The 451229-nt window shown below is 68.1% G+C and carries 419 protein-coding genes, 6 tRNA genes and 3 pseudogenes (1 of these 428 running past the window's edge); 223 read left to right on the top strand and 205 right to left on the bottom strand.

The features are described 5' to 3' along the window. The 6 genes from AC1RL8_RS16545 to AC1RL8_RS16520 form a co-directional block, all read right to left on the bottom strand. A protein-coding gene (locus AC1RL8_RS16545; protein WP_492684880.1) for an amidase crosses the window boundary here: on the bottom strand, positions 1-1131 show its 5' portion. It extends 264 nt beyond the left edge of the window; the window shows 1131 of its 1395 coding nt (coding positions 1-1131); it begins with the start codon at positions 1129-1131; its stop codon lies beyond the left edge, outside the window. 23 nt (positions 1132-1154) lie between these two features. Beyond that, complete coding sequence (locus AC1RL8_RS16540; protein WP_139706421.1) at positions 1155-2642, bottom strand: ABC transporter substrate-binding protein; 1488 nt, start codon at positions 2640-2642, stop codon at positions 1155-1157. A gap of 275 nt (positions 2643-2917) precedes the next feature. Next, entirely contained in the window at positions 2918-3739 is an 822-nt protein-coding gene (locus AC1RL8_RS16535; RefSeq protein ID WP_492684802.1) for an ATP-binding cassette domain-containing protein, read from the bottom strand. After that, positions 3736-4725: an ABC transporter ATP-binding protein gene (locus AC1RL8_RS16530; protein ID WP_062481347.1), complete on the bottom strand. Its 990-nt coding sequence runs from the start codon at positions 4723-4725 to the stop codon at positions 3736-3738. Before AC1RL8_RS16530 ends, AC1RL8_RS16535 begins: the two co-directional genes overlap by 4 nt. A gap of 11 nt (positions 4726-4736) precedes the next feature. Then, the gene (locus tag AC1RL8_RS16525) at positions 4737-5612 is read right to left on the bottom strand and encodes an ABC transporter permease (protein WP_062481348.1); all 876 of its coding nucleotides are present in this window, start codon (positions 5610-5612) and stop codon (positions 4737-4739) included. Continuing rightward, entirely contained in the window at positions 5609-6559 is a 951-nt protein-coding gene (locus AC1RL8_RS16520; RefSeq protein WP_095746670.1) for an ABC transporter permease, read from the bottom strand. The genes AC1RL8_RS16525 and AC1RL8_RS16520 overlap by 4 nt, the downstream gene beginning before the upstream one ends. Positions 6560-6704: 145 nt before the next feature. On the opposite strand from AC1RL8_RS16520, the gene AC1RL8_RS16515 reads away from it, so the two are divergent. Continuing rightward, on the top strand, positions 6705-7010 hold the full coding sequence (locus AC1RL8_RS16515) for a YfhL family 4Fe-4S dicluster ferredoxin (protein ID WP_095949170.1): 306 nt from the start codon (positions 6705-6707) through the stop codon (positions 7008-7010). On the opposite strand, the gene AC1RL8_RS16510 is transcribed toward AC1RL8_RS16515, so the two are convergent. The 8 genes from AC1RL8_RS16510 to AC1RL8_RS16475 form a co-directional block, all read right to left on the bottom strand. Further along, complete coding sequence (locus AC1RL8_RS16510; protein WP_492684801.1) at positions 6993-7412, bottom strand: hypothetical protein; 420 nt, start codon at positions 7410-7412, stop codon at positions 6993-6995. The genes AC1RL8_RS16515 and AC1RL8_RS16510 overlap by 18 nt on opposite strands. 128 nt (positions 7413-7540) lie before the next feature. Next, positions 7541-8176, bottom strand: a complete 636-nt coding sequence (pth, locus tag AC1RL8_RS16505; protein WP_095949172.1) for an aminoacyl-tRNA hydrolase — start codon at positions 8174-8176, stop codon at positions 7541-7543. Between the two features lie 81 nt (positions 8177-8257). Next, positions 8258-8914: a 50S ribosomal protein L25/general stress protein Ctc gene (locus tag AC1RL8_RS16500; protein ID WP_062476274.1), complete on the bottom strand. Its 657-nt coding sequence runs from the start codon at positions 8912-8914 to the stop codon at positions 8258-8260. Positions 8915-9000: 86 nt separating this feature from the next. Continuing rightward, positions 9001-9975 (bottom strand): ribose-phosphate pyrophosphokinase, encoded by a 975-nt coding sequence (locus AC1RL8_RS16495; protein WP_062476346.1) that lies wholly within the window; start codon positions 9973-9975, stop codon positions 9001-9003. 143 nt (positions 9976-10118) lie between these two features. Next, positions 10119-10195, bottom strand: a tRNA-Gln gene (locus AC1RL8_RS16490). Between the two features lie 71 nt (positions 10196-10266). Beyond that, positions 10267-11148, bottom strand: a complete 882-nt coding sequence (gene ispE / locus AC1RL8_RS16485; RefSeq protein WP_492684800.1) for a 4-(cytidine 5'-diphospho)-2-C-methyl-D-erythritol kinase — start codon at positions 11146-11148, stop codon at positions 10267-10269. Further along, positions 11145-11690 (bottom strand): lipoprotein insertase outer membrane protein LolB, encoded by a 546-nt coding sequence (locus AC1RL8_RS16480; protein ID WP_492684799.1) that lies wholly within the window; start codon positions 11688-11690, stop codon positions 11145-11147. The genes ispE and AC1RL8_RS16480 overlap by 4 nt, the downstream gene beginning before the upstream one ends. Further along, a complete protein-coding gene (locus AC1RL8_RS16475; protein ID WP_492684798.1) occupies positions 11691-13547 on the bottom strand; it encodes a tetratricopeptide repeat protein in 1857 nt (618 codons plus the stop codon). Positions 13548-13618: 71 nt separating this feature from the next. On the opposite strand from AC1RL8_RS16475, the gene mutM reads away from it, so the two are divergent. From mutM to mutY, 3 genes are all read left to right on the top strand, one after another. Next, positions 13619-14434, top strand: a complete 816-nt coding sequence (mutM, locus tag AC1RL8_RS16470; protein WP_062476280.1) for a bifunctional DNA-formamidopyrimidine glycosylase/DNA-(apurinic or apyrimidinic site) lyase — start codon at positions 13619-13621, stop codon at positions 14432-14434. A gap of 103 nt (positions 14435-14537) precedes the next feature. Next, complete coding sequence (locus AC1RL8_RS16465; protein WP_492684797.1) at positions 14538-16511, top strand: dynamin family protein; 1974 nt, start codon at positions 14538-14540, stop codon at positions 16509-16511. A gap of 40 nt (positions 16512-16551) precedes the next feature. Next, positions 16552-17586 (top strand): A/G-specific adenine glycosylase, encoded by a 1035-nt coding sequence (gene mutY, locus AC1RL8_RS16460; RefSeq protein WP_492684879.1) that lies wholly within the window; start codon positions 16552-16554, stop codon positions 17584-17586. Between the two features lie 32 nt (positions 17587-17618). Here mutY and rapZ read toward each other — a convergent pair whose 3' ends face one another. The 3 genes from rapZ to AC1RL8_RS16445 are packed head-to-tail and all read right to left on the bottom strand — an operon-like array spanning position 17619 to position 21119. Next, positions 17619-18491 carry an RNase adapter RapZ gene (rapZ, locus tag AC1RL8_RS16455; protein WP_062476353.1) on the bottom strand — a complete coding sequence of 291 codons (873 nt, stop codon included), beginning with the start codon at positions 18489-18491 and terminating at the stop codon, positions 17619-17621. 2 nt (positions 18492-18493) lie between these two features. Next, a complete protein-coding gene (recN, locus tag AC1RL8_RS16450; RefSeq protein ID WP_492684796.1) occupies positions 18494-20176 on the bottom strand; it encodes a DNA repair protein RecN in 1683 nt (560 codons plus the stop codon). A 37-nt stretch (positions 20177-20213) separates the two neighbouring features. Continuing rightward, positions 20214-21119 (bottom strand): NAD kinase, encoded by a 906-nt coding sequence (locus AC1RL8_RS16445; RefSeq protein WP_070062001.1) that lies wholly within the window; start codon positions 21117-21119, stop codon positions 20214-20216. 31 nt (positions 21120-21150) lie between these two features. On the opposite strand from AC1RL8_RS16445, the gene hrcA reads away from it, so the two are divergent. The 5 genes from hrcA (at position 21151) to AC1RL8_RS16420 (ending at position 26971) form a co-directional block, all read left to right on the top strand. After that, positions 21151-22158: a heat-inducible transcriptional repressor HrcA gene (gene hrcA, locus AC1RL8_RS16440; RefSeq protein WP_062476292.1), complete on the top strand. Its 1008-nt coding sequence runs from the start codon at positions 21151-21153 to the stop codon at positions 22156-22158. Between the two features lie 35 nt (positions 22159-22193). Then, positions 22194-22270 (top strand) — tRNA-Ile (locus tag AC1RL8_RS16435). 230 nt (positions 22271-22500) lie between these two features. After that, on the top strand, positions 22501-23658 hold the full coding sequence (locus tag AC1RL8_RS16430) for an efflux RND transporter periplasmic adaptor subunit (RefSeq protein ID WP_492684795.1): 1158 nt from the start codon (positions 22501-22503) through the stop codon (positions 23656-23658). 19 nt (positions 23659-23677) lie between these two features. After that, positions 23678-26812, top strand: coding sequence for an efflux RND transporter permease subunit (locus tag AC1RL8_RS16425; protein WP_492684794.1), 3135 nt, complete (start codon positions 23678-23680; stop codon positions 26810-26812). A gap of 82 nt (positions 26813-26894) precedes the next feature. Continuing rightward, a tRNA-Arg gene (locus AC1RL8_RS16420) sits at positions 26895-26971 on the top strand. A gap of 186 nt (positions 26972-27157) precedes the next feature. Here the strand turns inward: AC1RL8_RS16420 and AC1RL8_RS16415 are convergent. Continuing rightward, positions 27158-27583 carry an HU family DNA-binding protein gene (locus AC1RL8_RS16415; RefSeq protein ID WP_062476298.1) on the bottom strand — a complete coding sequence of 142 codons (426 nt, stop codon included), beginning with the start codon at positions 27581-27583 and terminating at the stop codon, positions 27158-27160. Positions 27584-27799: 216 nt separating this feature from the next. On the opposite strand from AC1RL8_RS16415, the gene AC1RL8_RS16410 reads away from it, so the two are divergent. After that, positions 27800-27876: transfer RNA gene (locus AC1RL8_RS16410), tRNA-Arg, on the top strand. 69 nt (positions 27877-27945) lie between these two features. Here the strand turns inward: AC1RL8_RS16410 and AC1RL8_RS16405 are convergent. After that, complete coding sequence (locus AC1RL8_RS16405) at positions 27946-28506, bottom strand: thermonuclease family protein (RefSeq protein WP_492684793.1); 561 nt, start codon at positions 28504-28506, stop codon at positions 27946-27948. A 98-nt stretch (positions 28507-28604) separates the two neighbouring features. On the opposite strand from AC1RL8_RS16405, the gene greB reads away from it, so the two are divergent. Beyond that, the gene (gene greB / locus AC1RL8_RS16400) at positions 28605-29186 is read left to right on the top strand and encodes a transcription elongation factor GreB (RefSeq protein WP_492684792.1); all 582 of its coding nucleotides are present in this window, start codon (positions 28605-28607) and stop codon (positions 29184-29186) included. Positions 29187-29195: 9 nt separating this feature from the next. On the opposite strand, the gene AC1RL8_RS16395 is transcribed toward greB, so the two are convergent. From AC1RL8_RS16395 to AC1RL8_RS16380, 4 genes are all read right to left on the bottom strand, one after another. Then, on the bottom strand, positions 29196-31439 hold the full coding sequence (locus AC1RL8_RS16395; protein ID WP_095746649.1) for a RelA/SpoT family protein: 2244 nt from the start codon (positions 31437-31439) through the stop codon (positions 29196-29198). Positions 31440-31535: 96 nt separating this feature from the next. Then, the gene (gene rpoZ / locus AC1RL8_RS16390) at positions 31536-31739 is read right to left on the bottom strand and encodes a DNA-directed RNA polymerase subunit omega (RefSeq protein WP_013543330.1); all 204 of its coding nucleotides are present in this window, start codon (positions 31737-31739) and stop codon (positions 31536-31538) included. A 31-nt stretch (positions 31740-31770) separates the two neighbouring features. Beyond that, entirely contained in the window at positions 31771-32391 is a 621-nt protein-coding gene (gmk, locus tag AC1RL8_RS16385) for a guanylate kinase (RefSeq protein ID WP_062476362.1), read from the bottom strand. Between the two features lie 14 nt (positions 32392-32405). Further along, positions 32406-33329: a YicC/YloC family endoribonuclease gene (locus AC1RL8_RS16380; protein ID WP_492684791.1), complete on the bottom strand. Its 924-nt coding sequence runs from the start codon at positions 33327-33329 to the stop codon at positions 32406-32408. A 91-nt stretch (positions 33330-33420) separates the two neighbouring features. On the opposite strand from AC1RL8_RS16380, the gene AC1RL8_RS16375 reads away from it, so the two are divergent. The 6 genes from AC1RL8_RS16375 to AC1RL8_RS16350 all read left to right on the top strand — a co-directional run bounded on the left by AC1RL8_RS16375 (position 33421) and on the right by AC1RL8_RS16350 (position 38178). Next, positions 33421-34428, top strand: coding sequence for a serine/threonine protein kinase (locus tag AC1RL8_RS16375; protein WP_056573330.1), 1008 nt, complete (start codon positions 33421-33423; stop codon positions 34426-34428). A gap of 5 nt (positions 34429-34433) precedes the next feature. Further along, the gene (locus tag AC1RL8_RS16370; RefSeq protein WP_062476311.1) at positions 34434-35342 is read left to right on the top strand and encodes a PP2C family protein-serine/threonine phosphatase; all 909 of its coding nucleotides are present in this window, start codon (positions 34434-34436) and stop codon (positions 35340-35342) included. 55 nt (positions 35343-35397) lie between these two features. Then, positions 35398-36129 (top strand): ribonuclease PH, encoded by a 732-nt coding sequence (rph, locus tag AC1RL8_RS16365; RefSeq protein WP_062476315.1) that lies wholly within the window; start codon positions 35398-35400, stop codon positions 36127-36129. 66 nt (positions 36130-36195) lie between these two features. Next, entirely contained in the window at positions 36196-36795 is a 600-nt protein-coding gene (locus AC1RL8_RS16360) for a non-canonical purine NTP pyrophosphatase (protein WP_153282271.1), read from the top strand. A gap of 3 nt (positions 36796-36798) precedes the next feature. Continuing rightward, on the top strand, positions 36799-38061 hold the full coding sequence (hemW, locus tag AC1RL8_RS16355; RefSeq protein WP_062476321.1) for a radical SAM family heme chaperone HemW: 1263 nt from the start codon (positions 36799-36801) through the stop codon (positions 38059-38061). 32 nt (positions 38062-38093) lie between these two features. Continuing rightward, positions 38094-38178, top strand: a tRNA-Ser gene (locus AC1RL8_RS16350). A gap of 187 nt (positions 38179-38365) precedes the next feature. Here the strand turns inward: AC1RL8_RS16350 and AC1RL8_RS16345 are convergent. Beyond that, positions 38366-38704 carry a hypothetical protein gene (locus tag AC1RL8_RS16345; RefSeq protein WP_492684790.1) on the bottom strand — a complete coding sequence of 113 codons (339 nt, stop codon included), beginning with the start codon at positions 38702-38704 and terminating at the stop codon, positions 38366-38368. On the opposite strand from AC1RL8_RS16345, the gene AC1RL8_RS16340 reads away from it, so the two are divergent. Then, positions 38703-39104 carry a type I restriction endonuclease subunit M gene (locus AC1RL8_RS16340; protein WP_492684789.1) on the top strand — a complete coding sequence of 134 codons (402 nt, stop codon included), beginning with the start codon at positions 38703-38705 and terminating at the stop codon, positions 39102-39104. The two genes, AC1RL8_RS16345 and AC1RL8_RS16340, sit on opposite strands and share 2 nt — an antisense overlap. Here AC1RL8_RS16340 and AC1RL8_RS16335 read toward each other — a convergent pair. Further along, a complete protein-coding gene (locus tag AC1RL8_RS16335) occupies positions 39101-39364 on the bottom strand; it encodes a helix-turn-helix domain-containing protein (RefSeq protein ID WP_493196565.1) in 264 nt (87 codons plus the stop codon). The genes AC1RL8_RS16340 and AC1RL8_RS16335 overlap by 4 nt on opposite strands. A 120-nt stretch (positions 39365-39484) precedes the next feature. Here AC1RL8_RS16335 and AC1RL8_RS16330 point away from each other — a divergent pair, with 120 nt between their 5' ends. From AC1RL8_RS16330 to AC1RL8_RS16315, 4 genes are all read left to right on the top strand, one after another. Further along, positions 39485-40927, top strand: a complete 1443-nt coding sequence (locus AC1RL8_RS16330; RefSeq protein WP_492684787.1) for a hypothetical protein — start codon at positions 39485-39487, stop codon at positions 40925-40927. A 144-nt stretch (positions 40928-41071) separates the two neighbouring features. Further along, positions 41072-41950 carry a hypothetical protein gene (locus AC1RL8_RS16325; RefSeq protein ID WP_492684786.1) on the top strand — a complete coding sequence of 293 codons (879 nt, stop codon included), beginning with the start codon at positions 41072-41074 and terminating at the stop codon, positions 41948-41950. Positions 41951-42069: 119 nt separating this feature from the next. Beyond that, a complete protein-coding gene (locus AC1RL8_RS16320; protein WP_492684785.1) occupies positions 42070-42492 on the top strand; it encodes a site-specific integrase in 423 nt (140 codons plus the stop codon). Beyond that, positions 42390-43151 carry a hypothetical protein gene (locus AC1RL8_RS16315; RefSeq protein WP_492684883.1) on the top strand — a complete coding sequence of 254 codons (762 nt, stop codon included), beginning with the start codon at positions 42390-42392 and terminating at the stop codon, positions 43149-43151. Before AC1RL8_RS16320 ends, AC1RL8_RS16315 begins: the two co-directional genes overlap by 103 nt. Positions 43152-43368: 217 nt before the next feature. Here the strand turns inward: AC1RL8_RS16315 and AC1RL8_RS16310 are convergent, their stop codons facing one another. After that, positions 43369-43599, bottom strand: a complete 231-nt coding sequence (locus AC1RL8_RS16310) for a hypothetical protein (RefSeq protein WP_492684784.1) — start codon at positions 43597-43599, stop codon at positions 43369-43371. A gap of 653 nt (positions 43600-44252) precedes the next feature. Continuing rightward, positions 44253-45176, bottom strand: coding sequence for a LysR family transcriptional regulator (locus AC1RL8_RS16305; protein WP_492684783.1), 924 nt, complete (start codon positions 45174-45176; stop codon positions 44253-44255). Positions 45177-45291: 115 nt separating this feature from the next. On the opposite strand from AC1RL8_RS16305, the gene AC1RL8_RS16300 reads away from it, so the two are divergent. The 10 genes and pseudogenes from AC1RL8_RS16300 (at position 45292) to AC1RL8_RS16255 (ending at position 52063) form a co-directional block, all read left to right on the top strand. Then, on the top strand, positions 45292-46080 hold the full coding sequence (locus AC1RL8_RS16300) for a 3-oxoacyl-ACP reductase family protein (protein WP_159270758.1): 789 nt from the start codon (positions 45292-45294) through the stop codon (positions 46078-46080). Positions 46081-46112: 32 nt separating this feature from the next. Further along, positions 46113-46712, top strand: a complete 600-nt coding sequence (locus AC1RL8_RS16295; protein ID WP_159270759.1) for an NADPH-dependent F420 reductase — start codon at positions 46113-46115, stop codon at positions 46710-46712. A gap of 64 nt (positions 46713-46776) precedes the next feature. Then, complete coding sequence (locus AC1RL8_RS16290) at positions 46777-47100, top strand: ArsR/SmtB family transcription factor (RefSeq protein WP_159270760.1); 324 nt, start codon at positions 46777-46779, stop codon at positions 47098-47100. A gap of 11 nt (positions 47101-47111) precedes the next feature. After that, positions 47112-47591, top strand: a complete 480-nt coding sequence (locus AC1RL8_RS16285; protein ID WP_159270761.1) for an ArsI/CadI family heavy metal resistance metalloenzyme — start codon at positions 47112-47114, stop codon at positions 47589-47591. Between the two features lie 10 nt (positions 47592-47601). Further along, entirely contained in the window at positions 47602-48105 is a 504-nt protein-coding gene (gene arsN2, locus AC1RL8_RS16280) for an arsenic resistance N-acetyltransferase ArsN2 (protein WP_492684782.1), read from the top strand. After that, positions 48098-48607, top strand: a complete 510-nt coding sequence (locus AC1RL8_RS16275) for an arsenate reductase ArsC (RefSeq protein ID WP_492684781.1) — start codon at positions 48098-48100, stop codon at positions 48605-48607. Before arsN2 ends, AC1RL8_RS16275 begins: the two co-directional genes overlap by 8 nt. Beyond that, positions 48604-49092, top strand: a complete 489-nt coding sequence (locus AC1RL8_RS16270; protein WP_492684780.1) for an arsenate reductase ArsC — start codon at positions 48604-48606, stop codon at positions 49090-49092. Before AC1RL8_RS16275 ends, AC1RL8_RS16270 begins: the two co-directional genes overlap by 4 nt. Before the next feature lie 4 nt (positions 49093-49096). After that, a complete protein-coding gene (gene arsB, locus AC1RL8_RS16265) occupies positions 49097-50155 on the top strand; it encodes an ACR3 family arsenite efflux transporter (protein ID WP_159270763.1) in 1059 nt (352 codons plus the stop codon). After that, the gene (gene arsH / locus AC1RL8_RS16260; protein WP_159270764.1) at positions 50145-50858 is read left to right on the top strand and encodes an arsenical resistance protein ArsH; all 714 of its coding nucleotides are present in this window, start codon (positions 50145-50147) and stop codon (positions 50856-50858) included. The genes arsB and arsH overlap by 11 nt, the downstream gene beginning before the upstream one ends. A gap of 43 nt (positions 50859-50901) precedes the next feature. Then, a pseudogene (locus AC1RL8_RS16255) lies at positions 50902-52063 on the top strand (MFS transporter). A 1010-nt stretch (positions 52064-53073) separates the two neighbouring features. Here AC1RL8_RS16255 and AC1RL8_RS16250 read toward each other — a convergent pair. After that, a complete protein-coding gene (locus AC1RL8_RS16250) occupies positions 53074-53355 on the bottom strand; it encodes an HU family DNA-binding protein (protein WP_159270765.1) in 282 nt (93 codons plus the stop codon). Between the two features lie 683 nt (positions 53356-54038). Beyond that, entirely contained in the window at positions 54039-54527 is a 489-nt protein-coding gene (locus tag AC1RL8_RS16245) for a hemerythrin domain-containing protein (protein ID WP_139701815.1), read from the bottom strand. Positions 54528-54760: 233 nt separating this feature from the next. Here AC1RL8_RS16245 and AC1RL8_RS16240 point away from each other — a divergent pair, with 233 nt between their 5' ends. Continuing rightward, positions 54761-54979: a hypothetical protein gene (locus AC1RL8_RS16240; RefSeq protein WP_062472384.1), complete on the top strand. Its 219-nt coding sequence runs from the start codon at positions 54761-54763 to the stop codon at positions 54977-54979. Between the two features lie 142 nt (positions 54980-55121). Here AC1RL8_RS16240 and AC1RL8_RS16235 read toward each other — a convergent pair whose 3' ends face one another. Genes AC1RL8_RS16235 through AC1RL8_RS16205 form a run of 7 tightly spaced genes read right to left on the bottom strand, consistent with a single transcriptional unit; the run spans position 55122 to position 60396 of the window. Further along, positions 55122-55559 (bottom strand): ester cyclase, encoded by a 438-nt coding sequence (locus tag AC1RL8_RS16235; protein ID WP_235926634.1) that lies wholly within the window; start codon positions 55557-55559, stop codon positions 55122-55124. 41 nt (positions 55560-55600) lie between these two features. Further along, positions 55601-56155 carry a VOC family protein gene (locus AC1RL8_RS16230; RefSeq protein ID WP_062472379.1) on the bottom strand — a complete coding sequence of 185 codons (555 nt, stop codon included), beginning with the start codon at positions 56153-56155 and terminating at the stop codon, positions 55601-55603. A 23-nt stretch (positions 56156-56178) separates the two neighbouring features. Then, on the bottom strand, positions 56179-56946 hold the full coding sequence (locus tag AC1RL8_RS16225; protein WP_095744403.1) for an SDR family NAD(P)-dependent oxidoreductase: 768 nt from the start codon (positions 56944-56946) through the stop codon (positions 56179-56181). Continuing rightward, on the bottom strand, positions 56939-57910 hold the full coding sequence (locus tag AC1RL8_RS16220; protein WP_159270766.1) for a Bug family tripartite tricarboxylate transporter substrate binding protein: 972 nt from the start codon (positions 57908-57910) through the stop codon (positions 56939-56941). The genes AC1RL8_RS16225 and AC1RL8_RS16220 overlap by 8 nt, the downstream gene beginning before the upstream one ends. A 37-nt stretch (positions 57911-57947) precedes the next feature. Then, on the bottom strand, positions 57948-58730 hold the full coding sequence (locus tag AC1RL8_RS16215; protein WP_070059277.1) for an SDR family NAD(P)-dependent oxidoreductase: 783 nt from the start codon (positions 58728-58730) through the stop codon (positions 57948-57950). Further along, the gene (locus tag AC1RL8_RS16210; RefSeq protein WP_492684779.1) at positions 58727-59779 is read right to left on the bottom strand and encodes a LacI family DNA-binding transcriptional regulator; all 1053 of its coding nucleotides are present in this window, start codon (positions 59777-59779) and stop codon (positions 58727-58729) included. Before AC1RL8_RS16210 ends, AC1RL8_RS16215 begins: the two co-directional genes overlap by 4 nt. Next, complete coding sequence (locus AC1RL8_RS16205) at positions 59776-60396, bottom strand: carboxymuconolactone decarboxylase family protein (RefSeq protein WP_492684778.1); 621 nt, start codon at positions 60394-60396, stop codon at positions 59776-59778. Before AC1RL8_RS16205 ends, AC1RL8_RS16210 begins: the two co-directional genes overlap by 4 nt. 591 nt (positions 60397-60987) lie before the next feature. On the opposite strand from AC1RL8_RS16205, the gene AC1RL8_RS16200 reads away from it, so the two are divergent. Next, the gene (locus AC1RL8_RS16200; protein ID WP_159270767.1) at positions 60988-61824 is read left to right on the top strand and encodes an alpha/beta fold hydrolase; all 837 of its coding nucleotides are present in this window, start codon (positions 60988-60990) and stop codon (positions 61822-61824) included. Positions 61825-62205: 381 nt separating this feature from the next. Here the strand turns inward: AC1RL8_RS16200 and AC1RL8_RS16195 are convergent, their stop codons facing one another. Beyond that, entirely contained in the window at positions 62206-63129 is a 924-nt protein-coding gene (locus tag AC1RL8_RS16195) for a LysR family transcriptional regulator (protein WP_159270768.1), read from the bottom strand. A gap of 119 nt (positions 63130-63248) precedes the next feature. Here AC1RL8_RS16195 and AC1RL8_RS16190 point away from each other — a divergent pair, with 119 nt between their 5' ends. Continuing rightward, entirely contained in the window at positions 63249-64214 is a 966-nt protein-coding gene (locus AC1RL8_RS16190; RefSeq protein ID WP_159270769.1) for an alpha/beta fold hydrolase, read from the top strand. A 117-nt stretch (positions 64215-64331) separates the two neighbouring features. Continuing rightward, positions 64332-65123 carry an SDR family NAD(P)-dependent oxidoreductase gene (locus AC1RL8_RS16185; RefSeq protein WP_159270770.1) on the top strand — a complete coding sequence of 264 codons (792 nt, stop codon included), beginning with the start codon at positions 64332-64334 and terminating at the stop codon, positions 65121-65123. 389 nt (positions 65124-65512) lie between these two features. Here the strand turns inward: AC1RL8_RS16185 and AC1RL8_RS16180 are convergent, their stop codons facing one another. Further along, positions 65513-66529, bottom strand: a complete 1017-nt coding sequence (locus AC1RL8_RS16180) for a Bug family tripartite tricarboxylate transporter substrate binding protein (RefSeq protein ID WP_492684777.1) — start codon at positions 66527-66529, stop codon at positions 65513-65515. Between the two features lie 51 nt (positions 66530-66580). Beyond that, positions 66581-67069: a DUF3237 domain-containing protein gene (locus AC1RL8_RS16175; protein WP_159270772.1), complete on the bottom strand. Its 489-nt coding sequence runs from the start codon at positions 67067-67069 to the stop codon at positions 66581-66583. A 71-nt stretch (positions 67070-67140) separates the two neighbouring features. Here AC1RL8_RS16175 and AC1RL8_RS16170 point away from each other — a divergent pair, with 71 nt between their 5' ends. The 4 genes from AC1RL8_RS16170 (at position 67141) to AC1RL8_RS16155 (ending at position 69455) form a co-directional block, all read left to right on the top strand. Beyond that, complete coding sequence (locus AC1RL8_RS16170; RefSeq protein ID WP_159270773.1) at positions 67141-67926, top strand: helix-turn-helix domain-containing protein; 786 nt, start codon at positions 67141-67143, stop codon at positions 67924-67926. A gap of 279 nt (positions 67927-68205) precedes the next feature. Beyond that, positions 68206-68541: a hypothetical protein gene (locus tag AC1RL8_RS16165; RefSeq protein ID WP_062472362.1), complete on the top strand. Its 336-nt coding sequence runs from the start codon at positions 68206-68208 to the stop codon at positions 68539-68541. 50 nt (positions 68542-68591) lie between these two features. After that, complete coding sequence (locus AC1RL8_RS16160; RefSeq protein WP_062472360.1) at positions 68592-69029, top strand: Hsp20/alpha crystallin family protein; 438 nt, start codon at positions 68592-68594, stop codon at positions 69027-69029. Positions 69030-69092: 63 nt separating this feature from the next. Then, positions 69093-69455, top strand: coding sequence for an Hsp20/alpha crystallin family protein (locus tag AC1RL8_RS16155; RefSeq protein WP_235944128.1), 363 nt, complete (start codon positions 69093-69095; stop codon positions 69453-69455). Between the two features lie 198 nt (positions 69456-69653). Here the strand turns inward: AC1RL8_RS16155 and AC1RL8_RS16150 are convergent. From AC1RL8_RS16150 to AC1RL8_RS16130, 5 genes and pseudogenes are all read right to left on the bottom strand, one after another. Beyond that, a pseudogene (locus tag AC1RL8_RS16150) lies at positions 69654-69800 on the bottom strand (IS3 family transposase); the annotation flags it as partial. Positions 69801-69881: 81 nt separating this feature from the next. Further along, complete coding sequence (locus tag AC1RL8_RS16145) at positions 69882-70154, bottom strand: hypothetical protein (protein WP_095744407.1); 273 nt, start codon at positions 70152-70154, stop codon at positions 69882-69884. A gap of 10 nt (positions 70155-70164) precedes the next feature. Continuing rightward, positions 70165-70473 (bottom strand): hypothetical protein, encoded by a 309-nt coding sequence (locus AC1RL8_RS16140; RefSeq protein WP_139701812.1) that lies wholly within the window; start codon positions 70471-70473, stop codon positions 70165-70167. Between the two features lie 227 nt (positions 70474-70700). Next, positions 70701-71504 carry an alpha/beta fold hydrolase gene (locus AC1RL8_RS16135; protein ID WP_070059271.1) on the bottom strand — a complete coding sequence of 268 codons (804 nt, stop codon included), beginning with the start codon at positions 71502-71504 and terminating at the stop codon, positions 70701-70703. Positions 71505-71522: 18 nt separating this feature from the next. Further along, positions 71523-72545 carry a Bug family tripartite tricarboxylate transporter substrate binding protein gene (locus AC1RL8_RS16130; RefSeq protein WP_493196563.1) on the bottom strand — a complete coding sequence of 341 codons (1023 nt, stop codon included), beginning with the start codon at positions 72543-72545 and terminating at the stop codon, positions 71523-71525. A gap of 65 nt (positions 72546-72610) precedes the next feature. On the opposite strand from AC1RL8_RS16130, the gene AC1RL8_RS16125 reads away from it, so the two are divergent. Then, positions 72611-73546 carry a LysR family transcriptional regulator gene (locus AC1RL8_RS16125; protein ID WP_159277292.1) on the top strand — a complete coding sequence of 312 codons (936 nt, stop codon included), beginning with the start codon at positions 72611-72613 and terminating at the stop codon, positions 73544-73546. Between the two features lie 325 nt (positions 73547-73871). Here the strand turns inward: AC1RL8_RS16125 and AC1RL8_RS16120 are convergent, their stop codons facing one another. Beyond that, complete coding sequence (locus tag AC1RL8_RS16120) at positions 73872-74765, bottom strand: LysR family transcriptional regulator (RefSeq protein ID WP_492684775.1); 894 nt, start codon at positions 74763-74765, stop codon at positions 73872-73874. Positions 74766-75174: 409 nt separating this feature from the next. On the opposite strand from AC1RL8_RS16120, the gene AC1RL8_RS16115 reads away from it, so the two are divergent. From AC1RL8_RS16115 to AC1RL8_RS16105, 3 genes are all read left to right on the top strand, one after another. Beyond that, complete coding sequence (locus AC1RL8_RS16115) at positions 75175-77064, top strand: hypothetical protein (protein WP_159270778.1); 1890 nt, start codon at positions 75175-75177, stop codon at positions 77062-77064. A gap of 40 nt (positions 77065-77104) precedes the next feature. Then, positions 77105-77638, top strand: coding sequence for an ATP-binding protein (locus tag AC1RL8_RS16110; RefSeq protein ID WP_159270779.1), 534 nt, complete (start codon positions 77105-77107; stop codon positions 77636-77638). Between the two features lie 358 nt (positions 77639-77996). Beyond that, positions 77997-78635 carry a LysE family translocator gene (locus AC1RL8_RS16105; RefSeq protein WP_139701807.1) on the top strand — a complete coding sequence of 213 codons (639 nt, stop codon included), beginning with the start codon at positions 77997-77999 and terminating at the stop codon, positions 78633-78635. A gap of 253 nt (positions 78636-78888) precedes the next feature. Here AC1RL8_RS16105 and AC1RL8_RS16100 read toward each other — a convergent pair whose 3' ends face one another. Next, on the bottom strand, positions 78889-79269 hold the full coding sequence (locus AC1RL8_RS16100) for a VOC family protein (protein ID WP_082818216.1): 381 nt from the start codon (positions 79267-79269) through the stop codon (positions 78889-78891). Between the two features lie 50 nt (positions 79270-79319). Beyond that, positions 79320-79730 (bottom strand): hypothetical protein, encoded by a 411-nt coding sequence (locus tag AC1RL8_RS16095; protein ID WP_139701806.1) that lies wholly within the window; start codon positions 79728-79730, stop codon positions 79320-79322. Between the two features lie 744 nt (positions 79731-80474). On the opposite strand from AC1RL8_RS16095, the gene AC1RL8_RS16090 reads away from it, so the two are divergent. Both AC1RL8_RS16090 and AC1RL8_RS16085 read left to right on the top strand, forming a co-directional pair. After that, complete coding sequence (locus AC1RL8_RS16090) at positions 80475-80828, top strand: DUF4148 domain-containing protein (RefSeq protein WP_235926633.1); 354 nt, start codon at positions 80475-80477, stop codon at positions 80826-80828. Positions 80829-80935: 107 nt separating this feature from the next. Then, positions 80936-82339 (top strand): MATE family efflux transporter, encoded by a 1404-nt coding sequence (locus tag AC1RL8_RS16085; RefSeq protein ID WP_159270780.1) that lies wholly within the window; start codon positions 80936-80938, stop codon positions 82337-82339. Between the two features lie 164 nt (positions 82340-82503). On the opposite strand, the gene AC1RL8_RS16080 is transcribed toward AC1RL8_RS16085, so the two are convergent. Then, positions 82504-83967, bottom strand: coding sequence for an efflux transporter outer membrane subunit (locus AC1RL8_RS16080; RefSeq protein ID WP_159270781.1), 1464 nt, complete (start codon positions 83965-83967; stop codon positions 82504-82506). Between the two features lie 96 nt (positions 83968-84063). On the opposite strand from AC1RL8_RS16080, the gene AC1RL8_RS16075 reads away from it, so the two are divergent. From AC1RL8_RS16075 to AC1RL8_RS16055, 5 genes are all read left to right on the top strand, one after another. Continuing rightward, positions 84064-84681, top strand: coding sequence for a TetR/AcrR family transcriptional regulator (locus AC1RL8_RS16075; protein ID WP_139701802.1), 618 nt, complete (start codon positions 84064-84066; stop codon positions 84679-84681). An 84-nt stretch (positions 84682-84765) separates the two neighbouring features. Then, positions 84766-85881, top strand: a complete 1116-nt coding sequence (locus tag AC1RL8_RS16070; protein ID WP_159270782.1) for an efflux RND transporter periplasmic adaptor subunit — start codon at positions 84766-84768, stop codon at positions 85879-85881. Then, positions 85878-88955 carry an efflux RND transporter permease subunit gene (locus AC1RL8_RS16065; protein WP_492684774.1) on the top strand — a complete coding sequence of 1026 codons (3078 nt, stop codon included), beginning with the start codon at positions 85878-85880 and terminating at the stop codon, positions 88953-88955. The genes AC1RL8_RS16070 and AC1RL8_RS16065 overlap by 4 nt, the downstream gene beginning before the upstream one ends. A gap of 40 nt (positions 88956-88995) precedes the next feature. Further along, a complete protein-coding gene (locus AC1RL8_RS16060; RefSeq protein WP_070059262.1) occupies positions 88996-89802 on the top strand; it encodes an oxidoreductase in 807 nt (268 codons plus the stop codon). A gap of 59 nt (positions 89803-89861) precedes the next feature. Then, a complete protein-coding gene (locus tag AC1RL8_RS16055; protein ID WP_070059261.1) occupies positions 89862-90776 on the top strand; it encodes a LysR family transcriptional regulator in 915 nt (304 codons plus the stop codon). Positions 90777-91308: 532 nt separating this feature from the next. On the opposite strand, the gene AC1RL8_RS16050 is transcribed toward AC1RL8_RS16055, so the two are convergent. The 6 genes from AC1RL8_RS16050 to AC1RL8_RS16025 form a co-directional block, all read right to left on the bottom strand. Beyond that, positions 91309-92310: an NADP-dependent oxidoreductase gene (locus AC1RL8_RS16050; RefSeq protein ID WP_159270784.1), complete on the bottom strand. Its 1002-nt coding sequence runs from the start codon at positions 92308-92310 to the stop codon at positions 91309-91311. A 108-nt stretch (positions 92311-92418) separates the two neighbouring features. Beyond that, a complete protein-coding gene (locus AC1RL8_RS16045; RefSeq protein ID WP_139701798.1) occupies positions 92419-93249 on the bottom strand; it encodes an alpha/beta fold hydrolase in 831 nt (276 codons plus the stop codon). A gap of 11 nt (positions 93250-93260) precedes the next feature. Then, the gene (acuI, locus tag AC1RL8_RS16040) at positions 93261-94247 is read right to left on the bottom strand and encodes an acrylyl-CoA reductase (NADPH) (protein WP_095744414.1); all 987 of its coding nucleotides are present in this window, start codon (positions 94245-94247) and stop codon (positions 93261-93263) included. A gap of 34 nt (positions 94248-94281) precedes the next feature. After that, entirely contained in the window at positions 94282-95070 is a 789-nt protein-coding gene (locus AC1RL8_RS16035) for an SDR family NAD(P)-dependent oxidoreductase (protein ID WP_159270785.1), read from the bottom strand. 60 nt (positions 95071-95130) lie between these two features. Then, positions 95131-96225, bottom strand: coding sequence for an alkene reductase (locus AC1RL8_RS16030; protein WP_139701796.1), 1095 nt, complete (start codon positions 96223-96225; stop codon positions 95131-95133). A gap of 52 nt (positions 96226-96277) precedes the next feature. After that, positions 96278-97123: an alpha/beta fold hydrolase gene (locus AC1RL8_RS16025; protein WP_070059256.1), complete on the bottom strand. Its 846-nt coding sequence runs from the start codon at positions 97121-97123 to the stop codon at positions 96278-96280. A gap of 132 nt (positions 97124-97255) precedes the next feature. Here AC1RL8_RS16025 and AC1RL8_RS16020 point away from each other — a divergent pair, with 132 nt between their 5' ends. The 11 genes from AC1RL8_RS16020 (at position 97256) to AC1RL8_RS15970 (ending at position 110679) form a co-directional block, all read left to right on the top strand. Next, positions 97256-97861 carry a TetR/AcrR family transcriptional regulator gene (locus AC1RL8_RS16020; protein ID WP_095747520.1) on the top strand — a complete coding sequence of 202 codons (606 nt, stop codon included), beginning with the start codon at positions 97256-97258 and terminating at the stop codon, positions 97859-97861. A gap of 146 nt (positions 97862-98007) precedes the next feature. After that, complete coding sequence (locus AC1RL8_RS16015; protein WP_159270786.1) at positions 98008-99027, top strand: AraC family transcriptional regulator; 1020 nt, start codon at positions 98008-98010, stop codon at positions 99025-99027. 149 nt (positions 99028-99176) lie between these two features. After that, positions 99177-100571 carry an MFS transporter gene (locus tag AC1RL8_RS16010; protein WP_159270787.1) on the top strand — a complete coding sequence of 465 codons (1395 nt, stop codon included), beginning with the start codon at positions 99177-99179 and terminating at the stop codon, positions 100569-100571. Positions 100572-100584: 13 nt separating this feature from the next. Beyond that, positions 100585-101325: a nitroreductase gene (locus AC1RL8_RS16005; RefSeq protein WP_159270788.1), complete on the top strand. Its 741-nt coding sequence runs from the start codon at positions 100585-100587 to the stop codon at positions 101323-101325. Next, positions 101322-102974: an AMP-binding protein gene (locus AC1RL8_RS16000; RefSeq protein ID WP_159270789.1), complete on the top strand. Its 1653-nt coding sequence runs from the start codon at positions 101322-101324 to the stop codon at positions 102972-102974. Before AC1RL8_RS16005 ends, AC1RL8_RS16000 begins: the two co-directional genes overlap by 4 nt. Continuing rightward, positions 102967-103413 carry a MaoC family dehydratase gene (locus AC1RL8_RS15995; RefSeq protein WP_139701790.1) on the top strand — a complete coding sequence of 149 codons (447 nt, stop codon included), beginning with the start codon at positions 102967-102969 and terminating at the stop codon, positions 103411-103413. Before AC1RL8_RS16000 ends, AC1RL8_RS15995 begins: the two co-directional genes overlap by 8 nt. 59 nt (positions 103414-103472) lie before the next feature. Then, positions 103473-105065, top strand: a complete 1593-nt coding sequence (locus AC1RL8_RS15990; protein ID WP_159270790.1) for a tannase/feruloyl esterase family alpha/beta hydrolase — start codon at positions 103473-103475, stop codon at positions 105063-105065. Positions 105066-105472: 407 nt separating this feature from the next. Further along, positions 105473-106369, top strand: a complete 897-nt coding sequence (locus AC1RL8_RS15985) for an FGGY-family carbohydrate kinase (RefSeq protein WP_492684772.1) — start codon at positions 105473-105475, stop codon at positions 106367-106369. After that, positions 106366-108117 (top strand): glycerol-3-phosphate dehydrogenase/oxidase, encoded by a 1752-nt coding sequence (locus AC1RL8_RS15980; protein ID WP_492684771.1) that lies wholly within the window; start codon positions 106366-106368, stop codon positions 108115-108117. Before AC1RL8_RS15985 ends, AC1RL8_RS15980 begins: the two co-directional genes overlap by 4 nt. A gap of 66 nt (positions 108118-108183) precedes the next feature. Beyond that, positions 108184-109950, top strand: coding sequence for a dihydroxyacetone kinase subunit DhaL (dhaL, locus tag AC1RL8_RS15975; protein ID WP_492684770.1), 1767 nt, complete (start codon positions 108184-108186; stop codon positions 109948-109950). A 33-nt stretch (positions 109951-109983) separates the two neighbouring features. Then, positions 109984-110679 (top strand): HAD family hydrolase, encoded by a 696-nt coding sequence (locus AC1RL8_RS15970; protein ID WP_492684769.1) that lies wholly within the window; start codon positions 109984-109986, stop codon positions 110677-110679. Positions 110680-110709: 30 nt separating this feature from the next. On the opposite strand, the gene AC1RL8_RS15965 is transcribed toward AC1RL8_RS15970, so the two are convergent. After that, on the bottom strand, positions 110710-111624 hold the full coding sequence (locus tag AC1RL8_RS15965) for an alpha/beta fold hydrolase (protein WP_492684768.1): 915 nt from the start codon (positions 111622-111624) through the stop codon (positions 110710-110712). A 299-nt stretch (positions 111625-111923) separates the two neighbouring features. On the opposite strand from AC1RL8_RS15965, the gene AC1RL8_RS15960 reads away from it, so the two are divergent. The 7 genes from AC1RL8_RS15960 to AC1RL8_RS15930 all read left to right on the top strand — a co-directional run bounded on the left by AC1RL8_RS15960 (position 111924) and on the right by AC1RL8_RS15930 (position 120445). Continuing rightward, the gene (locus AC1RL8_RS15960; RefSeq protein ID WP_095746631.1) at positions 111924-112964 is read left to right on the top strand and encodes an AraC family transcriptional regulator; all 1041 of its coding nucleotides are present in this window, start codon (positions 111924-111926) and stop codon (positions 112962-112964) included. Between the two features lie 536 nt (positions 112965-113500). Continuing rightward, a complete protein-coding gene (locus tag AC1RL8_RS15955) occupies positions 113501-114280 on the top strand; it encodes an esterase/lipase family protein (protein ID WP_095948796.1) in 780 nt (259 codons plus the stop codon). 44 nt (positions 114281-114324) lie between these two features. Further along, positions 114325-116037 carry a long-chain-fatty-acid--CoA ligase gene (locus tag AC1RL8_RS15950; protein ID WP_492684767.1) on the top strand — a complete coding sequence of 571 codons (1713 nt, stop codon included), beginning with the start codon at positions 114325-114327 and terminating at the stop codon, positions 116035-116037. 52 nt (positions 116038-116089) lie between these two features. Beyond that, positions 116090-117706 carry a wax ester/triacylglycerol synthase family O-acyltransferase gene (locus tag AC1RL8_RS15945; RefSeq protein ID WP_492684766.1) on the top strand — a complete coding sequence of 539 codons (1617 nt, stop codon included), beginning with the start codon at positions 116090-116092 and terminating at the stop codon, positions 117704-117706. Between the two features lie 48 nt (positions 117707-117754). Then, positions 117755-119095, top strand: a complete 1341-nt coding sequence (locus AC1RL8_RS15940) for an MFS transporter (RefSeq protein ID WP_492684765.1) — start codon at positions 117755-117757, stop codon at positions 119093-119095. A 44-nt stretch (positions 119096-119139) separates the two neighbouring features. After that, on the top strand, positions 119140-119589 hold the full coding sequence (phaP, locus tag AC1RL8_RS15935) for a TIGR01841 family phasin (protein ID WP_492684764.1): 450 nt from the start codon (positions 119140-119142) through the stop codon (positions 119587-119589). 175 nt (positions 119590-119764) lie between these two features. After that, positions 119765-120445 (top strand): peptidoglycan DD-metalloendopeptidase family protein, encoded by a 681-nt coding sequence (locus tag AC1RL8_RS15930; RefSeq protein ID WP_492684763.1) that lies wholly within the window; start codon positions 119765-119767, stop codon positions 120443-120445. A 13-nt stretch (positions 120446-120458) separates the two neighbouring features. Here AC1RL8_RS15930 and AC1RL8_RS15925 read toward each other — a convergent pair whose 3' ends face one another. The 12 genes from AC1RL8_RS15925 to AC1RL8_RS15870 form a co-directional block, all read right to left on the bottom strand. Then, positions 120459-121658 (bottom strand): PrsW family intramembrane metalloprotease, encoded by a 1200-nt coding sequence (locus AC1RL8_RS15925; protein ID WP_369645934.1) that lies wholly within the window; start codon positions 121656-121658, stop codon positions 120459-120461. Then, positions 121655-122215 carry a hypothetical protein gene (locus AC1RL8_RS15920; RefSeq protein WP_062482400.1) on the bottom strand — a complete coding sequence of 187 codons (561 nt, stop codon included), beginning with the start codon at positions 122213-122215 and terminating at the stop codon, positions 121655-121657. The genes AC1RL8_RS15925 and AC1RL8_RS15920 overlap by 4 nt, the downstream gene beginning before the upstream one ends. 59 nt (positions 122216-122274) lie before the next feature. Continuing rightward, positions 122275-123516: a porin gene (locus tag AC1RL8_RS15915; protein WP_492684762.1), complete on the bottom strand. Its 1242-nt coding sequence runs from the start codon at positions 123514-123516 to the stop codon at positions 122275-122277. Between the two features lie 46 nt (positions 123517-123562). Then, positions 123563-124573 carry a YeiH family protein gene (locus tag AC1RL8_RS15910; RefSeq protein WP_492684761.1) on the bottom strand — a complete coding sequence of 337 codons (1011 nt, stop codon included), beginning with the start codon at positions 124571-124573 and terminating at the stop codon, positions 123563-123565. Positions 124574-124580: 7 nt separating this feature from the next. After that, positions 124581-125552, bottom strand: a complete 972-nt coding sequence (locus AC1RL8_RS15905; protein WP_492684760.1) for a quinone oxidoreductase family protein — start codon at positions 125550-125552, stop codon at positions 124581-124583. Between the two features lie 42 nt (positions 125553-125594). After that, the gene (locus AC1RL8_RS15900) at positions 125595-126152 is read right to left on the bottom strand and encodes an RBBP9/YdeN family alpha/beta hydrolase (RefSeq protein WP_492684759.1); all 558 of its coding nucleotides are present in this window, start codon (positions 126150-126152) and stop codon (positions 125595-125597) included. 14 nt (positions 126153-126166) lie between these two features. Continuing rightward, entirely contained in the window at positions 126167-127150 is a 984-nt protein-coding gene (locus tag AC1RL8_RS15895) for a tripartite tricarboxylate transporter substrate binding protein (RefSeq protein ID WP_056573291.1), read from the bottom strand. Positions 127151-127192: 42 nt separating this feature from the next. Then, complete coding sequence (locus AC1RL8_RS15890; protein WP_492684758.1) at positions 127193-128251, bottom strand: beta-keto acid cleavage family enzyme; 1059 nt, start codon at positions 128249-128251, stop codon at positions 127193-127195. Positions 128252-128306: 55 nt separating this feature from the next. After that, positions 128307-129215, bottom strand: coding sequence for a TauD/TfdA dioxygenase family protein (locus tag AC1RL8_RS15885; RefSeq protein WP_159273045.1), 909 nt, complete (start codon positions 129213-129215; stop codon positions 128307-128309). 138 nt (positions 129216-129353) lie between these two features. Then, positions 129354-132050 (bottom strand): winged helix-turn-helix domain-containing protein, encoded by a 2697-nt coding sequence (locus AC1RL8_RS15880; protein ID WP_492684757.1) that lies wholly within the window; start codon positions 132048-132050, stop codon positions 129354-129356. Positions 132051-132096: 46 nt separating this feature from the next. Next, positions 132097-133128: an AraC family transcriptional regulator gene (locus AC1RL8_RS15875; protein ID WP_492684756.1), complete on the bottom strand. Its 1032-nt coding sequence runs from the start codon at positions 133126-133128 to the stop codon at positions 132097-132099. A 23-nt stretch (positions 133129-133151) separates the two neighbouring features. Beyond that, positions 133152-134123: a quinone oxidoreductase family protein gene (locus tag AC1RL8_RS15870; protein ID WP_492684755.1), complete on the bottom strand. Its 972-nt coding sequence runs from the start codon at positions 134121-134123 to the stop codon at positions 133152-133154. 197 nt (positions 134124-134320) lie between these two features. On the opposite strand from AC1RL8_RS15870, the gene AC1RL8_RS15865 reads away from it, so the two are divergent. The 3 genes from AC1RL8_RS15865 to AC1RL8_RS15855 are packed head-to-tail and all read left to right on the top strand — an operon-like array spanning position 134321 to position 137262. After that, positions 134321-135292: a Bug family tripartite tricarboxylate transporter substrate binding protein gene (locus tag AC1RL8_RS15865; protein WP_390349408.1), complete on the top strand. Its 972-nt coding sequence runs from the start codon at positions 134321-134323 to the stop codon at positions 135290-135292. Positions 135293-135323: 31 nt separating this feature from the next. After that, positions 135324-136166, top strand: a complete 843-nt coding sequence (locus tag AC1RL8_RS15860; RefSeq protein WP_492684754.1) for a TauD/TfdA dioxygenase family protein — start codon at positions 135324-135326, stop codon at positions 136164-136166. A 37-nt stretch (positions 136167-136203) separates the two neighbouring features. Continuing rightward, complete coding sequence (locus AC1RL8_RS15855; RefSeq protein ID WP_070062068.1) at positions 136204-137262, top strand: beta-keto acid cleavage family enzyme; 1059 nt, start codon at positions 136204-136206, stop codon at positions 137260-137262. 94 nt (positions 137263-137356) lie between these two features. Here AC1RL8_RS15855 and AC1RL8_RS15850 read toward each other — a convergent pair whose 3' ends face one another. Both AC1RL8_RS15850 and AC1RL8_RS15845 read right to left on the bottom strand, forming a co-directional pair. Then, positions 137357-138397, bottom strand: a complete 1041-nt coding sequence (locus AC1RL8_RS15850; RefSeq protein ID WP_062477242.1) for an AraC family transcriptional regulator — start codon at positions 138395-138397, stop codon at positions 137357-137359. 28 nt (positions 138398-138425) lie between these two features. Next, positions 138426-139406, bottom strand: a complete 981-nt coding sequence (locus AC1RL8_RS15845) for a Bug family tripartite tricarboxylate transporter substrate binding protein (protein WP_492684753.1) — start codon at positions 139404-139406, stop codon at positions 138426-138428. 234 nt (positions 139407-139640) lie between these two features. Here AC1RL8_RS15845 and AC1RL8_RS15840 point away from each other — a divergent pair, with 234 nt between their 5' ends. From AC1RL8_RS15840 to AC1RL8_RS15825, 4 genes are all read left to right on the top strand, one after another. After that, positions 139641-140699: a beta-keto acid cleavage family enzyme gene (locus tag AC1RL8_RS15840; protein ID WP_492684752.1), complete on the top strand. Its 1059-nt coding sequence runs from the start codon at positions 139641-139643 to the stop codon at positions 140697-140699. 112 nt (positions 140700-140811) lie between these two features. Further along, on the top strand, positions 140812-141966 hold the full coding sequence (locus AC1RL8_RS15835) for an aromatic ring-hydroxylating oxygenase subunit alpha (protein ID WP_492684751.1): 1155 nt from the start codon (positions 140812-140814) through the stop codon (positions 141964-141966). Between the two features lie 130 nt (positions 141967-142096). Further along, the gene (locus AC1RL8_RS15830; protein WP_062477248.1) at positions 142097-142702 is read left to right on the top strand and encodes a TetR/AcrR family transcriptional regulator; all 606 of its coding nucleotides are present in this window, start codon (positions 142097-142099) and stop codon (positions 142700-142702) included. A gap of 52 nt (positions 142703-142754) precedes the next feature. Next, positions 142755-143732: an NAD(P)H-dependent flavin oxidoreductase gene (locus tag AC1RL8_RS15825; protein WP_062477251.1), complete on the top strand. Its 978-nt coding sequence runs from the start codon at positions 142755-142757 to the stop codon at positions 143730-143732. Positions 143733-143735: 3 nt separating this feature from the next. On the opposite strand, the gene AC1RL8_RS15820 is transcribed toward AC1RL8_RS15825, so the two are convergent. Genes AC1RL8_RS15820 through AC1RL8_RS15805 form a run of 4 tightly spaced genes read right to left on the bottom strand, consistent with a single transcriptional unit; the run spans position 143736 to position 147901 of the window. Further along, positions 143736-144260 carry a Csu type fimbrial protein gene (locus AC1RL8_RS15820; RefSeq protein WP_492684750.1) on the bottom strand — a complete coding sequence of 175 codons (525 nt, stop codon included), beginning with the start codon at positions 144258-144260 and terminating at the stop codon, positions 143736-143738. Continuing rightward, positions 144230-146551 carry a fimbria/pilus outer membrane usher protein gene (locus tag AC1RL8_RS15815; RefSeq protein WP_492684749.1) on the bottom strand — a complete coding sequence of 774 codons (2322 nt, stop codon included), beginning with the start codon at positions 146549-146551 and terminating at the stop codon, positions 144230-144232. Before AC1RL8_RS15815 ends, AC1RL8_RS15820 begins: the two co-directional genes overlap by 31 nt. Position 146552: 1 nt before the next feature. Then, the gene (locus AC1RL8_RS15810; RefSeq protein WP_492684748.1) at positions 146553-147362 is read right to left on the bottom strand and encodes a fimbrial biogenesis chaperone; all 810 of its coding nucleotides are present in this window, start codon (positions 147360-147362) and stop codon (positions 146553-146555) included. 8 nt (positions 147363-147370) lie between these two features. Then, entirely contained in the window at positions 147371-147901 is a 531-nt protein-coding gene (locus AC1RL8_RS15805; RefSeq protein ID WP_070062075.1) for a Csu type fimbrial protein, read from the bottom strand. A gap of 398 nt (positions 147902-148299) precedes the next feature. Between AC1RL8_RS15805 and AC1RL8_RS15800 the strand changes: the two genes are divergently transcribed. Further along, positions 148300-148989, top strand: coding sequence for an EAL domain-containing protein (locus AC1RL8_RS15800; protein ID WP_062477265.1), 690 nt, complete (start codon positions 148300-148302; stop codon positions 148987-148989). Between the two features lie 27 nt (positions 148990-149016). Here AC1RL8_RS15800 and AC1RL8_RS15795 read toward each other — a convergent pair whose 3' ends face one another. From AC1RL8_RS15795 to AC1RL8_RS15785, 3 genes are all read right to left on the bottom strand, one after another. Continuing rightward, positions 149017-150915 (bottom strand): GspE/PulE family protein, encoded by a 1899-nt coding sequence (locus AC1RL8_RS15795; RefSeq protein WP_492684747.1) that lies wholly within the window; start codon positions 150913-150915, stop codon positions 149017-149019. A 47-nt stretch (positions 150916-150962) separates the two neighbouring features. Further along, complete coding sequence (locus tag AC1RL8_RS15790) at positions 150963-153686, bottom strand: sensor domain-containing diguanylate cyclase (RefSeq protein WP_095746604.1); 2724 nt, start codon at positions 153684-153686, stop codon at positions 150963-150965. A 194-nt stretch (positions 153687-153880) separates the two neighbouring features. Then, positions 153881-154228 carry an STN domain-containing protein gene (locus AC1RL8_RS15785; RefSeq protein WP_095948771.1) on the bottom strand — a complete coding sequence of 116 codons (348 nt, stop codon included), beginning with the start codon at positions 154226-154228 and terminating at the stop codon, positions 153881-153883. A 313-nt stretch (positions 154229-154541) separates the two neighbouring features. On the opposite strand from AC1RL8_RS15785, the gene AC1RL8_RS15780 reads away from it, so the two are divergent. The 11 genes from AC1RL8_RS15780 (at position 154542) to AC1RL8_RS15730 (ending at position 167797) form a co-directional block, all read left to right on the top strand. Further along, a complete protein-coding gene (locus AC1RL8_RS15780) occupies positions 154542-155114 on the top strand; it encodes an RNA polymerase sigma factor (protein WP_223301388.1) in 573 nt (190 codons plus the stop codon). Further along, entirely contained in the window at positions 155111-156115 is a 1005-nt protein-coding gene (locus AC1RL8_RS15775) for a FecR family protein (protein WP_095746602.1), read from the top strand. Before AC1RL8_RS15780 ends, AC1RL8_RS15775 begins: the two co-directional genes overlap by 4 nt. A gap of 71 nt (positions 156116-156186) precedes the next feature. Further along, positions 156187-158682: a TonB-dependent receptor gene (locus tag AC1RL8_RS15770; protein WP_492684746.1), complete on the top strand. Its 2496-nt coding sequence runs from the start codon at positions 156187-156189 to the stop codon at positions 158680-158682. A 1-nt stretch (position 158683) separates the two neighbouring features. Further along, positions 158684-160075 carry an MFS transporter gene (locus tag AC1RL8_RS15765; protein ID WP_070094994.1) on the top strand — a complete coding sequence of 464 codons (1392 nt, stop codon included), beginning with the start codon at positions 158684-158686 and terminating at the stop codon, positions 160073-160075. Positions 160076-160127: 52 nt separating this feature from the next. After that, positions 160128-161801, top strand: a complete 1674-nt coding sequence (locus tag AC1RL8_RS15760) for a serine hydrolase domain-containing protein (RefSeq protein WP_492684745.1) — start codon at positions 160128-160130, stop codon at positions 161799-161801. Then, positions 161798-164164, top strand: coding sequence for an alpha/beta fold hydrolase (locus AC1RL8_RS15755; protein WP_492684744.1), 2367 nt, complete (start codon positions 161798-161800; stop codon positions 164162-164164). Before AC1RL8_RS15760 ends, AC1RL8_RS15755 begins: the two co-directional genes overlap by 4 nt. After that, positions 164161-165321 (top strand): alanine racemase, encoded by a 1161-nt coding sequence (locus AC1RL8_RS15750; RefSeq protein WP_492684743.1) that lies wholly within the window; start codon positions 164161-164163, stop codon positions 165319-165321. The genes AC1RL8_RS15755 and AC1RL8_RS15750 overlap by 4 nt, the downstream gene beginning before the upstream one ends. Before the next feature lie 30 nt (positions 165322-165351). Further along, the gene (locus AC1RL8_RS15745) at positions 165352-166218 is read left to right on the top strand and encodes a MotA/TolQ/ExbB proton channel family protein (protein ID WP_095746596.1); all 867 of its coding nucleotides are present in this window, start codon (positions 165352-165354) and stop codon (positions 166216-166218) included. 31 nt (positions 166219-166249) lie between these two features. Then, positions 166250-166678 carry an ExbD/TolR family protein gene (locus AC1RL8_RS15740; RefSeq protein WP_139702541.1) on the top strand — a complete coding sequence of 143 codons (429 nt, stop codon included), beginning with the start codon at positions 166250-166252 and terminating at the stop codon, positions 166676-166678. A gap of 28 nt (positions 166679-166706) precedes the next feature. Then, a complete protein-coding gene (locus AC1RL8_RS15735; RefSeq protein WP_095948762.1) occupies positions 166707-167144 on the top strand; it encodes an ExbD/TolR family protein in 438 nt (145 codons plus the stop codon). Continuing rightward, positions 167141-167797, top strand: coding sequence for an energy transducer TonB (locus tag AC1RL8_RS15730; protein ID WP_070062086.1), 657 nt, complete (start codon positions 167141-167143; stop codon positions 167795-167797). The genes AC1RL8_RS15735 and AC1RL8_RS15730 overlap by 4 nt, the downstream gene beginning before the upstream one ends. Positions 167798-167821: 24 nt before the next feature. Here AC1RL8_RS15730 and AC1RL8_RS15725 read toward each other — a convergent pair whose 3' ends face one another. Beyond that, positions 167822-168289 (bottom strand): helix-turn-helix transcriptional regulator, encoded by a 468-nt coding sequence (locus AC1RL8_RS15725; RefSeq protein WP_062482955.1) that lies wholly within the window; start codon positions 168287-168289, stop codon positions 167822-167824. A 144-nt stretch (positions 168290-168433) separates the two neighbouring features. On the opposite strand from AC1RL8_RS15725, the gene AC1RL8_RS15720 reads away from it, so the two are divergent. The 13 genes from AC1RL8_RS15720 to AC1RL8_RS15660 all read left to right on the top strand — a co-directional run bounded on the left by AC1RL8_RS15720 (position 168434) and on the right by AC1RL8_RS15660 (position 179660). Continuing rightward, on the top strand, positions 168434-169495 hold the full coding sequence (locus AC1RL8_RS15720) for a class I SAM-dependent methyltransferase (protein WP_492684742.1): 1062 nt from the start codon (positions 168434-168436) through the stop codon (positions 169493-169495). 16 nt (positions 169496-169511) lie between these two features. Continuing rightward, positions 169512-169727, top strand: coding sequence for a DUF1059 domain-containing protein (locus AC1RL8_RS15715; RefSeq protein ID WP_070062088.1), 216 nt, complete (start codon positions 169512-169514; stop codon positions 169725-169727). Between the two features lie 94 nt (positions 169728-169821). Beyond that, positions 169822-172152: a heavy metal translocating P-type ATPase gene (locus AC1RL8_RS15710; protein WP_492684741.1), complete on the top strand. Its 2331-nt coding sequence runs from the start codon at positions 169822-169824 to the stop codon at positions 172150-172152. 1 nt (position 172153) lies between these two features. Continuing rightward, a complete protein-coding gene (gene ccoS / locus AC1RL8_RS15705; protein ID WP_062481719.1) occupies positions 172154-172291 on the top strand; it encodes a cbb3-type cytochrome oxidase assembly protein CcoS in 138 nt (45 codons plus the stop codon). An 87-nt stretch (positions 172292-172378) separates the two neighbouring features. Continuing rightward, on the top strand, positions 172379-173821 hold the full coding sequence (gene ccoN / locus AC1RL8_RS15700) for a cytochrome-c oxidase, cbb3-type subunit I (RefSeq protein ID WP_492684740.1): 1443 nt from the start codon (positions 172379-172381) through the stop codon (positions 173819-173821). Positions 173822-173847: 26 nt separating this feature from the next. After that, positions 173848-174492 carry a cytochrome-c oxidase, cbb3-type subunit II gene (gene ccoO, locus AC1RL8_RS15695; protein WP_492684739.1) on the top strand — a complete coding sequence of 215 codons (645 nt, stop codon included), beginning with the start codon at positions 173848-173850 and terminating at the stop codon, positions 174490-174492. Positions 174493-174515: 23 nt separating this feature from the next. Next, a complete protein-coding gene (locus tag AC1RL8_RS15690; RefSeq protein ID WP_062481697.1) occupies positions 174516-174656 on the top strand; it encodes a cbb3-type cytochrome oxidase subunit 3 in 141 nt (46 codons plus the stop codon). A gap of 13 nt (positions 174657-174669) precedes the next feature. Beyond that, positions 174670-175584, top strand: coding sequence for a cytochrome-c oxidase, cbb3-type subunit III (gene ccoP, locus AC1RL8_RS15685; RefSeq protein ID WP_070062092.1), 915 nt, complete (start codon positions 174670-174672; stop codon positions 175582-175584). Beyond that, on the top strand, positions 175581-177008 hold the full coding sequence (gene ccoG, locus AC1RL8_RS15680; RefSeq protein ID WP_492684738.1) for a cytochrome c oxidase accessory protein CcoG: 1428 nt from the start codon (positions 175581-175583) through the stop codon (positions 177006-177008). The genes ccoP and ccoG overlap by 4 nt, the downstream gene beginning before the upstream one ends. A gap of 11 nt (positions 177009-177019) precedes the next feature. Next, positions 177020-177310 (top strand): FixH family protein, encoded by a 291-nt coding sequence (locus AC1RL8_RS15675; RefSeq protein ID WP_070062094.1) that lies wholly within the window; start codon positions 177020-177022, stop codon positions 177308-177310. 5 nt (positions 177311-177315) lie between these two features. Beyond that, complete coding sequence (locus tag AC1RL8_RS15670; RefSeq protein WP_223301390.1) at positions 177316-177549, top strand: hypothetical protein; 234 nt, start codon at positions 177316-177318, stop codon at positions 177547-177549. Next, on the top strand, positions 177546-178952 hold the full coding sequence (hemN, locus tag AC1RL8_RS15665; RefSeq protein ID WP_492684737.1) for an oxygen-independent coproporphyrinogen III oxidase: 1407 nt from the start codon (positions 177546-177548) through the stop codon (positions 178950-178952). The genes AC1RL8_RS15670 and hemN overlap by 4 nt, the downstream gene beginning before the upstream one ends. Before the next feature lie 6 nt (positions 178953-178958). Next, positions 178959-179660 (top strand): sulfite exporter TauE/SafE family protein, encoded by a 702-nt coding sequence (locus AC1RL8_RS15660; RefSeq protein WP_492684736.1) that lies wholly within the window; start codon positions 178959-178961, stop codon positions 179658-179660. Positions 179661-179672: 12 nt separating this feature from the next. Here AC1RL8_RS15660 and AC1RL8_RS15655 read toward each other — a convergent pair whose 3' ends face one another. After that, complete coding sequence (locus AC1RL8_RS15655; RefSeq protein WP_369629917.1) at positions 179673-180155, bottom strand: Rossmann-fold NAD(P)-binding domain-containing protein; 483 nt, start codon at positions 180153-180155, stop codon at positions 179673-179675. A gap of 222 nt (positions 180156-180377) precedes the next feature. On the opposite strand from AC1RL8_RS15655, the gene AC1RL8_RS15650 reads away from it, so the two are divergent. Continuing rightward, positions 180378-181136: a Crp/Fnr family transcriptional regulator gene (locus AC1RL8_RS15650; protein ID WP_235926378.1), complete on the top strand. Its 759-nt coding sequence runs from the start codon at positions 180378-180380 to the stop codon at positions 181134-181136. Here AC1RL8_RS15650 and AC1RL8_RS15645 read toward each other — a convergent pair. Next, positions 181130-183244 carry a PAS domain S-box protein gene (locus AC1RL8_RS15645; protein ID WP_492684735.1) on the bottom strand — a complete coding sequence of 705 codons (2115 nt, stop codon included), beginning with the start codon at positions 183242-183244 and terminating at the stop codon, positions 181130-181132. The genes AC1RL8_RS15650 and AC1RL8_RS15645 overlap by 7 nt on opposite strands. Next, a complete protein-coding gene (locus AC1RL8_RS15640; RefSeq protein ID WP_070062099.1) occupies positions 183237-183962 on the bottom strand; it encodes a winged helix-turn-helix domain-containing protein in 726 nt (241 codons plus the stop codon). Before AC1RL8_RS15640 ends, AC1RL8_RS15645 begins: the two co-directional genes overlap by 8 nt. A 181-nt stretch (positions 183963-184143) precedes the next feature. Between AC1RL8_RS15640 and AC1RL8_RS15635 the strand changes: the two genes are divergently transcribed. Next, positions 184144-185328 (top strand): DesA family fatty acid desaturase, encoded by a 1185-nt coding sequence (locus tag AC1RL8_RS15635; RefSeq protein ID WP_492684734.1) that lies wholly within the window; start codon positions 184144-184146, stop codon positions 185326-185328. A gap of 21 nt (positions 185329-185349) precedes the next feature. Here the strand turns inward: AC1RL8_RS15635 and AC1RL8_RS15630 are convergent, their stop codons facing one another. Together AC1RL8_RS15630 and AC1RL8_RS15625 are read right to left on the bottom strand one after the other, a co-directional pair. After that, complete coding sequence (locus AC1RL8_RS15630) at positions 185350-185874, bottom strand: OsmC family protein (RefSeq protein ID WP_492684733.1); 525 nt, start codon at positions 185872-185874, stop codon at positions 185350-185352. 119 nt (positions 185875-185993) lie between these two features. Continuing rightward, entirely contained in the window at positions 185994-186506 is a 513-nt protein-coding gene (locus AC1RL8_RS15625) for a universal stress protein (protein WP_492684732.1), read from the bottom strand. 150 nt (positions 186507-186656) lie between these two features. Here AC1RL8_RS15625 and AC1RL8_RS15620 point away from each other — a divergent pair, with 150 nt between their 5' ends. The 4 genes and pseudogenes from AC1RL8_RS15620 (at position 186657) to AC1RL8_RS15605 (ending at position 188866) form a co-directional block, all read left to right on the top strand. Further along, entirely contained in the window at positions 186657-187244 is a 588-nt protein-coding gene (locus AC1RL8_RS15620) for a hemerythrin domain-containing protein (RefSeq protein WP_492684731.1), read from the top strand. 65 nt (positions 187245-187309) lie between these two features. Beyond that, positions 187310-187873: pseudogene (locus AC1RL8_RS15615) on the top strand (HD domain-containing protein); the annotation flags it as partial. A gap of 21 nt (positions 187874-187894) precedes the next feature. Continuing rightward, positions 187895-188395, top strand: a complete 501-nt coding sequence (locus AC1RL8_RS15610; RefSeq protein WP_492684878.1) for a GNAT family N-acetyltransferase — start codon at positions 187895-187897, stop codon at positions 188393-188395. A gap of 42 nt (positions 188396-188437) precedes the next feature. Further along, positions 188438-188866: a hypothetical protein gene (locus AC1RL8_RS15605; RefSeq protein WP_062479965.1), complete on the top strand. Its 429-nt coding sequence runs from the start codon at positions 188438-188440 to the stop codon at positions 188864-188866. Positions 188867-188904: 38 nt separating this feature from the next. Here the strand turns inward: AC1RL8_RS15605 and AC1RL8_RS15600 are convergent, their stop codons facing one another. The 4 genes from AC1RL8_RS15600 to AC1RL8_RS15585 all read right to left on the bottom strand — a co-directional run bounded on the left by AC1RL8_RS15600 (position 188905) and on the right by AC1RL8_RS15585 (position 191251). Next, the gene (locus AC1RL8_RS15600) at positions 188905-189351 is read right to left on the bottom strand and encodes a universal stress protein (protein ID WP_062479963.1); all 447 of its coding nucleotides are present in this window, start codon (positions 189349-189351) and stop codon (positions 188905-188907) included. Between the two features lie 103 nt (positions 189352-189454). Then, on the bottom strand, positions 189455-190000 hold the full coding sequence (locus AC1RL8_RS15595; RefSeq protein WP_062479961.1) for an Rrf2 family transcriptional regulator: 546 nt from the start codon (positions 189998-190000) through the stop codon (positions 189455-189457). A gap of 35 nt (positions 190001-190035) precedes the next feature. Continuing rightward, positions 190036-190734, bottom strand: a complete 699-nt coding sequence (locus tag AC1RL8_RS15590) for a Bax inhibitor-1/YccA family protein (protein ID WP_062479959.1) — start codon at positions 190732-190734, stop codon at positions 190036-190038. Positions 190735-190915: 181 nt separating this feature from the next. After that, on the bottom strand, positions 190916-191251 hold the full coding sequence (locus tag AC1RL8_RS15585; RefSeq protein WP_062479977.1) for a hypothetical protein: 336 nt from the start codon (positions 191249-191251) through the stop codon (positions 190916-190918). 244 nt (positions 191252-191495) lie between these two features. Between AC1RL8_RS15585 and ycaC the strand changes: the two genes are divergently transcribed. From ycaC to AC1RL8_RS15565, 4 genes are all read left to right on the top strand, one after another. Then, entirely contained in the window at positions 191496-192122 is a 627-nt protein-coding gene (gene ycaC / locus AC1RL8_RS15580) for an isochorismate family cysteine hydrolase YcaC (RefSeq protein WP_062479957.1), read from the top strand. 7 nt (positions 192123-192129) lie between these two features. Further along, positions 192130-192819, top strand: coding sequence for an isochorismatase family protein (locus AC1RL8_RS15575; RefSeq protein ID WP_062479955.1), 690 nt, complete (start codon positions 192130-192132; stop codon positions 192817-192819). A gap of 93 nt (positions 192820-192912) precedes the next feature. Then, positions 192913-193509 carry an NADPH-dependent FMN reductase gene (locus tag AC1RL8_RS15570; RefSeq protein ID WP_492684730.1) on the top strand — a complete coding sequence of 199 codons (597 nt, stop codon included), beginning with the start codon at positions 192913-192915 and terminating at the stop codon, positions 193507-193509. A gap of 97 nt (positions 193510-193606) precedes the next feature. Continuing rightward, positions 193607-194824, top strand: coding sequence for an acyl-CoA dehydrogenase family protein (locus AC1RL8_RS15565; protein WP_070062107.1), 1218 nt, complete (start codon positions 193607-193609; stop codon positions 194822-194824). A gap of 34 nt (positions 194825-194858) precedes the next feature. Here the strand turns inward: AC1RL8_RS15565 and AC1RL8_RS15560 are convergent, their stop codons facing one another. The 5 genes from AC1RL8_RS15560 to AC1RL8_RS15540 all read right to left on the bottom strand — a co-directional run bounded on the left by AC1RL8_RS15560 (position 194859) and on the right by AC1RL8_RS15540 (position 201989). After that, positions 194859-196115, bottom strand: coding sequence for a Zn-dependent hydrolase (locus AC1RL8_RS15560; RefSeq protein ID WP_492684729.1), 1257 nt, complete (start codon positions 196113-196115; stop codon positions 194859-194861). An 18-nt stretch (positions 196116-196133) separates the two neighbouring features. Further along, positions 196134-197573: a dihydropyrimidinase gene (gene hydA / locus AC1RL8_RS15555; protein WP_492684728.1), complete on the bottom strand. Its 1440-nt coding sequence runs from the start codon at positions 197571-197573 to the stop codon at positions 196134-196136. 26 nt (positions 197574-197599) lie between these two features. Further along, entirely contained in the window at positions 197600-199105 is a 1506-nt protein-coding gene (locus AC1RL8_RS15550) for an NCS1 family nucleobase:cation symporter-1 (RefSeq protein WP_492684727.1), read from the bottom strand. Positions 199106-199237: 132 nt separating this feature from the next. After that, the gene (gene preA, locus AC1RL8_RS15545; protein WP_159275517.1) at positions 199238-200548 is read right to left on the bottom strand and encodes an NAD-dependent dihydropyrimidine dehydrogenase subunit PreA; all 1311 of its coding nucleotides are present in this window, start codon (positions 200546-200548) and stop codon (positions 199238-199240) included. A gap of 70 nt (positions 200549-200618) precedes the next feature. Further along, on the bottom strand, positions 200619-201989 hold the full coding sequence (locus tag AC1RL8_RS15540; protein ID WP_492684726.1) for an NAD(P)-dependent oxidoreductase: 1371 nt from the start codon (positions 201987-201989) through the stop codon (positions 200619-200621). Between the two features lie 253 nt (positions 201990-202242). On the opposite strand from AC1RL8_RS15540, the gene AC1RL8_RS15535 reads away from it, so the two are divergent. Together AC1RL8_RS15535 and AC1RL8_RS15530 are read left to right on the top strand one after the other, a co-directional pair. Further along, on the top strand, positions 202243-203694 hold the full coding sequence (locus AC1RL8_RS15535) for an aminotransferase-like domain-containing protein (RefSeq protein ID WP_492684725.1): 1452 nt from the start codon (positions 202243-202245) through the stop codon (positions 203692-203694). Beyond that, positions 203691-204428: a TetR family transcriptional regulator C-terminal domain-containing protein gene (locus AC1RL8_RS15530; protein WP_492684724.1), complete on the top strand. Its 738-nt coding sequence runs from the start codon at positions 203691-203693 to the stop codon at positions 204426-204428. Before AC1RL8_RS15535 ends, AC1RL8_RS15530 begins: the two co-directional genes overlap by 4 nt. On the opposite strand, the gene AC1RL8_RS15525 is transcribed toward AC1RL8_RS15530, so the two are convergent. Further along, entirely contained in the window at positions 204425-205750 is a 1326-nt protein-coding gene (locus AC1RL8_RS15525) for a PhzF family phenazine biosynthesis isomerase (RefSeq protein WP_492684723.1), read from the bottom strand. The genes AC1RL8_RS15530 and AC1RL8_RS15525 overlap by 4 nt on opposite strands. A 2-nt stretch (positions 205751-205752) precedes the next feature. Beyond that, positions 205753-206739: a Bug family tripartite tricarboxylate transporter substrate binding protein gene (locus AC1RL8_RS15520; RefSeq protein ID WP_369629904.1), complete on the bottom strand. Its 987-nt coding sequence runs from the start codon at positions 206737-206739 to the stop codon at positions 205753-205755. Between the two features lie 102 nt (positions 206740-206841). Between AC1RL8_RS15520 and AC1RL8_RS15515 the strand changes: the two genes are divergently transcribed. Further along, positions 206842-207672, top strand: coding sequence for an AraC family transcriptional regulator (locus AC1RL8_RS15515; RefSeq protein WP_159273091.1), 831 nt, complete (start codon positions 206842-206844; stop codon positions 207670-207672). 9 nt (positions 207673-207681) lie between these two features. On the opposite strand, the gene AC1RL8_RS15510 is transcribed toward AC1RL8_RS15515, so the two are convergent. Both AC1RL8_RS15510 and AC1RL8_RS15505 read right to left on the bottom strand, forming a co-directional pair. Beyond that, on the bottom strand, positions 207682-208380 hold the full coding sequence (locus AC1RL8_RS15510) for a response regulator (RefSeq protein WP_095948738.1): 699 nt from the start codon (positions 208378-208380) through the stop codon (positions 207682-207684). Then, positions 208377-209966 (bottom strand): ATP-binding protein, encoded by a 1590-nt coding sequence (locus AC1RL8_RS15505; RefSeq protein WP_492684722.1) that lies wholly within the window; start codon positions 209964-209966, stop codon positions 208377-208379. The genes AC1RL8_RS15510 and AC1RL8_RS15505 overlap by 4 nt, the downstream gene beginning before the upstream one ends. 178 nt (positions 209967-210144) lie before the next feature. Between AC1RL8_RS15505 and AC1RL8_RS15500 the strand changes: the two genes are divergently transcribed. From AC1RL8_RS15500 to AC1RL8_RS15490, 3 genes are read left to right on the top strand one after another with little or no spacing between them, the layout of a single operon-like run. Further along, positions 210145-210408 carry a hypothetical protein gene (locus AC1RL8_RS15500; protein ID WP_492684721.1) on the top strand — a complete coding sequence of 88 codons (264 nt, stop codon included), beginning with the start codon at positions 210145-210147 and terminating at the stop codon, positions 210406-210408. After that, complete coding sequence (locus AC1RL8_RS15495) at positions 210398-211198, top strand: dioxygenase family protein (RefSeq protein ID WP_492684720.1); 801 nt, start codon at positions 210398-210400, stop codon at positions 211196-211198. The genes AC1RL8_RS15500 and AC1RL8_RS15495 overlap by 11 nt, the downstream gene beginning before the upstream one ends. Positions 211199-211210: 12 nt before the next feature. Further along, positions 211211-211498 (top strand): hypothetical protein, encoded by a 288-nt coding sequence (locus tag AC1RL8_RS15490; protein WP_492684719.1) that lies wholly within the window; start codon positions 211211-211213, stop codon positions 211496-211498. Here the strand turns inward: AC1RL8_RS15490 and AC1RL8_RS15485 are convergent. The 13 genes from AC1RL8_RS15485 to AC1RL8_RS15425 all read right to left on the bottom strand — a co-directional run bounded on the left by AC1RL8_RS15485 (position 211473) and on the right by AC1RL8_RS15425 (position 227718). Continuing rightward, positions 211473-212156 carry a response regulator gene (locus tag AC1RL8_RS15485; protein WP_492684718.1) on the bottom strand — a complete coding sequence of 228 codons (684 nt, stop codon included), beginning with the start codon at positions 212154-212156 and terminating at the stop codon, positions 211473-211475. The two genes, AC1RL8_RS15490 and AC1RL8_RS15485, sit on opposite strands and share 26 nt — an antisense overlap. Positions 212157-212173: 17 nt before the next feature. Next, positions 212174-214579, bottom strand: a complete 2406-nt coding sequence (gene bamA, locus AC1RL8_RS15480; protein ID WP_492684717.1) for an outer membrane protein assembly factor BamA — start codon at positions 214577-214579, stop codon at positions 212174-212176. Positions 214580-214654: 75 nt separating this feature from the next. After that, positions 214655-215311, bottom strand: coding sequence for a nuclease-related domain-containing protein (locus tag AC1RL8_RS15475; protein WP_492684716.1), 657 nt, complete (start codon positions 215309-215311; stop codon positions 214655-214657). Positions 215312-215660: 349 nt separating this feature from the next. Further along, a complete protein-coding gene (locus AC1RL8_RS15470; protein ID WP_062480901.1) occupies positions 215661-217322 on the bottom strand; it encodes a Na/Pi cotransporter family protein in 1662 nt (553 codons plus the stop codon). Positions 217323-217395: 73 nt separating this feature from the next. Continuing rightward, positions 217396-218253 carry a phosphodiesterase gene (locus AC1RL8_RS15465; protein ID WP_492684877.1) on the bottom strand — a complete coding sequence of 286 codons (858 nt, stop codon included), beginning with the start codon at positions 218251-218253 and terminating at the stop codon, positions 217396-217398. 2 nt (positions 218254-218255) lie between these two features. Continuing rightward, positions 218256-219329: an ABC transporter ATP-binding protein gene (locus tag AC1RL8_RS15460; protein WP_492684715.1), complete on the bottom strand. Its 1074-nt coding sequence runs from the start codon at positions 219327-219329 to the stop codon at positions 218256-218258. Next, a complete protein-coding gene (locus tag AC1RL8_RS15455) occupies positions 219319-220119 on the bottom strand; it encodes an ABC transporter permease (protein WP_159273407.1) in 801 nt (266 codons plus the stop codon). The genes AC1RL8_RS15460 and AC1RL8_RS15455 overlap by 11 nt, the downstream gene beginning before the upstream one ends. Then, entirely contained in the window at positions 220119-220949 is an 831-nt protein-coding gene (locus tag AC1RL8_RS15450) for an ABC transporter permease (protein ID WP_159275532.1), read from the bottom strand. Before AC1RL8_RS15450 ends, AC1RL8_RS15455 begins: the two co-directional genes overlap by 1 nt. Positions 220950-220965: 16 nt before the next feature. Further along, entirely contained in the window at positions 220966-221979 is a 1014-nt protein-coding gene (locus AC1RL8_RS15445; RefSeq protein WP_062480910.1) for an ABC transporter substrate-binding protein, read from the bottom strand. A gap of 28 nt (positions 221980-222007) precedes the next feature. Beyond that, positions 222008-223027: a LacI family DNA-binding transcriptional regulator gene (locus AC1RL8_RS15440; RefSeq protein ID WP_492684714.1), complete on the bottom strand. Its 1020-nt coding sequence runs from the start codon at positions 223025-223027 to the stop codon at positions 222008-222010. A gap of 163 nt (positions 223028-223190) precedes the next feature. Next, complete coding sequence (gene lspA / locus AC1RL8_RS15435; protein ID WP_492684713.1) at positions 223191-223706, bottom strand: signal peptidase II; 516 nt, start codon at positions 223704-223706, stop codon at positions 223191-223193. Beyond that, positions 223706-226555 (bottom strand): isoleucine--tRNA ligase, encoded by a 2850-nt coding sequence (gene ileS, locus AC1RL8_RS15430; protein ID WP_492684712.1) that lies wholly within the window; start codon positions 226553-226555, stop codon positions 223706-223708. The genes lspA and ileS overlap by 1 nt, the downstream gene beginning before the upstream one ends. 125 nt (positions 226556-226680) lie before the next feature. After that, positions 226681-227718, bottom strand: a complete 1038-nt coding sequence (locus AC1RL8_RS15425; RefSeq protein WP_307694915.1) for a bifunctional riboflavin kinase/FAD synthetase — start codon at positions 227716-227718, stop codon at positions 226681-226683. Positions 227719-227883: 165 nt separating this feature from the next. Between AC1RL8_RS15425 and AC1RL8_RS15420 the strand changes: the two genes are divergently transcribed. Next, positions 227884-228444, top strand: a complete 561-nt coding sequence (locus tag AC1RL8_RS15420; RefSeq protein WP_062480919.1) for an HNH endonuclease — start codon at positions 227884-227886, stop codon at positions 228442-228444. A 46-nt stretch (positions 228445-228490) separates the two neighbouring features. On the opposite strand, the gene AC1RL8_RS15415 is transcribed toward AC1RL8_RS15420, so the two are convergent. From AC1RL8_RS15415 to AC1RL8_RS15400, 4 genes are all read right to left on the bottom strand, one after another. Then, positions 228491-229276 (bottom strand): enoyl-CoA hydratase, encoded by a 786-nt coding sequence (locus AC1RL8_RS15415; RefSeq protein WP_492684711.1) that lies wholly within the window; start codon positions 229274-229276, stop codon positions 228491-228493. A 6-nt stretch (positions 229277-229282) separates the two neighbouring features. Beyond that, on the bottom strand, positions 229283-230641 hold the full coding sequence (locus tag AC1RL8_RS15410) for an alpha/beta fold hydrolase (RefSeq protein WP_492684710.1): 1359 nt from the start codon (positions 230639-230641) through the stop codon (positions 229283-229285). 96 nt (positions 230642-230737) lie between these two features. Then, positions 230738-231853, bottom strand: a complete 1116-nt coding sequence (locus AC1RL8_RS15405) for an acyl-CoA dehydrogenase family protein (RefSeq protein ID WP_062482928.1) — start codon at positions 231851-231853, stop codon at positions 230738-230740. Between the two features lie 12 nt (positions 231854-231865). Beyond that, the gene (locus AC1RL8_RS15400; RefSeq protein ID WP_062482930.1) at positions 231866-233047 is read right to left on the bottom strand and encodes an acyl-CoA dehydrogenase family protein; all 1182 of its coding nucleotides are present in this window, start codon (positions 233045-233047) and stop codon (positions 231866-231868) included. Between the two features lie 173 nt (positions 233048-233220). On the opposite strand from AC1RL8_RS15400, the gene purN reads away from it, so the two are divergent. Together purN and AC1RL8_RS15390 are read left to right on the top strand one after the other, a co-directional pair. Then, positions 233221-233817 (top strand): phosphoribosylglycinamide formyltransferase, encoded by a 597-nt coding sequence (purN, locus tag AC1RL8_RS15395; RefSeq protein ID WP_070062139.1) that lies wholly within the window; start codon positions 233221-233223, stop codon positions 233815-233817. Positions 233818-233876: 59 nt separating this feature from the next. Next, on the top strand, positions 233877-234185 hold the full coding sequence (locus AC1RL8_RS15390; protein ID WP_223301392.1) for an I78 family peptidase inhibitor: 309 nt from the start codon (positions 233877-233879) through the stop codon (positions 234183-234185). Here AC1RL8_RS15390 and AC1RL8_RS15385 read toward each other — a convergent pair. Next, positions 234173-234421, bottom strand: coding sequence for a DUF1653 domain-containing protein (locus tag AC1RL8_RS15385; RefSeq protein WP_062483076.1), 249 nt, complete (start codon positions 234419-234421; stop codon positions 234173-234175). The two genes, AC1RL8_RS15390 and AC1RL8_RS15385, sit on opposite strands and share 13 nt — an antisense overlap. A 54-nt stretch (positions 234422-234475) precedes the next feature. Here AC1RL8_RS15385 and AC1RL8_RS15380 point away from each other — a divergent pair, with 54 nt between their 5' ends. From AC1RL8_RS15380 to AC1RL8_RS15370, 3 genes are all read left to right on the top strand, one after another. Continuing rightward, positions 234476-236329 carry a M48 family metallopeptidase gene (locus tag AC1RL8_RS15380; protein ID WP_492684709.1) on the top strand — a complete coding sequence of 618 codons (1854 nt, stop codon included), beginning with the start codon at positions 234476-234478 and terminating at the stop codon, positions 236327-236329. 43 nt (positions 236330-236372) lie between these two features. After that, positions 236373-237644, top strand: coding sequence for an RsmB/NOP family class I SAM-dependent RNA methyltransferase (locus AC1RL8_RS15375; protein WP_492684708.1), 1272 nt, complete (start codon positions 236373-236375; stop codon positions 237642-237644). A gap of 132 nt (positions 237645-237776) precedes the next feature. After that, entirely contained in the window at positions 237777-238991 is a 1215-nt protein-coding gene (locus AC1RL8_RS15370; protein WP_070062144.1) for a DesA family fatty acid desaturase, read from the top strand. Between the two features lie 162 nt (positions 238992-239153). Here the strand turns inward: AC1RL8_RS15370 and rpmG are convergent, their stop codons facing one another. The 3 genes from rpmG to trxB form a co-directional block, all read right to left on the bottom strand. Next, entirely contained in the window at positions 239154-239327 is a 174-nt protein-coding gene (gene rpmG / locus AC1RL8_RS15365) for a 50S ribosomal protein L33 (RefSeq protein ID WP_007830291.1), read from the bottom strand. Between the two features lie 11 nt (positions 239328-239338). Further along, positions 239339-239572, bottom strand: coding sequence for a 50S ribosomal protein L28 (gene rpmB / locus AC1RL8_RS15360; protein ID WP_007830293.1), 234 nt, complete (start codon positions 239570-239572; stop codon positions 239339-239341). A gap of 251 nt (positions 239573-239823) precedes the next feature. After that, a complete protein-coding gene (gene trxB / locus AC1RL8_RS15355; RefSeq protein WP_492684707.1) occupies positions 239824-240774 on the bottom strand; it encodes a thioredoxin-disulfide reductase in 951 nt (316 codons plus the stop codon). 180 nt (positions 240775-240954) lie between these two features. Between trxB and AC1RL8_RS15350 the strand changes: the two genes are divergently transcribed. From AC1RL8_RS15350 to AC1RL8_RS15315, 8 genes are all read left to right on the top strand, one after another. Continuing rightward, entirely contained in the window at positions 240955-241629 is a 675-nt protein-coding gene (locus tag AC1RL8_RS15350; RefSeq protein ID WP_062481025.1) for a Crp/Fnr family transcriptional regulator, read from the top strand. Positions 241630-241724: 95 nt separating this feature from the next. Continuing rightward, the gene (locus AC1RL8_RS15345) at positions 241725-244175 is read left to right on the top strand and encodes a DNA translocase FtsK (protein ID WP_492684706.1); all 2451 of its coding nucleotides are present in this window, start codon (positions 241725-241727) and stop codon (positions 244173-244175) included. A gap of 184 nt (positions 244176-244359) precedes the next feature. Then, complete coding sequence (gene lolA, locus AC1RL8_RS15340; RefSeq protein WP_159275543.1) at positions 244360-245001, top strand: outer membrane lipoprotein periplasmic chaperone LolA; 642 nt, start codon at positions 244360-244362, stop codon at positions 244999-245001. A gap of 25 nt (positions 245002-245026) precedes the next feature. Then, positions 245027-246319: a replication-associated recombination protein A gene (locus AC1RL8_RS15335; RefSeq protein WP_062481021.1), complete on the top strand. Its 1293-nt coding sequence runs from the start codon at positions 245027-245029 to the stop codon at positions 246317-246319. Between the two features lie 228 nt (positions 246320-246547). Continuing rightward, entirely contained in the window at positions 246548-247477 is a 930-nt protein-coding gene (locus AC1RL8_RS15330; protein WP_062481019.1) for a branched-chain amino acid ABC transporter permease, read from the top strand. Between the two features lie 13 nt (positions 247478-247490). Then, a complete protein-coding gene (locus AC1RL8_RS15325; protein WP_062481017.1) occupies positions 247491-248699 on the top strand; it encodes a branched-chain amino acid ABC transporter permease in 1209 nt (402 codons plus the stop codon). A 17-nt stretch (positions 248700-248716) separates the two neighbouring features. Beyond that, entirely contained in the window at positions 248717-249490 is a 774-nt protein-coding gene (locus AC1RL8_RS15320; protein ID WP_056572293.1) for an ABC transporter ATP-binding protein, read from the top strand. A 1-nt stretch (position 249491) separates the two neighbouring features. After that, complete coding sequence (locus tag AC1RL8_RS15315) at positions 249492-250265, top strand: ABC transporter ATP-binding protein (protein WP_172438340.1); 774 nt, start codon at positions 249492-249494, stop codon at positions 250263-250265. A gap of 64 nt (positions 250266-250329) precedes the next feature. Here AC1RL8_RS15315 and AC1RL8_RS15310 read toward each other — a convergent pair whose 3' ends face one another. Continuing rightward, positions 250330-250788: a (2Fe-2S)-binding protein gene (locus AC1RL8_RS15310; protein ID WP_056572291.1), complete on the bottom strand. Its 459-nt coding sequence runs from the start codon at positions 250786-250788 to the stop codon at positions 250330-250332. 11 nt (positions 250789-250799) lie between these two features. Beyond that, positions 250800-252995 (bottom strand): xanthine dehydrogenase family protein molybdopterin-binding subunit, encoded by a 2196-nt coding sequence (locus AC1RL8_RS15305; protein WP_390341745.1) that lies wholly within the window; start codon positions 252993-252995, stop codon positions 250800-250802. A 155-nt stretch (positions 252996-253150) separates the two neighbouring features. Between AC1RL8_RS15305 and AC1RL8_RS15300 the strand changes: the two genes are divergently transcribed. Beyond that, complete coding sequence (locus tag AC1RL8_RS15300) at positions 253151-253927, top strand: Crp/Fnr family transcriptional regulator (protein WP_095746547.1); 777 nt, start codon at positions 253151-253153, stop codon at positions 253925-253927. On the opposite strand, the gene AC1RL8_RS15295 is transcribed toward AC1RL8_RS15300, so the two are convergent. After that, positions 253899-254876, bottom strand: a complete 978-nt coding sequence (locus AC1RL8_RS15295; RefSeq protein ID WP_095746546.1) for a Bug family tripartite tricarboxylate transporter substrate binding protein — start codon at positions 254874-254876, stop codon at positions 253899-253901. The two genes, AC1RL8_RS15300 and AC1RL8_RS15295, sit on opposite strands and share 29 nt — an antisense overlap. Before the next feature lie 35 nt (positions 254877-254911). Then, the gene (locus AC1RL8_RS15290) at positions 254912-255976 is read right to left on the bottom strand and encodes a CDP-6-deoxy-delta-3,4-glucoseen reductase (protein WP_159275545.1); all 1065 of its coding nucleotides are present in this window, start codon (positions 255974-255976) and stop codon (positions 254912-254914) included. 74 nt (positions 255977-256050) lie between these two features. On the opposite strand from AC1RL8_RS15290, the gene AC1RL8_RS15285 reads away from it, so the two are divergent. The 3 genes from AC1RL8_RS15285 to AC1RL8_RS15275 all read left to right on the top strand — a co-directional run bounded on the left by AC1RL8_RS15285 (position 256051) and on the right by AC1RL8_RS15275 (position 257964). Continuing rightward, on the top strand, positions 256051-256986 hold the full coding sequence (locus AC1RL8_RS15285) for an NAD-dependent epimerase/dehydratase family protein (protein WP_492684705.1): 936 nt from the start codon (positions 256051-256053) through the stop codon (positions 256984-256986). A gap of 15 nt (positions 256987-257001) precedes the next feature. Next, entirely contained in the window at positions 257002-257424 is a 423-nt protein-coding gene (locus AC1RL8_RS15280) for a RidA family protein (protein ID WP_492684703.1), read from the top strand. A 90-nt stretch (positions 257425-257514) separates the two neighbouring features. Continuing rightward, entirely contained in the window at positions 257515-257964 is a 450-nt protein-coding gene (locus AC1RL8_RS15275; protein WP_492684702.1) for a guanylate cyclase, read from the top strand. Between the two features lie 258 nt (positions 257965-258222). On the opposite strand, the gene AC1RL8_RS15270 is transcribed toward AC1RL8_RS15275, so the two are convergent. From AC1RL8_RS15270 to AC1RL8_RS15260, 3 genes are all read right to left on the bottom strand, one after another. After that, positions 258223-258498 (bottom strand): hypothetical protein, encoded by a 276-nt coding sequence (locus tag AC1RL8_RS15270; RefSeq protein ID WP_492684701.1) that lies wholly within the window; start codon positions 258496-258498, stop codon positions 258223-258225. Then, positions 258498-258836 carry a hypothetical protein gene (locus tag AC1RL8_RS15265; protein ID WP_492684700.1) on the bottom strand — a complete coding sequence of 113 codons (339 nt, stop codon included), beginning with the start codon at positions 258834-258836 and terminating at the stop codon, positions 258498-258500. The genes AC1RL8_RS15270 and AC1RL8_RS15265 overlap by 1 nt, the downstream gene beginning before the upstream one ends. Positions 258837-259045: 209 nt before the next feature. Continuing rightward, positions 259046-259720, bottom strand: coding sequence for a class I SAM-dependent methyltransferase (locus AC1RL8_RS15260; RefSeq protein ID WP_492684699.1), 675 nt, complete (start codon positions 259718-259720; stop codon positions 259046-259048). Between the two features lie 302 nt (positions 259721-260022). Between AC1RL8_RS15260 and AC1RL8_RS15255 the strand changes: the two genes are divergently transcribed. Continuing rightward, the gene (locus AC1RL8_RS15255) at positions 260023-261555 is read left to right on the top strand and encodes a glucosyltransferase domain-containing protein (RefSeq protein WP_492684698.1); all 1533 of its coding nucleotides are present in this window, start codon (positions 260023-260025) and stop codon (positions 261553-261555) included. A 68-nt stretch (positions 261556-261623) separates the two neighbouring features. Then, a complete protein-coding gene (locus AC1RL8_RS15250) occupies positions 261624-261767 on the top strand; it encodes a hypothetical protein (RefSeq protein WP_492684697.1) in 144 nt (47 codons plus the stop codon). A 179-nt stretch (positions 261768-261946) separates the two neighbouring features. On the opposite strand, the gene AC1RL8_RS15245 is transcribed toward AC1RL8_RS15250, so the two are convergent. Next, positions 261947-262031: transfer RNA gene (locus AC1RL8_RS15245), tRNA-Leu, on the bottom strand. Between the two features lie 41 nt (positions 262032-262072). Between AC1RL8_RS15245 and cysM the strand changes: the two genes are divergently transcribed. The 3 genes from cysM to AC1RL8_RS15230 all read left to right on the top strand — a co-directional run bounded on the left by cysM (position 262073) and on the right by AC1RL8_RS15230 (position 263833). Continuing rightward, positions 262073-262975 (top strand): cysteine synthase CysM, encoded by a 903-nt coding sequence (gene cysM / locus AC1RL8_RS15240; RefSeq protein ID WP_095746540.1) that lies wholly within the window; start codon positions 262073-262075, stop codon positions 262973-262975. A gap of 65 nt (positions 262976-263040) precedes the next feature. Beyond that, entirely contained in the window at positions 263041-263616 is a 576-nt protein-coding gene (locus tag AC1RL8_RS15235; protein ID WP_056572274.1) for an NUDIX domain-containing protein, read from the top strand. Further along, a complete protein-coding gene (locus AC1RL8_RS15230; RefSeq protein ID WP_056572272.1) occupies positions 263606-263833 on the top strand; it encodes a sulfurtransferase TusA family protein in 228 nt (75 codons plus the stop codon). The genes AC1RL8_RS15235 and AC1RL8_RS15230 overlap by 11 nt, the downstream gene beginning before the upstream one ends. Positions 263834-263900: 67 nt before the next feature. Here AC1RL8_RS15230 and galU read toward each other — a convergent pair whose 3' ends face one another. Together galU and AC1RL8_RS15220 are read right to left on the bottom strand one after the other, a co-directional pair. Then, positions 263901-264794 (bottom strand): UTP--glucose-1-phosphate uridylyltransferase GalU, encoded by an 894-nt coding sequence (gene galU, locus AC1RL8_RS15225; RefSeq protein ID WP_492684696.1) that lies wholly within the window; start codon positions 264792-264794, stop codon positions 263901-263903. A 103-nt stretch (positions 264795-264897) separates the two neighbouring features. Beyond that, complete coding sequence (locus tag AC1RL8_RS15220; RefSeq protein ID WP_492684695.1) at positions 264898-267768, bottom strand: valine--tRNA ligase; 2871 nt, start codon at positions 267766-267768, stop codon at positions 264898-264900. A gap of 105 nt (positions 267769-267873) precedes the next feature. Between AC1RL8_RS15220 and yaaA the strand changes: the two genes are divergently transcribed. The 10 genes from yaaA (at position 267874) to AC1RL8_RS15170 (ending at position 277460) form a co-directional block, all read left to right on the top strand. Next, on the top strand, positions 267874-268659 hold the full coding sequence (yaaA, locus tag AC1RL8_RS15215) for a peroxide stress protein YaaA (RefSeq protein WP_492684694.1): 786 nt from the start codon (positions 267874-267876) through the stop codon (positions 268657-268659). A gap of 153 nt (positions 268660-268812) precedes the next feature. After that, positions 268813-269655, top strand: coding sequence for a 2OG-Fe(II) oxygenase (locus AC1RL8_RS15210; RefSeq protein WP_492684693.1), 843 nt, complete (start codon positions 268813-268815; stop codon positions 269653-269655). A 19-nt stretch (positions 269656-269674) separates the two neighbouring features. Then, positions 269675-270574: an alpha/beta fold hydrolase gene (locus AC1RL8_RS15205; protein WP_492684692.1), complete on the top strand. Its 900-nt coding sequence runs from the start codon at positions 269675-269677 to the stop codon at positions 270572-270574. Then, complete coding sequence (queF, locus tag AC1RL8_RS15200; RefSeq protein WP_492684691.1) at positions 270571-271452, top strand: NADPH-dependent 7-cyano-7-deazaguanine reductase QueF; 882 nt, start codon at positions 270571-270573, stop codon at positions 271450-271452. The genes AC1RL8_RS15205 and queF overlap by 4 nt, the downstream gene beginning before the upstream one ends. A 142-nt stretch (positions 271453-271594) precedes the next feature. Continuing rightward, positions 271595-272500: an SDR family NAD(P)-dependent oxidoreductase gene (locus tag AC1RL8_RS15195; protein ID WP_070062159.1), complete on the top strand. Its 906-nt coding sequence runs from the start codon at positions 271595-271597 to the stop codon at positions 272498-272500. A gap of 95 nt (positions 272501-272595) precedes the next feature. After that, a complete protein-coding gene (locus AC1RL8_RS15190; RefSeq protein ID WP_489057864.1) occupies positions 272596-273486 on the top strand; it encodes a LysR family transcriptional regulator in 891 nt (296 codons plus the stop codon). Between the two features lie 20 nt (positions 273487-273506). Further along, a complete protein-coding gene (locus AC1RL8_RS15185) occupies positions 273507-274394 on the top strand; it encodes a LysR family transcriptional regulator (protein ID WP_099795466.1) in 888 nt (295 codons plus the stop codon). Positions 274395-274509: 115 nt separating this feature from the next. Then, a complete protein-coding gene (locus AC1RL8_RS15180) occupies positions 274510-275664 on the top strand; it encodes a mandelate racemase/muconate lactonizing enzyme family protein (protein ID WP_159275556.1) in 1155 nt (384 codons plus the stop codon). A gap of 100 nt (positions 275665-275764) precedes the next feature. Continuing rightward, entirely contained in the window at positions 275765-276748 is a 984-nt protein-coding gene (locus tag AC1RL8_RS15175) for a Bug family tripartite tricarboxylate transporter substrate binding protein (protein WP_257214691.1), read from the top strand. A gap of 1 nt (position 276749) precedes the next feature. Beyond that, on the top strand, positions 276750-277460 hold the full coding sequence (locus AC1RL8_RS15170; RefSeq protein WP_492684690.1) for an arylmalonate decarboxylase: 711 nt from the start codon (positions 276750-276752) through the stop codon (positions 277458-277460). Between the two features lie 6 nt (positions 277461-277466). Here the strand turns inward: AC1RL8_RS15170 and AC1RL8_RS15165 are convergent, their stop codons facing one another. Genes AC1RL8_RS15165 through AC1RL8_RS15155 form a run of 3 tightly spaced genes read right to left on the bottom strand, consistent with a single transcriptional unit; the run spans position 277467 to position 280787 of the window. After that, complete coding sequence (locus tag AC1RL8_RS15165; RefSeq protein ID WP_492684689.1) at positions 277467-278828, bottom strand: MmgE/PrpD family protein; 1362 nt, start codon at positions 278826-278828, stop codon at positions 277467-277469. A 10-nt stretch (positions 278829-278838) separates the two neighbouring features. Continuing rightward, on the bottom strand, positions 278839-279999 hold the full coding sequence (locus AC1RL8_RS15160) for an acyl-CoA dehydrogenase family protein (RefSeq protein ID WP_492684688.1): 1161 nt from the start codon (positions 279997-279999) through the stop codon (positions 278839-278841). A gap of 5 nt (positions 280000-280004) precedes the next feature. Then, positions 280005-280787: a citryl-CoA lyase gene (locus tag AC1RL8_RS15155; RefSeq protein WP_492684687.1), complete on the bottom strand. Its 783-nt coding sequence runs from the start codon at positions 280785-280787 to the stop codon at positions 280005-280007. Between the two features lie 144 nt (positions 280788-280931). On the opposite strand from AC1RL8_RS15155, the gene AC1RL8_RS15150 reads away from it, so the two are divergent. The 3 genes from AC1RL8_RS15150 to AC1RL8_RS15140 are packed head-to-tail and all read left to right on the top strand — an operon-like array spanning position 280932 to position 285805. Then, positions 280932-283268: an acyl-CoA dehydrogenase family protein gene (locus tag AC1RL8_RS15150; RefSeq protein WP_492684686.1), complete on the top strand. Its 2337-nt coding sequence runs from the start codon at positions 280932-280934 to the stop codon at positions 283266-283268. A 44-nt stretch (positions 283269-283312) separates the two neighbouring features. Continuing rightward, positions 283313-284302, top strand: coding sequence for a Bug family tripartite tricarboxylate transporter substrate binding protein (locus AC1RL8_RS15145; RefSeq protein ID WP_062477974.1), 990 nt, complete (start codon positions 283313-283315; stop codon positions 284300-284302). 3 nt (positions 284303-284305) lie between these two features. After that, complete coding sequence (locus tag AC1RL8_RS15140; protein WP_492684685.1) at positions 284306-285805, top strand: class I adenylate-forming enzyme family protein; 1500 nt, start codon at positions 284306-284308, stop codon at positions 285803-285805. Here the strand turns inward: AC1RL8_RS15140 and AC1RL8_RS15135 are convergent. Beyond that, positions 285768-286235: a nuclear transport factor 2 family protein gene (locus tag AC1RL8_RS15135; RefSeq protein WP_492684684.1), complete on the bottom strand. Its 468-nt coding sequence runs from the start codon at positions 286233-286235 to the stop codon at positions 285768-285770. The two genes, AC1RL8_RS15140 and AC1RL8_RS15135, sit on opposite strands and share 38 nt — an antisense overlap. A gap of 182 nt (positions 286236-286417) precedes the next feature. Here AC1RL8_RS15135 and AC1RL8_RS15130 point away from each other — a divergent pair, with 182 nt between their 5' ends. Both AC1RL8_RS15130 and AC1RL8_RS15125 read left to right on the top strand, forming a co-directional pair. Next, positions 286418-286597: a DUF3606 domain-containing protein gene (locus tag AC1RL8_RS15130; RefSeq protein WP_062477985.1), complete on the top strand. Its 180-nt coding sequence runs from the start codon at positions 286418-286420 to the stop codon at positions 286595-286597. A gap of 180 nt (positions 286598-286777) precedes the next feature. After that, a complete protein-coding gene (locus tag AC1RL8_RS15125) occupies positions 286778-287458 on the top strand; it encodes a hypothetical protein (RefSeq protein WP_095746526.1) in 681 nt (226 codons plus the stop codon). On the opposite strand, the gene AC1RL8_RS15120 is transcribed toward AC1RL8_RS15125, so the two are convergent. Beyond that, entirely contained in the window at positions 287404-288561 is a 1158-nt protein-coding gene (locus tag AC1RL8_RS15120) for a DNA topoisomerase IB (RefSeq protein ID WP_492684683.1), read from the bottom strand. The two genes, AC1RL8_RS15125 and AC1RL8_RS15120, sit on opposite strands and share 55 nt — an antisense overlap. A 102-nt stretch (positions 288562-288663) precedes the next feature. Between AC1RL8_RS15120 and AC1RL8_RS15115 the strand changes: the two genes are divergently transcribed. Beyond that, on the top strand, positions 288664-289731 hold the full coding sequence (locus AC1RL8_RS15115; protein WP_369646029.1) for a purine-nucleoside phosphorylase: 1068 nt from the start codon (positions 288664-288666) through the stop codon (positions 289729-289731). Between the two features lie 6 nt (positions 289732-289737). On the opposite strand, the gene AC1RL8_RS15110 is transcribed toward AC1RL8_RS15115, so the two are convergent. Further along, the gene (locus AC1RL8_RS15110; RefSeq protein WP_492684682.1) at positions 289738-290421 is read right to left on the bottom strand and encodes a TIGR02117 family protein; all 684 of its coding nucleotides are present in this window, start codon (positions 290419-290421) and stop codon (positions 289738-289740) included. Positions 290422-290428: 7 nt separating this feature from the next. Further along, positions 290429-291613: a Y-family DNA polymerase gene (locus AC1RL8_RS15105; RefSeq protein WP_492684876.1), complete on the bottom strand. Its 1185-nt coding sequence runs from the start codon at positions 291611-291613 to the stop codon at positions 290429-290431. Positions 291614-291782: 169 nt separating this feature from the next. Between AC1RL8_RS15105 and AC1RL8_RS15100 the strand changes: the two genes are divergently transcribed. Together AC1RL8_RS15100 and AC1RL8_RS15095 are read left to right on the top strand one after the other, a co-directional pair. After that, positions 291783-292634 carry an RNase A-like domain-containing protein gene (locus tag AC1RL8_RS15100; RefSeq protein ID WP_159275571.1) on the top strand — a complete coding sequence of 284 codons (852 nt, stop codon included), beginning with the start codon at positions 291783-291785 and terminating at the stop codon, positions 292632-292634. Between the two features lie 20 nt (positions 292635-292654). After that, positions 292655-292933 (top strand): contact-dependent growth inhibition system immunity protein, encoded by a 279-nt coding sequence (locus AC1RL8_RS15095; RefSeq protein ID WP_354342653.1) that lies wholly within the window; start codon positions 292655-292657, stop codon positions 292931-292933. Between the two features lie 6 nt (positions 292934-292939). Here AC1RL8_RS15095 and AC1RL8_RS15090 read toward each other — a convergent pair whose 3' ends face one another. Continuing rightward, on the bottom strand, positions 292940-293533 hold the full coding sequence (locus AC1RL8_RS15090) for a YiiX family permuted papain-like enzyme (protein WP_492684681.1): 594 nt from the start codon (positions 293531-293533) through the stop codon (positions 292940-292942). An 87-nt stretch (positions 293534-293620) separates the two neighbouring features. Here AC1RL8_RS15090 and AC1RL8_RS15085 point away from each other — a divergent pair, with 87 nt between their 5' ends. Beyond that, positions 293621-294181, top strand: a complete 561-nt coding sequence (locus AC1RL8_RS15085) for a putative glycolipid-binding domain-containing protein (RefSeq protein WP_492684680.1) — start codon at positions 293621-293623, stop codon at positions 294179-294181. 44 nt (positions 294182-294225) lie between these two features. Further along, positions 294226-295347: a hypothetical protein gene (locus AC1RL8_RS15080; protein ID WP_492684679.1), complete on the top strand. Its 1122-nt coding sequence runs from the start codon at positions 294226-294228 to the stop codon at positions 295345-295347. Here the strand turns inward: AC1RL8_RS15080 and AC1RL8_RS15075 are convergent. Both AC1RL8_RS15075 and AC1RL8_RS15070 read right to left on the bottom strand, forming a co-directional pair. Beyond that, positions 295344-296336 carry a Bug family tripartite tricarboxylate transporter substrate binding protein gene (locus AC1RL8_RS15075; RefSeq protein WP_492684678.1) on the bottom strand — a complete coding sequence of 331 codons (993 nt, stop codon included), beginning with the start codon at positions 296334-296336 and terminating at the stop codon, positions 295344-295346. The genes AC1RL8_RS15080 and AC1RL8_RS15075 overlap by 4 nt on opposite strands. Next, positions 296333-297259, bottom strand: coding sequence for a LysR family transcriptional regulator (locus AC1RL8_RS15070; protein ID WP_062478005.1), 927 nt, complete (start codon positions 297257-297259; stop codon positions 296333-296335). Before AC1RL8_RS15070 ends, AC1RL8_RS15075 begins: the two co-directional genes overlap by 4 nt. Positions 297260-297378: 119 nt before the next feature. On the opposite strand from AC1RL8_RS15070, the gene AC1RL8_RS15065 reads away from it, so the two are divergent. The 3 genes from AC1RL8_RS15065 to AC1RL8_RS15055 are packed head-to-tail and all read left to right on the top strand — an operon-like array spanning position 297379 to position 302509. Further along, a complete protein-coding gene (locus tag AC1RL8_RS15065; RefSeq protein ID WP_492684677.1) occupies positions 297379-300156 on the top strand; it encodes a tannase/feruloyl esterase family alpha/beta hydrolase in 2778 nt (925 codons plus the stop codon). Continuing rightward, positions 300153-301505, top strand: a complete 1353-nt coding sequence (locus AC1RL8_RS15060) for an alpha/beta hydrolase family protein (protein WP_492684676.1) — start codon at positions 300153-300155, stop codon at positions 301503-301505. The genes AC1RL8_RS15065 and AC1RL8_RS15060 overlap by 4 nt, the downstream gene beginning before the upstream one ends. 29 nt (positions 301506-301534) lie before the next feature. Next, positions 301535-302509, top strand: coding sequence for a tripartite tricarboxylate transporter substrate-binding protein (locus AC1RL8_RS15055; RefSeq protein ID WP_095949624.1), 975 nt, complete (start codon positions 301535-301537; stop codon positions 302507-302509). Positions 302510-302533: 24 nt separating this feature from the next. Here the strand turns inward: AC1RL8_RS15055 and AC1RL8_RS15050 are convergent, their stop codons facing one another. After that, complete coding sequence (locus AC1RL8_RS15050) at positions 302534-302881, bottom strand: hypothetical protein (protein WP_307694874.1); 348 nt, start codon at positions 302879-302881, stop codon at positions 302534-302536. A gap of 229 nt (positions 302882-303110) precedes the next feature. Here AC1RL8_RS15050 and AC1RL8_RS15045 point away from each other — a divergent pair, with 229 nt between their 5' ends. Further along, the gene (locus AC1RL8_RS15045; RefSeq protein WP_070062185.1) at positions 303111-303551 is read left to right on the top strand and encodes a hypothetical protein; all 441 of its coding nucleotides are present in this window, start codon (positions 303111-303113) and stop codon (positions 303549-303551) included. 36 nt (positions 303552-303587) lie between these two features. On the opposite strand, the gene AC1RL8_RS15040 is transcribed toward AC1RL8_RS15045, so the two are convergent. From AC1RL8_RS15040 to AC1RL8_RS15030, 3 genes are all read right to left on the bottom strand, one after another. Beyond that, positions 303588-304745, bottom strand: a complete 1158-nt coding sequence (locus AC1RL8_RS15040) for an alpha-hydroxy acid oxidase (protein ID WP_307694872.1) — start codon at positions 304743-304745, stop codon at positions 303588-303590. Positions 304746-304882: 137 nt separating this feature from the next. After that, positions 304883-305776 (bottom strand): LysR substrate-binding domain-containing protein, encoded by an 894-nt coding sequence (locus AC1RL8_RS15035; RefSeq protein ID WP_070062186.1) that lies wholly within the window; start codon positions 305774-305776, stop codon positions 304883-304885. A gap of 32 nt (positions 305777-305808) precedes the next feature. After that, a complete protein-coding gene (locus AC1RL8_RS15030; RefSeq protein ID WP_492684675.1) occupies positions 305809-306390 on the bottom strand; it encodes a TetR/AcrR family transcriptional regulator in 582 nt (193 codons plus the stop codon). Positions 306391-306478: 88 nt separating this feature from the next. Between AC1RL8_RS15030 and AC1RL8_RS15025 the strand changes: the two genes are divergently transcribed. Together AC1RL8_RS15025 and cynS are read left to right on the top strand one after the other, a co-directional pair. After that, positions 306479-306901, top strand: a complete 423-nt coding sequence (locus tag AC1RL8_RS15025; protein WP_492684674.1) for a nuclear transport factor 2 family protein — start codon at positions 306479-306481, stop codon at positions 306899-306901. A gap of 73 nt (positions 306902-306974) precedes the next feature. Beyond that, positions 306975-307418 (top strand): cyanase, encoded by a 444-nt coding sequence (gene cynS, locus AC1RL8_RS15020; RefSeq protein ID WP_492684673.1) that lies wholly within the window; start codon positions 306975-306977, stop codon positions 307416-307418. A 14-nt stretch (positions 307419-307432) separates the two neighbouring features. Here the strand turns inward: cynS and AC1RL8_RS15015 are convergent, their stop codons facing one another. The 4 genes from AC1RL8_RS15015 to AC1RL8_RS15000 all read right to left on the bottom strand — a co-directional run bounded on the left by AC1RL8_RS15015 (position 307433) and on the right by AC1RL8_RS15000 (position 311725). Beyond that, positions 307433-308197: an SDR family oxidoreductase gene (locus AC1RL8_RS15015; RefSeq protein WP_492684672.1), complete on the bottom strand. Its 765-nt coding sequence runs from the start codon at positions 308195-308197 to the stop codon at positions 307433-307435. 161 nt (positions 308198-308358) lie between these two features. Next, positions 308359-308961 (bottom strand): Pr6Pr family membrane protein, encoded by a 603-nt coding sequence (locus AC1RL8_RS15010; RefSeq protein WP_492684671.1) that lies wholly within the window; start codon positions 308959-308961, stop codon positions 308359-308361. Positions 308962-308974: 13 nt separating this feature from the next. After that, entirely contained in the window at positions 308975-309337 is a 363-nt protein-coding gene (locus tag AC1RL8_RS15005; protein WP_492684670.1) for a DUF1161 domain-containing protein, read from the bottom strand. A 153-nt stretch (positions 309338-309490) separates the two neighbouring features. After that, positions 309491-311725: an NADP-dependent isocitrate dehydrogenase gene (locus tag AC1RL8_RS15000; protein WP_095949616.1), complete on the bottom strand. Its 2235-nt coding sequence runs from the start codon at positions 311723-311725 to the stop codon at positions 309491-309493. A 167-nt stretch (positions 311726-311892) separates the two neighbouring features. On the opposite strand from AC1RL8_RS15000, the gene AC1RL8_RS14995 reads away from it, so the two are divergent. After that, positions 311893-312699 carry a hypothetical protein gene (locus tag AC1RL8_RS14995; protein ID WP_492684669.1) on the top strand — a complete coding sequence of 269 codons (807 nt, stop codon included), beginning with the start codon at positions 311893-311895 and terminating at the stop codon, positions 312697-312699. Between the two features lie 15 nt (positions 312700-312714). Here AC1RL8_RS14995 and AC1RL8_RS14990 read toward each other — a convergent pair whose 3' ends face one another. The 7 genes from AC1RL8_RS14990 to AC1RL8_RS14960 all read right to left on the bottom strand — a co-directional run bounded on the left by AC1RL8_RS14990 (position 312715) and on the right by AC1RL8_RS14960 (position 321978). Continuing rightward, positions 312715-314031: a CynX/NimT family MFS transporter gene (locus AC1RL8_RS14990; RefSeq protein ID WP_095746504.1), complete on the bottom strand. Its 1317-nt coding sequence runs from the start codon at positions 314029-314031 to the stop codon at positions 312715-312717. Further along, positions 314028-314708 (bottom strand): FadR/GntR family transcriptional regulator, encoded by a 681-nt coding sequence (locus tag AC1RL8_RS14985; RefSeq protein ID WP_095949614.1) that lies wholly within the window; start codon positions 314706-314708, stop codon positions 314028-314030. Before AC1RL8_RS14985 ends, AC1RL8_RS14990 begins: the two co-directional genes overlap by 4 nt. Before the next feature lie 112 nt (positions 314709-314820). Next, a complete protein-coding gene (locus AC1RL8_RS14980) occupies positions 314821-316296 on the bottom strand; it encodes a TPM domain-containing protein (protein ID WP_492684668.1) in 1476 nt (491 codons plus the stop codon). After that, positions 316293-318524, bottom strand: a complete 2232-nt coding sequence (pbpC, locus tag AC1RL8_RS14975) for a penicillin-binding protein 1C (RefSeq protein ID WP_492684667.1) — start codon at positions 318522-318524, stop codon at positions 316293-316295. Before pbpC ends, AC1RL8_RS14980 begins: the two co-directional genes overlap by 4 nt. Before the next feature lie 85 nt (positions 318525-318609). Beyond that, a complete protein-coding gene (locus tag AC1RL8_RS14970; RefSeq protein ID WP_492684666.1) occupies positions 318610-321003 on the bottom strand; it encodes an ATP-binding cassette domain-containing protein in 2394 nt (797 codons plus the stop codon). An 86-nt stretch (positions 321004-321089) separates the two neighbouring features. Beyond that, a complete protein-coding gene (locus tag AC1RL8_RS14965) occupies positions 321090-321500 on the bottom strand; it encodes a VOC family protein (RefSeq protein ID WP_095949610.1) in 411 nt (136 codons plus the stop codon). A gap of 31 nt (positions 321501-321531) precedes the next feature. Then, positions 321532-321978: a helix-turn-helix transcriptional regulator gene (locus AC1RL8_RS14960; RefSeq protein WP_492684665.1), complete on the bottom strand. Its 447-nt coding sequence runs from the start codon at positions 321976-321978 to the stop codon at positions 321532-321534. 183 nt (positions 321979-322161) lie between these two features. Here AC1RL8_RS14960 and AC1RL8_RS14955 point away from each other — a divergent pair, with 183 nt between their 5' ends. After that, positions 322162-322368, top strand: coding sequence for a hypothetical protein (locus tag AC1RL8_RS14955; RefSeq protein WP_062474353.1), 207 nt, complete (start codon positions 322162-322164; stop codon positions 322366-322368). Positions 322369-322455: 87 nt separating this feature from the next. Here AC1RL8_RS14955 and AC1RL8_RS14950 read toward each other — a convergent pair whose 3' ends face one another. From AC1RL8_RS14950 to AC1RL8_RS14915, 8 genes are all read right to left on the bottom strand, one after another. Next, positions 322456-323082, bottom strand: a complete 627-nt coding sequence (locus AC1RL8_RS14950; RefSeq protein WP_492684664.1) for a LysE family translocator — start codon at positions 323080-323082, stop codon at positions 322456-322458. Between the two features lie 66 nt (positions 323083-323148). After that, the gene (locus AC1RL8_RS14945; RefSeq protein WP_492684663.1) at positions 323149-323439 is read right to left on the bottom strand and encodes a DUF2277 domain-containing protein; all 291 of its coding nucleotides are present in this window, start codon (positions 323437-323439) and stop codon (positions 323149-323151) included. 112 nt (positions 323440-323551) lie between these two features. Continuing rightward, entirely contained in the window at positions 323552-323917 is a 366-nt protein-coding gene (locus tag AC1RL8_RS14940; protein ID WP_070062203.1) for a nuclear transport factor 2 family protein, read from the bottom strand. 75 nt (positions 323918-323992) lie between these two features. After that, on the bottom strand, positions 323993-324340 hold the full coding sequence (locus tag AC1RL8_RS14935; RefSeq protein ID WP_492684662.1) for an NIPSNAP family protein: 348 nt from the start codon (positions 324338-324340) through the stop codon (positions 323993-323995). Positions 324341-324359: 19 nt separating this feature from the next. Then, the gene (locus tag AC1RL8_RS14930) at positions 324360-325202 is read right to left on the bottom strand and encodes a hypothetical protein (RefSeq protein WP_492684661.1); all 843 of its coding nucleotides are present in this window, start codon (positions 325200-325202) and stop codon (positions 324360-324362) included. Then, positions 325199-325711: a phosphatase domain-containing putative toxin gene (locus AC1RL8_RS14925; protein ID WP_492684660.1), complete on the bottom strand. Its 513-nt coding sequence runs from the start codon at positions 325709-325711 to the stop codon at positions 325199-325201. Before AC1RL8_RS14925 ends, AC1RL8_RS14930 begins: the two co-directional genes overlap by 4 nt. A 41-nt stretch (positions 325712-325752) precedes the next feature. Continuing rightward, a complete protein-coding gene (locus AC1RL8_RS14920; protein ID WP_492684659.1) occupies positions 325753-326397 on the bottom strand; it encodes a putative DNA-mimic protein in 645 nt (214 codons plus the stop codon). An 88-nt stretch (positions 326398-326485) separates the two neighbouring features. Further along, on the bottom strand, positions 326486-332476 hold the full coding sequence (locus AC1RL8_RS14915; RefSeq protein ID WP_492684875.1) for an alpha-2-macroglobulin family protein: 5991 nt from the start codon (positions 332474-332476) through the stop codon (positions 326486-326488). Positions 332477-332659: 183 nt separating this feature from the next. Between AC1RL8_RS14915 and opgC the strand changes: the two genes are divergently transcribed. Further along, positions 332660-333802, top strand: coding sequence for an OpgC domain-containing protein (gene opgC / locus AC1RL8_RS14910; RefSeq protein ID WP_062474337.1), 1143 nt, complete (start codon positions 332660-332662; stop codon positions 333800-333802). Positions 333803-333927: 125 nt separating this feature from the next. Here the strand turns inward: opgC and AC1RL8_RS14905 are convergent, their stop codons facing one another. From AC1RL8_RS14905 to AC1RL8_RS14895, 3 genes are read right to left on the bottom strand one after another with little or no spacing between them, the layout of a single operon-like run. Next, complete coding sequence (locus AC1RL8_RS14905; RefSeq protein ID WP_492684658.1) at positions 333928-334686, bottom strand: SGNH/GDSL hydrolase family protein; 759 nt, start codon at positions 334684-334686, stop codon at positions 333928-333930. 46 nt (positions 334687-334732) lie between these two features. Continuing rightward, positions 334733-335485: an anti-sigma factor gene (locus tag AC1RL8_RS14900; protein ID WP_139702398.1), complete on the bottom strand. Its 753-nt coding sequence runs from the start codon at positions 335483-335485 to the stop codon at positions 334733-334735. Between the two features lie 16 nt (positions 335486-335501). Then, positions 335502-336077: an RNA polymerase sigma factor gene (locus AC1RL8_RS14895; RefSeq protein ID WP_235944176.1), complete on the bottom strand. Its 576-nt coding sequence runs from the start codon at positions 336075-336077 to the stop codon at positions 335502-335504. Between the two features lie 190 nt (positions 336078-336267). Here AC1RL8_RS14895 and AC1RL8_RS14890 point away from each other — a divergent pair, with 190 nt between their 5' ends. From AC1RL8_RS14890 to AC1RL8_RS14865, 6 genes are all read left to right on the top strand, one after another. Beyond that, positions 336268-336828, top strand: a complete 561-nt coding sequence (locus AC1RL8_RS14890) for a DUF3455 domain-containing protein (RefSeq protein ID WP_492684657.1) — start codon at positions 336268-336270, stop codon at positions 336826-336828. A 97-nt stretch (positions 336829-336925) separates the two neighbouring features. Next, complete coding sequence (locus tag AC1RL8_RS14885) at positions 336926-337465, top strand: hypothetical protein (RefSeq protein WP_070062213.1); 540 nt, start codon at positions 336926-336928, stop codon at positions 337463-337465. Positions 337466-337490: 25 nt separating this feature from the next. Next, positions 337491-338792 (top strand): hypothetical protein, encoded by a 1302-nt coding sequence (locus AC1RL8_RS14880; RefSeq protein ID WP_492684656.1) that lies wholly within the window; start codon positions 337491-337493, stop codon positions 338790-338792. 71 nt (positions 338793-338863) lie between these two features. Beyond that, entirely contained in the window at positions 338864-341056 is a 2193-nt protein-coding gene (locus tag AC1RL8_RS14875) for an ATP-binding protein (RefSeq protein ID WP_492684655.1), read from the top strand. After that, entirely contained in the window at positions 341053-341673 is a 621-nt protein-coding gene (locus tag AC1RL8_RS14870; RefSeq protein ID WP_056572153.1) for a response regulator transcription factor, read from the top strand. The genes AC1RL8_RS14875 and AC1RL8_RS14870 overlap by 4 nt, the downstream gene beginning before the upstream one ends. A gap of 427 nt (positions 341674-342100) precedes the next feature. Then, positions 342101-343447: an MFS family transporter gene (locus AC1RL8_RS14865; RefSeq protein WP_070062216.1), complete on the top strand. Its 1347-nt coding sequence runs from the start codon at positions 342101-342103 to the stop codon at positions 343445-343447. A 45-nt stretch (positions 343448-343492) separates the two neighbouring features. Here AC1RL8_RS14865 and AC1RL8_RS14860 read toward each other — a convergent pair whose 3' ends face one another. Then, positions 343493-344971 (bottom strand): rhomboid family intramembrane serine protease, encoded by a 1479-nt coding sequence (locus tag AC1RL8_RS14860; RefSeq protein WP_492684654.1) that lies wholly within the window; start codon positions 344969-344971, stop codon positions 343493-343495. A gap of 33 nt (positions 344972-345004) precedes the next feature. Then, positions 345005-346402, bottom strand: a complete 1398-nt coding sequence (gene argH, locus AC1RL8_RS14855) for an argininosuccinate lyase (protein ID WP_492684653.1) — start codon at positions 346400-346402, stop codon at positions 345005-345007. A 57-nt stretch (positions 346403-346459) separates the two neighbouring features. Here argH and AC1RL8_RS14850 point away from each other — a divergent pair, with 57 nt between their 5' ends. From AC1RL8_RS14850 to AC1RL8_RS14830, 5 genes are all read left to right on the top strand, one after another. Beyond that, positions 346460-347536, top strand: coding sequence for a sensor histidine kinase (locus AC1RL8_RS14850; protein ID WP_492684874.1), 1077 nt, complete (start codon positions 346460-346462; stop codon positions 347534-347536). After that, positions 347533-348285, top strand: a complete 753-nt coding sequence (locus AC1RL8_RS14845; protein WP_070062219.1) for a LytR/AlgR family response regulator transcription factor — start codon at positions 347533-347535, stop codon at positions 348283-348285. The genes AC1RL8_RS14850 and AC1RL8_RS14845 overlap by 4 nt, the downstream gene beginning before the upstream one ends. After that, positions 348282-349559 (top strand): AI-2E family transporter, encoded by a 1278-nt coding sequence (locus AC1RL8_RS14840; RefSeq protein WP_492684652.1) that lies wholly within the window; start codon positions 348282-348284, stop codon positions 349557-349559. Before AC1RL8_RS14845 ends, AC1RL8_RS14840 begins: the two co-directional genes overlap by 4 nt. Before the next feature lie 76 nt (positions 349560-349635). Then, a complete protein-coding gene (locus AC1RL8_RS14835) occupies positions 349636-350817 on the top strand; it encodes an acetyltransferase domain-containing protein (RefSeq protein ID WP_492684651.1) in 1182 nt (393 codons plus the stop codon). A gap of 10 nt (positions 350818-350827) precedes the next feature. Then, the gene (locus AC1RL8_RS14830; protein WP_493196559.1) at positions 350828-352153 is read left to right on the top strand and encodes an OprD family outer membrane porin; all 1326 of its coding nucleotides are present in this window, start codon (positions 350828-350830) and stop codon (positions 352151-352153) included. A 13-nt stretch (positions 352154-352166) separates the two neighbouring features. On the opposite strand, the gene AC1RL8_RS14825 is transcribed toward AC1RL8_RS14830, so the two are convergent. Further along, positions 352167-352625: a winged helix-turn-helix transcriptional regulator gene (locus AC1RL8_RS14825; RefSeq protein ID WP_095746483.1), complete on the bottom strand. Its 459-nt coding sequence runs from the start codon at positions 352623-352625 to the stop codon at positions 352167-352169. Between the two features lie 118 nt (positions 352626-352743). Here AC1RL8_RS14825 and AC1RL8_RS14820 point away from each other — a divergent pair, with 118 nt between their 5' ends. Further along, positions 352744-353670, top strand: a complete 927-nt coding sequence (locus AC1RL8_RS14820) for a nitrilase family protein (protein ID WP_492684649.1) — start codon at positions 352744-352746, stop codon at positions 353668-353670. On the opposite strand, the gene AC1RL8_RS14815 is transcribed toward AC1RL8_RS14820, so the two are convergent. Both AC1RL8_RS14815 and AC1RL8_RS14810 read right to left on the bottom strand, forming a co-directional pair. Continuing rightward, a complete protein-coding gene (locus AC1RL8_RS14815; protein WP_492684648.1) occupies positions 353591-354907 on the bottom strand; it encodes an MFS transporter in 1317 nt (438 codons plus the stop codon). The genes AC1RL8_RS14820 and AC1RL8_RS14815 overlap by 80 nt on opposite strands. Further along, a complete protein-coding gene (locus AC1RL8_RS14810) occupies positions 354894-355418 on the bottom strand; it encodes a GNAT family N-acetyltransferase (RefSeq protein WP_492684647.1) in 525 nt (174 codons plus the stop codon). The genes AC1RL8_RS14815 and AC1RL8_RS14810 overlap by 14 nt, the downstream gene beginning before the upstream one ends. A 48-nt stretch (positions 355419-355466) precedes the next feature. On the opposite strand from AC1RL8_RS14810, the gene AC1RL8_RS14805 reads away from it, so the two are divergent. Beyond that, positions 355467-356393: a LysR family transcriptional regulator gene (locus tag AC1RL8_RS14805; protein WP_492684646.1), complete on the top strand. Its 927-nt coding sequence runs from the start codon at positions 355467-355469 to the stop codon at positions 356391-356393. 6 nt (positions 356394-356399) lie between these two features. On the opposite strand, the gene AC1RL8_RS14800 is transcribed toward AC1RL8_RS14805, so the two are convergent. From AC1RL8_RS14800 to AC1RL8_RS14790, 3 genes are all read right to left on the bottom strand, one after another. Continuing rightward, entirely contained in the window at positions 356400-357650 is a 1251-nt protein-coding gene (locus AC1RL8_RS14800; RefSeq protein WP_095949588.1) for an MFS transporter, read from the bottom strand. A gap of 211 nt (positions 357651-357861) precedes the next feature. Then, positions 357862-358404 (bottom strand): hypothetical protein, encoded by a 543-nt coding sequence (locus tag AC1RL8_RS14795; RefSeq protein ID WP_492684645.1) that lies wholly within the window; start codon positions 358402-358404, stop codon positions 357862-357864. Between the two features lie 35 nt (positions 358405-358439). Next, the gene (locus tag AC1RL8_RS14790) at positions 358440-366500 is read right to left on the bottom strand and encodes a glycoside hydrolase family 94 protein (RefSeq protein WP_492684644.1); all 8061 of its coding nucleotides are present in this window, start codon (positions 366498-366500) and stop codon (positions 358440-358442) included. 27 nt (positions 366501-366527) lie between these two features. Between AC1RL8_RS14790 and AC1RL8_RS14785 the strand changes: the two genes are divergently transcribed. Then, positions 366528-366848, top strand: coding sequence for a hypothetical protein (locus AC1RL8_RS14785; protein WP_492684643.1), 321 nt, complete (start codon positions 366528-366530; stop codon positions 366846-366848). Between the two features lie 195 nt (positions 366849-367043). Here the strand turns inward: AC1RL8_RS14785 and ppc are convergent, their stop codons facing one another. Next, entirely contained in the window at positions 367044-369890 is a 2847-nt protein-coding gene (ppc, locus tag AC1RL8_RS14780) for a phosphoenolpyruvate carboxylase (protein ID WP_492684642.1), read from the bottom strand. A 106-nt stretch (positions 369891-369996) separates the two neighbouring features. On the opposite strand from ppc, the gene hemC reads away from it, so the two are divergent. From hemC to AC1RL8_RS14760, 4 genes are read left to right on the top strand one after another with little or no spacing between them, the layout of a single operon-like run. Continuing rightward, positions 369997-370902: a hydroxymethylbilane synthase gene (gene hemC, locus AC1RL8_RS14775; RefSeq protein WP_492684641.1), complete on the top strand. Its 906-nt coding sequence runs from the start codon at positions 369997-369999 to the stop codon at positions 370900-370902. A gap of 19 nt (positions 370903-370921) precedes the next feature. Continuing rightward, positions 370922-371692 carry a uroporphyrinogen-III synthase gene (locus tag AC1RL8_RS14770; protein ID WP_492684640.1) on the top strand — a complete coding sequence of 257 codons (771 nt, stop codon included), beginning with the start codon at positions 370922-370924 and terminating at the stop codon, positions 371690-371692. After that, entirely contained in the window at positions 371689-372783 is a 1095-nt protein-coding gene (locus tag AC1RL8_RS14765; protein WP_062482753.1) for a uroporphyrinogen-III C-methyltransferase, read from the top strand. The genes AC1RL8_RS14770 and AC1RL8_RS14765 overlap by 4 nt, the downstream gene beginning before the upstream one ends. Before the next feature lie 7 nt (positions 372784-372790). Further along, complete coding sequence (locus tag AC1RL8_RS14760) at positions 372791-374077, top strand: heme biosynthesis protein HemY (protein WP_492684639.1); 1287 nt, start codon at positions 372791-372793, stop codon at positions 374075-374077. A 22-nt stretch (positions 374078-374099) separates the two neighbouring features. Here AC1RL8_RS14760 and AC1RL8_RS14755 read toward each other — a convergent pair whose 3' ends face one another. Then, the gene (locus AC1RL8_RS14755; protein ID WP_492684638.1) at positions 374100-375668 is read right to left on the bottom strand and encodes an MFS transporter; all 1569 of its coding nucleotides are present in this window, start codon (positions 375666-375668) and stop codon (positions 374100-374102) included. A 111-nt stretch (positions 375669-375779) separates the two neighbouring features. Here AC1RL8_RS14755 and AC1RL8_RS14750 point away from each other — a divergent pair, with 111 nt between their 5' ends. Beyond that, the gene (locus tag AC1RL8_RS14750; protein WP_492684637.1) at positions 375780-376661 is read left to right on the top strand and encodes a LysR family transcriptional regulator; all 882 of its coding nucleotides are present in this window, start codon (positions 375780-375782) and stop codon (positions 376659-376661) included. Between the two features lie 61 nt (positions 376662-376722). Here the strand turns inward: AC1RL8_RS14750 and AC1RL8_RS14745 are convergent, their stop codons facing one another. After that, positions 376723-379938, bottom strand: coding sequence for an Rne/Rng family ribonuclease (locus AC1RL8_RS14745; RefSeq protein WP_492684636.1), 3216 nt, complete (start codon positions 379936-379938; stop codon positions 376723-376725). 548 nt (positions 379939-380486) lie between these two features. Between AC1RL8_RS14745 and AC1RL8_RS14740 the strand changes: the two genes are divergently transcribed. Genes AC1RL8_RS14740 through AC1RL8_RS14725 form a run of 4 tightly spaced genes read left to right on the top strand, consistent with a single transcriptional unit; the run spans position 380487 to position 383684 of the window. Continuing rightward, positions 380487-381587: an RluA family pseudouridine synthase gene (locus tag AC1RL8_RS14740; RefSeq protein WP_159273189.1), complete on the top strand. Its 1101-nt coding sequence runs from the start codon at positions 380487-380489 to the stop codon at positions 381585-381587. After that, positions 381580-382263, top strand: coding sequence for an HAD family hydrolase (locus tag AC1RL8_RS14735; RefSeq protein WP_492684635.1), 684 nt, complete (start codon positions 381580-381582; stop codon positions 382261-382263). The genes AC1RL8_RS14740 and AC1RL8_RS14735 overlap by 8 nt, the downstream gene beginning before the upstream one ends. A 10-nt stretch (positions 382264-382273) precedes the next feature. Then, positions 382274-382642: a Rieske (2Fe-2S) protein gene (locus AC1RL8_RS14730; RefSeq protein ID WP_070062237.1), complete on the top strand. Its 369-nt coding sequence runs from the start codon at positions 382274-382276 to the stop codon at positions 382640-382642. A gap of 1 nt (position 382643) precedes the next feature. After that, positions 382644-383684 carry a S49 family peptidase gene (locus AC1RL8_RS14725; RefSeq protein WP_159273190.1) on the top strand — a complete coding sequence of 347 codons (1041 nt, stop codon included), beginning with the start codon at positions 382644-382646 and terminating at the stop codon, positions 383682-383684. Positions 383685-383696: 12 nt separating this feature from the next. Here the strand turns inward: AC1RL8_RS14725 and AC1RL8_RS14720 are convergent, their stop codons facing one another. Genes AC1RL8_RS14720 through AC1RL8_RS14710 form a run of 3 tightly spaced genes read right to left on the bottom strand, consistent with a single transcriptional unit; the run spans position 383697 to position 386211 of the window. Then, the gene (locus AC1RL8_RS14720) at positions 383697-384863 is read right to left on the bottom strand and encodes an MFS transporter (RefSeq protein WP_492684634.1); all 1167 of its coding nucleotides are present in this window, start codon (positions 384861-384863) and stop codon (positions 383697-383699) included. A 2-nt stretch (positions 384864-384865) separates the two neighbouring features. After that, positions 384866-385633 carry an SAM-dependent methyltransferase gene (locus tag AC1RL8_RS14715; RefSeq protein WP_369646081.1) on the bottom strand — a complete coding sequence of 256 codons (768 nt, stop codon included), beginning with the start codon at positions 385631-385633 and terminating at the stop codon, positions 384866-384868. Continuing rightward, entirely contained in the window at positions 385630-386211 is a 582-nt protein-coding gene (locus AC1RL8_RS14710; RefSeq protein WP_492684633.1) for a Maf family protein, read from the bottom strand. The genes AC1RL8_RS14715 and AC1RL8_RS14710 overlap by 4 nt, the downstream gene beginning before the upstream one ends. Before the next feature lie 86 nt (positions 386212-386297). On the opposite strand from AC1RL8_RS14710, the gene AC1RL8_RS14705 reads away from it, so the two are divergent. From AC1RL8_RS14705 to nagZ, 23 genes are all read left to right on the top strand, one after another. Next, positions 386298-386855: a YceD family protein gene (locus tag AC1RL8_RS14705; RefSeq protein WP_492684632.1), complete on the top strand. Its 558-nt coding sequence runs from the start codon at positions 386298-386300 to the stop codon at positions 386853-386855. Between the two features lie 173 nt (positions 386856-387028). Continuing rightward, a complete protein-coding gene (gene rpmF, locus AC1RL8_RS14700) occupies positions 387029-387211 on the top strand; it encodes a 50S ribosomal protein L32 (protein ID WP_057592299.1) in 183 nt (60 codons plus the stop codon). A gap of 61 nt (positions 387212-387272) precedes the next feature. After that, entirely contained in the window at positions 387273-388370 is a 1098-nt protein-coding gene (plsX, locus tag AC1RL8_RS14695) for a phosphate acyltransferase PlsX (RefSeq protein ID WP_492684631.1), read from the top strand. Further along, positions 388370-389347: a beta-ketoacyl-ACP synthase III gene (locus AC1RL8_RS14690; protein WP_070062242.1), complete on the top strand. Its 978-nt coding sequence runs from the start codon at positions 388370-388372 to the stop codon at positions 389345-389347. Before plsX ends, AC1RL8_RS14690 begins: the two co-directional genes overlap by 1 nt. A gap of 51 nt (positions 389348-389398) precedes the next feature. Further along, positions 389399-390352, top strand: coding sequence for an ACP S-malonyltransferase (gene fabD, locus AC1RL8_RS14685; protein ID WP_492684630.1), 954 nt, complete (start codon positions 389399-389401; stop codon positions 390350-390352). Between the two features lie 32 nt (positions 390353-390384). Next, a complete protein-coding gene (gene fabG, locus AC1RL8_RS14680) occupies positions 390385-391128 on the top strand; it encodes a 3-oxoacyl-ACP reductase FabG (protein ID WP_062475549.1) in 744 nt (247 codons plus the stop codon). A 100-nt stretch (positions 391129-391228) separates the two neighbouring features. Beyond that, entirely contained in the window at positions 391229-391468 is a 240-nt protein-coding gene (gene acpP / locus AC1RL8_RS14675; protein ID WP_007830471.1) for an acyl carrier protein, read from the top strand. A 96-nt stretch (positions 391469-391564) separates the two neighbouring features. Then, a complete protein-coding gene (gene fabF / locus AC1RL8_RS14670) occupies positions 391565-392809 on the top strand; it encodes a beta-ketoacyl-ACP synthase II (RefSeq protein ID WP_153282466.1) in 1245 nt (414 codons plus the stop codon). A gap of 13 nt (positions 392810-392822) precedes the next feature. Beyond that, entirely contained in the window at positions 392823-393305 is a 483-nt protein-coding gene (locus AC1RL8_RS14665; protein ID WP_492684629.1) for a hypothetical protein, read from the top strand. 9 nt (positions 393306-393314) lie between these two features. Then, entirely contained in the window at positions 393315-393989 is a 675-nt protein-coding gene (rpoE, locus tag AC1RL8_RS14660; RefSeq protein WP_235926394.1) for an RNA polymerase sigma factor RpoE, read from the top strand. Between the two features lie 17 nt (positions 393990-394006). Beyond that, positions 394007-394681, top strand: coding sequence for a sigma-E factor negative regulatory protein (locus AC1RL8_RS14655; protein WP_492684628.1), 675 nt, complete (start codon positions 394007-394009; stop codon positions 394679-394681). Positions 394682-394719: 38 nt separating this feature from the next. Next, on the top strand, positions 394720-395787 hold the full coding sequence (locus tag AC1RL8_RS14650; RefSeq protein WP_492684627.1) for a MucB/RseB C-terminal domain-containing protein: 1068 nt from the start codon (positions 394720-394722) through the stop codon (positions 395785-395787). Positions 395788-395895: 108 nt separating this feature from the next. Continuing rightward, positions 395896-397374 (top strand): DegQ family serine endoprotease, encoded by a 1479-nt coding sequence (locus AC1RL8_RS14645; RefSeq protein ID WP_070062247.1) that lies wholly within the window; start codon positions 395896-395898, stop codon positions 397372-397374. A gap of 521 nt (positions 397375-397895) precedes the next feature. Then, on the top strand, positions 397896-399707 hold the full coding sequence (gene lepA / locus AC1RL8_RS14640) for a translation elongation factor 4 (RefSeq protein WP_070062248.1): 1812 nt from the start codon (positions 397896-397898) through the stop codon (positions 399705-399707). Between the two features lie 11 nt (positions 399708-399718). Beyond that, complete coding sequence (gene lepB / locus AC1RL8_RS14635; protein WP_062475534.1) at positions 399719-400684, top strand: signal peptidase I; 966 nt, start codon at positions 399719-399721, stop codon at positions 400682-400684. A gap of 41 nt (positions 400685-400725) precedes the next feature. After that, complete coding sequence (locus tag AC1RL8_RS14630) at positions 400726-401097, top strand: DUF4845 domain-containing protein (protein ID WP_062475531.1); 372 nt, start codon at positions 400726-400728, stop codon at positions 401095-401097. Between the two features lie 20 nt (positions 401098-401117). After that, entirely contained in the window at positions 401118-401804 is a 687-nt protein-coding gene (rnc, locus tag AC1RL8_RS14625) for a ribonuclease III (RefSeq protein ID WP_056572447.1), read from the top strand. A gap of 7 nt (positions 401805-401811) precedes the next feature. Then, positions 401812-402777 (top strand): GTPase Era, encoded by a 966-nt coding sequence (gene era, locus AC1RL8_RS14620; RefSeq protein ID WP_492684626.1) that lies wholly within the window; start codon positions 401812-401814, stop codon positions 402775-402777. A gap of 1 nt (position 402778) precedes the next feature. Beyond that, positions 402779-403552, top strand: coding sequence for a DNA repair protein RecO (gene recO, locus AC1RL8_RS14615; RefSeq protein ID WP_062475523.1), 774 nt, complete (start codon positions 402779-402781; stop codon positions 403550-403552). A 44-nt stretch (positions 403553-403596) separates the two neighbouring features. Further along, positions 403597-404472 (top strand): DUF7164 domain-containing protein, encoded by an 876-nt coding sequence (locus tag AC1RL8_RS14610; protein WP_492684625.1) that lies wholly within the window; start codon positions 403597-403599, stop codon positions 404470-404472. 26 nt (positions 404473-404498) lie between these two features. Then, positions 404499-405281, top strand: coding sequence for a pyridoxine 5'-phosphate synthase (locus AC1RL8_RS14605; protein ID WP_492684624.1), 783 nt, complete (start codon positions 404499-404501; stop codon positions 405279-405281). Beyond that, positions 405278-405670 (top strand): holo-ACP synthase, encoded by a 393-nt coding sequence (acpS, locus tag AC1RL8_RS14600; RefSeq protein WP_056572075.1) that lies wholly within the window; start codon positions 405278-405280, stop codon positions 405668-405670. The genes AC1RL8_RS14605 and acpS overlap by 4 nt, the downstream gene beginning before the upstream one ends. Positions 405671-405714: 44 nt before the next feature. Next, a complete protein-coding gene (nagZ, locus tag AC1RL8_RS14595; protein WP_492684623.1) occupies positions 405715-406812 on the top strand; it encodes a beta-N-acetylhexosaminidase in 1098 nt (365 codons plus the stop codon). Here the strand turns inward: nagZ and AC1RL8_RS14590 are convergent. Genes AC1RL8_RS14590 through AC1RL8_RS14580 form a run of 3 tightly spaced genes read right to left on the bottom strand, consistent with a single transcriptional unit; the run spans position 406782 to position 410500 of the window. Then, the gene (locus AC1RL8_RS14590; RefSeq protein ID WP_492684622.1) at positions 406782-408680 is read right to left on the bottom strand and encodes a glycosyltransferase family A protein; all 1899 of its coding nucleotides are present in this window, start codon (positions 408678-408680) and stop codon (positions 406782-406784) included. The genes nagZ and AC1RL8_RS14590 overlap by 31 nt on opposite strands. Before the next feature lie 19 nt (positions 408681-408699). Then, positions 408700-409227: a YgjP-like metallopeptidase domain-containing protein gene (locus tag AC1RL8_RS14585; protein ID WP_062475511.1), complete on the bottom strand. Its 528-nt coding sequence runs from the start codon at positions 409225-409227 to the stop codon at positions 408700-408702. Between the two features lie 7 nt (positions 409228-409234). Further along, on the bottom strand, positions 409235-410500 hold the full coding sequence (locus AC1RL8_RS14580; protein ID WP_492684621.1) for an Hsp70 family protein: 1266 nt from the start codon (positions 410498-410500) through the stop codon (positions 409235-409237). Between the two features lie 94 nt (positions 410501-410594). Between AC1RL8_RS14580 and AC1RL8_RS14575 the strand changes: the two genes are divergently transcribed. Further along, positions 410595-411929 (top strand): galactosyl transferase GMA12/MNN10 family protein, encoded by a 1335-nt coding sequence (locus AC1RL8_RS14575; RefSeq protein ID WP_492684620.1) that lies wholly within the window; start codon positions 410595-410597, stop codon positions 411927-411929. Positions 411930-411950: 21 nt separating this feature from the next. On the opposite strand, the gene AC1RL8_RS14570 is transcribed toward AC1RL8_RS14575, so the two are convergent. The 5 genes from AC1RL8_RS14570 to AC1RL8_RS14550 form a co-directional block, all read right to left on the bottom strand. Next, positions 411951-412745: a class I SAM-dependent methyltransferase gene (locus AC1RL8_RS14570; RefSeq protein ID WP_492684619.1), complete on the bottom strand. Its 795-nt coding sequence runs from the start codon at positions 412743-412745 to the stop codon at positions 411951-411953. A gap of 23 nt (positions 412746-412768) precedes the next feature. Beyond that, complete coding sequence (lysS, locus tag AC1RL8_RS14565; RefSeq protein ID WP_492684618.1) at positions 412769-414310, bottom strand: lysine--tRNA ligase; 1542 nt, start codon at positions 414308-414310, stop codon at positions 412769-412771. Positions 414311-414455: 145 nt separating this feature from the next. Continuing rightward, on the bottom strand, positions 414456-415826 hold the full coding sequence (locus AC1RL8_RS14560) for a glycosyltransferase family protein (RefSeq protein WP_492684617.1): 1371 nt from the start codon (positions 415824-415826) through the stop codon (positions 414456-414458). A gap of 17 nt (positions 415827-415843) precedes the next feature. Next, positions 415844-416467, bottom strand: coding sequence for an LON peptidase substrate-binding domain-containing protein (locus tag AC1RL8_RS14555; protein ID WP_223301401.1), 624 nt, complete (start codon positions 416465-416467; stop codon positions 415844-415846). Between the two features lie 29 nt (positions 416468-416496). Beyond that, complete coding sequence (locus AC1RL8_RS14550) at positions 416497-417462, bottom strand: glycosyltransferase family 2 protein (protein ID WP_390341939.1); 966 nt, start codon at positions 417460-417462, stop codon at positions 416497-416499. A 90-nt stretch (positions 417463-417552) separates the two neighbouring features. Here AC1RL8_RS14550 and AC1RL8_RS14545 point away from each other — a divergent pair, with 90 nt between their 5' ends. Continuing rightward, a complete protein-coding gene (locus AC1RL8_RS14545; protein ID WP_056572059.1) occupies positions 417553-418113 on the top strand; it encodes a YggT family protein in 561 nt (186 codons plus the stop codon). A 78-nt stretch (positions 418114-418191) separates the two neighbouring features. Here AC1RL8_RS14545 and accD read toward each other — a convergent pair whose 3' ends face one another. The 18 genes from accD to AC1RL8_RS14455 form a co-directional block, all read right to left on the bottom strand. Continuing rightward, positions 418192-419064 (bottom strand): acetyl-CoA carboxylase, carboxyltransferase subunit beta, encoded by an 873-nt coding sequence (gene accD, locus AC1RL8_RS14540; RefSeq protein WP_056572057.1) that lies wholly within the window; start codon positions 419062-419064, stop codon positions 418192-418194. Positions 419065-419088: 24 nt separating this feature from the next. Beyond that, a complete protein-coding gene (gene trpA, locus AC1RL8_RS14535) occupies positions 419089-419934 on the bottom strand; it encodes a tryptophan synthase subunit alpha (RefSeq protein WP_492684616.1) in 846 nt (281 codons plus the stop codon). Further along, entirely contained in the window at positions 419934-421220 is a 1287-nt protein-coding gene (gene trpB / locus AC1RL8_RS14530) for a tryptophan synthase subunit beta (protein ID WP_062475486.1), read from the bottom strand. Before trpB ends, trpA begins: the two co-directional genes overlap by 1 nt. Before the next feature lie 47 nt (positions 421221-421267). Continuing rightward, positions 421268-422011 (bottom strand): phosphoribosylanthranilate isomerase, encoded by a 744-nt coding sequence (locus AC1RL8_RS14525; RefSeq protein WP_492684615.1) that lies wholly within the window; start codon positions 422009-422011, stop codon positions 421268-421270. Further along, positions 422008-422832, bottom strand: a complete 825-nt coding sequence (truA, locus tag AC1RL8_RS14520; protein WP_492684614.1) for a tRNA pseudouridine(38-40) synthase TruA — start codon at positions 422830-422832, stop codon at positions 422008-422010. Before truA ends, AC1RL8_RS14525 begins: the two co-directional genes overlap by 4 nt. 31 nt (positions 422833-422863) lie before the next feature. Next, positions 422864-425656, bottom strand: coding sequence for a FimV/HubP family polar landmark protein (locus tag AC1RL8_RS14515; protein WP_492684613.1), 2793 nt, complete (start codon positions 425654-425656; stop codon positions 422864-422866). Between the two features lie 167 nt (positions 425657-425823). Continuing rightward, positions 425824-426969, bottom strand: coding sequence for an aspartate-semialdehyde dehydrogenase (gene asd / locus AC1RL8_RS14510; RefSeq protein WP_070062265.1), 1146 nt, complete (start codon positions 426967-426969; stop codon positions 425824-425826). Positions 426970-427059: 90 nt separating this feature from the next. Further along, the gene (gene leuB / locus AC1RL8_RS14505; RefSeq protein ID WP_492684612.1) at positions 427060-428148 is read right to left on the bottom strand and encodes a 3-isopropylmalate dehydrogenase; all 1089 of its coding nucleotides are present in this window, start codon (positions 428146-428148) and stop codon (positions 427060-427062) included. Between the two features lie 43 nt (positions 428149-428191). Next, positions 428192-428842, bottom strand: a complete 651-nt coding sequence (gene leuD / locus AC1RL8_RS14500) for a 3-isopropylmalate dehydratase small subunit (protein WP_062479700.1) — start codon at positions 428840-428842, stop codon at positions 428192-428194. Between the two features lie 14 nt (positions 428843-428856). Beyond that, positions 428857-430278, bottom strand: coding sequence for a 3-isopropylmalate dehydratase large subunit (gene leuC / locus AC1RL8_RS14495; protein ID WP_159273214.1), 1422 nt, complete (start codon positions 430276-430278; stop codon positions 428857-428859). 48 nt (positions 430279-430326) lie between these two features. After that, positions 430327-431280 (bottom strand): LysR family transcriptional regulator, encoded by a 954-nt coding sequence (locus AC1RL8_RS14490; protein ID WP_159273215.1) that lies wholly within the window; start codon positions 431278-431280, stop codon positions 430327-430329. A gap of 181 nt (positions 431281-431461) precedes the next feature. Next, entirely contained in the window at positions 431462-432772 is a 1311-nt protein-coding gene (gene gltA / locus AC1RL8_RS14485; RefSeq protein ID WP_056572035.1) for a citrate synthase, read from the bottom strand. A 24-nt stretch (positions 432773-432796) separates the two neighbouring features. Then, positions 432797-433117 carry an FAD assembly factor SdhE gene (locus tag AC1RL8_RS14480; protein ID WP_062479704.1) on the bottom strand — a complete coding sequence of 107 codons (321 nt, stop codon included), beginning with the start codon at positions 433115-433117 and terminating at the stop codon, positions 432797-432799. 24 nt (positions 433118-433141) lie between these two features. Next, entirely contained in the window at positions 433142-433843 is a 702-nt protein-coding gene (locus tag AC1RL8_RS14475) for a succinate dehydrogenase iron-sulfur subunit (protein WP_062479706.1), read from the bottom strand. A gap of 22 nt (positions 433844-433865) precedes the next feature. After that, complete coding sequence (sdhA, locus tag AC1RL8_RS14470) at positions 433866-435674, bottom strand: succinate dehydrogenase flavoprotein subunit (protein ID WP_056572028.1); 1809 nt, start codon at positions 435672-435674, stop codon at positions 433866-433868. Positions 435675-435680: 6 nt separating this feature from the next. Then, entirely contained in the window at positions 435681-436046 is a 366-nt protein-coding gene (gene sdhD / locus AC1RL8_RS14465; RefSeq protein WP_159273216.1) for a succinate dehydrogenase, hydrophobic membrane anchor protein, read from the bottom strand. A 13-nt stretch (positions 436047-436059) separates the two neighbouring features. Then, positions 436060-436506: a succinate dehydrogenase, cytochrome b556 subunit gene (gene sdhC / locus AC1RL8_RS14460; protein WP_062479711.1), complete on the bottom strand. Its 447-nt coding sequence runs from the start codon at positions 436504-436506 to the stop codon at positions 436060-436062. A gap of 234 nt (positions 436507-436740) precedes the next feature. After that, on the bottom strand, positions 436741-437499 hold the full coding sequence (locus AC1RL8_RS14455) for a GntR family transcriptional regulator (RefSeq protein WP_492684611.1): 759 nt from the start codon (positions 437497-437499) through the stop codon (positions 436741-436743). A gap of 181 nt (positions 437500-437680) precedes the next feature. Here AC1RL8_RS14455 and AC1RL8_RS14450 point away from each other — a divergent pair, with 181 nt between their 5' ends. The 5 genes from AC1RL8_RS14450 to AC1RL8_RS14430 all read left to right on the top strand — a co-directional run bounded on the left by AC1RL8_RS14450 (position 437681) and on the right by AC1RL8_RS14430 (position 443744). Then, on the top strand, positions 437681-438667 hold the full coding sequence (locus AC1RL8_RS14450; protein ID WP_042578072.1) for a malate dehydrogenase: 987 nt from the start codon (positions 437681-437683) through the stop codon (positions 438665-438667). A 15-nt stretch (positions 438668-438682) separates the two neighbouring features. Then, on the top strand, positions 438683-439471 hold the full coding sequence (gene tam, locus AC1RL8_RS14445) for a trans-aconitate 2-methyltransferase (RefSeq protein WP_354342791.1): 789 nt from the start codon (positions 438683-438685) through the stop codon (positions 439469-439471). Further along, positions 439468-440484, top strand: coding sequence for an HpcH/HpaI aldolase/citrate lyase family protein (locus AC1RL8_RS14440; protein ID WP_492684610.1), 1017 nt, complete (start codon positions 439468-439470; stop codon positions 440482-440484). Before tam ends, AC1RL8_RS14440 begins: the two co-directional genes overlap by 4 nt. 23 nt (positions 440485-440507) lie before the next feature. Then, positions 440508-441065 carry a hypothetical protein gene (locus AC1RL8_RS14435; protein ID WP_062479718.1) on the top strand — a complete coding sequence of 186 codons (558 nt, stop codon included), beginning with the start codon at positions 440508-440510 and terminating at the stop codon, positions 441063-441065. Positions 441066-441158: 93 nt separating this feature from the next. After that, the gene (locus AC1RL8_RS14430; RefSeq protein ID WP_307586708.1) at positions 441159-443744 is read left to right on the top strand and encodes a bifunctional aconitate hydratase 2/2-methylisocitrate dehydratase; all 2586 of its coding nucleotides are present in this window, start codon (positions 441159-441161) and stop codon (positions 443742-443744) included. Positions 443745-443829: 85 nt separating this feature from the next. Here AC1RL8_RS14430 and AC1RL8_RS14425 read toward each other — a convergent pair whose 3' ends face one another. From AC1RL8_RS14425 to AC1RL8_RS14415, 3 genes are read right to left on the bottom strand one after another with little or no spacing between them, the layout of a single operon-like run. Then, positions 443830-444690 carry a hypothetical protein gene (locus tag AC1RL8_RS14425; RefSeq protein ID WP_492684609.1) on the bottom strand — a complete coding sequence of 287 codons (861 nt, stop codon included), beginning with the start codon at positions 444688-444690 and terminating at the stop codon, positions 443830-443832. Between the two features lie 30 nt (positions 444691-444720). Continuing rightward, positions 444721-445863 (bottom strand): DUF2827 domain-containing protein, encoded by a 1143-nt coding sequence (locus AC1RL8_RS14420; RefSeq protein WP_070062276.1) that lies wholly within the window; start codon positions 445861-445863, stop codon positions 444721-444723. Continuing rightward, complete coding sequence (locus AC1RL8_RS14415) at positions 445860-446303, bottom strand: DUF4019 domain-containing protein (RefSeq protein ID WP_492684608.1); 444 nt, start codon at positions 446301-446303, stop codon at positions 445860-445862. Before AC1RL8_RS14415 ends, AC1RL8_RS14420 begins: the two co-directional genes overlap by 4 nt. Before the next feature lie 319 nt (positions 446304-446622). Between AC1RL8_RS14415 and AC1RL8_RS14410 the strand changes: the two genes are divergently transcribed. After that, positions 446623-451229 (top strand): ESPR-type extended signal peptide-containing protein (locus tag AC1RL8_RS14410; protein WP_493196574.1); only part of this gene is annotated, 4607 nt, incomplete at its 3' end.

Genomic DNA, 451229 nt, shown 5'->3' with positions numbered 1-451229 from the left:
CGAGATCACGTAGTCGAAGCGCGCGCAGGCGTTCACCGTCGTGACGCGCGTGGCGTGGAACTGGCTGAAGCTGCGGAACACATGCTCGCCGCTGAACTCGGCGGCGCTCTCGGCCCATTCGCGGATGTAGGGCAGCACCTTGGCGCGCTGGTCGGGGCGCAGGGCCTTCAGGTCCACGAGCGAGCGCATGCGCCACAAATGGTCCATGCCGTCGAGCAGGGCCTGCGACATGAAGGGCTGCATGGGCTCAACGGTGGCGCCGGCCTTTTCGAACAGGCGCGCCGCCTGCTCGACCGCGGCCTGGATCTCGGGTTCCACTGCAAGGCCGCAGCCGGCGTCGAGCAGCAGCCCGATGCGCAGGCCGCGCAGGTGGTCGGGCGCGACGTCGAACGCGGCCCAGTCGATGTCCTGCGCGGGCAGGCTCATGCTGTCGCGCGCGTCAGGCCGGGCCAGTGCCTGCATCATGAGCGCGGCGTCGCCGACGGTGCGCGTCATGGGGCCGGCGGCGCGACCCATGTAGGGCGGGTCGATCGGGATGCGCCCCAGGCTGGGCTTGAGCGTGAAGATGCCGCACCAGCTGGCGGGCAGCCGCAGCGAGCCGCCGATGTCGGTGCCCAGGTGCAGCGGGCCGTAGCCCGCCGCCGCCGCGGCTCCGGCGCCAGCACTGGAGCCGCCTGGCGTGCGGCTCAGGTCCCAGGGGTTGCGCGCCAGCGTGTGAAAGCTCGACAGCCCCGACGACAGCATGCCGTAGTCGGGCATGGTGGTCTTGCTGACGATGACGGCGCCGGCTTCCTTCAGGCGCGCGGCCGGCGGGGCGTCGGCGGCCGCGGGCATGAGGTCGACGGCGGCCGTGCCCGCGGGCAGCGGGTCGCCGCGCGTGGCGATGTTTTCCTTGATGGTCGTCGGCACGCCGTCGAGCGGACCGCGCGCGTCGCCGCGCTGCCAGCGCTGCTCCGAGGCGCGCGCCTGCTCCAGCGCGGCCTCGGGCCGGAACAGCCACGTGGCCTGCAGCCGGGGCTCGCAGTGCTCGATGCGCGCGATGACGGCGCGCGTCACCTCGACCGGCGACAGGCGCTTCTCGCGGTAGGCCGCAGAGAGCTCCTGCGCCGACAGGTCGCTCAACGAAGGCAGGGAAGGGTCAGGCACTGCGGGGCTCATCCCCACGACAGGGCCGACAGGTCGTTCACGAAGATCGGGTTCTCTTTCCAGAGGCCCTTGACGTTCTTCTTGGCCACGGTCGGGAACTGCGGCTGGTAGAGGAAGCCGTTGGCCGCGTCGGTGGCCAGCAGCTTCTGCGCCTCGCCCAGCAGCTTGTTGCGCTCGGCCGCGTTGCCTGTGGACTTGATCTTGTCGAACAGCGTGTCGAAGGCCTTCGACTGGTAGCCCCAGTAGTAGTCAGGCTTGGCGTAGTTGCCCAGGTCGAAAGGCTCGACGTGCGAAATGATCGACAGGTCGTAGTCCTTGTTGCCGTAGGTGCCGCTGAGCCACTGCGCCCACTCGACGTTCTGGATCTTCACGTTGATGCCGATCTTGGCGAGCTGGGCCACGATGACTTCGCCGCCCTGGCGCGCGTACGGCGGCGGGGGCAGGGTCATGCGCAGTTCGAGCGGGGTCTTCACGCCGGCTTCGGCGAGCAGCTTCTTGGCCTTCTCGATGTCGAAGGGGTTGATGCCCGTGGTGTCGACATAGCCCGCGGCGCCCGGCACGTAATGGCTGCCGATCGGCACACCCAGGCCGTCGGCCGCACCCTCGATGAAGGCCTTGCGGTCGATGGCCGCGAGGATGGCGCGGCGCACGCGCACGTCGTCGAGCGGCTTCTTCTTGTTGTTGATCGAGAGGATGGTCTTGGCGCGCGAACCGGCCAGGATGGTCTGGAACTGCGGGTTGTTGCGGAACTGCGGCACGGCGCGCGTGCCGATGCGCGTGAACACGTCCACGTCGCCCGAGAGCACGGCAGCGGCCTGCGCGGCGGTGTCCGAGATGAAGCGGAAGGTGACCTTGTTGATCTTCGCGACGGCGGGGGCGCGGAAGCCCTCCCACTTGCTCAGCGTGATCGACGAGCCCTTGGCCCAGTTGTCCAGCTTGTAGGGGCCGGTGCCGATCGGCTTGGTGGCGTTGCCCTCGGCGCTCTTGGGCTCGACGATGGCGGCCGTGGCCTGGCCCAGCACGAAGGGCAGGTCGGGGTCGATCTCCTTGTTGATGACCACGACCGTGTGCTCGTCGACCACCTGGGTGGCGAGGTTGGCGAAGGTGCGCTTGTCCTTGTTGGTGCTCTTCTCGCCGCCGGCGCGGTCGAACGCGAACTTGACGGTGGAGGCGTTGAAGGGCTCGCCGTTCTGGAACTTGACGCCCTTGCGCAGCTTGAAGGTGTAGGTCTTCAGGTCGGGCGAGATTTCCCAGCTCTCGGCCAGGAGCGGCGTGACGCTGCCGTCGACGTTGATCTTGGTCAGCGTTTCCAGGATGTTGTACTGCACGACCTCGGCGATGGCGGCGGCGGCGCCGGTGGTCGGGTCCAGGCCCGGCGGCTCCAGGGCCATGCCGATCACGATGGCGTCCTTGCGGCCCTGCGCCATGCCGGCCAGCGGGGTGGCCAGGGCGACGGTGGCGCCGGCGGTGGTAAGGAGCGTGCGACGGTTCAACATACGGGGTGATCTCCGGAAAACGGTCAGTGTCGAATGACTGCTTCGGCGCGCACCGTGCCCCAGGGGGAAGCGCAGCGCCACGAAAGAAAGACACACAGCACGAAAGATGCCACGTGCAGCGGATCATTCTCTCGCAGCAGGCCCTCCGGTGCGCGCCGGCGCGGGCGGTTTTTCCTCGGGACGTTCCCGGATGGGCGAGCGATCTTGCGCGAAGCCCACCGCTTGCGCCACCAGATGCTCATGACCGATCTGTCCGAGGCCGCGCCCCGGCGACTTCAGGCGGCGCGCAGCGTGCCGCCGGGCGGTGTGTGCAGCACCGCCGACAGCAGGGTGCGGGTGTACGGATGCTGCGCGTGATGGAACAGCTCGGCCGGCGGCCCCTGCTCCACGATCTGGCCCTTGAACACCACGCACACCTCGTCGCACAGGTGGTTGACCACGGCGAGGTCGTGGCTGATGAGCAGGTAGCTGATGCCGAACTGCTGCTGCAGGTCCTGCATGAGGTTGAGCACCTGGGCCTGCACCGAGACGTCGAGTGCGCTCACGGGTTCGTCGGCGACGATGAGCTTGGGGCGCGTGATGAGCGCGCGTGCGATGGCGATGCGCTGGCGCTGGCCGCCGGAGAACTCGTGCGGGTACTTGTCGAGGTCGGTGGTGCGCAGGCCGACGGCCGCGAGCGCTTCGGCGGCGCGTTCGCGCTGCTCGGCGCGGCGCGTTTCGGCGAGTGCTTCGAGCGGCTCGGCGACGATGCGCGCCACGGTCTGGCGCGGATCGAGCGAGCCGTACGGGTCCTGGAAGACCATCTGGAAGTCGCGCCGCGCGGTGCGCAGCTCGGCCTTCGAGAGCGCGTGCAGGTTGCGGCCTTCGAGCGCGACGCTGCCCGAGGTCGGCGTGTCCAGCGCCATCACGAGGCGCGCGATGGTCGACTTGCCCGAACCCGATTCGCCGACGATGCCCACGCTCTTGCCTGCCTGCACCTCGAAGCTCACGCCGTTGAGCGCCTTCACGGTGGGCGGCGGGCCGAAGAGTTTTTCGCGCGGCAATGCGTAGTGCCGCACGAGGTCGGTCACCTGCAGCAGCGGGGTCGATGGATTCATGGCGCAACAGCCTGCGCGGCTGCAATTTCTTCGAGACGCATGCAGCGCACCGCGTGGTCCGGCGGCAGCACCGTGGCGGACGGCCGCGTGGTGTGGCAGGCGTCGACTGTGTAGGCGCAGCGGCCCGCGAACGGGCAGCCCGGTGGCAGGTCGACCAGCTCGGGCACGCTGCCGCGGATGGTGGCCAGGCGCAGGCCGCGCGGCGCACCGATGGCGGGGCGCGCGGCGAACAGGCCTTGCGTGTAGGGGTGGGCGCGCTTGGCGAACACGGCGTCGGTGGGGCCGCTCTCGACCACGCTGCCGCCGTACATCACGAGCATCTTCGAGACCGTCTGCGAGATCACGCCGAGGTCGTGCGAGATCAGGATCAGCGCCATGCCGCGCTCGGCCACGAGGCCCTGGATGAGTTCCAGGATCTGCTTCTGGATCGTCACGTCGAGCGCGGTGGTGGGCTCGTCGGCAATCAGCAGGTCGGGCCCGCAGGCCAGCGCCATCGCGATGCCGATGCGCTGGCGCTGCCCGCCGGAGAACTGGTGCGGGTAGGCATCGAGGCGCGAGGCCGCGTCGGGAATGCCGACGCGGTCGAGCAGCGCGAGCACTTCCTTGCGCGCCTCCGCTTTCGACAGGCCGCGGTGCAGCCGCAGCGGTTCGCCGACCTGGCGCGCGATGGTGTGCACCGGGTTCAGCGCCGTCATCGGCTCCTGGAAGATCATGCCGATGCGGTTGCCGCGGATCTGGCACATGTCCTTTTCGTCGCGCCCGACCAGCTCGGTGCCGTCGAAGCGGATGCTGCCCGTGACCTTCGCGGTCGCGGGCAGCAAGCCCATGAGCGACATCACGGTGATCGACTTGCCGCAGCCCGATTCACCGACGATGCCCAGCGTTTCGCCGCGCTCCAGCGAGAAGGAAATGCCGCGCACGGCTTCGGCCGGGCCGCGCTGGGTCTGCAGGCCGATGTGGAGGTCGTTGACTTCGAGAAGCGCCATGGCGTGCTTGTTTACCTCGCGCGCGCCAGGCGCGGATCGAGCAGGTCGCGCAGGCCGTCGCCCATCAGGTTCAGGCCGAGCACCGCCAGGGCGATGGCCATGCCGGGGAACACCGCGAGCAGCGGCTGCTGGAACATGAGGGTCTGGGCTTCGCTGAGCATGCGACCCCACGAGGGCTGCGGCGGTTGCGTGCCGAGGCCGAGGTACGACAGCGCAGCCTCGGCCAAGATGGCGATGGCGAAGCGGATGGTGATCTGCACGATCAGCACGGCCGAGATGTTCGGCAGCACGTGCTGCATGGTGATCGCGAAGCTGCCCTTGCCGCAGGCGCGTGCGGCGGCGACGTATTCGCGTGACCAGATCGCGTTGGCCGAGGCGCGCGTGATGCGCGCAAACGTCGGGATGTTGTAGATGCCGATCGCGATGATGGCGTTGACGATGCCGGCGCCGAACACGGCCGTCATCATGATGGCCGAGAGGATCGCGGGGAAGGCGAGCGTGAAGTCCGACAGGCGCATCACCGCCTCTTCGACCCAGCCGCGCCTCGCGGCAGCGAGCAGGCCCAACGCGGTGCCGACCACGAGGCCGATGCCCACGGCGATCACGCCGACGAGGATGGACGCGCGTGCGCCCACGAGCAGCAGCGAGGCCACGTCGCGCCCGAAGGCATCCGTGCCGAGCCAGTGCGTGGCCGAAGGGCCCTGCATCTTGTTCGCCATGTCCATCGCGTAGGGCGACCACGGCGTCCAGACCAAAGAGAGCACGGCAGCGATCAGCAGCAACAGGCTCAGCACGCCGCCGATCGCGAAGCTGCGGTGGTGCAGGGCGCGGCGCCAGAAGCCCGGCACCTTGAGCGCGACGGCGCTGGGAACGGTGGTCGTGCTCATACGTCGCTCGCCTTGATGCGCGGGTCGATGACGGCATACAGCACATCGACCACGAAGTTCACGATGACGACCATGGCCGCGAGTAGCATCACGCAGTTGCGCACCACGATCAGGTCGCGGTTGCTGATGGCCTGGAAGATCAGGCGCCCCAGCCCGGGCAGGTAGAACACGTTCTCCACCACGATGGTGCCGGCCAGCAGTTCGGAGAACTGCATGCCCATCACCGTGATCACCGGGATCATCGCGTTGCGCAGCACGTGGGTCCACAGCACCATGCGCTGCGACACGCCCTTGGCGCGCGCGGTGCGAACGAAGTCTTCGCGCATCACCTCGAGCACGGCCGAGCGCGTGATGCGCGCGAGGATGGCCGCTTGCACCACAGCCAGCGACAGTGCCGGCAGCAGCAGCGATTTCAATCCCGCGAAGATGCCCTCACCCCAGCCCTCGAAGCCGCCCGCGGAGAACCACTGCAGCTGCACTGAGAACACAAGGATCAGCAGGATCGCGAACCAGAAGTTGGGGATGGCAATGCCGACCTGGGCCATGCCCATGAGGCCGACGTCACCGAGCTTGTTGTGGCGTGCGGCGGCGGTCACGCCTACGAGCAGGGCGATGACGACGGTGAGGGCCATGGCCATCACGGCGAGCGGCACGGTGAGGGCCAAACGCTCCAGGATCAGGTCGATGACGGGCGAGCTGTAGGCGTAGCTGTCACCGAGGTTGCCGGTGAGCAGGCCACCGATCCAGTGCCAGTAGCGGGTCCACGCGGGCTGGTCCAGGCCGAGCTTGGTGGCCAGGGCGGCGACGGCGTCGGGCGAGGCGTCGGGGCCCATGAGCATCTGCGCGGCGTTGCCGGGCAGGATCTCGAGGACGAGGAAAACGATGACCGAGGCGCCGATCAGGGTGCCGATCAGCGTGGCGATGCGCTTGAATAGAAACAGACTCATGGGGCGGGCCGCAGCATAACTGACTGGTGCAACAACCGTGCCTCGACTGTGACCTTTGTCGCTCCTCGCCGGACCGCCCTGACGCTGGCGGGGGTTCCGCAGGGTCTGCTGGGAGGCCTTCGCCCGGTCCGCCGATAATCCGGGGATGGCCCTCATGATCACCGACGAATGCATCAACTGCGATGTCTGCGAGCCCGAGTGCCCGAACGATGCGATCTACATGGGCGCCGAGTTCTACGAGATCGATCCGCACAAGTGCACCGAGTGCGTCGGCCACTTCGACGAGCCGCAGTGTGTGCAGATCTGCCCGGTGGCCTGCATCCCGGTGAACCCGGACCATGTGGAGACCCGCGAGACGCTGATGCAGAAGTACGTGCGCCTCACGGCGGACAAGGCGGCAGCGCCAGCTTCGGATGCCGCCTCGCCGTCGTCGTCAGCCGGCGCCCTCTGAGCCGGACGGTTTCTTCTTCTTTTTCTTCTTGCCTGTGTCCTTCGGCGCCTCGTCGCCGGTCGAAGGACTGTTGAAGCGCGCGCTCGTCGGGCGGGGCTCGGCCGTGTGCTTGCGCTGGCGGGCCTGGGCGGCCTGTTCTGCGGGCGTGAGCGGTTGCTCGCTCGTGGCGAAGCGCCCGGCATCGAAGGTCGTGGGACTGCGCCGGCCGAGCGCTTCCCGCTCCTGCGACTCTCGGTGGCGCGCCAACCGACCCGCGCTGCGTTCGTTGCGGCGCGTGGCGTCTTCCGACGCCTTGCGGTCCGCCTCGTTGCGCTGGTCGTCCACCTTCACGGTCCGCCCGCCTTCGCAGGGCTGGTCGGAATAGGTGTTGCCGCATCGCCAGGTCTGGGCTGAAGCGCCCATGGATGCAATGGACAGTGCTATTGAAAATATAGCGATTGCCGCTGTTCCAGCCGTCTTCTTGTTCTTTGTCGTCGTTCTTCTTTTTCTCATTTTTTGTTTGCTCTCCCTCCCTGCACTCCCGTGGCCGGCTAGGTGGCGGCAGGCGTCGTGCCTCCGTCGCCGGGCTCCCGCCTCGGCGGCTTGGGCCGCGGCGGCTTGCTCGTGTGAATCATCAGCGTGGCTTTTTCCATCTCGCCGGCCACCAGCGCGGGGGCGGCATGCAAGGTGCGCACGATGGCGTCTTCGATCGCTTCGCGCTGCTCCTTGAGCGGCTTCTTGAGCACCCAGTTGACGACCTCCGACTTCACGCCGGGATGGCCGATGCCCAGGCGCAGGCGCCAGTAGTCGCCGGTGCCGAGCTGGGCGTGGATGTCGCGCAGGCCGTTGTGGCCCGCATGGCTGCCGCCGAACTTGAGCTTGGCCTGGCCGGGCACCACGTCGAGCTCGTCGTGCACCACGAGGATTTCGTCGGGCGCGATCTTGAAGAAGCGCGCCAGCGCGGCCACCGACTTGCCCGACAGGTTCATGAAGGTCTGTGGTTCCAGCAGCCAGATGCTTTGGCCGCCGATGTTCGCGCGCGCCGCGAGGCCGTGGTAGCCGCGCTCGGGCACGAGGTTGAGCTTCCAGTCGCGCGCGAGGGCGTCGATCCACCAGAAGCCGGCGTTGTGGCGCGTGGCTTCGTACTCGGGGCCCGGGTTTCCGAGGCCGACAAACAGCTTGATCATGGCGGGAATTATCTCGCCGCCCCCCAAAGCAAAAGGCCCGCACGGGGCGGGCCTTCTGTTCGCGGACGGAAAGAAAGAGGATTACTTCTTCTTGGCCGTCTTGGCGGCGGGCTTGCCAGCGGCAGCAGCAGCGCCTTCGGCAGCAGCGCCTTCGGCGGCCGGTGCGGGCTCTTCCGAGACCAGCGGCGGCACGGCCGACACGATGACCGGGTTGGTCTTGCCGTGGCTCACGAACTTCACGCCCTTGGGCAGCTTGATGTCGTTGACGTGCAGCGTGGCGTTCTTCTTCAGGCCCGAGAGATCGATCTCGATGAATTCAGGCAGATCGCTCGGCAGGCAGTTGATTTCCAGCTCGGTCATCACGTGGTTCACGAGGTTGTGATCCAGCTTGACGGCGTCGGACTCTTCTTCACCCTTGAAGTGAAGCGGCACCTTCATGTTCATGCGGGTCTTGGCATCGACGCGTTGGAAGTCGATGTGTTGCACCAGCTGGCGGAACGGGTGGTATTGCACGTCGCGCAGCAGCACCTTGGTGACGGCGCCGGCGAGGTCCATTTCGAGGATCGACGAGTGGAAGGCTTCCTTCTTCAGGGCGTGCCACAGCGCGTTGTGATCGATTTCGATCAGTTGCGGCTGGGTGTCACCACCGTAGACGATGCCCGGGGTCTTGCCCGTGATGCGGAGACGGCGGCTCGCACCCGTGCCCTGCTTTGCGCGCTCATAAGCGACGAATTTCATAACTAGCTCCTGTGAGAGTCCACCGCGACCAGTGCGACTCCGGTTCAAAAAGGCCTCCGAAGGAGGCCTGCTTTTTCGCTCTCAGCTCAGAACAGGTTGTCCTGGTCCGAGAACAAACTCATCACCGACTCGCCCTTGGCAATGCGCTGGATCGTTTCGGCGATCAGCGGTGCCACGGAGAGCTGGCGGATCTTTCCGCACGCGACGGCCGCGTCGGAAAGAGGGATGGTGTTGGTGACGACCACTTCGTCCAGGGCCGTGCCCTTGGAGAGGCGTTCGATGGCCGGGCCCGAGAAGATCGGGTGCGTGCAGTAGGCGTACACGCTCTTGGCGCCGCGTTCCTTCAGCACTTCGGCCGCTTTGACCAGCGTGCCGGCCGTGTCGATCATGTCGTCCATGATCACGCAGTTGCGGCCGTCGATCTCGCCGATCACGTTCATGACTTCGCTGACGTTGGCCTTCGGGCGGCGCTTGTCGATGATGGCGAGGTCGCAGTTCAGTTGCTTGGCCAGCGCACGGGCGCGCACCACGCCGCCGACGTCGGGCGAGACCACGATCAGGTCTTCGTAGTTCTTCTGGCGCAGGTCGCCCAGCAGCACGGGCGAGGCGTAGATGTTGTCGACCGGAATGTCGAAGAAGCCCTGGATCTGGTCGGCGTGCAGGTCCATGGTGAGCACGCGCTCGACGCCCACGGTTTCCAGCAGGTTGGCGACCACCTTGGCCGAGATCGGCACGCGGCTCGAACGCGGGCGGCGGTCCTGGCGGGCGTAGCCGAAGTAGGGAATCACGGCGCTGATCCGCTCGGCCGAGGCGCGCTTGAGCGCGTCGACCATGATCAGCAGTTCCATCAGGTTTTCGTTGGTCGGCGCGCAGGTCGACTGCACCACGAACACGTCGCGGGCACGGACGTTCTGGTTGATCTCGACGGTGACTTCGCCGTCGGAGAAGCGACCGACGCGTGCGGCGCCCAGCGAGGTGCCGAGGTTGTGCGCGATTTCTGCAGCAAGGCCGGGATTGGCGTTGCCGGTGAAAACCAAAAAGTCAGGGTGATTGGCCTGCATGAGCGCGTCCGGGCAGTGCAAATGGGCTTGCGGGAAAGCCGCCAAAGGTTTCGAGTCGTGGCGGCCTGTGTGGGCCGCCGATTATTGCAGCCGGTGGACTGCAAAAGAAGCACTGCGGCCATCAGGCCGCAGTTTGAGAGATTTGGCAGGGGAGAAAGGATTCGAACCTTTGCATGCTGGAATCAAAATCCAGTGCCTTAACCAGCTTGGCGACTCCCCTACACAGGTTGATGGTTTGCACCATCCACCGATATATGTCGCATCGAACCGCAGAGCGTTCCGATTATCTCTTCAGGCTGCCCATCCCCAGAGTGGATGAACTGCCAGATTGTCGCATTGTCGAACCTGCCATCCCCGGGGGGCTTCGAGCAGTTCCGCTTCCTGCGGCAATTGCGGCATCTTCGCGAACACCGAACTTCCGGAGCCGGTCATCCGGGCCTTCAATCCTTGCAGTCCGAGCCATTCGATGGCGTCGGTGACTGCGGGGCAAAGCCGTTGGGCAACCGGCTGCAGGTCGTTGTGACCGAAGTCGTAAACCCCGTTGCCGAGGTTTGTGGCTTCTAGCTGTTCGCTATCTGCAGCAAAGCCTGAGATTATAGCAACAGGAGTTGCCCGTTCCAAATCATCCGCAGAAAAAATTAATCGGGTATCGAGTCCCTCGGGTGGTTTGGCCACCACGAAGCGTGCCGGCGGCAGGTTCACGGGGGTGATTTCCTCGCCGATGCCCTCGACCCAGGCGTTGCGTCCGCCGAGGAAGAAAGGCACATCTGCGCCCAGCTTCAGCCCGATCTGTGTCAGGCGCGACAGCGGCAGGTTCAGGTTCCAGAGGCGGTTGAGCGCGAGCAGGCAGGTGGCCGCATCCGACGACCCGCCGCCCATGCCCGCCTGCGCCGGCACGTGCTTGGCAATGCCGATGTGCGCGCCCTGGCCTGGCGCGGCGTGTGCCTGCAGCGCGCGGGCGGCGCGCAGCACGAGGTCGTCGGCCGGCAGCGGCGTGGTGAGGTCTTCGCGGCTGAGCTGGCCGTCGTTGCGCAGCTCGACGTGCAGCGTGTCGCACCAGTCGATCAGCATGAAGACCGACTGCAGCAGGTGGTAGCCGTCGTCGCGCCGCCCGGTGATGTGCAGGAACAGGTTCAGCTTGGCCGGCGCGGGAAGGTCGTAGATCGCCTTCATGAGCGTTCGAACACGATGCGCAGGTCCGCCCTCGGCGCGGGAGATTCGCGCGTGGCCTGCAGCTTGCCGTTCGACAGCTGGCCCAGATCGGCGCGCCAGCCGGGCACGGGATCGGCGCGGCCGTCGAGCCAGCCGAACAGCGCGCCCACCGGAATGGCGGCGCCCGTGGCGGCTTCGATCAGCGCATCGACGGAGTCGTAGCGGCGGGTCTCGCTGCCGTTCTTCAGCAGGGCTTCACCCGGCGCCCAGTGCAGCTGCGCGAGCGTGCTGCCGATGGGCGTGGTCAGTGTCAGGTTGCCGGTTTCGGCTGAGCCGCGCAGCTCGAACAGTGCGGCAAAGGTCTGGACCGGTTCGCTGTCGATGCGCAGCGACATGCGCCCGCTCCAGCTCGTCGATCGCCCGGGCGCGGCAGCCGGGCCGCCCGAGAGCTGGGCGCAGCCCGTGAGCCACAGCAGCAGTGCACCGCCGCCCGCGCCAAGCGCCGCGCGGCGGGTGAGGGACTCATCGCCCCGCGCGGGAGCCGTGTGCGTGATCGATGCCATTCAGGGTTTGACGCGCAGGCGCTTGAGGGTTTCCTGCAGCGTCTCGTTCTCGGCGTCGGTCAGCAGCGATTCTTTCCAGATCGCGACCGCGCGGTCCTTCTGGCCGACCGACCACAGGACTTCGCCGAAATGCGCGCCGATCTCGGGGTCGGGCCGCGTCTTGTAGGCCGCCTCGAGGATGCGGATCGCCTCCGCCGTGTTGCCGAGCCGGAACTCGACCCAGCCCAGGCTGTCGGCAATGAACGGGTCTTCGGGCGCGAGCTGCACCGCCTTCTGGATGAGCGTGCGGGCCTCGTCGAGCCGGATCTTGCGATCGGCAAAGGAGTAGCCCAGCGCGTTGTACGCGTTCTGGCTCTCGGGCTTGAGCGTCATCAGGCGGCGCAGCAGCCGCTCCATGTCGTCCAGGCGATTGAGCTTCTCGGCCATCATGGCCTGGTCGTAGACGAGGTCGCCGTCGTCCGGCGCGGCGGCCGAGGCCTGGGCCAGCAGGTCGTAGGCGGCCTGGTATTGCTTGGCTTCGCGCAGCAGCTGGGTTTCGGCCAGCAGTTTCTGCTTGCGTTCCTCCGCCGTGCGCTCGGGCAGCGCGCGCAGCAGCTCGCGGGCCTGGGGCAGCTTGCCCTGCTTGGCGAGCAGGCTGGCGCGGCGGCCCTGGATGGCGCTCTGGTTGTCAGTGCTGTCGATGCGCGTGATCCAGCGGTCGGCCGCCTGGAAATCCTTGCGCCGCTCGGCCAGCTGCGAGAGCACGAGATACGCCTGAGTCAGCCCGCGCTTGCGGTCGGCGACGTCGCCGGCGTCCTGGCTCTGGCCTGGTGCCGTCATCAGGTCGACGTAGCGCTTGAGCGAGGTTTCGGCCGCCGCTTCCTGGCGGGCCTGCATCTGCAGGCTGCCGAGCAGCAGCCAGGGCTCCGCCAGTTCGGGGCGCGCGGCGGTCAGGGTCTGCAGCTGCGTGCTGGCGTCGCTGAAGCGGCGGTTCTCGACCAGTGTGCGCGCATAGGCGATGCGCAGGTCGGGCGAGGCCTTGGGGTTGTTCGCGAGGTAGCGCGTGACGATCGGCTCGGCCAGCGGCTGGCCCGGGTCGATGAGCTCGAGTGCCAGCGCCGAGGGTGCCTCAGACGACGGGTCGATGGCCTGCCCCTTGCGCGCGGCGTCCAGCGCCCCCGAGGGGTCGCCAGCGTTCAGGCGCAGCCGGCCCACGGTGGCCCAGGCCAGTCCGCCGGTGGTCGGGCTCTTGAGTTCGTCGACCAGCGCCTGTTCGACCACCGAGGCGGCGAGCTTCTTGTCGGCGGCGCGGCCGTAGGTGCGCGCGATCACCGCCATCAGCAGGGGGCGTTCGATCTGCGAGGTGGCGGCCACTTCGGCACGCAGCGGTTCGACGGTTTCGCTGATGCGGTTCAGCGCGATCAGGATCTGCAGCTCGATGCGCCGGGCATCGCGCGAATTGGGCAAGGCTTCCTGCCAGGCGCGCGCCGCGGAGATCGCGGCGTCGCCGGAGCGCGACTGCAGCGCGATTTCGACCGCGCGCTGGAACAGCTTGCCGTCGCGCAGGCGCCGGGCGGCGTCGAGCACCAGCGAATAGCCGGAGCCGGGGTCGCCGGAGCGGGCGGTGATCTCGCCCATGAGAATTTCATAGAACAGGTCGGCCGTCAGCGCCGACGGCTGCGCGGCTTCGGCGGCCGGCTTGGCGGCGGCAGGGGCCGTCCGGGGGCGCACCGGCGGCTTCGGCGGTGCCGTGCGCTCGATGGCGGGGGGTGGGTTGCCGGCGGCGGTGGGTTCAAGAGACTGTGCGTGCGTTGTGTAGGCAAGCAGCACGAGAGACGCGGCCGCCGCAAGGCGGTGACGGCGGGGCGATGGATTCATCTGACCATAATAATCCAGCCATTTGAACGAGCGCCGCATGGGGCTTCGTCGCTGCCGGAGTTTTACTTTTCATGCCTGAACTACCCGAAGTCGAAGTCACCCGGCGCGGCTTTGCCGATCGCATCGCCGGCGCGCGCATCGAGTCCGTGCGCATCGGCAAGCCGCTGCGCTGGGCGCTGATGGTGGTGCCGCAGGCGCTGGTCGGGCGCCGCGTGCGCGAGGTGCGCCGTCGCGGCAAGTACCTGCTCATCGACCTGGACCGCGGGCTGCTGCTGCTGCACCTGGGCATGTCGGGCAGCCTGCGCTTCGACATCCACCTGCCGGAGCCCGGCGTGCACGACCACTTCGATCTGGTCACCGAACTCGGGACCCTGCGGCTGAACGACCCGCGCCGCTTCGGTGCCGTGGTCTACGTGGACGACGAAGAGGCGCCCTGGGCCCTCAAGCTGCTCGGCGGACTGGGCATGGAGCCGCTGGGCGATGCCTTCGACCTCGACGCCTTCCATGCCGGGCTGAAGAAACGCCGCACGGCCATCAAGCAGGTGCTGCTCGCGGGCGACGTGGTGGTGGGTGTCGGCAACATCTACGCGTCGGAGGCGCTGTTCATCGCCGGCATCCGCCCGACCCTGTCGGCGGCGCGCATCAGCCGGCCGCGCGCCGCGAAACTGCACGCGGCGGTGCGCGACATCCTGGCGCGGGCGGTGGAGAAGGGCGGCAGCACCTTGCGCGACTTCTCGAACGTGGATGGGCAAAGCGGCTACTTCCAGCTCGAAGCGACCGTCTACGGGCGCACGGGCGAGCCGTGCCGTGTGTGCGGCACGCCGATCCGGCAGCTGAAACAGGGGCAGCGCTCTACTTATTACTGCCCCCATTGCCAGAAATCCTAGAGAAGGCGCGCCCGGTGGCGGCTGCTTCGGGGCAAACTCCTGCCGGTACCCCGTTCGCCATGTGGCGATGTTATATTTGTAAATTCTTACTTACATCTTCCCCTTGAGCCGCTCTTTCAACCAACAGCTCGATCAGCACGGCGCCTGGCGGAGCAACTTCGCACGCCGCCTTCAGTGGCTGTCCCGTTGGCTGACCGACAACGAGCTGCTCGACCAGGCCGTGGCCGAACGGCTGCGCGCCCTCGAAGACCAGATCCGCACCAGCAAGGTCATGGTGGCCTTCGTGGCCGAGTTCTCGCGCGGCAAGTCGGAGCTGATCAACGCGATCTTCTTTGCCGGCTACGGCCGGCGGATCATGCCGGCCAGCGCCGGGCGCACCACGATGTGCCCGACCGAGCTGGGCTACGACGCCGCCCTGGCGCCCAAGCTGCGCCTGCTGCCCATCGAAACCCGCCTGGAACCGCATTCGCTCGCCCACTGGCGCGAGCGGCCCACGCGCTGGACCGAGTTGCCCATCGAGGTGGGCGACGCCGAGCAACTGGCCCGCGCCATGGGCAAGGTGGCCGAAGTCCGCTGGGTGAGCAAGGACGAAGCCCGCGCGCTCGGCTTCTGGAACCCCGAGACGCCCGACGACAACCCGGTGCAGGACGCCGAAGGCCGCGTCGAGATTCCGCGTTGGCGTCATGCGGTGCTCAACATGCCGCACCCGCTGCTCGAGCAGGGCCTCGTGATCCTCGACACGCCCGGCCTGAATGCGATCGGTGCCGAGCCCGAACTCACCGTGAGCCTGATCCCGCAGGCGCATGCCGTGGTTTTCATCCTGGGCGCCGAAACCGGCGTGACCCGCTCCGACCTGTCGATCTGGCGCGAGCACCTGATCACCGGCGACGACAGCCACGACACGCGCTTCGTGGTGCTCAACAAGATCGACACGCTGTGGGACACGCTGAGCACCCCGACGCAGATCGGGCAGCAGATCGAGCGCCAGCGTGAAGGCGCGGCCCGGCTGCTCGAAGTGCCGCTGGCGCAGGTGCTGCCGGTGTCGGCGCAGAAGGGCCTGCAGGCCAAGATCGCTCACGACGCGACCCTGCTCGACGCCAGCCGGCTGCCGGCGCTCGAGGCGCTGCTCGGCGAAGGCGTGCTTGGCAAGCGCGAGACCATGCTGCGGCTCGCAGTCGACGCTGGCATGACCGCGCTGCGCACCGAGGCCGAGCGTCTGCTGAAGGTGCGCCAGCGTGACCTGTCGGAGCAGGCGCTCGAACTGCAGGGCCTGCGCGGCAAGAACGTGTCGGTGATCCGCCACATGCGTGCGCGCATCGACCAGGAACACGCCGAATTCGAGGGTAGCAACACCCGCATCCTGGCGCTGCGCTCGGTGCAGGGCAAGCTGCTGCGCGAGGTGTACGCGGTGCTCGGGCGCACGGCGCTCAAGGCCGACATGGTCAAGCTGGCCGCGGCGCTCAAGCGCCCCGGCGTCAAGTTCAACGTGCGCAAGGTGTACGGCGAAACCTTCGATGCGCTGCGCAACAACCTGCGCGAAGTGCAGGCGACGACGGCCGAGATCCAGTCGATGCTGCACGCCACCTTCCGCCAGCTCAACGCCGAGCAGGGCTTCACGCTGCAGGCGCCGGCCGAGCCCGACCTGAGCGGCTTCGAGCAGGAGCTGGGCCAGATCGAGCGCAGCCACATCCACTACCTGGGCGTGGGCAACCTGATCAAGCTCGCGCAGGCCGACTTCTGCGACAAGCTCGTGCGCGCGCTGGCCAGCCGGCTGCGGCTTGTCAACGAAGCCGCCATGACCGAGGTCGAGCGCTGGAGCAAGGGCGCGAGCGCGCAGATCGATGCGCAGCTCAAGGAGCGCCGCCGCAATTTCAGCAAGCGCATCGAGGCGATCGAACGCATCCAGAACGCCGCGGGCAGCCTCGACGACCGGCTGGCCGAGATCGCCGCGCAAGAAAGCCACCTAGCCGCGCTGCAGGAGCGGCTGCACGAGTTCACCTCGCTGATCGCGCAGCACGGCAGCCAGCCGCCTGCCGCGGCCGCCGCCATCGCGGGCGAGCAACTGCGTGCGGCCTGAGCGCAACGCCGCGCGGGCGGCCGTCTCTCCTTCCCTGTCGCTGCCCCCCGATTTCGCGGCACAGGTCGTGCGCTGGCAGCGCAGCCATGGGCGCAGCGAGCTACCGTGGCAGAACACGCGCGATCCGTACCGCGTCTGGCTCTCGGAAGTGATGCTCCAGCAGACCCAGGTCACGACCGTGTTGGGCTACTTCGCACGCTTTCTCGAACGTTTTCCCGACGTGGCGGCGCTGGCCGCCGGCACCGAGGACGAGGTGTTCGGCCTGTGGAGCGGGCTGGGCTACTACAGCCGCGCGCGCAACATGCATCGTTGCGCGCAGGAGGTGGTCGCGCGCTTCGGCGGCGCCTTTCCGCACACCGCCGCCGAACTCGTGACCCTGCCCGGCATCGGTCGTTCGACGGCTGCGGCCATCGCGGCGTTCTGTTTCGGCGAGCGCGTGGCCATCCTCGACGGCAACGTGAAGCGCGTGCTGACGCGCGTGCTCGGCTTCGATGGCGACATGTCGTCGGCGGCGCAGGAGCGCGCGCTGTGGGACCTCGCCACGCAGCTGCTCCCGCCCGACGGCCAGCGCGAGGCGGTGGCGCACTACACGCAGGGCCTGATGGACCTGGGCGCCACGGTCTGCCTGCCGCGCAAGCCCAGCTGCATGATCTGCCCGGTGAACGCCAGCTGCGTGGGCCTGCGCCAGGGCACGCCCGAGCGCTACCCGGTGAAGACGCGCAAGCTCAAGCGCAGCGCCCAGTCGCTGTGGGTGCTGCTGGCGCGCGACGCGCAAGGGCGCGTGTGGCTGGAGAAGCGGCCCGCCAAGGGCATCTGGGCGGGGCTGCATTGCCTGCCGGTGTTCGACAGCCACGACGACCTGCTCGCGGCCCTGCCGTCGGGCGCGGCGCACGACACGCAGGAACTGCCGCCCTTCGTGCACGTGCTGACCCACAAGGACCTGCACCTGCACCCCGTGCTGCTGCAGGGCGTCCAGCCGCAAGGCGAGGGCGCACGCTGGGTCGAGGCGCAGGAGTGGAGCCGGCTGGGGCTGCCCGCCCCGATGCGCAAGCTGCTGGAAACCGCCGAGGCCTGAGCGGCTCCGGCGGTAGGCCGGCTTCGCCGCCGTCAGGCGTCGAGTTCGCGGTGGCGCTTGAGTGCGCCCCAGCGGGCGCCGAAGGCGCGCGCCAGCTGCTCGACCAGGAACACCGACCGGTGCTGCCCGCCCGTGCAGCCGATGGCCACCGTCACGTAGCTGCGGTGGTCGCGCGCCAGGGCGTCGAGCCAATGCGTCAGGAACTGCTCGATGTCGTCGAACATGCGCGCCACGTCGTCGTGCTCGCGCAGCCATTCGATCACCGGCTCGTCGCGGCCCGTCAGTGCGCGCAGCGCCGGCACGTAGTGCGGGTTGGGCAGCATGCGCACGTCGAACACGTAGTCGGCATCGAGCGGCACGCCGCGCTTGAAGGCGAACGATTCGAACACCAGCGTCAGCGCGTTCTGCGGCGCCGAGATCAGCCCCTTGATGTAGCTCTGCAGCTGTGCGGGGCGGATGAGGCTGGTGTCGATCACGTCGGCGCCATCGCGCAGGTCGGCCAGCAGCTCGCGTTCGAGTTCGATGGCCTGCACCAGCACGCGGTGCTGCTCGGGCACGTCGGTGCGGCTTTCCTGGCGCGAGAGCGGGTGGCGCCGGCGTGTTTCCGAGTAGCGGCGCAACAGCGCATCGGTGGTCGCGTCGAGGAACAGCGAGCGCAGCGAGACGCCATCGGCGCGCAGTGCTTCGAGCTGCTGCGGCACGATCGGCAGCGACACGCCGCTGCGCACGTCCATCGCAATTGCCACGCGCGTGGCCTGCTGCTCGTGCTGCAGCGCGATGAAGGCCGTGAGCAGCTCAGGCGGCAGGTTGTCGACGCAGTAGTAGCCGGCGTCTTCCAGCGCGTGCAGCGCCACCGACTTGCCGGAGCCCGACATGCCGGTGATGAGGACGAGGTCGAGGTTCATGTTCATGGGGCGGTCGCCGGCGTCTTGTGGCCCAGCATTTCGCGCGCATGGGCCAGCGAGGTGGCCGACACCTTTTCGCCGCCCAGCATGCGGGCGATTTCGCGGGCGCGGTCGTCGGCGGCGAGGCGCGACACGCCGCTTTCGGTGCGCGGGCCGTCCGTGCCGGCCGCCGTCGTCTGGCGCTTGGCTACCACGAGGTGGTGGTCGGCGCAGGCTGCCACCTGGGGCAGGTGGGTCACGGCGAGCACCTGGCGGTCGCGGCCGAGCTGCTTCATGAGGCGGCCCACGGTTTCGGCCACCGCTCCGCCGACGCCGGCATCGACCTCGTCGAAGATCAGCGTCTGCGCGGCGCCCAGTTCGCTGGTCGTCACGGCGATGGCCAGTGCGATGCGCGAGAGCTCACCACCCGAGGCCACCTTGCCGATGGCGCGCGGCGTGCTGCCGGCGTGGCCAGCCACCAGGAACGAGATTTCTTCGAGGCCGGCGCGGCCGGGCTGTGCCAGCGGCTGCAGGTCGACGTCGAAGCGCCCGCCCTGCATGCCCAGGCCCTGCATCGCCTGCGTGACGGCTTGGGCCAGGCGCGGCGCGGCCTGCTTGCGGATCTTGCCGAGGGCCTTGGCTTCCTTCATGTAGGCCTGCTGGGTGTTCTGCTCGGCGCGTTCCAGGCCTTCGAGGTCGCTTTGCGCGTCGAGCGCCTGCAGCTCCGCCTGCCAGCCGGCCAGCAGCGCGGGCAGCTCGGCGGGCGTGCGCTTGTAGCGGCGCGCGAGCGACATCCACAGGCCCATGCGCTCGTCGAGTTCGGCGAGGGTCTTGGGATCGGTGTCGGTGTCGCGCAGGTAGCCGTGCAGCGAGTGGGCCGCGTCCGAGGCCTGTGCGACGCAGGAGGCCAGCACCTCGCCCAGCGTGCGGAATTCGGGCTCGATGTGCTCGCAGTTCTGCAGCAGCGTCGCGGCGCGCGTGAGCGCGGCGAGGGCGCCGTTGTCGTCGTCTTCGAGCGCCTGGCTCGCGCCCTGGGCGGCGTCGATGAGCGCCTGCGCGTTCGAGATGCGCGAGTGGTGGGCCGAGAGCTCGTCCCACTCGTCGGCGCCCGGCGCGAGCTTGGCGACTTCGGAAATCTGCCATTGCAGCCGCTCGCGCTCGCGCTGCAGCGAGTCTTGCGCCGAGCGTGCGTGCTCGAGCGCCGAGAGCGCCTGGCGCCAACTCTGCCAGGCGGCGTCGAGCGCGTCGGTGCGCGCGCCGGCGTAGGCGTCGAGCAGGCCGCGCACGGCCTCGGGGCGGGTCAGGCTCTGCCAGGCGTGCTGGCCGTGGATGTCGAGCAGGCGGTCGCCGAGTTCGCGCAGCTGCGTGGCGGTGGCGGGGCTGCCGTTGATCCAGCCGCGGCTGCGTCCCTGCTGGTCGACCGTGCGGCGCAGCAGCAGGCCGTCGCCCGCCTCGAAGCCGCCTTCGTCGAGCCAGCCGGCCAGGGCCGGGTCGGCGTCGAATTCGGCGCTCACGTCGAGCCGCTCGGCGCCTTCGCGCACGGCACCGGCGTCGGCGCGGTTGCCCAGCGCCAGCTGCAGCGCGTCGATCAGGATGGACTTGCCGGCGCCGGTTTCCCCGGTCAGCACCGTGAAGCCGGCGGACAGGTCGAGTTCAAGGGACCGCACGATCACGAAGTCGCGCAGTGCGATGCGTCGCAAAGCCATCTCAGTTCGTCCTCAAGCTGGGGGCGTGGTCCTTCATTCAGGAGCCCCCTTCGTTCCAATGGAGTTTTTTCCGCAGCGTGTCGAAGTAGCTCCAGCCCCGCGGGTGCAGGAAGCGCACCCGGAAGTCGGAGCGGCGCACCACCACGCGGTCGCCGATGGCGAGCGAGGCGAGCGACTGCATGTCGAAATTGGCGCTGGCGTCGCGCCCGCTCACCAGCTCGATCACGATCTCGTCGGCGTCGGGCAGCAGCACGGGGCGGTTCGACAGCGTGTGCGGCGCAATCGGCACCATCACCCAGCCCGGCACCGCCGGATGCAGCAGCGGCCCGCCGGCCGACAGCGCGTAGGCCGTAGAGCCCGTGGGCGACGCGATGATCAGCCCGTCGGCGCGCTGGTTGGCCACGAAATGGCGGCCCACCGACACGCGCATCTCGACCATGCCCGAGGTGGCGCCGCGGTTGACCACCACGTCGTTCATCGCGAGCGCGTCGAACACCAGGGCCTCATCGCGGATCACCTGCGCGTGCATCAGGCTGCGGTGGTCTTCTTCGTATTCGCCGGCCAGCATCGGGATCAGCGTGGCCTGGTAGTTGTCCAGCGGGATGTCGGTGATGAAGCCCAGCCGGCCGCGGTTGATGCCGATGAGCGGGATGCCGTAGCACGCGAGCTGCCGGCCGATGCCGAGCATGGTGCCGTCACCGCCGACCACGAGGCCGAGGTCGCAGCGCTGGCCGATTTCTTCGACCGACAGCGCCTGGTAGCGCGGGTGGGGCGGTGCGTCGGTGTCCTCGCAGGACGAACGCTCCACGAACACCGTGCAACCCTGCGATTCGAGGAAGGCGCCGATGCCCTCCATCACGCCGTCGCGCGCATCGGCCTGCGCCCGGGCGCCGGAAGCCTGGTATTTGCCGATCAGGGCGACGTGACGAAAGCGTGAGGTCATAGCTCACAAATTACAACACTAAAATCTTGCAATGCTGGACGACCGTGCCAAGTTGCTGTTGAAGACGCTGGTCGAGCGTTACATCGCCGATGGGCAACCCGTCGGATCACGCACGCTCTCGCGTTCGGCGGGGCTGGATCTCTCGCCGGCGACCATCCGCAACGTGATGTCCGACCTCGAGGCGCTGGGGCTCATTGCCAGCCCACACACCTCGGCCGGGCGCGTGCCGACCACGCGCGGCTACCGGCTCTTCGTCGACACCATGCTGACCGCGCAGCGCGAGCAGATGAGCACGCCGAGCCTGGCGGCCGACCAGCCGCAGAAGGTGATCGCCAACGCCGCGCACCTGCTGTCGAACCTGTCGCAGTTCGTGGGCGTCGTGATGGCGCCGCGGCGCGTCTCGGTGTTCAAGCAGATCGAATTCTTGCGCCTGTCGGAGCGGCGGCTGCTGGTGATCATCGTCTCGCCCGACGGCGACGTGCAGAACCGCGTGATCTTCCCGGAATCCGACTACTCGCAGTCGCAGCTGGTGGAAGCCTCGAATTACATCAACGCGCACTTCGCGGGCCTGACGATCGAGCAGGTGCGCGACCGCCTGCAGTCCGAGGTCGAGAAGCTGCGCGGTGAAATCGCCGCGCTGATGCAGGCCGCGGTGCAGGTCAGCTCCGAAGTGCTCACCGATGCGCAGGCCGACGACGTTGTGATTTCGGGCGAGCGCAACCTGCTGTCGGTGACCGATTTTTCCAGCGACATGGGGCAGCTGCGGCGCGCCTTCGATCTTTTTGAAGAGAAGGCGCAGCTGATGCGGCTGCTCGACGTGTCGAGCAAGGCCGAGGGCGTGCGCATCTTCATCGGCGGCGAAAGCCAGGTCGTGCCCTTCGAGGAGCTGTCCATCGTCAGCGCCAATTACGAGGTGGACGGCCAGGTGGTCGGTACGCTGGGCGTGATCGGCCCGACCCGCATGCCGTACGACCGCATGATCCAGATCGTCGACATCACGTCGCGGCTGGTGAGCAACGCGCTGAGCCACCGCAAGTAAGCGGCTGCGCGCGGCGCATAGAATCGGGCCCGCGTGGGCCGTTAGCTCAGTTGGTTAGAGCAGCGGACTCATAATCCGTTGGTCGAGTGTTCAAGCCACTCACGGCCTACCACCACACATTCCCCCTCTGTAGACACTCCGACGAAGGCCGCATTGCGCGGCCTTTTTCCTTGCAACTGCGAGGGCGCGAGCGAGGCCTGTGGCCGCCGCCGATTTCACCTACGGCAAACACAGGATTCCTTCAGGTTGCAATGCAACATCGAAGGCAGAATGCACCATTTGAGTGCAAATGTAACGAGCCGGGTGATCCCTGCGCGCGCCGCACTGCGATTCCCGATGGCCATGACCCCGCTTTTCAAGCTCCTGCTTCCGATGTCCCTGCTCGCGCTCGCTGCATGCGGCGCCAAGCAGGCTTCCACCACCGATGACGCGCCGCCCGAAGTCGGCGTGGTGGCGCTGCACGCCAGCGACGTGGCCGTGCATACCGAGCTCGCGGGCCGCACAGCCGCCTACCGCGTCTCCGAGGTGAGGCCACAGGTCAACGGCATCGTGCGCAAGCGGCTGTTCGAAGAGGGCGGCATGGTCCGCGCGGGCCAGGTGCTGTACGAGATCGAGCCCGGCCCGTTCGAGGCCGCGCACGAGCAGGCGCAGGCCACGCTGGCCACCTCGCAGGCCACCATCGCCAGCCTGCGCGGCAAGGCCGATCGCTTTGGCGAACTGGTCAAGGCCAATGCCGTGAGCAGGCAGGAACACGAAGAGGCGCAGGCGGCGCTGGTGCAGGCGCAAGCCGGCGTGAAGGCCGCGCAGGCGGCCGTGAAGGCGGCGCGCATCAACCTCGACTTCACGCGCATCACCGCGCCCATCGCGGGACGCATCGGCCGCTCCGCCGTGACCGAAGGCGCGCTCGTGGCGCCGGGCCAAGCGATGGCGCTGGCCACGATCCAGCGGCTCGACCCGATCTACGTCGACGTGGTGCAGTCGAGCCTGGCGTTGACGAAGCTCAAGCGCCGCTTCATCTCGGGCGACATGGCGCCGGCCAGCACCAAGGTGAGCCTGCGCATGGAAGACGGCCTGCCTTACCCGCATGCCGGCACGCTGAAGTTCTCCGAGGTGGCCGTCGACGAGGCCACCGGTTCGGTCACGCTGCGCGCCGAATTCCCGAACCCGCAAGGGCTGCTGCTGCCGGGCATGTACGTGCGCGCGCAGGTCGAGTCCGGCGTGGTGCGCCAGGCCATCCTGGCGCCGCAGCGCGGCGTGGCCCGCAACGAGAAGGGCGAGCCGACCGCGCTGGTGGTGGCGGCCGACAACAAGGTCGAGCTGCGCGCGCTCGAGGTGCGCAGCACCGAGGGCGAGCACTGGGTCGTGACCCGGGGCCTGCGCGAGGGCGACCGCCTGGTGGTCGATGGCCTGCAGCGCGCGCGCCCTGGCGAAAAAGTGAAGCCGGTGCCGGTGTCCACGGCAGGCGCGTCATCCGCCGCTGCGCCTTCGCCGGCCGATTGATCAGAAGCGACAACCTCCCGTGATCGCTCATTTCTTCATCCAGCGGCCCGTCTTCGCCTGGGTCATTGCCATCCTCATCATGCTGGCGGGCGGCGTGGCCATTCGCACGTTGCCGGTGTCGCAGTACCCGGACATCGCGCCACCGACCGTGGTCGTGTCGGCCAACTACCCCGGCGCCTCGGCGCAGGCGGTGGAAAACAGCGTCACGCAGGTGCTCGAGCAGCAGCTCAAGGGCATCGACGGCCTGATGTACTTCAAGTCGACCAGCAGCGCCGCCGGCTGGGCCGAGATCAACGTCACTTTCCGCCAGGGCATCGGCCCCGACACCGCACAGGTGCAGGTGCAGAACAAGGTCAGCCAGGCCACCAGCCGGCTGCCGCAGGCGGTGCAGCAGCAGGGCGTGACGGTTGCCAAGTCGCAGAACAACTTCCTGCTGATCGTGGCGCTCTACGACGAGACCGGCCAGCGCACCGACACCGACATCGCCGACTGGATGGCCAGCAACCTGCGCGACCCGATCAGCCGCGTCGACGGCGTGGGTTCGGTGCAGGCCTTCGGCGCGGCGTACGCCATGCGCATCTGGCTCGACCCGCACCGGCTGGCGAGCTACCAGCTGATGCCGTCCGACGTCACGGCCGCCATCACCGCGCAGAACACGCAGGTGTCGGTGGGCGAGATCGGCGCGCGGCCGTCGGCGCCGACGCAGCACCTGAACGCCACCGTCACCGCGATGTCGCGGCTGCAGACGCCCGACCAGTTCAAGGCCATCGTGCTCAAGACGCAGGCCGACGGTGCCGTGGTGCGGCTGGGCGACGTGGCGCGGGTGGAAATCGGCAGCGAGTCGTACGCCGAGACCACGCGCCTGAACGGCCACCCGGCCGCGGGCTCGGCTGTGATGCTGGCGCCCGGCGCCAACGCGCTGACCACGGCCCGCGCGGTGAAGGCGCGCATCGCCGAGCTCGAACGCTCGCTGCCCGCGGGCCTGCGCGTGGCCTACGCGGAAGACACGACGCGCTTTGTCAAGATCTCGATCCAGTCGGTCATCCGGACGCTGCTGGAGGCCATCGCGCTGGTGGTGGTCGTGATGTTCCTCTTCCTGCAGAACTGGCGCGCCACGGTGATCCCCGCGATCACCGTGCCGGTGGTGCTGCTGGGCACCTTCGGCGTGCTGGCGGCCTTCGGCTATTCGATCAACGTGCTCACGCTGTTCGGCATGGTGCTGGCCATCGGCCTGCTGGTGGACGACGCGATCGTGGTGGTGGAGAACGTCGAGCGCGTCATGCACGAAGAGGGGCTCGATGCGAAGGCGGCCACGATCAAGTCGATGAAGGAGATCACCGGCGCGCTGGTCGGCATCGCGGTGGTGGTGTCGGCGGTGTTCCTGCCCATGGCCTTCTTCGGCGGCTCGGTGGGCGTGATCTACCGGCAGTTCTCGGTGACCATCATCGCGTCGATGGTGCTGTCGGTGGTGGTGGCCATCGTGCTCATCCCGGCGCTGTGCGCGCGCTTCCTGAAGGCCGGCGTGCCGCCGCGCACGCGCGGCTTCCTGGGCGCGTTCAATCGCCGCTTCGACGCCGCGCAGGGCCGCTATGTGGGCGTGCTGGGCCGCATCCTGCGCAAGCCGCTGCGCTTCACGGCGGTGTATGTCGCCATCGTGGCCGGCATGGGCCTGCTGTACCTGAGCCTGCCCGGCGGCTTCCTGCCGGAAGAGGACCAGGGCAGCGTGATGGTGATCGCGACGCTGCCGGCCGGCGCCACCTCGGGCCGTACCGACGAAGTGAACCGCACCATCGAAAAGCATTTTCTCGAGACCGAGAAGGACACGACCGACACCATCTTCACGCTCACCGGCTGGAGCTACAGCGGCTCGGGGCAGAACATGGGCATGACGTTTGTCTCGCTGAAGGACTGGTCCGAGCGCGCCAGTGCCGACAAGCGCGCGCACGCCATCGTCGAGCGTGCCGGCAAGGCGCTGGCCAAGCAGCAGCGCGACGCCGAGGTCTTCGGCATGGTGCCGCCGCCCATCGAGGGGCTGGGTGAGTCGAACGGCTTCGAGTTCTGGCTGCAGGACATCTCGGGCATGGGCGCCGAGCGGCTGTTGCAGGCGCGCGAAAAGCTGGTGCGCGAGGCCAACAAGGACCCGCGCCTGCAGTCGGTGCGCGCCAACAGCGTGGCGGGCACGCCGCAGTTGCAGGTCGACATCGACCAGCTGAAGGCCTCGGCGCTGCGGCTGTCGCTGGACGACGTGAACACCACGCTGGGCATTGCCTGGGGCGGCAGCTACGTCAACGACTTCATCGACCGCGGCCGCGTGAAGCGCGTGTACGTGCAGGCCGACGCACCGTACCGCTCGGCGCCGGACGACATCGGCCAGTGGTTCGTGCGCGGCAGCACGGGCGCGATGACGCCGTTCTCGGCCTTTGCCACCACGCGCTGGTCGCAGGGCGCCTCGCAGCTGGAGCGCTACAACGGCCTGCCCGCGGTGCAGATCCAGGGCGCGGCCGCGCAGGGCACGAGCTCGGGCACGGCCATGGCGGCCATCGAGACCCTCGCGAAGAAGCAGAGCGGCACGGGCCAGGCCTGGAGCGGCCTGTCGTACCAGGAGCGGCTGTCGGGCGGGCAGGCGCCGCTGCTGTTCGCGCTGTCGATCCTCGTGGTGTTCCTGTGCCTGGCGGCGCTGTACGAGAGCTGGTCGGTGCCGGTGTCGGTGATGCTGGTGATTCCGCTGGGCGTGCTCGGCGCGGTGATCGCGGCAGCGCTGCGCGGGCTGTCGAACGACATCTACTTCCAGGTCGGCCTGCTCGCGACCATCGGCCTGTCGGCCAAGAACGCGATCCTGATCATCGAGTTCGCGGAGGCGGCGCTGCGCCGTGGCGTGCCGCTGCTCGAAGCGGTGGCCGAAGGCGCGCGCCTGCGGCTGCGGCCGATCCTGATGACCTCGCTGGCCTTCCTGGCGGGCGTGATCCCGCTGGCGGTGGCCACCGGCGCGGGCTCGGGCAGCCAGGTCGCGATCGGCACCGGCGTGTTCGGCGGCGTGCTTGCGGCGACAGCACTGGGCATCTTCTTCGTGCCGCTGTTCTACCTGCTGGTGAAGCGCGTGGCCGCAAGGCTGATGGGGCGCAAGGCGCAGGAGGGCGGCGAACAGGTGGCCTGAGGCCGTCGCATCACAAGGTCGTGAAGCTTTTTTGAAGGCCTCGCCGGAACAGCGCTTTCGGCGGGGTAGAATTCAAGGCTGCGCGGCTGTAGCTCAGTTGGATAGAGTACTTGGCTACGAACCAAGGGGTCGTGGGTTCAATTCCTGCCAGCCGCACCATCTCTCGAATAGCCTGGAAGAGTTTCTCTTCCAGGCTATTTTCGTTTGGGGCCCCTCGCACAGAGGGTTTCGCTGCCCGCATTCGCTGCGCGGCAGGCGCCCACAAAAAAGCCGCCCGAGGGCGGCTTTTTGACGTCGATACGGACAACTGCCAGGCCGGGCCTGTGCAGCGTCGCACCATGCGTCTTACTTCTTCTTGGCGACGGCCTTCTTGGCGGGAGCCTTGGCGACGACTGCCTTCGTGACAGCAGCTTTGGTGACGGCTGCTTTCTTCGGAGCGGCGGCCTTCTTGGCAGCGGGTGCAGCAGCGGCCTTTTCAGCCTTGCGCTTGGCGGCCTTGGGGTCGATGGCGGCCTTGAAGGCAGCGCCGGCGACGAACTTCGGCACCTTGGTGGCGGCGATCTTGATCTTGGTACCGGCCTGGGGGTTGAAGCCCGAGCGTGCGGCGCGTGCGACTTGCTTGAAAGTACCGAAGCCGACCAGCTGGACCGAATCGCCCTTCTTCACGGCAGCGACGACGCTGCTGGTGATCGTTTCGAGGACGCGTGCGGCCTCGGCCTTGCTCAGGTTGTGGGTGGTGGCGATCTTCTCGACCAGTTCGATGCGGTTCATTCAGTATTCCTTGGATGGTATGGCGCCGTGTTGCCTACGGCGGCCCAGGCTTATTCCGGGCGGGGCGGAGTGTACCGGGTCGGAAGGGCCTCTTTGGAACGGCATGGGTCGGATGCGTTGCAACAAGCCCCATTGCGGGTGGCCGTCGTCCGTATTTTCAGCTTTCGATCACAAAGGTTGGGGCGGGCGAAAAAACACGCTATAATCGAAAGCTGTGCGGCTGTAGCTCAGTTGGATAGAGTACTTGGCTACGAACCAAGGGGTCGTGGGTTCAATTCCTGCCAGCCGCACCACTCTTCAAGGGTTAGCTCGTTTTTCGAGCTAACCCTTTTTCTTTGGCCGGTCATTGCACCGTGCCCGCATCAGGGACGCGGCGGTCGTGCGTCCTTCCAGAGGCCGGCCCGCTTGGCCTTCGCTTCTTCCTCCGCAAATTCGTACTGCCCGCGCTCCTGGGGCGACAGGCGCTGCGCCTGCGCGGGCTGCCAGCGTGCCAATCCGACGGTCAGCAGTGCCAAGCCTGCGTCGAGCGTCCTCGGGCCATTGGGGGCTGAATCCGGCGTCACCGTCACGCGGCAGACGCGTTCGCGAGCGTGGGATGTGGGATCGTCGCAGTCGACGTCTGCCGGCTTCAGGCGAACCATGTCGTGCATCTTCTGCCGAGCTTGCTCTGCGAAGGGCTGCCCGGACTTTGGCGCCTCGATGCCCTGCAGGCGCACGCGACGCCACGCATTGGCACTGGCCGCGTCGCCGCATCGGGCGGTCAAGGTATCGCCGCTGTGGATGCTCACGACGAAGCAGGTCTGAGTCCTGGCGTGGGTGCTGAAGGGAAGGGCGAACAGCACGCCAGCAAGGGCCGCGAGAACGCCAAAATGAAGCTTTGCCGAGGTGCTGCAGCGGCGAGAGAAGTGTCTGGTGGCGATCACGGGGGCTCCTGTCTCTTGGGCATTGCGGTTGCGGCAAACTCACCGGCTTGGACGGCGCGGCAAGGGCGCCCAGTATTTCCGATTTGAAGGGCTCTGCATTGAACAAGGCATTCACCAAGGAGTCGGACGCCGATGCGGACGACGACGATGACGGCGCAGGCGGCGCCGCACCCGCGCTGCCGGCGGGCAGCAAGAACTACATCACGCCCGAGGGCTACGCGCGCCTGCGCGACGAACTGCTGCAGCTGATGGACGAGGAGCGCCCCAAGGTCGTCGAGGCCGTGCACTGGGCCGCGAAGAACGGCGACCGCTCCGAGAACGGCGACTACCTCTACGGCAAGAAGCGCCTGCGCGAGATCGACCGGCGCATCCGTTTCCTCGGCAAGCGGCTCGAGATCGCGGAGATCACCGACCCGTCGATGCATCATGGCCGCGACCAGGTCTTCTTCGGTGCCACGGTTCGCTATGCCGACGAGACCGGCGAGGAGCGCAGCGTCACCATCCTCGGCATCGACGAGGCCGAGAGCGCCAAGTCGGAGGTCAGCTGGATTTCTCCCATCGCACGGGCGCTGCTCAAGGCGCGCGAAGGCGACGTGGTGAAGCTTGTGACGCCCGGCGGGGCGCACGAGGTGGAGATCCTGTCGGTGAGCTATCCGGCGCCGCGCACGCCGACGAACTGACGAAGAAGGTCAGGGCGCAGGAATCGTTCGCGCCGCGGTCAGCACCGACGCGGTCCGGCGCGCGGCGCGCAGCACGGCATCGAGGTGCGTGCGGTCGCGCACCGCGATCACGAAGCGCAGGTCGGTCGAGTCCTGCGGGGTCTCGTCGGCCATCTCCACGTGCGTGATGTCGGCTTCGGCATCGGCCAGGGTGGCCGCCACGCGGGCCAGCACGCCCTTGTCGTTGCGCACGGTGATGACCACGCCGGTCTCGAAGGCGCGTGTGGGCTCGTCGGCCCATTCGACCGCGAAGAAGCGTTCGCTGTCCTTGTTGCGCAGGCGCTGGCCCACGCCGCAGTCGTCGGTGTGCACCACCAGCCCCTCGCCGTGCCCGAGGTACCCGACGATCTGGTCACCGGGAATGGGGCGGCAGCACTGCGCGAAGCGCACGGAAGAGTTCTCGCTGCCGTCGAGCGTCACCGCGCCTTGCGACACGGCCTCGTGCGAGGTGAAGCGCTCGCGGCTCAGGAGGAGGGCGTCGGGGCGCTCGCCGATCTCGGCCAGCAGCGCCATGAGCCGCTTGGCGACGATGCTCGCGATCCGCTTGCCCAGGCCGATGTCGGTCAGCAGCTCGGCGCGAGTGCGGTTGCCGGTGAAGCGCAGCAGCTTCTCCCACAGCGCCTGGTGTTCGTCGTCTTCCTCGGGCAGCTTGCCCAGGCCTTCGGCGCGCAGTGCCTGCGCCAGCAGCTTCTCGCCCAGGCCTTCGGACTCGGCATGCGCCAGCGTCTTCAGGTAGTGGCGAATCTTGGAGCGTGCCCGGCCGGTGCGCACGAAGCCCAGCCACGCGGGGTTGGGCGTGGACACGGGCGCGGTGATCACCTCGACCACGTCGCCGTTCTTCAGCTCGGTGCGCAGCGGCACCTGGTCGCCGTTGATGCGCGCGGCCGAGGTGTGGTCGCCGATGTTGCTGTGAATGGCGTACGCGAAGTCGACCACCGTGGCGCCACGCGGCAGCGCCATGATCTGGCTCTTGGGCGTGAAGACGTAGACGGCGTCGGGGAACAGGTCGACCTTGACGTGGTCCCAGAACTCGGCGGCGTCGCGCGTCTCGTCCTGGATGTCGAGCAGCGACTGCAGCCACTTGGTGCCCAGCCGGTCGTTGCTCGCGGCATTGGGCTCGGCAGCCTTGTAGAGCCAGTGCGCGGCGACGCCCGATTCGGCCACGACGTGCATGGCCTCGGTGCGCAGCTGGAACTCCACGCTCACGCCGGCCGGGCCCACCAGCGTGGTGTGCAGCGACTGGTAGCCATTGAGCTTGGCGATCGCGATGTGGTCCTTGAACTTGCCCGGCAGCGGCTTGTACATCTGGTGCAGGATGCCCAGGCCGGTGTAGCAGGCGATCACGTTCGGCACGATGAGCCGGAAGCCGTAGATGTCGGTGACCTGCGCGAAGCTCAGGTGTTTTTCCTCCATCTTGCGGTAGATGGAATAGAGCGTTTTCTCGCGGCCCGCGATGCGCAGCGTCATGCCGGCGGCGGAGAAGGCCGTCTCGACCTCTTTCTGCACCTTCTGGATCAGGTCGCGTCGTCGTCCGCGCGCCTTGGCGACAGCCTTGGCCAGCGTGGCGTAGCGCCAGGGCTTGAGGTGGCGGAACGACAGGTCCTGCAGTTCGCGGTAGGTCTGGTTCAGGCCCAGCCGGTGCGCGATGGGCGCGTAGATCTCGAGCGTTTCACGCGAGATGCGGGCCCACTTTTCGCGCGGCGCATCGGCCAGCGTGCGCATGTTGTGCGTGCGGTCGGCCAGCTTGACCAGGATGACGCGCACATCGCGCGCCATGGCCAGCAGCATCTTGCGGAAGGACTCGGCCTGGTTTTCTTCGCGCGTGTTGAACTGCAGCTTGTCCAGCTTGGTGAGCCCGTCGACCAGCTCGGCAACCGGGGCGCCGAAGCGCTCGATGAGTTCCGGCTTGGTGACCCCGCAGTCTTCGATGGCGTCGTGCAGCAGCGCGGCCATGAGCGCCTGCGCGTCGAGCTTCCACTCGGCGCACTGCGCGGCCACGGCGATGGGGTGGGTGATGTACGGCTCGCCGCTGTTGCGCAACTGCCCGAGGTGGGCCTCGTCGGCGAAGCGGTAGGCCCGGCGAACCAGCTCGGTGTCTTCGGGGCTGAGGTAGTCGAGGCGGGCCGTCAGCGCGGCAAAACTCGCGGCGGCCGCGTTCAGCGCCGCCGGACTCGGTTTCGGCGTGGGGGACGGAGGTTTGGCGACCGCGCTCATGGCTACCACTTTAGCGTGACCGCTCTGTGGACGCGTCCAGACGTAAAAAAAGCACCGCAATGCGGTGCCTTTTCGTTGCAGGGCTGCGTCAGAAGATCAGCCCGGCACTTTCTTGAGCATCTCGATGCCAATCTTGCCTTCGGCGATTTCGCGCAGGGCCGTGACGGCGGGCTTGTTCTTGCTCTCGATCTTGGGTGCGTGGCCTTGGCTCAGCATGCGCGCACGGTACGTGGCGGCGAGAACGAGCTGGAAACGGTTCGGGATCTGAACGAGACAATCTTCGACGGTGATGCGGGCCATGATGAATTCTTTCGGTCGGTGAGCGGGGATTTCAAGGGATGTTCAGTGCGGCGAACGTATCGGCACGTGCTCTGCGCTGTGCGGAATACCGGAGCCTCTGCGCGTGGACGATCGCCTTGAGATCGAAAAGTGCGCGCTCAAATAACTCGTTGATTATAACGAAATCGAATTTTCCGGCCTGGGCCATCTCTTCGGCCGCGTTCTTCAGGCGCAGTTCGATCACCGCCGCGCTGTCTTCGCCGCGCCGCTCCAGGCGGGAGCGCAGCTCTTCCCAGCTGGGCGGGAGGATGAAGATCATGACCGCGTTGGCAAAGGTCTTGCGGATCTGCAGAGCGCCCTGGAAGTCGATTTCGAGGATCACGTCGGTGCCCAGGGCCACCCGCTCCTCGACCGCCTTCTTCGACGTGCCGTAGCGATGGCCGTGCACATGGGCCCATTCGACGAAGCCGTCGGCCGCGATGAGGGCGTCGAACTCGCTCGGGGAGGCGAAAAAGTACTCCCGGCCGTGCTTTTCCTGCCCGCGCGGGGGGCGCGTGGTGTGGGAGACCGAGGGCTGAACGGCCGAGTCGAGCTCCATGAGCGCCTTGACCAGGCTCGATTTGCCGGCGCCGCTGGGCGCGGCGACCACGAAGATATTGCCGGGGTAGTCCATGGGTGGGCTCGTCGTCATTCGATGTTCTGCACCTGCTCGCGCATCTGTTCGATGAGGACCTTCATGTCCACGCCGATGCGCGTGAGTTCCAAGGCTGCCGACTTGGAGCCCAGGGTGTTGGCTTCGCGGTGCAGTTCCTGGATCAGGAAATCCAGCCGCTTGCCGATCTCGCCGCCCTTCTTGAGCAGCCGCTCGATCTCGTCGAGGTGCGAATTCAGCCGCGTGAGCTCTTCCGCCACGTCGATGCGGATCGCGAAGGCGGTGGCTTCGGTCAGGGCGCGGTCCTGGGCGGCTTCGGGCAGCGTGCCGCCCGTGCCGGCGGTCAGGCCCATGGCCTCCTGCCAGCGTTCCAGGAAGCGGGTGCGCTGCTGTTCGACCAGCTGCGGCACCAGCGGGCCAGCCTGCAGCACCAGTGTGCGCAGCTGCGCCAGGTGCGCTTCGAGCATCTTGGCCAGCCGGGCGCCTTCGCGCTGGCGGGCGGAGATCAGGGCCTCCAGGGCCTTGCCTGCCACGTCGAGCAGGTCGGGGCCCCAGTCGCCGCGGGTGGCGCCGTCGCCGCCGGCCAGGCGCAGCACGTCGGCCACGCTGAGCTCGCGGGCGCCGGGCAGCCAGGCGCGGATGCCGTCCTGCACGCCGTTCAGGCGCTGAAGCAGCTTGACGGAGGGCTCGACCACGCCCGCCTGGGACGTGTTCTCGATGGCCGCGCGCACCTCGACCTTGCCGCGCTTGAGCTTGCCCGTGAGCAGCTCGCGCAGCGCGGTCTCATGCTGGCGCAGCTCCTCGGGGAGCTTGAAGGTGAGGTCGAGAAAGCGGCTGTTGACCGAGCGGATTTCGACCCCGAGCCGGCCCGCGGCGGAGGGCCGTGCATCGGCTTCGGAGTGGCTGCCTGCGGGGCCGTTCTGGCCGCTGGCATAGCCGGTCATGCTGTAAACTGGCATTGCGCCTCACTGTGGTTTTGCTTGCAAGCACCGAGGCGTCGGTACAGCGTTCGCTTGCCGCACCATCGCCTTCGGGCGAAACTCCCGGATTATGTCAAAGGTCAAGCCTACGCCCCTGTTGCCCGATACGGTCATTGGCGGATATCGCGTTGTTCGCCGGCTTTCCGCGGGCGGTTTCGGCGTGGTCTACCTCGCCATCGACCCGAATGGCCAGCAGGTGGCCGTCAAGGAATACCTGCCTTCGTCGCTCGCCACGCGGGGCCCCGGCGAGCTGGCGCCGCAGGTGCCGCCCGAGAAGCTGTCGCTGTACCGACTGGGGCTCAAGAGCTTCTTCGAAGAAGGCCGCTCGCTCGCGCAGATTTCGCATGCCTCTGTGGTCAGCGTGCTCAATTTCTTCCGCGAAAACGAGACCGTCTACATGGTCATGAACTACCTGGAGGGCGCGACCCTGCAGGATTTTGTGGTCACGGCGCGCGACCTGAAGCGGCAGAAGGTGTTCCGCGAATCGACCATCCGTTCGCTGTTCGACGAAATCCTGCGCGGCCTGCGCATCGTCCACCAGTACAAGATGCTGCACCTGGACATCAAGCCCGCCAACATCTTCGTCACCGACGACGACCGCGCCGTGCTGATCGACTTCGGCGCCGCGCGCGAAGTGCTCAGCAAGGAGGGCATCTTCATCCGCCCCATGTACACGCCCGGCTTCGCCGCGCCCGAGATGTACCGGCGCGATTCGTCGATGGGCCCCTGGACCGACATCTACGCCATCGGCGCCTGCATCTACGCCTGCATGCAGGGCTATCCGCCCAACGACGCACCCCGGCGCATCGAGAAAGACCGCCTGAGCCTGTCGCTCTCGCGCCTGCGCGGCGTGTACTCCGACAACCTCATCGAGGTGGTCGAGTGGTGCATGTCGCTCGACCCGCTTTCGCGCCCGCAGTCGGTGTTCGCGTTGCAAAAGGAACTCAGCCGCGAAGGCGAGCGCCGCTACACCAAGCTCACGGTCGGCGAAAAGGTGCGCCTGTCGATCGACAACATCCGCTCCTTCGACAAGAAGAGCCTGCCGCGCGCCGCCGCGCCCACCACCCGACCGGCCTGATCGACATGAAGTTCTCCGTGTTCCAGGTCAGCCGCAAGGGCGGCCGTCTCAAGAACGAAGACCGCATGGGTTACTGCTACACGCGGGAGTCGGGTCTGTTCGTGCTCGCCGACGGCATGGGCGGCCACCCCGAAGGCGAAGTGGCGGCCCAGCTGGCACTGCAGACCATCGCCGCGCTGTACCAGCGCGAGGCCCGCCCCACCGTGAAGGACGTGAAAGCCTTCCTGGCCGAGTCGGCCATGTCGGCGCACCAGCAGATCATGCGGTACGCGAGCCACAAGGCGATGCTCGACACGCCCCGCACCACCGTCGTCGCGGCCGTGCTGCAGAACGCCACCGCCACCTGGCTGCACTGCGGCGACTCGCGCCTGTACGTCGTGCGCGACGGCCGCCTGCTGACCCGCACGCGCGACCACTCGCATGCCGAGCGCCCCAAGCCCCACGGTGCCACCGACGCGCCCGTCAACCGCAACCTGCTGCTGACCTGCCTCGGCTCGCCCACCACGCCGCTGTTCGACGTGTCGGCGCCGCTGCCGCTGCAGCGCGGCGACCGCCTTATGCTGTGCTCCGACGGCGTCTGGGGCGTGCTCGACGACGCCGTCATCGTGCACACCCTCTCGTCCGGCAAGCCCGTGTCCGACGCCGCGCCCGACCTCGCCGAGATGGCGCTGCGCAAGGGCGGTGCCCACAGCGACAACGTGACGCTGATCGCGCTCGAGTGGGAAATGCCCGAGACGCCCGGCGACGACCGCGGCGTGTCCACCGAAACCATCGACGACGGCGTGTTCGCCTCGACCATCCAGGCCGGCATGCCGTCCGACAGCGAGATCGACGACCTCGACGAAGACGCCATCGAGCGCTCCATCGCCGAGATCAACGAAGCCATCCGCCGCTCAGCCGCCCGCAAGACCTGATCTCTCGATCGGGTCTCGCGGTTTTTCTTTTTCTTTTTCGGTTTCCTCCAGACACATGACTGCTTTCACACGAAGCGGCGGCCGCGCCGCCGACCAGCTGCGCCCCGTGCGCATCACCCGCGGCTTCACCATCCACGCCGAAGGCTCCGTGCTCATCGAGTTCGGCCAGACCCGCGTGCTGTGCACCGCCTCGGTCGAAGAAAAAGTGCCGCCGCACAAGAAGGGCAGCGGCGAAGGCTGGGTCACGGCCGAATACGGCATGCTGCCGCGTGCCACCCACACCCGCAGCAGCCGCGAAGCCGCCAAGGGCAAGCAGACCGGCCGAACGCAGGAAATCCAGCGCCTCATCGGCCGCTCGATGCGCGCCGTGTTCGACCTTGCCGCTCTGGGTGAACGCACCATCCACCTCGACTGCGACGTGCTGCAGGCCGACGGCGGCACGCGCACCGCGGCCATCACCGGCGCCTTCGTGGCCGCACAGGACGCCGTCGACAAGCTGCTGGCCTCCGGCGCGCTCAAGACCTCGCCCATCAAGGGCCACGTGGCTGCCATCTCGGTGGGCATCGTCGACGGCACGCCGCTGCTCGACCTCGAGTACACCGAAGACTCGGCCTGCGACACCGACATGAACGTCGTCATGACCGGCGCCGGCCACTTCGTCGAAGTGCAGGGCACGGCCGAAGGCGTGGCCTTCACGCGCGAAGAAATGAACCTCCTGCTCGGCCTGGCCGAGAAGGGCATCGGCGAACTCGTGAGCCTGCAGCAGCAGGCCCTGCTTTCGAACTGAACGACGACCCCAACCCACAGCCACTGGCGCCCATTCGCTGGGCATCACAGCCATCTTTGACTTTCCATGAAACTGGTTCTGGCTTCCAACAACGCGGGCAAGCTCGCCGAACTCCAACAGCTGTTTGCCGAGCTGTCCGTCACCCTGGTGCCGCAGTCGGCACTCGGCGTGGGCGAGGCTGAAGAACCCTTCCGCACCTTCGTCGAGAACGCGCTCACCAAGGCGCGCCACGCCAGCGCCGCCACCGGCCTGCCGGCCATCGCCGACGACGCCGGCCTGTGCGTCGACGCCTTCGGCGGCCTGCCGGGGGTCGACACCGCCTACTACGCCACGCAGTTCGGCTACGCCAAGGGCGACGCCAACAACGTGAAGGCGCTGCTCGAACAGCTCGACGGCGTGGTCAACCGCCGCGCCGCGCTCGTCAGCACGCTGGTCGCGCTGCGCCGCCACGACGATCCCGAGCCGCTCATTGCCGTTGGCCGCGTGGTCGGCGAGATCGCGCCCGCACCCATCGGCGACAACGGCTTCGGCTTCGACCCCGTCATGTACCTGCCGACCTTCGGCAAGACCTTCGCCCAGCTGCCGCCCGACGTGAAGAACGCCCACAGCCACCGCGGCCGCGCTGCGCAGGCCATGCTCGCCCTGATGCGCGAGCGCTGGTTCTGACCCATGGCCACCGTCTTCCCGATCCAGCCCGCCCAAGCCGGCGGCGCCCCCCAGGCCAATGACGTGCTGCACTGGATGCGCCCCGGCCCGCTGCAACTCGCCGCACTGCCGCCGCTGTCGCTGTACATCCACCTGCCGTGGTGCTTGCGCAAGTGCCCCTACTGCGACTTCAACTCGCACGAGTGGCGCGCCACCAGCGAGGCCGACATCGACGGCCTTCCCGAAGCCGCCTACATCGACGCGCTGATCGCCGACCTCGACGCCGCGCTGCCGCTGATCTGGGGCCGCACCGTCCACACCATCTTCATCGGCGGCGGCACGCCCAGCCTGTTCTCGCCGCAAGCCATCGACCGGCTGCTGGGCGACGTGCGCGCGCGCCTCAAGCTCGCGCCCGAGTGCGAGATCACGCTCGAAGCCAACCCTGGCACCTTCGAACGCAACCGCTTCCGTGCTTACCGCGCGGCCGGCGTCACGCGCCTGTCGGTGGGCGTGCAGAGCTTCAACGACGAGCACCTGACGGCGCTGGGCCGCGTGCACGATCGTGCCCAGGCCATCGCCGCGGTGGAAGAGGCCGCAAGCGCCTTCGACACCTTCAACCTCGATTTGATGTACGCCCTGCCGGGCCAGACCATGGAAGGCCTCGACGCCGACCTGACCCAGGCCTTGGCTCTGGCGCCGCCGCACATCTCGATCTACCACCTCACCATCGAGCCCAACACCTGGTTCGCCAAGTTCCCGCCCACGCTGCCCGAGGACGACATCGCCTACGCCATGCTCGACCGCATCACCGAGCGCACGGGCGCGAGCGGCATGTCGCGCTACGAGGTCTCGGCCTATGCGCGCGACGGGCACCAGTGCGCGCACAACCTCAACTACTGGCAGTTCGGCGACTACCTCGGCATTGGCGCCGGCGCGCACAGCAAGCTGAGCTTTGCGCACCGCATCGTGCGGCAGGTGCGCTATCGCGAACCGCGCCTGTACATGGAGAACGCGCGCGCCGGCATGGCCGTGTCGCAGAGCGACGAAGTGGCGCTGGCCGACCTGCCTTTCGAGTTCATGCTCAACGCGCTGCGGCTGAAGCAGGGCTTCACGCTGCCCCAGTTCAGCGAGCGCACGGGCCTGGCGATGACGTCGATCCAGCGCGGCCTGGAAGAGGCCGAACGCAAGGGGCTCGTCGCGCGCGACCTGTTCCGCGTGTGGCCCACCGAGCGCGGACTCGACTTCCTGAGCGATCTGCAGACCCTGTTCCTGCCCGATGACGAGTAAGGCTGCGCCGTCGGCATAAAATCAACGGTTCCGGAGAGTTGGGTGAGTGGTTTAAACCAGCAGTCTTGAAAACTGCCGACGTGAAAGCGTCCGTGAGTTCGAATCTCACACTCTCCGCCGCTGCCCCATTATTCATGCGGGTTTGCGGGCAAAGTGGGTAGCTTACCCCCTTTTATACCCCCGTTTATTTTTGCACTCCAGTGGATGGCTTTGCACTCCGTTGTGCGCTGTATGGCCGAACACTGCAGCGGGCCATGCGTGCGTGCTGCCGCCCTGCGCATGAGGCTTTAGGGCGCTTGGGCTCTCATTGCCGGTGCAGCCGGCCAAAAAGCGGGCAACCACGGTTTGAAAGGCGCTTTTGACCTCCTTTTGACCCCTCGAATCGTCCTGGGGAGGGGGCCCAAAGTCTCAAAAATGACACATTTTGTCGCAAATATGCTAAAATATACCCACGGGTAGAAACCTGCCGGCGCAAGCCAGGCAAGACCTTGCCCGTATGCAGGCGCACCGCCGCCTGTAGCCCCTGATGGCCGCCAAGCCAGCGCTTTTTGACGCTGGTTTTGGCGGCCGTTTTCGTTTCCATCCCCCGCGCTTTTTTCGACTGCTGCGCCTTGCCCCTTGGGGCCAGGTGCGGCTGCCGCATGAGCGTTTCTTTTCTATGGAGATTTCAAGTGAAAGACTTTCTAAGCGCCTTCCTCACGCCAGATGCCTCATTGCGCTTCGCACCGGGCCGTGTTGTTGCAACACCGGGCGCCTTGGCGCTCATACACGCCACCAACAGCAATCCCTTCGCGCTACTCGCCAAGCATGTGACCGGAGACTGGGGCGAGATCGACCCCGAAGATGTGCAGACGAATGAAGATGCGGTCGAGCATGGCCGGCGTGTGCTGTCGGTCTATCGGCTGCCGCTGCAAGTAGCGGGCGAAAAGGGGGCGGTACCGACGCAACCATCACAGGACATCGATGAGCACGACAACCGAATCTGGCTGATCACCGAAGCCGATCGGAGCGTGACGACTTTGCTGCTTCCAGAGGAGTACTAGCTCGATTTGCGAGCGCGCTTGATCACTCTCTTGGGCAGTGCCTCTACCAATTGCGCAACCGAGACATCGAGTCCGCCGGCCAGGCGCCAGATGTTGAACAGCGACAAGTTGCGCTCCCCACGCTCGACCGAGCCAACGTAGTTCGGGTGCAGCCCGGCCAACTCCGCGAGTTGCTCGATGGTGATGAGACGGTCATGTCGCATCGCACGCAAGTGCTCCCCGAAAGCTTGCTGCAGGTGCTCCAGCTCCTTGCTGGACACAGGGTCCAGCGGCTGGGGCTTGTTTGCAATGACTCGGGGCATACGCCCAAGTCTTCAGGCTCCAACACTAAGAGTACACAAACTATCCGTTTTGTTGAGAGACGGATTCTGGCAAACTAAATGAAAACCAAACGTAAAGTGTGTCTTTCCTTTTCAACCTCCTTTCCCTATGGGGCTTCTATGCTGACAACAAGTGAGCGATCGAAATATCGGGCTATCAACGAGGCGCGGGTGCGGCGCAAAAGCCGCGCTCTTGTGATGGTGCTGACCGCTTCGATCTCGGCATTGCTCGTAGGCTGTGCCCCGGAGGCTCCACCCTGCAACGACACCGAGGTCACGAGTTCGCTGCTCGAGATGCTTCACCAAGCCCACGATGACCGTCTCAAGGACCTTCAGATCAAAAGCAAGGACCTCGCGACCATCAGCCTCGATGCGCCCGAAGTCACCGCCTACGACGACAAGCTCAAGACCCGCAGCTGTAAGGTCACCTATCGGGTGCAGGCGCCGCAGGATCGAGTCCCAAGCATGTTCAAGTACATGAACGCGATCCAGAGTCCGATGGTCAACATGATGGGCAGCTTGGGCGCGCTCTCTGCTGCGTTCGGTGGGCCTGATCCTCGCAAGGAGTTGGTCCAGCAGCAAACGGACGTCGCAGTGTTTCAGCAGTGGAACCAAGGGCCGCTGACAAGCGACCCGGTGCGCAAGTCCGTCGCGTACCGTATCCAGAAGGAGGAGGGCGGTCAGAATTTTGTCGTCCGCACCAACGTTGATGTGACCGGCTCCCTCCAGTACCTTCGCATCGCTGCGCTGACCGACGTTCAGCTCAAGCGCCAAGCCGAACAGGACAAGGTGCAGTTGGCCAAGCAGGCCGAAATCGATCGACTCTCGGCCAGCGGAAGCTGGCGCAAGGCGGTGGTGATTCTGGACTTTTCGACAGGCCACAACGACCCTTACTACTGCAGCAAGAACAAGCTCTATTGCATGCGGGCGCGCGACGTGCAGGACGCCAATACCATTGTTCACTATGAGCTCGACGCACAGAAGGTGGACGAGCGCGGCGCTGAGGCCCTACTGGCCTCTCAGCGCAGTGGCCAGGCAGTGTGCTTGGTGGGCGTGCAGAAGACGCAGAACCCGCTGATCTTTAGCGTCAAGGGCTACTCGACGTTCCGCAACCAGAAGGGCGAGGCTGTCGATTGTCTGCCAGGTGCAGAGAAGGAGAATTGGGCCGCGCTGGTATCGCAGACGAAGAAGGAGGAGGCGGCTGCGGCCGCAGGCACGGGCGCCGTGCCGGTAGCGGCACCGCAGCCGCAGGCCCCAGCCCCAAGTTCCGGTCCAGAGAGCCTCATGTCGCTCATCACCAAGTACGAGGCTTGCGGCGAGGAGGCCGTGTGCCTGCACACCGGCAAGGGCAACGTCGTCTGGATGCAGGCCAGCATGATGCGCCGTATGGACTACGCGTTGCTTGATAAGGCGATCAGCAGCAAGACGCCGGTGTGCCTGCGCGACGTGACGCGCACTGACGCCAAGAACTTCGTGGCCGATGGCCTGGACAGCGCGTGCTGAGGCCAGTGCCGTAGCGACCCCGCGTCGCTGATACAGCCCTTTGCGAAGGCGCCGTGCTTGCCGAGAGGCTGGTGCGGCGCTTTTGCTTTTCCGTCTCCATTTCACTGCCACCGCCCTGTGCGAGTGGCATCGAAGGTAATTTCCGTGAATATTCTTCACACTCCCGCCGACAGCGGGCCGAGCGGTGCTGTCCGCTTGATCGGCATCGGTGCTTCGGGCCGGCGCTTGGTTCAACGCTTTCACAGTCACATCAATACACCACTGCACACGCCGTTGGCAGATCTGCTGGACCAAAAGCCGAGTTACATCGAGATCGATGCAGGCGAAGCGGTTCATGTGGTCGAGCAAGTCGACCTCGAGAACGCGTGCATCCTCTGCTTGGCCTTTGGCTTTGACATGACATCCGCTGAAATCGAAGCAGCCATGCTCTTGGTCTGGCGCATGTGGGGAAGGGACGCCCATGCCATCGGCATCGTGCTCGGTGCGAATAATCACCCCTTGCCGCACGACGGCTCGATGCTCGGCATCCTCTGCGATTCGATCGACGCGCGCATCGATGTCGCAGGGCCAACAGATGCCGCTGAGCTCACGCCCTTGCAATGGTTCTACGTGGGGCTACAGCGCTCGGTGTTGGAGGGGCTCTCGATTCTGGGGCCGGCCTGGGATCACTCGGATGTCGTCGAAACCTTGGACTTCGGCCAGGTGCAGTTCGAGCTCTTCACGCAGCCACTGGACGAACCCGCACAGTTGGACGCAGCGATGGTGGCTGTCTTGGAGGACCTGAGCGACCGGGGAATCTGGCTTGAGCAGGCACTGGGCGCGGTCTTGGTGCTGTGGGCCCCCTCCGAATACCAACTCACGGTGCGCACGGTACGCGGCCTGGGGCGAACTTTGGGCGAGGCGCTGGGGGAGGGGGCGCTGCACCTCACCATCCGGCTGCGCAGTCGACCTGCAGTGGGTGACCAAACCGCGTATCTGACGCTAGTGGTGAGCCTGCCGCGAGCAACGGCGGCCCATCGGTAGGCCGCTGCGAAAGATGTCCATGGCATTTGCCATGGCGCAGCACTTCGAATCAACGCCCGCATCTGCGGGCGTTACTCCTTCACAAGAGCCCCCCCAGCATTCACATAGCGAGCAAGATCATGAAAAGAGTTCGCAGCGATTCATCAAGGCGCGCGGCCGTCGCGCACAAGCCATCTTGGGCAGTCAGGCCAGCAAGAGCCCAAGTCGAATTCGAACACTATGTCGCACACGCCGTAGCCGACAGTACGCGTCGCGCCTACGAGGGCGATCTGCGGCATTTCAGGGACTGGGGTGGCAGGGTGCCGGCTACCCCAGCGATGGTGGCGCGGTATCTGGCAGCCTACGCAGGCAAGGTCAAGGCCAGCACGCTCAACCGTCGTCTAGCTGCGATCTCGAATGCGCACACGGCGTTGACCATCTCGATGCAAGCCTGGTACCGGTGTACTTTCCCAGCTCCAAGAATCCGGAGTGGTTGGAGAACGGCTCTAGTACGATTGTGGAGGTCAACGGGATCAAGGTGCTGGTTAGCAATGAACACGTAGTCGAAAATATCCCGCTATTGGGAAGATTCTCTGGCTCTGAGGAAACAATTCCGGTTGCAACCCAGTACCTTGGTGTTGGAGCACCCATTGACATCGGCATTGCCAAAATTCTTCCGGAAGCCTGGGAGAAGCACGGATCCGGTGCCGGCGCCGTTGCCTTTGATCGGTTCGCTGATAAGCATGCAACCGTTCCTCACGAAATTCTCTGGATAGCGGGATACCCAGGCGAGCGAGTAAGGCCGATTGGTGATCATGTGTTCAGCGTTTGTGAGGCAACTCCTACTCAAGAGTGGTTGTTTTCGGATGATTCCGAGGCTGACGAAAGATTTTCTCCAGACACCCACTTTGCCGTCTACTACAGCCCAGGTAACGCACAGAAGATCGACGAATCCAGCGCGACTAGCGGTGCGGGTCGGGCAACCCCGCCCGGCCTTAGCGGAACACTTGTTTGGAACACTCGCAGATTGGAGTGTTTGTATGAAAACCGGCCTTGGCATCCGTCCGTTGCCGTCGTTACTGGCATTGTTTGGGGCTGGCCAAGTGAAAACTATTTGATCGCCACGAAAGTCGAGCATTTTCGCGAGTTCTTACGTGTTGCTTCCGCAGGTTCGTTTGATCCGCAGGTGAGTGAGCCGTCTGAGCCGCTTGAGGAGGCTTGAGCTAGACGCTCTACTTATGCACGGGCTTCTCGCGAGTTGAGGATGGCCCGCCGGCCAACCGGCGGTACGGGATGGGCTGCCGGTCTTGCGCGCTATCGTTGTCGGCAGTTGCCGGGGCATGGCAACTGCCGATAACTGGGAATTTCCGTGACTTTGATTACCGCCGGTTAGGTCCGCGGCGTTCGACTTCGGGTTGCACGATGCAAGTGAATGATCATCAGCGTGCCTGCCAGAATCGCCACCAACGAGATCGCGCGGCCCTCATCTCAAGCGGCCGCATATCGAGGGTGTCGTAGTTGGTGAAAGGCGCGCCGGCACGCCTTCTCAATTCAGTTTCGAGTTCGTGGGCTATCCCGCGAGCGTGAAGCTCTCCCGCGAGCGCCTTCCTGCGCCACTCAATCGCCATCGCACTTAATGCCTCGTCGGTCCATTCTTGGTTTGTGGTCATGAGTAGATTCTGCCGCTGCTGCTTATCTTTCTTACCCCGACTGCGCACGCGATGTCGCGCGCAATCCAACACTCAACACGGTGCCTCCGCATCATTCCGCTTTCATCCACGCCTGCTTTGGCCAAGGGGCCATTGAAGAGTGACAGCGGTCGGCATCGAGGCGTTTCCCTGAGCAATTTCCTTCTTCTCCTTACCTCTACCAGCGCCGAACCGCTGTCGAGAGCCAGTGTGCGTGGCGCAAGTGAAGCCAGGGTGAAGTCTGTGCAGGAGTCCCGTGAAACGATACCCGTTGTCTTGTGACGCGCCACCCTCGACAGCATTTGGCATGCGCTTGCGTGCGGCGTAAGCGGCCAGCCGATGTCGCGTGCCTGGTACGCAGCCATGCCGCGCAAGCTACAGAGGTCGATGCAGGCCAGACGACGATGACGGTCCGTCAGGATGCTCTTGGGGGGCGTTGTTGCCACAAGCTGCGCAAGTACCCGTCGGCGGCGTACGGCAGCCCCGTCTGTGCGCCAAAAGCTAGCCCTCTTAAACGCCCCGTTAGCGGCGGTTGAGTGCTGGCTGGTTCTGGCGAGCAGCTGCGAGTCGATCAGTGCGGGCACCGAGTCTGCGATCGTGAGCCAAAGATGCCGCCTTCCCAACTCACGACGTTTTCAGACTGCCAAGAAGCGCTCGGCCAGCCGCTCCCGCTCAAAGGACTCGACCACGAAGTCGACGAAGGCCCGAGTCTTGGCCGGCAGCAGCCGCCCTCCGGCGAAGTAGAGCGAGATGGGCCCGCCGTCGGCATACCAGCGTGGCAGCACGCGCAGCAGCGCGCCGCTTTCTAGATGTGGCAGCGCATGCGGCATCGCAACCAATGCGACGCCCAGGCCGAGCAGCGCTGCCCGACATAAGGCGTCTGGGTCACTGAGCACGATACGCGGTTGCAGCTCGACAGGAGCCTGTGCGCCGGCACGGTCCCGCATCATGCGGTCGCGCAGCCGGCCGCTGTGTACCGAGCGCATCACGATGCCGTCGAGTGCTGCGAGGTCGGCCGGCTCGCGTGGTGCCTTGCGCCCCGCCATGTAGGCCGGCGACGCCACCGCGACGATGTGCGCACGTGCCAATTCACGCGCCACGACGCCGGGCGTGAGTTCGGTACCGCCGCCAATGGCCGCGTCGTAGCCCTCCGCGATCAGGTCCACGTGCCGGTTGTCGAAATGCCAGTCGGGGCGCACGGCCGGGTGGCGCTGCATGAATGCCGGCAGCAGCGGCACCACATAGTCCACGCCGAAGCCTGGCGCCATGCTCACCTTGAGGACGCCGGCCGGCTGCCCGGCCTCGGTCGAGACGCCCGCAATGGCGGTCTGAATGTCCTCCAGTCCGCCCGACACCGACTGCAAGAAGCGCTCGCCCGCCTCGGTGAGGGTGAGGCGTCGTGTGCTGCGCTGAAACAGCCGCACGCCGAGGTTGGCCTCAAGCCTCGCCACGTTGCGGCTCACGGCTGCGGGCGTCAGACCCAGCCGGCGCGCCGCCTCGGAGAAGCTGCCCGACTCGGCGCTGCGAACGAAGGATTCGAGATTGGCGAGTGTTTCCATGGCCTCTTATTTTCAAGCATTGCTTGAAAAAGATTCCAACCATTACCGGCTACCGCGAAATGAGTCCCGGGCCGACCATTGCGCCATGTCCAACCCCTTCCACCAAGGAAACACCATGACCTCCTCGTCTTCTTCTTCTTCCGTCTCTTCTCTTTCCACCGCCACGCTGCCGCTGTCCGGCAAGGTGGCTCTCGTGACCGGCGCCTCGCGCGGCATGGGCGCCGGCATCGCCCGCCGGCTGGCCGCCGACGGTGCAGCGGTCGCCATCACCTATGTCGCCTCACCCGAACCGGCGCAAGCCGTGGTCGCCGCCATCGAAGCCGCGGGCGGCAAGGCGCTCGCCATCGCCGCCGATGCCAGCCGGCCCGACGAAGTGCGTGCTGCGGTGGCGCAGGCCGTCGCTACCTTCGGGCGCCTGGACATCCTCGTGAACAACGCCGCCATCGCTATCGGCAAGCCCGTGCAGGACATCGGCCTTGACGACTTCGACCGCATGGTGGACGTCAACCTCAAGGGCCTGTTCGTTGCCACGCAGGAAGCGCTCAAGCACATGAGCGAGGGCGGCCGGGTGGTGAACATCGGCAGCATCAACAGCCAGTACGTGCCTTACGCCGGCGGGGCTCTCTACGTGATGACCAAGGCCGCCGTGGCCGGTCTGACCAAGGCGCTGGCTCGCGACCTCGGCCCGCGTGGCATCACGGTCAACAACGTGATGCCCGGCCCGACCGATACCGACATGAATCCCGCGACCAGCGACTTCGCGCAGCAGGCGCGCACCTACATCGCGCTGGGCCGCTACGCACACGTGGACGAGATCGCCAACGCGGTGGCCTGGCTCGCCAGCCCCGCAGCGAGCTTCGTGACCGGCGCGAGCATCGCGGTTGACGGCGGCTATTCGGCCTGACCCCCTCGTTCATCCACACAAGGAGCTTCACCATGAAGATCGGATTCATCGGCGCCGGCAGCATCGGCCTCGCGCTCGCCAAGCAGTTCTCCAACGCCGGCCACGACATCGTGCTGTCGAACAGCCGAGGCCCCGAATCGCTCGCCGACCCGGTACGCAGCACCGGCGGCAAGACCCGCGCCGGCACGCGCGCCGAAGCGGCGCAGGCCGACATGCTCGTTCTCTCGGTGCCCTGGCAGCACTTGGGAAGCGCCACTGCTGGTCTGCCCCCACTGGACGGCCGCATCGTGATCGACACCATGAACCCGGTCGAGATGCCAGGCTTTCGCCTCGCCGAACTCGGCGGCCGCACGTCGAGCCAGGTGGTGGCCGACCACGTGCCGGGTGCGCGCGTGGTGAAGATCGCAAACACGCTACCGCCGCCACTGCTCGCGGCCGATCCGCGCACGAACGGCGGGCGCCGTGTGCTCTTCATGTCGGGCGACGACGCGCAGGCCAAAGCCGAAGTGGTGAGGCTCTTCGAATCGCTGGGCTTTGCGGTGGTGGATTTGGGCGGGCTCGCTACGGGCGGCGCGATGCAGCAGTTCCCGGGCGGGCCGCTGCCAGCGTTGAACCTCGTCAAGCAAGGGTAGCCAAGTTTCTCGCATGTGAGGGAAGATGGCTTGATTAATTTCAATATTCAATTATTATTGAAATATGGAAGAAAAAGCCGTCATTCAAGCCTTGGCCGCGCTGGCCCAGCCCGTTCGCCTTCAGGTTTTTCGGGCGCTTGTCGTAGCTGGTCCTGCGGGACTCACGCCGGGCGTATTGGCGGAGCAGCTTGGCGTGCCATCGACCAGCCTCTCGTTCCATCTCAAGGAGCTGACGCACGCCAAGCTGGTCAGCCAGGAGCGTGACGGTCGCAACCTGATCTACCGCGCGGTGTTCGAGCAAATGAACGGCCTGCTCGCCTACCTCACGGAGAACTGCTGCCAGGGCGAGGCTTGCCTGCCTGCCAGCGCCACTGCCTGTGAATGCTGAAGGAGAACCCCATGAAACGCTTCCACGTCCACCTGCACGTCGATGACCTCGCCAAGAGCATCGCCTTCTATTCCAATCTGTTTGCGTCGCCGCCTGCGCGCGTCGAGACCGACTACGCGAAATGGATGCTCGACGATCCACGCGTCAACTTCGCGATCTCCACGGTCGGGCACGGCAAAGGCATCGACCATCTCGGCATTCAGGCTGACGATGACGCGGAACTGGCCGAGCTGAAGGCGCGCGGCCAGGCCGCCGACCGCACCCTGCTCGACGAGGGGGAGACCGTGTGCTGCTACGCGCGCAGCGAGAAGCACTGGGTCACCGATCCGCAGGGGATCGCATGGGAACACTTCCAGACCTTGGACGGCGCGGTGCCGGTCTACGGTCAATCCAAGTCCACCGCCAAGGCCGAGTCCGCTTGCTGCGCGCCTGGTGCTGCCCGAGGCATCCCGGTCAACGTGTCGGTCAGAGGCACGGGCGCCTGCTGCTGAGGGCTGCGCCATGCATCAAGAACCTTCCGATTCGCTGGTCAGATCGCTGTTTGTCCGCGCAGAGGCCGCGTCTCTCGCGCCGGTGCAGTCCCTTCTTCGGGATGCCGGCCTTCCCGAAACCGATCTTCGAGAAGAACACATGGAGGCCTTCTTCGTGAGCCGCGCGGGAGACGAAGGGATTCTTGCCTGTGTCGGTCTGGAACGGTTCGGCGACACCGCCTTGCTTCGCTCTCTTGCGGTTCGCGCCGATGCACGCGGCCATGGCGTGGGCGATCAGGCCCTAAAGACCATGGAAGCCTTCGCCGCGTCGAAGGGTGTGAATCGCCTCTGCATCCTCACCACCACGGCAGAACCTTTCTTCGAAGCCCGAGGCTTCGAGCGATGCGACCGCACGGCGCTGCCGGCCTCCGTGCAGGCCAGCAGCGAATTCAAGAGCCTGTGCCCGGCCTCGGCCGTGTGCATGTTCAAAGAGATCAACCCCACCTCCTCTATCGAGAAACATCGTCATGGCTGACAAGACCTACAACGTGCTGTTCATCTGCACTGGAAACTCTGCACGCTCCATCCTGGCCGAGGGCCTGCTGAACCATCTGGGCGAAGGGCGATTCAAGGCCTACTCGGCCGGCAGCCATCCCACGGGCAAGGTCAACGCCTATGCGTTGCTCACGCTGGAAAAGATGCACCTTCCTACCACTGGCTATCGCAGCAAGAACTGGGACGAGTTCGCGAAGCCGGAAGCGCCGGCGATGGATTTCGTTCTGACCGTCTGCGACAAGGCTGCGGGCGAGGTCTGCCCGGTGTGGCCCGGTCAACCGATGACGGCGCATTGGGGCGTTGCCGACCCCGCGGCCTTTGAGGTGTCGGACGAAGCCACCGAGCGTCAGTTCATGGACACGGCTCTCACGCTGAAGCGCCGGATCGAGTTGATGCTGGCTTTGCCTCTGGCTCGGCTCGACTCGATGGCCATCCAGCGCGAGATCCGCGACATCGGCAAGGTTCAAAAGGCCACGCAATGACGCTCAACGTACTCATCCTCTGCACCCACAATTCGGCCCGCAGCGTGCTGTCCGAGGGCATGCTCAACCACTGGGCCCAGAAGCTCGGCAAGGACGTGAAGGCGTTCAGCGCCGGCAGCGCGCCCAGCGGAAAGATCAACCCGTTCGCCATCGACGTACTGCAGGCCGCCGGCGTGAACACCGAGGGCTTTCGCAGCAAGAGCTGGGACGAGTTCTCCACGCCGGTCATGCATGTGGTGATCACGGTGTGCGACAGCGCGGCGCAGGAAACCTGCCCGTACTGGCCTGGCACGCGTGTCAAAGTGCATTGGGGATATCCAGACCCATCGAATACCGAGGGTGGCGATGCCGCCAAACGGCAGGCCTTCGAGCTCACGCGTCAGGCGATTTCCTATCGCATGCTGCAACTGCTCGTGCTCGAAAACCCGGAAGAAATGAGCGACGCCGAGCTGCAAGAGCGGCTGACGCGCATCTCCGCGAACTGACATCATGAGCGCTGTCATTGAAAGTCCGCGCGTCAGCGCGGCCCCCATGAGCGTGTTCGAGCGCTACCTAACGGTGTGGGTGTTCCTCTGCATCGTCGTCGGCATTGCGCTCGGGCAACTGTTCCCGGCTGCCTTCCAGGCGGTGGGCCGTCTCGAGGTCGCCAAGGTCAACATCCCCGTGGGCGTACTGATCTGGGTGATGATCATCCCGATGCTGCTGCGCGTCGACTTCGCAGCCCTCGCGCAGGTGAAGAACCATTGGCGCGGCATTGGAGTGACGCTGTTCATCAACTGGGCGGTGAAGCCGTTCTCCATGGCCTTCCTCGCCTGGTTCTTTGTGCGCCAGGTGTTCGCCGGCTCACTGCCCGCCGACCAGCTCGACAGCTACGTAGCCGGCCTGATCCTGCTGGCCGCTGCGCCTTGCACGGCGATGGTCTTCGTCTGGAGTCGGTTGACCGGCGGTGATCCGGTCTTCACGCTGTCGCAGGTCGCATTGAACGACGCCATCATGGTGTTCGCCTTCGCGCCCATCGTCGGCCTGCTGCTGGGCCTGTCGGCCATCACGGTGCCGTGGGACACGTTGATCACCTCGGTAGCGCTCTACATCGTGCTGCCGGTGATCTTCGCGCAGGTACTGCGCAAGCAATTGCTGAAAGGTGGACCCGCGGCCTTCGAGCGCGCCATGCATCGCATTGGACCGTGGTCGATTGCGGCGTTGCTGCTGACGCTCGTGCTCCTGTTCGCGTTCCAGGGCGAGGCCATCATCAAGCAGCCGCTGGTGATCGCGATGCTCGCGGTTCCGATCCTGATCCAGGTGATCCTGAACTCGGGCCTCGCATACTGGCTCAATCGGAAGCTCGGTGAAAAGCACAGCATCGCCTGCCCGTCGGCGTTGATCGGCGCGTCCAATTTCTTCGAGCTGGCCGTGGCCGCGGCCATCAGCCTGTTCGGCTTTCACTCGGGTGCGGCGCTGGCCACCGTAGTCGGCGTGCTGATCGAGGTGCCGATCATGCTGGCAGTGGTGAAGGTGGTGAATTCGTCGCGAGGTTGGTATGAGTCGTGAGCTTCCGAACGTAGATCCCGAGTTGTTCGAGAAGGCGGATCTGGATCTGCTGCTGCCGACGCAGCGTGCAACGCACGCTCCGCGCATCCTGTTGCTCTACGGCTCGGTTCGCGAGCGCTCCTACAGTCGCTTGCTGACCGAGGAGGCCGCACGGCTTCTTCGCGCGCTCGGTGCCGAGACGCGGATCTTCGATCCGCGAGGCCTGCCGCTGCCTGATGCCGAGCCCGAAGACCATCCGAAGGTGCAGGAGCTGCGCGATCTCGCGCAGTGGGCCGAGGGTATGGTGTGGACCTCGCCCGAGCGCCACGGCGCGATGACCGGAATCATGAAGGCGCAGATCGACTGGATTCCGCTGGCCGTCGGCTCGGTGCGGCCCACGCAGGGCAAGACGCTCGCGGTGATGGAAGTGTCGGGCGGTTCGCAGTCGTTTAACGCGGTGAACCAGCTGCGCGTGCTGGGGCGGTGGATGCGCATGATCACCATCCCCAACCAGTCGTCGGTGGCCAAGGCCTTCCTCGAGTTCGACGACGCAGGCCGCATGAAGCCCTCGCCGTACTACGAGCGCGTGGTCGACGTGATGGAAGAACTGGTGAAGTTCACGCTGCTCACGCGTGACTGCGCGGCCTACTTGGTTGATCGCTACAGCGAGCGGCGCGAGAGTGCGGAGGCTCTCTCGAAGAGAGTCAACCTGCGCAGCATCTGAGCGAGGCGAAGCCAGGGTGCAAAGCAGGACCACGACGACGGTGATGCTGGGCGTGGCTCAGACCTTGTCGTGGGCCTCGTCGTACTACCTTCCGGCGGTCTTGGCCGGCGCCATCAGCAAGGACATCGGCGCCAGCACGTCCACGGTTTTCGGCGCCTTCTCGGTGGCGCTGCTTGTCGCGGCTGGCATCGGGCCCGTCGCAGGCCGACGCATCGACCGCATGGGCGGGCGCTCGGTGCTCATCGCCAGCAACCTGGTGTTTGCCGCAGGGCTGGCCGCACTGAGCCAGGCCACGCATGCCAGCCATGTGTTCGCTGCCTGGGCGCTGATGGGGCTGGCCATGGGCAGTGGCCTCTACGAAGCGGCGTTTGCCACCGTGGTGCGGCTGCACGGCCAAGAGGCGCGACGAGCCATTACCGGCATCACGTTGTTTGCAGGCTTCGCGAGTACCGTGGGATGGCCGCTGTCGGCGTATCTGGAAAGCACCGTCGGCTGGCGCGGGGCGTGTCTTGCGTGGGCGGCATTGCATCTGGTGGTCGGCCTTCCACTCAATGTGCTGCTGCCACGCGCTGCCCGGACCGATCAGGCTTCGAAGGAGGCAACTGTCACCAACAAGGGCGATGGCGCTGGTCTTGCGCCAGCGCAGCAACGCCGCGCCGCCATCTTGATGGCCTATGTCTTTGCAGTCACCTGGTTCATCAGTACCGCGATGGCCGCGCACCTGCCCGAACTTTTGCTGGCCAGCGGTGCTACGCTAGCCGCAGCGGTCGGTATCGCCGCCCTGGTCGGACCGGCGCAGGTGGTGGGGCGGGTGATTGAGTTCACTTTTCTCAAGCGAGCGCATCCATTGCTGTCGGCGCGCCTGGCCACGCTGGCTCACCCGCTAGGCGCGCTCTGCCTCGGTTTGTTGGGTACTTCGAGCGCCGCTGCTTTCGCGGTGCTACACGGCTTGGGCAACGGTATCCTGACCATCGCGGTTGGGACGCTTCCATTAATGATCTTCGGTGCCAAGGGCTACGGGCAGCGTCAGGGATTCCTCATGGTCCCGGCGCGCATCGTGCAGGCTGGGGCGCCATTCCTGTTTGGCATCGCGTTGGAGCGATGGGGGGGGCGGGGCACTGTGGTTGTCTTCTTTCTTAGGATTGTCGGCCTGCCTGGCGCTAGCGGTCATGGCGGTCGACATGAGAAGGGCGAGGTCGGGGTGACATCACGAGCATTCAGTCTTTCTTCCGCGGTGGAAGCCGCTGCCCCAGAGAATTTGTCTGCTCAGGGGCGCCTTGAACGTGGGATGCGGACGCTCCTATGACGCATGAATCCTCGCAAATCCGACTTGCGCAATAGCCATCGCGCAACGCAACCATGGGTGACATTGGCCTTGCTCAGCGCCCTTGTGGTTCAGTTTGAGCTACCAGAAAAGCACATGAGGTTTTGGGACTCGGCAGGTCGGCAAAGCGGGAAAGAAGTCGACCTGGCATCCAGCTCAACATGGCCCTGAGACGGTCTCTGGTCTGATTGTGAGAGTAGCCTGTTCGTGCTACGGTGAAAACGCTTGTTGCTCGCGCCAATCATCGATCCTGGTGCCACGCTTGTACTGAGTACCGCGGGGTTCCACATGGATGGCGAAGCATTCCTATACAGCGGGAGGTCGGGTCTTTGGGTTTGCACCGTCTTCCGGACCCGCGTCGATGGCGCGTTCTATGCGACTGCGGACATCAGTCTTGGAGGGGAGCAGCAATGCAAGCTTGCATTGAATCTCCCCGACTCGACCGATAGCGCGAGTGTCGAATCTCTCAAGAAGAGATGCCTCGCTTGGATTCAGCAGGCTGAAAGCGCAACGTCCAAGGCTGAGGATGTTTTCTTTGGGCGGTGAAAACCGCTGTCACATGTGCCATCAGTACAAATTGATGTCATTCGTCCGACGCGCGGACGCGGCTCGCTGCCCCGCGCGACGGGCTACGTTTTAGGAGCGTGACCATGTGGAAATGCAGAAACTGCAGTCTCGAGGTCATGCCTCGATCCGCGGAGCCCAAGATCGATGGCGATGGCGTCTTCTTTTTGTGCTCCGGATGCAAGCAACGAAACGACTTGGTCAATGTGGCTGACGATCGTGATGAGTACGAATTGGATCAACCGAGCGTCGATTGAACTGGCCCGCTGCACGGTGTCGAGTTCGATCTGATTTCGGTGCGTGCCCGACCCGGCGTAGAGAGCTCTCTCAGCTCACGGCATTGACTGCGTCCTTCAAGGCCTTGCCTGGAGAAAACTTGGGCGCCTTGCTGGCCTTGATGATGATTGGTTCGCCAGTCGACGGGTTTCGGCCTGTGCGTTCTGAGCGATTCGACACCGAGAACGTGCCAAAGCCAGTCAACTGAACGGCATCACCGCGTGCCAGCGCGCGTGAGAGATGTTCGATGACGGAATCGAGTGCTCGAGCAACATCTGCCTTGCTGAGGTCGGTATCTGCAGCGATGGCCGCGACGAGGTCGGTCTTGTTCAAAGTAGGAACTCTTTCAATGGGATGTGAACGGGGGATCGGCGGTGCGAATGCGCGCCGGATTCAGTCTACGGTCCGTGAGGACCAAGTCACGTGATCGAAGTGATTCAAACTTGAAACATCGTGATCAATCTCGCGTGTGCTTGATTCAATAGACAAAGGGCTCGTTGCCATCCGGCAAGGCTTTGCAGGTGCGGCTGCCGAACTCGTGCGACGCGCATTTGGTGGATGCAGCGCCCGATACGGAAAGGACAAGTCGGACAGGGGCAGCGTACTGAGCAAGACACCGGTCGTTCCCTTCGGTCTCGGTCCTTCGATGCGCCCGGATCATCAGTGCGGTGGACTATGGCGCGTCCTATCCGGCTCCTTGGAGCTGGCCAGTTGAGCATCTTGAAGGGCCAGGGCTCGATCGATGGAGCGCCGCGAAAACACTTGCGATTGCCCGCAGTTCATGCAGCGATACATCTGAACCCGGGGTAACAGGCGAAGCCATGCCTGCCCCGGGACACTTTCCAGATGCTTGATGTTGCACGAGCATGCAAAGTACGGAAGCTTCATCGCGATACCGGGTGGGCGCAACATTCCTGTGGAATTGCGAAGTTGCGGCTTGGTGAGGGCCAGCATTGACGGCTGCGTCTTTGCGAAGGGGCGGCGGAACGCTTCCAGGAAGGGGGCCTAGGGGCAGTCTAGGCCGTGAGGGCCATGTCCGCCATCAATTCTTCTTTGCGAGTGGTGAGTTGCTCGCGCATGGCAACCAGGTCGAGTCCCCGCGCGGCACGCGCTTTGGGGAACATCTCGTTGCGCTCTTCCTTGACGTGGTGGTCGATGTACTCGCCCAGGACCTTCACCTTCGCATCGAACATCTCATCGACTTCGGTCGAATCCTGGATCTGCGCAATTAAGTCTTTGGCGCTCGCATGTTCAACCTCGGCTTCGTCGAGCAGTTCAGTTTCCTTGATGGCTTCGCGCACTGCTGGATAGAGGATCTCTTCTTCGAGTTGCGTGTGAACGGTCAACTCCATGCAGATCTGCAGTGCAAGATCTCGCTTCTTCTCCGAGGCGCTGGCAGCTTTTGAGCTGGCAAGCTCCTCGTAGGCGGCGAACATCTTCTTGACGTTCTTGTGATCGGTGTCGAGTAGCGAGCATGCATCGGGTTCATGGCGCTTGGCTGTCATCGGGGTCTCCTGGTCGGTGGGTCCCCAACATCTCAGGGGTGGGTGCTTGTGGGCGTAGGACGGCGTCGCTGCGGGAAGCCGTCAATGTGCTGAGGCTCTCCGGTGCGTGAACTGTGGGCTCAGCCCCAGGAGCGGGAGAAGTCCGTTCTGCTCATGGAAGAGAGAAGGGCCTTGCGGGGATTGAGGGAGGTCCTTTGACCTAAACTGAGCCGCTTCGAGAAAGGGAGCGCTTCATGCCGATGGATTTCCTCAAGAAGGTCGAACACGAAACGTTGCCGCTGACCGTGACCGACCCCATGGACATCCGCAACGTCGCGGTGCTGGTTGCCGCGGGGCTTGTCGAGGCGATCCTTCCAGAAGAGGCTGAAGCCCATGACCTGCCAGCGGTTGTTCTGCGAATCACGCCTCATGGCCGGGGCGAGCTTGAGCGGATGCGCGACAGGCCGCTGTGAGAGCCTGCGCAGCGCAGGAGAAACATCACTCGGTGTTGAGTGCAAGCCGCCAAGACGATAGCGCACAGCCAGTGAGCAGGAGGTTGGGTAGCTTCCCGCCTCCTCTCGACGCGCGCAGCCGAGGCGAAGCGCGAGAGGGTCGTCAGATCAACCCGAGCGCGCGCAGCTTCGCATCGGGTGCGGAGTAGGGCCGCTCGCACACGATCTTGTCGGAGCCTGGTGCGAACTCGAAACTTGCCGCCAGGCGGATCCGGAATTTCCGGCCTGTGGCATCGAACACCTTGTCGTTGGCATGCAGCGGCCCGAGGTGCGTTCCGCTGAGCCAGAACTCGACCAGTACCGTGTCCTGGTCGGCGGCGATGGCGATGATCTCGTTGGCCAGGTCGGGAAAGGGCGTGCGCGAGCTGCGGAAATAGCCGCGCACTTCTTCCTCGCCGTCGAACACCACGCCGCTGCCGTGCATCTCGTAGCGGGGATGCTCGAAGGTGTCGATCACCGCATCCCACTCCTGCGTGCACTCGAGCGCCATGTGATCGCGTACCGTCTTGATGCGTGCCGCTTGAAGGGTTGTGGTCTGCACGGAATCTCCTGCTGGTTGGTGAACGGGGTGGTCGGGAGCCGTCATGGCACCGGGGCGATGGCGTTCGCGCCCATGCGGCGGATCGGGTCCTTGCCGTCCCATCCTTCGGCCGCGTGCCGGATGTCGCGGAAGTACTCGCCCTTGCCGCCGGCCATCTCGGAGATCTCGAACATGCCGCTGGGCAGGTCGGGATGCACGAAGTAGGCGAAGCGCCCGCGCATGCCCATGCGGCCACTGTGGCCCTCGACGTAACCCGTCGAGCGCAGGTGTCGCACGGCGTCGTCGAAGCCATCGTCGCTCCAGTAGGCCAGGTGCTGGGCGCCCTCGCCGCCGCGGCGCAGCGAATCGAGGTAGAGCGAGGGGGCGTCGTCGCGCTGCTGGATCAGCTCGATCTGCAGGTTGCCGGAGTTGGCCAGCGCGATGGACAGCCGAGGCAGGCGCGACGGCTTGCCGTAGTAGTTGAACTCGGTCGTGCCGACCTCTTCCTTGTAGAACCATGGGCCCACGCCCAACGTGCGCGACCAGTGGGCCATCGCCTTCTCGATGTCGTGAACGACATAGCCGACCTGGCGGGCGCCGCCGAACAGCATGCTCATTGAATGGACTCCTTGGGGCGTGGTCAGCGCATGTACGCGCCGCCGTTGACGTCGAGCGTTGCGCCGGTCACGAAGGACGACAGGTCGCTTGCCAGGTACAGGCACGCGCCCGCGATGTCTTCGGGCTGGCCGACACGGCTCAGTGGAAAGGTCTTGCCCAGCGCGTGCTTGTTGTCGTCGGAGTTCGCGCCGCGCGAGAAGTCCGTCATGATCAAGCCCGGCGTGATGGCGTTGGCGCGAATGCCTTGGGGGCCCAGTTCCTTGGCCATGGCGCGCATGAGGCCCAGCACGCCGGCCTTGGCGGCGCAGTAGTGGCTGCCGCCGAACACGCCACCGCCTTGCTGCGCGGACATCGACGAGATGCAGATGATCGAGCCGCTGCGTTGTTCGATCATGGTGGGGATCACGCACTGCGACATTTGGAGGGTGCCGCGAAGGGTAATGCCCACGACCTGCTCGAAGTCCTCGGCGCTCACGTCCAGCACACCGCGTTTTTGTGTGATGGCAGCGTTGTTCACCAGCACGTCGATGCGGCCCGCCCATTGCAGCACGCGCGCCACGGCCGCCTTGCAGGCGCCGGCATCGCGCACATCGCAGCCGATGCCGATGTGCTCGGCGCCGAGGGATTCGGCAGCGACCTGTGCCTGCCCTTCGTCGAGGTCGAGCAGCGCCACCCGGGCACCGTGGCGGGCGAACAGCCGTGCGGTCGCCAGGCCGATACCGCGCGCACGGGACGCACCGGTGATCAAGGCCACGCGGCCCTGCAGCAGGGGAAGGGCCGCGTCACTCATTGCTGATGTTCGCGGCCTTGGCGATCTGCCGCCAGCCCTCGATGTCTGCGGCGGTCATGGCGCGCAGTTCGTCGCCACCGACGAACGCGGCGGTGATGCCCAGGTCCAGAAGACGCGCCTTCACGTCCGGCATCTCGACGACCTGCTTCAGCGCGGCGGAGAGCTTGGCGACGATCGGCTTGGGGGTGCCCGCGGGTGCGTACAGCGCCCAGCGCAGCGCGCCCATGCGCTTGCCCGCGAAATCGATGCCTTCGTCGTCGTAGCTCGAGACGTCAGGCAGACTGGGCGAGCGCGAGGTGCAGGCGGTGATCGCCTTGACCTTGCCGGACTTGACCATCGGCGAGCCCGATGCCATGTCCACGTAGGCCAGCTTGACGTGGCCACCCAGCATGTCGGTCTGGATCTGCACCACCGATTTGTAGGGGATGTGGCTCATCTGTGCCTGCGTGCGCAGATTGAAGAGCTCCCCGCAAAAGTGACCGGTCGAGGCGATGCCCCAGCTCGCGTATTGCACGCTGCCGGGCGACTTCCTGGCCAGCGCAATGAGCTCCTTGGCGTTGTTTGCCGGGAAGTCGTTGGTCGCGATAAGCAGGATAGAGGCGGTGCCGACCTGCCCGATGGGTGCGAAGTCCTTGACCGAGTCGTACGAGAGCTTGGGATTGCTCGCGGGCAGCAGCACGTGCGTGGTCGCGCCGCCCAGTCCGATCGTGTAGCCGTCGGCCGGCGCCTTGGCGACGAAGTCGGTGGCAATGGCACCGCTGGCGCCCGGCTTGTTGTCCATCACGAACGCGCCCTTGACCAGGGGCGCCATCTTGTCGGCCAGGAGCCGGCCGAGCGCGTCGCCGCCACTGCCTGCGGCCGAGATCAGGACGAAGCGGATCGGCCGCGACGGATAGTCCGAGGGCGCCTGGGCATGGGCGGCGAATGCGAGGCCCGCGAGCGCGGCAATCCACAGTGTGCGCATGGTGTTGTCTCCTTGTCGTTGATGCTCGAATACCCGTCTACAGGGACAGTCCGCCGTCGACCACAAGCTCCAGGCCCGTCACGTAGCTCGATTCGTCGGAGGCGAGGAACAGCGCCGCGTTGGCCACGTCCCAGGCCGAGCCCTGGCGGCCCATGGGGCAGCGCGCGTTGCGTGCCTGTCGGCCGGCCTGCGCCTCTTGTTCGCTCTTGAAAAGGGCCGCGGCATGCGGCGTGTCGATCAGGCCCGGCACGATCACGTTGCAGCGCACCTGGTGCTGCGCGTACTGGCGCGCCACGACGCGCGTCATGTGGTTCAGTGCCGCCTTGGAGGTGCTGTACGACAGGAACTGCATCGGGCTCCACTTGCGGCTCGCGATGGAGGAGACGTTGATGATGGCGCCGCCGCCTTGTCGGATCATGTGAGGCACTACGGCGCGCGCCGTGAGCATGGGGCCCTTGAGGTTGATGGCGTGCACGCGGTCCCAGGACTCCTCCGTCACCTCGATCAGCTCGCCGAATTCCTCGATGCCGACGTTGTGGTGCAGCACGTCGATGCGGCCGAAGCGCGCCAGGCAGTGGTTCACCATCCGCTCGATCTGCTCGCTGCTGCGCACATCGGCCTCGAAGGCCTCGGCGATGCCGCCGATGTCATGAATGCGACGCACCGACGTCGCCGCAGCTTCGGGCGACCGGTCGACGCAGATCACCGTCGCGCCTTCGCGGGCGAAGGTGACGGCGCAGGCGGCGCCGTTGCTGATGTCGGTGCCGATGGAGCCGGCGCCGACCACGATGGCCACCTTGTCTTTCAGACGCTGCGTCATGAGGCTGCTCTCGTTTTCTTGCGGACGGCAGCGGGTGCCTTGGCGACCGGACCGCAGGATTCGCGCAGCACCATCTGGGTGGTGAGCAGGATGCGCTCCTGCTCAAGGGGGGCTGTGCTGTCCAGCCGCCGCAGCAGCAGCTCGGCCACGGCGGTGCCGACCGCTTCCAGGTCCCAGGTCAGCGAGGTGATGGCGGGACTGAAAAGCTGCGACAGGTCGGTGTCGCCGATGCTGACGACACTGACGTCATCGGGCGCCAAACGGCCCGAGTGACGCAGTGCCTGCAGCACGCCCGACAGGATGCGGGTGCCCAGGCACAGGAAGGCCGTGGGCGCCGTGGGGGAGCCCAGCAGCGAGAGGGCCTCGCTGAAGGCGAAGTCCATTGCCGACTTCTCGGCGCGGATCAGCTTGGGGTCGGGCTGCAGACCACGCTCCAGATAGGCGTCCCTGTAGCCCATGATGCGCTCGCGGCCCGGACGCAGCACGCTGCCCGGCGTCAGCAGTGCGATGCGTGTGTGACCGAGGTTCAGCAGGTAGCGCGTGGCCTGAAGCGCGCCGTGGTAGTGGTCGACGTGCACACCCGCGTTGTTGCCCTGGAAGTCCCGATCGAGCGCGATCACCGGGCCGTGCGCCGCCAGCTGGTCGAGGTAGGCCGGGGTCTCGGCCTGGCAGGGACCGAGGATGAGCCCGTCCACGCGCCGGCGCCGGAACAGGTCGACCAGGGTTTTCTCGCGCTGGTCGTCGTTGTGCGTGCTGGCCACCAGCAGCGCATAGCCGGCCGCCAGCAGGCGCGATTCGACGGCGGTGATGATTCGCGCGTACAGGGGGTTGGCAAGGTCCGACACCAGCAGACCAACCACGCCTGTCGAGCGGGTGCGCATGCTTTGCGCCACCGAATCCGGCGTGTAGCCGAGCTCGCGTGCAGCCTTGGTGACCGCTGCAATGGCCTGTTCGCTGACGCGCCCGCTGCGGTTCAGGGCCCGCGAGGCCGTTCCGATCGCCACGCCAGCGGCCTTGGCCACTTCGCGGATGGTGATCTTGGCCTTCATGCCGGCACCTTCGCCTGCGCAAGCGGTGCAGGGAAACGCTCGGCGCCAGGCTCAAGTGGCACGGCGGCGCTGTTCAGGAACAACGCGGCCATGTGATAGAAGCTCGACGCGAAGATCAGCTCGATCACCTGCGCTTGCGGCCAGCCCGCGCAAAGGGACTGCCAGGTCTGATCGGACACCGTGCAGTGGTGGTGCAGCTCATCCACCATGCGCACGATCAGGCGCTCCTTGTCGGTCCACAGGCCCGGCGACAGCGCATGCCAGTCGGCACTGTCGGTGAGCTCGTGCACCTGCGCGGCGTCCAGGCCGCACTTGTCCGCGTAGATGCTGATGTGCATGCCCCATTCGTACTCGGATCGGGTGAGCGCACCGGTGCGGATGATCGCAATCTCGCGGTCCCGTTCGGGCAGCGCGCACTGGAACAGCACCACATGCGCCATGGCCTGGAAGGCCGGGCCGAGCTTGCTGTGATTCGCGAGCGCCAGTCGAAGGTTCAGGGGCGACAGGCCCTTGAAGGCGGTGCTCTGCACGGCGGCAGCCACCTCGGGTTCGTAGGGGGGCGGCCGCAGCGGCAAGCGTGTGGAGGGTGCGAGAAAGGGCGATGCAGAACCGGTCATGGCCGCAGTTTGCGACGGGTGTGGAAACGTTTCTACAGTGATAACCCTGAATTCCAAAAACGAAGGAAATTACGAAGAAGAAAGAAGTGCCGAACGAATGAAAACGGTTCCACATCTTTCCACCACCTTAGGATCGACTTCAGCCGGATGGCTTTCGTCCCGGAAGCGGATATGGTTCGACGACGGGAATCCCTGCGACGCCGCGTGACGTCAGGGTGTTGTCATCGACAGCATCAAGAATCGCCCTGAGGAACTGGCGTGTGCCGACCGGCCGCTGTGGGTGCTGAATGGGATTCGCATGGAGAGCACGCAGGCGGAGCGCGCACCATCGGTTGCTGACGACCGTACCCGCGCGAAGGACTGAGTACCTCTTGTCTGCGCCCGATCGCTGCCCCTGACACTGGAAGGCGTATTGACATTGAGGTCCGGTTCAATCCTAAAGTCTGCTCCGAGCCGAGAGGTGTTCCCGCGAGGGAGCGCTCGACCCGCTCTCGCCGTCTGTGCCGCCGCCCAGCGCATCGCTGCCGACTTCACAGGGGGCGCAACTCAAGACCCGCTCAACCTGCAACTGCAAAGCAAGGAGTCAAGACCATGGCTTACGTGACGACCGAGGATGGCGTTCAGATCTTCTACAAGGACTGGGGGCCCAAGAGTGCGCAGCCTCTTGTCTTCCATCACGGCTGGCCCCTGAGTGCGGACGACTGGGACGCACAGCTGCTGTTTTTCCTGGCCCAGGGCTACCGCGTCGTCGCACACGACCGCCGCGGGCATGGTCGCTCGTCGCAGGTCAGCGATGGACACGACATGGACCACTACGCGGCGGATGCCTCCGCCGTGGTCGAGCATCTGGACCTGAAGAACGCCGTCCATATCGGTCACTCGACCGGCGGTGGCCAGGTGGCGCGCTATGTCGCCAGGCATGGCCAGCCGCAGGGCCGCGTCGCCAAGGCCGTCCTGATCAGTGCCGTCCCGCCGCTCATGGTGAAAACGGAGAGCAATCCGGGCGGCACCCCGGTCGAGGTGTTCGATGGTTTTCGCAAAGCGCTGGCCGACAACCGGGCGCAGTTCTTCATCGACGTGCCTTCGGGGCCGTTCTATGGCTACAACCGACCCGGAGCGAGTGTTTCCCAGGGCGTCATCCAGAACTGGTGGCGCCAGGGAATGATGGGCAGCGCCAAGGCCCATTACGAAGGCATCAAGGCGTTCTCGCAGACCGACCAGACCGAAGACTTGAAAGCCATCAAGGTGCCGACGCTGGTCATGGTGGGGGATGACGACCAGATCGTTCCCTATAAGGCGGGCGCATTGCGGCAGGCCGAACTGATCGAGAACAGCGAGCTCAAGGTCTATCCCGGCTTCTCGCACGGCATGTGCACCGTGAACGCGGAAGTCATCAACGCCGACTTGCTCGCATTCATTCGCGCGTGATCTGCGTCGCTGGGCAGGCTTGAGTAAATCTTGCCGGGTCTGACTGGATGGCAGTCCGATCCGGCGTTGCTGCAGTCCGGAGCGGCTGCGCTTCGCGGCGGGGGCCGACGCTATCGCCTTGGCTGAAGGTGCATGAAACGGAAAGCAGCGGGGATGGCTTGTTCTCGACGTTCACCCCTGCGCTCACAACTGGAGGACTGCTTCGGATCAGACCGTACAGTCGCTTCGGGCCCGAACCGGAAGTAGCGACTTCCACGAAGGAGGCGCCCGCAAGGCTGCTGGGCCGGCTTGTTCTGGTATTCGAGCGGGGAGTGGAACGACAGTTGCGGTCTATGGAGCGAACGCAAGTGCGCCAGCTCCAAGCACAAGATCGGCGCGGACTCACTTGCCCGCCGCCGCCCCGCCTTTCACCAGTGGCGAGTCTTGAAGGGCATCGACCAGAAAGTCGACCATCACCCGCACCTTCGCGCTGAGATGTCGACGGCTTGCATAGATTGCCAAGATGTCGACGGGCGGCATGTGATAACCAGGCATGACCTCGACCAGTCGACCGCCCCGCACATCCTCGCCAATCACGAAGCTCGGCTGCCAGAGGACGCCGGCACCCGCGAGCGCCGCGGCGCGGGCGGTTTCGCCATTGTTGGCGCGCAAGGCCCAGCGCACGCGCACGGACTCCAGTGTTCCGCCGGGGCCGGCAAACTGCCACTCGTCGGAGGTTGCACCGTATGTGTAGCCCAGGCACTGATGCCGCGAAAGGTCCGCCGGCATCTCGGGCATGCCGTGGGCCGTAAGGTAGTCGGGCGAGGCACAGACCAGGTTCTGCGAGCGGCCCAGGCGGCGCGCGATATGGTTGCCCGACGTGGTGCGCGAGATGCGGATGGCCAGGTCGTAGCCCTCTTCAACGATGTCGACCACGCGGTCGATGAGCGCGATGTCCAGCTCGACGTCGGGGTACTTCGCCATGAACTTCGGCCACAACGGCGCCAGCACGAGACTGCCAAAGCTCAGCGGCGCGTTGATGCGCAGGCGCCCCCGCGGCTGCAATGACGCAGTGGTCGCCAGGGCCTCGGTCTCCGCCACTTCTTCGAGGATTGATTTCGCCCGGTCAAATAGCGCTTCACCGCCTTCGGTGAGCGAAAGGCGGCGCGATGTACGGTTCATGAGCCGTGTGCGCAGGTGGGCTTCCAGCTCGTTGACGTAGCGCGTTACGTTGGCCGGCGAAGTGTCCAGCGCATCAGCTGCCTTCGAGAAACTGCCCCGCGCCACCACGGTGACAAACACCTCGTACGCACGCAATCGGTCCATGGGCTCACTTCCAATCATTCATAAAAGCTGAATGAGTAAACCACTTTTGGGCTCTTTCTGGGAGTGAAGCTGAATCATAAATTCACCTCACCCAGAAACCAAAAGAAAGGAAGTTCAACATGACCGAGATCGATTTCATCCCCGCCACCCCCTCTACTCCCACCCGCCGTGCCCTGCTTGGCGGCGCAGTCGCCGTCGGCGCCGCGCTGACCATGGGCCGCGCCGCACACGCGGCACCCGCCGTCGACGCGGTGGCGGGCTTCCGCTCGGGCCGCGCGGAGGTGAACGGCACCAGAATCAACTACCGCATCGGCGGCAGCGGGCCGGCCGTCGTGCTGCTGCACGGCTACGCCGAGACCGGGCACATGTGGAACCCGCTGATGCCGCTTTTGGCCAAGACGCACACCGTGGTCGTGCCCGATCTTCGGGGGGCCGGCGATTCCTCAAAGCCCGAGACAGGCTATGGCAAGAAGAACATGGCTGTCGACATTCACGAGCTTGCGCGCTCGCTCGGCATTCGCAGCGTCAGCATCGTCGGCCACGACATCGGCCTGATGGTGGCCTACGCATATGCCGCGCAGTTTCCTTCGGAGACCGACAAGGTGGTGCTCATGGACGCTTTCCTGCCCGGCATCGGCGCATGGCAAAACGTCTGGCTCCTGCGCGACCTGTGGCATTTCCATTTTCACGGTGCGACGCCGCTGGCGCTCGTGAAAGGACGCGAGCGCATCTATTTCGAGCACTTCTGGAACGACTTTGCGGCCGACCCCAAGCGCTCGGTGCCCGAAGCCGACCGCCAGTTCTACGCCAGGGCCTACGCGCAACCCGGTGGCATGCGTGCAGGGTTTGAATATTTCAAGGCTTTCGAGCAGGATGCGGCCGAGTTCGCCGAACTGGGCAAAACGCCACTGCCCATGCCGATGCTGGTGCTCTCCGGTGAAAAGGCCGGTGGAACCTTTCTGATCGAACAGGGAAAGATGGTAGCCACCGACGTGCAGGGCGCTATCGTCAAAGGCTCCGGTCACTGGTTGATGGAAGAAGCGCCAGAGCAGGTCATTCCGGCATTGGTTAAATTTCTGGGCTAGCGGAATCTGGCGCGACATCAATGCGACATGGGCGCGAGAAGGAACTTGCCACCCGCGGGTGACACGCACAGCCGAACTCAGCGAGCATGAACGTCAAGTCAACCCAGGAGAACCAAGATGGACCTGCAACTCGATGGAAAGCTCGCCCTGGTGAGCGGAAGCACCGCCGGCATCGGCTACGCAATTGCGCACACACTGGCCCAGGAGGGCGCAAACGTGATCGTGAACGGCAGATTGCGGGCGGCCGTCGACGAGGCGGTGGACCGCATCCGCTCGGAAACGCAAGGCACGGTGCTCGGTTATGCCGGGGACCTCAGCCGGGCCGACGCTGCCGAGGAAGCCGTGCGTCGCCATCCCGGCATCGGCATTCTCGTGAACAACCTGGGCATCTTCGAGGCCAAAACTTTCGAAGATATTCCCGATGAAGACTGGCTGCGCTTCTTCGATATCAACGTGCTGAGCGGCGTGCGTCTCGCACGCCTGGTGCTGCCGGAGATGAAGCGCGCGAACTGGGGCCGGATCATCTTCATCTCCAGCGAAAGCGCGGTGCAGATTCCGACCGAGATGATTCACTACGGCATGACGAAGACCGCGCAACTCGCGGTGTCGCGCGGTCTTGCGGAATCGCTCGCCGGCACGAACATCACAGTGAACAGCGTACTTCCTGGTCCAACGAAATCGCGCGGCGTCGGCGACTTCGTGGAAGGCATGGCGCGCTCGAGCGACAAGAGCTTCGAGCAGGTCGAGGCAGAGTTCTTCAACCACATCCGCCCGACCTCGCTAATCAAGCGCTTCGCTTCGCCGCAGGAGGTTGCCTCGCTCGTGGCCTACGTGGCAAGTCCACTCGCGTCGGCGACCACGGGTACGGCTCTTCGCGTCGACGGCGGCATCGTCAAGAGCGCCTTCTGACGAGGGCGCGATCGATAATCACGGTCGCTCGGCATGCCGGCCAGTGCTTTTGCAGCGCCTTGCTGCTACGAGGCGAGAGAGACCTGCTGTTCTTCAACATGCCGAGGTCTGCTGCCCTGCCTGTTTGGCGACTGGGTCAACCAGTCTCTTCGGGGATCGCATTCGAGTTCTTCTCGCCGGTTTCTGGCGCGGCCGCGAAGAACCGGCACTGGCCGCCTGCCATCTACAGTGCAGTCGAGCCCGGCGCGTCAGCCATGTGCTTGCCGAGGCCGTTTCAACGAGCCTGTTACAGGTAATCAGTGCGACTAATGCAGAAACCGCAGGCAGCCGATGCCACCGCGAGTCCTGCTACCCCAGCACAGTGCATGGGAAACGCGCGCGTTCGTGGCTCAATCCGCCTTGAAGCCAGTGGCCGCGACCACCTTGCCCCACTTCACCGTGTCGGCGTCGATGATGTGCGCGAACTCCCGGGCCGTGGTGCCGGTGACGCCGAAGCCTGCCTCCTCCAGCCTGGCCTTGCCCTCTGCCGACTGCACCGCCTTGCGGATGTCGGCCTCCAGCCGCGCCACGACCGCGGGTGGTGTGCGCGCCGGCGCGACGATGCCGAACCAGGAGTTGAACGCCAGTTGCGGGTAGCCTTGCTCGCGGAAGGTCGGCGCATCAGGCAGACTGGCGCTGCGCGCGTCACCGCTGGAGGCCAGTGCCAGCAGCTTGCCCGCCTTCACATTGGCCGCCGCCAGGCCCACGCTCGCGAAACTGCCCGCCACGTCGGCCCCGAACAAGCCGCCCAGCGCATCGCCGGTGGTCTTGTAGTGCACGGGTTCGGGCTTGAGGCCGACGGCATCGCCGAACAGGAAGGCACCGAAGTGGCCTGGGGTGCCGGCGCCGAACGTGCCCATGAAGAGGCTCTTCTGCGTTCGGCTCCACGCCACGAACTGCCTCACGTCGTGTACCGGCACCTTGGCGGGGTTCACCACCAGCATGAAGTTGGAAGTGACCACTTGGCTCACGGGCACGAAGTCCTTCTTCGGGTCGTAGGGGAGCTTGCTGTAGCTGCTGGACGCGATGGCCAGTTGGCCGGTCTCGCCGAGCATGAGCGTGTAGCCGTCGGGCTGCGCACGGGCCACTTCCGAGGCGGCGATGAGTCCCGCCGCACCCGGCTTGTTGTCGACGACGACGCCGAGATTGCTCCACCCTTCGGACAGCTTCTGGGCCAGCAGGCGCGCGACGATATCGGGACCGCTGCCGGCCGGGAAACCGACCACGAGGCGCACCGGCCGACTCGGGTAGGTCGGGCCCACCTGTGCGAGCGCTTGCGAGGCCCAGGGCATTCCCCCGAGTCCGATCAGCATGATGACGGCGATGAGGGCGTGGCGCCGTGCGCCCGCGGCCAAGGCGGTTGTCATGGAGGTCTCCTGTCGATGTTGAAATGGGGGCGCAGCGCGGAAGCCGTCGGGTCACTGCAGTGCGAAGAAGCGCATCACGACCTGCGCGGGATGGCGCACGCCAACGCCGACGAACAGGCGCTCGGTGATCCAGCGCAGCGAGGGACTGCGCGTCTCGAAGGAGGGCGCGCACCGGAAATAGACCTGCGCCGGATCGACGGGCTCGCCGCGCAGCAGCCGCGCCATCACGTCCGCCTGCGCGGTGCGCAGCGCGCGGTTGCGCACGTAGATGCGCTCGCCGGCCTCCGTTTCCAGGCCGTAGCGGGCATCGAGTTCGCAGACCGTGTCGCTGGCCAGGCGCTGGAAGTCGGCGCCGCCGGGCAGCACCCGTGCGCTCCAGCCCTCACCCTTGGCATGGCCGCCCGTGATCGGCACGACACGGCGCAGCCCCTTGGTGCCGTCGCCCAGCACGAGCGGTTCGCCCACGTCGACGCCGATGTCGGCGAACCGTGCCAGGTGGGGGGCGGCGAGTGAGTCGGTATCCGGAAGCAGGAAGGTCATGGCTTAGCGTAAGTCCGGTGGTCGCGCGGCGCTGTCATCCCGGAAGATGACAGGATTCCCCGTATTGCCCAATGCGCACCTGGATTCCCGAACTGCCCGCTCACGGCATCGAAGCCTCGCTGGCGCAATGCCTGCCGGTGGTTGTGCCGGCGCTTGGTGAGCCGACCTTCGGCCCTCGCCTGCTCGAGGCCATGGCGCAGGCGCTGCCAGTGGGGTCGTTTTCGGTCTACTGCACCGGTGCGCAGCCGGCCATCTTTCTGAGCGGCAGCCGGGGCATGCCGGACACCACGCGTGACTGTTGGCGGGCGTACCTGTCGGGGCCGATCCGCAGCGACCGCACCTTGCGCGAAACGAGCACGCCGCAACTGCGCGTGTGCCACATCACGGCGCGAGAGGTGCCGCCCGAACATCGTGCCAAGGTGTACGACGCGCACGGCGTGGTGGAGCGCGTGTCGGTGGTCGAGGAAGAAGCGGCCTGCGACGACGCGCTGTTCGCCGTCAATTTCTACCGGCACGTCCATCAGCGTGCGCTCAGCGACGCCCAACTGGCCGACTTCGGCGCCGTGGGGCGCCTGCTGATGGCGCTGACGCGCAAGCACATCGCCCTCGCGCGAGCGCCCGCTGCCGACGAACTGCGCGGCCGGTTGCTGGGCCTGTGCCCGGCGCTGACCGCCCAGGAGCTCCAGGTGTGCCTGCGGCTGCTGTGCGGCATGACGCAGGAGGGCATCGCCGCGGACATGGGTCTGGCGTTGCCCACGGTCAAGACCTACCGCAACCGTGCATTCGGCCGGCTCGGCATCCACTTTCGCAGCGAGTTGTTCGCGCTGATGTTGCCCGAACGCGCCCCGCAGAATTGACGCCCCCAGGGGCGTTGGCGCGTCGGCCCGGCCATTGCGCTGGCGTTCAAGAATCAGAAGTTGTCTGACATGCCTGCGTCGGCGCGGTGCGGTAGATTTTTGTCTCCGCGGCACCACCGCGGACTTGCTGTAAACCTTAGCCCGGTCGCGTGCGGCCGGGCTTTTTTTCGTGTCGGCCCGCGTCTCGCGCGGATGTAGAAAACCGCCTCTTGAAAAACGTTTCGGAGGCTCCTATGTTCGCTTGCGTCGGAAATTGGTCAACCGAAAAGGAGGTATTCAATGGCCATGAACTTGCTCAAGCAAATTGCCGGCTCTCGCTTGCCTGTGTCGTTCTATCGCACCGCGGACATCGATCAGGTGCGGGTGCTTCGGGCCGCCGGGCTCGTCGTTGCCCTGATCCCCGCGCCCTCGAACTCGCTCACGCTGTCTGGCTCCCCTTCGGCCGCCCAGGTGCTGGCCATCACGCAGAAGGGGCGCGAGGAGTTGGCGAAATTCTCGTACCCGCAGTCGCGCACCGCGCGCTGGCGACAGCGACCCTCCAGGATCTTTGCACGGCACCGCGCGGACAGCGATGGCGCTGCGCGGCCGACGGGCACGCACGGCCTGCCCCAGTGAGGGGCGGCTCGATTCTGTTCAGGTTCAATTGATTTGACAGGAGGTTTCCCATGTACCGATCTTTCTTCCCGCGCGACATGCTGGCCGAGATGGATCGCCTGCAACGGGACATGCAGCAGGCGTTCGATCTGTCACCCACCATTCGCGGTTACGGCAGCAACGGATTTCCCGCGTTGAACGTGGGCGCCACACCGCAGGCGCTGGAGATCTTCGCGTTCGCCCCCGGCGTCGACCCGGCCACGCTGGAGATCAACCTCGAGCGTGGTCTCATGACCATCGCGGGTGAGCGCAAGAGCCTGCTTCCCGATGCACAGGCCAAGGCGGCCGTGCACATCAACGAGCGCTTCGAGGGGCCGTTTCGCCGCGTCCTCACGCTGCCGGACGATGCCGATCCAGAGGCCGTCGAGGCCCGGCTGCGCGACGGCGTACTGCGCATCACGGTCCGCCGCCGGGCCTCGGCACAGCCGCGGCGCATCGCTGTTCTGTGAAACAAGGAGATGAACATCATGAGCAATGACGTACAGACCGCATCGCCCAGCGCGCCGGAACCCATGGATCGTGGGCAGGCGCCACGCTATCAGGGCGCGGCCCTCACACCGCCTGTCGACGTGGTGGAAGACGCCGGGGGCATCACGCTCTACGCCGATCTGCCCGGCGTGTCGCGCGACAAGCTGAATCTTCATGTCGAAGCGGAAACTTTGACCATCGAGGCGGAGTTGGGCCTGAGCGTGCCGGATGACCTGAAGATCAGCCACACCGAAGTCGGCCTGGGCCGGTTTCGCCGCGTCTTCACGCTCAGCAAGGAGCTGGACACCGAGAAGGTGTCCGCCGAGCTGGCGCAGGGCGTGTTGAAACTGCGTATCCCCAAGGCCGAGCATGCCAAGCCGCGGCGAATCAATGTCGAGGTCGGATGAGTCGTAAGGCGAGGGCGCCCGCGGGCGCCCTCAAGAGAGCGTCAACCCGCGTGGGCGGCAAATGTGCAGCGCTTGCGCTCGCCGGCCGCCCGCGAAGGAGCGTCAGTCCAGACGGGCGCCGTTCAGCTCCATCGTGATTGCTGACCGCCCCCGACCCGACAGCGGGCATGGTGGCGCGAGCCTGCTCGCTGACCCGGTTACCTTTCTGGCCGTGCGCTTAGTCTTCAGTGAACTGAAGAAGCTCTCCATGGCCGAGCTGCCCCAGACGTCGCCCGCACGGCTCATACTGCAGGAAATACTTGGTTCCTTGAGCAGCTCCTGGAAGTGCTCGCTGGTAACAGCGGACGGTCGGCGCCGACCGCCAATCAAAGGAATCCAGTTGTTCAATTAAGCAGCGCTGCGCGCCGGCCGTAGCTCACCCGCGCATCACCCCGGACTCGGCCGTGCATCGCCGGGCGCGGCAGCGCTCCGCGCGGACCCCGTGATCGCCCACACGTCGACCTTGGATTTTGCGAGGCGTCTCAGCCGGTCGCGGACTTCCTTGGTGCGGCGGCCCTGGGTGCCGACGGCGAGCCGGGCCTTGAACTCGTCGTCGGCGAACAAGTCCGCGTGGCCGAAGATCTGGTCGCCGGCGCGGTCGACCTGGATCGCGATATTGAAGCCCCGGTAGGGGATGCGGCTGGACGTCTTCGAACGCATGGCGGCCTCCCTACATCAGGCGGGTGCGGATTGCGTGGGGCAGCTTCGCGCGCCACCGCGACGCGGCACCGCGCCACGGGCCCTGTGCGGCCACGGGGTAGTGGATGCGTTCGAGTTCGGCGCGGCCTTTTTCGGTGATGGCGAGCACCTGGGCGGCGTCGGGGCTGCCCGAGAGGGTGAGGGGATCCGACGGCGCGGGCGTCAGCGCGATCACGAGGCCGGCGGCCCGCAGCAGCTTGATCTGGTCGATCTCCGCCCGGGTCCGGAAGGTCGCCGGCAAGGGGGAGCCGGCAAGTTGTTTGAGCATGTCCATGGCCATGGCTTTGTCCTCCATTTCTCTACGACCAACTTGGAACGGGAGAAAAATAGGACGTCCCAGCAGCGTCTTCAAGGGGCGGTTGCGGAGCGCAAGGCAACAGAATGTATCGGAGCTTTCGAGCACAGGCGAGAGAAGAGCTCCGAGCTGCTCGCCAGCGTGGGCCGGGTCGTGAGCGCGCTTTTGCATGGAGGCAAGCTCCGAGATTCAGAAGTCGCTGCACAGCAGACCTAGGAGTCGGCGCGTCGTCTCAAGAAGTCGAACACCGTCTGATTGAACTCCAGCGGCTTCTCGAAGTACGCAGAATGCGCGGCCTCCTCGACGACAACGACCTCGCTTCCTGGCAGGCGCTGGCCGAGTTCGCGCATGACCGCCGGCGGAACAATCGGGTCTTCGGCGCCAACGAGAAACATCGTCGGGCAAGCCAGCTGGTCGATCTCAGCGACGGCAAGCAGGTTCTCGGGCTGGTTCAGACGCAGTACGGCCTCGCGCCAGGCTTCGGGCTCAATACTGTGAGCGCTCGGGTTGAAGTGGTTGATCTGCGCGTAAAGCGCTGCAAGCGCGGGCTGCGCCTTCAAGAACCAGGCGCCCAGCGAGCGCTGCTCGATGCTTACCGCGGAAACTGTCTTAAAGCGCCGCTCGATGCTGTCGACCAGCGTCGGGTGGTCGATGGCCAGCGACGTGTCGCAAGCGACGAACGCGGCGACGCGCTCGGGATGGCGCAGCGCGAGCCGCAGCCCGATCATCCCGCCAAGCGATTGGCCGACGACCGTCGCACGCTCGATGCCTTCGCGCGCCAGTACCGCCAAGGCATCGCCGACAAAGAGCTCCAGCGAGAACTCCTCCGGCGGCGCCACCGAACGACCGAAGCAGCGGATGTCCATCGTGAGACAGGTGTACTGCGGCGTGAAGGCCGGCAATTGCTGCCACCAGGTGGCGGCGTTCGATCCGGCTCCGTGCAGGAACAGGATCGCCGGGCCGGCGCCGTGGCGCTCGTAGTAGATGTCGCGTTTGTTCGATGTGACAAAAGGCATGAGGGATGGGCTTGGGTTTCAGTTGGCCTTGAGTTGCAGGCTGCGTGTGAGTGCACCCCAGCGCTCGGTATCGCTCTTGACGACGCGCGTGAACTCGTCGGGCGTCATCGTCATCGGCGTGATGCCTTCGGCGTCGAGCTTCTTTTGCAGCTCCGGCCTCGTCATCGCTTCGCGCACTGCTTCGTTGACCTTGCGCACGACTTCGGGCCGCGTCTTCCTCGGTGCCGACAGGCCCACCCAGGAGATCACCGTCAGCTGCTTGTAGCCCAGCTCCTCGAAAGTCGGAACCTGAGGGAGCTCGGGGCTGCGCTTCGGGCTGGACACCGCCAGCACCCTGAGCTTGCCGCTCTGGATGTACTGCATCGACCCGCTCGGCGGAATCACGGTGACAGCGACCTGGCCTCCCAGCACATCCATCAGCGCCGGCGCGCCGCCCTTGTAGGGGATGTGCACGAACGAGGTTTGTGTCGCCTTCTGCAGCAGTTCCATCAACAGATGGCCGGTGCTGCCGGCGCCCGAGCTCGCGTAGTTGATCGCGCCCGGCTCGCGTCTGGCGCGGGCGATCAGATCGGCGAAGGACTCGATGCCGGACTGGCTGTTGACCACCAGCCATTGCGCGCCGCCGCCGATCATTGCGACGTGGGTGAAGTCATTGACGATGTTGAAGGGCACGTTGTCGTACATGCCTTGGGCGATCGTGTTCACCATGCCCGTCATCGTGAGCGTGTAGCCGTCGGGTGGGGCCGCGGCGCCCGCCTGGGCGCCGATGATGTTGCCGGCACCAGGCTTGTTGTCGATCACCACCGGTTGTTTGAGCAACGACGCCAACTCCTGCGCAAGCGGTCGCATGGTGCGGTCGTAGGCGCCGCCGGGCGGGGTCGGCACGATCACTCGGATCGGCTTGGATGGCCAGACCTCGTCCTGCGCATGGGCCGAAAAGGCGCCGAGCAGGCAACAGACAACCGCGAGCAGCGGCCATTTTTTTTTCACGTTTTGTCTCCTGTCGCGTGGCTTGCTGCCCGCCGTTTGTGGAGTTGCCATCATTCCTGAGCAAGCCATCGGCGACAAATTAAAAATGACGCTCTTCCATTAGACTTTCCGATATCTTGAGCCATGACGCGTCCGTCCTCTTCAACCGCCTGCTCGCGCGCGGCAAGTTTCGGCATGTGCAGATCCTCTTGAAAGTGGCAGAGCTGGGCAGCCTCCAGCGGGCGGCGGACTCGATCGGCATGACGCAGTCGTCGGTGACCCAGGGCCTCGCGTACCTGGAACGGCTGCTGGAAGTTCAGCTCTTCGAGCGGCATGCGCGCGGCGCGCGACCCACGCAGGCGTGCGAAGACCTCTTGCCCGTTGCGCGTCGCATGCTGATCGGCGTCGCCGACGGCGCCGAGGTCGTCACCGCGCGACGGCAACGCATCGGCGGCGCCATCCGCCTCGTCGCCTCGGTCGGCGCGATGAACGGGCTCCTGCTCAACGTGCTGCCTCGCTTCGCGCAACGGCATCCGGATGTCACCGTTCACCTCTCGGAAGCCGAAGGGGACGATCAACTGCTGGCCATCGCACGTGGCGAGGCAGATCTCGTGGCATGCCGACGGCCTCCCGTGATCCCGGAAGGCTGGCAGTTCATGCCGGTGCGCGAAGATCGTTTCGCGGTCTTGGCGCGCGCAGACCATCCGCTGGCGCGCAAGCGTTCCCTGGGCTGGCCGCAACTCGCCGACGAGACCTGGCTACTCGCCCCCACGGGTTCGGCCGCCCGTGAGCGATTCGACGAATTGACCGCGAATCTGCCTCACCCGATCCGCACCTATCCGGTCGTCACTCGTTCAACGGCCATGTTGTGGTGGCTCTCGCAGCAAGAAAACCTACTGTCGTTCCTGCCGCTTAGCTTCGTGCGGCCTCTCCTCGATGCCGGTTTGCTGCGCGAGTTGAAGCTACGGCCGCTTTACATGCTCGAGCCACTCGGCTTGATGTTCCCGATCGCAGGACCGTTCGGGGCGTGGCGGCAACTGGTCGACTTTATGAACCCTGAAGTACCGCATTGACAGAGTTTGCGGTGGGCTCGCGGCGCTGCTGTCGATCTGCACCATGGCGCGTGGGGCCAGCCTCGGGTGCCTTGCAGGCAGCGTCCCCTCAGTGCGCGATATCGTGACGTCCTTGGTGTAGCCCGGCAATGAACAGAGGGGATTTGCTTGCAAGCCATGCTGCCTTCGACTGAACCCATGAGTAACTGCTCCGTCTCGCGTCGCTGCCGCGCGCCCCGATGTCCAAGGTTGGCGGCCGTGTCGATCGCGGAAGGGATGATGCCTTCGAGAAGGCCCGGGGGAGCATCAGCACCTTCGACGTTTGCGCCATCCACAACGATGCCGTTCACCCGCTGAGCATCCGCGTCGCGCCCTTGACCAGGGCGTTGTGCAACTCCTGCGTCACGCGCGACGCAGTCAGTACCACCAGCGGCACCATGATCCGCTCCCGCAGCGGCCTGGGCTGTACGCCCGCGTAGCGATGCAACGCAAAGGGCGCAGGCAGGCAGGTGCAGCCACGGCCGGCGCCGATCTGGGCGAAGACATGCAACGGATCGGGTGCTGGCGCCTCGGCCTTCGGCCGAAAGCCATGCGCCGTGTACTCGCGCGTGAACTCGTCGTACATGCGTGTGTTCACGCTGCGACTGAAGCGGAAGAATGGCGGCAGGGACTGCAGGTCCCGCACTGCAATGCGCCGCTGGCGCGCGAGATCCGACGTCGCAGGAACGAAGGCCATGAGGGGGACCTCATCGACCAGGTTGCCACGCAGGCGGTACATCGAAGCCGGCCAGAGCACGATGGCGGCATCCAGCTCGTTGCGCCGAAGGGCCGAGGCTGCGGCAATCGTCGTTGTCGTTTGTACGTCGATCCCGCTCGCATGCCCCGATTCCACCAAGCTCCGTTCCATTGCGGATAGTCGGTTCAAGTGAACCCAGTTCAGAACGCCCAGGCGAAGACGCGGCAGCTTGTTCGCGGACTGGGCCACATGCTCGAGCGTCGCGTCGAAACTGTGCATCAGCTCCGCGAAGCTGTGCATGGCCAGCTCTCCGGCGCTGGTCAGCCGCACGCCGTGCGTATTGCGCTCGAGCAGTTGCAGACCCAGTTCAGCCTCCAGCTCTGCGATCTGCCGCGACAGGGGCGGCTGCGTGATGGCCAGCCGCTCGGCGGCGCGCCTGAAGTTGCGCTCCTCGGCAACGGCGAGGAAGTAGCGGATCTGGCGAACGGTGACTGGTCTGGTCATCCAAAAAAGGTATCACAAAAAACGCAATTCCCAGTGCGGCCAGCGCTGCCTACAGTCGCGGCCGCAACAAACCGTTGCTGGCCGCGTCGCCTGGGAATGGGCGCCGGCATTGCCTTTTTTGCACCTGACGATGACAACCAAGAAAAGCCCTCTTCCTTCGATATCCGCCTCCCTCTCTTCCCTGGCTCCTTCCCGTGGTCGCCGGAATTTCCTCGGTCGCGCATCCACGGCCGCGCTGTGGCTCGGTGCTCCTTCGCTGCTTGTCGCTTGCGGCGGAGGGGGAGGGGGAGGGGGAGGGGGTGGGGGCAGCGGCCCGCTCGCGGTAGGCGGTGGAGAAGGCCCTCGGACGGACGGGGGGCTCGCGCCCGCAAGCCGCTTTGCCAGCATCCGGGCCGTGGAAGCTGCATGCTTGGATCTCGAATCGCGCAAACTCGAGCCGATCGCCTACCTGACCGAATTGACGGGGATCATGGCGAAGGATCCGAACTATGTGGAGACAGGCTTTGACGAACGCTCACTGACGGCCTGGGGCACCTTCGCCGATGGCCGCGTGCACATGGTGTCGCACAACTTCAAGCCCACCGGCACTTCGACGCCGACCGCCGCGATCGCCGATACGGGCCAAGCACAAAAGGCGGCGGGGTTGGCTGCCGCCAAGCCGCCGGAACTGCCCGGCGAGCGCAAGGCACGTCTGATGCATTCCTTCTTTACGCCTTTCGACGGCCAGGCAGCTATCGCAGAAATGTCCGGCTGGCTCAGCGCGCATGACTACGCGCTGCAACCAGGCGTCGAGGGTGACGCGCACATTACGACCCTGCGCCAAATCAAAGGGGACGGCTTCTTCTACATCAACACCCATGGCGGCGTGAAGCACACGCGCCATCAGGATACGGGCTCACCGCAGATGTACTCCATCCAGTCGTCCACGCTGATCGACCCCGCCCTGGAGGCACAGCCCGATTTCCAGGCCGATCTCGCCGCCTTCCGGCTGACCTACTTCACGGCCTACAACGGCCTCGCCACCGTGGACAGCAAGGGCGAGGAGATCATGCTCAAGGACACGCGCTACGGCATCACCGCGGCCTTCGTCGACACCTATTGGGAGTTCGCGCAGGACAGCGTCGTCGTCATCAACGCCTGCAACAGCGCCAACAGCGCCGACAACGACCGGGTGATCGACTTTCTCGTCGCCTGCCACCGTAAGAACGCGGGCCTCTACCTGGGCTGGACGGAGATCTGCTCGCCGCCGGCCGCCTTTGACATACCGAAGTACTGTGTTGACCGGATGCTGGGCGCCAACCTCTTCAAGCCGCACACGCCGAAGCAACGCGCCTTCACGGGCGAAGAAGTGATCGCCCATATGCAGCGCAAGAATCTCAACCACGACACCGGCAACGGCACCAAGACCGGCGCCTACTTCATCGCCAAGCCCAATCCGCGCAGCGCGGTGAGTCACATTCTCTCGCCGTCGATTCACCATGTCGAGGTCGATGAACTGAACGACCAGCTCAACCTCATCGGCGCTTTCGGTCGCAGGCAGGGCAAGGTCTTCGTCGACGGATCGGAGCGCCAGGTGGTGCGCTGGGAGCATGAGCTCGTCGTCTGCGACCTGCCGCGCGTGGGCGCGGGCTCGCGCGGACCGGTGTGGGTGGAGCTGGGTGCGGATCGCAGCAACCGGCGCACCGTCAGCCAGTGGAACATCCGCATCGACACGCACTGGTTCAAGCAAAACTACCCGGGCCTCGCCGTCGACGGGCCGATACGCACGCGCTGGCGAGCCGACGTAGGGCCGGTGCGCGACACCTGTGGCGAGGAGGTGAAGCGGTCCGTGCGCTATGCGATCGGCACCTATGACTCCACCATGGAGCTGGCGGCAGGCGGCGCCTTCCACGTGCCGCCGGACTGCACGATCACCTGGAGCGGACAAGCCAGCTTCGCCTCGCAGGTGAAGCTGATGCGAGAGCCCAGCGCCGGCGACCGTGTGATCTTCACCTACCTGCGGATCGACCCCGAATCGAAGCTTGGCGCCATGGGCCTGGCGATGGGCGCGAGCACCGGGCCGTTCGTGGAGCACGGTTGCCGCTCCACCGATACCTTCGCTTCGGCGCTGGGCCTCTTGGATGGTCCGCAGGATTTCGAGGTCACGGGCGCAGCCGCGACGATCCCTCTGCCCGCCAAGAACATTGTGCTCGGCAACGATCTTTCCATCCTCGGCGACGGCCACCTGGACGACAGCCTGCGGCTGCAATGGAGCACCGCGCCGATCGAGTCGCCGCCTGCGGATGCCGAACTGATCTGAGTCTCAGCGACACCCAAACGCTACCAATCCGCATTTCGAAGTGAGCGACACAGGCATAGGAATTGACCTGAGCCAGCAGGTCGATATTTTCGGGCAATTCCAACAGGTCCAGGCTGCCAGCGGCAGTGCAGGCTTGGGATTGTTCATCGCTCAGCGCATTGTCTCGGCCATGGGCGGATCTCTGAACGTCGCAAGCGTCATCGGGCAAGGCACTACGTTTTCTTTCACGCTTTTCATGCCGATCGTCAATGCTTCCGATTCAGCCTGGTCCGCCGCTACACCGCAGGAGGTAGAAGCTGGCGTGACCTTACCGAGGCATCTCTTACCTCGGAATGCCATACTGGACAACCAAGCCTTGGAAGAGCTCGCCAGCTTGGCGCTTGATGGTCGGCTCACCGATGTTGAGTGCTGGATCGAACGCCACTCCGATGAAGTCGAAAATGCTCCGTTCGTTGCTCTGTTGAGTGACCTGTTAGAGCGGCTCGACTTCCCCGGGATACATGCGCTGTGCGTTGCACAGCAAGAATATTCGAGCCCCCTGCGCGACATACGCGACCAGGGTCCGCGTCAGTGATTCGGATGCAGACAGCGAGGCTAGCCCAAAACCTTCGACGGGGAATATCTGGTGGAAACGCTTGATGGTTTTCGGGTTTATTAGCAAGAGCGAGGCACCAAGACCGCCGTTCGAAACTTCACATCGCTGCGCGATGCTGCACAGGCATTTTTCCGCTGACGCCGGATGACCGCTTTCGCGAGCCTCGAACTTCTGCAAAGGGCCCATAGCCGACCTTGCCAGGGCTCCGAAGCTGACCTTGCAACTCGCGCCTGCAAGACGCGATGCAAGGCATCCTTAATGCACGCATCCTGCAGGATGGCTTCTTGCAAATAGCGGTGGTGCAGCGATACTTGCCACCTTGATATTTGGAGTTCATATGCTTCCCGACACGCCTTTGCTCCTGGCTTTTGTTGGTGCCAGCCTGGTGTTGGCTATCACCCCCGGACCCGCCGTCGTCTACATCGTGGCCCGTACTTTGGCGCAGGGTCGCGCATGCGGTCTTTCATCCGTACTGGGCGTCGCGCTTGGCAATCTCTCCAATGCGTTGGGAGCTGCGCTCGGGCTGGCCGCCTTGTTCGCCGTGTCATCGGCTGCTTTCTCCGCGGTGAAATGGGCCGGCGCAGCCTACCTCGTGTATCTCGGTATCCGAATGTGGAAGACGGCGCCGCCAGTCGCCGACGCAACGCCGCAGGCGCTGGCGCAGCCCTTGCGACGCGTCTTTCGAGATGGCTTCATGGTCGCGCTGCTGAATCCAAAGACCACCTTGTTCTTCGCCGCCTTCCTGCCGCAGTTCATGGACGCTCACGGCAACCCGCTGATGCAGACCGTTGCGCTCGGTGGTGTTTTCGTTGGTATCGCTTGCTGCACCGACGTCATCTACGTGCTAACGGCAAGTCTCGTCGCACCGCGCCTGAGACGAGCTGCTTGGGGCGGCCGCTGGGGTAACCGGCTCGCGGGAACATCATTTATCGGGTTGGGCGTGCTCACGGCCATGGGCACGCGCCCAACACGCTGACGCGCGCTCATCCGCGCCGAACGGCGGCTTATGGCCGACTGTAGCCGGTCGCGCCGCCGTCGTGAACGGGCCCGGAGCGGCCAAATCGCTGAGCGATTTCAAGGTCGTACAGCGGTCGCTCAACGTTTGAGCTAACCGGACCGTTGCGGCGTGTGGCTAAAGGCCCAGAATGAAATGGCGGGACTTTGGCCGCACGCCGCAATGGGTCCGGTTGAGCGAATGGTTAGGCCGCAATCACGCAGTTTCAGTACGGCTAGACCTCATTGCTTACTTCGATCAGGTTCTCGTCGGGATCATAGAAGTAGACGGAAACCAATGCGCGTTGCGCGCCAGTAGCTAGGACTGGCCCTTGCACGACCGGAACGCCTTCGTTTTGTAGGTGCACAAGTACCTGTTCTATAGGTGTTACGGTCAAGAAGCATAGATCCGCAGAACCTGGAGTAGCGTGCTTCACATTCGGATCGACAACAGTCCCCAACTCGTGCAGGTTGATCTTTTGTTGTCCAAAGTGCACTGAGAATCGCCCGGCCTTGAACTCTCTGGCTTCAAAGCCTAGGACACGCTGATAGAAGTCAAGTGTCCTTGGGATGCTTGCAACCGTTAATACCAAATGATCTAGCGCTTCAATCTTCATGGGGGGGGCGGGCTTTCGGGTGACGAGCCACAGGTAGTCGGTTTTGCGGCCTAACGCAAAGGTGAGCGGATGCCGTAGGCGGTCCGCTCGACTGAATGGTTAGGTTGAGCGCCAATAAGAAGAAGCGTACCTAATTTTCGTTCGAGGAAACGAACTATGGAGTTACGCATATGGTTGAAGAAGTCCGTCGTGGATGAGAAAACTATCAAAATTCCGAAGACTCCCACCATGACACGCACCGGTTGTCGATCGGATCGACTACGAAATAGCGACGCTAGAAAGCTTGGCAGATATACCAAGATGGCGGCAACGGTAGCGACTTGAACGGCAAACACGACATTGGCCAACAGGCTCAGGTTGAATTCCAAGTCCTCATGTACGCGATCCGCAAGACAGGTCATCAGATAAACAACGCTGAAGATACCTTCGGCCAATTTCAAGTTGCGGTATGAGTCTTTCATGCGGATTTCTTCTCTGATAAGACTACTTCTGGGGCGGGTCCTGCTGCTATCGCCAATGACTGGTCTTGGCCGATAGTAGCCATTCGCGCGAGGCCGAGGGATGTCGGGTGTCGCTGCGTACCTGCCACTCGCAGGGACGAGCTGCCGGCCTGGGTGCAGCATGTTCCTACCGTTTGCGGTGCGTTCTCAGCCGCCGATAAGGGAGCATTGACGTGCCTTTGGTTATCGTCGGTTAGGTCTGCGGCGTTCGGCTTCGGGCTCCGGTGCTGGCAGTCCACTGCTCGAGAGAGTCAATGTGCGAATGAGCACTAGCATGGCGACGCGGCGTTGATATCTACGAGCAGATGGGTGCACCCGGGCGAATTGAAGATCTCGTTACAGCAGACAAACGTAAGAGGTTTGATCGCGATGTGACGTGTGAACTAGTTTTCCGATCCGCGCCTGATGTGTGCATGCCGATTTTACGAGCGCAGGTCTTTCCGATTCCTCTCTGGCGATCAATCTCAGGACGAACGACTGGAACGCGCGCTCCAGACGTTCGGGCGCGCGACTTGATTCTCAAAACCCGCCGGGACGGGCATGCTGGAAGGCCCGTTGCTGCGATGCAGAAGGTTTCGGCTACGGAAACGTGGCGTGTCTTGATCGCATGACTGCCGAAGTCGAATTTGGCGCAAGACTTGATCTGCAGGTTCTCGAGACGAGACCCGCAAGCGTTTTGCTCCAACCTTTTTCTTTGGAACCTCCATGAATCTCACGACAGCCATGAAGATCGTATCGGCCCCTGTTCTGACCCTCCTGGTCGCGGCCGGCGCCCACGCAGAGGCGTACGACGGTGTGCACAAGGCCTTCTCCAGCAAGACGCGCGATGAGGTGAATGCCGAGGCCGTGCGCACCGCCAAAGCGCCCGACCAGAACGTGGTTCGCGGTTCTCGCGGTCCCGAGACCATGGCTGTTTCGACGGCGCGTTCTCTCGTTGAAGCCGAGGCCGTTCACTACAACCTGCGGCCCGACCAGAATGTCGGCTCCGGCTCTCGTGTGAACAGCAAAGTTATTTCGACGATGCCGCACCCGGCCGATCTGCGCGCCAAGGCCAATTGAGCAACGACTGCTTCACGCTCCGCGTGCGGTAAGAAAAAAACGGTTGGCAGGAGAGCCCGGAGTTGCGGGTGCCCATCACGCACATGCCAGCCAAGGGTGGACACCTGATGACAACTTCCCTCACTGCTGACGCCGCCAGAGCCTTGGAGCCAGCCCCTTTGCCCGCCAAGGTCAACTCGGGCGTCGCCAACCCCTTGCTGTACGCGCCGCTGCTGCCGCTGTTGATTCGCCTCGCGGTGCCCACGGTCGCCGTGATGCTCATGCAGACGGTGCTGAGCGTGGCAGAAACCTACTTCGTGAGCGGGCTGGGTGTCGACGCTATCGCAGCGGCCTCGTTAGTCGTGCCCGTCATGTTGCTTATGACCATGGTCTCCAACGGCGGTGTCGGAGGCGGGGTTTCTTCGGCGGTCGCGCGGGCGCTCGGCGGCGGGCGGCAAGACGAAGCCGAAAGTCTCGTGTGGCACAGCGTCGTGATCGCGATCATCGCAGGCGGACTGTTCGCGTTGGCTGTGATCGCCGCGGGTCCGATGCTCTACCGTGAACTGGGTGGAACAGGCGCGTCCTTGCAGCAGGCGATTCGATACTCGGACATTCTCTTTGGCGGCGCGGTGCTGTTCTGGATTCCGACGTTGCTGCAGTCAGCCTTGCGAGGTGCGGGCAACGTCAGAACTCCAGCACTGATCATGCTCGGCGGCGTTGGCGCCGGGCTCATTATTTCTCCCGTCCTGATCCTGGGTTGGCTGGGGTTTCCGCGGATGGGCGTCGCCGGTGCGGGCGTGGCGCAGGTGCTGTGCAGTGCAGGCTCGCTCGTGGCGATCGTTGCCTCCATGCGATCCGCGGGCTCGAGGCTTCGACTTCGTCGGCACCCGCTACGGCGTGATCACTTCGGTGCCATCCTTGGCGTTGGCTTGCTGTCGACCCTCAACGCGGCGATGACGACGCTTTCAATTGCCGCGATCACAGCGGCTGCAGGCGCCTTCAACGTGTCGACGATCGCGGGCTACGGTATCGCGTCTCGACTGGAAATGTTGCTGGTTCCCGTGATGTTCGGCTTCGGCACCGCCGCCGTCGCCGTGGTTGGAACCTGCATTGGCGCCGGCGATGTGGTGCGTGCGCGGCGCGCTGCGCTGGTGAACGCATTGTTCGTTGCTGGGTTGCTCGAAGTGCTGGGCCTCGGCGTGGCATTCTTTCCTGGACTGTGGATGTCTCACTTCGCGAGCGACCCCGACGTATTGGCCGTCGGGGGGCAGTACCTGAGGGTGATGGGCCCGGTGTTCGGCTTCATTGCCGTCGCGTTGTCACTGTATTTCGCGGGGCAGGGCGCGCGGCGCGTCGGCTGGCCGCTCGCGGCCGGTGTCTTGCGCTTCGTGTGCGCGCTGTCCGCAGCGGCGCTGGTGTTCGCGGGGAGGCTCAGCCTCGAGTCTGCCTTCCTGCTGGTGGCTGGGGGCGCCATCGTCGGCGCCGCAGTGACGGTGTGGGGCTTCGCCCGGGGAGATTGGGGAAGACGCTAGAGTCACACGCTTCGTGCTGCGGCACAGGAGGTTTGTAGCTGTACATCTGTGCGATGTCGCTGCGTCTCTCTGTCCTTCGGCGTGGAGGTCGGAAGAACCGGTGTTTTCGAGCGCAACGGGTGAGTCGGTCGGATCGCCCGGGTTGCCGGGACGTATTCAGTGTCTCAATGCGGACGGATTGCCACCGCTTCGAGGGGTTCAGCCTGCCAGCCGCCACCCAGCGCCTTGAACGCACTGACCGCCGCGCGCGCCGACTCCGTTTGCGCTTGCGCTCTTGCATCGGCCACGCGCAGCAGGCTCTCGTCCGCCTGCAACACTTCGATCAGGCTGATGACGCCTCGCTGATAGGCCGCGAACGATGCCCCTCGCGCGCGACCGAGCGATGCCTCGCCCTGCGCGAGCAAGGCGGCTTGTTCTTCACGCTTGACCAGGGCGGAGAAGGCGTTCTCCACGTCTTCGGTCGCACGCAGTGCAGCGAGCCGGTAGGCTGCGAGCAACTCCGCGTCCTGCCCCTTGGCGAGTGCAATCTGCGCGTCGATGCGCCCGAAGTCGAACAGCCGCCAGCGCAGGCCGAGCAGGGCCGCAGCCTGGCTGGCGCCGCCGGTGAACAGATTGCCGCTGGCCACGGACGTGGCGCTGCCGATCGTTCCCCCCAGTGAGAGTTTCGGGTAGTACTCGGCCATGGCCACGCCAATGCGCGCGTTCGATGCCGCAAGGCGCCGCTCGGCAGCGATCAGGTCGGGCCGCCGCCGCAGCAAATCGCCGGGTGATCCGGTGGCGCCGATGCGCGGTGCGACAGGAATGACACCCCCCGCCGCCAATTCGGAGCGGCGCGCGCCCGGCGTCGCGCCCAGCATCACGTCGAGCGCGTTCATGGCCGCGGCCTCGCCCGCCTCCAACACTGGCACAGATGCACGGACCTGCGCCAGGGCACCTTCGGCTTGCCTCAGTTGGAGTTCGGCGGCCAGCCCCTTGCCGTAGAGGAGGTTGATCTTCGACAGCAGGTCCTGCTGCGTGGCGACTTGCCGCCGTGCCACGTCGAGGCGGGCCTGTAGACCGCGCAGCGTGATGTAGATGTCTGCGGTCTGCGCGGCCACGGCCAGGCGCGTGGCGGTCGCGCCGGCCTCCGATGCCTGGTAGTCGGCCAGCGCTGCCTCGCGTCCCCGGCGCAGGCCGCCGAAGATGTCCAGCTCCCAGCTTGCGCCGAGACTCGCTTCGTAGGCGTTGCCGTAGCGATCGAACCCTGGCTGCGAGTTCAGGACCTGGCCCAGTGGCGTCTCCACCGACTGGTAGGCCCTGGCGGCTTGTCCGCCGAGATTGCCCGAGGGCAGCAGCGCCGCATTCGCCGCACCGAGCCCGGCCCGGGCCTGCGTCACGCGGGCGGATGCCTGCGCAAGGTCAAGATTCTGTTTCAGCGCGAGTTCGACATAGCGGGCCAGTCGTGCATCTCCGAAGCCGGTCCACCACGCCACCAGCTCGGCGGTGGCGGTGGCGGATCGCTGGTCGAGGGCTGTCGCGCCGATGAATCGGTCCGGCAGGCTCGGGGCAGGTCGGACATAGTCAGGCTCGACAGCGCAGCCTGCGAGGAGGCTGAACAGCAGGGGCAGGGCAAGAGTACGTTGGGACATGGGTTGCTCCGGGACGGTGGACAGGAAAAGGTGTGTGACTATAATTCAATATGGTCACTTGTTGTCGTTTGTTTGTCCGGGCGGTAAGCTCTGGTCATGAGCAATGCAACTTCTTCTCCGCCTGTAGCGCGGGGGCCGGCCGATCACGACGTGCGCGCGCAGATCGTCGTTGCGGCCACCGAGCACTTCAGCCAGTACGGGTACGAGAAGACCACGGTTTCCGACCTCGCCAAGGCCATCGGCTTCTCCAAGGCGTACATCTACAAGTTCTTCGAGTCCAAGCAGGCGATTGGCGAAATGATCTGCGCGAACTGCCTGCGCGAGATCCAGGAGGGCATCCGCGTGGCGGTCGACGGGGTCGAAAGCCCGCCCGAGAAGCTGCGCCGTATGTTCAAGGCCATTGTCGATTCGGGCCTGCGCCTGTTCTTCCAGGACCGCAAGCTCTACGAGATCGCCATCTCGGCGGCCAGCGAGCGCTGGCCTTCGGCCATTGCCCATGAAGAGTGCATCCGGCAGATGCTCATCGAGCTGCTGAAGCAGGGCCGCGAGTCGGGCGACTTCGAGCGCAAGACGCCGATCGACGAGGCGGCGGCGGCCATTTATCTGGTCATGCACCCCTATATCAACCCCGTGATCCTGCAGCTCAGCGCTCATTACACGGACCAGGCGCCGGCCCAGCTGTCGGGTCTGGTGCTGCGCAGTCTGTCTCCTTGAAGATATAAATCAAATGTGACCATTGACTAAAATGGTCACTGTTATCAGAATCGGGGCCCTGATCGATTCGTCTATGGGCCCCTCATGCACTCGCGCCGCTTCCTTACATCTGCACTTGTCTGCGTCTTGCCGTTTGCGCTGGCCGCCTGCGACGACAAGGCGCCGCCCGATCCGCGCACCCAGGCGCCGCTGGTGCGCGCAGCCACCGTCCAGACGGCCGCGTCGGCATCGCGCTCGTTCACCGGCACCGTGGCCGCGCGGGTTCAAAGCGACCTGGGTTTCCGCGTCTCCGGAAAGGTGCTGGAGCGCTTCGTGGACGCGGGCCAGACGGTCAAGCGCGGGCAGTTGCTCATGCGCATCGACCCGGTCGACCTGAGGTTGGCGGCGCGTGCCCAGCAGGAGGCTGTCAGCGCTGCACGGGCGCGTGCAAAGCAGGCGAGCGACGAAGAAGCGCGTTACCGCGATCTGCGCGGCACCGGCGCCATTTCCGCCTCGGCGTACGACCAGGTCAAGGCGGCGGCGGATGCGGCCCAGGCCCAGCTCGGTGCGGCCGAAGCGCAGGCCGAGGTTGCGCGCAATTCCAGTCGTTATTCGGAACTCGTTGCCGACGCGGACGGCACGGTGCTCGAGACGCTGGCCGAGCCTGGCCAGGTCGTCAACGCCGGGCAGCCGGTGGTCCGCTTGGCGCAGGCCGGGCGCAGGGAGGCCGTGGTCCAGTTGCCGGAAACGCTACGTCCGGTCATCGGCTCCGTCGGCCAGGCCACGCTGTTCGGCAGGGAAGGTGTTGCGGTGGCCGTCAAGCTCAGGCAACTCTCCGATGCAGCCGACAAGCTCACGCGCACCTTCGAGGCGCGCTATGTGCTTGATGGCGAGATGGTCAACGCGCCACTCGGGGCCACGGTGACGGTTCACGTCGGGGATGGCAAGGTCGTCGCGAAGAACGGTGTGCAGGTGCCCATCGGCGCCCTGTTCGACGCCGGCAAGGCGCTGGGGGTCTGGGTCATCACCGGTGATCCGGCGAAGGTGCACTGGCAGCCGGTAACGGTGGAGTCGCTGGAAGATGACCGCGCCCAGATCACGGGCGAGCTCAAGCAGGGCGATCGCGTGATCGCACTCGGCGCGCACCTGCTGCGCGAGGGTGAAGAGGTGCGCGTTGCCGGCGCGGCCGCGGCGCCTGCGGGTGGCGGAGCCCGTCCATGAGCGAAGGCCGTTTCAATCTGTCGGCGCTCGCAGTCCGTGAGCGCGCTATCACCCTGTTCCTGATCCTGCTGATCTCGCTGGCCGGCCTCGTCGCTTTCTTCAAGCTGGGGCGCGCGGAAGACCCGGCCTTCACGATCAAGGTGATGACCATCATCACGGCCTGGCCCGGCGCCACGGCGCAGGAAATGCAGGACCAGGTCGCCGAGAAGGTCGAGAAACGCCTGCAGGAACTGCGCTACTACGATCGCGCCGAAACCTACACGCGGCCCGGTCTCGCGTTCACCACGCTGACCTTGCAGGACAGCACGCCACCCTCCAAGGTGCAAGAAGAGTTCTATCAAGCACGAAAGAAGGTCGGCGACGAAGCGGGCAATCTTCCGGCGGGCGTGATTGGCCCGATGATCAACGACGAGTACGCCGACGTCACCTTCGCCCTCTTCGCACTCAAGGCCAAGGGAGAGCCGCAGCGCGTGCTGGTGCGCGATGCGGAAACGCTGCGCCAGCGGCTGCTGCACGTGCCGGGCGTGAAGAAGGTGAACATCGCCGGCGAGCAGCCCGAACGGATCTACGTCGAGTTCGCGCACGACCGGCTGGCCACACTGGGCATCGGCCCGCAGGATGTGTTCGCCGCGCTCAATGCCCAGAATGCGCTGAGCCCGGCCGGGTCGGTAGAAACCAAAGGTCCGCAGGTCTTCATTCGCCTGGACGGTGCCTTCGACACCTTGCAGAAGATCCGGGACACGCCGGTGGTCGCGCAAGGGCGCACCCTGAAGCTGTCGGACGTCGCCACGGTCAAGCGCGGCTATGAAGACCCAAGCACCTTCATGATCCGCAACGGCGGCGAACCGGCCCTGCTGATCGGCGTCGTGATGAAAGAGGGCTGGAACGGGCTCGACCTGGGCAAGTCGCTGGATGCGGAAGCCCGCGCCATCAATGCCGAACTGCCGTTGGGCCTGAGCCTGTCGAAGGTCACGGACCAGTCGGTCAACATCGCCGCATCGGTCGACGAATTCATGATGAAGTTCTTCGCGGCCTTGCTGGTCGTGATGCTGGTGAGCTTCCTGAGCATGGGCTGGCGCGCGGGCCTGGTTGTCGCTGCAGCCGTGCCGCTCACGCTGGCCGTGGTCTTCGTGGTAATGGCCGCCACCGGCAAGAACTTCGACCGTATCACGCTCGGTTCGCTGATCCTGGCGTTGGGCCTGCTGGTGGACGACGCCATCATCGCCATCGAGATGATGGTGGTGAAGATCGAAGAAGGCTACAGCCACATCGCTGCATCGGCCTATGCGTGGAGCCACACGGCGGCGCCGATGCTCTCGGGCACGCTGGTCACCGCCGTCGGCTTCATGCCCAACGGCTTTGCGCCGTCGACAGCGGGCGAGTACACGAGCAACATGTTCTGGATCGTCGGCATCGCGCTGATCGCCTCCTGGGTCGTCGCGGTGGTGTTCACCCCGTACCTGGGCGTGAAGCTGCTGCCGAACTTCAAGAAAATCGAAGGCGGCCACGCCGCGATCTACGACACGCCGCGCTACAACCGCCTGCGTCGCGTGCTCGAGCGCGTGATCGCACGCAAGTGGCTGGTCGCAGGCGCCGTTATCGCGCTGTTCGTGCTGTCCATCCTCGGCATGGATGTCGTGAAGAAGCAGTTCTTCCCGATCTCTGACCGTCCCGAGGTCCTGGTCGAGGTGCAGATGCCCTATGGCACGGCCATCACGCAGACCAGCGACGCGACGGCGAAAGTCGAGGCCTGGCTGTCTAAGCAAGCCGAGGCACAGATTGTCACCTCCTATATCGGCCAGGGCGCACCGCGCTTCTTCTTCGCCATGGGCCCGGAACTCCCGGACCCGTCCTTCGCCAAGATCGTCATCCGCACAGCCAGCCAGGAAGAGCGTGACGCCCTGAAGCTGCGGCTGCGCGAGGCCATCGCGCAGGGCTTGGCGCCCGAGGCGCGGCTGCGGGTGACCCAACTGGTGTTCGGCCCGTACTCGCCGTTCCCGGTGGCCTACCGTGTCACGGGGCCGGATGCAAACGAATTGCGAAAGATCGCGGCCGACGTGCGTCAGGTCATGGATGCGAGCCCGATGATGCGCACCGTCAGCACCGACTGGGGCACCCGCACGCCCGCGCTGCACTTCACCTTGAATCAGGACCGTCTGCAGGCCGTGGGCCTAAGCTCCAATGCCGTGGCGCAACAACTGCAGTTCCTCTTGAGCGGCGTGCCAGTGACGACCGTGCGCGAAGACATCCGCACCGTGCAGGTCGTCGCCCGTTCGGCGGGCGACACGCGTCTCGACCCGGCCCGCATCGCGGACTTCACGCTCGCCGGTGCCGGCGGTCAACGCATTCCGCTGTCGCAGGTCGGCCAGGTCGAGATGCGCATGGAAGAGCCGGTCATGCGGCGACGCGACCGCGTGCCCACCATCACGGTGCAGGGCGACATCGCCGACGGAACGCAGCCGCCGGACGTGTCGAACGCGATCACCAAGCAGCTGCAGCCGATCATCGAGAAGCTGCCCGCGGGCTACCGCATCGTCCAGGCCGGCTCCATCGAGGAATCGGAGAAGGCGACCGCGGCGATGCTGCCGCTGTTCCCGATCATGCTGGCGGTCACGCTTCTGATCATCATTCTCCAGGTGCGCTCGATGTCGGCGATGGTCATGGTGTTCCTTACCAGCCCGTTGGGACTGATCGGTGTGGTGCCAACTCTGCTCATCTTCCAGCAGGCATTTGGCATCAATGCGCTGGTTGGGCTCATCGCGCTGTCGGGGATTCTGATGCGCAACACGCTGATTCTGCTGGGGCAGATCCACCACAACGAGCAGGAGGGGCTGGACCCTTTCCACGCGGTGGTCGAGGCGACGGTGCAGCGAGCGCGGCCCGTGATCCTGACGGCGTTGGCGGCGATCCTCGCGTTCATTCCGCTGACGCATTCGGTGTTCTGGGGCGCATTGGCGTACACGCTGATCGGCGGCACTTTCGCGGGGACGATCCTGACACTGGTGTTCCTGCCGGCGATGTATTCGATCTGGTTCAGGATCAAACCAGGCAACGCGACCCAGCCCGCGCACTGATGCGCTTCATCATCATTCATCAAGATCGAAGGAACCAGTCATGTCGAGTTCATCAGTCGTCGTAGTGACTGGCGCGTCCTCGGGCATCGGACGTGCCGCCGCGGAAATGTTCGTGGCGCGAGGCTGCCGGGTTTTCGGCACCGTTCGCGAGTTGCGCAAGGCACCCGCGCTGCCTGGTGTGGAGTTCATCGAAATGGACGTCCGCGACGAAGGTTCTGTCCAGAGGGGCATCGAATCCGTCATCGACCGGGCCATGCGCATCGACGTGCTGGTCAACAACGCGGGAATGATGATGATCGGCGCGGTCGAGGAAACCGCGACAGCCGAGGCTGCAGTGCTGTTCGATACCAACGTTTTCGGCATGCTCCGCACGACGCGCGCGGTGCTCCCGTACATGCGTGAAAAACGCCGCGGGCGAATCGTCAACGTGAGTTCCGTGCTCGGTGTGCTTCCGGCTCCGTACATGGGACTCTATGCGGCCACCAAGCACGCAGTGGAAGGGCTGTCGGAGTCGCTGGACCATGAAGTGCGCCAGTTCGGCATTCGTGCCACGCTGGTGCAGCCGGCCTTCACCCGGACCAACCTCGATGCCAATGCGCCTCGTGTCAAGGCGCGGATCGCGGGCTATGACCGCGAACGCGAGCTGGTGACGCTCTCCGTGGCCGAGAGCGTGAGCAGTGCGCCCGAGCCGCACGGCGTGGCGAGCACCATCGTCGAGGCGGCGCTGGGCCCGTGGCGAATGCGTTGCACGCCGCCGGGGGAGGCGTCTCTGTTGACGAAATTGCGCCGCTTCATGCCGGCGGGACCGGTGGATGCGAGCCTGAGGAAAAAACTCGGGCTCGTCTGAGCACCTGTCCGAGATGCTTGTACCGAGCGTCGCCCTGACCAACAAGAAGGAGAACATTTGTGGACAGCCTGGATCTCCTGCGCACATTCAGCGAGGTCGCCACTTCGGGGAGCTTCTCCCGCACGGCCAAGCATCTTTCGCTGTCCAAGGGCACCGTCAGCAAATACATCGCGGCACTCGAGAGCCGGTTCGGTGTCAGATTGCTGAACCGGACCAGCCATGCCGTCAGCCTGACGGACGCTGGCGCCTTGCTGCTCGAAAGAAGCAGGCCCATGCTCGAACTGGCCGACGTCACGCAAGCCGAGCTCCAGGACCGCGCGCGGATCCCCAGCGGGCGCGTGCGCATCTCGGCGCCTTACGGCATGGAACTGACCGAATTGCCGGCATTGATCAACGCCTTTCTTGGCCACTATCCGGAGGTCAGCATCAGTCTCGTGCTCACAAACCGCATGGTCGATCTTGCGGAGGAAGGCGTCGACATCGCGCTTCGCTTCGGCGCGTCAGCCAATGAGAACCTGATCGTTCGAAAACTGGTATCGATGGAGCTCACTGTCTGCGCGGCTCCCGTTTACTGGCGTAAGCATGGTGTGCCAGCTCATCCGGGCGAACTTGCGCATCACATCGCGCTGTTCAGCAGCCATCTGAATCCGCTGCCCAAGTGGCGCTTCGAAGTCGACGGTCAGCCACTCGAGGTCCCGGTCCGTGGACCGTTGGATGCGACGGAAGCCAGTCCGCTCATCCAGGCGGCGCTGCTTGGCGCAGGCGTCGTCTACTTGCCCTCGGTGATGCTCGCGCCTTACGTCGAGAGCGGGCGACTGGTGCCCGTGCTGTCGGAGTTCGTTCGCAGCGACATGTGGCTGTCCGCTGTGTACCTGGAGCGCCGGCACAGCACGGCGGTGCATCGGGCACTGCTGGATTTTCTAGTGAGCCGGTTGAAGCCTACAGGTTCGCGGATGAGGATCGACGCGCAGTGAGCTGGCAACGTGCGAAGGATGCGCGCCTCCCTGCGGGTTGTCACTGAAGCGAGCAGGATCGCGCAACCAGCTTGCTGCGGCGTGACCAGGCGCCCTGATGTCGTCCGCTGGGACGGCCACGTCGTAGTCCAAGTCCTTCGGGATCTCGAAGGTTTCGAACTCCGCGTTTCTGCGGGAGGCCTTTGATGTGGATTCCCACGCTCATTGGCCCCACTTTTCCATCGAACGCTGACCCGCTTCTGCGCACCGATGCGCAGAACCACAGGCGTGCGCGTTGGAATACAGGCGGTTCAAGCGTCAGCGAAAATGTGGGTCCACGCGTCGATGGCCGCACCGATGCCGCTAGATGCGCCGGTCACCAGTGCGCGCTTGCCGATGCGGGCGGTTGTGTATGAACTCAAGGTCGATCTCCTGGTCATGCAGAGCGGGTACAGAACGCCAAGGCCATCGGAGGCTTGCGCGTCGGCCGTGCGATGGCCTGAGTCGGCGGGGCAAGGGCCTGATCAAAGACGCTAGCGCAGGCAGGCGGCAGCTACACCACTTGCACCACGACCTTGCCCTTGGCGCGCCCACTGTCGACGTAGGCCAGTGCTTTGTGGGTGTCCTGAAATGGGAACACTTTGTCGACGACCGGGCGGATGGCGCCTGACTCGATGAGGGCGGTGATCTCTCGCAACTGCGCCCCATCGGCCCGCATGAAGACGAAGGTGTAGTGGCCCCCGTTCTTCTTTGCCTTGTTCCTGATGCTGAAACTCAACAGGCGCAGCACTTGCCTGAGCGGCCAGGCCAGTCCTCGCGCGATGGCGAATGCCGGGGTGGGCGGCCCCGAGATGGAGATGAGATGCCCGCCCGGCTTGAGAACCTGGAGGGACTTGTTCAGCTCGCCGTTGCCGAGGCTGTTCAACACCACGTCGTAGTCGCGGAGCACCGTGGCGAAGTCCTGCTGCTTGTAGTCGATGACGACGTCCGCGCCCAAGGCCTTCACCCAGGCGACGTTGGCCGTGCTGGTGGTGGTGGCCACGAATGCCCCGAGATGCTTGGCAAGCTGGATGGCGATGGTGCCGACGCCGCCGGAGCCGGCATGGATCAGAACCTTCTGTCCTTTTTTCAGCTTGGCGGTTTCGACCAGCACCTGCCAGGCGGTCAGAGCCACCAGAGGAACGGATGCGGCCTCGACCATGCTGAGATTCTTGGGCTTCAGCGCTAGCGACGATTCCTTGACGGCGATGAACTCGGCGAAGGTGCCGATGCGATCGTCGTCGGGGCGCGCATAGACCTCGTCGCCCGGTTTGAAGCTGCGAACGCAAGCGCCGACCCGCACAACCGTACCGGCCAGGTCGTTGCCCAGGATCAGGGGGAGGTGGTAGGGAAGAATCAGTTTGAATTCGCCGCTCTTGATCTTCGAGTCCAGGGCATTGATGCTCGCCGCGTGGATCTGGATCAGGACGTCATCGTCCCGCACCTCGGGCTCGGGCGTTTCGCCGATGCGGCCACCTTCATTCTTTCCGTAACGATCGATGATGAACGCTTTCATGGGCGACTTTTTTCCAGAGTGTTTGATTGAATGCGCTTCGGGCAGCCCCGCCCCACAGGGGGCGGTCGGGAAAGTCGGCCTGAAGCCGGTTGCAAAAGATGCCGTCGTTCAGTCATTGAGAAAGGCCAGCGCCTTGGGCACGAATTCGCCGTGGTACTGGAAAATCCCGCCATGCCCAGCGTCTTTGTAGATGACCAGTTGTGAGCCTGGGATGCGACGCGCCATGTCGTGACTGTTCACGGTGGGAACCATGATGTCGTTGTCGCCATTGGCGATCAACACAGGGATGCGGATGCCGCCCAGATCCTGGGGCGCCTGCTGGCCCCAGGCCTTGATGGCCTTCAGCTGTCGCAGGAAGGCAGGGGGCATCGGTTCCTTGTCCCGATCCGCCTTGCGCTCCTTCAGTCGCTCCAGGAAGGCTTTCGCGGCTTGACGACCGTTGGCCGTGGAGGTGAAGAACAGAAAGGTCTTCGGATCCCGCAGCGTCAGCAGGCCTTTGACTATCAGCGGCCAGGAGACCGCTCCGACCCGTTCGATGCCTGTGCCGCCTGCCGGCCCTGTGCCGGTCAGGATGAGTCGGCGCACCAGGCCGGGGGCTTTCAGCACGATGTCCTGCGCCACGAATCCTCCGAGGGAGAAGCCAAGCAGATCAATCTTCTCGAAGCCCAGTGCGTGGACCAGCGCGATCGCATCCCGCGCCATCGCATCGATGGTCACAGGCGCTGTTCCGCCTGAAGCGCCGATCCCTCGGTAGTCGATGGCGATGATGCGATGCCTGCGGGCAAGTCCATCGACGATCCGCGGGTCGAAATTGTCGAGGACCGCGCCCCAGTGGTTGAGCAGGACCAGAGGCACGCCATCGCGCGGCCCCAGGTCGCGGTACGCGAATGCAGTCCCGTCGACATCGATCGAGAGGTTGGGAGCGTCGATGAAGGGCATGCGCGATCCGGTCAGGCGTTCACATCCACGATGGTGCGCCCCTGGACCTTCCCTGCGAGTACCTGGCTGGCAACGTCAGGAACCTCTGCCAATCCGATCACCTTGGTGGTCCGTGCCAGCTTGTCCAGGTCCAGGTCGCTGGCCAGACGCGACCACGCCTGCAGCCGCGCAGGCTGCGGCGCATTGACCGAGTCGATACCGGCGAGGGTGACGTTGCGCAGGATGAAGGGCAGGACGGATGCCGGCAGGTCCGCGCCCTGTGCGAGCCCGAAGGCCGCGACCACGCCGCGATACCGGGTCTGCGCCAGGACGTTTGCCAAGGTATGGCTGCCGACCGAATCGATGGCCCCGGCCCATCGCTCCTTGGCGATCGGTGCGCCCGCTTCGGACAGGGTGTGACGGTCGATGATGTCCGCCGCGCCCAGCGCACGCAGGTAATCGGATTCCTCGAGACGCCCGGTCGACGCGATCACGCGATAGCCCAGGCTCGACAGCAGCGCGATCGCCACGGAGCCGGCGCCGCCATTGGCGCCCGTCACCAGGATGTCGCCGTGCTTGGGCGTCAGGCCACCATGCTCGAGCGCGAGCACCGACAGCATGGCGGTGTACCCGGCGGTGCCGACGGCCATGGCATCCCGGGTCGAAAACACCTCGGGAACCTTGACCAGCCAATCACCGCTCACCCGCGCCTTCTGCGCAAAGCCGCCGTGGTGCGTCTGGCTCAGTCCCCAGCCGTTGGCCAGCACACGGTCGCCGGCTGCGATGCCGGGATAAGTCGACGACTCGACGACACCGGCAAAGTCGATGCCCGGAATCAGCGGAAACTGGCGAATGACCGGTGACCGGCCACTGAGCGCCATCGCATCCTTGTAGTTCACCGTCGAGTACTCGACCGCGACGGTGACGTCGCCCGGCATCAGGTCCTCTTCCTTGAAGTCGACCAGGCTGCTTGAAATGGTGTCGCCGGTCTTGCTGGCGAGCAGTGCCTTGAATGTCATGTGCTGTTCCTTCCGTTCTGGCGTTCTTGCCGTTTCAGGCGGCGGTTCGATAGCGCTCCGCCACGTGCGCCTGCCGAATGTCCGCGACCAGGGCCTGACGTGCCGTGTTCAGCACCTCCCAGCGCGCGGGATCGTGCAACGGCGGGATGGTCACGAGTTCACGGCGGTCGAATCCGGTCAGCGCGGCATCCACCAGCTCTTCTACTCCCATCAGGTCGGGCATCGCACGGGTATCGATGCCCGCGCGCTCCCAGATCTCGGTGCGGGTGCCGGCCGGCAACACCGCCTGCACGTAGACGCCCTTGGGCGCGAGCTCCAGGCTCAACCCCTGGGACAGGAACAGCACGAAGGCCTTGGTCGCGCCGTAGACCGACATGCCGAACTCGGGCGCTAGGCCGACCACCGAGCCGATGTTGACGATCGCGCCTTTGCCGGCCTGCACCAGGCGCGGGGCGATGGCGCTTGCCAGCCTCACGAGTGCGGTGGTGTTGAGGCTGACCAAGCGGGCGACATCGTCTGTCGACTGGTCGATGAACGGGCCGGACAGTGCGGCCCCGGCGTTGTTGATCAGGGTCTCGATCCTGGCGTCCTCGCGCAGTCGCGTCTCGACGGCGGCCAGGTCGCCGGGTTGGGTCAGATCGGCCGCAAGGATATCGACGGCAGCGCCGGTTTCCTCACGCAGGCGCGCCGCGAGCGTTTCCAGCCGCGCCTTGTCGCGCGCCACCAGCACGAGGTCGTGGCCGCGGCGTGCGAAGCGGTCGGCATAGATGGCGCCAATGCCGGTCGAGGCGCCCGTGATGAGAACAGTGGAATGAGAGGTCATGTGTTTTGCTCGTGATCGAAAGGGTGAGTCCATGCCGCGATATGCAGCGTGAAAAAACGACTACCGGACGCTGGAGTCAGCGAGGGTCGGATAGTCGATGTAGCCTTTGGCGCCACCGCCATACAGCGTGGTGGGGTCCAGCGCGGCGAGGGGTGCGCCGATCTCCAGCCTTTCGACCAGATCGGGGTTGCTGATGAAGGGGCGGCCGAAGACGAACAGGTCGGCCTTGTCCTCGATCAGGCGGGCGTTGGCCAGTTCGAGGTCATACCCGTTGTTGGCCAGGTAGGTGTTCTTGAAGCGAGTGCGCAAGGCGTCGAAATCGAACGGTGCGGCATCGCGCGGACCCCCGGTGGCGCCTTCGACCACATGCAGGTAGACGATGCCCATCGCATTGAGTTGCTCGGCGATGTAGTCGTACTGCGACTGCGGATCGCTGGACGAAATGGCGCCGGCCGACGACACCGGCGAGAGGCGCACACCGGTGCGCTCGGCACCGATTTCCTTCGCCACGGCGGCCGTGACTTCGAGCAACAGGCGCGCGCGGTTCTCGATGGAGCCGCCGTACGCGTCCGTCCGGGTGTTGGCACCGTCCTTGATGAACTGCTCCAGCAGGTAGCCGTTGGCACCGTGGACCTCGACGCCGTCGAACCCCGCAGTGATCGCATGGGCCGCAGCCTGGCGGAAATCCTCGACGATGCCTGGAATCTCATCCAGGGTCAGGGCACGTGGCTCGGAGACGTCATGAAAACCGTTGTTGACGAAGGTCTTGGTCGCGGCGCGGATGGGGGAGGGGGCCACCGGCGCGGTGCCACCAGGGCGCAGGTCGACGTGGGAGATACGGCCCACGTGCCACAACTGCACGAAGATCCGCCCGCCCTTGGCGTGAACGGCGTCGGTCACCTTGCGCCAGCCGTCGATCTGCTGCGGCGTGTACAGGCCCGGGGTGTCCTGGTAGCCCTGGGCATCGGCCGAGATCTGGGTGGCCTCGGTGATGATCAGGCCCGCCGAGGCGCGCTGACCGTAGTAGGTGGCGGCGTACTCGCTGGGCACCAGACCCGCGCCTGCCCGATTGCGCGTCAGCGGCGCCATCACGATGCGGTTGGACAGTTGGAGTGAGCCAAGTGTGTAGGGCTCGAAGAGCGTCTTGTCAGTCATGCTTGTTTGCTGTGTCGTCGTTGATCGGGCGGGGACGGGATGCGCTACGGCATCACTCCTCGAGGAACTGGATCGCGTGTTGCAGGAATCGCTCGGGATACTGGAACTGCGCGCCGTGTCCGGCGTCGGGATAGATCAACAGCTGCGCGTTGGGAATGTTCTGCGACAGATGCCAGGAGTTGATCGTGGGAATCATGATGTCGTCGACGCCGTTGAGCACCAGGGTCGGCTGCGTGACGGCGTTCAGGAAGGCATAGGGGTTCGCACCCGGCAGCGGCTGCAGGTAGGCGGCGTGCGCCTCGGCTTGGGCTTGAGCGACGGCCATCGAGCTGGGCGGGTCCTGGTCGGCGCGCTGGTGGCGGCGCTCCCAGAAGGCCAGACCCGCCTGCTTGGCAGCTTCCGAGCGGCCGAAGAACAGGTAGAGAAAGTCATCCGCGGTCGGCACGGGGTTCGGCGCGACCTCCAGCACCCTGGGCTCCATCTTCGGATCGCCGCCGCGCAGTCCGGTGCCGAGCAGGACGAGCTTTCGAACCAGTTGCGGGTGACGCAGCACGACCTCCTGCACCTGGAAGCCCCCGATCGAGAAACCAAGCAGATCGACCTGGGACAGACCCAGCGCCCGGATCACCAGGGCGATGTCGTCCGCCATGTCTTCGATCCGGTTGCGGGGCGTGCCGGTCGAGGAGGCAATGCCGCGACCGTTGTAAAGGATGACCTCGCGGCCTGCGGCCAGACCATCGGTCAACAGGGGATCCCAGTGGTCCAGGCCGCCGCGGAAATGTTGGACGAAGAACAGAGGGGGCTGTCCGCTGGAGGTGTTGCCCCAGCGGCGATAGGCGAATTTTTCGCCATCCACTTCGACGAAGCGGGTGGGTGCGGTCAGGTGGGTATCGCTCATTTTCGGAAGCCTTCCAAGGTAAGTTGGCTTAATGATGTCGATCATCATCTTTGATGTCAAGGACTTTGATGATGATCGACATCAATGTATATTCATGGCTTCACCGATGGCACATCTAGAGAGGTCCTGGACATGAAGGTCACCAAGGCGCAGGCACAGGCGAACCGGGCGCACATCGTCGAGACGGCCTCCACGCTGTTTCGCGAGCGTGGTTACGACGGGGTGGGGATTGCGGACTTGATGGCGTTCGCAGGCTTCACCCACGGCGGGTTCTACAAGCACTTCGAATCCAAGGCCGACCTGATGGCGCAAGCCGCGACCTGCGGTTTTGCGCAGACGGCCGCCAAGGCCGAAGGCGTCGATGCGATGGCATTTGTCCATCACTATCTGTCCCGTGAACACCGAGATGCACCGGGTGACGGTTGCACGATGGCCGCCCTGTGCGCAGATGCTGCGCGCCAACCGGAGTCGATCAAGACGGCGTTTGCGACCGGCATTGAAAACCTGCTGGTGACCCTGGGAAACCAGTTCGACGCGCCAGAGGAGGACGATCAGGGCGGCGACGCACGCGCCAGGCGGATCGACCTCATTGCGCAGGCAGTCGGTGCCATCGTGCTGTCGCGGGCGTGTCCTGACGACTCGCCACTGGCCGATGAAATTCTGGATGTCTGCCGCAGCGCCGTCCTGTCGAGGCTTTCCTCGATGACGCCTGGCGCTTCCGGTTCCCAGAGCACCTAGTCGCACAACTTCCGCGACAGCCCACGACAGAGGTCGGCGGCATCTCATTGCTGCAGACGCTGCGGGTCCCCTGAGGCCGCATCCTGCACAGCGCGAAACGCGCTTATAAAGAGCTCGCCCCACCACTGATTCTTGAGCGAGTGCGTATGAAGTCTGCAGGCTTGAAGGGAACCGTGTCCATTGAACTGGTGCACGAGGCGATCCACGCCGCGGCGCTGAGAAACATGGACATCAGCAGCGTCCTCGAAAGCGCCAAGATTGATCGTGAGCTGTTGAACGCGCCGCGTGCGCGCATCTCGGCGGCGGCGTATTCGCAGATGTGGGTGGCGCTGGCCGACCTGATGGACGACGAGTTCTTCGGCCTCGACAGCCACGGGCTTCGCCGCGGCAGCTATGCGCTGATGACGCGCGCCGCCGTCAACGCCGACAACCTGGCGCATGCGCTGCGCCGCATCCTGAGGTTCCTCCACGCCACATTGGACGATTTCCGCGGCGAGCTGGTCTGCGACGGCGACGAGGCGCGCGTCGTGCTGCATGACGGCGGCGTGCTGCGCCGGTTGTTCGGCTACGGCACCTGGTTCATCCTCGTCCATGGGCTGGCGTGCTGGCTCGTGCACCGGCGCATTCCCCTGCGCGAGATGCAGTTCCGATGCCCGCCGCCCGGCGACGACAGCCACTACCGAACGCGCTTTTGCGAGAGCGTGAAATTCAATGGCGAGACCACGCACATCAGTTTCGCAAGCGATCTGCTGGACCTGAAGATTGCGGAGTCGCCCGCCACGGTCGACAACTTCCTGAGGGAAGCGCCGGCCAACCTGCTGGTCAAGTACCGTAACGACGCCAGCACCAGCGCCCAGGTGCGCAACAGGTTGCGAAGCCAGATGCCCGAGGCGTGGCCCGAACTCGAAAAGCTCGCACAGGAACTCTGCGTTTCCGGCACCACGCTGCAACGCCGCTTGCAGCAGGAGGGCGTGAGCTACCAGCGCGTGAAGGACGACCTGCGGCGGGACATCGCCATCGACCTCTTGTCGAGCGCGTCGCTGACGGTGGCCGAAGTCGCTGCCCGCACCGGCTTCCAGGAAACCAGCGCCTTCCATCGCGCCTTCAAGAAATGGACAGGCGTCAGCCCGGGCGCCTATCGCTCGTCCGCACCCGCGCCGCAATAAGCCGAAGCTCCGGCGTCCGGCAGGGATGCCGACATGTCCGAACGCCCCATCCAGATCGAGACGCGCGGGCATGGAAGCGTGCGGCCTGCAGAACTAACCTCCCGTCGACATCGCATCTCGCGACAGATCAAACGACAGGAGACGAAAACATGCAGCAGGCCGGCAAGCAGGTCGATATTCACGCGTTGGCGGGGCACTCCCGGTTCAACGGCTTTCACGGGCTCGTGCTCTGGTGGTGCGTGTTGATCCTGGTCATCGACGGCTATGACCTGGCGGTCGTGGGCGCCGCGCTGCCATCGATCATGAAAGACATGGGCGTCGACGCCACGAGCGCCGGCGTCATGGCCGGGTCGGCGTTGTTCGGAACCATGCTGGGCGCGATCTTCCTGGGCACCTTGGCAGACCGCATCGGCCGCCCTCGCATGATCGCGGTGTGCGTGGCGCTCTTCAGTGTCTTCACGGCGCTGACCGGGCTGGCCACCGAACCCATCGGCTTCAGCGTCGCCCGCTTCATCGCGGGCCTCGGCATCGGCGGGGTGTTGCCCATCGTGACCGCGCAGATGGGCGAGTTCGCACCGGCGAAGCTGCGCACGCGCCTGGTGACGATGGTTTTCGCGGGCTACTCCGTAGGCGGCATTCTGGTTGCGCTCACTGCCAAGCAGCTCATCGAGAGCCACGGATGGCAATGGGTGTTCTATGTGGCCGGCTTGCCCGTGCTGCTGATTCCGCTCATTCTGAAAACGATGCCCGAATCGCTGTCGTTTCTCCTCAAGAAGGGTGACCAGCGGCAGCTCGGCGAGATCGCGGCCAAGCTCGCGCCGGAGCAGCCGAACGCAGCCGGCACCGTGTATGTCGGCGCGTCCAGCGACCGCCTCCACGACGCGCCGGTGCGAACCCTGTTCGATGCCGGACGCGCGTTCAGCACCGTGATGATCTGGGTGGCCTTCATGACGGGGCTGTTCATGGTCTACGCGCTGAACTCCTGGCTGACCAAGCTCATGGCCATGGCGGGATACAGCCTGGGCTCGGCCCTGAACTTCGTGATCGTCTTCAACGTCGGTGCGATCGTGGGCGCGATCGGCGGCGGCTTGCTGAGCGACAAGTTCAACATCAAGCATGTGCTGGTGGCGTTCTACGTGGTCGGGGCTGCGTCGCTGGCCGCGCTCGCATACACGAAATCGACCGAGCTGCTGTTCGTTGCCGTGTTCGTGGTGGGTGCGTCCACGCTCGGAACGCAACTGCTGGCCTATGCCTACGCCGGCGATTTCTATCCACCGGCCGTGCGTTCGACGGGTGTCGGCTTTGCCTCGGGTGTCGGCCGCATCGGCGCCATTGCCGCGCCGATCCTGATCGGCTGGCTCGTGTCGCTGAGCCTGCCCATCGAGCAGAACTTCATGGCGATCGCCCTGGCCGGCGTCATCGGCGCGGCAGCGGTGTCGTTCGTGAACCAGTCGCGCGCCGCGTCGACCCAGGCCAAGGCCGCGCGCGCGGCCACCGGCGAAGTGGGCCGTGTGGGCGGGGCGATTCGCCCGGCTTCGAAATAGCAAGGAAACCTCAATGAACCGAATGATGGCGCCACCGCTGGAGGCACACGCGCTGCAAGGAGCGGTCGACTGGGCCATTGCCACCCGGCGCAGCGTCAGGGCGTTCTTGCCCCGGCCGGTGCCCCGGGAAGAGGTCGAGGCGATCCTCTCGACGGCGCGCTACAGCGCCTCCGGCATGAACATGCAGCCCTGGCATGTGCATGTGCTGACGGGGCCTGCCAAGGCCCGTCTGTCGGCGGCGATTGCCGTGCTCGACGACGATCCCGGCCGGTCGGGCGAGCTGCTCGAGCCCTACGACTACTACCCGCGCGAATGGTGTTCTCCCTACCTGGAACGGCGCCGCAAGGTCGGCTGGGACCTCTACGGATTGCTCGGCATCGCCAAGGGCGACAAGCAGCGCATGCACCTGCAGCACGGTCGCAACTACCGCTTCTTCGATGCGCCCGTGGGCCTGTTCTTCACGGTGGACCGCGAACTCGAGGAGGGCAGCCTGCTGGACTACGGCATGTTCCTGCAGAGCGTGATGGTGGCCGCGCGCGGCCGCAACCTCCACACCTGCCCGCAGGCCGCGTTCCTGAAATTCCATCGCCAGATCGCGGACCTGCTGGACATTCCCGCCGGCCAGATGCTGGTCTGCGGCATGAGCCTGGGCTACGCCGACACCTCGTCGGTCGAGAACTCGCTCGTCACCGAGCGCGAGCCAGTCTCCGCGTTTACGACCTTCCACGACACCTCCAAGGAGACCACCGCATGAGCGCGCCATCCTATGCACGGGGCCTCGAACGCTGCGCGGCAAATCATGTGCCGCTCACGCCGCTGGGCTTTCTCGACCGCGCGGCGCTCGCGCATCCGAACCGCGTGGCGGTGGTGCACGGCGAGCTGACGCGAACCTGGGCGCAGACGCGCGAGCGCTGCCATCGCCTGGCGTCCGCGCTGGCGATGCGAGGCATCGAACCGGGCGACACCGTCTCGGTGCTCGCGCCCAACACGCCGGCCATGCTGGAGGCCCACTTCGGCATTCCGCTGGCCGGCGCGGTGCTCAACGCAATCAACCATCGCCTGGATGCCGAAGGCATCGCGTTCATCCTGCGCCACGGCGAGTGCAAATTGCTGATGGTCGATCGCGAGTTCGCCGCCACGGTGGCCGCAGCGCTGAAGCTGCTCGACCGTGCGCCTGCGGTCATTGACATCAACGACCACCTCGCACCACCCGGCGAACCCATCGGCGAGACCGACTACGAATCGCTGCTGGCGAACGGAGACCCGGACTTTGCCGGTCGCTGGCCCAGCGACGAGTGGCAACCCATCGCCCTGAACTACACCTCCGGCACGACCGGAGACCCCAAGGGCGTGGTCGCCAGCCATCGCGGCACCTACCTCATGAGCCTGCTGCAGATCACGAACTGGGCGATGCCACGGGCGCCGAAGTACCTGTGGACCTTGCCCATGTTCCACGCGAACGGATGGTGCTTCACCTGGGCCGTGACTGCGGCGGCGGGCACCCATGTCTGCCTGCGCCGGGTGTCTGCCGACGCCGTGCTGGAGGCCATCGAGCGCCATCGGATCGATCACCTCTGCGCAGCGCCGGTCGTGATGGCGATGCTCGCGGACGCGGCGAAAGACACCCGGCTGCCGCGCCCCGTGCGCGTGCTGACGGCCGGCTCACCGCCGCCGCTCGCCGTGCTGAACGCGGTGCTGGCAATGGGCTTCGACGTGGAGCACGTCTTCGGAATCACGGAGGTTTCCGGCACGCCGGTGAGTTGCGTGTGGCAGGACGGCTGGGACGACCTAGCGCCCGCCGAGCAGGGGGCGCTGCGCGTGCGCCAGGGCGTGCGCGCCGCCATGTTCGAAGGCCTCATGGTCGGCGATGCCGACACCCTCGAACCCGTCGTGCCCGACGGCAAATCGGCGGGCGAGCTCATGCTGCGCGGCAACACCGTGATGATGGGCTACTTCAAGAACGAGGCGGCAACGCGCAAGGCGCTCGCCGACGGCTGGTTCCGCACCGGTGACGTCGCGGTCCTGCATGCCAACGGGTATGCGCAGATCACCGACCGGTCGAAGGACGTGATCATCTCGGGCGGCGAGAACATCTCGTCGGTCGAAATCGAAGACGTCATCCATGGACACCCGGCGGTGCTGCATGCCGCCGTGGTGGCGCAGCCCGACCCCAAGTGGGGCGAGGTGCCGTGCGTGTTCATCGAGCTGAAGGCCGGTGTCGCCGCGCCCACCGAGCAAGAGATCATTGCGTTCTGCCGCGAGCGGCTGGCGCACTTCAAGTGTCCGCGCCGCGTGATCTTCATCCCCTTGCCGAAGACGGCCACGGGAAAGATCCAGAAGTTCCGCTTGCGCCAGCAGGCCGGAAGCCAGGACGCCATCACCCGGCTCGCGAGCCATGGTTGAGTGCGAAGCGGCCGCGGCCCTGGGGCCTGTCGGGCCCGGCTATCGCTTCTCGCGACCCCACACCTTCGACGAAGCGCAAGTGCGTGCCTTCGCGCTGGCCGCGGGAGACGAGAACCCGCTGCACCACGATGCCGCGTTTGCACAGGGCACGCGCTTCGGCGGCTTGATCGCCAGTGCGACCCACACCACCTCGCTGCTGATGGGGCTGACCGCCAGTCACTTCGCTACGAGGGGGAAGGTGCTGGGCATGAACTTCTCGGTCGACCTGCTGCGTCCCGTACGGGCGAGCGAGACGGTACTCATCGAGTGGCGCGTGACGTCGATGGCCGCGCATTCGAAGGGCGGCTGCGTTCTCGAATTGCAAGGTGCGATCAAGAGCGCAGACGACAGGACCAGCGTGCTCGCGCAGGGCACGGTGCTTTTCACGCCCGCCGCATGAGTGCTTTCCGCGCCAGCGTGCGCGTTCACGGGGGCATTGCCCCAACAAGGAGACAAAAGATGAAGATGGCCCCTCTCACATGCCGACGCGACACCCACCGGCGCATCACCTCGTGGTCCGTGGTGGCTGCTGCGGCGCTGCTTGCTTCCTGCGGCGGCAGCGGCAGCGGTGGTGGCAACTCGCCACCCGCGCTGTTCCCGTCCGCCGCCGGAAGCGCGCAGGCCGCGTGCAACAGCTTCCTGAGCCGGGCCTTCGAAGGCGCCACGATCACGCAGGCGACGCTGACGCCCCAGACAGACACCACGCCGGAGACCTGCACCGTGCGCGGCGAGATGCCGCCGGAACTCGCCTTCGAAGTCAAGCTGCCCAGCAGCTGGAACCAGCGTGTCCTGTTCATCGGCGGCGGCGGCTTCGACGGCGCCATCTACCCCAGCGCCTACAGCCCTGGCGTCGCGGAAAGCGGCTACGCGACCATCGCGACGAACCATGGACACGATGCGGCCAAGCATCCCAATGGCTCCTTCGCTATGGACCCCCAGTTGCTTCAGGACTACGCAGACGGTGCCGTGCCCAAGGTGCTTGCATCGGCGAAGGCCGTGCTCCGCTCGCGCTATGGCGAATCGGTCGGCCGCTCGAAGTTTGTCTACGAGGGCTGTTCGGGCGGTGGGCGTCAGGCGTTGATCCAGGCGCAACGGCATCCCGATCTGTTCGACGGCGTGATTGCGCGCGCCCCGGCCAATGCCTACACGGGCCAGTTCCTCTGGTATCAAAAAATACTCAAGCAGCTGGCCCAGCCCGAGGCGGGCCTGAGCATCCCGAAGGTCAAGACCCTCGCGAACTTCATGCAGTCCCAATGCGATGCACTCGACGGCCTGAAGGACGGCATCATCAGCCACCCCGAGGCCTGCAAGCCCGATCTGGCCAAGCTCCGATGCACGGGCGCCGACGCAGACTCTTGCCTGACCGACGCGCAGCTGGCGTCCGCCAAGGTCCTGTACGAGCCCACCGATGTGGCGGGTGGTCGCTACACATGGCCGGCCTTTCCCTATGTCGGCGGCGAGACCGCCGACGACGCATCGTGGCAGGCCATCGGAGGCACCACGTTTCAGATTCTCGGCGGCGACTACATGAAGTACTTCGTGGCGCAAGACCCGTCCGCAGACCCGCTGAACGTCGACCCGCTGCAATACACGAACCGACTCGACCACCTCGCCCGATTGATCGATGCAGTCAACCCCGACCTGAGCGGGTTCCAGGCCCGCAACGGCAAGATGCTGCTCATGCACGGCACCACCGACTGGCTGATCACGCAGAACAACACCACGGACTACTACCGCAAGGTCGTCGCCGCAGCGGGCGGGCAGGCCGCGGCCGACCGGTTCGTCGAGTACTACGTGCTGGCAGGCAACGACCACTGCGCCGCCACGCCGGCAGGCGGCAAGGGCCCGGACAGCGTCGACCTCGTCACCCCGATGTTCGACTGGATCGAAACCGGCACCCATCCCAGCGCCCGCGAGATCGTGGCCACGCGCAGCGTCGAGCCGGGCAAGGGCATGCAGCGGCCGATGTGCAGGCACCCGCAGTTTCCAAAGTACAACGGCACCGGCGATCCCGACGCGGCGTCCAGCTTCACCTGCACGTCACCTAGCTAGGCGTCGTGGCGCTGTGTACGCAGCAGTGTTGGCACAGGCTGATCTGTGAAGGCATTCGCGAAGAGAACGCGCGTCGCCCGTTCTGGGTGGCGCGGGAAGGATTCGACACGCGCTGATGCATTCAATGGATACGGTGTCCTCCTGCTGGTTTCTCGCACCCTCTGGCCGCCGAAGCGCGCAACTTCGGCGGGCGCCGAAGGCATGCGTCGGCGTACTGACCTTACCTACGGAGCCCGATCTGGACTGAGCCCCGCAGCGATTGCCTGGCCTACGACGACGAGACCCTGGCGCTGCTCGGCCTGGGCGCCATCAAGCACCTCCTGCCGCCGATCGTCGACGGCACCCGCAGCCATGCGCCGCTGACCCGCACTGCCGCCACCGAGACGGGGCTGCCCGAAGGCCTGCCGGTGGTGCTGCCGCTCATGGACGTGCCGCTGTGCGTGCTCGGCGCCGGCGGCATGGCGTTCGATGCGCAGGGCGGGCTGCGGCACGTCGGCTGCTCGGTGCTCGGCAGCACCGGGATGCACGGCTGGGTCACCGACAACACGGCGGCCATCGAACCCAGCGCCGAAGCCGGCTACACCATCGCGATGCCTGCGCCGGGCCTGCGGGTCCGCCTGGTCTCGCACATGGCGGCGACGCTGAACATCGACTGGTTGCTCCGGCTGCTCGGCAGCGCGGCCGAACTGGCCGGCGGCGCGGCGTTGCCGCACGCGCAGATGCTGGAGCGGCTCGATGCGCTGGTGCTGTCCACCGCACCCGCACAGGCGGTTTATCACCCCTACATCGCGCAGAGCGGCGAGCGCGGCCCCTTTGTCGATGCGAGCGCCCGTGCGCAGCTCAGCGGCTTCAGTGCGACGCTGGGCGTGGCGGGCCTGTCGCGTGCGGTCTTCGAAGGCATCGCGATGGCCACGCGCGATTGCTACACCGCGCTCGGCGCGCTGCCCGAAGAGATCCGCCTGTCCGGCGGCGCCGCACGCAGCCTGGCGCTGCGGCAGATGATCGCCTCGGTCACCGGGCGCCCGGTGCGCGTGTCGAACCGCGAGGAGTGCGGCGCCGCAGGCGCGGCCATCATCGCCGCGCTGTCGATCGACAGCCACGCCAGCCTTCACCAGATGCTGCCCCAGTGGGTCGATGCTTACCTCGACGAGGCGGTCACCTTGCCGGACCCGGGCCAGACCGCGCTCTACGACCAGATCTACGAACAGTACCGCGAGGGTGCGCAGCGGGCGAGGGCGCCCTGGCAGGCCCTGGCCGACATCCGGCGTGCCCACCTCGATGCCGCCGTGCAGGAGATCCGATGAACGACTTCGTCTCGCCCGCCGTGCTGGCGCGGGCCTTCGAGCCGGCCGACGCGACCTGGCTCCATCCCGCGCAGCGGCGGCGCGACCTGGCCGAAGCCTCGCGCAGCGTGGCCGACGTGCTGGTGATCGGCGCGGGCGTGACCGGCGCGGGCGCCGCGCTCGATGCCGTCGCGCGCGGACTCTCGGTGGTGCTGGTCGAGGCGGGCGACATCGCCACCGGCACCTCGTCGCGTTCGGGCAAGACCTTTCACGGCGGCCTGCGCTACCTCGAGCAGCTCAACTTCAAGCTGGTGGCGCACGCGATCGAGGAGCGCGACCTGATGGTCAAGGTCCTGTGCCCGCACATTGCCCGCCCGGAGTCTTTTCTCTATCCGCTCACCCGCGCCTGGTGGGAGCGGCCCTATGTCGCGGCCGGCGTGCTGCTCTACGACCTCTTCGGCCTGAAGGGCGGTGCCGTCCCGCGCCAGCGCCACTTCGGCCGGGCGGCGCTCAAGCGGCACGTCCCCTCGATCGATGCGCGGCGCGTGGTCGGCGGCGTTCAGTTCCACGACGCGCTGATGGACGACGCGCGCCACACGCTCGCGGTCGTGCGCACGGCGGCCGGTCGCGGCGCCCGGGTCATCACGCGGGCGCCCATGGTCGAGTTCATCAAGGACGGCGAGCGCGTCGCGGGCGTCGTGGTGCAAGACACCCTGACCGGCGAACGGCATCGCCTGGCCGCCCGCGCGGTGATCAGCGCCACCGGCATCTGGGCCGACGACATCCAGCAGCGCGCGGGCGCCAACAGCTTCCGGGTGCAACCCGCGAAGGGCGTGCACATCCTGCTGCGGCCGGAGGCGCTGCAGTCCGACACCGGCATCCTCGCCCGCGCCACCGATTCCGTCATCATCGCGCGCCGCTGGTACGGCTACTGGCTCGTCGGCACCACCGACACGCCGTGGCATGGCGACAAGTCGCAGCCGGTCGCCGAAGCGGCCGATGTCGACTACCTGCTCGACAACCTCAACGCCTACCTCGAGTGCAAGGTCGGCCGCACCGACGTGCTCGGCACCTTTGCCGGCCTGCGCCCGCTGCTGAAGTCGGTGGGCACCACCGATTCGACATCGGCACTGCTGCGCGACCACGCGGTGATCGACGGGCCGCCCGGCCTCACCACCGTCGTCGGCGGCAAGTACACGACCTACCGCCGCATGGCGGCCGACGCGGTCGACGCCGCGGTGCGGCCCCTGGGGGTGGGCACGCCATCGTCCACGGCCTCGCTGCCGCTGGTCGGGGCCAGCGACTGGGCCGTGGTGCGCGACAGCGCCGGCGACCTGGCGCGGCACTTCGGCATGGGCATCGGCGATGCGGGCCGCCTGTTGCAGCGGCACGGCGACCGGGTGCGCGACCTGCGGGCGCTCGCGCGGGCCAGGCCCGCACTGCGCGCGACGCTGCCTGGCGCACCGCACTACCTGGTCGCCGAACTCGTGCATGCCGTCGTCGCCGAGGGCGCGCACACGCTGACCGACGTGATGACGCGCCGCACCCACCTGTCGATCGAACTCGCCGATGGCGGGCTTGCGCTGGCCCCGTTCGTGGCCGGGTGCATCGCGCCGTACCTGGGCTGGTCGAGCGACGACACCCGCCGGCAGCTTGCGGCCTACCGCGAACTCATCGCGGCGGAGCGTGCGGCGCTGGGCCCCGGCGTTGCCGTGCCGCCGGCCGCGTCGCCTGCCGCTGCCCCTGTCCCGCTCGCCGCGGCCCTGTAGAGCCATCCCTTCGCGCACACCCCGCGGGCCGCGTCCGGCCCCGCCCTTATCCAGGAGACCTGCCTTATGTCCATGAACCGTGTCGTCAACCACCCCGATCGCGTCGTCGAGGACATGCTCGGGGGCTGGCTGCTGGCCCACGGCGACAGCGTCGAGGCGCTGCCCGCCAACCCGCGTGTCGTCAAGCGCGCCAGGGCGCCCGAGCGCGGCAAGGTCGGCGTCGTGACCGGCGGCGGGTCGGGGCACGAGCCGGCGTTCCTCGGCTACGTGGGAGACGGCATGGTCGATGCCGTGGCGGTCGGGGAGATCTTTTCCTCGCCCACGGCCAAGAGCTTCCTGGATGCGATCCGCACCGCCGACGGCGGCGCGGGCGTGGCCTGCCTCTACGGCAACTACGCCGGCGACAACATGAACGTCGGCATGGCCCGCCAGATGGCCGAGCGCGAGGGCATCGTGGTCAGGACCGTGGTCGCCAACGACGACGTGCCCTCGGCCGCGAAGGGCGACGAGGCACGGCGCCGCGGTGTCGCGGGAGAGATCTTCATGTGGAAGGTCGGCGCTGCCAAGGCCGCGCTCGGCGCCTCCCTCGACGAGGTGATCGCCGCGGCGCAGAAGGCCATCGCGAACACGCGCAGCATCGGCGTGGGCCTGTCCGCCTGCGTGATCCCCGCAGTCGGCAAGGCCAACTTCCACATCGAGCCCGGCACGATGGAGGTCGGCATCGGACACCACGGCGAACCCGGCATCGACGTGCGGGCGACGGCGAGCGCCGCCGAGATGGCGCAGCTCATGCTCGATGTCGTGCTGCCCGACCTGCCGTTCAGCGCCGGCGACCGGGTCGCGGTGCTGATCTCGGGGCTCGGCGCCACGCCGGTGATGGAGCAGTACATCCTCTACGGAGAGATCGCGCAGCGTCTCCTGGCCCGGGGCATCACGGTGGCGTTCAACCAGGTCGGCAACCTCTTCACCTCGCTCGAGATGATGGGCGTGACGCTGACCCTCATGAAACTCGACGACGAACTCGAGACCTGCCTGAAGCACCCCTGCCGCAGCGTCGGGCTGAGCGTGCCCGGCGACGCCGCGCAGGGCCGCACCTACAGCGGGAGCGCCCGCATGAACCCTGCCGTGGCCACGGCGGCCGTGTCTTCGGGCGCCGGCGCGCACGCACGCACGGTGAGCGGGGCCACGCTGGCCCTCGCGGAGGCGGGCCCCGTGGTGCGCGACCTCATCGAGGCCATCGTCGCGAACCGGCAGCACCTGAGCGAGATCGACGGCCTGATCGGCGACGGCGACCACGGCATCAACATGGCCAAGGGCTTCACCGGCTGCGGCACGCGCCTGGACGCGCTCGGCCCGCGCGCTGCGTCGCTGCCCGCTGCGTTCGAGCAGCTGTCGCAGGCACTGATGGACGACATCGGCGGCTCGATGGGGCCGCTCTATGGCCGCTTCTTTCTCGGCTTCGTCGACACCCTGGCGCCGCATGAACAACTCGATGCGGCGCTGTTCGGCGAGGCGCTGGCCGTGGCCGTCGCCAACGTGCAGGCGATGGGCAATGCCCAGGTCGGTGACAAGACGCTGATCGACACGCTCGTGCCGGCGCGCGATGCCTACGCCGCCGCACTCGCCAATGGCACGGACTTCGCTGCCTGCCTGCAAGCCATGAGTGCTGCCGCACAGCAGGGGCGCGACGCCACCAAGGCCCTGCAGGCCCGCATCGGCCGTTCGGCGCGGCTGGGTGCGCGCTCGATCGGCGTGCTCGACGCCGGCGCCACCTCGTGCTGCCTGATCCTGCAGACGCTGGCGGCTTCGCTGCAGCGCCGGCTGGCCCCCTGAATTCGACTGTCACACGCAAGGAAGGCCTTTTTCATGACCACCACCCAAGCCGTCGTCTTCGACATGGACGGCATCCTGATCGACTCGGAAGTGCTCTGGCGCCAGGCCCGCGAGGAGTTCGCCGCGGACCACGGCATGACCTGGAGCGCCGAGGACCAGGAATCCACCATGGGCTGCAACACCCGCATGTGGTCGCGTCTCATGGTCGAGCGGCTCGACCTGCGCGCCAGGCTCGGCATGGACGAGGCCGCGATCGCCCGCGACATCAAGGCGCGCCTGCTGGCGAAGTACGAGGTGCACCTGCCCGAGCGCGAAGGTGCCATCGCCGCGGTGCGCCTGGCGGCGACCCGCTACAAGGTCGCGCTGGCCTCCGGCTCGCCGAACGAACTGGCGGCGCACGTGATGAAGGTGACGGGCCTCGACAAGGTCTTCCTGGCCACCACGTATGGCGACGACGTCGCGCACGGCAAGCCCGCGCCCGACATCTACCTCGACGTGCTGCAGAAGATCGGCGTGAAGCCCGAGCATGCCGTCGGCGTCGAGGATTCCGGCAACGGCATTCGTTCGTTGCATGCGGCCGGCATGGGCATCATCGCGGCGCCCGGGCCGGAGTTCCCGCTCGGGCCCGAGGTGCTTGCCCTGGCCGATGTGCGCATCGCCGAGCTGACGGCGTTCGACCTCGACCTCGTCGAGCACGCCGGCGCGGCGCACCGGGCGCGCATGCGCTGACGGGCCGGGCCGCCCGAGGCCCGAAAGAAATCAGCGGCCCGCGACCGCGTGCCCCGCAATCGCATCGATCACCGGCGCCCACGTCACCTTCGGCAGCGCGTGGCCCATGCCCTCGATGGTCACCATCCTCGCGCCGGGCACGTGGCGCGCCACGTCCTTCCCGCATTCGATCGGCACCAGTGGATCGACGTCCCCGTGGATCACCAGCGTCGGCGCCTTCAGCGACGCCAGCCGCTCCCTGCGACTGCCTGACGCGATGATGGCCGCGAGCTGGCGTGCGTAGCCGGCCGGGTGCAGGCCGCGTTCGAAACTGCGTTCCGCGCGCGCGGCATCGAGCGCCTCTTCGTCGGGATGCGAGCCGGCGCGCAGCACCTTCATCACCTGCTGCTGACGCGCGATGTAGCCGTCGCGGTCCAGCGGCGTGGGCGTGAGCAGCACCTGCAGCGCCTGCGGTTGGGGCGGCGGCAGGTCGGGGGCGCCGCTGGTGGCCATGATCGACACCAGCGTGCGCACGCGCGCCGGATGGCGCAGCGCGATCTCCTGGCCGATGGCGCCGCCCATCGAGGCGCCGACGATGTGGGCGCTGTCGATGCCCAGCGCATCGAGCAGGCCGACCGCATCGTCGGCCATGTGGGCCAGCGTGTACGGCACCTGGCTCGCGCTCACCGGCACGCCGGCCAGCGCCTGCCCGAGCAGCTTGGCCACGTCGGGAATACCCGCGGCGCTCAGGCGCGTGGACTGTCCGATGTCGCGGTTGTCGAAGCGGATGACGCGGTAGCCGCGACCGGCCAGGCGCTCGCAAAAAGCTTCGTCCCACGCAATCATCTGCGTGCCCAGGCCCATGATGAGCAGCAGCGGTGATGCTGCCGGATCGCCGAAGCAGTCGTAGGCCAGCTCGATGCCGTTGGACGAAGCGAACGAAGGGGAAGAGGGGTCGCGTTGCATGGGGCGTGGCGGTGAAAAGGAAGGGGAGAGAAAGCAAGAGAAGCGAAAGGCAACCGTCGCGCGTTGCGCTTTGTGCCCTGCGGCCGGGACGGTGTTTCGTGGACGATCTTTCCGTGGGGCCCCGCAGCGAGAAAGGTTCGTTCAGACCAACCGGGAGTGACTTCGGGACAATTTGGCGCTATCGGGAAACTCCGAGTCTGCGCGTGCAGAACGCTTCGATATCCTGCGACGACCTTGGAGTGCGAGGCCAGTGGCGGCCTCGCCATCGAAGGCATGTGTTCTGAAGGGATTGAATCGTCGTGCATCGTTCGCCACCCGACTTCGCGTCACGCGTCTACGGACCCCAGCGCGTCGCAGCCATCGTCGCCACCCTGGTCGAAGAAGGCATCGCACCGGAACAAACCCTGAGCGGAAGTGGCCTGACGGAAGACCAGCTGCGCGCACCGGCGACGCGGATTTCCTACGAGCAGGCGGCCGTGGTCTTCCGCAACGCGGTGCGCCTCGCGCCCGGTCCCAGCATCGCCTTTCGCGCGGGCATCCGCATGCACCTCACGGCCTACGGCATGTACGGCTACGGGCTGCTGAGCAGCCCCACGCATGCCGACCTGATGGACTTCACCATCAAGTACAACCGCGTCATGGGCCCCGTGGCCGGGCCGGTGTCGTACACCTGCAGCGGCGGCACCGCGGTGCTGCCCTACGAGGTGCTGCTGTCGTCCGACCCGCAAGACCCGCTGTACCGCTTCGCGCTCGAGTTCGCCTTTGCGGTGCACCTGCGGCTGGGGCGCGATCTCTTCGGCCCGTCGTTCGGTCTTTCCGCATTGCATGTGCGCTTTGCAGAGCCCGAAGATTTGAGCGCCTACCGCACGCTGTTCGGCTGCCCCGTGGCGTTCGGCCAGCCGCGCGATGAACTGCATGTGGGCTCGCCGTGGGTCGGCCATCCGTCGCGGCTGCCCGACTCGGTCACGCATGCGATGGTGAGCGAGATGTGCCAGCAGGTGCTGGCCGATCTGCCGCGCTCGGGCGGTGTCTCGTCGGTGGTGCGGCGCACGCTGATCGACCACATGCCGTGGCGCTTTCCGACCATCGAGCCGATGGCTTCGGAGCTGTCGATCCATCCGCGCACCTTGCGCCGACGCCTCGAGACCGAAGGCACGACCTACCGCGGCATCCTGGCCGACGTGCGCCGCGTGCTGGCCATCGAGTACCTGCGCACCACGCGCATGACCACCGAGGAAATCGCCGAGCGGCTGGGCTACAGCGACGCCTCGAACTTCCGCCACGCCTTCGTGCGCTGGACCGGCCGCAGCCCGCAGGACTACCGCGCGGCGAAGGCCTGAGCCTCGCCTGCGCGATGCCGCATCGGGCATCGTGAACCACCGCCGATCCGCATGCGCGCGCCTTCTTGCGGCGTTCGCGTGGCCGTCGATCCACACATCTGTTCGCAGTTGTGAGTCGCGCCTGCGCGTCGTTCAAATGCGCGTCCCGAAATCACCGCGAAGTGGTCGCATCGCACCTTTTCTTGTCGACGTCGCCGCGAAAAGATGGCGCCCAGAGCAACGACAACAAAGTGCCCGATCCGAGCCTCGCTGAAGGCCCGGACGAGGCCGACAGGAGACAACACATGGATGCACCTCGCGCGTGCCGGCATGCCCGGCACGGACTGGACGTACGCGGCGGGTTCACACCATGCATGCGTGCCGCCGCACAGGCCGGACGCCGCCGTTGCGCGGCGCCTTCACCCCTTTTCCCCGATCTCGATCCTCTCTCGAACGACCGCCCGACCGGGTAGCCGTGTGCATCGCGTCTGCACGTCGGGCTTTTTCTTCGCCTTCTCTTTTTCTCTTTTTCTTTTCCCTCCACTCCCGAGATGACCATGACCGAATCTTCTTCGATGGCCCCGCCGTCCCGCCGCCTGCTGATGCTCGAGTGGCGCGCCGTGGCGGAGCTGTCCGCGTTCTTCACCATGGCCCCGATGCTGCGCATGGCGCCCGCGGGCGACGGGCACCCGGTGCTCGTGCTGCCCGGCCTCTCGGCGAGCGATGCCTCGACGCAACCGCTGCGCGCTTTCCTGCGCGACCGCGGCTACCGCGCGCACGGATGGAAGCTCGGCCCCAACTTCGGCCCGCGCCCCGGCGTGGAAGACCAGATGCAGGAGCGCCTGGCCGAGTTGCACGAACGCTACCAGCGCAAGGTGAGCATCGTCGGCTGGAGCCTGGGCGGCGTGTTCGCACGCGAGCTGGCACGGCGCGCACCCTCGCAGGTGCGCAGCGTCATCACGCTGGGCAGCCCGTTCGCCGGCGAGCCGCGCGCGAGCAACGCGTGGCGGCTGTACGAGATGGTGAGCGAGCGCAAGGTCGAGGACTGGCCCGAGCGCGAGCGCATGCGCACGCCGCCGCCCGTGCCGGCCAGCGCCATCTACAGCCGCAGCGACGGCATCGTGGCCTGGCAGGGCTGCCGCGAACGCGAGACCGCGACCTCGGAAAACATCGAGGTCGAGGGCAGCCACTGCGGCCTCGGCCACAACCCCGTGGTGCTCTACGCCATCGCCGACCGGCTCGCGCAGCCCGAGGGCCAGTGGAAGCCGTTCCGCCGCGAAGGCCTGCGCCGCCTGCTGTACCTCGATCCGCACCGCGACGTGCGCAAGGCCGCCTGACGCGCCGCATCACCAACCCACTCATTCACTTCCTGGAGACGCACATGAACAGCAAGCCCTGGCTGGCTTCCTACCCCGAAGGCGTGGCGTGGGACCACGAGATCACGCCCACCTCGGTCCAGCAGATCCTGGCCGACGCCGTGGCCGGTTTTCCCGACCGGCCGGCCATCGACTTCATGGGCAAGCGGTTGAACTACCGCGAGCTCGGCGCGCTGGTCGACCGCGCCGCCAAGGGCTTGCAGGCCCTGGGCGTGCGCCCCGGCGTGCATGTGGGCCTGTTCCTGCCCAACACGCCGCACTACCTGGTTGCGCTGTTCGGCGTGCTGCAGGCGGGCGGCACGGTGGTCAACTACTCGCCGCTCGATGCAGCGAAGGTGCTCGAGCACAAGATCGAGGATAGCCAGACCGACTTCCTCATCACGCTCGACCTGGCGGCGCTCTACCCGCAGATGGCCGCCATGCTCGGCAAGACACGTCTCAAGAAGCTCATCGTCGGCAACCTCGCCGAGATGACGGGTGCGCCCGAGCAGGTGGCCGCGCAGATGAAGGCGAAGAACGAGACGGTCGAGATCTCGGGCGACGAGCACCACCTGCGTTTTTCCGAGCTGCTCGACAACGACGGCCGCTACACGCCGCACCCCATCGGCGATCCGCGCGAGGCGCTGGCCATCCTGCAGTACACGGGCGGCACCACCGGCCTGCCCAAGGGCGCGATGCTCACGCACGCCAACCTGTCGTCGGCCTGCGAGCAGGTGGTGATCACGCAGTCGGGCACGCCGCCCGTGCTGCAGATGGGCACCGAGCGGCTGCTCGCGGTGCTGCCGCCGTTTCACATCTACGCGCTCACGGTCAACCTGCTGCTGGGCGTGCGCCTGGCGGCCGAGATCGTGCAGCACCTGCGCTTCGACCCCAAGGCCGCGCTGCGCGACATCGCCGAGAAGAAGCTCACCACCTTCTGCGGCGTGCCCACCATGTTCACCGCGGTGATCGGCGACCCCGACACGCCGCAGTACGACCTGCACTCGCTCAAGCTGTGCAACTCGGGCGGTGCGCCGCTGCCGATGGAGGTCGGCGAGCGCTTCCGCGCCATCACCGGCACCTGGCTGGCCGAAGGCTGGGGCATGACGGAAACATCGCCCACCGGCACCTTCTCGCCCGCGCACGGCCAGCGCAAGGCGGGCTCGTGCGGCATTCCGCACCCGGGCGTGGTCATCAAGATGCTCGACCTCGAGGACCCCACGCGCTACGTGCCGCTGGGCGAGAAGGGCGAGATGTGCATCCAGGGCCCCAACGTGATGAAGGGTTACTGGAACAAGCCCGAGGCCACGGCCGACAGCACCACCTTCGATGGCTTCTTTCGCACCGGCGACGTGGGCTACATGGACGAGGACGGCTTCGTCTTCATCGTCGACCGCTGCAAGGACATGCTGCTGTGCAGCGGCTACAACGTCTATCCGCGCGTGCTCGAAGAGGCCATCTACCAGCACCCGGCCGTGCACGAGGTGGCGGTGATCGGCGTGCCCGACGAATACCGCGGCCAGTCGCCCAAGGCCTTCGTCACGCTCAAGCCCGGCGCCGAGGCCTTCGACATCAAGGCCCTGCAAAGCTTTCTCAAGGAACGCGTGGGCAAGCACGAGATGGTGCAGGCCCTGGAGATCCGCGGCGCGCTGCCCAAGACGGCGGTGGGCAAGCTCTCCAAGAAGGACCTCGTGGACGAAGAGCTGCGCAAGCAGGCCGTCGCCGCGGCCACCGTCTGAGCGCGCGCATTCCCCAATTCCCACCGATCCCACCGACGAAAGAGGCCACGCCATGGACCACCTGAGCAGCATGGACGCGTCGTTCCTGCACCTTGAAACCCCCGAGACGCCGATGCACGTCGGCAGCCTCATGCTCCTGGACCTGCCCGAGGGCTACCGGGGCGATTACTACGAAGACGTGAAGGGCATGCTGGGCAAGCGGCTGCACCTGGCGTCGGTGCTCACGCGCAAGCTCGCGCAGATGCCCTTCGAGCTGGCCGAGCCGGTGTGGATCGACGACGACGACATCGACCTGGACTACCACGTGCGCAGCCTCACGCTGCGCCGCCCCGGCACCATGGAGCAGCTGCACCACCTCGTGGCGCGGCTGCATTCGAGCTTGCTCGACCGCAGCCGCCCGCTCTGGGAGATGTACGTCATCGAAGGCCTGGAGAACGGCCAGGTGGCCTTCTACACCAAGGCCCACCACAGCGGCGTCGACGGCAAGGCCGGCACCGAGCTGGCCAAGGTGCTCTACGACACCACGGCGCAGATGCGCGAGGTGCCGCCCGCGCGCCGCAAGCGCGGCAGCGGCAGCCACTACCAGCTGGGCGTGGCCGAGCTGCTGCAGGCGGCGGTGTCCAACTCGGCGCGCCAGTACCGCAAGCTCGCCGAGCTGCTGCCGGCGGCCGCGCGCGCCCTCACGGCGGCCGGCAGCGTGCTGGCGAGCCAGCAGACCGGCAAGGGCGAGCGCCGCCTGAGCCTGGGCATGGCGCCCAAGAGCATGTTCAACGACGCCATCACCAACCAGCGCTCGTACAGCACGATGTCGTTGCCCTTCGACGAACTGAAGGCGCTGGGCAAGCGCGTGGGCGGCACCGTCAACACCATCGTGATGGCGATGTGCAGCGAGGCGCTGGCGCGCTTCCTGAAGGAGCGCAACCTGCTGCCGAAAGAAGCGCTGATCGCCGGCGTGCCCGTGAGCCTGCGCGCCGAGGGCGACGACTCGATGAACAACCAGGTGTCGATGGTGCGCGTCGACCTGGCGACCGACATCGGCGACGCGGCCGAGCGCTTCAAGGCGATCCATGCCTCGTCGGAGGCGGCCAAGGCCGTGGTGCGCGAGCTCAAGCCCGTGCTCGGTGTCGACATGCCGATCACCGGCTCGCCCTGGCTCATGACCAGCCTGGCGTCGCTGTACGGCCGCTCCAACCTCGCGCGCCGCGTGCCGCCCGCGGCCAACGTGCTGATCTCGAACGTGCCGGGGCCGGGCGCCACGCTCTATGTGGCGGGCGCGCGGATGATGCACTTCTACCCCGTGTCGATCCCGTACCACGGCAGTGCGCTGAACATCACGGTGCAGAGCTACGCGGGCTCGCTCGACTTCGGCCTCACGGCCTGCCGCCGCATCCTGTCGCAGGAAGAGTCGTACGAGCTGATCGGCCACCTGCGCGCGGCGCTGCGGCAGATCGAGCGGCTGCCCAGCGTCGAGAGCGCGGCCAAGCCGGCGGTCGCGAAAGAGGTGCCAGCCGAGGTCGTGCCCGCCAAGGCCCCGCGCCGCGCGAAGGCGCCGGCCGCCGCCAAGCCGCGCGTGGCTGCTGCGGCTGCCGCGCCCGCCAGCAAGAAGCCCCGCGCGCCGCGCAAGCCGGCCGCTCCCGCCAAGGGCAAGCGCGCCGCTGCCGCTGCCTAGCCTTCCCGCCGATTCCTTCACCGACCGACCCCAAAGGAAAGCAAGACCATGACCCCCACTTCTGCGCAGGTCCCCGCCCGCGCGCCGTACAACGCGGCGGACGAGGCTTTGTTTTCGAAGGTCAGCTGGCACCTGCTGCCGCTGTTGATCCTCTGCTACATCGTCGCCTTCATCGATCGCATCAACATCGGCTTCGCGCAGCTGCAGATGAAGCAGACGCTGGCCTTCAGCAACGAGGCCTATGCGCTGGGCGCGGGCATCTTCTTCATCGGCTACTTCCTCTTCGAGGTGCCCAGCAACCTCATGCTCGAGAAGATCGGCGCGCGCAAGACGCTGCTGCGCATCATGTTCTGCTGGGGGCTCGTGGCCTCGGCCATGATGTTCGTGGAGACCACCACGCAGTTCTACGTGCTGCGCTTCCTGCTCGGCGCCTTCGAGGCGGGCTTCTTCCCGGGGATCATCCTGTACCTCACCTACTGGTACCCCTCGGCGCGGCGCTGCAAGGTGATCTCGATCTTCATGACGGCCACCGCCATCGGCTACCTGCTGGCCGGCCCGCTGTCGGGCTGGATCATGAAGTACATGAATGGCCTGGGCGGCCACCACGGCTGGCAGTGGCTGTTCGTGGTGCAGGGGCTGCCGGCCTCGGTGCTGGGCATCGTCGCGTTCTTCTACCTGAAGGACAAGCCCGAGCAGGCCGGCTGGCTCACGCCTTCCGAGAAGCTCGCGCTGCGCCATCACCTGGACAACGAGCCGCATGCGGTGGAGACCGCCTCGCACGGTTCGTTCTGGGCGCTGCTGCGCGACCCCAAGGTGTTCACGATGGCCTTCGTGTACTTCCTGTTCCTCGGCGCCAACTACACACTGGTGTTCCTGGTGCCCACGCTCATCAAGAACTGGGGCGTGGGCGACGTGTTCATGGTTGGCCTGCTGTCGGCCATTCCGGCGGTCTTCGGCGCCGTGGGCATGGTGTTCGTCGGGCGCAGCTCCGACAAGCACCTGGAGCGGCGCAAGCACTTCTTCTTCTGCGTGGCGCTGGCCTCGGCGGGCCTGCTGGTGGCCGTGTTCAGCGGTGGCAACCTGGTGCTGGCGCTGGCGGGCCTCGCGGTCATGAGCATCGGCCAGTCGGCCAACACGCCGATCTTCTTCGCGGCCATCAGCGAGTACCTGCCGCGCAAGTCGGCGGCCGGCGGCATCGCGCTGATCAGCAGCCTGGGCAACCTCGGGCCCGCCGTGATGCCGGTGATCACCGCATGGATCACTACCGCCTCGGGCAGCTCGGACAACAGCATGTTCCTTGCGATCGGGCTGTGGCTGTCGTCCGGCGTGGTCCTGCTGCTCGTCATGCGGCCCGCCGCCGCGCGCCGCTCGCAGCTCGCGACGGCCTGATTTTTTCGTTACCTGCTATTTCACTCACCAAGGAGATTCAATTCATGGCAACCAGCAAGACCGCAGCCAACGCCAACCCGCTCTTTCCGACGGCGCTGCCGTCGATGGAAGATTTCAGCAAGCTGATCGAGCAGCTCAAGCTGCCCGGCGTGGACGTCGGCGCGCTCGTGGAGTGGCAGCGCAAGGACATGGAGGCGCTGGCCGAGGCCAACCGGCAGGCTTACGAGGGCATCCAGTCGCTGGCGCAGCGGCGCGGCGAGATCCTGCGCGACACGCTGGCCCAGTGGCAGGACGCGCTGAAGGACGCCACCGGCAAGGACGCCATCTCCAGGCAGGCCGAGGTCGCGCAGCGCGGCGTGCAGCAGGCCGTCGACAATTTCCGCGAACTGGCGCAGCTGGAAGCGCAGGCGCGCAACAACAGCTGGAAGGTGGTGCAGGACCGCTTGAACGAGAACATGGCGAACCTGCAGCAGCTGCTGCAGCCGAAGAAATAGGGGCGCTCCCGCGGACGCAATGTCCGCGCAACGACTGCTGGTAGCCTTGCCGGATTGTTCAGGCGCGCCTCGCCCCGCGAGGTCGCGCGATCCGGATGAATCAGAAAGGACTCAGCGCGTGGTTGTGACAGGGAGAAGATGGGGCGCGTGCGCCGCGTTGACGGCGGCATTGCTGGTGGGCGCATGCTCCACCACGCCCAGCACGCCGGTGGCGGGCCCCGGCGAATACGTCGTGCAGACGGGCGACACGCTCTACCGCATCGCGCAGCGGCACGGCCGGACGACGGCCGAGATCGCCCGCTGGAACCAGATCAAGGACCCCGACCAGCTCGAAGCCGGGCAGGTGCTGCGCGTGGTGCCGCCCGGCGGCGCCGCGACGGGAGCTGCCACGCCCCCACCGCGCAGCAGCAGCAGCAGCGGCGGCAGTGCAGAAAAAGCCAAGCCCGCGCCCGCACCCCGCGAGCGCGACCCCGTGGTGCCGCCCGCCTCGCGGCGCAGCGACTGGGGCTGGCCGACGCAGGGCGCGGTCATCGCCGGCTTCAACGGCAACAGCAACAAGGGCCTGGACATCGGCGGCAGCAGCGGCGAGCCCGTGCACGCGATCGGCGCCGGCTCGGTGGCCGCGACCGAAACGATGCGCGGCTACGGCAGCGTGATCATGGTCGACCACGGCGGCTCCTACATGTCGATCTACACCAACGTGGGCACCGTGGGCGTGAAGCAGGGCCAGCGCGTGCAGCGCGGCCAGAAGATCGCCGAGATCGGCCCGGCGGAGGGCGGCCGCGCCAAGCTGCACTTCGAGATCCGCTACCGCGGCAAGGCCGTCGATCCGCGCCTGTACCTGCCGGCGAAGTAAGCGAACGGGGCCCTCAGCCCTGCGGCCGGGTGAGCAGGTCGAGCTCGGCCCGCAGGCGGCGCACCGCCACTTCATGGCGCCGCGTCTGCGGCCCGCGCCCATGCGTGCCGGCCTTCAGGATGAGCCGCAGCTGCTCGCGCTGCAGCTGCGCCTTCAGGCGCCGGGCGCGTTTTCCGAATTCCTTGCCCATGTCGCGGCGCACGCGGTAGCGCAGCAGCGGCGCGCCCAGGCGCACCCATTCGTCGTCGCGGATCAGCTCGCGCTCGGGCACGAAGTAGGCCGCCAGCGCGTGCAGGTAGGTGCCGTTCTCGCGCGCGGCGGCGCGCCAGACGAAGGCGGCGGCGATCACCACCGGAATGCCCTTGACGATGAGCAGCAGCGCGATGCCGACGAAGCCGTCGTCGAAGCGGTCTTCCAGCAGCGGCGAGTTCCAGATGAAATGCATCGCCCACGCCAGCGCGAAGTAGAAGAGGGCGCAGCCGATGCGCGCCGCCATCGAACGCTGCGGGTTCAGCAGGAACCACGCCACGCCGAACGAGGCGATGGTCGTGTAGGCCGCGTGGCTCCACAGCCCGCTCAGCAGCCCGCGCATCAGCAGGTGGTAGAGCACCGGGTACACCTGGTTCTCGAGCGGGAAGTTCACGGCGCTGTTCACTGTATAGCTCAGGTTCTCGATCACCTGGAAGCCCAGCCCGGCCATGGCGCCGACGATCAGCACCGACAGGTAGGTTTCGAACTGGTTGCGCGCGATCAGCACCAGCAGGATCACGCCCGCGAGCTTCAGGAATTCTTCGGTGATCGGCCCTGCGATGGCCGGCCCCCACGCCGCCACGAACTCCGGCGACACCAGCTTGGCGCACAGGCTCTGGATGGCGATGTTGGCCGGCGCCGCGAAGTACACCGCACCCAGCCCGCCCCACGCAAAGGCCAGCACGTAGGCCTCGGGCGGGTGCTGCTCCAGCAGGTCGAGCGTGCGGAAAAACAGCACGAAGGCCGCCGTGTAGCCGCCCCACACCAGCAGGCCCAGCAGCGCGGTGACGGGCACGACGCGAAAGCCCAGCGAGAACATCGAGACCGTGTAGAACAGGCCGTTGAGGATCAGCGCCGCCAGCAGCCAGAAGGCGGCGCGCTGCGGCTGGAAGAACGAGTCGGTGCCGATCGGCCAGTCGGCGTCTTCCTGCGTGGCAACGGTGGCTTCGGTGGTGGTGCTCACAGCGGTGCCTCCAGGTCCATCGAGTCGAGCATTCGGCGGGCGTCGGCCAGCGCTTCGTTGAAGCCGTCGGTGGGGCCGTACACGTCGATCTGCACCAGCGAGCGACGCGGCGTGTCGACCACCTGCCAGAAGCGGCCGGCGAGCTTGGCGCCGTAGTAGGCGAAGGTCTTGCCCTGCAGGCCCCAGCCGGTGACGAAGTCGGACACGTCGCCTTCGACGGTCAGGCCCTGGCCGCGCTCCATGAGGCGTTGCTGGCGCACCATGGGGCCGTCGGGCCCGCCCATCCACAGGCGCGTGGTCACGAGGAACTTGTGGCCGCCCTTGAAGAGCATGAGCGACTGGCCGGCCTTGGAGCGCGACACGTCCATCTGCCAGCCCGGCGCGGGCTCGAAGCGCGCGTGGGCGACCGACACCGTCTCGCCCGCGGGCAGCGGCCGGCTGCCGGGCGTGTGGTTGTTCCAGAAGGTGAGGCCGCCGACGTACGCGGCAATGGCCAGGAGGATCGCGAGCGCGCCCGGCCAGGTGCGGTACGGGATGCGGCGGGACGGTTGAAGCATCCGTGGATCGTGCCACACCGAAGCGACGGCGCGGGGGCACCGCCGCTGTTGTCAGGCGCTCAGAACGCCATGCGAATACCTACGTCGTAGCCCAGCGCGCGGTGCGGCTGCATGCCGTTCGTGGTCGCGTAGGCCGGCTGCGGGAAGATGGCCGGCAGGCTCAGCACCAGCGGCGTCACGCCCATCACCGTCGGGTTGTTGCGGCCGTTGGCGATGTGGATGCGCGCCACCGAGGCATACAGCGCCGTGCGCTTCGACAGGTTGTGCACGTAGCCCAGCGCCAGCTTGTTCACCGACGAATTGCCGTCGGGCAGGCCCAGCCCGTTGACGAAGCGCACGCGCGCATACGAGGCGCGCACCACGCCCGCGCCCAGCGGCACGTTCACGCCGGCCATGAGGCCGTCGTAGCGGTCGCTCAGATTCAGCGCGCCGTTGGCGAAGGGCGTGGCGCTGTGGCGCACGTCACGCACGCGCGACCATTCGCCGAACACCTTCACCACGCCGAAGTCGTACGAGGCGCCCAGGTTCAGGCTCTTGATCTTCTCGCTCTGCGCGGCGGCGCTGGCCAGCGTGCTCTCGCCGTAGCCCAGCGCCACGTCGGCCGGGCCACTGGCCCAGCCGATGCGCCCGCCCACGTAGCGCCCGCGCTGCGAGGGGCTGTCGGGCACGTTGCTGACCTTCGTGTTCTCGTGCAGCGCGTACTGCACCTGGCCGTAGAAGCCGCCCAGGTTCGGCGGCAGGAAGTAGCTGATGGCGTTGCTCGTGCGCAGGTAGCTGTCGGTGCCGGCCGAGAGCCCACCGTTCAGCAGGCCGCCCGTGGCCAGCGCGCGCGAGGCCGCGATGTTGCTGTTGACCACCGCGATCAGGTTGGTGCCCACGCCGTTGACGCTGAAGGGGTCGAACACCGCGTCGTTCCAGAACGAGGCCGTGTAGTCGCGGCCCAGGCGCACTTCGCCGAAGGGCCCGCTGAGGCTCAGCGTGGAGCGGCGTCCGAAGTTGGTGATGCCGCTGCCCGTGTCGTTGCTCAGCGGCGCCTCGAGCCAGAAGCTCGCGGCCAGCCCACCGCCCAGGTCCTCGGTGCCGCGAAAGCCGATGCGGCTGGACGCATTGCCCGAGGGCGACAGCACGGTCTGGCTCTGGCGCAACTCGGCCGGGCGCAGCGGGTTGTACGAACTGCTGGTGGTGCGGTAGTGGCTCACGCCCGCATCCATCACGCCGAACAGCGTGAGCGAGGACTGGGCGAGGGAGGCGCCTGCAGCGAGGGTCGCGGCCGCGGCGGCGATGAGGGTCTTCTTCTTCATGGTCTTGTCTCCTGGTTGTTGTGTGTGTTGTCGTGAGGGCTGTGCGTCAGGGCGCCCAGCGCAGCAGCGCCAGCACCAGCGCGGCGATGAAGACGGTCTCGCCGACCATCAGCACCACCGGCTTGAGTCCCACGTCGACCAGCTCGCGCAGCTGCGTCTTCATGCCGATGCCGGCCATGGCCGCCACGAGGAACCAGCGCGACAGGTCGCTGCCCGCGGTGGCGAGCGACTGCGGCAGCCAGCCCGTGCTGTTGAGCGCCACCAGCGCGGCGAAGGCCACCGCGAACCACGGCAGCAGCGGCGGGCGCTGGCCGCCCACGGCCTTGCCGGTGGCACGCGTGAACATCACGGCGAACAGGATCACCGGCAGCAGCGCCGCCACGCGCATCAGCTTGACCAGCGTGGCCGTGTCGCCCGTGGCCTGCGACATGCCGTAGCCCGCGCCCACCACCTGCGCCACGTCGTGGATGGTGGCGCCCAGGAACACGCCGGCCGTGTGCGCGTCCATGCCGAGGGCGCGCGCGATCAGGGGGTAGGCGATCATCGTGAGCGTCGACAGCGCCGACACGCCCACCACCGTGAACAGCGTGGCGCGTTCCTTCAGCGGATGCGGCGGCAGCGCCGCGGCCAGCGCCAGCGCGGCCGAGGCGCCGCAGATGGCGGTGGCGCCGCCGCTGAGCAGGCCGAACAGCACGTTGAAGCCCATCAGCCGCGCCACGACCATCGACACGCCGATGGTCAGCACCAGCGACACCGCCACCAGCAACACCGGGTGCCAGCCCAGCGCCACCACCTGCGCGGCCGTGATGCGCAGCCCGAGCAGCGCCACGCCCCAGCGCAGCACGTGGCGCGCGGTGAACTCGATGCCGGGCTTGCACGGGCCTTCGGCCGAGAGAAAGTTCATCGCCATGCCGAGGATGAGCGCGAACAGCATCACCGGCGCACCGTAGTGCTGCGACAGGAAGGTGGACGCGGCGGCGACCACCGCGCAGGCGAGCACGCCCGGAAAGAGCAGGCGGCCGCGCGCCGGCCATGCGGCGACAGACAAGGCGGTCATGGAAACCTCAGGGCACGAGCACGGTGGCGCCGGTGGTCTTGCGGCCTTCGAGCGCGCGATGCGCTTCGGCCGCGTCGGCCAACGCAAAGCTCTGTTGCGGTTCGCTCACGATGCGGCCGGCCAGCACGTGGCCGAACAGCTCGTCGGCCATCGACAGCATGTGCGGGCGCGGGTGGATGTAATGAACCATCGCGGGCCGCGTGAGCCAGATCGAGCCCTTGGCCGCCAGGACCTGCGAATCGACGACCACGGCGCCTGACGAGGTGCCGTTGCTCACCAGCGTGCCGCGTGGCTGCAGGCAGTCGAGAGAAGCTTCCAGCGTGTCCTTGCCCACCGAGTCGTACACGACCGGCACGCCCTTGCCCTCGGTGATCTCGCGCACGCGCTGGGCGATGTTCTCGCGCGAGGTCACGATGGTGTGGGTGCAGCCGTTGGCCTTGGCGACGGCAGCCTTCTCGTTGGTGCTCACGGTGCCGATCATCGTGACGCCCATCGCACGCGCCCACTGGCAGGCGATGAGGCCCACGCCACCGGCCGCGGCGTGGTACAGGATCGTCTCGCCACCCTTCAGTGGATAGACCTGGCGGAACAGGTACTGCGCCGTCATGCCCTTCATCATCAGCGTGGCGGCGGTGCGATCGGAGATGCCGTCGGGCAGCGGAATGAGCACGTCAGCGGGCATCACGCGTACTTGCGAATACGCACCCTGTGGCCCGATGAGGTAGCCCACGCGATCACCCACGCGGATGTCGGTCACGCCCGGCCCCACGGCTTCGACCACGCCCACGGCATCGGAACCGAGGCCATTGGGCAGTGCGAGCGGATAGCGCCCGGTGCGGAAATAGATGTCGATGAAGTTGACGGCGATGAGGCTGTGGCGCACGCGCGCTTGCCCCGGGCCGGGTTCGCCGACCTCGACGTGTTCGAGCTTGAGCACGTCGGCACTGCCGGTCTCGTGAAAGCGGATGGCTTGGACCATGGGGAGTTCTTTCGGTGTGAAGGGCAGGCGGGCAGAAAGGGCTCAGCCCGCCGAGAGTTCGTCGATGAAGGCCTGCGCGCCCGGCCATTCGCCGTAGCCCGAGGCGGGGTTGAGGTGGCCGACCTCGCCGAGGTCGACCAGGCGGCTGCCCCAGCCCTGCGCCATCTCCACCACGCGATCGAAGGGTGCCAGCGGGTCGTTGCGGCTGGCCGCCACGATGCTCGGGAACGGCAGCGGCCCGGTCGGCACCGGCAGCCAGCCGCCGGCGCGCAGGGCCTCGACGCGGGGGTAACCCTCGGGCATCGGCCGTTCGAAGTCGGGCGGCGTGGCCAGCAGGGCGCCGCACACTGGCCGGCGCGTGCGCTGCGCCCAGTGCGCCAGCATCACCACGCCGCCGCTGTGCGCCACGATGACCAGCGGCCCCTCGACCGCCTGCGCCTCGCGCTCGATGGCTGCCACGCGCGCGGCGCAGTCGAGGTCGTCGCGGCCCATGGGCGGCACCGCGCGCACGCGCGGCAGGCGTGCGGCGAGCAGGGTCTGCCAGTGGCTGGCGACGGCGTCGCGCAGGCCGGGAACGATGAGGACGGTGGGAGCAGTCATATCGGCCTGCACCCTCACTGGTTGAGCTGGATGTTGTAGGTCTTGACGATCCGCGCGTTGCGCTCGTACTCGTCATGCGTGATCTTCGCGAGCTGCTCGGGGCTCTCGCTGGTCATCGGCACGAAGTTCTGCGCGATGAGCCGCTCCCGCACCTTCGGCGAGGAGGCGGCCTTCGTGAGGACCGCATTGATCCGCTTCACGAGGTCGTCGGGCATCTTTGCCGACACGATGGCGCCGGCCCAGTTCGAGAAGTCGATCTCGTCGAAGCCCTGCTCGGCCATCGTGGGCACCTCCGGCAGCTGGGCCAGCCGGGTCTTGGCCCCGACCCCGAAGACCTTCACCTTGCCGGCCTTGATCAGCGGCAGCGACGTGACGATGCCGTCGAACAGGATGTCGACCTGGCTGCCCATCAGGTTCTGCAGCGCCGGCGGCGAGCCCGGGAACGGCACGTGCTGCAGGTCCAGCCCTGCCTTCCTGGCAAAGATGGCGCCGGCGTAGTGCGAGCTGGTGCCCGCGGAGTACGAGGCGTAGCTGCCCGGGCTGCCCTTGCCGGTCTTCAGGTAGGCGATGAGGCCTTTCAGGTCGTTCGCCGGCACCGACGGCGCACTCACCAGCACCATCGCCGAGCGCGCCACCATGGTCACCGGCTTCACGTCCTTGACCGGGTCGAAGCTGGTCTTCATCACCAGGGGAATCTCGGTCAGGATGTTGCTGACCATGAACATGATGGTCTGCCCGTCGGGCGGCGCGCTGTTGAGCGCCTGCACCCCGATGGCGCCACCGGCGCCCGGCTTGTTGTCGACGATCACCGGCTGCCCGATCTCGGCCGAGATCGCGTCGGACAACACGCGGGCCACGACGTCCATGGTGCCGCCCGCGGGCGCCGGCACCACGATCCGCACCGGCTTGGTGGTCCAGGCATGGGCGAGCAGGGGCGCGGCGGCCAGGGCGGCTGCCCAGGGCTTCAGGCGGCGAAGGATGTTGTGGGTTTTTTTCATCGCGATGTCTCCAGGTGTTCTGGTGCCGGGGGTGTGGGGTGCTCAGGCCGCCTTGCGCAGGTAGCCCTGCTGCGCGCCGTTGCGGTTCGGCGCGAAGCCGTTGGCGGCCAGCGATTCCTCGACGGTGTCGTAGAACACGCCGATCTTCGAGATCTCGCGCGCCTGCTTGGCGGTGGCGATGGGGCGGCCGAACTGGCGCGAGATGGCCACCAGCTGCTCGACCTGCGCCACCGTGCCCATCTTGGCGGAGCGCGACTGGTTCCAGAGGTTGTCCTCGATGCCGCAGCGCACGTGCAGGCCCATGGCGATGCCCATCATGTTCACGGGCAGCACGTTGCGCATGGAGCTTTCCACCGTGAGCACCGCGCCGTCGGGCACGGCGCGCACGAAGTTGGCCAGGCTGTAGATGTTGGGCACGTCCATGCCGCCGCCGATGGCCACCCAGTTCATGACCAGCGGGCCCTTGTAGACGCCGCGGCGCATCAGCCGCTCGACCGAGTCGAAGCTGTTGATGTTGTAGCACTGGAAGGCGCTCTGGATGCCGGCCTTGGTGAGGCGGCGGATGTGCTCTTCGGCCCAGCCCGGCTGCGCGGGCACGGTCATTTCCTTGTAGGCGCGGTAGACCTCGGGGTCTTCCATCGAGGTGCCCCGGGTGTCGGCGTCGTCCCAGTGCTCGACCACGTTCATCTGCGAGGTGTTGATGGTCACCGTCACCTGGTCGGGCGTGGGCTCCAGCTCGGCCAGCATGTGGCGCGTGTCGTCGCTCAGCCACTTGGCGGCGGCGCCTTCGCTCTCGGGTGCGAAGCTGATCGAGCCGCCGACCTGGATGATCATCTCGGGCACGCGTGCGCGCACGCCGGCGATCAGCTCGTTGAATTTCGACAGCCGCTTGCTGCCCTTGCCGTCGAGCTCGCGCACGTGCAGGTGCAGCACCGTGGCGCCGGCGTTGTAGCAATCGACCGCCTTCTGGATCTGCTGTTCCATCGTGACGGGAATGTCTTCCGGAAAGTCGGCGGGCACCCACGACGGTGCGTAGGGCGCGGCGGTGATGACCAGCGGCTGCTGGTTTTCGGGGAACAGATGGCCGTCGAGAAAGTTCATGGCAGGACCTCGGGAGAAAGGAAGAAGGAAGGGAGAGGGCGCAGGACGTGCCCGCTCAGAAGACCGCGTCGCCGACGATGCCGGCGCGTTCCATCTTTCGATGGCAGGGCGGGTAGTCCATGACCGCGTAGTGCTGGGTCGAGCGGTTGTCCCACATGGCCACGTCGCCCGGTTGCCAGCGCCAGCGCACCTGGTACTCGGGGATCTGCACCTGGCTCACGAGGTAGGCCAGCAGCAGGGCGGCGCCGGGCTGGTAGTCCTGCCCGTAGCGCACGTTGGCCGGCGTGTGGAAGTTGGTGAAGTGGGTCGTGAAGCCGTTGACGAACAAAATCTTCTCGCCCGTGTCGGGGTGCGTGCGCACCACCGGGTGTTCGGCGTCGGGAAACTGGGCCTTCAGCGCCAGGCGCTTCTCGATCGGCATCGCGGCGCCGAAGGTGGCCTCGATGCTGTGGCGCGCGCGCAGCCCGGCGATCTGCTGCTGGATGTGCGCGGGCAGCTTCTCGAAGGCCAGTGCCATGTTGGCCCACATGGTGTCGCCGCCCACCGGCGGGCATTCGACGCAGCGCAGCACGCAGCCGAAGGGTGGCTTCTCGCGCCAGGTGGCGTCGGTGTGCCAGCTGTTCTCGTAGCGGTCGACCGGCGTCTCGGGGTTCTTGTAGATGCGCACCAGGCCCGGGTGCTCGGGGTCGCTGCCGACCACGGGGTGGTCCTCGAGCTCGCCGAAGTGGCGGGCGAAGGCGACGTGCTCGGCGCGCGTGAGTTCCTGCTGGCGGAAGAACAGCACCTTGTGCTGCACCAGCAGCGCGCGGATCTCGGCCGCCAGGCCGGCGTCGCGCGAGGCCTCGGCCAGCGACACGTGGCGCAGCTCGGCGCCGATGGCGCAGGTCACGGGGTGGACCTGGAGGCCGCGCGTGTGCACGGCGGGGGCCCCGTTCGAGAGGCCTGGCTGGATCGTGGAACCCATGTGTCTTGTCTCCTGTGCCGGTCGTGGGGTGCCGCTGTGCGGCGGTGACCGTGCTGGAAGCAAGAATAGGTCGGGGCCCCTGCGCGCGCCCCCTCCTCGCAGGAGGGGGACCCAGGCCGAAAGGGGAGGGAGAAACCCTCAGTGCCCGGCGGCGAGCAGCCCCAGGATGCGCGCGCGCTGCACCACCTGCGTGCGCGTGCCGGCGTCGAGCTTGGCGAACAGGTTCTTCACGTGCCACTTGACGGTGGTTTCGCCCACCTGCATGGCGCGCCCGATTTCCTTGTTCGACAGGTTGCGCGCCAGCAGCACCAGCACCTCGCCCTCCTTGGGCGTGAGCACGGCGCCGGGCGATGCCGGTGCCGCAGGCGCGGGCGCAGGCGGCACGGCGGGCGCGAGTGGGGCCACCGCGATCTCGGCCTGCGCGCCCTCGGCCGCGAGCGTGCCGACCCAGGCGCCCAGCTCGGGGTGCGCGTCGGAGAACACGCGCTGCAGGCCGTAGGCGCGTGCCAGGTCCATGGCCTCGCGCAGCAGCGCCTGCGCCGGCTGGCCGCAGCGCTCCAGCGCCAGCGCGCGCAGCCCCAGCAGTTCGATGTGCAGGCCGCCCTGCTTGCGCTGGCGCGCCTGTTCGTCGGCACGCGCCAGCTTCGCGAGGGCGTCGGGCCAGTCGCGCGCGGCGATGGCCGCATGGGCGCGCGCCACGTCGCGCAGTGCCTCCACGCTGCGCCGCCACAGCGGGCCCTGCGGCAGCGTGGGGTCGGCCAATTGCGCGTCGATGCGTTCGCACAGCTCGCGGCAGGTCTGGGCGCGGTGGCGCTGTGCATGTAGGCGCACCTGCTCGGCCAGGCTGGCGATGCGCAGCCGCGGCAGGCGTCGCGCGGCGCCGGCCGCGTCCAGCGCGTCCAGCAGTTCCAGCGCGCGGTGCTCGGCGCCTTCGGCCGCCGCGATGCGCGCCGCCGTGCGGTAGGCCTGCAGCAGCGATTCGGGCAGGCCGCTGTGCTCCAGCACGTCGAGGCGGTCGGCCAGCAGCGTGGCGGCGTCGCCCGGCAGGTCGCGCTCCCAGGCCACCGATGCGAGCAGCGCGGCCAGGTTGCAGCTGAAGCGGTGGCGCCGGCCCATCTCGGCCTCGGCGCCGGCCACGGCGGGGCGCAGCAGCTGCTCGGCCAGCAGCACCTGGCCTTCCCACGCATAGCTCAGGCCGATGACCAGCTCGCTCCAGCGCCGGATGTAGTCGACGCCGTGGCCCGGGTGCCCGCGCAGGGCCTGCTGCTGGCGCAGGCGCGCGAGCGCCGGCTCGCCCTCGAGCAGCGCGCGGTAGGCCATGCGATTGGCATGCGACTGCAGCAGCAGCGGGTCGGTCAGCGGCACGGCCTCGGTCCAGGGCGCGTGCAGTTCGACGAAGCGGTCGGGGTCGTCCGCGAACACGGCCGCGCCGCCGAGGATCAGCGCGCATTCGCAGCGCAGCGCATCGCTCACATCGGGCTGCGCCAGGATGCGCGCCACGAAGCGGCCGGCTTCTTCGTGCCGCTCGCTCGATGCGAGCGTCCATGCCGCGGCCAGCAGCAGGCGCGGGCGGCGGTCGAGTTCGTCGGGCGGCATCTGCGCCATCCATTCGAGCACCGTGGCCTGCCGGCCGCGCCGCATGAGCGATTCGTAGAGGCTGCGCTCCGCGAGCTCGTAGGCGGTCTGGTGCTGGCCCGCGCTCAGCGCGTGGTGGGCGGCTTCGTCGAGCAGCTCGTGCGCGGCCAGCCACTGCGCCGCGCGCGCATGCGCCGCCACCTGCTCGGCGGCGTCGAGCGCGGCGAAGCGCTGGCGCAGCACGTCGCGCGCCAGCGCATGCATGCGCAGCCACTCGCCCCCTTCGGCGGCGGCGAACACCGGCGTGTCGTTGCTCAGCCGCGCCAGCCGCGCCGCGGCGTCGTCGACGCCGGAGACCGCGCGGCACAGCTCGGGATGCAGCAGGTCGAGCACGGCGATGCGGGCCAGGAAGTCGCGGTCGTCGGGGTCGAGGTTCACCAGCAGCAGCCGCACCAGCTCGCCCTGCAGCTCGCCGGCGGCGGCCGTCATGTCGCCCAGCACCGTGTGCGCGGCGTGCGCGTCGGCCCCGCGCGCGATGATGGTCGTGGCCAGCTGCAGGCCCAGCGGCCAGCCTTCGGTCAGCTCGTGCAGCCGGGCGGCGGTGTTGCGGTCGACGCGCGCGCCGAAGCGTGCCTGCACCAGCTGCAGCGTCTCGTCGAGGCTGAACTTCAGCAGCGCCGGGCCGATCTCCACGCACTGCCCGTAGGCCACGAGGTCCTCGATGTCGAGCCGGCCGTCGGGGCGCGTGGCAATGAGCGTGCGCACGTTGGGCGGCGCGTTGCGCAGCAGGTAGGCCAGCGCCTCGCGCGAGGCCGGCGGCAGGCGGTCGGCCTCGTCGATGACCAGCACCACGTTCAAGGCCGCCTGCGCCAGTTCGGCCAGCAGCGCGGTGACGCTGCCCAGCGTGCCGGGCCGGTCGTCCTGGAACAGGCTGCGCCCGAACGCGGGGCGGCCCATGGCGACGCGCAGCGCCAGCGCCAGGCTCTGCACCAGCCGGCCCGGGTCGTCCTGGCTCTGCGCCGAGACCCAGCCCACCGGCACGCCCTGGCCCAGGTACTCCAGCCGCCACTGCGCGAGCAGCGAGGTCTTGCCGAAGCCCGAGGGCGCCTGCACCACGCACACGGCGTGGTCGCGCAGCGCGTCGGCGCTCGACAGGAGCCGCGCGCGCGAGACCAGGTGACGCGGGACACGGGGCGGCGTCACCTTGAGCAGCAGGTCGCGCGGGGCGCCGCTCGCATCGGGGGGCGGGAAAGTGGCCAAGGCTCGTTCGTGCTCGTGGAGGGAAGAACGGGCCCGATTCTCCACGTCAATCGCGCGAGGCCGAAGCGCGGCGCGGCGCCCTCTGCCGCGCGCGGCTGGCCTTCGCGCTGCAGCCGTACTGCGCATGGAACCAGCGCGACAGCCCGCTGGGCGCGCAGAAGCCCAGCAGGCCCGCGACCTCGGCCAGCGGGCGGTCGCCCTCCAGCACATGGCGCACGGCGAGTTCCTTGCGCACGTCGTTCACGATGGCCGAGAAGCTCTGCCCGTCGTCCGCCAGCCGGCGCTGGATCGTGCGGCATTCCACGCCCACGTGCGCCGACACCTGCGCGATGCTGCAGCGCCCGCTGGGCAGGAGCAGCAGCACCGCGCGCCGCACGTCGCCCGGCAGCGCGTCGCCGGGCGCAGGCGCTGCCGCGTCGAGCAGCTGCCGCGCATAGCGCGCCATGGCCGGGTCGGCCGAGGGGTTGGGCGCGTCCAGGTCGTCGCGCGCGCAGACGATGCCGTGGAAGTCCTGGTCGAAGGCGACGGCCGCGCCCAGCACGCGGTGGTGCGTGCGCAGGTCGCGCGGCGCGGGATGCGCCAGGCACACGCGCCGGGGCTGCCAGTCGGCGCCGAGAAACTGCCGCAGCAGGCGCAGCATCACGCCCAGCGCGAGTTCGATGCGCTGGCGCGTGGCGCGGTGCGCCTTGCCGGGCTGCACTTCCTCGCGGATGACCACCACCTGGCCGAAGGCCTCGACCATCAGCGACAGCGAGCCGTTGAGCAGCGGCTGGTAGCGCATCAGCACGTCGAGCGAATCGCGCAGCGTCGGCTGCTCGCGCACCAGCAGGCCGACGGCCCCGAGGTTCGACAGCCGCCGCCCCTCGGCCATGCACAGCCCGAAGCTGTCGTTGCCCGAACGCTCGGCCGAGGCCTGCAGCAGCGCGGCGACACGGTCGACCGGGATCATCAGGTCGGGCTCGTCCAGCACGCGGGGGCTCAGGCCGGCGTCCAGGAGCATGCGCGCCGGGTCGAGGCCACTGGCGCGGGCGACCTCGCTGTAGTGGGTGAGGCTTGCCGCGCGGACCAGGGAGGACATCGCAAGTCCGCACGTGGCAGTTCTCAGGGCACGAGCACGGTGGCGCCGGTGGTCTTGCGGCCTTCGAGCGCGCGGTGCGCTTCGGCCGCGTCGGCCAGGGCGAAGCTCTGCTGGGGCTCGCTCACGATGCGGCCGGCCAGCACGTGGCCGAACAACTCGTCGGCCATCGACAGCATGTGCGGGCGCGGGTGGATGTAGTGCACCATCGCCGGCCGCGTGAGCCAGATCGAGCCCTTCGCCGCCAGCAGCTTGGTGTCGAGAACCACGGCGCCAGAAGACGTGCCATTGCTCACGAGCGTGCCGCGCGGCTGCAGGCAATCGAGCGAAGCCTCCAGCGTGTCTTTCCCCACCGAGTCATAGACGACCGGCACGCCTTTCCCGTCAGTGATCTCGCGCACGCGCTGGGCGATGTTCTCGCGCGAAGTCACGATGGTGTGGGTGCAGCCGTTGGCTTTTGCGACAGCTGCCTTTTCGTCGGTGCTGACGGTGCCGATCATGGTGACGCCCATGGCGCGCGCCCACTGGCAGGCGATGAGACCCACGCCGCCGGCGGCTGCGTGGTACAGGATCGTCTCGCTGCCCTTGAGCGGATAGACCTGCCGGAACAGGTACTGCGCCGTCATGCCCTTCATCATCAACGTGGCGGCGGTGCGGTCCGAGATGCCATCCGGCAAAGGGATCAACACATCAGCGGGCATCACACGCACCTGCGAATACGCCCCTTGCGGCCCGATGAGGTAGCCCACGCGATCGCCCACACGGATGTCGGTCACGCCCGGCCCCACGGCCTCGACCACACCCACGGCATCGGAACCGAGCCCGTTGGGCAGTGCGAGCGGATAGCGCCCGGTGCGGAAATAGATGTCGATGAAGTTGACGGCGATGAGGCTGTGGCGCACGCGCGCCTGGCCCGGGCCGGGCTCGCCGACCTCGACGTGTTCGAGCTTGAGCACGTCGGCGCTGCCGGTCTCGTGGAAGCGGATGGCCTGGTTCATGGTGCGTCTCCTGGGGTGTGTGGGGGCTGTATGGAACGGATTCTTGCGGCGCGTGGCGGCGGCGGGAAGCGTGGTCTTGGCGATGTCCCAAATTGGCAAATCGATGCCCCAATAAAGCAAGAAATGCGGGCGGGGTGCGCCGGATACTGGCGGCATCGGCCCACCGAGGCCTGCAAGACAACAACCGGAGACACCCCATGAAACTGCTGCAATTTGGACGCGCCGCCGCCGTGGCGCTGGTCGGATGCTCGATGGCCCTCGGGGCCTGGGCGCTGGGCGACAAGCCCGTCAAGCTCATCGTTCCCGCGCCACCGGGCGGCACGATGGACATCGTGGCCCGCGTCGTCGGGCAGCAGATGGCGCTGGACATCGGCCGCCCCGTGATCGTCGAGAACCGCCCCGGCGCGGGCGGCTCCATCGGCCTGCAGGCCATGCTGCAGGCACCGGCCGACGGCAACACCATCGTGATGGCCGCGAGCAACGTGCTGGCCGAGACGCCGCAGGTCGTGAAGATGCCCTTCGATCCGCTCAAGGACGTGGTGCCCATCGGCTCGGTGGCGCGCTCGGGCGTGGTGCTCGTCACGGCCGCGAACTTCCCGGCCAAGGATTTCCAGGGCCTCGTCGCCGAACTGAAGACGCGCAAGGGCAAGGCCAGCTTCGCCAGCTACAGCCCCGGCACCGTGTCGCAGTACGCGGGCCTCATCCTCAGCGACCGCGCCGGGCTCGACCTGCAGCACATCGGCTACCCCGGCTCGCCGCCCGCGCTGCAGGACCTGCTGGGTGGCCAGGTCGACCTGATGTTCGACGGCATGCTCACCTCGATGCCGCTCATCAAGGCCGGCAAGCTGCGCCCCTATGCCTTCACCGGCAAGACCCGCTCGCGCTTCCTGCCCGACCTGCCCACCACCACCGAGCTCGGCTACCCCGACCTGCAGTTCCGCGGCTGGGTCGGCTTCATCGGCTCGGCCAAGCTGCCGGCCGACGTGATGGCAAAGCTCCATGCCGCGATCGAGAAGGCCGGCCAGGCGCCCGCCGTGCAGCAGAAGCTGCTCGACGTGGGCCTGGAGCCCGAGCTCAGTGTCGACACGCCCGCGCTCATCGCCGAGACCCGCGCGCTGTCCGAGCGCAACGCCGCCATCGTCAAGAAGTACCGCATCCAGGCGAACTGAGCGGCACGCGCCATTCCATCGGAGACCTCTCATGAAGATCAGACCCATTACGCCGTCCATCGGCGCCGAAATCTCGGACGTCCACCTGGGCGAGGCCTCGCGCGACCCCGAGTGCTTCGCGTCGATCCGCGCCGCGCTGCTCAAGCACAAGGTGCTTTTCTTCCGCGGCCAGGACATCGAGCGCGCCGAGCACGTCGCCTTCGCACGCTGCTTCGGCGAACTGGAAGACCACCCCGTGGTCGGCTGCGACCCCGAGCACCCGGGCCTCGTGCGCATCTACCGCAGCGACAACAAGCACAGCTACGAGAACACCTACCACTGCGACGGCCTGTGGCGCCAGAGCCCCGCGATGGGCGCGGTGCTGCGCTGCATCGAGTGCCCCGAGGTCGGCGGCGACACCATCTGGGTGAACATGGTGCAGGCGCACGACGAGCTGCCCGACGAGATCAAGCAGAAGATCGGCAAGCTGCGCGCCAAGGCCAGCATCGAGCATTCGTTCGGCGCCGTGATGCCGATGGAAGCGCGCCTCAAGCTGGGCCAGGACCATCCGCCCGTGGAGCACCCCGTGGTGCGCACGCACCCCGAGACCGGCGAGAAGGTGCTCTACGTGGGCAGCTTCACCACCCACTTCGTGAACTACAGCACCCCCGAGAACGTGCGCCACGGCATCGACAAGACACCGGGCGCGGCGCTGCTGCTGAACTACCTGCTCAGCCGCGCCACTATTCCCGAGTACCAGGTGCGCTGGTCGTGGCAGCCGGGCGACGTGGTCGTCTGGGACAACCGCAGCACGCAGCACTACGCGCTGAACGACTACTGGCCTGCGCCACGAAAGATGGAACGCGCCGGCATCGTCGGCGACGTGCCGTACTGAACATCGCCCCCGCATCGCCACCTGACAGACGCACGCCATGAACTTCCTCGACGGCCACCTCTTTCCCGAAAACCAGCAGCCGCTGATCATCACCGCCGCGCCCTATGCACCGGGCTGGCTTCCTTCCGACTTCCCGGGCGAGATCCCGGTCACGATGGAAGAGCAGATCCAGAAGGCGGTCGACTGCTACAACGCCGGCGCCACGGTGCTGCACCTGCATGTGCGCGAGCTCGACGGCAAGGGCAGCAAGCGGCTGTCGAAGTTCAACGAGCTGATCGCCGGCGTGCGTGCGCGCGTGCCCGAAATGATCATCCAGGTGGGCGGCTCCATCAGCTTCGCACCCGAGAGCGAAGGCGCCGCCGCCAAGTGGCTGAGCGACGACACGCGCCACATGCTGGCCGAGCTGGAGCCCACGCCCGACCAGGTGACGGTGACGGTCAACACCTCGCAGATGAACGTCACGGAGCACGCCGAGCTGGCCGACTTCAAGGGCACCTCGCGCGAGATTCCGGCCATCTTCGAGGCCTACAAGGAAATGACGGTGCCGGCGCAGCCGGGCTGGGTCGAGGAGCACATCCGCCGCCTCACCAAGGCCGGCATCCAGAGCGCCTTCCAGTGCTACAACATCAACAGCTTCGAGTCGGTCGAACGGCTCATGCGGCGCGGTGTCTACAAGGGCCCGCTGGTGATGAACTGGGTGGCGATCAGCGGCGGCATGGACGCGCCCAACATCTACAACCTGGCCAACTTCGTGCGCGCCGTGCCCGACGGCGCGGTGCTCACGGTGGAGAGTTCGGTGCGCAACGTGCTGCCCGTGAACATGATGGGCATCGCCATGGGCCTGCACGTGCGCTGCGGCACCGAGGACGTGCTGTGGAACCAGACGCGCACCGCCAAGATCGGCACCGTGGCGCAGATCGAGCAGCTGGTCGCCATCTCGCGCCAGTTCGGCCGCCCCATTGCCACGGCGCAGCAGGCGCGCGAGATCTCGAAGATCGGCGTGTTCTACGAGACGGCCGAAGAGTCGCTCGCGGCCAACGGCTTCGCGCCGAACCGCAACGGAGGCAACCAGGGCTTCCTGCGCAAGGCGGCCTGAGAAGAAAGACGATGGCAATGACGAGGCGTTTCACGCGCGCCGCCTGGCGTCTGCTGGAGGGCATCGCGCATGCCCTGCGCCACGAAGACCTGGTTCAGAACGCGCGCACCGCGCCCTGAGCCACCGCGCCGGCCGTCTGCTTGCTCCATTGCGAGGCGCTGCAGCCGAAGTGGTGGCGGAACCAGTGGCTGAAGCTGCTGGGCCCCGAAAACCCCAGCAGCTCGGCCACCTCGCTCAGCGGCAGGTCGCTGTCGCGCAGGTGGCGCTTCACGAGGTCGGAGCGCACGTCGTCGAGCAGGCGGCTGAAGGTGAGGCCTTCGGCCTCGAGCCGGCGGTGCAGCGTGCGGCGGTCCACGCGCAGGTGCCGCGCCACTTCCTGCGCGGTGCAGCCGCCGCCGGGCATCAGCGCCAGGATGAGTTCGCGGCAGGCTTCGCGCGTGCTCTCGCCGCGGTCTTTCAGCGCGGCCTCCAGGTACTCGCGCGCGAAACGCGCCACGCCCTGGTCGCCCGATTCGCGCGGCTTGCGCAGGTCGGCCGCCAGGCACACGAGGCCGTTGAAATCCTGGTTGAACTTGACGTTGCGGCCGAAGAAGGCGCGGTGCGCCGCCATGTCCGCCGGCGGGCGGTGCGTGAAGCACACCTGCTGCGGGCGCCACTGCGGATCGATGAGCTCGCCGAGGATGCGGAACATGATGCCCACGGCCAGCTCCATCGACTGGCGCATCGGCAGCCCGGGGCTGGGCAGCAGGTCTTCCTGGATGATGACCATGTCGCCCGTGTCCTCCAGGCGAAAGCTCAGCGAGGCGTTCACCAGCTTCAGGTAGCGGCCCAGCGTGTCGAGCGCGTCGCGCGGCGTGGGCTCTTCCTTCAGCACGACGCTGATGGGGCCCAGCGCCGACAGCTTGCGCTGCGCCGCCAGCCGCAGCGCGAAATCTTCGGTGCGCGTGGCGCGCGCGGTGATCTCGAGCAGCTCGCGCACGGCGTCGCCGGGGATCAGCGTCTCGGGGTGCTCGAGCAGCTGCGCTTTGAGCCCCACGGTGCGCATGAAGGCATGCGGGTCGCGGCCGAGCGACTGCACCAGCTCCACGTAGCCGCTGAGGCTCGCGCTGCGCATCAGTCGACCGAGGTGCTTCATGGTGGCTTCTTTGGCAGAGGCCCCGTGTTCACTCGGGGCTGATCTTGAGTTGCAGTTTCTCGATGATGGCCCGATTGTGGGCGGTCGTGGCGTCCAGCGTCTGGCGCAGCTGCACCAGCGTCGCCTCGCGCGGCGGATCGTAATTCTGCGCGAGCAGCGCCTCGCGGAACTTCGGCGCCTGCACGGCCCGGGCCACCTCGGCGCGGATTTTCTCCTGCAGCGCCGGCGGCATGCTGCTGAGCACGAACACGCCCACGCTCGCGTCGGGCATCACGAAGTCGGGCAGGCCCAGCTCGCCGAAGGTGGGCACGTCGGGCAGGAAGCGCGAGCGCTTCGACGACGCCACGGCCAGCGCCTTGATCTTGCCGCTGCGGATCAGCGAAGTGACGTTGCTCACCACCTCGAAAGTCAGCTGCACCTGGTTGCCCATGAGGTCGACCAGCGCCGGCGCCGAGCCCTTGTACGGCACCACGAGGATGTCGTTGCCGCTGCGCGCGCGCAGCATCTCGCCCAGCAGGTTGGAGCGCGTGCCCGTGCTCAGGTTGGCCACGCTGACCGAGCGCGGATTCCGCTTGGCATGCGCCAGCAGGTCGTTCACCGTGTTCGGCGGGAAGCCGGCATTGGCCACCAGCACATGGAACATGCCCGTCACCTCGCCGACGTAGGTGAAGGTCTTGAGCGGGTCGAAGGGCGTCTTCACCGTGAGCGGAATGTCGGACAGCACGCTCGACGGCCCGACCATCAGCGTGTAGCCGTCGGCCGGCGCGGCCATCAGCGCGCGCTCAGCAATGACGGCGGAGCCGCCCGGCTTGTTGTCCACCAGCACGGTCTGGCCGAGGTTCGTGCGCAGCTGTTCGGCGAGCAGCCGCGCCGCCGCGTCGGAGATGCCGCCCGGCGGCGCCGGAACGATCAGCCGAGTGGGCTTGTCGGGCCAGGCCTGGGCCGAGGCCGTGCCGCAGCACAGCGCGGCCAGGAAGAGAAGGGAGGCTCGCAGCAGATGCAGACACATGGTTCGTCCTCAGGTGGAAGAGTCAAAGGCGTGCGGATTCTGTGGCGCCACCGCTGCTGAATGCTTGGCGCGACGCGTCGGCCACTTACCGGATCGCGACAGCGACACCTGTCTTTGCACGCGCCGTTTCAATGCCCCAGAAAGACAAAACTGCGCCCCCGATGAGCAAGAAGTTTTCGCAGCAGCGCCAGAAACTTTGGCTGCAAGCGCAACCCTTTCACCGGAGACAACCCCATGAACTTCCTCGACGGCCACCTGTATCCCGAGAACCAGCAGCCCCTGATCATCACGGCCGCGCCCTATGCGCCGGGCTGGATTCCCGCCGACTTTCCGGAAGACATTCCGGTCACGATGGAAGAGCAGATCCAGAAGGCGGTCGACTGCTACGAGGCCGGCGCCACCGTGCTGCACCTGCATGTGCGCGAGGCCAACGGCAAGGGCAGCAAGCGCCTGTCGATGTTCAACGAACTGATCGCCGGCGTGCGTGCGCGCGTGCCCGAGATGATCATCCAGGTGGGCGGCTCCATCAGCTTCGCGCCCGAGGACGACGGCGCCGCCGCCAAGTGGCTGAGCGACGACACGCGCCACATGCTGGCCGAGCTCACGCCCAAGCCCGACCAGGTCACGGTGACCGTCAACACCACGCAGATGAACGTGACCGAGCACGCCGGCCTGGACGACTTCAAGGGCCTGTCGCGCGGCGACCCGCGGCTGTATTCGACCTACCGGGACATGATCGTGCCCTCGAACCCCAGCTGGGTGGAAGAGCACATCCGCCGCCTCACGGCCGCGGGCATCCAGAGCGAGTTCCAGTGCTACAACATCAACAGCTTCGAGACCATCGAACGCATGATCCGCCGCGGCGTCTACAAGGGCCCGCTGGTGATGAACTGGGTGGCCATCAGCGGTGGCATGGATCAGGCCAACATCTACAACCTGGCCAACTTCCTGCGCGCCGCACCCGACGGTGCGGTGGTCACCGTGGAGAGCTCGGTGCTCAACGTGCTGCCCGTGAACATGATCGGCATCGCCCTGGGTCTGCACGTGCGCTGCGGCATCGAGGACGTGCTGTGGAACCAGACCCGCACCGGCAAGATGAGCTCGGTCGAGCAGATCAAGCAGCTCGTGCGCATCGCGACCGAGTTCGGCCGCCCCATCGCCACCGCGCAGCAGGCGCGCGAGATCATGAAGATCGGCGTGTTCTACGAGACCACCGAAGAGACGCTACAGGCCAACGGCTTCGCGCCCAACCGCAACGGCGCGCAGCAGGGCTTCCTGCGCAAGCCGGCCTGATACCGCTTCCACCGCTTCCCGGGGGGGCGGTTGACGTACCGACTGGTCAGTCGGTAGACTGGGCCGATCGCGCAGCTCACCGGGCTGCATCGCATCGCACAGAAAGCCCCCGATGAGCGAGAACTTCGCAGCCGAACTCCATCGCCGAGCCACCACGGCCCTGCAGGCCGGGCGCGCCGACGCGCAAGGGGAGGGCGACCGCGTGCCGGTCGGCCAGTACACCGACGAGGCCATCGCACGCGACGAGCGGCGGCTGCTGCAGCGGCATCCGCAGCCGGTGGCCGCCAGCGCCTCGCTCGCCTCGCCCGGCGCCTGGCTGTCGCTCACGCACACCGGCGTGCCGCTGTTGCTGGTGCGCCAGGAGGGCGGGCAGGTGCAGGCGTTTCTCAACGTGTGCCGCCACCGCGGCGCGCGCGTGGTGCCCGAAGGCAGCGGCAGCGAGGCGCGCGCCTTCGTCTGCCCGTACCACGCATGGACCTACAAGCCCGACGGCGCCCTGCGCGGCGTGCCCGAATCCTTCGGCTTTCCCTGCCTGAAGCAGGACGCGTCGGGCCTGCGCCGGCTGGCCACGGTCGAGCGCGCGGGCGTGGTCTGGGTCGTGTGCGATCCGTCGCGGGCGGACAGCGACCCCGGCGCGCACCTGGGCGCACTCATGGACAACCTCGAGTCGCTGGCCGGGCTGCGCGCGCCCGTGGCCTATGCGCCGCGCACGTACGAGGTCGAAGCCAACTGGAAGCTGCTGGTCGACGGTTCCTTCGAGGCCTACCACTTCAAGGTGGCGCACCGCGAGACCATCGCCCACATGTTCCTGCACAACCTGCAGGTGATCGACGAGTTCGACCTGAACCGGCGCCTGTACCTGCTCAAGTCGAAGTTCCAGGAACACCGGCCCGACGCCGCCGGTTTCGATCCGCGCCGCTACGGCAACCTGACCTACTTCTTCTTTCCCAACACGACCATCCTGGTGCAGCCCGACCACGCGCAGCTCAGCATGCTGGAGCCGCTGGGCGCCACGCGCACGCGCGTGCACGAACTCACGCTGATCCCCGAAGCGCCGGCCTCGGAGAAGGCGACCGCGCACTGGGACGCGAACGTGGCGCTGTACCGGCGCACGCTCGCGGAAGACTACGCACTGGCCGAATCGATCCAGGCCGGGCTGGCGTCGGGCGCGAACGACGCGCTCAGCTTCGGCACCTTCGAGTACAGCGCGCCGCGCTTCCATGCGCAGCTCGCGCAGCAGGTGGCGGCGATGCCGGCCGCACGCTGACGCGCGAGGGTGTCGCGCGTGCAACAACCAGACCACAAGACACAAGAAAGAATGGCGCGCATCGCGTCTGATCGCCGGTCGCGTCTTCGCGGCATGTGCTCTTGCGCGTGACGCTTTCCAGAACCGCCCGATGGCCACTCTTGCCCCTTCCCGTAAAGAAACGATCCTCGCGCGCGCCGAGCAGCACTTTGCCGACCACGGCTTCCAGGGCGCATCGCTGTCGGCCATCGCGCGCGATTGCGAGGTCGGCAACCCGGGGCTGCTGCATCACTTTGCGAGCAAGGAGGTGCTGTACCGCGCCGTGCTCGAGAAACAGGCCGAGGACCTGACCGCGCGCATCTGCAAGCGCGTCGAGGCGGCCCCCGACCTGCCCGCACGGCTGCAGGCGTTCGTCGCGCTGCAGGTCGAGTGGATGCACGCGCGGCCCACGGGCTTCAAGCTCGTCACGCGCGAACTGCTCGACAACGCCGAGCGCATCCAGCATGCGCAGACCCGGCCGCTCGAAGGCTTCCTGCAAGCCAGCCTGGGCCTGGTGGCCGCAGCGCAGGCGGCCGGCCTCGTGCGCGACGACCTGTCGGCCGTGGTGGTGCTCACGCTCATCTTCGGCACGCTCAACTACGCCAAGATGGCACGGCCCACCTTCGCCAAGACCTTCGCAGAGCCCGCGCTGAAGAGCGACACGGCCTGGATGAAGGCGATGGCGCGCGACGTGCTGCGGGTCATCTCGCCGCCCTGATTTTTCTCTTTCTCTCTTACCTTCCCAGCAACCCCGACCAAAGGACGTTCCCTTGAAAACCCGCATCACCGAACTCTTCGGCATCCGCCACCCCATCATCCAGGGCGGCATGCACTACGTCGGCTTCGCCGAGCTGGCCGCGGCCGTCTCCAACGCCGGCGGCCTGGGCATCATCACGGGCCTCACGCAGAAGACGCCCGAGCTGCTGGCCCGCGAGATCGCGCGCTGCCACGAGATGACCGACAAGCCCTTCGGCGTGAACCTCACCTTCCTGCCGACCTTCGCCTCGCCGCCGTACCCCGAGTACATCGCGGCCATCGTCGAAGGCGGCATCAAGGCCGTGGAAACCGCGGGCCGCAGCCCCGAGGCCTACATGCCGGCGCTGAAGGCCGCGGGCATCAAGGTGATCCACAAGTGCACCTCGGTGCGCCACGCGCTCAAGGCCGAGCGCATCGGCTGCGACGCCGTGAGCGTCGACGGCTTCGAGTGCGGCGGCCACCCCGGCGAAGACGACGTGCCCAACATGATCCTGCTGCCGCGCGCGGCCGAGGAACTGAAGATCCCGTTCGTCGCCTCGGGCGGCATGGCCGACGGCCGCAGCCTCGTGGCCGCGCTCGCGCTGGGCGCCGAGGGCATGAACATGGGCACGCGCTTCATCGCCACCAAGGAAGCGCCGGTGCACGCCAACGTGAAGCAGGCCATCGTCAACGCCTCCGAACTCGACACGCGCCTGATCATGCGTTCGCTGCGCAACACCGAGCGCGTGATCAACAACGCGGGCGTGGAGCGCCTCATGGAGATCGAGCGCGCCAAGGGCGACGCGCTGAAGATCGACGACATCATGGACCAGGTCGCCGGCATCTACCCGAAGGTGATGACCGAGGGCCACATGGACGCCGGCGCCTGGAGCTGCGGCATGGTGGCCGGGTTGATCCACGACGTGCCGAGCTGCGCGGAGCTCATCGACCGCATCATGGCGCAGGCGGACGAGCTCATCGCCAAGCGCCTGGCGGGCATGCTGAGGGGTTGAGCCTCAGTAGGTCACCGTCACCGTGATCGTGCTGGCGTAGCCGCCCGGCACCACGTACTGAGCCGTGGGAATGCGGCCGTAAACGGTGTAGTTGCGCGTCACCGTCGTGCCCAGCACGGAGGCGGTGATGTTGTAGTTGTCCGAGACGCTGTTGAGTCCCCAGACGGCGGTTCGCGCGTTGTCGGTGTAGAGGTTGTAGCCCAGCGTGCCGCCGACCGGGTCCGTCATCTGCCGGTTGGCGATGCTGCCGGTCGGGCCCGCGTCGAGGCTGATCGTGTACGACACGCTGACCAGAAGCGCGATCAAACCGGAGACCTTGCCGACGACGGTGATGGTCGTGGTGTTGTCCTTGGGCGCCGTGGCGGCGGGGTCGTAGTTGCCGAATGCCAATGGCGTTGCCGCGCTGACCGTGACGGTGCAGGTGAACGCGCCCGCACCCGTGCAGGCGGCCAGCGACGCACGTGGGGTGAGCAGCCCGGCCAACGCCAGGACGGCCGTCAGCGCGGGGACGAGGACACGGGTTCGCATCGGTAGGGCCCCATTGAAGGCAAGGCGCCGGCGGCGCGGTCGGGCGCGCCCAGCGTGAAGCGGCAATGCCCGCGCTTCCATCGCGCCTCGAAGCGCTCGTTCGGCTGCGGGTCGTCGACCGACACGAGGCCATGAAAGCCCGACAGCAGCGAGGTGCCGCGCGCTGGCCGCATCACGTCGATGCCCGGCGGCAGCGGGCTGCCGTCGGGCAGCAGCACCGTGACGTTGGCGATGGCGTCGCGCGCGATGTCGAAGCTGGCCTGCGCCACGCCCTTATAGCGGGGCACCACGCGCAGCACGTCGCTGCGCACCTGCGCCTCGATCGGCAGGTCGCCGTTGTCGATGCTGATGTGGTTGGGCTCGTAGGCGCGCAGGCCCGAGACGACGGCGCGGCCTTCGCTGTCGGTGGTGGTCCAGGGCTGGTTCTCGCGGTAGACCTTCACGCCGGCGGCGCCGGGCACGGTCACGAGCACGAAGGCGTCGTCCGACTGGCGGGTGGCAAAGCCCACGCCGCCCGCGAATCCCACGGCGCCGCTGGCGCGCAGGCGCACCGCGGTCTGGCCCTGGGCGCGCGCGGCTTCGGCCGTCAGCATGCCGTAGCGACCGCGCCAATCGACCGCGGCTTCGCTGCGCGCGTTCTCGCCGTCGGCGGCGCGCAGCCGGTAGCCCCAGCCGGTGTCGTTGGGCGGCTGCTGCACCCACTCGGCCACGGCCGAATGGCCGCCCGGCTTCTGATGCTGCACCGAGAGCGTGGCGTGCTGGCGCTCGCCGAGCGTGAAGCTGAGGCTCAGGTTCACCGAGGTGACGGAGCGCTTGCCGTCCTGGCGCGTGTGGGCCACCGAGGTGCCGAGCCAGGCGTTGCCGCCCAGGCCGATCGACCAGCTGGCGGTGGTCACGCCGATGTGTTCGCCGGTGTTGTAGCGCAGCCGCGTGTGGCTCGCGCCCAGGGTGCCGTAGCGGCCCAGCGAGCGGCCTGCGAAGAGCTGCGTCTGCGCGTCGGTGTGCACGGGGCTGTCGTGCCAGGCGATCTGCGTGAAGCCGCGGCTGGCCACCTGGCGGCTCACGGAGAAGTTCCATTCGTCGCTGGTGCGCGTGTAGGCGGCGCGCCAGAGGCGGCCGCTGTCGCCGTCCCTGCTGCGGCTGGCGGCGCCGTGCAGCGAGAGTTCGCCGAGCGTGCCCCAGACCCAGGTCACGCCCGCGCCCGCGGTCTGGCTGCGCGCACTGGCCTCGCCGCGCGCCTCGACGGTCACGCTGTCGTTCACGCCGTGGCGCCAGGTGCCGGCGACGAAGGGCGGGCCGTAGTCGAAGCTGCGCTCGCCGTAGCGCAGGCGCGTCCAGCCGGCTTCGAGCGAGTAGTCGGACAGGCCCGCGCGCAACAGGTTCGAGCTCACGTAGTAGGGCGTGGTCACGGTGCGCTGCACGCCGAGCGCATCGGTGACGGCGAAGCGCATCTCGCCCGCGCCGGTGAGCACGGGCACGTCGCTGAGCGCGAAGGGGCCGGCATCGACACGGCGTTGATAACGCAGCGTGTCGTTCACATACACCTCCACCGCCGACGGCACGGCCGCACCGCCGCGCAGGGTCGGCATCGGGTAGCTGATGAAGCCGGGCTGCAAGCCGAAGCGGGTGCCGAACTGCACGCCACCGAAACGAAAAGGTGTCGACCACGCCGCGGCCTGCGTGATCGTGTCGCCCACCGTGAGGCGCGTGAGCCGCGCGGGGTCGTCGCGGCGGAAGTAGCTGTCCAGCCGCGTCGTGCCGCGTCCGCCGAACGCGGACTGCCCCGCGACGAGGCTCGTGCCCACCAGGCCCCAGTCGTCCGAGGCCGCCGCATCGAAGTAGCCCGAGGCGCGCGTGCCTTCGCGGTCGTGTTGCACGGCCAGGTCGTAGTTGAGAAAGGCCCCGAAGGCCGACGCCGACAGCGGCGGGCGGTCGCCCGCATGCGCATGCACGGTGCCCAGCGTGAACGCCTCGGCGGGCACGCTCAGGTCCACGCTTTGCGCGCCTTCGTCGAGCTGCAGCTGCGCGCCCGGCAGTGCGCGCAGGTCGTAGTAGTCGGTGCCATCGCGCTGCAGCGCCGCGGTCGCAGGCCGCACCAGGCGCCAGGCCGCGAAGTCGGGCGCCGATGCCAGAAGTTGCGCACCGCGCCGCAAGAGCGGTCGCGGCGCGGGCTGGCTCAGGCCGTTGATGCGCACATCGAGGATGGCGGGCTGCACCTCGCCCGCCATGTCAGCGGGCGACGTCTGTGCGCAGGCCACGCGCAGGCCCAGCCAGCCGCAGCAGACCCACAAGCTAGCGTGGCGTGGCGGGCGCACGGGGCACGCGCACGGTGGCGCTGGACGACGCCTCGGGGGCATCGGTGGCGGCCTCGACCTGCAGCCGGGTGTCGGGCGGCAGGGCGGGCAGTTCGATGTCGATGCCGGCCGACTGCCCGGCCAGCGCGTACTGCGACAGGCTCTTGCGCAGCAGCTCGGTGCCGTCCTCGCGACGCACCACGAGCTGCGTGACCTGGATGTGCTCGCTGCCCTGGTTGTCGAACACCAGCCGCCAGGCGGTGCCTGCTGTGCCGGTGGCGCGCCCCGAAGGCTGCAGCGACCATTGCAGCGCGCGGCGCAGCTGCAGCGGCGGCACGAAGATCGGCACGCCGATGCGCAGCAGCGTCTGCACCTTCGCGCCCTCGGTGCCGTCCGCCGGCAGGGCCTGGTCGCGCGGCAGCTGGCGCAGGAAGATGCGGTAGCTGCGCTCGCCGGCGTCGGCCGGCACCTGCAGCCCGAGGCGCACGATCTGCCGCCCGCCCGGCGGCAGGCGGAAGATGGCCGGGTTGACCAGCACGTCACGCGTGGGTTCGTAGGCGTCGCGCCCGTCCTGCTGCGACCACGCCACCACCTCGGCCTGCACGGCGACCTCGGTGTCCTCGGCGTTGCCCATGGTGAGCGAGGCGACCGGGCGCTGCGGCGTGAGCACGATGCGCAGCGGCGCCACGCTGAGGCTGGTGGCCGCGGCGGGGGCGGGAGCGAGGGCGGCCAGCAGCAGGCCGGCCCCCCATGCGACTGGCAGCAGGGCGCGACGCATGCCGTGGCGGCCTGCGGTGAAGGCGGTCAACGGCGCCCTCAATAGGTCAGCGAGACCGTGATCGTGTCCGTGTAGTCGATGGCCGGCGCCGCGGTGTACTGCCCCGTGGGAATCAGGCCGTAGATCGTCTGCGTCTGGGGCGTCCCGTTGCCGACGTAGCCGGTGCCGGCGACGCTGTTGTCCCAGTTGGTCTGGTGCGCGCTGTCCTTGAAGAGGCCGTAGCCCAGCGTGTTGTTGCCGGCGGCCGCCGTGGGGCTGGTCATCAGGCGGTTCGTGATCGTCGCGCCCGAGCCACCGCCCGCGCTCAGGCCGAGCGAGTAGGGCGTGCCGAAGGTGCAGGTCACGTTGAGGCTGGTCGTGCCGGCCAGCGCGGTGGCTGACGCCGGGTCGTACGGCCCGAACGCCAGCGTGGCCGGCGTGGTCATCAGGCAGGCCTTGAGCACCGTGGCCGTGACCTGGAAGGTCGTGGTCGTCGTGACCGCCTGCGCGGGCAGCAATGTCAACAAGGCACCGACGGGCAGCACGGTACGGGCCAGTGTGCGAAGGAGGGAGCGAGGCTGGTGGCGCATCGGACGGGACCTTTCATCGGTGACTGGAAACCCAGGAACGACAGTGAAAACCCACCCACCGTTTCCAGTAGTGGGCGCCCCCTTTCTAACCAATCTCTCCCCGATGGGACATAGGATGCAGCCCTGTCGTCGACAGCTTGCTACAGATTTTTTCGAGGCCGGGAGAGCTCATGAGTGATTTCGGTCTACAGCCCGGGCCGGGCCTAGGTCGGATGTCTTCATGGGGCGCGACCTCTTGTCGGAGGGGGGTGGTGCGTGCGGTGTATAGAACCGTTTACATTTACGCTCTTGGGAGTCGCCATCCAACGCCATTGCAACCTTGCCCGCGAGGTCCATCCAACGTGATCGCCGAAATACATGCTGATGCCGCGCCTGCTGGCCTCGCCTCGGGGTTCACCATGGCGTTCCAGCCCATCGTGGACTTGGGCCGGCACGAGATCTATGCGCACGAGGCGCTGGTGCGCGGCCTCTCGGGCGAAGGCGCTGCCGAGGTGCTCGGGCGCGTCGATCCGGTCGACCGCTTCGCCTTCCACGAAGCCTGCCGCGTCAAGGCCATCGAGATCGCCTCGCGCCTTGGCATGAAGTCGCGCCTGAGCCTCAACGTCATGCCCAACGACGTCGCGGGGCAGGCCGAGTGCTTCCGCACCGCCATGGCTGCCGCCAAGCGCTGCAAATTCCCCGTGCGCCAGCTGATGTTCGAGATCACCGAGGGCGAGCGCGTGCGCGACCTGCACGGCCTGGCCGATACGTTCCGCGCCTTCAAGCGCCACGGCTTCACCTCGGCCATCGACGACTTTGGCGCGGCCTACGCGGGCTTCGAGCTGCTGGCCGCGTTCCAGCCCGACGTGGTGAAGATCGACCTGAGCCTGATCCGCGGCATCCATGCCGACCCGGTGCGGCTGACCATCGTGCGCGGCTTCGTCGCCACCTGCGACGAGCTGCGCATCCGCGTGATCGCCGAAGGCGTGGAGGCGCCCGAAGAGGTGCGCGCCTTGCGCGAGATCGGCGTGGAGCTGTTCCAGGGCTACCTGTTCGCGCGGCCGGCCATCGCCACGCTGCCGGCGGTGGCGTGGGACGCCGCCGCCTGAGCCTTCCCTGACCTCCGACGTGGTGGGTCAGACGTTGCTGGTCGCGCGCACTTCCTCGAGCGTGGTCCGGCCGGCCAGCACCTTCTCGATGCCGTCCTGACGCAGCGTGCGCATGCCCTCGCGCATCGCGGCGTCCTGCAGTTCCTCGGCGCGCGCGCCGCCCTGCACCAGCCGGCGCAGTTCCCTCGACATCACCATCAGTTCGTGGATGCCCACGCGGCCCCGGAAGCCGGTGTCGTTGCAGTGCTTGCAGCCGGTGCTGGTGTAGCTCTGCAGCTGGCCGTCGCGCCCGTGGCGCTGCACCCACTCGGCGCGCACGGCGTCGCGCGCGGCCGGCGTGTCCTGCGCGCCGAAGGCATGCATGTAGTCGGCCAGCAGCTCCTCGACCGCCTCGCTCGTGGCGGGGCGGCTTTGCACGCACTGCGGGCACAGGCAGCGCACCAGCCGCTGCGCCAGCACGGCCAGCAGCGAGTCGGCGAAGTTGAACGGGTCCATGCCCATGTCCAGCAGGCGCGTCACGGTTTCGGGCGCGCTGTTGGTGTGCAGCGTCGACAGCACGAGGTGGCCGGTGAGCGAGGCCTCGATGGCGGTCCTGGCGGTCTCGGCGTCGCGGATCTCGCCGACCATGATCACGTCGGGGTCGGCGCGCACGAAGGCGCGCAGCGCCTTGGCAAAGGTCCAGTCGATGCGCGGGTTGACCTGCACCTGGCGCAGGCCCGGCTGCGTGATCTCGATCGGGTCTTCGGCGGTCCAGATCTTGCGCTCGGGCGTGTTGATGCGCATGAGCGCCGAGTGCAGCGTGGTGGTCTTGCCCGAGCCCGTGGGGCCCACGCACAGCACCATGCCGTAGGGCCGGTCGACCGCCTGCGAAAACTGCGCCAGGTTGCGCTCGGACAGGCCCAGCGCATCGAGCGCGATGGGCTTGGCCGAGGCCAGGATGCGCATCACCACGTCTTCCAGGCCGTTGTTGGTCGGGATGGTGGCCACGCGCAGCTCGATGCGGTGCTGCGGCGAGTACTTCGAGAAGTTGATCTTGCCGTCCTGCGGCTTGCGCTTTTCGCTGATGTCCAGGTCGCACATGATCTTCACGCGCGCCACCACCGCGTTGCGGTAGCTGGGCGGCAGCTCCAGGTAGGTGTAGAGCCGGCCGTCGCGGCGAAAGCGGATGCGCGTCTTTTCCTGCCCGGGGTCGCTCTCGATGTGGATGTCGGAGGCGCCCTCGCGGTGCGCTTCGAGGATCATGCTGTTGATCATGCGTACCAGCGAGTTGTCCGACTGCTCCACGGGCGGCTCGCCGGCGGCGGGCGCGGCGGCCGACTCTTCCTTCTCGAGCGTCTTCAGCAGCGTGCTGGTGCCCGTCATGTCGAACTCGAGCGGACGCATCGGGTCGTTCATGTCGACCACCGGGCGCTCGGCCGCCACCTGGCCGACCTTCTCGTAGGCCTTGTGCAGCACGCCGTCCAGGTCCAGGCACTGGCCCAGCACGGGAAGCACCTTCATCTGCGCGATGAACTCCACCTCGTCGATCACCGCGTGCCGGTTGACCGGGTCGTCGAGCGCCAGCACCAGGCGCCCGCCGTGCAGCATAAGCGGCATCACCTGCAGGCGCCGCGCGGCCTCGTGGCCCACCTTGCGCAGCGCGTCGGCCGCGGCCGGGAACATATGCAGGTTCACCAGCGGGTAGCCCATCTTGCGCACCAGCGCGGTCTGCAGCTGGCCGCGGCTCACGACGCCCATGCGCACCAGCGTCTCGCCCAGCGGCACCGTGGGCTCGCGCTGCTGCTGCTGGAGCGCCGCGTCGAGTTGCGCCTGCGTGATCATGCCCAGCGACATCAGCGCCTGGCCGATGCGCGCGATCGGCATGCGGCTTTGCAGGTCGAGCTCCTGCACGAGCTGTTCGGGCATGACGACTTCGGTGGCTGCCATGGATGGGTCTCCTGGTGGGGGTGAGGGGCGCGGCGGGCGTGCCGACGCTAACGGTAAAACGCGAAACGGTTGCGGCCCTGCGACTTGGCGGCGTAGAGCGCCGTGTCCGCCCGCGCGAGCAGTTCGCCGGCACCGACGGTGGCATCGACCGTCTCGACGAACACGATGCCGATGCTGGTCGTGACGTCCAGCCGCCGGCCTTCCACGGGGAACGCCGGCGCCGCGATCTGCGAGACGATCTTGTGCGCCACGCCCGCCACCGCGTCCTGCGAGTGCACGTTCTCCAGCACGATCACGAACTCGTCGCCGGCCAGGCGCACCACGGTGTCGGTCTCGCGCACGCTGGCGCGCAGGCGGCGCGCGTACTCGGCCAGCACGCCGTCGCCGGTGGAATGGCCGAGCGTGTCGTTGATGGCCTTGAAGTGGTCGATGTCCAGGAACATCAGCGCCATGCCGCCTTCGGCGCGGCGCACGCGCGACATCGCCGCGGGCAGCTGCTCGTTGAAGGCGAGCCGGTTCGGCAGGCCGGTCAGCACGTCCATGCGCGCCAGCTCGATGAGCTTGCGCTCGGCCTCCTTCAGCGCCGTGACGTTGAAGGTCATGAGGTAGAAGCCCGCCGTGTGGCCCGCCAGGTCCTTGTCGGGAATCAGGTTCACCTGGAAGTGCGCCTCCCGGTCATCGATCGGCACCTGCACCGGGTACTGCGTGGCCCTGCCGGCGAGCACCGTGGGCAGGTGGGGCGTGTGCTGCACGTACACCGCCTCGCCCACGGCCGAGCGCAGCGTCACGCCGTCCAGCGGCGCGCGCTCGTCCAGGCCCGCCATGCGCCGCGCGCGGCTGTTGCCGTACAGGCAGTTCTCGTCGCGGTCGAAGTAGGCGACCAGCGCGGGGATGTTGTCGGTCACGTCGCGCAGGCGCTTTTCCTGCTGCGTGAGGGCGCGGCGGATGTTCACTTCGTCGGTGATGTCGAAGGTCATCGCGAACACGCCGTGCACCATGCCTTCGGCGTCCTGGTCGGGAATGTAGTGGGCCTTGAAGGTGCGGTCGCCGATGCCCAGCGCCGCGTCGCCGGCCTTCTCGACGATCACCGTCTCGCCCGCCAGCGCGCGCTCCATGTGGGGCCGCACCACCGCGAAATCGGCCGCGCCCCGCACGGCCGGCATCCACTGGCCGACCAGCGGCTGGCCGTGGTGCAGCGTGCGCACCTTGGCATTGACGAAGGTGTAGTACAGCGCGGCGTCGACGTGCGAGACCAGCGCGGGAATGTTGTCGGCGATGGTGCGGATCTGCGCCTCGCTGTGCGCCAGCTCGAGCTCGATGTGCTTGCGCTGCGTGATGTCGAAGGTCATCGCGTAGTAGCCGCACACCCGCCCCTGCGCGTCGAGCTCGGGGATGAAGTCGGTCTGGAAGAAGTGCTCTTCCTCGTCGCGGTGCGCGGCGCCGCGCCGCTCGAAGGACACGGCCTCGCCGGCCAGCACGCGCCGCAGGTTGTGCTCGAGCGTCGGGTCGTCGTGCAGGCCGCTCATGCTCTGCACGGGCTGGCCCACCAGCTCCTCGGCGCTGTAGCCCAGCTCCTCGCACAGCCGCGCGTTCACGAAGGTGTAGCGGCCCTGCGCGTCGGCGTGCGAGATCATGGCCGGCAGGTTGTCGGTGATGTCGCGCAGGAACTTCTCGCTGGCCTGGTGCTGCTGCATGAGCCGGTCGAAGGTGCGCGAGAGGTCGCCGATCTCGTCGTCCGGGTAGGTGCGCGCCACGGCCGCCTGCGCGGGCGCCGCGTGGGCGTCGAGCATGTGGCGGTGCAGCCCGGTGAGCGGGCGCAGCTGCTGGCGCACCACGGCCAGCGCGAGCGCGCCGGCCAGCAGCGCCAGCACGATGGCGCCGATCCACGCGGTGCGCTCGATGGCTTCGATGCGGGCAAAGGCCTCGTGGCGCGGGTACATCGAGCCCATGATCCAGTCGGCCTGGCGGATGCGCTTGAAGGCGTACAGGCCGGGCACGCCCGCATGGTTCACGCCTTCGATGGTGCCTTCGAAGCCGCCGATCGCGCGGTCCAGGTCGGGCGCGTCGTCGGCCATGGCCATGTTGGCCTGCTTGAGCACGCGGTCGGCCAGCGGGTGGTCGATCACGATGCCGTCCGCGGTGGTGATGAACACGTAGCCCGTCTGCCCGAAGCGCACGTCGGCCAGCTCGCCCAGGATGTTGCGGTCCTTCAGGTTGATGGAGCCCGAGATCACGAACAGCACCCGGCCGGCCGCATCGAGCACCGGCTCGGTGATGGCGACCTGCGCCAGGCCGTTGAGCCGGTTGCGGTAAGGCTCGGAGATCACGCCCGTGCGCGCGGCGACCGTGTCCTTGAAGTACGCGCGGTCCTTCACGTTCACCTTGCCGATCTGTCGCGCGCCGTTCAGGTTGGCGACCAGCTCGCCGTCCGTGTCCAGGAAGGCGACGTTGTCGAACGCCGCCCGCAGGGACTGGTGCTTCTCGAGAAAGGCCTGCAGCGGCGCGGCGTTCGTGATGCCGTGCGAGCCCACGCTCTCGGCGATCGTCTTCAGCAGGATGCGCCGGCTGGCGAACTTCTGCTCCACCGCGCTCGCGATGGCCGACAGCCGCGCGAACTCCTCGTTGGCGATCGAGGCCTGCATGCGGCTCTTGACCAGGTGCAGCGCCACCGTGGCGATGATGAAGGTGGTGGCCAGCACGACGGCCGCAACGCCGACGCTGAGGCGCGTGTTCAGGCTGATGCGGCGTTTCGCGGTCGCGAAGAGTTTCATGGGCGTCGTGCAGGCGGTGCAGCGAAGCGGCGGGGACCACCGGCCGGGCCGGCCATGGGGGCACGGCACACACCCTTCGCGCGTTGCGCAGCTAGTGTGTCAGAAAGTGCGAGAAATGCGCGCCATTGCGGTGCATCTCGCGGGGTTCCTGGGGGCCGGAGTGTTGCGCAGGTGCGCGAGGGAAACCAATCGTATTACTCGACGCGCGGCGGCGGCTCCGATCGGGCGGCCGCGGGCGAGCGGGCCGGCGCGATGAGCACCATCGCGCCGTCCTGCCCGCGCCGCACGCGCAGGCGCGTGCCGTCGAGCAGGCGCTCCAGCGCCGCGTCGGCGGCGATCTTTCCCCTGATGCCCCGGGTCGAGAGGTCCTTGACGTCTTCCATCTTGTAGATGAGCTGCACGCCCGACTGCGCGATGTAGGCGTCGAGCGCGGGCCGCAGCTCGCCGCCCTTCACGTCGAACTCCCGCGCGTGGGCGACGGCCAGCCCCGTCGCCAGCAGGCCGGCGGCGGCCACAAGGGCAAGGCGGGGGCGGGTGAGCAAGAGGGCAAGGAAGGTGGGGGGCTGCCTCCGGATTCGAATCATGTCGGTCTGTTTTCCGCGAATTGGTTTTTCTTCTGCCCCCGGTGAGACGAGTTCGAGCGCACTTTCCGGTAACGGGGCAAGGGGGAAAAGCCCTCGGGCCCGGCCTTCTAGAATTTCCGGGTCCGCCGCCGGGCATGGGAATTCGAAGAAATTTCGCCGGCGGGCCTTCGCGCGTTACCGGAAATCTTCGGGCCGTTCGTCTCACTGTCTGTCGCCAATCCCGGCGACCTGCCGCTTTGTGTGTCGGCCCTTCAATTTCCAGGAGCGCTTCGTGGTTCTCAGTGACTTGGATGCCTGGTTCGTCAGCGAGGTGCTGCCGATGGAAGCCGCGCTCACGCGCTTCCTTCGCCGCAACTGGCGCGACGACGCCGAAGTGCCCGACCTGCGGCAGGACGTCTACGTGCGCATTTACGAGTCCGCCTCCAGATCCATGCCCGACCAGGTCAAGCCCTTCGTTTTTGCCACCGCGCGCAACCTGCTGATCGACCGCGCCCGGCGCGCGCAGATCGTGTCCATCGAGATCATTGCCGACCTCGACGCGCTCGATTTCTCGGCCGACGAGCTCACGCCCGAACGCCATGCCGCCGGCCGCGGCGAGCTGCGGCTGCTGCAGACGGCGCTCGACGCGCTGCCCTCCAAGTGCCGCCGCGTGGTCGAGATGCGCAAGATCGACGGGCTCTCGCAGCGCGAGGTCGCCACGCAGCTGGGCATCACCGAGGACACGGTCGAGCGGCAGGTCTCGCGCGGTGTGCGCGCGTTGGCCGACGCCCTGCTGTCGGGCGGCGTGCAACTGGACACCAAGGCCTTCGGGCGAGCGCAGAACGAGCGGAGGCTCTCACCATGAGCGAAGCCCAGCGCATCGAATCGTTGGCCGCCGACTGGCTGGCCCGCCGCGACAGCGGCGACTGGACCGACACCGACCAGCAGCAGCTGGACGCCTGGATCGCCGCCTCCATTGCCCACCGCGTGGCGTGGCTGCGGCTGTCCAGCGCGTGGGAGCGCGGCGACCGGCTGGGCGCGCTTCGCACGCCGGCGGTTCCCATTCCCCTGCCCACGCCGGCGCCGGCACCCGCACCGCAGGCCGCACGGCCGGCGCAACGCCTGTCGCGCTTCTCGCTGCAACGCATCGCCGCCGGCGTGCTCGTGGCCGCCGCCGGCACAGCCTGGCTCGGCTGGCAGTACACGCAGGAAGAACGCGGCCAGCACTACGCCACGGCCGTGGGTGCGCGCCAGTCGGTCGCGCTGTCCGACGGCTCGAAGCTCACGCTGAACACCGCCACGCAGGTGCGCACGGCCGTGAACGACAGCGGGCGCAAGGTGTGGCTGGACGCGGGCGAGGCCTACTTCGACATCGCGCACGACAAGAACCATCCCTTCGTCGTCATCGCCGGCGACCGCCGCATCACCGTGCTGGGCACGCGCTTTCTCGTGCGGCGCCAGGGCGAGCAGGTGAACGTGACGGTGGAGGAAGGGCGCGTGCAGATCGCCGCGGCCAAGCCCGATGCCCGAAGCGCCGAGCCCACCGTGCTCACGCGCAACCAGGCCGCGGTCACGCATGCCGACAACGTGCTCGTGATGTCCAAGGCACCCAAGCAGGTCGACGACGAACTCAGCTGGCGCGAAGGCAAGCTTGTGTTCGACCAGACCACGCTGGGCGACGCGGCCGCGCAGTTCAACCGCTACAACCTGCGCAAGCTGGTGATCGCCGACCCGGTCATCGCGCAGGTGCGCATCGGCGGCAGCTTCGATGCCAACAACATGAGCGGCTTCGTGGGGCTTCTCAAGCAGGGCTTCGGTCTTGCCGCGCATGAGAGCGGCAACGAAATCAGAATTTCGAATCCGTAAATTACCGGAATGTGACGGGGCATTCGTCTCAGTGGGTACCCAAACAAATAACCACGCTGGAGACACACACAATGAATCGCACCGCGCCCCGCACCGGCCTGCCGCCCCAGAAGAAGAAGCGAACGTACGGCGCACTGCGCCCGTGGGTCATCGGCGGCGCGTGGGCGCTGGCCAGCGGCATGGCCGCGCACGCGCAGACGCAGGCCCCGCCGCAGGGCTTCGACGTGAGCGGCGGCGATCTCAAGACCGCGCTCGACGCCTACATCGCGCAGGGCGGCGTGCAGCTGCTCTACAAGGTCGACGACGTGAAGGGCGTGGCCACGCGCGGCGTGAAGGGCGCGCTCTCGCCGCAGGACGCGCTGGCGCGGCTGCTCGAAGGCACGCCGCTGCAGACGCGCCGCGGTGACGATGGCGCCATCGTGATCTACACGGCCGCGGCTGCGAAGCCGCAGGCCGACGAGGCGCCGCAGTCGCTCGACAGCGTCACCATCACCGCCACGCGCCGCCGCGAGCCGGTGCGCGAGATCCCGATGCAGGTCAACGTGATGAAGGCGCAGGCACTGGAGCGCGCGGGCGCCAAGAACCTCGCCGACTACGTGGCCGAGCAGCCGGGCGTGAACCTCACCAGCAGCGGCAGCGTGGGCGGCACGCTCACCATGCGCGGGCTGACCACCGGCCCGGTGCAGGGCATCGCGACCGTGGGCGTGTACGTGGACGACGTGGCCACCGGCATGAGCTCGGCCGGCGCGAGCGGTGGCAACACGCCGCTGGACATGGGCATGCTCGACCTCAGCCACATCGAGGTGCTGCGCGGCCCGCAGGGCACGCTGTACGGTGCCGGTGCCATGAGCGGCGTGCTCAAGTACGTGACCAACCAGCCCGACACCATGGAGTTCGCGGGCTCGGTGAAGCTGGGCACCTCGTGGACGCAGGGCGGCGGTCCGGGCTTCACGACCGGCGCGGTGCTCAACGTGCCGATCAAGGAAGACGTGGCGGCCATCCGCTTCGCCGCCTTCACCGATCAGTTCGGCGGCAGCTACGACGCCACGGGCCTGGCGCGCGGGCGCAACATCGACCGCGGCCACACCGACGGCGGCCGGGTCTCGCTGCTGCTCACACCCACGCGCGAACTCACGGTGCGCCTCACGGGCACCGTGCAGGACGTGCATCGCAAGGGCCTGGGCTTCGAGGACATGGACCAGCGCACGCTGCGCCCCTGGACGCGGGAGCGCACGCGCCAGCTGTCGGCCAACGAGTCGTACAGCAACCTCACGCAGCTGTTCGGGCTGGACGTGGAATACGACTTCGGCTGGGCCCGCCTGAACTCGATCACCTCCGCGCAGGACGTGAAGATCAACAACACCGTCGACGTCACCGGCCGCTACGGGCCGATGCTGAGCGCGCTGCGCCTGCCGGTGGCCTCGGTGCCGGTGAACAGTGCCGTGGAGCAGCACCGCGTCAGCCAGGAGTTCCGCCTGACCTCGCGCTCGGGCACCACCATCGAGTGGCTGGCGGGCCTGTACCTGAACCGCGAACGCGGCAGCAACAACGGCGTCATGGACGCCAACCTGATCGGGGGCCGCAGCCTCGGCCTGCTGACCTCGACGCAGTCCTCGCGCTACCGCGAAGAGGCGGCCTACGGCGACGTCACCTGGAACGTGACGCCCAAGTTCTCGCTCACCGGCGGCGTGCGCCTGGCGCGCAACAACCAGAAGTACGCCAGCCGCCAGACCGGCCAGCTCGTCGGGTCGGTCGCCGCCAGTGCCGCCGGCACCTCGTCGGAAAGCCCGACCACCTACCTGGCCGCGGCCAAGTACACGCTGTCGGACACGAGCACCATGTACTTCCGCGCGGCCAGCGGCTACCGCCCCGGCGGTCCCAACGTGCTCAAGGCCGACACCGACCGCAACGTGGTGCAGCCGATGTACAACTCCGACTCGCTGTGGAGCTACGAACTGGGCTACAAGGCCGACCTGCTGGACCGCACGCTGTCGCTGGAGGCGGCGCTGTACGACATCGAGTGGACCGGCGTGCAGCAGCCCACGCGCAGCGGTGCCTTCGTGTTCGTCACCAACGCGGGCGCGGCCCGCATCAAGGGCAGCGAGGTCACGCTCAACTGGAAGCCCAGCAAGGAGTGGCGCTTCACCGCCAACGCCGCGGCCGTCGATGCGCGCCTGACCGAGGATGCCAAGGGCCTGGGCGCCAAGGCCGGCGCGCGCCTGCCGCACACGCCGCGCTTTGCCGCCACGCTGGGCGTGACGCGCAACTTCAGCCTGGCCGACCACCCGGCCTACGTCGGCATCAGCGCGCGCTACACCGGCAAGCGCGATGCGGGCTACCGCGGCAGCACGGTCATTCCGAGCATCAACATGCCGGCCTACACGCTGGTCGACCTGCAGGCGGGCATCGACTTCAAGCGCTTCAGCGTCTCGGCCTACGTGCGCAACCTGACGAACAAGCGCGGCATCGTGTCGATCGAAACCGGACTCAACGCGAACCCGAACCTGGTAACCGCGGCGCTCGTGCCCGCGCGCACCATCGGCGTGAACGTCAACGTTCCGTTCTGACATGTCGGGCCTCCCACCGTTCGCGGCACCGATGCCGCTGGATGCGGCCGCCCCTGCGGCCCTGGAAACGACCCGCAAGGCGCCCACCAGCGCCTGGTATGCGCTGGCGGTGCTCATCATCGCGACGGTGCTGGGCTCGATCGACAAGGTCATCCTCACGCTGCTGACGGAGCCGATCCGCCAGACGCTGTCGCTCTCCGACACGCAGCTCGGGCTGCTGCAGGGCGCGGGCATCGTGCTGTTCACCGGCATCGCCACCTTGCCGCTGGGCTGGCTCAGCGACCGCTATGACCGGCGCGTGGTGCTCGCGGCCTGCGTGGTGCTGTGGAGCGCCGCCACCGCCATGCGCGGCACGGCCATGGACTACGGCGTGCTGTTCGTCGCCTCCGTCGGCCTGGGCGTGGGCGAGGCGGGCCTCACGCCCATCACCAACAGCATGATCCCCGACCTGTTCCCGCGGGCGCAGCGGGTGCTGGCGAATGCGGTGTTCGCGCTGTCGGCCATCTTCGGCAGTGCGCTGGGCGCGCTGCTGGGCGGCACCATCGTGCACCTCACCGACGACCTGCGGCCCTGGCTGCCCGTCGCGATGCAGCAGCTCGAAGCCTGGCGCCTGACCTTCTTCGTGCTGGCCAGCGCCGGCATTCCGGTGACGCTGCTGGTGCTGTCGATCCGGCGCACGCCGCGCGGCGGCGCACAGGAAGCCAAAGCAAAGCCCGGGGCACCTGCCGCCGACGCACCGGGCGCCACGACCCTGCGCCAGCACCTGCGCCAGCACTGGCGCACCTTCGCGGGCCTGGTGGTCGGCGTGGGCCTGACCAGCGTGGGCCTGAGCTCGCTGGGCACCTGGCTGCCGATCCTCACGGCGCGCACCTACGGCGTCACGCCGGTGCAGATGGGGCAGGGCATGGGCCTGGCCTTCCTGTGCGGCACGGTGGCCGGCGGCCTGCTGGGCGTGCTGTCGATGCGCTACGTGCAGCCGCGCATGGGGCCGGCCGCGGCGCTGCGCCTGATCATGCTGGGCAATCTCTCGGCGGCGCTGATGTCGACGCTGCTGCTGTTCACGAGCTCGGCCAACCACAACTTCGCGCTGCTGGGCCTGCTGGTGGTGCCGCTCATCGGCAGCGCGGTGCTGCTGCCCAACGTGCTGCAGGACGCGGCGCCGCCGCACCTGCGCGCCCGCACCATCGCCATGCTCACGCTGGCCAGCCTGCCCTTCGGCGTGGTGGGGCCGCTGGTGGTGGGCATGTTGTCGGACGCCCTCAAGTCGATGCCCAACGGGCTGGCGGTGTCCATCGTCGTGACCACGCTGGTCGGCGGCAGCCTGGGCGCCATGGTGCTGCGCGCCGCCGAAGGCCCGTTCGTTCGCCTGATGCGCGAAGCGAAGCCGAACTGAGCCTTCCGCGTCGAGATTCCGCTCCCCCTCTTTCATCGTTCGTTGTTCCTCCATGTCACAACCACATCCTTCAGCTTCTCTTCCTGACACCGCTTCCGCGCTGGCCGCCATCGACGCGCTGGTGGCGCCCCTGAACCGCAGCGACGCGCCCGGCCTGGTGCTGGCCATCGCGCAGCATGGCCGCCTGCTGTACCGCCGCGCCGTCGGCATGGCCAGCCTGGAGATGGGCGTGGCGCTCACGCCGACTACGCGCATGCGCATCGCCTCCACCAGCAAGCACTTCACGGCCATGGCCGTGCTGCTGCTAGCCGAAGACGGCCTGCTCGACGTGGAAGACCCGGTGCAGAAATACCTGCCCGAGCTGCCGCAACTGAGCGCCAACGGCCCCACGCTGCGCCACCTGCTCACGCACACCAGCGGCTGGCGCGGCCACGACGAGCTGTGGGCCATTGCGCATGGCCTCACGTTCACGCTGCCCGGCCCAGGCCTGCCGGCCATGGCGCGCCAGAGCGAGCTGAACTTCGAGCCCGGCACGCACATGGTCTACAGCAACGGCGGCTACTTCCTGCTGGCCAAGATCGTCGAGCGCGTGAGCGGCAAGAGCTTCAACGACTTCCTGAAGGCGCGCCTCTTCGACCCGCTCGGCATGGCCGACACCTCGTCGGTGGTGACCGACCTCGACGTGGTCCCCGGCATGGCCGGCCTGTACATGCCCGCGCCCGGTGGCGGCTGGCGCCGCGGGCTGTACCCGTGCGAACTCGACGGCGGCGGCTCGCTGGTGTCGACGGCGGACGACATGCTGCGCTGGCTCGCCCACATGCACGGCAGCGAGAAGATCGTGGGCAGCGCGAAGAGCTGGGCGCTGCTGTCGGCGCCCACCACGCTGTCGTCGGGCTCGCAGGTGAACTACGGCTTCGGCCTCGCGCGCCACCCGTACCGCGGCGTCGAGATCGTCCACCACGCGGGCGCCGTGCTCGGCGCGCAGTCGCAGATGATCAGCGTGCCCAGCCACGGGCTGGACATCATCGCCATGGTGAACGGGGCGCCCGTGTCGCCGTCGGCGTTGGCCCTCAAGGTGATCGAGCTGCTGCTGGGCGACGCGCTCGCGCCGCCCGAGGTGCGTCCGCTGGCCAGCGCCTTCCCCGCGCTGCCCGGCCAGCGCTACCACGCACCCTCCACCGGCGGCCTGCTGGGCTTTGCGGACGTGGCCGGCAAGCTGGCGCTGTCGTGGCAGGCCGGCGAGGCCAGGCCCTTGAACCAGGGCGAGGGCAAGCTGTGGCTGGGCCTGCAGGACCTGCCGACGAACGACCTCGTGATCGACACCGCCGACATCGACCCGCAACGCGCACCCGATGCCTTCGTGCTGCACGAAGGCGGCCAGCCGCGCCGCTTCGAGCGCCTGCCCGAGACCGCGCCCGATGCGGCCTCGCTGGCCGACGAACTGTGCGGCGACTACACCAGCCCCGACCTCGACGCCACCGCGCGGATGGTGTTGGTCGACGGCAGGTTGCAGCTCACCGTGCAGGGCCGCCACGGCCAGCACGCGTGCGTGCTGACGCCGTTGTCGGCCGACGTGGCCACGCTCGCCTCGGTCGACCCGGTGCTGGCCCAGCTGGGCAAATCGGTTCTCAACGTGGAGCGCAAGGGCGGCCGGGTCGTGGGACTGCTGTTTGCCACGACGCGCTCGCGAAACATCCACCTTGCCCGCCAGGAGCCCCGCGCATGAAGTTCTTCACCACCCTGTTCGCCACCGAAACCAACACGTTTGTCTCGGCCCCCACCGGCCTGGGAAGCTACGAGGAATACGGCATCTTCCGCGGCGACGCCAGCACGCGCGACGCGACCGGCTACGGCCTGTACGCGGTGGAAGTGCGCCGGCAGCTGGCCGCCGAAGGCCATGAAACGGTCGAAAGCCTGCTGGCCTTCGCGCAACCGCTGGGGCGCACCGTGCGCAGCGTGTACGAGCGCCTGCGCGACGAGATCCTGGACGACCTGCGCAAGGCCGGCCCGGTCGACGGCGTGATCCTCGTGCTGCACGGCGCGATGGTGGCCGACGGCTACGACGACTGCGAAGGCGACGTGATCTCGCGCGTGCGCGAGATCGTCGGGCCGAACGTGCCCATCGGCGTCTCGCTCGACCTGCACTGCCACTTCACGCAGAAGATGGTGAACACGGCCGATGCCATCATTTGCTACAAGGAATATCCGCACACCGATGCCTTCGAGCGCCTGACCGAGCTGATCCGCATCGTGGTCGACACCGCGCAGGGCCGCGTGAAGCCCGTGACGGCCGTGCACGACTGCCGCATGGTCGGCAAGTGGCACACCACGCGCGAACCGATGGCCGGCTTCGTGCGCCGCATGCAGGACGCCGAAAAGCTGCCGGGCGTGCTCTCGGTGTCGCTGGGCCACGGCTTCCCCTGGGCCGACGTGCCCGAGTCGGGCGCCAAGCTGTGGGTGGTGACGGACAACGACCCCGCGCTCGCCGCCAAGCTCGCCGAAGAACTGGGCCGCGGTTTCTGGGACCTGCGCCACGAGACCGGCGTGCCCTCGCTCTCGATCGAGGAGACGCTCGCCAAAGCCATGGCCGTGCAGGGCGGCCCCGTGGTCATTGCCGACACCGCCGACAACCCCGGCGGCGGCGCCACCAGCGACAGCACCTTCATGCTGCGCGCCGTGGTCGAGCGCGGCATCGGCGACGTGGCCTTCGGCGGCGTGTGGGACCTGGGCGCGGTGCAGCTGTGCCGCGACGCGGGCGTGGGCGCGAGCTTCGAGCTGCGCCTGGGCGGCAAGTGCGGCCCGGCCTCGGGCGACCCGATCGACCTGCACGTGACCGTGATGAACGTGGTGGAGGCGCATTCGCAGGGCGGCCTGTCGGGCGTGCGCACGCCCATGGGCCCGTGCGTGTGGGTGCAGGCCGCTGACGGCGTGGACATCGTGCTCATCAGCAAGCGCAACCAGGTCATCGGCGCCGACCTCTTCACGGGCCTGGGCATCGACCTGGCGGCCAAGAAGCTGGTCATCGTGAAGTCGGCGCAGCACTTCCATGCGGAGTTCGGGCCCCTCGCCAAGTCGGTGCTGTACGTGTCGACGCCGGCCTCGCTGAGCACCGACTTCGCCAACCTGCCGTACCGCGTGCGCGACCTCGACTACTGGCCGCGCGTGGAACAGCCCGGTCGCCCGTACCACATGGCCGCGCCCGGCGAGCTCTACACCATCGACGGCCGCGCGATGCATCTGCAGCGCAGCGGTCCCGTGCCCGCCAGCCCGATGCAGCCCACGCTCGTGATCGAGGCCGGCGGCGGTTGCGCCTCGCCGACCTACGCGCGCCTGCAGCAGGCGCTGGCGGCCAAGCACCCGGTGATCAGCTACGACCGCGCCGGCATGGGCTGGAGCGAGGCCGACGACGCGCCCTTCGACGGCGAGCGCACCGCGCACCGCCTGCATGCGTTGCTCGCGGCCGCCGGCGTGACGGGCCCGATCGTGCTCGTCGGCCATTCGCTCGGCGGCCTGCTGAACCGGGTCTACGCAGGCCTGTATCCGCAGCAGGTGGCCGGCGTGGTGATGCTCGACGCCAGCCACCCCGACCAGTTCGCGATGTACGAGCACCCGCCCGAATCGCAGTTCGCGGCCGAGCGCGTCAAGCGCGCGGACTTCCAGGCCGGCGGCACGCCGCCGCCGGAGCAGGCGCCCATCGAGGCCCTGTTCGCCGACATGCCGCAGGTGCTGCGCCAGATGAAGGCGACCTACACGCCCGAAGCGCTCGACACCATGGTGGCCGAGGTGCGCGGCCTGCCGCACGTCGCGCGCCAGGCCGCTGCCTCGCCCGACTTCGGCTCGCGTCCGCTGGCCGTGCTGTGGGCCAGGCAGCAGCCGCTGCCGGCCGGTGCCGACCCGGCCATTGCCGCGGTGCAGCAGCGCTGGCCCGAGTTCCAGGAAGCGCATGCGGCGCTGTCGACGCAACGCCGACTGGCGTGCATCGAAGGCGCCGCGCACATGACGCTGGTGCTGCTGCCGCCGCTGGTGCAGCGCGTGGCCGAGGAGATCGACGGCGTGATGGCGCAGATCGCGTCCGGAACCGGCCGATGACGCCCCTGGCCGAACTCACCACGCCCGCGCTGCTGCTCGACGTCGGCGTGCTCGAACGCAACTGCGAAGCGATGGCACAGCGCGCGGCGCGCCATGGCGTGGCGCTGCGCCCGCACCTGAAGACCGCCAAGTCGGCGGAGGTGGCGCGGCGCGCCACGCGCGGGCAGGCCGGCGGGCTCACGGTGTCGACCGTGGCCGAGGCCGCCTACTTCGCGCGCCACGGCTTCACCGACCTGACCTACGCCGTGGGCATCGACGCGAACAAGATCGAGGCGCTGCACGACATCCAGCGCGCGCACGGCGCGCGCGTGACGCTGCTGGCCGATTCGGTCGAGGCGGTGCAGGCGGCCGGTGCCCGCGCGCGGGCGCTGGGCGCGAGCTTTCGCGTGCTGCTGGAGATCGACACGGGCGGCGGCCGTGGTGGCGTCGGTCCGCGCGACGACGGCCTGCTGTCGCTCGCGCGCGAGGTGCAGCGCAGCGAATCGCTGGCGCTGGCCGGCGTGCTCACGCATGCGGGCCACAGCTACCACGTGCAGGGCGGCACGGCGATCCGCGCCATCGCCGAGGCCGAACGCGCCGGCGCCGTGCATGCGGCCGAACGGCTGCGCGCGGTCGGCATCCCGGTCGAGGTGGTGAGTGTGGGCTCCACGCCCACGGCCGTGTGCGCGCAGACGCTCGAGGGCGTCACCGAGATGCGCCCCGGCGTCTACACCTTCTTCGACCTGGACCAGGCGGCGCGCGGCATCTGCGGCGTGGACGACATCGCGCTGTCGGTGCTGGCCACCGTGATCGGCCACAACCCGCGCTCGCGCCGCGTGCTGATCGACGCCGGCGCGCTCGCGCTGTCGAAGGACCAGTCGGCGGCCGAGTTCCGCGCCGGCCTGGGCTTCGGGCTGGTGTGCCGGGCCGACGGCACGGTGCCGCTGCCCGGGCTGTGCGTGGCCGAACTGCACCAGGAGCACGGGCTGATCGCCTGTGAAGGCGACGACGCACAGGCCATGTTCCGCGCGCTGCCCCTGGGCGCCCGCGTGCGCGTGCTGCCGCACCACGCCTGCATGACGGCCGCGCCCTACGACCGCTACCACGTGGTGGACGGCGCGGGCAGCGGCGTGCAGGCGGTCTGGGACAAGGCGCACGGCTGGCAGGCCGGCGCCTGAAGCCAATCAATTTTTCTGGAGAAGACAACGATGACGAAGACATTCCTTGCACGGCTGACGGCCGTGGCCGCGCCCTTTGTTCTGGCCCTCGGCCTGGGCAGCGCGCCGCAACTCGCAGGCGCCCAGACGCCGGCCGCACCGCAGGCCGCGGCCAGTGCTGCTGCCGCCACGCCGGCGCCCGTGGCGGTGCCCGAAAAGCCTGCAGCCCCGGTTGCTGCGCCGGCCGCCACAGCCAAGGTCGACAACCCCTACGGCGTGGGCGCGCTCTGGTCGCAGAGCGATGCCGTCGCCAAGGCCGTGCTCGCCATCCTGGCGATCATGTCGATGGGCAGCTGGTACGTGATCGTCACCAAGCTGCTCGAGCAGATGCGCATGGGCCGCCAGGCGCGCGCGGTCGACAACGAGTTCTGGAACGCGGGCACCGTGCAGGCCGGCACCGCGCGGCTGGCCGAGGGCAGCCCGTTCCGCTTCATCGCCGACGCCGGCATGCAGGCCACGCAGAAGCACGACGGCCTGCGCGGCAAGGTCGACTTCGCCGACTTCGTCGACCTGTGCATCCACCGCGCCACCGAGCGCGTGCAGCGGCGCCTGGGCAACGGCATGTCGCTGCTGGCCACCGTGGGTTCCACCGCGCCCTTCGTCGGGCTGTTCGGCACCGTCTGGGGCATCTACCACGCGCTCACCGCCATCGGCGTGGCGGGGCAGGCGTCGATCGACAAGGTGGCGGGCCCGGTGGGCGAGGCGCTCATCATGACCGCCATCGGCCTGGCCGTGGCCGTGCCCGCGGTGCTGGGCTACAACTGGCTCCTGCGCCGCAACATCACCGTGATGGACGACGTGCGCGAGTTCAGCGGCGAGCTGCACTCCGTGATCCTGGCCGGCAGCGCCGCGGCCTGACGCGCGCCCACGCACGCAAGCGGATCGCGCCATGGCGATGAACATCCCGGCCTCCGGGGGAGACGAGGAACAGGCCATTGCGGCCATCAACACCACGCCGCTGGTCGACGTGATGCTGGTGCTGCTGATCATCTTCCTCATCACCATCCCGGTGGTCAATTACTCGGTGCCCGTCGCGGTGCCGAAGGAGCGCAACGAGGTGCGCGAGAGCAAGCCCGAGACCGTCGTGATCTCGGTGGACGCCGCCGGCCGCACCTACTGGTACGACACGCCGGTGCAGGGCACGCCCGCGCTGGTGGCGCGGCTCACCAAGGTGGCGGCCCTGAACCCGCAGCCCGAGGTGCACATCCGCGGCGACTGGCATTCCGACTACGAGCCGGTGGGCCGGATCATCTACGCCTGCCAGGCGGCCGGGATCGCCAAGGTGGGCTTCATCACCGAGCCGCCCGCGCGCAACTGAGACGAGCAGACAGCGAGACAAGCAAGCCATGCCAAGAAAACAGAAGCAGGGGCGGCGCAGCAGCACGCCTTCCGACGAGCCGATGATGGACATCAACACCACGCCGCTCATCGACGTGATGCTGGTGCTGCTGATCATGCTGATCATCACCATCCCGATCCAGCTGCACTCGGTGAACCTGAACATGCCCACGGGCAACCCGCCGCCCAGCGAGCTCAAGCCCGAGGTGCTGCGCATCGACATCGACGCGCTCAGCGTCGTGCAGTGGAACGGCGAGCCGCTGGCCGACCGCAGCGAGATGGAGCGACGCTTCGAGCAGGTCGCCGCGCAGGCGGTGCAGCCCGAGGTGCACCTGCGCCCCGACCGGCGCGCCAAGTACGAGGTGGTGGCCGGCGTGATGGCCTCGGCGCAGCGCACGGGCGTGAGCAAGCTGGGCATCGTGGGCGCGGAGCAGTTCATCCCATGAAGCGCTCCCGCAAGGACTTCAACCCGAAATCACGCTTCGGCCCTGTGGGCATCGCGGTGATGGTGCTGTTCCACGTCGGCGTGGGCTACGCGCTCGTGTCGGGGCTGGCGCGCCAGACGGTCGAGCTGATCAAGAAGCCGATGGACGCGACCATCATCAGCGAGATCAAGCCGCCGCCACCCCCGCCACCGCCGCCCCCGCCGCCGAAGAAGATCGTGCGCCAGGAAACGCCCAAGGCCCCGCCGCCGCCGCGCCCGGCCTACGTGCCGCCGCCGGCCGTGACACCGCCGGCCACGTCGGCGCCCGCGATCACCGCCGTGCAGAACACCGAGCCGGTGCCGCCGCCGCCGGCCGCACCGCCGGCGCCCCCCGCGCCGCCGGCCCCGCCGAAGGCGACCACCACCGACATCGCGGTGGCCTGCCCGCGGCAGGTCAAGCCCGAGATGCCGCGCAAGGCGATGGACGAAGGCATCGGCGGCGTGGTCAAGGCCGAGGTGCGCATCAAGGGCGGCCATGTGCAGGAGGTGCGCTTCCTGTCGGGGCCGCGCGTGTACCACTCGGCCGTGCGCGCCGCGGTGATGCGCTACGAATGCCAGACCACGGGCGATGCCGAGGTGCTGGCGACGCAGGAGTTCGTCTTCCGCATCGAGTAGAGGGAAGGAGCCGATCTCTCTTCTTCAGACAGATCGGCCCATGGCGAGCGCGCGCATCACGGCGGCCGTGCGCGTCTCGACGCCCAGCTTCACGTAGACATGCTCCAGGTGCTTGTGCACGGTGCGGGGGCTGATCGTCAGCAGGGCGGCGATCTCGGCGTCGGTCTTGCCCTGCGAGAGCCAGTGCATGACATCGCCCTCGCGCGGCGTGAGGCCGGCGGGCTGTGCATCCGGCAACGGCGCCGGCGTGCGGCAGGCCAGCCGGTACAGGAAGGCCACCGCCATCGCATGCTCCAGCCCCACACGCCGGCAGTAGTCGGCCTGCTGGGCGGCGCGGCGCAACTCGCGCCGGCCCGGCGCCTTGGCGATGCGGCGGGTGGTGCGCGTGGGATGCGCGTCGGCGCTGCGATGCCGCACGGGCACATGGCCGGACTCCAGTTTGTCCAGCAGGCGAAGCGCGCTCGCCCAATCGTTGCGCGACAGGTGCGTCATGGCATGCCCTTTCACGGTGCATACGCATTGCTGCGTATGGCGCCCGCACGCATCGAGAGACAGGATGCTTGCAGGCCCTTTGCCTCGAATTCAGTATAGGCAGGCAGCGGGCGCGCCAGTCGCTTGTCGACGAAGGGGATACACATGGCCATCGACGAAACACGGCTTAACGCGTTCATGGGTAACTTCGTCCACGACATCGGGGCCGTGATGCACGCGGCCACCATCGTCGTCGGCGACCAGCTCGGCCTGTACAAGGCGCTGGCCGAAGGCCCCGCCACCGCGGAGCAGCTGGCCCGCCGCACCGAGACCGACGCGCGCTACCTGCGCGAATGGCTCTCGGCCCAGGCCGCCAGCGGCTACGTCGAATACGACCCGAAGGGCGAGCTGTTCTCGCTGACCGAGGAACAGGCTTTCGCGCTGGCCGAGGAAGGCAGCCCGGCCTTCGTGCCCGGCGCGTTCCAGATCGCCGTGGCGCAGTTCAAGATCATTCCCAAGATGGTCCAGGCCATGCGCACGGGCCTGGGCATCGGCTGGCACGAGCACGACGTGGCCCTGTTCCATGGCACCGAGCGCTTCTTCCGGCCCGGCTACGCGGCCAACCTGGTGAGCCAGTGGATTCCGGCGCTCGAAGGCATCGAGCCGCTGCTGAAACGCGGCGCGCGTGTGGCCGACGTGGGCTGCGGGCACGGCGCCTCGACGCTGCTGATGGCGCAGGCCTATCCCGAATCTAGTTTCGTCGGCTTCGACTACCACGCACCGTCGATCGAGCGTGCGCGCGAAACCGCGCGCAAGGCTGGCGTCGACGATGAAAAGCGCCTGCGCTTCGAGGTCGCGAGCGCCAAGGATTTCCCCGGCGAAGACTACGACCTGGTCGCCGTCTTCGACTGCCTGCACGACATGGGCGACCCCGTCGGCGCGGCGGCGCACGTGCGGCGCACCCTCAAGCCGCAGGGCACGTGGATGATCGTCGAGCCCTTTGCCAACGACCGGCTGGAGGACAACATCAACCCGGTGGGGCGCGTGTTCTATTCGGCCTCCAGCTTCATCTGCACGCCGGCCTCGCGTTCGCAGGAAGTGGGCCTGTGCCTGGGGGCGCAGGCCGGCGAAGCGCGCCTGCGCGACGTCGTGTCGCAGGGCGGCTTCTCGCACTTCCGCCGCGCCAGCGAAACGCCCTTCAACCTGATCTTCGAAGCACGTCCGTAAGGACAAAGGAGGCGCCATGTCCCGCCAATACATCGACTGCCGCGAGTACCCAAGCACGATGAACTGCAGTGTCGCGCTCTGCGCCGACTCCGAAGGCGAACTGCTCGATGCCGCCGTCCAGCACGCCGTGGCCGTTCACGGCCACACCGACACGCCCGAACTGCGCAAGCAGCTGGCGAGCATGTTCAAGGCCGGCACGCCGCCGGTGGAGCTCGCGAAGACGCCCGCTTGACTGGCGGACTGACGGTCCTGCGCGGCCCCGGCCGCCGCAACGAACCTTGATGCAGATCAAATGCTTGCATCGGCCCGGCATTTAGCCTGCCCCGATGCAAGCTTCCGCCGCGCTCGCGCCGTTCCCGTCCGTTCCATCGTCCGCCGGGAGTGACGCCCGCGCCGACGCCTGGCAGCTGCTCGACGATCCCGCCGAGTGGGCCGCGTTCGGCCGCCCGCTGGAGGCCGGCACAGGCCGCTGGGAATCGCAGGTCGCGGTCGAGGGCATGCACTGCGCGGGCTGCGCCTTCACCGTCGAGGCCGCGCTGGCCCAGGTGCCCGGCGTGGCCGAGGTGCAGGTGAATGCCGCCAGCCGGCGCGTGCGCGTCGTGTGGTCGGCCACGGCCACGCGGCCTTCGCGCTGGTTCGAGGCCAGCGCGCGCGCGGGCTACCCCTTGCTGCCGGCCGGCAGCCGCAGCGCGCGCGAGACGCGCACGCGCGAACTGCGCATGGCGCTGTGGCGCTGGCTGGTCGCGGGCTTTTGCATGATGCAGGTGATGATGTACGCCTACCCGGCCTACGTCGCGCGCCCCGGCGACATGACGGCCGATGCGGCGCAGCTGCTGCGCTGGGCCTCGTGGGTGCTCAGCCTGCCCGTGGTGCTGTTCTCGTGCGGACCCTTCTTTCGCAGCGCCTGGCGCGACCTGCGCATTGGCCGCGTCGGCATGGACCTGCCCGTGACCTTCGGCGTCGTCATCACCTTCGTGGTGAGCACGGCCGCCACCTTCGACCCCACGGGGCCGCTGGGGCACGAGGTCTACTTCGATTCGCTGACGATGTTCGTCTTCTTCCTGCTCACCGGCCGCTGGCTCGAGGCGCGGCTGCGCGATCGCACGGCCGGCGCGCTCGAGGCGCTGATGCACCGGCTGCCCGACAGCGTGGAGCGCCTCGGGCCCGACGGCGCATGGACGCGCGTGGCGGTGCGCCGGCTCGGCGCGGGCGACGTGGTGCGCGTGCGCCCCGGCGAGGCCTTTCCGGCCGACGGCACGGTGATCGACGGCGATACCACCGCCGACGAGGCGCTGCTCACCGGCGAGTCGCGCCCCGTGCCGCGCCCCTGCGGCGACCGCGTGCTCGCAGGCAGCCACAACCTCTCGGCCGTGGTGCAGGTGCGCATCGCCTCGGTGGGCGAGGGCACGCGCTTCGCGCAGATCGTGCGGCTCATGGAAAACGCCGCGCTCGACAAGCCGCGCCTGGCCCGGCTCGCCGACCGCGTGGCGCGGCCCTTTCTCATCGCGGTGCTGGCCTGCGCGTTCGGCGCTGGCGCGCTGTGGTGGACGGTCGATCCCGGCAAGGCGCTGATGGTCGCGGTGGCGGTGCTGATCGTCACCTGCCCGTGCGCGTTGTCGCTGGCCACGCCCGCCGCGATGCTCGCGAGCGCGGGCGCCCTGGCGCGCGGCGGCGTGCTCACGTCGAACCTGCAGGCGCTCGAAGCGCTGGCCGGCGTCGACACCGTGGTGTTCGACAAGACCGGCACGCTCACGGGCGACACGCCGCGCCTGGAGCGCGTGTACTGCCGCCAGGGCCTGCGCCCCGGCGATGCGCTGGAAATCGGCGCGGCGCTCGCGGCGCTGTCGCTGCACCCGGCCGCGCGCGCGCTCGTCAACGCCTGGCAGGCGCAGTTCCGTGCGCCGCCGGCCTGGTCGGCGACGCAGCTGCGCGAGACGGTGGGGCAGGGCGTGGCGGCCTCGCTGCACCGGCGCGATGCGGTGGACGACCACGGCGCGCGCCCCGTGCGCCTGGGCTCGGCGGCCTTCTGCGAGGTGCCGCCGCTGCAGGTCGACGCGGCGCAGATCCACCTGAGCGACGACGAGGGCTGGCTCGCCAGCTTCGTGCTCGCCGAGGAGCTGCGCCCCGACGCCACGCAGGCCGTGGCGGCACTGCAGGCGCAGGGCTTGTCGGTGCGCCTGCTGTCGGGCGACCGCGAGAACGCGGCGCGTGCCATCGGCGCGCAGGCCGGCATCGCGGCGGTGCAGGGCGACTGCGCCCCCGAAGACAAGCTCGAGGTGCTGTGGCAATTGCAGGCGGCCGGGCGCGAGGTGGCGATGGTCGGCGACGGCCTGAACGACGGCCCGAGCCTGGCGCGCGCCAACGCCTCGTTCGCCTTCGGCCGTGCCGTGCCGCTGTCGCGCGCACGTGCCGACTTCGTGGTGCTCGGCGATGCGCTGCAGGCCATTCCCGCGGCGGTGGCGCAGGCGCGCCGCACGCTGCGCGTGGTGCGCCAGAACCTGTTCTGGGCCGCGGCCTACAACGCCGTGTGCGTGCCGCTGGCCGTGGCCGGCTGGCTACCGCCCTGGCTCGCGGGGCTGGGCATGGCGGCGAGCTCGCTGCTGGTGGTGCTCAACGCGGCGCGCCTGGCTGCGCCGGGGAAAGCGGCGGTGGCCTGAGATGGACGTGCTGTTCCTGCTCGTGCCGCTGTCGGTGGTGCTCGTTCTGGCGATCCTCGGGGGCCTTTGGTGGGCCATCGAGCGCGGCCAGTTCGAGGACATCGAGGTCGAAGGCGACCGCATCCTGAACAACGACTGACACAGCGATGGATGGCTTGATCTGCATCAAGCCTGCCCGGGCGACGCGGGCAGACACTGCCCGCAAACCACATTCACGGGCACCACGATGCAGCAGACCACGCACCCTCCCGCGGCCATCTACGACGACACCGTCGTGCGGCAGTTCGCACTCATGTCGGTGGTCTGGGGGGTGGTCGGCATGCTGGTCGGCGTGATCATCGCCTCGCAGCTGACCTGGCCCGAACTCAACCTCGGCATTCCCTGGCTCAGCTACGGCCGCCTGCGCCCGCTGCACACCAACGCGGTGATCTTCGCCTTCGGCGGCTGCGCGCTCATGGCCACGAGCTTCCACGTGGTGCAGCGCACCTGCCAGGTGCGGCTGTTCGCACCGGCGCTGGCCTCGTTCGTGTTCTGGGGCTGGCAGCTGGTGATCGTCGCCGCGGCCGTCAGCCTGCCGCTGGGCTACACCAGCGGCAAGGAATACGCCGAGCTCGAATGGCCCATCGACATCCTGATCGCCGTGGTCTGGGTGGCCTACGCCATCGTGTTCTTCGGCACCATCGGCCTGCGCAAGGTGCGCCACATCTACGTGGCCAACTGGTTCTACGGGGCCTTCATCATCGCGGTGGCGCTGCTGCACATCGTCAACAGCGCGGCCATTCCGGCGGGCTGGATGAAGAGCTACTCGGCCTACGCCGGCGTGCAGGACGCGATGGTGCAGTGGTGGTACGGCCACAACGCCGTGGGCTTCTTCCTCACGGCCGGCTTCCTGGGAATGATGTACTACTACATCCCCAAGCAGGCGGGGCGCCCGGTGTACTCGTACCGGCTGTCGATCGTGCACTTCTGGGCGCTGATCTTCACCTACATGTGGGCCGGCCCGCACCACCTGCACTACACCGCGCTGCCCGACTGGACGCAGTCGCTGGGCATGGTGTTCTCGCTCATCCTTCTGGCGCCCAGCTGGGGCGGCATGATCAACGGCGTGATGACGCTCTCGGGTGCCTGGCACAAGCTGCGCACCGACCCCATCCTGCGCTTTCTGATCGTCGCGCTGTCGTTCTACGGCATGTCGACCTTCGAGGGCCCGCTGATGTCGATCAAGACCGTCAACGCCCTGAGCCACTACACCGACTGGACCGTGGGCCACGTGCACTCCGGCGCGCTGGGCTGGGTGGGCTTCATCACCATGGGGTCGCTGTACTACCTGATCCCGCGCATGTACGGCCGCCTCGTCATGTACAGCGTGCGCGCCATCGACGTGCACTTCTGGATGGCCACCATCGGCATCGTGCTGTACATCGCCGCGATGTGGATCGCCGGCGTGATGCAGGGCCTCATGTGGCGCGAGATCAATGCCGACGGCACGCTGACCTACACCTTCGTCGAAAGCGTGAAGGCCACCTTCCCCTACTACCTGGTGCGCGTGATCGGCGGCGTGCTCTACCTGGGCGGCATGCTGGTCATGGCCTGGAACGTCTGGATGACCGTGATCACCGGACGCTCGGTGCGCGCCGAGATCCCGGCCGTTGCCGCCGCCCACGCCTGAAGCCCCGAAGCCTTTGAAGACGCACGATGAACGCACCTGACAACCAGAACTCCGCGCCCGCCGCCACCGGCTTCACGCACGAGAAGGTCGAGACCAACAACCTGCTGATGATCGTGCTGATCCTGCTGGTGGTGGCCATCGGCGGCCTCGTGGAGATCGTGCCGCTGTTCTTCCAGAAGTCGACCACCGAGGCCGTGGAGGGCGTGAAGCCGCTCACGCCGCTGCAGCTGGCCGGCCGCGACGTGTACCTGCGCGAGGGTTGCTACAACTGCCACTCGCAGATGATCCGCCCCTTCCGCTCGGAGACGCTGCGCTACGGCCACTACTCGGTGGTCGGCGAGTTCGTGTACGACCACCCCTTCCAGTGGGGCAGCAAGCGCACCGGCCCCGACCTGCACCGCGTGGGCGGAAAGTACAGCGACGAGTGGCACCGCATCCACCTGAACAACCCGCGCGACCTCGTGCCCGAGTCGAACATGCCGGCCTACCCGTGGCTGGAGAAGGGGCTGGTCGACGCCGGCAGCATCGCCACCCGCATGCGTGCGCTGCGCACGGTGGGCGTGCCCTACACCGACGAAGAGATTGCCAAGGCCGCCGACGAGGTCGCCGGCAAGACCGACATGGACGCCACCGTGGCCTACCTGCAGTCGCTGGGCCTGGCGCTCAAGTAAGAAGAAAGAACAGGCAACGCCCCATGACCGACATCACCACCCTGCGCATCGCCGCCACCATCGCCTGCTTCGTCGTCTTCATCGGCATCGTGGCCTGGGCCTGCTCGCGCCGCAACACGCAGCGCTTCGCCGAAGCGGCCCGGTTGCCGTTCGAGCAGGACTGAAGGGAGCCCCAAGATGAGCGACTTCATTAGTAACTTCTGGTCCAGCTACGTGGCCGTGGCCTCGCTGCTGAGCATCCTGGGCTGCGTGCTGCTCCTGTGGCTCACGGCGCGCAAGCGCGTGCCCTCCGACGCCGACAACACCACCGGCCACGTGTGGGACGAAGACCTGCGCGAAGCCAACAACCCGCTGCCGCTGTGGTGGGTGGGCCTGTTCGTGCTGACCATCGTCTTCTCGCTCGGCTACCTGGCCGTGTTCCCGGGCCTGGGCAGCTTCCGCGGCACGAACGACTGGAGCTCGCGCGCCGAGTACCAGCAGGACGTGGCCAAGGCCACGCAGGCACTGGCGCCGGTGTACGCGCGCTACGCGCCCATGCCCCTGGAGGAGGTCGCGCGCGATCCGCAGGCCCGCGCCATCGGCGAGCGCCTGTTCATGAACAACTGCGCGCAGTGCCACGGCTCCGACGCGCGCGGCAGCAAGGGCTTTCCCAACCTCACCGACGCCGACTGGCTGCACGGCGGCACGCCCGACAAGATCGTCGAATCGATCACCAAGGGTCGCATCGGCACCATGCCGCCGGCCGCCGCGATGGTCGGCACGCCCGACGACGTGAAGAACGTCGCCAACTACGTGCTGAGCCTGTCGGGCGAGCCGCACGACTCGCTGCGCGCGGGCCTGGGCAAGCCCAAGTTCGCCGCCTGCGCGGCCTGCCACGGCATCGGCGGCGTGGGCAACCCGGCGCTGGGCGCCCCGCGCCTGAACGACCGCATCTGGCTGCACGGCTACGGCGAGGCCGCCATCGTGCAGATCATCAACGAGGGCAAGCACAGCGCCATGCCCGCGCAGGAAGGCCGCCTGACCGAGGCGCAGATCAAGCTGCTGGCCTCCTACGTGTGGGGCATGTCCAACCCTGCGACCGGGACGCCATGACGCGAAAGACGGTCATCCCGATCGCGAGCGCGCCGCCCGCCGCCGCGCCGGAGGTCGGCCTGTACGAGGCGACGAAGAAGATCTACCCGCGCAGCGTGCAGGGCCTGTTCGCGCGCTGGCGCTGGGCCATGGTCTTTCTCACGCAGCTGGTGTTCTACGGCATGCCCTGGGTGGAATGGGGCGAGCGGCAGATGGTGCTGTTCGACCTGGCCGCGCGGCGCTTCTACATCTTCGGCCTGGTGCTGTACCCGCAGGACCTGATCTACCTGTCGGGGCTGCTGGTGATCAGCGCGCTCTCTCTGTTCCTCTTCACGGCCGTGGCCGGGCGCCTGTGGTGCGGCTACGCCTGCCCGCAGACCGTCTACACCGAGATGTTCCTGTGGGTCGAGCAGCGCATCGAAGGCAACCGCAGCGCGCGCATCCGGCTCGACGCCGGTGCGTTCTCGCTCGAGAAGCTGGTGAAGAAGGCCTTCAAGCACCTCGTCTGGATCGGCATCGCGCTGTGGACCGGCTTCACCTTCGTGGGCTACTTCACGCCCATCCGCGAGCTGGGCATGGCCTTCCTGCAGACGCAGATGGGCTCGTGGGAAGTGTTCTGGGTGTTCTTCTACGGCTTCGCCACGTACGGCAACGCCGGCTTCATGCGCGAGCAGGTGTGCAAGTACATGTGCCCCTATGCGCGCTTCCAGAGCGCGATGTTCGACCGCGACACGCTCATCGTCAGCTACGACCCGCGGCGCGGCGAGCCGCGAGCACCGCGCCGCAAGAACGTCGACCCGCGCAGCGCCGCCTTGGGCGACTGCATCGACTGCAGCCTGTGCGTGCAGGTGTGCCCCACCGGCATCGACATCCGCCAGGGCCTGCAATACGAGTGCATCGGCTGCGGCCTGTGCGTGGACGCTTGCGACAGCGTGATGGACAAGATGGGCTACGCGCCGCGCCTCATCCGCTACGACACGCAGAACGGCATGGAGGCCGGCTGGTCGCGCCGCCAGCTGTGGCGCCGCGTGCTGCGCCCGCGCGTGCTGGTCTACACCGCATTGCTCGCGCTGCTGGTGGCGGGCCTGCTCGCCAGCCTGGTCGCGCGCACGCCGCTGAAGGTCGACGTGGTGCGCGACCGCGCCTCGCTGGCGCGCATCGTCGAGGGCGGGCGGCTGGAGAACGTCTACCGGCTGCAGATCATGAACGCGACCGAGCGCACGCAGCACTACCGCATCGCCGCGCGCGGCATCGAGGGGTTGAGCGTGGCCTCGCCCGACGAGGCCATCGAGGTCGAGCCCGCGCAGGCGCGCTGGGTCGCGGTGCGGCTGCAGGTGCCCTACGGCGCCGCGCCGGCCGGTTCGCACACGGTGCACTTCGACATCCGGCAGGCGGATGGCGCGGCGCAGGTTTCCGAAAAAGCGGTCTTCCTGGTGCCGCGCTGAAAGGTCTTCCCATGAACGATGCCCTGCCGATGAACGCGCCCGCGACCTCCGGCCCCTGGTGGCGCTACCCGCTGGTCTGGCTGGTGATCGCGGGGCCCGCCGCCGTGGTGCTGGCGAGCATCGCGACCGTGTGGCTGGCGCTGCGAACGCCCGAGGTGCTGGTGTCGGAGGACTACTACCGCGAAGGCATCGAGATCAACCGCACGCTGGCCGACAAGAAGCGCATGCCGGCGCAGGCCGGGCGCAACCATGCGGCCACGCCCGAGGACGATGTGCCGGTGCCCCGGAGGGGCGCGCAGTGAGTGCCATGCGCCGCATCGCCGGCATCCTGTGGCCGTCGTTCCTCGTGGCCTGCGGCATGGAGGTGCTGGTGTTCGCGATGATCGATCCGATCCACTCGTACTGCGGCGCCGATGCGCTGCGCATGTCGCGCCAGGGCATCTACACCGTGTCCTTCTTCGTGTTCTGGCTGATGGCGGCGGCCTCGAGCGCGTGCACCACGCTGCTGGCGCTGCCGTCCGAGAAAGAGACTGCGTCATGAGCCTGCCCCTGGCCTGCGTTGCCGACACCCCGTCCGTGTTGCCCGTCGAGCTGCTGCGTCGCTTCGACGTGCCCGGCCCGCGCTACACCTCGTACCCCACGGCCGACCGCTTCGTCGAGACCTTCGGCGCCGGCGACTACGCGCAGGCGCTGCACCTGCGGCGCGACGCGGACACGGCCGGCGAGCCGTTGTCGCTGTACGTGCACATCCCGTTCTGCGAATCGCTGTGCTACTACTGCGCCTGCAACAAGGTCGTGACGAAGCACCGCGAGCGCGGGCGGCAGTACCTCGACTACCTCGCGCGCGAAGTGGGGTTGCAGGTCGCGCAGCTTGGCCCCGGCGCGCCCGTCGGCCAGCTGCACCTGGGCGGCGGCACGCCGACCTTCCTGGACGACGAAGAACTGGGCGAACTGGTGACCCTGCTGCGCCGCGCGTTCGCCTTCGTGCCGGGCGGCGAACAGTCGATCGAGATCGATCCGCGCACCGTCGATGCCAAGCGCCTCGCGGCGCTGGCCGCACTCGGTTTCAACCGCCTGAGCTTCGGCGTGCAGGACTTCGACCCCGCCGTGCAGCAGGCCGTGCACCGCATCCAGCCGGCGGCGCAGGTCTTCGCGCTGATGGACGCGGCGCGCGCACTGGGTTTCAAATCGATCAACGTCGATCTGATCTACGGCCTGCCGCGCCAGAACGACGCTTCGTTCGAGCGCACGCTCGCACAGATCCGCGAACTGCGGCCCGACCGCATCGCGCTGTATGCCTACGCCCACCTGCCGGAGCGCTTCAAGCCGCAGCGGCGCATCGCGGCCGACGAGCTGCCCGACGCGCCCACGCGCGTGCGCATGCTCGGGCGCGCGATTGCGGCGCTCACCGAGGCCGGCTACGTCTACATCGGCATGGACCACTTCGCGCTGCCCGACGACCCGCTGGCCGTGGCCAAGCGGGAGGGGCGGCTGCACCGCGATTTCCAGGGCTACAGCACGCAGCCCGACGGCGACCTCGTCGCGCTCGGCGTGTCGGCCATCGGCCGCGTCGGTGCGACCTACAGCCAGAACGCGAAGACGCTGGAAGACTATTACGCGCTGCTCGACCAGGGGCGCCTGCCCGTGGTCAAGGGGCTCGCGCTGTCGGACGACGATGTGCTGCGCCGCGAGGTCATCATGGCGCTGATGTGCCGGGGCCGCGTGGGCTTCGACGCCGTCGAGGCCGCGCACGGCATCGCCTTCGCGGATTACTTCGCCCCTGAGCGTGCCGCGCTGGTGCCGATGGCCGAGCAGGGGCTGGTGCGCCTGTCGCCACGCGCCATCGAGGTCACCGAGGCCGGCTGGTTCCTTGTGCGCGCGGTGGCGATGGTGTTCGACCGTTATTGCGCAGCGACGCGCACGCGCTTTTCGCGCGTGGTTTAGGACGGTATGGACTCACCCGCACTCGCCGGCGCCGCATTGCTGATGGGGCTCGCCGGCGGGCCGCATTGCGTGGCGATGTGCGGCGCGGTGTCGGCCGCGGTGATCCGCATCGTGCCGGTGGGCAGGCCCTCGCAGGCCGTGCATCCCATCGCGCCGGTCGCCTTCCACCTCGGCCGCATGGCGAGCTACGCAGCCGCCGGCGCCATCGCCGCCGCGAGCCTGCACGGCCTGGGCGCGGCCAGCGCGCAGGTCGCGGCCTGGCGCCCGCTGTGGGTCATGCTGCATGTGTTCGTGCTCGCCTGGGGCGTGGTGCTCGCCGTCGCGGGCCGCCAGCCGTTGTGGGCGCAGCGCGCCGGGCGCGCCCTCGAAGCGCGTCTGCGGCCCATGGCCGGCGGCTCGCTGCTGGGCGTGCTGGCCACGGGCACGCTGTGGGTCGCGATGCCCTGCGGCCTGCTGTATTCGGCGCTCATGCTCGCCGCGTTGGGCAACGGGCCGTTGCAAGGTGCCTCGACGATGGCGCTGTTCGCTCTGGGCAGCAGCGTGTCGCTGCTCGCGGCGCCGTGGCTGTGGCAGCGCCTGCGCGGATGGGGCGACAGCGGCACGCGCCAGGCCTGGGGCGCGCGGCTGGCAGGGGTGTTGCTGGCGGCGGTGGCGCTGCAGGCGCTGTGGATGGACCTGAGCCACCGCATCGCCGACTGGTGCGGCTGAGGCGCTAATTCCTCAGGCGATGCTCTCGATCAGCAACGCCTGCAGCACGAACCTCCGGTTGTCCGCCGCCGCCGTGCGCTCGCCGAGCAGGCCCGCGAGCGCAGCCGTGGGGTGGCTGTCGGCTGCGGCACCGTCGTGCACCGGAATGCCCGCGTGCTGGCCGATCTGGCGCACCAGCGCGGCATCGATGCCCTCGCAGGCGACGGCGTCGTAGAGCCGCCCGAGCATGCGCGCCGTGTGCTGCAGCTCCTGCACCGGCGTGTCGGTCGACAGGCTGGAGCGCATGGTCGCGACCTGCGCGCCCAGTTCCTCGGCGGCCTGGCGCAACAGGGCGAGCGCGGCGCTGTCGCTGGTCTCGCTGAGCAGGCCGAGGTTCTTGCCGCGCAGCAGCCGCGGCGGCGCGGTGCCGTCGAGCGCGGCGCGCTGGAGCAGCCGGGCGCGGCCCAGCAGGCTGGCCTCTCTCTGGGGCGACAGCGCAGCGGTGGAAGGGTGCATGGCAAGGTTCGACATGTGTCTCGCGGAGGCTAGCCACCCACGCCGCGCCGGCCTTGACGCACATCAAGGAGCGCGCCGCTGTTACACGCCGGACACAGAGCGTTCACCCGACGTTACGCACCGATGCGGGCCGTTGTCACTGCGGGGCCTCGCGCTTCCTAGCATCGAGACATCGCCTGATCGCAGGCAACGCTACACAAGACAGAACGCCTAGGAATCCCCATGCTCACGAGTGCCCGCCCCAACCCCATCCTGCCGCTTCGGCCCCTTCCGACGGTACAGAAGGAAGACGCGGGCCGCCGCACGGCCGAGCGCCTGCGCCTGCTGGCCGAGCAGCTGCAGCCGCAGCGCCGCATGGTGCACACGGGCGACGTGATCTACCAGGCTGGCGAACGCTTCGGCAACCTCTACATCCTGAACTCGGGCTTCTTCAAGATCGTGAATCTCTCGGCCGACGGGCGCGAGCAGGTGGTGGGCCTGAAGTTTCGCGGCGACTGGCTGGGCTTCGACGGCATCGCGGGCCAGCGCTACGTGTGCGACGCGGTGGCCATGGACACGGGCGAGGTCTGGGTCGTGCCCTACGAATCGCTGCTGGCCGCCTGCACCACGCACCCCGCGCTGCTGCAGATGCTGCACGCCGCGATGAGCCGCGAGATCGCGCACGACCGCGACTCGCTGATGTCGGTGTGCACCTTGCCGGCCGATGCGCGCGTGGCCGACTTCCTGCGCTACTGGGCCGAGTCGCTGGCCGACCGCGGCATGCGCACCGACGAGATCACGCTGCGCATGACGCGCGCCGAGATCGGCAACTACCTGGGCATGACGCTCGAAAGCGTGAGCCGCGCACTCTCGCGGCTGGCGCGCGACAAGGTCATCGGCTTTGCCACCAAGGGCCGGCGCGAGGTGCAGATTCCCGACGTGGGCGCGCTCTCGGCCTTCGTGCAGCGCTGCCTGGCGCCGGCGCCCGCGATGCTTCAGTAAGAAGCGACGTTGAGCAGCGCCCGCGCCATCGCCCGCGCGAGTTCGCTGCGCGAGTAGGGCTTGCGCAGCAGCTCCCAGCCCGGGGGCGCTTCGCGGTCGGCGTCGAGCAGCTCGGCCGAGAAGCCCGACATCAGCAGCACCGCGAGGCGTGGCTGGCGTTGCACCGCCTCGGCGGCCAGCCGCGTGCCGCGCATGCCGGGGCCGAGCGCGATGTCGCTCAGCAGCAGGTCGAAGGGCGTGGCCTCGGCGGCCATCGCGGGCAACGCCTGTTCGGCATTGGCGGCGGTCGCGACCTCGCAGCCCAGCGTGGTCAGGAAGGTGTGGACCACCTGGCGCACCTCGGCGTCGTCTTCGACCAGCATCACGCGCAGGCCGGGTGCCAGCGTGGCTTCGGCTTCGATCTCCATGGGGTCTTCGTCGACAGGCACCGCAGCGCTCGCCGCCTCGGCCTCGACCTGCGGCAGGTAGAGCGTCACGGTGGTGCCGGCGTTGAGCTTGCTGTCGATGGCGATGGCGCCGCGCGACTGCTTCACGAAACCGTACACCGTGCTCAGGCCCAGGCCGGTGCCGCGCCCGGCTTCCTTGGTGGTGAAGAAGGGCTCGAAGAGGTGCTCCATGACCGCGTCGGTCATGCCGGTGCCGCTGTCGGCGATGGAGAGCGCGACAAAACGGCGGCCGGCGTCGGCATCGCTCAGTTCCTGGCGCACGGTCGCGGGCAGGGCGTCGCAGGCCTCGGCGCGAAAGTGCAGACGGCCGCCCTCGGGCATGGCGTCGCGCGCGTTGATGGCGATGTTCAGCAGCGCCGATTCGAGCTGGCCCGGGTCGGCGCGCACGGCGGGGCAGGGATCGTCGGCGTCGATCTCGATCTGGATGCGCTGGTCGAGCGTGCGGCGCAGCATGTCGGTGAGCGAGTGCAGCATCTGCCGCACGTCGACCGCGTCGGGCTGCAGCATCTGGCGCCGCGAGAAGGCCAGCAGCTTGCCCGTGAGCTCGGCGCCGCGCCGGCTGGCGCGCGCGGCGGCGGCCACGAGCTGCTGCGCGTAGCCGTCGGCCGCGAGCTGCGGCAGCTCTTCGAGCACCTGCAGGTTGCCCTGGATGATGGTGAGCAGGTTGTTGAAGTCGTGCGCGATGCCGCCGGTGAGCTGGCCCACGCTCTCCAGGCGCTGCGCGTGGTTCAGCGCCTCTTCGGTCTGCACGCGCTGCAGGCTGGTGGCCAGCAGGCTGGCCACCGATTCGAGAAAGCGGATTTCCTCGTCGCCGAAGCGCCGCGCGGCCGTGGCGCGCACCGACAGCATGCCGGTCACGCGGCCCCGGTCGGACAGCGGCACGGCCAGCGCGCTGACCAGCCCGGCCTCGAGGTAGGCGGGCGGCACGGTGAAGCGGCGCTCTTCGCGGTAGTCGGGCACGACGACGGGGCAGCCTTGCGAGAGCACGTAGCCGGGTTGGGTGTCGGGCCGGTTGGCGATGCGCAGGCCCACGCTCTCGTCGGCGACCAGGCCCACGCCGCTGGCCAGGCGGAACTCGCGCTGGCTGCCGTCGAGCAGCCACACCATCGCCACCTCGACCTGCAATGCGGTCGCGACGATGTCGGGCACCTGCGCCAGCACCACCTGCAGGTCGCGCGTGTCGACCGCCAGGCGGCCCAGCTGCGCCAGGTGTTCGCTGTAGCGCGCGCGCTGCAGCGCCTGCTTCACGCGCGGGTAGGCGCCGATGTCGCGGATCGCGGCCACCACGAAGGGCAGGCCCTGGTTCTGCAGCGGGCTCAGCGCGATCTCGACCATCACCTCGCTGCCGTCCTTGCGCTTGGCGACGAGTTCCATGTCGGTGCCCATCGGGCGCGGGCGCGGTGCGCGGCCGTAGGCTTCGCGAAACGCCGCGTGGCGCGGGCGGATGCTGTCGGGCACCAGCGCTTCCACGCTCAGGCCCACGAGCTCGTCGGCCGCGTAGCCGAGCATGGCGGCGGCCGAGGGGTTGGCCAGCACGATGCGGCCCGACTGGTCCACCACCAGCAGCGAATCGGGATACGCGGCGAACAGCGAGCGGAACACGCTGCCTTCCTCGACGCCCGAGGGCAGGCCGGGAATCGAGGGGGCGTTGCCGTCAGCCATGGGTGACCGGCGGCACCAGGATGTAGCCTGCGCCGCGCACCGACTTGATGAGCTGCGGATCGTCGGCGTTGGCCTCGATCTTCTTGCGCAGCCGGCCGACCTGCACGTCGATCGTGCGGTCGAAGGGCGCGGCTTCGCGACCGCGCGTCTGCTCGAGCAGGAAGTCGCGCGAGAGCACGCGGCCCGGGTGCCGCGCGAAGGCGCACAGCAGGTCGAACTCGCCCGTGGTCAGCGCCACGGCTTCGCCCTGCGCGTTGCTGAGGCTGCGCGCGGCGGTGTCCAGGCGCCAGCCGGCGAAGCGCAGGCGCTCGGGCGGCGTGGGCGCGGCGGCCGCTGCCGACGCGTCGGGCGTCAGGCGCCGCAGCACGGCCTTGACGCGCGCCGCCAGCTCGCGCAGGTCGAAGGGCTTGGTCACGTAGTCGTCGGCGCCCACTTCGAGGCCCACCACCTTGTCCACCGGGTCGCCGCGGCCGGTGACGATCACGAGGCCGCAGCGCCAGTTCTCGCGCATGTGGCGGGCGATGGAAAAACCGTCTTCACCGGGCAGGCCCAGGTCCAGCAGCACGAGGTCGGCCGGGTCGGCGGCCATGAGCGAGCGCAGCGCCGCGCCGTCGTGGATCTGGGTGACGCGATAGCCGTGGCCCTGGAGGTAGTTGGCCAGCAGCAGCGTGATGTCGACCTCGTCGTCGAGCACCGCGATGTGGGGGGCAGAAGTCATGCGGGGGCTGGGAGAAAAAACGCCGGCGCCACGGGGAAGGGCGCAGGGAGCCGGGAAGCGTAGCACGCAAGGCGCGGCTGTGGCAGCCGCAGCGGCCGCTGTTGATCTGGCGCAAGGCATGCGGGCGGGGCGCTTCCGAGAATCGCGCCCGTTGTCCACAGGGTCCAGAAGGTACGAACGAATGGCATCTTTTCTTTTCTCGGGCGCGCTCGATCTTCCGTGGTGGGGCGTGCTGCTGGCCGCGCTGGCGCTGACGCACGTCACCATCGCCTCGGTCACCATCTTCCTGCACCGCCACCAGGCGCACCGCGCGCTCGACCTGCATCCCATTGCGAGCCACTTCTTCCGCTTCTGGCTCTGGATGACGACGGGCATGGTCACCAAGCAATGGGCCGCGGTGCACCGCAAGCACCACGCCAAGTGCGACACGCCCGACGACCCGCACAGCCCGCAGGTGGTGGGCCTGAAGCGCGTGCTCTGGGGCGGCGTGCTGCTGTATGTGGCCGAGGCGCGCAACCCCGAGACGCTCAGCCGCTACGGCCACGGCACGCCCGACGACTGGCTCGAGCGGCGGCTGTACACGCGCTACCAGACGCTGGGCATCACCTGCATGGGCCTGATCGACATGGCGCTGTTCGGCGTGCTGCCGGGCGCGCTGGTGCTGCTCGTGCAGATCGCCTGGATTCCGTTCTGGGCCGCCGGTGTGGTCAACGGCATCGGCCACTTCTGGGGTTACCGCAACTGGCCCGCGGCGGACGCGAGCACGAACATCTTTCCCATCGGCCTGCTGATCGGCGGCGAGGAGCTGCACAACAACCACCACGCGTTCCCGACCTCGGCCAAGCTGTCGAACAAGTGGTTCGAGTTCGACATCGGCTGGGTCTACATCCGCGCGCTGCAGGCGCTGGGGCTGGCGAAGGTGAAGCACCTGGCGCCGAAGCCGCGCCTCACCACGCCGCGCGCCACCGTCGACCTGCTCACGGTGCAGGCGGTGATCCGGCACCACTACGACGTGCTGTCGAACTACTCGCGCTCGCTGAAGCAGGCCTGCACCGACGAGCTGGCGCGCGTGCATGCGCTCGCGCCGAACAAGGCCCGTGCGCTGCGCGCCGCGCGGCCCTGGCTTGGCAAGGAAGAAAAAGCGCTCGACGCCACGCGCCATGCGCAGCTCACGCAAGCGCTGGTGGCTTCGCAGGCGTTGGAAACGATGTACGCCATGCGGCGCGAGCTGACCGCGCTGTGGAGCCGTTCAGGCGCCACGGGCGAACAGCTCGTGAAGCGGCTGCAGGACTGGTGCGAGCGCGCCGAAGCCAGCGGCATCGCGCCGCTGGCGGCCTTTGCGGTGCGGCTGCGTTCCTACGCCTGAGGACGGCCTTCGCGGGTGCCGTCAGGCCGGCCCGACCTGCACCGCCACCTCGAGCGGCACGGCCCGGCGCAGCGCACTGCCCACCGGGGAGTGGGCCTCAGCCCAGTGCACCAGGTCGCGCAGGTCCTGCTCCGGCACGCCGTCCGCGGCGATCCGCACCGCGACGTGCATGCGGCTGGGGCCGGCGGGCACGGAGGCCGGCTCGCCGAGCAGGCCGCGGCTGTCCGACTGGCTGCCGACGACCACTTCGAGGGTCGTCAACGCGATGCCGAGTTGCGCGGCCCGCATGGCGATCACCGTCGTTTCGCAACTGGCCAGGGCGGCGCGCATGAACCAGCCGGGGGATGGCGCTTCAGCCTTGCCTCCGATGGCCTTGGGCATGTCGGTCGCGATGGATTCCCCCGTGGGCCCGGTCACGCGAAAGTGCAGGCCCGACACCAGCGTGGCCGTGGCCGGCTTGTCCTGGGTCAGGGCGTCCTGGGGATGCGTCGCGAAGTGGCTCGCGAGGGTGTCCATGGACTGCCGGATGTGCTGGGGTGAGCTCATGGCGCTGCTCCTTGAAACGGGGAACGGGCGGGCGGTTCTTGCGCGAAAGAAGCCGCGAGCGGAGCAGGCCATTCTGGGCGCGGTGCCGGGCCCCGTCAAACCGGCGGCGGGTGGCCGGCCTACTGGTTCGCGACCTGCCCGTCCGGCAGGCTGAAGCGCTCGGACTCCACCTTGGCCGCGGCTTCGGGCGCGCGGATCAGCAGCACCGGCACGGGCGCCACCCGCAGGATGTGTTCCGCGCTGCTGCCCATGGCCCAGCGGCTCAGGCCGCGCCGGCCGTGCGTGCCGAGCACGATCAGGTCGGCCTTCGAATCGACGGCCTCGGTCACCACCTGGTCGTGGACCGCGCCGGCCTTGAAGCCGTCGCGCAGCACGACCTCGGCCTCGACGCCCGCTTCCTGCGCCTGGGCGTGGGCGTTCTCGAGCAGCGTCACGGCGTTGGCGCGCAGCGCCCCGAGCCAGTCGCCCGAATGGCCGACGTAGACGTCCATGCCGAGCGCGAACGAGAGCTCGTCCAGGATGTGGACGATGCGCAGGCGGCCACCGGTGAGCTTTGCCAGGCGGATGGCTTCGGCCAGGCCTTCGGCGGAGGTGGAACTGCCGTCGACGGGAACCAGGATGCGTTGGTACATGGTGTGGAACCTCCAGGGTGTGTTGAAGAAAAAGACAGGAGATGCCATGCCAGTCTGTGCCTGGCTGCGTGCACGGGCCTTGATCTGGAACAAGCCTGGGCCGCCTCGGACTTGCGACCCTTGGGGCCTTCGAAAGAAGGAGACCCCGCCATGACCCATGCCGCCGTCCGGATCATTCGCCAGGAGCACGCCGCGCTGGCGGCCATGCTGCGTTCCATCGTGATGCTGCTCGACCAACACCGCCGTAAGGGCACGATGCCCGACTTCTCGACGCTGCGCGCGATGCTGTTCTACGTGGACGAGTTTCCCGAGAAGCGCCACCACCCGAAGGAGACCGAGCTGCTCTTTCCCCGGCTGCGCGCGTGCACGCCGATCTCGCGCGACCTGATGGACAAGCTGGACAACGACCATGCCTGGGGCGAGCGCAAGATCCGCCACGTCGAGCACGCGCTGCTCGCCTTCGAGATGCTCGGCGAGCCGCGCCGCCTGGCCTTCGAGCAGGCGATGAACGAGTACGTGGGCTTCTACCTGGAGCACATGGCGCACGAGGAACGCGAGATCCTGCCGCTGGCCGAGCGCGTGCTCAGTGCCGACGACTGGCGCGAACTCGATGCGGCCTTCGGCGAGAACCGCGACCTGTTCTCCAACCACCCCGCGCCCGACGAGGTGTATGCGTCGCTCTTCACGCGCATCGTCAACGCGGTGCCCGCGCCGATCGGGCTGGGGCCGGCGCTGTAACGACGGTTCACGTCCGGATCGCGTAGGCTCGGCCTGAACTCATTCAGGACCAACGAGACGGCGAGATGGACATCGATCAGATCAGGGGAAGGCTGGACTTCCTTCGCGAGGCCGAGCGCCTCAAGAGCGTGCTGCGCAGCGCGCACACCGCCTCGGGCCGCACCGAGAGCACGGCCGAGCACAGCTGGCGCCTGTGCCTGATGGCCATGGCCTTCGAGGACGAGCTGGCCGACCTCGACCTGCTCAAGGTGCTGAAGATGTGCGTGGTGCACGACCTGGGCGAGGCGATCCATGGCGACATTCCTGCCATCGTGCAAGGCGCGCATCCCGACAAGAGCGCGCAGGAGCGCGAAGACCTGCAGGTGCTCACGCGCACGCTCGACGCGCCGCTGCGCGCGGGCATCCTGGCGCTGTGGGACGAGTACGAAAAGGCCGAGACGCCCGAAGCGCAGGCGGTGAAGGCGCTCGACAAGCTCGAGACCCTGCTGCAGCACAACCAGGGCGCAAACCCGCCGGACTTCGACTACGAATTCAACCTCGGCTACGGCCAGAAGCACACCGGCAGCCGGCCGCTGTTCCGTGCCATGCGGGCGCTGGTGGATGCCGACACGCAGAAGAAGGTGGAGGCTGCGCGACGGGCGGAGTCGGGGCTGGTGGTTCGCCCCGAGCAACCGGGCGACGAGGCCGCCATCCGGCAATTGACGGTGGCGGCGTTTGCCGAGGCACCGCATGCCGACGGCACCGAACACCTCATCGTCGACGCCTTGCGCGCGGCCGGGCAGCTCACGCTGTCGCTCGTGGTCGAAGACGGTGGCGAGATCGTCGGTCATGTGGCGCTGTCGCCCGTGGCAATTTCCGACGGCACGACCGGCTGGCATGGCCTGGGCCCGATCTCGGTGGCGCCCGCGCGCCAGGGGCAGGGCATCGGCCGGCGGCTGATGGACGCGGCGCTGGCGGGACTGCGCGACGCTGGCGCGCAAGGCTGCGTGCTGCTGGGCGACCCGGCCTTCTATGGCCGCTTCGGCTTCGTCGTGCGGCCCGGGCTGGTGCTGCCGGGCGTGCCGCCGGAATACTTTCAGGCCGTGTTGTTCCACGGCGCGTGGCCGGTCGGCGACGTGCGGTACCACGCAGCGTTCGGCGTCGGTGCCTGACGCACGGACCGGGGGCGCAAGGCGTTCATAATCGCCCCCGTCATGCCTGCCCGCCACCTGCCTTCGGACACTGCCCATGCGCCGCGCGTGAAGCGCGCGCAGACCTCGGTGTCCGCGCGTTCCGCGACCCCCGAACCCCCCCGCCGCCGCATCCATGACGGTGGTGCGTCCCGCAGCCTTGCGGGCTTCACCGCGATGGAGAGCAGCGCACCGGCCCGCGCGCCGTCTGCGGCGCGACCGCGCAACTGGCGCACGACCCTGCTGGGTGTGGCGCTCGGGCTGGTGATCGCGATGCTGTTGCTCATGAAGTGGCTGCTCGACTACCAGGTCGATGCCGCGCAGGCGCGCCACGCGCAGGAAGCCCAGGCGCGCACGCAGGCCGCGCGCTGCTTCGGCCGCGATGCCGGGCCGTCGTGCCCGCCGGCCGGCCGCACGGTCGTCGAGACCGTCGAGTCCGCAGCGACGAGATAACCCCGCGCACCGCGTGCGCGGTGCCTCATTCGTTCAGTTCAGCGCAGCACCAGCACCGGAATGTGCGAGTGCGTCAGCACGTGCAGCGTCTCGCTGCCCAGCAGCAGCCGTGCGAGGCTGCGGCGCCCGTGCGAGGCCATCACGATCAGGTCGCAGTCCTGGTTCTTGGCGGCGTGGATGATGGCCTCGGCCACCTGGTTCGACTTCATGACCACCGCGTCGGCGCGGCGCACGCCCTTGGCCAGGGCGGTGTCGCGCACCGCATCGGCCACGCGCTGGGCCGCCTGCTCGACGTGTTTCTGGTTGGCCTCGAAATCCGTCTGGTTCAGCAGCATCGAGCCTTCGAAGTAGCCATAGGGCTGGATGTGCGCGACGTTGACGCTCACCAGCTCGGCGCCGGTCAGCAACGCGAGGTCGATGGCCGCGGCCACCGCCTTGTCCGACAGCGAAGAGCCGTCGGTTGCGACGAGAACACGCTTGTACATGGCAGGCTCCTTGGCCCCCGGCACCGCGGGTGCCCTCACTGCCCAGTCTAGGTCGCGCGAGCCGGTCTTTCAAGGCGCGGCGCAGCGGCCGCGCCGCTGGCCGTCAGCTGCTCGTGCTGTGGCGCCGTCCCAGTGCGAACACCGAGTTCGGCGCGTCGACCACGAAGGGCTTGCGCACCGGCGAGCCGACGACGGCCGTGGTGCGGCGGGCGGCCGCGCTGGTGGCGGGCTGCACGCCCTTGGCCTTCTGTTCGTCGACCAGGCTCTGCAGCGAGATCGAGCGCAGGAACTCGACGGCGCGCAGGTTCACGGAGGCCCACAGGTCGTCGATCTCGCAGCGGCCGGGTTCGTCGGCCGAGCCGGCGGCGCGCGGGCGGATCTTGCTGGCGCCCAGGTCTTCGATGGTGAGCACGATGTCGGCCACCGTGATCTCCGCGGCCTTGCGGCTGAGCGAGTAGCCGCCGCCGGGGCCGCGGGTGGATTCGACCAGCCCGTTGCGGCGCAGCTTGGCGAACAGCAGTTCCAGGTACGAGAGCGAGACCTGCTGGCGCAGGCTGATCGAGGCCAGCGTGACGGGGCCCGAGCGGCCGTGCAGGGCGATGTCGATCATCGCGGTGACCGCGAAGCGGCCCTTGGTGGTGAGGCGCATGGTGTTTCCTTCCTTGCTTGTCGTTCTGTGTGCGCTTACTCGTCGCGGCCGCCGGCGATGCCCAGCAGGGCCAGCAGCGACTGGAACACGTTGTAGAGGCTCAGGTACACGCCCAGCGTGGCCGAGATGTAGTTGGTCTCGAGGCCGTCCTTCACGCGCTTCAGGTCATGCAGGATGAAGGCCGAGAAGATGCCGATGGCAGCGACCGACAGCGTCATCATCAGCGCGCTCGACTGGATGAAGACGTTGGCGATGCCCACCACCAACAGGCCGATGGCGCCCACGAAGAGCCACTTGCCCATGGCCGAGATGTCGCGCTTGATGACCGTCGAGAGCATGGCCATGCCCAGGAAGATGCCGCCGGTGCCGGCGAAGGCGGTCATGACCAGGCTGGCGCCGTTGGACAGGCCGAGCACGCTGCCGACCAGGCGCGACAGCATCAGGCCCATGAAGAAGGTGAAGGCCAGCAGCACGGGCACGCCGGCGGCGGAGTTCTTGGTCTTCTCGATGGCGTACATGAAGCCGAAGGCGCCGCCGAGGAACACCATGATGCCGATGCCCGGCGACATGGCGCGCGTGAGGCCGGTGGCCACGCCGAGCCAGGCGCCCAGCACGGTGGGCACCATCGACAGCGCGAGCAGCCAGTAGGTGTTGCGCAGAACGCGGTTGCGTTCCTGGACCGAGGCCAACGGTGCGCCGAAGCTGGAGGGGTAGGCCGATTGGCTGGAGTTCATCGAAAAATCCTGAAAAAAGAGAGAGGGCCGGACGGGTCGCATGACACGTGCGGCGGGGCCGTCAGACGGCTGAAAAAGAAGGGGCAGGGGCGTCGCGCGAAAAGGGCGACGGGCCGGATCGGATGAGCGCAAACGCCCGGACTGCAACAGTCCTCAGGCGCTCGCTCGCCGCCGCGCGGCCTCAGGCGGCGAGGAGGGCGTGGGGCCGGGGTGGCCGCTTGGGCCGGTCGAGCAGCGGCGAGAGCACCGAGGTGGAGCCCAGCCGCGGCGGTTGCGCGGACAGCACCAGCAGGTTGCGCGCGTGGGGACGGGCGTCGACCAGTTCGGCGTGCTCGGAGCCCGCTTCGTCCATGGCGGACGGGTCTTCGGACGAGGTCTTGCCGATGTCCTTGTCGCCGCCATCGGCCAGCGAGGCGGCGAGCGTCGCGACGGTCTGGCGTTCGCCGGACGACGACGTCACATGGTGGCCGCCGACCAGCCCGTGCGCGAGCACGGCGAAGCCGTAGCAGGACAGCATGAAAGCGAGGACGGTAGCGGCAAACCAGCGGGACATGTAGGGGTATTTTACCCGCCGCCACGGATCGGCTCCGGCGAGCGCGAATTCATCCGACCACGGCGCACGGGTGTTGCCATCGTCCATCGGGTGGAACGCTGCAGGCAAATTTCGCCGACTACCGGACTTTCGGGCGCGCTTTTACGCTGACGGACATGCATCGGGGGCCATTTTTCCCCGGCATTCAACCTCGCAAAGGAAGCCTCTCATGTCCAAGCCTTACACCCGTCTCGACAAGAACGATGTCGCCGTGCTGCTGGTCGACCACCAGACCGGCCTGCTCTCGCTGGTGCGCGACATCGACCCCGACAAGTTCAAGAACAACGTGCTGGCCCTGGCCGACATCGCCAGCTACTTCAAGCTGCCCACGGTGCTGACCACCAGTTTCGAGAACGGCCCCAACGGCCCGCTGGTGCCCGAGCTGAAGGCCCAGTTTCCCGACGCGCCCTACATTCCCCGCCCCGGCCAGATCAACGCCTGGGACAACGAGGACTTCGTCAAGGCCGTGAAGGCCACGGGCAAGAAGCAGCTGCTGATCGCCGGCGTGGTCACCGAGGTCTGCGTGGCTTTCCCGGCGCTGTCGGCGCTGGCCGAGGGCTTCGACGTGTTCGTCGTCACCGACGCGTCGGGCACCTTCAACGACGTGACGCGCCAGGCCGCGTGGGACCGCATGTCGGCCGCCGGCGCGCAGCTGATGTCGTGGTTCGGCGTGGCCTGCGAGCTGCACCGCGACTGGCGCAACGACATCGAGGGCCTGGGGACGCTGTTCTCCAACCACATCCCCGACTACCGCAACCTCATCACCAGCTACACGCAGCTGACCCAGGGAAAGTGAGCACCCCATGACCACACCGAACACCGTCGCCAACTTCAACGGCGCCAAGCCCGTCATCGATCCCGACGACGCCGTGATGCTGCTCATCGACCACCAGAGCGGGCTGTTCCAGACCGTGAAGGACATGCCGATGACCGAGCTGCGCTCCAACGTCACCACGCTGGCCAAGGTCGCGACGCTGGCGAAGATCCCGGTCATCACCACCGCCTCGGTGCCGCAGGGGCCGAACGGCCCGCTGATTCCCGAAGTGCACAAGTACGCGCCGCATGCGCAGTACGTGGCGCGCAAGGGCGAGATCAACGCCTGGGACAACCCCGAGTTCGTGGCCGCCGTGAAGGCCACCGGGCGCGGCACGCTGATCATTGCCGGCACGATCACCAGCGTGTGCATGGCCTTCCCGAGCATCGCGGCGGTGCACGAGGGCTACCGCGTGTTCGCGGTGATCGACGCCTCGGGCACCTACTCGAAGATGGCGCAGGAGATCACGCTGGCGCGCGTGGTGCAGGCCGGCGTGGTGCCGATCGACACCGCGGGCGTGTGCTCCGAAGTGCAGAAGACCTGGCACCGCGACGATGCCGCGCAATGGGCCGAGGCCTACAGCGCCGTGTTCCCGCCCTACCAGCTGCTGATCGAGAGCTACATGAAGGCGCAGGAGGTCGTGACGAACAGCGAGCAGCTGGATTCGCAGCGCGCCTGATCTTCCGGGTGCGACACTGACGAACGCCGCGCCGCACGCGAAACGTGCGGCGCGGCGTTCCTTCTTCTTTCAACGCACGGCAAGGAGCCCCGCATGGACAGTCCCCGCATCCTGATCATTCCCGGCAGCGCCCGCGACGGTTCGCTCAACCGCCGGCTGGCGGCCGTGGCCGCGGCCACCGCGCGCGCGGCGGGCCTGCAGGTGACGGAGATGGACCTGCGCGCGCTGGCGCTGCCCGTGTACGACGGCGACCTCGAGGCCGCCTCGGGCGTGCCGGCCGGCGCGCACGAACTGCGCAGCGCCATCGCGGCGAGCGACGGCGTGCTGATCGTCACGCCCGAGTACAACGGCTTTCCCACGCCGCTGGTCATCAACGCCTTCAGCTGGCTCTCGCGCATTCCGCCGGGCGAGGGCCACGCGGGCGGGCTGGCCGCCACGGCCAACAAGCCGGCCGCGCTGCTGTCGGCCTCGCCCGGGCCGCTGGGCGCGCTGCGCTCGATGAACTTCCTGCGCCAGTACCTGCAGATGGCCTTCGCCATGCTGGTGGCGCCGCAGCAGTTCGCGCTCGGGCGCGCGAACGAGGCCTTCGATGCCGACGGTGCGCTGAAGGACGCGCGCGCCGCGCAGTCGGTGCAGAAGGTGGTGGCGGCGCTGGCCGCGCTCGCGACGGCGCTGCCCACGCCACGCTGACCCGCACAGGGCGGCGTTCGTGCTGTCGCGCGAACGACCGTCCCGATCCGCATCGCGACGTATCTTCGACCGCACATTGGAAGAAGGACGAGACGACATGCAATTCGAATTCACGCCCCGGGTGCTCGCGCTGCGCGCCGAGCTGCTCAAGTTCATGGACGAGCACGTCTACCCGAACGAGAAGCGCCGCGAGGAAGAGCTGGCCGCCAACGCCCGCGCCGGCCGGCCCTACGCCGAACTGCCGATGATGGCGGGCCTCAAGGCCAAGGCGCGCGAGCGCGGCCTGTGGAACCTGTTCCTGCCCGAGTCGGAACACGGGCCGGGCCTGAGCAATGTCGAGTACGCGCCGCTGTGCGAGATCATGGGCCGGCGCTACTGGTGCGCGGAAATCTTCAACTGCTCCGCGCCCGACACCGGCAACATGGAAGTGCTGGCGCGCTACGGCACGAAGGCGCAGCAGGAACGCTGGCTCACGCCGCTGCTGGCCGGCGAGATCCGCTCGTCGTTCGCCATGACCGAGCCCGAGGTGGCCTCCAGCGACGCCACCAACATCCGCTGCAGCATCCGCCGCGAGGGTGACGAGTACGTCATCAACGGGCGCAAGTGGTACATCACCGGCGCCATGAACGAGCGCTGCGAGATCTTCGTGCTGATGGGCAAGACTGACCCCGACAACGCCGACCGCCACAAGCAGCAGTCGATGGTGCTCGTGCCCAAGAACACGCCCGGCATCACCATCGTGCGCGACATGCAGCTGCTGGGCATGTACGACCCGCCCTTCGGCCACCCCGAGATCGTGTTCGACAACGTGCGCGTGCCGGTCGAGAACATCCTGCTGGGCGAGGGCCGCGGCTTCGAGATCGCGCAGGGCCGCCTCGGCCCCGGACGCATCCACCACTGCATGCGCGCCATCGGCATGGCCGAGGCCGCGCTGGAGATGATGTGCCAGCGCCTGGTGTCGCGCGTGGCCTTCCACAAGCCACTGTCGGAGCAGGGCGTGTGGCGCGAGCGCATTGCCGAGTCGCGCATGCTCATCGAGCAGTCGCGCTGGATGGTGCTGAATGCGGCCTACCGCATGGACACCGTCGGCAACAAGGTGGCGGCCAAGGAGATCGCCATGATCAAGGTGCTCACGCCGAACAACTGCGTGAAGGTGATCGACTGGGCCATGCAGGCCTTCGGCGCGATGGGCCTGAGCCAGGACACGCTGCTCACGCACTTCTACGCCTACGAGCGCCACCTGCGCGTGGCCGATGGCCCCGACGAGGTGCATCGCAACGCGATCGCGAAGCAGGAGCTGGCGGCGTACCAGTAACGGCAGTGCCGCCGCCACCGTGAGCGTATGGGCGTCAGTCCACGCGCTTCGCGCGCTCCAGCATCGCGTGCAGCAAGACGTTGCAGCCGGCCGTCAGGTGGTCGGGCTGCGCGTCCTCGATCTCGTTGTGGCTGATGCCGTCCTTGCAGGGCACGAAGATCATGCCGGCCGGTGCGAGCCGCGCGGCATAGATCGCGTCGTGGCCCGCGCCCGAGACCACGTCCATGGTCGAATAGCCGAGCCGTTCGGTCGCGCGGCGCACCGCATCCACGCAATCGGGGTGAAACGGGCAGGGCGGAAAGTACGACACGCGCTCGATCGTCACGTCCAACCCGGTCTCGCGTCCCGTGCGTTCGACGAAGGCGAGGATCTCGCCGTGCATGCGGTCGAGCAATTCGCCGCTCACGTTGCGCAGGTCGACCGAGAACTTCACCTCGCCCGGAATCACGTTGCGACTGTTCGGGTGCACCTGCACCATGCCGACCGTGCCGCGCCCGTAGGGCGGGTAGCGCAGCCCGATGGCCACCACCTCCTGCATGATCCGCGTCGCCACCTGCAGCGCGTCGCGACGCAGGTGCATCGGCGTGGGGCCCGCATGCGCCTCCATGCCCGTCACCACGCAGTCGTACCACGAGAGGCCGAGCACCGCCGGCACCACGCCGATGACCTTGTCCGCATCTTCCAGCACCGGCCCCTGCTCGATGTGCGCCTCGAAGTAGGCGCCGATGGGGTGGTCGCCCGGCGTCTGGTCGCCGATGTAGCCGATGCGCGCCAGCTCGTCGCGCACCGTCTTGCCCTCGGTGTCTTTCGCGGCGTAGGCGTGCTCCAGGCTGAAGGCGCCGCAGAACACGCCCGAGCCCATCATCACCGGCACGAAGCGCGAGCCTTCCTCATTCGTCCAGAACGCGACTTCGATGGGCGCCTCGGTGCGAATGCCCTGGTCGTTCAGCGTTCGCACCACCTCCAGCGCCGACAGCACGCCGTAGTTGCCGTCGAACTTGCCGCCGGTGGGCTGCGTGTCGATGTGGCTGCCCGACACGACGGGCGGCAGCGCGGGGTTGGTGCCTTCGCGGCGCATGAAGACGTTGCCGATCTTGTCGACGGTGATGCTCAGCCCCGCTTCCTTGCCCCACGACACCACGAGGTCGCGGCCCTGCTTGTCGAGGTCGGTCAGCGCCAGCCGCTTGACGCCGCCCTTGGGGGTGGCGCCGATGCGTGCCAATTCCATCAGCGAGTTCCACAGGCGCTCGCCGTTGATCGTCAGCACCTGCGTGTCCACTGCTGCATTCATGTATGACTCCTTGGGGGTTCAGCGCGCCACGGCCGTGGGCGCGTGCTGCTGCTTGAAGCGTTCGAGCGCGGTGAACATCGGCGCGAAGGGCGGGCGCTTGAGGTAGCGGCCGGTGCCCGGCTCGGCGCGCAGGTCGCCGTTGCGGTAGACCCAGCGGCCGGCGGCCACGGTGTGGCGCGGCACGCCCGTCACTTGGCGGCCTTCGAAGATGTTGAAGTCGCTCTTCGAGTGCTGCGTCTTCACCGACAGCGTCTTGGTGGCCTTCGGGTCCCAGACCACGATGTCGGCGTCGGCACCGGGCTGGATCACGCCCTTGCGCGGGTACAGGTTGAACAGCTGCGCCGCGTTGGTGGAGGTGACGCGCACGAACTCCGACGGCGTGAGCCGGCCGGCGTTGACGCCCGCGTCCCACAGCACGGCCATGCGCTCTTCGACGCCGCCGCAGCCGTTGGGAATCTTCGTGAAGTCGTCGCGGCCGGCCGCCTTCTGCTCGGCGCAGAAGGTGCAGTGGTCGGTGGCCGTGGTGTGCAGGTTGCCGCCCTGCAGGCCGCGCCACAGCATGGCCTGGTTCTCGCGCGAGCGGAAGGGCGGACTCATCACGTGGGCGGCGGCGCGCGCGAAGTCGGGGTCGCGGTAGGCGCTCTCGTCGACCACGAGGTGACCGGCCAGCACCTCGCCGTACACGCGCTGGCCGCGCGCGCGGGCGCGGGCGATGGCGTCGAGTGCTTCGCCGCACGACACGTGCACCACGTAGATCGGCACGCCCAGCACGTCGGCGATGGCAATGGCGCGGTTGGCGGCCTCGGCCTCGACCATCGGCGGGCGCGACAGCGGATGGCCTTCAGGCCCGCGAATGCCCTGCGCCAGCAACTGCTGTTGAAGCATCGCGACCAGCTCGCCGTTCTCCGCGTGCACCGTCGGCATGGCGCCGAGCTCCAGCGAACGCTGGAAGCTCTTCACCAGGATCTCGTCGTCGGCCATGATCGCGTTCTTGTAGGCCATGAAGTGCTTGAAGCTGTTCACGCCGTGCTCGTGCACCAGCGTGCCCATGTCCTTGTGCACGCTGTCGTTCCACCAGGTCACGGCCACGTGAAAGCTGTAGTCGCCGGCCGATTTCTCGGCCCAGCCCCGCCACATGCGGAAGGCGTCCATCAGCGACTGCTGCGGGTCGGGAATCACGAAGTCGATGATGCTGGTGGTGCCGCCGGCCAGGCCGGCCGCCGTGCCGCTGAAGAAGTCGTCGGCCGCCACGGTGCCCATGAAGGGCAGCTGCATGTGGGTGTGCGGGTCGATGCCGCCGGGCATGACATAGGCGCCGCCGGCGTCGACGACTTCGGCGCCCGCCGGCATCTGCAGGTCGGTGCCGACCTGGAGGATCTTGTCCCCCTGGCAGAGCACGTCGGCACGGTGCTCGGCATCGGCGTTGACCACCGTGCCACCGCGAATGAGAACGGTCATGGCGTGGGTTCCTTTTCTTTCTTGCTTCAGCTGGGGTTCTTGAGGGGTGGGGCCAGGCCCTGAAGCTGCGGCGCACGCGCCTTCATCAGCCCCATGTAGACCACGGCCGACAGCACCACGCCGACGAACCAGGCGTAGGTGTAGATCGTCTTGAAGAACTCGGGCATCGACGGCACGGCCGACGGAAAGGCGGCGTTGAGGAAGCCGGGGATGTTCGGCAGCACGCCGACGATGAAAGCGACGATGGCCGCCATGTTCCAGCCGTTGCCGTAGCTGTAGGCGCCGTTCTCGCGGTAGAGCGCCTCGACGTCCAGCTCCTTGCGGCGGATGAGGTAGTAGTCGGCAATCAGGATGCCGGCCACCGGCCCCAGCAGCGCCGAGTAGCCGATGAGCCAGGTGAAGATGTAGCCCTGCGTGGTCTCCAACACCTTCCACGGCATCATCACGATGGCGATGCCGGCGGTGATGTAGCCGCCCGTGCGGTACGAGATCTTCTTCGGGTTGAGGGCAGAGAAGTCGTAGGCCGGGCCCACTAGGTTGGCCGCCAGGTTCACGCTCACGGTGTCGATCAGCAGGATGATGAGCGCGAGCAGCACCGCGGCGCCGGTCATGCGGCTGGCCAGGTCCACCGGGTCCCACAGCGCTTTGCCGTAGATGACCACGGTGGCCGAGGTGACCATCACGGCCATCATCGCGAGCAGGCCCATGGGTGCGGGCAGGCCGATCACCTGGCCCACCACCTGGTCGCGCTGCGAGCGCGAGAAGCGCGTGAAGTCGGGGATGTTCAGCGCCAGCGTGGCCCAGAAGCCGACCATGGCCGTCAGCGACGGCCAGAACACAGCCCAGAACATGCCGGCCTTCTTGCCGCCGGCCTCGAACTGCGAAGGCTGGTCGAAGATCGGGCCCAGGCCGCCCGCGCGCTGCACGGCCCAGTAGAGCAGGGCGATGCACACGATGATCTTCAGCGGCGCGGTGTACGTTTCGAGCCGTCGGATCGACTCGATGCCGTGCACCACGAAGTAAAGCTGAATGGCCCAGAAGATCAGGAAGCACACGAGCTGCGCGCCGTTGATGCCGAGCATCGGCAGCTTGTCGCCGCCCAGCGGCTGGCCCATGAGCACGCCGACCAGCGTGTAGATCATCTGGCCGCCGAACCAGGTCTGGATGCCGTACCAGCCGCAGGCCACGATGGCGCGCAGCAGCGCAGGCAGCCGCGCCCCGCGCGTGCCGAACGAGGCGCGCGCCATCACCGCATACGGAATGCCGTACTTCGCGCCCGCGTGGCCGATGAGCAGCATCGGCACCAGCACGATGGCGTTGCCGAGGAACACGGTCAGCACCGCCTGCCCCCAGGACATGCCGCCTTCGATCAGGCTGGCCGCCAGCATGTAGGCGGGGATGCACATCACCATGCCCACCCAGAGCGCGGCGAAGTGGTACCAGCGCCACGTTCGCTGCGCCAGCGTGGTGGGCGCCAGGTCCTCGTTCCAGAGGTTTGCGGCGGGTGCGCCGTCGTGCTGTGGGGTCGTCATGTGGGTTTTCTCCTGCACGTGTGTCGTGCTTCTGGCCGTGTGGTCGTTCCCCTCCCGCCGCCGCCCGGTCTGCGCCGGGCTTGGTCATTCACTTGCTCACTCACTCACTCACTCGCTTGTTCGATATCCCGTTCAGGCGGGGCTGCCGGTGCGCATCGGGTTGTTGGGGTGCGTGGTCCAGTTGGCGTAGTGGCCGACCACCGGGTGGCCGGTGCGCGCGTCCGTCTCGCCGGCCTTCAGCGTGCGCATCGACAGCGCGCCGGGCACCGGGCAGATCGACACGCACAGGTTGCAGCCGACGCACTCTTCTTCCTTCACCTCGAAGAAGCGCATGCCGTCTTTCGTGGCGCTGATGGCCTGGTGCGAGGTGTCTTCGCACACCACATGGCAACGGCCGCACTGGATGCACAGGTCCTGGTGAATCACCGCCTTGTCGACGTGGTTCAGGTTGAGCTGCTGCCAGTCGGTGATGCTGCCGACCGCACGGCCGCGCATCTGCTCGAGGTTGGCGTAGCCCTTCTGGTCCATGAAGTTGGAGAGGCCGTCGCACAGGTCCTGCACGATCTTGAAGCCATAGACCATGGCGGCGGTGCACACCTGCACCGAGCCGCTGCCCAGCGCGATGAACTCGGCCGCATCGCGCCAGGTCGAGACGCCGCCGATGCCCGAGATCGGCAGGCCGGCGGTCTGCGGGTCGCGCGCGATCTCGGCCACCATGTGCAGCGCGATGGGCTTGGCGCCGGGGCCGCAGTAGCCGCCGTGCGAGCCCTTGCCGTCGGTGTGCGGAAACATCGCCATCGCGTCCAGGTCGACGCCCATGATCGAGTTGATGGTGTTGATGAGGCTCACCGCGTCGGCGCCGCCCTTCTTCGCGGCGCGCGCGGCGGGCCGGATGTCGGCCACGTTGGGCGTGAGCTTCACGATCACCGGCAGCTTGGAGTAGTGCTTGCACCACTCGGCCACCATCTGGATGTACTCGGGCACCTGGCCCACGGCCGCGCCCATGCCGCGCTCGCTCATGCCGTGCGGGCAGCCGAAGTTCAGCTCGATGCCGTCGCAGCCGGTGTCTTCGACCCTCGGCAGGATGTTCTTCCACGCCTCTTCGGTGCACGGCACCATGATCGACGCCACCAGCGCGCGGTCGGGCCAGTTGCGCTTGACACGCGTCATCTCTTCGAGGTTGGTGCGCAGCGGGCGGTCGGAGATCAGCTCGATGTTGTTGAAGCCCGTCACGCGGCGGTCGGCCGCATACGACACGGCATAGCGCGGGCCGTGCACGTTGACCACGTTCGGGTCTTCGCCCACGGTCTTCCACACCACGCCGCCCCAGCCGGCCTCGAAGGCGCGGACCACGTTGATCTCCTTGTCGGTCGGCGGCGCCGAAGCCAGCCAGAAAGGGTTGGGGCTGCGGATGCCCACGAAGTCGATGCTCAGGTCTGCCATGTGAATTGCTCCTGTCGCGCCGCGGCGCGCACGGATGAATGGAGTAAAGGGAAGGGAGGGCGCTGTCGCGTCAGGCGGCGCGCAGGTGGCGGTCGATGGACAGCGCGGCCTGCTTGCCGTCTTCCACCGCCTCGACCGTGAGGTCGCGCCCGCCGAAGCGCGCGTCGCCGCCGGCCCAGACCTTCGGGAGCGAGCTGCGGCACTCCGCATCGGTGCTGATGCGCCCGCCCTGCAGCTGCACGCCGCTGTCTTCCAGCGCGGTCGCGACAAAGCTCTGGCCGATGGCGCACAGCACCATGTCGGCCTGCAGTGCGAGCGCTTCGCCGGTCTCGACCAGCTTGCCGTCGACCAGCGCGGTGCGCGCGAAGTCGATGCCGCGCAGCACGCCGCCCTTGGCGCGCAAGGCCTTGGGCGCGGCCCAGTGGATGATGCGCACGCCGTTCTCCTTGGCCCAGCTCTGTTCGTCGACCGAGGCGCCCATGGCTTCGGCGCCGCGTCGGTAGACGATGCTCACGTCTTCCGCGCCGAGCTTGCGCGACTGCACGGCCGCATCCACGGCCGTCATGCCGCCGCCGATCACCACCACATGGCGGCCGATGGCCACGTCGGCCGGCGACGCGGCCTGGCGCAGTTCGGCAATGAAGTCCACCGCGTCGCGCACACCGGTCTGCTCTCCCAGGCCCAGCGTGTTCACGCCCGCCAGGCCCAGGCCCAGGAACACCGCGTCGTAGCCGGCGGCGAGCGCATCCAGGTGCAACTCGCGGCCCAGTGCCTGGTTGTTGCGCACCTCGATGCCGCCGACCGACAGCAGCCACTCGATCTCGCGTTGCGCGAAGTCGTTCACCGTCTTGTAGCTGGCCAGGCCGTATTCGTTGAGGCCGCCGAGCTTGGGGCGCGCGTCGAACAGCGTCACCTGGTGGCCCAGCACCGCCAGGCGATGCGCGCAGGCCAGGCCGGCCGGGCCCGCGCCGACGACGGCAATGCGCTTGCCGGTGTCGGCTGCGCGCACGAAGAGCGGTGCACCGGGCGCGTCGAAGAAGGCATCGGTCGCGTGGCGCTGCAGCAGGCCGATCTCGACCGGCTTGCTCTCGTTGCTGTTGCGCACGCAGGCCTGCTCGCACAGCACCTCGGTCGGGCACACGCGGGCGCACATGCCGCCCAGCGGGTTCTCTTCGAGGATGGTGCGCGCGGCGCCGCGCAGGTTGCCGTCGGCAATGCGGCGGATGAAGGTCGGGATGTCGATGCCCGTGGGGCAGGCCGTCTGGCAGGGCGCGTCGAAGCAGTAGTAGCAGCGCTCGGCCTCGATGTTGGCCTGCACCACGTTCAGCGGCGGGTGGGCGTCGCAGAAGTTCTTGGCGTACTGCGCGGGGTCGAGACGGCCGGCGCGCACATCGGAGGCAATGTGCGCGCTGGGCGCGACGGGATTCATCGTGCTGCTCATGGGCTTTCAAGCTCCAGGTCGTGGTGGGGTAACCGTGTGCGACATGAGAGATCGAGCCCTCATGAAGTTTGACCAAGTGGTCGAATGTCGCGATGATTCAGCAAACGAGGGGTGCCGCCCATACACAGTTGGCGCGGCGCACGAGAAAGTGTTTGCCGCTGCCGACCATGCTGTTTGGTGCACTCCCCAGCACAGTTGCCCAGGGCAAACCCTGTCCAGACAGGCCGCATGCGTTTCTCAAGGAGACCCGGTGATGCAGAGTTCAAGCAACGCGTCGGCGCTGCGCCAGCCGGCGCCCGCCGGTGCCGGTTGGATGCAGGGCCTGATGGGCGACATGGACGAAGCCGCGCCTGGCCTCGGGCTGGCGCAGCGCCTCGTGGTGGGCGTCGAGTTGCGCGTCATCGACGGGCGCCTCGCCCCCGGCACCAAGATGCCTTCGGTGCGTGCGCTGGCCGGCAAGCTGGGCATCAGCACCTTCACCGTCACCGAGTCGTACAGCGCCTTGCGCGCGCGCTCGGTGCTGGCCTCGCGGCCGGGCAGCGGCTACTACGTGCTGCACCGGCCATCGCGCGTGGCACCCGACGACGCCGATGCGGTGCCGCGCATGACCGACACCGCCACGGCCCACGACCGCCCGCCACCCGCCGAATACCGGGGCGACGACCTGGTGCGCGAAGCCATGCGCCGCGTGGCCCGCTCGGCCCCCGAATGGGACAGCGGCACGCGACATGGTTTCGGCCTGCCGCGCCTGCGCGAGCTGATCGCCGCGCGCCATCGCGCCGAGCTGCCCGCGCTGGGCCCGCAGCAGGTCATGACGGCAGCGGGCAGCCTGGGCGCCACGATGTGTTTGCTGCAGGCCTGGACCGAACCCGGCGACGCGGTGCTGGTCGAGTCGCCCGCACCGCGCCAGCTGCGCAGCCTGATCCGCACGCTGGGCCGTCGCATGCTCGAAGTGCCACGGCGCGGCGGCTGCCTCGACATCGCCGCGCTCGACAGCCATGCCGCGATGTTGCCTGCGGCAAGCCGCCAGCGCCTGCTGTTCCTGTCGACGGCAGTTTCCAATCCGCTGGGCGTGTGCATGAGCCCGCAGGGCGCGCACCAGGCGCTGCAGGCGGCCGAGCGGCACGACCTGCGCGTGATCGAGCTCGACACCTGGCGCGGGCTCTCGCCGTTGCAGGCGCCCAGCCTTGCCGCGATGGACGGGCTGCAGCGCGTGGCGCAGGTCGGTGGCGTGTCGACCACGCTCTCGGCCAAGCTGCGGCTTGCACATGTGCTGCTGCCGCAGCATTGGGTCGACGATGCGGCCTTGCGCTGCCTGCACACCACGCTCGGCCCGAGCGAGTTCGAGGAGCGCGTCGCCTGCGAGGTGCTGGCCGATGCCGGCTATCCGCGCTTCCTGCAGAAGCTCAACACCGCGCTGAAGATCGCCGGCGAGCGCACGCTGTCGCTGTTGACCGGCGCGGGCCTGCAGGCGCTGTGCGTGCCCGATGGCGGTCCCTTTCTCTGCGCAGGCTGGCCGCCCGGCTGTGAGCCTCGTCCATCGGGTGATGCGGTGCTGCAGGAGGCGCGCAAGCAGGGCTTGCCGCTCGCGGCCGCGACCGATTTCGGCGACATGCCGCAGCCCTTTGCCTGGTATCGCTTCAACGTCGCGCACTGCGGCGACGAGCGACTGGTGCGCTTCCTGGCGCGGATGAAGAACCCATGAGTGCTGCGCCACCCCTGCGAACTGCGGCGCGTCCTCCCGCCGTGAAGCGCCAGGCCCGCCGCCAGAACCTCGAGAGCGCCATCCTCGCGGTGGCGCAGGAGCGATTCGCGCTGCACGGCTACGGCGGCGTGTCGGTCGACGACATCGCGGCCGACGCGGGCATCTCCAAGCAGAGCCTGCTGTACTACTTCCCCTCGAAGAAGGCGCTGTACAGCCGCGTGTTCAACGACGTGCTCGACTCGTGGCTGTCGAACCTCAACAGCCTGGCCGATGCCGACCTCGACCCGCATGCCGCGCTGGAGCGCTACGTCACGCAGAAGCTGCAGTTCTCGTACGACCACCCTTCGGGCTCGCGGCTGTTCGCGCAGGAAATCATTTCGCAGGCGCCGCAGTGCGCCGACGACATCGAGGCCAAGCTGGTGCCCGCCTTCCGCGCCGAAGCCGCTGTGCTGAACCGCTGGATGGCGAATGACGACGTGGCGCCGCTGCCCGTGCCGCACCTGCTGTTCACGCTGTGGGCCATGACGCAGACCTACGCCGACTTCGCCTGGCAGATGCGGATGCTGCTCGGCAAGCAGGCGCTGGAGCCGGCGGATTTCGATCTGGCCCGCGAGACCATCCTGCGGATGCTCGAAGGCGCGCTGGGGCTGAAGCGGCCCGCCACCTCGGCGGTGGTGACGAGCGGGCACGCTGCGCTGCCTCCCGTGGAAAAAGCCGGAAAGGAGCGGGCCTAGTCGCGCGTCTCGAGCACCATCGACACCTCGACCACGCCGCCGCGAGGCAGCGAGGCGACGCCCACCGTGGTGCGAACCGGAAGGGCGGCATCGGGGAAGATCTGTTGCAGGGCCGCCGAGGCTGCGTCCATCACCTGGGCGTGGTCCTTGAAGTCGCCGCAAGCCTGGAGGTAGCCGTTCAGTGCCACGACGCGCACGACGCGCGAGAGGCTGCCGAGCTCGTCCTGTGCCGCGCGCAGCAGGGCGCCGACAGCAGCCACTGCGGCCCGCTGGCCGCGCGGCACATCGTCGGGGCCTTCGAGCCGGCCTGTGATCACCTGGCCGTTCTCGCGCGCCACCACGCCGCTCGTGTGCAGCAGACTGCCGGCCCTCGCGAATGTGGCGTAAGTACCCGATGGCTTGGCCCGTGCCACTTCCGGCGGGCAAAGCTGGTCGAGCAAGAAATCTTCGGGTTGCGCATCGCAGGCCTCGCCGCCGACCCAGCACCCTTCCTGCGTGTTCGCATCCCATGGCAATCCCACGTGGATCGCGGAGGGCGAACCCATTGCTTCTCCCTGCCGCACGGTCACCGACAGCGCCTCGCGGCCGACCAGCCCGAGGTGGCGCAGGCCCCAGGCCAGCGCCGCGGCGGCGATGCCCGTGGCGGCGTCTTCCGGGTAGCCGGAAGATTTGGGAAATTGCCGTGCGCTGACCGTGTCGGTCTCGTCCCGTGACATGGCATAGGGATACAGCCCGGTGGACCCGAGACGTTCGCACAGCGATTCGACGCGTGCGAAGTCGACGCGCAAGGCGTGCAGTTGCGCGGTGTCGGCCAGGCGAACCAGCGTCTTGACCCGGCTGGTGGCGGCGTTGAGCACCGGCCCCACGATCTGCCCGACCTCGATGCCCAGGCACTGCGCGATGTCTTCGACCCGCTGCCGCTGCGTCACCTCTTCCACCGTGGCACGCGGCTGGCTGATCTGCACCGTGCCATCGACGCGCCGGCCCGTGACGGTGCCGCTGAGCGTTTCGATCGCGACGGGCGTGCCGTCCCATTCGCCGCGCCGGTGCAGCAGCCACAGCGCGCCGACCGTGGCGTGGCCGCACATTTCCATCTCGTGCTTGGGAACGAAGTAGCGCATGCGCAGCCGGTGCGCCGGTGTGGTCGGCTTCAGCACGAAGACGGACTCATGGCCGCTGCGCCGGGTGTGCGCCTGCATCTGTGCGGTGGAGAGCGCGTCGGCATCGAGCCAGACCGGCGCGGGGTTGCCGCCGGCGGCCTTGTCGGGGCCGACGAACACGCGGATGTTCCGGCAACCGGGCGCAGAAAAAATCGCAGCCATCGTCAATCAGCCCTCGCGTTGACCGAGCGCGCAATGCCGCCCCAGAGCTTGATGTCGCCGCGGATGTGCTCCTCGAACACCTCGGGCCGCACGTTCCACGGCGTCACGCCCTTGGCCAGCATGTCGGCGCGCAGTGCCGGGTCTTTCATCGCGGTGTCGAGCGCGGCGCGCAGGCGCTGCACCACCGGCTGCGGCGTGGCGGCCGGTGCCATCAGGCCGTACCAGAGCTGCGGCTTGAAGTCCTTGATGCCGGCCGCCTCGAAGGTCGGCAGGTCGGCAAAACCCGCCGACGGTTCACTGATGGCCAACGCCCGCATGCGGCCGCCGCGCACCTGCGCCAGCAGAGCGGGCGGGTTGTCGAACAGTGCCTGGATCTGGCCTGCCATCAGGTCGGCCTGCGCGGGTGCGGCACCGCGGTAGGGCACATGCGTCATCTCGATGCCGGTGCGCTGCTTGAAGAGTTCGCCCGCCAGGTGGCTCAGGCTGCCGTTGCCGATGCTGCCGTAGTTGAGCGCCTGCGGGTTGGCCTTGGCGTAGCCGACGAAGTCCTTCACCGTGCGCGCCGCCAGCGCGGGCGTGACCACCAGCACGAAAGGCGTGGTGCCGATGGTGCCGATCGGCACCAGGTCCTTGAGCGGATCGTACGGGAGCTTGGGGTACACCGCATCGGCCGAGGCGATGGTGGTCGTGGTGCTGGCCACCAGCGTGTAGCCGTCGGGGTTCGCCTTCGCGCCGAAGCCGGTGCCCACAGTGCCGCCCGCGCCCGAGCGGTTGTCGATGATGACCGACACACCGAGCGCAGCCTGCAGCCGCAGCTGCACCGAACGGAAGATCACGTCCGTTCCGCCGCCGGCGGGGAAGGGTACGATGATGGTGATCGGCTTCACCGGGTAGGCCGGATCGGAGGCCGGCCACGAGGCGGTCGGCCCGTACAGGGCACCGGCGGCGGCCAGGCCCAGGAGCGCGCGGCGCAGAGGTTGAGTAGTCATGGGGTCTTCTTGCAGGAGTGGTCCTTCCGATTCTGTGGAGCGCGCGCCAACGCGTGCGCCCGATTGCGACATGCGCGGCTTCGAATGCGACAAGGAATGGCCATGCCACTGACTTCCAGCCACCCGCCGCCCCGCCAATCGCTGTTCGTCGAACGGCTGTCTCACCAGGCGACGATGGTCGCCAACACCCGCGACCACTACGCCACCGACGCGCATGTGCACGATTGCGACATGCTGTTCGTGCCCATCGCAGGCCGCTTCAGCGTGGGCGATGCGCAGGGCGAGGCGCAGCGCCTCGGGCCCGGCCACTTCGTCTGGTTCGCGGCGGGCAGCGCGCATTCGACGACCACGCTCACCGCCGGCCAGAGCCATGTCGCGGTCTACGTCGATCCGGCGCTGTGGGCCACGGCCTTGCAGGCGCAGGGCGTCGTGCGGCCCCCGCAAGGCATGCGCGCGGGCAGCACCGCGCTGGGCGCCCTGTCGCAGCGGATGTTCGAATCGACCCGCGCGGGCGACAGCGAGAACTACGTGCTGTGCGGCGCGCTCGTGATGGAGGCCGCGCGCCTGAGCGCCAACCCGTTGTCGGAGGGCGACGCCTCGCCGGCGCTGTGGGTGGCCGAGCTGCTGGCCGAAACGATGCTGCGAGATCTGGCGCAACCCCTGTCGCTCGATGCCTTCGCCCAGCAGCACCGGCTGTCGCGCCGGCAGGTGGAGCGGATCTTTCGCGCGAAGCACGGCATCTCGCCGCTGGAGTTCCTGCAGCGCCAGCGCATCGAACGGGCCGTGTACCTGTTGCAGACCACGCGGGACTCGGTGCTGTCCATCGCGCTGCAGGTCGGCTGGGAGTCGGCGTCCTATCTTTCCCGGATGCTGGAGAAGACCTGGGCGAAGACGGCGACGCAAATTCGCGCGGCAGCCCCTCGACAAAACTAGCCCGGCCGCTCAGGCCGGCGGCGGCGCTTCCCACGCGAAGCCCACGCCATACACCGACCGAATCCAGTCGTGCGCGGGCGTCACCGCGCCGAGCTTGCGGCGCAGGTTCTTCACGTGGCTGTCGATGGCGCGCTCGGTCACGTCCACCGTGTCGTCGTAGGCCAGCTCCAGCAGCCGGGCGCGCGAGAAGATGCGGCCCGGGTGCCGCGACAGCACCTGCAACAGCCCGAACTCGCGGCGCGTGAGGTTCAGCGGCGTGCCGTCGAGCGAGGCGCGCCAGTGCACGTCGTCGAGCACGAGCCCCGGGGCATCGCCAGGCGCGCCCTGCGCGGCCACGGCCGGCGCCGGCGCGGTGCGGCGCAGCACGGCGCGCACGCGCGCCACCAGCTCGCGCGGCGAGAAGGGCTTGCACACGTAGTCGTCGGCGCCCAGCTCCAGACCGAGCAGGCGGTCGACCTCCTCGATGCGCGCGGTGAGCATGATGATCGGGTGCGCCGTGTGCTCGCGCGCGCGGCGCAGCACCTCGATGCCGTCCAGGCGCGGCAGCATGATGTCGAGCAGCGTGAGGTCGGGCGGCGCGGCGACGATGCGTTCGAGTGCGCTCTGCCCGTCGGCGAAATGTTCGGTGTCGTAGCCGGCGTGGCGCAGGTAGTCCTGCACCACGGAGGCGATGTCGAGTTCGTCCTCGACGATCACGATGCGCGTCATGCGGAAGCCGCCAGCGGAAGGGTGATTGTCATGCGCAGCCCGCCCAGCGGCGAGGGCGCCGCCTCGATGCTGCCGCCGTGCGCCTCGAGGGTCGCGCGGCAGATCGACAGGCCCAGGCCCGAGCCGCCCAGCGCGCGGCTGCGCGAGGTCTCGCCGCGGAACAGGCGGTCGAAGAGGCGCGGAATCTCTTCCTCGGGCACGCCCGGTGCGCTGTCGTCGAACACCAGCGTGAGGCAATTGCCGGTCCATGCGCCTTCGACGCTCACGCCGATGCGCAGCTGGCCGCCGGCGTCGGTGTAGGCCAGCGTGTTCTCCAGCAGGTTCATGAAGACCTGGTGCAGCCGGTGCGCGTCGCCGTCGATCACCGGCTGGGCCGAGGCGGCGATGCGGTCGAGGGCGTCGCGGTCGAGCGCGATGCCGCGCTGCGCGAAGCGGTCGCGCGTGTGGTCGAGCGCCTCCTTCAGCAGCGACAGCGGGTACACCGGCGCCTTCAGCAGGTCGCTCTGGGGCTCGCGCATGCTGCTGCGCAGGTCGTCGACCAGCTGGCCGAGGCGGATCACCTGCCGGTGCATGCGCAGCGCGGTGCGTTCGTCGAAGCTGCGCACGCCGTCCTGCAGCGCCTCGATCTCCGCGCGCATGGCGGCCAGCGGCGTGCGCAGCTCGTGCGCCGCATCGGCCAGCCAGGCGCGGCGCGAGGCCTCGGCCGTGTCCAGGCGCTGCGCCATGTCGTTGAAGGTCTTGCCCAGCAGCGCGAGCTCGTCCGAGCCGTGGACCGCGACGCGCGTCGAGAGCCGCCCACGCGCCACGTCCTGTGCGGCCTGCGTGAGCGCGTCGATCGGCTGGAACCAGCGGCGCGCCAGCAGCCACGACAGCACGAGCGCAAAGGCCAGGCCGCACAGCCCGGTGAGCGCGATCACGCCGGACTGCCGGGCGAGAAAGGCGCGGTCGGCCTCGCTCTCCAGGCCCTGCATCGGCGCGAGCGCGAGGTAGCCGACGACGGTGCGCCCGTGGCGGATCGGCCGGCGCGCGGCGTTCTCCGGGTCGATGGTCGCGCCGACCACGAGCGCGCCGTGGGCATCGAGCACGGCGAGGCGGCGGAAGATCGAGTCGGGCGGGCCGGCCAGGCCGGGGAAGAAGCCCGGGGGCGGCATCAGGAAGCGCCGGGGCAGCAGGTCGAGCTGCGGCGGGGTGGGTGGGGGCGAGGCGGCGGGCGAGATGCCGCTGGACGACTCCGCCTGCGGCGTGCCGTCACCGGGCGTGCCGGGCGCGCGGCGCTCGTACCAGGGCGGCAGCCGCCGGTCGTCGGGCGTGGCGGCGCCGTCGATCACCATGGCCGACTGGCCCAGTTGCAGGCGGTGCCAGGCGTCGTCGTTGTCGCGCAGTTTCTTCCAGTCGCCGTTGGCGGTGTAGTGCTTCAGCAGGAGCTGCGAGAGCCAGTCCATGCGGCGGATCTCGATCTCGGCCACGTAGGCGCCCAGGCCGCGCTGCAGCGCGACGATCGAGAAGCCCACGAAGCTCAGCAGCAGCACGATCAGCAGGGCGGCCAGGGCCAGGAAGATCTTGCGGGAGAGGGTCAGGCGCGGCATGGGCTCGGCGGCGGAGGCATGGCCGCATTCTGCGGCATGCGTTTCGGGGGCGGGGATGGCATGGGCAAGCCGCCGATCATGGCGTCCGATTGGGGAGGAATCTGGGAGACGCGTCCTTCCCACCCCTCTCTCACCTCTCTCCCACATTTCTCCCGATTCGGATCGCACGATGCCCGGCATGACACCGGACACGCATCGCGCTCCTTCCACCTCCGCCTTCCGCGCACTGGCCGCCGCCGCGCTCGCCTGGGGCCCGCCGGGGCACGCGGCGCCGCCGTCCACGCCCCCGGGCGACACCGACATCGACCTGCTGCTGTTCCTGCTGGCGGCGCTGTTCTGGGGCGTCGCGCATGTGTGGACGCTGCTCGTGGTCTGGGCCGAGGCGCGGGCCTCGGGCGCGCAAGCGCCTGCCAGAAAGCAGGAGGCTGCTCATGGCCGGTGAAGCGATCGGGCGCCGGGGCTTGCTGGCCGCGATCGGTGCGGCGGGCCTGGCCGCGTCTGCACCCGTGGCCGCCGCGGCGCAGAAGCTCCCGCTGACCGCCCAGACCACCGAGGGCCCGTACTACCTGGACCTCGCGAACTTCCGCACCGACCTGACCGACGGCCGCGAGGGCGTGCCGCTCGATGTGCGCCTGCGCGTGCTCGATGCCGCCGGGCGCCCGCTGCGCGGCCTGCGCACCGACCTGTGGCACTGCGACGCGCAGGGCAACTACTCGGGCTTCGGCGGGCAGGGCGACGACCGCACGCGCGGCTTCGAGGGCCAGGCCTTCCTGCGCGGCAGCCAGCGCACCGACCTCGACGGGCAGGCCACGTTCGCCACGCTCTACCCGGGCTGGTATGCGGGGCGCACCACGCACATCCACGTCAAGGTGCACCACCGCGAGCGCGCCGTGCTCACGACGCAGTTCTTCCTGCCCGATGCGCTCAGCGAGTTCCTCTACACGCAGGTCTCCAGCTACCAGCGCGCGCGGCTGCGCGACACGCTCAACAGCGCCGACGGCATCGCGTTGCGGGCCGGCGACACGGTGCTGGGCTCGGTGCGCGAGGAAGGCCGGCGCTATGTCGCGCTGCTCACGCTGGTGGTCGACCCCGCCGCGCGCCCGGTGACCGAGCGCCCGCCGCAGCCCCACACAGGGCCGGCACCAGTGGGCGGCGTGCGGCCGATGCGGCCGCGCACGCCCGAGGGCCTTGCCCGCATCCGCGCGCTGGTGCCGCCGCGCACGGAAGGCTGAGCGGTGTTGCGCATGCCGCTCCCGCCCGCCGCGCCTGCCGATTGGCGGATGACGCCGCGCGCCGCGGTGCGCGCGCTGGCCCACACCTGCGCGGGCGGCCTGGCCTTGTGCAGCCTGGCGCTGGGCATCGGCGTCGCGGCTCGCGGCGCCTGCGCGGAGGCCCGGCAGGCCGAGGTGCGCAACTCGCGCCTGGCGACGCTGGCGCCGATCATGCAAAGGGGCAGCGAAGGCCGCGGGCCGCGCGGCCACGGCGCATGCAAGGCCAGGCCCGCCCTCAGCCCGGTCGCTGCGCGAAGCTGAACCCCACGCCGTAGACCGAGCGGATCCAGCCGTGCGAGGGCGACACGGCCGCGAGCTTGCGTCGCAGGTTCTTGATGTGCCCGTCGACCGCGCGCTCGTTCACGTCCAGCGCCTCGGGGAACGCCGCTTCGAGCAGCCTGGCGCGCGTGAACACGCGGCCCGGTTCGCGCGACAGCGCGCGCAGCAACAGCAGCTCGCGGCGCGTGAGCGCCAGGGCCCGGCCCTCCAGCCAGGCATGGCCCAGCGCGCTGTCGAAGGCCACGGCCGGCGAGGCCATGCCCACGCTCAGGTCGAGCGGCGCACGCCGGCGCAGCACCGTGTGCACGCGCGCCACCACCTCGCGCGGCGAGAAGGGCTTGCAGACATAGTCGTCGGCGCCCAGGTCGAAGCCGCGCAGCCGGTCGGCCTCGTGCGCGCGCGCCGTCAGCACGATGATCGGGTGGTCGCTGCGCGCGCGCACCTGCGCGATCACCTGCAGCCCGTCGATGCGCGGCAGCACCACGTCGAGCAGCGTGAGCGCCGGCGGCGCGTGCAGGATGCGATCGAGCGCGGCGGCGCCGTCGCCGAGTTGCTCCACCTCGTGGCCCGCGCGCTGCAGCGGGCCCAGCAGCAGCGACGCGATCTCGCGTCCGTCTTCCACCAGCAGGATGCGGCTCATGGGGCGTGCGGGCCGGTTCAGAAGGACGTGCCGATCTGGAACTGGAAGCGCTGCGTGCGGTCGGCTGCGATGCCGTTGGCCGTGTCCTCCTTCTGGTAGACGATCGGCACCGCATACGCCAGGCGCAGCGGGCCCAGCGGCGAGATCCAGCTGATGCCCAGGCCGGCCGAGGCGCGCAGGCGGTTCTGCGCCTTCCATTGCGCGTCGGTCATGCTGGCCGTGCGTTCGGCGAACACGTTGCCCGCATCGAAGAAGGTGTAAAGCCGCAGCGACTTGTCGTTGCCCGCGCCGGGGAAGGGCGTGGTCAGCTCCATGTTGAAGATCGCCTTGCGCGTGCCGCCCAGCGAACCGCCGGTGACCGCGTCGGTCGGGCCCAGCGAGTTCTGCTCGAAGCCGCGGATCGAGCCCAGCCCGCCCGCGTAGAAGTTCTTGAAGATCGGGAAGCTGCTGCCGCCCAGCGCTTTCGCATAGCCGAGCTGGCCGTTGAAGGCCAGCGTGTACTGCTTGGACAGTGGCACGTACTGCTGGTACTGGTAGTTCGTCTTCAGGTAGCGCAACTCGCTGCCCACGCCCAGCTCGAGGTTGGCGCTTTGCAGGCGCCCGCGCGTGGGCACCAGCGCGCTGTCGCGGTCGTCGCGCGACCAGCCCACAGTGGCCGGGATGCCCACCACGTTCCTGCCCGCGCACACCACGCTCGGCGCGGTGCCGGTGCACTGGAAGTAGTCGAGGTAGGCCTGCGGCGTGGCCGTGTAGACGTACGAGCCGTTGACCAGCGTGTACGAGCCGTTGGTGCCTGGCGTGAACGAGTAGCGCTCCACGCCGATGCCCAGGTACACCGTGTCCAGCTCGTTCACCGGCAGCCCGAAGCGCACCGAGCCGCCGTCGCTCGCGAGCTTGTAGTTGCCGTCGGCCTCGTAGTAGGGCCGCGTGGTGGTGTGGAACAGGTTGAAGGTGCGCGAGATGCCGTCCTTCGTGAAGTACGGGTCGGTGGCCGTGAGCGACACCGAGCGGTTGTACGAACTGGTGTTGACCTGCAGCCCGAGGTAATTGCCCGAGCCGAACACGTTCTCCTGCGTGATGCCGAAGCTCAGCGAAATCTTGTCGGTCGACGAGTAGCCCGCGCCGAGTTGCAGCGAGCCCGTGGGCTTCTCGGCCACGGTGACGTTCAGGTCGACCTGGTCGTTGCTGCCCGGCACTTCGGCGGTCTCGACGTTCACGTCGGTGAAGAAACCCAGGCGGTCGACGCGGTCGCGCGAGAGCTTGATCTTCGTGCCGTCGTACCAGGCGCCTTCGTACTGGCGGAACTCGCGCCGGATGACCTCGTCGCGCGTGCGCGCATTGCCGCCGATGTTCAACCGCCGCACGTAGGCGCGCCGCCCGGGCTCGGCGTTCAGCACCATCACGACGCGGCGTTGGGCACGGTCGATCTCGGGCTCGGCCCTCACGCGCGCGAAGGCGTAGCCGAAGGTGCCGAAGTGGTCGGCGAAGGCCTTGGTGGTGGCCGCCACGTCCTCGCCGTTGTAGGGCGCGCCGGGGCGCACGGTGACGAGCGACTTGAACTCGTCCTCGCGCCTCAGGTAGTTGCCCGCCAGCTTCACGCCGGCCACCGCGAACTTCTCGCCCTCGCTGATGTTCACCGTGAGCTCCAGCGTCTGCCGGTCGGGCGAGATCGCGACCTGCGTCGACTCGATGCGGAACTCGAGGTACCCGCGCGTCAGGTAGAACGCGCGCAGCGTTTCCAGGTCGGCGTCGAACTTGGCGCGCGCGTACTGGTTCGACTTCGTGTACCACGCCAGCCAGCCGCCGTTGTCCTGGTCGAACAGGTCGAGCAGCGTGCGTTCGTCGAAAGCCTGTCGCCCGACCACGCGCACCCGCGTGATGCGCGCCGGCTCGCCCTCGGTCACGCTGAACGTGAGGTTGACGCGGTTGCGCTCCAGCGGCGTCACGGTGGTGACCACCTGTGCGTTGTAGAGGCTGCGACCGATGTACTGGCGCTTGAGCTCCTGCTCCGCGCGGTCGGCCAGCGCCTTGTCGTACGGCCGGCCTTCGGCCAGCCCGATGTCGCGCAGCGCCTTCTGCAGTGCCGCCTTGTCGAACTCCTTGGTGCCCGCGAAGTCGACATCGGCCACGGTGGAGCGCTCTTCGACGATGACGATGAGAACCTGGCCGTTCACGTCGATGCGCACGTCCTTGAAGAGCCCCAGGTCGAACAGCGCACGAATGGCTGCGCTGCCGCGGTCGTCGCTGTACATGTCGCCGGCCTTCAGGCCGAGGGTCGCGAACACCGTGCCCGCTTCGACGCGCTGCAGGCCTTCGAGGCGAATGTCCTGCACGGTGAACGGGTCAGCGGCCTGTGCCGGGCAGGCCACCATCGCGAGGCACAGCGCGGCAAGGGCCGCGAGGGACTTGGGAGAAATCATCATCACCGCATGGTCTTCACCAATGTCGGAGGAATGTGGGACGCCCTCCCGCGTGCAGGGCCGGTTGGTGAGCAGTCGTTACTGCAACCCCATCGCGTTCACCGCCGGCCACGCCACCGCAGGCCGTTCCATCCGTTCGCGGCAGTTCTGCGCATGCGTTTCCAGCGACAGGTCGCCCTGGATCTCCAGCAGCCGCTGCACCGTGCGATCGACCGCCTGCGCGTCCAGCAGCGGGTACGTGCGCGCCGTGCGCCCGTTGTTGCGCACCAGGCGCGCGATGTACGGCAGGTCCTGCTGCGTGATCACGGCCGCAGGCATCGCGCCCTCCAGCTCCACGCCTTCGCACGGCAGCAGCACGAAGTACTGCAGCCGCAGGTCGTCCGGCAGCAGGCTGCGCAACTGCGTCGTCTTGCGCCCGCCTTGCCAGGCCGGGTCTTTCACTTCACGCGCCCGCGTGCAGCCATGCAACCGCAGAAACCAGCGCGGCGGCGCCTCGTCGGATTTCTTGCGATAGACGAACGCATTGCGCCAGGCCTTGATCTCGAACAGGTACACCCCCGTCTCGCACACGATCACCGCATCGATGCGCGCCGTGGGCACCGCGCAACCGGAGGGCATCGGGATGATGAGGTTGCGAAGAATGCGCAGATGCGAAAACGCCGGACTGAACGCGGTGGCAAGTTGCTGCACCCCGAGCGACGCGGCGACCGCGCTTTGCTGCAGAACAATGGTCATGTCGAACTCCTTCGGAGCCCCGAGCATTGCTGGGCTTTTAGGAGACTTCTGGTAAACGAGGCAGAGCCCGTCTGCCTTCACAGGCCGAGCGAAGCGATGGCCCGCCCGGTATCCAAAGCCCTTCTGTATGCGCCGAGGAGCGCAGCGTTTCGCGGATCAGGGCTCGCCCTTGTTTGAGCGAAGCGAGTTTGGGCGAGACCCCGCGAAACGTGAGCACCGCAGGTTGCCCGCAGCGAAGCGGAGGGACGCAGACAGCAGGGTCGCCTTTTCTTTGCTTACTTTCTTTTGGCGAAGCAAAAGAAAGTGAGTCGCCCGCCGGGGCGAGACCCGGCCTCAGCCCCCCAAACGACTAACCCTCAATCTTCCCAAGCCGAGATTCACGAAGCCGGCTAGGCGCCAAAGCCCCAGCCGATTCAAGAATCGGATAAGCAATAGAACAGATATGCGAATTGATCCGCTTCAAATCGCTGATCAAGTCAATGTGCAGAGAACTCGTCTCGATGCTCAAAGTAGTCCGATCCGACAACCGATCCAGATGGGTCGTGGCATAAGCCCGCTCCAGATCCCGAAACCGCGCCTTCTCTTCCAGCAGCTTCTGCGCGTCGCGCACATTGCCGTTCAAGAACACACTCATGCTCAACCGCAGATTGGCAACCAGCCGCTGGTGCAACTCGACGATCTCCGCCATCCCAGCTTCCGAGAAGTTGCGCTGCGGCTTGATCTTCTTGTCCTCGATATCAATGATCACCCGCTCGATGATGTCCCCGATCTGCTCCATGTTGATCGTGAAGCTGATGATGTCCGTCCAGCGCCGGCTTTCCTCCTCGCCCAGCGCCTCGCGCGAGATGCGCGTCATGTAGTACTTGATCGCCGAGTACAGCTCGTCCACCGTGTCGTCCAGCTGCCGCAGCTCCTGCGCCAGCCGCAGGTCGTTGTTGCGGATCACGTCGAGCGTGCCGATGAGCATGGTCTCCACGATGTCCGCCTGGTGCAGCGCCTCGCGCGCCGCGTTAGAAATAGCGAGAGAAGGCGTCGACAGCGCCGAAGGATCGAGGTGGTGCGGCCGGCTCGTGCCCACCGGCTGCGGCGGCACGGGCAGCATGCGCGTCACCAGCTTGGCGACCCACTGCGTGAGGCCGATGAAGCCGACGCTGATCACGATGTTGAACGCCAGGTGGAACAGCACCACGCCGTGCGTCTGGTTCGGCAGCTGCGGCTGCACGTAGCGCACCCACAGCCCCACGAACGGCGTGACCAGCGCCACGCCCAGCGCCTTGAACAGCAGGTTGCCCACCGTCACCTGCCGCACCGACACCGCCGAGCGCGCGGTGGTCAGCACCGCCAGCAGGCCGCTGCCGAGGTTGGCACCGAGCACCAGGCCCAGCGCCACGTCGAGTGGCACCACGTTCGAGCTCGCCATGGCCGCCACCAGCAGCACCACCGCCAGGCTTGAATAGGCCACGATGGCCAGCGCGGCACCCAGGGTAATTTCCAGCAGCACATCACTGGTGATGGACGCCAGCAGCGCCCGCACGGCCGGCGACGAGAACAGCGGCTCGGTGGCCGCCACCACCAGCTGCAGCGCCAGCAGCATCAGCCCCAGCCCGATCAGCACCCGCCCCACGCGCCCCGCCACGGTGGCCGAGCGCGTGATGAACAGCACCACCCCCACGAAGATGAACATCGGCGAGAGCCACGAGAGGTCGGCCGAGAACAGCACCGAGATCAGCGCCGTGCCCACGTCGGCGCCCCGCATCACCGCCAGCGCCGCCGGCAGCGTGACCAGGCCCTGCCCCACGAACGAGGAGGTCATGAGCGAGGTGGCCGTGCTCGACTGCACGAGCGCCGTGACGCCGATGCCCGAGAGCGCGGCCGTGAAGCGGTTGCGCATGCTCTGCACGAGGATCTTGCGCAGGTTGGCGCCGAAGACGCGCAGCACGCCGGTGCGCACGAGGTGCGTGCCCCACACCAGCAGGGCGACGGCCGCAAGCAGATTCAGAAGGTGCTTCATGGAGGGCGGGGTCTGACCTTTCTCTTGTTTTCGTTTTGATTCGTTTCAGCCCCATTTTCCACAAGTAGACACTTCAGTCGATCAGGGCTCCGTTGTCGTGGAAAGGATAAGGGCCTTCGAAGCTGCCGGAGGCCGCCAGGTGCGTGACGAGCCGGCGCCCGGCCGCGGACCAGGCGTGCACGCGGAAGGCGGGCGGCTCCAGCGTCCAGGCCGAGGCGGCGTCGGGCGCCAGGTCGAGGCAGACCTGGTGCGCCTGCGCCGGCGAGGTCGAGGCGATGGTGCCGCCGAAGCGCACGTCGATCGCGCGGTGCAGGTGGCCGCAGATCACGCGCTCGACGTTCGTGTAGCGGCACAGCAGGGCCTCGAGCGCGTCGGCGCCTTCGAGCAAGCCGATCTCGTCCATGTGGCCGATCAGCGTCTCGAAGGGCGGGTGGTGCATGGCGACCACCACGGGCTCGTGGCGGCAGGCGTCGAGCTGGGCTTCGAGCCAGGCCAGGCGCCGCTCGCACAATGTGCCGTGGCTGGCGCCGGGCACGCAGGTGTCGAGCGTGAGCAGCCGCAGGTCGCCCACGCGCACCGAGTACTGGACGAAGCCGTGCGTGTCGGCGCCCGTGCCCAGGTAGGCGTGGCCCGGGAAGCTGCGGCGCAGCTGGTCGCGGTCGTCGTGGTTGCCGGGCAGCAGGTAGACGGGCATCGTCAGCGGCGCGAGCAGGGCGGCCAGGTGTTCGTACTCGGCGGCGCGGCCGAAGTCGGTCAGGTCGCCGGTGATCACCACCGCCTCGGGCGGCTGGCGCAGCGCGAGCACCGACTGCACGGCGCGCGCGAGGTAGGGCGCGGTGTCGATGCGGCCGTAGGCCAGCCGGCCGGGCTCGCGGATGTGCAGGTCGGTCAGCTGGACCAGGAAGGTGTTGGGGTTCGTCGTCGTGGTCATGGTCATGCGCGGGTTTCCTGCGAGGTCATCAGGCGGTCGGCCAGGATGCGCAGGCCCACCGCGTCACCCGGTCCGAAGGGGTTGTCGCGCCCCACGTCGGCCACCAGCACGGGCTGGTCCTGCAGGCGCAGGTGCAGCTGCACGCGGTCGCCGAGGAAGGTGCGGCGTTCGACCGTGGCGCGGCCCCAGCCGGGCGCCTCGCCGGGCGGGGGCGCGCCGACCTCGATGTCTTCGGGCCGCACCAGCAGCGTCGCATGCTGCTGCCAGGGCGCGGGGCAGGGCAGCGACGACCCTCCGAGTCGGACAACGCCCTGCGCGATGGCGTCGGGCGCGCGCTCCAGCCGGTTGACCCGGCCCAGGAACTCGGCCACGAAGGGGTGCGCGGGCGCGCGGTACAGGTCTTCGCCGCGCCCGACCTGCACGATGCGCCCGGCGCGCATCACCGCGAGCCGGTCGGCGATGGCCAGCGCCTCCTGCTGGTCGTGCGTGACGTGGATGGCCGTGATGTGCAGGCGGCGCAGCAGCTCGGCGAGTTCGTCGCGCAGCGACTCCTTGAGCTTGGCGTCGAGCGCAGCCAGCGGCTCGTCGAGCAGCAGCACGCGCGGGCGCACGGCCACGGCGCGCGCCAGGGCCACGCGCTGGCGCTGACCACCCGAGAGTTCGGCGGGGCGCTTGTTCTCCAGGCCGCCCAGGCGCACGAGGTCGACCAGTTCGCCCACGGCGCGTTTCTCTTCCTCGGGCGACACGCCGCGGATGCGCAGGCCGTAGCCGATGTTGGCCGCCACCGTCATCTGCGGAAAGAGGGCGTAGCTCTGGAACACCATGCCCACGCCGCGGTGCTCGACGGGGCGCTGCGTGACGTCCTGGTCGCCGAAGACGATGCGGCTGCCGTCGTCGGGCGCTTCCAGCCCGGCGATGAGGCGCAGCAGCGTGGTCTTGCCGCAGCCCGAGGGGCCGAGCAGCGCGAGCACCTCGCCGGCCTCGACTTTGAGGTTGGTGGGCTGCAGGCCGCGCGTGCCGTCGGCGTACGTCTTCGCGCAGTTCGAAATGTCGACGGGGATGCGTTCAAGTTCCATGGCGTTTCTGCATCAGGTTGGCAAGGTACTGCAGGCCCCACAGCACCGGAAGAATGACGGCGAAAAAGACCAGCGTGTAGGCCGATCCGATCTCGATGCGCATCGAGGCGTAGCTGTCGGCCAGGCCCACGGGCAGCGTGCGCGTGAGCGGCGTGTGCAGCATCCAGGTGAGGTTGAACTCGCCCACCGACAGCGTGAACACCATCAGGCTGCCGGCCACGATGGCCGGGAACACCGCAGGCACCAGGATGCCCATGAAGCGCTGGCGGAAGTTCGCGCCCAGCGAACGTGCGGCCTCTTCGAGCGCGAGCAGGTCGTCGCGCTGGAAGGCCGAGCTCACGGTGCGCACCATGAAGGGCAGCGTGAAGACGATGTGGCCCACGAGAATGAAGGCGAAGCTCTGGCGAAAGGCCGTGAGCTGGCCGTAGGCGAGGATGAGCGCGAGCGCCGTCGCCAGGCCCGGCACCGCGACCGGCAGGGTCAGCAGCTCTTCAAAAATGCGCGCCGCGCGCGAGCGGCTGCGCGCCAGCGTGTAGGCGCAGGGCACGCCGATCAGCACGGTGCACACGACGCAGGCCACGGCCAGCGCGAGCGACCAGCCGACGGTGCCGCCGTAGTTCTCCCACACCTCGCCGAGCCAGCGCAGCGTGAGGCCGCTCTTCAGGCCGGTGCTGTAGTTGTTGACGAGGCCGGCCATCACCGACAGCAGCATCGGCGCGATCATGAAGAGGCTCACGATCACCGTGATGGCGAGCAGGAAAGGGGCGCGGGGTTGCGAAGGGGTCTTCATCATCGGGCGACCGGGTTGGCGCCGAAGCGGCGCGCCACGAAGAGCACCAGCCAGGTCACGACGCCCAGCGAGATCGACAGCGACGCGGCGAGCGCGAAGTTGGCGTAGTTGGTGAACTCGTTGTAGATGGTGATGGGGATCACCTCGAACTTGCTGGCCAGCGTGAAGGCCGTGCCGAAGGCGCCCATCGAGGTGGCGAACAGGATGGCGCCGCAGGCCAGCGTGGTGGGCGCGAGCTCGGGCATCCACACGTCGCGCGCCACGCGCAGCTTCGAGGCGCCGAGCGAACGCGCCGCTTCCTCGAGCTGCGTGTTCATCGACTCGGCCGCCGCGGCGTAGGTGGCGATGGCGCGCGGCAGCGAGAAATACAGGTACGCCAAAAAGAGGCCGAGCAGGCCGTAGGCGAAGGTGATGCGCTCGCCGACCAGCGCGTCGCTCAGGTCGGCCACCACGCCCTGGCGCCCGCCGAGCAGGATCACGAAGAAGCCGATGATCACGCCCGGGAACGACAGCGGCAGCGTGAGCAGCGACAGCAGCATGCGCTTGCCGGGAAAGGCATGGCGCGCGAGGTAGATGCCCACCGCCGCGCCCAGCACCAGCGTGGCCAGCGTCACCGCCACCGACAGCGCGACGGTGTTGGCCATGCTGTGCAGGTAGCGCGCATCGGTCAGCACCGCGAAGTAGGTGGCGGCGCCCTTGTCGGCCGGCAGCGCGAGCAGGCGCACCACCGGCAGCAGCCAGAAGGCCGCGAAGAAGACGGCCGCCGGCGCGACGCAGGCCAGCAGTCGCCAGCGCGGGTTCCAGGCGTTGGAGGAGGTGGTGCGTGTCATCGCGCGCGGCGCCGGGTCAGCGCACTTCCTTCAGGTACTGGTCGGAGAAGCCACGCTGCGCGTCGGCCATGCGGGCGTAGTCGACGGTCTTGGCACGGGCGTAGTCGCTCGCGGGCAGGAACTGCGCCTCGATCTCCTTGGGCATGGCGCTGGCGCGCACCGGGCGCAGGTAGGCCTTGGCCCAGATCGCCTGGCCTTCGTCGGACAGCGTGAAGTCGAGCACCTTCTTCGCATCGGCCGCGTGCGGCGCCTTGGCGACCAGGCTCATCACGTAGGGCACGGCCAGCGTGCCTTCGCTCGGGATGACGAAGGCGACGTTGGCCTTGTCCTTGTACTTGGCGCGGTAGGCGTTGAAGTCGTAGTCGAGCAGGATCGCGATCTCGCCCGACAGCACGCGCGCGTACGAGGTCTGCTTGGGCACGATGGGCTCGTTCTTCTGCAGCGCCTTGAAGTAGTCGATGGCCGGCTTGAAGTTGTCGAGCGTGCCGCCGCGCGCCTGGTTCACCGCCACGGCGCCCACGTAGCCCACGAAGGCCGAGGCGGGGTCGAGGTAGCCGATGAGGCCCTTGTACTCGGGCTTGAGCAGGTCGGCCCACGACTTGGGCACCGGCTTGCCCTTGAGCGCGTCGACGTTGACCATGAAGCCGAGCGTGCCCGAGTGGATGGTGAACCAGTTGCCGGCCGGGTCCTTCAGGCCGTCGGGAATGTCTTTCCAGGCGGCCGGCTTGTAGGGCTCGACCACGCCGTCTTTCGCGGCCTGCACCGCGAAGGTCACGCCGAGGTAGGTGACGTCGGCCACGGGGCTGGCCTTTTCGGCGACCAGCTGTGCGAGCGACTGGCCCGAGTTCTTGTTGTCGGCCGGCACGGTGATGCCGGTCTTGGCCTTGATGGCCTTGAGCTGGGTGCCCCAGTCGGCCCATTCGGTCGGGCAGTTGTAGCAAATGGCGGTCTGGGCCATGGCGCCGCCAGCGGCGACGAGGGCGGCGGCCAGCACGCCGAGGCGGGCGAGGCGGTGAAAGCGAAGGGACATGGAAGAACTCCTGGGAGGGGTGGTGAGGTCAGGACAGTGCGGCGTCGTTGTCTTCGCGCGCATTCGCGCACGACTCGCCGTCTCGGAAGGCATGGGGCAGCAGCAGGCTCGCGTCGGCCTGCAGCGCGCGGCCGCCGGCGATCGCCTGCGCCAGCAGCTCGACGCTGTGGCGGCCGATGTCGCTGTTGGGCTGCGCGATGGTGGTGAGCGCGGGCGTGAGGTCTTCGCCCAGCGCGATGCCGTCGAAGCCGACCACACTGAGGTCGTCGGGCACCGCCAGGCCGCTCAGGTGCGCGGCGCGGATGCTGCGGATGGCGAGCAGGTCGTTCGAGCAGACCAGCGCCGTGGGGCGGTTGCGCGGGCGCAGCTCGGCGCACAGCGCATCGACGGCGGTCTCGACGAAGGGCACCTCGACGAGCGGCGGCGCTGCAAGGCCGGCCTCGGCCATGCCGCGCTGGTAGCCGCGGTAGCGCTGCTGCGCGCGGTCCGAGGCGGCCAGCGTGCCGCTGACCATCGCGATGCGCCGGTGGCCCAGCAGCACGAGGCGCGTGACCGCATCGGCCACCGCGCCTTCGCTGTCGACCGACACGCAGGGATGGTCGGCGTGCCGGTTGTAGGCCAGCACGTAGGGCACGCCGGCGGCCTGCAGGCGCTGCAATGCGGCCGAGGTGGACGGGTTCGACACCACGAGGATCAGCCCGTCGACGTTGCCCGCCAGCAGCAGCTGGACGGCGCGCTCTTCCTCGTCGAGCCGGTAGCCGGTGGTGACCGGCAGGATCGCGTAGCCGCCCGCGACGGCCGCGCGCGCAATGCCCTGCAGGCATTCGGCAAAGGTCGGGTTCAGCAGCGTGGGCAGCACCACGCCGAGCGTGCGGCTGCGCTGGGTGCGCAAGGTGCGGGCGCTGGCGTTGGGCAGGTAGTTGAGCTCGCGCGCCACGCGTTCCACCAGTTCGCGCGTGGCCGGCGTCACCTTCTCGGGGAAATTGAAGGCGCGCGAGACCGTGGCCACGGAGACCCCGGCCTGGGCGGCTACTGCTTGGATGCTCATCGTGCGGGGTCCGTGGTGGGGTTCATGTAATCGATTACATTGGACCGGCGCAGTATGACTTCGCGATGACAGGGTGGGGAAGTGGGGAGAACCCCGGGGCCGCTGGCGCAGGGTGCGGCCCAAAGAAAAAGGGGCCCGTGGGCCCCTTTGGTCTAGAACTGGCTTACTTGCCGCGCCGGACTCGCCGGATCTCGTCGACGATCAGGCAGATCGCCCCGAGCGTGATGGCGCTGTCCGCCGCGTTGAACGCCGGGAAGTACCAGTTGCCCCAGTGGAAACTCAGGAAGTCGACCACGTAGCCGTGCATCATGCGGTCGACCACGTTGCCGATGGCGCCGCCCAAAATGCAGGCCATCGCGAACGAAAAGAGCTTCTGGCCGGCGTGCGACCGCAGCATCCAGACGATGAAGATTGCTGCCGCCACGCCGATGGCCGTGAAGAACCAGCGCTGCCAGCCCGAGTGGTCGGCCAGGAACGAGAAGGCCGCGCCCGTGTTGTGCGCCCGCACGACGTTGAAGAAGCTCGTCACGTAGGTCGCGTCGCCGAGCTTGTAGTAGCCCAGGATCAGCGTCTTCGTGAACTGGTCGATGATCACGATGATCGTCGCCAGCCCGAGCCACGGCCAGATGCTGGCGCCGCGCGAACGCGAGGCCGACGAGGTGGAACGTGCGGTCGCCATCAGGCCACGCTGCGCGATTCGCCCGCGCCGAACAGGTTGCTCGTGCAGCGGCCGCAGATGGTCGGGTGCGCCGGGTCGTGGCCCACGTCCTCGCGGTAGTGCCAGCAGCGTTCGCACTTCTGTGCGGTGCTGGGCGTGACCACGGTCGACAGCGTGTCGCCCGCCGCCAGTGCCACGGCCGAGGCGATGAACACGAACTTCAGGTCGTCGCCCAGCGAGCCCAGCAGCGCGAGGTCGTCGGCCGGTGCGTTCAGCTGCAGGTTGGCCTGCAGCGACGAGCCGACCTTGCCCTCGGCGCGCACCGCCTCGATGTCCTTGTTGACGCCGTCGCGGATCTCGCGGATGCGGCCCCACTTGGCGAGCAGCGCCTCGTCGGGTGCGGCGAACTGGCTGTAGGTCTGCGTGAAGATCGACTCGCCGGCCTTGCCGGTGCCCACGATCTTCCAGGCCTCTTCGGCCGTGAAGCTCAGGAACGGCGCCATCCAGCGCAGCATCGCCTGCGAGATGTGCCACAGCGCGGTCTGTGCGCTGCGGCGCGCGAGCGAGCCCGGCGCCGTCGTGTAGAGGCGGTCCTTCAGGATGTCGAGGTAGAAGCCGCCCAGGTCTTCCGAGCAGTAGATCTGCAGCTTGGCCACCACCGGATGGAACTCGTACACCTGGTAGTGCGCAAGGATCTCGGCCTGGAACTGCGCCGCGCGCGACATCGCGTAGCGGTCGATCTCGAACAGCTGGTCGAGCGGCACGGCATCCTTGGCGATGTCGAAATCACTCGTGTTGGCCAGCAGGAAGCGCAGCGTGTTGCGGATGCGGCGGTAGGCGTCGACGACGCGCGCGAGGATCTTGTCGTCGCCCGCGATGTCGCCCGAGTAGTCGCTCGCGGCCACCCACAGGCGGATGATTTCCGAGCCCAGCTTGTTGCTGATTTCCTGCGGGTCGATGCCGTTCTTGAGCGACTTGCTCATCTTGATGCCCTTGGCATCCACCGTGAAGCCGTGCGTGAGCAGGCCCTTGTACGGTGCGCGGTCTTCCAGCATGCAGGCGATCAGCAGCGACGAGTGGAACCAGCCGCGGTGCTGGTCGTGGCCTTCGAGGTACAGGTCGGCCTCGGGGCCGGTCTCGTGGTGCACGTTGGGGTGCGTGCCGCGCAGCACGTGCGAGAAGGTCGAGCCCGAGTCGAACCACACCTCGAGGATGTCGGTGCTCTTGGTGTAGCTCGGTGCGTCTTCGGCACCCAGAATGTCTTCGACCGTGACGCGGCTCCAGGCCTCGATGCCGCCCTTCTCGACGATGTCGGCGGCCTGGTCGAGGATCTCCATGGTGCGCGGGTGCAGCTCGCCCGAATCCTTGTGCAGGAAGAACGGGATCGGCACGCCCCAGCTGCGCTGGCGGCTGATGCACCAGTCGGGCCGGCCGGCGATCATGTCGTGCAGGCGGGCCTTGCCGTTCTCGGGGTAGAAGCTGGTCTGCTCGATGGCGTCGAGCGCGGTCTGGCGCAGCGTCTTGGGCGCCTTGTCCTTGGTGAACACGCCTTCGCCCTCGTCCATGCGCACGAACCACTGCGCGGCCGCGCGGTAGATCACCGGCGTCTTGTGGCGCCAGCAGTGCGGGTAGCTGTGGGTGATGGTCTCGGTGGTCAGCAGGCGGTTGGCGTCGCGCAGCGCGGCGATGATCACCGGCACGGCCTTCCAGATGTTCTGGCCGCCGAACAGCGGGAAGTCAGGCGCGTAGCTGCCGTTGCCCTGCACCGGGTTCAGGATGTCGTCGTACGCCACGCCGTGGGCGATGCAGGAGTTGAAGTCGTCCACGCCGTAGGCAGGCGAGGAGTGCACGAGGCCGGTGCCGTCGGTGGCGGTGGCGTAGTCGGCCAGGTAGATGGGCGACAGGCGCCGGTAGCCGGCATCCACGTCGTACAGCGGGTGCTCGAACTCGAGCCCGCCGAGTGCCTCGCCCTTGACCGTGGCCAGCACCTTGCCGTCGAGCGCGTAGCGCGTCATGCACATCTCGACCAGCGAGTTGGCCAGGATCAGCAGGCCGCGCTCGGTGTCGACCAGCGAGTACTCGAGCTCGGGGTTGAGGTTGATCGCCTGGTTGGCGGGGATCGTCCACGCGGTGGTGGTCCAGATCACGGCGAAGATGTCGCCCAGGATCGTGTGGTCGGTGCCGAAGGCCTTGAGCACCTTCTCGCGCTCGTGCGCCTTGAAGGCCACGTCGATGGTCTGGCTCTTCTTGTCGGCGTACTCGATCTCGAACTCGGCCAGCGAGGAGCCGCAGTCGAAGCACCAGTACACGGGCTTCAGGCCCCGGTACACGAAGCCGCGCTCGATCACGCGCTTGAACGCGCGCAGCTCGCCGGCTTCGTTGGCGAAGTCCATCGTCTTGTAGGGATGGTCCCATTCGCCCAGCACGCCCAGGCGCTGGAAGTCGACCATCTGCTGGGCGATCTGCTCCGTGGCGTAGGCGCGGCTCTTGGCCTGCATCTCGTCGCGGCTCAGGTTGCGGCCGAACTGCTTTTCGATGGCGTTCTCGATCGGCAGGCCGTGGCAGTCCCAGCCGGGCACGTAGAGCGCGTCGAAGCCTTCGAGCTGGCGCGCCTTGGTGATCATGTCCTTGAGGATCTTGTTCACCGCGTGACCCATGTGGATCTGGCCGTTGGCGTACGGCGGGCCGTCGTGCAGGATGAACTTGGGCGCGCCGTGGCGGGCGTCGCGCAGACGGTGGTAGCGGCCTTCGTCGTTCCATTCCTTGACCCAGCCCGGTTCGCGCTTGGGCAGGTCGCCGCGCATCGGGAAGGGGGTGTCGGGCAGGTTCAGCGTGGAACGGTAATCTTTGGGGGAAGCAGCGTCAGACATGTTGGGGTGCGGCGAAACAGAGGGGCTTCGACAGGCTCAGCCCGAACTGCATTGAGCGGTCGGTGCGGAAGATATAGCCGTTCGCCCTGAGCTTGTCGAAGGGCGGCAGCACGGGGCGTGCAGGGCTAAATTCGGTCGCGCGTGGTCTGGCGGTGGGTCTCGGCGTGGGTCGATGCGAAGAACGCGCGTGCGTCGCGGCCATCCTTCGCGATGCCCGCAGTGAGGGCTTCGAGGCTGGTGTAGCGCAATTCGTCGTGCAGTTTGTGCAGGAGTTCCACGCGCACGATTTTACCGTAGGCCCCTTCGGCCCCCAGATGCGAGGGCCACTCCAGGCAATGCGTCTCCAGCAGCACGCGCCCCGCGTTGACGTCGTTGGCGTCCAGCGAGGGCCGCACGCCGAGGTTGGCCACCCCGGGCAGCGGCTGGTCGGCCAGGCCGTGCACCAGCACCGCGAAGATGCCGCTGGCGGCCGGTTTCCAGTGCTTGAAGCGCAGGTTGAGGGTGCGAAAACCGTCGTCCTTGCCCGGCGACGACGCACCCAGCGCCCGGCCCAGCTTGCGGCCGTGCACCACGTGGCCCGAGATCGTGTACGGGCGCCCCAGCAGCGTGTGGGCGTCGGCCATGCGGCCTTCGGCCAGCGCCTCGCGCACGGCCGAGCTGGACACGCGCAGGCCGTGCACCTCGTAGCTGTTCATGCGAGCGACGTCGAAGCCGTGGGTTTCGCCGGCCGCATCGAGCATGGCGTAGTCGCCGGCGCGTTTGGCGCCGAAGCGGAAGTCGTCGCCCACCAGCACGTAGCGCGCGCCCAGGCCGTCGATCAGCACGTTCTGGATGAAGGCCTCGGGCGACTGGGACGCCAGCCGGCCGTCGAAGGGCAGCACGATGGTCTGGTCCACGCCGCAGGCCGCCAGCTCGGTCAGCTTGTCGCGCAGCGTGCCGATGCGCGCCGGGGCCAGGTCGGGTTTCTTGGTGACGGCGGCGAAATAGTCGCGCGGGTGCGGCTCGAAGGTCAGCACGCAGCTGGGCAGCCCACGATGGCGGGCCTCGGTCTGCAACAGCGCCAGCATGGCCTGGTGGCCGCGGTGGACGCCGTCGAAATTCCCGATCGTGAGGGCGCAGGCCGGAGCTACGCCCGGGTGTCGGAAGCCGCGGAAAACCTGCATGGGAGAGTATCTTTTTGATAGCGCCTGATGCCCGTCGTATGGGCAAATCAGGCCGATTTGTCACAAAGCCGGTATATTGTGACGCAGTGGGTGGGTTGGCGTGAGTCGCCAATGCATTCCGAGTCTCTGGTCTCTGCGTGTTTTTCTCGTTTCGAGGAGGCGTGTGTGAAGGTCTTGAAGCTGTCGGCCCAAGGGCTGCCCCAGTCATGGATATCGCTGGAACAGGCGGTGATCCACTACGCGGCGGACGAAGTCCGCTGGGAAGTGGGCGCGCAGGTGGCCGTGTTCCGTGGCGGCCACAACGCGATCACGGGCGAGCAGTCGCAGATCGCGATCAACAGCATCATCGGCACCAAGGGCGTGCCGCGCATCAATCCCTTCGCGCAGCGCCCGGGCCTGACCAACAGCAAGCTGTTCTCGCGCGACCGCAACATCTGCGCCTACTGCGGCGGCCATTTCCACGAAGACGAACTCACGCGCGAGCACATCATTCCGTTCGCGCAGCGCGGCATCGACACCTGGATGAACGTGGTCACGGCCTGCAAGCCCTGCAACCACCGCAAGAGCAGCCGCACGCCCGAGCAGGCGAACATGCCGCTGCTGTACGCGCCCTATGTGCCGAGCCTGTGGGAAGACTTCATCCTGCGCAACCGCCGCATCCTGGCGGACCAGATGGAGTTTTTGATGGCGCATCTGCCGCAGTCGTCCCGGTTGCACGACATCTGACACCGGACACGCAAGAAAAAAGGAGGCCTCGGCCTCCTTTGTCATTTCAGCCCTTCCAGGCCGGCGGCCGCTTCTCGATAAAGGCCTGCACGCCTTCCAGCGCGCTCTCGTCCATCATGTTGCAGGCCATGGTCCGGCTGGCGTCGGCCAGCGCGGCCTCGATGCCGGTCTCGAGCTGGCGATAGAACAGCGCCTTGCCCAGCGCGAGCGCCGTGCGGGGCTTGGCGACGATGCTGGCGACCAGCGCCTCGACCGCGGCGTCGAGCGCCTCGGGCGGCGCGACCTGGTTGACCAGGCCTTTCTCGCGCGCTTCCTCGGCGCCGATGAATTCGCCCGTCACCAGCATCTCGAAGGCTTCCTTGCGACCCAGGTTGCGCGAGAGCGTGACGCCGGGCGTGGCGCAGAAGAGGCCCACGTTGACGCCGCTGACGGCAAAGCGCGCGTCGCTGGCAGCCACCGCGAGGTCGCAGACCGCCACCAGCTGGCAGCCCGCCGCGGTCGCGATGCCGTGCACGCGCGCGATCACCGGCACGGGCAGCCGCTGGATCGACAGCATCATCGCGCCGCACCGGTCGAACAGCTGCTGGTAGTAGCCGAGCGAGGGTTCGGCGCGCATCTCCTTCAGGTCGTGGCCCGCGCAGAAGGCCTTGCCCGCCGCGGCGATGACGACGGCGCGCACCGTGTCATCGGCGGCGACCGCGCCGAGCGCCTGCTCGAGCGCGCCGAGCATGCCCTCGGACAGCGCGTTGAAGGCGGCGGGGCGGTTCAGCGTGAGCGTGACCACGCCGCGCGCGTCGCGTGCCGTCAGGACAAAGGGGACGGTGTCGTTCATGGCCGTTCAGTACGTCAGCTCGAGCACCGTCGTGTGCCCTTGCGCGGCGGGCCAGCTCTGGCCGGTGAGGCGCTCGCCGTTGAACTCGGCGCTGACCGTGCGCTGCGGCGCGCCGGCCGCGATGCGCAGCCGCGAGCTCGACTGCCCCGCGCCCTGGGCCGGCACGCCGGGGGGCGGGCTCTGGCCGTCGAAGTTCATCGTGTCGCGCTGCGCATCGAAGTAGCCGCGCGGGCGCGTGAAGACGACCACCGCGCCTGCGCCACTCTCGGCCGGCGCCAGGCGTTCGGTCCGCAGATTGACGACGCCGCTGCTGCGCACGAACGGGCTGCGGTAGATGTGCGTGGTGCCCTGGCCGGGCACGTCGAGCACGAACTCGTAGCGCGCCGTGGGCTGCGCGCTGAACGGACCCCAGCGGCCATCGGCGCCGACCGTCTGCTGGTGCGCCGCCTCGCCGCGCCGCGCGCCCGAGGCCGGGTCGACCGCAAAGACCGTGACGCGCGCGCCGGCCAGCGCCAGGTTGTCCGCGCCGGTCGCGCGGCCGTCGAGCACGACCTTCGATTCCGGCGCCACCGCCGTGCTGGCCGGCGCCTGGCCGGTCAGGAAGCGCCAGGTCGCCGCGAAGGCAGAGGGCGAAAACGAGGTCTCGCGGTGGTCCACGCGCGGCAGCACGAGGTTGGTGGCGCCCTTGAGGGCCGGCCCGTCGAAGCCGATGTTCGTCGGCCGGCCCGGCGCGCCGATCCACAGGCCGTCGGGCTGGGCGTACTTGTCGTTGGTGTCCGAGCGCAGCGTGAGCCACTGCACGCCGGGCGTGACCTCGTCGCCGTTCGGTCCCTTGGGCGCATTGAGTTGCTGCATGAAGGCCGAGAGTCCCGAGAACTCGTTGTTCTCGCGCAGGCCCTTCACCTTCCAGATGCCGTGCGCCGGGTTGCCGCCCAGCACCACGTGGCTCACCACGGCTGCGCCGCCGCCGTTCTGCACGTAGTTGCGGATGGTGTTGCCGCCGCGCGAATTGCCGATGAGCACGACCTTGGGCGCGCCCGTGGCCTTCAGCACCTTCTCGACCTCGGCGCGCAGGAACGCGGCCGAGTCGGCGGTGGAGCTGCGCCCCGGCTGGGCCACGGCGTCGTCGTCGCGGGCCAGGGGAGTCGGCTGGTCGAGCGCAAACAGCCGCTCGCGCGGCCAGCCGTTCGATTCGAAGCGCCAGATCGTGGTCTGCCACAGCGCGGCCGAGTCGCCGTTGCCGTGCATGAAGACGATGGGCGGGCGCTCGGTGGAAGAGGGCGCGGAGGTGGCGCAGCCGGTCAGCAAGGTGACGGCGGTGCTTCCGGCAAGGGCCAAGGCAAGCAGGGTGCGGCGGGAAGGCATGTCTGTCTCTCTCCTGGCAGGGGGCTGGGGCCCCACAAGTGAAAACGCCCGCCGGCGCAAGGCGGGCGGGCGTTGGATGCTATCGACAAACAGCCGTCAGGCGAAGACGCCGGCCGTGTCCTGCATGCGTGCCGACACTTCACCCAGGTGGTGCAAGGTGTCGCCGAAGGTGAGCTCGAGCTGCGTGAGTTTGCGGAAGTAGTGGCTGCCGATGTATTCGTCGGTCACGCCGATGCCGCCGTGCAGCTGCACCGAGTTCGCGGCCACGTAGCGCATCGACGTGCCCAGCTGGTACTTGGCGCGGGCCAGCGCCTGGCGGCGCTCGTCGGCCGGGGCGTTGAGCTTGAGCGTCGCGTAGTAGCTCATCGAGCGTGCCAGCTCCAGCTGCATCTTCATGTCGGCGACGCGGTGGCGCAGCGCCTGGAAGCTGGAGATGACCACGCCGAACTGCTTGCGCTGGTTCATGTAGTCGATGGTGACGTCGAGCGTCTTGTCGAGCACGCCGACCGCTTCGGCGCAGGTGGCGGCAATGCCGACATCCACCGCGTATTCGAGCGCGGCCAGGCCGTCGGCCGTGACCAGCGTGGCGTCGGCCTTGTCGAACACGACCTCGGCCGCGCGGCCGCCGTCCTGCGTGCCGTAGCCGCGGGCTTCGACGCCGCTGGCGCTGCGCTCGACCAGGAAGAGGGCGATCTTGCCGTCGACCTTGGCGGGCACGATGAAGGCATCGGCCTCGTCGCCCACGGGCACCACGCTCTTGGCGCCGGTCAGCGAGTAGCCGTTGCCCGACTTGACGGCCGTGGCCTCGCACACGTCGAGGCGGTAGCGTGCCTTGCGCTCCTGGTAGGCCAGCACCACGAGGGCCTGGCCGCCGGCGATGCGCGGCAGCCAGTTTTCCTTGGTGGCCGCGTCGGCGTAGCCGCCGAGCACGGCGCCGGCGATCAGCGTCTGGGCGAAGGGCTCCAGCACGATGCCGCGGCCCAGTTCTTCCATCACGACCATGCCGGCCACCGGGCCCATGCCCAGGCCGCCGTCGTCTTCGCTGATGTACAGGCCGCCCAGGCCGAGCTCGGCCAACTCGTCCCAGGCCTCGCGCGAGAAGCCGCCCTTGGCCTCGATGCCGCGGCGGCGCTCGAAGTCATAGCCCTTGTCGACCCACTTGCGAACGGCGTCGCGCAGCTGGTCCTGGTCTTCCGAAAAATTGAAATCCATGTTGGTGTCTCCTCAGCCCAGGACGGTTTGCGCCACGATGTTGCGCTGGACTTCGTTCGAGCCGCCGTAGATCGTGGTCTTGCGCATGTTGAAGAAGGTCGATGCCAGCGGTGCCAGCGCCGGGTTGCCGCCGGGGAAGTTGCCCTGCCAGCCGGCTTCCATGGCTTCGCGGATCAGTGGCAGCGAGTAGGGGCCGCCGGCCAGCATCATCAGCTCGGCGTAGCGCTGCTGGATCTCGCTGCCGCGGATCTTGAGCAGGCCGGCCACGTCCAGCGAGTTCTTGCCCGAGGTGGCGGCGGAGAGCACGCGCAGCACCATCATCTCGAGGGCGACGATGTCGACTTCGAGCTTGGCGATCTCGTCGCGGAAGCGCAGGTCGTCGTACACGCCTTCGCTCTTGGCGATGCGCTTCAGGCGCTCGAGTTCGCGCTTGGCGCGGTTCACGTCGGCGATGTTGGTGCGCTCGTGCGAGAGCAGGTGCTTGGCGTAGGTCCAGCCCTTGTTCTCTTCGCCGATGAGGTTTTCGGCAGGCACTTCGACGTTGTCGAAGAACACCTCGTTCACCTCGACGCCGCCGTCGATCAGCTTGATCGGGCGCACGGTGACGCCGGGCGACTTCATGTCCAGCAGCAGGAAGCTGATGCCGGTCTGGGGCTTGCCCTCGTTGCTGGTGCGCACGAGGTTGAACATCCAGTCGCCGTGCTGGCCGAGCGTGGTCCAGGTCTTCTGGCCGTTGACGATGTACTTGTCGCCCTTGCGCTCGGCCTTGGTCTTGACCGAGGCCAGGTCGGAACCCGAGCCGGGTTCGCTGTAGCCCTGGCTCCACCAGACTTCGCCGCTGGCGATGCCGGGCAGGAAACGCTTTTGCTGCTCGGCGTTGCCGAAGGCCATGATCACCGGGGCCACCATGACGGGGCCGAAGGGGATGATGCGCGGCGCGCCGGCGAGGGCGGTTTCTTCCTCGAACAGGTGGCGCTGCACGGCGGTCCAGCCGGGGCCGCCGAATTCCTTGGGCCAGCCGTAGCCCAGCCAGCCCTTCTTGCCGAGGATCTTGGCCCAGCCTTGCAGATCGTCGCGCGTCAGTTCGAGCGCGTTGTGCACCTTGTGCGAAATCTCCTGGGGGAGGTTGTCCTTGACCCATGCGCGAACTTCTTCGCGGAACTTCTGTTCTTCGGGTGTGAAGCTCAAATCCATGCGTGCCTCGCTGTGTTGATCGGTCCACCGCAGACGCGGGGTGTCTCCGGAATTGCGAGTTTTAGCACGGTCGTGCTGCGATCCGGTGTCCGCGTCGCGACAAGCCCGCCGGCGTGCGGGTCGACGGGAGGCTGATCGGGGTGTTGGCGGGGCACGGATAATCCCGGCCTCCCATGAAGAACATCGTGATCCTGATCTCCGGCGGCGGCTCGAACATGGCGGCCATCGTGCGCGCCGCCGAGCGCGACCGCTGGGCCGAGCGCTTCGGCGCGCGCATCGCCGCCGTCATCAGCAACAAGGCGGAGGCCGGCGGCTTGGCGCTGGCCGCATCGCACGGCATCGCGACCGCCGTGGTGCCGCACCAGGCCTTCGACAGCCGCGAGGCCTTCGACGCGGCGCTGGCCGAGGCGGTCGACGCCCACGCGCCGGCGCTGGTGGTGCTGGCGGGCTTCATGCGCATCCTGACGCCGGGCTTCGTGGCGCGCTACGCCGGGCGGCTGGTGAACATCCACCCCTCGCTGCTGCCGGCCTTTCCGGGGCTGCACACGCACCAGCGCGCGATCGAGGCGGGCTGCAAGGTGGCGGGGGTGACGGTGCACCAGGTCACGGCGGAGCTCGACCACGGGCCGATCCTGGCGCAGGCCGTGGTGCCGGTGCTGCCGGACGACACGGCCGCCACGCTGGCCGCCCGGGTGCTGTCCCAGGAGCACCTGCTGTACCCGCGCGCCATCGCTGGATGGCTTTTGGATACATTGAGTCACAAAGCTTAAAGTTGTTTATATTGCTGGGTTTTCGGGAGCACAGAACTTTGAAAACCCAATCGCTACTGTTGACGTTGGCCACCGCGGCCCTGCTGGCCGCCTGCGCCGCTCCGGCCCCCGCGCCGGCACCGGGCGCCGCCGCGCCTGCGCCCGCCGCACCGGCCGAACCCGTCTTCCAGTGCAACGCCGAAGGCGCCCGCTTTGCCGTGGGCCAGCAGGTGACGCCCCAGCTCGAAGCCGCCGCGCGCGCACGTGCCGGCGCCGGCACGGCACGGGTGCTCAAGCCGAACCAAGCGGTCACGATGGAACTCAACCCCGGACGGCTCAACATCAGCGTCGACGCGCGTGGCCGCGTCAAGGACGTTCACTGCGGCTGAGCGTCGATCGGGGTGAAGCGGCGCTGCGGGCGGCCGTCGATCTCGATGGTTTCCTCGAACATCGCGGCGGGCCGGACCCACAGGCCGCGTGCACCGTAGAGGGCGCGGTACAGCGTCATCGGCTCCAGCGTCTCGCTGTGGCGGACGGTGCCGATCACGTCGTATTCGCCGCCCTTGTAGTGGCGGTAGCGGCCAGGGGGCGTTTCGATCAGGGGAGGGAGGTCTTCGTCGTTCAACGGGGGCTTCTTTCTTCGGTAACAACTGTCGGATGAGTCTTTGACGGGAGTCGGATGGACCGTGCGGATTTTGTTCACCTGGTTCGCCTGAGCGAGCACGCGAGTGCGGACGACAGCGCGCGCTACCGGCGTGGCGTCGCGGCGTTCGCCGCGCTCGGCTACCTCTGGGTGCTGGCCTGCCTCGGGCTGGCGGTGGGCATTGTGGCCTGGGTGGTCGTGTCGGTGGCCGACGGGCGTTTCAACTTCACCCGCGGCTGGCTGCTGGTGTTCGCGCTGGGCCTGTTCTGGGCGACTTTGCGTGCGCTCTGGGTGCACTTCGACGAGCCCGACGGCGAGCCGCTCACGCGCGCCGACGCGCCTGGGTTGTTCGAGGCGCTGGACCGCATCCGCGAGCGCATCAAGGGTCCGCCGGTGCACCGCGTCTACCTGGACGACAACTTCAACGCCAGCATCCGCCAGGTGCCGCGCTTCGGCCTGTTCGGCGGCGCGCTCAACTCGCTGAGCATCGGCCTGCCGCTGCTGATGATGCTGGACCGCCAGCGCCTGCTGTCGGTGCTGGCCCACGAATACGGGCACCTGCGCGGCAACCACGGCCGCCTCAGTGCCTGGATCTACCGCACGCGGCTGTCATGGCTGCGGCTCGATGCCAGCCTGCAGCGCGACGAGGGCGTGATGGCGCTGGTGTCGCAGGCCTTCTTCCGCTGGTACTTTCCGCGCTTCGCCGCCAAGACCTTCGCGCTGGCCCGCCAGGACGAGTACGAGGCCGACCGCATCTCGGGCCGGCTGCTCGGCACCGCGGTGGCCGCGGCCGCGCTCACCGAAGTGGCCATCAAGGGCAACTGGTACGCCAGCGAGTTCTGGCCCTGGCATTGGGCGCGCGCCGAGCGCGAGCCGCTGCCGCCCGGCCCGTTCGCCGCCCTGCGGCAGCGCGCCCGCACGCCGCCGAGCGAGGAGTTTGCGCGCCAGGCGCTGCGCGAGGCGATGCGGCGCGTGAGCGACCTGGACGACACCCATCCCGTGCTGCGCGACCGGCTGGAAGCGCTGAACCAGAAGGCGGCGCTGCCGGCCTGGTCGCAGCGGCCCGCGCTCGACATGCTGGCCGACAAGCACAAGTGGATCGCGCATTTCGACAACGCCTGGCGCCGCGCCCACGCCGCCGACTGGAAGCAGCACCACGCGCACCGCTCGCGCATCCGCGAGCGCATCGCGGTGCTGGCGGCCCGCGGCGAGCGCAACACGCCCGACGAGATGGTCGAATGGGCCGACGCCGAGCGCCGGCTCGACCCGGCGGCGCCGGTGCGCGCGCGCTACGAAAGCGCGCTGCGGATCGCGCCGGACCACCCGGGCGCGCTGCGTGGGCTGGCCCAGATGCTGCCCTTGCGCGAGCGCGCCGAGCGCCTGGCGGTGCTCGAACGGCTGCACCAGTCGGGCGTGGCCAGCCGATGGTGGGCGGCCAAGAACGCCGTCGCCTCGCTCGAAGATCCCGAAGCCGGGCCGCACGACGAGCAGGGGCTCAAGCTGTGGCGCGCGCGGCTCAAGGAGGCGGAGGAGGCCGAGGCGCGCGCCTGGGAAGAGATCACCGACACGCCGTTCTTCAGCCAGATTTCGCGCCACGACCTGAACGACCACGAGCTGGGCGAGCTGCGTGCCGACATCGCACGCTGCCTGCCCGTGTCGCGGCTGTGGGTGGTGCGCAAGAACCTGCGCGAGTTCGCCTGGCGGCGGGCGTACATCGTGTTCGTCGAGGTGCCGGGGCTCGACGACGAGGACCGCTGGCACCTGTGCCGCGAACTAGAGCAGACCCTGACCTTGCCGGGCGCGGCGCTCGTGCTCTGGGCGGGGCACTCGCCCACGCTGGAAGACATCGAGCGGCAGGCCTTCGGGACCGTCTGGGTGCGCGGCGTCTGAGGCGTTTCGGCCGCGAGGCCGGCCGGCTGAGACAATCGGGGCTATGCATCCCAAAGCCCTGTTGGAGGCCACCGCCGATCTGGTCGGTCTGGTCCTGAAATTCGATCACCCGGCCGATCAGGTCGTTTCGCGCTTTTTCCGCGACCACCGCGAGTTCGGTCCGCGCGAGCGCGCGACGCTCGCCGAAACCGTCTACACCGTGCTTCGCAAGAAGCTGCTGTTCGATCACCTGTCGCCTTCGGGCAGCGGTTCGAAGGAGCGCCGCATGGCGATCCTGGGCTTTCACGGCCCGCGCGACTTCCTGAAGAGCGCGCTCAACGACACCGAGAAGCGCTGGCTCGACAACTGCGACGCCGTCCAGCCCGGCGATCTGCTCGAACGCCATCGCCACAACCTGCCCGAATGGCTGGTCGCGCCGCTCAAGGCGCAGCTGGGCGACGGCTTTTGGCCGATGGTCGAGAGCCTGCAGCAGCCGGCGCCGCTCGACCTGCGCGTCAATGCATTCACCGACAAGCGGGCGGAAGTGAAGGCGGAGCTTGCGAAGGCTGCTATCAAATCTGAAGTGACGCCGTTCTCGCCCTGGGGGCTGCGCATCGACGGCAAGCCTGCGCTGACCAAGCTCGACGCGTTCGTGCGCGGCGCCATCGAGGTGCAGGACGAAGGCTCGCAACTGCTCGCGCTGCTGCTGGACGCCAAGCGCGGCGAGATGGTGGTCGATTTCTGCGCCGGCGCCGGCGGCAAGACCCTAGCCATCGGCGCGACCATGCGCAACACCGGCCGGCTCTACGCCTTCGACACCTCGGCCCATCGCCTGGACGCGCTCAAGCCGCGGCTGGCGCGCAGCAAGCTGTCGAACGTGCACCCGGCCGCGATCGCCCACGAGCGCGACGACCGGATCAAGCGCCTGGCCGGCAAGATCGACCGCGTGCTGGTCGACGCGCCCTGTTCGGGGCTCGGCACGCTGCGCCGCAACCCTGACCTCAAATGGCGGCAATCGGCCAAGTCGGTGGCCGAACTGACGGCCAAGCAGACCGCCATCCTGCAAAGCGCGGCCCGGCTCGTGAAGTCGGGTGGCCGGCTGGTGTACGCCACCTGCAGCGTGCTGCCGGAGGAAAACGAGGCCATCGCCGAGGCGTTTGCCGCCGCGAACCCCGATTTCGTGCCCATGGATGCCGCGGAACTGCTCCAGGCGCTCAAGGTGGAGGGCGCCGAAACCCTCTGCGCGGGCGGGGAAGACGGCCGGCGCTACCTGCGTCTGTGGCCGCATCGCCACGCCACCGACGGCTTTTTTGCCGCCGTGTGGAACCGGAAATAGGCGCGGGGCTCCAAACTAGGGTAAATCTGCGGTGTGACAGAAGGGCAAAAGGCCTCGTTTTGGCCCTGACATCCTAAAATCGCGGGTTACCTGAAGGCTGCACCTTCGTGTGGCCATGGAGTACCTGACTCAATGATGCTTCCTGACTCCGCCGTTCTGAACGCGGTCATCCAATGGCTCGGACACGGCCTGTGGGACATTGCCTGGTGGCAAGTCGTGCTGTACACGCTCGTCACCACGCACATCACCATCGCAGCGGTCACGATCTTTCTGCACCGCACGCAGACGCACAAGGCGATGGACCTCGGTCCGATCCCCTCGCACTTCTTCCGTTTCTGGCTCTGGCTCGGCACCGGCATGGTGACGAAGGAATGGGTCGCCATCCACCGCAAGCACCACGCGAAGTGCGAAACCGCCGACGACCCGCACAGCCCGCAGGTCAAGGGCATCGACGAAGTCTTCTGGCGCGGCGCCGAGCTGTACCGCAAGGAATCGAAGAACAAGGAAACGATGGAGCGCTACGGTCACGGCACGCCCGATGACTGGATCGAGCGCAACCTGTACACGCGCTACAGCTGGCAAGGCGTGGGCCTGATGCTGGTGATCAACCTGGCGCTGTTCGGCGCGCTCGGCCTGACCGTGTGGGCGGTCCAGATGCTCTGGATCCCGATCACCGCCGCTGGCATCATCAACGGCATCGGCCACTACTGGGGCTACCGCAACTTCGAGGCGTCCGACGCCAGCCGTAACATCATGCCCTGGGGCCTGATCATCGGTGGCGAAGAGCTGCACAACAACCACCACACGTACCCGACCTCGGCCAAGTTCTCGGTCAAGAAGTACGAGTTCGACATCGGCTGGGTCTACATCCAGGTGTTCCAGAAGCTTGGCTGGGCCAAGGTCAAGAAGGTGCCGCCGAAGATGCAGATGGGCGACATCCAGCCCGTGGCCAACGAGAAGACGCTCGAGGCCGTCATTGCCAACCGCTACGAAGTGATGGCCGGCTACGCCCGCGAAATGCGCCGTGCGACCAGCGAGGAAATCGACGTACTGAAGGCCAAGGGCGCCGACCTGTCGGTGCTCAAGGCGGCCAAGCGCTGGCTGCATCGCGACGACGACAAGGTGCCCGCCTCGGCGCGCACCCATCTGGTGCAGGCCCGTGCTGCGCACCCGGTGCTCGACAAGATGGTCACGATGCGCGAAGAGCTGCGTCAGCTCTGGCTGAACACCTCGCAATCGCGCGAGCAGCTGGCGGCCGACCTGGCGGCCTGGTGCCACCGTGCGGAAGCCAGCGGCATTGCCGGCCTGCGCGAGTTCTCGACCCGCCTGCGCGCTGCGCGCGCCTGACGAAGCAAAGGGCCGGCGCCTCCCGCGCTGTTGCTCTTGCTCAATGAAGAAGCCGACCTGAGGGTCGGCTTTTTTGTACCTGTTTTTTGCTTTCACAAAAACGACAGGCAATAAAAAACCCGCTGGGTGAGCAGCGGGTTTTCTTTGGGAGAACAGGCCGAATTACTTCAGCTTGATTTCCTTGTATTCGACGTGCTTGCGCGCCTTGGGGTCGAACTTCATGATCGACATCTTTTCAGGCATCGTCTTCTTGTTCTTGCTCGTCGTGTAGAAGTGGCCGGTACCCGCGGTGGATTCCAGCTTGATCTTTTCGCGTCCGCCTTTGCTCGTTGCCATGATTCAGCTCCTTAAGCTTGGCCGCGGGCACGCAGGTCTGCGAGCACGGCATCGATACCGTTCTTGTCGATCAGGCGCAGTGCAGCGCTCGAAACGCGCAGGCGAACCCAGCGGTTTTCGGTCTCGACCCAGAAACGGCGGTATTGCAGGTTCGGCAGGAACCGGCGCTTGGTTTTGTTGTTGGCGTGGGAAACGTTGTTTCCGACCATCGGGCCTTTGCCCGTTACGTCGCATACGCGTGCCATGTGGACACTCTTTCTTGAACAGCTGGCACCGGCGCAATCAGGGCGATTGCAGGGTGTTTTACAGCTTGACCTCGCCAGAAACGGGTGGCGGTACCCCGGATTTGCCGCAACCCGACTCCCGGTGGGAGGTAGGCCCTGTTTCGGCAAAGCCTCGGATTATAGCCCTTTCGGGCTCAACGAGGCCGGGGACCGTCGCAGATACGGGAAATCCGGCCGCGCTGGCCGGTGCCCCGTTCCCCGTGGGATAAGCCTCAGTGCTCTTCCAGGAAGCGCTGCGCGTCCAGGGCAGCCATGCAACCCGTGCCGGCGCTGGTGATGGCCTGGCGGTAGATGTTGTCCTGCACGTCGCCGGCCGCGAACACGCCGGGCACGCTGGTCATCGTCGCGAAGCCCTTCAGGCCCGAGCGGGTCAGGATGTAGTTGTCCTTCATTTCCAGCTGGCCCTGGAAGATGTCGGTGTTCGGGTGATGGCCGATCGCGATGAAACAGCCCTTGAGCGTGATCTCTTCGGTCGCGCCGGTCTGCGTGTTCTTGATGCGGATGCCCGTCACGCCCGTGCCGTCACCGAGCACCTCGTCGAGCTGGCTGTGCAGCTTCAGCACGATCTTGCCTTCGGCCACCTTCTCCATGACCTTGTCGATCAGGATCGGCTCGGCGCGGAACTTGTCGCGGCGATGCACGAGTGTGACTTTGTTTGCAATGTTGGAGAGGTACAGCGCCTCCTCGACGGCCGTGTTGCCGCCGCCGATCACGCAGACCTCTTGCTCGCGGTAGAAGAAGCCGTCGCAGGTCGCGCAGGCGGAGACGCCGCGGCCCATGAACTTCTCTTCGGAATCTAGGCCCAGGTACTTGGCCGAGGCGCCCGTGGCGATGATCAGCGAGTCGCAGGTGTAAGTGCCGTTGTCGCCCGTGAGCGTGAACGGGCGCTTGCTCAGGTCGACCTTGTTGATGTGGTCGAACACGATCTGCGTCTTGAAGCGTTCGGCGTGCTCGAGAAAGCGCTGCATCAGCTCGGGGCCTTGCACGCCGTGCACGTCGGCCGGCCAGTTGTCGACCTCGGTGGTGGTCATGAGTTGACCGCCTTGCGCGATGCCCGTGATGAGCAAAGGCTGGAGGTTGGCGCGTGCGGCGTAGACGGCGGCGGTGTAGCCGGCCGGGCCGGAGCCCAGAATGAGAACCTTGGCGTGTTGGGGTGCGGACATGAGTAGAAAACCTAGGATGGACGCTGCGGCAGCGTGTACATTTTCAGGGTGGTAGCGATACGTGGGGAGTATCACCGCCCGGTTCAACACCGGGTGCACGGTGTTTTCAATGCGCGCGATTGTAGTAATCCATGGGCTCAGCATCAGGATCACATCGCGCGCTGTTTCAGGGATTGATTAATGTCGATGCTGTCCAACCTTGAATTGCTTCGGCGCGTTCCATTGTTCGCGTCGTTGACGGCCTCGCAGTCCGCAAGCATTGCGGATGCGATCATCAAGAAGCGCTTCAAACGCGCCGAGGTCGTCGTGGAGCAGGGCAAGAAATCCGATGCGCTGTACATCATCCTGACCGGCCGCGCCCGCGTCACGAGCGCCGACAGCCGTGGCCGCGAGGTGATCCTGGCCACGCTGCATCCCGGCGACTACCTCGGCGAGATGAGCCTGATCGACGACGAGCCGCATTCGGCCACCGTGCGCACCGAAATCCAGTGCGACGTGCTCATGCTGGGCCGCGACGCCTTCGCGCGATGCCTGCCCGAGAACTCCTCGATGGCCTACAACATCATGCGCGGCCTGGTGCAGCGCCTGCGCCATGCCGACCGCAAGATCGAGTCGCTGGCGCTGATGGACGTGTACGGCCGCGTGGCCCGTGCGCTGCTCGAGTTCGCCAGCCAGGACGGCATGGGGAACCTCAAGGTCCGCGACAAGATCTCCCGCCAGGACTTGGCCAAGATGGTCGGCGCGTCGCGCGAAATGGTGAGCCGCGTCATGAAGGACCTGGAAGAGCGCGGTTTCGTCCAGTCCCAGGAAGACGGCTCGGTGATCATCAAGGACCGGCTCCTGACGCTGACCTGAGCCCATAGGCCGGGCGCTTTCGGTGTCCACGGCCTTTTGTTGTAGTGTTCGGGGCGGCCGGCCTGCGTTTTTTCGGGCCGGGCGCCGTGCTTTTCATGACCTATTCGCTCCATACGCTTCAATCGTCCTCCTCTTCTTCCGCTGCCGAAGGGCAACCTGTGCGCCTGCGTGCCCTGCGCTTCGCCCACGAAATCACCTTGATCGCCGGGTTCGCAGCCCTCCTGTTTTGGCTGCTGGCGATGCTGAGCTTCACCCCGTCCGATGCCGCCTGGTCGACCTCGGGCACGGGCGGTGAGATCAAGAACTGGGGCGGCCGCATCGGCGCCTGGCTGGCCGATGGCAGCTACTTCCTTGCCGGCTATTCTGTCTGGTGGTGTCTTGCGGCCGGTTTGCGCGCGTGGCTCTCATCGCTGGCCGGCTGGCTGCGCGGCGGCGAACCGACGCCGGCGGTCGAACAGCCCCCACGCGGCCGCTTCAATCGCAGCCGCCTCGCTTTCTGGTTCGGCCTGATCCTGCTGCTGTGCGCGAGCGCGGTGCTCGAATGGTCGCGCCTGTACCGGCTCGAATCGCACCTGCCGGGTTCGGGCGGTGGCGCCCTCGGCTACCTCGTGGGACCGGCGAGCGTGCGTTGGCTGGGCTTCACGGGCTCGGCGCTGGTCGCCATCGCCGGCGGCGTGATCGGTTCGGCGCTGGTGTTCCGTTTCTCCTGGAGCCTGATCGCCGAGCGCATCGGCGCGCAGGCTTATTCGTTGTTCGAGTCGCGCCGTGAAAAGCGCGAAATGGCCGCCGACATCGCCATGGGCAAGCAGGCCGCACGCGAACGCGCCGGCGACGAGGAAGAGCTGGCGCCCGCGCCGCGCGCCAAGAAAATGCGCCCCAGCAAGGAGGCCGCGTTCGGCGACGCCGGCCCTCTCGAGCCGAGCTTCGACGACGAAGAGGAAGAAGTCGCGCCCAAGCGCCGCCCCGCATCGCCGCCCGTGCAGATCGAGCCCGCGATGACCGAGGTGCCCCGCAGCGATCGCGTCGTCAAGGAGCGCCAGAAACCGCTCTTCAAGGAACTGCCCGACAGCAAGCTGCCGCAGGTCGACCTGCTCGACGCCGCGCTGGTGCGCCAGGAAACGGTGTCCTCCGACACGCTCGAGATGACCTCGCGCATGATCGAGAAAAAGCTCAAGGACTTCGGCGTCGAGGTGCGTGTGGTGCTCGCCTCGCCGGGCCCCGTCATCACGCGCTACGAGATCGAGCCCGCCACCGGCGTCAAGGGCTCTCAGATCCTCGGCCTGGCCAAAGACCTGGCGCGCTCGCTCTCGCTGGTGTCGATCCGTGTGGTCGAGACCATCCCCGGCAAGAACTACATGGCGCTCGAACTGCCGAACGCCAAGCGCCAGTCGATCAAGCTCAGTGAAATCCTGGGCTCGCAGGTCTACAACGAGGGCAAGTCGATGCTCACGATGGGCCTGGGCAAGGACATCATCGGCAACCCCGTGGTGGCCGACCTCGCGAAGATGCCGCACGTGCTGGTGGCCGGTACCACCGGCTCGGGCAAGTCGGTCGGTATCAACGCGATGATTCTTTCGCTGCTCTACAAGGCCGAGGCACGCGACGTCCGCCTGCTCATGATCGACCCGAAGATGCTCGAAATGTCGGTCTATGAAGGCATTCCGCACCTGCTGGCGCCCGTGGTCACCGACATGCGCCAGGCGGCGCACGGCCTGAACTGGTGCGTGGCCGAGATGGAGCGCCGCTACAAGCTCATGAGCAAGCTCGGCGTGCGCAACCTGGCCGGCTACAACACCAAGATCGACGAAGCCAAGGCGCGCGAGGAGTTCATCTACAACCCCTTCAGCCTCACGCCCGACGATCCGGAACCGCTGAAGCGCGAGCCGCACATTGTGGTCATCATCGACGAGCTGGCCGACCTGATGATGGTGGTCGGCAAGAAGATCGAAGAGCTGATTGCCCGCCTTGCGCAAAAGGCTCGCGCCGCCGGCATCCACCTGATCCTGGCCACGCAGCGCCCCAGCGTCGACGTGATCACCGGCCTCATCAAGGCCAACATCCCCACGCGCATCGCGTTCTCGGTGGGATCCAAGATCGACAGCCGCACCATCCTCGACCAGATGGGCGCCGAGGCGCTGCTGGGCATGGGCGACATGCTCTACATGGCCAGCGGCACCGGCCTGCCGATCCGCGTGCACGGCGCCTTCGTGAGCGACGAGGAAGTGCACCGCGTGGTGGCCTACCTCAAGAGCCAGGGCGAGCCCGACTACATCGAAGGCGTGCTCGAAGGCGGCACGGTCGATGGCGACGGTGATGGCGACCTGCTCGGCGGCGGCGACGGTGAAAAAGACCCGATGTACGACCAGGCGGTCGAGGTCGTGCTCAAGAACCGCAAGGCCAGCATCTCGCTGGTGCAGCGCCACCTGAAGATCGGCTACAACCGCGCCGCGCGCCTGGTCGAGGACATGGAAAAGGCCGGCCTCGTGAGCGCCATGAGCGGCAGCGGCCAGCGCGAGATCCTCGTGCCCGCGCGCCAGGCGGAGTGACCCGCCGGCGCACCATCGACGACGACCCCCATCACCACCGCGGCAGGGCCGGTTACGTGCTGAGAGGCAATTTGCAAACGCGCACCGGCGCTGCTGCAAATCTTCATGAAAGCCTACAGAAGCCGGCACCTGCGGCGGGTAGTGTCGATGGGCATCGCAGCAACGTTTTTCCGAGGAACCTCCCATGAAGAAAACCCGCCTCTGGCTGTTGGCCGGCCTGATCTGCACGGTGGCCGGCAGTGCCTGGGCCGACGGGCTCGAAAGCCTCGAAGCCTTCGTGAAGACGGTCAAGTCCGGCCGCGCCGAGTTCACCCAGACCGTGACGGCCCCGCCGCGCGAGGGCCAGCCGGGCCGCGTGAAGACGTCGACCGGCACCTTTGAATTCCATCGCCCCGGCAAATTCAAGTTCGACTATCGCAAGCCCTTTGCCCAGAGCATCGTGGCCGACGGCAAGACGCTGTGGCTCTACGACGCCGACCTGAACCAGGTCACGCAACGCACCCAGGCGCAGGCGCTGGGTTCGACGCCCGCAGCGCTGATTGCCTCCGCCGCCGACCTGCGCGCCCTGCAGGCCGATTTCGCGCTGGAAGCCGCGCCCGAGCGCGACGGCCTGCAGTGGGTCAAGGCCACGCCGAAGAACAAGGACGGCCAGCTGCAGAGCGTGATGGTCGGCTTCCAGGGTGACGCGCTCGCGGCCCTCGAGATCCTGGACAGCTTCGGCCAGCGCTCGGTGCTCAAGTTCAGCAAGGTCGAGGTGAACCCGGCGTTGCCCGCCAGCACCTTCGAGTTCAAGGCGCCTGCGGGCGCGGACGTGCTCAAGCAGTAATCACCAGCAAGACGGTAGTTTCGGTTTGGCCCCGCGCACCCACCAGCCCCTCGCCGAGCGCCTGCGTCCCAAGACGCTCGGCGAAGTGATCGGCCAGCAGCACCTGCTCGGTCCGGGCATGTCGCTGCGCATCGCCTTCGAGTCGGGCCAGCCGCATTCCTGCATCCTCTGGGGCCCGCCGGGCACCGGCAAGACGACCATCGCGCGGCTCATGGCCGACGCCTTCGACGCGCAGTTCCTGAGCATCAGCGCGGTGCTGGGCGGCGTGAAGGACATCCGCGAGGCGGTCGAGCAGGCCACGGCCGCGCGCGACGGGCTCACGCAGCAGCGCACCATCGTCTTCGTCGACGAGGTGCACCGCTTCAACAAGAGCCAGCAGGACGCGTTCCTGCCGCACGTCGAGTCGGGCCTGTTCACGTTCATCGGCGCGACCACCGAGAACCCGTCGTTCGAAGTCAATTCGGCCTTGCTGTCGCGGGCGGCGGTGTACGTGCTGCAGTCGCTCAACGAAGGCGACCTGAAGCAGATCGTCGCCAAGGCGCAATCGATCCAGGCGGTTCCAGCCATCGACGAGGCAGCCATCGACCGCCTCGTCGCCTACGCGGACGGCGACGCGCGCCGCCTGCTCAACACGCTCGAGACCTTGGCCGTTGCGGCCGGCGCCGAGAAGCTCACGAACATCACCGACGAGTGGCTGCTGCGCGTGCTCGGCGAGCGCATGCGCCGCTACGACAAGGGCGGCGAGCAGTTCTACGACACCATCAGCGCGCTGCACAAATCGGTGCGCGGCAGCGACCCCGACGCCGCACTCTACTGGTTCGTGCGCATGCTCGACGGTGGCGCCGACCCGCGCTACATGGCGCGCCGCCTGGTGCGCATGGCCAGCGAAGACATCGGCCTGGCCGACCCGCGCGCGCTGCGCCTGGCGCTCGACGCGGCCGAGGTCTACGAGCGCCTGGGTACCCCCGAAGGCGAGCTGGCACTGGCGGAATGCGTGGTCTACCTGGCCATCGCGCCCAAGTCCAACGCGGTCTACAAGGCCTACAACGCGGTGCGCGCGCTGGTGAAGAAAGACAGCACGCGCCCGGTCCCGATGCACCTGCGCAATGCACCGACCAAGCTCATGAAAGAGCTCGACTACGGCAAGGGGTACCGCTACGCGCACGATGAGGAGGGCGGTTTCGCCGCCGGCGAGCGCTACCTGCCCGAGGGCCTGGAAGGTCAGGTGTTCTACGAACCGGTCGAGCGTGGACTTGAAATCCGCATCGCGGAAAAGCTGCGCGAACTGCGTCGCCTCAACACAAATTCAGATCGCTGATACAGGTTTGCGCATCTGCATGACTTCACGCGCATACAGCATGAAGTGAGCGGGTAAACCCCGGTCATCCCGCCCCAAAACAGCGCCGGGGCGTGTCTACAATCCCGCCCACCAAATCTGCCGGCGACACATGTTGGCTGGTTTTTTGCTTGTCAAGCCAGTGGCGCCAAACCGGTGCCTCGGTAGGTGAATGGCACCCGCAAGGTGCAACACATAGGGAATCGCGTTATGGAAATATTGCTGCAGCAGATCATCAACGGTCTGGTTCTCGGCAGCATGTATGCCTTGATAGCCTTGGGCTACACCATGGTGTACGGCATCATCAATCTGATCAATTTTGCGCACGGTGAAGTGCTGATGGTGGGGGCGCTCACAAGCTGGACCATCATCGGGCTCATGAAGGACGGAATGCCCAACACACCGGGCTGGCTGATCCTCTTCGTTGCGCTGATCATTGCCTGCGTCGTCGCGGCAAGCCTCAACTTCGTGATCGAGAAAGTGGCCTACCGGCCGCTGCGCAACAGCCCCAAGCTCGCACCGCTCATCACCGCCATCGGCGTGTCGATCCTGCTGCAGACGCTGGCCATGATCATCTGGAAGCCGACCAACAAGGCGTATCCCAACCTGCTGCCGACCGACCCCATCCACGTGGGCGGCGCCGTGATCTCTCCGACGCAGGTCATGATCCTCAGCGTCACGGCGTTCTCACTCGTGATCCTGATGTGGCTGGTCAACTACACCAAGCTCGGCCGCGCGATGCGCGCCACCGCCGAGAACCCGCGCGTCGCAGCGCTCATGGGCATCCGGCCCGACATGGTCATCTCGGCCACCTTCATCATCGGCGCCGTGCTCGCGGCCATCGCCGGCGTGATGTACGCCTCCAACTACGGCATCGCGCAACACGCGATGGGCTTCCTGCCCGGCCTCAAGGCCTTCACGGCGGCCGTGTTCGGCGGCATCGGCAACCTGGCCGGCGCGGTGGTCGGCGGCATTCTGCTCGGCCTCATCGAGGCCATCGGCTCCGGCTACATCGGCACCCTCACGGGTGGCGTGCTGGGCAGCAACTACAGCGACATCTTCGCTTTCATCGTGCTGATCGTGATGCTCACGCTGCGGCCTTCGGGTCTGCTCGGCGAGCGCGTGGCGGACCGGGCCTGAGGAGCAGCACACCATGAAGAACAGCAAGAACCTCGCGCTCTACATCCTCGGCGTGGTCGCCGTGCTGGCGCTGCCCATCCTGTTGCAGACCCAGGGCAACGCCTGGGTGCGCATCGCCGACATCGCATTGCTCTACGTGATGCTCGCGCTCGGCCTGAACATCGTGGTCGGCTACGCCGGCCTGCTCGACCTGGGCTACGTGGCCTTCTTTGCGGTCGGCGCGTACCTCTACGCGCTGATGGGTTCGTCGCACCTCTCGGACACCTTTCCGTGGTTCAAGGCGATGTTCCCGAACGGGCTGCACACCTCGCTCTTGATCGTGGTTCCGCTCGCGCTGGTGGTGGCCGGGGTGCTCGGCGCGATGCTGGGGGCGCCCACGCTGAAGCTGCGCGGCGACTACCTCGCGATCGTCACGCTCGGCTTCGGTGAAATCATCCGGGTGTTCCTGAACAACCTGGACCAGCCGATCAACATCACCAACGGGCCGAAGGGCATCACGGCGATCGACTCCATCAAGTTCTGGGGTCTCGACCTCGGCAAGGCGTGGAAGTTCGACGGCTTCACGATCTCCTCGGTCACGCTGTACTACTACCTGTTCCTGGCGCTGGTGGTGGCCACCATCATCATCTCGCACCGCCTGCAGATCTCGCGCATCGGCCGCGCCTGGATGGCCATCCGCGAAGATGAAATCGCTGCCAAGGCGATGGGCATCAACACCCGCAACATGAAGTTGCTGGCCTTCGGCATGGGCGCCAGCTTCGGCGGCGTGTCGGGCGCGATGTTCGCGGCCTTCCAGGGCTTCGTGTCGCCCGAGTCCTTCAGCCTGATGGAGTCGGTGATGATCGTCGCCATGGTCGTGCTGGGCGGCCTCGGGCACCTGCCCGGCGTCATCCTCGGCGCCGTACTGCTGGCCGCGCTGCCCGAAGTGCTGCGCTACGTGGCCGGCCCGCTGCAGGCGATGACCGACGGCCGCCTCGACGCGTCCATCCTGCGCCAGCTGTTCATCGCGCTGGCCATGATCGTCATCATGCTGATGCGCCCGCGTGGCCTGTGGCCGTCGCCGGAACACGGCAAGACGCTGACCAAGAAGAACGGCGCGCCCGTCGACCCGACCCATGCGGCCGTGGCGCCCGGAACGCTCCAGACCCATGCACCGGGCATCGACAGCCCCGCTGACGAAGTGCCGGGTGCGGCATCGCGTCCCATGTCCATCAATCCGTGAGCCAAGGACACACAGACATGACGACAGACACCATCCTCGACGTTCGCGGCATCTCCAAGCGTTTCGGCGGGCTGCAGGCCCTCTCGGACGTGGGCATCACCATCAAGCGCGGCCAGGTCTACGGCCTGATCGGGCCCAACGGCGCCGGCAAGACGACCTTCTTCAACGTGATCACCGGGCTGTACACGCCCGACAGCGGCACCTTCGAACTGGCCGGCAAGCCTTACCAGCCGACGGCCGTGCACGAAGTGGCCAAGGCCGGCATCGCGCGCACCTTCCAGAACATCCGCCTCTTCGCCGAAATGACGGCGCTGGAGAACGTGATGGTCGGGCGCCACATCCGCACGCACTCGGGCGTGTTCGGCGCCATGCTGCGCACCAAGGGCTTCAAGGCCGAAGAAGCGGCCATCGCCAAGCGCGCGCAGGAGCTGCTCGACTACGTGGGCATCGGCAAGTTCGCCGACTACAAGGCGCGCACGCTGAGCTACGGCGACCAGCGCCGCCTCGAGATCGCCCGCGCACTGGCCACCGACCCCCAGCTCATCGCGCTGGACGAACCGGCCGCCGGCATGAACTCGACCGAGAAGGTCCTGCTGCGCGAGCTCATCGACCGCATCCGCAAGGACAACCGCACGATCCTGATCATCGAACACGACGTCAAGCTCATCATGGGCCTGTGCGACCGCGTCACCGTGCTCGACTACGGCAAGCAGATTGCCGAGGGCAACCCGGTCGAGGTACAGAAGAACGAAAAGGTGATCGAGGCCTACCTCGGCACCGGAGGACACTGAGATGAGCACCGCAGAAGCAACGATGGCAACCGCGACGGCACCGGCCGCCGCCAAGGCCGCAGGCAAGAACCTGCTCAAGGTCCGTGGCCTGAAGGTGGGCTACGGCGGCATCCAGGCCGTGAAGGGCGTGGACTTCGACGTGTTCGAGGGCGAGCTGGTCTCGCTCATCGGCTCCAACGGCGCCGGCAAGACCACCACCATGAAGGCCATCACCGGCACGCTGCCGGCCGGCGCGGGCGACATCGAGTTCCTGGGCCGCAGCATCAAGGGCCGTGGCGCCTGGGACCTGGTGGGCGAGGGCCTCGTGATGGTGCCCGAGGGCCGCGGCGTGTTCACGCGCATGACGATCACCGAGAACCTGCAGATCGGCGCCTACATCCGCAACGACAAGGCCGAGATCGCCAGCGACATGGAGCGCGTGTTCGTGACCTTCCCGCGCCTGCGCGAGCGCAAGGACCAACTGGCCGGCACGATGTCGGGCGGCGAACAGCAGATGCTGGCCATGGGCCGTGCGCTCATGGCGCGTCCGAAGGTGCTGCTGCTCGACGAACCCACCATGGGCCTGTCGCCGATCATGTGCGACAAGATCTTCGAGGTGGTGCAGACCGTGGCGTCGCAAGGCGTCACGATCCTGCTGGTTGAGCAGAACGCCAACCGCGCGCTGCAGCTGGCCGACCGCGGCTACGTCATGGAGTCGGGCCTCATCACGATGAACGGCGACGCCAAGGAACTGCTGCGCGACCCGCGCGTGCGCGCCGCCTACCTCGGCGAGTAAGCGCCGCCAGCGCCAAACGGCCAGCACCGCAGAGCGCGGTGGCTGGCCGTTTTTTCGTCTGTCCCTAGCCCATCATCGCGGCGGCGGCCTTGATCGCCTCGCGGATGCGCCCGTAGGTGCCGCAGCGGCACACGTTCTCGATGGCGTCGATGTCGGCGTCCGTCGGGGTGCGGGTGCGGCGCAGCAGGTCGACCGCGGCCATGATCTGGCCCGGCTGGCAGAAGCCGCACTGCGGCACGTCCAGGTTCATCCAGGCCTGCTGCACCGGGTGCAGCGTGTTGCCGTTGGCCAGGCCCTCGATGGTCGTCACTTGGCGCCCGCGCACGTCGGACACGCGCACCGAGCAGGTCGTCACGGCCTTGCCGTCGACGTGGCAGGTGCAGGCCTTGCACACGTTGATGCCGCAGCCGTACTTCGGGCCGGTGATGCCGAGCTTGTCACGCAGCACCCACAGCAGCGCCAGGTCGTCGGGCGCCTCGACGTCGACGTTCTGGCCGTTCACCTTGAAAGATTGCACAGGCATGGCGGGTCTCCTCAGGCGGGGATCGGAACGTTGACGGGCGTGGGCAGCTTGCCCGGCGGGATCGGCGTGAAGTCGACCGGGAAGTTCAGCGGGAAGCTGCGCGGCTTGATGCCGGTGGCGCGCCCATAGGCGTTGGCGATCGCGCCCGAGCTCGCCGACAGGCCGACCTCGCCCAGCCCGCCGATGGCCTCGCCGTTGGCCGGCAGGATGATGATCTTCACGTCCTTCGGGTAGTGCTTCATGCGCGAGAAGTGGTACTGCGAGTAGCTGCCTTCCAGCGGCAGGCCGTTCTGGATGTGCAGCCCCGCCGACAGCACCAGCGCGATCGATTCGCACAGGCCGCCCTGCAGCTGCGCCTCGATACCCGAGGGGTTGATCGGCGTGCCGACGTCGATGGCGATGGTCGCGCGCACCACGCGGGCCTGCGCCGGCACGCGCGCGTCGATCTCGACGATGCAGGCCGTGAACGACTTCGACTCCTGGTGCACGCCCACGCCCTGCGCAAAGCCCGCCGGCATCGCCTTGCCCCATTGCGCGGCCTCCGCCACGGCCTTCAGCACCGCGCGGGCGCGCGGCAGGCGCAGGTACTCGAGCCGGAAGGCGACCGGGTCCTTGCGCGCCGCGCGGGCCATCTCGTCGACCAGGATCTCTTCCACCAGCCGCGCGGGCTGGATGTGCACCGAGCGGTAGGAGCAGGTGTTCATGTCCATCGGCACCGGCGTCAGCAGCTTGGTCGTGACGCCGAAGTTGTAGGGCGAGGTCACCATGGTCTTGAACATCACCTGCTCGATCGCGAAGTTGCCCACCGTCTGCGGGAAGGCGTTGGGCAGCGCGATGGCGGCGGCCTCGAGCATGTTGCCGAAGCCGTGGCGCGTGTCCAGGCGCACGCTGGCGATGCGCTGCTCGAAGGCGATCACCTGGCCCAGCAGCATCGTGGCGCGCGCCTTCTGGTAGATCGGCGGGCGGATGCGCGTGTGGCGCATGTCGTCGGTGCGGTGGTACATCAGGCGGCAAGGGCGCCCCAGCGCCTTCGACACCTGGATCGCCTGCAGCACCGGGTCCCAGAACAGGCGCCGCCCGAAGGAGCCGCCCGAGGGCACCGCATGCACGACGACCTTGTTCAGCGGCAGGCCCAGCTCGGCGGCCACCGCCTGCTGGGTGACGATGGGGCTCTGCAGCCCGGCCCAGATCTCGGCACGGTCGGCTCGCACATCGGCAATCGCACATTCGACTTCCATCGGGCAGTGCGCGGCCGGTGCGAACTCGAACTCGGCCTCGACCGTCAGCGCGCCCAGCGGCGGCAGCGCAAAGGGCAGCAGCGACGACTTCAGCTTGCGCATGATGGTGGCGTTCGACTCGCCGTCGAGCGGGCCGGCGGCCCAGGTCACGTCGAGCGCGTTCACCGCGGCCCAGGCCTGGCCGAAGGTCTCGGCCATCACCGCCACGCCCGGCGGCGTCGGCGTGATGCCGTTGGTGGCGGGGATCGGCACCACGCCGATCACGCCCGGCATGCCCATCACGGTGTTCAGGTTGTTGATGCCGACGAACTTGCCGTTGATGGTCGGCGGGCGCCGCACCATCGTCGGCTTGGCATTGGGCACCGCCTGGTCGAGCGTGAACTTCTTGCGCCCGGTGACGATGTCCAGCGCATCGAGCCGCGTCACGCGCTGGCCGACCACCGAGGGCGTCGAGCCCGAGAGCAGGCCGCCGAGGCCGCCCAGCACCGGCATGCCGGCGTGCATCGAGCGCACGCTCGACGAGCCGCCCGTGAGCTGGTTCCAGATCAGCTCGGGGCTCGCGTCGGCCGACGTGACTTCGATGGCGCTCAGCGGCAGGCGCAGCTTGTCGGCCAGCATCATCGCGCTGGCCGTGGCGATGCCCTGGCCCACTTCGAGGCGCGGCAGCGCCAGGCGCACGCGGCCGTCGCCGGTGTTCGTCACCTTCACCAGCGGCATGGTCGGCAGCGAGGTCAGCGTGACCGCGTCGCCGATGTCGATCAGGTCGGTGGTGTCGGGCGGGGTCATGGGCAGCAGCGCGGCGACTGCCGAGGCGGGCGCCGTGAGGGCGCCGAGCCCCGCGATGCCGGCCGCCGCCGAGGCCAGCGGCGCGGCCGTGGCGTAGCCCAGCACGTCGCGCCGGCGCAGGCCGTGCGCATCCCCGCCGTCCGGCCCGCGCGCGGGGCGCGGGTCCTTGTTCGAACGCTTCATCGTTGTCTCCTTGTTGTTTGGCGAACGCGGATGACTGTGGCACCATCGCCGCGCCGAAGATGTCGTTGCAACGACATTTCTTACGGACCCCGCCGACCGGCGCCTGCGACGGTTCGGCCGATGCGATGTCACGAGGGACGACAGCAGGAGGCGCGATGTCGAACGCGTTGGAGAACATGCTTCGCGAGAGCCTGTGGGCGCGCGCGCTCACGGACGACGAACTCGACCGCGTCGTCCAGGAGTCGCACGAGCGCGTGGTGCCGGCCGGCGGCTTCGTCGTGCGGCGCGGCGAGCCGGCCGATCACTGGATCGGCGTGATCGACGGCCTCATGAAGATGTCGGTGTCGCTGCCCGACGGGCGCGTGTCCACCTTCACCGGCGTGACCGCCGGCGGCTGGGGTGGCGAAGGCTCGCTGCTCACCCCCGGATGCTGGCGCTACGACGGCGTCGCGCTGCGGCCCACGCGCGTGGCCTGCGTGCCGCGGCACAGCTTCGAGCGGCTGATGTCCACCAGCATCGACTTCAATCGGTTTCTGTTGTTACACATCAATGCGCGACTGAGCCTGTTCATCGGCCTCATGGAATTCGATCGCCTGCTCGGCCCCGACGCGCGCGTGGCGCGCTGCCTGGCCAGCCTGTTCGACCCCATCCTCTATCCGCGTGCCACCCGCTTCGTGCGGCTGAGCCAGGACGAGATCGGCCTCTTGTCGGCCGTGTCGCGCCAGCGTGCCAACCGCGCGCTGCATGCGCTGCAGCGCGACGGCCTGTTGCGCATCGAGCATGGCGGCGTGGAAGTGCTCGACCTCGCGGGCCTGCGCACCTACCAGAGCGGGGCGGCCGAAGCGGCGGCGGCCGTGGCTGCGGCCACCGACACGCAGGCCGCAGCGCCCCTGGACGACCTCGTCAGTCCACCTTCGCCCCGGTGGCCTTGACCACCTTCTCGTACTTCGCCAGTTCGCTCTTCATGAAGGCGCCGAACTGCTCGGACGAGTTGCCGACCGGCTCGGCCAGCATCGAGGCGAAGCGGGTCTTCGTTTCCGGCGCGTTCAGCGCGGCGACGAAGGCCTGATTCAGTTTCGCGACCACCTCGGGCGGCGTGCCGGCCGGTGCGACCAGACCCCACCAGGTGTCGATCGAGAAGCCCTTGAGCGTGTCGGCCACGGGCGGCACGTCGGGCAGGGCGCTGCTGCGCTTGAGCGTCGTGACCGCGATCGCCTTCAGCTTGCCCGAGCGGATGTTCGGCGCGGCCGTGGCGAGGTTGTCGAAGTTGAAGTCGACCTGGCCCGACAGCAGCGCCAGCTGCGCCGGGTTGCCGCCGTTGTACGGAATGTGCACCGCGAAGATGCCCGCTTCCTTCTTGAACAGCTCGCCCGCCAGGTGGCCGGCGCTGCCGTTGCCGCCGCTGGCGTAGTTGAGTTTGGCCGGGTTGGCCTTGGCGTAGCGGATCAGGTCGGCCAGCGTGCGGATGTTCAGGCGGTTGGCCGTCTCGGCGTTCATCACCAGCACGTTGGGCACGCGCACCATCTGCGTGATCGGCGCGAAGTCGGTCGCGGCGTTGAACGGCATCTTGCTGTACAGCCACGGGTTCACCGCGTTCGTGGCCGTGGCCGCGATGCCGATCGTGAGGCCGTCCGCCGGCGCCTTGGCCACGAAGTCGGCGCCGATGTTGCCGCCCGCGCCGGGCTTGTTGTCGATGATGACCGGGCCGCCCAGCGTGTCCTTCACCTGCTCGGCCAGGATGCGCGCCGTGTTGTCGATCGGGCCGCCGGCCGCGTAGGGCACGACGAGGCGGATCGGGCGGTGTTGTTGTGCGACCGCGTGGCTGGTGGCAAGCACCGTGGCGCCAGCGATCAGGGTCAGGAGGAAGTGTCTCGTCTTCATGTTGTTTTGCGGAAAGGAAAGGGGAGCGCGAAGGCTCAGGGCAGGGCCTTGTCGGCTTCGGTGGTGAAGGCGTCGGCGAAGAACTCTTCTTCGGGCAGGCCCGCGAGCGCCACGTAGTCGCGCTTGGCCGAGTCGACCACGATCGGCGCGCCGCAGGCATACACCTGGTGGCCCGACAGGTCCGTGAAGTCTTCCAGCACCGCCTGGTGGACGAAGCCGGTGCGGCCGGTCCAGTTGTCTTCCGGCGTGGCGTTCGACACCACGGGCACGTAGCGCAGGTTCGGCATCGCGGCCAGCTGCTCGCGCAGCCAGGCGTCCATGTACAGGTCTTCGGGGCGGCGCCCGCCCCAGTAGATCGCGGCGGGCCGCTCGATGCCCTTGAACTGCATGTGCTCGAGCAGCGCCTTGATCGGTGCGAAGCCCGTGCCCGAGGCCAGCAGGATCATCGGCTTGTCGGAGTCTTCGCGCAGGAAGAAGCTGCCGAACGGGCCTTCGATGCGCAGGATCTCTTTTTCCTTCATCGCGCCGAAGACGTGGTCGGTGAACTTGCCGCCCGGCAGGTGGCGCAGGTGCAGTTCCAGGCCCGTGCCCGGCACGGCCACCGTGTGCGGTGCATTGGCCATCGAGTAGCTGCGGCGCGCGCCGTCGCGCAGGATGAACTCCACGTACTGGCCGGCGTAGAACTGGAGCGGCTCGCCGGCCGGCAGCTGCAGGCGCAGCATCATCACGTCGTGCGACTGGCGCGTGAGCGCCATCACGCGCACCGGCATCTTGCGGATCGGCAGCGCGCCGGCCTCGGTGACCTGGCGCGATTCGAGCACCACGTCGCTCGTCGGATGGGCGCAGCAGGTCAGCACGTAGCCGGCCAGCTGCTCCTCGGCGCTCAGCGCCTTGCTCTGGTGCGGGCCGAGCGTGACCTCGCCCGAGAGCTTCTTGCACTTGCAGGAACCGCAGGCGCCGTCCTTGCAGCCGTAGGGGAGGCCGATGCCCTGGCGGATGCCGGCCGCGAGGATGGTTTCGTCGCCCTGGACCACAAAGTGGCGCCCGCTGGGCTCGACGGTGATGGAAAAGCCCGCTTCGTGCGGCGCTGTAGCAGTCATCGGTATTCTTCGGGGGTGAACTTTCCCGGCTGCGTGCGGCCGGGACAACTGAATTGAGACAGGAAACCCGGATTTTGCCTTCAATCAATAGTCCCTCCGGCGCACTGCCGGCCCGGTTCCGGCGCGAGCGCCTGCTGATCGTCGGCTGCGGCGATGTCGGCCAGCGCGTGGCGCGCAACCTGCGCGGGCGCATGCAGCTGGTGGCGCTCACGTCCTCAGTCGACCGCGTCGCGGCGCTGCGCGCGGCCGGCATCCGGCCGCTGGTGGGCAACCTGGACGACAGTGCCACCCTGCGCCGCCTGGCGGGCATCGCCACCCGTGTGGTGCACCTGGCGCCGCCCGCGCGCGAGGGCGGCGCGGCCTGGTGGCGCGACCAGCGCACCGTGTCGCTGGCGCAGGCGCTGCGGCTGCGCTCGCTGCCCTCGGCGCTGGTCTACGGCTCCACCAGCGGCGTGTACGGCGACTGCGGCGGCGCGCGCGTGAGCGAAACGCGCGGCGTGCGGCCCGACACCCCGCGCTCCCACCGGCGCGTCGATGCCGAGCGCGCCGTGCGCTGGTTCGGCCGCAGCACCGGCGTGCGCGCCAGCATCCTGCGCATCCCGGGCATCTACGCGCCCGACCGCGAGAACGGCACGCCGCGCGGCCGCCTGGAGCGCGGCACGCCCGTGCTGCGGCGCGAGGACGACGTCTACACGAGCCACATCCACGCCGACGACCTCGCACGCGCCTGCGTGGCGGCGCTGTTCCGCGGCAAGCCCCAGCGCGTGGTGCACGCGTCGGACGACACCGAGCTGCGCATGGGCGACTACTTCGACCTGGCCGCCGACCTCTACGGCATGCCCCGCCCGCCGCGCGTGGCGCGCGATGAGGCGCAGCGGCAATTGCCGCTGCAACTGCTGAGCTTCATGGGCGAATCGCGCCGGCTCGACAACACGCGGCTCAAGCGCGAGCTGCGCGTGCGGCTCGCGCATCCGACGGTGCATACCGGCCTGCAGCCTGCGCAAGCCTGAAGAAAGGACGCACCCGTGAGCAAACAGAGCGTGCGCATCTCCGACGGCCATCCGACCTTCGGCTCGACCGCCGTCTTCGACACCTTCAAGTACGCGCCCGGCGTCAAGGCCGGCGGCCTGCTGTTCGTGGCGGGGCAGGTCGGCCTGCGTGCCGACGGCAGCGTGCCCGAGAGCGCCGCGGAACAGGCCGACTGGGCCTTCCGGCGGCTGGGCGTGGTGCTCGAAAGCGCGGGGCTCGGCTTCGCCGACCTGGTGGAGATCGTGAGCTACCACGTCGACGTCGAGCACGAGCTGGCGGGCTTTCGCGAGGTGAAGGATCGCTACATCACCGAGGATTTCCCGGCGTGGACGATCCTGGGTGTGGCGGCGCTGGCGCGGCCGGCGCTGCGGGTGGAGATTCGCGCCGTGGCGGCGTTGAAGACCGCGCAAGCGGGCTGACACCGAAGCGGATGCCCAGGGGCCGGGCGTACCATGGCAGGACAGGTTCCAGATCGAACCGATCGAAGCGAAGCGAAGCGGACGAAACGAATGCCCCAAACGATTGAAGCGTTGCTTGCCGATCAAGGCGCACAGGCTGTCCTCGCCTACTTGAACGCGCGCGTGCCGCATCGGTACACCGGGATCTACAAGATCCGCGCCGACCTGGTCACGAGCCTCTACCTGCACGACAAGCAAGGCGAGCTGATCCCCGAGAACATCGCCGTCGTGCCCTTCGAGGCGAGCATCTGTCCCTTTGTCCTGCGCGACGGGTGGTTCCGCACCGACGATTCGAGCGTGGACGAGCGCTTTGCCACGCATCCCGGGCGGGGCTACACCATCAGTTACCACGGCGTTCCGCTCTTGAACCCCGCGGGCGCGGTCGCCGGCACCCTGTGCCACTTCAACTTCACGGCCGTGCCGCTGCCGGACGACGAGTTCGAGCTGCTGCACCAGGCCGCCTTGTCGCTGCAGGTGAAGCTGGCCGACGCTCTTTGCTAGGGCGGGGCTTTACCCGGCCTGAAAAGCTCCGAAGCAAAGAAAAACCCGCTGCGCCAGTGAAGCGAGCGGGTTTCTTGATGTGGGGGTGAGACGGTGTCGTCTCATGGTGCCCGGGGCCGGAATCGAACCGGCACACCTTTCGGTGGGGGATTTTGAGTCCCGGGTGAAAGTGAGCATCCATGCGGGTTTGCGCCTCGAAATGCTCCGCATTTCCCCTGCGAAACGCCCCAATGAGGTACGAGAAAAGCGGAGCGCTTTTCAGCCCACCGGTTTGAGCTTTCGGACGCTCCCATAGCGGCGCTCTGTCGTGCGCATGTCGGAGTGCTGCAGCGGGTTCGACGCGGATTGCAGGTCCTCGGATTTCTGCGCCGCGCGCTTGCGGGCGTCGCGCAGGTACAGCTCGCGGATGCGGCGCACCATCTCATCGTCGTTCGCGATGCTGGCCTTCACGGCAGCCCGCTTCCGGGCCTTGTCCCACTGGTAGCTCAGCTTGCGAAGCTCGACGGGATCACCCTCTGACGTGGACAGCAGCATCAGGTGATCAGCGAGCGCGCGCCGCTGGCATGACGACCCACCAGCGCGACGAAGCCCGGCGCGAGCGTGATACCGCGCGCGGCGAGCGCAACAGCCTGGCTGCCGATGTGACGGCACAGAAGGCCGAGGCGGCCGCGACGCTGCGCACCCTGCAGGCCTCGGTGCTGGTCCAGCAGAAACGAATCGATGAGGTCCACGTGGCCCAGGAGAAGACCGATGCAACGAAGCTTGCGACTGTCGCTGATCTGCGCGACCGCCTGCAGCGAGCCGCCGAAGATGCCCGACGTGGGGGCGGTGATGGCAGCGTCCCAGGTGCGCCAAGCGCCGGTGCCGGCCATCGTGCAGCAGGTGGAGTCGTTGCCCCTGGGCTATTTCCGAACCCGGAGGCTGAAGCGGATGACGACGCCTACCTCGCCGACCGGGTGAACGAGGCCTATCGGTCGCGCAGGGCCCGGCTGATGCTGGCGCCCGAATAGCTCATGACCCCGAATCGATTTTCCCGCTCAAGCTACGTGCCGGGCGGGGATTTTGTCGCTTGGGCGCCGATCTAGTGGCGCGTGCCACGGACCCAGTACTGACCACCAAGTGGCAGCCAACCCAGTCCACGTTCCATCCATGACAAAGCCGAGAGCTTGGGAGGGATGAACAAGCAGTAGGAGGCCGCCGTCACGCGCATGGAAGCACTGCGCACGAGCGCTTTCGTTTCACTGGGCTTTAGGAGTACAGCATCAGCATCGTAGGGACAGTTGTTGACGATGCGACGCGTCACTGGGTTGTATGGGTTGTGCTCAAAAATATATAGCTCTCCGCCTGGATTAAGTCGAGATGCGAGCGTGGCTGTAACTGACTCGCGCTGCGAAGGAGGAATGTGGTGATAAACACTCGCCACGAAGATGATATCAAAGGTGCTCTGCATGGGTATGCCATCTTCAAGGAAAAACGAAATTTCAGGATTTTCCTCGCGAGCAATTTCCAAACTCCTAGGCGCGACATCTGACCCTTCAAGTACGGCAGAGGGAAATGCTTCTTTCAAAAATGGAAGGTTCCTGCCAATGCCGCATCCATATTCCAGAATTCTCTTCGGTTCGAGATTGGTGGCGCCACGGACAAGCTCGACTTTGTAGCGAGCGAAATACGCCTCGTCTGAGGAAAAAAATCCAACGCTCTCACGAAGTAGTTCGTTGTAATTATCCGCATGTGCGTCGAAATCGACTTTTTCCATTAATCCGTTCCTTCAAGGGGTGGCGCATGGTACATGTTGAGAATTTTCCCCGCAAACCCGCATGGCGTCTCAAGTGCTGGGCTCTCTGCTGGACGCAGAAAGCAGGGTGTGGGTAGAGGCGCCCAGCGGGGCACGGCAACGCGTGCCGACCCCAGCGGCAGACATGACTTGGATCAGCTACCGGAGTGTCAGTCGAGGACGAACCGTCAACAACAAGTAACCCTCCCAGTAGAATGCGCCTCGCCCCGTCGCTAGCAATAGCATTCTTACAGCCTGATTGCTGTCTTACAAAACTGCCTTAGATGAAAACCATTCTCCAGAGAATTCGGAGCTATTTCGAAGACGGACAGATAAGACTATTTTTTGTTTTATTTGGAATTGTACTGATTGCACGCGGCGGAATTTTTCTTCGCGGCTTTGCAGTCGACGACTATTCATACGGGCGGGGATTTTCTGATGTTGATCGAGAGCTCATTCAAACTCAAGGTCGCTTCCTATTGGTGGCGGTCGCTTCTGCTATCGATTCGCTTGGCGTAAACCTTAACGACATCTATTGGTCACTCGCTTGGGTTGCATTGGCCCTGCAAGTAGCACTGGTCATCTCAGTTCTTCGTTTCGTCGGAGTTGTCAATAGGGCTGGGGTCGTTATGGCCGCAGCGCTTATGGTGGCTCATCCCTATCTTGCGGAAATACTGACATTTCGCATGGTTCTTCCTGGCTATTGTCTTGCCGCGCTGCTTACCGTCATCGCAATGGAGGTGCTGCAGAATCCGCGCGTGGGACGATATACAAGGTTCGTGATTTCCGTCATCGCAACAATAGCGATGCTATTTATTTATCAAGGATTCCTGAATTATCTGGCTGTAGCGTTGGTTTTTGCTCTTCTGCATGACAGTCTTTCCAAGGATGCTGCTGCGTCCACCGCACGCACTCTTACTGTTGGGCAGCAGCGTGCAATTGAACTGCTGCTAGTTTGTATTGCTTCCACCATTGGTTTTTTGGCAATCATGACAGGGCTTAAGCACTTTGACGTGATTGAATTAACAGGGCGCGCAAGACTTGTTCAATTCAATGAAATTTCGGAACGAGTTTCTCAGTTTCGTGAATTGCTGTTAAAGGTCTACTGGCGTGCAGAGCCAGTGGTAGCTCAATGGCCCAAGCTCGTCATTGCTTGCATGATGGCGGCATCGTTCGTTGTCCTTCTTGTAGAAGGAATCCGTGCGCCTGGCTCGCTCCGTAGAAGGGTGATTTTGCTGGGAGCGCTGGTTGCCCTGCTACCTCTCACGGCAGGCGTCATCCTTCTGTTCAGAGACTGGTGGCCTGTGCCAAGGGTGTTGGTGCAAGTTTCGTTGATCATCGGCCTTGTCGTTCTTCTCGGCTGGTCACTCCTGAGAGAGCGCTTCCCTCGCATCCCTTCTGCATTATTGACAGTCCCTGTGCTTGTCCTCACCGTCTCGTTTATTTTTAAAAACAACCAAATCTTCGCTGATCAGCAACGCTTGAATTCTTGGGATGCAATGAAGGTAAATCGCATTGTCAATCGCCTCGAACAGAATTCAGCATTTGATCAAGTAAAAAACGTGTTCGTCAGCGGTGGGAAATGGGCCTATCCAGCTCGCCTTAGTACGATCCAAGGGGACTTAAACATATCGGCACTCTACCCCGGCTACACAAAAATACCGCTTTTTATTGAAATTTCGGGGTACGACTTCAAGCCTGCAGCCGGCGAGCAAAAGATTCAGGGAGAGCAGGTCTGCAAGCAGGTCGCCCCTTGGCCAAGTGCTGAATCTGTCACGGTGATTGGAAGTCTCGCGATCGTTTGTTTAGGCGACTAGAGGACGTTTGATTTACTGCCTGTGGGTGGTATGAGTGCGCCGTTTTCCCCCGCAAGCACGGCGCGTGAATGATTCATCCCATCATTGAGCTCTTTCAGGAGCGCGCTGGCCTGCTTGATATGCAGCGCAGCAAGGCCGGCCTGGATGATGCAATCGCCAACGTGGTCGCTTGGATGTCACTGGTTGCCGATCACCTCACCGAAGACGACTGAGCGGTGCTGGGGAGATCGGCGGGGGGCTCTACAGGGAGGGCATGAGCCGGCGAGGATGGGGCTTAGGCCGGCGGTCGAGCAGTTCGAGGCGCAGGGATGTGGGCAGCAAAAGCGGAACACCTTGCGGAACGCCTGATGCAATGTCAGCGGCCCTTATCAAGGCTGGGGCCTTGAAACAATGGTGCCCGGGGCCGGAATCGAACCGGCACACCTTTCGGTGGGGGATTTTGAGTCCCCTGCGTCTACCAATTTCACCACCCGGGCACATCCGGAAGGAAGCCCAAAATTATGGCACAGTGGCTGGCATGAATTATCCGACGATCGAAGACGCCATCGGCAAGACCCCCCTGGTTGCCCTGCAACGCATCCACGCCGCGGAAAACGCCAAGCGCGGCAACGTGATCCTGGGCAAGCTCGAAGGCAACAATCCGGCGGGCTCGGTCAAGGACCGGCCGGCGCTGTCGATGATCAAGCGGGCCGAGGAGCGCGGTGAAATCAAGCCCGGCGACACGCTGATCGAGGCCACCTCGGGCAACACCGGCATCGCGCTGGCGATGGCCGCGGCCATCAAGGGCTACCGCATGGTGCTGATCATGCCGGAGGACCTCTCGGTGGAACGCGCCCAGACCATGAAAGCCTTCGGCGCCGAGCTGGTGCTCACGCCCAAGAGCGGCGGCATGGAATACGCGCGCGACCTGGCCGAGCAGATGGTCGCCCAGGGCAAGGGCCGCGTGCTCGACCAGTTCGCCAACCCCGACAACCCGCGCATCCACTACGAGACCACCGGCCCCGAGATCTGGACCGACACGCACGGCAAAATCACGCACTTCGTGAGCGCCATGGGCACCACGGGCACCATCACCGGCGTCTCGCGCTACCTGAAGGAAAAGAACCCGGCGGTGCGCATCGTCGGTGCGCAGCCGGCCGAAGGCTCGCGCATTCCCGGCATCCGCAAGTGGCCGGTCGAGTACCTGCCCAAGATCTACGACCCGAGCCGCGTCGACGAAGAAATCAGCGTGAGCCAGGACGACGCCGAGGAGATGTGCCGGCGCCTGGCGCGCGAAGAGGGCATCTTCGGCGGCATCTCGGCAGCCGGCGCGCTGTGGGCGGCCATCGAGGTGTCGAAGAAGGTCGAGAACGCGACCATCGTCTTCGTGGTCTGCGACCGCGGCGATCGCTACCTGTCGACGGGCGTTTTCCCCGCCTGATCCCTTCACACTGCGGCGGCGCCCACGGGGCGCCGCACGCCCGAGAAAAAGAACAGAGACTTCCCATGCCCCACCCCAAGTTCTGCCAGGCCTGCGCCACCCCGCTCGAATGGATCGCGTTGATGGAAGACGGCGGTCCCAAGGAGCGCCTGCGCTGCCCCAACTGCGGCCACACGCACTGGAACAACCCCACGCCCGTGCTGGCGGCCATCGTCGAGTACCGCGGCCAGGTGCTGCTGGCGCGCAATGCGGCCTGGCCGGGCAAGATGTTTGCGCTCATCACCGGCTTCATGGAGGCCGGCGAGACGCCCGAGGAGGGCATCGCGCGCGAGGTCAAGGAAGAGACCAACCTGGACGTCAGCGCCGCCAAGCTCGTCGGGGCCTACGACTTCCAGCGCATGAACCAGATCATCATCGCGTACCACGTGGTGGCCGACGGCGAGGTGAAGCTCTCGCCCGAGCTGGTGGACTACCGCCTCTACGACCTGCCCGACCTGCGGTGCTGGCCCGCCGGCACCGGCTATGCGCTGGCCGACTGGCTGCGCACGCGCGGCCACGAGCCGGTGTTCTTCACTGCCGCGGAAAACGAAGAGCGTCGCCGCGGCCTGAACCTGCCGCCGGAGCCTGGCAATGCAAGTTGACCGCGAAATCGACACGCGCGGCCTCAACTGCCCGCTGCCGATCCTGAAGGCGAAGAAATCGCTCAACGACATGGCGAGCGGCCAGCTGCTGAAGGTGGTGTCGACCGACCCGGGCTCGGTGCGCGACTTCCAGGCCTTTGCGCGCCAGACCGGCAACGAACTGGTGGCGCAGGAGACCGTGGGCAGCGACTTCATCCACGTGCTGAAGCGGCGCTAGCGTCGGCAACCGGCAAAAGAAAAAGGGGCCTCGCGGCCCCTTTTGTTTTCAGCGCTTTGCAGCGCCCTCAGAGCTTCAGGCTCTTGAGGTACTCGCGGAACTGCTCGCCCACTTCAGGGTGCGCCAGCGCCAGCTCCACCGACGCCTGCAGGAAGCCTTCCTTGCTGCCGCAGTCGTAGCGGATGCCCTTGTACGAGTAGGCGTAGACCGATTCCTTCTTCATCAGTGCCGCGATGCCGTCGGTCAGCTGGATCTCGCCGCCCGCGCCCTTGGGCTGGTTGCGGATCTCGTCAAACACGCCGGGCGTGAGGATGTAGCGGCCGGCCACACCCAGGCGCGAGGGCGCGTCTTCGGGCTTGGGCTTCTCGACCATGCGGTTGACCTTCACGAGGCCGTCTTCCACGTTCTCGCCGGCCACGATGCCGTAGCGCTTGACGTGCTCCAGCGGCACCTCTTGCACGGCCAGCACCGAGGCGCCCAGGCGCGCGAAGACTTCGGTCATCTGCGCCAGCACCGGCTGGCCACCGACAGGGCCGACCATCAGGTCGTCCGCCAGCAGCACGGCGAAGGGCTCGTTGCCCACCAGGTGCTCGGCGCACAGCACGGCGTGGCCCAGGCCCAGCATGCGCGGCTGGCGCACGTAGGAGCAGGTCATGTCGTCGGGCGACACCGAACGGGCGATTTCAAGGAGTGCGTCCTTGCCGCTGGCTTCGAGCTGGCTTTCGAGTTCGTAGGCGGTGTCGTAGTGGTCCTCGATCGCGCGCTTGTTGCGCCCGGTCACAAAAATCATGTCGCGGATGCCCGCGGCATAGGCTTCTTCGACGGCGTACTGGATCAGCGGCTTGTCGACGACCGGCAGCATTTCCTTCGGCTGGGCCTTGGTGGCCGGCAGAAAGCGGGTGCCGAAGCCTGCAACAGGGAATACGGCCTTGCGGATGCGCGTCGGGGAAGAAGTGGACATGGGCAGTTCAGTGTCGTTGGATGCAGGAAAAAGGAGAGGGATGAGGACGGTTACGGCGCGAAGCCGATGACCAAATCCTAGTCCCCCACCCGGGCCGCGTCTGTCAGCCGAGGCGCACAAGCTGGTCGCGCAGGCGCTCCAGCGTGGCGGTGAAATCGACCAGGCGCGTGCGCTCCTGCTCGATCACGGCGGGCGGCGCCTTGGCCACGAAGGCCTCGTTGCCGAGCTTGCCGTGCACCTTGGCGATCTCGCCCTCGATGCGTGCAATTTCCTTGCCGATGCGCAGCTTCTCGGCCGCCTTGTCGATCTCCATGTGCAGGCACAGGCGCGTGGCACCCACGACGGCCACGGGCGCGGCTTCGGCGGCGGCCTGCCACGAGGCCTCGTCGTCGAACACCTTCACTTCCTTGAGCTTGGCCAGCGCCTGCAGCACCGGGGCCGCATCGCGCAGGAAGGCTGCGCCTTCGGCGTCGTCGGCCACCGCGTACAGCGGCAGGCGCGTGGCGGGCGACACGTTCATCTCGCCGCGCAGCGTGCGGCAGGCGTCGACCAGCGCCTTCAGGCGCGCCACATGCGCCTCGGCGGCTTCGTCGATCTTCTCCGGCTGGCTCTGCGGGTAGGCCGCGATCATGATCGACGCGCCTTCACGGCCCGCGACCTTCGAGACCTTCTGCCACAGCTCTTCGGTGATGAACGGAATGATCGGGTGCGCCAGGCGCAGCAGCGCTTCGAGCACGCGGATCAGCGTGCGGCGCGTGGCGCGTTTTTGCGCATCGTCGCCGGTCTGGATCTGCACCTTGGCAATCTCCAGGTACCAGTCGCAGAACTCGTCCCAGGCGAACTGGTAGATCGCGTTGGCCACGTTGTCCAGGCGGTATTCCTCGAAGCCCTTGGCCACTTCGGCCTCGACGCGCTGCAGCTGCGAGACGATCCAGAAGTCGGCGCGGCTGAACTTCAGGTAGCCGTGCGCCTTGCCGCCGACCTGGCAGTCTTCCTTCGTGTGCTCCAGCAGGCCGCAGTCCTGGCCTTCGCAGTTCATCAGCACGAAGCGCGTGGCGTTCCACAGCTTGTTGCAGAAGTTGCGATAGCCCTCGCAGCGCTTCGAGTCGAAGTTGATGCTGCGGCCGAGCGAAGCCAGCGAGGCAAAGGTGAAGCGCAGCGCATCGGCGCCGAAGGCCGGAATGCCCTCGGGGAATTCCTTCTGCGTGTTCTTGCGCACCGCCGGTGCGGTCTCGGGCTTGCGCAGGCCTTGCGTGCGCTTGTCGAGCAGCGCGGGCAATTCGATGCCGTCGATCAGGTCGACCGGGTCGAGCACGTTGCCTTCCGACTTGCTCATCTTCTTGCCCTGGGCGTCGCGCACCAGGCCGTGGATGTACACGTCCTTGAACGGCACAGTGCCCATGAAGTGCTTGGTCATCATGATCATCCGGGCGACCCAGAAGAAGATGATGTCGTAGCCCGTCACGAGCACGGTCGAGGGCAGGTACAGCGCTAGGTCCTGCGTCTTCTCGGGCCAGCCCAGCGAAGAGAAGGGCACCAGCGCCGACGAGTACCAGGTGTCGAGCACGTCTTCGTCGCGCGTGAGCGTCTTGCCCGGCGCCTTGGCCTGCGCCTCGGCTTCGGTCTCGGCCACGTACACCTTGCCGTCTTCGTCGTACCAGGCCGGAATCTGGTGGCCCCACCAGAGCTGGCGCGAAATCGTCCAGTCCTGGATGTTCTCCATCCAGTGGTTGTAGGTGTTGACCCAGTTCTCGGGCACGAAGCGCACCTCGCCCGACTTCACGACGTCGATGGCCTTCTGCGCGATCGACTGGCCGTCGGCGCCGGGGCGCGTCATGGCCACGTACCACTGGTCGGTGAGCATCGGCTCGACCACGGCGCCCGAGCGCGCGCAGCGCGGCACCATGAGGCGGTGCTTCTTCACCTCGACCAGCAGGCCCAGCGCCTCGAGGTCGGCCACGATGGCCTTGCGCGCCACGAAGCGGTCCATGCCACGGTATTTTTCGGGCGCGTTGTCGTTGATGGTCGCGTCCAGCGTCAGGATGCCGATCACCTCGAGCTTGTGGCGCTGGCCCACGGCATAGTCGTTGTAGTCGTGCGCGGGCGTGACCTTGACCACGCCGGTGCCGAATTCCTTGTCGACGTAGTCGTCGGCAATGATGGGAATCAGCCGGTCCACCAGCGGCAGCTTCACGCGCTGGCCGATCAGGTGCTTGTAGCGCTCGTCTTCGGGGTGGACCATCACGGCTGTGTCGCCGAGCATGGTTTCGGGGCGGGTGGTGGCCACCGTGAGCGTGCCGCTGCCGTCTTCGAGCGGGTAGGCGATGTGCCAGAGCGAGCCGTCTTCTTCTTCGCTCTCGACTTCGAGGTCGCTCACCGAGGTCTTGAGCACCGGGTCCCAGTTGCCCAGGCGCTTGCCGCGGTAGATCAGGCCTTCTTCATACAGCTTCACGAAGGTGTGCGTGACCACCTTCGAGAGGTCGTCGTCCATCGTGAAGTACTCGCGGCTCCAGTCGACCGTGTCGCCCATGCGGCGCATCTGCTCGGTGATGGTGCTGCCCGACTTTTCCTTCCACTCCCACACGCGCGCCACGAAGTTCTTGCGGCCCAGGTCGTGGCGGCTGACCTTCTGTTCCTGCAGCTGGCGCTCCACCACGATCTGGGTGGCGATGCCCGCGTGGTCGGTGCCCGGCACCCACAGCGTGTTGGCGCCCTTCATGCGGTGGTAGCGCGTGAGGCTGTCCATGATCGTCTGGTTGAACGCATGGCCCATGTGCAGCGTGCCCGTGACGTTGGGCGGCGGCAGCTGGATCGCGAACGACTCGGCGCCTTCCTTGGGCTGCTGCGTGCCGCGGAAGCCCGCCTTGGCGTAGCCGCGCTGCTCCCATTCCGGGCCCCAGTGCGCCTCGATGGCGGCGGGTTCGAACGATTTGGACAGGCTCTCGAGGCCGGGCTGGGAGGTAGGTTCGCTCATGGGGAATGCAAAACGGCACCCTCGGGTGCCGTTGGTGACAGGGTGGGATTGCCCGGGATTTTACCGGGGCGGCCCGGGGAAACCCCAGCCCCACATAATCGACTGATGCTGTTCCTGCTTTCCCCTGCGAAGTCGCTCGACTACGACACCCCCATCCCCTCCGAAACCCCCGCCACCCAACCCCATTTCGAAGCCCCGCGCGGCCCCTCGGTCGAACTCATCAAGCTGCTGCGCGAGAAGTCGCCCCAGGACATCGCCGAGCTGATGCACCTGTCGGACAAGCTCTCGGCCCTCAACGTGGCCCGCTACGCCGCCTGGTCGTCCAAGAGCACCGACAAGAACGCCCGCCAGGCCGCCTTCGCCTTCGACGGCGACGTCTACGGCGGCTTCGACGCCCGCAGCCTCACGCCCGCCCAGCTCGCCTGGGCGCAGGACCACGTGGGCATCCTGAGCGGCCTGTACGGCCTGCTGCGCCCGCTGGACCGCCTGCAGCCCTACCGGCTCGAAATGGGCACCGCGCTGGCCAACCGCCACGGCAAGGACCTGTACGCCTTCTGGGGCTCGCGCATCGCCGAGCACCTGAACGAGCGCCTGGCGGCCGACCGCACGCCGGTCGTCATCAACGTCGCCTCGCAGGAGTACTTCAAGTCGGTCGACCAGAAGGTGCTCAAGGCGCGCGTGGTCGAATGCGTGTTCCAGGAATGGAAGGGCGACAAGTACAAGATCGTGAGCTTCTTCGCCAAGCGCGCCCGCGGCCTGCTGGCACGCTGGGCCGTGTTGCACCAGGCGGCCACGCCCAAGGCGCTGGAAAAATTCGACCTCGAAGGTTATGGTTTCGACGCTCAAGCGTCGACAGCCGAAAGGCTGGTGTTCAGAAGAAAGCTAGCATGACCCCCAGGCTGCGCGCACTTCGTGTCGCTTCGCCAACCCCCTTCCAGGGGGCAACACCAGCGGCCCGGCAAAGCCGGTTCCGCGGTGTTTCTGGCGAAGAACTGCGTGGAGTCATGTGTTGCGGGTCTCATTGCAGAGTGGAGGAGCACTGACATGTCCCAAGCGATCAGTCCGGAATTGCGCGAATGGCTGGTGGCCCAGCTCGCGGCCGGCCATTCGGTGCCCGCGTTGCGCATGTCGATGCGGGCGGCCGGCTGGCAGGATGCCGCCACCGACCTGGCGCTGGCCCAGCTGGAGGCCGGGTTCCCCGATGTCGCGGCGGCCCTGGCGCCGGCCCGCACCGAGATGCCCGGCCCCGATCTGGACGGTGCGCCGCTGTACATCGAGGCCGGCGACCGCCGCGTGCAGGTGCTGCAGACCGTGCGGCATCCGCGCGTCGTGGTGTTCGGCAACCTGCTGTCGGTCGAGGAATGCGAAGGCCTGATCGCCGCCGCGCGCGTGCGGCTGGCGCGCTCGCTCACCGTCGAGACCCGCACCGGCGGCGAGGTGCTCAACGTCGACCGCACCAGCGACGGCATGTTCTTCGAGCGCGGCGAGAACGAGATCGTCGCGCGCCTCGAACAGCGCCTGGCCATGCTGCTGCGCTGGCCGCTCGAGTACGGCGAGGGCCTGCAGATCCTGCGCTATGCGCCCGGCGCGCAGTACCGCCCGCACTACGACTACTTCGACCCGCACGAGCCCGGCACGCCCACCATCCTCAAGCGCGGCGGCCAGCGCGTGGCCACGCTCGTGATGTACCTGCAGGAGCCCGAGCAGGGCGGCGCCACCACCTTCCCCGATATCGGGCTCGAAGTGGCCCCGGTGCGCGGCACCGGCGTGTTCTTCAGCTACGACCGGCCCGACCCCGCCACCCGCACGCTGCACGGCGGCGCGCCGGTGCTCGCGGGCGAGAAATGGGTCGCCACCAAGTGGCTGCGCGAGCGCGAGTTCAAGTAAAAAGAAAAACAAGGAACCGATGAAAGTCACCGCCAACGGCCTGCAGATCGAAGTCGACGACACCGGCGGCGAAGGGCGCCCCGTCATCCTGCTGATCATGGGGCTGGGCATGCAGCTGGTCGCGTGGCCCGACGCGTTCGTGCAGCAGTTGGTCGACGCCGGCTTTCGCGTGGTGCGCCACGACAACCGCGACATCGGCCTGAGCCAGGGCTTCGACCACCTCGGCACCGGCAACCTCGTGTGGGAAACCATCCGCCACCGCATCGGCCTGAAGGTGCGCAGCGCCTACACGCTGCAGGACATGGCGCTCGATTCGCTCGGCGTGCTCGACGCGCTGGGCATTGCCCGCGCCCACATCGTCGGCGCCTCGATGGGCGGCATGATCGCGCAGCGCATCGCCGCCACCGCGCCGCAGCGCACCGCCAGCCTCGTGAGCATCATGAGCTCCAGCGGCGCGCGCGGCCTGCCGGGTCCGCGCCGCGAGGTCGGGGCCATGCTCATGCGGCGCCCGCGCAGCCACGACGAGGCCGCGCTGGTCGCGCACAGCATCAAGCTGCTGCGGCTCATCCAGAGCCCGGCCTACCCGCAGACCGACGAGCAACTGGCCACGCGCCTCACCTTCAGCATGCGCCGCGCCTACCACCCGGCCGGCCTGATGCGCCAGATGCTCGCCATCGGCGCCGACGACGACCGCCCCCAGGTGCTGGCGCGCATCCAGCGCCCGACGCTGGTGCTGCACGGCGACGCCGACGCGCTCGTGCCCATCGCCTGCGGCCGGGATTCGGCGCAGCGCATTCCGGGGGCGACCTTCATCGCCGTGCCCGGCATGGGCCACGACCTGCCGCCCGAGGTCTGCACGATCCTCGCCCACCACATCGCTCCGTTCGCACACGCGGCGGATGCCGGAACCGCCCCATGAGCCACGACCCCGCCAACCCCAACACGAACCCCAACACCCCCGAACAGTCGCAGCTCGGCCGCGCCTCGGCCTACGCCGACAAGTACGACCCGAGCCTGCTGTTCCCCATCGCTCGCACCACGCAGCGCGAAGCCATGGGCATCCAGGCCGGCGCCTTGCCCTTCTTCGGCGCCGACCTCTGGACCGCCTTCGAGCTGAGCTGGCTGAACCCGCGCGGCAAGCCGCAGGTGGCCATCGCGCACTTCACCATCCCGTGCGAAACGCCCAACATCATCGAGAGCAAGTCGTTCAAGCTGTACCTCAACAGCTTCAACAACAGCACCTTCGCCAGCATCGATGCGGTGCGCGAGCACCTGCGCACCGACCTCGCCGAAGCCGCATGGCGCGGCAGCGACCAGTCGGCCGGCATCGGCGTGAAGCTGCTCACGCCCGACCTGTTCGACCGCGAGCCCGTGCACGAGATCGACGGCCTGGACCTCGACCGCCTCGACATCGAATGCACCCACTACCAGCCCGCGCCCGAGCTGCTGAGCAGCGACACGACGCAGGTGCACGTGAACGAAACCCTCACCAGCCGGCTTCTGAAGAGCAACTGCCTCGTCACCGGCCAGCCCGACTGGGGCAGCGTGCAGATCCGCTACAGCGGCCCGCCCATCGACCAGGCCGGCCTGCTGGCGTACATCGTGAGCTTCCGCAACCACAACGAGTTCCACGAGCCCTGCGCCGAGCGCATGTTCACGGACATCTGGCGCCAGTGCCAGCCGACCAAGCTCGCGGTGTATGCGCGCTACACGCGGCGCGGCGGGCTGGACATCAACCCGTTCCGCACGAGCTGGCCGCAGGCGCTGCCGCCGAACATCCGCACGGCGCGGCAGTAACGGCAATCCGCAGTCGGTCGTGCACAGCCGCGGCTTAAGCCCCTCTTCGGAATTCCTGAACTCGCAGGCGCCCCCCTGTGGCATTCTGAAATTCCCCCGCGAACTCGCGGGCGAACGAACATCCGAAGCAGAGGCAAGACACATGGTTGAAGGCAAAGTGGTCGTCGTCACCGGCGCGGGCGGCGGCATCGGGCGGGACATCGCGCTCGCGATGGCGCGGCATGGCGCGAAGGTGGTGGTCAACGACATCGGTGCGGGGCTCGACGGCGCGGGCGGCAGTGCCGGGCCGGCGCAGCAGGTGGTCGAGGAGATTCGTGCGGCGGGCGGGCAGGCCGTGCCCAACACCGACAGTGTGGCCGATGCCGCGAGTGCGGGGCGCATCGTGGAATGCGCGGTCGACAGCTTCGGGCGCATCGATGCGGTGGTGAACAACGCGGGCATCCTGCGCGACCGGTTCTTCCACAAGATGTCGGTCGACGAGTGGGACGCGGTGATCAAGGTTCACCTGTACGGCGCCTACTTCGTGAGCCGCGCGGCCGCGACGCACTTCAAGGAACAGAATTCGGGCGCGCTGGTGCACATGACCTCCACCTCGGGCCTGATCGGCAACTTCGGCCAGGCCAACTACGCGGCGGCCAAGCTCGGCATCGCGGCGCTGTCGAAGTCCATCGCGCTGGACATGCTCAAGTTCAACGTGCGCTCCAACTGCATTGCGCCCTTCGCCTGGAGCCGCATGATCGGCGCCATTCCCACCGACACCGACGAGCAGCGCGCCCGCGTCGACAAGATCAAGCAGATGACGCCCGCCAAGGTGGCGCCGCTCGCGGTGTACCTGGCGAGCGATGCGGCCGCCGCGGTCAACGGGCAGATCTTCTCGGTGCGCAACAACGAGATCTCGCTCATCAGCCAGCCGCGCCCGGTGCGCTCCATCCACCGCTCGGAAGGCTGGACGCCCGAGAGCATCGCCGAGCACGCCATGCCCGCGATGCGCGCCAGTTTCTTCCCGCTGGACCGCTCGGCCGACGTGTTCAGTTGGGACCCGGTCTGAAGACATGAGGGCATGAGGACAAACCCGCAAGCGGCTGCAGGCGACGCCGTTCGCCGGACAATGCGCGTTCCTCCCGCTTCCTTCGTGCCCGCCCGGTGAACCTGCACTTCGACCTGTTCGACCTGAAACTGTTCGTCTACGTGGCGGACGCGCGCAGCCTCACGCGCGGCGCCGAGAAGGCCTGCATCTCGCTGGCCGCCGCGTCCACGCGCATCAAGCAGATGGAAGAGGCGGTGGGCGGCAAGCTGCTGCACCGCAGTGCGCAGGGCGTGAGCCTCACGGCGGCGGGGCAGGCCGTGCTGTACCACGCCAAGCGCGTGATGCAGCAGATGGAGCACCTGCGCTGCGACATGCAGGACTTCGGCAAGGGCATCAAGGGCCATGTGCGCGTGTTCGCCAACACCACCTCGATCACCGAGTACCTGCCGCAGAAGCTCGCGGGCTTTCTCACGCAGCACCCGGCCGTGCAGGTCGACCTGCGCGAGTACCTGAGCGAAGAAATCGTGCGCGCCGTGGCCGACGGCGAAGCCGACATCGGCATCCTCGCGGGCGACGTGCACACCGGCGAGTTCGATGCGCGCCCGTTCGGGCGCAACCACCTCGTGCTGGTCGTGCCGGCCACGCACCACCTCGCGGGCGCGCCCTCGGTGGCCTTTGTCGACACGCTCGACGAACAGCACGTCGGCCTGCACCACGGCAGCGCCATCCATCGCTTCCTGCAGCGCCGCGCCGAACTCGCGGGGCGCGGCTTCAACCCGCGCATCCAAGTCAGCAGCTTCGAGGCCATCTGCCTGATGATCGAAGCGGGCGTGGGCGTCGGCGTGCTGCCCTCGTCGTCGGCGCAGCGGCTGTCGATGGCGATGCGGATCGCCACGGTGCCCTTGAGCGACGCATGGGCCGAACGCGAACTCAAGCTCATCGCGCGCGACCGCGAGCAACTGCCGGCGTCGGCGCGCGAACTGTTCGACCACCTCGTGGCGCCCTGAGAAGGCGTGAACGAAGCCGCATGTCCGCCGACCTGAAATCGCTGCGCCTGTTCGTGGCCGTGTCCGACCACGGCAGCATCAGCGAAGGCGCCAAGCGCTGCCACATTGCGCTCGCCGCTGCGAGCAAGCGCATCTCCGACCTCGAGGCGCGCGCCCGGTTGCCGCTGCTGGTGCGCCATGCGCGCGGCGTCACGCTCACCTCGGCCGGCCATGGGCTTCTCCTGCATGCGCGCGCCGTGCTCTCGGCCATGGACCGGCTGGGCGCCGAGCTCGACGATTTCCAGAACGGCGTGGCGGGCGTGGTCAGTATCACGGCCAACGCCTCGACCATCGCGCAGTTCCTGCCGGCGCAGATCGGCTCGTTCCTGCGCCTGCACCCGGTGCTCAAGATCGACCTGCAGGAGCGCGCCAGCACCGAGGTGGTCAAGGCCGTGCAGGCCGGCCTGGCCGACATCGGCGTGATCGAGGGCCAGACGCCCGCCGACGGCCTCGAATGCCTGCCCTACCGCACCGACGAGCTGGCCGTGGTGGTCGCGCGCGACCACCCGCTGGCGCGCCGCAAGCGCATCGATGTGGCCGAGGTGCTGCGCCACGACCATATCGTGGTGCGCGAAGGCACGGCGCTGCACCGCGTGCTGCTGGCCGCCGCGCTCGAGGCCCAGGTGCCGCTCAAGGTGCGCATGCAGGTGGGCAGCTTCGACATGGTCTGCCGCATGGTGGAGCAGGGCGTGGGCATCGGCGTGTTGCCCTATGCGGCCATCCTGCCGCAGCTGCAGATCCTCAAGCTGCGCTGCCTCAAGCTCGATGCGCCCTGGGCGCTGCGCCGCCACCTGCTGTGCGTGCGCCGCCAGCAGGAGCTCACGGCCGCTGCGCGCTCGGTGCTCGAACACCTCGGCCGCCCCGACTGAACTGAGGCTATCGGGCGGCGAGCCTTCGCGTCGCGCGAAGGCTCGAACTCGCCAAAAACGAATTGTTCTCCTGCGGCCCTCGCGCAAAGATGCGGGCACACCAAAGGAGACACCCTTGAAGATCATCCGCGTCAGCGCCACGCCGCTGAACATTCCCGTGACCATCGACGTGGTCGGCCTGAACAAGCAGACCTCGCTGTCGCTGTGCCTCACCGAGATCGAGACCGACACCGGCCTCGTCGGCCACGGCATGACGGCCATCACCGAAGAAGAAATCATTGCCGCCGCCGTGCGCGAAGTGGCCGGCCCCGCGCTGATCGGCGAAGACCCGATGGCCACCGAGCGCCTGTGGGAGAAGCTCTACTGGCTGCTCTCGCCGCGCGGCCAGACCGGCTATGCGAGCCACGCCATCGCTGCGCTCGACATCGCGCTGTGGGACCTGAAGGGCAAGGCGCTGGGCCAGCCGCTGTGGCGCCTGTTCGGCGGCGCGCGCGCGAAGGTGCCGGTGTACGCCACCTTCGGCTTCGGCTTCTTCGAGCGCGACCAGCTCGCCGCCGCCGCCAAGCTGTGGGTGTCGCAGGGCTTCCAGCGCCTGAAGATGACCGTGGGCAACCACGCGCTGGCGCGCCGCGACGAGCCGCGCCCGCTCGACGAGGTCATTGCCGAAGACGTGCGCCGCGTGGCCGCCGTGCGCGAGGCCGTGGGCCCCGACGTCAAGCTGTACGTCGACGCCAACTGCGGCCTCGACCTGTTCCACGCCACCGAACTCGCGCACCGCATCGAGCCCTACGGCATCAGCTTCTTCGAGGAGCCGCTCACGCAGAACGACGTGCGCCAGATGGCCCAGCTGCGCGCGCGCACGCGCATTCCGCTGGCCTGCGGGCAGAACGAGGGCCTGGCCTTTCGCTTTCGCGACCTGCTGGTGAACCAGGCGGCCGACGTGCTGCAGCCCAACGTGACCATCTCGGGCGGCTACTCGCAGTGCCTGAAGATCGCGGGCATGGCTGCGGCCTTCAACGTGCCGATCGACAACGGCGGCGCCTGGCCCTTCCACAACATGCACCTGCATGCGGGCGTGTCCAACGGCGGGCTGGTCGAGTACCACTACGTCGCGGTGCAGATGCTCAAGCAGATCTTCGACGGCCTGCCCGTGCCCGACCAGGGCTGGCTCACGCTGCCCGAGGCGCCGGGCCTGGGCTTCACGCCCAACGCCGAGCGCGTGCGCGAACTCGCGAAGCTGCCGACCTCGCACGGGAAAGGCAAGGCCTGAGCGCCACCCGACGACACTTCCGACCACGACCAGGCCGCGCAGACGGCCGGCGCATCCCGACCACCACGGAGACAAGATGAACGACAGAAGAAGAGACGCCATGCGGCCATCGCGCCGGCATGCCCTGCAGGCCGCCCTGGCCCTGGCCGGCCTGCTGGCCGCCGCACCCGCCGCGTGGGCGCAGAAGTTTCCCGACAAGCCCATCCGCATCGTCGTCGGCTACTCGGCCGGCGGCGGTGTCGATGCCGTCGCGCGCATGCTCAGCGCGCGCCTGCCCGCGGTGCTGGGCCAGCAGGTTCTGGTCGAAAACCGCACCGGCGCCACCGGCCTCATCGCGGCCGACCTCGTCGCCAAGGCGCCGCCCGACGGCTACACGCTGATGATGGGCGACAGCGCCTTGCTCATCGCCAAGCTGCTGCAGCCGAAGATCGCCATCGATCCGCTGACCAGCTTCAAGCCCGTGGCTGGCGCCTTCGTGTCGCCGCTGATGATCGTCGCGGGCAACGACTTTCCCGCCAAGACGCCCGCCGAACTCGTCAAGGAACTCAAGGCGCACCCGGGCCGCTACTCCTACGCGTCGTCGGGTGTCGGCACCGTGCAGCACCTGGGCTTCGAGATGCTCAAGCAATCCACCGGCGCGTTCGTGGTGCATGTGCCGTACCGGGGCGCGGCGCAGATCGTGCCCGACGTGGTCGGCGGCCAGGTGCCGCTGGGCGTGGTGAGCGCCACCGCCGCCATGGCGCAGTCGAAGGCCGGCAAGCTGCGCGCGCTGGCGTTGCTGAACAACGCGAAGCTCGAAGGCGCCGAAGGCGTGGCACCGCTGGCCGAGGCGCTGCCGGGCTTCGACGTCGCGCCGCGCATCTTCCTGCTCGCCCCGGCGGGCACGCCCAACGACGTGGTCGACAAGCTCTCGGCCGCCGTGAAGACCGTGCTCGACATGCCCGAGACGGGCACGGCCGCCGCCGCGCAAGGCACGCTGCGCGCCTACGCCACGCCGGCCCAGCTGGGCAAGGACATGGCGGAGGAAACGACGCGATGGAAACGCATCATCACGGACCAGCGCATCGTGGCGGAGGGGAACTGAGGTGACACAACAGCCCCATCTCGGCCTCATCGTTCCTCCCGCAGCCGGCGCCGTGCCGGTGGACGGCCCGCTGCTCTACGGCGATCGCATCCGCTTCAGCGCCAAAGGCCTGGGCCTCGGCGAAATCTCCACGCGCGGCTACACCGAGGTGATCGACTCGGTCATCGGCAAGGCGCTGGAGTTGAAGGAAGAGGGCGCCAGCGCCGTCTCCCTCATGGGCACCTCGCTGAGCTTCTTTCGCGGCGTCGCCTTCACCCGCCAGCTGAAGCGCGAGATGGAACAGGCCACGGGCCTGCCCTGCACGACGATGAGCGACGCCATCCTCGCGGGCCTGCACCACCTGAAGGTGCGGCGCGTGGCCGTCGCCACGGCCTACATCGACGAGGTCAACACGCAGCTGCGCACCTACCTCGAACAGAGCGACTTCGAACCGCTGGCACTCGAAGGCCTGGCCATCTCCGACGTGCAGGCCGTGGGCCAGGTGTCGACCGAAGTGCTGGTCGACCTGTGCCTGAAGGTGTTCGACGACCAGCCCGGCGCCGACGGCCTGCTCATCTCGTGCGGCGGCCTCGTCACGCTCGATGCCGTGCGCGAGGTCGAGGCGCGCCTGCGGGTGCCCGTGGTGTCCAGCTCGCCCGCGGGCTTCTGGGACCTCGTGCGCACCGCCGGGCTCGATGCGCGCTCGCCGGGGCAGGGCCGGCTGTTTGCCTGAGCGGCGTCAGCCGAGCCAGCGGCCCACGCGGGCCGTGTCGGCGAGCTGCCAGACGCGCTCGCACAGCGCCTTCGCTTCGTCGGCCGTCGCGCCTTCGCCGTAGTGCGCCAGGCGCTGCATCTTGTCCTCGATCTCGGCGCGGCTCAGGCTGTTGCCGGGGTCGCCCTTGGGCTCGTCGACGCGGCCGGCCAGCGTGCGGCCGTCGGCGGTGTGCACGCTGACCTTGCCGATCCAGCGCGCGGGGTAGGCGGTGTCGACCTCGTCGTCGAGCGCCATCGTCACCTTCTCGCGGAAGGCCGAGACCTCGGGCGAGAGAAAGTCGCGGTCGAACTCGCCCAGGCCCGCACGGCCGTGCACGGCGATGAGGCCCAGCACCGTGCCCATCGAGAACTTGCCCTGGTGCACCGTGGCGGGCACCGTCACGCGGCCCAGCACGTCGATGGCGCCCTGGTGCACGTGGGTCGTGACCCGGGACACGTCGGCCGGTTGGAGCTGGTTCTGTTCCATCACCTGCAGCAGCGCGTCGGCGGCCGGGTGCGTGTGGCGGCAGGAGGCGTGGTACTTGAACGAGGTTTCGGCCAGCGTCCAGCGTGTGCCCAGGCCGTCGGTGAGCTTGGCCGGATCGGCGTCGCTCGACATGCCCACGCCCAGCCCCTGCGCGCCTTCGAGGATCTTCGCCGCGCCCGTGAAGCCGTCCTGCGCGAGGTAGGCCGACATCAGCCCGCTCGCCGCCGCGTGTGCGCAGTGCAGCTGCTTCGAGTCGGCCGCGTCGCGCAGGAACTCCCACACACCGGCCGACTGCGTGCCGGCCGAGCCGAAGGCATGCAGCATCTGCTGCGGCGACAACTCGAGCAGGCGCCCCACCGCCGCGGCTGCAGCGAGCGTGCCCGCCGTCGCCGTGGTGTGGAAGGTGCGGTAGTGCGATCGGCCGAGGAACTCGCCGACGCGGATGCCCACCTCGTAGCCCGCGACCACGGCCGTCAGCAGCTGCGCGCCGCTGGCGCCGAGGCTTTGCGCCACGGCCAGCGCGGGTGCGATGACCACGGCGGCCGGGTGGAACACCGAGCCGTTGTGCACGTCGTCCTGCTCCACGTAGTGCGAGGCCGCCGCGTTGACCATCGCCGCGAACAGCGGCGAGCTGGTGCGCCGCGAAGTGAGGATTTCGCTCGGGCCTTCAGCGGGGCCCATCATCTGCGCGAAGCGTTCGATGCTGCGTATCGGCCGCGCCGTGCGGGCCGCGAGCACCGAGCCGAGCCAGTCGAGCATCAGGTCTTCGGTGCGGCGCAGCACGGGCGCGGGAATGTCGGCGAACTTCAGCTCGGCCGCGAAGGTCGCGAGCACCTTGCTGGGGTGGTCGATGGCGTTCATGTGCAGTCCTTCAGAACGAGCGTGGCAGGCCGAGCATGTGCTCCGCCACGTAGCTCAGGATGAGGTTGGTCGAGATCGGCGCCACCTGGTACAGCCGCGTCTCGCGGAACTTGCGCTCGATGTCGTATTCGCACGCAAAGCCGAAGCCGCCGTGGAACTGCAGGCACGCATTGGCCGCCTCCCAGCTCGCCTTGGCCGCGAGGTACTTCGCCATGTTGGCCTGCGCGCCGCAGGGCTGGCGCGCGTCGAACAGGCGGCAGGCCTCGTAGCGCATCAGGTTCGCGGCCTCGGTCTCGATGAAGGCTTCGGCAATCGGGAACTGCACGCCCTGGTTCTGCCCGATGGGGCGGCCGAACACCACGCGGTCCTTCGTGTAGGCCGTGACCTTGTCGATGAACCAGTAGCCGTCGCCGATGCACTCGGCCGCGATCAGCGTGCGCTCGGCATTCAGGCCATCGAGGATGTACTTGAAGCCCTGGCCTTCCTCGCCGATGAGGTTCTCGGCCGGGATCTCGAGGTTCTCGAAGAACAGCTCGTTGGTCTCGTGGTTCACCATGTTGAGAATGGGCCGCACCGTCATGCCCTTGCCGATGGCGTCGCGCAGGTCGACGATGAAGATCGACATGCCTTCCGACTTCTTCTTCACATCGGCCAGCGGCGTGGTGCGCGCCAGCAAGATCATCAAGTCCGAATGCTGGATGCGAGAGATCCACACCTTCTGCCCGTTGATGACATAGCGGTCGCCCTTCTTCACGGCCGTGGTCTTGATCTTCGTGGTGTCGGTGCCGGTGGTCGGCTCGGTCACGCCCATCGACTGCAGGCGCAAGTCGCCGCTGGCGATCTTGGGCAGGTACTGGCGCTTCTGCGCCTCGCTGCCGTGGCGCAGCAGCGTGCCCATGTTGTACATCTGGCCGTGGCAGGCGCCCGAGTTGCCGCCGCAGCGGTTGATCTCTTCCATGATCACCGAGGCTTCAGTCAGGCCCAGGCCCGAGCCGCCGTACTCCTGCGGGATCAGCGCGGCCATCCAGCCGGCCTTCGTGAGCGCGTCGACGAACTCGGCGGGGTAGCCGCGCGCCTCGTCGACCTTGCGGAAGTACTCGTTGGGAAACTGCGCGCACAGGTCGCGCACGGCGTCGCGGATGTCGGGGAATCGGTTGTCGGTAGCGATCATCGTGTTCAGTCCTGGCGGGGGCCACCCGCTTCCTTTTCGACGCGTTGCCAGATCTCGATGGCCATCGGGTCATCGATCTCCTCGAGGATGTGGCCCACGAGGCCGATGGCGCGCGCCATCACGCCGAAGCCGCGGATGATCTTCCACGGAAAGCCGAACTCGGCCGCAATGGCGCCGATGGCGCCGGTGGCATTGATCGGCAGCGATTTGCCCGACACGCGCTCGGCCTCGTCCTGCACCGCCTGCATCAGCGCGACGTAGTGGCTGGAGAGCCCGTTCTCGGCCGCGATCTGAAAGAGGCGCGGCGTGCGCGGGTCGATCGGCTTGTGCAGCGGATGGCCCAGGCCCGGCACGATGATCTTGCGCGCGCGGTGGTCGGCCACGATGTCCTTGGCCATGTCGGCCAGCGGACGGCTCGGCTTCTCGCCGAAGGGAATGGCCTCGTACAGCATCTTCGCGGCGCCCTCGGTGCTGCCCACGAACACCGTGCCCAGCCCGCACAGGCCGGCGGCCACGGCGGCCTGCAGGGCTTCGGGCGCGCCGGCGTAGGTAAGCCGCGCGGCCAGCGCGCTGGGCGTCACGCCGTGCTCCACCAGCGTGACGACGATGGCGTTGAAGGTCACGGACTCCTGCGGCGTCGGGATGCGGCCCGTCAGCTCCAGGAAGGCCATGTCGCCCAGGTTGAGGTGGCCGAGGATTTCCGAGGGCAGGTCGCGCCCGCGCACGGTGATCTTGTCGGGCGTGCTGTGGCCGAGGTCGGTGTGCAGGGATTTCTTGATCTTTGTCATGGCCGCAAATCTATCCCCGCACGCGCCCGCAGGCGCTCAGTGATTGCGAAACCCTCCCTTCCGCAATCGCGAATGCCCGTCGGCGAGGTCTTCGGGCACGCTGCGACTCGTCATTGCAACGGAAAAGAAAAGGCAGACAGCGCGATGGATTCCGACTCACTCCTGGCCGTGCGCGAAGCGGCGCTCGACTACTTCACCCGCAGCGGCGCCACCGCGCGACGCCGCGCCCGCACCGAACACCCGCAGGCCGACGAGGCGCAAGGCTGGGGCGAGATCGCCGCGCTCGGCTGGCCCGGCATGCTGGCGCCCGAAGCGGCCGGCGGCCTGGCGCTGGGGCTCGACGGCGCCGCGGAAATTCTGCGCGCGGCCGGCGAACACGCGGCGCCTGAGCCGCTGCTGGCGGTGGCGGGCCTGAGCGCGCTGCTGCTGGCGCGGCTCGAATCGCCCGGCGCGCGCGCCTTGCTGGCCGACCTCGTGGCAGGCCGCAGCCTGCCCGCGCTGGCCTGGCAGGAAAGCGCGGGCGACCTCAGCGCCGTGCCGCTGGCCTGCGGCTGCGAGGCGCGCGCGGGTCAGGGGGGCGGCGTGCTGCTGCAAGGCGACAAGCTCATGGTGCTGCCGGGCGCCGCCGCCAGCGGCTGGCTGGTGTCGGCACGTGGCGAGGACGACGCCGTGCTGCTGTGGGTGCCGCGCGGCACAGCCGGCGTGAGCGAGACGATCGTGCCGCTGGTCGACGGCAGCCAGGCAGCCAACCTGCGCTTCGAAGAGGTCGTGCTGCCGGCCGACGCCGTGCTGGCCAGCGGGCCGGCCGCGCAGGAGGCGCTGCGCCAGGCGCTCGCGGCCGGACAAATCTTGCAGGCCGCGGAGCTGCTCGGCGCAGGGCAGGCGATGCTGGCGCAGACGCTGGCCTACCTGCGCACGCGCGCGCAGTTCGGCAAGGCCATCGGCAGCTTCCAGGCGCTGCAGCACCGCAGCGTCGACATGTTCATCCACCTCGAAGTGGCGCAGGCCACGCTGAACGAAGTGCTGGCGCTGGCAAGCGACGGCACCTTGCCTTCTGACCGGATCGAAGCCGAGGCCAGCCGTGTCAACGCGCGTTGCACCGCTGCCGCGCTGCAGGCGTCGCGCGCGGCGGTGCAGCTGCACGGGGCCATCGGCTACACGCAGGAGTGCGACCTGAGCCTGTTCTACAAGCGCGTGCTGTGCCTGTCGGCGTGGCAGGGCAATGCCACGGCGCACCAGCGCCGGCATGCCGCGCTGACCGGCGAAGCCGAAGCGGCGGCCGGTGGCACGGCCGCCTGGCATGGCGAGTTCCTGGCACGCACCACCGACTGGTCTGCCATGCCCGAGACCGAGTTCCGCCGCATGGTGCGCGGCTTCTTGCAGCAGCGCTATCCGGCGCATCTGCGCTACCTGTCGCACCGCGCGCGCTGGAGCGAGGTTCGCGAGTGGTACCTCACGCTCTCGGCGCAGGGCTGGATCGCGCCGGCCTGGCCGCAGGCGCACGGCGGCATGGGCCTGCCGGCCGACAAGCTCATCGCGTGGATCGAGGAGCTGGAGCAGCACGGCGTGGCGCGCGCGCCCGACCAGGGCATCGTGATGATCGGCCCGCTGCTGATCCAGCACGGCACGCCCGAACAGCAGCAGCGCTTCCTGCCGCGCATCCTGAGCGGCGAGCACGTGTGGTGCCAGGGCTATTCGGAGCCCAATGCCGGCTCCGACCTGGCCGGCCTGCGCACCGAGGCGGTGGCCGGGCGCGACGCGCAGGGCGATCACTTCGTCGTCAACGGCCAGAAGATCTGGACCACGCTCGCGCAGGACGCCAACCACATCTTCATGCTCGTGCGCACCGACAAGGGCGCGCGCAAGCAGGAGGGCATCAGCTTCCTGCTGTGCGACCTGCGCACGCCGGGCGTCACGGTGCGGCCGATCCACACGCTGGCGGGCGAGCCCGAGTTCTGCGAGGTGTTCTTCGACAACGTGCGCGTGCCGGCCGACCAGCTCGTGGGCCGGCTGCACGGCGGCTGGACGATTGCGAAGGCGCTGCTGGGCTTCGAGCGCATCTTCCTGGGCAGCCCCAAGCAGTCGCAGTACGCGCTGGGCCAGCTGGCGCGGCTCGGGCAGGCACGGCGCCTGTTCGCCGACCCGGTGTTCGCACAGCGCTTCGCGGCGCTTCGGCTCGACGTGCTCGACCTGTCGGCCGCGTACACGGGCTTTGCCGACATCGTGCGCGCGGGCAAGCCACTGCCCGCGTCGGTGTCGTTGCTGAAGATCTGGGCCAGCGAGACCTACCACCGCATCGGCGCGCTGCTGGTCGAGGCCGGCGAAGAGCAGGGCGCGGTCGCGGGCGACCAGGTGCTCGACGGCCAGAGCTTCAACGTGCTCTCGCCGCTCATTGGTTCGACGGCCGCCATGATCTACGGCGGCACGAACGAGATCCAGCGCAACATCCTCGCGCGACAGGTGCTCGACCTGCCGGCCTGAGCGATGTGAGCCGCCAAAGACATACACAACTGGAGACAACGCTCATGCAATCCCTCGACCTCTTTTCGCGCCGCCAGCTCATGGCCGCGCTGGCGGGCGGCGCGGCGCTGGCCGCATTGCCGCACCGTGCCTTCGCGCAGCAGCCGCTGCCGCCGCTCATCAAGCTGGTGGTCGGCTATTCGGCCGGCGGGCCGGTGGACGGCGCCGCGCGCCTGCTCGCGCCCGCGCTGGGCCAGGAGCTGGGCACGCAGGTGATCGTCGACAACCGGCCCGGCGCCGCCGGCTCGCTCGGCGGCAACGCCGTGGCCAAGGCGCCGCCCGACGGCGCGATGCTGTTCTTCGGCGCGAGCCCAACCATCACCATCAACCCGAACGTGCAGCGCAGCATGCCCTTCGACCCGATGAAGGACCTCACGCCGCTGGCGCCGCTGGTCGACTACACCAACGTGCTGGTGGTCAACAACGACCTGCCGGTGCGCAACGTGGGCGAGCTGCTGGCCTATGCCAAGGCCAAGCCCGGCAAGCTGTTCTACGGCTCGGCGGGCGTGGGCGCGTCGAACCACCTGAGCGGCGCGCTGCTCGAGAAGATGAGCGGCGTGCAGCTCACGCACGTGCCCTACAAGGGCAGCGCCCCGGCGCTGGCCGACGTGATGGCCGGCACCGTGCCGATGATGTTCGACATCATCGCCACCTCGCGGCCCTTCATCCAGTCGGGCAAGCTGCGCGCGCTGGCCGTCACCTCGCGCCAGCGCAACCGCATGCTGCCCGACGTGCCGACCATGATCGAGTCGGGCGTGCCCGGCTACGACGTGGGCGGCTGGTTCGGCCTGTACGGCCCGGCGCGCATGGACCCGGCGCTGGTGGCGCGCGTGAACGCCGCGGCGCAGAAGATGCTGGCGCGCGAAGACATCGCGCACCGCCTGCGCGAGCAGGGCTACGAGGTCTGGGCGGGCGCGCCGGAGGTGCTGGCGACCAAGGGCGTGTCGGACCGCAAGCTGTGGGCCAGCGCCTCCAAGGGCATCGAGGCGGAATAGCCGATGCAGCCCCGCATTCATCACCTGCTCGAAGACCGCGCCGCCCGCACGCCGGACGCGGTGTTCCTCCACGAACCCGATGGCACCACCACCTACGGCGCGTTGCAGGCCATGGTCGAGACCGCCGCGAACGACCTGCTCGCCGCCGGCGTGCGGCCGACCGACCGCGTGCTGCTGGTGGCCGAGAACTGCGCCGCCTACATCGCGCTGCTGCTGGCCTGCAGCCGCGTGGGTGCGTGGTCGTGCGGCGTCAACGCGCGCATGTCGCCGGGCGAGATCGCGGCGATTGCCGAGCGCGCCGACGCGCGCCTGTGTTGCTTCACCACCGATGCGTCCGACGCGGCGCGCACGCACGCGCAGCGTGCGTCGGCCGTGCCGGCCACGCTGCCCGGCGTGATGTTCACCGCCGCGCGCGCCGACGCCCGCCCCGAGCCCGATCCGGCGCTCGCCGATGCCGCCGCGATCATCTTTACCTCGGGCACCTCGGGCACGCCCAAGGGCGTGATGGTGTCGCACCGCGGGCTGCTGCACTTCGGCCGCGTGTCGGCGGCGGTGCGCGCGCTCGACACGCACGACCGCGTCTACGCCTTCCTGCCGATGACCCACATCTTCGGCATCGGCACCGTGCTGATGGCCGCGCTCACGGGCGGGGCCGCGCTGGTGCTGCGCGGCAGCTTCTCGCCGGCCGACATGCTCGAGGCGCTGGCGCACGGGCAGGTGTCGAACCTGCTCGGGCCGCCGACCATGTACGCGCGGCTGCTGGCGCACATCGAGGCGCAGCAGCTGGTGCCGCGCTTTCCGCAGCTGCGCTACGTGTACACGGGCTCCGCGCCGCTCGACCCGGCGCTCAAGCAGCGCGTGGAGCGGCTGTTCGGCCAGCCGCTGCACTACGGCTACGGCCTGTCGGAGTACGCGGGCTCGGTGTTCCTCACGCGCACCGAGGCGCCGCGCGCCGACACCTCGGCTGGCTACGTGGTCGACGGTGGCGAGGGGCGCATCGTGACGCCCGAGGGCACCGAAGCGGCCATCGGCGACACCGGCGAGATCTGGCTGCGCGGCCCAGGCCTGATGCTGGGCTACTTCCGCGACGCGGCCGCCACCGCGCAGGTGATGCGTCCGGGCGGCTGGTACGCCACCGGCGACCTCGGTCGCTTCGATGCCGACGGTGCGCTGTTCGTGGTGGGGCGGCTGAAGGAAATGATCATCCGCTCGGGCTTCAACGTGTACCCGGCCGAGGTCGAGGCGGTGATCGGGCGCTTCGCGGGTGTGCACCTGTGCGCCGTGGTCGGCGTGCCCGAGGCCGACGGCAACGAGCAGATCGTCGCCTTCGTCGAGCTGAACCCTGGCGCGGTGCTCGACGAGGCGGCGCTGCGCGCGCACCTGGCCGAGCACCTGTCGCCCTACAAGCGGCCCGCGCGCATCGAGGTGATCGACGCGATGCCGACCACCGCCAACGGCAAGCTGCTCAAGCGGGAACTGCAAGCGAGGGCCCGGCTGCCCTGAGATCCTGAGGAAGGTCGCCGATGACGCTGCGGCGGCCTTTCTGCGTGTCCATGTACTCGCGCATGCGGGCGATGCGGCCCTCGCGCAGCGCGAGGATGAAGCAGTAGTCGTTGTCGTAGGGCCGGCCGTTGGCGAGCGTGGCCTGCAGGCGCATCTCCAGCACCACGGTGTCTCCCTCGCAGAGCAGGTGGGTGAAGCCCACCGAGACATCGGCCACGAACAGCTTCGGAAACTCTTCGACGAGAAAGCGAACGATCGTGTCCGGCCCGATCATGTGGTCGGTGAAGCCCAGGGCCACGCCGGTGGCGTTGTCCTTGGGCGCCAGCCATTCGGCGTCGTCGGTGAAGGCGGCGCGCACGCGCTGCGGGTCGCGGCTGGCGAAGGCCTTCCAGGCGTCGACGACGGCGCGCTTGTTCTGCTCGGGGGTCATGGGATGTGCGGGGAGGAAGTGAAGGAGCGGCGACGATAGGTGCGCCGCGTTGCGTCGGCCCGCTGCTTCCGGACATCTGCAACGCGCTCTCGGACTTATCCTGCAAGGAGCCGCGCTGCTGTCCGCCAGCCGATGCGCCGTACAGGCCACATCGTGGGGGCCTTCAACAAGGAATCCACGCCATGGCCGATGACCTGAGCAAGCGCGGACCGCAGGATGCGGCCCGCATCAATGTCAACGAACTGCACGAGGTTCGCTACTGGACCCAGACGCTGGGCGTGACCGAGGCGCAGCTGCGCTCGGCCGTCGCGGCCGCCGGGGTCGAAGTGAAGGACGTGCGCACCTACCTCGGCAAACCCTGAGCGCGCGCTGAAGGTGCGGCCCGGCGGGCAGGGCGCGCGTAGGCAGGCTCCTACAGCCGCGGCGCGGAGCGGGGCCGATACTCGTGGCCTTGTTCCCGCCTTCAGGAATCCTGCCTTGACCGTGCTCCCTGCCGCCTCTCGTCCCACGGGCCGCGCGCCCTTGCGGGCCGCTGCGCCGCGATGAAGTCGTCTCCCAGCGCCCGCAGCTGGATTGCGGCCGGCGTGCGCCACGAGCTGCTCACGCGCGCCCTGCCGGCGCTGCGCCACGACATGACGGCGCCCGTCTCGGTGATCCGCATGGCGGTGCTGATGCTCAAGCGCCAGGTGGCGGCCGACCCGGTCGACCCCGCGGCCTGCGAGGAGCGGGTGAACCTCATCGACAGCCAGGTGTCCGAGCTGGTGGCCGCGATCCGCTCGCTGCGCGACTGGGAGCTGGCCACCACCGACGACGGCATCACGCGCAGCGCACTGGTGGCGCAGTGCATGACGCTGATGCGCTCGGCCTTCGACCTGCACGGCGTGGCGCTCGAGGTCGACGAGGCGCTCGCCGCCCCGCAGGACGACGAGCCGCGCTGGCCCAATGCCGCCGCGCTGCGCTACCTGTTCCTGGGCGCGCTGGGCTACCTGCACGACGGCGCGGACGAGGCCGGCACCATCCGCATCGAGCCTGACGGCACCGACGCGCTGCGCCTGCACGCCCGGGTGCGCGAGGCCGGCGGCGCGAACGCGGTGCTCGACGCCCACCGCGCGCCGCGCGCGCTGGCCATCGACACCGTGGCGCTGCAGAACCTGGCCGAAGACCTCGGCTATGCCGTGCTGCTCGACGCCGACACCGTGCGCTTCGCCCTCGCGGCGGGCTGAGGCGCCCGCAGGAAGGCGAGCAATCGCCGCTCCGCCGCCACCAGGCCACGCGCCGGGCCGGTCGTGGCGGCGCGTGCCGCGATCTTCTCCAGCAAAGTACTGGTCGCCGCCGTGTCGCCCTCGCGCGCCAGCGCCTCGCCCAGCGCCAGCACGGCCGGGTGCACGTAGGCCTTCTTGCAGACTGCCGGCGTGTTGCCGAGCTGCCGCGCCACGGCCACGAGGATGTCCCTGGCGCCGGGGCGGCGCTCGCCCTCCCAGGCACAAGCCAGCCGCGTGAGTTCCAGCGCCTGCACCGTGCCGTGCCAGGTGCGGAAGTCCTTGGCGGTGAAGCGCTCGCCTTCGCCCTTGCCTGTGGCGGTGGCGTCGGCGATGTAGTCGTTCACGTCGTTGGACGACACGCCGCGCACCTCGCCCGTCTCGTCGGTGTACTGGAACAGCGCCTGCCCCGGCAGCTGCTGGCACTGGCGCACCACGCGGGCCACGCGCGGGTCGTCGACGCGGGCCTCGTGCGCCACGCCGCTCTTGCCGCGAAAGCGCAGCCGCAGCGCCGAGCCCTGCACCGCCGCGTGGCGGTTGCGCAGCGTGGTGAGGCCGAACGAGCCGTTGCTGCTGGCGTAGGCCTCGTTGCCCACGCGCAGCAGCGTGGTGTCGAGCAGGCGCACCAGCGTGGCGATCACCTGCGCGCGCCCGGGTGTGCGGGTGCCGGCGCGCAGGTCGCGTGCCACGCGGGCGCGCAAACGGGGCAGGGCACGCCCGAAGGCCGCGAGGCGCTCGAACTTGGTGCCGTCCTGCAGCGCACGCCAGTCGGGGTGGTAGCGGTACTGCGTGCGCCCGCGCGCGTCCAGGCCCGTGGCCTGCAGGTGGCCTTGCGGCAGCGGGCAGATCCACACCTCGGTGTAGGCCGGCGGAATCGCCAGGCTGCGGATGCGCGCGAGCGCGTCGGCATCGCGCAGCCAGCGGCCGTGCGCGTCGCGGTAGCGAAAGCCGTCGCCCCACTTCAGCCGGCGGATGCCCGGCATGCCGGGGTTCACGTAGACCAGCCCGCCGGCCAGCGCTGAGGTGGCAGCCGGCGCGGGCCGGCATGGGGTTTGCATCGAAGGCATGACATCGCGCTTGTGCCAGCATCGACAATCGTGCGGTGTAGGACGCCGCACGCTGTTGCCGAGGCGCGCTTTCCTTTCCTTCCTTCTCTTCGGATTCCACCCATGTCCCTCCTGAACTCCCGTCGCTTCTCCCTGGGCAGCCGCGGCCTGGCGCTGTGCGGCGCCGTGCTGCTCGCCACGGCCTGTGCCTCCACCTCGCCCACGGCCGACACCCGCGCTGCTGCCGCCGCCCCCACCGGCGCCCCCGTCAAGGTGAAGGTGTTCGTGGCCGCCATGTTCGAGATCGGCCAGAACACCGGCGACCGCGCTGGCGAGTTCCAGCACTGGTACGAGCGCTACTGGAAGGGCGCGACGCCCGTGGCCGTGCCCGGCGCGCTGCAGCCCGTGTACTGCAACGCCGACGGCGTGTGCGGCGCGGTGCTGGGCATGGGCAAGGTCAACTCGTCGTCGTCGATGCAGGCCATCCTGCTGAACCCGAAGTTCGACTTCTCGCAGGCCTACTACGTGATCTCTGGCGTGGCCGGCACGCCGCCCCAGCGCGGCACCATCGGCGAGGTGAGCTGGGCCACCTGGCTGGTCGACTACGACCTCGGCCACCGCTGGGCCCCCGAAGAGAACAAGCCCGGCGAACCCACCTTCATGCCGCGCAAGGGCTACGAGGAGTACCGCCGCTTCAAGCTCAACCCCGACCTCGTCGGCTGGGCCATGAAGCTGTCGGCCGACACGCCGCTCAAGGACGCGGAATCGGCGCGCAAGTACCGCCTGCGCTACCCCGACGCCGCCGCGCGCCGCGCCCCCTTCGTGGGCACCGGCACGCACATGACGGGCGACACCTTCTTCCACGGCCCGGGCATGTCGAAGCAGGCGCAGTACATCGCCAAGCTCTACGGCGCCGACGACTACGTGATCACCGAAATGGAAGCCGCCGCCATCACCCTCGTGATCAAGCGCACCCACGGCACCGACCGCGTGATGAGCCTGCGCGGCGCGGTCAACTTCGACCAGGGCCACCCGAAGGAAAGCACGCTGCAGCACCTGGACCCGGCACCGGGCGAGACGGCGGGCGGCTTTGCCGAGACGGTGGAGAACATCGCGCTGGTGGGCACGCGCGTGGTCGACCACATCGTGAAGAACTGGCCCACCTGGTCGGCAGGCGTGCCCAAGCCCTGAAGATCGTCAGGGCTGCAGCACGGGCTGCAGGTGCCACGTCACGTTGAAGTCGAAGGGCGTCCAGCGGCTCACCGTGACGCCCGCCTGCCGCAGGCCGCGGCCGGTCCAGGTGTTGCAGGTCTCGAACAGGTGGTAGCTGCCCTGGGCTTCGTAGAAGGCATCGTCGTTCGCGTAGTGCGCGCCCGCGATCGGCACCGCGCGGCCTGAGGGCAGCGTGGCGCGCACATGGGCCACGAGCTGCGCGTACTGCGCCTGCGAGAGCGGCAGCTTGTAGGCCCCGCGCTGCAGCTGCGCGCGCTGCAGGTAGGTCACGTGCAGCAGCGAACGGTTGCCGCCCGACAGCGCCCCGAAGGCGCGCGCGGCCGTCAGGTCGCCCCAGGTCGGCGTGTGCAGGTAGAACTCGCGGTCGCCCCAGCCGATGGCGACGAACTCGGCATCGGGCGGCGGCGCCTTGAAGTCGGACAGCGCAAAGAGCTGCTGCCAGTCGACGGTGGCCGAGCGGACCGGAAACACCAGGTCGGTGTGCACGCCGTTGCTCAGCACCCAGGCCTCGACGGTCGCAGGCTCGACCGGCGGTTTCGCGTTGGCCGGCAAGAAGACCAGCGCACAGGCCACGGCCACATACAGCGTGATGGCGAGCAGCAATCCCAGCAGGGTGAGGGCGATGCGTCTCAGCCAGCGTCGGATCATGGTGGTGTCAGAAGAGCGAGGCCGTGGTCGCCACCGGCGCCGCGCTGCGAGCGTTGCCAGCGGGCGCCAGCGCCTCCGGGCTGCCCGCCTTGGCCAGTGCGCCCACGCGCACGCCCAGCAGGCGCAGCGGCCGCTCCAGCGGCACGCGCTTGAGGCACTGGCCGCCGACCTGGCGGATCGTCTTGCCGTCGTCGGTGAAGCGGTCGATGGTCTGGTCGCGCGTGGCGATCCTGAAGTCGTCGTAGCGCAGCTTGATGCCGATGGTCTTGCCCACGTAGCCCTTGCGCTGCAGGTCTTCGGCCAGCTTCTCGCACAGGTGCGTGAAGATCGCGCCCAGCTCGGCGCGGTCGCGCACCGCGTGCAGGTCGCGCTCGAAGGTGGTCTCGCGGCTCATCGACACGGGCTCGCTCTCGGTCACCACGGGGCGGTTGTCGCGGCCCCAGGCCACCTCGTGCATCCACGCGCCGGTGGCCTTGCCGAAGGTGTCGATGAGCCAGCCGCGCTCGCGCGCCGCCAGCTGGCCCACGGTCTCGATGCCGAAGCGCTTGAGTTTTTCGTCGGCCTTCGGGCCGATGCCGTTCACCTTGCGGCAGGGCAGGGGCCAGATGCGGCTTTCGAGGTCGTGCTCGTAGACCACCGAGATGCCGTTGGGCTTCTCGAACTCGCTGGCCATCTTGGCGATGAGCTTGTTGGGCGCGACGCCGATCGAGCACGTGAGGGCCGTGGCGTCGAAGATCGATTTCTGGATCAGCCGTGCCAGCGAGCGCCCGCCGTCGCGCTGGCCGCCGGGCACGTCGGTGAAGTCGATGTACACCTCGTCCACGCCGCGGTCTTCCATGAGCGGCGCGATGTCCAGGATCACCTGCTTGAAGGTGCGCGAGAAGCGCCGGTACTCGTCGAAATCGACCGGCAGGATCAGCGCCTGCGGGCACAGCTTGGCGGCCTTCATGAGTCCCATGGCCGAGCCGATGCCGAACTGCCGCGCGGGGTAGGTGGCGGTGGTGATCACGCCGCGCCCCGTGTAGTCCTTCAGGCGCGGAAAGGCCTCGATCGGAATGTCGGCCAGCGTGGCGCCCTCGGGCAGTTCGCGGATCGCCTCGTCGACGCGGCGCCGGCCGCCGCCGATGACCACCGGCAGCCCCTTGAGCTGCGGGTAGCGCAGCAACTCGACGGACGCGTAGAACGCGTCCATGTCGAGGTGGGCAATGCGGCGGATCGGAGGGGCCGGGGGCGGCGCGGGCTGGAAACTCACGGTGACAATTGTCTCGCTCTCCGGGCATGTTCGCCCGCCCCGGTGTCGCGTGCAAGAATGCGGCGGAATTTCAATCCCCACGCAGGTGGCGAACGGAAAGGAATGCACGATGGGTGACGACGAGGTGGAAGGCGGCCTGTCGGTCGCGCTGACGCCGGTGCAGATGGCGGCGGTGCTCGGCGGCGAAGACGTGCCCGAGTCGGCCAGCCTCAGCAACCGGCTCTGGGGCACGGCGGCGCTGATCGGCGGCGTGATCGAACTGGTCGGCGCCGGCGTGCTGTGCGTGGCCCCCGAGCCCACCATGGCCAGCAAGGTCGGCTGCGTGGTGTTGGGCGCGCACGGCAGCGACGTCACCGCCACGGCCGCGCGCCAGATCTGGACCGGCCAGACGCAGCGCACCGCCACCGCGCTCACCGCCGACGCCACCGCCCAGGCGCTGGGCGCCTCGCCCGAAACCGGCGCGCAGGTGGGGCTCGCGGTCGACGTGGCGGTGCCGCTCTTCGTGGCCGGCGGGCTGGCTGCATCGCGTGTCATCGCGGTGCGTGCGAGCCGCTTCAAGCTCGAGCCCGTGCGCCTCATCGAGCACGAGGGCATTGCGGGCTCCAAGGCCGGCGGCCACACCATCCGCGAGCACGTGGGCAAGTCGGCGCAGGAGCTGCTCGACCGCTTCGCGAAGAAGCCCAGCCTGCAGCGCTCGTCGTCGTTCTTCGACCTGGCCACCGCCGAGTCGGCCATCAGCCAGACCGTGCGCGCCAATGCGCGGGCCATTCGCGCGTGGTCGCGCTCCGCGGCGGTGGGCTCCAAGCCCGTGGCCTTCGAGCACGACATCGCCGCCGTGGTCGGCATCGGCGTGCAGCGCGGCAGCACCGCCGTGAGCCAGCTCACCAAGGTGCGCGTGACGCTGAACATGCGCACGTACAACGGCAAGCCGTTCTACATCCTCACCGCCCATCCGTTCTGATTTTTCCCCTACGACCCACGATGCGATTCGAACTGATCGACCACCTCACCAAGGTCTACTTCGGCCAGGACGCCGACATCCTCTTCGGCGAAACCGGCGCCGAGATCATGGCCTCGTACCGCGAGTCGAGCACCGAGGCCGAGCTGGCCGCGCTGCGCGCCGAGATCGCCGATTACCTCGGTTCGCACGAGGACCTCGAAGCGGCGTTTGCGCGCGACTTCTCGCGCGACTACATCCCTGAAGATTTCGGCACGCCGGCGAAACAGTTTCTCGACAGCGTGCTGGCTGCGGTGCGCTGACGCTGCTCAGCGCGACTCGACCGTCACCAGCAGCGGCGAGTCGAACATCGCCACCGGCGAAATCACCGGCTCGTCCATGGGCACGGCGTCGCCATAACGCTCGCGCATCTTGGCGCGTACGGCCGGGTCGGCGAGGTTGAAGCTGCGGATCTTCTGCAGCTCGCCGATGCGCACGCCCAGCGCGCGGTCGTAGAGCTTCCACACCAGTTCCGAGCAGTAGATGCGCGAATCCGACCATTCGAAAGTCAGGTCGTACGGGCGGCCCGCGAAGTCCGAGGTGCGCGCATGCAGGCGCGCCACGGCGCCGGGCGTGAGCCGCGTGTCGGCATCGCGCAGCCGCTTCACCACGTAGCGCCCGCCGTTGCCGCGCGCGGTCCATTGCGCCAGCGGCGTGTAGCGCACCGTCGAGACGGCTTCGAACACGTAGGGTTTGCCCTCCCGCAGCAGCACGATGCCCATGTGGCTGTAGCGCGAGCCGGTGGCGCGCTGCACCGCGACACTTTGCGCCGAGCGCGAGGTGTGGAAGATGATGTCGCCGTCCTTCAGTGCGGTGGCCGCATGGCCGGCGCCGGCTGCCAGGAGGGTGAAAAGGGCAGACAACGACGCGGAAAGGGCTTTCGACATGCAGGGCATTTTGCGGGATGCCGCTTGCGCCCCGCGGCATGCCGGTGCCATGATCCGCGCCATATGCAAACCGTCGCCTCCATCCTCTGGCGCAGGCTCGATGCACCGGGCCACGATGCCTGCCGCCTCGAACGCAACGCCTCGGCCTGGCAGCTCGACGGCGCGGCGGTGTTCCGCACCGAGGGCGGACGCATCGCCCAGCTGCACTACCGCGTGCGCTGCGACCTGCTCTGGCACACGCAATGGGGGACGGTGCGCGGCTGGCTCGGCGAGTCGGCCATCGACCTGTCGATCACGCGCGACGCGCGCGGCCACTGGAAGCTCAACGACGAAGCCGTGTCCGACATGTCGCACTGCGTCGACCTCGACCTCGGCTTCACGCCCGCCACGAACCTGCTGCAACTGCGCCGCCTGAACCTCGCAACGGGCGAAAGCGCCGACGCACCGGCGGCCTGGGTCGACATCGAAGACGGCGGGCTCAGCGAGCTGATGCAGCGCTATGAACGGCGAAGCGACAGCACGTACGCGTACGAGGCCAAGCGCTTCGATTACGCGGAGGTGCTGGGCGTCACGGCGGACGGGTTCGTGAGCGACTATCCGCGGCTCTGGCGCGCGGAGGACTGACCCGTTGCTTGGAGTTGTCGGGCGCTGCGCCTGAACGCAGCGGCATGGGCTTTTTGAGTTTCGCCTTCAATGCAGCCACCGTGGTGCTGCTGATGTTCGGCGTCCTGGTTCTCGGCGTCGTTCTCTTTGGCGTCCGGGAGGTGCTGGCGGGGTGGATGGGCACTTCGCGGGCCGCCGACCGTTTTCGCAAGGTCACGAGCTACTTCACGTGGGGGACCTGCATTGCCGCGTTGGTGGGCGGCTTTGTTCTCTACGTGACGCGCGCGCCGGACAAGGCGGAACTCGAGCGAGGCATGGCCAAGCTCTTTACCTACCCGTCCAACCGCATTCGCATCGACCTGAACAATGTCAGCGAAGCGCAGCGCCATGAACTGGTGCGCGCGCTGCAGCCGTTGCTGGCGAGCACGTCGCGCGAGTTCTACCAACGCGTCACCACGCGCCGCGGCGGTTACGACGTCGAGGCGACGCTGCCGAGCTACTACCGCCTGACCGCCGATCGCCTGGAGATCGCCACGGGCGAGAGCTTCGGCAATGGCAAGACGATGCCTGTGCTGTTCCCGCAGGTGCTGGCGCATGCGGCCAACGCCGCCACCGTGCCGACGTTGCCTACCGCGATCGACGCGCAGATCGTGGCGGGCGACCAGGCACCGGTCCCGTTGTCGCTGGTGTCGAAGACCGCCGAGCTGATGGTGCTCACGCGCCAGACGCTGCGGGGCACGCAACCCTTGCCCGCGCCCTGCCTGATGGCGATCCAGGCGCAGGTGCCCACCGATCACTTCGAGTGGCTCTTCGGGGCCGACCGGAACGGCCTGGGCAAGGACGTGCGCTTGCAGGTGAACGCCGTGCCCGGCGTGCTGCCGGCCGGTACGTACGAACTGCGCCAGCTGACGTTGCTGGGCTCGGAGCGCAAGCGCGTGCTCTGGGAACGGGCGGCCGCGCAGGGGCATGTCTCGGTGCAATTGGGCCTGGCACCTGTCGGCCTGCGCGAGAGCCCCGGCTGCGAGGCCCGTCTGCTCAAGCAGCTCGACCGCGCATGGACCGTGATGGCGTTGCGCAACGTGTCGCCCGCACTGGCCAGCGCGGTGAAGCAGGTCGACATCGAACAGCGCCCGTCACGCTTCAGCCCCTGGTACGCGGGCTTCGGCTGGGTGGCCGCGCAGCCCTAGTCGAACTGCGCCTGCGCCCCCGCCACCAGCGCGCGGTTGCGCCGCCGGTCTGCCGCGATCTCCTGCGCGAAGTCTTCGATGCTCCCGCCGGCCGGCAGGTTGTAGGCCTCGCGCAGGCGCGCGCGCAGCGGGTCGCCTTGCAGCAGGCGGTTGATTTCGGCGTTGAGGCGCTGCACCACCGCCGCCGGCGTGCGCGCCGGCGCGAAGATGCCGAACAGTGAATCGCGGTTCGCCTTCTCGTAGCCCAGCTCCGCGAGCGTGGGCACCGCCGGCAAGGCTTCGATGCGCGCGGGCGCGCCGACCGCCAGCGCCTGCAGCCGGCCGCCCTCGATGTACTGCAGCTGCTGCGCTGCGACGTTGGTCGACAGCACCTCGAACTGGCCGCCCAGCGCGTCGTTGAGCTGCGGCCCGCCGCCCTGGTAGGGGATGTGGGTGATGTCGGTGCGGCTTTGCAGGCGCACCTGCGCGAGCACCATGTGGCCGATGGTCGCCACGCCCGAGGTGGCCCAGCGCACCGCGCCGGGCTGGCGGCGCGCCAGCGCGATCAGTTCTGCAAAGCCGCGACCCGTGAAGGCGGGCGTACCGACGACGAGCACCGGCGTGCGCATCACGCTGGCCACGGGCACGAAGGCGCGCAGCGGGTCGTAGGGCGCGCGCGCGAGCAGCGGGTGCAGGGTGAGCGGGCTGATGGCCGAAAAGGCCAGCGTGTGGCCGTCGGGCGTGGCGCGTGCGAGCGCATCCATGCCCAGGCTGCCGCCCGCGCCAGCGCGGTGTTCGATGAGCACCGGCACGCCCAGCGACTGCGCCAGCGGTTCGGCCAGTGCGCGCGCCATGCCGTCGCTCACGCCGCCCGGCGGATAGACCACGATCAGGCGCACGGGGCGGCTGGGCCAGGGCGACGAGGCGGCGTGCGACAGATGCGGCAATGCGCACGCAGCCGCGAAGCCGATGCGTTGCAGGAAATGGCGGCGCAGCAGCGGCACGGTCATGCGGCAGCGTTCCCCTCGGCCAGCCCACGCAACAGCGCCGCGAAGTGCCGCGCCGGCAGGTTGTCTTCGTCGGCGCGCGACACCAGCGTGAGCGGTGCGTCGAGCTGGCCGCCGTCGGCCAGCCGCGTGTAGGCGATGGCGTGCGCGTGCACGCCGGTCATCGAGGTCGGCACCACCGACAGGCCGACGCCCGCGGCCACGAGGTTCAGGTTGGTCATCATGCGATCGACTTCGGCCACCACGCGCGGGCGCAGGCCCTGCGCGTGGCACAGCGCGAGCAGCTCGGCATAGAGGCCGGGCGCGCCCGGGCGGCGCACGAGGATGATGCCCTCTTCGCAGAGTTTCGACAGCGGCAGCGGCTTCGCGGGCTTCTTGCCATTTGCGGCAGGCGCGAAGCGGTGATCGCTCGGCATCGCGACCCACACGGGCTCGCGCAGTAGCGTCTCGAACACCAGCCCCTCGGGCCGCGCCACGGGCACGCGCAACAGGCCGCAGTGCAGCCGGCCCGCGGCCAGCGCCTCGGTGAGCTCGGCGGCGTTGTCCTCGCGCAGCTGCAGCTCCACGCCGGGGTGTGCGCGGCGGAAGGCGCGCAGCGCCTCGGGCATGAAGCGGTGCGCCGCGGCCGAGCTGGTGAAGCCGACCGCCAGCGTGCCGGTCTGGCCCTGGGCCACGCGCGCCATGCGCTGCTTCATGGCCTCCATGTCCTGCAGCATGCGCAGCGCCTCGGCCTGGAACAGCCGGCCGGCGTCGGTGAGCGCCACGCCGCGCGGATGGCGCTTGAACAGCAGCACGCCCAGCTCGCGCTCCAGCGCCTTGATCTGCAGGCTCAGCGGCGGCTGCTGGATGCCCAGCTGCTCGGCGGCGCGCGTCATGTGGCCGGTGCCGGCCACGGCCACGAAGTACCTCAGGGCTCGTATGTCCATATGTTTTTTGTATTGAATAGGCCTTGTTATTTTATTTGACCCTAGGTCACACGGAATCTATCGTCCGGCCGCCCCTTCAAACAAGCCGCCCGCCGAGGCGGCATGCCGGAGACAAATCCATGCGCACACCGCGCCCTGCCTCGAAGTTTCGTGTCGTCGTTGCGCTGATTGGCGCGTCGTTGGTCCTGGCCGCCTGCGGTGGCGGCAGCGGGGGAGGAGGAAGCCCCGGCTTCTTCCTGCCGACCCCGCCGCCCGCCAGCGGCGACACCCCGCCGGCCGAGGAGCCACCCGGCACAGTGCCCCCGCCCGTGCTGCCCGTCGTGGCCTGCGCCGACCTCGCCGGCAAGAGCCTGCCTGCCGCGCTCATCAGCCTGCCCACGCAGGGCGCCATCGTCACCAGCGCCACGCCCGTGGCCGCGGGCGACGCGGGCAACACGCTGGGCGATTACTGCCGCGTGCGCGGCACCATCGCGCCGGTGGACCCGGCCTCGCAGCGCATCCATTTCGCGGTCAACCTGCCCGAGCAGTGGAACCAGAAGACCATCCACTTCGGCGGCGGCGGCTTCGACGGCGTGCTCATCGACGGCACCGAGGTCATCCGCTTCGGCCCCGCCGGCAAGCCCGCGCCGCTGGCGCTGGGCTACGCGACCTACGGCGACGACTCGGGCCACCAGTCGAGCAGCATCACCGACGGCAAGTTCGCGGCCAATGACGAGCAGTTGACCAACTACGGCGGCCAGTCGCTCAAGAAGACGCGCGACGTGGCGCAGGCGCTGGTGTTCGCGCGCTACGCAGTGCAGCCCAGGCACGCCTACTTCCTCGGCACCTCGACCGGCGGGCGCGACGCACTGAGCTACATCCAGCGCTGGCCGCAGGACTACGACGGCGTGATCGCCAATGAGCCCGCGCTCAACTACACCGGCACGCGGCTGTCGAACGTGGCGGTGGGCCGCGCGCTGTACAACGACGGCGGCAAGGGCTGGCTCAACCTGACGGAGACGCTGCTGGTGCAGAAGGCCGCGATGCAGGCCTGCGACAAGCTCGACGGCGCGATCGACAACATCGTGAGCAACGTCGAAAGCTGCCGTCAGCTCAACACGCAGATCCTCGCGTCGCTGCACTGCCCCAACGGCGCGGACACGGCGGACACCTGCCTGTCGGACGCGCAGATCGACACGGTGCACGCCATCGAATCGCCGCTGGAGTTCACGAGCTACTCGCTCGCCAACGGCGTGAAGCGCGCGGGCGGCTACAACCTCCTCGAAGGCGCGCTGGTGGCCGGCCCGTACACCACGCGCGATCTCGGCACGCGCAAGGTGCCGGGCAACCCCGCCACCTCGGCCGACGCCAACATGTACGTCACGGGCGACCAGTGGGTGAAGTTCTTCGTCACGCGCGATGCCGGTTTCAACACGCTGAGCTTCGATCCGCAGAACCCCGGCGCGTACGCGGCGCGCGTGGCCGAGGTGTCGCAGCTCACCGACGCGACCGATCCGAACCTCGCGCCCTTCTTCGCGCGCGGCGGCAAGCTGATCATGCTGCACGGCCTGGCCGACGAGGTGATCAGCCCCAACTCGACCATCGACTACTACCGGCAGCTCGTCGCCACGCTGGGCCAGGCCGCGGTCACGCAGAGCGTGCGCTTCTACACCGTGCCCGGCATGGGCCATGGCACCGGCAGCTTCATTCCCAACTGGGACTCGCTCGCGGCGCTGGAAGGCTGGGTCGAGGCCGGCCTGGCGCCCGCCACGCCCGTCGCGGTGGACGCTGTGCCCGGCAGCTACGGCCGCACGCGCCCGCTGTGCCAGTTTCCGTCGTGGCCCAAGTACCGCGGCAGCGGCAGCCTCGATGCGGCCGTCAACTTCAGCTGCGTGACCGAGGCCGGCGACCCGCTGGCCTGCCCCAACCTGCCGGCGAGCGCGACGCGCTACAAAGGCGGCAACAGCTTCGGCGAGGAGCTGCAGGTGCAGATCGACCCGGCCACCATGGCCTACACCGTGACCATCGATGCGAGCCACGAACCCACGCGGGTCGGCACGCAGCGCAGCGGCTCGCTCGTGTCGCAGGGCAGCTGCAGCTATGCGAGCGCCGAGAGCGGCGCGGTGTTCAGCTTCGGCGCCGGCGGCGTGCTGCTGGGCGGCGTGAACCCGCCGGGCGGCAGCGGCTTCTCGCCGCTGGTGGCGTTCCAGAACACCTTCCAGAATGTGTCGCCGTCGACGGACTTCCGCTCGGTCTCGCTGATCTTCAATGCGGCCGGCGTGGAACAGCTCGGCGCGGGCACCACGGCGGCGTTCTCGTCGGCGGGGCGGCTGCGCAATGCGGGCACCTTTCAGTTCTGCCGCAGCCCGGCGTCGAACAGCTTCATGACCTACGACCAGACCTGCAAGAACACCGAGAAGGGCTACCTCAGCTACAGCACGGCGCGCGGGGCCTTCGACATGTACACGACCTCGACCTCGTCGAGCGGCACCGCCGAGACCGAGGGCGGCACGCTCACCGGCTCGGTGGTGATCGGGCTGGTCAACGGCGTATCGACGCCGCTGTACCTGCGGCGCGTGGCCACCGCCGTGCCGGCCGCCGACACGAGCAGCGGCGCGGCCACCGTCATCCAGCCGGGCCTGCGCCTGCTCGCGGTGCAGCAGACGCTGATGCCCGGCGCGGCCGACGGCAGCTACGCCATGGCCAGCGTGAAGGGCGAGGGCCGCGAGGCCACCGTGGTCGGCACCGCCTTCAACCTCGGCGGCGCGGCCACCACGCTGGGCTACGACACGCCGGTGCTCGGCGTGGCGCAGGCCGGCGCCGGCCGGCCGGGCCATCTCATCTTCAACAGCGGCGTCGTTGCCTTCGTCTCCACCGACGGGGCGAACGCAGCGCTGGACCTCGGAGTACGCCATTGAAAAAATACCTCTCGCAACTTGCCGCCTTCGCTTTGCTGGGCGCCGCGCCGCTGCTGTCAGCGCACGCGGCACCCGCCACCGCGCCGAAGCCCACGGCCTGCCCGTCGCCCGTGCCGGAGAGCGCGCGCTGCTACACCGGTGAAGACGGTGCAGGGTCGTTCTACTGGATCGCCATGCCCAAAGACTGGCAGCGCGGCGTGCTCGTGATGCACGCGCACGGCGGCCCCGAGACCGGCGCGCCCAAGCTCGCGCGCAGCGAGGAGGACCTGAAGCGCTGGGCCGTCACCGTGAAGGCCGGCTATGCCTGGGCCGGCTCCACCTACCGGCGCGGCGGCTACGGCGTGACGATGGCGGCGCAAGACACCGAGCGGCTGCGCCAGATCGTCGTGCGCCACTTCGGCACACCTCAGCGCACGCTGCTGCACGGGCAGAGCTACGGCGCGGGCGTGGCGGCGAAGGCGGCCGAACTCTATGCGCCGGTAGGCGATGCGAAGTCGCCGTACGACGGCCTGCTGCTCACCAGCGGCGTGCTCGGCGGCGGCAACAGCGCCTACGACTTCCGGCTCGACCTGCGCGTGGTGTACCAGTACGTCTGCCGCAACCACCCCAAGCCCGACGAGCCCCAGTACCCGCTGTGGATGGGCCTGCCGATGGACGCGAAGCTCACGCGCGCGGACCTCGCGGCGCGCGTCAAGGACTGCACCGGCGTCGGAACGCCCGCCGCGCAGCGCACGCCCGAGCAGGCGGCGCGGCTGAAGACGATTCTCTCGGTCGTGAAGATCCCCGAACGCTCGCTCGTCGGCCATCTCAACTGGGCGACCTGGCTGTTCCAGGACCTCGTGCAGCAGCGCCTGAAGGGCCGCAACCCCTTCGGCAACATCGGCGTGGTCTACAGCGGATCGGGCGACGATGCGGCGCTCAATGCCGGCGTGCTGCGCTACGCGGCCGACCCGCAGGCCCAGGGCGCGCTCGCGGCCGACAGCCAGCCCACCGGCCGCACCTCGCTGCCCACCGTGGGCCTGCATGCCATCGACGACCCCACGGCGTTCGTCGAACTCGAGAACGCCTACCGCCGCATCCGCGACGCGGCCGGCACCGGCGGCAACTTGGTGCAGAGCTTCAGCGCCGAGCGCGAGCACAGCTACCTCAGCGATTCGGAATACCCCGCGCTCTTCGGCGCATTGCTCGACTGGATCGACAAGGGCGAGAAGCCCACGCCCCAGAGCCTGGCGCAACGTTGCGCGTCGCTCATGCCGCGCTACGACACCGACGGCAAGAACGGCTGCCACATCCAACCCGAGTGGCAACCCCCGACGCTCGAAAGCCGCGTGCCTTCGCGCGCGCCCTGATTTTTCTTTTGACCTTGACGGAGACCTCCATGAAAAAACTGTTCGCCCTCGCGGCGCTGGCCCTTGCTGTATGCGCCCACGCGCAGGACTTTCCCGCGGGCAAGCCCGTGACCATCGTCGTGCCCTTCGCGGCCGGCGGCCCGACCGACCGTGTCGCGCGCGACCTCGCCGAGGCGCTGCGCAAGCCGCTGGGCGGTGCCAGCGTCATCATCGACAACGTGCCCGGCGCGGGCAGCTCCATCGGCGCGGCCAAGGTCGCGCGCGCCAACCCCGACGGCTACACGCTGCTGCTCAACCACATCGCGATGGCGACCGTGCCGACGCTGGTGCGCAACGTGCCGTTCAAGGTCGAGACCGACTTCGAGTACCTGGGCATCGTCAACGACGTGCCCATGACGCTCATCGCCAAACCCAGCCTGCCGGCCACCAACTACAAGGAACTGACCGCCTGGATCGCCGCCAACAAGGGCAAGATCAACCTGGGCAACGCAGGCATCGGTTCGGCCTCGCACCTGTGCGGCTTGCTCTACCAGAGCGCCACGAAGACCGAGATGACGCCCGTGCCCTACAAGGGCACGGCACCGGCCATCACCGACCTGATCGGCGGCCAGATCGACCTCCTGTGCGACCAGAGCACCAACACCTCGCCGCAGATCGAAGCGAAGAAGGTCAAGGCCTATGCGGTGACCACGCCCAAACGCCTGACCACGCCGCTCCTGAAAGACCTGCCCACGCTCGACGAGGCCGGCCTGAAGAACTTCCAGGTGACGATCTGGCACGGCCTGTACGCGCCCAAGGGCACGCCCGCGCCGGTGCTCAAGAAGATCAGCGATGCGCTGAAGGCGGCGCTGAAGGACGCCGATTTCATCAAGCGCGAAGAAGCACTCGGCGCCGTGGTCGCCACCGACGGCCGCATCGAGCCCGAGGGGCACAAGAAGTTCGTGGCGGCGGAGATCGCGAAGTGGAGCCCGATCATCAAGGCGGCGGGGGTGTACGCGGACTGAGGTTGTCGGCCGCGCGCATCGCGCTCAGAGCCCGTGGATGGCAACGGTGGCCCAGAAGGCGGCCCACACGCCGATCAGCCCCAGCAGTGCCATGACGGCGACGTAGGCAATGAAGTACGTCACGCGTCTTGCGATGCTGGGGGTGGCTGGAACCTGCCACCAGTAGATCAACCCTGCCCACAAGAGCAGGGCGCAGGCGACGAGGGCTACACCGGTTCCTGTCAATGTCAGGACCTGGCGTCGCGCCAGGCCGGTGAGCAGGACATTGAGGACCGGGATCGAAACGACCCACGTCAGCACGCTCAGCACCAGCCGCAGGCCGGCATTCATCGAATCGCGTCGCGCGGTGCTGCGTGAGTTCTGTACTGTCATTTTTCTCTCCCTGTTGGACCGTTGTGGCCTCCTCAAAATCTTAGGGAGAGCTGTCTCATGCACATGCAGCAGGTCGCGCTGGAATCAGCAATGACCGTGACGCAAGTAGTTTGCTTGCCGTGGCAATCGCAAACCGATCGTGAACGAGTTAGCCCCACCGCATCGAATGCACCAGGGCGCAGCTCAGAGCCATTACCCTCGTCGATCCTGTTCATCAGAAATCGGCTCCATGAGCTTCAGCATCTACTACGACGCAAGACGAGACAGTCCCCTGACCCGCGAGGAAGCGCAGCGCCTGGACGCGATCGTGGCTGCCTTCGACAAAGTCGACGAAGCCGACCGCCATGCGCATTCAGGTAAGGGCCTCAACTGGGAGACCTTCACGCTCTACGAGGCGTCCGGACTCACCGGGGGAAAGGTACTGGAAGGCGCCACGAAACTCCCCGACAACAAGGCGTTCGCCATGCACAAGGGGGCCAGCCACTGGGTGGCCTGCCTCAACCGGATTCGCCGCGAAGTGCTGCCGGATGCCAGGTGGAGCGTGAGCATCGATGACAGGATGCTGCTCTGGAACGACAAGAGCGGCTGGCACGACGAGGCATCGGACGGGCTGGCGACGCTCTGGCTGGGCTGCCTGTTGAGCGCGCCGTTCCGACGGTTCACGAAGTGAGCGGGTAACCGTCGGGCGTGGCCCTGCCAGACCGCGTCAGAACGTCCCCGGCAACAGGATGTCCGACTTCACATCGTCGATCTGCGTGCGACCGCAGAAGGCCATCGTGATGTCCAGTTCCTTGTGAATGATCTGCAGCGCGCGCGTCACGCCTTCCTGGCCGTAGGCGCCCAGGCCGTACAGGAAGCTGCGGCCGATCAGTGTGCCGCGCGCGCCCAGGGCGCGGGCCTTGAGCACGTCCTGGCCGCTGCGCACGCCGCCGTCCATCCACACTTCGATCTGGCTGCCCACGGCGTCGGCGATGGCCGGCAGCGCGGCGATGGAGGAGGGCGCACCATCGAGCTGGCGCCCGCCATGGTTCGAGACGATGAGCGCGTCGGCGCCGCTGGCCACGGCCAAGCGTGCGTCTTCCGTGTCCATGATGCCCTTGAGGATCAGCTTGCCGCCCCAGCGCTTCTTGATCCATTCGACGTCCGCCCAACTCAGGGCCGGGTCGAACTGCTCGGCGGTCCACGACGACAGCGACGACAGGTCTTTCACGCCCTTGGCGTGGCCGGCGATGTTGCCGAAGGTGCGCCGCTTGGTGCCCAGCATGCCCATGCACCAGCGCGGCTTGGTCGCCAGGTTGATGAGGTTCTTGATCGTGGGCTTGGGCGGGGTGGACAGGCCGTTCTTGATGTCCTTGTGGCGCTGGCCGAGGATCTGCAGGTCGAGCGTGAGCTGCAGCGCCGACACGTTGGCGGCCTTGGCGCGGTCGATCAGGCGTTCGATGAAGTCGCGGTCCTTCATCACGTAGAGCTGGAACCAGAAGGGGTGGCGGTCGGTGTTTTCGGCAATGTCTTCCAGTGAGCAGATGCTCATGGTCGAGAGCGTGAACGGAATGCCGAAGGCCTTGGCGGCGCGTGCGCCCAGGATTTCGCCGTCGGCGTGCTGCATGCCGGTCAGGCCCGTGGGCGCGATGGCCACGGGCATGGCGACCTCCTGGCCGATCATGGTGGTGCGGGTGGACCGGCCTTCCATGTTCACGGCCACGCGCTGGCGCAGCTTGATCTTCTGGAAGTCGCTCTCGTTGGCGCGGTAGGTGCCCTCGGTCCAGGCGCCGGAGTCGGCGTAGTCGTAGAACATCTTCGGCACGCGCCGCTGGGCGATCGCCCGCAGGTCTTCGATGCAGGTGATCTTGGAAAGGTCGGGCACGGGGGAGTCTCCTGGCTGGTGTTATGGGGGTCGCGGCGGGCTGCAGCCTGTACGGGCCACGGCAGCGCCGGGGGTCGAGTCTGCAGGGGAAACGCGCCGGCGACCTGAAAAAAGCCCACACCCCGGCTGAAAATTATTCAGCCCGGCTCGCGCAGCGCCTGGCGCAGCCATTCGACGAAGGTGGCGCATTCCCAGCGTTCCATGGTGCCGGGGCGCCAGCACAGGAAGTAGGCGTTGGGCGAGGGCGCGCTGTGCGGCGACAGGCGCACCAGCCGGCCGTTGTCCAGCCAGGCGCGGCCCAGCCGCAGGTGCATGAGCACCACGCCGAAGTCTTCGGCGGCCGCATCGAGCGCCAGGCCCAGGTCGTTGAACTGGTGGCCCACGGCCGGCTCGGGCAGGCCGATGCCGCAGGCCTTGAACCAGATGCGCCACGACTCCAGCGGCGTGCGCAGCATCTGCACGCGCGCCACCTCGGCATCGGTCGAGAAGTGCTGCTCGAAGGGGCCGTGGCGTTCCAGGTAGGCCGGGCTGCACACCGGCGAGACGTCGTCGGCCAGCAGCTGGCAGAACTCGCGGTCGTGGAAGGGGCCGGTGCCGAAGCGCAGCTCGATGTCGGCGTCTTCGGCCGTGAAGTTGCGCACCGGCATGGTCACCTGCAGCATCAGCTCGATGGTCGGGTAGGCGTCGCGGAACTCGGCCAGCCGGGGCAGCAGCATCTGGCGCGAGAAGGTGGGCGTGACCGCCACGCGCAGCCGCCGCACCTGCGACGCGGGCTCGCGCCCTGGCACCTGCTGCAGCGCCGCAATGGCCTCGCGCACGCGCGCCAGGTAGGCCACGCCGTCGGCGCTCAGGCCGAAGTCGTTGCCCGTGAAGAGCTTGAGCTCGAGCTGCGTCTCGAGCTGGCGGATGCGGTGGCTCACGGCGCTGGGCGTCACGCTGAGCTCTTCGGCCGCCAGGTTCACGCTGCGCAGCCGCGCGACGGCCTCGAAGGCCTGCAGGCCCTGGGTCGAGGGGAGTCGCGTCGATGCCATGTGTTTTTTGGGAAGGAGTGAGCGATGCGATGTTATCGAAGGGCGACCAGCGCATCGAGCAGCCGCCGCAGGTCGTCGACCGCCTCGCGCGCCAGCGCCGCATCGCCCATCTGCGCCTTGACGATGGCGCCGTCGACGCCGAGCGCGGCTGCTTGTGCAACGGCCATGCGCTGCGGGCCGTCGGGCAGCAGGCCGGCGATCACCTCGACCATCTCGCGCTTGTGCTCGCGCGCGATGTCGGCGGCGCCGGCCACGCTGGCCCCCACTTCCACCACCGAGTTGATGAAGGCACAGCCCCGAAACAGCGGGTCGGAGAACCATTCGGCCATCACATCGGCCAGCACCGGCAGCGCCTGCCCCTGCGCGATGCGTTGCTGCGCGTCGCGCCGGCCCAGCGCGTCGACGAACCAGGCCATCCACACGCCGTGCCGGTGGTCGAGAAAGGCGCGCACCAGGTCGTCCTTCGAGGGGAAGTGCCGGTAGAAGGTGACCTTGGTGACGCCCGACGCGGCGATCACGCGGTCGATGCCGGTGGCGCGGATGCCGTCGGCATAGAAGAGCTCGTGCGCCGTGAGCAGGATGCGCTCGCGCGCGGGCAGTGCAGAGATGTCCATGCGGCGATTGTAGGCATGTAGACAGGTCTGTCTACTCGTGGCACATTGCGGGCCTTCATCACTTCATTTCTTTGACTGAAAGACCGCCATGGAATCCCGCCCGCCGCTGCCGCCCTTCACCCTCGAATCCGCCCTCCAGAAAGTCCAGGCCGCCGAAGACGCCTGGAACTCGCGCGACCCCGCGCGCGTGAGCCTGGCCTACACGCCCGACACCGAATGGCGCAACCGCGCGGACTTCGTCAATGGCCGCGAGCAGGTGGTGGAATTCCTCACCCGCAAGTGGGAGCGCGAGCACGACTACCGCCTGAAGAAGCAGCTGTGGGCCTTCATGGACAACCGCATCGCGGTGCGCTTCGAATACGAATGGCACGACGCCGCGGGCCAGTGGTTCCGCAGCCATGGCAATGAGAACTGGGAGTTTGCGGAGAACGGGTTGATGCAAAGGCGCTACGCCAGCATCAACGACCAGTCCATTGCGGAGTCGGAGCGCAAGTTCCGCTGGGAGCGCTGAGGCGGAGGGTGCGGCAACGGGCATGCCTGTTGCTTGCCCTGTCGCATCCCTTCATACCCAGGAGCCAAGCCGCATGAACCGCAACGACGTCACCGAGAAGATCATCACCGTGAAGGTGTCCAAGGGCATCCAGTGGGCCGACGTGGCCAGGAAGGTCGGCCTGTCGAAGGAGTGGACCACCGCCGCCTGCCTCGGCCAGATGACGCTCGACGACAAGCAGGCCAAGGCCGTCGGCAAGATCTTCGGCCTCACGCCCGAGGAGCAGAAGTGGCTTCAGGTCGTGCCCTACAAGGGCTCGCTGCCCACGCCCGTGCCGACCGACCCGCTGATCTACCGCTGGTACGAGGTGGTGAGCGTGTACGGCACCACCATCAAGGAACTGATCCATGAAGAGTTCGGCGACGGCATCATGAGCGCCATCGACTTCAGCATGGACATCCAGCGCCAGCCCGACCCGAAGGGCGACCGCGTCAACGTGGTGCTGTCGGGCAAGTTCCTGCCGTACAAGAGCTACTGACGTTCGGCGTTCAGTCAGTACACCGGTGCCGCCGGCTTCGGCCGCGGCGTCGGGGCCGGGCGCCAGCCGGGGCCGGCCATGCCGTAGCGCGCGCCCTCGATCGCACCCGCAATGGCACGCGCCACGCCCTCGACCGGTGTCGTCAGCCGCCGCCGCGTGCGCATGCGCTCGAAGGCGTAGCTGTCGGCGATGCGCTCGGCCAGCGGGTCGGCGGCCTCGGCCACGTCGGGGCTCACCAGCGAGACGTGCAGGCGCCCCGCGTGTTCCCGCCGCAGCCCTTCGGAAATCGCCTGCACCGCGTACTGCGTGCCGTGGTAGACGGCCGAGTCGGGCGTAGCGCCGCCCATGGCCACCGGCGCGACGTTGACGATGTGGCCCCAGCCCTGCTCCTGCATCGTGGGCAGCACGGCCGCCACGCCCAGCAGCATGCCGCGCAGGTTGACGTCGATCATCAGCTCCCACTCCTCGATCTTGCGCTGCCACAGCGGCGACAGCGGCATCACGCCGGCGGCGTTCACCAGCACGTCGATGCGGTCATGCGTGTCGAGGGCGAACTCGGCAAAGGCCTCCATGTCGGGCCGGTGCGTCACGTCCAGCCGCCGGAAGCTCGCCGAGCCGCCGGTGGCATTGATCTCGGCCGCGAGCGCCGCGAGCCGTTCGGTGCGGCGCGCGCCGAGCACCACATGGGCGCCGCGCCGCGCGAGCCGCCGCGCCGTCGCCTCGCCGATGCCGCTGCTGGCGCCGGTGACGAGAACCACTGTGTCCTGGATTGCACTCATACAAAACTCCTCATGCGGGTCGATGCGCCACGGCGCGAGGGGTGCGCCGGGCATGCAGAGGAGTCTCGGGGCGAAGGGGCCGGAGGCGGTATCCGGATCGAACGAGGTTTTTGCCTGATCCTGCGAAATGCAGAAACAGGCAGGCCGTGCGCGGGGCCGCGTCAGGCGCGCCGGCCCAGCCGGTTCCCCAACGCCAGCAGCCCCCATCCCGCCAACCCGAAGGTCAGCGCGATGCCTGCGGCATAGACGGCCACGCCGCCGTAGCCGCCGACGTTGGCGGGGTTGAGGAAGGGGTAGGGGTACCAGCCCGTGCGGCTGCCGCGCACCAGCGTGTAGACCAGGTAGGCCATCGGGAAGACCAGCGTCCACAGCAGTTGCCGGCCGCCGAGGCGCGTGCGCGGCGGTTGCAGCAACCAGTCGAGCAGCACGACGCACGGCATGACGTGGTGCAGCAGCGTGTTGATCCACGGCCGCAGCGCGCCGAGGTCGACGTCGCGCAGCAGCAGCGAGAAGACGATGCCGACCACCACCATGTTCACGGCCGACAGGGCGCGCAGCCCTTCGTCGGGTCCCGTGGACGCCGGGCGCCAGAGGCGGCGCGCTCCGAGCACCAGCACGATGGCCGCGAACAGGTTCGAGAGGTTGGTGAAGAAGCTGAAGAAGTTGACGACGTCGAAGCCCATGCGCACATGGATCGTCAGCTGCCAGCCGACCGCCACGAGGGTCAGCAGGCCGAAGAAGAGGCGCAGGGCGGACCAGGCCATGGGATGCCGGTCCTCAGGGCCTGCAGCTGCCGCCCATGGACACCGAGCCGTCCTTGCATTCTGTGAGGATGGGCTCGCCGCGCGACGCGGGCGCCGAGGTGGCGCTCGGGGCCGGCGAGGCCGCGCCGCCTTCGCGCTGGTAGACGATCTTCTTCGTGCCCAGCTCGCAGCTGCCCACCACCTGTCCGCTCGCCGTGGCGGCGGCATCGACGGTGACCACGCTGAAGTTCGTCACGCCCGACGCGGCGATCTTCGCTTCGATCTGGGCGCGCAGCGTTTCGCAGTTGCTCTGGCTCGGGCTCTGGGCATGGGCGCTGCCGGCGGCCATGAGCAGGGGCCAGGCGGCGGCGGCAACAGCAAGCCAATGGCGTTTCATGAGGGGCCTGCCTTTCTTTCTTGCGTGCAGTGGGGGCGGGAGAAATCGGAGTCTAGTCGTGCACAAAGACCAACGGCCCGCCGCGCGAGCGACAGGCCGTTGGTGTGGGCACTTCCGGGCCTGGTCAGGCCCGGGAGGCGCAACGCAGCGGAATCAGACCGCCGGTGCCAGCACCGCGTTCAGCGTGGCGCTCGGGCGCATCACGGCTTCGTACTTCTTCGGGTCGGCCAGGTAGTAGCCGCCGATGTCCACGGCCTTGCCTTGCACGGCCGCGAGTTCGTCGACGATCTTCTTTTCGTTGGCGGTGAGTGCCTCGGCCAGCTTCTTGAACTTGGCCTGCAGCTCCTTGTCCTCGGTCTGTGCGGCGAGTTCCTGGGCCCAGTACATGGCCAGGTAGAACTGGCTGCCGCGGTTGTCCAGCTGACCGGTCTTGGGCGACGGGTTCTTGTTGTTGTCCAGCAGCTGGCCGGTGGCGGCGTCGAGCGTCTTGGCCAGGATCTTGGCCTGCGCGTTGCCGGTCTTCAGGCCCAGATCTTCCAGGCTCACGGCCAGCGCGAGGAATTCACCGAGCGAATCCCAGCGCAGGTGGTTTTCTTCCACCAGCTGCTGCACGTGCTTGGGGGCCGAGCCGCCCGCGCCGGTCTCGTACATGCCACCGCCGGCCATGAGCGGCACGATCGACAGCATCTTGGCCGAGGTGCCCAGTTCCATGATGGGGAACAGGTCGGTGAGGTAGTCGCGCAGGATGTTGCCGGTGGCGCTGATGGTGTCCAGGCCGCGCACGACGCGCTCCAGCGTGTAGCGCATGGCGCGCACCTGGCTCATGATCTGGATGTCCAGGCCGGTGGTGTCGTGCTCGTGCAGGTACATCTTGACCTTGGTGATCAGCTGCGCCTCGTGCGGACGGTAGGCGTCAAGCCAGAACACGACCGGCATGCCGGAGTTGCGCGCGCGGTTCACGGCCAGCTTCACCCAGTCGCGGATCGCGGCGTCCTTGACCTGGCACATGCGCCAGATGTCGCCCTTCTCCACGTCTTCGCTCATCAGCACTTCGCCGGTGTCCAGGTCGGTGATGTTGGCCACGCCGTCTTCGGGGATCTCGAAGGTCTTGTCGTGCGAGCCGTACTCTTCGGCCTTCTGGGCCATGAGGCCGACGTTGGGCACGGTGCCCATGGTCTTGGGGTCGAAGGCGCCGTGCCACTTGCAGAAGTTGATGATCTCCTGGTAGATGCGGGCGAAGGTCGATTCGGGCATCACGGCCTTGACGTCCTTCAGGCGGCCGTCGGCGCCCCACATCTTGCCGCCGTTGCGGATCATGGCGGGCATCGAGGCGTCCACGATCACGTCGTTGGGCGAGTGGAAGTTGGTGATGCCCTTGGCCGAGTCGACCATGGCCAGCTCGGGGCGGCCTTCGTGGCAGGCGTGCAGGTCGCGCTTGATCTCGTCCTGCGTGCTCTGGGGCAGCGTGGCGATCTTGTTGTACAGGTCGACCATGCCGTTGTTGACGTTGATGCCCAGCTCGTCGAACAGCTTGCCGTGTTTCTCGAAGGCTTCCTTGTAGAAGATCTTCACGCAGTGGCCGAACACGATGGGGTGCGAGACCTTCATCATCGTGGCCTTCACGTGCAGCGAGAACATCACGCCGGTCTTGTGCGCGTCTTCGATTTCCTTTTCATAGAAGGCCAGCAGGGCCTTCTTGCTCATGAACATGGAGTCGATGATTTCGCGGTCGAGCAGGGCGACCTTGGGCTTGAGCACGATGGTCTTGCCGCTCTTGGTGAGCAGTTCCATCTTGACGTTGCGCGCGCGGTCCAGGGTCATGGACTTTTCGCCGTGATAGAAGTCGCCGCCGTGCATGTGCGAGACGTGCGAGCGCGAGGCCTGGCTCCACTCGGCCATGCTGTGCGGGTTCTTGCGGGCGTATTCCTTCACGGCGCGGGGCGCGCGGCGGTCGGAGTTGCCTTCGCGCAGCACGGGGTTCACGGCGCTGCCGGTGCACTTGTTGTAGCGCGTGCGGATGTCCTTGTCCTCGTCCGAGGTCGGGTTCTCCGGGTAGTCGGGGATCTTGTAGCCCTTGCCCTGCAGTTCCTTGATGGCCGACTTGAGCTGCGACACCGAGGCGCTGATGTTGGGCAGCTTGATGATGTTGGCTTCGGGCTTGAGCGTGAGCTTGCCCAGCTCGGCCAGGTTGTCGGGCACCTTCTGGTCGTCGCTCAGGAACTCGGGGAACTCGCCCAGGATGCGGGCGGCCACCGAGATGTCGCTCGTCGTCACGTTGATGCCGGCCGGAGCCGTGAAGGCGCGCACGATGGGCAGGAAGGCGTAGGTCGCCAGCAGGGGCGCCTCGTCGGTGAGGGTGTAGACGATGGTGGGTTGCTTCGTGCTCATGCGCTTGCTTCCGTAGGTTCTGGGTTGTCGAGAGGGCTGAAATTTCATTGGGCGAAATGGACTTTCGCCGGAGCCCCCCATTGTCGCCCGGTCGGGCCGGGGCGCGGCCGGAGAAACCCCGATGACCCCTCTGCCAGGGCTTCCCGCGATGGCTACCATTGCGCCCCATGAAAAAGCTGCCTCTTGCCGGGATCGTCGGTCTTCTTGTCTCGTGGCTGGCCGGCCCCGTGCTCGCCGCGCCCGCGGCGCAGGTCTTCGTGGCCGTCAAGACGCCCGAGGCCGTCGACGCCATGTGGCGCGCCCACCTGTGCGCCTTGCTGCCCCAGCCCTGCGATGCGCGGGCGCTGAAGCTGCACCGCCCGCGCGACGGCGGCGCGCCCGACGACTACCTGCTCACCTCGGAAAAGCCCCTGGCCATGGCGCGCCTGAAGCGCGACGCCGGCGCCGGTGGCTGGCAACTCGCGCAGCTGCACGATTTCTCGACCTACGTGGCCTCGCAGCAGCGCGACCGCCCCAGCACCGACCCCGAGTTGCACCTGGCCCTCGCGCCGGTGCTCTACCCGCTGGCCGAGGGCCGCTGGGCCGTGGCCGTGACCCAGCACGAATCGGAAAGCTATTCGGGCGGCGGCGCGTCCTATGTGACGGCCGACTTCGTGCCGCTGGACACGCCGCCCGGGCAGCGCGCCAAGGCCGCGCGCGAGGGCGTCCCGTACTGGTGCTCGCGGTCGATTCGTGCCTGCTTCAGCGAGAAGGAATACAAGACCTCGAAGCACTGCCACGACGAAAGCCGCGGCAGCCTGCGCATCGCCTACGACGCGCCGGCGAAGGCCGGTGGCCCCTATGTGTGGCGCTACACATGGCTGCAGAGCGAGTGGCCGGCGCACACGGGGCCGGCCGGCAACAAGCGCACCAGCGTCGACTTCACGGACGACAGCGCGCAGAAGCCGACCGCCTGCGACGGCGGGCTGCAGTAGGCAGGCCGCAGCGGCTCAGTGCCGCGGCACCGTCACCGCGCCCACGTGCAGCGTGCGTCCCGCGCCCAGCCCCGCCATGACCAGCACCACGCCCAGGCCGACGAACAGCCACGCCGAGGCGCGGAAGCTGCCGGTCCAGCCGTGCAGCAGCCCGGCCAGCAGCGGGCCGAAGGCCGCCACCATGTAGCCCACGCCCTGCGCCATGCCCGACAGGTGCGCGGCAATGTGCGAATCGGGCGAGCGCAGCACGATCATCGTGAGCGCCAGCGCGAAGGTGCCGCCCTGCGAAATGCCCAGCACCACGGCCCAGGTCCACATGCCGCCGGGGGCATCCAGCGGCGCGAACAGCATGGCCAGCATGGCCGCCACCGTCATCGCCGACAGCACCACCGCCAGCGCGCGCTGGTTGCGCAGCTTCACGGCCAGCGCCGGCACCACGAGGCAGGTCACGACCTGCGTCATGACCGACAGCGACACCACGTAGCCGGCCATTTCGCCGCTGAGCCCGCGCTCGCGCAGGATCGGCGCCAGCCAGCCCATCACGATGTACGCCAGGGCCGACTGCAGCCCCATGAAGAAGGTCACCTGCCAGGCCAGTCGGTCGCGCCACAGGCCGCGCACGGTGAAGCCCGACTCGCTGGCCACCGGCTTGAGCGGCAGCGCCTGCGGCGCCCAGATGAACGTGACCAGCGCGGCCGGCACGGCCCACATGGCGAGCGCCAGCGTCCAGCCGCCGCCCAGCGCGTGCTCCAGCGGCACCGTCAGGCCCGCGGCGCTGGCGGCGCCGCCGCACACGGCCATGGTGTACAGGCCCATCATCAGCGCGGCCTGCTTGGCGAAGTCGCGCTTCACCAGGCCCGAGAGCAGCACGTTCGACACCGCGATGCCGCTGCCCGCGATGGCCGAGGCCAGGAACAGCAGCGGGATGTTGCCGGTGCCGCGCAGCACCGTGCCCACGCCGATCAGCACCATGCAGCCCAGCAGCGTGCGCTCGGTGCCGAAGCGGCGCCCGAGCCAGGGCGCCATCGGCGCGAACACGCCCAGGCAGACGATCGGCAGCGTGGTCAGCAGGCTGGCGGCGGTGGCCGACAGGCCGGTGGCGCGGATGATTTCCGGCAGCACCACCGACAGGCTGGCGAACACCGGCCGCAGGTTGAAGGCGATGAGCACCACCGTCAGGCCCAGCAGCAGCCGGCGGCCCCGGCTGGGCGTCGGCGTGGGGCGCGGTGCGGGGAGGCTGTCGACTTCGGCGTCGATCAGCAGTTCTTCGGCGCCCGATGGCGCCGCCTGGGTGCGCGCAGCAACACCCGTGGGCAAGGTCATGGAGTTCATGCGGTGCCCAGTGCGAGCGCGTTGAGCGTCGGCGCCATCAGCTCGCGCACGGCGGCGGCGGCGCGCTCGGGGTCGCGGCTCGCGATGCCTTCGACGATGGCGCGGTGCGCCGCCTCGTCGGGCTCGGGCAGGCTGGCGCTCAGCGTGCTGGCGATGGTCTCCTTGATGTAGCCGGTGATGAAGCGGCAGGTCTCGACCAGCGCCAGGTTGCCCGACACATCGACGATGGCCAGGTGGAAGGCCAGGTCGCGCTCGATGAAGGCCGCGCCGCCATCGGCCAGGTCGGGCTGGCCGCGCTTGTCGAGCAGGGCGTTCAGCCGGCGCAGGTCTTTCGCGGTGTGACGCACGGCGGCGAGCCGGGCGGCCTCGACCTCGAGCGCGCGGCGCACCTCGAACTGGTCGCGCAGGCTGGCCAGGCGCAGCTTCTGCAGGCTGGCCGAGGGGTCGAAGCCCGAGCGCACGTACGTGCCCGAACCCTGCCGCACTTCGAGCAGGCCGCGCGAGACCAGCGTCTTCACCGCCTCGCGCACCGTGCCGCGGCTCACGCCCAGCAGCTGCGCCAGCTGGGGCTCGATCGGAATGCGCGAGCCGATGGGCCAGCGGCCCGCCGCAATTTCGGTGCGGATGCTGTTCGCGGCGGCGTCGGCCAGGGAGGTGCGAGGGGGTTGGACGAGCATGGGTCAGGCCGGCTTATTCATTGAATGATTGGATGAATTTAACCATTGTTAAAAAGACGGGGTCAACGGGAGGGGCATGAAGGCGGCGCGACGGGGTGTCGGGCCGCCTGGTTTACCAGCTGCCCGAGGCGCCGCCGCCGCTGCTGGAACCGCCGCTGTCCGAGGAGGACGAAGACGACGAGGATGAAGAAGAGGATGAACTGCTGCTGCTCCAGCCGCTGTCGTCGTCGTCGCCGCTGCCCGACTCCATGACGCCGGGCGGCAGGAAGCCGATCAGCATCGAGAAGAACGCCGCCAGCGCGATGGGAATCCACGAGGTGTCCGGCACCGGGCCGGGCGAGGTGATGTGGAACACGTAGCCGCAGATGCCCGCCACGATGGCCAGGCGCACGAGGAAGCTGACCACGCTGCGCTGGAAGGTGTTGACCATGCAGCGCACGATGATCACCGCGAACAGCGTCACGCCGCCGATGCACAGCGCCCACAGGAAGCCCCACCAGAAGCGGTCGGCGCCGACCGTCCACGCGATGGCGACCAGCGACGCGATCACGAGCACGAAGCCGCCCATGAAGATGGCGGCCGTGCGCGACATGCCGCAGAGAAAGCCCAGGCCGTAGCCGAAGATCGCCGGCATCGCCAGCACCAGCGCGATGGCCGGGTTCAGCAGCGCCGCGCCGGCGGCCAGCGGGCCAGCCCCGAGCAGGCCGAGCACCAGGCGCAGGTCGCGTGGGGCAGGGCGCGCACGCGCCGGTTCGGGCTTCATTGCCGCCAGGGCGTCGGCCCAGGGTTCGGGGCCCGCGCCGGCGTTGCGCCGACCCTTGCGTTTTTTCTCTTCGGCACGCCGCGAGGCCGAGGTGCCGCGCGGCGGGTCGCGCTCGATGCCGCGGCCGTGGTAGATGCCCAGGCCCAGGCCCCACAGCAGCACGCCCAGCAGGCCCCAGCCTTCGGGCGTGACGCGGCCGCCGCTCGTGAGGCTGGTGACCTTCTCGTCGTCGGGTGCGGGGGCGGGTGCGGCGGCGTGGTCCACGACGATCTGCTGCGACTCGGGCGCGACAACGCCCACCTCGCCGTCGAGCAGCCGCGCCAGCGCGCCCACGGCCGCCTGCACGCCGCCGGCGAAGTCGCCCTCGCGAAAACGCGGCGCCATTTCGCGGTCGATGATGCGGGCCGCCTGGATGTCGGTCACCGTGCCTTCGAGCCCGGTGCCGACCTCGATGCGCATGCGGCGGTCTTTCTGCGCCACGAGCAGCAGGATGCCGTCGTCGGCGTCGCTGCGGCCCAGCCGCCACTTCGCGAACACGCGCGTGGCGTAGCTCTCGATGGTGTCCTCGCCCGTGGTCGGCACGATGAGCACGGCGAGCTGGGCCTGGGTGCGGCTCTGTATGTCGGCGATCTGCGCGCGCAGCGCCTCGGCCTCGCCGGGCGGCAGCGCCTGCGCGAGGTCGACCACGCGCGAACTCATCGGCGGCACCGGCACGGGCTTGGCCTGCGCGGCGCGCGGGCCGGCCAGGCACAGCACCAACAGCAGGCCCAGGCACAGCGACAGCCAGCGGGGCATCGACAGCGGCGCGCGCATCGGCGCGTTCATCGGCGCGCGCCCTTCGCCGCCACCACGCCCGCGCCGCGCACCTCCACCCGGCGCTGGTCGACCACCTTGCCGCTGGCGTCCACCAGCTCGATCAGGTGCCGCCCCGGCCATGGCAGCCACTGCGCGCTGTTGCCGCGCGCGTGGAACTTGCCGTCGATGCGCCACTGCACGCCCCGCCCTTCGGCTTCGAAGCGCACGCGCTGGCGCTGCGGCGGAATGTCGGGGTCGAGCGCGAGGATCGTGCCGTCGGACGGCGCCGTGATGCGCGCCGAGGCGGCGTCGCTCGCCATGCCGGTGTCGAGCGCGAACAGCGGCTGCTCGGTGCCCTGCAGGAACCATTCGCTGCGCGCTGCTTCGAGCGGGCTGCCGTCGGCGCCCGGGCCGAAGCTCACGCGCGCCTCGACCAGCCCGGCGGGCGGCGCGGGCGCGCGGCTGGGTTCGCGCGCGTGCAGGAAGCGCATCACCTCGGCCCACACGGGCGCGGCGCCGCTGGTGCCGCTCACGTCCCACATCGAGGCGCCGCTGGCGTTGCCGACCCACACGCCGACCGTGTAGCGCTGCGACCAGCCCACGGCCCAGTTGTCGCGCATGTCCTTGCTGGTGCCGGTCTTCACGGCGGTCCAGAAGCGGGTGGACAGGATGCTGTCCAGGCCGAAGGTGCGCGTGCGCGCGTTCGGGTCGGAGAGGATGTCGCTGACGATGAAGGCGGCGCGCGGGTCGAGCAGCGGCGCGGCCTCGGCGGGCTTCTGCTTGCCGGCCGGGGCGGGTGGGCGCGGTGTGAGCGTGGTCGCGCCGAAGCGTCCGCCGTTGGCCATCATGCGGTAGGCATTGGCCAGCGACAGCAGCGACACCTCGGCGCTGCCCAGCGCCAGGCTGTAGCCGTAGTAGTCGCCGCTCTCGCGCAGCGGCAGGCCGGCGGCGCGCAGTTCGCGCGCGAAGGCCTCGGGCGACACCATCACCAGCGTGCGCACGGCCGGCACGTTGAGCGAGGCGGCCAGCGCGGTGCGCGCCGACACCGGGCCCTTGAAGCGGCGGTCGTAGTTCTGCGGAATGTAGAGGCCGCTCGCGGTGCTGATCTGCGCCGACGAATCCTCGATCAGCGAGGCCGCCGTGATGCGCTTCTCGGCCAGGGCCTGCGCGTACAGCAGCGGCTTGAGCGTGGAGCCGGGCTGGCGCAGCGCGGTCACGCCGTCGACCTCGGCGGCCTGGCTCAGCGGGCCGGAGGAGCCGACCCAGGCCAGCACCTCGCCGCTCGCGTTGTCGAGCACCACGAGCGCGCCGTCTTCCACATGGCGGTCGCGCAGCTCGCGCAGGTGGCGCTGCAGGCTGTCGAGCGCGTAGCGCTGCAGCGGCGCGCGCAGCGTGGTGCGCACGCTCGTGGGCGCGGTGGACTTGTCGTTCCCCGCATCGCGCAGTTCACGCAGCACCCGCCGCGCGGCATGCGGCGCGATGCCTTCGTTGGGCTCGAACGCGCGCCGCTGCACCACCGCGCTGGTGAACATGTCGAGCGCCTCGCAGTCGGTCTTGGCGCCGGGCTCCATCACGCGCAGCACCTCGCAGGCGCGCTGCGCCACCAGCGCGGGGCGGGCGTTGGGCGCGCGCACCAGCGCGGCGGCCACCGCGGCCTCGCGCGCGTCGAGCCCGCTCGGGGCCTTGCTGAAGAGCGTGCGCGAGAGCGCGTCGATGCCGACGATCTCGCCGCGGAAGGGCACCGTGTTCAGGTAGGCCTCGAGGATCTGGTCCTTGCGCCAGCGGCGCTCCAGCTGCGTGGCGGCCACGGTCTGGCCGATCTTCTGCGTGAAGCTGCGCCCGCCCGCCGCTCGGCGCAGGTCGTCGTCGAGCAGGCCCGCCAGCTGCATGGTGATGGTCGAGGCGCCGCGCGTGCGCGTGTTCCACAGGTTGCCCCAGGCCGCGGCCGAGGCGGCGCGCCAGTCGACGCCGCTGTGTTCGTAGAAGCGCTTGTCCTCGCTCAGCACCATGGCCGCGCGCAGCGCGGGCGACACGTCGGCCAGCGCGGTCCACTGGCCGCGCCGCACCGTGGGGTCGGTGCGCACGCGCTGCAGCAGCTCGCCCTGGCGGTCGAGCACGGCGGTCTCGGAGGAGCGGAAGTCGCGCTTCACCTCCTCGAAGCTGGCCAGTGCCCAGGCGGAGGGTGCGGCGGCTGCCGTCAGCAGGACCACGGCCAGGGTGTGCCGGGCGGTGGAAGAAAACGAGAACGCAAGAGGCATCGCAGCAGACGGGGCCGCGGGGCGGCAGGCAAAGCGGAGACGGCCCATTCTCCGCCATGCCTTGCGGGGCCCGCCCACGGCCGCGTCAGGGGCCCACGTACGCCGCGAGATGCTGTCCTGTGAGCGTGGCGCGCTTGGCGACCAGGTCGGCCGGCGTGCCCTCGAAGACCACGCGCCCGCCGTCGTGGCCGGCGCCGGGGCCCAGGTCGATGATCCAGTCGGCGTGCGCCATCACCGCCTGGTGGTGCTCGATGACGATGACCGACTTGCCCGCATCCACCAGCCGGTCGAGCAGGGCCAGCAGTTGTGCCACGTCGGCCAGGTGCAGGCCGGTGGTCGGTTCGTCGAGCACGTACACGCCGCCTTTCTCGGCCATGTGCGTGGCCAGCTTGAGCCGCTGGCGCTCGCCGCCCGACAGCGTGGTGAGCGGCTGGCCCAGGCTCAGGTAGCCCAGGCCCACGTCGGCCAGCCGTTGCAGGATGGCGTGCGCGGCCGGCGTGCGCGCCGGGCCTTCGCCGAAGAAGGCGGCGGCCTCGGTCACCGGCATCGCGAGCACCTCGCTGATGTCGCGCCCGCCGAAATGGTGTTCGAGCACCGAGGCGTGGAAGCGCTTGCCCTCGCACTCCTCGCAAATGGTGGCCACGCCGGCCATCATCGCCAGGTCGGTGTAGATCACGCCCGCGCCGTTGCAGGTGGGGCAGGCGCCCTCGGAGTTGGCGCTGAACAGCGCAGGCTTCACGCCGTTGGCTTTGGCGAAGGCGTTGCGGATCGGGTCGAGCAGGCCGGTGTAGGTGGCCGGGTTGCTGCGCCGCGAGCCGCGGATGGCGCCCTGGTCGACCGCCACCACGCCCGCGCCGGCGGGGATCGAGCCGTGCACCAGCGAGCTCTTGCCCGAGCCCGCCACGCCGGTCACGACCACCAGCACGCCCAGCGGAATGTCGACGTCGACATTGCGCAGGTTGTGCGCTTTGGCGCCGCGGATCGGCAGCGCGCCGGTGGGCTGGCGCAGCTTTTTCTTGAGCGCGGCCCGGTCGTCCAGGTGCCGGCCCGTGAGCGTGCCGCTGGTGCGCAGCGCTGCCACGCTGCCCTCGAAGCAGACCGTGCCGCCCGCCGAGCCCGCGCCGGGGCCGAGGTCGACGACGTGGTCGGCGATGGCGATGGCTTCGGGCTTGTGTTCCACCACCAGCACCGTGTTGCCCTTGTCGCGCAGGCGCAGCAGCAGCTCGTTCATGCGCTGGATGTCGTGCGGGTGCAGGCCGATGGTGGGCTCGTCGAAGACGTAGGTCACGTCGGTGAGCGAGGAGCCCAGGTGGCGGATCATCTTCACGCGCTGCGCTTCGCCGCCCGAGAGCGTGCCCGAGGGGCGGTCGAGACTCAGATACCCGAGGCCGATCTCGACGAAGGAATCGAGCGTGTGCGCCAGCTTGGCCAGCAGCGGCGCCACCGAAGGCTCGTTCAGGCCGCCGACCCACGTGGCGAGGTCGCTGATCTGCATCGCACAGGCCTCGGCGATGTTGAGCTTCTTGATGCGCGAGGAGCGTGCCGCTTCGCTCAGCCGCGTGCCGCCGCAGTCGGGGCAGGTGGTGAAGGTCACGGCCCGCTCCACGAAGGCGCGGATGTGCGGCTGCATCGCCTCGACGTCCTTGGCCAGGAACGACTTCTGCACCTGCGGGATGAGGCCCTGGTAGGTGAGGTTGATGCCGTCGATCTTGATCTTGGTCGGCTCCTTGTGGAGCAGGGCGTCGAGCTCCTTCTTGGTGAACTTGCGGATCGGCTTGTCGGGGTCGAAGAAGCCGCAGCCGTTGAAGATGCGCCCGTACCAGCCTTCCATGCTGAAGCCCGGGATGGTGAGCGCGCCTTCGTTGAGCGACTTGCTGCCGTCGTAGAACGCGCTCAGGTCGAAGTCGGTGACCGCGCCCCGGCCCTCGCAGCGCGGGCACATGCCGCCGGTGCGGCTGAAGGTCTGCTTCACGGTCTTGGCGGCGCCGCGTTCCACTGTGATGGCGCCGGTGGCTTTCACCGAAGGCACGTTGAAGGCGAAGGCGCTGGGCGAGCCGATGTGCGGCTTGCCCAGGCGGCTGAAGAGAATGCGCAGCATCGCGTTGGCGTCGGTGGCGGTGCCGACGGTGGAGCGCGGGTCGCCGCCCATGCGCTCCTGGTCCACGATGATCGCGGTGGTCAGGCCGTCGAGCACGTCGACCTCGGGCCGCGCCAGCGTCGGCATGAAGCCCTGCACGAAGGCGCTGTAGGTTTCGTTGATGAGCCGCTGCGACTCGGCCGCGATGGTGCCGAACACCAGCGAGCTCTTGCCCGAGCCCGAGACCCCCGTGAACACCGTGAGCCGGCGCTTGGGCAGCTCGACGCTGATGTCCTTCAGGTTGTTCACGCGCGCGCCCTGCACGCGGATGAGGTCGTGGTGGTCGGCGGCGTGCCTGTTCTGCGTGTTTTTCGCTTCCTTCTTCGGGGCCTTGCTGCTCATCGGGTCTTTCTCTGGAAGGGACACGGGGCCGCCACGGCGGCGGCGCCCGTGCAGGAGGTCAGGGGGCTGCGGCGCCGGAGGCCGGCTCAGCGTGTCTGCTGGATGCGGATCAGGTTGCCCGCCGGGTCGCGCACCGCGCAGTCGCGCACGCCGTAGGGCTGGTCGGTGGGCTCCTGCACGATCTCGGTGCTGCGGGCCTGCAGGCGCTCGAAGGTGCCTTCGAGGTCGGGCGTGGCCAGCAGCAGCGAGGCGAAGGTGCCCTTGGCCATCATCTCGGCGATGGTGCGGCGCTCGTCGTCGGTGAGCCCGGGCGTGGCGGCCGGCGGATACAGCACGATGGAGGTGGCGGGCTGGCCGGCCGGGCCGACCGTGATCCAGTGCATGCCGCCGTAGGCGACGTCGTTGCGCACCTCGAAGCCCAGGGTGTCGCGGTAGAAGGCCAGCGAGGCCTGCGCGTCGGTGTGCGGAAGAAAGCTCGAATGGATGCTGAGATTCATGATGGCGAGGGTCCGTGGTTGTGTCGGGCCGTCATGCTAGGTGCGAGGCGGGGTTTCGCGCTTCTCGATTCCTGATCGGGCGCGTCACTTGTTTGGCCACGCACGCCGGCATGCCCGCCGTCGCCTGCGCCGCCTCGCGCCGGTAGACGCCGGGCGACACACCGACCAGCTCGGTGAAGCGCGTGGTGAAGGTGCCCAGCGAGGCGCAGCCGACCTCGAAGCAGACCTCGGTCACGCTCAGGTCGCCCCGGCGCAGCAGCGCCATCGCGCGCTCGATGCGCCGCGTCATCAGGTAGGCGTAGGGCGACTCGCCATAGGCCAGGCGGAACTGGCGGCTGAGGTGCCCGGCCGACATGTTCACGTCGCGCGCGAGCGCCTCCACGTCCAGCGGCTGTGCGTGCTCGCGGTCGATGCGGTCGCGCACGCGGCGCAGCCGTGCGAGGTCGGGCAGAGAGGGCTGGGGCAGCGTGGCGGTCATCGGCGGGATCGTGCCACGTCGCTACGGCGTGCTCAAGCGCAGGCAAAGGTTCCACATCCGGTAACGAACTTCACACAAGCGCCTGCATCTGGAAACCCGACGCGCACGCAGCGGGGCTTCAATACGGTACGGGCTCGCAGCAGGCGCGCCCGACCGTACAGCCCCACCCAAGGAGAACTCCGCATGACGAAAACACTCGCGCTTCTGCTGGCCGCTTCGGCCATCCTGGCTGGTTGCGTGGTCGCACCCTACGACCGGGGCCCGCCCCCGCGCGGCCACGGCTACGACCGCGACCGTGACGGCGTGCCCAACCGCTACGACCGTGACCGCGACAACGACGGCGTGCCCAATCGCTACGACCGCCGGCCGAACAACCCCTACCGCTACTGACGCCGGGGCTGAAGGCCCCCAAAGAAAAAGACCGCGAGGCACGCAGCCCCGCGGTCTTTTTTCTTTCTTGTGCGTGTGTGGATGTGCTCAGGCAGCGCGGCGCGCCATCAGCGCCCACAGGCCGGCCGCGCTCAGCAGCGAGCCGCCCGCCAGGTGGAAGCGCCGCTGCGCGCGCGGCGAGGCGAGCAGCCGGCCGGCTGAACTCGCGAACACCGCGTAGAGCGTGGCATTGAGCGTGGCCAGCGCCACGAAGGTCAGGGCCAGCACCCACATCTGATGCGACACGTCGGCGCCCGGGCGGATGAACTGCGGCAGGAAGGCCACGAAGAACACGATGCCCTTGGGGTTCAACGCCGTCACCAGGTAGGTGTTGGCGAACAGGCGCCAGCGCGAGGCCGGTGCGGCCGGCGCGGCGGTCTCGGTGGACGAGATGCCGGCGCGCAGCAGCTTGATGCCTAGGTACAGCAGGTACAGGCCGCCGACCCACTTCACCACCGTGAACCAGAACGCCGACGCGGCCAGCAGCGCGCCCAGGCCCAGCAGCGACACCACGAGCGCGGTCGAATCGCCCAGCGCCACGGCAGCCACCAGCGGCAGGTTGGCACGGCGGCCGTGCGACATCGAATAGCTGATCACCGTGAGGATGGTCGGCCCCGGAATGATCAACAGCAGCGCCGAAGCGGCGACGAAGGCGAGCCAGAGTTCGATGGGCATGGGGATGGATGCTCCTGGTGGTGTGGGAAGGGCGGTGCGCCGTTCAGCGCGGGAACGAAGTCTTTTTCATGCGTCCGTGGTCGAAGCCGGTGCGCCGAAACGCAGCGCGGACCGCGCCTTGGCGCGCTCGGCCTCGATGGCACGGTCGCGCGGCTCGGCCGTGGTGACCAGCGATTCGATCAGCCGCGCGGCCGTGGCAGCCACCTCGTCCACGGCGCGCTCGAAGGCCTGCTCGTTGGCGCGCGACGGCACGCTGAAGCCGCTGAGCTTGCGCACGAACTGCAGGGCGGCGGCGCGGATCTCCTGCTCGGTGGCAGGGGGCTCGAAGTTGTAGAGGGTCTTGATGCTGCGGCACATGGCGAATGCTCCGGTCAGGCGCGGCGCAGGGGCCGCGCGGCCAGTCTAGCGAAATCGCGTTTTCTTGCGCAGCACCCGCCGGGGAAGGCCTGCGGGAGGCCCGGGCCCCCGTTCAGCTGCCTTCGTAGAAGAACTCTTCGCGCACGATCTTGCCGTCCTTGACGGTGTACAGCGCCATTTCTTCCATCGTGAAGCGCTGGCCCGTGGGCTTCATGGTCACGTCGAAGCGAAAGCCCACGATGAAGCGGTCGTCGTGCGGCCAGGGGCCGGCCACCTGGAACGAGTGCACCTCGTGGTTGGCCACCCACCATTCACCCTTGGCGCGGATGGCCGACAGGCCCACCGACTCGCGCGACATGCCGGGCGGCGCGCTGGCCTCGACGCTGACGGCCTCGGGCGCGTAGAGCGCCTGGGCTTCATCGAATGTCCCTGCTTTGCACAGCGCCACGAGCTTGGCGGCGATTTCCTGGGTGTTCATGCGTTTCTCCAGTGAGTTGGGGGGATGACGGGAGGCGCAGTGTAGGCCCGCGCACCGTGCGTCGTCGACAGATGTTCAACGCGCTGGTTCGTTGAGCGCGCGCAGGCTGTCGACGCCCTCCGGCGAGAGCCACAGCAGTGTGTTCAGGTAGGTCTCGATGCGGTCGACCAGCGCGCTGCGCGGGCCCTCGCGCCATCCGGTGGAACCATAGAACGCCGCCTGCTCGGCCTCCAGCGCCTCGCGGCTCGCGTAGGCGCGCACGAGGTGGTAGCTCTCTTCCTCGTGGTCCGACCGGCCGTAGCTCACCACGTCCATGCCCTTGCTGCGCAGCATGGGCACCGCGCGTTCATGCATCGCGCGGTGGAAGTCGTCGAGGGTGCCGGGCTTGAGGCGGTAGGTGCGGATTTCGAGCAGGCGCTTCATGGGGAATGGACGGCAGCGTTCATGCGGGAATGCGCGGTGCTTCGACGTCGTGCAGCCGCGCGCTGAAGTCGTACTTGTATTCGCAGTCGCCGGCATAGGCCAGCGCGATCTTTCCGGTCCACGTGATGTCGAAGCGGTCGGTGCCCGCGATGCGGTCGAAGCGGATGCGGTGGTGGGCCGCGGCGTCGTGTCCGAGCAGGTAGATGTGAAAGACGTTGTCTTCCATGTCGTCGGGCGGCGGCAGGTCGATGCTGACCTCGAGCCCGTCGAGTCGCGCCAGGCTGAAGTCGGGCAGTGCGCAGACCGCGAAGCCGCCGCCGTCGCCCCAGGCGGTCGACGACAGCGTGCAGCGGTGGTAGTTGGTCCAGACCCCGGGCGCGTCCCAGTCGGAGGGGTAATCGATGTCCTCGTCTTCCGGCTCGTCGATCTCGCGCTCGGCGTCGTAGTCCTCGCTGCGCAGGTGCAGGTCGAACCACACCTCGTTGTTCCTCACGGACGCGGTCCAGCGGAACTCCTTGATGGGATGGCCTTCGGGCCACGGGTTGCCGGCGAAGTGAATGCGGTCTCGAGGCGTCATGGGGCGGGTGTCGTGCGTGTTCGTTGCGCTGTCGTGTGCGCGGGCATGGGCGCTGTCGTCCGCGACCGCGACGCAGCGCTCCAGCAGGGCGGCCTCGCGCACCTCTTCGGTGGTGTCCACCTGGAACACGTTCTTGCCGCAGTCGCTGCAATACCGGACGCCGGGCGTGGCGGTGGCTTCGAGTGCGTCCCAGGGCTTGGGGCACGAGAGCGATCCGTCGTGCCCGCTTCCCGACGGCGCCTGTGGATCGACTGGCGCGCGGCCGATGCGGATCGACTTCTTCATGGGGGCGGCGGGCGGCGGGTGCCGAGGATGTACTGCGCGACCCATTCCGCCTGTTCCGGTGTGTCGGGCATGTCGACGCCCCGCGAGCGGCTCAGCAGGTGAAAGATGTTCTGGCGCGGAACGCCGAGCCCGTGCAGCAGGCTGCCCGCGATGAGGCCCGTGCGGCCGATGCCTGCGCGGCAGTGGATGGCGATGGCCTTTCCGCTCGCCAGTTCGGCGCCCAGTTCGGCAATGAAGGCCGCCGCGTCCTGCTGCGATGCCGGCAGGCCTCGGTCCGGAATCGGGAAATGCCGGAACACGATGCCATGTTCGGCGCACAGCGCAGGCTCTTCCCGGAGTTCAAGGGCCCTGATTTCCTGGGCCTCGAGCAGGGAGACCACGATGTCCAGCGATGCACGCTGCCAGGACGCCACCTCCTCGCGCAGCAGGTCGCCGCCGCGCGGGCGTGCCATCAGGCCCAGCCGATGCGGCCGTATGTCGCGGACCCAGTGGATGGTGGTCTCGAACATGGTCTGCGGACCTTACAGCCGATCGATCAGCCGCATCGCCCTCAGGTGAAAACGATCGCCGTCTTGTGCGCGATGCTCAGCCGCGCCGATTCGTACAGCAGCAGCCACGATTCGATCTCCCGGTAGAGGCCTTCGTCCTCGCCCATGCTGCCCGCGAGCCGCGCGGCTTCCTCGTCCGACAGCTCGCCGTCCGAGAGCGTGATGCCGAGCGCGGGGGCGACCAGCACCAGTTCTTCGAGCAGGCGGTACGACGAGCCGAGCATGCCGCCGGGCAGGTCGGTCTCGTCTTCCCCGGCAAAGATCACTTCGTCGAAGTCGACCGGCAGGTAGAAGCCTTCCGCGTCGGAGTGGCACAGCAGGTGGCTTTCGAACAGGCCGGCCACGTCTTCGAGCGTCTCGTCTTCCGTGGGGTCGGCGTCCTCCGGCAAGGGCGTGGCGATCCAATCGGGCGTCGTCACGCGGTGCGCGTAGGCGCGGCGCAGGTAGTGGATGAACGAGTAGGGCAGGCCGTCCAGCGGCGCGCGGGATTCGAGCGGCGGCAGGCTGCGCGGCTCGACGTGCGCCGGCAGGCCGGCTTCGGCGAGCTTGCGGTTCGCGGCGGCGAAATCTGCCTCGAAGTGTTCGGCGCCTTCGGGATCGTTCTCGATCAGGTCGGCGAGGATACCGACGCAAATGGCCAGGCCCATGGGGTTCTCCAGGTTGTGGGTTCGCCGCGATGGTGACGAGGCGCGGTGAAGGCGGGATGACGGCCCGCCTTCACCTTTGGGTGCCCCGTTACTTCGCCGCCTCCACCTTCACCCGCGCATTCGGCGTCTCGCCGAACATCTCGGGCGCGTACATCGCTTCCACGCGGCTGGGCGGCAGCGCGAAGTCGCCGACGTTGTTCAGGCGCACGGTGTATTCCATCTTCACGACGCCCTTGGGCAGGTACTCGTAGTAGCTGCGGAAGGCTTCGAAGCTGCGCTCCTCGAACGCCGGCCAGCCGGCGCCGCTCTTCTTCTCGCCCTGCGTGGCGATCTGCGAGTCGCGGCCCAGGCCGCTGCCCAGGATGGTGGCGCCGCCCGGGACCGGGTCGGTGATCACGACCCAGGTCATGTCGGTGCTGGCGTTGACCTCGATGCTCACGCGCAGCACGTCGCCGCGCGTGTACTTGCCGGCCACGGCCTGCTCGACCGGCGTGACGGTCTTCTTCAGCGCATAGCCCGCCGCGAACGGCGCCTTCAGCTGCACGGCGGCCAGCGACTGCAGCGTGAGCCACGGCTTGCCGGTGCCCTGCTGCGTGACCAGCAGCGTGTCGCGCACGGGCGCACCCGTGGGCGATGCGGACCAGGGCAGGAACATCGTGTTGTTGCGCAGGTTGCCCGGCGAGGCGGGCGCGCCGAACATCGTGGTCTGGTTCGGGGCGCCGGTTGCGTCGCTGGCCTTCACGCGCTCCACCTTGCTCCAGTCGACCTGCGCCTTCACCGCGCCCAGCGTGGCGGCGGTGACGCCGGCCACCGGCGTGCTCTCGAACACCTTGCTGAACTTCTCCAGCGCCAGCCCGCCCCACAGGTTGGCGGTGGTGGTGTGCCAGGCGCCGTTCTGCTGGCGGCCGATGAAGCCGTTGGCGAGCTTGCCGATGTCGTCCTTCCAGGCCGGGTCGTCCATCACCGTGAGCAGCAGGCGCGCGGTGTTGACGTCGCCGTTGGTCATGAGCCACCACCAGTAGTCGTCCTGCTCGGTGCTGAAGATGAGCTTGGTGCCCTGGTAGGACAGGCGCGCCTTCAGCACGTTGTTGGCCTCGTCCAGGCGCTGCTGGCGCTGCGGCACGTCGTTCACGCGCTTCAAGATGTTGACCCAGTCGATCACCGCGCTGGTGGGCCACTGGTTCGGCGCGATGGTGATGCTGCCGAGCATGCTGCCCTTGGCCTTGCCGTAGCGCGAGAGCGCTTCGAGCGCGGCGAGCTTGCGCACGTCCAGGTCCTTGCGCGGGCTCCAGAACTCGCGCGTGACGCGGCCTTCGACGAACGCGATCAGGCCCGACTCCATCGGTGCGCGCGCGTCGTCGGCGAGCGCGAAGGCGGGGTTGAGCTGCGCCGCTTCGTGCGTGGCCGCGAGCAGGTACGACGTGAGGATGTCGCTGCCACGGTTGGCTTCGCCGTCGCGCGGCGGGAAGTAGCTGGCCAGGCCGTCGCTGTCCAGGTAGGTGGGCAGCGTGGCCAGCACGCCCTGCCACATCTTCGCGTCGCGCAGGCCGACCGCCTTGCTGGTCTTCTGTTCGAGGCAGCTGAAGGGGTAGTTGGCGAACCAGTCGCGCACGCCCGGCAGGCCTTCGGCCAGCTTGGGCTGCAGCGACATCTTCAGGCCGCCGCGGCCGGGCAGGGCGTCGGCGGGCGGTGCCACGTCGAGCGTGAACGGCCCGTCGACCTGCACCAGCGTGGCCTGCTGCACCGTGAGCGGCACGGCGGGCACGATGCGCTGGCGCACCTTGAGCGCGTCGCGCGCGCCACCGACGGTGTCCTTGGCCTCGATCTCCCACAGGATGGCTTCGGCGCGCGTCTGCGCGAGCTGCGCGGGCGCGGTCACGTTCCAGGCCACCTCGCGCGATTCGCCGGCCGGGATGTCGACCGTCTGCGTCTCGAGCGTGAGCAGCGTGGCGCGCGGTGTGGCTTCCACCTTCATCGGCTTCTGCGTGGTGTTGCGCAAGGTGATCTGCGCGCGGAACTGGTCGTCCTCGCGCACCAGCGGCGGCAGGCCGCTGATGATCTGCAAATCTTGCGTGGCCTGGATGCTGGCCTGGCCGGTGCCGAACAGGCTGGTGCCCGCATCGGCCACGGCCACGATCTTGAAGGTGGTGAGCGCGTCGTTCAGCGGCACCGTCACCACGGCCTGGCCGTTGGCGTCGAGCACGATCTTCGGGTTCCACACCAGCAGGGTGTCGAGCAGTTCGCGCGTCTGGCCCTTGCCGCCGCCGCCGCCCGCGGGCACGGCCTTGCGCCCGTAATGGCGCCGGCCGACGATTTCCATCTGCGCGGTGGAGGTGCTCACGCCCCAGCTGCGCCGCTGCAGCATCGCGTTGAGCAGGTTCCAGCTGTCGTTGGGCATGAGCTCCAGCAGCGCCTGGTCGACCGCGGCCAGCGCCACTTCGGCGCCGGCGGCCGGCTTGCCGTCAGGCAGCTTGGCGGTGATGGTGACCTGCGCCTTGCTGCGGATCGGGTAGCTGGGCTTGTCGCTGGTCACGGTCACGTCGATCTGGTGCGCGCGCGTGCCGACGCGGATCTCGGCCATGCCCAGGCGGTAGGCGGGCTTGCTCAGGTCGACCATGGCGGTGGGCGCGACGTATTCCTTGCCTTCGTACCAGAAGGCCGTCCACCACTCGCGCGGCGCCTTGAAGCCCCAGGTGAAGAAGCTGTACCACGGCACTTCGCGCAGGCGCCCGCGCAGCGCGAGCACGCTCACGTAGGCGTTCGGGCCCCACTCGGGCTTGACCTGCAGGCTGACCGTCGGGTCCTTGCCGTCCAGCTGCACCACGTGCGTCTCGATGATGCCTTCGCGCTCCACCGCCACCAGCGCGGTGGCAAAGCGGAACGGGCTGCGCACCTGGAACTTGGCGACCTCGCCGGGCTGGTAGCTCTTCTTTTCGGGTAGCACGTCGATGCGGTCGTTGTCCTCGCCGCCGAACCACAGTTCGCCCTGCTTGGTCACGTAGACCGAGCTCACGGCGCTGGCGCTGCGGCCGTCGCTGTCGGTGGCGCTGGCCACCAGCTCGACCTCGCCGGCCTCCTTCAGCTCCGACTCGCACAGCAGCAGGCCGCGCGAATCGCTCTTGCCGGAGCAGACGGTGCCGATGTCCTTCGCTTCGGTCTTGTTGTCGTAGGTGTAGAAGCCGCCGACCATGCGCTTGCGGCTGGTGGTGGTGATGCGCGCCACGGCACGCACGTTGAGCGTCACGCCGGCCTGGGGCTTGCCCGTGAGGTCGAGCGCGAGCGCCTGGAACTTGAGCTTCTGGCTGGTCGAGACCCAGCCCTCGGTCTTGATGCCGGCGATGACCGACGCGGGCCACAGCGTCTGCGTGCTGCGAATGGTCTGCACCTCGCCGTTCGGGTCGGCGTAGGTGGCTTCGAGCAGCAGCTCGCGCGCGGCCTTCACCTTGGGCACCTTGTCGATCGTGACCTTGCCGGCGCCGTCCTTGTTCAGCGTGAGCGGCAGCTTGTCGGCGATCACGCGGGTGTCGTTCACGCTGTTGAGGTCTTCCTCGCCGGCGCTGGTGTCGGCGGCGGTGGCGGCTTCGCTGCCGTCGCCGGCGGCGCGCGGCGGGTTGAAGCTGAAGGCGTCGTAGTCGGAAAAGCTCAGGCCCTTGCCGCGCACCATGGCCGACACGCGCACGGGCAGGTTGGCGGCGCCGCCGCCGGCCACGTAATTGATCTGCACGTCGGTGGGCACGCTCGTGGCGGCCACCAGCGGCTTCTTCTCGGTGGGCGCGATGCGGCCTTCGAGCACCGGCAGGCGGAACTCCTCGACGCGGAAGATGCCGGTCGAGTAGGTGCGGTTGTTGCCCTCGTCGCTGGTGCCGTCGCCGTTGCGCAGCTCGACCTGATACACGCCGAGCTTGGCGGCCGGCGGAATGGCAAAGCTGTTCTCGGCGCTCAGGCCGCCGGTGGCGGTCTTGCGCCAGGCCAGCGGCTGGGTGAAGCGCTGGCCGCTGCCCATGTGGGTCACGACCAGCGTGTCGGGCCGGTCTGCCGGCAGGCCGAAGCCCTTGCTGGTCTGGGTGCGCAGCAGGCTCTTCATCGACACCGTCTCGCCGGCGCGCAGCAGCGTGCGGTCGAAGATGGTGTGGGCGATGCCGTCGGGGCGCACGTCCAGGCTGGTGGGCACGTTGAAGCGCCAGGGCTCGATGCCGCGCTGCCAGTCGCTCCAGGTGAAGGCGAGGTCTTCCACGCCCTTGTCGTCCTTGGCGCGCGCGCTCACGAACCAGGCGCTGGTCTCGTACTCGTTCGGGCCGTTGCAGCTGGGTGCATCGGGCGACACGCCGTTGAGCATCACGATGCCGCTGGCGTCGGTGGTGCCGGTGGCCACGGCCTTGCCGTCGCAGCTGGACACGCGCACTTCGGCGCCCGCCACCACCTTGCCCTTGTCGAGCGTGGTGACCCAGGCCATCGAGTTCTCGCGGCCCAGCTTGAAGTGCACGGCCAGGTTGGTGGCCAGCGCGGTGGTGCGCACGTACATCGTGCGCCCGGCGTTGTAGCGTTCGTCGAGCAGGGCTTCGCCGAGTTTCTGCGAGGCGATCTCCAGCACGTGGAAACCCGGCGTCAGCGGGATGCCAACGACTTCGAAGGGGCGCGGGTCGCCGCTCTCGGCCTTGGGCATGTCCAGGGCCTTCACGCCCGGCTGGCCGCCGAGCAGCGACACCATGCGCGTCTGCACGTGCGAGCGTTCGTTCTTGTCGATCACCGGGGGCAGGGCGCCCTTCACGTCGCGGCGCGCGGTGTCGCGGCTGACCGTGTAGCTGTCGTAGCGGCGCACCTTGCGGTACCACGCGATGATCTCGGCGTCGGTCTTGGGGTTGAGGTCGCTCACCTTGCCGGGCGTGAGCGCCTGCACCATCAGCTGCGGCTCCACGCGGCGCACCGTGACCGGCATCATGGCCGGGGTGCCGGGCTCGGCCAGGCGCTCGATCACGCCGAAGGGCGAGGCCGCGAATTTGGCCAGCGGCGGCATCGTGCCGGTCGCCACCTTCAGCGGAAAGCTGCCGGGCGTGCCCAGCGGGCGGCCCGAGGCGTCCTGGAAGCCGGAAGGCAGCTCGATGCTGAACTGCGTGCTCTCGGCCAGCGGCGGGCCGAAGCTCGCGCTGTTGACCACGTCGTCGTCGTTCTGTGAGCCGCCGCCGCTTTCGAGCGTGGCCTTGATCGTCTTGCCGTCGCCCTTGAGCACGATCTGCGACGCCACCTTGCGCGTCACCGGCGCATTGAACTGCAGCTGCATCGGGCGCAGCGGCAGGCAGGCGGCCTGCGCGTTCTCGCGCTCGCAGGTGAAGGACACGGCGAAGGGTTCGCGCACCTGGTAGTCGAAACGGCGTTCCACGTTGTTGGCGACGCCCGACGGCGTGGCCACGCCCTTGCCGTAGACGACCTGCACCTTGGCGCCCGGCGTGAGCGTGCGGTTGCACTGCATCGTGATGAAGCGCAGCGGGTCTTTCGCGGCTTCCTTCTCACGGTGGAAGGCCTTGAGCAGCTCGGTGCGCGCCTCGCCCTCGAGCAGCTTGGCCGGAATGCGTTCGCCGACGCCGTCGGCCGCGCACCAGACGTTCTGGCGCACGCTGTCGATGGTGGCCGCGCCGTTGAGCTCGAGCACGAACATCTGCTGCTCGTCGATGCGGGCGTAGGTGCCCGGCATGTAGTTGCGCACGAACGGGCCGCCGCTATTGAATTGATAGCGCTCGGGGCCGGTCAGCTCGCCGCCGCCGGCCGGCTTGAAGGTGGGAACGCGGGTGACCGAGCAGCGCACGCCGGGCGGCAGGTCGTTCTCGAAGTCGTAGACCCAGGCCTTGGCGTCGGTCCAGCGGCCGGTGCCCTTGCCGGCCTGCGCGTCCGAGCAGCTCACGGTGAGCGGCGCGGGCGCCTTGGGGTCGCCGAAGTTGACCGCCGCCTGATCGAATTTGGCGACGACCTGGCGCACGCGCGCCACTTCGCCCTGTGGGGTCAGGCTGGTGATCTGAAGTGCATGGCCCGGGCCCGCCGCGAGTGCGCCGGCGGCCAGTAGCAATGTCGGAATGAAACGGTTCACGGAGTTCTCCACCTTGAGGCAGCGCGCAGCGTAGCCGATTTGCATGGCGCTCCGGGAGTGCCAAGGGTCATAGGCCGTCCGTGTTTGAAGCCCGCGTTCGGTCGACGTACGCCGGTCTTCTTACAATCGCTGACGTCGTGCGTGCGCTGCGCAGACCGCCACCAAGACCTCGCCGCCGACCGAATGAAACGCTACTGGGAAATAGACGCCTTGCGCGGGCTGATGCTCGTGCTGATGACCGTCACCCACCTGCCCACGCGGCTGACCGATCCGCTGGGTCAGCCTTTCGGCTTCGTGTCGGCCGCCGAGGGCTTCGTGCTGCTGTCGGCCTTCGTGGCGGGGCTGGTCTACAGCCGCATCGGCCACGTGCGCGGCGTCGACTCGATGCGCCAGGCCTTCTGGCGACGCGTGCTCAAGGTCTACCTGTGCCAGGCGGCGATCCTGCTGTTTTTGTTCACCGTGATCGCCGCGCTCGGCGTGCACATCGACCAGCCGGCGGTCAAGAACCTCGTGTCGTACTACCTGGCCGAGCCGCGCGACGGCTTCCTGTTCGGGCTGCTGCTGATCTACGAGCCGCCGCTGCTGGACATCCTGCCGATGTACATCTTCTTCATGCTCATGAGCCCCTGGGTACTGGCCTTCGCCATGCGCCACGGCTGGACGCTCGTGATGGTGGCCAGCGCCACGGTCTGGGCGATGGCGCAGTTCGGGCTCAGCGAATGGGTCTACGGGCTGGCGGTGCGCTACCTCGGCGTGCCGGTGCCGTTCCACGAGATGGGCGCCTTCAACACCTACGCCTGGCAGTTTCTGTGGTTCGCGGGCCTGTGCCTGGGCGCCAGCCGCAACGCGCCCGAGGCCCGGCCGCTGCGCTTTCCGGCCTGGCTGCTCGTGCTGGCGGCAGGCATTGCGCTCTACGGCTTCTACTGGCGCCACACCGGCATCAACGGCCAGGCACCATTCGGCGGCGATGTGGAAATGAACCTGCTGTTCGACAAGTGGCAGCTCGGCCCGCTGCGGATCGTGAACCTGGTGGCGCTGGGCATCCTGGCGGTGCGCTTCGGGCCCTGGCTCATGCGCAAGATCCCGCGCCTGCACTGGCTCGAGGCCATGGGCTCGGCCTCGCTGCCGGTGTTCTGCGCGCACCTCGTGGCGGTGCTGCTGGTGCTGGCCTTCTACGGCGACAACCAGATGGCGCGGCCCTGGTGGGGCGACGGCCTGCTGCTGGCGGCGGTGTTCGCGGGGATGTACTTCGTGGCGCGCTTCACACGCGGCGCCGACGTGCCGCCGCCGGCGGACGATGTGCCTTCGGAGCCTGCGCCGGCGTGAAAGAACTCGCCCCCAGGCTTCGCGCACTTCGTGTCGCTTCTCCTACCCCCTACCGGGGGCGACACCTGCGGCCCGGCAAAGCCGGTTCCGCGGTGTCTCGCGAATGAATCGCGTCGGCTGTCGGCTCAGGGCTGTACCGCAGGCGGCATCGGAAGATGCGGCGCCACCACCGACTGCCACAGCCGGTAGCCCTCGTCCGTCAGGTGCAGCCGGTCGCCGCGGAACAGCTCGGGGCGCGGGCGGCCATCCGCGCCGAGCATCGGCGTGTGGATGTCGATGTACTCGCTGTTGGGCAGCAGGTTCAGGTAGGCCGAGATCACGTGGTTGGTCTCGCGGATCTGCGGCATGAGCTGCTCGCGCGACGGGCTGGGCTTGACCGAGATGAAGCTGATGCGCACATCGGGCAGCTCGGCGCGCACCGCGTTGGCAAAGCGCGCGAAGCTGTCGAGCACCTGCAGCGGCGTGCGGCCTTCGGCCAGGTCGTTGTCGCCCGCGTAGAGCACCACCTGCCGGGGCTTGTAGCGCACCACGAGGTCGCGCGCGAACAGGGCGCAGTCGGCCAGCGTCGAGCCGCCGAAGCCGCGGTTGACGATGCCGCCCGGCACGCGGGAAAAGTCCTGCGACAGGCGCGTCCACATGCGCACCGTGGAGCTGCCTACGAACACCACGCCGCCCGGCGCCGGAAAGCGCTCCTGGTCGGCACGCGCGAAGGCGGCCAGTTCGTTGTGCCAGCGGGCCTTGGCGGCGAGGTAGGCGGAGGTGGTGTCGGCGGCCGTGGCGCCGTCGGCTTCGTAGGGGAAGGCGGCGGCCGCGGTCTGGGCCTGGGCGGTGAAGGCGGCGGTTGCCAGCAGCAGGGCGGCGGTGGCCGCCAGCGCGGATTTCATCGAAGGCATCGGAAAGAGAACGGAAGCGGAGAAATTCAGGACAGGGTCAGAGCGTTTTTTCGATCAGCGGGCCATGGAACAGCACCGGCCCGGTCGGGCCGCCCGCGCTCGGCACGCCGCCCTTGGGCTCCAGGCTGATCGCCAGCGCCGGCACGCGCACATCGGATTCCGAGGCGGCCAGCCGCAGCGCCGGTGCATTGTCCAGCACGCCGAGCGAGCGCGGCGCGCCGCCGGGCGGCAGGGCCCACAGCTGCAGCGACTTGTCGGCGCCTTCGCGGAAGCTGCCCACGCGCTGCAGCACGAGCTGCTTCTTCTTCGGGTCGAAGGTCACGAGCATGGAGGCGGCAGCCTTGTCGTCGGACAGCACGGCCACGTACTGCACGGCGGGCGCGTTGACCAGCTGCTCGCGCAGGTTCAGGCCCACGCCCACGGCCAGCACGGCCACGAGCGCGCCGGCCGCGGCGGCGCCGCGCCACAGCGCAAGGCTGCGCAGCCAGCCGCCGGTCGATGCAGAGGCAATGGGCGCGGCGTTGTCGCGCTGCCGCTCGAGGGCCTGCTGCGCCTGCTCGGCGTCGATCAGGTTGCGGATGCGGGTCCAGACGGCCGGGTCGGGCGCGACGGGCTGCTGCAGCTCGGTCATGCCGGCCAGCCGGCCCTGCCAGACCAGCGCGGCGGCGCGCACGGGCGCCTGTTCGCGCGCCAGGGTTTCGAAGCGGCGGCGGGCGCCGCCGCGCAGCGTGCCCAGCGCATGGCTGGCGGCCAGCAGTTCGAGCAGTTCGGGGTGGGCAAGGAGGTTCATGGGGCGGGTCTCGTGATCAGGCGAAGCGGCCCATGCAGGTGCGCAGCTTCTCGAGCCCGCGCCGGATCCAGGTCTTCACGGTGCCCAGCGGCAGCTTGAGCTGTTCGGCCAGCTCGCCGTGGCTCATCTCGCGCAGGTAGGCCAGGCTGACCACCTCGCGCTGGCGGCCCTCGAGCTGGCTCAGGCACTGGTGCAGCGCCCAGGCCTGCTCGCTCGCATCGGCCATGTCGGCCGGGTTGGGCGTGTCGGATTCGAAGGTGTCGGCCATCAGCTCGTCGAACTCCTGCGTGAGCTGGGCGCGGTCGGCGGTGCGGCGGCGCAGCAGGTCGAGCGAGCGGCTGCGCACGATGAGCCCCAGCCAGGCCAGCGGCGGACTCAGCGAGGCGCGGTAGTCGCCGGCCACGCGCCAGATGGTGAGGAAGGACTCCTGCAGCACGTCTTCGGCCCACTCGCGCTGGCGCACCACCCGCATCGCCAGCCCCATGAGGCGGGGCGCGGTGCGGTCGTACAGCTGTCGCAGGGCGGCTTCGTCGCGATGGCCGATCCGGTCGATCAGCGCCATCAGTTCGGCGTCGGGGCTGGGTGCGGTCATCGGCGGATTGTGGGGCATCGGTGCGCATGTCCGAGGTACGGCCCGGCGGGGGCGGCGGATTCAGCGCGGTCCGCCTGAATCCATTGGCCGCCGGGCTGCGTACACGGGGCAGGGGGCGTCGAGATGCAGAACTCCAGACGGCGGCTCTTTCTCTTTCACCACCGATCAAACAGACACCGAGGAAACGACCATGCACATCCGCACCCTGACCGTCCTGGCTTCCACCACCGCAGCGGCGCTTGGCCTGGCCGCCTGTTCCGGCATGGGCGCCAAGCCCCTGCCGATGTTCTCGCAGGCCAGCCTGCCCGATGCCGTGAAGGTGCCCGCCGGCCACCGCGTGGCCATGGAAACCGTGGGCGCGGGCGACATCACCTACGAATGCCGTGCCAAGGCCAACACGCCGGGCGAGCACGAATGGGTCTTCGTCGGCCCCGACGCCAAACTGATGGACCGCGCCGGCAAGCAGGTCGGCAAGTACTACGGCCCGCCCGCCACCTGGGAGAACGCGGACGGCTCGAAGGTGACGGCCACGCAGGTGGCGGTGGCGCCGAACGGCACCGGCAACATTCCCCACCAATTGGTGAAGGCCAACCCCGCCACCGGCATGGGCGCCATGCAGGGCGTGAGCTACATCCAGCGCGTGGCCACGCAGGGCGGCGTGGCCCCCGCCGCCGCCTGCGGCGCCACGAACATGGGCCAGAAACAGGTCGTGAAGTACCAGGCCGACTACATCTTCTACCGCGCCAGCTGACGCGTTAAGCGCCCTCATCCCGCCGCCGTTTGGAAACATTCGGCAACGTATACTGCGCCGCAAAACGGAGCGGGACCGCGTGCGCGCGGGGGCGGGAATGAAGCAAATTGCGATCGTGATCGCGCTCTGCGTGGGCGCGTGGTTCTTCTTTGTCGGCGGCCGCAAGCTCGACGAGGCGATGGTGCGCGACTACTACCGGAAGGACGCCCACGCCGTGTACTCGCGCGACGCCGAGGCGATCTGCAAGCAACTCAGCCGCAAGGCGGTGATCGAGAGCAAGGTCACGGCCATGGGCCGCACCCTCGAGACCACCCAGAACCGCGACGAAGCCTGCGACACGGTGAAGGAAAACATCGAGCTGTTTCGCACCGTCGGCGACCGCATGGGCGGCATCCTCACCATCGAGTACGACTACCACATCGACAGCATCGAGGTGGCCACCGACCGCAAGAGCGCCACCGTCACGGGCACCAGCGTGCTGAAGATGGGCGAGTCGGTGCTGCAGTACAAGAGCAGTTTCACCCAGCGTCTGGAGCGCGAACTCGGCCAGATGCGCCTCGTGCATTCCAACGGCGTCACCGTGGTGCGCCTGGGCGGCGCGGGCGCGATGAGCCAGAGCGACTTCTTCCGCAAGTAGCCGCATCAGCACCCCAGGCCCCGCCATGATCGACCGCGACTCTCTGCCGCCGCCCCCGCCGTTCTGGCACCGCCTCAACAGCTTCTTCGCCTTTCCGCTCCAGCTGCGGCCGCTGGCCTACGGCCTTGTGCTGTCGTTCTGCAGCCTGCTGTTCGAGGCCGTGTTCTTCCTGCCCGATGCGTTGGCCTTCGTCGTCATCGAGGTCGGCATCATCCTGGCGGCCAGCCGCTACGGCTTCAAGGTCATTGCGCTGGGCGCGCGCGGCATCCGCGACTCGGCCGACTTCGGGCGCGAATCGAGCGACGAGTGGACCTACCTGCCGTGGAAGCTCTTCGCCATCTCGCTGGTGCAGACGATGCTCATCGGCTGGCTCGCGTGGTACGAGCCGGTGCTGGGCACGGTGGGGCTGTTCATCATGTCCTTCACCTTCCCGGCGGCGGTGATCGTGCTGGTGCAGTCGGGCAGCTTCTTCCAGGCCATGAACCCGGGCTACGTGATGGACGCGATGCGCACCATCGGCTGGCCTTATGCGCTGCTGTGCTTCTTCCTGTTTTTGCTGAGCACGGGCGCGCAGGTGGCGATCTCGATGGTGCTGCCGGTGTTCGACGGGCGCATCGTGCTGCCGATCGTCAACTTCGCGTTCATCTACTTCGGCTGGGTGATGGCGAGCCTCTTGGGCTACGTGATGTACCAGCACCACGACGCCTTCGGCATCGACCTCGTGCCCGGCGCGGGCGCCGACATCGGCGCGCCGGCCGACCGCCGCACGCCCGCGCAGATCGCCGCGCAGCGCACCGACGCCGAGGTGGCGCAGTGCATCACCGACGGCGACCTGGCCGCCGCATTGGGCATTGCCTACGAGGCGCAGCGCACCGCCGACGCCGACGACCTGGCCGCGCAGCGCCGCTACCACCGCGTGCTGGCGCTCATGCCCGAGAAGAAGGACACGCTGTTCGACCACGCGCGCCGCTTCATTCCGCTCTTGATGCGGCGCGACCTCGCGTCGGACGCGCTGAAGGTCTTCAAGGCCTGCCGCGCGATCGACAAGACCTTCGTGCTCGACGACCCGGCCATGGTCATCGCGATGGCCCGCGCCGAATGGCGCGGCGGTGACGCCCACGGCACGCTGGCGCTGCTGTCGGGCTTCGACAAGCGCTTCCGCGGCCACGCGGCGATCCCGCAGGCCTACGAACTCGCGGCCCGCGCGCTGGTGCAGGGGCTGGGCCGCACGGACATGGCGCAGCCGATCCTGACCACGCTCGAGGCCCGCTACCCCGAGAGCGAGCAGACGCAGGAAGTGCGCTGGCTGCTGCGGCCGGCGGCCTGAGAGGGGGCCGGCCCGCGGATCAGGGCAAAATTCCGCACGCCGCGCCGGCCGGACCTGCGGACCTGCCTCCCATGCCGCCCCTTTCGCCCGAACCGTCCCTTCCTGCTTCCTCTTCTTCTGCATCGCCGGCGCGTTCCCGCCGCCGCGCGCTGGTGGCCTGGGCGGGCGCCGTGGCGCTGGCGTTGCTGCTGATCGCCGTGGCCGGCCAGTGGGCCGCGCGGCGCGAGGCGAACTTCCAGGCCGACTCGATCCGCCGCGCCATGGAAGTGCACGTGCTCGGCCTGCGCGACGCCGCCGGCAAGTACGGCTACCTGCCGTTCACCGCCGGCATGCACCCCGACGTGCTGGCCGTGCTGGCCCACCCGCAGGACCCCGCCGCGCGGCAGCGCGCCAACCACCACATCGAGGAAGTGAACCGCCTCGCGGGCTCCGACGCGCTGTACCTCACCGACCCGCAGGGCCTCACGCTGGCGGCGAGCAACTGGGCCACGCCGCAGAGCTTCGTGGGCGAGTCGTACGCCAACCGGCCGTACTTTCTCGACGCGCGGGCCGGGCGGCGCGGCCTGTTCTACGGCGTGGGCCAGACCACGGGCGAGCCGGGGCTGTTCATGTCGGCGCCGGTGCGCGCCGAGGGCGGCGGCGAGGTGCTGGGCGTGGTCACCGTCAAGGTCAGCCTGCGCCAGCTGCACGACGCCTGGGCTTTCGTGCGCGATCCGATCCTGCTGACCGACGCGCGCGGCATCGTGTTCCTGAGCTCGGTGCCGGGCTGGATGTACCAGGCCACGCGGGCGCTGAGCCCCGCCGACCTAGCCGGCATCGAGCACGACCAGCAGTACGGCACGCGCACCCGCTTCGCGCCACTGCCCTGGCGCGTCGAGCACCTCGAGGGCGCGCCGGGCTACCTGGTGCGCACCACGGTCGGCGGCAAGGCGCGCCGTTTTCTTGCGGTGGACGAGCCCTTGCCCGACCTGGGCTGGACCCTGACGGTGATGGCCGACCACGCCGAAGTCACCCGCGCGCGCGAGCGCACCTGGATGCTCGGCCTGCTGGGCGCCGGCGTGCTGCTGCTGGGCGCGCTGTACTGGCGGCTGCGCGAGCGCCGCTTCGCCGAGCAGCGCGATGCGCGGCGCGACCTGGAGCTGCGCGTGCGCGAGCGCACCCACGAGCTGGACCAGGCCCACGCCTTCCGCAAGGCGATGGAAGACTCGCTGCTGGTCGGCATGCGTGCGCGCGACCTGCAGGGCCGCATCATCTACGTCAACCCGGCCTTCTGTGAGATGACCGGCTACGGCGCCGACGAGCTGCTGGGGCGGCTGCCGCCGTACCCCTACTGGCACCCCGACGACGTGACGCAGCACTGGTTCCACTACGAGGCCATGATGAGCGGGCAGCCCGCGCGCTCGGGCTTCGAGTCGCGCCTGCGGCACCGCGACGGGCACGAGGTCATCACCATGGTCTACACCGCGCGGCTCATCGACGCCGACGGCCGCCACAGCGGCTGGATGAGCTCGGTGGTCGACATCACCGAGCAGAAGCGCGCCGAGCTGCGCCAGCGCCAGAACGACGAGCAGCTGCAGCACGCGCAGCGCCTGGCCAGCCTGGGCGAGATGGCCTCCACGCTGGCGCACGAACTCAATCAGCCGCTGATGGCGTTGAGCAACTTCGCCAGCGCCGCCAAGACCTTCGCCGCGCAGGGCAACCAGCCGCTCTTGGCCAGCAGCCTCGACGAGACCGTGGCGCAGGCCAAACGCAGCGCCGAGATCGTGCGGCGCATCCGCGGCTTCGTGCGCCAGCGCACCGCCGGCACTGAAGACTGCGCCGTGGCCGCGCTGGTGACCAATGCGCTGGCGCTGCTGCAGGGCGAGATGCGCCAGCGGCAGGTGCGCGCCGAGGTGCGCATTCCGCCCGCGCTGCCGCCGGTGCGCGGCGACCGCGTGCTGCTCGAGCAGGTGCTGCTGAACCTGCTGTCCAACAGCCTGCAGGCGATGCAGCAGGGCACGCCGCCCGAGCGGCGCGTGGTCGAGGTCGAGGCCGAGCTGCGCGAAGGTCGCGTGCACATCCGCATCGCCGACCACGGCCCCGGCATCGACGCCGCGCTGGCCGAGCAGGTCTTCGCGCCCTTCTTCACCACCAAGGCCGGCGGCCTCGGGCTGGGCCTGAACATCTGCCGCACCATCGTGGAGGCCCACCGCGGCCGCTTGTCGTTCGCCGACCGGCCTGGCGGCGGCACGGTCTTCACCCTCGAACTGGAGGCTTCCCCGTGAACGCACCCCTGCTTGCCAACCACCTGTGCGTCGTCGACGACGACGAGGCCGTGCGCCGCTCCCTGGGCCTGCTGCTGCTGTCGCGCGGCCATGCGGTGCAGGCCTTTGCCTCGGGCGAGGCCTTCCTGGCCGGCGCAGACCTGCAGCGCCCGGGCTGCGCCATCCTCGACCTGCGCATGGAGGGCATGAGCGGCCTGCAGGTGTTCGACGCGCTGCGCGCGCAGGACAGCCCGCTGGTCGTGATCTTTCTGTCCGGGCACGGCGACATCCCGATGGCGGTCGAGGCGGTGCAGAACGGCGCCTTCGGCTGGCTGGAAAAGCCCTGCAACGACGAGCGCCTGCTCGACAGCATCGCCAAGGCGTTGCAGAAAGCCGAAGAGATCGCCGTGCGCCGCCAGGCCCGGCAGGCCGCGCAGGCGCTGTGGGCCAAGCTCACGCCGCGCGAGATGCAGGTCGCCCGGCTCGTGGCCGAAGGCCTGCCCAACAAGCGCATCGCGCAGGAACTGGCGCCGCTGGAGCTGCGCACGGTGGAAACGCACCGGGCGCACATGTTCGCGAAGCTGGGCTTTTCGAGCAGCCTGGAACTGGACCGCTTCCTGCGCGAGCACGGGCTGTAGGGGCCGTTCGGGGCGCGTGCCCAGGCCACCGGGTACTTCCCTCCGCGAATGTCCCCCGCCTTCGGCTCCTCCTTGATTTCGCTGCGGGAAGCACCCAGTGCCCTGGGCACGGGAAGCGGCGGCGGTGTGCGGCCGATCAACGACTGCACTGAACACGCTCACGCCGATGGGGTGCCTTGCGCAGCGAAATCAAGGAGGAGGGCGAAGCCCGGGGGACATTCGCGGAGCAAGGCGCCCCGTCGGCGGGAGCGTCGCCCTGAAGGCGCCCCAACCTCTGGCTAGAACTTAGGGTTTACCCCTGCGTACCGGTACGCAGTCCCGCGGCGGGGGCCCTACGGACGACAGCGCGCCCCTGGCGGACCAGACTCCCCGGCACGGCTTTCCGCGGGCTTCGCGGGGGCTGCAGCCAGAGACAAGGACCCCCCGCATGACCGCCATTGCCAGCAGCAGCACGAGCGCCGGCGCTTCCAGCCCGGACGCGACCCGCGACACCACCCCCTACACCTTCGAGGAAAAGCGCAAGCGCATCTTCGCCATCTTTGCCGCCTCGTCCGGCAACCTGGTGGAGTGGTTCGACTTCTACGTCTACGCCTTCTGCGCGATCTATTTCGCGCCCTCGTTCTTCCCCAAGTCGGACCCGACGGTCCAGCTGCTGAACACCGCCGGCGTGTTCGCCGCCGGCTTCCTGATGCGCCCGATCGGCGGCTGGCTGTTCGGCCGGCTGGCCGACCGCAAGGGCCGCAAGACGTCGATGGTGACCTCGGTCGTCATGATGTGCGTCGGCTCGCTGGTCATTGCCTGCCTGCCCACCTACGCGCAGATCGGCGCCTGGGCGCCCGCGCTGCTGCTGGCCGCGCGCCTGCTGCAGGGCCTGTCGGTGGGCGGCGAGTACGGCACCACCGCCACCTACATGAGCGAAGTGGCCATGCGCGGCCAGCGCGGCTTCTTCTCGTCGTTCCAGTACGTCACGCTGATCGGCGGCCAGCTGCTGGCCGTGGTGGCCGTGGTGGTGCTGCAGCAGTTGCTCACCGAGGCCGAGCTCAAGGCCTGGGGCTGGCGCATTCCCTTCGTGCTGGGCGCCCTGGCCGCCGTCGTGGCGCTGATGCTGCGCCGCACGCTGACCGAAACGGCCAGCACCAAGACCCGCGCCGCCAAGGGCGCCGGCAGCGTCGCCGAGCTGTTCAAGCACCACAAGCGCGCCTTCCTCGTGGTGCTGGGCTACACGGCCGGCGGCTCGCTGATCTTCTACACCTTCACCACCTACATGCAGAAGTACCTGGTGAACTCGGCCGGCATGTCGATCAAGACCGCCAGCAACGTGATGACGGCGTGCCTGTTCCTGTACATGTGCATGCAGCCGCTGTTCGGCGCGCTGTCGGACCGCATCGGCCGGCGCAGCAACATGCTGCTGTTCGGCGCCCTGGGCGCGCTGATGACGGTGCCCGTGCTGAGCAACCTGCAAAGCGTGAGCAGCCCGCTGATGGCCGGCGTGCTGATCACGCTGGCGCTGGCGGTGGTGAGCTTCTACACCTCGATCAGCGGCATCGTGAAGGCCGAGATGTTCCCGCCCGAAGTGCGCGCGCTGGGCGTGGGCCTGTCGTACGCCGTGGGCAACGCCATCTTCGGCGGCAGCGCCGAGTACGTGGCGCTGGGCCTGAAGTCGATCGGCCACGAGTCGTACTTCTACTGGTACGTGACGGCGATGATGGGCGTGGCCTTCCTGGTCAGCCTGCTGCTGCCGAAGCAGGCGACCTACCTGCACAACGACAAGTAAGCGCAGCGCCGCTGCATCAACGAACCCGGCCGCGTGCCGGGTTTTTTACGTGCGTTGCAACGCGCGCGTGACCATGTCGTTGGGCGCCAGCCGCAGCAGGTGCGGCAGCAGGCCCAGGGCGCGATCGCGTTCGCCCGCGTGCAGCAGCCCGTTGGCGCACACCGAGAGCGTGTCGGCCAGCTCGGGATGGTCGGGTGCGGTCTTCAGCAGGATGTGGCAGAGCTTGTCGGCATCGCCGAACTGGCGGATGCGCGCGAAGCGGCGCGCCAGCCGGGCCATGTCGTCGGGCTTCAGGCGCACGCCGGGTTTGGCCTGGTCGAGGTAGGTCGTGAAGCTGGCGTGCTGCAGCGCCAGGGTGTCGGCGTCGGTGGCGGGCAGGCGGAAGATGCGGCGCGCGGCCTGGTGGAAGTCGTCGCTCGCGGGCTGCAGGCGCGCGGTGTGGAACCAGGCGCGCAGCGTGTCGGTGTCGCCGGGGCGCAGGGCGGCGGCGGCGCGCCATTCGGCACACGCGGGCTCGAACTTCATGGCCGCCGACAGCTTGCGCGCGGCGGCCACGTGCTGCTCGAAGCGGTGGTCGTCGGTCACCATTTCCGACTTCACGGTCTCGGGCGTCTTCACGCGGCCCAGCCACATGGCGCCGGCCATCAGCGCCGCGCCCGTCAGCAGGCCGCCCAGGTGGGCCATGTAGGCGATGCCCTGGCCGCCGATCCAGTGCTGCACCAGCTCGTTGGCGATCCAGGCCGGCAGCAAGAGCAGGGCGGGGGCCGTGACGTAGTTGAAATAGAAGAACAGCTGGTAGAAAAAGCGGATGCGCCGCAGCCGGTACATCACGGCGTACATGCCCATCAGCGCCGAGATCGCGCCCGAGGCACCCAGCCCGTAGCCGCCCTTGCCCGCATAGGCCCAGCCGGCCAGCAGCGCGGAGCCCACGCCGCCCAGCAGGTAGAAGCTCAGGTAGGTGCCGCGCCCCAGCGCCAGCTCGACCGAGAAGCCGAACAGGAAGAGGAACAGCATGTTGCCCAGCAGGTGGCCCGTGCTGCCGTGCAGGAAAGTGGCGGTGAGCCAGGTCCAGGGCTTGAATTCGGCGTCCTTGCCGTAGTCCTGCGACCAGCGCGCGGTGAACGGCGCGGGCAGCATCGCCTCGTACTGGCGGCGGTCGCGCTGCCATTCGTCGAAGCGCGGGTTCGCGGGCGTCACGACCTGGTCGGCGCGCAGCTTCTTCAGGAAGGGCTGGTCGTTCTGCAGGCCTTCGAGCAGCTGCGGGTAGGCCTCTTCATGCGCCAGCATGCGGCGCGCCAGCTTGCCGCGCTTGGGGTCGGTTTTTTCGAGCCACTCGACGAAGGGCGGCAGCTCCAGCTCGGGCAGCACGCTCTGCACGTAGAACTGCGCGGCGCGCTCGCGGCCGTTGTCTTCGCTGCGCTGCGGCCCCCAGAACACGAGCATGTTCAGGAGGATCAGCAGCACCGTCATCCACGGCGGGTTGCGCCAGCTCGGCTTGTTTTCGAGCGGGATGGCGTAGAACATGAAGCGCGGCCCTCGGTGGCGTGGCCGCGGGCTTCAGCCCAGGCGCGCGCGGTGGCGGGCGACCTGTGCCTTCACCTGCACGGGCGCGGTGCCGCCCAGCACGTTGCGGGCGTTGAGCGAGCCGCGCAGGCTCAGCACGTCGTACACGTCCTTCTCGATGTTCGGGTTGAACTGCTGCAGCACGGCCAGCGGCAGCTCCGACAGGTCGACCTGGTGCGAGGTGGCGGCCTTCACGGCATGGGCCACGGTTTCGTGCGCGTCGCGGAAGGGCAGGCCCTTCTTCACGAGGTAGTCGGCCAGGTCGGTGGCGGTGGCGTAGCCGCGCAGCGCGGCGGCCTCCATGGCCTGCGGCTTCACGGTGATGCCGCCGATCATCTCGGCAAAGATGCGCAGGGTGTCCTTGAGCGTGTCGACGGTGTCGAACAGCGGCTCCTTGTCTTCCTGGTTGTCCTTGTTGTAGGCCAGCGGCTGGCCCTTCATGAGCGTGATGAGCGCCATCAGGTGGCCGACCACGCGGCCCGTCTTGCCGCGCGCCAGCTCGGGCACGTCGGGGTTCTTCTTCTGCGGCATGATCGACGAGCCGGTGGTGAAGCGGTCGGCGATGTTGATGAAGCCGAAGTTCTGGCTCATCCAGATGATGAGTTCTTCGCTCAGGCGGCTCACGTGCACCATGCACAGGCTGGCGGCGGCGGTGAACTCGATCGCGAAGTCGCGGTCGCTCACGGCGTCCAGGCTGTTCTGGCAGACGTTGTCCATCTTCAGGGTGCGCGCCACGAGCTCGCGGTCCAGCGGGTAGCTGGTGCCGGCCAGGGCGGCGGCGCCCAGCGGCAGGCGGTTGACGCGCTTGCGCACCTCGCCCATGCGCTCGGCGTCGCGGCTGAACATTTCCACGTAGGCCAGCATGTGGTGGCCGAAGCTCACGGGCTGGGCCACCTGCAGGTGGGTGAAGCCGGGCAGGATCACCTCGACGTTCTTCTCGGCGATGTCCACCAGCGCCTTCTGCAGCTCGACCAGCAGGTCGCCGATGAGGTCGATCTCGCCGCGCAGCCACAGGCGCACGTCGGTGGCGACCTGGTCGTTGCGGCTGCGGCCGGTGTGCAGGCGCTTGCCGGCGTCGCCCACGAGCTGGGTCAGGCGGGCCTCGATGTTCAGGTGCACGTCCTCGAGGTCGAGCTTCCATTCGAAGCTGCCGGCCTCGATCTCGCCGCGGATCTGCGTCATGCCGCGCTCGATGGCGGCGTGGTCCGTCACGCTGATGATGCCCTGGGCCGCGAGCATGCCGGCGTGCGCCAGCGAGCCCTCGATGTCGGCCTGCCACAGGCGCTTGTCGAAGAAGACGCTGGAGGTGTAGCGCTTCACCAGGTCGCTCATCGGTTCGGAGAACAGGGCCGACCAGGCTTCGGATTTCTTGTCGAGTTGGTTTTGGGTCATGGGAGCCGTCCAGGAAGGCAATAATGGGTTGGTCACCCGATGGATCTGATGTCTGCGATGCGCAACCCGGCGATTTTATCGGCCAGCTCCCCCTCCACGTCCGCGGCGTCGCCGGAACGCGCCCGCGCGCCCGTGCGCGGCGGCCCGGCGCTGTTCGACGCCTGCCAGATTGGCGTGGTGCTGCGCACCGTGGTGTTCGTCGAAGCGGTGGTGGCGGTGGCCACGCTGTTCGTGGTCGGCACCTTCGGCGAATGGCTGGTGCAGGCGGCCACGGTCACCGGCGGCGCGCTGCCCGCCACGCTGCTGTGGCTGGTGGCGGCCTGCGGGCTCAAGAAGCAATTGCGGCGCCTGCCGCCCCCGGGCCAGTACGCCGCCGGCGCCGTGCTGGGCGCCGTGGCGTCGCTGTACGGCTGCGGCCTGCTGCGCCTGACCGGCGTGATCGCCAGCGCCCCCTGGCTGGCCAGCGCGCTGGCCGGCGCGCTGTTCGCGGGGCTGGTGATGGCGGCGATGGTGCTGCGCGCGCGCGGCCAGACGCCGGCCGCCACTACGGCCCGGCTCGAAGAGCTGCAGTCGCGCATCCGCCCGCACTTTCTGTTCAACACGCTCAACAGCGCCATCGCGCTGGTGCGCGAGGAGCCCGCCAAGGCCGAGACCATGCTCGAAGACCTGGCCGAGCTGTTCCGCCAGGCGCTCACCGTGCCGGGCGAATCGGGCACGCTGGCCGACGAGATCGCACTGGCCGAGCGCTACCTGGCCATCGAGCAGGTGCGCTTCGGCGAGCGCCTGCGCATCCGCTGGGACCTCGATGCCGCCGCCAGCGACGCGCGCCTGCCGCCGCTGTTGCTGCAGCCGCTGGTCGAGAACGCCATCAAGCACGGCGTGGAGCCCAGCCCCGAGGGCGGCAAGCTGCGCATCCGCACCGAGCGGCGCGGTGGCATGGTCGTGATCGAGGTGGTCAACAGCCTGCCGCCGCTGCGCTGGGCCGACGAGCCGCTGCCGCGCGGCCACGGCATCGCCCTGGACAACGTGCGCGAGCGGCTGCGCCTCTTGCACGACATGCAGATGCAGTTCAGCGCCGGCATGGACCAGAAGAACTACCGCGTACGCATTGCCATCCCCGCCGAATCCTCATGAGCCTCAAGACCCTGATCGTTGACGACGAAGCCCTGGCCCGCTCGCGCCTGCGCACGCTGCTGCGCGACTGCACCTCGCCCGCCGCCGAGGTGACGGCCGAGGCTGCGCAGGGCGAAGAGGCGCTGGCCCACCTGGCCGCGATGGACCTCGACCTCGTGCTGCTCGACGTGCACATGCCCGGCGTCGACGGCATCGAGGTGGCGCGCGCGCTGCGCAGCCGGCCCGACGCGCCGGCCGTGGTGTTCGTGACGGCGCACGCCAGCCACGCGGTCACGGCCTTCGAGCTGGAGGCGGTCGACTACCTCACCAAGCCCGTGCGCGCCGAGCGGCTGCAGCAGGCGCTGCAGAAGGTCGAACGCTTCCTGAAGGAGCGCCGCGCCGCGCAGCCGGCCGCCGAGGCCACGCCCGAATGCGTGCTGATCCAGGACCGGGGCCGCGCCGAGCGCGTGCCGCTGTCCGAGGTGCTGTACCTCAAGTCCGAATACAAGTACCTCACGGTGCGCACCGCCACGCGCAGCCACATCCTCGATGGCTCGCTGAACGATTTCGAGGAGCGCTACCCGAACCGCTTCCTGCGCGTGCACCGCAATGCGCTGGTGGCGCGCTCGGCCATCCGCGCGCTCGAGCGCTACGACGACGGCGAGGACGCCGATGGCTGGGCGCTGCGGCTGGACTCGGTGCCCGAGCCCGTGGCGGTGTCGCGCCGCCAGCTGGCCGCCGTGCGCGAGATGCTGAAGGAATCGCGATGACCGACGACACCCCGGCCGGCCCGAAGCCGGCGCCTGAACGGCCGGTGGCTGCGGATGAGCCGCCGCCTGCGCCTGCACCGGTGCCGGCGCCGCCGGTCGACCCCGTCGAGCCCGCAGCGCCGGTCGAGCCGAGCGCGACCGCCGAAGAGGCGACCTCCGCCCTGCGCAGGCGCTTCGTGCTGCACATGCCGGTCGACGTGCGCAGCGCCTCGCTCGTGGTGCTGGCCGTGCTCGCCAGCGTCTTCGCGCTGCGATGGGGCCAGGCCGTGTTCGTGCCGCTCATGCTGAGCCTGTTGCTGAACTACGCGCTGTCGCCGCTGGTCGAGCGCCTGCACCGCTGGTACGTGCCGCGCTGGATCGGCGCGGCGGCGATCCTGCTGGGCCTGTTCGGCGGGCTCGGGTGGACGGGCTATTCGCTCTCGGGCAGCGCCTCGCAGCTGCTCGACTCGCTGCCGGTCGCTGCGCAAAAACTCGGCCAGGCCATGCGCCGCGACAAGAACGCCAGCGCCACCCCGCTGGACAGCGTGCAGCAGGCCGCCGCGCAGCTGGAGAAAGCGGCCGAGGAAAACTCCGCGCGCGTCGCCTCGCGCAAGGGCGTGGCGCGCGTCGTGATCGAACGGCCGGGCTTCAACGTGCGCGACTACCTGCTCAGCGGCACGGTCGGCCTGCTCAACGCCATGGGTCAGCTCACGCTGGTGGCCTTCCTCACCTACTTCGCGCTGTGCTCGGGCGACACCTTCCGGCGCAAGCTCATCAAGATCACCGGGCCCAGCCTGCAGAAGAAGAAGGTCACGGTGCACGTGCTGGACGACATCACGCGCAACATCGAACGCTACCTGCTGGTGCAGATCCTGGTGAGCGGGCTGGTGGGGCTGACCACCGGCCTGGCGTTCTGGCTGCTCGGCGTGGAGAACGCGGCCGTGTGGGGAATCATCGCGGCCGTGACCAACCTCATTCCCTACATCGGCTCGGTGATCGTGCTGGTGGCGGCGGGGCTTATGGCCTTCCTGCAGTTCAGCAGCATCGAGATGGCGCTGCTGGTGGGCGGCGTGTCGCTGGCCATCCACACGGTGGTCGGCAACCTGCTGATGCCCTGGCTCACCAGCCGCACCAGCCGCATGAACCCGGTGGCGGTGTTCGTGGGCGTGATCTTCTGGGGCTGGCTGTGGGGCATCTGGGGTCTGCTGCTGGGCATCCCGATCACCATGGTCATCAAGTCGATCTGCGACCGGGTGGAAGACCTGCAGCCGATCGGCGAACTGCTCGGCGAATGAACCGGCCCTTCAAACCCTTCAGGAGGGTGCCTCGTCCGATGCTGTAAATTATTGCGAATCAATTCGCAATAATTAAATGCCCGACGTTTCATCCGCTTCCTTGCCACCCGGGGCCGGCGCCCCGGCCCGGTTGCTCTCCATCGACGCGCTGCGCGGCCTAGTGATCCTGTTCATGCTGCTGGACCACGTGCGCGAGACCTTCTACCTGCACCACCAGGTGCCCGACCCGATGCTCGTGGCGCAGACGCCGCCGGCGCTGTTCTTCGGCCGCCTGCTGGCGCACCTGTGCGCGCCGGTGTTCGTGTTCCTGGCCGGGCTGTCGGCCTTTCTCTACGGCGCGAAGCAGGCGGACGGCCGCGCTGCGGCGTCCTCGTTCCTGTGGAAGCGGGGCCTGTTCCTCGTGCTGCTGGAGGTCACGGTCGTCAACTTTGCCTGGACCTTCCAGTTCCCGCCGGCCACCGTGTTCCTGCAGGTGATCTGGGTGATCGGGCTGTCGATGCTGGCGTTGTCGGCGCTGGTGTGGCTGCCGCGCCGGGCGCTGGTCGTGTTGGGCGTGGTGCTGGTGGCGGGGCACAACCTGCTCGACGGCGTGCACTTTCCCGTGGGCCATGTGCTGCACGTGCCCTGGGCTGTGCTGCACGACCGGGGCTGGATCGAGGTGTCCGAGGCCCTGAGGCTGCGCACGTCGTACCCGCTGCTGCCGTGGATCGGCGTGATCGCGCTGGGCTACGTCGCCGGGCCGTGGTTCCTGCCCGGCGCCGATGCACCGCAGCGCCAGCGGCGGCTGCTCGCGTGGGCTGTGGGCCTGCTCGTTGGCTTCGTGGCGCTGCGCGCACTCAATGCCTACGGCGACAAGCCCTGGGCAGCAGGCGACAGCGCGCTGACGACCGTGATGGCCTTCCTCAACGTCACGAAGTACCCGCCGTCCTTGCTGTTCATCGCGCTGACGCTCGGCGCGGGGCTGTGGCTGCTGCGCCTGTTCGAGCGCCGGCAGGGCGCGGCCTGGCTCGCACCACTGGCCGTGTTCGGCGCGGCGCCCATGTTCTTCTACGTGCTGCACCTGTACGTGCTCAAGTTCCTCTACCTGGGGGCCGAGGCGGTCTGGGGCCCCAACCAGGGCCGCTTGTTCGGCTTCGACGCCGTCTGGATGGTGTGGCTGGTCACCGGGGTGCTGGCCTTCGCGCTGTACCCCGCCGTGCGCGCCTTCGCGGCCCTGAAGGCGCGACGTCGCGACATCGCGTGGCTCAAGTACCTGTGAGCGGCTGGCGATGAGACGGTTCTGCGGCGCGGCCCTCGCCATGCTGGGCACGTCCGCCCTCGCGGCCGAAGGTGGCGGCTTCGTCGAGGACACGCGCTGGCGCGTGCTCCAGCGCAGCGTGTACGAGCACCGTAGCTACCTGCACGGCGATCGCAGCAACGGCGGGCGCAATGCCTCGCTGCCCCGGGCGCGGCGCAGCGATCACGCGCAGGAGTGGGGCTACGGCGTCATGGGCACCCTCGCGTCCGGCTTCACGCCGGGCTGGATCGGCTTCGGCGTGGACGCGCATGCCTCGCTCGCGCGCAGCCTCGACGGCGACGATCTGCGCGTCGGCAAGATCCGCATGCTGCCGGTGGACGGCGCGGGCTACGCGCAGCACGGCATCGCGCGCGGCGGCGTGGCGCTGAAGGCGCGCATCTCCGCCACCGTGCTGACGGTGGGTGAGCAACGCGTCAAGACGCCGGTCTTCAGCGCGTCCGATTCCCGCCTGCTGCCCGAGACCATGCGCGGCTGGCTGCTGACGAGCCGCGAGTTCGACACGCTCACGCTGCAGGCCGGCCGCTTCACCGGGTCGACCGACCGCCATGCGCGCGGCACGAACCACCCGTTGATCGTCAATTACCTCGACCCGAAGTCACCGCGCGGCGACGTGTTCGACTTTGCCGGCGGCACCTGGAAGGGCAGCGCTTCGCTGTCGCTCACGGCCTACGTCGCACGCCTGGAGGACACCTGGCGCACGGGCTACCTGGGCGCCCACTACACGGTGCCGCTCCCGGAGAAGCGTGCGCTGTCCTTCGACCTGCAGGTGTACCGCAGCAAGGACACGGGCCGCGCGCTGGCCGGCCCGGTGGACAACACCACCGCGAGCCTCATGACCAGCTACACCCACGGCCCCCACCGCGTGGGCCTGGGCTGGCAGAAGGTCGCGGGCGACACGCCGTTCGACTACGTGACGCGCGGCGCTGTCTGGCTCGGCAATGCGGCGCAGCTGTCCGACTTCAACGCGCCGCATGAGCGGTCGTGGCAGCTGCGGTACGAAGTGGATGCCGCGCGTTGGGGAGCGCCCGGGTTGAGCCTGGGCGCCGCCTACATCCGCGGCAGTGGCATCGACGGCAGCCGGGTCCCGCCGCGCGGAGGCTACGCATGGCTGGGCTACGGGCAGGGCGGCCGGCACTGGGAGCGCGACCTGTGGCTGCGCTACACGGTCCAGCAAGGCAGCGCCAAGGGCCTGGCCTTCCTGCTGCGCTACGGCGAGCACCGCAACAACAAGGCGCAGGCCGAACTCAACACGCGCCAGATCCGCGTCGCGCTGGAGTACCCGATCGGCAACGACTGAGCGGGCGGCGCTGTCAGGGGGCCGTGACGGGCAGCTTCTTCACGAAGGTCGCGGCGGGGTCGAGCGGCTGGCCGTCGCGCGTGCGCAGGTCGATCGGCGCTACCGGCTCACCGTTCTCGCGCTCCAGCAGCACCGAATGCGGCTCGCCGGGCGCGAACAGGTTCGCCTCGCCCCAGTGCCGCAGGCCGACCACCACGGGAAACAGGCCGCGGCCCTTGGCCGTCAGCGCGTACTCCTGGTAGAGCGAGCCGTCCGAGGCCGGCACGAGGTCGAACACGCCTTCCTGCACCAGCCACTTCAGCCGGTCGGCCAGGATGTTCTTGGCCACGCCCAGGCTCTGCTGGAACTCGCCGAAGCGCCGCATGCCGTCGAAGGCGTCGCGCACGATCAGCAGCGACCACTGGTCGCCGACGATCTCGAGCGCGCGCGCCATCGGGCAGGCGTCGAACCTCAGACTTTTTCTCCTGGCCATCGTGTGTTTCCTGTGCGTCCCTGGGATGGCGGGATTAGACCGTAGCGTTGGATTGGTTGCAAATTAAAACTGATGCGGCTAGCATCCATATGGTTTTAATTTGAAACCTGAAATGACCATGACCGTCCCAGTAAGCATTCCCTCCGGCGGCGACGCCGTGCCCGGCCTGCGCGCCAGCCCCGTGCGCGTGGCCGTCGTGCAGTTCGACCCGCAGGTCGGCGTCGAGAACCTCGCGCGCAACGCCGCCGCCGTGCGCGCACAGCTCGAAGCGGCGGTGGCCGGCGGCGCGCAGCTCATCGTGCTGCCCGAACTGGCGACCACCGGCTACTGCTTCAACGGCCGCACCGAGGCCTTCGCCCATGCCGAGCCCGTGCCGCACGGCCCCACCGTGCAGGGCTGGATCGCGTTCGCGGCGCAGCACGGCGTGTACCTCGTCGGCTGCCTGGCCGAGCAGGACGGCATGCAGCTGTTCGACACCGCCGTGCTCGTCGGCCCCGAGGGCTACATCGGCCGCTACCGCAAGACCCACCTGTGGAACAACGAGAAGCTGTGGTTCACGCCCGGCAACGAGGGCTACCCGGTGTTCGAGACGAAGATCGGCCGCATCGGCCTGCTCGTGTGCTGGGACATCTGGTTTCCCGAGGCGCCGCGCATCGTGGCGCAGCAGGGCGCCGACATCATTTGCGTGCCCACGGGCTGGGTCTGGACGCCGCCGCCGCTGTACGACGCCAGCGGCGTGTGCATGGCGGCCTACCTGACGATGACGGCCGCGCACGCCAACAACGTCTTCATCGCCACCGCCGACCGCGTGGGCCGCGAGCGCGGCACGGGCTTCATGGGCAACTCGCTGATCGCGGGCACCAACGGCTGGCCGATGGGGCGCATCGCGGGGCCCGAGGAAGAGACCATCCTCTACGCCGACGTCGACCTGGGCGCTGCGCGTTCGGCGCCGATCTGGACGCCGCTCAACGACCTGCACCGCGACCGGCGAACCGATCTGTACGACGCGATGCTGGGCTACCGCGGGGCGGCACTGCCGCGCTGAGCCGCGCGAAGCGCACGATCATCCACGGCCCGAGCAACGCCCCGAGCCCGACCGAGCTCCACGCCGCCACCCACGCGTACGTGCTGCCGAGGCCGAACCGCGCCTGCCCCCAGTCGAGCGCCAGCCCGAACACCCACGGGCTGAGCGCGCCCGCGCCGAAGCCCATCACCGAGCGCACCGAGAACGCCACGCCGAGCCGGTGCGGCGCCACCACGTCGGCCAGCGCGGTCGAGTAGACCGACGAATCGGCGATGGCCAGCAGGTTGTACAGCGCCGCCATCGCGGCCAGCGCCCACAGCGGCCAGGTCCACATCCAGCCGAAAGTGAACGACAGGCTCAGGCTCGCGAGGGTGGCGATCATCATCACGCGCGCGCGGCCCAGCCGGTCGGAGGCGGCGCCGCCCACCACGCTGCCGAACACGCTCACGAGGTGCGCGAACGCCGCCAGCGCGATGCCCGCGGCCGGCCATGCGGTCGCGCCGCCACGGGACGAGGCCATGAGGTAGGCGGGCAGCCAGGCCCACAGTGCCATCAGCTCCCAGCAGTGGAAGGCGTAGGCCCAGTTGCCGGCCATCGCGGGCCGGTCGCGCACGGTCGCGTTCAGTGCCTGCAGCACGCCTTCGCGCGGCGCACCGGCGACCCGTGGCGCAGGCGGTGCCATGCGCCGCAGCGCGAGCTGGGCCAGCAGCACGCCCATCACGGTGCAGCCCGCCGCCACCAGCAGCCCGGTGCGCCAGTGCGCCACCACGCTGAACCCCGCTACCACCGCGAGCGACAGCGCATAGCCCATCGACGCCGCGCCGAGGAACAGGCCCATCGCACGCCCGCGCACCGCCGGCCCGGCGTTGAGCGACAGCAGCTGCAGCCCCGGCGTGTACGAGGCGCCCGCACACAGGCCCGCCAGGCCGTACAGCAGCAGGGCTGAGCGGTGGTCGTGCGCGAAGAGGGCGAAGGCCAGCGAGGCGGCCGCGCCGATCGCGCCACCGACCGCGAAGATGCGGTGCGGGCCGAAGCGGTCGGCCAGCAGGCCCACGGCGAACAGCGAGCTCATGTAGCCCACGTGCCAGGCGCTCTGGATGGAACCGGCCTGCGCGGCCGTCATCTGCCAGTCGTCCCGCATGAACGGCAGCACGCCCGAATAGGCCGTGACGATCATCCCCTGCAGCAGCCGGCTCGCGCACAGCAGCGCCAGCCATCCGCGCCGCGGCGCCGCCGGGGTGGGGTCAGCGCAGTGCACGCTGCATCAGCACGGTGTCGACCCACTGGCCGAACTTGAAGCCGACGTGGCGCAGCACGCCGACCGTCTCGAAGCCCAGGCGCGCGTGCAGCCGCTGCGAGCCCGCGTTGCCGCTGTGGCCGATGCACGCGACCATCTGCGTGAAGCCCGCCTCGGTGCAGCGGTGGATCACCGCCTGCAGCAGCGCCGTGCCGATGCCGTGGCCATGCATGTCGGCTGCGACGTAGATCGAGTCTTCCACCGTGTGCCGGTAGGCCGAGCGCGCGCGATAGGGGCCGGCGTAGGCGTAGCCGGCCACCTCGCCATCCTTCAGCGCCACGAGGTACGGCAGGCCGCGTTCCTGCACGTCGATGCGGCGCGCCTGCATCTGCGCGACGGGGGGCACTTCTTCTTCGAACGAGCACAGGTCGTGCAGCACGTAGTGGCTGTAGATGGCCTGCACGCGGGCCATGTGGTGGGGCTCGGCATCGGCGATGTCGAGCGCGGTGGAAGCAACGGAAGAGGAGGACATGCCTCGATCTTGACGAGGCCGAATCGATAAGTGAAGCTTGGCCTGCCTATGCAACGCATAAGGAATACTTTGGAAAAGAACCTCAGCCTCGACCAGCTCGCCACCTTCGCCCTGGTGATCGACACCGGCAGCTTCTCCGCCGCGGCCGACCGGCTCGGCCTGTCGCAACCGGCCGTGAGCCTGCAGGTGCGCCAGCTCGAACGCCGGCTCGCGGTGCGGCTCATCGAGCGGGTCGGCAAGCGCGCGCGGGCCACGCCGGCCGGTGCGGAGCTGCTGCGCCATGTGCCGCAGATCGAAGCGGCGGTCGAGAACGCGATCGACGCGCTGGCCGACCACGCGCGCGGCGTCACGGGCCGCGTGCGGCTGGGCACGGGCGCCACGGCCTGCCTGTACTTCCTGCCGGCCGTGCTGCGCCAGCTGCGCGAGGAATTCCCCGCGCTCAGCGTGGTGGTGAGCACCGGCAACACCGACGAGCACGTGCGCAAGGTGGAAGACAACAGCATCGACCTCGCGCTGGTCACGCTGCCCGCGGCGGGGCGTTCGCTGAGCGTGATCCCCGTGTGCGACGACGAGTTCGTCGCCATCGGCCGCGCCGACCTCGCGCCGCTCAAGGCCCGCGTGACGCCGGCCGACCTGGCGCCGCTGCCGCTGGTGCTGTTCGAGCCCGCGGCCAACACGCGCAAGCTGGTCGATCGTTGGTTTGCTGCCGAGGGCCTGCAGCCGCAGCCCGTGATGGAGCTGGGCAGCGTCGAGGCGATGAAGGAGATGGTGGCCGCGGGGCTGGGCTACGGCCTGGTGCCCGGCATGTCGATGGCGGGGCGCGGCGCCCACCCGGCGCTGAAGGCCAGCCGCCTCGCCCCGCGCATGCACCGCACGCTGGCGGTGGTGATCCGTCGCGACAAGCCGCTCAACAAGGCGCTGCGCACGGTGCTCGAGGCGATCGTGGCGGCCGGGAAGAAACCCGGCCGCCGCTAGGAGTCCTTACTCTGGAATGGCCGCCAGCGGCGCCGCGCCGCCGCGTGCGCGGCCCAGCGTGCCGACGATGAGCGCGGCGATCAGCACCAGCACGCCGCTGAGCACCATCGTGGGCGAGATGCCGCGGCTGTCGACCATCAGGCCGCCGATCAGCGCGCCGGAGGCGATCGCCACCTGGAAGCCCGTCACCAGCAGGGCCTGGCCGGCTTCCTGCGCGTCGGGCACGGCTTCCATCATCCAGCCGGTGAGCGCCACTGGAATCAGGCCGAAGGCCACGCCCCAGATCACCACCACCACCGCGCCGGCCACCATGCCGGTGCCGATCAGCGTCGACAGCAGCAGCGCCGTGGCGAGCATCAGCGCCGCCAGCAAGGTGGTGCCGCGCACGCTGCGCGCCACCAGGCTGCCGCCCAGGAAGGTGCCGATGAAGCCCACCGCACCGTAGACCAGCAGCAGCGTCGAGACCGCGTTGGCCTGCAGGCCGAACACCTGCTGCAGCAGCGGCTTCAGGTAGGTGTAGGCCGCGAAGTGGCCGGCGATGAAGAACAGCACGGCGAGCAGGCCGACCTGCGCCATGCGGCGCGTGAGCGGCGTGAGCAGGTCGCGCGCACCGATGGCGCGTTGCGGCGGAATGGCGGGCAGCAGCCACAGCTGCACCAGCAGCACGGCCGCGGCCAGCGCGCCGGTCACGGCGAACGAGGCGCGCCAGCCGAACATCGTGCCCAGCCACGAGCCCGCGGGCACGCCGAGCACCGTGGCGGCCGACACGCCGGCCAGCACCAGCGACATGGCGCGCGCCTTCGAGGCGTCGGGCACCAGCTGCGTGGCGGCGGCGGGCGCGAAGGTCCAGAAGCCGCCCACGGCCAGGCCGAGCATCAGGCGTGCGACCAGCATCGTCGTGAAGTTGGGCGCGAACGCGGCCAGCAGGTTCGAGGCGATCAAGAGCAGCGTGAGCGCGATCAGCACCGTGCGCCGGTCGAGCCGGCCCGAGGCGACGATCAGCGCCGGCCCGGCGAAGGCAGCGAGCACGCCGGGCATGGTGATCATCAGCCCGGCCGTGCCGTCCGACACGTTCAGGCCGCGCGCGATGTCGGTGAGCAGGCCGATGGGCATGAACTCGGTCGACACCATCGCGAAGGTGCCGACGGCGATGGAGCCGACCGCGAGCCATGCGGAGCGGGTGGGGGCGGCCACGGCGTCGCGCGCGGGCGCCGCCAGGTCGTCGATGCAGGGGGTGCTGCCGGAAGAATTCATCATGGAGATGCAGTCCTTGAACGCATCGGCGATGAAGACGCCAATGCCGGTGAGGGGGCATTGGAGTGTGCGAGCCGGCCGCCTTGCGACCAAGGGGCGGTGGAGCAGTAGACAGTTTCCCTGCGGCGAACAATCGACCCCTTTGGTGACTGCAGCCATCCAGGGATGCGGCGATGGCGTCTTTCGCCGTCACCGTTTTTTGGAGTTGCCGAGACTAAGTGTGGGCAGGGCGCAACTGCAGCGCCTGTCCGTCGGCCACGAACGATTCATCGACCAGCACGCGGAAGGCCGTGCCTTGCACGAACTTCGGCTGCGCGACGGCCGGCGAGAGAAACTCGATGTCGAGCGCGACCGGCGTGCCGCGCGCGAGCAACGTGCCCTGCGGCACGCGCCAGCGCGCCGAGAAGCCTTCGGTGTCGAGCACCAGCGCGCCCCGGTATTCGCCGGGGCCCAGCGGCACGTCCTGCGCCGGCACCGAGGGACGGCGGAAGGTGAGTTCCACGGCCAGGTGCGGCGTGAACTCGGGCAGCGCGTCGAAGCCTGCGGGCGGGGCCTGCTTGGGCGTGCGGCGCGGCAGCTTGCCGATGAGCCACCCGATCACGTTGCCGATGATCGGCACCCACAGCACCATCAGCAGCGTGGCGATGTCGCGCGTGGTGGTGCCGGGCGCCGCGTAGTGCCGCACGATGCCGCCGCCCACGGCCACGCACAGGAGGATCAGGACGATGACGCGTCGGCGGAACTGGATTTTGGTCATGAATGCGCGGGGTGAAAGCGGGTCCGGACCATAACCTACGCCGTCATCTGCCCCTTGCCTGCCGCTTGAGCGACCCGCAGCACCGCATCCGCCGGCAGCGCCTGCCAGTCGATCCATTCGCCCACCGCCACATGGTGCGTGGGCGCGGCGCCGCCTTCGACGGTGCCCCACTGCAGCGTGAGCCGGCGCTGGCCGAGCCGCAGCGCGAGCTCGAAGCCTGGCCAGTGCGCGGGCACATGCGGCGTCATCGACAACTGCCTGCCCTTCACGTTCAGGCCCAGCAAGGTCTCGACGGCCGCGCGGTGCAGCCATGCGGCCGAGCCGGTGTACCAGCTCCAGCCGCCCCGGCCCACATAGGGCGCGGCGCCATAGACATCGCCCGCCATCACATAGGGCTCCAGCTCGTAGACCGGACCGCGCGCGGGGTGCTGCGAACGGTGGGCCGGGCTCAGGCCCTCGAAGCTCTGCCACGCCGCTTCATGGTCGCCCTGCAGCGCCTGTGCCATCAGCGCCCACACGGCGCCGTGCGAGTACTGGCCGCCGTTCTCGCGCACGCCCGGCGGATAGGCCTGGATGTAGCCCGGGTTGTGGGTCGATTGGGAAAACGGCGGTGCCAGCAGCCGCAGCAGGCCGGCCGGTTCGTCGTGCAGGTGCTTGCCGATGGCGGCCATGGCCGGGCCGGTGTGGGCCGCGTCCGAGGCGCCCGAGAGCACCGACCAGGCCTGTGCGATCAGGTCGATGCGGCACTCGCTGTTGATCGACGAACCCAGCGGCGCGCCGTTGTCGAAGAAGGCGCGGCGGAACCAGGCGCCGTCCCAGCCGGCGTCGTGCAGCGCGGCGATCCAGCCCGTGCGCGCCGCGGTCCAGCGGGCGGCGCGTTCGTGTTCGCCGCGCGCTTCGGCAAGCGGCGCGAAGCGCTCGACCACGCTGCACAGGAACCACGCGAGCCACACCGATTCGCCACGGCCCTCGTGGCCGACGCGGTTCATGCCGTCGTTCCAGTCGCCGGTGCCCATCAGCGGCAGGCCGTGCACGCCGGTCTTCAGGCTGCGGTCGATGGCGCGCGCGCCATGGTCGAACACGGTGGTCATGCGGCCGCTGTTCTGCGGCGCGTAGTAGGCGTCTTCGGCGCCCTCGGGAATGCCGGGGCCTTCGATGAAGCCGACCATCTCGTCGAGCAGCGAGGCATCGCCCGTCACCTCGACGTAGTGCGCCGACGCGTACGGCAGCCACAGCAGGTCGTCCGAGAAATGCGTGCGCACGCCGGCGCCGCCGGGCATGTGCCACCAGTGCTGCACGTCGCCTTCGGGAAACTGGCGCGCCGCGTTCACCAGGATCTGCGCGCGCAGGCGCGGCGGGTCGGTGAGCGCGAAGGCCATCGCGTCCTGCAGCTGGTCGCGAAAGCCGAAGGCGCCACCGGCCTGGTAGAAGCCGGCCTTCGACCAGAGCCGGCAGGCCAGCGTCTGGTACACGAGCCAGCGGTTGACCAGCGCGTCGAACAGCGGGTCGGGCGTGCGCACCTGCAGGCGGCCCAGCAGCTCGTCCCAGAAGCCGCGCACCTGCGCCAGCGCTTCGGGCACGTCGCGCTGTCGCCAGCGGCGCGCAAGCTCGAGCGCCGCGTCGGCGTTGCCCGCGTGGCCCAGCACGAAGCTGAAGCTTGCGGTTTCGCCCGCCGCCACGACGAATTCGCCGCCGAGGGCCGCGCAGGCGTCGAGCCCGCTGCCGGCGCGCCGCGCCAGTGTGTCGGGCACCTCGACGATGCCGCGGCCGGCGAAGAACTCGCTGCGGTCGCAGGTCCATTGCGTGGCCCCGGTTGTCGCGCCCTGCAGGCCTGCGAGCAGCAGGAAGGCCGTGCTGCCGCCGAAGCCCGCGCTCGATTCGCGCTGCTGGCCGAACACGGCCGGCTGGTCCTCGGGCTTCCAGCAATGCACGGTGCGCCGTTCGCCGCGCGCGGCGCCCAGTTGCCACTCGACCATCGCGAGCGCGCGCAGGCGGCGCTGGCCGGCGCCTTCGTTGCGCACGCGCACGTGCACCAGCTTGACGGCCTCGTCGCGGTCCGCGAAGAAGGTGGTTTCGAGTGCGAGGTCGCCCTGGCGGCACTCGAAGACGGTGTAGCCCTGGCCGTGCCGCACGCGGTGGCGGGTGGTGCCGTCGCCACCGCCGGCAGGTGTCAGCGGCAGCATCTCTCGCGTCGCCACGTCCTGCAGCAGGTAGTGCTCGAAGGCCGGGTCCTGCACCGGGTCGTTGGACCAGGGCGTGACCTGGTGCATGCGGCTGTTGCCGGCCCAGGTGTAGCCGGTGCCCCATTCGGAGACCTGGAAGCCGAAGGTGGCGTTGGCGATCACGTTGATCCACGGGCGCGGCGTGCGGTGGTCGGGGCCGACCTCGAAGCGGAACTCGCCGCTCTCGGCGTCGAAGTTGCCGGTGGGTGCGGTGACATTCGACGAGGTGGCCTGCCGCGTCAACAGCGGCGTGCGGTGCTGCACCGGTGCGCTGCTGTCGTCCGCAATCGTCGGGCTGCGTGCCTCATGCAACGCAGCGACCTGCACTTCGAGCGCGCGGCCGTCGGCCGTGAACACCACGCGCGCCAGGCTGGAGAGCGCGGCCTTTTCCGACGGCACCACGTCCTGGTCGCGCAGCAGGTAGAAGCCGGCGGTGTCGTTGCGCGGAAAGCTGTTCTGCGTCTGCTGTGCGACGCGCGTGCGCAGCATCTCGATCTCGCGCTGCAGCGGCATGAGGTACGAGTTCGGTTCGCTGTTGAGCACCACCAGGTCGCAGGCCACGCCGCCGAAGCCCCACCACGGCTGCGCGCGCAGCAGCGTGTTGATCAGGCCCATGCCGTTCATCGAGTGGATGTAGACCAACACGATGGGCTTGTCGCCCGAGATGCCGAAGCGCCAGATCTGGCGCAGGTCGATCAGCCCGCGGTCCCTCATCACACGCGGCGTGGTGTAGGTGAGGATGGTCGTCAGGTCCTGCAGCGCCAGGTTCTGCGCGGGCGCGATGCTCAGGTCGCGCAGCCGCACCTGCGCCAGCGTGGCGGCCATGCGGGTGGCGCGCTCCACGTGCATGGGCTGCAGGTAGCGGTCGATGCAGGGCATCAGCGCCTCGATGCTTTCGTCGGCGGCGGTGGCGAAGCTCAGGCGCGCGGTGGTGCCCGGCGCGATCGACAGGCGCACGCGCAGGCAGGCGATGGGGTCCAGGCCGTTCACCTGCTTGCCCTGGGCCGTGAGCGGTTGCGGGTCGAGCGCAGGGTCGGCCAGCGTGCGGTTGCGGCCGATGAAGGCGCGCCGGTCGGTCATGCAGTCGATCGACAGCACGTGGGCATCGACCGAGGCCACGAAGTGCACCGCGGCCACCACCGCATCGCCATGCAGGCGCGGCTTGCGCGACAGCAGCAGCGCGCGCCACGTGGGCTCCCAGCGCGATTCGACGAACAGGTTGGCAAAGGCCGGATGCGCCTCGTCGGCCTTGGGGTTCGACAGCACGGGCTCGAAGTACGAGACGAGTTCGAGCGTGCGCGTTTCGTCGCCCGAGTTGTGCAGCGTGATGTGGCGCAGCTCGGTGTCGTCCTCGGGGCTGATGAGCACCGTGGTGCGCACCTGCAGGCCGGGGCCGGTCGCATCGAACTGCACCTGGTCGGCCAGGAAGCGGGTGCGGTAGTGCCAGTCGACACCGGGCGCGGGCAGGGCGGTGAGCGAGGTGAGCTCGCTTTGCCCTCCGTCTTTTTCGATATCGCGCACATAGAAGAAAGTGCCGTAGCTGTCGCGCAGCGGATCGTCGCGCCAGCGCGTCACGTTGAATGCGCGCCAGCGGCTCACGCCCGCGCCGTTGGCCCGCAGTGCCACCGTGTAGCGGCCGTTCGACAGCAGGTGCGTGGGCTGGAAGCCCGGCCCCGTCGGATCGACCACGCGCGGCTGGAACAGCGGCGCCAGCTCGGCCTGGCTGGGCTCGGGCGGCGTGCGCGGGTCGGCGCTGCCGATGATCTGGCGCGGCGTGCGCTCGTGCAGCAGCGACTCGTGCGCCTGCACCAGCGCGGCGCTGCCGAACCAGCGGCGCGGCGCGTCGTCGCGCAGCACGTTGCACAGCGCCACCAGCGACATGCCCTGGTGGTGCGCCATGAAGTTGCGCACCACGGTGAAGTCCTGGCCCTCGGCCTGGCGCGAGGTGGTGAAGTCGATCGCGTCGTGAAAACCGAACTCGCCGCGCGCGCCGAGCGATTCGAGCAGCGCGAGGTTGCGCACCGCCGCTTCGGGCGCGAACGGCGCGGCCATCAGGCTGGCGTAGGGCGCCACCACGCGGTCGGTCGGTGGCGTGCGCCGCAGCGCCAGGCGGGGCACGCCGAAGGGCGAGTACTGGTACGCCAGCGAATGGTCTTGCGCGAAGTAGGCCGACTCGGACACGCCCCACGGCATGTTCTGTGCGCGGCCGAAGGCCTGTTGTTCGGCAATGGCCGCGGCATTGGCCACCTGCAGCAGGCCGTCGGTGGGCTCGGTCATCACGAGCGCGGGCATGAGGTACTCGAACATCGAGCCTGACCATGATTTCAGGCTGGGCTGGAAGCCCACCAGAAGGAACGGACGGCCCAGCGCCATCCAGTGGCGGCGCGGCACGTCGCCCTTGGCAATCGCCAGGAAGCTCAACAGGCGCGACTCGGAGGCCAGCAGGTCGTAGTAGCTCGCGTCGAGCACGTTCTCTTCGACGCGCAGGCCGATGTGGAACAGGTGACGCTTGGCGTCGTAGAGGCCGCTGAAGTCCATGCCGTCGTGCAGCGCGTCGCAGCGTCGGGCCAGTGCTTCCAGTGCGGGTGCTTCGTGGGGCTGGCAGCTTGCGTCCGCCGCGAAGGCACGGCAGGCCTGCGCCACGGCCACGAGGTGGCCCGCGAAGTTGCCGCTGTCCACGCTGGACACATAGTCCGGCGGCAGCGGCTTGAGCGTCTGCGTGTCGTACCAGTTGAACAGGTGGCCGTTGTGCTTGTGCATGCGGTCGACGGTGTCGAGCGTGGCCGTGAGGCGCGCCAGCAGGGCTTGTGTGTCGATCCAGCCGAACTCGCGTGCGCAGCAGGTGGCCAGCAGGTACATGCCGATGTTGGTCGGCGAGGTGCGGTGCGCGAGGGTCGGCTGCGGCTCGAGTTGCAGGTTGTCGGGCGGCAGGTGGTGGTCGTCCGGGCCGACCACGTGCTCGAAGAAGCGCCAGGTGTCGTGCGCCAGCGTCTCGAGGTAGCTGCGTTGCGCGGGCGCGAGCGGGTCTTCGGCGTGTGCGTCGACATGGCTGCCCCACCAGGCCGCGATGGGCGCCAGCGACCACAGCACGAAGAGCAGGGGGCCGAGCACCGGCCAGGCGCTCCAGTTGGCGAGCACGGCCAGCACCAGGCACACCGCGCTGCTGAGGGCCGCGCTGCGCACGAAGGGCTTCAGGCGCTGGCTCGATTGCGCCTGCGCCTGGTCGGCCGTCGTCCACTGCAGCAGGTGCCTGCGGCTCACGACCAGCCGCCAGGTGGCGAGGAAGGCCGCGTCGAGCAGCAGGCGCGTCTGCGCCGCCAGCTGCACGAACTGCCAGGCCGCACCGGCCAGGGCGCGCAGCAGCTCGACCGCGCCCGCGTCGAAGAAGTGGCGCAGCTCGATGGCGCGGCGTGTCGGCACCAGGCCGGCCAGCGCGCCCAGCAGCGGGCCGAGCGTGAGCGCCGCACCGACAGCGGCCAGCGCCCAGCCCAGCGGCATGGCCTGCGTGAAGATCACCAGCACCAGCAGCGCGAAAGACGCCGGCACCACCAGCGAGCGGCGCAGGTTGTCGCTCATCTTCCACAGGCCCAGCGCGTCGATGCCGAAACGGCGCGCGCGCCACATCAGCGGCAGCAGCTGCCAGTCGCCGCGCACCCAGCGGTGCACGCGCGAGGCGGCCACGCCGGCATGGTGCGGATGGTCTTCGACCAGCACCACGTCGCTGACCATCGCGCAGCGCGCGACGCTGCCTTCGAGCAGGTCGTGGCTCAGCACGGCGCTGTCGGGCAGGCGGTCGTTCAGCGTGGCGTGCACCGCGCGCACGTTGAGCAAACCCTTGCCGGTGAAGGAGCCGCTGCCGAACACGTCCTGGTAGATGTCGGAGGCGCCGCTGCCGTACGGGTCGAGCCCGCACTGCCCGGCGAACACCCAGTGGAAGAAGGAGCGCTCGCTGCGCATCGGGAACGGCGTGACGATGCGCGGCTGCAGGATGCCGAAGCCCGCGACCACGCGCCGGCTCGGCATGTCGATCTCGGGCGCGTTCAGCGGATGCGCGGCAATCGACACGAGGTCGCGCAGCGCGCCGGGCGGCAGGCCGGTGTCGCTGTCGAGCGTCAGCACATAGGGCGTGCGGCCGGGCGCGAGCTGCTGGCCCGGTGAGAGCGGCAGAAAGCCGCTGGCGTCGCCGCTGGCCAGCAGGCGCATCAGCATTTCGAGCTTGCCGCGCTTGCGCTCCCAGCCCATCCAGCGCTGCTCGGTCTCGCTCCAGCTGCGCGGACGGTGCAGCAGCAGGAAGCGCGGCGCCGTGCCTTCGGCCGGCGGGTACTTGGCGTTGAGCGCGGCGATGCGTTGCTGGGCGTCATCGAGCAAGGGCGCGTCGTCGGGCATCGCCGCTTGCGACGCGTCGGCCCAGTCGGTCAGCAGCGCGAACTGCGCGTGCGCCTCGCGGTTGGCGAGCCAGTGCAGTTCGAGCCGGTGCGCGAGCCTGGCGTTGTTCGCGGTCGAGCCCAGCATCGTGGGCATGACGACGAGTGCGCGGTGCCGCTCGGGAATGCCACTTGCAAAATCGAGGCGTGGCAGGGCCTGCACGCGCACCGACTCCGCCATGATGCGTTGCGCCAGCGCAATCAGCGCTTCGGACAGCGGCCACGCGAGCAGCAGCAACGCCGCGACCGCGGTCCAGTCGCCGCGATGCGGCAGGCCGTGCAGCACGGCGGCCAGCAGCAGCGCGGTGCCGAGGGCGACGGACCCCACGTAGACGGGCAGGCGCCAGCCGCGATGGCTGCGCGCGGGGCGTGTGTGTGCGGTGCGTGCGGCCTGGTCCGGCGCTGCGTTCGCCTGCAGCGATGCAATCAGCGCGGGCCGGCCCTGGCCGAAGAGGTAGTAGCCGGCGGTGCCGTCGGCGCGGTCGGTCTCTGCGCCGGCTTCGTCGGCCGGCGCGCCCGATGCCAGCGTGACCACGGCCTGCGCCACTTCGCGCTCGGGCCGTTCGGTGCTGCGCGCCACCTGCTCCATCGCATGCGTGATCTGCTGGCGCGTGAGTTCGCTCTCGTTCGCGAAGCTCGGCAGTTCGCGCAGCACGCGCAGCGAGCGGCTCACCGGCTCGATGAGGTCGCTCCATTCGACCTGGCCGATCATGCGCAAGGTCGTGATGATGTTGCCGACCGTGAGGTTGGCCGCGGCCTGCGCGTTCTGCGCGTCGCCGATCAGCGCCGGGCCGTTGGGGCAGTGCTGTTCGGTCCAGCGCACCAGCGCGGGCATGTCGTCGCCGTGCTCGACGGGCAGGCGCTGCCACAGCTGCGTGAGGTAGCTGTCCTGCAGGCCGTGGCTTTGCAATGCGCGGTAGAGCACGTCGAGGTCCTGCACCGAGAGGTGCGGCGCCGCGTCCCAGGCGGCATGGGCGATCTCGCGCGCGACCTTGTTCTCGGCAATGCGCTCGGCCACGCGGCGCAGGTTTTCGAGCAGCACCACGCGCAGGGTGGTGGGCAGCGCCCACAGCTCGCCGAGCATGAGCTCGTCGATGTCCTGGTAGGCGTTGAGGAAGGCCGTGAACAACGTCTTGTTGAGCACGCTGTCGGTGTGCGCCACATAGGCCCACGCAATGCCGTACACGCGCGGCAGCCCTGCCAGCGGCGGCGTGACGAGCTTGGGCAGGCGCGCGTAGTAGCTGCGCGGCACGCCGTCATGGATCTGCTGGAGTTGCGCCTCGACGAGGTGGAAGTTGTCGAGCAGCCATTCCGCCGCCGGCGACACATAGCGCCCGCTCAGCGAGATCAGCGCGATGTAGTCGAAGGCGGCGCGCAGCGACTCGAGGTTCTCGTCGACCCGCGGAAAGAAGGGCGCGCCTTCGCGCGCGCGGTGGTGTGCGTCTTCCACCACCTGGGCACGGGCCAGGCTGTGGCCGTGCTGTTCGAAACGTTGGGCACCGAAGAGTTCGGCGCGAATCGGGAGGGCTACCGGATCGTGCGGACCGAGCAGAAGGGTCCGGGCGTAGTGACTGAGCCCTTGGAGGCGGTCGACGACGGCAGCGGCGCTCAAGTGACCGCGAACAAGCCGATGCCCAACACCACGGCCACGCAGGCCATCGTGACAATGCGACCCGCAGCGAGCGCGCGCACACGTTGCATGTGGCTTCGCAGCGAGAACCATCGCCCGTGGGCACGTGCACAGTGGTGCATGTGGGAAGCCAGGGCCTCGAAATCGCTGCCGACGAAATCGATCTGAGAATGGGAAAGGGACTGCGGGACGGACATTGCAACGGGCTCCTGTGAAACGACTTCGAGCTGCCGCGCGATTGCGAGAACTGTGAACGTGTCCCGACCGTACCCTTTTAAATGACCTTACAGGTACCTCATTGCCGACAGCGCACGTAGGAAAGGGCGCACAAGGCGCCCTTTGTCCATGGAGGCTGTGTGCCGGTCAGCCCGTGTTGCGCAGCCCCGCCGCCACCCCGTTGATCGAGATGTGGATGCCGCGCTGCAGCCGCTCGCCGCCGTCGCCCGCGCGATAACGCCGCATCAGCTCGACCTGCAGGTGGTGCAGCGGGTCGATGTAGGGGAAGCGGTGGCGCACCGAGCGCTGCATTTCTGCATTGCCCTCGAGCCGCTGCTTGGCGCCCGTGATGAGCGTGAGCGCGTCCGAGGTGCGTTGCCATTCGGCCTCGATCATCGAGAACACCTTCTGGCGCAGCTTGCGGTCGGTGACCAGCTCGGCATAGCGCGAGGCCAGCGCGAGGTCGCTCTTGGCGAGCACCATGTCCATGTTCGACAGCAGCGTGCGAAAGAACGGCCATTGCACGTACATGCGCTGCAGCAGCGCCTGGCGTTCCTTCTTGCCTGCGGCGGTGCCGGCGGCGGCCAGGAACCGCTCCACGCCCGAACCGAAGCCGAACCAGCCCGGCAGCGTGAGGCGGCACTGGCCCCAGCTGAAGCTCCATGGCACGGCGCGCAGGTCGTCGATCTTGTGGCTCGGGTTGCGCGAGGCGGGGCGCGAGCCGATGTTGAGCTCGGCGATCTCGCGGATCGGCGTCGAGCCGAAGAAGTAGTCGCCGAAGCCAGGGGTCTCGTACACCAGCTTGCGGTACGCGGCCATGCTCGCGGTCGAGAGTTCGCCCGCGGCCGAGAGGAAGTTCGCCGGCGCCGACTTGCCCTGCGGAAGCAGCGTGGCTTCGAGCGTGGCGGCCACCAGCGTCTCGAGGTTGCGCCGGCCGATCTCGCGGTTGGCGTACTTCGAACCGATCACTTCGCCCTGCTCGGTGAGGCGGATCTGGCCGCGCACCGTGCCCGGCGGCTGCGCCAGGATGGCCTGGTAGCTCGGGCCGCCGCCGCGTCCCACCGTGCCGCCGCGGCCATGGAACATGCGCAGGCGGATGGGGTTCTTTTTCTTCTTGTTCAGCTCGTCGAACAGCGACACCAGCGCGATGCCCGCACGGTACAGCTCCCAGTTGCTGGTGAAGATGCCGCCGTCCTTGTTGCTGTCGGAGTAGCCCAGCATCACGTCCTGCTCGGCGCCCGAACGCTCGATGAGCGCCTGGATGTTCGGCAGCGCGTAGAAGGCGCGCACGATGGGCGCGGCGTTGCGCAGGTCTTCGATGGTCTCGAACAGCGGCACCACGATCAGGTCGCAGGTCGCGTTGCTGTCCATCGCGCCGCGCAGCAGGCCCACTTCCTTCTGCAGCAGCAGCGCCTCGAGCAGGTCGCTCACCGTTTCGGTGTGGCTGATGATGTAGTGGCGGATGGCCGCCGCGCCGTAGCGTGCACGCGCGGTGCGTGCGGCCGCGAAGATGGCCAGCTCGCTTCGGGCGAGCGGCGAGTAGTCGGCGTCGGGCACGCGCAGCGGACGCGCGTCGTCGAGCAGCTTGAGCAGCAGCGTCTGCTTGGCCTCTTCGGCCAGCGACGCGTACGAGGGCTCGATGCGCGCGGTGGCCAGCAGCTCGGCGATCACGGCCTCGTGCTTGTCGGAACTCTGGCGCAGGTCGACCGTGGCCAGGTGGAAGCCGAACACCTCCACCGCGCGGATCAGCGGGCGCAGGCGCGGCGCCGCGAGCACGGTGCCGTGCTTCTCGACCAGCGACTCTTCGATGGTGCGCAGCTCGGCCAGGAATTCTTCGGCGTTCGCATACGGGTTCTGCGGCGCGACCGCGTGGCGCGCGGCCTCGCCGCCGCTGAGCTCGCGCAGCGTGGCGGCCAGGCGCGCGTACACGCCGGTGAGGGCGCGGCGGTAGGGCTCGTCCTTGCGGTGCTCATTGGTGTCGGGCGAACGCTCGGCCAATGCCTGCATCTCGACCGACACGTCGACCAGCGTGGCCGACAGCGACAGCTCGCCGCCCAGGTAGTGCACCTCGGTGAGGTAGTGGCGCAGCGCGAGTTCCGACTGGCGGCTCAGCGCGTACTCGAGCGTCTCGGCCGTGACGTTGGGGTTGCCGTCGCGGTCGCCGCCGATCCACTGGCCCATGCGCAGGAAGGGCGCGACCGAGGGCGTCTGCCCGCCTTGCACCAGCGCCTTCTCGAGGTCGGCGTACACGCGCGGAATTTCGCGCAGGAAGGTGGCTTCGTAGTAGCTCAGCGCGTTCTCGATCTCGTCGGCCACCGTGAGCTTGGAGAAACGCAGGATGCGCGTCTGCCAGATCTGCGTGACGCGGATGCGCACCTGGGTTTCGTTGTCGGCCAGCTCGATGGGGGAGAGCGCGTCTTTTCCGCCCGCATAGGCGTTCTGGCGCAGCTTGATCTCGTCGCGCGTGGTCAGCAGCAGGGCGATGGCGCGCTCGGCGTCGAGGATGCTCTTGCGCTGCACTTCGGTCGGGTGCGCCGTGAGCACGGGCGACACGTAGCTGTGGGCCAGCGAGGCGACGATCTCGTCGGGCTTGATGCCGGCCTTGCGGATGCGGGCCAGGGCGGTCTGCAGGTCGCCGTCGGCCTGCACGCCTTCGCGCTCGGCCTCGGTGCGGCGGCGGATCTGGTGGCGGTCTTCGGCCAGGTTGGCCAGGTGGCTGAAGTAGGTGAAGGCGCGGATCACGCGCACCGTTTCGGCGGCGCTCAGGCCCTTGAGCAGGTTCTTCAGCGCGCGGTCGGCGGCATGGTCGGCGTCGCGCCGGAACGACACCGACAGGGTGCGGATCTTCTCGACCAGCGCGTAGGTTTCGTCACCCTCCTGCTCCCGGATCACGTCGCCGAGGATTCGGCCCAACAGCCGGATGTCGTCGATCAATGGCTGGTCTTCGGTCTGGCGGCGCTTGGCGGGAGATGCAGGAGTCTTGCTGGCTTTCATTCGATGTTGTTCCTGGGGACTTGAATGGACGCGCCGCCTCCGTTGCTGCGGCGCAACATGCTAGCATTCCAGAGGTCAGAAACCATGTACTTTTTTGGGAGCGATCTTGAGCAACATCGTGATCGCCACGCGCGAAAGCCGGCTGGCCCTGTGGCAGGCCGAACACGTGCAAACGCTTTTGCAAGAACGAGGCCACACGGTCAGCCTGCTGGGCATGACGACCCGTGGTGACCAGATCCTGGACCGCACGCTGAGCAAGGTCGGCGGCAAGGGCCTCTTCGTCAAGGAACTCGAAGCCGCGCTCGAAGACGGGCGCGCCGACATCGCCGTGCATTCGCTCAAGGATGTGCCGATGGAGCTGCCCGAGGGCTTCACGCTGGCCTGCGTGCTGGAACGTGAAGACCCGCGCGACGCGCTGGTGTCGCCGCGCTACGCCTCGCTCGACGAGCTGCCGCAGGGCGCGGTGGTCGGCACCTCCAGCCTGCGCCGCGTGGTGCTGCTGCGCGCGCAGCGGCCCGACCTGCGCATCGAACCGCTGCGCGGCAACCTCGACACCCGCCTGCGCAAGCTCGACGAAGGCCACTACGACGCCATCGTGCTCGCGGCGGCCGGGCTCAAGCGGCTGGGCCTCGAAGACCGCATCCGCGTCGCCTTCGACCCCGACACCATGCTGCCCGCCGCAGGGCAGGGCGCCCTCGGCATCGAGGTGCGCGCCGACCGCCAGGACCTCATCGACCTGCTGGCGCCGCTGGCCCACAAGAGCGACTGGCTCTCGACCACCGCCGAGCGCGCCGTGAGCCGCGCGATGGGCGGCAGCTGTTCCATGCCGCTCGCGGCCCATGCGCGCCGCCAGCCCGACGGCACGCTGCGCATCGACGCCGCCTGGGGCGACCCCGAAGGCGATGCGCCGCTGGTGCGCGTGCACGCGCAGGCCGAGGCCGGCGACTTCGCGGGGGCCGATGCCCTCGGCCAGCACGCCGCCGGGCTGCTGCGCGACGCCGGTGCCCACTGATCACGGTGGGCGCCGAGCGATGCGCGCGGGGCCTGTCATCGTCACGCGGCCGGCGCACGAAGCGGCGGCGTGGGTCCGTGATTTCCAGTCGGCCGGGCTCGAGGCCGTGGCGCTGCCGCTGATCGCCATCGCGCCCGCGCTCGACGTCGAACCGCTGCGCGCCGCGTGGGCGCGGCTCGCGGACTACGCGGCGCTGATGTTCGTGAGCGCCACCGCCGTCGACCACTTCTTCCAGCACCGGGGCACCTCGACCCTCGCCGGTTGCCGCTTCTGGGCCACCGGCCCCGGCACCGAGCGCGCATTGCTGCGCGCCGGCGTGCCGCCCGCCGCCATCGACGCACCGCCACCCGGCGCCACGCGCTTCGACTCCGAGGCGCTGTGGGCGCTGGCCCACGGGCAGGTGTCGCCGGGCGTGCGCGTGCTCATCGTGCGCGGTGGCGACGAGGCCGGCCAGCCGGCCGGCCGCCAATGGCTGGCCCGCGAGATCGACGCCGCCGGCGGCGTGCGCGACACCGTCGTGGCCTACCGGCGCCTGGCGCCCGCGCTCGACGAGGCGCAGCGCCGCATCGCGACCGAAGCTGCCGCCGGATATGGCATCTGGCTCTTCAGCAGCTCGGAAGCCATCGGCAACCTGCAGCGCGCCATGCCGGGCACCTCCTGGCAGGCCGCGCGCGCCATCGCCACCCATGCACGCATCGGCGAAGCCGCGCAGGCCGCGGGTTTCGGGGCGTTGCGTGTCTGCACACCCCTGCGGGAAGCACTGATCGCGTCGATAGAATCCTTCGCATGAGCGCCGCGTCCCCGTCCGACGACCTTTCTCCCCCTTCCGCCGCCCCGGTGCAGGTGCCCGCCACGGTGGCGCCGCACCAGACGCCCGCCGCCCAGGCGGCCGCGGCCACCCTGCTGGCACGCATCGGCATGGGCCTCGTGGCCCTCGTGGCGCTGATCGCGCTGCTGTCGACGATCGCGCTGTGGCAGAAGGTCGGCGGCATGAAGGAACAGCTCGCGCGCCAGAGCGCCGAGGCCACCGCCCAGTCGATGGAAGCGCGCACGCTGGCCCGCCAGGCCAGCGACACCGTGCGCGACGCCGCCGCCCGCGTGGCCCTCATCGAGACCCGCGTGGCCGAAGTCGCGCTGCAGCGCTCGCAGCTGGAAGAACTCATTCAAAGCCTCTCGCGTTCGCGCGACGAGAACCTGGTGATCGACATCGAATCCGCCGTGCGCCTCGCGCTGCAGCAGGCACAGGTCACCGGCAGCCTCGAGCCGCTGCTCGCCGCGCTCAAGGCCGGCGACCTGCGCATCGCACGCGCCGCGCAACCCCGGCTCGCGCCTGTGCAGCGCGCCATGCAGCGCGATGCCGACCGCCTGCGCAGCAGCGCCAGCACCGACAGCGCCGAAGCGCTGCAGAAGCTCGACGAACTGGTGCGCAGCGTGGACGACCTGCCCACGCTCAACGCGGTGGCTGTGCGCGGTAACGGCGTCAACGCCTGGCGGCCCGAACCCATTCCGGCCGATGCGCCCTGGTGGCAGCGCGTGCTGCTGACCATCCGCGGCGAGGCCCGTTCGCTGGTGCGCGTGGGCCGCATCGAGAGCCCCGAAGCCGTGCTGCTGGCGCCCGAGCAGTCGTACTTCCTGCGCGAGAACCTCAAGCTCAAGCTGCTCAACGCGCGGCTGTCGCTGCTGTCGCGCCAGATGGACGCCGCGCGCGGCGAATTGGGCCAGGTCACCACATCGCTCAACCGCTATTTCGATCCGGCCTCGCGCCGCACGCAGGCCGCGGCCACGCAGCTGCAGCAACTGCAGCAGCTCGTGCGCAGCACGGAGCCGGTGCGCATCGACGACACGCTCGCGGCGCTGACCACCGCGGCCGCAGGGCGCTGATCCGTTCATGCGCGCTGCAATCTGGCTCCTCGCGCTGTTCGCCGTCGCTGCGGCGGTGGCGCTGTTCGCCGGCAACAACCAGGGCACGATCACCGTGTTCTGGCCGCCGTGGCGGGTCGACCTTTCGCTGAACCTCGTGCTCGTGATCCTGCTGCTGACCTTCGTGCTGCTGCACGTCGCGTTGCGCGCGCTCGCGGCGCTGTTCTCGCTGCCCACGCAGGCGCGCCACTGGCGGCTGCAGCAGAAGGAACGCATGCTGCACTCCGCCTTGCTCGATGCGATGGTGCAGCTGATCGCCGGCCGCTTCTCGCGCGCCCGCAAGGCCGCGCAGGCCGCGCTCACGCAGGAAAAGACATTGGCCGCGCTCGGCGCCGAGCTGCCGCAGGCGCAGCAGGTGCGCGTGCTGTCGCACCTGTTGGCTGCTGAAAGCGCGCAGGCCCTGCAGGACAGGGCCGCGCGCGACGCGCATCTGCAGCAGGCCCTCAACGAAAGCGCCGACCGCACCGTGCTCGCGAGCCCGGAAACCCGCGAAGGCGTGCAACTGCGCGCCGCACGCTGGGCGCTCGACGACCGCGACCCCACGGCCGCGCTCGCACGGCTCGAAGAACTGCCGCAGGGCGCGCAGCGCCGCACGCTGGCGCTGCGGCTGCGCCTCAAGGCCGCGCGGCAGGACCGTCGCACGGTCGAGGCGCTCGACACCGCGCGCCTGCTGGCCAAGCACCGCGCTTTCTCCGACGCGGCGGCGCAAAGCATCGTGCGCGGCCTCGCGACCGAACTGCTGACCGGTGCGCACGATCCGGCGCAGCTGCTGCGTGCGTGGTCCGAGCTCGATTCGGCCGAACGCCAGATGCCCGAGGTGGCCATCCACGCAGCCCAGCGCATGGTCGCGCTGCGTGGCGACCTGGCATTGGCGCGCGGCTGGTTGCTGCCGGCTTGGGAGCGCATGGTGGCGAACCCGCGCGGTCTCGGCGACGGTCTGCGCGTGAAGCTCACGCGCGCGCTCGAAGCAGGGCTCGACTCGGTCGACGCCGACTGGCTCGCGCGCATCGAAAGCGCGCAGCGCAACAACCCGCGCGACCCGAACCTGCAGTACCTCGCCGGCATGGCCTGCATGAAGCGCCAGCTCTGGGGCAAGGCCCAGCAGCTGCTCACGCAGGCCGGGCTCGGTTTGCAAGACCCCGACCTCTACCGGCGTGCCTGGCTCGCGCTGGCCCAGCTGGCCGAGGCGCGCGAAGACCACGCGCAGGCGGCCGACGCGTGGAAGCGCGCGGCGCAGGTCGACAACACGCCCTGAGCGTTGGCCCGGTCCGCCGGCTTCAGGAGCATGCGGATTCCTTTGCGGTCGCCAGGCCTGTTGTTCGCACCGACGGCTTGCCGTTGCCGAAGATCAGCAGGCTGAAGCCGGCCAGCACCCACACCCCGATTCCGCCGTAGAGCATCACCCAGCCGAAGCTGTGGACCAGCGCCGCATGCACGGCGGCGCCCGACGGATCGGCCTGCGCCAGCGCCGGGAATTGCTCGGGCAGCGAGGCGAAGCTGCCCGCCGCGACCTTCTCCGCCAGCGCGCGCAGCTGCTCTGCATCGAGCGATGCCGACAGGGCGCTCTTCAGGTGCGCGTGAATGCCTTCGAGCAGCAGAAACCCCATCAGTGCAATGTTGATGGCCAGCGTGATCAGCCGCGCACTCATGTCCATGCCCGAGGCCATGCCCGCGCGCGCGCTCGACACCGAGCCGGTGGTGGTGTTGGTCACGGGCGTGTTCGTCAGGCCCAGCCCGATGCCGGCCAGCAGGCAGCCGGGCAGCAACGTGAGCCAGCTCGCATTTGCCATGCCGCTGCCCCAGCGCATCGCGATGAAGCCCAGCCCGATCACGAACAGACCCGCCGGAATGACCACGCCGGGCCGGTAGCGCATCGACAGTCGCTCGGCCAGCGGCGGCAGCACGAGCGTGGGCAACGTGTAGGCCAGCAGCGCCGAGCCGGCCGTGACGGCGTCGTAGCCCAGGCCGCTCTGGAAGTAGATCGGCAGGTAGATCATGAATGGCCAGAAGCTGAAGTTCATGCCGATGGAGCCGACGATCGAGCCCGAGAAATTGCGGATGCGGAAGACCGAGAAATCGAACATCGGGTGCGGGTTGATCTTCTCGACCCACACGAAGACCGCGAAGCAGGCCAGCGTCGCCACGAGGATGCTGATGGCCACGGGGCTCGCGAACCCAAGGCCCGGCCCCTGCGTGATGAAGTACGTGAGGCCGAACACCGCGAGCGACAGCGTGACGATGCCCGGCAGGTCGAGCCGCTTCGCATCGGGGTCGCTGGACTCTTCCACGCTGCCCAGGACCAGCGCCAGTGCCACCACGGCCAGCGGCACATGGACCAGGAACACCCATTGCCAGCTCGACAGCGCCACGATCGCGCCGCCGACGATCGGCCCGAAACCCAGCCCCATGCCGAACACCACGCCCCAGATGGCGAAGGCCTTGCTGCGCTCCTTGCCTTCCTGGAACTGGTGTGAGAGCACCGCGAGCTGGCAGATCAGCATCGCGCCGCCGGCCAGGCCCTGCAGGAAGCGGCTGACGATCAGCACCGGCGCATTGCCCGCGACGCCGCAGGCCAGCGAGGTGGCGCCGAACAGCACTACGCCGACGATCAGCACGCGCTTGCGGCCGTAGCGGTCGGCCAGCGTGCCGGCGGCCATCAGCACCGTGGTGCAGGCGATGGTGTAGGCGTTCATGATCCACTGCATGTCGCTGAAGTCGCCATGCAGTGATTTTTCGAGCGTGGGAAGAATGACCGGCACGCTGGAGATTTCCAGGCCGAACATCAGGGCAATGAGGCAGACTGCGGACAGGGCGATCCGGTTCTTGCCGGCAGGGGAGAGGGACATCGGACGGTTTCCAAGAAGGCAGAGCGGCCGATTCTGGTGAAACCCTCTTCATGATGGAAATGATTTGATTTCCTAGAATTCATTAGGAAATATCATTTATCCAGGATCGCCATGGACTTCGACCCCACGCTGTTGCGCGCCTTCGTGGCCGTCAAGGAAACCGGCGGCTTCACGCGCGCCGCCGAGCGCCTGCACCTGACCCAGTCGGCCATCAGCCACCAGATCCGCAAGCTCGAGGAGCAGGTGGGCCGGCCGCTGCTGCACCGCACGACGCGCCGCCTCACGGTGACCGAGGACGGTGAAGACTTCCTGCGCTACGCGACGCAGATCCTCGACACGCTCGACGCGATGACGCGGCGCTTCCAGCCCTCGCCGATCTCGGGCGTGGTGCGCTTCGGCGTGCCGGACAACTTCATGGGCGACCGCCTGCCGCCGCTGCTCTCGCAGTTCGCGCGCGGGTTCCCGGCGGTGCGCATGGAGGTCTGCGTGAGCATGCACACCGACTTGCGCGCGGCCATCCGCGCCGGCGAGCTCGACCTCGCGGTCGTGATGTCGCCGCCCGACGTGGTGGAGGGCACCTGCCTGCGGCGCACGCAACTGGTGTGGGCCGCGGCCGAGGCCTTCGAGGCGCCGAAGGGCGCGTCGCTGCCGCTGGCCTTCTTTCCGAAGCCGTGCGTCAACCGGCAGGTGGCCGGGTCGGCGCTCGACCTCACGTCGTCGCTCGACTGGCACGTGGTCTTCACCTCGGCCAGCCCGCAGGGCATTCGCGCCGCGGTGCTGGCGGGGCTGGCGGTGACGGTGCTCACGCACGAGGAGGTGGAGCCGGGCATGAAGATCGTCGACGGCCGCTACGGCCTGCCGCCGCTGCCGAGCGTGAACTTCTCGTTGATCTGGAGCGAGAACGGCAAGACGCCCTGCGCCTGCCGCTTCGGGCAGCTGATCCTGGAGATGCCGGACCTGCCCGGCGTCGAGGCACTACCGCCGCAGGCCTGAATTCCGAAGCAAAAAAAACGGCGCCACGAAGGCGCCGTTTTCATTTGCGAGCGAGCAGGGCTCAGAGCGAGCGCTGCTGTTCGAACGGCAGCGACATCGAACCGAGGTCGCGGCGGGTTTCGACCAGCACCAGCGGACCTTCGTCGAGCACGATCACCGGCGGGCGCTCGCGCGGCACGTGCACCGGCTTCGGCTCGGCAGCGATCGCGGCGCGCGCCTGCGCGATGCGTTCGGCGTCCGAGTTGACCCACTGCAGGCCCGAGCTTTCGGCGATCTGCGCCAGTTCGTTCAGCGGCAGTTCGAAGGCCTGCACCTTGGGCAGTGCGCGGCCGTTGCTGGCGGGCGCTGCCGCTGCGGGCTTGGCCGGGGCTTCGACCACGATGGGTGCAGCTGCGACAGGTGCCGGTGCGGGCGCAGCGGGGCGCTCGAAGCGCGGCTGCTCTTGCACCTGCGGTGCGGGTTCGCGCACTTCGACAGCGGTGGCCACCACAGCCACGGCAGCGGCTTCCGCCACCAGCGGCAGTTGCTGCTGGGGCTGGCGCTCGGCCTGGCCTTCGGCAGCAGCCACGGCGCCTTCGGCGACCGGTGCGGCGTCTGCGCCGTTGGCTTCGTTGCCACCGTTGCCGGCGTCGTCACGCGGACCGCGTTCGCGGCGGTCACGGCCGTAACGGTCACGCGAACGGCCGCGGCGCTCTTCGCCTTCGCGGCGCGGGGCTTGCTGCTCGTTGCCTTCGTTGCTGCCTTGCTCGGCATCGCCGGCGGCAGCCGATTCGGCCACGCGTGCGTCGCCTTCGTTGGCGGCAGGCGCGTCGTTGCGGCGCTCGCGGCGGCCGTCGTTGCGCTCGCCGCGCGGGCCGCGCGACTCGTCGCCACGGCCGTTGCGGGGCTGGCGTTCGCCGTCGCCGGCGGTGGCTTCGTCGCGCGGCTGTTGCTGCTGCGCGTCGCCGTTGCGTTCACCGCGCTCGTTGCGTTCGCCGCCACGTTCACCACGCTCGCCGCGCTCGCCACGTTCACGGCGCTCGCCGCGGGCGCGCGGTGCGCGTTCCGCTGCGGCATTGCCGTTCTCATCGCCGCCGGGTGCCGGCTGCTGTTGCTGCGCGTCGAGGTTCAGGTTGCCGTCGAGCAGGGCTTCGGCCGGCGCGTTGCGGCCTTCGCCACCTTCGCGGCGCTCGCCGCGACCGCCACGGCGTTGTTCGCCGTCGCGCGGGGCGCGTGCTTCACGGGGCTCGCGTTGCTCGCGTGCCGGGTTGGTGCTGTCGTTGCGCTGCTCGGTGTTGCGAGCCTCGCCGCGGCGTTCGCCGCCTTCACGGCGCTCGCCGCCGCGTCCGCCACGGCGGTCGCCGTCGCGTCCGCCCGAACGGCCGCCGCCTTCGCCACGGCCTTCGCCGCCGCGTCCGCCACGGCGCTGTTCGCCGTCGGCGCCGCGCGCACCGCGCGTTTCGCCATCACGGCCCGGGCGACCGCCTTCGCGGCGGGGCTTCGGTGCTTCGACCGGAATGGCGCTGGGGGCCGGTGCCGGTGCGGGCGCCGGCGAGGCGCCGCCGAAGAAGCTCTTGATCCAGGCCATGAAGCCGGTCTGTGCCGGGGCCGGAGCGACCACCGCGGGCGGGGCCACCGGTGCGGGCGCGGGCGCAGCGCGCACCGCTTCGGGCTTGGGCGGCACCACCGGCGCGGGTGCGTCGGGCAGCACGCCCTTGATGACCGGCGTCTGCTTGTTGGTGGGTTCCTGCGAACGGCGCGTGACCGAGGTCGGGTCCTCGATCTCGTCGGCCATCTTGTAGCTGGCTTCGATGTGATCGAGGCGCGGGTCGTCGTGCTTGAGGCGCTCGAGCTTGTAGTTCGGCGTTTCGAGCGTCTTGTTGGGCACCATCAGCACGGTGACGCGCTGCTTGAGCTCGATCTTGGCGATCTCGGGGCGCTTTTCGTTCAGCAGGAACGAGGCGACTTCCACGGGCACCTGCACATGCACGGCGGCCGTGTTGTCCTTCATGGACTCTTCCTGAATGATGCGCAGGATCTGCAGCGCGCTCGATTCGGTGTCGCGGATGTGGCCCGAGCCGCCGCAACGGGGGCAGGGGATCGACGAACCTTCGGACAGCGCCGGCTTCAGGCGCTGGCGGCTCATTTCCATCAGGCCGAACTTGCTGATCGAACCGAACTGCACGCGGGCGCGGTCTTGCCGGAGCGCGTCGCGCAGGCGGCTTTCGACTTCGCGGCGGTTCTTCGACTCGTCCATGTCGATGAAGTCGATGACGATCAGGCCGCCCAGGTCGCGCAGGCGCATCTGGCGGGCCACTTCGTCGGCGGCTTCGAGGTTGGTGCGGGTGGCGGTCTCTTCGATGTCGCCGCCCTTGATGGCGCGGGCCGAGTTCACGTCGACGGACACCAGTGCTTCGGTGTGGTCGATCACGATGGCGCCGCCCGAGGGCAGCTGCACGGTGCGGGCGTAGGCCGACTCGATCTGGTGCTCGATCTGGAAGCGGCTGAACAGGGCGGCGTCGTCGCGGTAGCGCTTCACGCGGGCGGCATGCTCGGGCATGACGTGCGCCATGAACTGCTGCGCCTGGTCGTAGATGTCGTCGGTGTCGATCAGGATGTCGCCGATGTCGTGATTGAAGTAATCACGGATCGCGCGGATGACGAGCGACGATTCTTGATAAATCAGGAAGGCGCCCTTGCCGCCCTTGGCCGCGCCGTCGATGGCGGTCCACAGCTTGAGCAGGTAGTTCAGGTCCCACTGGAGTTCGGGCGCCGAGCGGCCGATGCCGGCGGTGCGCGCGATGATGCTCATGCCCTTCGGGTACTCGAGCTGGTCCATCGCCTCCTTGAGCTCGGCGCGGTCGTCGCCCTCGATGCGGCGCGACACGCCACCGCCACGGGGGTTGTTGGGCATCAGCACGACATAGCGGCCGGCCAGCGAGATGAAGGTGGTGAGGGCCGCGCCCTTGTTGCCGCGTTCTTCCTTTTCGACCTGGACGGTGAGTTCCTGGCCTTCACGGATCACGTCCTGGATGCGGGCCTGGCTGGCCGACACGCCTTCGGCGAAGTACTGCTTGGAGATTTCCTTGAACGGCAGGAAGCCGTGGCGGTCTTCGCCGTAGTCGACGAAACAGGCCTCGAGCGACGGCTCGACGCGGGTCACGACCGCCTTGTAGATGTTGCCCTTGCGCTGTTCGCGCCCTTCGATTTCGATTTCGTAGTCGAGCAGTTTCTGCCCGTCGACGATGGCCAGGCGGCGTTCTTCGGCCTGCGTGGCATTGATCAGCATCCGCTTCATGATGCGTTGTCCTTATATGTATCGTTCTACCGGCTCATGACGAGCCAACGATGCACGGACGACGCCCGCGAAACCAGGGAATTGCCGCTTGGCCCCGGATGCTGTGACTGCCGCGCCAGGCGCGAACAGGCCTCTCGAGCGTCAGCTCAAGAAGACAGCCGGGGTGGGGGCGCGTGGATGGGCGCGAGCCAGATTCGGTGTTGGGTGGCTGCCTTTTTGACAGCCGGTTGCGCAAGGGTGGCGCGCACTGCGGGCGATTCAATGCCTGAGGCGACTGGTCGAAACCAGGTCGACCAGCGCAGGCATATTTGAATCAGCAGCATCAACACAACAAGGGACTCGCTTCGATCCGCCTGCAGCTTGGAAGCTGCAGGCTGGGTATTCCGTATCGGTGTTTCGTGGGTGTCGGCTTGACTTGGGTGCCTGGCCTGCCACTTTGCGCGATTGCGCGGGGTTTGCGGGCTGGACGCCAAAGCGGCATCGACCTCACAGCATGGTCGTCAGTGCTCTAAACTTCTGTCTAATCAAGCACTTACACGACCGCGCTGGTGAAAAACATTATAGGTGCGAAGAAAAGCCCCGCGGGGGCTCCAAATCCCGCGGATCGACCCGCGGGCGCCGACACCGGCACGCCGCACGCCGCCATCCACTTCCTGACCGTCGACGCCGAATCCGCCGGGCAACGGCTCGACAACTTCCTGTTTCGCCATCTGAAAGGCGTGCCGAAGACGCACGTCTACCGGATCATCCGGTCGGGCGAAGTGCGCATCAACAAGGGCCGGGCCCAGGCCGAGACCCGCATCGAAGACGGTGACTTGGTCCGGATTCCGCCGGTCCGCATATCGCCGCGCGCCGAAGAGGGCGCCACGCCGCCCGCGCCGGCGCGCGAGTTTCCGGTGCTGCTCGAAGACGAGGCCGTGCTGGCCATCGACAAGCCGGCCGGCGTGGCGGTGCACGGCGGCAGCGGCGTGAGCTTCGGCGTGATCGAGCAATTGCGCACGGCCCGTCCGGGCGCCAAGTTCCTGGAACTGGTGCACCGGCTCGACCGCGAAACCTCCGGCATCCTGCTGGTCGCCAAGAAGCGCAGCGCACTGGTGGCATTGCAGGACCAGTTTCGCGAGCGCGAGACCGGCAAGACCTACCTGGCGCTGGTCGAAGGCGACTGGCCCGCCAACAAGAAGGTGCTCGACGCGCCGCTGGCCAAGTACCTGCTGCCCGACGGCTCGGGCGCCGGTGCCGGCGAACGCCGCGTGCGCGTGGTCGCCAAGGACCACCCCGACGCCATGCGGGCCGTCACGCTGGTGCGCGTGCTGGCCCGCCTCAGCCTGCCGGGCGACGCCACGCCGCTGTCATTGCTGGCGGTGACCATCAAGACCGGGCGCACCCACCAGATCCGCGTGCACCTGGCCTCGGCCGGGCATCCGATTGCCGGCGACGACAAATATGGCGAGTCCGAGCGCCAGCGCGCCTTGCACAAACTCGGCCTCAAGCGCATGTTCCTGCATGCGTGGCGGCTGCAATTCAACCACCCGGCCAGCGGCGAGCGCATTGCGCTGCAGGCCGGGCTGCCGCCAGAGCTGCATGCGCTGATGTCGCGTGCGGCGCTCGAGGCGATGGCCCAACACCCCACCCCCACGGCCCATGACTGATTCTTCCGCCCGCCCTGCACGTTCCCCTCGCTTCGACCTGATCGCCTTCGACTGGGACGGCACGCTCTACGACTCCACCCGCCTGATCGTGCGCTGCATCCAGGCGGCCGTGGTCGATGTCGGCGGCGCCAAGCCCAGCGAGGACGATGCCGCCTGGGTGATCGGCCTGGGCCTGGCCGAGGCGCTCGCGCGCGCGGCACCCGACGTGCCCAAGGAAAAATACCCCGAGCTCGGCGTCCGCTACCGCTACCACTTCCTGCAGCACCAGGACGACCTCGTGCTGTTCGACGGCGTGCTGCCCATGCTCGATGCGCTGCGCGCGCGCGGCCACAAGCTGGCCGTGGCCACGGGCAAGTCGCGTCGCGGCCTCAACGAGGCCCTGAAGACGGTGGCGCTGCGCGACCGCTTCGACGCCTCGCGCACCGCCGACGAAACCTTGGGCAAGCCGCATCCGCGCATGCTGCTCGAACTCATGGAAGAGCTCGACGTGCCGGCCGAGCGCACGCTGATGATCGGCGACACCACGCACGACCTGCAGCTGGCGCAGAACGCCGGCTGCGCCAGCGTGGGCGTGGGCTTCGGCGCGCATGCGTCGTCCACCTTCGACGAGTTCAAGCCGCTGTACGTGGCGCAGTCGATCGCCGAGCTGCAGGCCTGGCTGCTCGACAACGCCTGAGGGCCAAGGCATGAGCGACTCGCGCATCCCGCTGTGCAATGCCTCGGACCTGGTCGAGGGCGGCAACGCCGTGCCCTTCGACGTGGTCCACGGCGGCGAAACCTGCCGCGCCTTCGCGGTGCGCTTCGAGGGCCTGCCGCATGCGTACCTCAACCGCTGCAGCCATGTGGCGATGGAGATGGACTTCCAGCCCGACCGCTTCTTCGACGACAGCGGCCAGTGGCTGCTGTGCGCGACCCACGGCGCCGTCTACAAGCCCGACACCGGCGAATGCGCGGGCGGGCCGTGCCGCGGCGGGCTCGTGAAGATCGCACTGAGCGAAGAAGACGGCGTGGTGCACTGGCATACTGACTGGAACCTCCAACCTCTTTCCTTCTGACATGACCGATCCGAACCGCAGGGAACCCCAGGGTTTCGAACCGCTGGAGCCGGCCGTCCCCCTCACGACATCCCAAGACAGCCCCCGCACCATGGCCCAAGATCCCACGCAGCGCCCCGGGTGGGAGCGCGCCACGCTCGAGAAACTCGCGTTCGCCTCCCTGAATGAGCAGAAGGCCACGCGCCGCTGGAAGACCTTCGTGCGCCTGGGCTGGCTGGCCTTCTTCGTGTTCCTGGCCTGGTTCGCGTTCTCGCGCAGCACGCCCAGCACCGCCAAGACCACGGCCCACACGGCCGTCGTCGAGATCAAGGGCGAGATCGCCAACGGCGGCGATGCCAGCGCCGAGTTCGTGATCGCCGCCATGAAGACGGCCTTCGAGGACGAGGGCGCCAAGGGCGTGGTGCTGCTGATCAACTCGCCCGGCGGCAGCCCGGTGCAGGCCGGCATCATCAACGACGAGATCAAGCGCCTGAAGGCCAAGCACAAGAAGCCGGTCTACGCGGTGGTCGAAGAAACCTGCGCCTCGGCGGCGTACTACATCGCCGCGGCCGCCGACAAGATCTTCGTCGACAAGGCCAGCATCGTCGGCAGCATCGGCGTGCTGATGGACGGCTTCGGCTTCACCGGCGTGATGGAAAAGGTCGGCGTCGAGCGCCGCCTGCTGACGGCCGGTGAAAACAAGGGCTTCCTCGATCCGTTCAGCCCGATGAACGACGCGCAGCGCGCGCATGCCCAGTCGATGCTCAACCAGATCCACACGCAGTTCATCAACGTGGTGAAGGCCGGCCGCGGCGACCGCCTCAAGCTCGACACCCCGGGCCTGTTCAGCGGCCTGTTCTGGAGCGGCGAGCAGGCCGTCGAGTTCGGCCTGGCCGACCAGCTGGGCAACGTCGACTTCGTGGCACGCGAAGTGATCAAGGCCGAGGAAGTCATCGACTACACGCGCCGCGACAACGTGGCCGAGAAGCTGGCCAAGAAGTTCGGCGCCGCCATGGGCGCGGCCTCGGTGAGTGCGCTGAAGACCTCGCCGGCGCTGCGCTGAGCGCGGCTTTTGTCAGGCGGCGATGCTGTCGTCGCTGCCGGTGAACCGGGCCGAGGCTGCCAGCGCGGCGGCAAAGGCCACCACCACATAGAGCGCGGCGGTCAGCGAACTGACCCGCGCCAGCAGGCCGATCACCGCAGGCCCTGCCATGAACCCCAAATAAGCAATGGCCGATACGGCGGCGATGCCGTTGGCAGGCGCCACGCCCGGTACGCGGGCCGAGGCGCCGAACAGGATCGGCACCACGTTCGCGAAGCCGACCCCGACACCGGCGAAGCCCAACAGCGCGAGCCAGGGCAGGTCGGTCAGCAATACCAGCGTCATCGCCCCCGCCGCCAGCAGGCCGCTGCCGCGCAGCAAGGCCGTGGGTGAGAAACGGGCGCGCATCGCGTCGCCGCCGAAACGCGCAGCTGCCATCGCGGCGGAAAAGCTCGCATAGGCCAGCGCGGCCTGCTGCTGCGGGCTGCCCAGTTCCTGCTGCATGTAGAGCACGCTCCAGTCGTAGATGGCGCCCTCGGCGATCAGTCCCAGCGCGGCCAGCACGCCGAGCACCGCGAGCACGCCGCGCGGCAGGCGAAAGCCGTGGTCCGTTGCAGCCGCGCCGTCGGCGGGTGCGGCCGGCGTGGGCAGCATACGCGTTGCTGCAATCGCGACCACGCCGATCATCACCACGGCCACCGTCCACAGGTGAGTCTGCGGCGCCATGCCGGCGGCCAGCGCCGCGCTGCCGCTCGCGGCGCCGACCATGCCGCCGAGGCTGAACATGCCGTGCATGCCGCTCATCAACGGCTGATTGCCGCGCAACTCGAGCTGTGCGGCCTCGGTGTTGATCGCCACGTCGAACACGCTGGTGACCAGGCCGAACACCGCCAGCAGGCCCAGCAGCGCGGCATAGCCGGGCATCGCGATCAGGCCGGCGATCAGCAGTGCGTAGACGCAGCCGCACAGCGCGGCCATGCGGCGCGGGCCGTGGCGGCCGATCCAGCGACCGGCGCTCGTCAGCCCAACCATTGCTCCAGCGCCCGCCGCGAGCATGGCGAGCCCGAGCTGCGCCTCGTCGATGGCGTAGTGCGCCTTGACCGTCGGCACGTGCACGCCCCAGGTCGCGAAGATGAAGCCCGACGCGAAGAACTGGGCGCGCGACGCCCAGCGCGTACTGGCCGTGACGCCCGGCCCCACCGTCAGCGCCCGATCGCGAACACGGCGGGCAGGCGCTCGTCGGTCGTGGCCTGCGGCTTGGCGGCGCGCCAGGCTTTCACCGTCTCGCTGCGCACCTGCGCGGTCGCCAGCGTCAGGCCGCGCGCGACGGCGAGCCGGGTGTTGTGCTGCAGCGTCTGCACAAGCGCCTGCAGCAGGGCGGCATTGCGGTACGGCGTTTCGATGAAGAGCTGCGTCTGGCCGGTCTTGAGTGCGAGCGCCTCGAGCTCGCGGATGCGCGCCTGGCGCTCGCCGCCGTCCTGCGGCAGGTAGCCGACGAAGGCGAAGTTCTGTCCGTTCAGACCGCTTGCTGCGAGGGCCAGCAGCAAAGACACCGGCCCGGTGAGCGGCACGACGGTGATGCCCAGGTCGTGCGCGGCGCGCGCCACCGACGAGCCGGGGTCGGCCACGGCGGGCATGCCGGCTTCGCTCAGCAGGCCGACGTCGTGGCCTTCGAGTGCGGCGGCCAGCAGCGGGCGGGCGTCGAACTGGCCGGCGTGGTCGCCTTTCTTGTGCACCTCGCGCGGCAGTTCCTGGATGTTCTGCGCCTGCAGCGGCGCGGCCAACGGCACGACGGCGTCGATGCGCTTCAGGTAGGCGCGGGCCGACTTGGCGTTCTCGCAGATCCAGTGCGTGATGCCGGCGGCGGCCTGCAGCGTGCCCAGCGGCAGGGCGTCCTGCAGCGGGGCCTGGAGGTCGCAGCCGAAATCGAGCGGCGCGGGGACGAGGTAGAGCTTGCCTGGGGTGGTCACAGCAGGTCGACCCCCGCGGCGCGCAGCATCCGGCAGGTGCGGATCAGGGGCAGGCCGACCAGCGCGGTGGGGTCGTCGCTGTCGATGGCGTCGAGCAGGGCGATGCCGAAGCCCTCGCTCTTGGCGCTGCCGGCGCAGTCGTAGGGCTGCTCGGCTAATAGATAGCGCTCGATGGCGGCGTCGGAAAGGTCGCGGAACACCACGCGCACGGGGGCGATGTCGCGCTGGACGAAGCCCGTCGCATGGCACACGACGGCGACTGCGGTCTGGAAGATCAGCGTCTGGCCGCGCATGCGGCGCAACTGGGCGGTGGCCCGTGCGTGGTCGCCGGGCTTGCCGAGCGCTTCGCCCGCCAGGTCGGCGACCTGGTCGGAGCCGATCACCACCGCGTCGGGAAAGCGCGCGGCCACGGCATTGGCCTTTTCCAGCGCCAGGCGCTCGGCCAGCGCGTGGGGCGTTTCGCCGTCGAGCGGGGTTTCGTCGACGTCGGGGGCGTGCACCTCGAAGGGCAGATGGAGGCGGGTGAGCAGTTCGCGCCGGTAGCGCGAGGTCGAGGCGAGGATCACGGTGCGTTGCATGCAGCGATTGTGCGTGAGCGACCGGACCCGACCGGCTCGGCGGGTTGCTCGCCTGGGAGGCCGGCCGGCGCGCTAGACTGGGGCGGATGAAGAGAGAATTTGCCCCCGAAAGGCTCAATGTGCCCGCGTTCACCGCGGCGGCCGCCACGCTGGAAGGCGCCGATCCGGTCCCGGGTTTCGCACGCCTGGTCGCCGAACTGGCGACGCCGGCCACCGATGCCGTGGTCCGCTGGGAAGCGACCGGCGAAGAGCGCCCCGGCGCTGACGGCAAGGCGACGCCCTGGCTGCACCTGGATGTCGAAGCCACCGTGCCCCTGGTCTGCCAGCGCTGCCTGTCGCCCGTCGACACCGAGCTGTTCGTGGACCGCTGGTTCCGCTTCGTGGCCGACGAGGCCACGGCCGAGGCGGAAGACGAGGAGTCCGATGAAGACTTGCTGGTCGTCAGCCGCGATTTCGACCTGCGCGGGCTGATCGAGGACGAGCTGCTGATGGAAATCCCCGTCATGCCGGTCCACGACGTGTGCCCGACGCCGGTGCGCTTGTCCTCCAGCGACGACGATTTCCAGGCGGCCGAGGAGGCCAAGCCGAACCCCTTTGCCGTGCTCGGTGCGTTGCGTCCGCGCAAGCCCGAAGAGGGCAAGTAGCCCTTTCTCTCTGGCTGGGCTATAATCATGGGCTTCGCGCGCGCCGCCGTGAGCAGCAATGCATACAAGGCAAAGGCAGAAGGTGGCATTCCATGCATGCCGCCGGAGCTTTCGCCTCATTGCCACCGCTTGAGCCCGCATCCAGTCACCCACCTAACCGTCCAGGAGCCATCATGGCCGTCCAGCAAAACAAGAAGTCGCCTTCCAAGCGCGGCATGCACCGTTCCCACAACGCCCTGGGCGTGCCCGGCATCGCTGTCGAGCCCACCACCGGCGAAACGCACCTGCGCCACCACATCAGCCCGAACGGTTTCTACCGCGGCCGTCAGGTGCTCAAGAACAAGTCCGAAGCCTGATCTCGAATCCCAAGGCCAAGGCCCGAAGCTACTTTTGCTGTAGCGTCGGGCCTTTGTTTTGATGGCTGCGCCTTTTTCTCCCGAACTCACTGCTGCGCCCGCCGCAATCACGCTCGCCGTGGATTGCATGGGGGGTGATCATGGGCCGCGTGTCACGCTCGCGGCCTGCCGCGCGTTTCTCGAGCGGCACAGCGAAGCCTCGTTGCTGCTCGTCGGTGCGCCGGCCGCATTGGCGGGGTTTGCCGACCATCCGCGCGCCCGCATCGTGCCGGCCAGCGAAGTCGTCGGCATGGACGATCCCATCGAAATCGCCTTGCGCAAGAAGAAGGACTCTTCGATGCGCGTCGCGATCCAGCAGGTCAAGGATGGCGCGGCGCAAGCGGCCATATCTGCCGGCAACACGGGCGCATTGATGGCGATCGCACGCTATCTCCTCAAGACGCTTGACGGCATCGACCGTCCGGCCATCGCGCCGCAGCTGCCCAATGTGAAGGGCGGGGCGACCACCGTGCTCGATCTCGGTGCGAACGTCGATTGCGACGCCGAAGACCTGCTCCAGTTCGCCGTGCTGGGCTCGGCGCTCGTTTCGGCATTGACCGGCAACGAATCGCCTTCGGTCGGCTTGCTCAATATTGGCGAAGAAGCCATCAAGGGCAGCGAAACCATCAAGAAGGCCAGCCAACTGCTGCGTGCAGCTGCCAACTCCAAAGATCTGAACTTCTACGGCAACGTCGAAGGGAACGACATTTTCAAGGGCACGACCGACATCGTCGTGTGCGACGGATTTGTCGGCAACGTGGCGCTGAAGGCCAGCGAAGGCGTCGCGTCGATGATCGGCGAGTTCATTCGTGTCGAGTTTTCGCGAAACATTCTCACGAAACTGGTGGCTATTGTTGCTTACCCGGTTCTAAAAGCGTTCAAAGGTCGTTTGGATCACCGTCGCTACAACGGCGCGGCCTTGCTGGGCCTGCGCGGGCTGGTGTTCAAGAGCCATGGCTCGGCCGACGAAGTGGCTTTCGGCCATGCGTTGGATCGCGCTTATGATGCCGCTCGCAACAACCTGCTCGATCGCGTGCGGGCCCGCATCGCCCACGCCGCGCCTTTGCTCGCGCGGCAGGAGTCGGCGGCGCCGGCCGACGCGACAGCCCTTCACGCTTGATGACCCCTTTTTCGCGCATTACCGGCACCGGCAGCTACCTGCCCCCCCGCCGCGTCACCAATGACGACCTTGCCAAGGATCTGGCGACACGCGGCATCGAAACTTCCGATCAGTGGATCGTCGAGCGCACCGGCATTCACGCGCGCCACTTCGCGGCGCCCGATGTCAGCAGCAGCGATCTCGGCCTCGAAGCCGCGAAGCATGCGCTGGAAGCCGCCGGCCGCAAGGCGAGCGACGTCGACCTGATCATCGTTGCGACCTCGACGCCGGACATGGTGTTCCCGTCGTCGGCCGCGATCCTTCAGCACAAGCTCGGCATTGCCGGCTGCCCGGCCTTCGACGTCCAGGCGGTCTGCAGCGGTTTCGTCTACGCACTGACGGTGGCCGACGCGATGATCCGCACGGGCACCGCGCGCTGCGCGCTGGTGATCGGCGCCGAAGTGTTCTCCCGCATCCTCGACTTCAACGACCGCACCACCTGCGTGCTGTTCGGCGACGGCGCGGGCGCGGTGGTGCTCGAGGCCTCCGACGAGCCCGGCATCCTGGCCAGCGACCTGCATGCCGACGGCAAGCACGTCGGCATCCTGTGCGTGCCGGGCCATGTGTCGGGCGGCAACGTGCTCGGCACGCCGCTGCTGCACATGGACGGCCAGGCCGTCTTCAAGCTGGCGGTCCGCGTGCTCGAAGATGCCGCGCGCGCCACGCTGGCCAAGGCCGGCAAGACCGAGGCCGACATCGACTGGCTGATTCCGCACCAGGCCAACATCCGCATCATGGAAGGCACGGCCAAGAAGCTGAAGCTGCCGCGCGAGAAGCTGGTCGTCACGGTGCACGAGCACGGCAACACCTCGGCCGCCTCGATCCCGCTGGCGCTCGACGAAGCCGTGCGCTCGGGCAAGGTGAAGAAGGGTGAGACCCTCATGCTGGAAGGCGTGGGCGGTGGCTTCACCTGGGGCGCAGTGCTATTGAATCTGTAGTGCGTCGCGGCGCCCCGAAGCGGGCGTCGGCGCGATGACGAAGAAACAACAATGAAATCCTTTGCTTTTGTCTTTCCGGGTCAGGGCTCGCAGGCGGTCGGCATGCTCGACGCCTGGGGCGATCACCCGGCCGTGGTCGAGACCTTGCGCGAAGCCTCCGAGGCGCTGAGCGAAGACATCGGCGCGCTGATCAAGAGCGGTCCCAAGGAAGAGCTGGCGCTCACCACCAACACGCAGCCCGTGATGCTGGTGGCTGGCGTGGCCGCCTGGCGTGCCTGGCTGGCCGAAGGCGGCGCCACGCCGTCCGTGGTCGCCGGCCATTCGCTGGGCGAGTATTCGGCGCTGGTGGCTTCGGGCGTGCTCACGCTCGCGCAGGCCGCGCCGCTGGTGCGTTTCCGTGCACAGGCCATGCAGCAGGCCGTGCCGGTCGGTGTCGGCGCGATGGCGGCGATCCTCGGCATGGCGTCCGACAAGGTGGTCGCCGGCTGCGCCGAAGCCACCGCCACGTTCGGCCCCGGCAGCGTCGAGGTGGTCGAGGCCGTGAACTTCAACGATCCGATGCAGACCGTGATCGCCGGCAGCAAGGCCGCGGTTGACAAGGCCTGCGAGCTGTTGAAAGCCAATGGCGCCAAGCGCGCATTGCCGCTGCCGGTGTCGGCGCCGTTCCATTCGAGCCTGATGAAGCCCGCGGCCGAAGCCCTGCGCGAGAAGCTCGCGAGCGTGGCGTTGGCTGCGCCGCAGATTCCGGTGCTCAACAACATCGACGTGGCCGTCGAGACCGATGCCGACCGCATCCGCGACGCCCTGGTGCGCCAGGCTGCCGGCCCGGTGCGTTGGGTCGAAAGCGTTCAGGCCTTGAAACTGCGCGGTGCAACCGCCATCATCGAGTGCGGTCCCGGCAAGGTGCTGGCCGGCATGGTGAAGCGCATCGCCCCCGAACTGGAAGCCGCGTCGGTGTACGACCCGGCCACGCTCGCGGACGTCCGACAATCGCTCGCCGGCTGAACGCCGCCAGGCCCCGATACTTTTTCTCTTTTATGAGCACTCCCAAATTTGAAGGCCAGGTCGCCCTGGTCACCGGCGCAACGCGCGGCATCGGCGCTGCCATTGCGCTCGAACTGGCGCAGCGCGGCCTCAAGGTCGTGGGCACCGGCACCACCGACGACGGCGCCGCCAAGATCACCCAGGCGCTGAGCGCGTTCGACGGCCGCGGCCGTGCGCTCGACGTGAACGACGGCGCTGCCGTCGAAGCCCTGATCGACGAGATCGTGCAGGCTTACGGCGCGATCCATGTGCTGGTCAACAACGCCGGCATCACGCGCGACACGCTCGCCATGCGCATGAAGGACGACGACTGGGATGCGGTGCTCGACACCAACCTCAAGGCCGTGTTCCGCCTCTCGCGCGCGGTGATCCGCCCGATGATGAAGCAGCGCTATGGCCGCATCATCAGCATCACGAGCGTGGTGGGCGCGTCCGGCAATGCCGGCCAGGCCAACTACGCGGCCGCCAAGGCCGGCGTGTCGGGCATGACCCGTGCGCTGGCCCGCGAACTCGGCAGCCGCAACATCACGGTCAACTGTGTCGCGCCGGGCTTCATCGAAACCGACATGACGGCCAGCCTGCCGGAAGCCCAGCAACAGGCGCTGCTCTCGCAGATCCCGCTGGGCCACCTGGGCAAGCCGGCCGACATCGCGCATGCGGTGGCCTACCTCGCATCGCCGCAGGCCTCGTACGTGACGGGGCAGGAACTGCACGTCAACGGCGGCATGCACATGTAGCCGAAAGGCGCAATCTTTTTCCGTACCGGAGCGCGGGGCAAATGCCACGGGCCGCCCGGCTAAAATCCACCAGTTACCTACAACCCTTAGAGGGAATCAAATGAGCGATATCGAAGCACGTGTCAAGAAAATCATCGCCGAGCAACTCGGCGTGGAAGAGTCCCAAGTGACGAACGAAAAGGCTTTCGTGGCCGACCTCGGCGCTGACTCGCTCGACACGGTCGAACTCGTGATGGCACTCGAAGACGAGTTCGGCATCGAGATCCCGGACGAAGACGCAGAGAAGATCACGACGGTGCAGAACGCCGTCGACTACGCCACCAAGAATCAAAAGGCCTGATCGGCCAGCTGACACTGCAACGACGGCCGGCGGCTCTTTTTTCAACCGCCCGCGCCGCTCGGCAGCTGCTCAGCGCTTCCAGAAAGGTTTGCCGGCATGACCAAACGCCGCGTCGTCGTGACCGGACTCGGTTGCATCGCTCCTGTCGGAAACACCGCAACCGAATCCTGGACCAACCTGTTGGCCGGGAAGTCGGGCATTGCGAACATCACCGCGTTCGATGCAAGCGCCTTCGCCTGCAAGTTCGCCGGTGAGGTCAAGGGTTTCGACATCACCCAATACATCTCGGAGAAAGAAGCGCGTCACATGGACCGCTTCATTCATCTGGGACTCGCCGCCGCCATCCAGGCGGTGCAGGACAGCGGGCTGCCGACCGGCGACGCGCTGTCTTATGAAAAGGCCGTGCGCATCGGCTGCAACATCGGCTCCGGCATCGGCGGTCTGCCGATGATCGAGCAGACGCACGGTGAATACGCGAGCCGCGGCCCGCGCCGCATTTCGCCGTTCTTCGTGCCGGCGTCGATCATCAACATGATCTCGGGCCACGTGTCGATCAAGTACGGCTTCAAGGGCCCGAACATCGCCGTCGTGACCGCCTGCACCACCGGCCTGCATGCCATCGGCACGTCGGCACGCATGATCGAGTACGGCGACGCCGATGTCATGATCGCGGGCGGCGCCGAATCGACCATCTCTCCGCTCGGCATCGGCGGCTTCACCGCGCCTCGCGCGCTGAGCACCCGCAACGACGATCCCGCCACGGCCTCGCGCCCGTGGGACAAGGACCGCGACGGCTTCGTGCTGGGCGAGGGCTCCGGCGTGCTGGTGCTCGAGGAGTACGAACACGCCAAGGCGCGCGGCGCCAAGATCTATGCCGAGGTCTCCGGCTTCGGCATGACCGGCGACGCGTACCACATGACCGCGCCCGACGTCGACGGCCCGCGCCGTTCGATGGCGATGGCGCTGGCCAATGCGGGTGTCAACGCCGACGAGGTCCAGTACCTGAACGCGCACGGCACCTCGACGCTGATCGGTGACCTCAACGAGACCAACGCGGTCAAGCTGGCGTTCGGCGATCACGCGAAGAAGCTCGTCGTCAATTCGACCAAGTCCATGACCGGCCACTTGCTGGGCGGCGCGGGCGGCATCGAATCGGTGTTCACGGTGCTCGCGCTGCATCACCAGAAGAGCCCGCCGACGATCAACATCTTCAACCAGGATCCGGAGTGCGATCTCGACTACTGCGCCAACGAGGCGCGCGATCTGAAGATCGATGTCGCGGTCAAGAACAACTTCGGCTTCGGCGGCACCAACGGCACGCTGGTGTTCAAGCGCGCTTGAGCGTCGCTCTCCCATGCACAGCGCACCGTCGGTGACCTATCCGGTGGGGCGCACCCGCGGCGCGACCCGGATTCTTCTGGCCCTTTGGACCCTGGGCGTCTGCTGCGCCGGCGCGGCCTGCTATCTGTTCGATAGCACTGGCTGGCGCCAGTTGTTGCTGCTCTTCAGCGTCGTCTTTTCCGGTGTCGCGGCAGGTTTCGGCCTGCGGCGCGACGGGGCGGCGACGCTGCATTTCGATGGATCGCATTGGTCGCTGACCGGTGCCGATCCGACGCGCGGCGTGCTCGCCGCGCGCGCCGTGGTGGCGCTCGATTTCCAGTCGCTGTTGCTGGTCCGCCTGGCCGAACCCGGCCGCGCGGCGCGCTGGGTCTGGCTCGAGCAGCGGGCCATGCCCGAACGCTGGCGCGACGTGCGCCGTGCGGTCTATGCGCGGCCCCCGGTCGCGGAGCCGACCGGCGACCCCTGGCGCGCGACCGCTCCGGCCGACGCGCCCTGACCCGTTTCGATGACCACTTCTTTGCCTCCCGTGCCTCCGGAGTCCGCGCTGCCCGATGAGGCGGCGCAGGCGCCGCGCCCGGGTGAGGTCGATTTCCAGCTGGTCCAGCGCACCGTCGCGGGCGACCAGAAGGCGTTCGAGTTGCTGGTCATCAAGTACCAGCGCCGCATCGAACGGCTGATCGGGCGCATGGTGCGCGATGTCGACCTGATCGAGGACATCGCCCAGGAGACCTTCATCCGCGCCTACCGCGCACTGCACCAGTTCCGCGGCGAGGCGCAGTTCTACACCTGGCTGTACCGGATCGCGGTGAACACCGCCAAGAAGGCGCTGGTGGACATGAAGCGCGATCCGACCGTCTCCGAAAGCGCACTGCGTTCGTCCTCGGACGACGAAGATGAAACTTACCGTCCTGGAAACGAACCAACCAGCGATGAAACCCCCGAATCGGTCATGGCGGCGAACGAAATCGCCAGTGCCGTCGAGGCTGCCATGGAAGCGCTCCCGACCGAGCTGCGCCAGGCGGTCACGCTGCGCGAGATCGAGGGGATGAGTTACGAAGAGATTGCCGAGGTCATGGATTGCCCGATCGGCACGGTGCGCTCGCGTATTTTCCGGGCGCGTGAGGCCATTTCGGCCAGGGTCAAGCCGCTGCTGGACAACCAGTCCGGCAAGCGTTGGTAGATCAGCAGGTGAATGACATGAATCAGACGATGACGGTTCGGGAACAGGTGTCCGCGCTGGCGGACGGCCATTTGCAGGGCGAGGCGTTCGCGCGTGCGATCGAATCCGTCTGCGCCGGGGACGACTCGCGCGACGCCTGGCACGCGTACCACGTGGTGGGCGACGTGCTGCGCTCGTCGGCGCATTCGCGCTGCAGCGACACCTCGGCCTTCCTGGCGCGCTTCCAGCAGCGGCTGGCGCAAGAGCCGGTCGTGATCGCGCCGCCCGCGGCCGTGGCGCCGCTGGCCGCCGTGCCGGCCGCGATGCCCGTGCGGCAACGCGCCGAGGCGGCCAACGGGCCGGTGTTTCGCTGGAAGCTGGTGGCGGGCGCCGCGTCGTTGATGGCCGTGGCGGCCATCAGCTGGACGCTGGTCGGCAACGGCGCTGCGGTGCCGAACGGCGGTGCCCAACTGGCCGCGGTGCAGCCGCCCGTGGCGAACTCGGTGCTGGCGGCCGCGGCCGGTGGCAGCGAACTGCCGGGCAACGGCGCCCTGACACCGACCCGCGTGCTGGTCGGCAGCGGCAATCCGCAGGTCATGCTGCGCGATCCGCGCCTTGACCAACTGCTCGAAGCCCACCAGCAGGCCGGTGGCGCATCGCAAATGCCGTCCGGTTTCCTGCGCAACGCCACCTTCGAGGGCCCCACGCGCTGATTGCGCGACCGTCGCCGCCTGCAATGACCGTTGTTCACATGCCGATTTCCGCACGCACCCTGGTGCTCGCGTTTGCTGTTCTTTGCCTGGGGCAGATGGCCACCGCGCAGACCCGCTACGGTGCGGCGAACACGAAGAGCGTGCCCTCGGCGCAGACCGACGAACCGCCGGCCATGGGCGTGACCGAGTGGCTGCAGCGCATGCATGCGGGCGCACGGCAGCGCAGCTACGTGGGCACCTTCGTGGTGTCGGCCCCGGGCGGGGACCTGTCGAGCGCGCGCATCTGGCACGTGCGCGACGGCGATCACCAGCTGGAGCGCATCGAAGCGTTGTCGGGCCCGCCGCGCTCGACCTTCCGGCGCAACCGCAACGTGATGACCTTCCTGCCTGAGGCGAAGGTCGTGAAGGTCGAGAAGCGCGAGAACCTCGACCTCTTCCCCAACTTGCCCGACAAGCCCGATTCGTCGGTGGGCGACTACTACGACGTGCGCGCCATCGGCAAGGACCGCGTCGCGGGCTTCGATGCCGACGTGGTGCAGCTGGTGCCGCGCGACGGCCTGCGCTTCGGCTACCGCATCTGGAGCGAACGCCGCTCCGGTCTCGTGGTGAAGCTCCAGACCGTCGACAGCGACACCCGCGTCGTCGAGCAGTCGGCGTTCTCCGAGCTGCAGCTCGATGCGCCCGTGAAGGCGCAGGCGCTGGCGCAGATGATGGCCAACACGAACGGCTACCGCATCGAGAAGCTCGAACTCGAGCGCAGCACCGCGCAGGACGAAGGCTGGATGCTGCGCACACCCGTGGCCGGATTCAAGCCCCGAAGCTTCTTCCGACGCCCCGCGCTGCCCGCCGGCGACGGCAAGCCGCCCAAGTCCGAGGCGACCACCGTCCAGTGGACCTTCTCCGACGGCCTGGCAACGGTCTCGCTCTTCATCGAACGCTACGATCCCACGCGCACGCCGGGCGACGGCGTGCTGACCATCGGCGCCACCAACGCGATCCGCCGGCGACTGCCCGCACCGGCCAGCGACTGGTGGCTGACCGCGGTCGGCGAGGTGCCGCAGCAGACGCTCAATGCCTTTGCCCAGAGCCTCGCGCGCACGCGCTGACGGGCGATGGGCTGACGCCGTGCAGGCGTTCGGGCTGAACCAAGCCGGCGCCGGGTACTCATAGCCTCTGTCGTTATTTGCAGCTCTGTTCTTTTTGAAAGACAACCGATGATGTTCAAAGTCGAGGGACACAAGCTTCGTTCCGGTCTGCTGGCCTTTGCGCTGGCAATGACGGCCGGCGCCACTTTCCTGCCGGTCGAGTCGGTGCATGCGCAGACGCGCACGCTGCCCGACTTCACCGACCTGGTCGACCAGGTCGGTCCGTCCGTGGTCAACATCCGCACCGTCGAGAAGGTCGCGCAGCGCGGCGGCGGCAACGGCGAGATGGACGAGGAGATGCAGGAGTTCTTCCGTCGCTTCTTCGGCCAGCCGCTGCCGGGCACGCCGCGCCAGGGGCCGCGCCCGAACCGTCCGCAGCAGGAAGAAGAGCGTCCGCGCGGCGTGGGCTCGGGCTTCATCCTGACGGGCGACGGCTACGTCATGACCAACGCACACGTGGTGGAAGACGCCTCCGAGGTGCTGGTCACGCTGCCCGACAAGCGCGAGTTCAAGGCCAAGATCATTGGCGCCGACAAGCGCACCGACGTGGCCGTGGTGAAGATCGAAGCCACGGGCCTGCCCGCGGTGAAGGTGGGCGACATCTCCAAGCTGCGCGTGGGCGAGTGGGTGATGGCGATCGGCTCGCCCTTCGGCCTGGAGAACACCGTCACCGCCGGCATCGTGAGCGCCAAGCAGCGCGACACAGGCGAGTACTTGCCGTTCATCCAGACCGACGTGGCCATCAACCCCGGCAACTCGGGCGGCCCGCTGATCAACATGCGCGGCGAAGTGGTGGGCATCAACAGCCAGATCTATTCGCGCTCGGGCGGCTTCATGGGCATCTCGTTCTCGATCCCGATCGACGAGGCCATCCGCGTCAGCGAGCAGCTGCGCACCTCGGGGCGCGTGTCGCGTGGCCGCATCGGCGTGCAGATCGACCAGGTCACGAAGGACGTGGCCGAGGCCATCGGCCTGGGCAAGGCGCAGGGCGCACTGGTGCGCGGCGTCGAAGCCGGTTCGCCGGGCGAGAAGGCCGGCGTGGAGCCGGGCGACGTCATCACCAAGTTCGACGGCAAGGCGATCGAGAAGCCGAGCGACCTGCCGCGCCTCGTGGGCAACACCAAGCCGGGTACCAAGAGCACGTTGACCGTGTTCCGCCGTGGCAGCTCGCGCGACCTCAGCGTGACCATCGCCGAGATCGAGCCCGACAAGCCCGCCAAGCGCGCAACCGACCGCGATGAGCCGGCTGCGAAGCCGTCTGCTTCCGCGGCCCTCAAGTCGCTCGGCCTCGCGGTCAGCGACCTCAGCGATGCACAGAAGAAAGAGCTCAAGCTGAAGGGCGGCGTGAAGGTCGATGCCGCCAACGACGCCGCGGCACGGGCCGGCCTGCGTGAGGGTGACGTCATCCTGGCGGTGGGCAATCTCGAGGTGGCGAATGCCCGCGAATTCGAGGCAGCGGTCGCCAAGGCGGACAAGGCCAAGTCGCTCAGCGTGCTCTACCGCCGGGGCGACTGGGCGCAGTACGCCCTGATCCGACCCGCACGCTGATACGGCGGCGGCGTCAAGTGGCCCCACCCGGCAGTCGGGTTTGGGGCCATTTTTTCGAGGTGTTTACGACGCTTCGGCGCCGGCCTCTAAAAAATCCTGGGCCTCGAAAACGCCAAGATTTGTTTGCGATCACTAACTTATAAAAGGGCTAAGGACGAATTTCGGTAGAATAGACAGCTCCTGGCGGCCAGTCAGCGCATAAAGAGGGCGATGGCCTTCACGATGCGAGATGTCACACAGCCGTCCACCGGTGCTCCACAGATCGCCCACAAGTTGTTCAGCTACTGCTCCACCGATCCTGTTGATAAGTTGTGAGTATCTTTGATGTTGTGGACCTGCAACGAGCCCTTTGGACCCTGTTCCCGGATGTACGTGCTTCCCTTTTTGCCTACAATGAAGTTCCAACTACTGCAGTTGCCATTGCTTGTTGGTTCAGGGCGCGTCTCCAGAAGACGCGCCCTTTTTTCTTGGCCCCGCCCCTCGGCGCCCGAGCCAATTCAAGTACTTAAGCGTTCCCGTTGATGAATCACATCAGAAATTTTTCGATCATTGCGCACATCGATCATGGCAAGTCGACGCTCGCAGACCGTTTGATCCAACGTTGCGGCGGCCTCGCGGAACGCGAGATGGAAGCGCAGGTGCTCGACTCGATGGACATCGAAAAAGAGCGTGGGATAACCATCAAGGCGCAGACCGCCGCGCTGCACTACAAGGCACGCGATGGACAGGTCTACAACCTCAATCTGATCGACACGCCGGGCCACGTCGACTTCTCGTACGAAGTGAGCCGCTCGCTGTCGGCATGTGAAGGCGCATTGCTCGTTGTCGACGCATCGCAAGGCGTCGAAGCGCAGACGGTGGCCAACTGCTACACCGCGCTCGACCTCGGTGTCGAAGTGATCCCGGTGCTCAACAAGATCGATCTGCCGAATGCAGACCTCGACAACGCGCGCACTGAGATCGAAGACGTGATCGGCATCGACGCGACCGACGCGATTCCGTGCTCCGCAAAAACCGGTGTTGGCATCGACGACATCCTCGAGACCATCGTCGCGCGCATGCCCGCACCGCGCGGCAATCCCGACGGCCCGCTGCGCGCGATGATCATCGACAGCTGGTTCGACCCGTACGTCGGCGTCGTGATGCTGGTGCGCGTGGTCGACGGTCGCCTTGTGAAGGGCGAGCGCATCAAGATGATGGCGTCGGGTGCGATGTACAACGCCGACAGCATCGGCGTCTTCACGCCCGCCAACGAAGCGCGCGCGTCGCTCGAAGCCGGCGAGGTGGGCTACATCATCGCGGGCATCAAGGAGCTGCAGGCGGCCAAGGTCGGCGACACGGTCACGCTGATCCGGCCCGGCACTGGTGGCGCGGCCGCCACGGCCACCGAGGCGCTGCCCGGCTTCAAGGAAATCCAGCCGCAGGTGTTCGCGGGCCTGTACCCGACCGAAGCCAGCGAGTACGACTCGCTGCGCGACGCGCTCGAGAAGCTCAAGCTCAACGATTCGTCGCTGCGCTACGAACCCGAAGTGAGCCAGGCGCTGGGCTTCGGCTTCCGCTGCGGCTTCCTGGGCCTGCTGCACATGGAGATCGTGCAGGAGCGCCTGGAGCGCGAGTTCGACCAGGACCTGATCACGACCGCGCCGAGCGTGGTCTACCAGGTGGTGCGCAACGACGGCGAAGTGATCATGGTCGAGAACCCGTCCAAGATGCCCGACGTTGGCAAGATGGCGGAAATCCGCGAGCCCATCGTCACCGTGCACCTGTACATGCCGCAGGAATACGTCGGCTCCGTCATGACGCTGGCCAACCAGAAGCGCGGCGTGCAGCTGAACATGGCCTACCACGGCCGCCAGGTCATGCTGACCTACGAGATGCCGCTGGGCGAAATCGTGCTCGACTTCTTCGACAAGCTGAAGTCGGTGAGCCGCGGCTACGCCTCCATGGACTACGAGTTCAAGGAGTACCGGGCCTCCGATGTGGTGAAGGTCGACATCCTGCTCAACGGCGACAAGGTCGATGCGCTGTCGATCATCGTGCACCGCAGCCAGTCGCAGTACCGCGGCCGCGCGGTGGTGTCGAAGATGCGCGAGATCATTTCGCGCCAGATGTACGACGTGGCGATCCAAGCGGCCATCGGGGTCACGATCATTGCGCGTGAGACAATCAAGGCACTTCGCAAGAACGTGCTCGCCAAGTGCTACGGCGGCGACATCTCCCGCAAGAAGAAGCTGCTCGAGAAGCAGAAGGCGGGCAAGAAAAGAATGAAGCAGATCGGCTCCGTCGAAGTCCCGCAAGAGGCCTTCCTCGCGATTCTGCAAGTCGAAGACTGATCACCACGAACATGGCATACCTCACCACCCTGGTTCTCGCGGCGTTCGCCAGCTACGTCGGCGCCTGGTATTTCGGCGCGCTCGAAGGCAACTTCGCGCTGCTGCTGTTCGTGGCCACGGTGGTCACCGGGGTCTACTGGCTGGCCGAGCGCTTCTACTTCCTGCCACAGCGCGAACGCGCCGCCGCCACGCTCGAGAGCTCCATCGCTGAACGCAACACGCGGCTGGCGGGGCAGGGCATCACCCAGGTCGACACCACCGACGCCAAGGCCAGCGAACGCCTGCTGATGCAGCCCTGGTGGCTCGACTGGACGGCGGGCCTGTTCCCGGTGATCCTGGTGGTGTTCCTGCTGCGCTCGTTCCTGTACGAGCCCTTCAAGATTCCCTCGGGCTCGATGATGCCCACGCTGCTGACCGGCGACCTGATCCTGGTCAACAAGTTCACCTATGGCCTGCGCCTGCCGGTCGTCAACACCAAGCTCACCGACGGCACGCCGCTGGCGCGCGGCGACGTGGTGGTGTTCCGCTACCCGCCCAAGCCCAGCATGGACTACATCAAGCGCGTGGTCGGCATCCCGGGCGACGAGGTGGCCTACCTGAACAAGAAGCTCACGATCAACGGCCAGCCGGTGGGCAAGGCCCCGATCGCCGACTACCTCGATGGCGAGTCGATGCGCATCCTGAAGCAGTTCGACGAAGACCTCGGCGGCAAGCAGCACAAGATCCTCAACGATGAGAACGCCCCCGCCTTCGTGCCGGGTGCCAGCGACTTCCCGTTCCGCGAGAACTGCCGCTACTCGGTCGAGGGCGTGGTGTGCAAGGTGCCCGAAGGCAACTACTTCATGATGGGCGACAACCGCGATAATTCGGCCGATTCCCGTTTCTGGGGATTCGTACCGGACAAGAACATCGTGGGCAGGGCCTTCTTCGTCTGGATGAACTTCGGCGATCTAGGTCGCATCGGTCCGTTTCAATAATTAATCAACAGTCAACGTTACTGTTCGAGGGGTAAGAGGGCATGAGAACCAACAGTCGGTCCGTCCGTGGCAGTGCCGCGCACCAGCGCGGCATCTCGTTCATCGGCCTGGTGTTCGTCGCGGCGGTGCTGGGCTGCGTGGGCGTTGTCGTCGCGCAGGTCATTCCGACGCTGATCGAATGGCAGGCCATCGACAAGGCCGCCAACAAGGCCAAGGAAGGCGCCACGGTGCCCGAGATCCGCGCGATCTTCGACCGTGCCCAGGCCATCGACGACTTCAAGTCCGTCAGCGGCCGGGACCTCGAGATCAAGAAGGTGGGCGACAAGGTCGTCGTGTCGTATGCGTACGAGCGCGAGATCCCCTTGTTCGGGCCGGCCTACCTGACGCTCAAATACAAGGGCGCGTCCCGCTGACCGCGGTGTCGAACAAGAAGGTGGACGGCAGCCTCGTCGCGCTGCAGGCGCGCCTTCAGTACACGTTCTCGGACCCGCGGCTGCTGCAGCTCGCGCTCACGCACCGCAGTTTCTCGGCCGACCACAACGAGCGCCTCGAGTTTCTCGGCGACTCGGTGCTGAACCTGGCCGTCTCGCACCTGCTGTACATCCGTCTCTCGGAACTGCCCGAGGGCGACCTGTCGCGCGTGCGGGCCAACCTGGTCAAGCAGGACACGCTGCACCGGCTCGCGCTGGGGCTGGCGCTGTCGCCGCTGCTGCGCCTGGGCGAAGGCGAAGCCCGCTCGGGCGGCCCGAACCGGCCTTCCATCCTGGCCGACGCGCTCGAAGCGCTGATCGGCGCGGTCTACCTGGACGCCGGCTTTGCCGCCGCGCAGGCGCTGGTGCACCGGCTCTACGAGGCGGTCGAGATCAATCCGCGCATGGAAGCCGCCGCGAAAGACCCGAAGACCGAATTGCAGGAATGGCTGCAGGGCCACAAAATGAAGCTGCCGGTGTACCGCGTGGCAGCGACGCTGGGTGCAGCGCACAAGCAGACCTTCGATGTCGAGTGCGAGGTGCCCGAGCTGGGCCTTCGCGAGCGCGGCATCGGCGGCTCGCGCCGCGCCGGCGAGCAAGCTGCCGCGGCCGCCATGTTGATCCGGCTCAAGGCACGCGGCGCCGCGTGAAATCAGAATGAACGATGTAACCAATCCCGCAGCGGGACCCGAAGACACCGCAGGCGACACGCCTGCCACCGGGCCGCAGCACTGCGGCCTGATCGCCATCGTCGGCAAGCCCAATGTGGGCAAGTCGACGCTGCTCAATGCGCTGGTCGGTCAGAAGATCAGCATCACCTCGCGCAAGGCGCAGACCACGCGCCATCGCATCACCGGCATGCGCACGCTGGGCGCCACGCAGTTCGTGTTCGTCGACACGCCGGGTTTCCAGACCCTGCATGCCAACGCGCTGAACAAGTCGCTCAACAAGACCGTGCAGGGCGCGGTGGGCGACGTCGACCTGATCCTGTTCGTGGTCGAGGCCGGCAGCTTCACGCCGGCCGACGAGCGCGTGCTCAAGCTGCTGGGCAAGGGCATCCCCACGGTGCTGCTGGCCAACAAGCTGGACAACGTGCACCGCCGCGGCGACATCGCGCCCTGGCTGCAGACGATGCAGGCCAAGCACAGCTTCGCCGAGTTCGTGCCGATGTCGGCCAAGAACTCGAAGGACGTCGAGCGCCTGTTCGGCATCTGCGAAAAATACCTGCCCGAGCAGGCCTGGTTCTACGACGAGGACGAGCTCACCGACCGCAGCGAGAAATTCCTCGCCGGCGAGCTGGTGCGTGAAAAGCTCTTCCGCCTCACGGGCGACGAGCTGCCCTACACCTCGACCGTCATCATCGACAAGTTCGAGGAAGAGCCGCCCCAGAAGAAGGGCCAGAAGCGCCTGCTGCGCATCGCCGCCACCATCGTGGTCGAGCGCGACGGCCACAAGGCCATGGTGATCGGCGACAAGGGCGAGCGCATCAAACGCATCGGCATGGAAACCCGCGTCGAGCTCGAGAAGCTGGCCGACGCCAAGGTGTTCCTCGAGCTGTGGGTGAAGGTGCGCTCCGGCTGGGCCGACGACGAAGCCCGCGTCCGTTCGTTCGGCTACGAATGAAGTGGCCGCCGCTCATCGCGTTTCGCATGAACCGGCTTACGTGCTCCATCGCTACGACTGGAGCGAGTCGAGCCTGATCCTCGAAGTCTTCACCCGCCACCACGGGCGCATCGCGCTCGTGGCCAAGGGGGCGAAGCGGCCGAGTTCCAATTTCCGTCCCGTGCTGCTGCCGCTGCAGCCGCTGCAGCTGAACTACGGCGGCGACGCCGAGATCCGCACGCTGAAAGGCGCCGAATGGATGGGCGGCCACGTCATGCCGACCGGCGAGGCGTTGCTCTCGGGCTACTACGTCAACGAACTCCTGCTGCGCCTGCTGGCGCGCGACGACGCGCACGAGGCGCTGTTCGACGCCTACGCCGGCGTGGTGCAGGTGCTGGCCGGCGACCATGCGGGCGCCCAGGCCGCGACGCAGGCCGCCGCGCTGCGCGCCTTCGAGCTGCTGCTGTTGCGCTCGGTCGGCCTGCTGCCCTCGCTCGACGTGCAGACGCTCACCCTGGAGCCGCTGGCGGCCCGCACGCGCTACACCCTCGTGCCCGAAGCCGGCCTGCGCCAGGCGGCCAAGGACGAGGCCGCGCTGGCCGGTGCCGACTGGCAGGTGCTGCAGAGCGTGCTCGACGACCGCACCCCGTTCACCGCCACCCTGCGCGAGGTCGCGACCATGAACGCCGGCAGCAACAGTGCCCTGCGCAACCAGCTGCGGGCCTTGCTCAACTACCATTGCGGCGTGACCACGCTGCGCACGCGGCAGATGATGAGAGACCTGCAAGCGCTCTAGCCCGGCGCACGATCGATCGAAACGCCAACCTGAGAACCGAAGCCATGCGTCTGGGTGTCCTCGTCTACGTCGACGACAAGAAAGAAATCGTCGACGAGTTCCACTGGCTGTACCGGAGCATGATCGTCTCCGGCGTCTTCGCGCGCGGCGGCGAGCTGATCGCGGTGTGCCACCCGAACGTCATCGCGCAGCTGCCCGCCGACGACCGGATCGTCGTGATTCCGGGCCTGCCCTACGCCGACCAGCACGCCGAATGGGCGGGCTACGGCTACATCAATTCGATCGCGAACCTGTGCGACCCGGCGGTGCTCGCCGTGTGCCGCAACTACGACGCGATCCTCAAGACCGACTGCGACACCTTCGTCACGCCGGCGCTGGCCAGCTTCGAGCCGACCGGCCTGTGCTTCGGCTTCGGCGCCTATGCGTACCAGGAAGAGGTGCGCCGCAAGCTCTCCGAATGCAGCGCGCGCTGGGGCTTTCCGCATTCGGGGCTGCACAACGTCGGCGCCTCGGTGCTGGGGCCGACCGAGTTCGTGGGCAACTTCGTGCAGGCCCAGCTGGACTACTGCCACAAGCTGCTCGACGAGGAGTTCCGCGATTTCCAGGGCGAGTGGCCCAGCTGGTGCAAGAACGTGCTCACCATGTACGCCGGCGAGCTGGCGCTGCGGCGCACCTACCCCCAGCGCTGCTCGCTGGGCCTGCTCGACCACCTGCCGTACACCGACCGCAGGCTGGGCGGCGACGTGCTGCACATCCACGGCTGGCACACCGACCAGTACTGGTCCAAGCATCATTTCCGTGCCGGCGCCTACGACCACATGGCGCCCGGCGACATCGACAGGACGACGCTCGGCGGCTACTGTCACTGGCTTGCCGTCACCCCCACCGACGACCTCCGGGTCGGTGCGGGCGGCGCATGAACGAAGAGAAGAAAGCGATTGCGTCCATGAGCGATACCTCCGGCACCTCCTCCTCCCTCCCTCGCACCACCACGGCCCTGTCGGTCAACCTCAACAAGGTGGCCCTGGTGCGCAACACGCGCCACCTCGGCATCCCGAGCGTGGTGGGCGCCGCCCAGGCCTGCCTGGCGGCGGGCGCGCAGGGCATCACCGTGCACCCGCGCCCCGACGCGCGCCACATCCGCGCGCACGACGTGAGCGACCTGTCGGAATTGCTGGCGCGCGACTGGCCGGCCATCGAGTTCAACATCGAAGGCAACCCCTTCCACAACCTGATGGACTTCGTGCGCGAGCTCAAGCCGCACCAGGCCACCTTCGTGCCCGACAGCGAGACCCAGTCGACCAGCGACCACGGCTGGAGCTTCCCGGAAGACGCCGAGCGCCTGCGCCCGTTGATCGCCGAAGCCAAGGCACTGGGCGTGCGCGTGAGCCTGTTCATGGACCCGATCCCCGAGATGATGGCCGCCGTCAAGGCCGTGGGCGCCGACCGCGTCGAGCTCTACACCGAGGGCTACGCCGCCTCGCGCGGCACGCCGCAGGAAGCCGCAGTGCTCGCGCGCTACGTGGCCGCGGCGCAGGCCGCCCACGCGGCGGGCCTGGGCGTCAACGCCGGCCACGACCTGAGCCGCGACAACCTCACGCCGTTCCTGCGTGCCGTGCGCGGCGTGCACGAGGTGTCGATCGGCCATGCCTTCGTCGCCGATGCGCTCGAACTCGGGTACGCCGCGACCACGCGCGACTACCTGCGCTGCATCGCCGACGCCGCATGATCTACGGCATCGGGACCGACATCTGCGACGTGCGCCGCATCGCGGCCACCTTCGAGCGCCAGGGCGAGCGCTTCGCCCGCCGGGTCCTGAGCGACGCCGAGTTCGCCATCTGGCAGGCCCGTGCTGCACGTTGGCCCAAGCGCGGCCTGAGCTACCTCGCCACGCGTTTTTCCGCCAAGGAAGCCTTCAGCAAGGCCATCGGCCTGGGCATGCGCATGCCGATGAGCTGGCGCCTGTGCGAGATCGCCAACCTGCGCAGCGGCAAGCCGGTGATCGTGCTGCACGGCGAGCTGAAAGACTGGTTCGAGGCGCAGGGCCTGACGGCGCACGTGACCGTCACCGACGAAACCGAGTACGCCGCCAGCTTCGTGGTGGTGGAAAAGGCCTGAACGAATCTCCGGCGCCGTTGCGCCTTGCCGACCGATCGACCGACATGACCGAACTGAACCACGCGCCGCTCCTCATCGATGTGGCCGGCACCGAACTCACCGCCGCCGACCGCCGGCGCCTCGCGAACCCGCATGTGGGCGGCGTGATCCACTTCACCCGCAACTGGCAGGACCGCGCGCAGATGACCGCGCTGAACGCCGAGATCAAGGCGATCCGGCCCGACCTGCTGATCTGCGTCGACCACGAAGGCGGGCGCGTGCAGCGCTTTCGCACCGACGGCTTCACGCGGCTGCCCTCGATGCGCAGCCTGGGCGAGCTGTGGATGCACGATGCCCTGCGCGCCACGCAGGTCGCTACTGCGGCCGGGCAGGTGCTGGCCGGCGAGTTGCGCGCCTGCGGCGTCGACTTCAGCTTCGCGCCGGTGCTCGACCTGGACTACGGCGGCAGCAGCGTGATCGGTGACCGCAGCTTCCACCGCGACCCGCGCGTGGTCGCGCTGCTCGCCAAGAGCGTGATGCACGGCATGCTGCAGATGGGCATGCGCAACTGCGGCAAGCACTTTCCGGGGCACGGCTTCGTGCAGGCCGACTCGCACGTCGAGATCCCGGTCGACCGGCGCAGCCTGAAGGCCATCCTGGCCGACGACGCGCGGCCCTACGACTGGCTGGGCGGCACGCTCGCGGCCGTGATGCCGGCCCACGTGATCTACCCGAAGGTCGACAAGCGGCCGGCGGGTTTCTCCGAGAAATGGCTGAAGGACATCCTGCGCCAGCGCTTCGCGTTCGACGGCGCGGTGTTCAGCGACGACCTGAGCATGGAGGCCGGTCGCTACATCGACGGCCAATTGCTGAGCTACACCGACGCCGTGCTGGCGGCCCTTGCAGCGGGTTGCGACCTCGCGCTGCTGTGCAACCAGAGCATCGGCGAAGGCCGGCCGCTCGACGAAATGCTCGACGGCTTCACCGCCGCAGCGGCCGACGGGCGCTGGCAGGGCGATGCGGCCAGCGAGGCGCGGCGCCGGTCGCTGCTGCCGGGCGACGAAGCGTTCGACTGGCAGGCGCTCACGGCCTCGACGCGCTACTTGCAGGCGCAACGCCTGCTGGCCGGCGCTCAGTCGCGGAAGGGCCGCACCGGCAGCTGATTCGCCGCGGGGCCGAGCAACGCGGCCACCTCGGGCGTCTCGAACAGCGACTCCAGCCAGGGCTTGTCGGCCAGGCCGGCCTGGAAGAACACCTGCAGCAGCCGCAGGGTTTCGGTGCGCAGCGCGCGCGTCAGCATTTCAGCGTCGATTCGCGGCATGCCGGCGGGCGCGGCGCAGGCGTGCGCCACGGTGCGCAGCAGCTGTTCGGCGAAGTCGCGCTGCGGCGGCCACAGGTGCGCGTAGAGCTGGGCGATGAGGTCGATGTCTTCCACACGGCTGCGCGGCAGCAGGTGACGCAGCACCGCGCGCCGCGCGCGCATGGCGAGCGAGGCGGCCTGCGCGAGGTCGGCCGGCGGCGCGACCGGTGCCGCGCGGTGCAGCAGCTCGGGAATGACCGCGAAGCGTGCGCCGGCCACGATGCAGCGGCACAGCATCTGCAGGCCGTCGTGCACCGCGAACTCGGGGTCGTGGCGCACGCCGGTGCGTTCCAGGAAGCGGCGGCGCACCAGGCAGGCCGACAGCCGCAGCGGCTCGGGGCCCAGCGCTTCGGCCACGATCTCGTCGTGCCGCTGGGCGTACTTCAGCGGCCCGGCCGCCGTTTCGCTCCAGCAGCCGACGATGTCCAGGTCCGGGCAGGCGGCGAGCAGTGCGGCCTGCCGCTGCAGGCGGCCGGGCAAGGCGCGGTCGCCCGCATCGGCGAAGACGACGTGCTCGCCAGTGGCTTGTGTGAGCGCGAGGTTGCGCAAGGTGGCGCGGTCGCAGGGCACGGGGAGCGCGATCCAGCGCAGGTCGGGGGCGATGGCGCGCGCCTCGCTTTCAGCTGCTGCGGGCAGGCCTGCCGCCACCACGACCAGTTCCAGCGCCACGTCGGCTTGTGTCGTCCAGTCGCGCAGGTCCTGCAGCCAGTCGTCGCGGCTGCCGTCGGGCACCACGCTGATGGTGAGGCAGACCGTCACGCGCGGCATCGCCACGGGCGGCACGCGGTCGGGCTGCTGGGCGCGCCAGGCGAAGTAGCGTTCGAGCGCGGGGCCGATGTCCGGCGGCGCGAAGGCCCGCTCGAGCGTGTCGAGCCCGTCGCGTTCGAGCTGCGCGCGGCGCGGCGCATCGGCGACCAGCGCGACCACGGTGTCGACCAGCTGGTCGTAGGGCACGCCCACCACCGCATCGCGAAAGGCGGGGTCGATCTCGCTGTCGGGGTAGAGCTCGCAGACCACGGCCTTGCGATGGCGCAGCAGGATCGACAGCCGCGGCGTTTCGACCACGCGGGACGCTTCCCAGTTGTGCAGGTTCAGCATGACCTTGGCGCGGCGCATGCGGTCTTCGCGCTCGGCCTGGGTCCAGAATCCGCCGCGCGTCATCTCGACGCGCAGGCCGCGCGCCATCAACGCCTCCAGCACGTCGATCCGGCGCTGCGTGAACGAACCGAAGAAACAGACGTCGATGTCGCGCTCTTCCTCGGGCAGGACTTCCGACAACGGCAGGATGCGGGCCGCGTCGGGCTCCCAGCCGAGCGGCACGTAGTCGGCGTTCTGGTAGCCGAGCTCGCGGTGGCGATGGAAGTTGGTCTTGCTGTACTCCCACAGGTAGCAGCGCGGGAGCAGGTCGAGGTAACGGTCGTTCCAGGCATGCGTGCCTTCGACCATCGGCTCGAAGTTGACGACGATGCAATTCGGGTGGAACGGCTCGAGGCTCTTCCAGGGGAAGTTCCAGAAGAAGAACAGGATGTTGATCGCGCCGGGGTCGATGTTCGCCGGCGTGTAGCTCGTCGGGTAGCCCAGCCGCTCGGCCGCCAAGCGGTAGGTCCGCACGATGTCGCCGCAGACCGCGTCTTCGGACAGTGACGTGAAGTGCAGCCGTGGCAGGGTCATGGGCGACGACTGTACCGGGTCAGTCCGCGGCCGGCGCGCCCACCGCCGCGGGCCACAGCGGCGCACCGCCCGCCTCCAGGTGCGTCAGGTACAGGCGCAATTCGAACTCGAAGCGGTGGTACTCGGGCTCCATGTGCGTGCACAGCGCGTAGAAGGGCTTGTCGTGGTTCTTCTCGCGCGTGTGGGCCAGCTCGTGCACGACGATCATGCGCAGCCATTCGAGCGGCACGGTCTTGAACAGGCTGGCCACGCGGATCTCGCGCTTGGTCTTGAGCTTGCTGCCCTGCACGCGCGCGATGGTGGTGTGGGTGCCCAGCGCATGGCGCACCACGTGCAGCTTGTTGTCGAACACCGCCTTGGCCAGCGGCTCGGCCTTGCGCATGTACTCGCCCTTGAGTTCGCAGGCGTAGTCGTACAGCGCGCGGTCGGTGCGGATGTCGTGCAGGCCGGCGTAGCGTCCGCGCAGCAGGGCGCCGAGCTTGTCGGCCGCCATCAGCTCGCTCACCTGCGCCAGCAGCGCGGGCGGGTACGCGGACAGGTACTTCATCGGTGGTTCACCCCGCCGTGCGCGCCGAGTAGGCGAGCCCGGCCGCCACGCCGCCGAGCAGGTCGCCTTCGATCAGCGGTACGCCCGCGAAGCTCGCGCGCAGCGCCCGCTGGAACGGGCGCAGGGCCGACGAGCCGCCGGTGAGGTAGATGGCGTCGAGGTCGCCGCTGCGCAGGCCGGCGCGCTTCACGCAGGCGTGGGCGCAGGCCACCACGTTTTCGAGCGGCGCCGCGAGCTGCTGCGCCATGTCGGTCGGCGTCAGCGCCGACACCAGCCCCGCCTCGATGCACGACAGGTCGATCTGCACCTCGGCGTCGCTGACCGAGCCGTTGATCTTGGCCTGTTCGACCTCGCTGGCGATGCGGTGGCCGTGGCGTTCCTCGAGCACCGTCATCAGGCGGTCGTGCAGCTGGCGGTCGCTGTAGCTGGTGCGCAGCTCGCGCGCCTGGCGCACGGCCTTCGGGGCGTAGAGCCAGTTGATCAGATGCCAGGACGACAGCTCGAAGAACACCTTGCTGGGCACCTCGCGCCCGCTCGGGCCGAGGTGGCGCAGCCCGAGCAGCGGCATTACGCGCTCCAGGTTCAGGCGCTGGTCGAAGTCGGTGCCGCCGATGTGCACGCCGCTGGTGGCCAGCACGTCGTCGGCGCGGTCGGGGCGCGCCATGCGCTCGGGGCCCAGGCGCACCACGGTGAAGTCGGAGGTGCCGCCGCCGATGTCGACGATCAGGATCAGCGATTCGCGCGTGACGCGCTGCTCGTAGTCGAAGGCCGCCGCAATGGGCTCGTACTGGAAGGACACGTCGCGCAGGCCGGCGGCGCGGGCGGCGTGGCGCATGCTTTCCTCGGCGCGCTGGTCGCGCTTGGCGTCGTCGTCGACGAAATGCACCGGGCGCCCGATGACCACGCGCTCGGGGCGCTGCCCCAGCTCGCGTTCGGCGCGCGTCACCAGCTCGTGCAGGAAGCGCGCGATGATGTCCTCGAAGCTGACCAGTCCGTCGTAGACGGCGGTTTTTTCCTGCATCAGCGGGCTGCCGAGCAGGCTCTTGAGCGAGCGCATGAGCCGGCCTTCGACGCCGGACAGGTACAGCGCGATGGCATCGCGGCCGAAGTGCGTGCTGCGGTCCTCGGCGTTGAAGAAGAGGGCGGTCGGCAGCGTGGTGGCGCTGCCTTCGATGGGCAGCAGGCGCGCGGCCTCGCCGGGGGAGGCAAAGGAAACCGCGGAATTCGAAGTGCCGAAGTCGATGCCGATGGCCGGGGTGCGTAGGGGATTCATTCAAGCAGGAAATCGGAGGGCCCAAGAGTGTAGAGGGTCGGCCGGAGCGCGCGATAGACTGCGCCCCAATGACCACCCCACCCGGACGCCGTCGATGCCGCTGTGCCTGACCTTCTTCGACCGGCTCGACGAGCCGGTGCTGCGCAACCACAGCCACTACTGCCGCCGTTTCGGCTACCCCCATGCCTGGGTGGAGAGCGAGCGCGCCGGGCATCCCGCGCTGCGCGACTGCGCGAAGTACGCCGAGATGCTGCGCCGTCTGCGCGGCCTCGACCAAGGCGACTGGCTGCTCTTTCTCGACGGCGATTCGGTGGTGTTCCATCCGATGGCTGTCGAAACGCTCCTGGAAGGCCGCGACCTGCTCGTGGTGGACGGGCCCAAGGGCCTGCCGCTGTGCAACCTGATGATCCTGCGCAACACGGCGGCCAACCGCGCGCTGCTGCATGCGCTCATCCGGGCGACGAGCCAGGTGGTGGCGCGCGTCACGCCCCGCCTCGACGCCGCGGCGCTGCTGCGTCCGGCCGGCATGCTGTCGTGCAACGGGCTCATCGGCGACTGCTACGTGAACGTCTCGTGGCGCATCGCGAACTGGTTCACCGCCCGCATCTTCGTGGTGCACCTGGCGCCTCTGGTGGAGCTGGATGCCGAGGGCCGCGTGGTGGACGAGCTGCTGCACGACGCGAACCTGCAGCGCCTGCTGGTGCGCCGGGTGAACGCGGCGCTGATCGACGGAGAGCCCGTGTTGCCGCCGCCGGCCTATCCGGCGATCTCGGAAGACGTGTATTCATGCGTCAACCCGCAGGCGCCCATTGCCTTCGTCACGCTCTACACGCACCACATCAACGACTACGCGCGCGTGTCGGAGCACAACGTGCGGCGCTACTGCGAGCGGCACAGGTACGGCTACCACGTCTACCGCGCCATCCCGGACGAGCTCGATCCGTCGATCAGCGGCGCCTGGGTGAAGAGCTGGCTCGTGAAGCGGCATCTCGCGCAGCACCAGTGGGTGGTGTGGATCGACGCCGACACGCTGTTCGTCAACCAGACCCAACGCATCGAGCCGCTGCTCGAAGGCCGCGACCTGCTGTTCGCCAAGGACATCGGCGCGTGGGACGTCAACTCGGGCGTGATGGGGTTCCGCCACACCGAGCGCAACCTCGAACTGCTCACGCAATTGTGGGAGCACATCACCGGCGTCGACGACAAGTCGACCGTGTACGCCAGCCAGGGCGACCAGTACTACACGAACGTGGTGCTGGGCGAAAACGGCCTGATCGGCGATGCGGTCATTACCGACCTGCTGAGCATCAACACGCCGCCGCACCTGGCGGGTGACGACAGCCTGCTGGTGCACTTCGTGGGGCTCGGGGAGCCCTACCGGTCGGTGTACATGGCGGACGTCGACGCGCGGTCCAAGCGCCTGGGCTGAGCGGGCGGCGCACGCCGCGCTTCAGCCGCCGAAGGTGTAGGTCGTGGGGTAGCTGTTCGACGCCATCTCGCGCTCGTTGTCGTCGCGGAAGTCGCCGTGGTGCGGGCTGAGCAGATAAAGGTTGCGGTCGGCGCACAGCCGCGCCAGGTCGTCGGCCGATGCGACCTGCAGCGAGAGCCCGCCCAGCGTCAGCACCAGGGGGAAGGGCTCGGCCTGATGGCGCTCGTAGATGCCGCGGCCTTCGCCGAGGTAGTCGCGCCGGTGGTCGATCACGCGAAAGCCCGTCTGGTAGAACATCTTGCGCGCATCGAAGTCCGTGAAGAAGCGCAGGTGCGTGAAGTCGAGCAGGCCCCAGTGGGTGTAGCGCCAATGCCCGCGCATGGCGTCGTACAGCATCGGCAGGTTGGACGCGTTCGGCAGGCTGACCAGGATCTGCGCATCCGGCGCGACGATGCGCTTCAGGCCGCTGAGCAGCTGCCACGGATTGACGAGGTGCTCGAGCACGTCGAACAGGCACACGAGGTCGAAGGGGCGCGTGAGCCCCATCGCGGCGAAGTCGACGGTTTCCACGTCCTGCTCGACGACCTTGTCGAAATGTTCGCGCGCCACCTGCGCCGCCGAGGCGTTGAACTCGCAGCCCCAGAGTTCGCAGCCGGGGTGGCGCCGGCGCAGTTCGTGGCCCACGCCACCGGAGCCGCAACCGATGTCGAGGGCGACCGTGGGAGGACGCTGGATCATGTCCAGGCACTCGGGCCTGGGGTTGAACGGGTAGACGTATTCCTTCTTGTCGCGGTCTTGCCAGAGAAAGTCGGTCACGGACAGCGTCCCTGTCGGGTGGGTCAGCCTTCCCGGCGCAGCGCCGGGAACAGGATCACGTCGCGGATGCTCGGCGAATCCGTCAGCAGCATCATCAGGCGGTCGATGCCGATGCCGCAGCCGCCGGTGGGCGGCATGCCGTATTCGAGCGCGCGCACGAAGTCGTGGTCGTAGAACATGGCTTCGTCGTCGCCGCTGTCCTTGGCGGCCACCTGTGCGTTGAAGCGCGCGGCCTGGTCTTCGGCGTCGTTCAGCTCGCTGAAGCCGTTGCCGAATTCGCGGCCGGTGATGTACAGCTCGAAACGCTCGGTGACCTCGGGGCGCTCGTCGTTGGCGCGTGCCAGCGGCGAGATCTCGGTCGGGTGCTCCATGATGAAGGTCGGCTGCCAGAGCTTCTCTTCCACGGTCTCCTCGAAGTACATCACCTGCAGGCTCGCGAGGCTGCGCTGCGAGAGCTTGTCCTTTTCTTCGCTCAGGCCGAGCTTGCGCAGGGCGTTGATGAGCCAGGCGGTGTCGTCCACGCCATCGCCCGCATCGGTGTGCTTGAGGATCGCTTCGCGGATCGTCAGGCGCTCGAAGGGCTGCGTGAGGTCGACGGCCTTGCCGCCGTAGGTGAGCTGCTGCGTGCCCACGGCCTTGTCGGCGATGGTGCGGATCAGCGTCTCGGTGAAGTCCATCAGGTCGCGGTAGTTCCAGTAGGCCGCGTAGAACTCCATCATCGTGAACTCGGGGTTGTGCCGCACCGAGATGCCCTCGTTGCGGTAGCTCCGGTTGATCTCGAACACGCGCTCGAAGCCGCCGACGATCAGGCGCTTGAGGTACAGCTCGGGCGCGATGCGCAGGAACATCTCCTGGTCGAGCGCGTTGTGGTGCGTCTTGAACGGCTTGGCGTTCGCGCCGCCCGGAATGGGGTGCAGCATGGGCGTCTCGACTTCGAGGAAGTCGTTGGCCACCATGAACTCGCGCAGCGCGCTCACGGCCTTGCTGCGCGCGGTGAAGCGCACGCGGGCCGACTCGTCGGTGATCAGGTCGACATAACGCTGGCGGTACTTCTGCTCCTGGTCGGCCATGCCGTGGAACTTGTCGGGCAGCGGGCGCAGGCTCTTGGTGAGCAGGCGCAGGCGGCTGACCTTGATCGACAGCTCGCCGGTTTTGGTCTTCATGAGCGTGCCTTCGGCACCGAGGATGTCGCCGAGGTCCCAGCGCTTGAAGTCGGCGTACGCCTCTTCACCGATGGCGTCGCGCGTCACGTACAGCTGGATGCGGCCGGTGGCGTCCTGCACGGTCGCGAAGCTGGCCTTGCCCATCACGCGCTTGAGCATCATGCGGCCGGCCACGCTGATGGCGACGGCCTGTGCTTCGAGCGCCTCGGGCTCGGTGCCGCCATGCTGCTCGACCAGCGCCGCGGCGCGGTGGCCGGGTTTGAAGTCGTTCGGGAACGCGACCCCCTTGCCTTCGGTCTGCGCCGTGCGCAGCAGCTTGAGCTTTTCGCGGCGTTCGACGATGAGCTGGTTGTCGTCGGCCGTGGACGTGGGAGAAGAGGAGGGCAGTTGTTCGTCGGACATGGGAGGCGTGTGGGGGCGCAGCAAGAAGAGGAGGGTGTGCGCGGGCCGTGCATTTTAGCCCATCGGCCTTGAGCGGAATCGGCCTGAAGCGCCCGTCAGTTCTGTGAGGGTTGCTATCAAAAGTGGAGCTTAACCCTCAACGTTTTCAGCCGTTCGGCGGTGTCGCGGCGTCTGGCGTGCCCGCGTGGCGGTGCGCGATCCGTTGGGCGTCGTGCTGCATCACCAGCGTGCGCAGGCGATCCGGGTAGCCCATGTAGTGCAGCATGAAGCTGTCGCCGTCGTACAGCGCAGGGTGCGAATTGAAGGACACGCCATCGGAACGCGGCATGGCCGCGTCGCCGCCGGCTTCGGCCCAGGCGGCGACGAAGAAGGCCTGGTCACCGCCCGAGGCGTAGACACCGCGCTTGTCCTGCACGGCGTCGATGAGCGCCTGCACGCGCTGCAGGTAGGCGATGCAGGCCGGCGTGTTCGAGAACACCATGAAGCCGCTGTTGAACTCGTAGCCCGACACGTCGCGCGCCAGCGCCATTGGCCGGCCACGCAGGATGGACGTGAGCGGCCGTGTGCGGTCATGGATGAGGATGTCGGCATCGACCCACGCGACCTGTTCGTGTTCGGCCAGGTGCTTGAGCAGCAGCCGGGGCTTGATCCAGTTGCCGGCCACGCGGCCCCGCAGGTCGGCGGGCAGGTCGCGGTAGACGTGGTGGGTGTGGCCGTGGTGGTCGGCGTACGCGGCGATGTTGCGCTCCGACAGCGTGGCGTAGCCGGCGATGTTGGGCGTGTAGCTGGTCAGCAAGGCGACGGGGCGGCCGGGGTTGCGCACTTCGTAGTCCGGCTGGCCCGTGGGGGGCGGCGGCAGGTCGTCGTAGAGCTGGCCGTCGCGCGCGAGCACCGCGTTCAGGTGCGCGACGAAGAGGCTCCGCACCCGCATGTCCTGGACATCGATGTGGACCGCGGGATTGAACGAGAGCACGAAGGCCGAGACCTCCGGCAGGTAGTGGCCGAAGCGGGCGAACAGCAGGTTGGGGTAGTGCCGGCCGTCGATGAGCTGGTGGTGCGGATGGGCCGCCAAGCCTTCGAGCTCCCGGTGCGCCCAGCGGTCGGTGCCCGCGTCGGGCGCGGTGCGCAGGCGTTCGAGCACTTGGGCCACCAGGGCCGTCGCCTCGGGGCCCGCACGCAGCATGAAGCAGCTGCCTTCGGGGCGGTGGTGGTGCTCGTTCTCGGCGATCCAGTAGGGCGCGTCGCCGATCACGGTCGGCGCGGGCAGTGGGGCGAGAAAGGCCGCGTCGTCGTCCGCGAAGACCAGCAGCGTGCCGTCGGGCGCATCGGCCAGCGCGGCGCTCACCACGCTGTACTTGTAGACCAGCAGCGTGCGCGCGCTGTTGTGCGGCGTGCCGATGGCGTGCAGGCGGTGCGCGTAGCCCCAGCGGGCGCAGTAGGCGCGGTGGTTGTCTGCGAAGGCCTCCGCGCCCGCGCGCAGCAGGATCGAATGGAAGCGGACCGGCGCCGGGCTCATCTCGCAGCGGGCCGGGTCTAGTCGGTGATGCCGGTGCGCGCCAGCAGGTCGCTGACCAGCTCCAGGCGCATCAGCGGGCTGTCGAGTTCCATCAGGCGCTGCTTGAGTTCCAGCTGCATCGGCACCAGCTCGCACCAGCGGTTGGCCACCCACCCGCAGTCGTCGAGGCGATAGGGCGCGCCGATCGGCAGGCGCACGGTGTCGCCCTGCGCGTGGCGGCGCTCTTCGAGGGTGTCGATCAGGCGGCGCAGCGCGGTGGCAGTGTGGCGCAGGTCGTCGGGGATCTCGAGGTCGACATCGTCGGCGACGGCGTCGACCTCGGCGATCCACAGGCCGTGCTTCTGCAGCTCGCTGCTGCGCACGCGAAAGCGCTGCGTGCCGACGCATTCGATCTGCAGCAGGCCGCTTTGCGGCGCGTCGAAGGTGCGGATGTCGGCGAGCGTGCCGACGGCGGCAAAGCTTTCGGCTTCGGCGCCGGCCTTGCGCACTTCGGCGCCGCTGGTCAGGCTGACGACGCCGAACGGGGTGCCGGCCTTGCGGCACTTGCCGACCATGTCGAGGTAGCGGACCTCGAAGACACGCAGCGGCAGCAGGCCGCCGGGAAACAGGACCGTACCGAGCGGAAAGAGAGGAATGCGCACGTTGAAAAGGGCCGGGCCAGTCGCCGCGGTCAGCTGGGTTGAAGGATCAGGTTGAGGACGGTCGCGTGTTCGGGCCGCAGTATCCCCTGCATCTGGAACGCGTGGCGCGCGTGGTTGAGCAGGTTCAGGATCGACTGCTGGCACTCGCCGGCGCTCTGGCCCCAGCGCGTGTCGACCTCGGACAGGGCGCTGTGCGCCGCGCGATGCAGGTCGACCAGGTGGGCCAGGGTCTGGGGCATGTCGCCGGGGTTGCGGTACAGCGTGAGCAGCTGTTCGCACTCACGGCCCCGCAGGCGCGGGAAGACCAGCGGCAGCAGGCGCCGGTAGATGCGGTCCTTCGAGGCGTAGAGCCGGTCGCGCGGCAAGGTGCGGGAGGTCATGCCCGGGTGGATGCGGTAGCGCGTCAGTGGCTCGGGCAGGTTCGCGAAGCGCGCGCCGTGCAGCATGCAGTCGACCCAGAACCCGAGGTCGTCGACGGCGTAGAGGTTGGGGTCGAACTGCAGCCCGTGCGCGCGGTAGAAGTCCAGGCGCCCGGTCGTGCTCTGGTTCGCGAGGTAGTCGTAGCCCTCCACCATGCGGGCCTTGATCGTCGCGTCGTCCAGCGGCAGGCCGGTGACGCCGGCCTGGTCCTGGAAGTGCTCGAGCTGGCTGCCGACGACGGTGATCGACGGGTTGCTTTGCAGGAACGCGACCTGCTTGGCGAAGCGCTCCGGCGTGGCGCAGTCGTCGTGGTCGACGCGCGCCAGGTAGGTGCCCCGGGCCATCGCCATCGCGAGGTTCATGTTGGCCGGCAGGCCGACGTTGCAGGCGTTGCGGTGCCGCCGGATGCGCGGGTCGTCGAAGGCCGCCAGGCGCTCCCAGGTGCCGTCGGTGCTGGCGTCGTCCATGACCAGCAGCTCGAAGTCGGTGAAGGTCTGTGCCTGCAGCGACTGCAGCGTCTCGATGAGGAACTCGCCGCTGTTGAAGGTGGGGAGCACGACGCTGAGCAAAGGCATGGGGTTCCGTAGGGCGGTGTGGCCGGGGGCGAGGCTTGTGGTCCAGAATCGGAGCAGTCGCGCGCGTGCGCACCTCCCTGCCCTTCCGACATGTTGTACCAGATACCCTCGTTTCTTCTCGACGTGATCGTCGGCCTGCTCGGCGGCGCCTGCCTGCTGCGCCTGTACATGCAGTACCACCGCGTGCCCTTCGGCAATCCACTGGGGCGTTTCGTGTTCGCCATCACCGACTGGATCGTGCTGCCGCTGCGGCGCATCGTGCCCGCGGTGAAGCGCTGGGACCTCGCGAGCCTGATCGCGGCCTGGCTGCTGGTGATGCTCAAGTTCCTGGTGCTGTGGCTGCTGGCCGGCAGCCTGGCGCGGATCACGGCGCTGCCGCTGGTGTCGCTGGTCGGCCTGCTGCAGCTGGCGGTGTCGGGCCTCACGGCGCTGCTGGTGGTGTACGCGGTGCTGTCGTGGATTCCGGGCGCCTCGCCGATGCTGCTCGACCTGATCTCGCGCCTGGCCGAGCCGCTGGTGCGGCCCTTCCGTCGCTTCATTCCGCTGATCGGCGGCGTCGACCTGTCGCCGCTGGCCGCCATCGTGGTGCTGCAGGTGGTGGCGATCGTGCTGGGCAACCTGCTGGTCTTCGCGTTCCGGCTCGGCGCCTGACGCGTCGGGGTACCCCAGACAGCAAAACGCCCGCACCGCCTTTCGGCGTGCGGGCGTTCAGGCCGAGGCCCGAAGCGATCAGAGCACCGCGTCGGCCGGCTGGCGCAGCAGCATGGCCAGCGTGCTGGCGATGGTCTTGCGCAGTTCGCGGCGGTCGCTGATGAAGTCGATCGCGCCCTTGGTCTGCAGGAACTCGGCGCGCTGGAAGCCTTCGGGCAGCGTCACGCGCACGGTCGACTCGATCACGCGCGGACCGGCAAAGCCGATCAGCGCCTTGGGCTCGGCGATCACCACGTCACCCACGAAGGCGAAGCCGGCGCTCACGCCGCCCATGGTCGGGTCGGTCAGCACGCTGATGTAGGGCAGGCCCTTCTTCGCCAGGCGCGTGAGCGCGGCGTTGGTCTTGGCCATCTGCATCAGCGAGAGCAGGCCTTCCTGCATGCGCGCGCCGCCGGTAGCGGTGAAGCAGATGAACGGCACCTTCTGCTCGATGGCGGTCTCGACGCCGCGCACGAAGCGCTCGCCGACCACGCTGCCCATGGAACCGCCCATGAACTCGAACTCGAAGCAGGCCACGACCACGCTGATGCTGTGGACGGAGCCGCCCATGACGACCAGCGCGTCGGTCTCGCCGGTGTTCTCCAGCGCTTCTTTCAGGCGCTCGGGGTACTTGCGGCTGTCCTTGAACTTCAGGGCGTCGACCGGCAGCACTTCCTGGCCGACTTCGTAGCGGCCTTCGGCGTCCAGGAAGGCATCCAGGCGCGCGCGGGCGCCGATGCGGTGGTGGTGGCTGCAACTCGGGCAGACGTTCTGGTTGTGCTCGAGGTCGGTCTTGTACAGAACGGTCTCGCAGGCCGGGCATTTGATCCACAGGCCCTCGGGCACCTGGCGGCGCTCGGACGGGTCGGTTTGTGCGATCTTGGCGGGTAGCAGTTTTTCAAGCCAGCTCATGGGGGCTCCTTGTGAGGGCAGTGATTATCGACCAGCCGCGTTCTTGGCCGTGGCGGCCGGCAGGGCGTCGAGCGCCTCGCGGATGCCGGCCAGGAATTCGCGCACCGTGGGCACCACGTTTTCGCGGGGCTGGTCTTCGATGAGTTGAATGATCTTCGTGCCGATGACCACGGCGTCCGCCGCCGAGCCGATGGCCTGCGCCGTGCGCGCATCGCGGATGCCGAAGCCCACGCCGACGGGGATGCTCACGTGCTCGCGGATGCGCGGGATCATGCGCCCGACCGCCTCGGTGTCGAGATGGCCGGCGCCGGTCACGCCCTTGAGCGACACGTAGTACACGTAGCCGCTCGCGATGCGCGCCACCTGCGCCATGCGCTCGGCGGTGCTGGTGGGGGCCAGCAGGAAGATCAGGTCGATGCCGGCGGCCTTGAGGTCGGCGGCGAAGTCCTCGCATTCCTCGGGCGGGTAGTCGACGACCAGCAGGCCATCGACGCCGGCCGCGGCCGCGTCGCGGATGAAGGCCTTCTTGCCGTGCACGAGGTCGTAGCGCTCGACCGGGTTGGCGTAGCCCATGAGCACGACCGGCGTGGTCGTGTCCTGGGCGCGGAACGCCGCCACCATGGCGAGCACCTGCTTCATGCCGACGCCCAGCGCCAGCGCGGCCTCGCCGGCCTTCTGGATCACGGGGCCGTCGGCCATCGGGTCGGAGAAGGGCACGCCCAGCTCGATCACGTCGGCGCCGGCCTCGACCATGCCGTGCATGAGTTCGGGCGTGATGTCGGCGAAGGGGAAACCGGCGGTGACGTAGGGGATCAGCGCGCGACGGCCTTGCGTTTGCAGGGCCTGGAACTTGGCGGCAATGCGGCTCATCACTTGCCTCCCTTCACGCTCAGACCGCGCATCGAGGGGCGGTCGTAGAAATCGACGCCCGACAGGTCGGCGACGGTGCCGATGTCCTTGTCGCCGCGGCCCGAGAGGTTCACGAGGATCGACTGGTCGGGGCGCATGGTCTTGGCGAGCTTCAGGGCGTAGGCCATGGCGTGGCTGGATTCGAGCGCGGGAATGATGCCCTCCGTGCGGCACAGGTAGTGGAAGGCTTCGAGCGCCTCGACGTCGGTGATGCCGACGTACTCGGCGCGGCCGATGTCGGCCAGGTAGGCGTGCTCGGGGCCGACGCCCGGATAGTCGAGGCCGGCGCTGACGCTGTGCGTCTCGGTGATCTGGCCATCGTCGTTCTGCAGCAGGTAGGTGCGGTTGCCGTGCAGCACGCCGGGGCTGCCGCGCAGGATCGAGGCGGCGTGCTTGCCGCTGTCCAGGCCTTCGCCGGCCGCTTCCACGCCGATGAGGCGCGTGCCCGCGAACGGAATGTAGGGATGGAAGATGCCGATCGCATTGCTGCCGCCGCCCACGCAGGCGACCACCACGTCGGGCTGTTTGCCCTCGGCTTCACCGGTGATGCCGTCGGCCGCGAGCATGGCGGGCATCTGCGCGATGCACTCGGTGCCGATCACGCTCTGGAAGTCGCGCACCATCGTCGGGTAGGGGTGCGGGCCCGCCACCGTGCCGATGATGTAGAAGGTGTTTTCGACGTTGGTGACCCAGTCGCGCATGGCCTCGTTGAGCGCGTCCTTCAGCGTCTTGCTGCCGGATTCGACGGGCACGACGGTCGCGCCCAGCAGGTTCATGCGGTAGACGTTGGGGCTCTGGCGCTTCACGTCCTGGCTGCCCATGTAGACCACGCATTCGAGGCCATAGCGCGCGCAGATGGTGGCCGTGGCCACGCCGTGCTGGCCGGCGCCGGTCTCGGCGATCACGCGGGGCTTGCCCATGCGGCGCGCGAGCATCGCCTGGCCGATCACGTTGTTGATCTTGTGCGCGCCGGTGTGGTTCAGGTCTTCGCGCTTCAGGTAGATCTGCGCGCCGCCCATTTCGCGGCTGGTGCGCGCGGCGTGGTAGATCGGCGAGGGGCGGCCGACGAAGTGCTTCAGCTCGTAGTGGAACTCGGCCAGGAAGGCCGGGTCGTCCTTGAACTTCGCATACGCGTCGCGCAGCTCGTTGATCGCGTGCGTGAGCGTTTCGCTCGCGAAGGTGCCGCCGTAGGGGCCGAAGTGGCCGCTGGCGTCGGGTTGCTGGTAGTCCTGAAATTGGCTTTGCATGGTTCTCGATCGATGGGCCGCAGCCCGAATGCGATCGGGTGCGGCGGCTAACTGGAGAAGGACGAAGCGTCGGCAGCCGAGGCTTTGACAGTGTTCGCCGCATCTGCGGCTCTCACGGCGGCGACGAATGCCCGGATCTTTCCGGCGTCCTTGAGGCCCTTGTGCCCGGGACCGTCGATTTCGACGCCCGAGCTCACATCAACGGACAGCGTCTTGCAGCGCGTCCGCAGGCTGTGAATGCCATCGCTCACGTTTGCAGGTGTGAGCCCACCACTCAAGACGAGGTGAGCGTCGACGGCGGGTGGAAGAAGTGACCAATCGAAAGCCTTGCCGCCTCCGCCATAACCTTCGACATGGGCGTCGAGCAGGATGGCCTGGGCGCGGGAGTAATCGGACGCGTATTTTACGAGGTCGAAGCCGGCCCCGGCAGCCCCCAGTGGAATCCGGGCAGCGCGCATGTAACGAAAGCGTCCCGGGCCGGTGGCTTCCTCGCACTGTTCGGGCGTTTCTTCCCCGTGGAACTGCGCGATGGCGCCTTTCACGCGGGCCAGGGAGGCCAGGACTTCGGGCGCGTCCGCGTTCACGAACAGCAGCACCGGCGTGATGAAGGGCGGCAGGCGCGAGGCCAGCTCGGCGGCGCGCTCGGCGCTCACGGCGCGCGGGCTCTTCGGGTAGAGCACGAAACCGATCGCGTCGGCGCCGGCCTCGACCGCCGCGTCCACGTCGGCCTCACGCGTGAGGCCACAGATCTTGATGCGGGTGCGTGGGGCGAGAGGAGCAAGAGATGTCATGGCGGGCCATCATACGAAGCCCGCTCGCCCTGGAACGTGGCCTCGGCCGGCAGACCCCACTTGGCGTCGTACAACGGGCCGAGGAAGTACAGGCCGTCGGCGGAGAAGGTGGGGGCCGCGACCTTGCGGCTTCGCGCTTCGAGCACCTCGGTGATCCATTCGGGCCGTTCATCGCCGCGGCCGATGCGCACCAGGCTGCCCATCAGGTTGCGGATCATGTGGTGCAGGAAGGCGTCCGCCTCGAACTCGAAATGCCAGCGGCAGCGTTCGCCGTTGCCCACGCGCGTGATCTCCAGGCGCCGCAGGTCCTTGACCGGCGAGAGGGCCTGGCAGGCCGAGGCGCGGAAGGAGCTGAAGTCGTGCCGGCCCACCAGCAGCGCTGCCGCGGCGCGCATCGCATCGCCGTCGAGCGGGTACATCGACCAGCCGACCCGGCCCGCATCGAGGCTGGGCCGCACGGGCGACTGCGAGAGCACGTAGACGTAGCGGCGCGCCAGGGCGCTGGCGCGGCAATGGAATTCGTCGGGCACCGGGTGCGCCCACTGCACCGCGATGTCGTCGGGCAGGTAGCGGTTGGTGCCACGCATCCAGGAGAACGGGTCGCGCTCGATGTCGGTGTCGAAGTGCACCACCTGCATCAGCCCGTGCACACCGGCGTCGGTGCGGCCGGCGCACAGCGTGCTGACCCGGCTGCCGGCGGGCAGGCCGGCGAACTTCGCGAGGGCGGCTTCGAGCTTGTCCTGCACCGTGCGGCCCGAGCGCTGGCTCTGCCAGCCCTCGTATGCCTGGCCGTTGTAGCGGATGCCGAGTGCCAGCCTCACGAAGCGATCAGAAGGGCAGTCGGCAACCGGCTCAGCGCAGTTCGGCGAGCAGCTGCTTGGCTTGCGACTTGAGGTCGCCGGCGCTTTCGGCTTCGACTTCCTCGACCAGCGAGCGCGCGCCTTCGACGTCGCCGATGGCCTGCAGTTCGCGGGCCAGCGAGAGCTTCACGGCGTGCGGGTTGTCGTCACCGTCGTCGTCCAGGGCGGACGGCGAGGTGGCCACGGCCGCGGAGCGCGGTGCTTCGGCGGCGGAGCGGGCCGGCAGGCCGGCGAGGGCGCTCATGTCGAACTCGATGAAGCCCGAATCGGCGGGCAGCGTGTCGCGCAGCATGGCCGGGCGGGTGTTGTGCTCCGCGTCGTTCAGCGACGAGGGGCGGGTGTGGGCCGTCAGCGCGCCGGGGGCCGTGTCGAAATCGTTTTCAAGGTCGACAGGTGCTGCGGCGTGGCCGTTGCTCAGCGGGGCCGGTGCGGCCGTCGGCGCGTAGACCGACTTCGGCAGGCTGGCACCCACCGGAGCAGGTGCCGGTGCGGGCGGCTGGGTCAGGTCGAGGTCGAAGTCCAGTGGTGCGACCGAGGGCATGAAGGCCGGCGGGGCCGATGCCACGGGCGGTGCGGCCGGGGGCGGCGGTGCCACGACGGCGGCTGCGACTGCGGCAGCCGGCTTGGCGGCAGCGGCCAGCGCGCCGGCGAATGCGGCGGTTTCGGCCTGGCTGGCGCCACGCGCGGTGCCCGTGCCCGATTCGTACAGCGGGTTGCCCGGGTCGAGGTCCTTGCCCATGTCGACCACGCGGTTCCATTCGGAGCCCGCGCCGTTGGTCAGCTTGTGCACTTCGGTGGCCAGGCCGTCGAAGGCGCGCACATCGCGGCGCTTGGCGTGGATTTCGAGCAGCTTCAGGTGGATGGCGGTGCGGTCCGGGTTCAGGCGCAGCGCTTCACGCAGGATTTCCTCAGCCTGCAGGTCGCGGCCGTAGGCGAGGTAGACGTCGGCCTCGGCGACCGGGTCGACATCGCCCGCGTCGAGCTGGCTCGGCGAGTACGACAGCGACGACACGGTGGAATCGCCGCGGTTCTTGGTGTCGACCGATTCGCCGCCGCTGGCGCCGAAGAACGAGTCCTTGGGAATGCGGCTCTCGAGGAACACGCTTTCGCTCATCTCTTCGCGGCGGCGGCCCAGCACGCGGTACAGCAGGAAGCCGACCAGCAGCGCGATCAGCGCGGCGCCGGCGAGCATCAGCGGGTTGTCGAGCAGCTCGTCGAGGAAGCTGCGCTCCGGCGGGGGCGGCGGCGGTGCGGCCTTGACCACAGGCTTGGGAGCGACGATGGGCGCGGCGGCGGCTGCAGCGCTGGCTGCGGCTGCCACGGGCAGGGCGGCTGCGTCGGTGGCCGACGGTGCGGCGGCTGCTGCAGCGGAGGCCGCGGCGACCGGGGGCGTTGCAGCAGCCACTGGCGCGGCTGCAGGCGCCGGCGTTGCCGGTGCGGGGGCTGCGGCGGCAGGGGCCGCAGGAGCGGCCGCGACCGCTGGCGTCGGCGTCGTGGCCCCGGCCAGCGGCGCGGGAACGGCGATACCGGGCGTGGTGGCCGGCGCTGCAGGCGCGGCGGCCGCAGCGGACGAGCCGGTGCCCGTGCCAGCACCGGACTTGAGCTTGTTCAGCTCGTTGATGTTCTTCGTGAGTTCTGCGACGCGGTTGCTGCTGTCCTGCGCCTGGCGGGCCTGCGCGACCTTTTCATCGGCGGCGCGCGCGGCGGCGTTGCCTTGCGACACTGTGAGCTTGTCGGGTGCGCTGGCGGCGGCATTGCGGTCTTCCACGCTGGCTTGCAGCTTGCCCGAGGCCTGGCGGCTCGCGGCGGCCACGTTGGTGGTTGGGGCGTTTTCGGCGAGGCGCTGGCGGTAGCTGCCGAAGTCGCGGCTTTGCGCGGTGATCGTGCGGCGTGCGTCGGCGGCCGGCACGGCGCTCGCTGCGGCAGCGTTCGGCAGGTCGAGCACGGCACCGGCCTTCATCCGGTTGACGTTGCCGCCGACGAAGGCGTCGGGGTTGGCGTTCAGCAGCGCGACCAGCATCTGGTCGAGCGAAACATCGGCGGGCTTGTGGGCGGAGGCGATCTTGCCGGCGGTGTCGCCGCGGCGCACCGTGACCTGTTCGCCGCTGCCGCCACTACTGCCGCTGGGCGCGGCGACGGCGGCACGTGCCGGCGCAGGAGCTGGCGCGGCCGCAGGGGCCGGTGCTGCTGCCGCGGGTGCGGGCGTTGCAGCGACTGCAGGCGCGGGTTCGCGGCGCACGCGCGGGGCGGGCGCGGGGCGCTCGACCGGCGTGGCGATCTGCGGCGCGATGGGCGTCACTGGTGCGGCTGCCGCCTGGCGCGTGGCCGGCGGATCGAGCAGCACGGTGTAGTCGCGCACGATGCGGCCTGAGGCGCCATTGGCTTCGAGCAGCAGGTCGATGAAGGGGTCGTTGAGCGGGCGGTTGCCGGCCAGGCGCACGACGTACTGGCCGCCGGCGCGGCGCTGCAGCGTGGCTTTCACGTCGCCCAGGGCCGCGTTGTACGGGATGCCTGCGTTCTTGAAGGCTTCGGCCGTGGCGATGTTGATCTTCAGGCCTTCCGCCTCGTTGGCGGCCATTTCAGTGACATCGATCTCGGCGCGCAGCGGTTCGCCCAGTGCCGACTGCACCCGCAGCGGTCCCAGCGCGAAGGCGCTGGCGTCGGCGCTGGCCAGTCCCAGCGTCAGGGCCGCAGCGGCACCCAGGATGGAAAGGCGCCAGCCATTCGACGGCAGGGCGGGGCGGGCGGCCGAAGGGCGGGCCGCGGGCAACAGATGTCTTGTCATGCTGATAGGGGCGGCTCAGGCCCTGAATTTGTAAGAGGACGTTAGCATCATCAACATGCACTGACAAGGCAATGCGCCTGATCTACCCAGTGCGCGCATACTTCCGATGACATCCTGTGTTGCCTTTCGGCAACATTTTTGTATTTCAAGGGCCTGAGCTGCCCGCATCAGGCTTCGAGCAGGATGCGCAGCATGCGGCGCAGCGGTTCGGCGGCGCCCCACAGCAGCTGGTCGCCGATGGTGAAGGCGCCGACGTACTCGGGGCCCATCGCCAGCTTGCGGATGCGGCCGACCGGGATGTCCATGGTGCCCGTCACGGCCACCGGCGTCAGGTCCTTGACGGTGGCTTCGCGCGTGTTCGGCACGACCTTGGCCCAGGGGTTGTCGGCGGCGATCATCGCTTCGATGTCGGCGACCGGCACGTCCTTCTTGAGCTTGAAGGTCAGCGCCTGGCTGTGGCAGCGCATCGCGCCGATGCGCACGCAGAAGCCATCCACCGGCGTGGCGGCGGTGCCGAAGCCCGCGCCCTGGCCGAGGATCTTGTTGGTCTCGGCGCCGCCCTTCCACTCTTCCTTGGACATGCCGTCGCCCAGGTCCTTGTCGATCCAGGGGATCAGCGAGCCGCCCAGCGGGGCTCCGAAGTTGGCGATTTCGGAGGCGCTCAGGTTCTGCTGCTTGTGCAGCACCTTGCGATCGATTTCGAGGATGGCCGACTTCGGGTCGTCGAGCAGCGCACGCACTTCGGCGTTCAGGGTGCCGAACTGGGTCAGCAGCTCGCGCATGTGCTGCGCGCCGCCACCCGAGGCCGCCTGGTAGGTCATGCTGGTCATCCACTCGACCAGGCCGGCCTTGTAGAGGGCGCCCACGCCCATGAGCATGCAGCTGACGGTGCAGTTGCCGCCGACCCAGTTCTTGCCGCCCTTGGCGAGCGCGTTCTGGATCACGGGCAGGTTGACGGGGTCGAGCACGATGATCGCGTCATCGTTCATGCGCAGCGTGGAGGCCGCGTCGATCCAGTGGCCGTTCCAGCCGGCGGCGCGCAGCTTGGGGAACACCTCGCTGGTGTAGTCGCCACCCTGGCAGGTGATGACGATGTCGCACTTCTTCAGTGCCTCGATGTCGTTCGCATCCTTGAGCGCGGTTTCGTTCTTGGCCATCGCCGGGGCCTTGCCGCCCGCGTTCGAGGTCGAGAAGAAGACCGGCTCGATGAGGCCGAAGTCGCCTTCGGCCTGCATGCGGTCCATGAGGACCGAGCCGACCATGCCGCGCCAGCCCACGAGGCCGACCAGAGGTTGCTTGGATGCGTTCGCCATTTCAGTTTGCCCTTAGTGAAGAAAGAAAAAATCAGTCTTTTTTGCCCCCGACTCGTCGGCCGGGGGAGGGCGTGACGAAGCGGGCTGCGGTTAGCCGGTAATCGTCTTTTTGGTGATGGCTGCTACGACCGCGTCGCCCATTTCGCGGGTGCCGACGCGCTTCGTGCCTTCGGACCAGATGTCGCCCGTGCGCAGCCCGGAGGCGAGCACGTGCTTGACCGCCGACTCGATACGGTCGGCAGCTTCGGGCTGGTTGAGGGAGAAGCGGAGCATCATGGCAGCGGACAGGATTGTAGCCAAAGGATTGGCAACCCCTTTGCCAGCAATGTCGGGCGCGCTGCCGTGGCTGGGCTCGTACAGGCCCTGGTTGCTCGCATTGAGCGAGGCCGAGGGCAGCATGCCGATGGAGCCGGTGAGCATCGCGGCCTCGTCCGAGAGGATGTCGCCGAACATGTTGCCGGTGACCACCACGTCGAACTTCTTGGGCGCCTTCACGAGCTGCATGGCCGCGTTGTCGACGTACATGTGGTCGAGCTCAACGTCCGGGTACTCCTTGCCGACCTCGGTCACGATGTCCTTCCAGAACTGGAAGGTCTCCAGCACGTTGGCCTTGTCCACGCTGGTCACGCGCTTGCTGCGCTTGCGGGCCGCTTCAAAGGCGACGCGGGCGATGCGCTCGACCTCGGGGCGCGAGTAGCGCATCGTGTCGAAGGCTTCTTCAGCGCCCGGGAAGTGGCCGTCGGTGGCGATGCGGCGGCCGCGCGGCTGGCCGAAGTAGATGTCGCCGGTCAGCTCGCGGATGATGAGGATGTCCAGGCCCGCGATCAGCTCGGGCTTCAGGCTCGAGGCGTCCACCAGCTGCTCGTAGCAGATGGCCGGGCGGAAGTTGGCGAACAGGCCCAGGTTCTTGCGCAGCCCCAGGATGGCCTGCTCGGGCCGCAGCGGGCGGTCGAGCTTGTCGTACTTCCAGTCGCCGACGGCGCCGAACAGCACCGCGTCGGCATCCTTGGCGAGCTTGAGCGTCGAGTCGGGCAGCGGGTGGCCGTGCGCCTCGTAGGCCGCGCCGCCGACCAGTGCCGATTCCATCTCGAACTTCAGGTCGAGGACTTCGAGCACCCTGACGGCTTCCGCCACGATTTCGGTGCCGATGCCGTCACCCGGGAGAACTGCGATTTTCATAAGTTGGTCTGAGGTTTTTTCTTGAAAACGGAAATGCCGCCGATCACGAGATCATCGTGTGCGCGAGCCAGGGCTTCTGCGCCAGGCGCTCGGTCTCGAAGGCCTTGATCTTGTCCTTGTGGCGCAGCGTCAGGCCGATGTCGTCCAGCCCGTTGATCAGGCAGTACTTGCGGAAGGCCTGCACGTCGAACGCGAACTCCTGGCCGTCGGGCTTCACGACCACCTGGCGCTCCAGGTCGATGGTCAGCGTATAGCCCGGGAAGGCGAAGGCTTCGTCGAACAGCTGCGAGACCTGCGACTCGGGCAGCACGATCGGCAGCAGGCCGTTCTTGAAGCTGTTGTTGAAGAAGATGTCGGCGTAGCTCGGCGCAATGATCGCGCGAAAGCCGTACTGGTCGAGCGCCCACGGCGCGTGTTCGCGCGATGAGCCGCAGCCGAAGTTCTTGCGCGCCAGCAGCACCGAGGCGCCCGCGTAGCGCGGCTGGTTCAGCACGAAGTCGGGGTTCGGCTTGCGGCTGGCCGGGTCCTGGCCCGGAAAGCCGGCGTCCAGGTAGCGCCACTCGTCGAACAGGTTCACGCCGAAGCCGGTCTTCTTGATCGACTTGAGGAACTGCTTGGGAATGATCGCGTCGGTGTCGACGTTCTCGCGGTCCATGGGGGCCACGAGGCCCTTGTGCACGGTGAATTTCTGCATGTGATGTCTCCTGATCAGGCGAAGGTGCGCACGTCGACGAAGTGGCCGTGCACGGCTGCGGCGGCGGCCATCGCGGGGCTCACGAGATGGGTGCGGCCACCCGCGCCCTGGCGGCCTTCGAAGTTGCGGTTCGAGGTCGATGCGCAGCGCTCACCGGGCTCGAGGCGGTCGGCATTCATTGCCAGACACATCGAGCAGCCGGGCTCGCGCCATTCGAAGCCGGCGGCCTTGAAGATCAGGTCGAGGCCTTCGCGCTCGGCCTGTTCCTTCACCACGCCCGAACCGGGCACGACCATCGCGAGCTTCACGTTCTTCGCGACCTTCTGGCCGAGCTTCTTCACCACGGCCGCGGCTTCGCGCATGTCCTCGATGCGGCTGTTGGTGCACGAGCCGATGAACACCTTGTCGATGAAGATGTCGTTCATGGCCTTGTTGGGCTCCAGGCCCATGTAGACCAGCGCGCGCTCGATGGCGCTGCGCTTGCTGGCGTCCTTTTCCTTGTCGGGATCGGGCACGCGGCCGTTGATCTCGACCACCATTTCGGGTGAGGTGCCCCAGGTGACCTGCGGCTGGATCTGCGCAGCGTCGAGTTCGACCACGGCGTCGAAGGTCGCGCCCGGGTCGGACTGCAGCGTGCGCCAGTAGCTCACGGCCTGGTCCCATTCGACGCCTGTGGGCGCGAGCGGGCGGCCCTTCACGTAGGCGATGGTCTTTTCGTCGACCGCCACCAGCCCGGCGCGCGCGCCGGCCTCGATGGCCATGTTGCAGACCGTCATGCGGCCTTCCATGCTCAGGTCGCGAATGGCCGAGCCCGCGAATTCGATCGTGTAGCCCGTGCCGCCGGCGGTGCCGATCTTGCCGATGATGGCCAGCACGATGTCCTTGGCGGTGCAGCCCAAAGGCAGCTTGCCTTCGACCTTCACGAGCATGTTCTTGGCCTTCTTGCCCAGCAGCGTCTGCGTGGCCATCACGTGCTCGACCTCGCTGGTGCCGATGCCGTGCGCGAGCGCGCCGAACGCGCCGTGCGTGGAGGTGTGCGAGTCGCCGCAGACCACCGTCATGCCCGGCAGCGTCGCGCCGCTTTCCGGGCCGATCACGTGCACGATTCCCTGGCGCTTGCTCAGGAACGGGAAGAACGCGGCGGCGCCGAACTCGGCGATGTTGTGGTCCAGCGTGGTGACCTGTTCCTTGCTGGTCGGGTCGGCAATGCCTTCGTAACCGCGCTCCCAGCCGGTGGTCGGCGTGTTGTGGTCGGCGGTGGCCACCACCGAGCTGATGCGCCACAGCTTGCGACCGGCTTCGCGCAGGCCCTCGAAGGCCTGCGGGCTGGTCACTTCGTGCACCAGGTGGCGGTCGATGTAGAGGATCGCGGTGCCGTCTTCCTCGGTGTGGACGACGTGTTCGTCCCAGATCTTGTCGTAGAGCGTGCGTGCCATGTCGGTCTCTTGTCTTTCGTGGGGAAATGGATTGTCTGTCGACGCGGTCTAGGCCGCGAGTCGTTCGGTGGCGTCGGCCGAATCGGCCGCCGCGTGCAGGTGGTTCACCAGCGTGCGCGCCGCCACCGGCAGGGTGGAGAAGTCGCGCGCCACCAGTCGGATCTCGCGCGCCGCCCAGGCGTCGTTGAGCGTCACGCTCACGAGGCCGCGGCCGATGCCGTTGTGCATGAGTTCGAAGGCGCGCTGCGGCATCACGCCGATGCCCAGGCCGTTGTCGATCATCCGGCACATGGCGTCCAGGCCCGTGACGTGGATGCGCAGCTTCACGCTGCGGCCGGCGCTCAGCGCCGCTTCATGCATCGCCACGTAGATCGAGCTGTTGGTGTGCAGGCCGACGTGGTCGAAGGCCAGCGAGTCGACGAAATCGATCGTGTCCTGCGCGGCCAGCGCGTGCCCCTCGGGAACGATCAGGGCGAGGCGGTCGTGGCGGTAGGAAAGGCTCTGCAGCTCGCCCGCGCCGCCGGCCACGTGGCACACGCCGAGGTCGGCCGCGCCCTCTTGCACCGCGCGGATCACTTCGCTGCTCAGGTGCTCCTCGAGGTCGATCTTGATGGCCTCGTGCGCGCGCGAGAACACGCCCAGGTCTTCCGGCAGGAACTGCACGATGGCCGAGATGTTGGCGTGCACGCGCACGTGGCCGCGCACGCCGTCGGCGTATTCGCTGAGCTCGCCCTGCATCTTCTCGAGGCTGTAGAGCACCGAGCGGGCGTGGTGCAGCAGGCTTTCGCCGGCCGGCGTGAGGTCGACGCCGCGCGCATGGCGGTAGAGCAGGGCGGTGCCGAGCGTGGCTTCCAGGTCGGACAGCCGCTTGCTCACGGCCGAGGCCGCAATGAATTCACGCTCCGCCGCGCGCCCGATGCTGCCCAGCTCGCACACGGCCACGAACAGCTGCAGCGACGTGAGGTCGATGCGGCGGGCAAAGTTGCGTTCGGACGTGCTCATGGGGGGCTTGGGCATCGCGTTTGGCGATGAGTTGGCTATTTTCTTCCTGTTTTGAAGCCTTTGCCATCGCGATGCGCGATGACATTGCTGCCGGCTGGCGAGGAGGGGCATGCCGAACGGGCAATAAAAAAGCTGCCCGGAGGCAGCTTTTTCAGGGAGCGGAGGTTCCGCAGCCGGTCGATCAGCGGGCCGAGATCGGCTTCACGTCACGCTTGGGCGAGCCTTCGAACAGCTGGCGCGGGCGGCCGATCTTGTACTCGGGGTCGCCGATCATTTCATTCAGCTGGGCGATCCAGCCGACGGTGCGGGCCAGCGCGAAGATCGCGGTGAACAGCGGCACGGGGATGCCGATGGCGCGCTGCACGATGCCCGAGTAGAAGTCGACGTTCGGGTAGAGCTTGCGCGACACGAAGTACTCGTCTTCCAGGGCGATCTTCTCGAGTTCCTTGGCGAGCTTGAACAGCGGGTCGTTTTCCAGGCCCAGCTCGGTCAGCACTTCGTTGCAGGTTTCCTGCATGAGCTTGGCGCGCGGGTCGTAGTTCTTGTACACGCGATGGCCGAAGCCCATCAGCTTGACGTTCGAGTTCTTGTCCTTGACCTTCTTGATGAACTCGCCGATCTTTTCCACGCCGCCTTCGCGCTGGATGTCGTACAGCATGTTCAGCGCTGCTTCGTTGGCGCCGCCGTGGGCTGGGCCCCACAGGCACGCCACGCCGGCTGCAATGGCCGCGAAGGGGTTCGTGCCCGACGAGCCGCACAGGCGCACGGTCGAGGTCGATGCGTTCTGCTCGTGGTCTGCGTGCAGGATGAAGATGCGGTCGAGCGCGCGCTCGAGCACCGGGTTCACCTTGTACTCTTCGCACGGCGTGGCGAACATCATGTGCAGGAAGTTGCCTGCATAGCTGAGTTCGTTCTTCGGGTACATGTACGGCTGGCCGACGGTGTACTTGTAGGCCATGGCCACGAGCGTGGGCATCTTCGCGATCAGGCGGATCGCGGCGATCTCGCGGTGCTCGGGATTGTTGATGTCCGTGCTGTCGTGATAGAAGGCCGACAGGGCGCCCACGAGGCCGGTCATGATGGCCATCGGGTGGGCATCGCGACGGAAGCCGCGCAGGAAGAACTGCATCTGCTCGTTGACCATCGTGTGGTTGGTCACGAGCTTCGTGAAATTGGCCTTCTTGCCGGCGTCCGGCAGCTCGCCGTACAGCAGCAGGTGGCAGGTCTCGAGGAAGTCGCAGTTGGTGGCGAGTTGCTCGATGGGGTAGCCGCGGTACAGCAGCTCGCCCTTGTCACCGTCGATGTAGGTGATGGCCGACTGGCAGGCGGCGGTCGACATGAAGCCCGGGTCGTACGTGAACATGCCGGTCTGTGCATACAGCTTGCGGATGTCGATCACGTCGGGCCCGATGGTGCCCTTGTAGATCGGCAGTTCGACGTTGTCGCCGCCATTGCTGAACGACAGCGTGGCCTTGGTATCGGATGCTTTCATTTCGGTTTACTTTCAGAGGTGGATTCAGGACGAAGGAGAAAAAATGGCAGGACGCTGAGCGCCGTCGGTACGCATCAGCTGCAGCAATGCGACCACCTCGGCCCCGGCCCATGCGGGCTCGGGCTCCTTTCTGCACAGCAGCAGGTCGAGGAGGTCGTTGTCCGACAGGTCCATCAATGTCTCCATCGCTCCCGCTTGACCGACGGTCATGTGGGATTCGTGCCGCTCGAAGAAGCGGGCGATGAACAGGTCGTTCTCCAGCAGGCCGCGCCGGCAACGCCACTTGAGCTTGCTCAGCGCGCGTTCGCCGAGCAGCGTATCGGGGGCGTTGGCGGGGGTCGACATAAGTAAGGCTTCTCGGAAAAACCGTCAGATGGCGCGACGCACCATCAGTTCCTTGATCTTGCCGATGGCCTTGGTCGGGTTCAGGCTCTTCGGGCACACGTCGACGCAGTTCATGATCGTGTGGCAGCGGAACAGGCGGTACGGGTCTTCCAGGTTGTCCAGACGCTCGGCGGTGGCTTCGTCGCGGCTGTCGGCGATGAAGCGGTAGGCCTGCAGCAGGCCGGCCGGGCCGACGAACTTGTCGGGGTTCCACCAGAAGCTCGGGCAGCTCGTGGAGCAGCTCGCGCACAGGATGCACTCGTACAGGCCGTCGAGCTCTTCACGCTCTTCGGGCGACTGCAGGCGCTCCTTCTCGGGCGGCACGGTGTCGTTCTGCAGGTACGGCTTGATCGAGTTGTACTGCTTGAAGAACTGGGTCATGTCGACGATCAGGTCGCGGATGACGGGCAGGCCCGGCAGCGGCTTGAGCACGACGGTGCCCTTGAGCGTGTTCATGTTGGTCAGGCAGGCCAGACCGTTCTTGCCGTTGATGTTCATCGCGTCGGAGCCGCAGACGCCTTCGCGGCACGAGCGGCGGAACGACAGCGTGGGATCCTGCGCCTTGAGCTTCATCAGGGCGTCCAGCAGCATGCGTTCGTGGCCGTCGAGTTCGACCTCGACCGTCTGCATGTAGGGCTTGGCGTCCTTGTCCGGGTCGTAGCGGTAGATCTGGAATGTGCGCTTCATCGTATGGACCTTGTAAATATTCTTAGAACGTGCGGACCTTGGGCGGCACGGATGCCACCGTCAGCGGCTGCAGCTTGACGGGCTTGTACGAGAGGCGGTTGTCCGCGCTGTACCAGAGCGTGTGCTTCATCCAGTTGGCGTCGTCGCGGCCCAGCGGTGCGACCGGGTCGTCCGCGGGACGCTCGTAGTCTTCCACCGTGTGGGCGCCGCGGCATTCCTTGCGGGCGGCGGCCGAGACCATGGTGGCCTGCGCCACTTCGATCAGGTTGTCGACTTCCAGCGCTTCGATGCGGGCGGTGTTGAACACCTTGGACTTGTCCTTCAGGCCGATCGACTTGACGCGCTCGCGCACGGCGGCGATCTTGACCACGCCTTCGTCCATCGAGGCCTGCTTGCGGAACACGGCGGCATGCTGCTGCATGACGGCGCGGATCTCGCCGGCCACGTCCTGGGCGTACTCGCCGCCGGTGGAGGCTTCGAGCTCGTTCAGGCGCTGCAGGGTGCGGTCGGCCGCATCCTTGGGCAGTTCCTTGTGTTCCTTGAGCTTGTCGTTGAACTCGACGATGTGGTTGCCGGCCGCGCGGCCGAACACCAGCAGGTCGAGCAGCGAGTTGGTGCCCAGGCGGTTGGCGCCGTGCACGCTCACGCAGGAGCATTCGCCCACCGCGTACAGGCCGTTCACCACGGCGCTGTTGTCTTCACCCTTCTGGATGACGACCTGGCCGTTGATGTTCGTCGGGATGCCGCCCATCTGGTAGTGGATGGTGGGCACCACGGGAATCGGTTCCTTGGTGACGTCGACGTTGGCGAAGTTGATGCCGATCTCGTAGACCGACGGCAGCCGCTTGTGGATGGTGTCGGCGCCCAGGTGATCCAGCTTCATGTGGATGTAGTCCTTGTTGGGACCACAGCCACGGCCTTCCTTGATTTCCTGGTCCATCGAGCGCGAGACGAAGTCGCGCGGTGCCAGGTCCTTCAGGGTGGGCGCATAGCGCTCCATGAAGCGTTCGCCGTTGCTGTTCAGCAGGATGGCGCCTTCGCCGCGGCAGCCTTCGGTCAGCAGCACGCCCGCGCCGGCCACGCCGGTGGGGTGAAACTGCCAGAACTCCATGTCCTGCAGCGGGATGCCCGAACGTGCGGCCATGCCCAGGCCGTCGCCGGTGTTGATGAACGCGTTGGTGGACGCACCGAAGATGCGGCCTGCGCCGCCGGTGGCCAGCAGCACGGTCTTGGCCTGCAGGATGTGCAGGTCGCCGGTTTCCATTTCGAGGGCCGTGACACCGACCACGTCGCCTTCATCGTCGCGGATGAGGTCCAGCGCCATCCATTCGACGAAGAACTGGGTGCGGGCTTCCACGTTCTTCTGGTAGAGCGTGTGCAGCATCGCGTGGCCGGTGCGGTCGGCCGCGGCGCAGGCGCGTTGCACGGCCTTCTCGCCGTAGTTGGCGGTGTGGCCGCCGAACGGACGCTGGTAGATGGTGCCGTCGGGATTGCGGTCGAAGGGCATGCCGAAGTGTTCGAGCTCGTACACGACCTTCGGGGCTTCACGGCACATGAACTCGATCGCGTCCTGGTCGCCGAGCCAGTCGGAACCCTTGATCGTGTCGTAGAAGTGGTAGTGCCAGTTGTCCTCGCTCATGTTGCCGAGCGAAGCGCCCACGCCGCCCTGGGCAGCGACGGTGTGCGAACGGGTCGGGAACACCTTGGAGAGCACGGCCACGTTGAGGCCGGCACGGGCGAGTTGCAGCGATGCGCGCATGCCGGAGCCGCCGGCACCGACGATCACGACGTCGAACTTGCGCTTGGTGATGTTTTCTTTTGTGTAGGTCATGGTGGGTCAGATCTTCCAAAGCACTTGAATGGCCCAACCCGCACAACCGACAAGCCAGACGATGGTGAAAACTTGCAGCACGAGACGGATGGCGACAGGCTGGACGTAGTCCATCCACACGTCGCGCATGCCGACCCACACGTGATAGAGCAGGGCAACGATCACGGAGAAGGTCAGGACCTTCATCCACTGTGCGGCGAAGATGCCGGCCCACAGGTCATAGCCGATGGGGCCGCGCGAGAAGACCAACTGCGCGAGCAGGATGATCGTGAACAGCGCCATCAGGGCGCCGGTGATGCGCTGGCTGAGCCAGTCGCGCAGACCGTAGTGCGCGCCGACGACGATGCGCTTGGAGCCGTAATTCACAGACATGGGTGGCTCCTTCTCAGTACAGGCCGAACAGCTTGGCGCCAAGCGCCAGCGTGAGGATGATGCTTGCGCCCAGCGTGAACATGGCCGAGCTGTGACCGAATTCCTTCGTCACGGCGGAGTGGCTCACGTCCATCCAGAGGTGACGCAGGCCGGCGATGAAGTGGTGCAGGTAGGCCCAGATGAGCGCCAGTGCGACGAGCTTGAAGAACCATCCCGGAGCGAAGCCGACGCCGATGTTGAAAGCAGACTTGAATTTCGCGAACGAATAGTCAGATGACAGCGAGGTGTCGAACATCCAGATGATGAAGGGCATCAGCAGGAACATCAGCACACCGCTCACGCGGTGCAGGATCGACACGATGCCGGCCGGCGGCAGCCGGTAGGTCGTGAGATCGGTGAAGGCGTTGATGTTCCGGAATTCGCGACGCGGCGGCCGGGGGGGAGTTGCAAGCTCTGTCATAGGGAGATGGCTTTCGTGGCTTTGTGACTTGTTGGCTTGTTCTGAGAGCGAACGCTTTTGTTTCTTCTGCGGAATGCAAACAACGCAAAATTCTATTGCAATGCACCATCGCGCATCGGACGCGCAGGAGTCAACGCACTGCGGCAGTCGGATGCTCGGGGCTTGTGGCTGCGTTGCGCGGGCTGAGTGTGCGCGTTTGTGCCCGCGCGGGCGAGGGTCTTCGGCGCCATCGGATCAGCCCAGCTGGTTGCGGTAGTGGTGGGTGTCGGTGCGGTACAGGCCGCGGCGCAGTTCCATCGGCATGTCGTGGTACGTGTGCGCCACGCGCTCCACGCTGAGCAGCGGCATCTGCAGCGGCACGTCGAGCAGCTGCGCCTGTTCGGCATCGGGCAGCACGGCGCGGATCTTTTCTTCGGCGCGCACCATGCGCACGCCGAATTCGGTTTCGAACATCGCGTACATCGGGCCGGGCCAGGCACGCAGCCGGTCGGCGGTGAGGCCCTTGAAGGGCGCGCCGGGCAGCCAGAGGTCTTCGAGGATGGTCGGCACGCCGCCGTAGGCGAGCACGCGGCGCACCTGCAGCACGGCGTCGCCCGTGCGCAGGCTCAGCGCACGCGCCACGTCGGCCGAGGCGCGCAGGCGCTTGCAGTCGACGATGGTGCGCTCGGCCGGACCTTCGGCGCTCGGGCTGCCGGCGTCGGGCACCAGCTTGAGAAAACGGTACTGCACATGCTGCTCGGCATGCGTGGCCACGAAGGTGCCCTTGCCCTGGCGGCGCACCACCAGGTTTTCGGCCGCCAGCTCGTCGATCGCCTTGCGCACCGTGCCCTGGCTCACGCGAAAGCGCACGGCCAGATCCATCTCGCTGGGGATGGGCTCGCCCGGCTTCCACTCGCCGGCCTGCAGGCTCTGCAGGATCAGGGTCTTGATCTGCTGGTAGAGCGGACTGAAGGACGGCGTCGTGGGCTCGTCGAGGGTGGAGGGCGTGTTCATGGCAGCGGTGGGGTGCGCCGTGGCGGACCCCCAGAGGATATCTTATATAAGACATAAGACGGCCTTTGTCGAATCGGCTTAAAATGCGGCCCGGTCCCGCGCCGCGGGAAAGCTTCCCCCCGCTGGACCGCGGCGCCCCACGAGAGCGCTAACCCGTTTCACCACCTTCTGGAGTCTTCCCATGAGCAAAAAGCCTGTCCGCGTTGCCGTTACCGGTGCCGCCGGTCAAATCGGTTACGCCCTGTTGTTCCGTATCGCTTCCGGCGAAATGCTCGGCAAAGACCAGCCGGTCATCCTGCAACTGCTCGAAATCCCCGACGAGAAGGCCCAGAAGGCGCTCAAGGGCGTGATGATGGAGCTCGACGACTGCGCCTTCCCGCTGCTGGCCGGCATGGAAGCCCACGGCGACCCGATGACCGCCTTCAAGGACGCCGACTACGCCCTGCTGGTCGGCTCGCGCCCCCGCGGCCCCGGCATGGAACGTGCCGAGCTGCTGGCCGTCAACGGCGCCATCTTCACGGCACAGGGCAAGGCACTCAACGCTGTCGCTTCGCGCAACGTGAAGGTGCTGGTCGTCGGCAACCCCGCCAACACCAACGCCTACATCGCCATGAAGTCGGCACCGGACCTGCCGCGCAAGAACTTCACCGCCATGCTGCGCCTGGACCACAACCGCGCTGCCAGCCAGATCGCCGCCAAGACCGGCAAGGCCGTGGCCGACATCGAGAAGCTCACCGTCTGGGGCAACCACTCGCCCACGATGTACGCCGACTACCGCTTTGCGACCATCAACGGCGAAAGCGTCGCCAAGATGATCAACGACCAGGAATGGAACGCCAACACCTTCCTGCCGACCGTCGGCAAGCGCGGCGCGGCCATCATCGAAGCCCGCGGCCTGTCGTCGGCTGCCTCGGCCGCCAACGCCGCCATCGACCACATGCGCGACTGGGCCCTGGGCACCAACGGCAAGTGGGTCACGATGGGCATCCCGTCGGACGGCCAGTACGGCATTCCGAAGGACGTGATGTTCGGCTTCCCGGTCACCTGCGAAAACGGTGAGTACAAGCTGGTCGAAGGCCTCGAGATCGATGCATTCAGCCAGGAACGCATCAACAAGACGCTCGAAGAGCTCGAAGGCGAACGCGCCGGCGTCGCCCACCTGCTGTAAAGCAAACCCGCCAGCATGCTCGACTGGAACCCCGCGCTCTACCGTCGCTACGAGGACGAGCGCACCCGGCCCGCACAGGAACTCCTGGCGCGGGTCCCGCTTGCCGAGGCCGCCCGCGTGGTCGACCTCGGATGCGGACCGGGCAATTCCACCGAGCTGCTGGCACATCGGTTCCCGAAGGCGCAGGTCACGGGCACCGACAACTCCGAAGCCATGCTGGTCAGCGCGCGCGAGCGCCTGCCGGCGGCGCGCTTCGAGTTGAGCGACATCGCGACCTGGGCGCCGCGTGAAACAGAAGCGCCCGATCTCATTTATGCCAACGCGTCCCTGCAATGGGTGCCGGATCACGAGACGCTGATCCCCCGCCTGTTCGACGCGCTGGCCCCGGGCGGCGTGCTCGCCGTCCAGATGCCCGACAACCGCCAGGAGCCCACGCACCGCCTGATGCGCGCGGTGGCGGCCGAAGCGCCCTGGGCCGAGCCCATCGGCGACGCCGACAAGCTGCGCACCTTGCTGCTGCCGCTCGGCGGCTACTACGACCTGCTGGCCGCGCGTGCGGCCCATGTCGATGTCTGGCACACCATCTACCAGCACCCGATGGCCAACGCCGCGGCCATCGTCGAATGGGTGCGTAGCACTGGGCTGAAGCCTTTCGTCGACCGCCTGCCGCCCGACCTGCAGGCGAGCTACCTCGCCGAATACGAACGCCGGGTGGACGAGGCCTACCCGGTGCGCACCGACGGCAAGCGCCTGCTCGCCTTCCCGCGCATGTTCATCGTGGCGCACAAGAAAAAAGACGCATGACGACGAAGACCTCCGCTGCCCATCCCGCGGACGTGCTGCTCGGCGCACAGGCCGGCGCCGTGACCCTGCCGGTGTGCGACCACTACAGCGGCGTCGAAGCCCGCATGAAGAAGAGCCTCGCGCTCCAGGCCGAGATGGCGCAGGAGTTCGGCGCCTGCGTGTTCGACGTCACCCTCGACTGCGAAGACGGCGCCCCGGTCGGCGGCGAGGCGGAGCATGCCGCGCTCGTCACCGAGCTCGCGCTGGCTGCCCAGCCCGGCATGCGCGTGGGCGTGCGCGTGCACCCGGTCGACCACCTGGCCTTTGCCGGCGACGTGGTCACCATCGCCGGACGTGCCGGCCAGCGGCTGAGCCACCTCATGGTGCCCAAGGTCGAATCCGTGGCTGATGTGTGTCAGGCTGTTGCCGCGCTCGATGCCGCCGACGCCGCCGAGTTGCCGCTGCACGTGCTCATCGAGTCGCCCCTGGCGGTGCACAACGCCTTCGAAATTGCCGCGCATCCGCGCGTGCAGTCGCTGAGCTTCGGCCTCATGGATTTCGTGTCGGCGCATGCCGGCGCCATTCCCGCCGACGGCATGGGTGCGGCGGGGCAGTTCAGCCACCCGCTGGTCGTGCGCGCCAAGCTGGCACTGGCCTCGGCGGCGCATGCCTACGGCAAGGTGCCGTCGCACTGCGTGGTCACCGAGTTCAACGACACCGAGGCGATGCGCCTCGCGGCCCGCAAGGCGGCCACCGAATTCGGCTACACGCGCATGTGGAGCATCCACCCGAACCAGATCCGGCCGATCCTCGAGGCCTTCGCGCCCGACGAGGCGCAGATTCAAATTGCCACAAAAATCATTACAAAAGCCGCAGACGCGGATTGGGCACCGACACAAATTGATGGCACATTGCACGACCGCGCGAGCTACCGCCACTTCTGGCAGGTCCTGACGCGCGCCCACGCAACAGGGCGCGCGTTGCCCTCCGAGGCGAAAGCCTGGTTTGCATCGCGGTCTCCTGAAACCCACTGAATCAGCCTGAAGGAACCCCGCTCATGAAGAAAATTGCACTGATCGCCGCCGTTGCGCTGGCCCTGCCTTTCGCCGCCGTGGCCCAGAACGCCACCGCCACCAAGCCGGCTGCTGCCAAGGCCGAAGCCAAGAAGACCCCGCCGAAGCGCCAGGTCACCCGCAAGGCGGCCAAGGCTGTCGAAGAGGTCACGCCGATCGCCGACGACACCAACATCGTGCTGTCCGAGTCCGACCTGGCCGTGGCGCAGCGTGTGTCCATCGGCAAGGCCCAGTGCGAACTCGGCGCCGACGTGACCGTCACGCCCGACGAGAAGAAGCCCGGCTTCTTCACCGTGACCACCAAGGGCCTGAAGTACCGCATGCACCCGGTCGAAAGCCGCACCGGCGCCATCCGCCTCGAAGACCCGCGTGCCGGCGCCATGTGGCTCCAGCTGGGCAACAAGTCGATGCTGATGAACCAGAAGGCCGGCCTGCGCATTGCCGACGAATGCCAGACCGCCGCTCAGGTCGCCTTCGCCGACGAGATGAAGAAGAACCCGCCGAAGGCCCTTTTCGAAGGTGCCGACGCAGCCAAGAAGTAAGAAGAGCACCGAACCCGGGGTGCGGCGCGGCTCTTGCTTGGCCGCTTGAGACCGCAGCGCACGCCCGATAGCCTAGTTTCCGGAGAAAAGAAGATGTTGCAAGCCTACGTTGATCATGTTGCCGAACGCGCCGCGCTCGGTATCCCGCCGCTGCCCCTGAGCGCGAAGCAGACCGCCGAAGCGATCGAGCTCCTGAAGAGCGCGAATGCCAAGGACGGCGCCTTCCTGCTGGACCTGCTCACTTACCGTGTGCCCGCCGGCGTCGACGACGCCGCCAAGGTCAAGGCAAGCTACCTCGCAGCCGTGGCCCACGGCACCGAGAAGAACGCGTTCATCTCGCGCGCCCGCGCCACTGAACTGCTCGGCACCATGCTCGGCGGCTACAACATCAGCCCCATGATCGACCTGCTGGACGACGCCGAAGTCGGTGCCGTGGCAGCCGAAGGCCTGAAGAAGACCCTGCTGATGTTCGACCAGTTCCACGACGTCAAGGAAAAGGCCGACAAGGGCAACGCCCACGCCAAGGGCGTGCTGCAAAGCTGGGCCGATGCCGAGTGGTTCACCAGCCGCCCGGAAGTGCCGCAGAGCATCACCGTCAGCATCTTCAAGGTGGCCGGTGAAATCAACACCGACGACCTGTCGCCCGCACCCGACGCCACCACGCGTCCCGACATTCCGATGCACGCCCTGGCGATGCACAAGAACGCCCGCCCCGGCATCGTTCCTGAAGAAGACGGCAAGCGCGGCCCGGTGAAGTTCATCGAAGACCTGCGCGCGCGCGGCCACCTCGTGGCCTACGCCGGCGACGTGGTCGGCACGGGTTCGTCGCGCAAGAGCGCCACCAACTCGGTGCTGTGGTTCACCGGCGAAGACATTCCCTTCGTGCCGAACAAGCGTTTCGGCGGCGTCTGCCTCGGCGGCAAGATCGCTCCCATCTTCTACAACACGATGGAAGACTCGGGCGCTCTGCCGATCGAGCTCGACGTGACGCAGATGAACATGGGCGATGTGGTCGAGCTGCGTCCCTACGAAGGCAAGGCCCTGAAGGACGGCAAGGTCATCGCCGAATTCCAGGTCAAGAGCGATGTGCTGTTCGACGAAGTGCGCGCCGGCGGCCGCATTCCGCTGATCATCGGCCGCGGCCTCACGGCCAAGGCGCGCGAGGCCCTGGGCCTGCCCGTCTCGACGCTGTTCCGCCTGCCGCAAAGCCCCGTCGACACCAAGAAGGGCTTCTCGCTCGCACAGAAGATGGTCGGCCGCGCCTGCGGCCTGCCCGAAGGCCAGGGCGTGCGCCCGGGCACGTACTGCGAACCCAAGATGACCTCGGTCGGCTCGCAGGACACCACCGGCCCGATGACCCGCGACGAGCTGAAGGACCTGGCCTGCCTGGGCTTCTCGGCCGACCTCGTCATGCAATCGTTCTGTCACACGGCGGCGTACCCGAAGAAGGTCGACGTCAAGATGCACCACGAACTGCCCGAGTTCATGGCCAACCGCGGCGGCGTGTCGCTGCGTCCGGGCGACGGCGTGATCCACAGCTGGCTCAACCGCCTGCTGACCCCCGACACCGTGGGCACGGGCGGTGACAGCCACACCCGCTTCCCCATCGGCATCAGCTTCCCCGCGGGCTCCGGCCTCGTGGCCTTCGCGGCCGCCACCGGCGTGATGCCGCTGGACATGCCCGAATCGGTGCTCGTGCGCTTCAAGGGCAAGATGCAACCCGGCGTCACGCTGCGTGACCTGGTTAACGCCATTCCGCTGTACGCCATCAAGTCGGGCCTGCTGACTGTGGCCAAGCAAGGCAAGAAGAACATCTTCTCGGGCCGCATCCTCGAGATCGAAGGCCTGCCCGACCTGAAGGTGGAGCAAGCCTTCGAGCTGAGCGACGCCTCGGCCGAACGCTCGGCCGCTGGCTGCACGGTGCACCTGAACAAGGAACCGATTCAAGAGTACATCAACAGCAACATCACGCTGATGAAGTGGATGATTGCCGAAGGCTACGCCGACGCCCGCACGCTGGCACGCCGCATCGCCGCGCAGGAAGCCTGGCTCAAGGACCCGCAGCTGCTCAAGGGCGATGCCGACGCCGAGTACGCCGCCGTCATCGAGATCGACCTGGCCGAGATCCACGAACCCATCGTGGCCTGCCCGAACGACCCGGACGACGTGAAGACGCTGAGCGACGTGGCCGGTGCCACCATCGACGAAGTGTTCATCGGCTCGTGCATGACCAACATCGGCCACTTCCGCGCCGCGTCGAAGCTGCTCGAAGGCAAGCGCGACATCCCGGTCAAGCTGTGGATCGCACCGCCGACCAAGATGGACGCGCAGCAGCTCACCGAAGAAGGCCACTACGGCGTGTTCGGCAACGCGGGCGCGCGCACCGAAATGCCGGGCTGCTCGCTGTGCATGGGCAACCAGGCACAGGTGCGCGAAGGCGCGACGGTGATGTCGACCAGCACCCGCAACTTCCCGAACCGCCTGGGCAAGAACACCAACGTGTACCTGGGCTCGGCCGAACTGGCCGCCATCTGCTCGCGACTGGGCCGCATCCCGACCCGCGAGGAGTACATGGCCGCCACGGGCGTGATCGACGCGTCCAGCGCGCAGATCTACCAGTACCTGAACTTCGACAAGATCGAAGACTACAAGGGCGTGGCGGACACGGTCACGGCCTGACGGTCGTTGCAGCCGGCGAGCGATTCGCCGGCCTCATGAAAAAGCCCCGCTTCGGCGGGGCTTTTTCATGGGCGGTCGTTCGGTCTCAGCCGTGCGACGGATTGGACTTCAGGTGCTCCTGGCCCTTCAACAGCATCGCCATCCCGGTCGTACCGCCGACTGCATTGGGCAGCGATGCCTGCAGCGAGTGGGCGAAGTCTCCCCGGTACAGCTTGGCGCCCTGGTGGGTCAGGTTCGAATTGGCGTCGATGTAGACCGACTCGCCCAGCCCCGACCACAGCCGACAGAAGCCGTAGTCTTCCGACAGGTAGCGCCGCGTGACCGGGTCGACCATCACGTCGAAGAAGCGGTAGTGCAGCCCGCGGTCGGTCTCGCCGATGCTGTCGGGCACGTACTGCAGGTCGGGGTAGGCGGCCATCAGCCGCTCGAACACGCCGCGCCGGATCGCCATGAAGCCCGTGGGCGCCTCGGTCATCTTCATGAAACCGTCGGGCTGCACCTCGAGCTCGATCTGCGATGCGCCTTCTTCGGCCTGGGCATTGACCGTGTAGCGCGTGAAGGCGGCCTCGAACTGCTGTTGCGTGGTGCCTGCCGCCACGCCGTCCTGCGGCCAGTTCTCGCGCTTCAACGGGTACACGCCGGCGGCGATGTCGTAGCCCGACAGCAGCAGGCGGAACGCCGCCTCGGCCGAGAAACCGATGTCTGCGTCGATCCAGAACAGGTGGGTCCACTCCGTGTTGGCCAGGAACTGGGCCACGCAGTTGTTGCGCGCGCGCGTGACCAGGCTTTCGCCCTGGTGCATCAGCACCTGCATCTTCATGCCGGCGCGCTCGGCATTGATGGTGAAGTTCAGCAGCGACGCCACGTAGTTCTGGAAGAACTTGCCGTCGTGGCTCGGCGTCACGATCACGGGGTAGAAGTGCCGGAGTTCGGACGGATCGAGCATGCGAGGGGGCTCCGTGGGGCGAGGGTCTGGCTAGCGGGCAGGGCGCTGCATCAGGCCCTGCAGCAGGGTGTCGTAGGTCTGCGTGGCCACCGCGTCGCCGGGCAGGTAGCGCCCGATGAGCGCGCGTTGCCGGTCGCGGTAGGCCTGGGCCTGGGCGTCGTGCCCGTCGATGGCCTCGAGCACGCGGGCGCTGCCCGCGGCCACGTCGTTTTCTGCGTAGTAGTAGCCCAGGTCCGCGCACAGGTGGGCGTTGTGCACCAGCGGATAGCCCTGCCAACAGGTCTCGAGGTAGAAGTAGTTGAGCGGGTTCTCCCATTGGTGGGAGACCACGATGTCGGTGTTCTGCGCCAGGAACACCGGGGTCTCGTGCCGACCCAGGAAGACCGCCTTGTGCTGGCGCACCAGGTCGAGCTGGTTCATCAGCGTGATGAACTCCATGCTGTCCTTGGCCATGCGCTCCACGTTCGTGACCTGCAGCAGCCCGATCGCGTCGGGCCGGGCGCGGTAGGCCAGCTCGGCGATCAGGATGGGGTAGACGCAGAACTTCACCACATTGATGTTCGGCTCCATCACGCTGAGCCGCCGCGGGCCGCTGCGCGGCTGGTACGCGCCGCCGTCGGGCAGGGCGCGGGCGCGCTCTTGAAGGAACACCGGGCTCCAGACGAAGGGCACGGCACGCGCCTCGGCGCGGCGCAGCACCTCGAAGTAGGGCTGGCTGATGTGGGCCACCTGCGGAACCATCCAGATGTCGTCGTAACGCTGGTTGATGAACAGGTTGCGGCCCCACAGCGGCTTGCCGAACAGCATCGACTCCATCGCGTGCACGTACTCGAAGCCGCAGCAGTACGACACCAGCCGCGCGCCGCGACGCTTGAGGTGATCGGTCTGGTCGGCGTCGATCTGGCCGCCCAGCTCGATCAGCACGTCCACGCTGTCCTTGGCCGCTTCGAAGGTCACGGTCGGCCAGCGGGCCTGGTCCCAGGGCAGGGCGGGGGTGATGGGCGTGGCGGTGGTGTTGACCAGCACCACCGAGGCGACGCTCGGGCAGTGCTTCAGCGCCTCTGCCAGGAACACGGCGTTCTGCTTGATGCCGTTGTTCCAGAGGGTCTCGGCCTCGTGGTGGAGGCCGATCGTGATGCCGATGCGCAGGCCGGCACCCGAGGCGGTGGTCATTGGTTTTCGCGGGGGACGTAGCCCGTCAGGCGCCAGCCTTGGGGTTCGAGGCGGAAGCTGACTTTTTCGAAGACGGTCTTGTTGTTCTCGAGGCGGGTGGAGAAGTCGACGTTGGCATACAGGCCGGCGGGAATGCCAGTGCTGTCGTCCGGATAGCGGATTCGCGTGATGCCAGCCCAGTCACGCCGGGCCACGACGCCGACGGTCTGACGTGCGCGTTGCGTATTGGCAACAAAGTCGGCCCGAGGGAATCGGGTCTTGATGAAGGCCGAGGCGCCATCCCAGATCTCTCCAGCGCGGCCTTCGTCGATCTGCTTGAGGCTGGCGAGGCCCGCCTGGACGAGTTCGTCGGCGGAACTGCCGTCCTGCTGCGCCAGGGCGCAGGAACTGGCCACGGCCAGCGTGCATGCGGCCAGGAAATGGAGGGAAAACGGCTTCATTCGAAGAACCTTTGTGAAGAAAACCGCTGTGGCAAACAGCGGCCGCGATTCTAGGCGGGGCGTTTGAACCAGCGTTTCACACCGCATCCGCCCCGAACCAAATTTGTCGCCAATCGTGAAAGTTTGTGAACTAAATCATCATTTCACGGTTTCCGGTAGACCGAAATGGCTGCAAATGTAAACGGCTGCGTACATTACCGCGTCCATTGTGAACGTCAGGGTAACTACGACCCTGGCTGGGGCAACGAGCCGCGGGCGGTCGTTGCCTTCCTCCGCCGTTGATACCGCGCCCGCCCTCTGTGAACCGAGCTCGAAGAATATGAACAAGTCTTACCGAAGTATCTGGAATGAAGCCCTGGGGGCCTGGGTTGCGGCGTCTGAACTCACTTCGGCGCGGGGAAAGAAGAGCAAGTCGCGGGTGGCGACCGTGGCTGCTTTGGTGGTGGCGGGAGCGGCGGCGGGGTATGGAGGTGGGGCGCTGGCTCAGTACGTTCCGAGTTCTAACTATGGTGTGGCATCGGGTGAGTCGGTTGCTATCGGCAGCAGCAGCGGCGCTGACAGGGCCTTTGCGTCGGGTAACGGCGCTGTCGCGTTGGGTCAAGGCGCAAATGCGACCGGTGGTGTTGCCATTGGCGGCTTCTCGATCGCCAACGGCGCCCACGCCGTTGCCATCGGGCAATCGGCCAACGCGGTAAGTGGCGGCGTCGCTCTTGGATACAACGCCCAGGCGCCGCAGGATGCTGCTGTCGCCATTGGATGGGGCGCGAATGCGACAGGCTCGGCCTCAGGCATCGCAATCGGAGATCGCGCCAACGCGACGGGGACCAATGCGATCGCGATCGGGGGCAACGCAAACCAGACGGCCACGTTGGCAAATGGTGCCGGCGCTCTCGCGGTGGGGTCTGGCGCGCAGGCTACTGGGACTGGAGCAGTTGCATTCGGCGGCTTGGGCGGCACAGCCGGTGGCTCACGCGCGACCAGTACATATGCGGTCGCCATCGGCGCTGCTGCCCAGGCGACAGGCTCGGGTGCTGTCGCACTGGGCGGCGACGCCACCAGTGCCGCGGTTGCGGCCGGCACCAATTCCCTCGCTTTCGGCGCTGGGGCCAAGACGAATACGGGTACGACCGGCGCCGTCGCCATGGGCGCGAACGCTCAGGCCACGGCTTCCGACGCGTTCGCCATGGGTACGGGGGCCAAGGCCAACGTTGCCGGCGCAATGGCTCTGGGCTTGAACGCGCAGGCAACTTCGGCCAACGCGGTCGCCATCGGTGCCAATGCGATTGCCAGCACTGCGACCGCGGCGCCCACCGCGACGATCGGCCCGGTAACCTACTCGGGGTTTGCGGGCGCGTCGCCTATTGGCGTGGTCAGTGTGGGCTCGCTCAACAACGAACGTCAGATCACCAATGTCGCAGCAGGACGGATCACCGACACCAGCACGGATGCCATCAATGGCAGCCAGTTGTATTCGACGCTGAGCACGACCAACAGCAGCATCAGCAGCCTGTCGACGTCGACGTCTTCGGGCCTGAGCACGGCCACGAGCAGCATCGCCAGCCTGTCCACGGGCCTGAGCACCACAAACAGCAACGTCGCCAGCCTGTCGACATCCACTTCGTCGGGCCTGAGCACGGCGAGCAGTCGCATCAACAGCCTGTCGACTTCGACGTCGTCGGGACTGAGCACGGCCACGAGCAGCATCTCGAGCCTGTCGACCGGCCTGAGCACCACGAACAGCAACGTCGGCAGTCTTTCGACTTCCACGTCGACTGGCCTCAGCACGACCAACAGCCGCATCGACAGCCTGTCGACGTCGACGTCGTCGGGCCTCAGCACAGCGACGAGCGGGATCTCCAGCCTGTCCACAGGTCTGAGTACCACGAACAGCAACGTCGGCAGCTTGTCGACCTCCACATCGTCGGGCCTGAGCACCAGCAGCAGCCGCATCGACAGCCTGTCGACGTCGACTTCAAGCGGCCTGAGCACGACCAACAGCAACGTCAGCAGCCTGTCGACCTCCACGTCGTCCGGTTTGAGCACGGCCAACAGTGGCATCTCCAGCCTGTCGACGGGCCTGAGCACCACGAACAGCAACGTCAGTAGTCTGTCGACTTCTACGTCATCCGGACTGAGCACCAGCAGCAGCCGCATCGACAGCCTTTCGACATCGACGTCGAGCGGTCTGAGCACGGCGACCAGCGGAATCTCAAGCCTGTCCACAGGTCTGAGCACGACGAACAGCAACGTCAGTAGCCTGTCGACATCGACGTCGTCTGGCTTGAGCACGGCCACGAGCGGCATCTCGAGCCTGTCCACAGGTCTGAGCACGACGAACAGCAACGTCAGCAGCTTGTCGACCTCCACGTCGTCCGGCCTGAGCACCAGCAGCAGCCGCATCGACAGCCTGTCGACGTCGACTTCAAGCGGCCTGAGCACGACCAACAGCAACGTCAGCAGCCTGTCGACTTCGACGTCGTCCGGTTTGAGCACGGCCACCAGCGGCATCTCCAGCCTGTCGACTGGCCTGAGCACCACGAACAGCAACGTCAGTAGCCTGTCGACATCGACGTCGTCCGGCTTGAGCACGGCCACGAGCGGTATCTCCAGCCTGTCCACAGGCCTGAGCACTACGAATAGCAACGTGAGCAGCCTTTCGACGTCGACGTCGTCGGGTCTGAGCACGGCGACCAGCGGAATCTCGAGCCTGTCCACGGGCTTGAGTACGACGAACAGCAACGTGGGCAGCCTGTCAACGTCCACGTCGACTGGCCTGAGCACGACCAACAGCCGCATCGACAGCCTGTCGACGTCGACTTCAAGCGGTCTGAGCACCGCCACGAGCGGCATCTCGAGCCTGTCCACAGGTCTGAGCACGACGAACAGCAACGTCAGCAGTTTGTCGACCTCCACATCGTCGGGTCTGAGCACCGCGACCAGCGGCATCTCCAGCTTGTCGACGGGCCTGAGCACGACCAACAGCAACGTCAGCAGTCTGTCGACTTCGACCTCGTCCGGCCTGAGCACGGCCACGAGCAGCATCTCCAGCCTGTCCACGGGCTTGAGCACCACGAACAGCAACGTGGGTAGCTTGTCGACCTCGACATCGTCGGGTCTGAGCACGACCAACAGCCGCATCGACAGTCTCTCGACGTCCACGTCGAGCGGCCTGAGCACTGCGACCAGTGGTATCTCGAGCCTGTCCACGGGGCTGAGCACGACGAACAGCAACGTGAGCAGCTTGTCGACCTCGACGTCGTCGGGCCTGAGCACTGCCACCAGCGGCATCTCCAGCTTGTCCACGGGCCTGAGCACCACGAACAGCAACGTCAGCAGCTTGTCGACGTCCACGTCGTCCGGTTTGAGTACCGCTACGAGCGGCATCAACAGTCTGTCGACGGGCCTGAGCACGACCAACAGCAATGTGAGCAGCCTGTCGACGTCGACGTCGTCGGGCCTGAGTACTGCAGCTAGCGGCATTTCGAGCCTGTCCACAGGTCTGAGCACGACGAACAGCAACGTGAGCAGCCTGTCGACCTCGACGTCGTCCGGCCTGAGCACGGCCACGAGCAGCATCGACAGCCTCTCGACCTCCACCTCGAGCGGTCTGAGCACTGCAGCCAGCGGTATCTCGAGCCTGTCCACGGGCTTGAGCACCACGAACAGCAACGTGGGCAGCTTGTCGACCTCGACGTCGTCGGGTCTGAGCACGGCCAATAGCCGCATCGACAGCCTCTCGACATCTACGTCGTCGGGCCTGAGCACGGCGACCAGTGGTATCTCGAGCCTGTCCACGGCTCTGAGCAGCACCAACAGCAACCTGGACAGCCTCTCGACTTCCACGTCGAGCGGGTTGAGCACCGCGACCAGCGGCATCTCCAGCCTTTCGACCGGTCTCAGCACCACGAACAGCAACGTCAGCAGCCTGTCGACCTCGACGTCGTCGGGACTGAGCACTGCGACCAGCGGTATCTCCAGCCTGTCCACGGGCCTGAGCACCACGAATAGCAATGTGAGCAGCTTGTCGACGTCTACGTCGAGCGGCCTGAGCACGGCTACGAGCGGCATCTCGAGCCTGTCTACGGCTCTGAGCAGCACCAACAGCAACCTGGACAGCCTCTCGACGTCTACGTCGTCGGGACTGAGCACGGCGACCAGTGGTATCTCCAGCTTGTCCACCGGCCTGAGCACGACGAACAGCAACGTGAGCAGCCTGTCGACCTCGACGTCGTCGGGCTTGAGTACGGCAACCAGCGGCATCTCGAGCCTGTCTACTGGCCTGAGCACGACCAACAGCAACGTGAGTAGCCTGTCGACTTCGACATCGTCGGGCCTGAGCACTGCGACCAGTGGCATCGCCAGCCTGTCGACGGGCTTGAGCACCACGAACAGCAGCGTGGGCAGCTTGTCGACCTCGACGTCCAGTGGTTTGAGCACGACCAACAGTCGAATCGATAGCCTTTCGACCTCCACGTCGTCGGGCCTGAGCACCGCCACGAGCAGCATCGACAGCCTCTCGACGTCTACCTCGAGCGGTCTGAGCACTGCGACCAGTGGCATCGCCAGCTTGTCCACGGGCCTGAGCACGACCAACAGCAACGTCAGCAGTCTGTCGACCTCGACGTCCTCGGGTCTGAGCACCACCAATAGTCGTATTGACAGCCTCTCGACGTCTACGTCGTCGGGCCTTAGCACGGCGACGAGCAGCATCGATAGCTTGTCGACGTCTACCTCGAGCGGTCTGAGCACAGCGACCAGCGGCATCGCCAGCTTGTCCACGAGCCTGAGCACGACCAACAGCAATGTGAGCAGCCTGTCGACCTCGACGTCGTCTGGTCTGAGCACTGCAACCAGCGGCATCTCGAGCTTGTCGACGGGCCTGAGCACGACCAACAGCAACGTGAGCAGCCTGTCGACTTCTACGTC

The sequence above is a fragment of the Variovorax sp. GW822-FHT04E09 genome (genome assembly GCF_058800845.1).
The sequence above is the reverse complement of the archived record's forward strand: the minus strand, read 5'-3'. Positions and strand labels throughout refer to the sequence as shown.

Bases quoted from the DNA above. Each gene is read 5' to 3' on its own strand.
- AC1RL8_RS15595 (WP_062479961.1), bottom strand. From the start codon at position 190,000: ATGCGCCTCACCACCAAGGGCCGCTTCGCGGTCACCGCGATGATCGAC.
- leuB (WP_492684612.1), bottom strand. From the start codon at position 428,148: ATGAAAATCGCAGTTCTCCCGGGTGACGGCATCGGCACCGAAATCGTG.
- AC1RL8_RS15830 (WP_062477248.1), top strand. From the start codon at position 142,097: ATGGCCACTCTTGCCCCTTCCCGTAAAGAAACGATCCTCGCGCGCGCC.
- AC1RL8_RS14590 (WP_492684622.1), bottom strand. From the start codon at position 408,680: ATGACCCTGCCACGGCTGCACTTCACGTCACTGTCCGAAGACGCGGTC.
- AC1RL8_RS15915 (WP_492684762.1), bottom strand. From the start codon at position 123,516: ATGAAGAAGAAGACCCTCATCGCCGCCGCGGCCGCGACCCTCGCTGCA.
- AC1RL8_RS14760 (WP_492684639.1), top strand. From the start codon at position 372,791: ATGCGCGCTGCAATCTGGCTCCTCGCGCTGTTCGCCGTCGCTGCGGCG.
- AC1RL8_RS14805 (WP_492684646.1), top strand. From the start codon at position 355,467: ATGCAACGCATAAGGAATACTTTGGAAAAGAACCTCAGCCTCGACCAG.
- AC1RL8_RS15155 (WP_492684687.1), bottom strand. From the start codon at position 280,787: ATGACAAAGATCAAGAAATCCCTGCACACCGACCTCGGCCACAGCACG.
- AC1RL8_RS15885 (WP_159273045.1), bottom strand. From the start codon at position 129,215: ATGGGTTCCACGATCCAGCCAGGCCTCTCGAACGGGGCCCCCGCCGTG.
- AC1RL8_RS16170 (WP_159270773.1), top strand. From the start codon at position 67,141: ATGCGCACCTGGATTCCCGAACTGCCCGCTCACGGCATCGAAGCCTCG.
- AC1RL8_RS16375 (WP_056573330.1), top strand. From the start codon at position 33,421: ATGTCAAAGGTCAAGCCTACGCCCCTGTTGCCCGATACGGTCATTGGC.
- AC1RL8_RS16005 (WP_159270788.1), top strand. From the start codon at position 100,585: ATGAACCGAATGATGGCGCCACCGCTGGAGGCACACGCGCTGCAAGGA.
- plsX (WP_492684631.1), top strand. From the start codon at position 387,273: ATGGCTGCGCCTTTTTCTCCCGAACTCACTGCTGCGCCCGCCGCAATC.
- AC1RL8_RS15635 (WP_492684734.1), top strand. From the start codon at position 184,144: ATGGCATCTTTTCTTTTCTCGGGCGCGCTCGATCTTCCGTGGTGGGGC.
- trpA (WP_492684616.1), bottom strand. From the start codon at position 419,934: ATGAGCCGCATTGCCGCCAAGTTCCAGGCCCTGCAAACGCAAGGCCGT.
- AC1RL8_RS14515 (WP_492684613.1), bottom strand. From the start codon at position 425,656: ATGACAAGACATCTGTTGCCCGCGGCCCGCCCTTCGGCCGCCCGCCCC.
- AC1RL8_RS16270 (WP_492684780.1), top strand. From the start codon at position 48,604: ATGACGCTCAACGTACTCATCCTCTGCACCCACAATTCGGCCCGCAGC.
- AC1RL8_RS15520 (WP_369629904.1), bottom strand. From the start codon at position 206,739: ATGACTACTCAACCTCTGCGCCGCGCGCTCCTGGGCCTGGCCGCCGCC.
- AC1RL8_RS15275 (WP_492684702.1), top strand. From the start codon at position 257,515: ATGCCCCAAACGATTGAAGCGTTGCTTGCCGATCAAGGCGCACAGGCT.
- accD (WP_056572057.1), bottom strand. From the start codon at position 419,064: ATGAGCTGGCTTGAAAAACTGCTACCCGCCAAGATCGCACAAACCGAC.
- AC1RL8_RS16520 (WP_095746670.1), bottom strand. From the start codon at position 6,559: ATGAGTCTGTTTCTATTCAAGCGCATCGCCACGCTGATCGGCACCCTG.
- AC1RL8_RS15505 (WP_492684722.1), bottom strand. From the start codon at position 209,966: ATGCCGCGCCTGACCCTCTCCCGCAAGATCTTCCTGGCCCTGGCCGCC.
- AC1RL8_RS16475 (WP_492684798.1), bottom strand. From the start codon at position 13,547: ATGAATCCATCGCCCCGCCGTCACCGCCTTGCGGCGGCCGCGTCTCTC.
- AC1RL8_RS16085 (WP_159270780.1), top strand. From the start codon at position 80,936: ATGACAACTTCCCTCACTGCTGACGCCGCCAGAGCCTTGGAGCCAGCC.
- AC1RL8_RS16345 (WP_492684790.1), bottom strand. From the start codon at position 38,704: ATGCGGCAGCCGCACCTGGCCCCAAGGGGCAAGGCGCAGCAGTCGAAA.
- AC1RL8_RS16295 (WP_159270759.1), top strand. From the start codon at position 46,113: ATGAAGATCGGATTCATCGGCGCCGGCAGCATCGGCCTCGCGCTCGCC.
- AC1RL8_RS15235 (WP_056572274.1), top strand. From the start codon at position 263,041: ATGCCCCACCCCAAGTTCTGCCAGGCCTGCGCCACCCCGCTCGAATGG.
- AC1RL8_RS15730 (WP_070062086.1), top strand. From the start codon at position 167,141: ATGAAGCGCTCCCGCAAGGACTTCAACCCGAAATCACGCTTCGGCCCT.
- AC1RL8_RS14665 (WP_492684629.1), top strand. From the start codon at position 392,823: ATGCACAGCGCACCGTCGGTGACCTATCCGGTGGGGCGCACCCGCGGC.
- AC1RL8_RS16000 (WP_159270789.1), top strand. From the start codon at position 101,322: ATGAGCGCGCCATCCTATGCACGGGGCCTCGAACGCTGCGCGGCAAAT.
- AC1RL8_RS14455 (WP_492684611.1), bottom strand. From the start codon at position 437,499: ATGAACACGCCCTCCACCCTCGACGAGCCCACGACGCCGTCCTTCAGT.
- AC1RL8_RS14765 (WP_062482753.1), top strand. From the start codon at position 371,689: ATGAGCGCCGCGTCCCCGTCCGACGACCTTTCTCCCCCTTCCGCCGCC.
- AC1RL8_RS15740 (WP_139702541.1), top strand. From the start codon at position 166,250: ATGGCGATGAACATCCCGGCCTCCGGGGGAGACGAGGAACAGGCCATT.
- AC1RL8_RS16180 (WP_492684777.1), bottom strand. From the start codon at position 66,529: ATGACAACCGCCTTGGCCGCGGGCGCACGGCGCCACGCCCTCATCGCC.
- AC1RL8_RS16120 (WP_492684775.1), bottom strand. From the start codon at position 74,765: ATGACCAGACCAGTCACCGTTCGCCAGATCCGCTACTTCCTCGCCGTT.
- AC1RL8_RS15540 (WP_492684726.1), bottom strand. From the start codon at position 201,989: ATGAGCAGCACGATGAATCCCGTCGCGCCCAGCGCGCACATTGCCTCC.
- AC1RL8_RS16065 (WP_492684774.1), top strand. From the start codon at position 85,878: ATGAGCGAAGGCCGTTTCAATCTGTCGGCGCTCGCAGTCCGTGAGCGC.
- AC1RL8_RS15525 (WP_492684723.1), bottom strand. From the start codon at position 205,750: ATGGCTGCGATTTTTTCTGCGCCCGGTTGCCGGAACATCCGCGTGTTC.
- AC1RL8_RS16310 (WP_492684784.1), bottom strand. From the start codon at position 43,599: ATGACCACAAACCAAGAATGGACCGACGAGGCATTAAGTGCGATGGCG.
- ppc (WP_492684642.1), bottom strand. From the start codon at position 369,890: ATGAAAGCCAGCAAGACTCCTGCATCTCCCGCCAAGCGCCGCCAGACC.
- cysM (WP_095746540.1), top strand. From the start codon at position 262,073: ATGAATTATCCGACGATCGAAGACGCCATCGGCAAGACCCCCCTGGTT.
- AC1RL8_RS15210 (WP_492684693.1), top strand. From the start codon at position 268,813: ATGTCCCAAGCGATCAGTCCGGAATTGCGCGAATGGCTGGTGGCCCAG.
- AC1RL8_RS15675 (WP_070062094.1), top strand. From the start codon at position 177,020: ATGAACGATGCCCTGCCGATGAACGCGCCCGCGACCTCCGGCCCCTGG.
- AC1RL8_RS14645 (WP_070062247.1), top strand. From the start codon at position 395,896: ATGATGTTCAAAGTCGAGGGACACAAGCTTCGTTCCGGTCTGCTGGCC.
- AC1RL8_RS14980 (WP_492684668.1), bottom strand. From the start codon at position 316,296: ATGAACGCGCCGATGCGCGCGCCGCTGTCGATGCCCCGCTGGCTGTCG.
- yaaA (WP_492684694.1), top strand. From the start codon at position 267,874: ATGCTGTTCCTGCTTTCCCCTGCGAAGTCGCTCGACTACGACACCCCC.
- AC1RL8_RS14810 (WP_492684647.1), bottom strand. From the start codon at position 355,418: ATGTCCTCCTCTTCCGTTGCTTCCACCGCGCTCGACATCGCCGATGCC.
- AC1RL8_RS15045 (WP_070062185.1), top strand. From the start codon at position 303,111: ATGAGCTTCAGCATCTACTACGACGCAAGACGAGACAGTCCCCTGACC.
- AC1RL8_RS14755 (WP_492684638.1), bottom strand. From the start codon at position 375,668: ATGTCCCTCTCCCCTGCCGGCAAGAACCGGATCGCCCTGTCCGCAGTC.
- rapZ (WP_062476353.1), bottom strand. From the start codon at position 18,491: ATGAACCTCGACCTCGTCCTCATCACCGGCATGTCGGGCTCCGGCAAG.
- ccoS (WP_062481719.1), top strand. From the start codon at position 172,154: ATGGACGTGCTGTTCCTGCTCGTGCCGCTGTCGGTGGTGCTCGTTCTG.
- lolA (WP_159275543.1), top strand. From the start codon at position 244,360: ATGAAGAAAACCCGCCTCTGGCTGTTGGCCGGCCTGATCTGCACGGTG.
- AC1RL8_RS15105 (WP_492684876.1), bottom strand. From the start codon at position 291,613: ATGGACGCGTTCTACGCGTCCGTCGAGTTGCTGCGCTACCCGCAGCTC.
- AC1RL8_RS15205 (WP_492684692.1), top strand. From the start codon at position 269,675: ATGAAAGTCACCGCCAACGGCCTGCAGATCGAAGTCGACGACACCGGC.
- AC1RL8_RS15710 (WP_492684741.1), top strand. From the start codon at position 169,822: ATGCAAGCTTCCGCCGCGCTCGCGCCGTTCCCGTCCGTTCCATCGTCC.
- AC1RL8_RS16220 (WP_159270766.1), bottom strand. From the start codon at position 57,910: ATGCGCACACTGTGGATTGCCGCGCTCGCGGGCCTCGCATTCGCCGCC.
- AC1RL8_RS15670 (WP_223301390.1), top strand. From the start codon at position 177,316: ATGCGCCGCATCGCCGGCATCCTGTGGCCGTCGTTCCTCGTGGCCTGC.
- AC1RL8_RS14585 (WP_062475511.1), bottom strand. From the start codon at position 409,227: ATGAAGTACCTGTCCGCGTACCCGCCCGCGCTGCTGGCGCAGGTGAGC.
- AC1RL8_RS15620 (WP_492684731.1), top strand. From the start codon at position 186,657: ATGACCCATGCCGCCGTCCGGATCATTCGCCAGGAGCACGCCGCGCTG.
- AC1RL8_RS16510 (WP_492684801.1), bottom strand. From the start codon at position 7,412: ATGGGCGCTTCAGCCCAGACCTGGCGATGCGGCAACACCTATTCCGAC.
- AC1RL8_RS15840 (WP_492684752.1), top strand. From the start codon at position 139,641: ATGAACTTCCTCGACGGCCACCTGTATCCCGAGAACCAGCAGCCCCTG.
- AC1RL8_RS15560 (WP_492684729.1), bottom strand. From the start codon at position 196,115: ATGAATGCAGCAGTGGACACGCAGGTGCTGACGATCAACGGCGAGCGC.
- AC1RL8_RS15410 (WP_492684710.1), bottom strand. From the start codon at position 230,641: ATGCCTTCCCGCCGCACCCTGCTTGCCTTGGCCCTTGCCGGAAGCACC.
- AC1RL8_RS16275 (WP_492684781.1), top strand. From the start codon at position 48,098: ATGGCTGACAAGACCTACAACGTGCTGTTCATCTGCACTGGAAACTCT.
- AC1RL8_RS14955 (WP_062474353.1), top strand. From the start codon at position 322,162: ATGACGAAAACACTCGCGCTTCTGCTGGCCGCTTCGGCCATCCTGGCT.
- AC1RL8_RS14795 (WP_492684645.1), bottom strand. From the start codon at position 358,404: ATGACCAAAATCCAGTTCCGCCGACGCGTCATCGTCCTGATCCTCCTG.
- opgC (WP_062474337.1), top strand. From the start codon at position 332,660: ATGAAACGCTACTGGGAAATAGACGCCTTGCGCGGGCTGATGCTCGTG.
- AC1RL8_RS15600 (WP_062479963.1), bottom strand. From the start codon at position 189,351: ATGTACAAGCGTGTTCTCGTCGCAACCGACGGCTCTTCGCTGTCGGAC.
- AC1RL8_RS15790 (WP_095746604.1), bottom strand. From the start codon at position 153,686: ATGAAACTCTTCGCGACCGCGAAACGCCGCATCAGCCTGAACACGCGC.
- AC1RL8_RS15890 (WP_492684758.1), bottom strand. From the start codon at position 128,251: ATGAACTTTCTCGACGGCCATCTGTTCCCCGAAAACCAGCAGCCGCTG.
- AC1RL8_RS15005 (WP_492684670.1), bottom strand. From the start codon at position 309,337: ATGAAACGCCATTGGCTTGCTGTTGCCGCCGCCGCCTGGCCCCTGCTC.
- AC1RL8_RS15195 (WP_070062159.1), top strand. From the start codon at position 271,595: ATGGTTGAAGGCAAAGTGGTCGTCGTCACCGGCGCGGGCGGCGGCATC.
- rpoZ (WP_013543330.1), bottom strand. From the start codon at position 31,739: ATGGCCCGCATCACCGTCGAAGATTGTCTCGTTCAGATCCCGAACCGT.
- acpP (WP_007830471.1), top strand. From the start codon at position 391,229: ATGAGCGATATCGAAGCACGTGTCAAGAAAATCATCGCCGAGCAACTC.
- AC1RL8_RS14750 (WP_492684637.1), top strand. From the start codon at position 375,780: ATGGACTTCGACCCCACGCTGTTGCGCGCCTTCGTGGCCGTCAAGGAA.
- AC1RL8_RS15755 (WP_492684744.1), top strand. From the start codon at position 161,798: ATGAAGTTCTTCACCACCCTGTTCGCCACCGAAACCAACACGTTTGTC.
- AC1RL8_RS14950 (WP_492684664.1), bottom strand. From the start codon at position 323,082: ATGCCCATCGAACTCTGGCTCGCCTTCGTCGCCGCTTCGGCGCTGCTG.
- AC1RL8_RS14745 (WP_492684636.1), bottom strand. From the start codon at position 379,938: ATGAAGCGGATGCTGATCAATGCCACGCAGGCCGAAGAACGCCGCCTG.
- fabD (WP_492684630.1), top strand. From the start codon at position 389,399: ATGAAATCCTTTGCTTTTGTCTTTCCGGGTCAGGGCTCGCAGGCGGTC.
- AC1RL8_RS16030 (WP_139701796.1), bottom strand. From the start codon at position 96,225: ATGACTGACAAGACGCTCTTCGAGCCCTACACACTTGGCTCACTCCAA.
- AC1RL8_RS14875 (WP_492684655.1), top strand. From the start codon at position 338,864: ATGCCGCCCCTTTCGCCCGAACCGTCCCTTCCTGCTTCCTCTTCTTCT.
- arsH (WP_159270764.1), top strand. From the start codon at position 50,145: ATGAGTCGTGAGCTTCCGAACGTAGATCCCGAGTTGTTCGAGAAGGCG.
- AC1RL8_RS14885 (WP_070062213.1), top strand. From the start codon at position 336,926: ATGAAGCAAATTGCGATCGTGATCGCGCTCTGCGTGGGCGCGTGGTTC.
- AC1RL8_RS14450 (WP_042578072.1), top strand. From the start codon at position 437,681: ATGAGCAAAAAGCCTGTCCGCGTTGCCGTTACCGGTGCCGCCGGTCAA.
- AC1RL8_RS16340 (WP_492684789.1), top strand. From the start codon at position 38,703: ATGAGCGTTTCTTTTCTATGGAGATTTCAAGTGAAAGACTTTCTAAGC.
- AC1RL8_RS15300 (WP_095746547.1), top strand. From the start codon at position 253,151: ATGTCGAACGCGTTGGAGAACATGCTTCGCGAGAGCCTGTGGGCGCGC.
- AC1RL8_RS14610 (WP_492684625.1), top strand. From the start codon at position 403,597: ATGCGTCTGGGTGTCCTCGTCTACGTCGACGACAAGAAAGAAATCGTC.
- AC1RL8_RS15350 (WP_062481025.1), top strand. From the start codon at position 240,955: ATGTCGATGCTGTCCAACCTTGAATTGCTTCGGCGCGTTCCATTGTTC.
- AC1RL8_RS14900 (WP_139702398.1), bottom strand. From the start codon at position 335,485: ATGAACCTCCTTGCCCACCCCGAACTGCTCGAACTGCTGGCCGCCAGC.
- dhaL (WP_492684770.1), top strand. From the start codon at position 108,184: ATGTCCATGAACCGTGTCGTCAACCACCCCGATCGCGTCGTCGAGGAC.
- AC1RL8_RS14475 (WP_062479706.1), bottom strand. From the start codon at position 433,843: ATGAAGCGCACATTCCAGATCTACCGCTACGACCCGGACAAGGACGCC.
- AC1RL8_RS14655 (WP_492684628.1), top strand. From the start codon at position 394,007: ATGAATCAGACGATGACGGTTCGGGAACAGGTGTCCGCGCTGGCGGAC.
- AC1RL8_RS16305 (WP_492684783.1), bottom strand. From the start codon at position 45,176: ATGGAAACACTCGCCAATCTCGAATCCTTCGTTCGCAGCGCCGAGTCG.
- AC1RL8_RS15905 (WP_492684760.1), bottom strand. From the start codon at position 125,552: ATGGTCCAAGCCATCCGCTTTCACGAGACCGGCAGTGCCGACGTGCTC.
- AC1RL8_RS14420 (WP_070062276.1), bottom strand. From the start codon at position 445,863: ATGACCACCGCCTCGGGTGCCGGCCTGCGCATCGGCATCACGATCGGC.
- AC1RL8_RS15325 (WP_062481017.1), top strand. From the start codon at position 247,491: ATGAAGAACAGCAAGAACCTCGCGCTCTACATCCTCGGCGTGGTCGCC.
- AC1RL8_RS15630 (WP_492684733.1), bottom strand. From the start codon at position 185,874: ATGAGCTCACCCCAGCACATCCGGCAGTCCATGGACACCCTCGCGAGC.
- AC1RL8_RS15860 (WP_492684754.1), top strand. From the start codon at position 135,324: ATGAAGATCAGACCCATTACGCCGTCCATCGGCGCCGAAATCTCGGAC.
- ccoN (WP_492684740.1), top strand. From the start codon at position 172,379: ATGCAGCAGACCACGCACCCTCCCGCGGCCATCTACGACGACACCGTC.
- AC1RL8_RS15940 (WP_492684765.1), top strand. From the start codon at position 117,755: ATGACCCCCACTTCTGCGCAGGTCCCCGCCCGCGCGCCGTACAACGCG.
- AC1RL8_RS15290 (WP_159275545.1), bottom strand. From the start codon at position 255,976: ATGACTGCTACAGCGCCGCACGAAGCGGGCTTTTCCATCACCGTCGAG.
- AC1RL8_RS15065 (WP_492684677.1), top strand. From the start codon at position 297,379: ATGCGCACACCGCGCCCTGCCTCGAAGTTTCGTGTCGTCGTTGCGCTG.
- AC1RL8_RS15135 (WP_492684684.1), bottom strand. From the start codon at position 286,235: ATGACCCCCGAGCAGAACAAGCGCGCCGTCGTCGACGCCTGGAAGGCC.
- AC1RL8_RS15835 (WP_492684751.1), top strand. From the start codon at position 140,812: ATGAGCGAGAACTTCGCAGCCGAACTCCATCGCCGAGCCACCACGGCC.
- AC1RL8_RS15720 (WP_492684742.1), top strand. From the start codon at position 168,434: ATGGCCATCGACGAAACACGGCTTAACGCGTTCATGGGTAACTTCGTC.
- AC1RL8_RS15075 (WP_492684678.1), bottom strand. From the start codon at position 296,336: ATGACCGTGCCGCTGCTGCGCCGCCATTTCCTGCAACGCATCGGCTTC.
- AC1RL8_RS14560 (WP_492684617.1), bottom strand. From the start codon at position 415,826: ATGAGCCCGGCGCCGGTCCGCTTCCATTCGATCCTGCTGCGCGCGGGC.
- galU (WP_492684696.1), bottom strand. From the start codon at position 264,794: ATGTCCACTTCTTCCCCGACGCGCATCCGCAAGGCCGTATTCCCTGTT.
- AC1RL8_RS16245 (WP_139701815.1), bottom strand. From the start codon at position 54,527: ATGACAGCCAAGCGCCATGAACCCGATGCATGCTCGCTACTCGACACC.
- hemN (WP_492684737.1), top strand. From the start codon at position 177,546: ATGAGCCTGCCCCTGGCCTGCGTTGCCGACACCCCGTCCGTGTTGCCC.
- mutM (WP_062476280.1), top strand. From the start codon at position 13,619: ATGCCTGAACTACCCGAAGTCGAAGTCACCCGGCGCGGCTTTGCCGAT.
- AC1RL8_RS15530 (WP_492684724.1), top strand. From the start codon at position 203,691: ATGAGTGCTGCGCCACCCCTGCGAACTGCGGCGCGTCCTCCCGCCGTG.
- gmk (WP_062476362.1), bottom strand. From the start codon at position 32,391: ATGGACTACCCCGGCAATATCTTCGTGGTCGCCGCGCCCAGCGGCGCC.
- AC1RL8_RS16210 (WP_492684779.1), bottom strand. From the start codon at position 59,779: ATGAAGGCCAAGATCACCATCCGCGAAGTGGCCAAGGCCGCTGGCGTG.
- AC1RL8_RS16415 (WP_062476298.1), bottom strand. From the start codon at position 27,583: ATGAACCGCATCGAACTGGTCGAGAAGATCGCCACCACCCACAACCTG.
- AC1RL8_RS15750 (WP_492684743.1), top strand. From the start codon at position 164,161: ATGACGCCCCTGGCCGAACTCACCACGCCCGCGCTGCTGCTCGACGTC.
- AC1RL8_RS15025 (WP_492684674.1), top strand. From the start codon at position 306,479: ATGGAATCCCGCCCGCCGCTGCCGCCCTTCACCCTCGAATCCGCCCTC.
- AC1RL8_RS15080 (WP_492684679.1), top strand. From the start codon at position 294,226: ATGGGCTTTTTGAGTTTCGCCTTCAATGCAGCCACCGTGGTGCTGCTG.
- AC1RL8_RS14490 (WP_159273215.1), bottom strand. From the start codon at position 431,280: ATGAGCACGTCCGAACGCAACTTTGCCCGCCGCATCGACCTCACGTCG.
- AC1RL8_RS15450 (WP_159275532.1), bottom strand. From the start codon at position 220,949: ATGACACGCACCACCTCCTCCAACGCCTGGAACCCGCGCTGGCGACTG.
- rpmB (WP_007830293.1), bottom strand. From the start codon at position 239,572: ATGGCACGCGTATGCGACGTAACGGGCAAAGGCCCGATGGTCGGAAAC.
- AC1RL8_RS15130 (WP_062477985.1), top strand. From the start codon at position 286,418: ATGGCCGATGACCTGAGCAAGCGCGGACCGCAGGATGCGGCCCGCATC.
- AC1RL8_RS16145 (WP_095744407.1), bottom strand. From the start codon at position 70,154: ATGCGTTCGAAGACGTCCAGCCGCATCCCCTACCGGGGCTTCAATATC.
- pbpC (WP_492684667.1), bottom strand. From the start codon at position 318,524: ATGCCTCTTGCGTTCTCGTTTTCTTCCACCGCCCGGCACACCCTGGCC.
- AC1RL8_RS15655 (WP_369629917.1), bottom strand. From the start codon at position 180,155: ATGCACCCTTCCACCGCTGCGCTGTCGCCCCAGAGAGAGGCCAGCCTG.
- AC1RL8_RS15495 (WP_492684720.1), top strand. From the start codon at position 210,398: ATGGCCGGTGAAGCGATCGGGCGCCGGGGCTTGCTGGCCGCGATCGGT.
- AC1RL8_RS15460 (WP_492684715.1), bottom strand. From the start codon at position 219,329: ATGGAACTTGAACGCATCCCCGTCGACATTTCGAACTGCGCGAAGACG.
- AC1RL8_RS15640 (WP_070062099.1), bottom strand. From the start codon at position 183,962: ATGACTTCTGCCCCCCACATCGCGGTGCTCGACGACGAGGTCGACATC.
- AC1RL8_RS15140 (WP_492684685.1), top strand. From the start codon at position 284,306: ATGCAGCCCCGCATTCATCACCTGCTCGAAGACCGCGCCGCCCGCACG.
- AC1RL8_RS16140 (WP_139701812.1), bottom strand. From the start codon at position 70,473: ATGGCCATGGACATGCTCAAACAACTTGCCGGCTCCCCCTTGCCGGCG.
- AC1RL8_RS15515 (WP_159273091.1), top strand. From the start codon at position 206,842: ATGCCACTGACTTCCAGCCACCCGCCGCCCCGCCAATCGCTGTTCGTC.
- AC1RL8_RS16080 (WP_159270781.1), bottom strand. From the start codon at position 83,967: ATGTCCCAACGTACTCTTGCCCTGCCCCTGCTGTTCAGCCTCCTCGCA.
- AC1RL8_RS16370 (WP_062476311.1), top strand. From the start codon at position 34,434: ATGAAGTTCTCCGTGTTCCAGGTCAGCCGCAAGGGCGGCCGTCTCAAG.
- AC1RL8_RS14905 (WP_492684658.1), bottom strand. From the start codon at position 334,686: ATGAAATCCGCGCTGGCGGCCACCGCCGCCCTGCTGCTGGCAACCGCC.
- AC1RL8_RS14995 (WP_492684669.1), top strand. From the start codon at position 311,893: ATGAAAAAGCTGCCTCTTGCCGGGATCGTCGGTCTTCTTGTCTCGTGG.
- AC1RL8_RS15160 (WP_492684688.1), bottom strand. From the start codon at position 279,999: ATGATCGCTACCGACAACCGATTCCCCGACATCCGCGACGCCGTGCGC.
- arsB (WP_159270763.1), top strand. From the start codon at position 49,097: ATGAGCGCTGTCATTGAAAGTCCGCGCGTCAGCGCGGCCCCCATGAGC.
- AC1RL8_RS14800 (WP_095949588.1), bottom strand. From the start codon at position 357,650: ATGATGAATTCTTCCGGCAGCACCCCCTGCATCGACGACCTGGCGGCG.
- AC1RL8_RS15865 (WP_390349408.1), top strand. From the start codon at position 134,321: ATGAAACTGCTGCAATTTGGACGCGCCGCCGCCGTGGCGCTGGTCGGA.
- AC1RL8_RS15510 (WP_095948738.1), bottom strand. From the start codon at position 208,380: ATGACGCGCATCGTGATCGTCGAGGACGAACTCGACATCGCCTCCGTG.
- AC1RL8_RS14770 (WP_492684640.1), top strand. From the start codon at position 370,922: ATGCGCGCGGGGCCTGTCATCGTCACGCGGCCGGCGCACGAAGCGGCG.
- AC1RL8_RS15230 (WP_056572272.1), top strand. From the start codon at position 263,606: ATGCAAGTTGACCGCGAAATCGACACGCGCGGCCTCAACTGCCCGCTG.
- AC1RL8_RS16175 (WP_159270772.1), bottom strand. From the start codon at position 67,069: ATGACCTTCCTGCTTCCGGATACCGACTCACTCGCCGCCCCCCACCTG.
- AC1RL8_RS16090 (WP_235926633.1), top strand. From the start codon at position 80,475: ATGAATCTCACGACAGCCATGAAGATCGTATCGGCCCCTGTTCTGACC.
- AC1RL8_RS15425 (WP_307694915.1), bottom strand. From the start codon at position 227,718: ATGCAGGTTTTCCGCGGCTTCCGACACCCGGGCGTAGCTCCGGCCTGC.
- AC1RL8_RS14730 (WP_070062237.1), top strand. From the start codon at position 382,274: ATGAGCGACTCGCGCATCCCGCTGTGCAATGCCTCGGACCTGGTCGAG.
- AC1RL8_RS14830 (WP_493196559.1), top strand. From the start codon at position 350,828: ATGAGACGGTTCTGCGGCGCGGCCCTCGCCATGCTGGGCACGTCCGCC.
- AC1RL8_RS16515 (WP_095949170.1), top strand. From the start codon at position 6,705: ATGGCCCTCATGATCACCGACGAATGCATCAACTGCGATGTCTGCGAG.
- AC1RL8_RS15345 (WP_492684706.1), top strand. From the start codon at position 241,725: ATGACCTATTCGCTCCATACGCTTCAATCGTCCTCCTCTTCTTCCGCT.
- AC1RL8_RS14845 (WP_070062219.1), top strand. From the start codon at position 347,533: ATGAGCCTCAAGACCCTGATCGTTGACGACGAAGCCCTGGCCCGCTCG.
- AC1RL8_RS15990 (WP_159270790.1), top strand. From the start codon at position 103,473: ATGAAGATGGCCCCTCTCACATGCCGACGCGACACCCACCGGCGCATC.
- AC1RL8_RS15415 (WP_492684711.1), bottom strand. From the start codon at position 229,276: ATGAACGACACCGTCCCCTTTGTCCTGACGGCACGCGACGCGCGCGGC.
- AC1RL8_RS16025 (WP_070059256.1), bottom strand. From the start codon at position 97,123: ATGAGCGATACCCACCTGACCGCACCCACCCGCTTCGTCGAAGTGGAT.
- rpmF (WP_057592299.1), top strand. From the start codon at position 387,029: ATGGCCGTCCAGCAAAACAAGAAGTCGCCTTCCAAGCGCGGCATGCAC.
- sdhC (WP_062479711.1), bottom strand. From the start codon at position 436,506: ATGACAGAGCTTGCAACTCCCCCCCGGCCGCCGCGTCGCGAATTCCGG.
- rpmG (WP_007830291.1), bottom strand. From the start codon at position 239,327: ATGGCAACGAGCAAAGGCGGACGCGAAAAGATCAAGCTGGAATCCACC.
- AC1RL8_RS14935 (WP_492684662.1), bottom strand. From the start codon at position 324,340: ATGAAGCGCCTGCTCGAAATCCGCACCTACCGCCTCAAGCCCGGCACC.
- AC1RL8_RS16185 (WP_159270770.1), top strand. From the start codon at position 64,332: ATGGACCTGCAACTCGATGGAAAGCTCGCCCTGGTGAGCGGAAGCACC.
- AC1RL8_RS15295 (WP_095746546.1), bottom strand. From the start codon at position 254,876: ATGAAGACGAGACACTTCCTCCTGACCCTGATCGCTGGCGCCACGGTG.
- AC1RL8_RS15855 (WP_070062068.1), top strand. From the start codon at position 136,204: ATGAACTTCCTCGACGGCCACCTCTTTCCCGAAAACCAGCAGCCGCTG.
- AC1RL8_RS14850 (WP_492684874.1), top strand. From the start codon at position 346,460: ATGCGCAACCCGGCGATTTTATCGGCCAGCTCCCCCTCCACGTCCGCG.
- AC1RL8_RS16200 (WP_159270767.1), top strand. From the start codon at position 60,988: ATGGCTTACGTGACGACCGAGGATGGCGTTCAGATCTTCTACAAGGAC.
- AC1RL8_RS14895 (WP_235944176.1), bottom strand. From the start codon at position 336,077: ATGACCGCACCCAGCCCCGACGCCGAACTGATGGCGCTGATCGACCGG.
- AC1RL8_RS14825 (WP_095746483.1), bottom strand. From the start codon at position 352,625: ATGGCCAGGAGAAAAAGTCTGAGGTTCGACGCCTGCCCGATGGCGCGC.
- AC1RL8_RS16395 (WP_095746649.1), bottom strand. From the start codon at position 31,439: ATGAGCGCGGTCGCCAAACCTCCGTCCCCCACGCCGAAACCGAGTCCG.
- AC1RL8_RS15590 (WP_062479959.1), bottom strand. From the start codon at position 190,734: ATGAACTCCAGCCAATCGGCCTACCCCTCCAGCTTCGGCGCACCGTTG.
- AC1RL8_RS15405 (WP_062482928.1), bottom strand. From the start codon at position 231,853: ATGGATTTCAATTTTTCGGAAGACCAGGACCAGCTGCGCGACGCCGTT.
- AC1RL8_RS14880 (WP_492684656.1), top strand. From the start codon at position 337,491: ATGATCGACCGCGACTCTCTGCCGCCGCCCCCGCCGTTCTGGCACCGC.
- AC1RL8_RS15255 (WP_492684698.1), top strand. From the start codon at position 260,023: ATGAAAACCATTCTCCAGAGAATTCGGAGCTATTTCGAAGACGGACAG.
- AC1RL8_RS15445 (WP_062480910.1), bottom strand. From the start codon at position 221,979: ATGTCCCTTCGCTTTCACCGCCTCGCCCGCCTCGGCGTGCTGGCCGCC.
- lysS (WP_492684618.1), bottom strand. From the start codon at position 414,310: ATGTCCGACGAACAACTGCCCTCCTCTTCTCCCACGTCCACGGCCGAC.
- AC1RL8_RS16155 (WP_235944128.1), top strand. From the start codon at position 69,093: ATGGATCGTGGGCAGGCGCCACGCTATCAGGGCGCGGCCCTCACACCG.
- AC1RL8_RS15605 (WP_062479965.1), top strand. From the start codon at position 188,438: ATGCCTGCCCGCCACCTGCCTTCGGACACTGCCCATGCGCCGCGCGTG.
- AC1RL8_RS16285 (WP_159270761.1), top strand. From the start codon at position 47,112: ATGAAACGCTTCCACGTCCACCTGCACGTCGATGACCTCGCCAAGAGC.
- AC1RL8_RS15770 (WP_492684746.1), top strand. From the start codon at position 156,187: ATGAATCGCACCGCGCCCCGCACCGGCCTGCCGCCCCAGAAGAAGAAG.
- AC1RL8_RS15320 (WP_056572293.1), top strand. From the start codon at position 248,717: ATGACGACAGACACCATCCTCGACGTTCGCGGCATCTCCAAGCGTTTC.
- AC1RL8_RS14705 (WP_492684632.1), top strand. From the start codon at position 386,298: ATGAAGAGAGAATTTGCCCCCGAAAGGCTCAATGTGCCCGCGTTCACC.
- trxB (WP_492684707.1), bottom strand. From the start codon at position 240,774: ATGTCCGCACCCCAACACGCCAAGGTTCTCATTCTGGGCTCCGGCCCG.
- AC1RL8_RS15870 (WP_492684755.1), bottom strand. From the start codon at position 134,123: ATGAACCAGGCCATCCGCTTCCACGAGACCGGCAGCGCCGACGTGCTC.
- ileS (WP_492684712.1), bottom strand. From the start codon at position 226,555: ATGTCTGACGCTGCTTCCCCCAAAGATTACCGTTCCACGCTGAACCTG.
- phaP (WP_492684764.1), top strand. From the start codon at position 119,140: ATGGCAACCAGCAAGACCGCAGCCAACGCCAACCCGCTCTTTCCGACG.
- rpoE (WP_235926394.1), top strand. From the start codon at position 393,315: ATGACCACTTCTTTGCCTCCCGTGCCTCCGGAGTCCGCGCTGCCCGAT.
- AC1RL8_RS15485 (WP_492684718.1), bottom strand. From the start codon at position 212,156: ATGAGCCGCATCCTGCTGGTGGAAGACGGACGCGAGATCGCGTCGCTG.
- AC1RL8_RS15110 (WP_492684682.1), bottom strand. From the start codon at position 290,421: ATGATCCGACGCTGGCTGAGACGCATCGCCCTCACCCTGCTGGGATTG.
- AC1RL8_RS15030 (WP_492684675.1), bottom strand. From the start codon at position 306,390: ATGGACATCTCTGCACTGCCCGCGCGCGAGCGCATCCTGCTCACGGCG.
- AC1RL8_RS15070 (WP_062478005.1), bottom strand. From the start codon at position 297,259: ATGGACATACGAGCCCTGAGGTACTTCGTGGCCGTGGCCGGCACCGGC.
- AC1RL8_RS15035 (WP_070062186.1), bottom strand. From the start codon at position 305,776: ATGGCATCGACGCGACTCCCCTCGACCCAGGGCCTGCAGGCCTTCGAG.
- AC1RL8_RS15535 (WP_492684725.1), top strand. From the start codon at position 202,243: ATGCAGAGTTCAAGCAACGCGTCGGCGCTGCGCCAGCCGGCGCCCGCC.
- AC1RL8_RS15380 (WP_492684709.1), top strand. From the start codon at position 234,476: ATGGACCGTGCGGATTTTGTTCACCTGGTTCGCCTGAGCGAGCACGCG.
- AC1RL8_RS15455 (WP_159273407.1), bottom strand. From the start codon at position 220,119: ATGAAGACCCCTTCGCAACCCCGCGCCCCTTTCCTGCTCGCCATCACG.
- AC1RL8_RS15055 (WP_095949624.1), top strand. From the start codon at position 301,535: ATGAAAAAACTGTTCGCCCTCGCGGCGCTGGCCCTTGCTGTATGCGCC.
- cynS (WP_492684673.1), top strand. From the start codon at position 306,975: ATGAACCGCAACGACGTCACCGAGAAGATCATCACCGTGAAGGTGTCC.
- AC1RL8_RS16205 (WP_492684778.1), bottom strand. From the start codon at position 60,396: ATGACCGGTTCTGCATCGCCCTTTCTCGCACCCTCCACACGCTTGCCG.
- AC1RL8_RS16380 (WP_492684791.1), bottom strand. From the start codon at position 33,329: ATGCCAGTTTACAGCATGACCGGCTATGCCAGCGGCCAGAACGGCCCC.
- AC1RL8_RS14940 (WP_070062203.1), bottom strand. From the start codon at position 323,917: ATGAACACCCAGGAAATCGCCGCCAAGCTCGTGGCGCTGTGCAAAGCA.
- AC1RL8_RS15470 (WP_062480901.1), bottom strand. From the start codon at position 217,322: ATGAAGCACCTTCTGAATCTGCTTGCGGCCGTCGCCCTGCTGGTGTGG.
- AC1RL8_RS16495 (WP_062476346.1), bottom strand. From the start codon at position 9,975: ATGCAGGCCAATCACCCTGACTTTTTGGTTTTCACCGGCAACGCCAAT.
- AC1RL8_RS16010 (WP_159270787.1), top strand. From the start codon at position 99,177: ATGCAGCAGGCCGGCAAGCAGGTCGATATTCACGCGTTGGCGGGGCAC.
- AC1RL8_RS15370 (WP_070062144.1), top strand. From the start codon at position 237,777: ATGATGCTTCCTGACTCCGCCGTTCTGAACGCGGTCATCCAATGGCTC.
- AC1RL8_RS14725 (WP_159273190.1), top strand. From the start codon at position 382,644: ATGACCGATCCGAACCGCAGGGAACCCCAGGGTTTCGAACCGCTGGAG.
- AC1RL8_RS15955 (WP_095948796.1), top strand. From the start codon at position 113,501: ATGACCGAATCTTCTTCGATGGCCCCGCCGTCCCGCCGCCTGCTGATG.
- AC1RL8_RS15845 (WP_492684753.1), bottom strand. From the start codon at position 139,406: ATGTGTCTGCATCTGCTGCGAGCCTCCCTTCTCTTCCTGGCCGCGCTG.
- trpB (WP_062475486.1), bottom strand. From the start codon at position 421,220: ATGCAAAGCCAATTTCAGGACTACCAGCAACCCGACGCCAGCGGCCAC.
- AC1RL8_RS15760 (WP_492684745.1), top strand. From the start codon at position 160,128: ATGTCACAACCACATCCTTCAGCTTCTCTTCCTGACACCGCTTCCGCG.
- AC1RL8_RS16535 (WP_492684802.1), bottom strand. From the start codon at position 3,739: ATGAATCCATCGACCCCGCTGCTGCAGGTGACCGACCTCGTGCGGCAC.
- AC1RL8_RS15330 (WP_062481019.1), top strand. From the start codon at position 246,548: ATGGAAATATTGCTGCAGCAGATCATCAACGGTCTGGTTCTCGGCAGC.
- AC1RL8_RS15715 (WP_070062088.1), top strand. From the start codon at position 169,512: ATGTCCCGCCAATACATCGACTGCCGCGAGTACCCAAGCACGATGAAC.
- AC1RL8_RS16050 (WP_159270784.1), bottom strand. From the start codon at position 92,310: ATGAAAGCGTTCATCATCGATCGTTACGGAAAGAATGAAGGTGGCCGC.
- preA (WP_159275517.1), bottom strand. From the start codon at position 200,548: ATGGCAGACCTGAGCATCGACTTCGTGGGCATCCGCAGCCCCAACCCT.
- hrcA (WP_062476292.1), top strand. From the start codon at position 21,151: ATGCTGGACGACCGTGCCAAGTTGCTGTTGAAGACGCTGGTCGAGCGT.
- AC1RL8_RS15570 (WP_492684730.1), top strand. From the start codon at position 192,913: ATGGACAGTCCCCGCATCCTGATCATTCCCGGCAGCGCCCGCGACGGT.
- AC1RL8_RS16230 (WP_062472379.1), bottom strand. From the start codon at position 56,155: ATGAGCATGCTGTTCGGCGGCGCCCGCCAGGTCGGCTATGTCGTTCAC.
- AC1RL8_RS15500 (WP_492684721.1), top strand. From the start codon at position 210,145: ATGACACCGGACACGCATCGCGCTCCTTCCACCTCCGCCTTCCGCGCA.
- AC1RL8_RS15260 (WP_492684699.1), bottom strand. From the start codon at position 259,720: ATGGAAAAAGTCGATTTCGACGCACATGCGGATAATTACAACGAACTA.
- AC1RL8_RS16480 (WP_492684799.1), bottom strand. From the start codon at position 11,690: ATGGCATCGATCACGCACACGGCTCCCGCGCGGGGCGATGAGTCCCTC.
- AC1RL8_RS16105 (WP_139701807.1), top strand. From the start codon at position 77,997: ATGCTTCCCGACACGCCTTTGCTCCTGGCTTTTGTTGGTGCCAGCCTG.
- AC1RL8_RS15175 (WP_257214691.1), top strand. From the start codon at position 275,765: ATGCGGCCATCGCGCCGGCATGCCCTGCAGGCCGCCCTGGCCCTGGCC.
- AC1RL8_RS15965 (WP_492684768.1), bottom strand. From the start codon at position 111,624: ATGCAACGCGACCCCTCTTCCCCTTCGTTCGCTTCGTCCAACGGCATC.
- AC1RL8_RS15145 (WP_062477974.1), top strand. From the start codon at position 283,313: ATGCAATCCCTCGACCTCTTTTCGCGCCGCCAGCTCATGGCCGCGCTG.
- AC1RL8_RS14985 (WP_095949614.1), bottom strand. From the start codon at position 314,708: ATGCTCGTCCAACCCCCTCGCACCTCCCTGGCCGACGCCGCCGCGAAC.
- AC1RL8_RS16225 (WP_095744403.1), bottom strand. From the start codon at position 56,946: ATGAGTGACGCGGCCCTTCCCCTGCTGCAGGGCCGCGTGGCCTTGATC.
- AC1RL8_RS15150 (WP_492684686.1), top strand. From the start codon at position 280,932: ATGGATTCCGACTCACTCCTGGCCGTGCGCGAAGCGGCGCTCGACTAC.
- AC1RL8_RS15920 (WP_062482400.1), bottom strand. From the start codon at position 122,215: ATGCTTCAACCGTCCCGCCGCATCCCGTACCGCACCTGGCCGGGCGCG.
- AC1RL8_RS15875 (WP_492684756.1), bottom strand. From the start codon at position 133,128: ATGTCCTCCCTGGTCCGCGCGGCAAGCCTCACCCACTACAGCGAGGTC.
- AC1RL8_RS15575 (WP_062479955.1), top strand. From the start codon at position 192,130: ATGACCACACCGAACACCGTCGCCAACTTCAACGGCGCCAAGCCCGTC.
- fabG (WP_062475549.1), top strand. From the start codon at position 390,385: ATGAGCACTCCCAAATTTGAAGGCCAGGTCGCCCTGGTCACCGGCGCA.
- AC1RL8_RS16020 (WP_095747520.1), top strand. From the start codon at position 97,256: ATGAAGGTCACCAAGGCGCAGGCACAGGCGAACCGGGCGCACATCGTC.
- era (WP_492684626.1), top strand. From the start codon at position 401,812: ATGAACGATGTAACCAATCCCGCAGCGGGACCCGAAGACACCGCAGGC.
- AC1RL8_RS15095 (WP_354342653.1), top strand. From the start codon at position 292,655: ATGCGATTCGAACTGATCGACCACCTCACCAAGGTCTACTTCGGCCAG.
- AC1RL8_RS15795 (WP_492684747.1), bottom strand. From the start codon at position 150,915: ATGGCAGCCACCGAAGTCGTCATGCCCGAACAGCTCGTGCAGGAGCTC.
- AC1RL8_RS14580 (WP_492684621.1), bottom strand. From the start codon at position 410,500: ATGAATCCCCTACGCACCCCGGCCATCGGCATCGACTTCGGCACTTCG.
- arsN2 (WP_492684782.1), top strand. From the start codon at position 47,602: ATGCATCAAGAACCTTCCGATTCGCTGGTCAGATCGCTGTTTGTCCGC.
- ccoG (WP_492684738.1), top strand. From the start codon at position 175,581: ATGACGCGAAAGACGGTCATCCCGATCGCGAGCGCGCCGCCCGCCGCC.
- ispE (WP_492684800.1), bottom strand. From the start codon at position 11,148: ATGAAGGCGATCTACGACCTTCCCGCGCCGGCCAAGCTGAACCTGTTC.
- AC1RL8_RS15945 (WP_492684766.1), top strand. From the start codon at position 116,090: ATGGACCACCTGAGCAGCATGGACGCGTCGTTCCTGCACCTTGAAACC.
- AC1RL8_RS14960 (WP_492684665.1), bottom strand. From the start codon at position 321,978: ATGACCGCCACGCTGCCCCAGCCCTCTCTGCCCGACCTCGCACGGCTG.
- AC1RL8_RS16430 (WP_492684795.1), top strand. From the start codon at position 22,501: ATGACCCCGCTTTTCAAGCTCCTGCTTCCGATGTCCCTGCTCGCGCTC.
- AC1RL8_RS15125 (WP_095746526.1), top strand. From the start codon at position 286,778: ATGAAGTCGTCTCCCAGCGCCCGCAGCTGGATTGCGGCCGGCGTGCGC.
- AC1RL8_RS14435 (WP_062479718.1), top strand. From the start codon at position 440,508: ATGAAGAAAATTGCACTGATCGCCGCCGTTGCGCTGGCCCTGCCTTTC.
- AC1RL8_RS15015 (WP_492684672.1), bottom strand. From the start codon at position 308,197: ATGAGTGCAATCCAGGACACAGTGGTTCTCGTCACCGGCGCCAGCAGC.
- AC1RL8_RS14930 (WP_492684661.1), bottom strand. From the start codon at position 325,202: ATGAAGAAGTCGATCCGCATCGGCCGCGCGCCAGTCGATCCACAGGCG.
- purN (WP_070062139.1), top strand. From the start codon at position 233,221: ATGAAGAACATCGTGATCCTGATCTCCGGCGGCGGCTCGAACATGGCG.
- acpS (WP_056572075.1), top strand. From the start codon at position 405,278: ATGATCTACGGCATCGGGACCGACATCTGCGACGTGCGCCGCATCGCG.
- AC1RL8_RS16060 (WP_070059262.1), top strand. From the start codon at position 88,996: ATGTCGAGTTCATCAGTCGTCGTAGTGACTGGCGCGTCCTCGGGCATC.
- AC1RL8_RS15745 (WP_095746596.1), top strand. From the start codon at position 165,352: ATGACGAAGACATTCCTTGCACGGCTGACGGCCGTGGCCGCGCCCTTT.
- AC1RL8_RS16525 (WP_062481348.1), bottom strand. From the start codon at position 5,612: ATGAGCACGACCACCGTTCCCAGCGCCGTCGCGCTCAAGGTGCCGGGC.
- AC1RL8_RS16100 (WP_082818216.1), bottom strand. From the start codon at position 79,269: ATGAAGATTGAAGCGCTAGATCATTTGGTATTAACGGTTGCAAGCATC.
- AC1RL8_RS14840 (WP_492684652.1), top strand. From the start codon at position 348,282: ATGACCGACGACACCCCGGCCGGCCCGAAGCCGGCGCCTGAACGGCCG.
- AC1RL8_RS15375 (WP_492684708.1), top strand. From the start codon at position 236,373: ATGCATCCCAAAGCCCTGTTGGAGGCCACCGCCGATCTGGTCGGTCTG.
- hemW (WP_062476321.1), top strand. From the start codon at position 36,799: ATGGCCACCGTCTTCCCGATCCAGCCCGCCCAAGCCGGCGGCGCCCCC.
- AC1RL8_RS15805 (WP_070062075.1), bottom strand. From the start codon at position 147,901: ATGCGCCACCAGCCTCGCTCCCTCCTTCGCACACTGGCCCGTACCGTG.
- AC1RL8_RS16045 (WP_139701798.1), bottom strand. From the start codon at position 93,249: ATGCCCTTCATCGACGCTCCCAACCTCTCGATCGATGTCGACGGGACT.
- AC1RL8_RS14820 (WP_492684649.1), top strand. From the start codon at position 352,744: ATGACCGTCCCAGTAAGCATTCCCTCCGGCGGCGACGCCGTGCCCGGC.
- AC1RL8_RS15000 (WP_095949616.1), bottom strand. From the start codon at position 311,725: ATGAGCACGAAGCAACCCACCATCGTCTACACCCTCACCGACGAGGCG.
- AC1RL8_RS16035 (WP_159270785.1), bottom strand. From the start codon at position 95,070: ATGACCTCTCATTCCACTGTTCTCATCACGGGCGCCTCGACCGGCATT.
- argH (WP_492684653.1), bottom strand. From the start codon at position 346,402: ATGACCCAAAACCAACTCGACAAGAAATCCGAAGCCTGGTCGGCCCTG.
- AC1RL8_RS15165 (WP_492684689.1), bottom strand. From the start codon at position 278,828: ATGAACGCCATCGACCACCCCAGCAAGGTGCTCGCGACCTTCGCGGCC.
- AC1RL8_RS15050 (WP_307694874.1), bottom strand. From the start codon at position 302,881: ATGACAGTACAGAACTCACGCAGCACCGCGCGACGCGATTCGATGAAT.
- AC1RL8_RS15725 (WP_062482955.1), bottom strand. From the start codon at position 168,289: ATGACGCACCTGTCGCGCAACGATTGGGCGAGCGCGCTTCGCCTGCTG.
- lepB (WP_062475534.1), top strand. From the start codon at position 399,719: ATGGCATACCTCACCACCCTGGTTCTCGCGGCGTTCGCCAGCTACGTC.
- AC1RL8_RS15625 (WP_492684732.1), bottom strand. From the start codon at position 186,506: ATGTACCAACGCATCCTGGTTCCCGTCGACGGCAGTTCCACCTCCGCC.
- acuI (WP_095744414.1), bottom strand. From the start codon at position 94,247: ATGACATTCAAGGCACTGCTCGCCAGCAAGACCGGCGACACCATTTCA.
- pth (WP_095949172.1), bottom strand. From the start codon at position 8,176: ATGATCAAGCTGTTTGTCGGCCTCGGAAACCCGGGCCCCGAGTACGAA.
- AC1RL8_RS15305 (WP_390341745.1), bottom strand. From the start codon at position 252,995: ATGAAGCGTTCGAACAAGGACCCGCGCCCCGCGCGCGGGCCGGACGGC.
- AC1RL8_RS14525 (WP_492684615.1), bottom strand. From the start codon at position 422,011: ATGACATCTCTTGCTCCTCTCGCCCCACGCACCCGCATCAAGATCTGT.
- AC1RL8_RS14965 (WP_095949610.1), bottom strand. From the start codon at position 321,500: ATGAATCTCAGCATCCATTCGAGCTTTCTTCCGCACACCGACGCGCAG.
- AC1RL8_RS16165 (WP_062472362.1), top strand. From the start codon at position 68,206: ATGGCCATGAACTTGCTCAAGCAAATTGCCGGCTCTCGCTTGCCTGTG.
- AC1RL8_RS16070 (WP_159270782.1), top strand. From the start codon at position 84,766: ATGCACTCGCGCCGCTTCCTTACATCTGCACTTGTCTGCGTCTTGCCG.
- AC1RL8_RS16215 (WP_070059277.1), bottom strand. From the start codon at position 58,730: ATGACGCAGCGTCTGAAAGACAAGGTGGCCATCGTGGTCGGCGCCGGC.
- AC1RL8_RS16300 (WP_159270758.1), top strand. From the start codon at position 45,292: ATGACCTCCTCGTCTTCTTCTTCTTCCGTCTCTTCTCTTTCCACCGCC.
- hydA (WP_492684728.1), bottom strand. From the start codon at position 197,573: ATGACCGTTCTCATTCGCGGTGGCACGGTGGTCAACGCCGATGCCGAG.
- AC1RL8_RS14860 (WP_492684654.1), bottom strand. From the start codon at position 344,971: ATGTTCTACGCCATCCCGCTCGAAAACAAGCCGAGCTGGCGCAACCCG.
- AC1RL8_RS14690 (WP_070062242.1), top strand. From the start codon at position 388,370: ATGACCCCTTTTTCGCGCATTACCGGCACCGGCAGCTACCTGCCCCCC.
- AC1RL8_RS15895 (WP_056573291.1), bottom strand. From the start codon at position 127,150: ATGAAAAAAACCCACAACATCCTTCGCCGCCTGAAGCCCTGGGCAGCC.
- leuC (WP_159273214.1), bottom strand. From the start codon at position 430,278: ATGGCACGCACGCTCTACGACAAGATCTGGGACGAACACGTCGTCCAC.
- AC1RL8_RS16195 (WP_159270768.1), bottom strand. From the start codon at position 63,129: ATGGACCGATTGCGTGCGTACGAGGTGTTTGTCACCGTGGTGGCGCGG.
- AC1RL8_RS15820 (WP_492684750.1), bottom strand. From the start codon at position 144,260: ATGCGAACCCGTGTCCTCGTCCCCGCGCTGACGGCCGTCCTGGCGTTG.
- AC1RL8_RS16095 (WP_139701806.1), bottom strand. From the start codon at position 79,730: ATGAAAGACTCATACCGCAACTTGAAATTGGCCGAAGGTATCTTCAGC.
- ycaC (WP_062479957.1), top strand. From the start codon at position 191,496: ATGTCCAAGCCTTACACCCGTCTCGACAAGAACGATGTCGCCGTGCTG.
- AC1RL8_RS15765 (WP_070094994.1), top strand. From the start codon at position 158,684: ATGTCGGGCCTCCCACCGTTCGCGGCACCGATGCCGCTGGATGCGGCC.
- AC1RL8_RS14925 (WP_492684660.1), bottom strand. From the start codon at position 325,711: ATGTTCGAGACCACCATCCACTGGGTCCGCGACATACGGCCGCATCGG.
- AC1RL8_RS16320 (WP_492684785.1), top strand. From the start codon at position 42,070: ATGAAAAGAGTTCGCAGCGATTCATCAAGGCGCGCGGCCGTCGCGCAC.
- gltA (WP_056572035.1), bottom strand. From the start codon at position 432,772: ATGAAAGCATCCGATACCAAGGCCACGCTGTCGTTCAGCAATGGCGGC.
- AC1RL8_RS14545 (WP_056572059.1), top strand. From the start codon at position 417,553: ATGTTGTACCAGATACCCTCGTTTCTTCTCGACGTGATCGTCGGCCTG.
- queF (WP_492684691.1), top strand. From the start codon at position 270,571: ATGAGCCACGACCCCGCCAACCCCAACACGAACCCCAACACCCCCGAA.
- AC1RL8_RS16360 (WP_153282271.1), top strand. From the start codon at position 36,196: ATGAAACTGGTTCTGGCTTCCAACAACGCGGGCAAGCTCGCCGAACTC.
- AC1RL8_RS15220 (WP_492684695.1), bottom strand. From the start codon at position 267,768: ATGAGCGAACCTACCTCCCAGCCCGGCCTCGAGAGCCTGTCCAAATCG.
- nagZ (WP_492684623.1), top strand. From the start codon at position 405,715: ATGACCGAACTGAACCACGCGCCGCTCCTCATCGATGTGGCCGGCACC.
- AC1RL8_RS14605 (WP_492684624.1), top strand. From the start codon at position 404,499: ATGAGCGATACCTCCGGCACCTCCTCCTCCCTCCCTCGCACCACCACG.
- AC1RL8_RS15660 (WP_492684736.1), top strand. From the start codon at position 178,959: ATGGACTCACCCGCACTCGCCGGCGCCGCATTGCTGATGGGGCTCGCC.
- AC1RL8_RS14425 (WP_492684609.1), bottom strand. From the start codon at position 444,690: ATGCTCGATCCGTCCGAACTCCGGCACTTCTACCCCGTGATCGTGACG.
- AC1RL8_RS14990 (WP_095746504.1), bottom strand. From the start codon at position 314,031: ATGAACTCCATGACCTTGCCCACGGGTGTTGCTGCGCGCACCCAGGCG.
- tam (WP_354342791.1), top strand. From the start codon at position 438,683: ATGCTCGACTGGAACCCCGCGCTCTACCGTCGCTACGAGGACGAGCGC.
- AC1RL8_RS14735 (WP_492684635.1), top strand. From the start codon at position 381,580: ATGACTGATTCTTCCGCCCGCCCTGCACGTTCCCCTCGCTTCGACCTG.
- AC1RL8_RS16130 (WP_493196563.1), bottom strand. From the start codon at position 72,545: ATGGCAACTCCACAAACGGCGGGCAGCAAGCCACGCGACAGGAGACAA.
- AC1RL8_RS15100 (WP_159275571.1), top strand. From the start codon at position 291,783: ATGGGTGACGACGAGGTGGAAGGCGGCCTGTCGGTCGCGCTGACGCCG.
- rph (WP_062476315.1), top strand. From the start codon at position 35,398: ATGACTGCTTTCACACGAAGCGGCGGCCGCGCCGCCGACCAGCTGCGC.
- AC1RL8_RS14440 (WP_492684610.1), top strand. From the start codon at position 439,468: ATGACGACGAAGACCTCCGCTGCCCATCCCGCGGACGTGCTGCTCGGC.
- AC1RL8_RS15950 (WP_492684767.1), top strand. From the start codon at position 114,325: ATGAACAGCAAGCCCTGGCTGGCTTCCTACCCCGAAGGCGTGGCGTGG.
- AC1RL8_RS16500 (WP_062476274.1), bottom strand. From the start codon at position 8,914: ATGAAATTCGTCGCTTATGAGCGCGCAAAGCAGGGCACGGGTGCGAGC.
- AC1RL8_RS15910 (WP_492684761.1), bottom strand. From the start codon at position 124,573: ATGACCGCCTTGTCTGTCGCCGCATGGCCGGCGCGCGGCCGCCTGCTC.
- ccoO (WP_492684739.1), top strand. From the start codon at position 173,848: ATGAACGCACCTGACAACCAGAACTCCGCGCCCGCCGCCACCGGCTTC.
- AC1RL8_RS16540 (WP_139706421.1), bottom strand. From the start codon at position 2,642: ATGTTGAACCGTCGCACGCTCCTTACCACCGCCGGCGCCACCGTCGCC.
- AC1RL8_RS14430 (WP_307586708.1), top strand. From the start codon at position 441,159: ATGTTGCAAGCCTACGTTGATCATGTTGCCGAACGCGCCGCGCTCGGT.
- AC1RL8_RS15310 (WP_056572291.1), bottom strand. From the start codon at position 250,788: ATGCCTGTGCAATCTTTCAAGGTGAACGGCCAGAACGTCGACGTCGAG.
- AC1RL8_RS15265 (WP_492684700.1), bottom strand. From the start codon at position 258,836: ATGGCCGGCACCGGCGCTTGGCGCACCTGGGACGCTGCCATCACCGCC.
- AC1RL8_RS14890 (WP_492684657.1), top strand. From the start codon at position 336,268: ATGCACATCCGCACCCTGACCGTCCTGGCTTCCACCACCGCAGCGGCG.
- AC1RL8_RS14970 (WP_492684666.1), bottom strand. From the start codon at position 321,003: ATGAGCAGCAAGGCCCCGAAGAAGGAAGCGAAAAACACGCAGAACAGG.
- AC1RL8_RS15900 (WP_492684759.1), bottom strand. From the start codon at position 126,152: ATGACTGCTCCCACCGTCCTCATCGTTCCCGGCCTGCGCGACGCCGTC.
- AC1RL8_RS15115 (WP_369646029.1), top strand. From the start codon at position 288,664: ATGTCCCTCCTGAACTCCCGTCGCTTCTCCCTGGGCAGCCGCGGCCTG.
- AC1RL8_RS14835 (WP_492684651.1), top strand. From the start codon at position 349,636: ATGCCCGACGTTTCATCCGCTTCCTTGCCACCCGGGGCCGGCGCCCCG.
- fabF (WP_153282466.1), top strand. From the start codon at position 391,565: ATGACCAAACGCCGCGTCGTCGTGACCGGACTCGGTTGCATCGCTCCT.
- sdhA (WP_056572028.1), bottom strand. From the start codon at position 435,674: ATGACCTACACAAAAGAAAACATCACCAAGCGCAAGTTCGACGTCGTG.
- AC1RL8_RS14650 (WP_492684627.1), top strand. From the start codon at position 394,720: ATGCCGATTTCCGCACGCACCCTGGTGCTCGCGTTTGCTGTTCTTTGC.
- AC1RL8_RS15440 (WP_492684714.1), bottom strand. From the start codon at position 223,027: ATGAGCATCCAAGCAGTAGCCGCCCAGGCCGGGGTCTCCGTGGCCACG.
- AC1RL8_RS16330 (WP_492684787.1), top strand. From the start codon at position 39,485: ATGAAAACCAAACGTAAAGTGTGTCTTTCCTTTTCAACCTCCTTTCCC.
- AC1RL8_RS15490 (WP_492684719.1), top strand. From the start codon at position 211,211: ATGCCGCTCCCGCCCGCCGCGCCTGCCGATTGGCGGATGACGCCGCGC.
- AC1RL8_RS16240 (WP_062472384.1), top strand. From the start codon at position 54,761: ATGCCGATGGATTTCCTCAAGAAGGTCGAACACGAAACGTTGCCGCTG.
- ccoP (WP_070062092.1), top strand. From the start codon at position 174,670: ATGAGCGACTTCATTAGTAACTTCTGGTCCAGCTACGTGGCCGTGGCC.
- AC1RL8_RS15650 (WP_235926378.1), top strand. From the start codon at position 180,378: ATGCTCACGAGTGCCCGCCCCAACCCCATCCTGCCGCTTCGGCCCCTT.
- AC1RL8_RS15465 (WP_492684877.1), bottom strand. From the start codon at position 218,253: ATGACCACGACGACGAACCCCAACACCTTCCTGGTCCAGCTGACCGAC.
- AC1RL8_RS15800 (WP_062477265.1), top strand. From the start codon at position 148,300: ATGGCGTTCCAGCCCATCGTGGACTTGGGCCGGCACGAGATCTATGCG.
- AC1RL8_RS14630 (WP_062475531.1), top strand. From the start codon at position 400,726: ATGAGAACCAACAGTCGGTCCGTCCGTGGCAGTGCCGCGCACCAGCGC.
- AC1RL8_RS16015 (WP_159270786.1), top strand. From the start codon at position 98,008: ATGAAGTCTGCAGGCTTGAAGGGAACCGTGTCCATTGAACTGGTGCAC.
- AC1RL8_RS16445 (WP_070062001.1), bottom strand. From the start codon at position 21,119: ATGACCTCACGCTTTCGTCACGTCGCCCTGATCGGCAAATACCAGGCT.
- AC1RL8_RS15270 (WP_492684701.1), bottom strand. From the start codon at position 258,498: ATGCTGCTGTCCACGTCAGAGGGTGATCCCGTCGAGCTTCGCAAGCTG.
- AC1RL8_RS15250 (WP_492684697.1), top strand. From the start codon at position 261,624: ATGATTCATCCCATCATTGAGCTCTTTCAGGAGCGCGCTGGCCTGCTT.
- AC1RL8_RS15185 (WP_099795466.1), top strand. From the start codon at position 273,507: ATGTCCGCCGACCTGAAATCGCTGCGCCTGTTCGTGGCCGTGTCCGAC.
- AC1RL8_RS15475 (WP_492684716.1), bottom strand. From the start codon at position 215,311: ATGACCATTGTTCTGCAGCAAAGCGCGGTCGCCGCGTCGCTCGGGGTG.
- AC1RL8_RS15970 (WP_492684769.1), top strand. From the start codon at position 109,984: ATGACCACCACCCAAGCCGTCGTCTTCGACATGGACGGCATCCTGATC.
- AC1RL8_RS15585 (WP_062479977.1), bottom strand. From the start codon at position 191,251: ATGCTGTCCTGCTACGGCTTCGCCGTGCTCGCGCACGGGCTGGTCGGC.
- AC1RL8_RS15645 (WP_492684735.1), bottom strand. From the start codon at position 183,244: ATGGCTGACGGCAACGCCCCCTCGATTCCCGGCCTGCCCTCGGGCGTC.
- AC1RL8_RS16075 (WP_139701802.1), top strand. From the start codon at position 84,064: ATGAGCAATGCAACTTCTTCTCCGCCTGTAGCGCGGGGGCCGGCCGAT.
- AC1RL8_RS15400 (WP_062482930.1), bottom strand. From the start codon at position 233,047: ATGGATTTGAGCTTCACACCCGAAGAACAGAAGTTCCGCGAAGAAGTT.
- AC1RL8_RS15315 (WP_172438340.1), top strand. From the start codon at position 249,492: ATGAGCACCGCAGAAGCAACGATGGCAACCGCGACGGCACCGGCCGCC.
- AC1RL8_RS14945 (WP_492684663.1), bottom strand. From the start codon at position 323,439: ATGTGCCGCAGCATCAAGACCCTCTACAACTTCGAGCCCCCTGCCACC.
- AC1RL8_RS14575 (WP_492684620.1), top strand. From the start codon at position 410,595: ATGCCGCTGTGCCTGACCTTCTTCGACCGGCTCGACGAGCCGGTGCTG.
- AC1RL8_RS14920 (WP_492684659.1), bottom strand. From the start codon at position 326,397: ATGGGCCTGGCCATTTGCGTCGGTATCCTCGCCGACCTGATCGAGAAC.
- recN (WP_492684796.1), bottom strand. From the start codon at position 20,176: ATGGCTTTGCGACGCATCGCACTGCGCGACTTCGTGATCGTGCGGTCC.
- AC1RL8_RS15565 (WP_070062107.1), top strand. From the start codon at position 193,607: ATGCAATTCGAATTCACGCCCCGGGTGCTCGCGCTGCGCGCCGAGCTG.
- AC1RL8_RS14710 (WP_492684633.1), bottom strand. From the start codon at position 386,211: ATGCAACGCACCGTGATCCTCGCCTCGACCTCGCGCTACCGGCGCGAA.
- AC1RL8_RS14865 (WP_070062216.1), top strand. From the start codon at position 342,101: ATGACCGCCATTGCCAGCAGCAGCACGAGCGCCGGCGCTTCCAGCCCG.
- AC1RL8_RS15775 (WP_095746602.1), top strand. From the start codon at position 155,111: ATGAGCGAAGCCCAGCGCATCGAATCGTTGGCCGCCGACTGGCTGGCC.
- AC1RL8_RS15850 (WP_062477242.1), bottom strand. From the start codon at position 138,397: ATGAAGCACCTCGGTCGACTGATGCGCAGCGCGAGCCTCAGCGGCTAC.
- sdhD (WP_159273216.1), bottom strand. From the start codon at position 436,046: ATGTCTGTGAATTACGGCTCCAAGCGCATCGTCGTCGGCGCGCACTAC.
- AC1RL8_RS15550 (WP_492684727.1), bottom strand. From the start codon at position 199,105: ATGACGACCCCACAGCACGACGGCGCACCCGCCGCAAACCTCTGGAAC.
- AC1RL8_RS15690 (WP_062481697.1), top strand. From the start codon at position 174,516: ATGACCGACATCACCACCCTGCGCATCGCCGCCACCATCGCCTGCTTC.
- lepA (WP_070062248.1), top strand. From the start codon at position 397,896: ATGAATCACATCAGAAATTTTTCGATCATTGCGCACATCGATCATGGC.
- AC1RL8_RS15085 (WP_492684680.1), top strand. From the start codon at position 293,621: ATGCAAACCGTCGCCTCCATCCTCTGGCGCAGGCTCGATGCACCGGGC.
- leuD (WP_062479700.1), bottom strand. From the start codon at position 428,842: ATGCAGAAATTCACCGTGCACAAGGGCCTCGTGGCCCCCATGGACCGC.
- AC1RL8_RS15980 (WP_492684771.1), top strand. From the start codon at position 106,366: ATGAACGACTTCGTCTCGCCCGCCGTGCTGGCGCGGGCCTTCGAGCCG.
- AC1RL8_RS16135 (WP_070059271.1), bottom strand. From the start codon at position 71,504: ATGCCTTTTGTCACATCGAACAAACGCGACATCTACTACGAGCGCCAC.
- bamA (WP_492684717.1), bottom strand. From the start codon at position 214,579: ATGATGATTTCTCCCAAGTCCCTCGCGGCCCTTGCCGCGCTGTGCCTC.
- AC1RL8_RS16190 (WP_159270769.1), top strand. From the start codon at position 63,249: ATGACCGAGATCGATTTCATCCCCGCCACCCCCTCTACTCCCACCCGC.
- AC1RL8_RS14415 (WP_492684608.1), bottom strand. From the start codon at position 446,303: ATGAAGCCGTTTTCCCTCCATTTCCTGGCCGCATGCACGCTGGCCGTG.
- AC1RL8_RS14550 (WP_390341939.1), bottom strand. From the start codon at position 417,462: ATGCCTTTGCTCAGCGTCGTGCTCCCCACCTTCAACAGCGGCGAGTTC.
- AC1RL8_RS14480 (WP_062479704.1), bottom strand. From the start codon at position 433,117: ATGTCGACCCCCGCCAACGCCCCCGATACGCTGCTCGGCGAACGCGCG.
- AC1RL8_RS15120 (WP_492684683.1), bottom strand. From the start codon at position 288,561: ATGCCTTCGATGCAAACCCCATGCCGGCCCGCGCCGGCTGCCACCTCA.
- AC1RL8_RS16530 (WP_062481347.1), bottom strand. From the start codon at position 4,725: ATGGCGCTTCTCGAAGTCAACGACCTCCACATCGGCCTGCAGACCCAG.
- AC1RL8_RS16160 (WP_062472360.1), top strand. From the start codon at position 68,592: ATGTACCGATCTTTCTTCCCGCGCGACATGCTGGCCGAGATGGATCGC.
- AC1RL8_RS16290 (WP_159270760.1), top strand. From the start codon at position 46,777: ATGGAAGAAAAAGCCGTCATTCAAGCCTTGGCCGCGCTGGCCCAGCCC.
- AC1RL8_RS15995 (WP_139701790.1), top strand. From the start codon at position 102,967: ATGGTTGAGTGCGAAGCGGCCGCGGCCCTGGGGCCTGTCGGGCCCGGC.
- asd (WP_070062265.1), bottom strand. From the start codon at position 426,969: ATGGCGAACGCATCCAAGCAACCTCTGGTCGGCCTCGTGGGCTGGCGC.
- lspA (WP_492684713.1), bottom strand. From the start codon at position 223,706: ATGGCGACCGCACGTTCCACCTCGTCGGCCTCGCGTTCGCGCGGCGCC.
- AC1RL8_RS15735 (WP_095948762.1), top strand. From the start codon at position 166,707: ATGCCAAGAAAACAGAAGCAGGGGCGGCGCAGCAGCACGCCTTCCGAC.
- AC1RL8_RS15010 (WP_492684671.1), bottom strand. From the start codon at position 308,961: ATGGCCTGGTCCGCCCTGCGCCTCTTCTTCGGCCTGCTGACCCTCGTG.